The sequence below is a fragment of the Rhizomicrobium electricum genome (assembly GCF_011762045.1).
In the GTDB taxonomy this organism is placed as follows: domain Bacteria; phylum Pseudomonadota; class Alphaproteobacteria; order Micropepsales; family Micropepsaceae; genus Rhizomicrobium; species Rhizomicrobium electricum.
The window spans coordinates 1-461,373 of record NZ_JAASQS010000003.1; the positions used below are offsets into that span (position 1 = coordinate 1).

General features: G+C 62.1%; 342 protein-coding genes, 5 tRNA genes, 136 pseudogenes and 1 riboswitch (1 of these 484 only partly in view). Of the genes and pseudogenes, 152 read left to right on the top strand and 331 right to left on the bottom strand.

The annotated features are described in order from the left end of the window. Positions 1 to 136 precede the first annotated feature (136 nt). The 5 genes from FHS84_RS05970 to FHS84_RS05990 form a co-directional block, all read right to left on the bottom strand. Entirely contained in the window at positions 137 to 715 is a 579-nt protein-coding gene (locus FHS84_RS05970) for a histidine phosphatase family protein (protein WP_166931889.1), read from the bottom strand. Positions 716 to 819: 104 nt separating this feature from the next. Then, a complete protein-coding gene (locus FHS84_RS05975; RefSeq protein ID WP_341801811.1) occupies positions 820 to 1,359 on the bottom strand; it encodes a ferritin-like domain-containing protein in 540 nt (179 codons plus the stop codon). An 8-nt stretch (positions 1,360 to 1,367) separates the two neighbouring features. Next, positions 1,368 to 1,700: an ElaB/YgaM/YqjD family protein gene (locus FHS84_RS05980; protein ID WP_166931895.1), complete on the bottom strand. Its 333-nt coding sequence runs from the start codon at positions 1,698 to 1,700 to the stop codon at positions 1,368 to 1,370. Between the two features lie 56 nt (positions 1,701 to 1,756). Then, on the bottom strand, positions 1,757 to 2,173 hold the full coding sequence (locus FHS84_RS21110; RefSeq protein ID WP_208393726.1) for a DUF6496 domain-containing protein: 417 nt from the start codon (positions 2,171 to 2,173) through the stop codon (positions 1,757 to 1,759). A gap of 15 nt (positions 2,174 to 2,188) precedes the next feature. Continuing rightward, the gene (locus FHS84_RS05990; RefSeq protein ID WP_166931898.1) at positions 2,189 to 2,542 is read right to left on the bottom strand and encodes a PRC-barrel domain-containing protein; all 354 of its coding nucleotides are present in this window, start codon (positions 2,540 to 2,542) and stop codon (positions 2,189 to 2,191) included. 221 nt (positions 2,543 to 2,763) lie between these two features. Here FHS84_RS05990 and FHS84_RS05995 point away from each other — a divergent pair, with 221 nt between their 5' ends. The 7 genes from FHS84_RS05995 to FHS84_RS06025 all read left to right on the top strand — a co-directional run bounded on the left by FHS84_RS05995 (position 2,764) and on the right by FHS84_RS06025 (position 17,781). Then, the gene (locus tag FHS84_RS05995; RefSeq protein WP_208393727.1) at positions 2,764 to 5,667 is read left to right on the top strand and encodes a maltotransferase domain-containing protein; all 2,904 of its coding nucleotides are present in this window, start codon (positions 2,764 to 2,766) and stop codon (positions 5,665 to 5,667) included. After that, positions 5,664 to 8,912 carry a maltose alpha-D-glucosyltransferase gene (treS, locus tag FHS84_RS06000; protein ID WP_166931903.1) on the top strand — a complete coding sequence of 1,083 codons (3,249 nt, stop codon included), beginning with the start codon at positions 5,664 to 5,666 and terminating at the stop codon, positions 8,910 to 8,912. The genes FHS84_RS05995 and treS overlap by 4 nt, the downstream gene beginning before the upstream one ends. An 88-nt stretch (positions 8,913 to 9,000) precedes the next feature. Beyond that, positions 9,001 to 11,091 carry a glycogen debranching protein GlgX gene (glgX, locus tag FHS84_RS06005; RefSeq protein ID WP_166931906.1) on the top strand — a complete coding sequence of 697 codons (2,091 nt, stop codon included), beginning with the start codon at positions 9,001 to 9,003 and terminating at the stop codon, positions 11,089 to 11,091. Continuing rightward, positions 11,088 to 12,773, top strand: coding sequence for a malto-oligosyltrehalose trehalohydrolase (gene treZ, locus FHS84_RS06010; protein ID WP_166931908.1), 1,686 nt, complete (start codon positions 11,088 to 11,090; stop codon positions 12,771 to 12,773). Before glgX ends, treZ begins: the two co-directional genes overlap by 4 nt. Next, a complete protein-coding gene (treY, locus tag FHS84_RS06015) occupies positions 12,740 to 15,322 on the top strand; it encodes a malto-oligosyltrehalose synthase (protein WP_208393728.1) in 2,583 nt (860 codons plus the stop codon). Before treZ ends, treY begins: the two co-directional genes overlap by 34 nt. Positions 15,323 to 15,942: 620 nt before the next feature. Further along, positions 15,943 to 16,974: a hypothetical protein gene (locus tag FHS84_RS06020; RefSeq protein WP_166931911.1), complete on the top strand. Its 1,032-nt coding sequence runs from the start codon at positions 15,943 to 15,945 to the stop codon at positions 16,972 to 16,974. A gap of 351 nt (positions 16,975 to 17,325) precedes the next feature. After that, positions 17,326 to 17,781 carry a hypothetical protein gene (locus tag FHS84_RS06025; RefSeq protein ID WP_166931914.1) on the top strand — a complete coding sequence of 152 codons (456 nt, stop codon included), beginning with the start codon at positions 17,326 to 17,328 and terminating at the stop codon, positions 17,779 to 17,781. Between the two features lie 174 nt (positions 17,782 to 17,955). Here FHS84_RS06025 and FHS84_RS06030 read toward each other — a convergent pair whose 3' ends face one another. Both FHS84_RS06030 and FHS84_RS06035 read right to left on the bottom strand, forming a co-directional pair. Beyond that, positions 17,956 to 18,396: a hypothetical protein gene (locus tag FHS84_RS06030; RefSeq protein ID WP_166931917.1), complete on the bottom strand. Its 441-nt coding sequence runs from the start codon at positions 18,394 to 18,396 to the stop codon at positions 17,956 to 17,958. A 111-nt stretch (positions 18,397 to 18,507) separates the two neighbouring features. After that, positions 18,508 to 19,104: a GFA family protein gene (locus FHS84_RS06035; protein WP_208393729.1), complete on the bottom strand. Its 597-nt coding sequence runs from the start codon at positions 19,102 to 19,104 to the stop codon at positions 18,508 to 18,510. Here FHS84_RS06035 and FHS84_RS06040 point away from each other — a divergent pair. Both FHS84_RS06040 and FHS84_RS06045 read left to right on the top strand, forming a co-directional pair. After that, the gene (locus FHS84_RS06040) at positions 19,103 to 20,425 is read left to right on the top strand and encodes an outer membrane protein assembly factor BamB family protein (RefSeq protein ID WP_166931920.1); all 1,323 of its coding nucleotides are present in this window, start codon (positions 19,103 to 19,105) and stop codon (positions 20,423 to 20,425) included. The two genes, FHS84_RS06035 and FHS84_RS06040, sit on opposite strands and share 2 nt — an antisense overlap. A gap of 62 nt (positions 20,426 to 20,487) precedes the next feature. Next, positions 20,488 to 21,645: a YncE family protein gene (locus FHS84_RS06045; RefSeq protein ID WP_166931922.1), complete on the top strand. Its 1,158-nt coding sequence runs from the start codon at positions 20,488 to 20,490 to the stop codon at positions 21,643 to 21,645. 54 nt (positions 21,646 to 21,699) lie between these two features. Here FHS84_RS06045 and FHS84_RS06050 read toward each other — a convergent pair whose 3' ends face one another. Further along, positions 21,700 to 23,151, bottom strand: coding sequence for a glutamate synthase subunit beta (locus FHS84_RS06050; protein WP_166931925.1), 1,452 nt, complete (start codon positions 23,149 to 23,151; stop codon positions 21,700 to 21,702). Positions 23,152 to 23,154: 3 nt separating this feature from the next. Beyond that, positions 23,155 to 27,777 (bottom strand): glutamate synthase large subunit, encoded by a 4,623-nt coding sequence (gene gltB, locus FHS84_RS06055; protein ID WP_166931928.1) that lies wholly within the window; start codon positions 27,775 to 27,777, stop codon positions 23,155 to 23,157. 328 nt (positions 27,778 to 28,105) lie between these two features. Between gltB and FHS84_RS06060 the strand changes: the two genes are divergently transcribed. Then, positions 28,106 to 28,288 carry a CsbD family protein gene (locus FHS84_RS06060; RefSeq protein ID WP_166931931.1) on the top strand — a complete coding sequence of 61 codons (183 nt, stop codon included), beginning with the start codon at positions 28,106 to 28,108 and terminating at the stop codon, positions 28,286 to 28,288. A gap of 69 nt (positions 28,289 to 28,357) precedes the next feature. On the opposite strand, the gene FHS84_RS06065 is transcribed toward FHS84_RS06060, so the two are convergent. Continuing rightward, positions 28,358 to 32,803, bottom strand: a complete 4,446-nt coding sequence (locus FHS84_RS06065; protein ID WP_166931934.1) for an autotransporter-associated beta strand repeat-containing protein — start codon at positions 32,801 to 32,803, stop codon at positions 28,358 to 28,360. A 353-nt stretch (positions 32,804 to 33,156) separates the two neighbouring features. Between FHS84_RS06065 and FHS84_RS06070 the strand changes: the two genes are divergently transcribed. Beyond that, positions 33,157 to 33,351, top strand: coding sequence for a twin-arginine translocase TatA/TatE family subunit (locus FHS84_RS06070; protein ID WP_166931937.1), 195 nt, complete (start codon positions 33,157 to 33,159; stop codon positions 33,349 to 33,351). Positions 33,352 to 33,369: 18 nt separating this feature from the next. Here FHS84_RS06070 and FHS84_RS06075 read toward each other — a convergent pair whose 3' ends face one another. Genes FHS84_RS06075 through FHS84_RS06085 form a run of 3 tightly spaced genes read right to left on the bottom strand, consistent with a single transcriptional unit; the run spans position 33,370 to position 39,477 of the window. Beyond that, positions 33,370 to 35,022, bottom strand: coding sequence for a GH35 family beta-galactosidase (locus tag FHS84_RS06075; RefSeq protein WP_166931938.1), 1,653 nt, complete (start codon positions 35,020 to 35,022; stop codon positions 33,370 to 33,372). Between the two features lie 26 nt (positions 35,023 to 35,048). Continuing rightward, positions 35,049 to 36,302, bottom strand: a complete 1,254-nt coding sequence (locus FHS84_RS06080; protein WP_166931940.1) for an efflux RND transporter periplasmic adaptor subunit — start codon at positions 36,300 to 36,302, stop codon at positions 35,049 to 35,051. After that, on the bottom strand, positions 36,295 to 39,477 hold the full coding sequence (locus FHS84_RS06085; protein ID WP_166931942.1) for an efflux RND transporter permease subunit: 3,183 nt from the start codon (positions 39,475 to 39,477) through the stop codon (positions 36,295 to 36,297). The genes FHS84_RS06080 and FHS84_RS06085 overlap by 8 nt, the downstream gene beginning before the upstream one ends. A gap of 181 nt (positions 39,478 to 39,658) precedes the next feature. Here FHS84_RS06085 and FHS84_RS06090 point away from each other — a divergent pair, with 181 nt between their 5' ends. After that, positions 39,659 to 40,240: a TetR family transcriptional regulator gene (locus tag FHS84_RS06090; protein WP_166931944.1), complete on the top strand. Its 582-nt coding sequence runs from the start codon at positions 39,659 to 39,661 to the stop codon at positions 40,238 to 40,240. Here the strand turns inward: FHS84_RS06090 and FHS84_RS06095 are convergent. Beyond that, the gene (locus tag FHS84_RS06095; protein ID WP_166931946.1) at positions 40,231 to 41,340 is read right to left on the bottom strand and encodes an S-(hydroxymethyl)glutathione dehydrogenase/class III alcohol dehydrogenase; all 1,110 of its coding nucleotides are present in this window, start codon (positions 41,338 to 41,340) and stop codon (positions 40,231 to 40,233) included. The genes FHS84_RS06090 and FHS84_RS06095 overlap by 10 nt on opposite strands. A 545-nt stretch (positions 41,341 to 41,885) precedes the next feature. Here FHS84_RS06095 and FHS84_RS06100 point away from each other — a divergent pair. Both FHS84_RS06100 and FHS84_RS06105 read left to right on the top strand, forming a co-directional pair. Then, positions 41,886 to 42,419, top strand: a complete 534-nt coding sequence (locus tag FHS84_RS06100) for an HD domain-containing protein (RefSeq protein ID WP_166931948.1) — start codon at positions 41,886 to 41,888, stop codon at positions 42,417 to 42,419. An 88-nt stretch (positions 42,420 to 42,507) separates the two neighbouring features. Then, complete coding sequence (locus FHS84_RS06105; protein ID WP_166931951.1) at positions 42,508 to 42,879, top strand: hypothetical protein; 372 nt, start codon at positions 42,508 to 42,510, stop codon at positions 42,877 to 42,879. Here the strand turns inward: FHS84_RS06105 and FHS84_RS06110 are convergent. Continuing rightward, positions 42,876 to 43,148 (bottom strand): helix-turn-helix domain-containing protein, encoded by a 273-nt coding sequence (locus FHS84_RS06110; protein ID WP_208393730.1) that lies wholly within the window; start codon positions 43,146 to 43,148, stop codon positions 42,876 to 42,878. The two genes, FHS84_RS06105 and FHS84_RS06110, sit on opposite strands and share 4 nt — an antisense overlap. Positions 43,149 to 43,215: 67 nt before the next feature. On the opposite strand from FHS84_RS06110, the gene FHS84_RS06115 reads away from it, so the two are divergent. After that, positions 43,216 to 44,229, top strand: a complete 1,014-nt coding sequence (locus tag FHS84_RS06115) for a site-specific integrase (RefSeq protein WP_166931953.1) — start codon at positions 43,216 to 43,218, stop codon at positions 44,227 to 44,229. Positions 44,230 to 44,408: 179 nt separating this feature from the next. On the opposite strand, the gene rfbB is transcribed toward FHS84_RS06115, so the two are convergent. The 148 genes and pseudogenes from rfbB to FHS84_RS23025 all read right to left on the bottom strand — a co-directional run. Beyond that, positions 44,409 to 45,509 (bottom strand): dTDP-glucose 4,6-dehydratase, encoded by a 1,101-nt coding sequence (gene rfbB / locus FHS84_RS06120; RefSeq protein ID WP_166931955.1) that lies wholly within the window; start codon positions 45,507 to 45,509, stop codon positions 44,409 to 44,411. 464 nt (positions 45,510 to 45,973) lie between these two features. Further along, on the bottom strand, positions 45,974 to 46,519 hold the full coding sequence (rfbC, locus tag FHS84_RS06125) for a dTDP-4-dehydrorhamnose 3,5-epimerase (protein WP_166931957.1): 546 nt from the start codon (positions 46,517 to 46,519) through the stop codon (positions 45,974 to 45,976). Beyond that, the gene (rfbA, locus tag FHS84_RS06130) at positions 46,516 to 47,394 is read right to left on the bottom strand and encodes a glucose-1-phosphate thymidylyltransferase RfbA (RefSeq protein ID WP_166931959.1); all 879 of its coding nucleotides are present in this window, start codon (positions 47,392 to 47,394) and stop codon (positions 46,516 to 46,518) included. The genes rfbC (FHS84_RS06125) and rfbA overlap by 4 nt, the downstream gene beginning before the upstream one ends. A 149-nt stretch (positions 47,395 to 47,543) precedes the next feature. Further along, positions 47,544 to 48,755, bottom strand: a complete 1,212-nt coding sequence (locus FHS84_RS06135; protein ID WP_166931961.1) for a lipopolysaccharide biosynthesis protein — start codon at positions 48,753 to 48,755, stop codon at positions 47,544 to 47,546. 130 nt (positions 48,756 to 48,885) lie between these two features. Beyond that, positions 48,886 to 49,902 carry an O-antigen ligase family protein gene (locus FHS84_RS06140; RefSeq protein ID WP_166931963.1) on the bottom strand — a complete coding sequence of 339 codons (1,017 nt, stop codon included), beginning with the start codon at positions 49,900 to 49,902 and terminating at the stop codon, positions 48,886 to 48,888. A 356-nt stretch (positions 49,903 to 50,258) separates the two neighbouring features. Continuing rightward, a complete protein-coding gene (locus FHS84_RS06145) occupies positions 50,259 to 52,259 on the bottom strand; it encodes an acyltransferase family protein (RefSeq protein WP_166931965.1) in 2,001 nt (666 codons plus the stop codon). Continuing rightward, the gene (locus FHS84_RS06150) at positions 52,256 to 53,020 is read right to left on the bottom strand and encodes a class I SAM-dependent methyltransferase (RefSeq protein ID WP_279589284.1); all 765 of its coding nucleotides are present in this window, start codon (positions 53,018 to 53,020) and stop codon (positions 52,256 to 52,258) included. Before FHS84_RS06150 ends, FHS84_RS06145 begins: the two co-directional genes overlap by 4 nt. A gap of 27 nt (positions 53,021 to 53,047) precedes the next feature. Next, positions 53,048 to 54,037: a glycosyltransferase family 2 protein gene (locus FHS84_RS06155; protein WP_166931969.1), complete on the bottom strand. Its 990-nt coding sequence runs from the start codon at positions 54,035 to 54,037 to the stop codon at positions 53,048 to 53,050. A 53-nt stretch (positions 54,038 to 54,090) separates the two neighbouring features. Further along, a complete protein-coding gene (locus FHS84_RS06160; protein WP_166931971.1) occupies positions 54,091 to 55,467 on the bottom strand; it encodes a nucleoside/nucleotide kinase family protein in 1,377 nt (458 codons plus the stop codon). Positions 55,468 to 55,476: 9 nt separating this feature from the next. Next, positions 55,477 to 56,649: a DUF1972 domain-containing protein gene (locus FHS84_RS06165; protein ID WP_166931973.1), complete on the bottom strand. Its 1,173-nt coding sequence runs from the start codon at positions 56,647 to 56,649 to the stop codon at positions 55,477 to 55,479. Between the two features lie 62 nt (positions 56,650 to 56,711). Then, on the bottom strand, positions 56,712 to 57,167 hold the full coding sequence (locus tag FHS84_RS22355; protein ID WP_208393731.1) for an acyltransferase: 456 nt from the start codon (positions 57,165 to 57,167) through the stop codon (positions 56,712 to 56,714). Between the two features lie 233 nt (positions 57,168 to 57,400). Further along, positions 57,401 to 58,405: a glycosyltransferase gene (locus FHS84_RS06175; RefSeq protein ID WP_166931977.1), complete on the bottom strand. Its 1,005-nt coding sequence runs from the start codon at positions 58,403 to 58,405 to the stop codon at positions 57,401 to 57,403. Positions 58,406 to 58,530: 125 nt separating this feature from the next. Next, positions 58,531 to 59,496 carry a phosphotransferase gene (locus tag FHS84_RS06180; RefSeq protein ID WP_166931979.1) on the bottom strand — a complete coding sequence of 322 codons (966 nt, stop codon included), beginning with the start codon at positions 59,494 to 59,496 and terminating at the stop codon, positions 58,531 to 58,533. 49 nt (positions 59,497 to 59,545) lie between these two features. Further along, positions 59,546 to 60,766, bottom strand: a complete 1,221-nt coding sequence (locus FHS84_RS22190; RefSeq protein WP_166931981.1) for a glycosyltransferase — start codon at positions 60,764 to 60,766, stop codon at positions 59,546 to 59,548. A 527-nt stretch (positions 60,767 to 61,293) separates the two neighbouring features. Then, positions 61,294 to 70,485, bottom strand: coding sequence for a calcium-binding protein (locus tag FHS84_RS22035; protein ID WP_166931983.1), 9,192 nt, complete (start codon positions 70,483 to 70,485; stop codon positions 61,294 to 61,296). Between the two features lie 658 nt (positions 70,486 to 71,143). Further along, entirely contained in the window at positions 71,144 to 71,800 is a 657-nt protein-coding gene (locus tag FHS84_RS22360) for a calcium-binding protein (protein ID WP_344469306.1), read from the bottom strand. After that, a pseudogene (locus FHS84_RS22365) lies at positions 71,786 to 72,073 on the bottom strand (calcium-binding protein); the annotation flags it as partial. The gene FHS84_RS22360 and the pseudogene FHS84_RS22365, both read right to left, overlap by 15 nt. Continuing rightward, positions 72,059 to 72,343 (bottom strand): annotated as a pseudogene (locus FHS84_RS22370) (calcium-binding protein); the annotation flags it as partial. The pseudogenes FHS84_RS22365 and FHS84_RS22370, both read right to left, overlap by 15 nt. Continuing rightward, positions 72,329 to 72,670, bottom strand: a pseudogene (locus tag FHS84_RS22375) (calcium-binding protein); the annotation flags it as partial. The pseudogenes FHS84_RS22370 and FHS84_RS22375, both read right to left, overlap by 15 nt. Further along, positions 72,656 to 72,778: pseudogene (locus FHS84_RS22380) on the bottom strand (calcium-binding protein); the annotation flags it as partial. The pseudogenes FHS84_RS22375 and FHS84_RS22380, both read right to left, overlap by 15 nt. Further along, positions 72,764 to 73,021, bottom strand: a pseudogene (locus tag FHS84_RS22385) (calcium-binding protein); the annotation flags it as partial. The pseudogenes FHS84_RS22385 and FHS84_RS22380, both read right to left, overlap by 15 nt. Then, positions 73,010 to 73,270, bottom strand: a pseudogene (locus FHS84_RS22390) (hypothetical protein); the annotation flags it as partial. The pseudogenes FHS84_RS22385 and FHS84_RS22390, both read right to left, overlap by 12 nt. Further along, positions 73,262 to 73,492 (bottom strand): annotated as a pseudogene (locus tag FHS84_RS22395) (calcium-binding protein); the annotation flags it as partial. The pseudogenes FHS84_RS22390 and FHS84_RS22395, both read right to left, overlap by 9 nt. Positions 73,493 to 73,528: 36 nt before the next feature. Next, positions 73,529 to 73,915, bottom strand: a pseudogene (locus tag FHS84_RS22400) (calcium-binding protein); the annotation flags it as partial. Between the two features lie 39 nt (positions 73,916 to 73,954). Continuing rightward, a pseudogene (locus tag FHS84_RS22405) lies at positions 73,955 to 74,101 on the bottom strand (hypothetical protein); the annotation flags it as partial. 90 nt (positions 74,102 to 74,191) lie between these two features. Then, positions 74,192 to 74,611 (bottom strand): annotated as a pseudogene (locus FHS84_RS22410) (calcium-binding protein); the annotation flags it as partial. Positions 74,612 to 74,686: 75 nt separating this feature from the next. After that, positions 74,687 to 75,076, bottom strand: a pseudogene (locus FHS84_RS22415) (calcium-binding protein); the annotation flags it as partial. A gap of 9 nt (positions 75,077 to 75,085) precedes the next feature. Then, a pseudogene (locus tag FHS84_RS22420) lies at positions 75,086 to 75,496 on the bottom strand (calcium-binding protein); the annotation flags it as partial. Positions 75,497 to 76,054: 558 nt separating this feature from the next. Then, positions 76,055 to 76,168: pseudogene (locus tag FHS84_RS22425) on the bottom strand (hypothetical protein); the annotation flags it as partial. Further along, positions 76,151 to 76,303 (bottom strand): annotated as a pseudogene (locus tag FHS84_RS22430) (hypothetical protein); the annotation flags it as partial. The pseudogenes FHS84_RS22425 and FHS84_RS22430, both read right to left, overlap by 18 nt. Then, a pseudogene (locus FHS84_RS22435) lies at positions 76,283 to 76,855 on the bottom strand (calcium-binding protein); the annotation flags it as partial. The pseudogenes FHS84_RS22435 and FHS84_RS22430, both read right to left, overlap by 21 nt. Continuing rightward, a pseudogene (locus FHS84_RS22440) lies at positions 76,838 to 76,936 on the bottom strand (calcium-binding protein); the annotation flags it as partial. The pseudogenes FHS84_RS22435 and FHS84_RS22440, both read right to left, overlap by 18 nt. Beyond that, a pseudogene (locus FHS84_RS22445) lies at positions 76,919 to 77,017 on the bottom strand (hypothetical protein); the annotation flags it as partial. The pseudogenes FHS84_RS22445 and FHS84_RS22440, both read right to left, overlap by 18 nt. A gap of 9 nt (positions 77,018 to 77,026) precedes the next feature. Next, a pseudogene (locus FHS84_RS22450) lies at positions 77,027 to 77,284 on the bottom strand (calcium-binding protein); the annotation flags it as partial. A 42-nt stretch (positions 77,285 to 77,326) separates the two neighbouring features. Then, a pseudogene (locus FHS84_RS23165) lies at positions 77,327 to 77,401 on the bottom strand (hypothetical protein); the annotation flags it as partial. Next, positions 77,402 to 77,653, bottom strand: a pseudogene (locus FHS84_RS22455) (hypothetical protein); the annotation flags it as partial. Between the two features lie 192 nt (positions 77,654 to 77,845). Further along, a pseudogene (locus FHS84_RS22460) lies at positions 77,846 to 77,956 on the bottom strand (hypothetical protein); the annotation flags it as partial. Next, positions 77,939 to 78,049 (bottom strand): annotated as a pseudogene (locus tag FHS84_RS22465) (hypothetical protein); the annotation flags it as partial. The pseudogenes FHS84_RS22460 and FHS84_RS22465, both read right to left, overlap by 18 nt. 306 nt (positions 78,050 to 78,355) lie before the next feature. Further along, a pseudogene (locus FHS84_RS22470) lies at positions 78,356 to 78,424 on the bottom strand (hypothetical protein); the annotation flags it as partial. After that, positions 78,425 to 78,631 (bottom strand): annotated as a pseudogene (locus tag FHS84_RS23170) (calcium-binding protein); the annotation flags it as partial. Continuing rightward, positions 78,617 to 78,736, bottom strand: a pseudogene (locus tag FHS84_RS22485) (calcium-binding protein); the annotation flags it as partial. The pseudogenes FHS84_RS23170 and FHS84_RS22485, both read right to left, overlap by 15 nt. Further along, positions 78,737 to 78,949, bottom strand: a pseudogene (locus FHS84_RS22490) (hypothetical protein); the annotation flags it as partial. Positions 78,950 to 79,096: 147 nt separating this feature from the next. Then, a pseudogene (locus FHS84_RS22495) lies at positions 79,097 to 79,210 on the bottom strand (hypothetical protein); the annotation flags it as partial. A 474-nt stretch (positions 79,211 to 79,684) separates the two neighbouring features. After that, a pseudogene (locus FHS84_RS22500) lies at positions 79,685 to 79,783 on the bottom strand (calcium-binding protein); the annotation flags it as partial. Between the two features lie 9 nt (positions 79,784 to 79,792). Further along, positions 79,793 to 80,161 (bottom strand): annotated as a pseudogene (locus tag FHS84_RS22505) (calcium-binding protein); the annotation flags it as partial. Between the two features lie 9 nt (positions 80,162 to 80,170). Beyond that, positions 80,171 to 80,446: pseudogene (locus tag FHS84_RS22510) on the bottom strand (calcium-binding protein); the annotation flags it as partial. 102 nt (positions 80,447 to 80,548) lie between these two features. Beyond that, positions 80,549 to 80,656 (bottom strand): annotated as a pseudogene (locus tag FHS84_RS22515) (hypothetical protein); the annotation flags it as partial. Further along, positions 80,642 to 80,767: pseudogene (locus FHS84_RS22520) on the bottom strand (calcium-binding protein); the annotation flags it as partial. The pseudogenes FHS84_RS22515 and FHS84_RS22520, both read right to left, overlap by 15 nt. Continuing rightward, positions 80,750 to 80,896, bottom strand: a pseudogene (locus FHS84_RS22525) (calcium-binding protein); the annotation flags it as partial. The pseudogenes FHS84_RS22520 and FHS84_RS22525, both read right to left, overlap by 18 nt. Further along, positions 80,876 to 80,974, bottom strand: a pseudogene (locus FHS84_RS22530) (calcium-binding protein); the annotation flags it as partial. The pseudogenes FHS84_RS22525 and FHS84_RS22530, both read right to left, overlap by 21 nt. Then, a pseudogene (locus FHS84_RS22535) lies at positions 80,957 to 81,091 on the bottom strand (hypothetical protein); the annotation flags it as partial. The pseudogenes FHS84_RS22535 and FHS84_RS22530, both read right to left, overlap by 18 nt. Before the next feature lie 171 nt (positions 81,092 to 81,262). After that, a pseudogene (locus FHS84_RS22540) lies at positions 81,263 to 81,358 on the bottom strand (hypothetical protein); the annotation flags it as partial. Between the two features lie 9 nt (positions 81,359 to 81,367). Continuing rightward, positions 81,368 to 81,574 (bottom strand): annotated as a pseudogene (locus FHS84_RS22545) (calcium-binding protein); the annotation flags it as partial. A gap of 336 nt (positions 81,575 to 81,910) precedes the next feature. Beyond that, positions 81,911 to 82,075 (bottom strand): annotated as a pseudogene (locus FHS84_RS22550) (calcium-binding protein); the annotation flags it as partial. Next, a pseudogene (locus tag FHS84_RS22555) lies at positions 82,067 to 82,315 on the bottom strand (hypothetical protein); the annotation flags it as partial. The pseudogenes FHS84_RS22550 and FHS84_RS22555, both read right to left, overlap by 9 nt. 567 nt (positions 82,316 to 82,882) lie before the next feature. After that, positions 82,883 to 82,981 (bottom strand): annotated as a pseudogene (locus FHS84_RS22560) (calcium-binding protein); the annotation flags it as partial. Beyond that, a pseudogene (locus FHS84_RS22565) lies at positions 82,970 to 83,560 on the bottom strand (calcium-binding protein); the annotation flags it as partial. The pseudogenes FHS84_RS22560 and FHS84_RS22565, both read right to left, overlap by 12 nt. 42 nt (positions 83,561 to 83,602) lie before the next feature. Next, positions 83,603 to 83,701, bottom strand: a pseudogene (locus tag FHS84_RS22570) (hypothetical protein); the annotation flags it as partial. Further along, a pseudogene (locus FHS84_RS22575) lies at positions 83,684 to 83,791 on the bottom strand (hypothetical protein); the annotation flags it as partial. The pseudogenes FHS84_RS22575 and FHS84_RS22570, both read right to left, overlap by 18 nt. Further along, positions 83,792 to 84,082 (bottom strand): annotated as a pseudogene (locus tag FHS84_RS22580) (hypothetical protein); the annotation flags it as partial. A 222-nt stretch (positions 84,083 to 84,304) separates the two neighbouring features. Continuing rightward, positions 84,305 to 84,433 (bottom strand): annotated as a pseudogene (locus FHS84_RS22585) (calcium-binding protein); the annotation flags it as partial. Then, a pseudogene (locus FHS84_RS22590) lies at positions 84,428 to 84,541 on the bottom strand (calcium-binding protein); the annotation flags it as partial. The pseudogenes FHS84_RS22585 and FHS84_RS22590, both read right to left, overlap by 6 nt. Beyond that, positions 84,524 to 84,622: pseudogene (locus FHS84_RS22595) on the bottom strand (calcium-binding protein); the annotation flags it as partial. The pseudogenes FHS84_RS22590 and FHS84_RS22595, both read right to left, overlap by 18 nt. Before the next feature lie 9 nt (positions 84,623 to 84,631). Next, positions 84,632 to 84,922, bottom strand: a pseudogene (locus tag FHS84_RS22600) (hypothetical protein); the annotation flags it as partial. Between the two features lie 297 nt (positions 84,923 to 85,219). Continuing rightward, positions 85,220 to 85,318 (bottom strand): annotated as a pseudogene (locus tag FHS84_RS22605) (hypothetical protein); the annotation flags it as partial. A 12-nt stretch (positions 85,319 to 85,330) separates the two neighbouring features. After that, positions 85,331 to 85,774: pseudogene (locus FHS84_RS22610) on the bottom strand (hypothetical protein); the annotation flags it as partial. Between the two features lie 51 nt (positions 85,775 to 85,825). Next, a pseudogene (locus tag FHS84_RS22615) lies at positions 85,826 to 85,954 on the bottom strand (hypothetical protein); the annotation flags it as partial. Further along, positions 85,955 to 86,017: pseudogene (locus FHS84_RS22620) on the bottom strand (hypothetical protein); the annotation flags it as partial. Continuing rightward, positions 86,018 to 86,191: pseudogene (locus tag FHS84_RS22625) on the bottom strand (calcium-binding protein); the annotation flags it as partial. Further along, positions 86,186 to 86,311 (bottom strand): annotated as a pseudogene (locus FHS84_RS22630) (hypothetical protein); the annotation flags it as partial. The pseudogenes FHS84_RS22630 and FHS84_RS22625, both read right to left, overlap by 6 nt. Continuing rightward, positions 86,294 to 86,908 (bottom strand): annotated as a pseudogene (locus FHS84_RS22635) (hypothetical protein); the annotation flags it as partial. The pseudogenes FHS84_RS22635 and FHS84_RS22630, both read right to left, overlap by 18 nt. A 30-nt stretch (positions 86,909 to 86,938) precedes the next feature. After that, positions 86,939 to 87,103: pseudogene (locus FHS84_RS22640) on the bottom strand (calcium-binding protein); the annotation flags it as partial. After that, a pseudogene (locus FHS84_RS22645) lies at positions 87,086 to 87,352 on the bottom strand (calcium-binding protein); the annotation flags it as partial. The pseudogenes FHS84_RS22645 and FHS84_RS22640, both read right to left, overlap by 18 nt. Beyond that, a pseudogene (locus FHS84_RS22650) lies at positions 87,335 to 87,760 on the bottom strand (type I secretion C-terminal target domain-containing protein); the annotation flags it as partial. The pseudogenes FHS84_RS22645 and FHS84_RS22650, both read right to left, overlap by 18 nt. A 72-nt stretch (positions 87,761 to 87,832) precedes the next feature. Further along, positions 87,833 to 87,928: pseudogene (locus tag FHS84_RS22655) on the bottom strand (hypothetical protein); the annotation flags it as partial. Beyond that, positions 87,911 to 88,009, bottom strand: a pseudogene (locus FHS84_RS22660) (calcium-binding protein); the annotation flags it as partial. The pseudogenes FHS84_RS22655 and FHS84_RS22660, both read right to left, overlap by 18 nt. A gap of 12 nt (positions 88,010 to 88,021) precedes the next feature. Further along, positions 88,022 to 88,186: pseudogene (locus FHS84_RS22665) on the bottom strand (calcium-binding protein); the annotation flags it as partial. A gap of 6 nt (positions 88,187 to 88,192) precedes the next feature. Then, positions 88,193 to 88,531, bottom strand: a pseudogene (locus tag FHS84_RS22670) (type I secretion C-terminal target domain-containing protein); the annotation flags it as partial. Further along, a pseudogene (locus FHS84_RS22675) lies at positions 88,517 to 88,654 on the bottom strand (hypothetical protein); the annotation flags it as partial. The pseudogenes FHS84_RS22670 and FHS84_RS22675, both read right to left, overlap by 15 nt. Further along, a pseudogene (locus FHS84_RS22680) lies at positions 88,649 to 88,732 on the bottom strand (hypothetical protein); the annotation flags it as partial. The pseudogenes FHS84_RS22675 and FHS84_RS22680, both read right to left, overlap by 6 nt. A gap of 9 nt (positions 88,733 to 88,741) precedes the next feature. Then, positions 88,742 to 88,870 (bottom strand): annotated as a pseudogene (locus FHS84_RS22685) (calcium-binding protein); the annotation flags it as partial. Continuing rightward, positions 88,859 to 88,936 (bottom strand): annotated as a pseudogene (locus FHS84_RS22690) (hypothetical protein); the annotation flags it as partial. The pseudogenes FHS84_RS22685 and FHS84_RS22690, both read right to left, overlap by 12 nt. Before the next feature lie 27 nt (positions 88,937 to 88,963). Beyond that, positions 88,964 to 89,530, bottom strand: a pseudogene (locus FHS84_RS22695) (calcium-binding protein); the annotation flags it as partial. Further along, positions 89,516 to 89,653: pseudogene (locus tag FHS84_RS22700) on the bottom strand (hypothetical protein); the annotation flags it as partial. The pseudogenes FHS84_RS22695 and FHS84_RS22700, both read right to left, overlap by 15 nt. Then, positions 89,648 to 89,716 (bottom strand): annotated as a pseudogene (locus tag FHS84_RS22705) (hypothetical protein); the annotation flags it as partial. The pseudogenes FHS84_RS22700 and FHS84_RS22705, both read right to left, overlap by 6 nt. A gap of 27 nt (positions 89,717 to 89,743) precedes the next feature. Next, a pseudogene (locus tag FHS84_RS22710) lies at positions 89,744 to 89,869 on the bottom strand (calcium-binding protein); the annotation flags it as partial. Beyond that, positions 89,858 to 90,004: pseudogene (locus FHS84_RS22715) on the bottom strand (hypothetical protein); the annotation flags it as partial. The pseudogenes FHS84_RS22710 and FHS84_RS22715, both read right to left, overlap by 12 nt. Continuing rightward, positions 89,987 to 90,649, bottom strand: a pseudogene (locus tag FHS84_RS22720) (calcium-binding protein); the annotation flags it as partial. The pseudogenes FHS84_RS22720 and FHS84_RS22715, both read right to left, overlap by 18 nt. Then, positions 90,644 to 90,784, bottom strand: a pseudogene (locus tag FHS84_RS22725) (calcium-binding protein); the annotation flags it as partial. The pseudogenes FHS84_RS22720 and FHS84_RS22725, both read right to left, overlap by 6 nt. Positions 90,785 to 90,886: 102 nt before the next feature. Then, positions 90,887 to 91,018, bottom strand: a pseudogene (locus FHS84_RS22730) (hypothetical protein); the annotation flags it as partial. Next, a pseudogene (locus tag FHS84_RS22735) lies at positions 91,001 to 91,288 on the bottom strand (calcium-binding protein); the annotation flags it as partial. The pseudogenes FHS84_RS22730 and FHS84_RS22735, both read right to left, overlap by 18 nt. After that, positions 91,268 to 91,603, bottom strand: a pseudogene (locus FHS84_RS22740) (type I secretion C-terminal target domain-containing protein); the annotation flags it as partial. The pseudogenes FHS84_RS22735 and FHS84_RS22740, both read right to left, overlap by 21 nt. Beyond that, positions 91,586 to 91,825 (bottom strand): annotated as a pseudogene (locus tag FHS84_RS22745) (calcium-binding protein); the annotation flags it as partial. The pseudogenes FHS84_RS22745 and FHS84_RS22740, both read right to left, overlap by 18 nt. Next, a pseudogene (locus FHS84_RS22750) lies at positions 91,817 to 91,906 on the bottom strand (calcium-binding protein); the annotation flags it as partial. The pseudogenes FHS84_RS22745 and FHS84_RS22750, both read right to left, overlap by 9 nt. Further along, positions 91,889 to 92,026 (bottom strand): annotated as a pseudogene (locus tag FHS84_RS22755) (hypothetical protein); the annotation flags it as partial. The pseudogenes FHS84_RS22755 and FHS84_RS22750, both read right to left, overlap by 18 nt. A gap of 3 nt (positions 92,027 to 92,029) precedes the next feature. Further along, positions 92,030 to 92,800: pseudogene (locus tag FHS84_RS22760) on the bottom strand (type I secretion C-terminal target domain-containing protein); the annotation flags it as partial. Between the two features lie 228 nt (positions 92,801 to 93,028). After that, a pseudogene (locus tag FHS84_RS22765) lies at positions 93,029 to 93,277 on the bottom strand (calcium-binding protein); the annotation flags it as partial. 9 nt (positions 93,278 to 93,286) lie between these two features. Then, positions 93,287 to 93,385, bottom strand: a pseudogene (locus FHS84_RS22770) (calcium-binding protein); the annotation flags it as partial. Next, positions 93,368 to 93,493, bottom strand: a pseudogene (locus FHS84_RS22775) (calcium-binding protein); the annotation flags it as partial. The pseudogenes FHS84_RS22775 and FHS84_RS22770, both read right to left, overlap by 18 nt. Further along, a pseudogene (locus FHS84_RS22780) lies at positions 93,476 to 93,637 on the bottom strand (hypothetical protein); the annotation flags it as partial. The pseudogenes FHS84_RS22775 and FHS84_RS22780, both read right to left, overlap by 18 nt. A gap of 15 nt (positions 93,638 to 93,652) precedes the next feature. Then, positions 93,653 to 94,018 (bottom strand): annotated as a pseudogene (locus FHS84_RS22785) (type I secretion C-terminal target domain-containing protein); the annotation flags it as partial. Next, positions 94,004 to 94,075 (bottom strand): annotated as a pseudogene (locus FHS84_RS22790) (hypothetical protein); the annotation flags it as partial. The pseudogenes FHS84_RS22790 and FHS84_RS22785, both read right to left, overlap by 15 nt. Positions 94,076 to 94,108: 33 nt before the next feature. Then, positions 94,109 to 94,348 (bottom strand): annotated as a pseudogene (locus FHS84_RS22795) (calcium-binding protein); the annotation flags it as partial. Then, positions 94,343 to 94,468, bottom strand: a pseudogene (locus FHS84_RS22800) (hypothetical protein); the annotation flags it as partial. The pseudogenes FHS84_RS22795 and FHS84_RS22800, both read right to left, overlap by 6 nt. Before the next feature lie 90 nt (positions 94,469 to 94,558). Next, positions 94,559 to 94,762 (bottom strand): annotated as a pseudogene (locus FHS84_RS22805) (hypothetical protein); the annotation flags it as partial. A 6-nt stretch (positions 94,763 to 94,768) separates the two neighbouring features. After that, positions 94,769 to 94,894, bottom strand: a pseudogene (locus FHS84_RS22810) (calcium-binding protein); the annotation flags it as partial. After that, positions 94,877 to 95,071 (bottom strand): annotated as a pseudogene (locus FHS84_RS22815) (calcium-binding protein); the annotation flags it as partial. The pseudogenes FHS84_RS22815 and FHS84_RS22810, both read right to left, overlap by 18 nt. Further along, positions 95,060 to 95,386: pseudogene (locus FHS84_RS22820) on the bottom strand (type I secretion C-terminal target domain-containing protein); the annotation flags it as partial. The pseudogenes FHS84_RS22815 and FHS84_RS22820, both read right to left, overlap by 12 nt. A 9-nt stretch (positions 95,387 to 95,395) precedes the next feature. Further along, a pseudogene (locus tag FHS84_RS22825) lies at positions 95,396 to 95,470 on the bottom strand (hypothetical protein); the annotation flags it as partial. A gap of 33 nt (positions 95,471 to 95,503) precedes the next feature. After that, positions 95,504 to 95,773: pseudogene (locus FHS84_RS22830) on the bottom strand (calcium-binding protein); the annotation flags it as partial. A gap of 174 nt (positions 95,774 to 95,947) precedes the next feature. Next, a pseudogene (locus FHS84_RS22835) lies at positions 95,948 to 96,274 on the bottom strand (calcium-binding protein); the annotation flags it as partial. A gap of 177 nt (positions 96,275 to 96,451) precedes the next feature. Beyond that, positions 96,452 to 96,715, bottom strand: a pseudogene (locus FHS84_RS22840) (calcium-binding protein); the annotation flags it as partial. Beyond that, positions 96,710 to 96,772, bottom strand: a pseudogene (locus tag FHS84_RS22845) (hypothetical protein); the annotation flags it as partial. The pseudogenes FHS84_RS22840 and FHS84_RS22845, both read right to left, overlap by 6 nt. Before the next feature lie 3 nt (positions 96,773 to 96,775). After that, positions 96,776 to 97,120: pseudogene (locus FHS84_RS23175) on the bottom strand (calcium-binding protein); the annotation flags it as partial. Positions 97,121 to 97,174: 54 nt separating this feature from the next. Next, positions 97,175 to 97,345: pseudogene (locus tag FHS84_RS22860) on the bottom strand (calcium-binding protein); the annotation flags it as partial. Between the two features lie 48 nt (positions 97,346 to 97,393). Next, positions 97,394 to 97,552: pseudogene (locus FHS84_RS22865) on the bottom strand (hypothetical protein); the annotation flags it as partial. A 51-nt stretch (positions 97,553 to 97,603) separates the two neighbouring features. Further along, positions 97,604 to 97,756: pseudogene (locus FHS84_RS22870) on the bottom strand (hypothetical protein); the annotation flags it as partial. Positions 97,757 to 97,939: 183 nt separating this feature from the next. After that, positions 97,940 to 98,209: pseudogene (locus tag FHS84_RS22875) on the bottom strand (hypothetical protein); the annotation flags it as partial. A 204-nt stretch (positions 98,210 to 98,413) separates the two neighbouring features. Next, positions 98,414 to 98,659, bottom strand: a pseudogene (locus FHS84_RS22880) (calcium-binding protein); the annotation flags it as partial. Positions 98,660 to 98,959: 300 nt separating this feature from the next. Further along, positions 98,960 to 99,154: pseudogene (locus FHS84_RS22885) on the bottom strand (calcium-binding protein); the annotation flags it as partial. Positions 99,155 to 99,181: 27 nt separating this feature from the next. After that, positions 99,182 to 99,682, bottom strand: a pseudogene (locus FHS84_RS22890) (calcium-binding protein); the annotation flags it as partial. Between the two features lie 15 nt (positions 99,683 to 99,697). Then, positions 99,698 to 99,889 (bottom strand): annotated as a pseudogene (locus tag FHS84_RS22895) (calcium-binding protein); the annotation flags it as partial. Between the two features lie 54 nt (positions 99,890 to 99,943). Then, positions 99,944 to 100,057: pseudogene (locus FHS84_RS22900) on the bottom strand (calcium-binding protein); the annotation flags it as partial. Then, positions 100,040 to 100,207: pseudogene (locus tag FHS84_RS22905) on the bottom strand (calcium-binding protein); the annotation flags it as partial. The pseudogenes FHS84_RS22900 and FHS84_RS22905, both read right to left, overlap by 18 nt. A gap of 6 nt (positions 100,208 to 100,213) precedes the next feature. Then, a pseudogene (locus FHS84_RS22910) lies at positions 100,214 to 100,621 on the bottom strand (type I secretion C-terminal target domain-containing protein); the annotation flags it as partial. Between the two features lie 189 nt (positions 100,622 to 100,810). Next, a pseudogene (locus FHS84_RS22915) lies at positions 100,811 to 100,945 on the bottom strand (hypothetical protein); the annotation flags it as partial. A gap of 81 nt (positions 100,946 to 101,026) precedes the next feature. Then, a pseudogene (locus tag FHS84_RS22920) lies at positions 101,027 to 101,254 on the bottom strand (calcium-binding protein); the annotation flags it as partial. A 42-nt stretch (positions 101,255 to 101,296) separates the two neighbouring features. Continuing rightward, positions 101,297 to 102,001: pseudogene (locus FHS84_RS22925) on the bottom strand (calcium-binding protein); the annotation flags it as partial. Positions 102,002 to 102,037: 36 nt separating this feature from the next. Then, positions 102,038 to 102,184, bottom strand: a pseudogene (locus FHS84_RS22930) (calcium-binding protein); the annotation flags it as partial. A gap of 360 nt (positions 102,185 to 102,544) precedes the next feature. After that, positions 102,545 to 102,955, bottom strand: a pseudogene (locus tag FHS84_RS22935) (calcium-binding protein); the annotation flags it as partial. Positions 102,956 to 103,024: 69 nt separating this feature from the next. Further along, positions 103,025 to 103,486, bottom strand: a pseudogene (locus tag FHS84_RS22940) (carbohydrate-binding domain-containing protein); the annotation flags it as partial. Between the two features lie 33 nt (positions 103,487 to 103,519). Beyond that, positions 103,520 to 103,687: pseudogene (locus FHS84_RS22945) on the bottom strand (hypothetical protein); the annotation flags it as partial. Between the two features lie 111 nt (positions 103,688 to 103,798). Then, positions 103,799 to 103,909 (bottom strand): annotated as a pseudogene (locus FHS84_RS22950) (hypothetical protein); the annotation flags it as partial. After that, positions 103,892 to 104,065, bottom strand: a pseudogene (locus tag FHS84_RS22955) (hypothetical protein); the annotation flags it as partial. The pseudogenes FHS84_RS22955 and FHS84_RS22950, both read right to left, overlap by 18 nt. A 6-nt stretch (positions 104,066 to 104,071) precedes the next feature. After that, a pseudogene (locus FHS84_RS22960) lies at positions 104,072 to 104,476 on the bottom strand (type I secretion C-terminal target domain-containing protein); the annotation flags it as partial. Beyond that, a pseudogene (locus tag FHS84_RS22965) lies at positions 104,462 to 104,632 on the bottom strand (calcium-binding protein); the annotation flags it as partial. The pseudogenes FHS84_RS22960 and FHS84_RS22965, both read right to left, overlap by 15 nt. A gap of 54 nt (positions 104,633 to 104,686) precedes the next feature. Then, positions 104,687 to 105,208 (bottom strand): annotated as a pseudogene (locus FHS84_RS22970) (type I secretion C-terminal target domain-containing protein); the annotation flags it as partial. Between the two features lie 60 nt (positions 105,209 to 105,268). Then, positions 105,269 to 106,237 (bottom strand): annotated as a pseudogene (locus tag FHS84_RS22975) (calcium-binding protein); the annotation flags it as partial. After that, positions 106,214 to 106,321: pseudogene (locus tag FHS84_RS22980) on the bottom strand (hypothetical protein); the annotation flags it as partial. The pseudogenes FHS84_RS22975 and FHS84_RS22980, both read right to left, overlap by 24 nt. 96 nt (positions 106,322 to 106,417) lie before the next feature. After that, positions 106,418 to 106,690: pseudogene (locus tag FHS84_RS22985) on the bottom strand (calcium-binding protein); the annotation flags it as partial. Positions 106,691 to 106,924: 234 nt separating this feature from the next. Continuing rightward, positions 106,925 to 107,113 (bottom strand): annotated as a pseudogene (locus tag FHS84_RS22990) (trypsin-like serine protease); the annotation flags it as partial. Beyond that, positions 107,096 to 107,224, bottom strand: a pseudogene (locus tag FHS84_RS22995) (calcium-binding protein); the annotation flags it as partial. The pseudogenes FHS84_RS22990 and FHS84_RS22995, both read right to left, overlap by 18 nt. Positions 107,225 to 107,365: 141 nt before the next feature. After that, positions 107,366 to 107,563, bottom strand: a pseudogene (locus FHS84_RS23000) (calcium-binding protein); the annotation flags it as partial. 27 nt (positions 107,564 to 107,590) lie between these two features. Beyond that, positions 107,591 to 108,181, bottom strand: a pseudogene (locus FHS84_RS23005) (calcium-binding protein); the annotation flags it as partial. A gap of 42 nt (positions 108,182 to 108,223) precedes the next feature. Beyond that, positions 108,224 to 108,340, bottom strand: a pseudogene (locus FHS84_RS23010) (calcium-binding protein); the annotation flags it as partial. Positions 108,341 to 108,517: 177 nt separating this feature from the next. Further along, a pseudogene (locus tag FHS84_RS23015) lies at positions 108,518 to 108,766 on the bottom strand (calcium-binding protein); the annotation flags it as partial. Beyond that, a pseudogene (locus FHS84_RS23020) lies at positions 108,740 to 108,961 on the bottom strand (calcium-binding protein); the annotation flags it as partial. The pseudogenes FHS84_RS23015 and FHS84_RS23020, both read right to left, overlap by 27 nt. Next, positions 108,953 to 109,135: pseudogene (locus tag FHS84_RS23025) on the bottom strand (calcium-binding protein); the annotation flags it as partial. The pseudogenes FHS84_RS23020 and FHS84_RS23025, both read right to left, overlap by 9 nt. Before the next feature lie 608 nt (positions 109,136 to 109,743). Between FHS84_RS23025 and FHS84_RS06200 the strand changes: the two are divergent. Genes FHS84_RS06200 through FHS84_RS06225 form a run of 6 tightly spaced genes read left to right on the top strand, consistent with a single transcriptional unit; the run spans position 109,744 to position 116,698 of the window. Beyond that, on the top strand, positions 109,744 to 112,182 hold the full coding sequence (locus FHS84_RS06200) for a tetratricopeptide repeat protein (RefSeq protein ID WP_166931987.1): 2,439 nt from the start codon (positions 109,744 to 109,746) through the stop codon (positions 112,180 to 112,182). Next, on the top strand, positions 112,179 to 112,952 hold the full coding sequence (gene rfbF / locus FHS84_RS06205; RefSeq protein ID WP_166931989.1) for a glucose-1-phosphate cytidylyltransferase: 774 nt from the start codon (positions 112,179 to 112,181) through the stop codon (positions 112,950 to 112,952). The genes FHS84_RS06200 and rfbF (FHS84_RS06205) overlap by 4 nt, the downstream gene beginning before the upstream one ends. Continuing rightward, the gene (gene rfbG / locus FHS84_RS06210; protein ID WP_208393732.1) at positions 112,949 to 114,010 is read left to right on the top strand and encodes a CDP-glucose 4,6-dehydratase; all 1,062 of its coding nucleotides are present in this window, start codon (positions 112,949 to 112,951) and stop codon (positions 114,008 to 114,010) included. Before rfbF (FHS84_RS06205) ends, rfbG (FHS84_RS06210) begins: the two co-directional genes overlap by 4 nt. Then, positions 114,007 to 115,239, top strand: a complete 1,233-nt coding sequence (locus FHS84_RS06215; RefSeq protein ID WP_166931993.1) for a class I SAM-dependent methyltransferase — start codon at positions 114,007 to 114,009, stop codon at positions 115,237 to 115,239. The genes rfbG (FHS84_RS06210) and FHS84_RS06215 overlap by 4 nt, the downstream gene beginning before the upstream one ends. After that, a complete protein-coding gene (locus tag FHS84_RS06220; protein WP_166931995.1) occupies positions 115,236 to 115,769 on the top strand; it encodes a dTDP-4-dehydrorhamnose 3,5-epimerase family protein in 534 nt (177 codons plus the stop codon). The genes FHS84_RS06215 and FHS84_RS06220 overlap by 4 nt, the downstream gene beginning before the upstream one ends. After that, entirely contained in the window at positions 115,766 to 116,698 is a 933-nt protein-coding gene (locus tag FHS84_RS06225) for an NAD-dependent epimerase/dehydratase family protein (RefSeq protein WP_166931997.1), read from the top strand. Before FHS84_RS06220 ends, FHS84_RS06225 begins: the two co-directional genes overlap by 4 nt. Here FHS84_RS06225 and FHS84_RS06230 read toward each other — a convergent pair. The 11 genes from FHS84_RS06230 to FHS84_RS06280 all read right to left on the bottom strand — a co-directional run bounded on the left by FHS84_RS06230 (position 116,670) and on the right by FHS84_RS06280 (position 130,972). Further along, positions 116,670 to 116,981: a hypothetical protein gene (locus FHS84_RS06230; protein ID WP_166931999.1), complete on the bottom strand. Its 312-nt coding sequence runs from the start codon at positions 116,979 to 116,981 to the stop codon at positions 116,670 to 116,672. The two genes, FHS84_RS06225 and FHS84_RS06230, sit on opposite strands and share 29 nt — an antisense overlap. A 96-nt stretch (positions 116,982 to 117,077) precedes the next feature. Next, on the bottom strand, positions 117,078 to 118,724 hold the full coding sequence (locus FHS84_RS06235) for an HlyD family type I secretion periplasmic adaptor subunit (protein ID WP_166932001.1): 1,647 nt from the start codon (positions 118,722 to 118,724) through the stop codon (positions 117,078 to 117,080). Next, positions 118,721 to 120,475 carry a type I secretion system permease/ATPase gene (locus tag FHS84_RS06240; protein ID WP_166932002.1) on the bottom strand — a complete coding sequence of 585 codons (1,755 nt, stop codon included), beginning with the start codon at positions 120,473 to 120,475 and terminating at the stop codon, positions 118,721 to 118,723. The genes FHS84_RS06235 and FHS84_RS06240 overlap by 4 nt, the downstream gene beginning before the upstream one ends. Positions 120,476 to 120,549: 74 nt before the next feature. Then, positions 120,550 to 121,908, bottom strand: coding sequence for a TolC family outer membrane protein (locus tag FHS84_RS06245; protein WP_166932004.1), 1,359 nt, complete (start codon positions 121,906 to 121,908; stop codon positions 120,550 to 120,552). A gap of 375 nt (positions 121,909 to 122,283) precedes the next feature. After that, on the bottom strand, positions 122,284 to 122,886 hold the full coding sequence (gene nusG / locus FHS84_RS06250; protein WP_166932006.1) for a transcription termination/antitermination NusG family protein: 603 nt from the start codon (positions 122,884 to 122,886) through the stop codon (positions 122,284 to 122,286). A gap of 25 nt (positions 122,887 to 122,911) precedes the next feature. Further along, the gene (locus FHS84_RS06255) at positions 122,912 to 124,273 is read right to left on the bottom strand and encodes an exopolysaccharide biosynthesis polyprenyl glycosylphosphotransferase (protein WP_166932008.1); all 1,362 of its coding nucleotides are present in this window, start codon (positions 124,271 to 124,273) and stop codon (positions 122,912 to 122,914) included. Positions 124,274 to 124,678: 405 nt separating this feature from the next. After that, entirely contained in the window at positions 124,679 to 126,094 is a 1,416-nt protein-coding gene (locus FHS84_RS06260) for an O-antigen ligase family protein (protein WP_166932010.1), read from the bottom strand. After that, positions 126,091 to 126,780, bottom strand: a complete 690-nt coding sequence (locus FHS84_RS06265) for a hypothetical protein (protein ID WP_166932012.1) — start codon at positions 126,778 to 126,780, stop codon at positions 126,091 to 126,093. The genes FHS84_RS06260 and FHS84_RS06265 overlap by 4 nt, the downstream gene beginning before the upstream one ends. Further along, positions 126,734 to 128,965, bottom strand: a complete 2,232-nt coding sequence (locus tag FHS84_RS06270) for a GumC family protein (RefSeq protein ID WP_166932014.1) — start codon at positions 128,963 to 128,965, stop codon at positions 126,734 to 126,736. Before FHS84_RS06270 ends, FHS84_RS06265 begins: the two co-directional genes overlap by 47 nt. Positions 128,966 to 129,030: 65 nt before the next feature. Then, positions 129,031 to 130,311 carry an outer membrane beta-barrel protein gene (locus FHS84_RS06275; RefSeq protein ID WP_166932016.1) on the bottom strand — a complete coding sequence of 427 codons (1,281 nt, stop codon included), beginning with the start codon at positions 130,309 to 130,311 and terminating at the stop codon, positions 129,031 to 129,033. Positions 130,312 to 130,348: 37 nt separating this feature from the next. Further along, positions 130,349 to 130,972 carry a hypothetical protein gene (locus FHS84_RS06280; RefSeq protein WP_166932018.1) on the bottom strand — a complete coding sequence of 208 codons (624 nt, stop codon included), beginning with the start codon at positions 130,970 to 130,972 and terminating at the stop codon, positions 130,349 to 130,351. A 481-nt stretch (positions 130,973 to 131,453) separates the two neighbouring features. On the opposite strand from FHS84_RS06280, the gene FHS84_RS06285 reads away from it, so the two are divergent. Both FHS84_RS06285 and FHS84_RS06290 read left to right on the top strand, forming a co-directional pair. Continuing rightward, entirely contained in the window at positions 131,454 to 132,143 is a 690-nt protein-coding gene (locus FHS84_RS06285; protein ID WP_166932020.1) for an enhanced serine sensitivity protein SseB C-terminal domain-containing protein, read from the top strand. Positions 132,144 to 132,233: 90 nt separating this feature from the next. Further along, positions 132,234 to 132,599 carry a hypothetical protein gene (locus FHS84_RS06290; protein ID WP_166932022.1) on the top strand — a complete coding sequence of 122 codons (366 nt, stop codon included), beginning with the start codon at positions 132,234 to 132,236 and terminating at the stop codon, positions 132,597 to 132,599. Positions 132,600 to 132,611: 12 nt separating this feature from the next. Here FHS84_RS06290 and FHS84_RS06295 read toward each other — a convergent pair whose 3' ends face one another. The 6 genes from FHS84_RS06295 to FHS84_RS06320 all read right to left on the bottom strand — a co-directional run bounded on the left by FHS84_RS06295 (position 132,612) and on the right by FHS84_RS06320 (position 139,981). Beyond that, positions 132,612 to 133,880, bottom strand: a complete 1,269-nt coding sequence (locus FHS84_RS06295; RefSeq protein ID WP_166932024.1) for an oligosaccharide flippase family protein — start codon at positions 133,878 to 133,880, stop codon at positions 132,612 to 132,614. Between the two features lie 44 nt (positions 133,881 to 133,924). Next, positions 133,925 to 135,157, bottom strand: coding sequence for a hypothetical protein (locus tag FHS84_RS06300; protein WP_166932027.1), 1,233 nt, complete (start codon positions 135,155 to 135,157; stop codon positions 133,925 to 133,927). A 90-nt stretch (positions 135,158 to 135,247) separates the two neighbouring features. Then, a complete protein-coding gene (locus tag FHS84_RS06305) occupies positions 135,248 to 135,871 on the bottom strand; it encodes a methyltransferase domain-containing protein (RefSeq protein ID WP_166932029.1) in 624 nt (207 codons plus the stop codon). Next, positions 135,868 to 136,962, bottom strand: a complete 1,095-nt coding sequence (locus FHS84_RS06310) for a glycosyltransferase family 4 protein (protein WP_166932031.1) — start codon at positions 136,960 to 136,962, stop codon at positions 135,868 to 135,870. Before FHS84_RS06310 ends, FHS84_RS06305 begins: the two co-directional genes overlap by 4 nt. 1 nt (position 136,963) lies before the next feature. Next, a complete protein-coding gene (locus tag FHS84_RS06315; protein ID WP_166932032.1) occupies positions 136,964 to 137,722 on the bottom strand; it encodes a WecB/TagA/CpsF family glycosyltransferase in 759 nt (252 codons plus the stop codon). Positions 137,723 to 137,956: 234 nt separating this feature from the next. After that, complete coding sequence (locus FHS84_RS06320; RefSeq protein WP_166932034.1) at positions 137,957 to 139,981, bottom strand: GumC family protein; 2,025 nt, start codon at positions 139,979 to 139,981, stop codon at positions 137,957 to 137,959. A 218-nt stretch (positions 139,982 to 140,199) separates the two neighbouring features. On the opposite strand from FHS84_RS06320, the gene FHS84_RS06325 reads away from it, so the two are divergent. The 3 genes from FHS84_RS06325 (at position 140,200) to FHS84_RS06335 (ending at position 143,047) form a co-directional block, all read left to right on the top strand. Continuing rightward, positions 140,200 to 141,159 (top strand): GNAT family N-acetyltransferase, encoded by a 960-nt coding sequence (locus FHS84_RS06325; RefSeq protein WP_166932036.1) that lies wholly within the window; start codon positions 140,200 to 140,202, stop codon positions 141,157 to 141,159. Further along, positions 141,156 to 142,085, top strand: coding sequence for a proline dehydrogenase (locus tag FHS84_RS06330; RefSeq protein WP_166932038.1), 930 nt, complete (start codon positions 141,156 to 141,158; stop codon positions 142,083 to 142,085). Before FHS84_RS06325 ends, FHS84_RS06330 begins: the two co-directional genes overlap by 4 nt. A gap of 152 nt (positions 142,086 to 142,237) precedes the next feature. Beyond that, positions 142,238 to 143,047 (top strand): response regulator transcription factor, encoded by an 810-nt coding sequence (locus FHS84_RS06335; RefSeq protein ID WP_166932040.1) that lies wholly within the window; start codon positions 142,238 to 142,240, stop codon positions 143,045 to 143,047. Here FHS84_RS06335 and FHS84_RS06340 read toward each other — a convergent pair. Beyond that, a complete protein-coding gene (locus tag FHS84_RS06340; protein ID WP_166932042.1) occupies positions 142,967 to 143,587 on the bottom strand; it encodes a LuxR C-terminal-related transcriptional regulator in 621 nt (206 codons plus the stop codon). The two genes, FHS84_RS06335 and FHS84_RS06340, sit on opposite strands and share 81 nt — an antisense overlap. 65 nt (positions 143,588 to 143,652) lie before the next feature. Next, positions 143,653 to 146,016, bottom strand: coding sequence for a hybrid sensor histidine kinase/response regulator (locus FHS84_RS06345; RefSeq protein WP_166932043.1), 2,364 nt, complete (start codon positions 146,014 to 146,016; stop codon positions 143,653 to 143,655). Positions 146,017 to 146,437: 421 nt separating this feature from the next. Here FHS84_RS06345 and FHS84_RS06350 point away from each other — a divergent pair, with 421 nt between their 5' ends. The 3 genes from FHS84_RS06350 to FHS84_RS06360 all read left to right on the top strand — a co-directional run bounded on the left by FHS84_RS06350 (position 146,438) and on the right by FHS84_RS06360 (position 149,399). Continuing rightward, positions 146,438 to 148,321 carry a methyl-accepting chemotaxis protein gene (locus FHS84_RS06350; RefSeq protein ID WP_166932044.1) on the top strand — a complete coding sequence of 628 codons (1,884 nt, stop codon included), beginning with the start codon at positions 146,438 to 146,440 and terminating at the stop codon, positions 148,319 to 148,321. Between the two features lie 92 nt (positions 148,322 to 148,413). Beyond that, entirely contained in the window at positions 148,414 to 148,869 is a 456-nt protein-coding gene (locus FHS84_RS06355) for a chemotaxis protein CheW (RefSeq protein WP_166932045.1), read from the top strand. Positions 148,870 to 148,910: 41 nt separating this feature from the next. Further along, on the top strand, positions 148,911 to 149,399 hold the full coding sequence (locus FHS84_RS06360; RefSeq protein WP_166932048.1) for a PAS domain-containing protein: 489 nt from the start codon (positions 148,911 to 148,913) through the stop codon (positions 149,397 to 149,399). Between the two features lie 8 nt (positions 149,400 to 149,407). Here FHS84_RS06360 and FHS84_RS06365 read toward each other — a convergent pair whose 3' ends face one another. Together FHS84_RS06365 and FHS84_RS06370 are read right to left on the bottom strand one after the other, a co-directional pair. Continuing rightward, complete coding sequence (locus FHS84_RS06365) at positions 149,408 to 149,896, bottom strand: polysaccharide biosynthesis/export family protein (protein ID WP_208393733.1); 489 nt, start codon at positions 149,894 to 149,896, stop codon at positions 149,408 to 149,410. 216 nt (positions 149,897 to 150,112) lie between these two features. After that, a complete protein-coding gene (locus tag FHS84_RS06370) occupies positions 150,113 to 150,868 on the bottom strand; it encodes a metallophosphoesterase family protein (RefSeq protein WP_166932053.1) in 756 nt (251 codons plus the stop codon). A gap of 240 nt (positions 150,869 to 151,108) precedes the next feature. Here FHS84_RS06370 and FHS84_RS06375 point away from each other — a divergent pair, with 240 nt between their 5' ends. The 3 genes from FHS84_RS06375 (at position 151,109) to FHS84_RS06385 (ending at position 154,550) form a co-directional block, all read left to right on the top strand. Further along, positions 151,109 to 151,801 (top strand): transglutaminase-like cysteine peptidase, encoded by a 693-nt coding sequence (locus tag FHS84_RS06375; protein WP_166932057.1) that lies wholly within the window; start codon positions 151,109 to 151,111, stop codon positions 151,799 to 151,801. 435 nt (positions 151,802 to 152,236) lie between these two features. Continuing rightward, on the top strand, positions 152,237 to 152,818 hold the full coding sequence (locus FHS84_RS06380; protein WP_166932059.1) for a transglutaminase-like cysteine peptidase: 582 nt from the start codon (positions 152,237 to 152,239) through the stop codon (positions 152,816 to 152,818). Positions 152,819 to 152,936: 118 nt separating this feature from the next. Continuing rightward, positions 152,937 to 154,550, top strand: a complete 1,614-nt coding sequence (locus FHS84_RS06385; RefSeq protein WP_166932061.1) for a family 43 glycosylhydrolase — start codon at positions 152,937 to 152,939, stop codon at positions 154,548 to 154,550. A 257-nt stretch (positions 154,551 to 154,807) separates the two neighbouring features. Here FHS84_RS06385 and FHS84_RS06390 read toward each other — a convergent pair whose 3' ends face one another. Together FHS84_RS06390 and FHS84_RS06395 are read right to left on the bottom strand one after the other, a co-directional pair. Beyond that, on the bottom strand, positions 154,808 to 155,638 hold the full coding sequence (locus FHS84_RS06390; RefSeq protein ID WP_166932063.1) for a slipin family protein: 831 nt from the start codon (positions 155,636 to 155,638) through the stop codon (positions 154,808 to 154,810). 195 nt (positions 155,639 to 155,833) lie between these two features. Next, on the bottom strand, positions 155,834 to 157,615 hold the full coding sequence (locus FHS84_RS06395) for a DUF6600 domain-containing protein (RefSeq protein ID WP_166932066.1): 1,782 nt from the start codon (positions 157,613 to 157,615) through the stop codon (positions 155,834 to 155,836). Positions 157,616 to 158,345: 730 nt separating this feature from the next. Between FHS84_RS06395 and FHS84_RS06400 the strand changes: the two genes are divergently transcribed. Next, positions 158,346 to 158,546 carry a CsbD family protein gene (locus FHS84_RS06400; RefSeq protein WP_166932068.1) on the top strand — a complete coding sequence of 67 codons (201 nt, stop codon included), beginning with the start codon at positions 158,346 to 158,348 and terminating at the stop codon, positions 158,544 to 158,546. A gap of 179 nt (positions 158,547 to 158,725) precedes the next feature. Further along, positions 158,726 to 159,235: a hypothetical protein gene (locus tag FHS84_RS06405; protein WP_166932070.1), complete on the top strand. Its 510-nt coding sequence runs from the start codon at positions 158,726 to 158,728 to the stop codon at positions 159,233 to 159,235. 222 nt (positions 159,236 to 159,457) lie between these two features. Here the strand turns inward: FHS84_RS06405 and FHS84_RS06410 are convergent, their stop codons facing one another. Beyond that, a complete protein-coding gene (locus FHS84_RS06410) occupies positions 159,458 to 160,081 on the bottom strand; it encodes an RT0821/Lpp0805 family surface protein (protein WP_166932072.1) in 624 nt (207 codons plus the stop codon). A gap of 368 nt (positions 160,082 to 160,449) precedes the next feature. On the opposite strand from FHS84_RS06410, the gene FHS84_RS06415 reads away from it, so the two are divergent. After that, positions 160,450 to 161,445, top strand: a complete 996-nt coding sequence (locus FHS84_RS06415; protein WP_166932074.1) for a lipid A deacylase LpxR family protein — start codon at positions 160,450 to 160,452, stop codon at positions 161,443 to 161,445. Positions 161,446 to 161,693: 248 nt separating this feature from the next. Beyond that, positions 161,694 to 162,059 carry a hypothetical protein gene (locus tag FHS84_RS06420; RefSeq protein WP_166932076.1) on the top strand — a complete coding sequence of 122 codons (366 nt, stop codon included), beginning with the start codon at positions 161,694 to 161,696 and terminating at the stop codon, positions 162,057 to 162,059. 172 nt (positions 162,060 to 162,231) lie between these two features. On the opposite strand, the gene FHS84_RS06425 is transcribed toward FHS84_RS06420, so the two are convergent. The 7 genes from FHS84_RS06425 to FHS84_RS06455 form a co-directional block, all read right to left on the bottom strand. Further along, complete coding sequence (locus FHS84_RS06425; RefSeq protein ID WP_166932078.1) at positions 162,232 to 162,501, bottom strand: hypothetical protein; 270 nt, start codon at positions 162,499 to 162,501, stop codon at positions 162,232 to 162,234. Positions 162,502 to 162,750: 249 nt separating this feature from the next. Beyond that, on the bottom strand, positions 162,751 to 162,909 hold the full coding sequence (locus FHS84_RS06430) for a DUF3309 family protein (protein WP_166932080.1): 159 nt from the start codon (positions 162,907 to 162,909) through the stop codon (positions 162,751 to 162,753). Positions 162,910 to 163,012: 103 nt separating this feature from the next. After that, positions 163,013 to 163,372 (bottom strand): collagen-like protein, encoded by a 360-nt coding sequence (locus FHS84_RS22040; RefSeq protein WP_166932084.1) that lies wholly within the window; start codon positions 163,370 to 163,372, stop codon positions 163,013 to 163,015. A 111-nt stretch (positions 163,373 to 163,483) separates the two neighbouring features. Next, positions 163,484 to 164,131 carry a hypothetical protein gene (locus tag FHS84_RS06440; protein ID WP_166932087.1) on the bottom strand — a complete coding sequence of 216 codons (648 nt, stop codon included), beginning with the start codon at positions 164,129 to 164,131 and terminating at the stop codon, positions 163,484 to 163,486. A 125-nt stretch (positions 164,132 to 164,256) separates the two neighbouring features. Further along, positions 164,257 to 164,949: an RT0821/Lpp0805 family surface protein gene (locus tag FHS84_RS06445; protein WP_166932089.1), complete on the bottom strand. Its 693-nt coding sequence runs from the start codon at positions 164,947 to 164,949 to the stop codon at positions 164,257 to 164,259. A 184-nt stretch (positions 164,950 to 165,133) separates the two neighbouring features. Beyond that, positions 165,134 to 165,322, bottom strand: a complete 189-nt coding sequence (locus tag FHS84_RS06450; RefSeq protein ID WP_166932091.1) for a hypothetical protein — start codon at positions 165,320 to 165,322, stop codon at positions 165,134 to 165,136. Positions 165,323 to 165,466: 144 nt separating this feature from the next. Further along, positions 165,467 to 170,080 carry a chemotaxis protein CheB gene (locus tag FHS84_RS06455; RefSeq protein ID WP_208393735.1) on the bottom strand — a complete coding sequence of 1,538 codons (4,614 nt, stop codon included), beginning with the start codon at positions 170,078 to 170,080 and terminating at the stop codon, positions 165,467 to 165,469. A gap of 205 nt (positions 170,081 to 170,285) precedes the next feature. On the opposite strand from FHS84_RS06455, the gene FHS84_RS06460 reads away from it, so the two are divergent. From FHS84_RS06460 to FHS84_RS06505, 10 genes are all read left to right on the top strand, one after another. Continuing rightward, the gene (locus FHS84_RS06460) at positions 170,286 to 170,600 is read left to right on the top strand and encodes a hypothetical protein (protein ID WP_166932093.1); all 315 of its coding nucleotides are present in this window, start codon (positions 170,286 to 170,288) and stop codon (positions 170,598 to 170,600) included. A gap of 193 nt (positions 170,601 to 170,793) precedes the next feature. After that, entirely contained in the window at positions 170,794 to 171,369 is a 576-nt protein-coding gene (locus FHS84_RS06465; protein WP_166932096.1) for a lipid-binding SYLF domain-containing protein, read from the top strand. Between the two features lie 138 nt (positions 171,370 to 171,507). Continuing rightward, positions 171,508 to 172,026, top strand: a complete 519-nt coding sequence (locus FHS84_RS06470) for a hypothetical protein (RefSeq protein WP_166932100.1) — start codon at positions 171,508 to 171,510, stop codon at positions 172,024 to 172,026. Positions 172,027 to 172,180: 154 nt separating this feature from the next. Further along, positions 172,181 to 173,218 (top strand): zinc-dependent alcohol dehydrogenase family protein, encoded by a 1,038-nt coding sequence (locus tag FHS84_RS06475; protein ID WP_166932104.1) that lies wholly within the window; start codon positions 172,181 to 172,183, stop codon positions 173,216 to 173,218. 2 nt (positions 173,219 to 173,220) lie between these two features. Next, positions 173,221 to 173,655 (top strand): low affinity iron permease family protein, encoded by a 435-nt coding sequence (locus FHS84_RS06480; protein ID WP_208393736.1) that lies wholly within the window; start codon positions 173,221 to 173,223, stop codon positions 173,653 to 173,655. 236 nt (positions 173,656 to 173,891) lie between these two features. Next, complete coding sequence (locus tag FHS84_RS06485) at positions 173,892 to 174,395, top strand: OmpA family protein (protein ID WP_166932110.1); 504 nt, start codon at positions 173,892 to 173,894, stop codon at positions 174,393 to 174,395. Positions 174,396 to 174,463: 68 nt separating this feature from the next. Then, on the top strand, positions 174,464 to 174,673 hold the full coding sequence (locus FHS84_RS06490; protein ID WP_166932112.1) for a hypothetical protein: 210 nt from the start codon (positions 174,464 to 174,466) through the stop codon (positions 174,671 to 174,673). An 80-nt stretch (positions 174,674 to 174,753) separates the two neighbouring features. Then, a complete protein-coding gene (locus FHS84_RS06495; RefSeq protein WP_166932114.1) occupies positions 174,754 to 174,987 on the top strand; it encodes a hypothetical protein in 234 nt (77 codons plus the stop codon). 151 nt (positions 174,988 to 175,138) lie between these two features. After that, positions 175,139 to 175,747: a PRC-barrel domain-containing protein gene (locus tag FHS84_RS06500; RefSeq protein WP_166932117.1), complete on the top strand. Its 609-nt coding sequence runs from the start codon at positions 175,139 to 175,141 to the stop codon at positions 175,745 to 175,747. A 1,012-nt stretch (positions 175,748 to 176,759) separates the two neighbouring features. Beyond that, the gene (locus FHS84_RS06505) at positions 176,760 to 177,368 is read left to right on the top strand and encodes a PAS domain-containing protein (RefSeq protein ID WP_166932128.1); all 609 of its coding nucleotides are present in this window, start codon (positions 176,760 to 176,762) and stop codon (positions 177,366 to 177,368) included. Between the two features lie 406 nt (positions 177,369 to 177,774). Here the strand turns inward: FHS84_RS06505 and FHS84_RS06510 are convergent, their stop codons facing one another. After that, positions 177,775 to 177,972: a hypothetical protein gene (locus FHS84_RS06510; protein ID WP_166932130.1), complete on the bottom strand. Its 198-nt coding sequence runs from the start codon at positions 177,970 to 177,972 to the stop codon at positions 177,775 to 177,777. A 419-nt stretch (positions 177,973 to 178,391) separates the two neighbouring features. On the opposite strand from FHS84_RS06510, the gene FHS84_RS06515 reads away from it, so the two are divergent. The 3 genes from FHS84_RS06515 (at position 178,392) to FHS84_RS06525 (ending at position 180,560) form a co-directional block, all read left to right on the top strand. Continuing rightward, complete coding sequence (locus FHS84_RS06515) at positions 178,392 to 179,558, top strand: OmpA family protein (protein ID WP_166932133.1); 1,167 nt, start codon at positions 178,392 to 178,394, stop codon at positions 179,556 to 179,558. A gap of 148 nt (positions 179,559 to 179,706) precedes the next feature. Next, entirely contained in the window at positions 179,707 to 179,862 is a 156-nt protein-coding gene (locus FHS84_RS06520) for a DUF4175 domain-containing protein (protein WP_166932135.1), read from the top strand. Positions 179,863 to 180,056: 194 nt separating this feature from the next. Then, complete coding sequence (locus FHS84_RS06525) at positions 180,057 to 180,560, top strand: hemerythrin domain-containing protein (RefSeq protein WP_166932137.1); 504 nt, start codon at positions 180,057 to 180,059, stop codon at positions 180,558 to 180,560. 129 nt (positions 180,561 to 180,689) lie between these two features. On the opposite strand, the gene FHS84_RS06530 is transcribed toward FHS84_RS06525, so the two are convergent. The 4 genes from FHS84_RS06530 to FHS84_RS06545 are packed head-to-tail and all read right to left on the bottom strand — an operon-like array spanning position 180,690 to position 184,148. After that, entirely contained in the window at positions 180,690 to 182,177 is a 1,488-nt protein-coding gene (locus FHS84_RS06530) for a DHA2 family efflux MFS transporter permease subunit (RefSeq protein ID WP_166932140.1), read from the bottom strand. A gap of 31 nt (positions 182,178 to 182,208) precedes the next feature. Continuing rightward, entirely contained in the window at positions 182,209 to 182,721 is a 513-nt protein-coding gene (locus FHS84_RS06535; protein WP_166932142.1) for an isoprenylcysteine carboxyl methyltransferase family protein, read from the bottom strand. After that, on the bottom strand, positions 182,718 to 183,770 hold the full coding sequence (locus FHS84_RS06540) for a type III polyketide synthase (protein ID WP_166932145.1): 1,053 nt from the start codon (positions 183,768 to 183,770) through the stop codon (positions 182,718 to 182,720). Before FHS84_RS06540 ends, FHS84_RS06535 begins: the two co-directional genes overlap by 4 nt. A 9-nt stretch (positions 183,771 to 183,779) precedes the next feature. Beyond that, positions 183,780 to 184,148, bottom strand: coding sequence for a hypothetical protein (locus tag FHS84_RS06545; protein WP_166932148.1), 369 nt, complete (start codon positions 184,146 to 184,148; stop codon positions 183,780 to 183,782). Positions 184,149 to 184,515: 367 nt separating this feature from the next. Between FHS84_RS06545 and FHS84_RS06550 the strand changes: the two genes are divergently transcribed. Both FHS84_RS06550 and FHS84_RS06555 read left to right on the top strand, forming a co-directional pair. Further along, positions 184,516 to 185,217, top strand: coding sequence for a hypothetical protein (locus FHS84_RS06550; protein ID WP_166932150.1), 702 nt, complete (start codon positions 184,516 to 184,518; stop codon positions 185,215 to 185,217). Then, positions 185,217 to 185,858, top strand: coding sequence for an NAD(P)H-dependent oxidoreductase (locus tag FHS84_RS06555; RefSeq protein WP_166932152.1), 642 nt, complete (start codon positions 185,217 to 185,219; stop codon positions 185,856 to 185,858). The genes FHS84_RS06550 and FHS84_RS06555 overlap by 1 nt, the downstream gene beginning before the upstream one ends. A gap of 436 nt (positions 185,859 to 186,294) precedes the next feature. Here FHS84_RS06555 and FHS84_RS06560 read toward each other — a convergent pair whose 3' ends face one another. From FHS84_RS06560 to FHS84_RS06595, 8 genes are all read right to left on the bottom strand, one after another. Further along, positions 186,295 to 186,501 carry a hypothetical protein gene (locus tag FHS84_RS06560; protein ID WP_166932155.1) on the bottom strand — a complete coding sequence of 69 codons (207 nt, stop codon included), beginning with the start codon at positions 186,499 to 186,501 and terminating at the stop codon, positions 186,295 to 186,297. Positions 186,502 to 186,765: 264 nt separating this feature from the next. Beyond that, positions 186,766 to 187,008, bottom strand: coding sequence for a zincin-like metallopeptidase domain-containing protein (locus FHS84_RS23030; RefSeq protein ID WP_166932787.1), 243 nt, complete (start codon positions 187,006 to 187,008; stop codon positions 186,766 to 186,768). Beyond that, positions 186,909 to 187,163, bottom strand: a complete 255-nt coding sequence (locus FHS84_RS06570; RefSeq protein WP_166932157.1) for a hypothetical protein — start codon at positions 187,161 to 187,163, stop codon at positions 186,909 to 186,911. The genes FHS84_RS23030 and FHS84_RS06570 overlap by 100 nt, the downstream gene beginning before the upstream one ends. 101 nt (positions 187,164 to 187,264) lie before the next feature. Next, positions 187,265 to 187,340, bottom strand: a tRNA-Phe gene (locus FHS84_RS06575). Positions 187,341 to 187,618: 278 nt separating this feature from the next. Then, positions 187,619 to 188,929 carry an OmpP1/FadL family transporter gene (locus FHS84_RS06580; RefSeq protein WP_166932159.1) on the bottom strand — a complete coding sequence of 437 codons (1,311 nt, stop codon included), beginning with the start codon at positions 188,927 to 188,929 and terminating at the stop codon, positions 187,619 to 187,621. An 87-nt stretch (positions 188,930 to 189,016) separates the two neighbouring features. After that, positions 189,017 to 189,310, bottom strand: coding sequence for a DNA gyrase inhibitor YacG (locus FHS84_RS23035; RefSeq protein ID WP_166932161.1), 294 nt, complete (start codon positions 189,308 to 189,310; stop codon positions 189,017 to 189,019). Then, positions 189,213 to 190,697: an Rne/Rng family ribonuclease gene (locus tag FHS84_RS06590; protein WP_166932163.1), complete on the bottom strand. Its 1,485-nt coding sequence runs from the start codon at positions 190,695 to 190,697 to the stop codon at positions 189,213 to 189,215. The genes FHS84_RS23035 and FHS84_RS06590 overlap by 98 nt, the downstream gene beginning before the upstream one ends. Positions 190,698 to 190,758: 61 nt before the next feature. Then, positions 190,759 to 191,409, bottom strand: coding sequence for a MarC family protein (locus tag FHS84_RS06595; RefSeq protein ID WP_166932165.1), 651 nt, complete (start codon positions 191,407 to 191,409; stop codon positions 190,759 to 190,761). Positions 191,410 to 192,341: 932 nt separating this feature from the next. Here FHS84_RS06595 and FHS84_RS23040 point away from each other — a divergent pair. From FHS84_RS23040 to FHS84_RS06610, 3 genes and pseudogenes are all read left to right on the top strand, one after another. Further along, positions 192,342 to 192,455: pseudogene (locus tag FHS84_RS23040) on the top strand (type II toxin-antitoxin system Phd/YefM family antitoxin); the annotation flags it as partial. Positions 192,456 to 192,533: 78 nt separating this feature from the next. Further along, positions 192,534 to 192,737, top strand: coding sequence for a DUF433 domain-containing protein (locus FHS84_RS23045; protein ID WP_344469309.1), 204 nt, complete (start codon positions 192,534 to 192,536; stop codon positions 192,735 to 192,737). Then, the gene (locus tag FHS84_RS06610; protein ID WP_166932167.1) at positions 192,734 to 193,102 is read left to right on the top strand and encodes a DUF5615 family PIN-like protein; all 369 of its coding nucleotides are present in this window, start codon (positions 192,734 to 192,736) and stop codon (positions 193,100 to 193,102) included. Before FHS84_RS23045 ends, FHS84_RS06610 begins: the two co-directional genes overlap by 4 nt. Positions 193,103 to 193,401: 299 nt before the next feature. Here the strand turns inward: FHS84_RS06610 and FHS84_RS06615 are convergent, their stop codons facing one another. The 6 genes from FHS84_RS06615 to murA all read right to left on the bottom strand — a co-directional run bounded on the left by FHS84_RS06615 (position 193,402) and on the right by murA (position 198,490). Continuing rightward, a complete protein-coding gene (locus FHS84_RS06615) occupies positions 193,402 to 193,986 on the bottom strand; it encodes a Maf family protein (protein WP_166932169.1) in 585 nt (194 codons plus the stop codon). Between the two features lie 4 nt (positions 193,987 to 193,990). After that, the gene (gene infA, locus FHS84_RS06620) at positions 193,991 to 194,209 is read right to left on the bottom strand and encodes a translation initiation factor IF-1 (RefSeq protein ID WP_166932171.1); all 219 of its coding nucleotides are present in this window, start codon (positions 194,207 to 194,209) and stop codon (positions 193,991 to 193,993) included. 768 nt (positions 194,210 to 194,977) lie between these two features. Next, a complete protein-coding gene (locus tag FHS84_RS06625) occupies positions 194,978 to 195,457 on the bottom strand; it encodes a UPF0262 family protein (protein WP_166932173.1) in 480 nt (159 codons plus the stop codon). Continuing rightward, positions 195,458 to 196,756: a histidinol dehydrogenase gene (hisD, locus tag FHS84_RS06630; protein ID WP_166932175.1), complete on the bottom strand. Its 1,299-nt coding sequence runs from the start codon at positions 196,754 to 196,756 to the stop codon at positions 195,458 to 195,460. It abuts the gene before it with no gap. Between the two features lies 1 nt (position 196,757). After that, on the bottom strand, positions 196,758 to 197,213 hold the full coding sequence (locus FHS84_RS06635) for a DUF2948 family protein (protein ID WP_166932177.1): 456 nt from the start codon (positions 197,211 to 197,213) through the stop codon (positions 196,758 to 196,760). Then, entirely contained in the window at positions 197,210 to 198,490 is a 1,281-nt protein-coding gene (gene murA / locus FHS84_RS06640) for a UDP-N-acetylglucosamine 1-carboxyvinyltransferase (RefSeq protein WP_166932179.1), read from the bottom strand. Before murA ends, FHS84_RS06635 begins: the two co-directional genes overlap by 4 nt. Positions 198,491 to 198,802: 312 nt before the next feature. Here murA and FHS84_RS06645 point away from each other — a divergent pair. The 3 genes from FHS84_RS06645 to FHS84_RS06655 all read left to right on the top strand — a co-directional run bounded on the left by FHS84_RS06645 (position 198,803) and on the right by FHS84_RS06655 (position 200,072). Beyond that, positions 198,803 to 198,877: transfer RNA gene (locus tag FHS84_RS06645), tRNA-Thr, on the top strand. A gap of 275 nt (positions 198,878 to 199,152) precedes the next feature. Continuing rightward, a complete protein-coding gene (locus FHS84_RS06650; protein ID WP_166932181.1) occupies positions 199,153 to 199,590 on the top strand; it encodes an antitoxin Xre/MbcA/ParS toxin-binding domain-containing protein in 438 nt (145 codons plus the stop codon). Then, complete coding sequence (locus FHS84_RS06655) at positions 199,587 to 200,072, top strand: RES family NAD+ phosphorylase (RefSeq protein WP_425061557.1); 486 nt, start codon at positions 199,587 to 199,589, stop codon at positions 200,070 to 200,072. The genes FHS84_RS06650 and FHS84_RS06655 overlap by 4 nt, the downstream gene beginning before the upstream one ends. Before the next feature lie 213 nt (positions 200,073 to 200,285). Here FHS84_RS06655 and FHS84_RS06660 read toward each other — a convergent pair whose 3' ends face one another. Next, positions 200,286 to 201,065 carry a hypothetical protein gene (locus FHS84_RS06660; protein WP_166932184.1) on the bottom strand — a complete coding sequence of 260 codons (780 nt, stop codon included), beginning with the start codon at positions 201,063 to 201,065 and terminating at the stop codon, positions 200,286 to 200,288. A gap of 131 nt (positions 201,066 to 201,196) precedes the next feature. Between FHS84_RS06660 and FHS84_RS06665 the strand changes: the two genes are divergently transcribed. Next, complete coding sequence (locus FHS84_RS06665) at positions 201,197 to 201,643, top strand: RrF2 family transcriptional regulator (protein ID WP_166932186.1); 447 nt, start codon at positions 201,197 to 201,199, stop codon at positions 201,641 to 201,643. 3 nt (positions 201,644 to 201,646) lie between these two features. On the opposite strand, the gene FHS84_RS06670 is transcribed toward FHS84_RS06665, so the two are convergent. The 6 genes from FHS84_RS06670 to FHS84_RS06700 form a co-directional block, all read right to left on the bottom strand. Next, entirely contained in the window at positions 201,647 to 201,967 is a 321-nt protein-coding gene (locus tag FHS84_RS06670) for an ArsR/SmtB family transcription factor (protein WP_166932188.1), read from the bottom strand. A 78-nt stretch (positions 201,968 to 202,045) separates the two neighbouring features. After that, on the bottom strand, positions 202,046 to 202,828 hold the full coding sequence (gene cysE / locus FHS84_RS06675; RefSeq protein WP_166932190.1) for a serine O-acetyltransferase: 783 nt from the start codon (positions 202,826 to 202,828) through the stop codon (positions 202,046 to 202,048). 163 nt (positions 202,829 to 202,991) lie between these two features. Beyond that, on the bottom strand, positions 202,992 to 204,602 hold the full coding sequence (locus tag FHS84_RS06680) for a dipeptide ABC transporter ATP-binding protein (RefSeq protein WP_166932192.1): 1,611 nt from the start codon (positions 204,600 to 204,602) through the stop codon (positions 202,992 to 202,994). Next, on the bottom strand, positions 204,599 to 205,414 hold the full coding sequence (locus FHS84_RS06685) for an ABC transporter permease (protein WP_166932194.1): 816 nt from the start codon (positions 205,412 to 205,414) through the stop codon (positions 204,599 to 204,601). The genes FHS84_RS06680 and FHS84_RS06685 overlap by 4 nt, the downstream gene beginning before the upstream one ends. Then, on the bottom strand, positions 205,411 to 207,957 hold the full coding sequence (locus FHS84_RS21500; protein ID WP_208393741.1) for an ABC transporter substrate-binding protein: 2,547 nt from the start codon (positions 207,955 to 207,957) through the stop codon (positions 205,411 to 205,413). The genes FHS84_RS06685 and FHS84_RS21500 overlap by 4 nt, the downstream gene beginning before the upstream one ends. Positions 207,958 to 207,974: 17 nt before the next feature. Further along, the gene (locus tag FHS84_RS06700) at positions 207,975 to 208,931 is read right to left on the bottom strand and encodes an alpha/beta fold hydrolase (protein ID WP_166932196.1); all 957 of its coding nucleotides are present in this window, start codon (positions 208,929 to 208,931) and stop codon (positions 207,975 to 207,977) included. 160 nt (positions 208,932 to 209,091) lie between these two features. Here FHS84_RS06700 and FHS84_RS06705 point away from each other — a divergent pair, with 160 nt between their 5' ends. Further along, positions 209,092 to 210,108, top strand: coding sequence for a P1 family peptidase (locus FHS84_RS06705; protein ID WP_166932198.1), 1,017 nt, complete (start codon positions 209,092 to 209,094; stop codon positions 210,106 to 210,108). Here FHS84_RS06705 and FHS84_RS06710 read toward each other — a convergent pair. Genes FHS84_RS06710 through FHS84_RS06720 form a run of 3 tightly spaced genes read right to left on the bottom strand, consistent with a single transcriptional unit; the run spans position 210,105 to position 213,359 of the window. Continuing rightward, on the bottom strand, positions 210,105 to 211,409 hold the full coding sequence (locus FHS84_RS06710; RefSeq protein WP_166932200.1) for an O-acetylhomoserine aminocarboxypropyltransferase/cysteine synthase family protein: 1,305 nt from the start codon (positions 211,407 to 211,409) through the stop codon (positions 210,105 to 210,107). The two genes, FHS84_RS06705 and FHS84_RS06710, sit on opposite strands and share 4 nt — an antisense overlap. 4 nt (positions 211,410 to 211,413) lie before the next feature. After that, entirely contained in the window at positions 211,414 to 211,953 is a 540-nt protein-coding gene (locus FHS84_RS06715) for a carboxymuconolactone decarboxylase family protein (RefSeq protein ID WP_166932202.1), read from the bottom strand. A gap of 17 nt (positions 211,954 to 211,970) precedes the next feature. Then, a complete protein-coding gene (locus tag FHS84_RS06720) occupies positions 211,971 to 213,359 on the bottom strand; it encodes an aminotransferase family protein (protein WP_166932204.1) in 1,389 nt (462 codons plus the stop codon). Positions 213,360 to 213,757: 398 nt separating this feature from the next. On the opposite strand from FHS84_RS06720, the gene FHS84_RS06725 reads away from it, so the two are divergent. The 8 genes from FHS84_RS06725 (at position 213,758) to ilvD (ending at position 223,120) form a co-directional block, all read left to right on the top strand. Continuing rightward, positions 213,758 to 215,149 carry a pyridoxal-phosphate dependent enzyme gene (locus FHS84_RS06725; RefSeq protein ID WP_166932206.1) on the top strand — a complete coding sequence of 464 codons (1,392 nt, stop codon included), beginning with the start codon at positions 213,758 to 213,760 and terminating at the stop codon, positions 215,147 to 215,149. After that, on the top strand, positions 215,146 to 216,312 hold the full coding sequence (locus FHS84_RS06730; protein ID WP_166932208.1) for a cystathionine gamma-synthase: 1,167 nt from the start codon (positions 215,146 to 215,148) through the stop codon (positions 216,310 to 216,312). Before FHS84_RS06725 ends, FHS84_RS06730 begins: the two co-directional genes overlap by 4 nt. A gap of 215 nt (positions 216,313 to 216,527) precedes the next feature. Beyond that, on the top strand, positions 216,528 to 218,759 hold the full coding sequence (locus FHS84_RS06735; RefSeq protein ID WP_166932210.1) for a TonB-dependent receptor: 2,232 nt from the start codon (positions 216,528 to 216,530) through the stop codon (positions 218,757 to 218,759). 167 nt (positions 218,760 to 218,926) lie between these two features. Continuing rightward, positions 218,927 to 219,232, top strand: coding sequence for an ArsR/SmtB family transcription factor (locus FHS84_RS06740; RefSeq protein ID WP_166932212.1), 306 nt, complete (start codon positions 218,927 to 218,929; stop codon positions 219,230 to 219,232). Beyond that, the gene (locus FHS84_RS06745) at positions 219,229 to 220,278 is read left to right on the top strand and encodes a permease (RefSeq protein WP_166932214.1); all 1,050 of its coding nucleotides are present in this window, start codon (positions 219,229 to 219,231) and stop codon (positions 220,276 to 220,278) included. Before FHS84_RS06740 ends, FHS84_RS06745 begins: the two co-directional genes overlap by 4 nt. Positions 220,279 to 220,288: 10 nt before the next feature. After that, entirely contained in the window at positions 220,289 to 220,522 is a 234-nt protein-coding gene (locus FHS84_RS06750; RefSeq protein WP_166932216.1) for a thioredoxin family protein, read from the top strand. A gap of 36 nt (positions 220,523 to 220,558) precedes the next feature. Then, the gene (locus FHS84_RS06755; protein WP_166932218.1) at positions 220,559 to 220,954 is read left to right on the top strand and encodes a putative zinc-binding protein; all 396 of its coding nucleotides are present in this window, start codon (positions 220,559 to 220,561) and stop codon (positions 220,952 to 220,954) included. Between the two features lie 315 nt (positions 220,955 to 221,269). Next, on the top strand, positions 221,270 to 223,120 hold the full coding sequence (gene ilvD, locus FHS84_RS06760; protein WP_166932220.1) for a dihydroxy-acid dehydratase: 1,851 nt from the start codon (positions 221,270 to 221,272) through the stop codon (positions 223,118 to 223,120). Positions 223,121 to 223,129: 9 nt separating this feature from the next. On the opposite strand, the gene FHS84_RS06765 is transcribed toward ilvD, so the two are convergent. From FHS84_RS06765 to FHS84_RS06825, 13 genes are all read right to left on the bottom strand, one after another. Beyond that, entirely contained in the window at positions 223,130 to 224,911 is a 1,782-nt protein-coding gene (locus FHS84_RS06765) for a tannase/feruloyl esterase family alpha/beta hydrolase (RefSeq protein ID WP_166932222.1), read from the bottom strand. A 46-nt stretch (positions 224,912 to 224,957) separates the two neighbouring features. Next, positions 224,958 to 227,309: a glycoside hydrolase family 31 protein gene (locus FHS84_RS06770; protein ID WP_166932224.1), complete on the bottom strand. Its 2,352-nt coding sequence runs from the start codon at positions 227,307 to 227,309 to the stop codon at positions 224,958 to 224,960. 136 nt (positions 227,310 to 227,445) lie between these two features. Further along, on the bottom strand, positions 227,446 to 229,542 hold the full coding sequence (locus FHS84_RS06775; protein WP_166932226.1) for an alpha-L-arabinofuranosidase: 2,097 nt from the start codon (positions 229,540 to 229,542) through the stop codon (positions 227,446 to 227,448). Positions 229,543 to 229,738: 196 nt separating this feature from the next. Beyond that, positions 229,739 to 232,822, bottom strand: coding sequence for a TonB-dependent receptor (locus FHS84_RS06780; RefSeq protein ID WP_166932228.1), 3,084 nt, complete (start codon positions 232,820 to 232,822; stop codon positions 229,739 to 229,741). Between the two features lie 566 nt (positions 232,823 to 233,388). Beyond that, complete coding sequence (locus tag FHS84_RS06785) at positions 233,389 to 236,595, bottom strand: TonB-dependent receptor (protein WP_166932232.1); 3,207 nt, start codon at positions 236,593 to 236,595, stop codon at positions 233,389 to 233,391. A 56-nt stretch (positions 236,596 to 236,651) separates the two neighbouring features. Next, on the bottom strand, positions 236,652 to 237,611 hold the full coding sequence (locus tag FHS84_RS06790) for a FecR family protein (RefSeq protein WP_166932235.1): 960 nt from the start codon (positions 237,609 to 237,611) through the stop codon (positions 236,652 to 236,654). 1 nt (position 237,612) lies between these two features. After that, a complete protein-coding gene (locus tag FHS84_RS06795) occupies positions 237,613 to 238,098 on the bottom strand; it encodes an RNA polymerase sigma factor (RefSeq protein WP_166932238.1) in 486 nt (161 codons plus the stop codon). Between the two features lie 395 nt (positions 238,099 to 238,493). After that, on the bottom strand, positions 238,494 to 241,166 hold the full coding sequence (locus FHS84_RS06800) for a glycoside hydrolase family 3 C-terminal domain-containing protein (RefSeq protein WP_166932241.1): 2,673 nt from the start codon (positions 241,164 to 241,166) through the stop codon (positions 238,494 to 238,496). 71 nt (positions 241,167 to 241,237) lie between these two features. Continuing rightward, positions 241,238 to 242,818 carry an alpha-N-arabinofuranosidase gene (locus FHS84_RS06805; RefSeq protein WP_166932244.1) on the bottom strand — a complete coding sequence of 527 codons (1,581 nt, stop codon included), beginning with the start codon at positions 242,816 to 242,818 and terminating at the stop codon, positions 241,238 to 241,240. A 43-nt stretch (positions 242,819 to 242,861) separates the two neighbouring features. Further along, entirely contained in the window at positions 242,862 to 245,303 is a 2,442-nt protein-coding gene (locus FHS84_RS06810; protein ID WP_166932247.1) for a glycoside hydrolase family 95 protein, read from the bottom strand. Between the two features lie 19 nt (positions 245,304 to 245,322). Next, entirely contained in the window at positions 245,323 to 246,402 is a 1,080-nt protein-coding gene (locus tag FHS84_RS06815) for an alpha/beta hydrolase (protein WP_166932249.1), read from the bottom strand. 159 nt (positions 246,403 to 246,561) lie between these two features. Further along, on the bottom strand, positions 246,562 to 248,592 hold the full coding sequence (locus FHS84_RS06820) for a family 43 glycosylhydrolase (RefSeq protein ID WP_208393742.1): 2,031 nt from the start codon (positions 248,590 to 248,592) through the stop codon (positions 246,562 to 246,564). Between the two features lie 181 nt (positions 248,593 to 248,773). After that, complete coding sequence (locus FHS84_RS06825; RefSeq protein WP_166932252.1) at positions 248,774 to 249,985, bottom strand: glycoside hydrolase family 27 protein; 1,212 nt, start codon at positions 249,983 to 249,985, stop codon at positions 248,774 to 248,776. A 288-nt stretch (positions 249,986 to 250,273) separates the two neighbouring features. On the opposite strand from FHS84_RS06825, the gene FHS84_RS06830 reads away from it, so the two are divergent. Then, positions 250,274 to 250,708, top strand: coding sequence for an NUDIX hydrolase (locus tag FHS84_RS06830; RefSeq protein ID WP_166932255.1), 435 nt, complete (start codon positions 250,274 to 250,276; stop codon positions 250,706 to 250,708). A gap of 1 nt (position 250,709) precedes the next feature. Here FHS84_RS06830 and FHS84_RS22195 read toward each other — a convergent pair whose 3' ends face one another. Together FHS84_RS22195 and FHS84_RS06840 are read right to left on the bottom strand one after the other, a co-directional pair. Continuing rightward, the gene (locus tag FHS84_RS22195) at positions 250,710 to 252,146 is read right to left on the bottom strand and encodes an ATP-binding protein (protein WP_166932257.1); all 1,437 of its coding nucleotides are present in this window, start codon (positions 252,144 to 252,146) and stop codon (positions 250,710 to 250,712) included. Next, positions 252,143 to 252,904 carry a response regulator gene (locus FHS84_RS06840; protein WP_243850778.1) on the bottom strand — a complete coding sequence of 254 codons (762 nt, stop codon included), beginning with the start codon at positions 252,902 to 252,904 and terminating at the stop codon, positions 252,143 to 252,145. Before FHS84_RS06840 ends, FHS84_RS22195 begins: the two co-directional genes overlap by 4 nt. Positions 252,905 to 253,279: 375 nt before the next feature. Between FHS84_RS06840 and FHS84_RS22200 the strand changes: the two genes are divergently transcribed. The 3 genes from FHS84_RS22200 (at position 253,280) to FHS84_RS06855 (ending at position 258,759) form a co-directional block, all read left to right on the top strand. After that, complete coding sequence (locus FHS84_RS22200; RefSeq protein WP_166932259.1) at positions 253,280 to 257,044, top strand: autotransporter domain-containing protein; 3,765 nt, start codon at positions 253,280 to 253,282, stop codon at positions 257,042 to 257,044. A 178-nt stretch (positions 257,045 to 257,222) separates the two neighbouring features. Then, positions 257,223 to 258,089 (top strand): EF-hand domain-containing protein, encoded by an 867-nt coding sequence (locus FHS84_RS06850; RefSeq protein WP_166932261.1) that lies wholly within the window; start codon positions 257,223 to 257,225, stop codon positions 258,087 to 258,089. A gap of 163 nt (positions 258,090 to 258,252) precedes the next feature. Continuing rightward, the gene (locus tag FHS84_RS06855; RefSeq protein WP_166932263.1) at positions 258,253 to 258,759 is read left to right on the top strand and encodes a Spy/CpxP family protein refolding chaperone; all 507 of its coding nucleotides are present in this window, start codon (positions 258,253 to 258,255) and stop codon (positions 258,757 to 258,759) included. A 73-nt stretch (positions 258,760 to 258,832) separates the two neighbouring features. Here FHS84_RS06855 and FHS84_RS22205 read toward each other — a convergent pair whose 3' ends face one another. Beyond that, positions 258,833 to 260,389 carry an alpha-N-arabinofuranosidase gene (locus FHS84_RS22205; RefSeq protein WP_341801813.1) on the bottom strand — a complete coding sequence of 519 codons (1,557 nt, stop codon included), beginning with the start codon at positions 260,387 to 260,389 and terminating at the stop codon, positions 258,833 to 258,835. A gap of 216 nt (positions 260,390 to 260,605) precedes the next feature. On the opposite strand from FHS84_RS22205, the gene FHS84_RS06865 reads away from it, so the two are divergent. The 3 genes from FHS84_RS06865 to FHS84_RS06875 all read left to right on the top strand — a co-directional run bounded on the left by FHS84_RS06865 (position 260,606) and on the right by FHS84_RS06875 (position 263,451). After that, positions 260,606 to 261,358, top strand: coding sequence for a FadR/GntR family transcriptional regulator (locus FHS84_RS06865; protein WP_166932265.1), 753 nt, complete (start codon positions 260,606 to 260,608; stop codon positions 261,356 to 261,358). A gap of 103 nt (positions 261,359 to 261,461) precedes the next feature. Next, a complete protein-coding gene (locus tag FHS84_RS06870; RefSeq protein ID WP_166932267.1) occupies positions 261,462 to 262,337 on the top strand; it encodes a Nif3-like dinuclear metal center hexameric protein in 876 nt (291 codons plus the stop codon). A 13-nt stretch (positions 262,338 to 262,350) separates the two neighbouring features. Continuing rightward, entirely contained in the window at positions 262,351 to 263,451 is a 1,101-nt protein-coding gene (locus FHS84_RS06875; protein WP_166932269.1) for an NADH:flavin oxidoreductase/NADH oxidase, read from the top strand. 12 nt (positions 263,452 to 263,463) lie between these two features. Here FHS84_RS06875 and FHS84_RS06880 read toward each other — a convergent pair whose 3' ends face one another. Genes FHS84_RS06880 through FHS84_RS06890 form a run of 3 tightly spaced genes read right to left on the bottom strand, consistent with a single transcriptional unit; the run spans position 263,464 to position 266,055 of the window. Further along, entirely contained in the window at positions 263,464 to 264,393 is a 930-nt protein-coding gene (locus tag FHS84_RS06880) for a Gfo/Idh/MocA family protein (protein WP_166932271.1), read from the bottom strand. Positions 264,394 to 264,420: 27 nt separating this feature from the next. After that, positions 264,421 to 265,158, bottom strand: a complete 738-nt coding sequence (locus tag FHS84_RS06885; protein ID WP_166932273.1) for an FCD domain-containing protein — start codon at positions 265,156 to 265,158, stop codon at positions 264,421 to 264,423. 6 nt (positions 265,159 to 265,164) lie between these two features. Continuing rightward, the gene (locus FHS84_RS06890; RefSeq protein WP_166932275.1) at positions 265,165 to 266,055 is read right to left on the bottom strand and encodes an SMP-30/gluconolactonase/LRE family protein; all 891 of its coding nucleotides are present in this window, start codon (positions 266,053 to 266,055) and stop codon (positions 265,165 to 265,167) included. Positions 266,056 to 266,436: 381 nt separating this feature from the next. On the opposite strand from FHS84_RS06890, the gene FHS84_RS06895 reads away from it, so the two are divergent. Beyond that, positions 266,437 to 269,370, top strand: a complete 2,934-nt coding sequence (locus FHS84_RS06895) for a TonB-dependent receptor (protein ID WP_166932277.1) — start codon at positions 266,437 to 266,439, stop codon at positions 269,368 to 269,370. 99 nt (positions 269,371 to 269,469) lie between these two features. Continuing rightward, positions 269,470 to 270,840, top strand: coding sequence for a glycoside hydrolase family 53 protein (locus FHS84_RS06900; RefSeq protein ID WP_208393744.1), 1,371 nt, complete (start codon positions 269,470 to 269,472; stop codon positions 270,838 to 270,840). Here FHS84_RS06900 and galA read toward each other — a convergent pair whose 3' ends face one another. The 4 genes from galA to galT are packed head-to-tail and all read right to left on the bottom strand — an operon-like array spanning position 270,841 to position 276,568. After that, positions 270,841 to 273,351, bottom strand: a complete 2,511-nt coding sequence (galA, locus tag FHS84_RS06905) for a beta-galactosidase GalA (protein WP_166932281.1) — start codon at positions 273,349 to 273,351, stop codon at positions 270,841 to 270,843. It abuts the gene before it with no gap. Between the two features lie 25 nt (positions 273,352 to 273,376). Then, entirely contained in the window at positions 273,377 to 274,423 is a 1,047-nt protein-coding gene (galE, locus tag FHS84_RS06910) for a UDP-glucose 4-epimerase GalE (RefSeq protein WP_166932283.1), read from the bottom strand. Next, entirely contained in the window at positions 274,413 to 275,504 is a 1,092-nt protein-coding gene (galK, locus tag FHS84_RS06915) for a galactokinase (RefSeq protein ID WP_166932285.1), read from the bottom strand. Before galK ends, galE begins: the two co-directional genes overlap by 11 nt. Further along, positions 275,501 to 276,568: a galactose-1-phosphate uridylyltransferase gene (gene galT / locus FHS84_RS06920; RefSeq protein WP_166932287.1), complete on the bottom strand. Its 1,068-nt coding sequence runs from the start codon at positions 276,566 to 276,568 to the stop codon at positions 275,501 to 275,503. The genes galK and galT overlap by 4 nt, the downstream gene beginning before the upstream one ends. Positions 276,569 to 276,798: 230 nt before the next feature. Between galT and FHS84_RS06925 the strand changes: the two genes are divergently transcribed. From FHS84_RS06925 to FHS84_RS06945, 5 genes are all read left to right on the top strand, one after another. Then, positions 276,799 to 277,755, top strand: a complete 957-nt coding sequence (locus tag FHS84_RS06925) for an aldo/keto reductase (RefSeq protein WP_166932289.1) — start codon at positions 276,799 to 276,801, stop codon at positions 277,753 to 277,755. Between the two features lie 122 nt (positions 277,756 to 277,877). Beyond that, positions 277,878 to 279,608, top strand: coding sequence for an IlvD/Edd family dehydratase (locus tag FHS84_RS06930; protein ID WP_166932291.1), 1,731 nt, complete (start codon positions 277,878 to 277,880; stop codon positions 279,606 to 279,608). Positions 279,609 to 279,739: 131 nt separating this feature from the next. Then, a complete protein-coding gene (locus FHS84_RS06935) occupies positions 279,740 to 281,374 on the top strand; it encodes a sodium:solute symporter family transporter (RefSeq protein WP_166932799.1) in 1,635 nt (544 codons plus the stop codon). A 204-nt stretch (positions 281,375 to 281,578) separates the two neighbouring features. Further along, the gene (locus tag FHS84_RS06940; protein WP_166932293.1) at positions 281,579 to 282,631 is read left to right on the top strand and encodes an NAD(P)-dependent alcohol dehydrogenase; all 1,053 of its coding nucleotides are present in this window, start codon (positions 281,579 to 281,581) and stop codon (positions 282,629 to 282,631) included. A 16-nt stretch (positions 282,632 to 282,647) separates the two neighbouring features. After that, entirely contained in the window at positions 282,648 to 283,640 is a 993-nt protein-coding gene (locus FHS84_RS06945; RefSeq protein WP_166932295.1) for an aldo/keto reductase, read from the top strand. Between the two features lie 68 nt (positions 283,641 to 283,708). Here FHS84_RS06945 and FHS84_RS06950 read toward each other — a convergent pair whose 3' ends face one another. The 4 genes and pseudogenes from FHS84_RS06950 to FHS84_RS06965 form a co-directional block, all read right to left on the bottom strand. Further along, positions 283,709 to 284,767, bottom strand: coding sequence for an L-rhamnose/proton symporter RhaT (locus tag FHS84_RS06950; protein ID WP_166932297.1), 1,059 nt, complete (start codon positions 284,765 to 284,767; stop codon positions 283,709 to 283,711). A 60-nt stretch (positions 284,768 to 284,827) separates the two neighbouring features. Next, entirely contained in the window at positions 284,828 to 286,090 is a 1,263-nt protein-coding gene (locus FHS84_RS23050) for an L-rhamnose isomerase (protein WP_166932801.1), read from the bottom strand. Between the two features lie 150 nt (positions 286,091 to 286,240). After that, positions 286,241 to 287,617, bottom strand: a pseudogene (locus tag FHS84_RS23055) (FGGY-family carbohydrate kinase); the annotation flags it as partial. 223 nt (positions 287,618 to 287,840) lie between these two features. Then, on the bottom strand, positions 287,841 to 290,954 hold the full coding sequence (locus FHS84_RS06965) for a TonB-dependent receptor domain-containing protein (protein ID WP_166932299.1): 3,114 nt from the start codon (positions 290,952 to 290,954) through the stop codon (positions 287,841 to 287,843). A gap of 614 nt (positions 290,955 to 291,568) precedes the next feature. On the opposite strand from FHS84_RS06965, the gene FHS84_RS06970 reads away from it, so the two are divergent. The 6 genes and pseudogenes from FHS84_RS06970 (at position 291,569) to FHS84_RS06995 (ending at position 301,879) form a co-directional block, all read left to right on the top strand. Beyond that, positions 291,569 to 292,981, top strand: a complete 1,413-nt coding sequence (locus FHS84_RS06970) for a glycoside hydrolase family 28 protein (RefSeq protein ID WP_243850780.1) — start codon at positions 291,569 to 291,571, stop codon at positions 292,979 to 292,981. A 56-nt stretch (positions 292,982 to 293,037) separates the two neighbouring features. After that, positions 293,038 to 296,499, top strand: a complete 3,462-nt coding sequence (locus FHS84_RS06975; RefSeq protein WP_166932301.1) for a glycosyl hydrolase — start codon at positions 293,038 to 293,040, stop codon at positions 296,497 to 296,499. Positions 296,500 to 296,538: 39 nt separating this feature from the next. Continuing rightward, entirely contained in the window at positions 296,539 to 297,942 is a 1,404-nt protein-coding gene (locus FHS84_RS06980; protein ID WP_166932303.1) for a glycoside hydrolase family 28 protein, read from the top strand. Between the two features lie 315 nt (positions 297,943 to 298,257). Beyond that, positions 298,258 to 299,082: pseudogene (gene rhaD / locus FHS84_RS06985) on the top strand (rhamnulose-1-phosphate aldolase); the annotation flags it as partial. A gap of 324 nt (positions 299,083 to 299,406) precedes the next feature. Next, entirely contained in the window at positions 299,407 to 300,186 is a 780-nt protein-coding gene (locus FHS84_RS06990) for a DeoR/GlpR family DNA-binding transcription regulator (RefSeq protein ID WP_166932307.1), read from the top strand. Positions 300,187 to 300,280: 94 nt separating this feature from the next. Beyond that, positions 300,281 to 301,879, top strand: a complete 1,599-nt coding sequence (locus FHS84_RS06995) for a rhamnogalacturonidase (RefSeq protein ID WP_166932309.1) — start codon at positions 300,281 to 300,283, stop codon at positions 301,877 to 301,879. Here the strand turns inward: FHS84_RS06995 and panE are convergent. From panE to FHS84_RS07010, 3 genes are read right to left on the bottom strand one after another with little or no spacing between them, the layout of a single operon-like run. Then, positions 301,869 to 302,795, bottom strand: a complete 927-nt coding sequence (panE, locus tag FHS84_RS07000) for a 2-dehydropantoate 2-reductase (protein ID WP_166932311.1) — start codon at positions 302,793 to 302,795, stop codon at positions 301,869 to 301,871. The two genes, FHS84_RS06995 and panE, sit on opposite strands and share 11 nt — an antisense overlap. Before the next feature lie 55 nt (positions 302,796 to 302,850). Next, positions 302,851 to 306,210, bottom strand: a complete 3,360-nt coding sequence (locus FHS84_RS07005; RefSeq protein WP_166932313.1) for a glycosyl hydrolase — start codon at positions 306,208 to 306,210, stop codon at positions 302,851 to 302,853. A gap of 16 nt (positions 306,211 to 306,226) precedes the next feature. Next, a complete protein-coding gene (locus tag FHS84_RS07010) occupies positions 306,227 to 309,610 on the bottom strand; it encodes a glycosyl hydrolase (protein WP_166932315.1) in 3,384 nt (1,127 codons plus the stop codon). Between the two features lie 167 nt (positions 309,611 to 309,777). Between FHS84_RS07010 and FHS84_RS07015 the strand changes: the two genes are divergently transcribed. The 16 genes from FHS84_RS07015 (at position 309,778) to FHS84_RS07090 (ending at position 327,641) form a co-directional block, all read left to right on the top strand. Then, a complete protein-coding gene (locus tag FHS84_RS07015) occupies positions 309,778 to 312,876 on the top strand; it encodes a glycoside hydrolase family 2 TIM barrel-domain containing protein (protein WP_243850825.1) in 3,099 nt (1,032 codons plus the stop codon). Positions 312,877 to 312,889: 13 nt separating this feature from the next. Then, positions 312,890 to 314,401 (top strand): UxaA family hydrolase, encoded by a 1,512-nt coding sequence (locus tag FHS84_RS07020; RefSeq protein ID WP_166932319.1) that lies wholly within the window; start codon positions 312,890 to 312,892, stop codon positions 314,399 to 314,401. A 173-nt stretch (positions 314,402 to 314,574) separates the two neighbouring features. Further along, positions 314,575 to 314,880 (top strand): STAS domain-containing protein, encoded by a 306-nt coding sequence (locus FHS84_RS07025; protein WP_166932321.1) that lies wholly within the window; start codon positions 314,575 to 314,577, stop codon positions 314,878 to 314,880. Next, positions 314,877 to 315,242 carry a response regulator gene (locus tag FHS84_RS07030; RefSeq protein ID WP_166932323.1) on the top strand — a complete coding sequence of 122 codons (366 nt, stop codon included), beginning with the start codon at positions 314,877 to 314,879 and terminating at the stop codon, positions 315,240 to 315,242. Before FHS84_RS07025 ends, FHS84_RS07030 begins: the two co-directional genes overlap by 4 nt. Then, positions 315,239 to 317,170 (top strand): chemotaxis protein CheA, encoded by a 1,932-nt coding sequence (locus FHS84_RS07035; protein ID WP_166932325.1) that lies wholly within the window; start codon positions 315,239 to 315,241, stop codon positions 317,168 to 317,170. The genes FHS84_RS07030 and FHS84_RS07035 overlap by 4 nt, the downstream gene beginning before the upstream one ends. A gap of 3 nt (positions 317,171 to 317,173) precedes the next feature. Next, on the top strand, positions 317,174 to 317,671 hold the full coding sequence (locus FHS84_RS07040; RefSeq protein WP_166932327.1) for a chemotaxis protein CheW: 498 nt from the start codon (positions 317,174 to 317,176) through the stop codon (positions 317,669 to 317,671). Positions 317,672 to 317,683: 12 nt separating this feature from the next. Further along, positions 317,684 to 319,477: a methyl-accepting chemotaxis protein gene (locus tag FHS84_RS07045; protein WP_166932329.1), complete on the top strand. Its 1,794-nt coding sequence runs from the start codon at positions 317,684 to 317,686 to the stop codon at positions 319,475 to 319,477. 1 nt (position 319,478) lies between these two features. Continuing rightward, a complete protein-coding gene (locus tag FHS84_RS07050) occupies positions 319,479 to 319,952 on the top strand; it encodes a chemotaxis protein CheW (protein WP_166932331.1) in 474 nt (157 codons plus the stop codon). Between the two features lie 10 nt (positions 319,953 to 319,962). Beyond that, complete coding sequence (locus FHS84_RS07055; RefSeq protein WP_166932333.1) at positions 319,963 to 320,817, top strand: CheR family methyltransferase; 855 nt, start codon at positions 319,963 to 319,965, stop codon at positions 320,815 to 320,817. A gap of 4 nt (positions 320,818 to 320,821) precedes the next feature. Next, the gene (locus FHS84_RS07060) at positions 320,822 to 321,904 is read left to right on the top strand and encodes a protein-glutamate methylesterase/protein-glutamine glutaminase (protein ID WP_166932335.1); all 1,083 of its coding nucleotides are present in this window, start codon (positions 320,822 to 320,824) and stop codon (positions 321,902 to 321,904) included. A gap of 76 nt (positions 321,905 to 321,980) precedes the next feature. Continuing rightward, complete coding sequence (locus tag FHS84_RS07065; RefSeq protein ID WP_166932337.1) at positions 321,981 to 322,253, top strand: metal-sensing transcriptional repressor; 273 nt, start codon at positions 321,981 to 321,983, stop codon at positions 322,251 to 322,253. After that, positions 322,243 to 324,759, top strand: a complete 2,517-nt coding sequence (locus FHS84_RS07070; RefSeq protein ID WP_166932339.1) for a heavy metal translocating P-type ATPase — start codon at positions 322,243 to 322,245, stop codon at positions 324,757 to 324,759. Before FHS84_RS07065 ends, FHS84_RS07070 begins: the two co-directional genes overlap by 11 nt. Before the next feature lie 25 nt (positions 324,760 to 324,784). Further along, positions 324,785 to 325,504 carry a monofunctional biosynthetic peptidoglycan transglycosylase gene (mtgA, locus tag FHS84_RS07075; protein ID WP_166932341.1) on the top strand — a complete coding sequence of 240 codons (720 nt, stop codon included), beginning with the start codon at positions 324,785 to 324,787 and terminating at the stop codon, positions 325,502 to 325,504. Positions 325,505 to 325,544: 40 nt separating this feature from the next. Beyond that, positions 325,545 to 326,189 (top strand): glutathione S-transferase family protein, encoded by a 645-nt coding sequence (locus FHS84_RS07080; protein WP_166932343.1) that lies wholly within the window; start codon positions 325,545 to 325,547, stop codon positions 326,187 to 326,189. Next, on the top strand, positions 326,170 to 327,291 hold the full coding sequence (gene queG, locus FHS84_RS07085; protein WP_166932345.1) for a tRNA epoxyqueuosine(34) reductase QueG: 1,122 nt from the start codon (positions 326,170 to 326,172) through the stop codon (positions 327,289 to 327,291). The genes FHS84_RS07080 and queG overlap by 20 nt, the downstream gene beginning before the upstream one ends. Then, on the top strand, positions 327,288 to 327,641 hold the full coding sequence (locus FHS84_RS07090; RefSeq protein ID WP_166932347.1) for an inorganic pyrophosphatase: 354 nt from the start codon (positions 327,288 to 327,290) through the stop codon (positions 327,639 to 327,641). Before queG ends, FHS84_RS07090 begins: the two co-directional genes overlap by 4 nt. Here FHS84_RS07090 and FHS84_RS07095 read toward each other — a convergent pair. The 3 genes from FHS84_RS07095 to FHS84_RS07105 are packed head-to-tail and all read right to left on the bottom strand — an operon-like array spanning position 327,631 to position 329,689. Then, positions 327,631 to 328,224: a D-Ala-D-Ala carboxypeptidase family metallohydrolase gene (locus tag FHS84_RS07095; protein ID WP_166932349.1), complete on the bottom strand. Its 594-nt coding sequence runs from the start codon at positions 328,222 to 328,224 to the stop codon at positions 327,631 to 327,633. The two genes, FHS84_RS07090 and FHS84_RS07095, sit on opposite strands and share 11 nt — an antisense overlap. Beyond that, positions 328,221 to 328,946, bottom strand: coding sequence for a tetratricopeptide repeat protein (locus FHS84_RS07100; protein WP_166932351.1), 726 nt, complete (start codon positions 328,944 to 328,946; stop codon positions 328,221 to 328,223). Before FHS84_RS07100 ends, FHS84_RS07095 begins: the two co-directional genes overlap by 4 nt. After that, positions 328,940 to 329,689, bottom strand: a complete 750-nt coding sequence (locus tag FHS84_RS07105; protein WP_166932353.1) for an alpha/beta fold hydrolase — start codon at positions 329,687 to 329,689, stop codon at positions 328,940 to 328,942. The genes FHS84_RS07100 and FHS84_RS07105 overlap by 7 nt, the downstream gene beginning before the upstream one ends. An 84-nt stretch (positions 329,690 to 329,773) precedes the next feature. Between FHS84_RS07105 and FHS84_RS07110 the strand changes: the two genes are divergently transcribed. Beyond that, positions 329,774 to 331,141 (top strand): M48 family metallopeptidase, encoded by a 1,368-nt coding sequence (locus tag FHS84_RS07110; protein WP_166932355.1) that lies wholly within the window; start codon positions 329,774 to 329,776, stop codon positions 331,139 to 331,141. Positions 331,142 to 331,213: 72 nt separating this feature from the next. Here FHS84_RS07110 and hisG read toward each other — a convergent pair whose 3' ends face one another. Genes hisG through hisS form a run of 3 tightly spaced genes read right to left on the bottom strand, consistent with a single transcriptional unit; the run spans position 331,214 to position 334,523 of the window. Continuing rightward, on the bottom strand, positions 331,214 to 331,918 hold the full coding sequence (gene hisG / locus FHS84_RS07115) for an ATP phosphoribosyltransferase (RefSeq protein WP_166932357.1): 705 nt from the start codon (positions 331,916 to 331,918) through the stop codon (positions 331,214 to 331,216). Continuing rightward, positions 331,915 to 333,045, bottom strand: coding sequence for an ATP phosphoribosyltransferase regulatory subunit (locus tag FHS84_RS07120; RefSeq protein WP_166932359.1), 1,131 nt, complete (start codon positions 333,043 to 333,045; stop codon positions 331,915 to 331,917). Before FHS84_RS07120 ends, hisG begins: the two co-directional genes overlap by 4 nt. Further along, entirely contained in the window at positions 333,045 to 334,523 is a 1,479-nt protein-coding gene (gene hisS / locus FHS84_RS07125) for a histidine--tRNA ligase (protein WP_166932361.1), read from the bottom strand. The genes FHS84_RS07120 and hisS overlap by 1 nt, the downstream gene beginning before the upstream one ends. A gap of 182 nt (positions 334,524 to 334,705) precedes the next feature. Here hisS and FHS84_RS07130 point away from each other — a divergent pair, with 182 nt between their 5' ends. The 3 genes from FHS84_RS07130 to FHS84_RS07140 are packed head-to-tail and all read left to right on the top strand — an operon-like array spanning position 334,706 to position 337,258. Continuing rightward, positions 334,706 to 335,227: a PAS domain-containing protein gene (locus tag FHS84_RS07130; RefSeq protein ID WP_166932363.1), complete on the top strand. Its 522-nt coding sequence runs from the start codon at positions 334,706 to 334,708 to the stop codon at positions 335,225 to 335,227. 12 nt (positions 335,228 to 335,239) lie between these two features. Then, complete coding sequence (locus tag FHS84_RS07135; RefSeq protein WP_166932365.1) at positions 335,240 to 336,103, top strand: substrate-binding domain-containing protein; 864 nt, start codon at positions 335,240 to 335,242, stop codon at positions 336,101 to 336,103. A 33-nt stretch (positions 336,104 to 336,136) separates the two neighbouring features. Next, a complete protein-coding gene (locus FHS84_RS07140; protein ID WP_166932367.1) occupies positions 336,137 to 337,258 on the top strand; it encodes a glycoside hydrolase family 5 protein in 1,122 nt (373 codons plus the stop codon). Here FHS84_RS07140 and FHS84_RS07145 read toward each other — a convergent pair whose 3' ends face one another. Then, positions 337,259 to 337,726, bottom strand: coding sequence for a hypothetical protein (locus FHS84_RS07145; protein WP_166932369.1), 468 nt, complete (start codon positions 337,724 to 337,726; stop codon positions 337,259 to 337,261). Between the two features lie 133 nt (positions 337,727 to 337,859). On the opposite strand from FHS84_RS07145, the gene FHS84_RS07150 reads away from it, so the two are divergent. Next, on the top strand, positions 337,860 to 338,228 hold the full coding sequence (locus FHS84_RS07150) for a PadR family transcriptional regulator (protein WP_166932371.1): 369 nt from the start codon (positions 337,860 to 337,862) through the stop codon (positions 338,226 to 338,228). Next, positions 338,215 to 339,183, top strand: coding sequence for a hypothetical protein (locus FHS84_RS07155; RefSeq protein ID WP_166932373.1), 969 nt, complete (start codon positions 338,215 to 338,217; stop codon positions 339,181 to 339,183). The genes FHS84_RS07150 and FHS84_RS07155 overlap by 14 nt, the downstream gene beginning before the upstream one ends. Before the next feature lie 113 nt (positions 339,184 to 339,296). Here the strand turns inward: FHS84_RS07155 and FHS84_RS07160 are convergent. Next, positions 339,297 to 339,373: transfer RNA gene (locus FHS84_RS07160), tRNA-His, on the bottom strand. Positions 339,374 to 339,509: 136 nt separating this feature from the next. Here FHS84_RS07160 and FHS84_RS07165 point away from each other — a divergent pair. Continuing rightward, positions 339,510 to 341,405: an AsmA family protein gene (locus FHS84_RS07165; RefSeq protein ID WP_166932374.1), complete on the top strand. Its 1,896-nt coding sequence runs from the start codon at positions 339,510 to 339,512 to the stop codon at positions 341,403 to 341,405. Between the two features lie 8 nt (positions 341,406 to 341,413). Next, positions 341,414 to 342,532, top strand: a complete 1,119-nt coding sequence (locus tag FHS84_RS07170) for an extracellular solute-binding protein (protein WP_166932375.1) — start codon at positions 341,414 to 341,416, stop codon at positions 342,530 to 342,532. A gap of 6 nt (positions 342,533 to 342,538) precedes the next feature. Here the strand turns inward: FHS84_RS07170 and FHS84_RS07175 are convergent, their stop codons facing one another. Next, positions 342,539 to 343,171, bottom strand: a complete 633-nt coding sequence (locus FHS84_RS07175; RefSeq protein WP_166932377.1) for a hypothetical protein — start codon at positions 343,169 to 343,171, stop codon at positions 342,539 to 342,541. A 13-nt stretch (positions 343,172 to 343,184) separates the two neighbouring features. Beyond that, entirely contained in the window at positions 343,185 to 343,670 is a 486-nt protein-coding gene (locus tag FHS84_RS07180; protein ID WP_166932379.1) for a hypothetical protein, read from the bottom strand. A 130-nt stretch (positions 343,671 to 343,800) separates the two neighbouring features. Here FHS84_RS07180 and FHS84_RS07185 point away from each other — a divergent pair. Both FHS84_RS07185 and FHS84_RS07190 read left to right on the top strand, forming a co-directional pair. Beyond that, positions 343,801 to 343,877, top strand: a tRNA-Arg gene (locus FHS84_RS07185). Positions 343,878 to 343,984: 107 nt separating this feature from the next. After that, on the top strand, positions 343,985 to 344,656 hold the full coding sequence (locus FHS84_RS07190) for an SOS response-associated peptidase (RefSeq protein ID WP_279589286.1): 672 nt from the start codon (positions 343,985 to 343,987) through the stop codon (positions 344,654 to 344,656). A gap of 76 nt (positions 344,657 to 344,732) precedes the next feature. Here the strand turns inward: FHS84_RS07190 and FHS84_RS07195 are convergent, their stop codons facing one another. The 7 genes from FHS84_RS07195 to FHS84_RS07225 all read right to left on the bottom strand — a co-directional run bounded on the left by FHS84_RS07195 (position 344,733) and on the right by FHS84_RS07225 (position 350,944). Further along, complete coding sequence (locus tag FHS84_RS07195; RefSeq protein ID WP_166932383.1) at positions 344,733 to 345,170, bottom strand: helix-turn-helix domain-containing protein; 438 nt, start codon at positions 345,168 to 345,170, stop codon at positions 344,733 to 344,735. Between the two features lie 439 nt (positions 345,171 to 345,609). Then, the gene (locus FHS84_RS07200; RefSeq protein WP_166932385.1) at positions 345,610 to 346,632 is read right to left on the bottom strand and encodes an oxidoreductase; all 1,023 of its coding nucleotides are present in this window, start codon (positions 346,630 to 346,632) and stop codon (positions 345,610 to 345,612) included. Continuing rightward, the gene (locus tag FHS84_RS07205; protein WP_166932387.1) at positions 346,632 to 347,612 is read right to left on the bottom strand and encodes an oxidoreductase; all 981 of its coding nucleotides are present in this window, start codon (positions 347,610 to 347,612) and stop codon (positions 346,632 to 346,634) included. Before FHS84_RS07205 ends, FHS84_RS07200 begins: the two co-directional genes overlap by 1 nt. Next, positions 347,609 to 348,025 (bottom strand): hypothetical protein, encoded by a 417-nt coding sequence (locus FHS84_RS07210; protein ID WP_166932389.1) that lies wholly within the window; start codon positions 348,023 to 348,025, stop codon positions 347,609 to 347,611. Before FHS84_RS07210 ends, FHS84_RS07205 begins: the two co-directional genes overlap by 4 nt. Before the next feature lie 50 nt (positions 348,026 to 348,075). Beyond that, entirely contained in the window at positions 348,076 to 348,831 is a 756-nt protein-coding gene (locus FHS84_RS07215; protein WP_166932391.1) for an ABC transporter ATP-binding protein, read from the bottom strand. Next, complete coding sequence (locus FHS84_RS07220) at positions 348,828 to 349,853, bottom strand: FecCD family ABC transporter permease (RefSeq protein WP_166932805.1); 1,026 nt, start codon at positions 349,851 to 349,853, stop codon at positions 348,828 to 348,830. Before FHS84_RS07220 ends, FHS84_RS07215 begins: the two co-directional genes overlap by 4 nt. 59 nt (positions 349,854 to 349,912) lie before the next feature. Continuing rightward, positions 349,913 to 350,097: riboswitch (cobalamin riboswitch) on the bottom strand. Beyond that, entirely contained in the window at positions 350,069 to 350,944 is an 876-nt protein-coding gene (locus FHS84_RS07225) for an ABC transporter substrate-binding protein (protein ID WP_166932393.1), read from the bottom strand. Its footprint overlaps the riboswitch before it by 29 nt. Positions 350,945 to 350,999: 55 nt before the next feature. On the opposite strand from FHS84_RS07225, the gene FHS84_RS07230 reads away from it, so the two are divergent. Then, positions 351,000 to 352,847 carry an aspartyl protease family protein gene (locus tag FHS84_RS07230; RefSeq protein ID WP_166932395.1) on the top strand — a complete coding sequence of 616 codons (1,848 nt, stop codon included), beginning with the start codon at positions 351,000 to 351,002 and terminating at the stop codon, positions 352,845 to 352,847. Positions 352,848 to 352,897: 50 nt separating this feature from the next. Here the strand turns inward: FHS84_RS07230 and FHS84_RS07235 are convergent, their stop codons facing one another. Beyond that, entirely contained in the window at positions 352,898 to 354,139 is a 1,242-nt protein-coding gene (locus FHS84_RS07235; RefSeq protein WP_166932397.1) for a hypothetical protein, read from the bottom strand. Between the two features lie 80 nt (positions 354,140 to 354,219). Between FHS84_RS07235 and FHS84_RS07240 the strand changes: the two genes are divergently transcribed. After that, entirely contained in the window at positions 354,220 to 355,077 is an 858-nt protein-coding gene (locus FHS84_RS07240) for an aldo/keto reductase (protein WP_166932399.1), read from the top strand. Positions 355,078 to 355,149: 72 nt separating this feature from the next. On the opposite strand, the gene FHS84_RS07245 is transcribed toward FHS84_RS07240, so the two are convergent. Continuing rightward, positions 355,150 to 357,306 carry a M3 family metallopeptidase gene (locus FHS84_RS07245; RefSeq protein ID WP_166932401.1) on the bottom strand — a complete coding sequence of 719 codons (2,157 nt, stop codon included), beginning with the start codon at positions 357,304 to 357,306 and terminating at the stop codon, positions 355,150 to 355,152. A 181-nt stretch (positions 357,307 to 357,487) separates the two neighbouring features. Between FHS84_RS07245 and FHS84_RS07250 the strand changes: the two genes are divergently transcribed. Together FHS84_RS07250 and FHS84_RS07255 are read left to right on the top strand one after the other, a co-directional pair. After that, positions 357,488 to 357,562: transfer RNA gene (locus FHS84_RS07250), tRNA-Lys, on the top strand. A gap of 220 nt (positions 357,563 to 357,782) precedes the next feature. Beyond that, entirely contained in the window at positions 357,783 to 358,250 is a 468-nt protein-coding gene (locus tag FHS84_RS07255; protein WP_279589287.1) for a helix-turn-helix domain-containing protein, read from the top strand. 179 nt (positions 358,251 to 358,429) lie between these two features. On the opposite strand, the gene FHS84_RS07260 is transcribed toward FHS84_RS07255, so the two are convergent. From FHS84_RS07260 to FHS84_RS07295, 8 genes are all read right to left on the bottom strand, one after another. Next, the gene (locus FHS84_RS07260) at positions 358,430 to 359,086 is read right to left on the bottom strand and encodes a methyltransferase domain-containing protein (protein WP_166932405.1); all 657 of its coding nucleotides are present in this window, start codon (positions 359,084 to 359,086) and stop codon (positions 358,430 to 358,432) included. Continuing rightward, positions 359,083 to 359,637, bottom strand: coding sequence for an acyltransferase (locus FHS84_RS22050; RefSeq protein WP_166932407.1), 555 nt, complete (start codon positions 359,635 to 359,637; stop codon positions 359,083 to 359,085). The genes FHS84_RS07260 and FHS84_RS22050 overlap by 4 nt, the downstream gene beginning before the upstream one ends. Further along, positions 359,637 to 362,420, bottom strand: coding sequence for an SLBB domain-containing protein (locus tag FHS84_RS07270; protein ID WP_166932409.1), 2,784 nt, complete (start codon positions 362,418 to 362,420; stop codon positions 359,637 to 359,639). Before FHS84_RS07270 ends, FHS84_RS22050 begins: the two co-directional genes overlap by 1 nt. Positions 362,421 to 362,590: 170 nt before the next feature. Continuing rightward, positions 362,591 to 364,468: a sulfate adenylyltransferase subunit CysN gene (gene cysN / locus FHS84_RS07275; protein WP_166932412.1), complete on the bottom strand. Its 1,878-nt coding sequence runs from the start codon at positions 364,466 to 364,468 to the stop codon at positions 362,591 to 362,593. Further along, positions 364,468 to 365,382, bottom strand: coding sequence for a sulfate adenylyltransferase subunit CysD (gene cysD / locus FHS84_RS07280; RefSeq protein WP_166932414.1), 915 nt, complete (start codon positions 365,380 to 365,382; stop codon positions 364,468 to 364,470). The genes cysN and cysD overlap by 1 nt, the downstream gene beginning before the upstream one ends. An 86-nt stretch (positions 365,383 to 365,468) precedes the next feature. After that, the gene (locus FHS84_RS07285; protein WP_166932416.1) at positions 365,469 to 366,893 is read right to left on the bottom strand and encodes a mannose-1-phosphate guanylyltransferase/mannose-6-phosphate isomerase; all 1,425 of its coding nucleotides are present in this window, start codon (positions 366,891 to 366,893) and stop codon (positions 365,469 to 365,471) included. Between the two features lie 65 nt (positions 366,894 to 366,958). After that, the gene (locus FHS84_RS07290) at positions 366,959 to 368,410 is read right to left on the bottom strand and encodes a capsule assembly Wzi family protein (protein WP_166932418.1); all 1,452 of its coding nucleotides are present in this window, start codon (positions 368,408 to 368,410) and stop codon (positions 366,959 to 366,961) included. Between the two features lie 133 nt (positions 368,411 to 368,543). Continuing rightward, complete coding sequence (locus FHS84_RS07295) at positions 368,544 to 369,446, bottom strand: tetratricopeptide repeat protein (RefSeq protein ID WP_166932420.1); 903 nt, start codon at positions 369,444 to 369,446, stop codon at positions 368,544 to 368,546. Positions 369,447 to 369,550: 104 nt separating this feature from the next. Here FHS84_RS07295 and galU point away from each other — a divergent pair, with 104 nt between their 5' ends. After that, entirely contained in the window at positions 369,551 to 370,432 is an 882-nt protein-coding gene (galU, locus tag FHS84_RS07300) for a UTP--glucose-1-phosphate uridylyltransferase GalU (RefSeq protein WP_166932422.1), read from the top strand. A gap of 26 nt (positions 370,433 to 370,458) precedes the next feature. Here galU and FHS84_RS07305 read toward each other — a convergent pair whose 3' ends face one another. The 3 genes from FHS84_RS07305 to FHS84_RS07315 form a co-directional block, all read right to left on the bottom strand. Beyond that, a complete protein-coding gene (locus FHS84_RS07305) occupies positions 370,459 to 371,877 on the bottom strand; it encodes an HlyD family type I secretion periplasmic adaptor subunit (RefSeq protein ID WP_166932424.1) in 1,419 nt (472 codons plus the stop codon). Continuing rightward, positions 371,874 to 374,090 carry a peptidase domain-containing ABC transporter gene (locus tag FHS84_RS07310; protein ID WP_166932426.1) on the bottom strand — a complete coding sequence of 739 codons (2,217 nt, stop codon included), beginning with the start codon at positions 374,088 to 374,090 and terminating at the stop codon, positions 371,874 to 371,876. The genes FHS84_RS07305 and FHS84_RS07310 overlap by 4 nt, the downstream gene beginning before the upstream one ends. A 124-nt stretch (positions 374,091 to 374,214) precedes the next feature. After that, complete coding sequence (locus FHS84_RS07315) at positions 374,215 to 374,601, bottom strand: hypothetical protein (RefSeq protein ID WP_166932428.1); 387 nt, start codon at positions 374,599 to 374,601, stop codon at positions 374,215 to 374,217. 175 nt (positions 374,602 to 374,776) lie between these two features. On the opposite strand from FHS84_RS07315, the gene FHS84_RS07320 reads away from it, so the two are divergent. Together FHS84_RS07320 and FHS84_RS07325 are read left to right on the top strand one after the other, a co-directional pair. Next, positions 374,777 to 375,742, top strand: a complete 966-nt coding sequence (locus FHS84_RS07320; protein ID WP_166932431.1) for a GumC domain-containing protein — start codon at positions 374,777 to 374,779, stop codon at positions 375,740 to 375,742. Further along, on the top strand, positions 375,742 to 376,653 hold the full coding sequence (locus tag FHS84_RS07325; RefSeq protein ID WP_166932434.1) for a hypothetical protein: 912 nt from the start codon (positions 375,742 to 375,744) through the stop codon (positions 376,651 to 376,653). The genes FHS84_RS07320 and FHS84_RS07325 overlap by 1 nt, the downstream gene beginning before the upstream one ends. Here the strand turns inward: FHS84_RS07325 and FHS84_RS22215 are convergent. Both FHS84_RS22215 and FHS84_RS07335 read right to left on the bottom strand, forming a co-directional pair. Next, positions 376,650 to 377,789 (bottom strand): glycosyltransferase, encoded by a 1,140-nt coding sequence (locus tag FHS84_RS22215; protein WP_166932438.1) that lies wholly within the window; start codon positions 377,787 to 377,789, stop codon positions 376,650 to 376,652. The genes FHS84_RS07325 and FHS84_RS22215 overlap by 4 nt on opposite strands. Continuing rightward, complete coding sequence (locus FHS84_RS07335; protein WP_166932441.1) at positions 377,786 to 378,943, bottom strand: hypothetical protein; 1,158 nt, start codon at positions 378,941 to 378,943, stop codon at positions 377,786 to 377,788. The genes FHS84_RS22215 and FHS84_RS07335 overlap by 4 nt, the downstream gene beginning before the upstream one ends. Before the next feature lie 123 nt (positions 378,944 to 379,066). Here FHS84_RS07335 and rfbF (FHS84_RS07340) point away from each other — a divergent pair, with 123 nt between their 5' ends. The 7 genes from rfbF (FHS84_RS07340) to FHS84_RS07370 all read left to right on the top strand — a co-directional run bounded on the left by rfbF (FHS84_RS07340) (position 379,067) and on the right by FHS84_RS07370 (position 385,739). Further along, positions 379,067 to 379,837 carry a glucose-1-phosphate cytidylyltransferase gene (rfbF, locus tag FHS84_RS07340; protein ID WP_166932443.1) on the top strand — a complete coding sequence of 257 codons (771 nt, stop codon included), beginning with the start codon at positions 379,067 to 379,069 and terminating at the stop codon, positions 379,835 to 379,837. Then, the gene (rfbG, locus tag FHS84_RS07345; protein WP_208393747.1) at positions 379,822 to 380,877 is read left to right on the top strand and encodes a CDP-glucose 4,6-dehydratase; all 1,056 of its coding nucleotides are present in this window, start codon (positions 379,822 to 379,824) and stop codon (positions 380,875 to 380,877) included. The genes rfbF (FHS84_RS07340) and rfbG (FHS84_RS07345) overlap by 16 nt, the downstream gene beginning before the upstream one ends. After that, a complete protein-coding gene (gene rfbC / locus FHS84_RS07350; RefSeq protein WP_166932445.1) occupies positions 380,874 to 381,434 on the top strand; it encodes a dTDP-4-dehydrorhamnose 3,5-epimerase in 561 nt (186 codons plus the stop codon). Before rfbG (FHS84_RS07345) ends, rfbC (FHS84_RS07350) begins: the two co-directional genes overlap by 4 nt. Next, positions 381,431 to 382,294, top strand: coding sequence for an NAD-dependent epimerase/dehydratase family protein (locus FHS84_RS07355; protein ID WP_166932447.1), 864 nt, complete (start codon positions 381,431 to 381,433; stop codon positions 382,292 to 382,294). Before rfbC (FHS84_RS07350) ends, FHS84_RS07355 begins: the two co-directional genes overlap by 4 nt. Beyond that, a complete protein-coding gene (locus FHS84_RS07360; RefSeq protein WP_166932450.1) occupies positions 382,291 to 383,169 on the top strand; it encodes a glycosyltransferase family 2 protein in 879 nt (292 codons plus the stop codon). Before FHS84_RS07355 ends, FHS84_RS07360 begins: the two co-directional genes overlap by 4 nt. Then, the gene (locus FHS84_RS07365; RefSeq protein ID WP_166932453.1) at positions 383,166 to 384,671 is read left to right on the top strand and encodes an oligosaccharide flippase family protein; all 1,506 of its coding nucleotides are present in this window, start codon (positions 383,166 to 383,168) and stop codon (positions 384,669 to 384,671) included. Before FHS84_RS07360 ends, FHS84_RS07365 begins: the two co-directional genes overlap by 4 nt. A gap of 123 nt (positions 384,672 to 384,794) precedes the next feature. Continuing rightward, a complete protein-coding gene (locus tag FHS84_RS07370; protein ID WP_166932455.1) occupies positions 384,795 to 385,739 on the top strand; it encodes a glycosyltransferase in 945 nt (314 codons plus the stop codon). Here FHS84_RS07370 and glf read toward each other — a convergent pair. From glf to FHS84_RS07390, 4 genes are read right to left on the bottom strand one after another with little or no spacing between them, the layout of a single operon-like run. Further along, the gene (gene glf / locus FHS84_RS07375) at positions 385,710 to 386,813 is read right to left on the bottom strand and encodes a UDP-galactopyranose mutase (protein WP_166932457.1); all 1,104 of its coding nucleotides are present in this window, start codon (positions 386,811 to 386,813) and stop codon (positions 385,710 to 385,712) included. The two genes, FHS84_RS07370 and glf, sit on opposite strands and share 30 nt — an antisense overlap. Positions 386,814 to 386,872: 59 nt before the next feature. Next, positions 386,873 to 388,006 (bottom strand): tRNA guanosine(34) transglycosylase Tgt, encoded by a 1,134-nt coding sequence (tgt, locus tag FHS84_RS07380; protein WP_166932459.1) that lies wholly within the window; start codon positions 388,004 to 388,006, stop codon positions 386,873 to 386,875. Continuing rightward, positions 388,003 to 389,055, bottom strand: coding sequence for a tRNA preQ1(34) S-adenosylmethionine ribosyltransferase-isomerase QueA (gene queA, locus FHS84_RS07385; RefSeq protein WP_166932461.1), 1,053 nt, complete (start codon positions 389,053 to 389,055; stop codon positions 388,003 to 388,005). The genes tgt and queA overlap by 4 nt, the downstream gene beginning before the upstream one ends. A gap of 26 nt (positions 389,056 to 389,081) precedes the next feature. After that, positions 389,082 to 390,062, bottom strand: coding sequence for a GHMP family kinase ATP-binding protein (locus FHS84_RS07390; RefSeq protein ID WP_166932464.1), 981 nt, complete (start codon positions 390,060 to 390,062; stop codon positions 389,082 to 389,084). Between the two features lie 321 nt (positions 390,063 to 390,383). Between FHS84_RS07390 and FHS84_RS07395 the strand changes: the two genes are divergently transcribed. After that, positions 390,384 to 392,552 carry an ABC transporter transmembrane domain-containing protein gene (locus FHS84_RS07395; protein ID WP_208393748.1) on the top strand — a complete coding sequence of 723 codons (2,169 nt, stop codon included), beginning with the start codon at positions 390,384 to 390,386 and terminating at the stop codon, positions 392,550 to 392,552. Then, positions 392,549 to 393,991, top strand: a complete 1,443-nt coding sequence (locus tag FHS84_RS07400; RefSeq protein ID WP_166932469.1) for an HlyD family type I secretion periplasmic adaptor subunit — start codon at positions 392,549 to 392,551, stop codon at positions 393,989 to 393,991. Before FHS84_RS07395 ends, FHS84_RS07400 begins: the two co-directional genes overlap by 4 nt. 72 nt (positions 393,992 to 394,063) lie before the next feature. On the opposite strand, the gene FHS84_RS07405 is transcribed toward FHS84_RS07400, so the two are convergent. Continuing rightward, positions 394,064 to 395,203: a right-handed parallel beta-helix repeat-containing protein gene (locus tag FHS84_RS07405; RefSeq protein WP_166932471.1), complete on the bottom strand. Its 1,140-nt coding sequence runs from the start codon at positions 395,201 to 395,203 to the stop codon at positions 394,064 to 394,066. 249 nt (positions 395,204 to 395,452) lie between these two features. Here FHS84_RS07405 and FHS84_RS07410 point away from each other — a divergent pair, with 249 nt between their 5' ends. The 7 genes and pseudogenes from FHS84_RS07410 (at position 395,453) to FHS84_RS07435 (ending at position 404,056) form a co-directional block, all read left to right on the top strand. Further along, complete coding sequence (locus FHS84_RS07410) at positions 395,453 to 397,555, top strand: FG-GAP-like repeat-containing protein (RefSeq protein ID WP_166932475.1); 2,103 nt, start codon at positions 395,453 to 395,455, stop codon at positions 397,553 to 397,555. Between the two features lie 118 nt (positions 397,556 to 397,673). Further along, on the top strand, positions 397,674 to 398,147 hold the full coding sequence (locus FHS84_RS07415) for a cupin domain-containing protein (RefSeq protein ID WP_166932478.1): 474 nt from the start codon (positions 397,674 to 397,676) through the stop codon (positions 398,145 to 398,147). Between the two features lie 68 nt (positions 398,148 to 398,215). Next, positions 398,216 to 400,171 (top strand): annotated as a pseudogene (locus FHS84_RS07420) (heme lyase CcmF/NrfE family subunit); the annotation flags it as partial. Positions 400,172 to 400,270: 99 nt separating this feature from the next. Beyond that, entirely contained in the window at positions 400,271 to 400,756 is a 486-nt protein-coding gene (locus FHS84_RS23060) for a DsbE family thiol:disulfide interchange protein (protein ID WP_425061558.1), read from the top strand. Next, positions 400,753 to 401,193 (top strand): cytochrome c-type biogenesis protein, encoded by a 441-nt coding sequence (locus tag FHS84_RS07425; protein ID WP_166932480.1) that lies wholly within the window; start codon positions 400,753 to 400,755, stop codon positions 401,191 to 401,193. Before FHS84_RS23060 ends, FHS84_RS07425 begins: the two co-directional genes overlap by 4 nt. Next, positions 401,193 to 402,104 carry a c-type cytochrome biogenesis protein CcmI gene (ccmI, locus tag FHS84_RS07430; protein WP_166932482.1) on the top strand — a complete coding sequence of 304 codons (912 nt, stop codon included), beginning with the start codon at positions 401,193 to 401,195 and terminating at the stop codon, positions 402,102 to 402,104. The genes FHS84_RS07425 and ccmI overlap by 1 nt, the downstream gene beginning before the upstream one ends. A 137-nt stretch (positions 402,105 to 402,241) precedes the next feature. Then, positions 402,242 to 404,056, top strand: coding sequence for a right-handed parallel beta-helix repeat-containing protein (locus FHS84_RS07435; protein ID WP_208393750.1), 1,815 nt, complete (start codon positions 402,242 to 402,244; stop codon positions 404,054 to 404,056). A gap of 158 nt (positions 404,057 to 404,214) precedes the next feature. Here FHS84_RS07435 and FHS84_RS07440 read toward each other — a convergent pair whose 3' ends face one another. Genes FHS84_RS07440 through gyrA form a run of 3 tightly spaced genes read right to left on the bottom strand, consistent with a single transcriptional unit; the run spans position 404,215 to position 407,945 of the window. Next, positions 404,215 to 404,688: a peptidylprolyl isomerase gene (locus tag FHS84_RS07440; protein ID WP_166932484.1), complete on the bottom strand. Its 474-nt coding sequence runs from the start codon at positions 404,686 to 404,688 to the stop codon at positions 404,215 to 404,217. 17 nt (positions 404,689 to 404,705) lie between these two features. Then, the gene (gene coaD, locus FHS84_RS07445) at positions 404,706 to 405,215 is read right to left on the bottom strand and encodes a pantetheine-phosphate adenylyltransferase (RefSeq protein WP_166932486.1); all 510 of its coding nucleotides are present in this window, start codon (positions 405,213 to 405,215) and stop codon (positions 404,706 to 404,708) included. A gap of 9 nt (positions 405,216 to 405,224) precedes the next feature. Continuing rightward, the gene (gene gyrA / locus FHS84_RS07450) at positions 405,225 to 407,945 is read right to left on the bottom strand and encodes a DNA gyrase subunit A (protein WP_208393751.1); all 2,721 of its coding nucleotides are present in this window, start codon (positions 407,943 to 407,945) and stop codon (positions 405,225 to 405,227) included. 472 nt (positions 407,946 to 408,417) lie between these two features. Between gyrA and FHS84_RS07455 the strand changes: the two genes are divergently transcribed. Beyond that, positions 408,418 to 408,810: a bactofilin family protein gene (locus tag FHS84_RS07455; protein ID WP_166932491.1), complete on the top strand. Its 393-nt coding sequence runs from the start codon at positions 408,418 to 408,420 to the stop codon at positions 408,808 to 408,810. Beyond that, on the top strand, positions 408,807 to 409,316 hold the full coding sequence (locus tag FHS84_RS07460) for a bactofilin family protein (RefSeq protein ID WP_166932494.1): 510 nt from the start codon (positions 408,807 to 408,809) through the stop codon (positions 409,314 to 409,316). Before FHS84_RS07455 ends, FHS84_RS07460 begins: the two co-directional genes overlap by 4 nt. A 183-nt stretch (positions 409,317 to 409,499) precedes the next feature. On the opposite strand, the gene ssb is transcribed toward FHS84_RS07460, so the two are convergent. After that, the gene (ssb, locus tag FHS84_RS07465; protein WP_166932496.1) at positions 409,500 to 409,967 is read right to left on the bottom strand and encodes a single-stranded DNA-binding protein; all 468 of its coding nucleotides are present in this window, start codon (positions 409,965 to 409,967) and stop codon (positions 409,500 to 409,502) included. A 193-nt stretch (positions 409,968 to 410,160) separates the two neighbouring features. On the opposite strand from ssb, the gene FHS84_RS07470 reads away from it, so the two are divergent. The 3 genes from FHS84_RS07470 to FHS84_RS07480 all read left to right on the top strand — a co-directional run bounded on the left by FHS84_RS07470 (position 410,161) and on the right by FHS84_RS07480 (position 411,561). After that, positions 410,161 to 410,790 carry an ATP-binding protein gene (locus tag FHS84_RS07470; protein ID WP_166932499.1) on the top strand — a complete coding sequence of 210 codons (630 nt, stop codon included), beginning with the start codon at positions 410,161 to 410,163 and terminating at the stop codon, positions 410,788 to 410,790. Between the two features lie 177 nt (positions 410,791 to 410,967). Continuing rightward, positions 410,968 to 411,120, top strand: coding sequence for a hypothetical protein (locus FHS84_RS07475; RefSeq protein WP_166932502.1), 153 nt, complete (start codon positions 410,968 to 410,970; stop codon positions 411,118 to 411,120). 285 nt (positions 411,121 to 411,405) lie between these two features. After that, positions 411,406 to 411,561, top strand: coding sequence for a hypothetical protein (locus FHS84_RS07480; protein ID WP_166932504.1), 156 nt, complete (start codon positions 411,406 to 411,408; stop codon positions 411,559 to 411,561). An 8-nt stretch (positions 411,562 to 411,569) separates the two neighbouring features. On the opposite strand, the gene FHS84_RS07485 is transcribed toward FHS84_RS07480, so the two are convergent. The 5 genes from FHS84_RS07485 to FHS84_RS07505 form a co-directional block, all read right to left on the bottom strand. Further along, a complete protein-coding gene (locus FHS84_RS07485) occupies positions 411,570 to 413,477 on the bottom strand; it encodes an asparagine synthase-related protein (protein ID WP_166932506.1) in 1,908 nt (635 codons plus the stop codon). Then, on the bottom strand, positions 413,474 to 414,343 hold the full coding sequence (locus tag FHS84_RS07490; protein ID WP_166932508.1) for a sulfotransferase domain-containing protein: 870 nt from the start codon (positions 414,341 to 414,343) through the stop codon (positions 413,474 to 413,476). Before FHS84_RS07490 ends, FHS84_RS07485 begins: the two co-directional genes overlap by 4 nt. Beyond that, positions 414,340 to 415,245: a hypothetical protein gene (locus FHS84_RS07495; RefSeq protein ID WP_166932510.1), complete on the bottom strand. Its 906-nt coding sequence runs from the start codon at positions 415,243 to 415,245 to the stop codon at positions 414,340 to 414,342. Before FHS84_RS07495 ends, FHS84_RS07490 begins: the two co-directional genes overlap by 4 nt. Continuing rightward, positions 415,242 to 415,517 carry a PqqD family peptide modification chaperone gene (locus FHS84_RS07500; RefSeq protein WP_166932512.1) on the bottom strand — a complete coding sequence of 92 codons (276 nt, stop codon included), beginning with the start codon at positions 415,515 to 415,517 and terminating at the stop codon, positions 415,242 to 415,244. The genes FHS84_RS07495 and FHS84_RS07500 overlap by 4 nt, the downstream gene beginning before the upstream one ends. Positions 415,518 to 415,632: 115 nt before the next feature. After that, a complete protein-coding gene (locus FHS84_RS07505; protein WP_166932515.1) occupies positions 415,633 to 417,024 on the bottom strand; it encodes a DUF4403 family protein in 1,392 nt (463 codons plus the stop codon). Positions 417,025 to 417,378: 354 nt separating this feature from the next. Between FHS84_RS07505 and FHS84_RS07510 the strand changes: the two genes are divergently transcribed. The 3 genes from FHS84_RS07510 to FHS84_RS07520 all read left to right on the top strand — a co-directional run bounded on the left by FHS84_RS07510 (position 417,379) and on the right by FHS84_RS07520 (position 419,844). Continuing rightward, positions 417,379 to 418,563: a DUF3471 domain-containing protein gene (locus tag FHS84_RS07510; RefSeq protein ID WP_425061559.1), complete on the top strand. Its 1,185-nt coding sequence runs from the start codon at positions 417,379 to 417,381 to the stop codon at positions 418,561 to 418,563. Between the two features lie 240 nt (positions 418,564 to 418,803). Next, positions 418,804 to 419,667, top strand: a complete 864-nt coding sequence (locus FHS84_RS07515; protein ID WP_166932520.1) for an SPFH domain-containing protein — start codon at positions 418,804 to 418,806, stop codon at positions 419,665 to 419,667. After that, positions 419,668 to 419,844, top strand: coding sequence for a type II toxin-antitoxin system antitoxin (locus tag FHS84_RS07520; RefSeq protein ID WP_166932522.1), 177 nt, complete (start codon positions 419,668 to 419,670; stop codon positions 419,842 to 419,844). Between the two features lie 6 nt (positions 419,845 to 419,850). On the opposite strand, the gene FHS84_RS07525 is transcribed toward FHS84_RS07520, so the two are convergent. Then, positions 419,851 to 420,594, bottom strand: a complete 744-nt coding sequence (locus tag FHS84_RS07525; protein WP_166932525.1) for a hypothetical protein — start codon at positions 420,592 to 420,594, stop codon at positions 419,851 to 419,853. A gap of 133 nt (positions 420,595 to 420,727) precedes the next feature. Further along, complete coding sequence (locus FHS84_RS07530; protein WP_166932527.1) at positions 420,728 to 422,701, bottom strand: acyltransferase family protein; 1,974 nt, start codon at positions 422,699 to 422,701, stop codon at positions 420,728 to 420,730. Between the two features lie 218 nt (positions 422,702 to 422,919). Here FHS84_RS07530 and uvrA point away from each other — a divergent pair, with 218 nt between their 5' ends. Beyond that, on the top strand, positions 422,920 to 425,814 hold the full coding sequence (gene uvrA / locus FHS84_RS07535; RefSeq protein WP_166932530.1) for an excinuclease ABC subunit UvrA: 2,895 nt from the start codon (positions 422,920 to 422,922) through the stop codon (positions 425,812 to 425,814). A gap of 537 nt (positions 425,815 to 426,351) precedes the next feature. Here the strand turns inward: uvrA and FHS84_RS07540 are convergent. From FHS84_RS07540 to FHS84_RS07555, 4 genes are all read right to left on the bottom strand, one after another. Beyond that, positions 426,352 to 427,161 carry a pyrroline-5-carboxylate reductase family protein gene (locus FHS84_RS07540; protein WP_166932533.1) on the bottom strand — a complete coding sequence of 270 codons (810 nt, stop codon included), beginning with the start codon at positions 427,159 to 427,161 and terminating at the stop codon, positions 426,352 to 426,354. Between the two features lie 1,214 nt (positions 427,162 to 428,375). Beyond that, the gene (locus tag FHS84_RS07545) at positions 428,376 to 428,948 is read right to left on the bottom strand and encodes an NUDIX domain-containing protein (RefSeq protein WP_166932536.1); all 573 of its coding nucleotides are present in this window, start codon (positions 428,946 to 428,948) and stop codon (positions 428,376 to 428,378) included. A 2-nt stretch (positions 428,949 to 428,950) separates the two neighbouring features. Further along, on the bottom strand, positions 428,951 to 429,565 hold the full coding sequence (locus tag FHS84_RS07550; protein ID WP_166932538.1) for a LamG-like jellyroll fold domain-containing protein: 615 nt from the start codon (positions 429,563 to 429,565) through the stop codon (positions 428,951 to 428,953). Between the two features lie 54 nt (positions 429,566 to 429,619). Next, a complete protein-coding gene (locus tag FHS84_RS07555; protein WP_166932541.1) occupies positions 429,620 to 430,294 on the bottom strand; it encodes a LamG domain-containing protein in 675 nt (224 codons plus the stop codon). Between the two features lie 145 nt (positions 430,295 to 430,439). Between FHS84_RS07555 and nirK the strand changes: the two genes are divergently transcribed. Next, the gene (gene nirK, locus FHS84_RS07560) at positions 430,440 to 431,588 is read left to right on the top strand and encodes a copper-containing nitrite reductase (RefSeq protein ID WP_166932543.1); all 1,149 of its coding nucleotides are present in this window, start codon (positions 430,440 to 430,442) and stop codon (positions 431,586 to 431,588) included. Here the strand turns inward: nirK and FHS84_RS07565 are convergent. After that, positions 431,585 to 432,469, bottom strand: coding sequence for a hypothetical protein (locus FHS84_RS07565; protein ID WP_166932546.1), 885 nt, complete (start codon positions 432,467 to 432,469; stop codon positions 431,585 to 431,587). The two genes, nirK and FHS84_RS07565, sit on opposite strands and share 4 nt — an antisense overlap. A gap of 53 nt (positions 432,470 to 432,522) precedes the next feature. Beyond that, the gene (locus FHS84_RS07570) at positions 432,523 to 433,428 is read right to left on the bottom strand and encodes a hypothetical protein (RefSeq protein WP_166932549.1); all 906 of its coding nucleotides are present in this window, start codon (positions 433,426 to 433,428) and stop codon (positions 432,523 to 432,525) included. 118 nt (positions 433,429 to 433,546) lie between these two features. Here FHS84_RS07570 and FHS84_RS07575 point away from each other — a divergent pair, with 118 nt between their 5' ends. Together FHS84_RS07575 and trmFO are read left to right on the top strand one after the other, a co-directional pair. Next, on the top strand, positions 433,547 to 434,977 hold the full coding sequence (locus FHS84_RS07575) for an amidase (RefSeq protein WP_166932552.1): 1,431 nt from the start codon (positions 433,547 to 433,549) through the stop codon (positions 434,975 to 434,977). Next, the gene (trmFO, locus tag FHS84_RS07580) at positions 434,974 to 436,281 is read left to right on the top strand and encodes a methylenetetrahydrofolate--tRNA-(uracil(54)-C(5))-methyltransferase (FADH(2)-oxidizing) TrmFO (protein WP_166932554.1); all 1,308 of its coding nucleotides are present in this window, start codon (positions 434,974 to 434,976) and stop codon (positions 436,279 to 436,281) included. The genes FHS84_RS07575 and trmFO overlap by 4 nt, the downstream gene beginning before the upstream one ends. Here trmFO and FHS84_RS07585 read toward each other — a convergent pair. The 3 genes from FHS84_RS07585 to yajC are packed head-to-tail and all read right to left on the bottom strand — an operon-like array spanning position 436,264 to position 438,857. Next, positions 436,264 to 436,926, bottom strand: coding sequence for a phytoene/squalene synthase family protein (locus tag FHS84_RS07585; RefSeq protein WP_166932556.1), 663 nt, complete (start codon positions 436,924 to 436,926; stop codon positions 436,264 to 436,266). The two genes, trmFO and FHS84_RS07585, sit on opposite strands and share 18 nt — an antisense overlap. Further along, complete coding sequence (gene secD / locus FHS84_RS07590; protein WP_166932558.1) at positions 436,923 to 438,536, bottom strand: protein translocase subunit SecD; 1,614 nt, start codon at positions 438,534 to 438,536, stop codon at positions 436,923 to 436,925. The genes FHS84_RS07585 and secD overlap by 4 nt, the downstream gene beginning before the upstream one ends. A 15-nt stretch (positions 438,537 to 438,551) precedes the next feature. Next, complete coding sequence (yajC, locus tag FHS84_RS07595) at positions 438,552 to 438,857, bottom strand: preprotein translocase subunit YajC (RefSeq protein ID WP_208393752.1); 306 nt, start codon at positions 438,855 to 438,857, stop codon at positions 438,552 to 438,554. Between the two features lie 165 nt (positions 438,858 to 439,022). On the opposite strand from yajC, the gene FHS84_RS07600 reads away from it, so the two are divergent. Continuing rightward, entirely contained in the window at positions 439,023 to 439,847 is an 825-nt protein-coding gene (locus FHS84_RS07600) for an ATP-binding protein (RefSeq protein ID WP_344469320.1), read from the top strand. A gap of 60 nt (positions 439,848 to 439,907) precedes the next feature. Continuing rightward, on the top strand, positions 439,908 to 441,050 hold the full coding sequence (locus FHS84_RS07605) for an MFS transporter (RefSeq protein ID WP_166932562.1): 1,143 nt from the start codon (positions 439,908 to 439,910) through the stop codon (positions 441,048 to 441,050). Here FHS84_RS07605 and FHS84_RS07610 read toward each other — a convergent pair. The 19 genes from FHS84_RS07610 to FHS84_RS07700 all read right to left on the bottom strand — a co-directional run bounded on the left by FHS84_RS07610 (position 441,041) and on the right by FHS84_RS07700 (position 458,791). After that, positions 441,041 to 441,796, bottom strand: a complete 756-nt coding sequence (locus tag FHS84_RS07610; RefSeq protein ID WP_166932564.1) for a murein hydrolase activator EnvC family protein — start codon at positions 441,794 to 441,796, stop codon at positions 441,041 to 441,043. The two genes, FHS84_RS07605 and FHS84_RS07610, sit on opposite strands and share 10 nt — an antisense overlap. Then, positions 441,774 to 442,466 (bottom strand): protein-L-isoaspartate(D-aspartate) O-methyltransferase, encoded by a 693-nt coding sequence (locus tag FHS84_RS07615; RefSeq protein WP_166932566.1) that lies wholly within the window; start codon positions 442,464 to 442,466, stop codon positions 441,774 to 441,776. Before FHS84_RS07615 ends, FHS84_RS07610 begins: the two co-directional genes overlap by 23 nt. Next, positions 442,467 to 443,303 carry a 5'/3'-nucleotidase SurE gene (gene surE, locus FHS84_RS07620; protein ID WP_166932813.1) on the bottom strand — a complete coding sequence of 279 codons (837 nt, stop codon included), beginning with the start codon at positions 443,301 to 443,303 and terminating at the stop codon, positions 442,467 to 442,469. A gap of 14 nt (positions 443,304 to 443,317) precedes the next feature. Next, the gene (gene serS, locus FHS84_RS07625) at positions 443,318 to 444,622 is read right to left on the bottom strand and encodes a serine--tRNA ligase (RefSeq protein WP_166932568.1); all 1,305 of its coding nucleotides are present in this window, start codon (positions 444,620 to 444,622) and stop codon (positions 443,318 to 443,320) included. Positions 444,623 to 445,364: 742 nt separating this feature from the next. Next, a complete protein-coding gene (locus tag FHS84_RS07630) occupies positions 445,365 to 446,339 on the bottom strand; it encodes a hypothetical protein (RefSeq protein ID WP_166932570.1) in 975 nt (324 codons plus the stop codon). A gap of 176 nt (positions 446,340 to 446,515) precedes the next feature. After that, complete coding sequence (locus tag FHS84_RS07635; RefSeq protein WP_166932572.1) at positions 446,516 to 446,905, bottom strand: endonuclease domain-containing protein; 390 nt, start codon at positions 446,903 to 446,905, stop codon at positions 446,516 to 446,518. A gap of 166 nt (positions 446,906 to 447,071) precedes the next feature. Continuing rightward, positions 447,072 to 448,577, bottom strand: a complete 1,506-nt coding sequence (locus FHS84_RS07640) for a family 43 glycosylhydrolase (RefSeq protein ID WP_166932574.1) — start codon at positions 448,575 to 448,577, stop codon at positions 447,072 to 447,074. A gap of 32 nt (positions 448,578 to 448,609) precedes the next feature. After that, complete coding sequence (locus FHS84_RS07645; RefSeq protein ID WP_208393754.1) at positions 448,610 to 449,386, bottom strand: hypothetical protein; 777 nt, start codon at positions 449,384 to 449,386, stop codon at positions 448,610 to 448,612. A gap of 171 nt (positions 449,387 to 449,557) precedes the next feature. Next, positions 449,558 to 449,950, bottom strand: coding sequence for a YdeI/OmpD-associated family protein (locus FHS84_RS07650; RefSeq protein WP_166932576.1), 393 nt, complete (start codon positions 449,948 to 449,950; stop codon positions 449,558 to 449,560). Between the two features lie 157 nt (positions 449,951 to 450,107). Then, on the bottom strand, positions 450,108 to 450,554 hold the full coding sequence (locus FHS84_RS07655; RefSeq protein WP_208393755.1) for a GNAT family N-acetyltransferase: 447 nt from the start codon (positions 450,552 to 450,554) through the stop codon (positions 450,108 to 450,110). Between the two features lie 8 nt (positions 450,555 to 450,562). Continuing rightward, positions 450,563 to 450,946 (bottom strand): hypothetical protein, encoded by a 384-nt coding sequence (locus FHS84_RS07660; RefSeq protein ID WP_166932578.1) that lies wholly within the window; start codon positions 450,944 to 450,946, stop codon positions 450,563 to 450,565. A gap of 81 nt (positions 450,947 to 451,027) precedes the next feature. Beyond that, a complete protein-coding gene (gene tatC / locus FHS84_RS07665; protein ID WP_243850783.1) occupies positions 451,028 to 451,855 on the bottom strand; it encodes a twin-arginine translocase subunit TatC in 828 nt (275 codons plus the stop codon). Next, a complete protein-coding gene (tatB, locus tag FHS84_RS07670; protein ID WP_166932580.1) occupies positions 451,852 to 452,283 on the bottom strand; it encodes a Sec-independent protein translocase protein TatB in 432 nt (143 codons plus the stop codon). Before tatB ends, tatC begins: the two co-directional genes overlap by 4 nt. 20 nt (positions 452,284 to 452,303) lie before the next feature. Beyond that, positions 452,304 to 452,504, bottom strand: coding sequence for a twin-arginine translocase TatA/TatE family subunit (locus FHS84_RS07675; protein WP_166932582.1), 201 nt, complete (start codon positions 452,502 to 452,504; stop codon positions 452,304 to 452,306). A 117-nt stretch (positions 452,505 to 452,621) separates the two neighbouring features. Further along, positions 452,622 to 454,160, bottom strand: coding sequence for a Ppx/GppA phosphatase family protein (locus FHS84_RS07680; RefSeq protein ID WP_166932584.1), 1,539 nt, complete (start codon positions 454,158 to 454,160; stop codon positions 452,622 to 452,624). Between the two features lie 2 nt (positions 454,161 to 454,162). After that, the gene (locus FHS84_RS07685; RefSeq protein WP_166932586.1) at positions 454,163 to 456,415 is read right to left on the bottom strand and encodes an RNA degradosome polyphosphate kinase; all 2,253 of its coding nucleotides are present in this window, start codon (positions 456,413 to 456,415) and stop codon (positions 454,163 to 454,165) included. Positions 456,416 to 456,525: 110 nt separating this feature from the next. Beyond that, positions 456,526 to 457,170: a P-loop NTPase family protein gene (locus tag FHS84_RS07690; protein WP_166932588.1), complete on the bottom strand. Its 645-nt coding sequence runs from the start codon at positions 457,168 to 457,170 to the stop codon at positions 456,526 to 456,528. Beyond that, on the bottom strand, positions 457,170 to 457,742 hold the full coding sequence (locus FHS84_RS07695) for a CDP-alcohol phosphatidyltransferase family protein (RefSeq protein WP_166932590.1): 573 nt from the start codon (positions 457,740 to 457,742) through the stop codon (positions 457,170 to 457,172). Before FHS84_RS07695 ends, FHS84_RS07690 begins: the two co-directional genes overlap by 1 nt. Beyond that, positions 457,739 to 458,791, bottom strand: a complete 1,053-nt coding sequence (locus FHS84_RS07700) for a DUF2066 domain-containing protein (RefSeq protein ID WP_166932592.1) — start codon at positions 458,789 to 458,791, stop codon at positions 457,739 to 457,741. Before FHS84_RS07700 ends, FHS84_RS07695 begins: the two co-directional genes overlap by 4 nt. Before the next feature lie 239 nt (positions 458,792 to 459,030). On the opposite strand from FHS84_RS07700, the gene FHS84_RS07705 reads away from it, so the two are divergent. Next, positions 459,031 to 459,897: an aspartyl protease family protein gene (locus tag FHS84_RS07705; RefSeq protein WP_166932594.1), complete on the top strand. Its 867-nt coding sequence runs from the start codon at positions 459,031 to 459,033 to the stop codon at positions 459,895 to 459,897. Between the two features lie 5 nt (positions 459,898 to 459,902). On the opposite strand, the gene FHS84_RS07710 is transcribed toward FHS84_RS07705, so the two are convergent. Then, positions 459,903 to 460,385: a hypothetical protein gene (locus FHS84_RS07710; protein WP_166932596.1), complete on the bottom strand. Its 483-nt coding sequence runs from the start codon at positions 460,383 to 460,385 to the stop codon at positions 459,903 to 459,905. Between the two features lie 71 nt (positions 460,386 to 460,456). On the opposite strand from FHS84_RS07710, the gene FHS84_RS07715 reads away from it, so the two are divergent. Beyond that, positions 460,457 to 461,320, top strand: a complete 864-nt coding sequence (locus FHS84_RS07715) for a helix-turn-helix transcriptional regulator (RefSeq protein WP_166932598.1) — start codon at positions 460,457 to 460,459, stop codon at positions 461,318 to 461,320. A 10-nt stretch (positions 461,321 to 461,330) separates the two neighbouring features. Here FHS84_RS07715 and cysK read toward each other — a convergent pair whose 3' ends face one another. Then, positions 461,331 to 461,373, bottom strand: the 3' portion of a protein-coding gene (gene cysK, locus FHS84_RS07720) for a cysteine synthase A (RefSeq protein WP_166932600.1). It continues 950 nt past the right edge of the window; the window shows 43 of its 993 coding nt (coding positions 951-993); the start codon falls outside the window, past its right edge; it ends in the stop codon at positions 461,331 to 461,333.

Genomic DNA, 461,373 nt, shown 5'->3' on the forward strand with positions numbered 1-461,373 from the left:
ATGGCGGCGTGAAGGTAAACGGCGCTCGAACTGCAACTTCACAAGATCGTCAGGCCGGAAAAGACGCGCTCAGTGTCGAGTTTTTCCACAAAATCGGCGCATAGCGGACGAGACTGTCAGCCGACAATGGCCAACTTCATGACGCCACGGCCTCTACCGTCGGCGCGGTCCGCTCCATCAACCACACCGATCCGGGCTCGACATCGATATCGGCCCATTGTCTCAGGCTGAGCCCGCGTTCCGCCAACATCGCTGCGCGTATTACTTCGGCGTGCGTCACAACCGCGATCCGAGCATCCGGGTGCACGGCTGAGGCGCATTGAAGATATCGAAGCACCCGTATCTGCACGTCGCGCATCCGTTCGCCGTCTGGAATCCGTACGACATCGCGCTGGTCGTTCCACGCCGTCCAGGCACTATCATGCGCCAGATCGTCGAAAGAACGACCGGTCCAGGTCCCGTAATCCACCTCATCGAGGGCGACGTCGGCTTCCACCGGCGCGTCCAGCGCGATCGCCAACTCCGTCGCAGTTTCGAGGCAGCGTCGACGGGGACTGGTGTAAATGAGATCAACCTGCGGACGCGCGACAAAGAAGCCGAGGCGGCGGATCTGCTCTCTACCCTCTTCCGACAACCCTGCTGCATCGGATCGGCCGAGGAGAACGCCTTCCGGGCCGCCATGTTTGCCGTGACGGATGAAGAGGAACTGCGTCATGCATTCGCCTTATCGTTGCGGATAAACGCCTAGCCACCGACGACCAAAAGGATCGGCCCCGGATGGCGGCTCGTTGGATTCGCTGGCTCCGGAACGCCTGCGCTTCACGCGGACTTCGGGTTCCCGTCAGGCAGACGCCCCAGCAACGACACCAGATCTTCCGCGTGCTCCTCCTCCTTCTCGAGGATCTGTTCGATCAGCCTGCGGCTTGTGGGATCGCCGTCGCCAAGCCAGCGTGCGATCTCCATATAGGTCTCGATCGCGATCCGCTCGGCGACCAGATCCTCCTCGATCATGGACCGGAGGTCATTGCCTTCGACGTATTCGGCATGACTGCGGTCGGCCAGTGTCTTGGGATTGAAGTCGGGCTCGCCGCCGAGCTGGACGATCCGTTCGGCAACCCGATCGGCGTGCTCCTGCTCCTCGCGGGCGTGCTCCAGGAATTCCTGCTTCACCGATTCCGACGTAATACCTTCGGCCGTATGGTAATGGCGGCGGTACCGCAGCGTGCAGACGAGCTCAGTTGCAAGAACCTCGTTCAATACGTCGAGAACACGGGCGCGGTCAGCCTTATAACCATCGGTGACCGCGCCTTCCGAAATGTGCTCGCGAGCGCGCTTTCGCACACCTTCGATATCATTCACGAACGCACTCACCGGCGACGATCCAGCACCCAGCCGATAGCCGCACCGGCCACGAACGCTGCCAGTACCGCCGTTACGGGGCGCTGCTCCACGTTACGCTCGACCGCTTCGTACGATTGGGTCGACGTCTTCGATATGGCGTTCCAGATATCCGACACCGTGCCCTCAATCCGGCCGAGGGTACCGTTTACCGTGTCGGAGGCCTTGTCCTTCATTCTGGAGACCCTGCCCTTCGCATCATCGGCGATGTTGCCGGCCAGCGTCGCGCTGTCATTCTTGAGATCCTTCACGTCCTGTACGACGGCTTCGTAATCGCTTCTATGCGATCCTTGACTATCCATTGGTCCCTTCTCCTTCTATCAAACATTGATAACCGGCGGCGCGGCGCGGGGTTCCCTTAGCTCGTCCGAGACTTGCGCCGCGGAGCCCGTTTCGCGGATTTTCGCGTCGTCTTCCGCGTCGTCTTACGGGAGGCCTTTTTGCGCGAGGTTTTACGCGTAGCCTTGCGTGTAGTCTTGCGGCTGGCCGATTTTGCCGTTTTCCGCCGCGGCCGCGCGCCGACGGCCTTGCGGCCTTCGCGCTCCTGCTGGCCCGTGGCGCCACGCGCTTCCTTCTTGGTCGTCCGGGCCCGCGCCTTCCGCTTCTGCTTCGGCGATTGGCGGTTCGATACCCCCGCCTCGCTGAGAGCGATCGCAATCGCCTGCTTGCGGCTCTTCACCTTGCCGCCGCCCCGGCCGCGATCGAGCTCCCCATGCTTGTATTCGTGCATCACGCGGCCGGTCGTCTTGCGCTGGCGTCGTGTAGTTCGTGCCATTCTTGCGTCCTTTCTTCAGACCGTGTCGTAGAACATCCCGGTGAGTTCGCGGGCGCGCGCCCCGTCGTCGTGCGTGAGCTCGTCGAGTCCGAAAACCGGCGCGTTGCGGAATTGCGCCGCCGTGAGCGCGATGACATAGCCTTGCAGGCCTGGATCGTAGTCCAACAGGCGCCACGGCACCGGGCTGCATTGCTGGCCCATACCGGGCGAGAAGCCGACGGCAATCACCGCGAAAACCAGGCGATCCGAAAGCTTGTCGAGCATCACATCCTGAACATGGCCGAGCTTTTCGCCACCGGCCGCAAACACCGGCGTGCCGACGACCTTGGATGCAAGAATGGCGGCGGTGTGCCCCGACCGTGTCGGCATGACGTTTGCTCCGGCAACGCTCGCAGCCACAACGTCGCGAGCACGCCGCTGTTCCGCCCACTCGCGCGTTATGCACGCCATGGGTGGATCACCGCTGCCGCAACCTTTACTAAGGCGGCATTCCTGAATCGCGAGACGGTTTGCGTCGTAAACAAGGGCGAATGAAGAGGAACTTCGCCCGGCCGCCGGCCGTTAGTCTGCCGCGACGCCGAGGGCTTGCCGTGTCTCCTCCCCGTATCTGCCATACCGGAACCACCGTGCCGAACGACCCGGCGCCGCTTACGGCCCTCGACTTCGATTGCGTGCTGGCCGACGGGTATCGTGACGGGCGCGGCAATCCCGAAGCGGCCGATGGGCTGAAGCTGCTGCTCGACATCGATATGGCAAATCTTCCCGGCGATCATCCTCTCGCAAACGTGGAAAATGCCGAAACGCAGGTGAGTTGGTGGAAAGAGGCTCTATGCGAGAGGCTTGCGAGCGGCGTTGCCGGCTTCCGCTTTCTTCACCCGCTCCAGAGCAATGGCGTTATGCGACGCGTGGTCAGCGAGACGCGCGAACGCGTTCCCGATGCACTTTTCATTCTCAATACGCCCGGCGTCGCGTGGAGCGACCTCGCATTTCTCAAAGGCTGCGGCTTCGACTATTGCGTGTCATCGCTGCCGTGGTGGGATCTGCGTGCGCCCTGGCTGGCGGAAGAATATGCGGCATTGCGATCGGTCGCGCCGGTGCTAGCCATGGCAGACTTGCCCGGCCAGCCTGCGTACGAAAGCGCAGACGTACGACGGGCGCGATTGCTGCTCGCAGCGGTATCGGGCTCCGGCGTACTGACCGGCGCCGAGAATGCCGCCGAGTTTCCGGATACGGTCCAGGCTATGAATGTCTTGGCCGCCTCCGATCCGGTGGTCGCCGCGCCGGGCTCCCTGAAGATATTTCCCTCCGCCTCGCGGACAGTGGTGCTTCGCAATGGCGAGGAGGAAGCGCTGGTCGCTGTCGTCGGCTTGAACGGTACGCCGGCCGATCGCCTGGACCGTACCGTCATCGCGGATCTGGACGAATGGTCGATGCTGGAACCCGTCGTCATGCGGCAGAGCGACGATCCGGCACGCCGTCCCGGTATGACGCGCCTTTATCGCGCCCGCAGAGCCAAGCCCGTGCGCCGCATCCGCGCATTGACGGCACAGAAGGCGGCCCGAGAGCCGCGAGTAATCATCGAAAATGTCTTGCCTTCGGTGGAGGGCGGCCGCTATCCCGCGAAGCGCCTGGTTGGCGAGACCGTACGGATCGAGGCGACGATCTACAGCGACGGGCACCCGGTATTGGCCGCCGAAATCTCCTCACGCGCCGAAGACGAGCGCGAGGCGCAGGTGCGGCCTATGACATTGATCGGCAACGACCGCTGGGTCGTCGATCTGCCGCTGTTGCGGCCGGGACGGCATGTCTTCGCGGTAGAGGCCTGGATCGACGCCTACGGTACCTTCGTTCGCGACCTCACAAAGAAGCATGATGCCGGCAAGGATATCCGCCTCGATCTCAAGGAAGGATGCGCCCTGATCGAAGCGGCACGGCACCATGCGCCCGCAGGCTTGCGTGGCGCCCTCGAAACCATCGCCGCACATGCGAACCGCTCGACGCTCGTAGAGCAGCACGCCCTTTTGACCGCTCCCGAAACGATCGAAGCGATGCGACTTGCCGCTCCGCGCGCGTTTCGCACCGAGTCAGGCCCCTACCCGATCGATGCCGATCGCAAGGCTGCCGGCTTCGCGGCTTGGTACGAGATATTTCCGCGCTCCGCAGACGGCGACCGGCACGGCACACTGCGCGATGTGATCGCGATATTGCCGCACATCACGGCGATGGGGTTCGACGTGCTCTATATGCCGCCGATCCACCCCATCGGCCGCACCAACCGCAAAGGCCGCAACAATACCCTGGTCGCAATGCCCGACGATGTCGGCTCGGCATACGCCATCGGCTCACCGGAAGGCGGGCACGACGCCATTCACACCGAACTTGGCACGGCGGAAGACTTCCGGGCGTTGGTCGCCGAAGCGAAAGCAGCCGGCCTCGAGATTGCGATGGATTTCGCCGTGCAGTGCTCGCCCGACCATCCCTGGCTGAAAGAGCACCCCGGCTGGTTCGAGTGGCGGCCCGATGGCTCGATCAGGTATGCCGAGAATCCGCCGAAGATCTACGAAGACATCGTCAATGTCGATTTTTATGCCAAAAACGCCGTCCCGGAGCTTTGGCTCGCACTGCGCGACGTCATCTTGCATTGGATCGGCGAAGGCGTGCGTATTTTCCGCGTCGACAATCCGCACACCAAGCCCTTCGCATTCTGGGAATGGTTGATTGCCGATATCCGCGCCATCCATCCCGACGCGATCTTCCTGGCGGAGGCATTTACCCGGCCGGCGATCATGTATCATCTCGGCAAGATCGGCTTTTCGCAGTCCTACACCTATTTCACTTGGCGCAACACCAAGGCCGAACTGACGGAGTATATCGAAGAGATCGCTACGCCGCCGGTCGATGCGTTCTTCCGTCCGCATTTCTTCGTCAATACGCCGGACATCAACCCACTTTTCCTCCAAACGTCCGGGCGCGCAGGCTTTCTCATCCGCGCCGCGCTGGCGGCGACGTTATCGGGGCTGTGGGGTATGTTCTCGGGCTTCGAGCTTTGCGAAGCGGCGGCGCTTCCGGGGCGGGAGGAGTATCTCGACTCCGATAAATACGCCGTGCGGCCGCGCGATTGGAACGCTCCCGGCAACATCATCCGCGAGATCGCCCAGCTCAACCGGTTGCGCAAGTCCGAACCGGCGCTGCAGTCGCATATGGGTACAACCTTCTACAACGCCTTCAACGACAACGTCATCTATTACGGCAAGCATCCACTCGGTCACGAGCATCGCGTCCTCGTGTTGGTCTGTCTCGATCCTCACAACAGCCAGTCGGTTTCCTTCGAACTTCCCTTGTGGGAATGGGGCCTGGGCGATACCGACGTTGTAGCCGTCGAAGATCTTCTCACCGGCTCGAAGTTCGTCTGGCACGGCAAGCTGCAGAACGCACTTCTGACACCCGACGTCCCCTATCGTATCTGGCGCATTGCTCCGGAGCCTCGCGCATGAACATACGGCTCGATCCCAACCTGCTTCGCACCTCGGCCGCAGCGCCGCTCACGGAAGATCCGCTGTGGTACAAGGATGCCGTCATCTACCAGCTGCACGTCAAATCCTTCTTCGACGGCAACAACGACGGTATCGGCGATTTCCCCGGACTGATATCGAAACTCGACTATCTCGCCGGTCTGGGTGTGAACGTGCTTTGGCTTTTGCCGTTCTACCCCTCGCCGCGCCGGGATGACGGCTACGATATCGCCGACTACACCGACGTTCACCCGGAATACGGCACCATCGAAGACGTGCAGCGCTTCATCGCGGAAGCCCACATCCGGGGCATCCGGGTGATTACCGAACTCGTCATCAATCATACCTCGGACCAACATCCGTGGTTCCAACGCGCCCGCAAAGCGCCGCTTGGATCGCCCGAACGCGATTTCTACGTCTGGTCCGACAGCGACAAGAAATATGCCGGAACCCGCATCATCTTTCTCGACAGCGAAAAATCGAATTGGACCTGGGACGACGAAGCCAAGGCGCATTATTGGCATCGCTTCTATTTCCATCAGCCGGACCTCAACTTCGACAATCCGCTGGTATTCGAGGAATGCCTGAAAGTTCTGCGGTTCTGGATGGATATGGGTGTCGACGGGCTCCGGCTGGACGCGGTCCCCTATCTCGTCGAGCGCGAAGGCACCAACAACGAGAACCTTCCGGAGACGCACGATATCCTGAAGCGCATCCGCGCCGAAGTCGACACGTACTATCCCGGCCGGGTGCTGCTAGCCGAAGCGAACCAGTGGCCCGAGGATATCCAGCAGTATTTCGGCAATGACGACGAATGCCACATGCTGTTCCATTTCCCCCTGATGCCGCGCATGTACATGGCGTTAGCACAGGAGGACCGCTTCCCCGTCACCGACATTCTGCGCCAGACACCGGACGCACCGCCCAACTGTCAATGGACGACGTTCCTGCGCAACCACGATGAATTGACGCTTGAAATGGTCACCGACCGCGAGCGCGACTATCTGTGGAATACGTACGCTTCCGACCGGCGCGCCCGATTGAACCTTGGCATCCGCCGCCGCCTCGCCCCATTGATGGAACGCGATTTCCGACGCATCGAACTGATGAACGGACTTCTTCTCACCATTATGGGAACGCCGGTTCTCTACTATGGCGACGAGATCGGCATGGGCGACAATATCCATCTCGGCGACCGCGACGGCGTCCGCACCGCAATGCAATGGAGCCCCGACCGCAACGGTGGCTTCTCGCGAGCCGACGCGGAATCGCTGGCCGTACCGGTAATTTCAAACCCGCTCTACGGCTATCAGGCTGTGAACGTAGAAGCACAGTGGCGCGATCCACATTCGCTTCTCAACCGCCTCAGACGCGGGCTCGTGATCCGCGGACAGCACAAGGCATTCGGGCGCGGCGGATTACGCTTCTTGCGACCGGCCAATCGCAAGGTTCTCGTCTACTTGCGCGAGTACGAAGGCGAAACCATCCTGTGCGTCGCCAACGTTGCGCGCACCGCCCAGGCCGTTGAACTCGATCTGTCCGAATTCACGGGGCGAACACCAGTGGAGTTGTCGGGCAATGTCGCTTTCCCCAAAATCGGCCAACTCACCTACCTTCTGACCTTGCCGCCGTTCGGTTTCTATTGGTTCGTGCTCAGCCCCGACGCGGCTCAGCCGTCATGGAGTACATCGACCGACGAGAATCTCGCCGAACACTATACGTTCGTGCTGCGGTCGGGACTTTCCGGCATTCTCGAAGGACGTTCGCGCGACGTGTTGGAGAAGGACATCCTGCCGGGATACCTGGCGCAGCGCCGATGGTTTCAGCAGAAGTCGAAGGAAGTTCCGCACGTCCGCGTATGCACCGCCATCCCGATCGACCGTCCCGATATCGTGTTCGCCGAAGTCTCGGCAACGGTAGGCGACAGCGAAAGCCGCTATGCCATGCCGCTGGCCGTCGCCTGGGAGGACGAACAGTCCAGCCCTCAAGAATCCCGGCTTGCTTTCGCTCGCGCCCGGCAACGCGCGCGTGTCGGACTTCTCACTGATGGGTGCGCATCACCGAAATTCGTTCGCGCCGTCCTAGCCGCTATTGCTGAGGGCCGCTCGCTGCAACAGGGCGACGATACACTGGTCTTCTTGCCGCAACCCGGATTCTCCGCACCCGACGAAACAGCGGAGATCCAATGGCTCGGTGCCGATTCCTCCAATTCCGCGGTGGTGGTCGGACGCAGCGTCATGCTGAAGGTCTTTCGCCGTCTCGTCGACGGAATTCATCCCGAAGAGGAGATGGTGAAGGAACTGACCCGCCGCGGCTTCCCCGGAATCGCACCGTTGCTCGGCGAAGTTTCGCACCAGCGATCTGACGGCCGCTCGGCAACCGTCATGGTTGCACAGCGCTTTATCGAAAACCAAGGCGACGGCTTTCACTGGTCGGTCGAACAGGCCAAGCGACTCCTCGACGATCGCACCTCGCTGGAGGAAGGCCATGACGGCTTCGAGACCGTAGCGAATTTCGTTTGCGTGGCGGGACAACGGCTGGGTGAGATGCATCGCGAATTGAGCCTGCCGAGCGACAACCCCGATTTTGCGCCGGAAGTGGCATCCCAAGGCACCATTGCCGGCTGGCGCATATTCGCCCACAAACAGGTCGCAGCAGCGCTCGATCTGCTCGACGGCCGCGACTTGGGCGCAGATACGGAAGCGGTGCGCACGCTGTCGGCCCAGCGCGAGGCGCTGATGGACGGCATCGATGTAGCCCTCGAAGCAGGGCTCGGGAGTCAACTTATCCGCATCCACGGAGATCTGCACCTTGGACAAGTTCTCGTGGCTGCCGGGGATGCAGTGCTGGTCGACTTCGAGGGCGAGCCGCTGAAGCCGATATCGGAACGCCGCGCCAAGAACAGCGCAATGCGGGATGTCGCCGGCATGCTACGCTCGTTCAGTTACGTGGTATGGACCGCCCTTCGCACCGCTCCGACAACCGCTCAGATCGACGTCGATGCGCTGTTGACCAGCTTCGAAACGCGTTCCGCGGCCGCCTTCATGGAAGGATATGTGCGGGGTCGCGGGAGCGTTCTGGAGCCCCACGAAGAGCGATTGCTGCGGGTTTTCTCGCTCGAACGCGCCGCTTACGAGGTGGGCTACGAATTTGCCAACCGGCCGGACCAGCTTGGCGTTCCTCTGGCCGGCTTCCTCAATTTGGCCCAGACCATTTCCCAGCCGTGAGGGAACACGCCGTCAGCGCGGCATGGCAACCCATGGAACCGCCGAAACGTTACACCCGTTCGTAAGGGTCAACGGAGGGTCGCCGCACATGCCACTTACGCCCGGAATACTGGAGCCGGGATCCCCCGCTCCGCTGGGAGCAACATGGGACGGTTTGGGTGTCAACTTTGCGATCTTCTCGGCCAATGCGACGGCCGTAGAACTCTGCCTGTACAACGGCGCCAACCGTGAAATAGCTCGCCTCGATCTACCCGAACGCACCGATCAGGTCTGGCACGGCTATCTGCCCGGCGCCGGACCGGGCACGATCTACGGGTATCGCATCCACGGTCCCTATAAGCCGGAGGAAGGTCACCGCTTCAATCCCAACAAGCTGCTGCTCGATCCCTATGCGAAGGAGTTTTTCGGCTTGCTCCGCTGGAGCGACACGCTGTTCGGCTATCGCCTTCATTCGCCACGGGGCGACCTCAGTTTCGATCGGCGGGACAGCGGTCCCGGCATGGTCAAAGCGGTCGTCACCACCGAGAACTACGTCTGGGGCGACGACAAGCCGCCAGCCGTTCCTTGGAGCGATACCATCATCTACGAAGCGCACGTCAAAGGCCTTACCAGGCAATTCGATGAGGTGCCCGAGAGATTTCGCGGAACCTATGCCGCGCTCGGTCATCCGGCAGTGATTGCGCATTTGAGGCGTCTCGGAATTACCACCATCGAGTTGATGCCGATCCATGCCTTCCTGCAGGACAGGCATTTGATCGACAAGGGCCTGCGAAACTACTGGGGTTACAACACGCTCGGCTTCTTCACACCGGAGCCGGGGTATATGAGCAGCGGCAGTACGAACGAGCTTCGGGCAACTATCCGCCGCCTCCACCGGGCCGGGATCGAGGTGTTGCTCGACGTGGTCTACAACCATACCTGCGAAGGCAGCGAACTGGGTCCGACACTGTCGTGGCGGGGCATCGACAATGCCAATTATTACCGGCTTGTCGACGGAAACGTCCGCCATACCATCAACGACACCGGCACCGGCAACGTGCTCGACATGGCAAGCCCGCGAGCATTGCAGATGGTGCTGGATTCGCTGCGCTACTTTGTCGAATCCTATCATGTGGACGGGTTCCGCTTCGACCTCGGCGCCACGCTCGGCCGCGAGCACACGGGCTTCGATCCGAACAGCGGATTTTTCGACGCCGTCCGGCAGGATCCGGTGCTCAATAAGGTCAAGCTGATCTCGGAGCCTTGGGATATCGGGCCCGGCGGCTACCAGCTCGGCAATCATCCACCGCCGTTCGGAGAATGGAACGATCGCTATCGCGATACGCTGCGGCGCTATTGGCGCGGCGACAGCGGACAGCGCCCGGAACTGGCACGCCGCCTATCGGGATCGGCCGACATCTTCGCATCGCGCCGGCCGACAGCCTCGATCAACTACCTCGCCAGCCACGACGGCTCTCCGCTGGGCGATCTCGTGATGTACGAAGGCAAGCATAACGAGGCCAACGGCGAAGATAATCGCGACGGCGCGTCCGACAACCTTTCTTGCCATTGGGGCGTAGAAGGACCTACCGATCAGGAGCCGATTGTGGCGCTGCGGGAGCGGGTCAAACGCTCGATGCTGCTCAGCCTGTTCGCCTCGCTCGGCACCCCTATGCTGCTGGCTGGCGACGAATTCGGAAACTCGCAGGGCGGCAACAATAACGCCTATTGCCAGGACAACGAGATCTCGTGGCTCGACTGGGAGAAGCTGAAATCGCCGGAAGGCGCCGCTCAAATGGACTTCACGGCCCGGATGATTTCCCTGCGCAAACGCTATGCCGGGCTGCGGAGCGCAAAATTCCTGTTCGGCGAGGAGACCAGCCCCGGCTTCCGCAATCTCGACTGGCTGGACGAACGCGGCAACACCCTGAGCGAAGACGACTGGGCCAACGGCGAAGGACGCGCCCTGATCATGCGGCGGGCGTTATGGGACGGCGACGGCAAGATCGAAGTCCTGTCGCTGCTGCTCAACGGCTCGGAAAAGGCGATCGAGTTCTCGCTGCACTCGAACTGGCCGTGGCAGCTCCTGGTCGATACAGCCTATCCCGAGCGCGAGGCGGGGCCCTACGAAGGCGCAACCTACATGGTCGAAGACCGCAGCGCGGCTTTATTCACGGCCTTGGTGGAGCCGCCGAAATGAGCCGTTGGGGACCGGAGGTGCGGGACGGCGGAACCGTGTTCCGCTTATGGGCACCGGCGGCGGATGCCGTACTGCTGGAGTTGGCCGACGCGAAGCCGCTTTCGATGACGCGTAGCGATGGCGGATGGTGGACGGTCCGTTGCGCGGCCGGGTCCGGTACGCGCTACCGCTTCCACGTCGATGGCGTATCGGTGCCCGATCCGGCCTCGCGGCGGCAATCGGGCGACGTGCATGGCTGGAGCGTCGTCGAGCGCTCCACTTATGAATGGCGCTCTCAAAGCTGGCGGCCGCGCCGGTGGGAAGAGACGGTGTTCTACGAGTTACATGCCGGCCTTTCCGGCGGCTTCCACGGCGTGATCGAGCAGCTCGACGATCTGCGCGATCTGGGGATCACCGCCATCGAACTGATGCCCATTGGCGATTTCCCCGGACGGCGCAACTGGGGCTACGACGGCGTGCTGCCCTATGCGCCGGACGAAGCGTACGGCACCCCGGACGACCTGCGCGCCCTTATCGACGAGGCGCACGCGCGCGGGCTGATGGTGTTTCTGGACGTCGTCTACAACCATTTCGGGCCTGACGGAAACTACCTGCCCGTCTATGCGCCGCAGTTTTTCCGCAGCGACTTGAAGACGCCGTGGGGCGATGCCATCGATTTTCGCCAGGAGCCGGTGCGGCGGTTCTTCATCGACAATGCGCTCTATTGGCTGAAGGAGTTCCGCTTCGACGGATTGCGCTTCGATGCCGTGCACGCCATTCGGGACAACGGCTTTCTCGAAGCGATGGCACGGGAAGTCGGGGAGCGGTTTCCTGACCGCCATCTGGTACTCGAAAACGAGGATAACGACGCGCGCCTGCTCGAGACCTACCGTGCCCAATGGAACGACGACTTCCACAACACGCTGCATGCGATGCTGACGGGCGAGCGCGAAGGCTATTACGCCGATTTCTCCGAACGCTCCGCAGCAAAGCTCGCCCGCCTGTTGAAAGAAGGATTCGCTTTCCAGGGCGAGCGTATGGAGCACATCGATCGCCGCCGCGGCATGCCGAGCGGACATCTGCCGCCGACCGCGTTCGTCTCGTTTCTGCAGAACCACGACCAGACCGGAAACCGCGCGCTTGGCGAGCGCCTGATCGAACTCAGCGACGAGCGGGCTTTGAAGGCGGCCGTTGCGCTCCAGCTCCTGTCGCCGCAGATCCCGCTCCTGTTCATGGGCGAAGAGCGCGGGGCGCGCGAGCCGTTCCTGTTCTTCACCGATTACAATCCCGAACTGGCTGACGCCGTGCGAAGGGGCCGAGCGGCGGAATTCGCCAAGTTTCCCGCCTTCGCATCGGGGACGGCGACCGTACCGGATCCCAATGCGGAAGAAACCTATGAGCGTTGCCACCTCGGTGCCGGCGATCCGGAGTGGCGGGCGTTTTATCGCGAACTGCTGCAACTTCGCTTTTCGCTGCTGGTGCCGCGCCTCGAAGGTACGACGGCCGTCTCCTCCGAAGTGCTGTCCGAGGCAGCGGTCCTGGCGCAATGGCGCCTGGGCGACGGCGCGACGCTGACGATTGCGGCCAACCTTTCCCATGATCCCGTGCAGGTGCCGCTGCTGCGCTCCGCGCCGGTCTATGGATCAGCCGAGGGCGACATGGTTCCACCGTGCACCACGACCGTATGGATCGAAGCCGCATGAAGCCGCTGGCGACCTATCGCATCCAGTTCCACAAGAGCTTCACCTTCTCCGACGCGCTGAAGCAGGCCGGCTATCTTGCCCGTCTCGGCATCAGCCACCTCTACGCCTCGCCGATCCTGATGGCGCGCGCCGGTTCGATGCACGGCTACGACGTGGTCGATCACGGCCGAGTCAACCCCGAACTCGGCGGCGAAGACGGCTTCCGTGCGTTGGCGGCCGAGCTGCGCAAGAACGGCATCGGCGTCATCCTCGATATCGTGCCGAACCATATGGCGGTGGGGGGAGCCGACAATCCCTACTGGCTCGACGTTCTGGAGAAGGGACGCGACAGCATCTTCGCCAACATGTTCGACATCGACTGGGAGCCAGCACAAGCCAATCTGCGCGACAAACTTCTGGTGCCGCTGCTCGGACAACCGATACTGGACAGCATCAATGCCGGCGAGATTTCGCTGCAATGGGACGAGCGCCTGGGGAAATTCGCGTTCGTCTATGCCGAACACCGCTTTCCGCTGCGACGCGAGGACTATGAGATGGTCATCGTCGGTGCGCCCTCGCCGGCCGAAGCCGATCTGACCCGCTTCTCCGAGCCGGAGGTTTTGCGCGGCCTGTTGGAGCAGCAGAACTTCCGCCTTGCCTATTGGCGGTCGGCGGGCGAACGCATCAACTGGCGGCGCTTCTTCGACATCACCAGCCTCGCCGCGCTGCGGGTGGAGGACGATGCGATCTTCGAGCAGATCCATGCCACCGTGTTCCGGCTTTACAGCGAAGGCCTGATCGACGGCGTGCGCATCGATCACGTCGACGGCCTTTCCGATCCCGAAAGCTATTGCCGCCGCTTGCGCGCGCGCCTGGAAGCGATGACGCCGCTGAGGCCCGAAGCGCTGCCGCGCGAACCGGCGCTGATCCTGGTCGAAAAGATATTGGCGGAGGGCGAAGACCTTCCCACGGCGTGGCTGGTGGACGGCACGACCGGCTATGACTTCATGAATGCGGTGTCGGGCCTGCAGCACGCGCACGCCAACGAGGGCGCTTTCAATCGCCTGTGGACGGACCTCAGCGGGCGGCCTTCGGACTTCGAAATCGAAGAGCGGCAGGCGCGACGGGAGATGCTCGAGAACGCCTTCGCATCGGCTTTGCGAGGGGCGGCGCTGTCGTTCCAGCAGCTCGACGACGAAGGCCTGCTGGCGCCCACTGCCTTCGAAGCGGCGCTGGAACGCATTCTCGAACACTTCCGCGCCTATCGCACCTATGCCCTCGGCGACAAGCCGGAACCGCCGCCCGGACCACTCTTCGAAGCGGCGCTGCACGAGGCCGAGAATGGCGCCAGCGAAGACGAAGTGCGGGCACTGAACATCATCGCAGCGGCGATGCGCGGCGAGGAAGCGGCCGATGGTGCCGTCGCCGCCGAAGCGGTGCGGCGCTTCAACCAGCTCGCGGCGCCGGTAGCAGCCAAGGCGGTCGAGGATACCGCGTTCTATCGCTACGGGCGGCTGTTGTCGCGCAATGATGTCGGCTTCACGGCGGGGCGCTTTGCGATTTCGCCGGAGCAATTCCACGACAGCAGCCTCAAGCGGCAGGCGAACTTTCCCGCCGCCCTCCTCGCCACCGCCACGCACGACCACAAACGCGGCGAGGACACGCGGGCGCGCCTCGCCGTTCTGAGCGAACTGCCGGAACTGTGGGAGACCGAAGTGCGCGCGTGGTTCGAACTCAACACGCCGCTGCGCCCGCCGCGGGTCGGAGCCGGCGACGAATATCAGCTTTACCAGACCCTCGTCGCCTGCCGGCCGTTCGGTCTTTCCGACGAGGCCTTGTCGGCCTTCGCGCGGCGGATCCTGGCGTGGCGCGAGAAATCGCTGAAGGAAGCCAAGCTCGAAACCTCGTGGGCGCGGCCCGATGCGGCATTCGAGAACGACCATGCCGAATTCGTGCGGGCGATCCTCGATCCCCAGCATCCGTTCCTGGCGCGGCTCGAACGTTTTTCCGGCACGCTGGCCCCGGCGGGCGCGCTGAACGGACTGGTCGCGACGGTGCTGAAATGCACCCTGCCCGGCGTTCCGGACATCTATCAGGGTACGGAGTTATGGGACCTCTCTCTGGTCGATCCGGACAACCGGCGGCCGGTGGATTTTCATATCCGCGAGGAAATGCTGGCGGCGGCGGGCGATCCGGCCACGCATGTGAAGGACTGGCGCGACGGCCAGGTGAAGCTCGCGCTGCTGGCGCGGCTACTGAAGTTGCGCGCCGAGGAACGGGAGATTTTCGCCGGCGCCTATCGTCCGCTCGAAACCGGCGATGCGCATCTGTTCGCGTTCGCGCGGACGGCGGGCCACAAAACTTTGTTCGTCGCCGTGCCGCTGCTTTCGGCTGAGGCCGCGATCGCGCGTGGGATACCGCTGCCGGACGACCGGCTCGGCGAAGCCTTTGCATTGCCGGAGGATTTACGGGCGCGCACCTGGCGCGACGGACTGACCGGCGCCGATGTTCCGCCCCCGGACAATCGCCCGCTGTTTGCGGATTTTCCGGCGGCGGTCTTTATATCCTAGCAAAAAGGCGGGAAACCCCGCCTCTTCCAGACCTCCGGCAGCACGGCACGCTTGAGCCAACAAGCGCAACGACGGCACCTTTTCGTCCTCTCGGAGTTCGCAGCGGACGGCACCACGGCGAACCAGCCCCTTGGGGCTATAATCCAGGCCGTCCACTCACGGGTGCGTGGGATACACCCTATCCTGTATGACGTTTCCACGCGGCCTCAGCCGACCACGACTCTGCACTGTCCGCGGCGAAAGCCGCTTCCATCTTCAGGCGCTCCTTGTGGGTTGTTGCCGAGACGTGGGAATGCACCCGCACGATTTCAAGAGGGTGCGACAAACGATACACACTTCGGAAAGAGAGGCATGTGCAGGTGGTGGAGGGTTATCCAGCAACAGCAGGAATGCGCCGATTGTGTTGAAAAACTGTTTTGGGCTCGTTTTTGCGCAACTTCGATTCAGCGCATGCAGTTAACACGCATCATAGATTCAACCATGATGCAGCGCCGATTCTGGAATTGCGTTACAGCCGTCCGCGAACGAGTTTTTCAACACAATCCGCCAATTTCAGTCATTCGCCCGCAGATACTGGGTGAGAGAAAAAATGCTATCTTGGGGATCATCTGGGGGGCGCCATGCGGGCGACATCTGTGACCATTTTGAGCGTGACTGCGGCCTTGTTCGCTTTGCCAGCAATCGCGGGCTCGAACTCGAAATCTGTGCCGGTCGAAGTCTGGCGGGGCGGGGATGATGGTCTCACCATCAAGCTGAGCGAAGCCGTAGAACGCGCACTCGCCGCGAGTGGCAGATTTTCGCTAAGCCGTGGAAAGCTTCCTGGAACGCTGCTCATCACCTTTCCGCACAATGTGGTGGCGAAGCCGGACCGTAATCGCCTCAGTGTGGAATATGAAGCGACGTTCTCAACAATAGGAAACCGTGTCCTCGGGGCGGTGAAAAGCGGCTGTCACGAAGACGAGTTGGTTGTCTGTGTCGACGAGATCGTCGAAACTGCCACCGCGGCCGCGGAGTGGCTTTCCATCGACACCTTTGTGTTGCCGCGCGACGGAGATTATCTCAGCACGGCATACATCGCGGCCCTGGATAAGACCAAATCGCATAAGAAGGCGTGGGGAACCGGCTCACCGCAATCCATCGGCGTGTCGCGAGACAAACGCGGCCTTGTACTTTCGCTGAATTGGAACTGGCACGAAGGTGATGGCGTCGTGTTTGATCCAAAGAACCCGACGGCCATGATCGGGTCCGGCCGGACGTTCATCCCAACCGACACCACTCATTTCCGTTTCCAAGACGGCAAGGTATTGCTGACCTATCAATATGTGGGCAGCGAGTCGAAATACATTACGGAAAAACTGCTCATCGGAACCTACAAGGATACGCGCGGGCGGCGTTATGTTTTCGGCTCGGACGGCAAGGCACACTGGCCGGACCGCACGTTCCGTTATGAAATTTACACCGACATGGTTTTCGAGCAGTGCGATGAGATTTGGGATCGGGACGCCTCAAAGCCAAACGAACCAGCAATTTTCGGCTTCGTTTGGCGCGGCAACATGCTGTACCTGTACAACGCAAATTGCTCAGACGAGCAATCGCCCGGTTGCATAGTTGACCGGAAGAACCCCATCGCAGTGCTGCACAAGGTAACCTGAAGGCGCGCTCACCTCTCGAACGACTGGTTCTGGCGCAAATCAGCCTATTGCGGCGCAGCATATGATGCGAACTGTTATCACCCGTTGCTGTGAAGTCGGGAGTCAGAGCAAAAACTGGTCTCGATGAGGGCGGGGCTCAAGGCGGACGTCTTCAACCTGATATCCGCTTTTACTCTGCCCCCTAACTTTGGCCGCTGTTCGGACGGCGAGACAGATGCAGGTGGCGGAGAGGCGCCCTCAGACCATCACCTCACACCCGACTTCGGGGGGCAGAGTCCGGAATGCGCCAATTCCGGGCGTTCCATACCGCTCGGAACCAACGCTATACTGGGTCGTGCGGGGGATATCTGCATGATCAAAAAATGGATGGCCGTGGCAGCGGTGTTTCTTGTTGTTTTCGGTCTCTGGGGTGCGTGGTGTTTTGTGCTGCTTGTGGCGCTTAAGCTTGCTATGGCTTTTTGGCACAGTTCATCACCACCTGAGCCGTTTCAGTATTTCCTCGGCACCTTCATCCCCGCGGTAGCGTACAGCGTGTCACTATTTGCATTCCGCAAGAAGCGCTATGCACCACTGCTCAAAATGATTTCGATACTGCTTAGCTTCCCAATTGGCGCGCTTCTCGTAATTTCGTCCCTTCGACTTGAACATCCTCCAGGCAATCCGGGCGTAGGTGTGGTTCTTGTTCCACTTGTCTTGGTCGGGTCTGCGACGCTCCTATATTGGGCGGGGTCTGCTGGCTTCAAGGTCGCGGGGAATTATCTGGTCCGGAAACGTCAGTGGAAATGGGGTCAGAGTGGATTTTCATAGGCGCATCGGCTCATCGGTCGTTGCGTGTCGCCTTTTGGCGCATTTCGGGCTCTCAGGAAGTATAGGGCCAGTGTAAAAACTGGTCGCGATGAGGGCGGGATTGAAGGCGGACGTCTCTAGCCCGGTATCAGTTTTAGCTCTGACCTCCAGCATTCCTGACCGCAGATCGTAATGTTAAACAAAAACGCCGAACGCAATCACGTTGCATTGGGCGTTCCATTTTTTGGCAATAACCTCGACATCACCGCCAGGCGGACCGGGATCGGGAGGAGCGAAAATGCCATTCAAGATCGCCACAAAACAAAAACGGCTTTTCTCGAGGCAACAGTTATAATTGCGCTTGACTACTGCGCAGTCTACTTCCGCTCTGAAGCTAACAGTTATCCGGCGTCCGCGACTGTCCGGCGGCGAAAGATACTGGAGGTACGGCAGGGAAAACCCATCGCTTTCGTAAACGCCGAGTTTGGCATTTTCGAAACCCGGCTCCTTCTTCAGAATATTGTACATGCAGTCTGCTGCCTTCTGAAGTTCAGGCGGCACAGGTTGGGTCGGCGTTGCCGATGCAACATTGGTGGCTAATAGAGCGCAGAACATAACCGCACATAGCCATTTCATTTCAGCCCCCCGCTCAGTAACAGCCAGACTGTACTACAGTTTGCCCATTTTTGCTCACTCACCAAAGGGATATGGACCGACCGCTTCTGGCGTAAATCAGCCCCTAGCACTTCAGCCGGTGATGCGCCGCGGCGCAAGAAGCGCGGCCAGGTCCTCGGGCGGGGCGGATTGCTCCCAGCGGGCGATGCCGTCCGGGATCGCGACGCCATCGAGCTTTCGCGACGTCCAGATATGGGCAACGATTTTCAGTTCGTCACTGCGGTCCAGCGTGCCCGCGCGCAGAACGGCGATGCCGGGGCGGGCGCTGTTGGTGTTGTAGATGCGGGTAAAACACACCGGACAAGCGCGCTGGCGCGACAGGCGCCCGCTCGGCGCGGTGAGTTCGAACAGCGCGGGCTCGCCGGAAACCTCGAGCGCCGTTTCGGGAACCAGCACCTGCAGGCTGAAGGCGCTCCCCGACCAGGTCTGGCAGTCGCGGCAATGGCAGGCATAGGCGTTCGGCAGGCCCTCGACACGGACCCGGTAGCGCACGCGCCCGCAGCGACATCCGCCTTCGATGAATTCGTTCGCATCCGTCATGCCTCGCAGTGTGGCCGGAAGGGGTTTCCGGCGCAACCGGCCCGGCAGTGCGCGCCTCACCACACCGTTATTTGACCCTTCGTCAATGCGGGCCTTTATTGACGGCCTAATTTCACGGGGATGGGTCATGCGGCTGGTTCTTGCGCTTGCGACGTGCGTTGGATTTTCTCTGGCGGCGGGCGCTGCCGATGCGCCGATGTTCCGCGGCGATGCCCAGCATACCGGTGCCTATGCCGGACAAGGCACGACCGTCTTCGGCGGCGTGAAATGGAGCTTCCACGCCAAAGGCGCGTTCGTCTCCTCGCCCGCCGTGGTTGGAGATACCGTGTTCGCCGGGAATACGGACAATTTCCTTTATGCCGTGAACCGCGACAGCGGCGCGCTGAAATGGAAATTCGAAACCAAAGGCCGCGTGGTGTCGTCGCCGGCGGTCGCAGGCGGGATGGTTTATTTCGGCTCCTATGACGGCAATTTCTACGCCGTGGACACAGCGAGCGGCGCGCTGAAATGGAAATTCGCCACCGCAGGCGAACGCCGCTTTGCCGCCAAACACCTGCACGGCGCCGAACCCGCGGCGGAGACGATGCCGGACCCGTGGGATTGCTATCTCTCCTCGCCGACCGTCTCGAACGGAAAAGTGATTTTCGGCAGCGGCGACGGCAATATCTACGCGCTCGATGCGGCAAGCGGGGCCAAAGTGTGGGCGTTCAAGACCGGCAACGTGGTGCACGCCTCGCCCGCGGTCGCGAACGGGACCGTCTATATCGGAAGCTGGGACACGTTCTTCTATGCGCTCGATGCAGCCACCGGCGCGGAGAAATGGCGCTTCAAGACCGGCGACGACGAGAAGATCCATAACCAGACCGGCATCCAGTCCTCGGCGGCGGTGGCCGGCGACATGGTGTTCTTCGGCGCGCGCGATGCGCATCTCTATGCCTTGAACGCCAAGACCGGCGCCAAGGCGTGGGACTTCTCGACCAAAGGCTCGTGGGTGATCGCCTCGCCGGCGGTGCGCGGCGGTCATGTCTATGTCGGCACCTCCGACACCGGGCTGCTGTTCGATTTCGACGCCAAGACCGGCAAGCTGAACGCGACGGTGGATTTGAAAGGCTGGCCGCTGTTCTCCTCGCCGGCGCTGTCCGGCGGCATGCTCTATGCCGGTTCGATGAAAGGCGTGCTGCACGCGGTCGACCTCAAGACCCATACGCAGGCCTGGGCCTTCGTGACGGAAGCCTCGAAAGCCGCCGCCGCGGTCGCCAAGCCCGACGGCTCGGCGGATTGGGAGAAGATCTTCGACAGCGGATTTTACGACGACAGCATCGGCGGCTATCTGAAGCTGCTGAGCTATGGCGCGATCCTCGCCTCGCCCGCGGTGGCGGACGGGATCGTCTATGTCGGCGCGACGGATGGAAATCTGTACGCCCTCGCCGTCAAGCCCGCCGGACGATAATCCGCTTCACACGCCCCCCGCCGGCGCCGTAGGCTCGCGCCGAGTTTTCACCGGGGGATGCGATGCGCGGTGTGGTGTTCGGATTTGTGGCCGCCGTGGCGCTGGCATCGGCCGCATCGGCGGCGTGCAGCAACCAAGGTCCGGCCGTGCAGGACGTCGCCGTTCCGGGCGCGCCGTTCGCCAGCGTCCCATCGGCCGACGGCTGCACCATTTACGTCTCGCTGCGGACCGAGGACGGCCGAGGCGCAATCGCCATCGTCAGCCGGACGGGCGACAAGCCCGTTCTCACCGGCACGGTTTCAACTCCGGCGCCGCTGTGGGGCCTCACCCTGACACGCGACGGTGCGCTGCTGATCGCGGCGGACGGAAAAGGCGCGACCTTCGTCGACACGCGCGCCGCAACGGTGCAAGGCGCCATCGCCGACGGCGGCAAAGACACCATCTACACGGCAGTGACGCCCGACGAGACGCAGCTGTTCGTCAGCGACGAGCACTCGCGCGGGATCGGCGTTATCGACCTCGCCAAAGCGCGCAGCGGTGGATTTTCCCGCGATGCCGCCGCAAGCACCATTCCGGTATGGCTGGCGCCGGTCGGCTTGGCGGTGTCGCCCGATGGCAAAGCATTGTTCGCAACCGTCCAGATCGTCACCCAGCCGGACCTGCCCCGAACCTGTTCCGACGAACAAGGCCGCGGCGGCGAACACCACGAAGGCGCACTGCTGGTGATCGATACGCAGCGGGCCAAAAGCGATCCCACCCACGCAGTGGTGGCGTTCGCCTATGCCGGCTGCAATCCGGTGCGGGTCGCGCTGTCGCCCAAAGCCGACCGCGCTTATGTGACGGCGCGCGGCAGCAATGCGCTTCTGATATTCGACACCGCCAAGCTGGTGACGCAGTCCAAAACCGCCCTGATCGCATCGGTGCCGGTCGGCAAGTCGCCGGTCGGCGTGGCGGTGACGCCCGACGGCAAGACCGTCGTGGTGAGCAATTCCGACCGCTTCGCCGACGACGGCGCGCACAAGTCGGTGACCTTCGTCGATGCGGCCAAGGCGGAAACCGGCGCGGCGGCATTGCTCGGCAGTGTCGACGTCGGTGCCTTCCCGCGCGAACTGAGCATCACGGCGGACGGCGGCACCCTGATCGTCGCCAACGCGCGCTCGGCCTCGATCACCCTGATCGATCTGAAAACGGTGACGCTGAAGCCGGCGACGCAGCCGTAAACAAAATGGCCGGGGCGAACCCCGGCCATAAGTCGCTGCGAACACCGTCGGCTGCTATCGTGGCAGCGTCGACGATCCCATCAAGAACTCGTCCACGGCCCGCGCGGCCTGCCGGCCTTCGCGGATCGCCCACACCACCAGCGACTGGCCGCGGCGCATGTCGCCGCACGCAAAGATGCGGGGGAGCGAGGTCTTGTAATCTTTTTCGGTGGCCTTGACGTTGCCGCGGGCATCGAGTTCGACGCCCGCCTGCTCCAGCATGCCGGCCTGACGCGGGCCGGTGAAGCCCATCGCCAGAAGCACAAGATCGGCGGGAAGCGTGAACTCGCTGCCCGGCACCGTCTTCGGCGAGCGGCGGCCCTGGCCGTCGGTCTGCCATTCGACGCGCACGCACTCGATGCCTTTGACCTTGCCGTTCTCGCCGACCAGACGGCGGGCCATCGACGCCCACTCGGTGGTGCAGCCTTCTTCCTGCGACGACGACACGCGCAGCTTGATCGGCCAATCGGGCCACGTCGTGCCCTTGTTTTCCTTCACCGGCGGTTGCGGCAGGATTTCGATCTGGGTCACCGAAGCGGCGCCCTGGCGGTTGGAGGTGCCGACGCAGTCCGAACCGGTGTCGCCGCCGCCGATGACGATGACGTGCTTGCCCTTGGCGCCGATGGTGCCTTGCGGCGCGGCGCGGGATTCGTCGTCGCCCGCGTTGCGCTTGTTCTGCTGCATCAGGAATTCCATGGCGAAATGCACGCCCGCCAGTTCCCGCCCCTCGATCGGCAGATCGCGCGGCGCTTCGGCACCGCCCGCCATCACCACGGCGTGGAAATTCTCCAAGAGCGCCGAGACCGGCAAGGTGATGCCGACTTCGACATTGGTGCGGAACTCGACGCCTTCGGCCTGCATCTGCTTCAGGCGGCGGTCGATGCGCTGCTTGCCGAGCTTGAAGTCGGGAATGCCGTAGCGCAGCAATCCGCCGATGCGGTCGTTCTTCTCGAACACCGTCACGGCATGGCCGGCACGCGCGAGCTGCTGCGCCGCCGCCAGACCCGCCGGGCCGGAACCGACCACGGCGACACGCTTGCCGGTTTTCTCGACCGGAACCACCGGCACGATCCAGCCTTCTTCCCAGCCGCGCTCGACCGTCTCGCATTCGATGGTCTTGATGGTGACCGGCGTATCCTGGATGTTGAGCGTGCACGCCGCTTCGCACGGCGCCGGACAAACGCGGCCGGTGAATTCGGGGAAGTTGTTGGTCGAATGCAGGACCGTCAACGCGTTGCGCCAATCGTCGTGATAAACGAGATTGTTCCAGTCCGGGATCAGGTTATTGACCGGACAGCCGTTGTGGCAGAACGGAATGCCGCAATCCATGCAGCGCGAGGCCTGCGTCGACGTCTCCGCCGGCTTGAACGGCTTGACGAACTCATGCCAGTGCTTGAGCCGCTCCTCCGGCTTTTCGTAGGAGCGGTCCTTGCGGTCGACTTCGAGGAATCCGGTGACCTTGCCCATGGTTCACTCCGCCGCCTGGCTTTGCGCCTGAAGCTCGGTGAGAGCCCGGCGGTATTCGCGCGGCATGATCTTGACGAAACGCTTGACGGCATCATCCCAGTGATCGAGCAGCCATTTGGCGCGCTCCGACTGGGTATAGAGAAGGTGGCGCTGCACCAGGATGCGCAGCCGCTCGGCATCGAAGCGAAGCGGATCGCCCATCCCGGCATCGGCGACGCTGACCGATTTCTGGCGCGGCATGGCCTCGTCGGCCGAACCCGCCGCGACCGGACCGATCTTCTCGATATCGACCATATCGCGGTTGGCGAGTTTCTCGAACGTGCCGTCCGCATCGTAGACGTAGGCGATGCCGCCCGACATGCCGGCGGCGAAATTGCGCCCCGTCTTGCCGAGCACGGCGACGACGCCGCCGGTCATGTATTCGCAGCCGTGATCGCCGGTACCTTCCACCACCGCCACCGCGCCGGAATTGCGCACCGCGAAGCGCTCGCCCGCGACGCCTTCGATATAGGCCTCGCCCGCGATGGCGCCGTAGAGCACGGTGTTGCCGACGATGATGTTCTCGGTCGGATCGCGGCCGGTCCCCTTGGGCTGGCGCACGACGATGCGGCCGCCCGACAGGCCCTTGCCGACATAGTCGTTGGCATCGCCGACGAGTTCGAGGGTGACGCCGCGCGACAGGAACGCACCGAACGACAGGCCGGCGGTGCCGGTGTAGGCGATCTGGATGGTTTCGTCCGGCAAGCCCTCGTGGCCGTAGACCTTGGCGATCTCGCCCGACAGCATGGCGCCGACGGTACGATCGACGTTGCGGATGGTGCGGACGAGCTTGACCGGCTTCTTCTTGGCGATCGCATCCTTGCAGGCGACGATCAGTTCGTGGTCGAGCGCGGTTTCCAGCTTGTGGTTCTGCTGTTCGCAATTGAAGACCGCGACGCCCGGCTTCGGCTTGGGCTGATAGAGGATCTTCGAAAGGTCGATGCCCTGCGTCTTCCAGTGGCGCACGGCGTCGGACATATCGAGGCGGTCGGCACGGCCGATCATCTCTTCGACGGTCTTGAAGCCGAGCTGCGCCATGATGGAGCGCAATTCCTCGGCGACGAAGAAGAAGTAGTTGATGATGTGCTCCGGCGTGCCGGCGAAGCGGGCGCGCAGGACCGGGTTCTGGGTCGCGATGCCGACCGGACAGGTGTTGAGATGGCACTTGCGCATCATCAAGCAACCCGCAGCGATCAGCGGCGCAGTGGCGAACCCGAATTCGTCGGCACCAAGCAGCGCGGCGATGGCGACGTCACGGCCGGTCCGCAGACCACCGTCGACCTGCACCGCGATGCGGCCGCGAAGACCATTGAGCACGAGGGTCTGCTGGGTTTCGGCAAGGCCGATTTCCCAGGGCGAACCGGCGTGCGTGGTCGACGTCAGCGGCGAAGCGCCGGTGCCGCCGTCGTAACCGGAAATGGTGACGTGATCGGCGCGACACTTGGCAACGCCGGCCGCGACGGTACCGACGCCCACTTCCGACACCAGCTTCACGGAGATGCGCGCCTGCTGGTTCACCGACTTCAGGTCGCGAATGAGCTGGGCGAGGTCTTCGATCGAATAGATGTCGTGATGCGGCGGCGGCGAAATCAGGCCGACGCCCGGAGTCGAATGGCGCACCTTGGCGATGGCCTTGTCGACCTTCTTGCCCGGCAACTGGCCGCCCTCGCCCGGCTTGGCGCCCTGGGCCATCTTGATCTGGATGTCGTCGGCGTTGACGAGGTATTCGGTGGTGACGCCGAAACGGCCCGACGCGACCTGCTTGATGCGCGAGCGCGTGCTGTCGCCGTCCGGAAGCGGCTTGAAGCGCTCGGCCTCTTCACCGCCCTCGCCGGTGTTGGAACGCGCGCCGATGCGGTTCATCGCCTTGGCGAGCGTGGTATGGGCTTCGCGGCTGATCGAACCGAAGCTCATCGCGCCGGTGGCGAAGCGCTTGACGATCTCGGACGCCGGTTCGACGTCGGCGATCGGCAGCGGATGCTCGCCCGGCTTGAACTTCATCAGGCCGCGCAGCGCCAGCAGCCGTTCCGACTGTTCGTTGATGGCGGCGGCGAACGACTGATAATCGTCCCAATTGTTGCCGCGCACGGCGTGCTGCAGCTTGGAAATCGTTTGCGGCGTCCAGGCGTGATCCTCGCCGCGCAGGCGGAAGGCGTACTTGCCGCCGACGTCGAGCTGTTCGCGGTAGATCGGATTGTCGCCATAGGCGCCGCTGTGGCGCTCGACGCATTCCTCGGCGATATCGAGCAGGCCGACACCTTCGACGCGGCTGGCGGTGCCGGTGAAATACTTCTCGACGAATGCCGAATTAAGGCCGATGGCGTCGAAAATCTGGGCGCCGCAATAGGACTGATAGGTCGAGATGCCCATCTTGGACATCACCTTCAGGATGCCCTTGCCGATCGCCTTGACGTAATGCTTGCGCACTTCATCGGCATCGAGCTTGAGCCCGGCATCGACGCGGATCTGTTCGAGAGTCTCGAACGCCATATAGGGATTGATCGCCTCGGCGCCGTAACCCGCCAGAACGCAGAAGTGATGCACTTCGCGCGCTTCGCCGGTTTCGACCACGAGGCCGGTCTGCATGCGCAGGCCCTGACGGATCAGATGATGATGCACCGCCGCGGTGGCGAGCGCCGCCGGGATCGGAATGCGATCGGCGGCAACCGCGCGATCCGACAGGATCAGAATGTTGTAGTCGGCCAGCACCGCATCGGTCGCTTCCATGCAGATGCGCATGAGGGCGGTCTCAAGGCCCTTGGCGCCTTCCGACGCGGCCCAGGTGCAGTCGATGGTGGTGGTGCGGAACGCGGCGTCGGCCAGTTCCTCGATGGCGCGGATCTTTTCGAGATCGCCGTTCGACAGCACCGGCTGATGCACTTCCAAGCGCTTGTGCGAACCGGCGGCGTGGCCGAGCAGGTTCGGGCGCGGACCGATCATCGACACCAGGCTCATGACGAGTTGTTCGCGGATCGGATCGATCGGCGGGTTGGTGACCTGCGCGAAGTTCTGCTTGAAATAATCGTAGAGCAGACGCGGCTTCTTCGACAGCACGGCAAGCGGCGTATCGCAGCCCATCGAGCCGATCGGGTCTTCGCCGTTCGCGGCCATCGGTTCGAGGAAGAATTTGAGGTCTTCCTGCGAATAACCGAACGCCTGCTGGCGGTCCAAAAGCTCGGACGGCGTGAAATTGCGCACGCCCGAATCCGGCACGTCGGGCAACTCTTCGAGATGATACTGCGCCGCCTTCAGCCATTCGTCGTAGGGCTTCTGCGAAGCAAGCTGATGCTTGATCTCGCTGTCCTTGATGATGCGGCCTTGTTCGAGGTCGATCAGCAGCATCTTGCCGGGCTGCAAACGCCACTTGCGCTTGATCTTCTCTTCCGGGATCGGCAGCACGCCGGCTTCCGACGCCAAAATGACGAGATCGTCGCTGGTCTCGATATAGCGCGCCGGACGCAAGCCGTTACGGTCGAGCGTGGCGCCGATCTGGACGCCGTCGGTGAAGGCGATGGCGGCGGGGCCGTCCCACGGTTCGAGCAGCGCAGCGTGGTATTCGTAGAAGGCGCGGCGTTCCTGATCCATCAGCTTGTTGCCGGCCCAGGCTTCCGGGATCAGCATCATGACGGCCTGCGCCAGCGGATAGCCGGCGGCGAGCAGCAGTTCGAGCGCGTTGTCGAGGCTGGCGGTATCGGACTGGCCGTGCGGGATCAGCGGCCACATCTTGTCGAGGTCGGCGCCGAGAAGATCGCTCTCCATGGTGCGGCGGCGCGCGTTCATCCAGTTGACGTTGCCGCGCAGCGTGTTGATCTCGCCGTTGTGGGCGATGAAGCGGAACGGATGCGCCAGCTTCCACGACGGGAAGGTGTTGGTCGAGAAACGCTGATGCACCATCGCCAGAGCGGACGTGGTCAGCGGGTTCTGCAGGTCGAGATAGAACTTCTCGACATCGCCGGCGAGCAGCAGACCCTTGTACACGACGGTACGGGTCGAGAAGCTCGGCATATAGTAGTGCGTGATTGCCGGGTTCTTGTACTTCTTGGCAAGCTGTTCCAGCGGATTCTGGGTCTGCTTGCGCACGGCCAGAAGCTTGCGCATGAACGCGGCTTCGTCGCGGATATTGGGCCCCCAGCCGATCACCGCCTGCTTGATGACAGGCATCGAGTCCAGAACGGTCTCGCCCAGCATCGAAGGATCGACCGGCACGTCGCGCCAGCCGAGCAGCACCTGCCCTTCCTTCTTCAGGAAGGTCTCGAACACGCCGACGATGGTCTCGCGCGCCGCTTCGTCTTTCGGCAGGAAGCACATCGCCACGGCATAGTGGCCCGGCGCCGGAAGCGTCACGCCCGCGTTGGCCGCCCAGTCGCGCAACAGCGCATCGGGAATCTGCAACATGATGCCGGCGCCATCACCGACCAGCGGGTCCGCGCCCACCGCTCCGCGATGGTCGAGCGCAAGCAGGATCTGCAAACCCTGTTTGACGATGTCGTGCGACTTCGCGCCTTTGATGTTGGCGATGAAACCCACGCCGCAAGCGTCATGCTCGTTTTGCGGGTCGTAGAGGCCTTGTTGCGGCGGCAGCGACATGAGCCCTGTCCATTCGGAGTTGAGCCGGAAAATCCCAGACTCGTGGTTGATCGCGCTTCCGACGGAAACCCAGTCCACAAGCGCTGGAAACGCACTCTGCTTCTGCATACTTAAGGGTCCCTGTGCAATTGGGAAATGGCGCAGAAGTGACGCACTTTGGAATTAAATTGTCGCGGTAAACTGCGGACGGCAATCGAATGACCAATTCCGGCCGTTTTGTGGCACGAATTTGAGCAGCCCTGCGCGATGTCTCCCCGACCCCGACCGGGAACCCGGAACTCCCCCCAGCCTCGGCGGTTATCACGAGGCAAAAACAAAGGAACGGACCATGGATCACGATCGGATCAAAGGCGCCGCCAACCAGGCCAAGGGCCAAATGAAGGACACCGCCGGCAAGCTGACCGGCGACGCCAAGCTTCAAGCCGAAGGCAAGGCCGACAAGATGAAAGGCAAAATCCAGAATGCCGTCGGCGGCGCCAAGGATGCCATCCGGCAGAACAAGGACGATTGACGTCCCTGCCTGCCCCGCAGTCGGGAGCGGCCGCCGGTTTGGCGGCCGCTTTCTTTTAGATCTGCACCCTTACCACGTGTAGCCGATGCCGGCGAAGCCGGTGAAGTTCTGGCTCTTCTCCGTGAACGCGGTATCGAGGTGGGTGGTGATGCGGACGCCATTGTTGAACAGCACGTCGGCCCCGACGGTCGCCAGCAAGCCGTGGCGCTTCGCCTTGGCGCCGTAGACGTCGAACGCCGACGACGGCAGATTCACGAACGTTGCCCCGGTCCGCGCCCCGTCGCTGAGATCGTAGGCATACGCGACGCGATCATTGATATGGACGGTGAAGTCCGGCGTCAGGATCCAGCGCGGCGTCACGTCGACGTCGATGAAGTGCCGGATGCCGATTTCCGCGCGGCCCGAATTGTAGGTACGCGACGCGTAATCGAGCGCGAAGGTGTTGGCCCCGCTGGCCGCACTTTCGTTGTAGCCCGGCAGCATGCTGACATGATCCTGCACGGCGATGTACGGCGTGAAATACTTCATCTGCGCGCCGGTCTCGAACCGCCCGCCGAAGGTATAGGCGGTGAGCTTGCCGGTCAGGGTGTCGGTGCTGCCGGAGAGGCCGACCACGCGCGTGGTCTTGATCTGGCTGCCGCCGGCCGCCGCTTCGAAGCTGGTGTAGAAATGGCGGCTCGTCTGCATGTAGCCGTAAATGCCCGCCTGGAAGCTGGTGGCGCTCCCCTTGCCCAAGCCGCCCTCGACACGGAAATCGGAGGTCCCGGCGGAAAGCGCAGCGCCGATCAGCGTATTGGCCCACGGCATCCACTGCGCGCCCGCGGCAACGCCATAGACGTTGGAGCGGAACTTGTGCGCGCCGGTGTCGGCATTACTGGCAACCACGTCGGTGCTGGCATAGCCGCTAACCCAGGTCTCGAGCGGCAGCGTCTGGCCTTTGCCAAGCGGCCGCACCATCGCCGTGCGTTGGGACATGATGTCGAGGAACGGCGTGAACGCCGACTTGGCCGCCAGGGTCGTATCGGCGCCGATCTCGCCCGAAAGCTGCTCGGTGGCGGACGCCAGAGTTCCGGAGGAGAGATTGCCGAGCGCCGCGAACGCAGGCGGCACCGTTGAATTCGCCGCGATCGCCTTGTCGACGCCGCCGGCCACCGCCAACTGATTGCGCGTGGCGGTCGTGCCGAGCGCATTCGACAGATTGGCGAGATCGACTTGGAGAGTGATGCCCGTGATCGTGCTGCCCGTGCTGACAGTGCCGAGCTTCGATGTGAACTTCGTGCCGTTGGCGGCCGTGAACAAATCGATGGTCGAAGTGGAGAAGGTGCCCGTGATGCCGCCGCTCGCCGTCAAAACCGTCAACGGCGTGCCGAGCGCATAGGTGCCATCGGCGCTGTTGATCTTGATCGCGCTCAAGCCCTTGTTGCTGCCATCGACGGCGAGAGTAGCCGTGCCGCTGGTGACCAGCTTGGAGGCCCCGGCGCTCGTCATGTCGACGACATAGGAGCTGCCGCTTGCGAACGTGATATTGCCGGTCGACGTCAGCGTTCCGGCGCCTGCGGCCCCGGCCTGCACCGCGCCACCCGAAGCAACCGTGATCGCGCCGACCTTTCCGGTACCGGTCAGGGTAGCGCCCGAATTGACCGCCACCGCCGAATTCTCGATGGAGCCCGCGCCGGAGACCGTCAGCGTGCCGCCGTTCAGGACGGTCGGACCTGTGTAGCCCGTGCTGGCGCCCGTCAGGATCTGCGTACCGCTCTGGAGCGTAATGCCGCCGGAGCCGGTAATGACGCCGGCAAACGTGGTGCTGGCGGACGACAAGATCAGGTTCTGGGTTCCGAGGTTCACCGCGCCCGTGTTCTCGCCGGACAACGACGTAAGGGTCGTTCCCGCCGTGAGCCCCGTCAGATCGAGCGTGCCGTTGATGGCGACGCTGTCGGAGTGGGTCAGGTTTGCCGTGTCGGTGAGCACCAGCGTGGCATTCTTCGCGATCCTGGTGACGCCTTCATAGGTGTTGGCCGACGTCAGGATCACGGTGCCCGTCAGGATCGATACGTTGCCCGATCCGGAAATCGCGGTGTTGATCGTCGTCGTGGTGCCGGCGGCCGGCGAGAAAGCCAGCGTGCCGTTGTCGACAATGCCCGTCGTGCCGGCGATCGAGCCGGTGGTGGTGCCGTCGCCGATCTGCAGCGTACCGGCCGAAATGGTAGTCGTTCCGGAGTAGGTATTGGTCCCGGTCAGGATCGTGGTGCCGATGCCCGCCTGCACGACACTGCCGCTGCCGGAAATGGTGTTGGCGAACGTGCTGCTGTCGAGGCGGTAGAAGCGCAGCGTTCCGTTATCGACGACGTTGCCGATGACCGAACCCTTCGTATTGCCGTTGCCGATCTGCAGCGTGGCGCCCGAACTGATCGTCGTGCCGCCGGTGTAGGTATTGTCGCCGGAGAGAACCTGGATGCCCGACCCGCTCACCGTCAAGCTGGCGCCGCCCGAGACGTTGCCCGCGATTTTGTCCGAGATCACGCCGGCAAACACCGTCGAAGTACCCGACGCAGTGTTCAGCACCAACCCATGGGCGCCCACCGCGACCGATCCGGTCCCCGCCAACGAGGTGAAGGTGAGCGTCGTACCCGAAGCATTGGTGGCGTCGAACGTGCCGTTGATATTGAGCTTGCTGGTCGCGGCCAGGCTTCCGGTCAGAACCAGCGTGCCGCTCGTAACCGTGGTGGTGCCGGTGTAGGTCGAAGCCCCGGACAGCGTTTCGCTTCCGCTGGTGATCCACAATCCGCCGGTACCCGTCATTACGCCCGCATACGTGTCGCTCGCGGCCGACAGCACCAGCGTGTTGGCGCCGAGCGAAACCGTGCCGGACCCGGCCAGCGACTTGATCGTGGCATTGCCGGTCGACGTCACGCCAGCCGACAGATCGAGATTGCCGCCGTTCAGCGCCACCGCCGATTTGAGGCTGGAACCGGCGATCAGCACCAGTTTGCCCCCGGTGACCGTCGTGGCGCCGGTATAGGTGTTGGTGCCAGAGAGCGTCTGGGCGCCGCCCGAAATCGTCAGCGTACCGGAGCCGGTGATCGTGCCGGAGAATTCGCCGGCACCCGCGGTGATCGCCAGAGACTTCTCGCCGAGACGGACCGTACCGGATCCCGACAGCGACTGGATGGCCGCATCGGTGGACTCGGTGAGGTCGAAGATCGAATCCACTTCGACGCCGCTCGACTGGGCAATGCCGCCCGCGCCCGTCAGCTTGAGCGTGCCGGCGGTGATCGTGGTCGCGCCGGTATAGGTCTGCGCCGTCGTGATGGTGGCGATACCCGAACCGTTCTTGTTCACGACGCCAGCGCCGGACACCACGCCGTTCATCGTCACGGCATAGTTGCTGTAGTATTCCAGCGTGCCCGCGTTGTCGACGTTGTAGCCGAGCGTAATGTCCGACGAGTAGCCGCCCAACTGCAGCGTGCCGCCGGTAACGGTGATACCCTGGCCGAAAACATTGCTGCCGCCGCCGAGGTACTGGGTGCCGCTGGTGAGAATGAGTTTTTGGGTGGTCGTGATGATGCCGGTGAACGCACCCGATGCGGCGGTAAGAGTCAGATTGTTGGCACCAAGCGCGACGGTGCCGCTGCCCGACAGCGACTTCAGGCTGACGCCGCCGGCCGTGGTGACGCCGGTAGCGTCCAGCGTGCCGTAAATCACGACGGCGCTGGCTTGGGCGATCGAACCGTCACCCTTCAAATGCATCGTGTCGCTCGAAACCGTCACCGCACCGGTCAAGGTGTTGACGCCGGTGAGCGTGATCTCGCCGCTGGTGAGGGCCAGACCGCCCGTCCCCGAAATGACGCCGCCATAGGTCGTGTTGGTGGCGTACGGAGTCGTCGTGTCGTTGGAATTGTAGTCGTTGAGCGACAGGCTGTTCGACCCCAGCACGATATTGCCGCCGCCCGCGAGGGAGACGAGCGTGATCGAGTTCACCGCGCCGTGAACGTCGAAGGTGCCGCCGGTGTTGATGGTGAGCCGCTGCGACGTCGCGATCGTGCCGGACGTGCCGTTGGTATCCGAACTCGTGTCGGAATCCAGCAGCGCCAGCGTGACGCCCGAACCGATCGTGGTGGTGCCGGTGAAATCGTTGCCGGAATTCGTCAGCGTGATCGTGCCGCCGGTGCCGGTGGAGTTGGTGAAGGTGATGTTGCCTTTGCCGGTGAGCTTGCCGCTCAACGTCGAGGTATTGCCGTAGGCGTCGATCGTGCTGCTGGTCGAATCCTTGAACGTGAAATCGCGCGAATACGTCGCCGCGGTCCCGTCGAGCTGGAGCGTACCGCCCGCCAGCGTCGTGTTGCCGGAAATGGTCGAGATCTTCACCGTCTGGCCGGTATCGACGTCGGCCCACGCCGAGGCCGACAACAGCGTCGCCGCCGCCAGCGCCAGCGCAGCGTGGGAGGCCGATCCGCGCAAACCGTTAAGCCACGAACGCTCGCGCGAAGCCGCACCCGTATTGAACCCCAGACCCACGAAGCCCTCCATGGAAAGTCATTGAGCAAGCCGCAAATTTTCCGGCGAACGCGGCCCGGCATTCATAGTGCCTATAGGGACGGCTCGCTCGCAGATATGTATAGATGTGTAACTCGGTCGTTTTGTCGCGACCAGTCGGGACAGAATTGATAATGTGTCGCAGAAATACCATTAGCACATTGTCATAACAAGGAAATCACCCGGCAGGACTATGCGGCAGAACGGTCGCACGATGCGCATTAAGGGTGTGTCACGTACCGGCGCAAAGGTATAGGGACCTCCTCTGCAGACGGCTCGCGCACGGGCGCCGGAAATCGCCAGAATCGGGTGACCGGCCTCCACCGGTGAGGATCATGGGCACGCTCAGCTTTTGGCATATTCTGGTGGTCGCGGCCGTTGTCGTGGTGGTTTTCGCCCACCGCCGGCTTCCGGCGGCCATGGGGGCGCTCGGCGCACTGATCGGGCACTGGCGCCGGTCGGCCAAAGGCCCCCGCCCACGGCGGGACGACGGGGTCATAGAAGGCACGTTCACGCGGCGGGACGAGTAATCCCCCGCCTCCCTGCGATCAGCGGTAGGTGTAGAGGCGGACGCGGTGGACCGTAAACTTCGCGGTGGGCACGAACAGATGCCGCCCCTGGTTGGTCTCGTCGCCATTCAGACAGCGCCCCGGCACCCAGACGCCCTTGGTGTAGCGCCCCTCCCACACGGACTCGATACCCGCCTGGGCGCCGTCCGTGGTGCCGAAATAGACGTACATGCCCGTACCCGCGACCAGGAATTCATCCGGGCCGGTCTGCAGCACGAAGCCGCCATGGGAGCCCGGCAACTCGGTCTCCTCCTTCTGGCCGATGGAGATCGGCGGCGGCGCCTTGAAGTGCACATCGAGCGTGTAGCGGCCCAGCACGAGCTTCTGCGGCGACAGGTCGGTCTTGCCGTCGAAGGCGGTGGGCGGGCGGATGCCGACCAGCTTGCCGCTGCCCTGGGCGGCGAGAATCTGCGGGGCTAGCTGGGCGACGACGTCGTTGGCATCCCCCAGAACCTTCTGCTCCTCGGGCGACAGGTACTCGGGGGCATAGGGCGAGACCCCGATCGCGTTCAGCCGGGCATAGGCCCAGAACGCGTTGGCGGCCATCTCCGCCGCGCCGACCCGGCCGGTCTCGGGAATGAAATAGCCGCGGCCGGGCGTCTCGTACTTCAGCGCCCATTCGACGAAATTCGGGAAATAGAGATCCGGCACCAGCATGTCGATCGCCGGCGCGGCGGCACGCCAGACATCGAAAACCTGCGGCAGCGGCCCGCCGCTGGGGTACTGGCCGGGCTGCCGGCCGGGACGGATCAGGGCCGCATTGACGAACGCCGGCAAGGGATAGACCGCCTTGCCCGCCGCCGCGACTTTGCCGGTGTAGAGCCCCTCGAACCAGGCATTGAAAATCTCGTCGGTGGCGGGACCGGCGCCGAAGGTCGCCTCCCAGCTTGCGCCGGTCTTGAAGCCGCCAGCGGCCCAGGCCTCGCGCAACGCCGGCACCAGCGTGTCTTTGTGCGCGGCGAGATAATCGGTGAGCGCGGCCGGGACCGGCGCCTTGAACGCGGCGTCGGCGGCCGCGGAATGATCGCGCGCTTCCGGGATCATGCCGACTTCGTTCTCGGGCTGCACCATGATGACGGTGCGGAGGGTGTCGGTGTCGCGGATATGCTTCATCAACGCGACATAGGCGCGGATATCCGCCTTGAGGTTTTCGCCCGCGTGCGCCGACAGAATTTCGAGCCCTTTGCCGTCCGACGTCTGAGCGCGCGGGAAGCGGGACTGATCGCGCTTGACCCACGCCGGAGCGTAGCTCGACATCGAGTTCTTCCAGCTTCCGAACCACAGAAGCACGACACGCATGTCGTGCTTGCGCGCGTTGGCAAGAACGGTATCGACGCTGGAAAAATCGAACCGCCCTTCTGTCGGCTCGATCCGTTCCCAATAGGCGGGGACGAGCACGGCGTTGAGGTTCATCGCCTTCAGCCTGGGCCAGACCGGCGCCATGAAGGCGGGGCTCGACGCGCTCGAATTATCGAGTTCGCCGCCGCGTACCAGGAACGGCTTGCCGTCGACGAACAGCTGCGTCGCGCCGTGCACGCTGCGCAATTGCGAAACCGGCGGCGCCGCGACGGCTTGAAGGGCGACGGCCGCACAACAGAGCGCTGCCGCCAGCAGGCTTTCCACGATTCTCATCGGGAAAGCCTACCATAATTGCCGCTTCAGCTTCGCCGGGGCCGCTGGCGCGGAGAGGTCGCGGCAATCCGGACCACGTCGCCGCGATCGAGCGAATCCGGCGGACTATCGATGATGCGGTCGTGCGGACCGATCCCGGAAGCCAGATCGACCGTGGTGCCGTTGTCGCGCGCGATCCGGACCGGACGGATCGCCACCTTGTTGTCCGGCCCCACCACCGCCACCGCCATGCCGCCATCGCGGAAGACGAGCGCACTGGAGGGTATCTGCACCCCACCGCCGGCCCGCATTGCGAACGACACCTCGGCATAAGCGCCGGGCTTCAACAGGCGCTCCTTGTTGTCGGCGAGAAGCTGAACCAGCACGCTGCCGCTCGCCGGATCGACCGCGCCGGAACTTGCCTGCACCGTGGCAGAGAATGTGCGGCCGGGATATTCCGGCACGCTGAAGCTTGCGGTGACGCCCGGCGCGATTTCGGCGGAGACGTTCTGCGGCACGCGGACATAGATGCGGAGCTGGTTCTGATCCGACACCGTGAACAGCGGCGTCGACGACGCATTCCCTGCGGCGACGAAACTGCCGATGTCGACCGAACGGCTGGTCACCACGCCATCGAACGGCGCCACGATCCTGGTGTAGCCGAGGTTGATCGAGGCCGCCTGCACCGCCGCGCGGTCGGATTCGACCAGACCGGCATCGGCCTCGGCGGCGGCCTGTTGTGTCTGCAACTGCTGACTGGAGATCGCGTTCTGCCGCGCCAGCGACTGATAGCGCGCGAGATCCTGCCGCGCGTTGGTCAGATTGGCGGTATCGCGCGCCAGGGCGCCGCGGGCCTGATCGAGCGCGGCCTGATACGGTCGCGGATCGATCTGCGCCAGCAGCGTGCCCGCTTTCACCGGCGTGCCGATGTCGACAAACCATTTCTGCACCGCACCGGAGACCTGGGCATAGATCGGCGCATTGTTGTAGGCCTGCACGCCACCGGGCAGCACCAGCGTGCGCGCGCCATGCATCGCGGCGGGCGACACGATGCGGACCACCGGCACCGCCTGATCGCGCGTCCAATCCTCGACTTCGTTGGCGGCCATGATGCGGCCGGCGACGCCGATCGCGACCACCACCAGCGCCACCGCTGCGGCGCCGATGCCGACGGCCTTCAACCGGCGCGGCGGCTTGTACTGCAGCACATCCGGATCAGCCGGCGGCGCCACGGCGTGCTGGGGCGGCGGCAATTCCATCTCGGTCGCGCCGTCGAACGAAAAATCCTGTCTGTCAGGCATACGCTTCTCCCGTCGAAGACCGTGGCACCGCACGAGCTGCCGGCGAACGGCGGCCATGAACGATGCTGAACACCACCGGCACGAAAATCAGGGTGGCCGAAGTCGCGAAGATCAATCCGCCGATCACCGCCCGCCCGAGCGGTGCATTCTGTTCGCCGCCCTCGCCCAATCCGAGCGCCATCGGCGCCATGCCGATGATCATGGCGAGCGCCGTCATCAGCACGGGACGGAAGCGCGTGAGCCCCGCTTCCATCGCCGCAAGCGCCGCATTGCCGGTGACCGCCAGCCGCTCGCGCGCAAAGCTGACGACCAGGATCGAGTTCGCCGTGCCGACGCCCATGCACATGATCGCGCCGGTGAGCGCTGGAACCGACAAGGTGGTGCCGGTGACGAACAGCATCCACACGATGCCTGCCAACGCGGCCGGCAATGCGGTGATGATGACGAAGGGATCGAGCCACGACTGGAAGTTCACCACGATCAAGAGATAGATCAGCACCAGCGCGGCCAGAATGCCGAAGTAGAGATTGGTGAAGGCCGTATCCATGGTGGCCGCCTGCCCGCGCAGCGTGACGGTGGCACCCTTGGGCACATCGGCTTTGGTTTCGGCGATCAGTTTCCTCACGTCGGCCGCGATGCCGCCAAGGTCGCGATCCTGGGCGGCGGCATAAAGATCGACCACCGGCCGCACATTGTAATGCGAGACCACGGCGCTCGAAGTTTCGCGGCTGATGCGCGCCAGACCGCCGAGCACCTGCAATCCGCCGTTGGCGCCGGTGATCGGCACATTCGACAGCGCCGACAAGGACGCCACTTCGTATTCCGGCATCTGGGCCACGATGGGATACGACACGCCGCTCTTGGGATCGAGCCAGAAGGTCGGTGCGACCTGCGAAGACCCGGCAAGCGAGGTGGTCAGGCTGTTGGTGACGTCGCGTTCGGTGAGGCCGAGACCGGCGATACGCGAGCGGTCGACATCGACGCGCAGCTGCGGATTATCCTCGGACTGCTGGATGCGGGCATCGGCGACGCCGCGCACCGCCCGCAGCTTGCGCAGGAACATCGCCGCGTATTTCTGATTGGCCTCCAGCTTGGGACCGGCGATCTGCACGTCGATCGGCGCCGGCGAACCGAAATTCAGGATCTGGCTGACGATATCGGCCGGCAGGAACGAGAACGTCACGCCGGGAAACGCCGCCGGCAAACGCTCGCGCAAACGGCGCACGTAATCGGCGGTGGCATGATGGTTCTCGTTGAGGCTGATGTAGATGTCGCCGTCCTGATAGCCGATCAAACCGGAATTGTTGTAGATGGTGTTGATCGAGCTGGTCGGCAGGCCGAGATTGTCGACAATGGACGACACCTCCTTCGGCGGGATGGTGGCGCGGATCACCTTCTCAATGTTGCCGAAGATCGCCGCCGACTGCTCCAGCCGCGTGCCGACGGGGGGGCGCGCATGAATGGTGATCTGGCCGGAATCGACGGAGGGGAAGAAGTTCGAGCCGAGGAACGGCACCAGCGCAAATGACAGCACCACCACAACCATGAATCCGGCGACGAATACCGCACGATGGGCCATCGCCATGGCGAGCAGATTGCGATAGCCCTCGCGCGTCTGTTCGAACCGGCGGGTGAAACCCTGCTGGAAACGGACAAGCGGACCGGGCGCTTTCGACCGCGCGATGTGCGCCTCGGCGGCGTGCGGCCGCAACAGATACATCGCCATGGTCGGCACCAGCGTGCGCGACAGGATGAAAGATGCGATCATCGCGAAGATCACCGCCTCGGCCATCGGCACGAACAGATAGCCGGCGACGCCGGTAAGCGCGAACATCGGCACGAACACGATGCAGATGCAGAGCAGCGAGACGAAGGCCGGCGTCACGATCTGCTGGGCGCCGTCGAGGATCGCCTGCAGCACCGGCTTGCCCTGCTCGAGATGCCAGTTGACGTTCTCGATGGTGACTGTGGCGTCGTCGACCAGAATGCCGATGGCGAGCGCCAAGCCGCCGAGGGTCATAATGTTGAGCGTCTGCCCCATCGCCGACAGCGCCGCCAGCGCCGCCAGGATCGCCAGCGGGATCGAAGTCGCGATGATCACGGTGGAACGCCAGCTGCCGAGGAACAACAGGATCATCAGGCTGGTCAGCGCCGCCGCGATAATGCCTTCGCGCACCACGCCCGAAACCGCGGCGGTCACGAACAGCGACTGATCGTTCAGCGGCGTGAGCTTGAACGACGGCGGCATGGTATCGAGGATTTTCGGCAGCACATCCTTGACGCCCTGCACCACATCGAGGGTCGACGCCGCACCGGTTTTGAGGATGGTCGTCAGCACCGCGCGCTCGCCGTTGACATGCACCAGACTCTGCTGCGGCGGCGCGCCGTCGCGCACGTGACCGACATCGCGCAAGTACACGACGGCGCCGTTCACCGTCTTGACCGGCAGATTGTTGAGATCCTGGATGGTCTGGGCGGCGTTGTTGAGCTTCACCGTGTATTGCAGCGCGCCGATCTTGACGGTGCCCGACGGCGTGATCTGGTTCTGCGCCGCAATGGCGTTGCCGACGTCCTGCGCCGACAACCCCTTGGCCTGCAGCGCCTGGGGATCGAGATCGACCTGCACCTGCCGCACGCGGCCGCCGTAGGAAAACGGAATCGCGGCGCCGGGAACGGTGGAAAGAACCGGCCGCGCGAAGTTCTGCGTCAGGTCCAGCACCTGCTGCTCGGGCAAGCCCGAACTCGCAAGCTGCAGGATCGGCACGGTCGAGGCGTTGTAGTTGAGGATCAGCGGTGGCGTCGCGCCGGGCGGCAGGAATTTCAAAATGGTCTGCGAGATCGAAGTCACCTGCGCCGTCGCGGTGCGGATGTCGACGTTGGGCTGGAAGTAGATCTTGACGATCCCCATGCCCGGCAGCGACGTGCTTTCGATGTGCTCGATGTCGTTGACGGTGGTGGTGAGTACGCGCTCGTACGGCGTGATGATGCGGCCGCTCATCTCGTCGGGCGACAGACCGGTGTACTGGAACGCGACGCCGATCACCGGCACGCCGATGTTGGGGAAGATGTCGGTCGGCGTGCGGATCGCCGCCAGCGGCCCGACGATCAGGATCAGCAGCGCCATAACAATAAAGGTGTACGGGCGCTCCAGCGCCACGCGGACGAGCGCGTTCATGGCTGCCCCCTCCCATTGCCGCAAGGAACGGATCCAAATGACCCAACGTCAGCAGAAAAAAGTGTCTGGTGCATGATGTAACTGACCGGTACGTCCGAGAATGTGATATACGGAATACTTCTTATTCGACAAGTGACAATTCGCTTGTTCCGCTAACAAAAGAAGTGAACGGGAGAAACGTGTGAGCAAATCCGAAGGCGCCAAGCCCGCAGCGGAGCGGATCCGCGAAACGGCGCGGTTACTCTTCTATCAAGAAGGTATCCGGGCGGTCGGCGTCGACGAGATCGTCAGCCGCGCCGGCGTCACCAAGCCGAGCCTCTATCGCAGCTTTTCGTCCAAGGACGAACTGGCGGCCGATTATCTGCGCCATCACGGCGGCGAACGGCTCAAGGCGTTCGAAGACGCGCTGGCGAGCGGCCCCGATCCACGCGAAAATTTCCGTAAATGGCTTGTGAGTTTATCGGAACGCGCGACCAAGCCGGACTATCGCGGCTGCGGCAATTCCAATGCGGTGGTGGAATATCCCCACCCCGAAAATCCCGCGCGCAAGGTTGCGACGGAGAACAAGCGGCGCTTCCGCGCCCGCCTGCACCAGCTCGCACGGGACCTTCACGCTAAGGACCCCGAACTGCTCGGCGACATGCTGCTGCTGGTGATCGAAGGCACCTATGCCAGCGGCCAGTTGTTCGGCCCCGGCGGTCCGGCGCATCACGTCGTGGCCGCGGCCGATGCGATCATCGATGCGCACATCGCTCAGAAGTGAATGACGGTACGGATCGACTTGCCTTCGTGCATCAGATCGAAGGCCTCGTTAATGCGCTCGAGCGGCAGCGTATGGGTGATGAAGGGATCGAGCGCGATCTCGCCCCGCATGGCCTCTTCCACCATGCCCGGAAGTTGCGAACGCCCTTTGACGCCGCCGAACGCACTGCCGCGCCAGACGCGCCCCGTGACAAGCTGGAACGGCCGGGTGGAGATTTCCTGGCCCGCGCCGGCGACGCCGATGATGACGCTTTCGCCCCAGCCCTTATGACAGCATTCCAGCGCCGCCCGCATCACCTTCACGTTGCCGATGCACTCGAAACTGAAATCGACGCCGCCATTGGTCAGTTCAACAATGACATCCTGGATCGGCTTGTCGTGGTCCGCGGGATTGACGCAATCGGTGGCGCCCATCTGCCGCGCCAGATCGAACTTTGCCGAATTGAGATCGATGCCGATGATACGGCCCGCTTTGGCCTGGCGCGCACCCTGGATCACGGCGAGACCGATACCGCCGAGCCCGAACACCGCCACCGTATTGCCCGGCTGAACCTTGGCCGTGTTGTGCACGGCGCCGATGCCCGTCGTCACGCCGCAACCGAGCAGACACACTTTTTCCAATGGCGCTTGCGGGTTGATCTTGGCGAGCGAGATTTCGGCCACCACGGTGTATTCGCTGAAGGTCGATGTGCCCATGTAGTGATAGACCGGCTCACCCCGATACGAGAACCGCGTGGTGCCGTCGGGCATCAACCCTTTGCCCTGGGTGGCGCGGATCTTCTGGCAGAGATTGGTCTTGCCCGACCGGCAGAATTCGCATTCGCCGCATTCCGGCGTGTAAAGCGGAATGACGTGATCGCCCGGCACGACGCTGGTGACGCCCTCGCCTACCGCCACCACCACGCCGCCGCCTTCATGCCCGAGCACGGCGGGAAACACGCCTTCGGGATCGGCGCCGCTTAAGGTGAAGGCATCCGTGTGGCAGACACCAGTGTGACTGATCTTCACCAGCACTTCACCGGCGCGCGGCTCCGCGACGTCAATCTCGACGATCTCCAGCGGCTTGCCCGCGGCAAAAGCGACAGCGGCGCGCGATTTCATGCGGCTCTCCAGACCGGATTCGTTCGCACTGTCCACAATCGCTCCGAGCGCGTCAATCGGGTCCGCAGGGTCCGCCAACCGCGACAGCAAGCGAAGCCGGCTGCGGGCTTCGAACACAACTTTCGTCGGCGTTGATAATCGTAGGTTATAAGAATGCGCGAGATGGCGGGATAAAGCAGATTTTCCGGGGATTTTCGGGCTTACTGACGTCACTATTCGCGATACGCCGGGATGCATTTCGCCTTACTGACAAGCTGCGTTTCGGGCACTGACAACTGACAGCAACTCGGGAACGTGTCAGTAAAGTCCGCCGTCGGAATTTTACGACGTAACGCACCCGAAATTTCCGACGTGTTTCGAGGAGAAGACAACTGCGAGGTTGTTTCCGTCCGTTTACCGGTCGGCTGTGGACGAGTAACGAACGGAGTGATACGAACGCGTGACTTGGTGCCCGCAACGCCTGCGGCCGCACCTCTTCCAAGCACCGAAACCGATCGACACCTGCCATTCGCGGCGGGCCGATCCGGTTTGACCAAGGAATATTCATGCTGACAGTCACCGACCTCGCCCGCGCCTATCACTTCGCCGCCGTCAAGCACATCGATCAGCGCCGCAAGGGGGCTGCGTCCGAGCCTTACATCAACCACCTGACCGAAGTGACGGCCCTGGTGGCCGAGGCCTGCGGCGGGAGCGACATCGAACTGATCGCCGCCGCGGCGCTGCACGACACGGTTGAAGATACCCAGACGACATTCGACGAATTGGCGGCGGCCTTCAGCCAGCGCGTGGCCGATCTGGTGGCGGAAGTCACCGACGACAAAACGCTGCCGAAGCTCGAGCGCAAGCGGCTGCAGATTGAGCACGCCGCCCACACCTCACCCGCCGCCAAGCTGATCAAACTGGCCGACAAGACTGCCAACCTGCGCTCGCTGCTGAACAGCCCGCCCACCGGTTGGCCGGCCGAACGCGTGGCGGCATATTTCGATTGGGCTGCGCGCGTGGTCGCCGGCTGCCGCGGCACGAATGCCTGGCTGGAAGCCGAATTCGACAACGTCTTCGCGGAATTCTCTGCGCGGTAGAGATTGCGCTGTGGCGGTCGTGACGCGGCGGCTCTTGTCAGCCGCGTGCCGTTCGCCTTAGCTGGAACGGATATCGAAGGTACGAACCATGGCCGCCCTGCACCGCCTGCCCGAACCCACGTCTTGCGTTCTGTGGCGCGAACCGGAACGGCTGCGCGACCTTCGCATGGAAACCGTGACCGTGTTCGAAGAGGACGAGCATTTCCGGCGCGCCCTTCTCAAATGCCCCGAATGCGGCCAGCTCTATTTTTACGAGATGCATGAAGAGGTCGATTTCGAGAACGGCCAGGATCCCGTCACGCGCCTCTATACTCCGGTGCCGACCGGCGAGCACGCCGCCGCCCTGTCGCTGGCCGCATCCCCCTCGCTGCAGCGCGTCCGCCCCATCCTGCGCGACGTCTGGCCAGCCGATCAGAAGACATCGACGATCGCGTGGTGGCGGGTACAGGCAGGGAACTAAGGCGTCCGCGCTTTAGCACGCTTGCCCGGCTTCACCAGCCGAACCCCCGGCTTGTCATCCGGCGTGCCGATGAATTCCACGCCGGCGGATTCGAGTGTCTTTTGCAGATCGAGCAAAGTGTGTGAACGCCCCGTGGGGACGCCCTCTTGCTGCTCCAGGCGCAAGACCGTCGCGACGCCCGTGCCGGACTTGTCGGCCAGTTGCTGTGCAGACCAACGCAACAAGGCTCGGGCCGCCCGAATTTGCCCACTGGTTATCACGTTTTCCACTTGATAATGATCGAATATCGATCATTATCACCTTCGCTGAATTCGATTCTGAACGAGATTAACACACATGACTGCTGCATCAACCAAACGGCCGCCACGCGGTCGAACGGAGAAGCCTGCCCTTACGGGCGATGAACCCAAGGGCTGGCAATCCGCCCTCACCCGCCTCGAAGGCGCCTATGCCGTCAACACGATCCGCGCCTACGAGTCCGATTTCAAAATCTTCGAGGCGTGGTGCCGTCGCGAGCAGCGCGACGCCCTGCCCGCCACGCCGGCGACCGTCGCCGCCTTTGTGGAAGCCCAAAGCAAAAGCGCGACGCCAGCCACTGTGAGCCGGCGCCGCGCTGCGATCGCCAAAATCCATAAATTGATGAAGCTGGAAAGCCCGGTCCGCGACGAGGAAGTGAACCTCGCGACCCGCAAGGTGTTCCGCCAGAAAGGCCGGCGGCAGAAGCAGGCGCTCGGGCTGACCGCGCCGCTGAAAGCCAAGGTCCTCGCCGTCTGTGCCGATGACCTGCGAGGCCTGCGCGACCGCGCGCTCATTGCGATGGGCTACGACACCCTATGCCGCCGCTCGGAACTGGTGGCACTGCGCGTGGAAGACTTCGCCCCCGAGCCCGACGGCTCCGGCACCATTCTGGTCCGCAAAGCCAAAGCCGACCAATACGGCCGCGGCCGCTTGGCGTATCTGTCGACCGACACGGTGGCCACGCTCGAACGCTGGCTCAACGCGGCAGACGTCACTGCCGGCCCGATCTTCCGACGTATCGACGACGGCGTCCTCATGAACGGCACCATCATACCCAACACCGTCTCCGACATCTTGAAACGCCGTGCCAAGGAAACCGGCTTGGACGCGACGACCGTGAAACGCCTCTCCGGCCACTCCCTCCGTGTCGGCGCTGCCCAGGACATGGCCGCGGCAGGCATCGAACTCGTCGCCATCATGCACGCCGGCGGCTGGCGCTCACCCGAAATGGTGATGCGTTACATCGAGCATATGGATGTGCGGAAGAGCGGGATGGCGAGGATGTATGGGGCGGAGGGGCGTCACCCTCCACTCACCTCTACAGGTGATTAATGCCAGCCATCCGATGCCGGCAATGAAAACACCGCTTTGGCCTGGATCTTGAGCAATAGAGATCCTGCAAGTCTACTTCAAGGAACCGCGTTCATAGGCGTTGCGTATGCCCTTTTACAAAAGAGTAGCTCCGCCGAACTCGATTGCCTGTCCTTTGTGGGCGCAGCCTGTTTAGTCTCCTATGCAAACTCGGAAACGTAATTCAACTTCATCCAGTCCCTGTAGCTTCCGTCCATCACAGAGCGCCACCATTCCTCGTTATTGATATACCATTGTATAGTATCCTCAAGGCCACTGCCGAATGAATGCTTAGGTGTATAGCCCAACTCACAACGGATTTTGGTTTCATCAATTGCATATCGTCGATCATGACCTTTACGGTCAGAAACATGCTTCTTGAGAATCGCGCTCGATTTGCCGTTTGCAGCGGGTGCGTTGGGAAAACGTCTCCTCAACTCGGGCTTGGTAATGAATGCATCGTCAACACAGCGGCAAATGTGATCAATCACAGCCAAGTTCGGCAACTCCTCACCTCCACCAATATTGTAGGTTTCCCCCGGCTTGCCGGCCTCCAGTATCCTCTCAATTCCACAGCAGTGATCGCCGACATGAAGCCAGTCACGTACGTTACCGCCGTCGCCATAGATGGGCAGCGGCCTCCCAAGCAACGCGTTAATTGTAAAAAGTGGGATCAGCTTTTCCGGAAACTGATATGGGCCATAATTGTTTGAACAATTGCTCGTTGTCACCTGCAACCCAAATGTTTTGTGATAAGCGCGAACAAGATGGTCGGACGCAGCTTTCGAGGCGGAATATGGGGAGTTAGGTCTGTATGGTGTAATCTCACTAAATCCTGTTTCCTGCGGGGTAAGGGATCCAAAAACCTCATCGGTCGAGACGTGATGAAAGCGATGCGGCGTGCCAGAGCCAGTATCCAGCCAAACTGCCTTGGCTGCCTTAAGTAACACGTGAGTGCCAATAATGTTCGTATCTACGAACTCATCGGGCCCGTGGATTGAGCGATCAACGTGCGATTCTGCGGCAAAGTGAACTACAACATCGATCTGGCGCTCCAGTAGAAGCTTAGTGAGAAGCCCAAAATCCCGAATATCCCCATGAACCAACGAGACGTCCTTGACGTCAACCAGACTTGCCGCATTCCCTGCATAAGTTAGCGCATCAAGCACGATCACCGCGTCTGCAGGATGATATTTTCGCCAATAGCGGACAAAATTGACACCAACGAATCCAGCACCTCCCGTCACCAAAAGTTTAGCCATTCTCTTTGACCTTCCCAAGCATCTCGCTAAGCGCATCACACTTAAAAAATGTCCCGGACTATCGGGCAGCATTTCGCAGTCGAACGACCCAAAACGCTGGAGCAAGATCATCTGGCTCCAGCAGGGTGCTCACAAATCACCATCAGGAGTATCGCAACGGTTCAAGGCTGAAATCCACAATCCAGAACCTTGTCCGCTATCAGAGCCGCGAAGCCGTACCGTCTCGCCATGGCGGCATTTGTGAAGTGATGCATTCTTGCTGATAGCATTGGAAAGGTGCGACTATAGATTCCTACGCAAGCTTTTCTCTGATCTGCTGCGCCTCTGAGCTAGACTTATAGTCCCTTCAGAATGAGTCTCTCCGCGAGGAAATGCTCAGCGGGTATACCAGTTCGCCACATTAGGTATTCAAACGTGGGGCGTTCGCCTGCTCGAACTTGGTCAAAAGGCGTGTCATCAGCATTTCACCGAAAGATCTCTGCCTCACCGAGTGGTTTTCCCAAACGGTCTTTCAACGACAGCTTCGGTGTAATCCCGTCTAGGGGCCATGCAATGTTGAGAGATGGATCATCCCACAACACAGTTCGCTCATGCTCCGGAGCGTAATAATCCGTGCATTTGTAGAGAAATTCAGTTCCGTCCTTTAGGCAAAGGAACCCATGCGCAAATCCCGCGGGAATCCACAATTGACGCTTGTTTTCCTCACTCAGTTCGACCCCGATCCAATGGCCAAAGTGAGGAGATGAACTCCTGAGATCTACCGCAACATCGAACACTGCACCCGAAACAACTCGGATTAGCTTGGCCTGGGTGCATTCAATTTGGTAGTGAAGCCCACGAAGTACCCCTCTGGCCGATCTGCTATGATTATCTTGAACGAATTCCGCCTCCAGACCTGCGTTCGTGAATTCCCGCGCGTTCCAACTTTCGAAAAAGAAGCCTCGGTCGTCCCCGAATACTGTCGGTTCAATTATCTTTGCTCCCGGTAGCGTCGTTTCAAGAACTTTCACATCGAATTCCTTGTAAGAAGACGGAGTAAGTAGGAACCATAGCCACTCTTAGAGAGTGGCTCAGCTAGTCGCTGCAGCTGTTGATCGGTGATGAAACCCATCCGCCACGCGATTTCTTCCGGACAGCAAATCTTAAAGCCCTGCCTTTCTTCCAAGACTTTTACATACAGCGAAGCATCCACCAGAGATGCATGAGTGCCTGTATCTAGCCAAGCAAAGCCTCGGCTCATGATCTCAACGTTGAGATTTCCCGCTTGAAGATACAGGCGATTAAGATCCGTAATCTCGAGTTCTCCGCGTGCTGACGGCTTCAATTCCTTCGCGTACTCGACAACATTCTCATCGTAAAAGTACAACCCCGTCACTGCATAGTTGGACCTGGGCTGAGCGGGTTTCTCTTCGATCGTCTCAGCGTGGCCTGCTGCATCGAACGACACCACGCCATAGGCTTGCGGATTCGCTACATAGTATCCGAACACGGTTGCACCTTCATTGCGGCCACCAGCTCGCGCCAACATGGGGCCAAGCCCCTGACCGTAGAAGATGTTGTCTCCAAGGATGAGCGCAGAGTGTCGGTTTCTCACGAAACTCTCATCAACGAGGAACGCCTGCGCCAGCCCTCCGGGATGAGGCTGCACGGCATAACGCAAATCGAGCCCCAAATCTGAGCCATCTCCAAGCAACTCTTCGAATGCGTCGTGATCACGCGGCGTTGTGATGATTAGGATCTCTCGGATGCCCGCTAGCATCAGAACCGACAGCGGATAGTAGATCATCGGTTTGTCGTAGATAGGCATCAACTGCTTACTAACTACGCGAGTAACGGGGTACAATCGCGTCCCACTCCCACCCGCAAGAATTATCCCCCTACGCATCTCCGCCCCCTGTAATCAAGCTCCTGCAGCCAAGGTCTCCAACCCGCGTCACCACGAGCGCCTGACGCTGGTTCGAAAAGGTTTCATGTATCCGAGTGCGCGATCTACTACCCCGCTACCGTTGGATCGAAGCCTTGCACACGGCCGGCTCACCCAAAGGACGACTGCAGGGCCGGCCCGCGTCTCCGAAGTTCGGTGAAGATCTTCCGCCCGAACACAACGAGCATAACGATTTGCGAAACGCCCAAAGCAACCGCGATGCCGATCACATGCATATACACGATCACAAAGTAGCCCATTGCGACGGTTGTGATCGTCGAAGCAACGTACGCCTGAAAAATCACCCTGGATTCACCAATCGAACGCATGAAGGCCCGTGCTGGAATGCTGATAAACGTTAGCACGTAGATCACGCACTGCAGCCTGAGCAAAGCGCTATACGCCACCAGTTGCTCTCCATAGAACAAACGAAGCACTACGGGCGCAAAAAGCAAAATCGGGCTCAAGGAAAGGACGGTTATACCAGCACCTGCAACCGTGATTTTGCCCGTATGCCGAACTAGCGCAAGCAATCCATTCATTCTGAAGACCACTGCAGCTTTCACCGGAACTGTATTCTCGAGCGTCGCGTAGAGAACGTTGAGAATCCCCACCATGTTCAAAGTCGCCCGGTAGGCACCAGCAGCCCATGTACCAAGCACAAAGGAGGAAAAAAATATCAAGACATTTGAATTGACCCATTGCAGGAGTGCCGAAGGAACCAACCACTTGCTCATTGCCCAGTTCTCCCCGGCATGTGCGATCAGGGCGTCGAGTGTCACCCGCCGGAACATCCATGAGCTTCCGAACGAGCATCCAATTAGGTATGCAAATGCCATCACATATAAGAGGTTGGAAATGGAAAGCGCACCCACGAGCGTGAGCGCAAATGCCCCGGCGATTTGCCCCCCATATGAAACCAGATCGGCACATATAAGGTGCCGGTAGAGTCCATTCGTAAGATAGACTCTCCTGAAAAAGTCCTGCAGTTCGAAGAAGAAAATGCAAATCGCTGACGGAAAAGCGAGACCTTGCGGCAGCTCACGCCACCCCGCCGCTTCCCCGCAAACGATCAAAATGAATAGGAGACTGGCGCATACCAACCCAAACAGGCACTGCAAATAGAAATAGGTCGAGTGGAACGACCATTGCCCACTGTCCCGCAGAGCTGCACCGTTGGTCATCAACGGAGAAAACACGGCCGCCTGCTGGAGACTGCTGAAGAAAGTGACCAGAGACCAAATAACTACAAACACGCCGTATTGGCTGAGGCCAACAAATCGAACGAGAAGGAGGCCGAGCAAAAAATTCGAACCGCTCACAAGGCCCTGATCAGCGAAAGGAAGCGCTCGCCGCCCAATCGAAGAAGCCTGATTGCGGTAGAAGGAAGTCAGAAGATGGCTTCTGAACAAGTCTCTGCGCATTAGCGGAAAAATCTGGATGGAGCAGCGGTCATCGCACGGTGACACTTCCTTTCTCCGTCGCACCTGGTACCTCGACCACGCTAGATACCTCTGGTCGTCTGCCACGTCGGTTTGTTATGTGGATGGTGCGCCCCCACTGCTTTCGAAGCGCGAACCAAGTCTGAAAACACAAAAACACCGCGAAAGGTGTTGACAGGTTTGCCCCAAAAAGAGACTCCGAGAAGCAGTTGACCGCCAGGAACATCACCGCACTCATATACTGCACTCCAACCATTTCGCGCGAGCGGGTCAGAGCGCGAAACGCGGATGCGAATTCGCTCCCAAGAAATAGAATGAACAGTATCGCTCCAAGTACCCCTCCACTCGCGAACGTCTGCAGATAGGAATTGTGCAGACCAAAGACACTCCCGTAACTCCACGCGAGCGAATACGTCGGAAAACTTATGGCGTACCCGAATCCGAGTACAAGACGAACGCCATGTAAAGCTTCCAGTGCAGCTTGCCAGATGACGGTCCGCCCAGTGAATGTCATCAAAGTGCCAACATCATTTCCTCGAAGAACTATCTCCACTGCCTCTCCGGAATACCACAATGCGGTTCCACCAACGACTATTGAGAATAGCGCAACGATCGCCAAGCCGCTTCCGCGTAACGTCGACCTGATCACGAATGCGCTAAGTGCAAAGAAGAGAGCGATAGCCGCCCCTCTGGCGTACAAGATGGCAAATAGTAGAACGCCCATCGTTAGAATTGACCACTTCGACCAAACCGCGATCATATCACCTCTGGCAAAAATGTGATTGCGATCAACTTGACTGGCATGAAGAAGCCCCAGTCCGAGGATCGAAGCCATTAAGTTTGGATGGGTTAGACTCGAAGTCGGCGAAATCCGCGACGTGAGACTTCCGCCGCTGAACAGTGAAACAGACCCCATCACGCAGGCAACCGCAAAAAATATCAGCAGATGCCGCGCGAGCAGAGCACTTCCAATCACTTTTCCGAGGCGAACATATTGAGCGAGTACTACTTGAAGGCTGACGAGCATCAGTACCGTCGTAAGTAACTTGCTAAGCGAAACGTCTAGGTAGTAGCTCGATGGGAGTAGGAGTGCGCAAACAGCAAGGAAGCCAACGACGTACCTCTGTTGCCAAAGCACAAACCGAAGGCTTGCATACCCACGTGTTTTGGGGAGTAGGTTCACCGCCCCAAGAACTAGAAGTAACGCGAACCCAATTAACTTAACAATCTGAAGCCAGCCGACGTGCATTGCAGAGTCTGGGACAGTCGGCATTGTAACAGTCATTAAACTTAGCACCGCAACCAACTGCATACAGAGCAAGCTGCTTTGTTGGCGGTTACTTCGCGGCAACGCTTTTCGCTGTGGCATGGCGGTATAGTACATCAATTATTCCATGCTGCTCGCTTGCAAAGCATCGGTTTGTTAGGCGGTACTTGAACCGAGTTTGACGAGCAACTTATTTCGGTGCGAAGGGAGCGCAAGACGATGGGCGCGATCCTACTTACAATATAATTGCTCCCCTCCATTGTAAGGTGACCAATATCCCAGGCTATGGGGTTTCCGTTTATAGAGATCTGGCATTGATTGCCGGAGCACAGAAGGGCACGAAGCGACACGAAGTCTGTAGATGTCTCCAGGGCGGCCGTACGAAGCGCATTTTCAGTTCTAAAGGAATTAGCTGGGGAATATCGATCGGATGGCAGCCCCCTCGACTGCAACAAGCGGATTATTTGCGGCACGGGACCTGCATAGGTGGGAAGTTCCCCCACAAGAAGTACATGGATCCCTCTTTTTTTTGCGGCGGAGAGAGTACGCGCCATGCTTCGCCGCACCTCCTCCGGCGCCCTTCTGTTCCACGGAGCCATCGTCACGACGAGGAGATCAGGGTTCAATGAAACAACCTCCGCCCAGGCCCCCTTTTGAAAGCGGCCACATGCAGTGGTTTCGCCGGCCTGTACAAATGGCGGACAGGCAGCCATTGTTATCTGCACCAAGTCAAATCTGCCGGCTTGCTGAAGCTGGCGAAATCCCCAGGAAAGATGGGCAGCATACGAATCTCCCCACAAAACCACCTTCGGAGAATCGACGCCCGCTTTGTAGCGAAAGGTGCACTTTTCAACATTCCAATCCGTAAACGGTTGGCCTTCCAGAAAACAGGTGCGTGCACTGTACATTACACCCGGATCTTGAATGCGAGTGCGCAGCGTGGGGAACCTCTCCGGCATGCCGCTCGTCGCTTCTGTCAGAAGTCCAAATCCAACAAAGCAAACGGTTGCCGCAGCGGCGCCGCCGAATGTTGTGCGGAGGCTGAATTTGCGTATTCGGAATGGACGCTCCACTACATGATACGACAGGGTCGCAGCAAGGCAGGCTAACAGGCCTGCAATTACGGACTCTGTGGGCGTTAAATCCCTAACTAGATAGTATTGGGCATACGCAATCAGCGGCCAATGCCAAAGATAGAGCGAATACGATATCTTGCCGACGAATACCATCGGAGCATTGCAGAAAACACTCTCGAAGGGCATCTTCCCATTGGTGCCAGCTGCGATAATGGCAGCTGCTCCGATCACGGGTACCAAAGCATTTGGTCCGGGGAATGGCATTTCAGAGGTGAAACAGAAGACACTCACTAATATGGCGACCAATCCCCCGGCCGCCAGAAATCTCCGTGTACACGGCCGTAGCGACGCGCAGTTCACTAACGCAAACATGGCACCAACGAGTAACTCCCATGCTCTGAATTGCGGTAGATAGAATGCCGCATTCGGGTCCCTGCCGATTACGTAAGTGCCCGCGGCGAACGACAACGTTAGTATCGCGGCGATGACAAAAATGATATGTCTTCGAACAGCCCTATACGCCAAGGCCATGAAGAGCGGAAATAGAACGTAGAACTGCTCCTCTACCGCAAGAGACCAAGTATGCAGCAGAGGCTTTGTATCGGCTTGAGCATCAAAGTATCCCACTTCGTGGAAAAGCAGAATATTGCTGCTAAATAGAGAGGTCGCGAGCCCACTCCGTCCTAAATTGCGAAGATCAATGGGCAGCAAAACGCACGAACCTACTAGTACTGTAAAGGCAAGCATCACGGTCAGCGCGGGGATTATCCGAAGCACTCGCCGTCTGTAGAACCTAATTACGCTGTATCGCCCCTCTCTGATATCATTGAAAAGAATACCCGTGATTAGAAATCCCGATATAACGAAGAACACGTCGACGCCAATAAAACCTCCTGGCACCATAGAGGGTACGAGGTGGTACAATACTACGGGAATAATGGCGATCGCGCGCAGACCGTCGATCTCAGGTCGATACTTCAGCTCCCTCGGTTCGCCGTTGAGCGATAGAGTCGAATTCCGTGTACCCGCATCGACGCTCATTTTTCCACTATGGTGTAGCAAAAGGCCGCTAGCGGTTTGAAATTGGACTTCCTAATCAAGCTATCGACAACCGAGTGAAATTCCCGAACTACCGGCACTTTTGCATAGTAGCCGTGTCCATAGAACGGCACCTGCCATACATTCTTGAAGCCAATATCCTTGATACGCTGGCGAATTCTTCGATTGATCAAGCAGCCACTGTAGTAGGCCTTAAATTTGGGAGGAGGAGCACTGGCCCGTGTCGGCACAACCTTCGTCAGCACCTTCCAACCCAAATCCTCCGGTAGCAAATAGTTCGCCAGGAATGGCACGCTAAAGAGTACGGGATGAAACGCTACTGCCACACCTCCCGAACGAAGCAACCGGTGGATGTTGCGGTAGGCTAGCCTGTAGTCAGACACATGCTCCATCACCATTTTTGAATAGATAAGATCAAATGCGCCTTCAAACGGCTTCACCGCAGCTTGGTCCGATGTCGCAATATCAAATGCTGCAGTCTTGACCCAGTTTGGTGCCAGCGATAACTCGTCCGATGATATGTCGTTGGCTGTATACTCCAACCCCAGACGTTCGATCTCCTGCTTCGGCAGCATTGGAGATCGCCCCCCCCCGATTTCGAGAACCGAGTGGAAATGCCCTTCTCCGATAAACCTTTGAACATAGGCGGGAAATTCAGTCCACGCCCACGACGAAGATCGATGGGAGCAGATTTCTTCAACAATTGACCCAATAGATGGGACCTGATGCAGACTAGTGTTCATCCGAATTCCCCAGACAGCGCAATATGGCTACTTCTTTCTCGACGCGCCCAAAACATCCGCGTCTTCCGGTACTCGCGGCTCCCGCGGCCGTCGATCTCTGCCCCAGCCTGTAATTGCGGAATAGAGCCGACGCAGGAGCCGTTCTGGCGCGACAGCCAGGGCACTCCCAAGAAGCATCACGGCCTTCCCATCGCTGCCATTTAACCAGGCCTCCCCTCCTGAACGTTGTAGCCAGCGATAGAGGTCTTTTCGCGCTCGATTTACGCGTCTCAGCAAGGACTGACCGCGGAGAGATTTAGCAAATTGGTCGAAGGTCGGCTCAACAGCGCCGTGGCGCCGAGCTATGGCACAGGCCTCTGCCCACCGGCTCCGATCCTGCATGCGAAAAAAGTACGGCTTCGTCGCACAGTTTGCGTGATATCGGTAGCTAACCAGCGTCTCCCTGAGAATACCAATTCGGAACTGCTCCTCCGCTCTCAACTGAAGGTCCCAATCGTCCGCCGGATAAAACTCTGGACGGTAGCCAAGCCTCAAATAGGCGGAAGTCTTTGCAAGCAAAGTTGAATGCAGCTTTGCGCCATCTTCAAGACTAATCAGGTTTCTTGTTTGACCGACGACCGTAGTCTCCTGATCGCGGTTGGACCAGCGGCGCTTGCTCCCCATTTTTTCGATTTGGCAAAACAGGAAATCATAACTGCTATTTCGGATCGCAAACAATTGGCGCTCCAGCCGCGAGGGATGAGACAAGTCATCCTGATCGTTTCGCATTATGAATTCGCCGTGAGCTTCCGCAATCAGACGGTTCAGTGCAGCACATAAACCTCTATTCGACTGCCGGAGAATACGAATGCGGGGATCGTTCAGGCCTCCAATATAGGTGGCCGAATCATCCGTGCTTCCATCGTCGAGCACGAGCAACTCAAATTGCTGGTGAGTTTGGTGCAGCAATGCATCGATCGTGTCGCGCAGAAATGGCATGCCGTTGTACACTGGCACGATGATACTTACGTCAGGCATGAAAATCCTTTGCCCTCCGTCTTCAGAAGACACATCTTCTCGCGAAATAGGTACTAAAGGGACGGCCGAAACCCCGCGTGTCGCCGTTCCATATCACGGAAAAGCATCTCGACTACATCGTCGACCACTTCCGCCAGTGGGCGGTTCGTGTCCACAACTCGGACATTCCGAAGCTGACCGGCAAGTTCAATGTAAGCCAAGCGTTGCCTCTGAGTTTCCGCGAAGGTCACTTCGCACTTCCGCGATTGTATAACTTCGGCGGGAGCATCGAGAACCAATACGAATTGCGGACGAGGCATAAGAACACTGAAAAGCTGGGCCAATATACGCGGCCCACCGAACCGATAGCGCACAGGATCTACCAACACGTCATAAAAGTACCGGTCAAAGATCTGGATAGACAGGTTTTTCTCAGATGCAACTATTCGATCAATCCAGGACTCCAACAGCCAGAGGACAAATTTTGCCGCAGAAGCACCCATCCAACGTGGTTTCAGCCCGTGTGGATCAGTTACTATCCCTCGGTTGGCGACGCGCGAGTGCGCGAAAAGAACTGGTTTCAAATGCCGGATTCGCACATTCTTGCACGCCTGTCCGAGCACCCGTTCAACAGCATCGAGAACCGTAGACTTCCCAACACCATCAGGACCCAAAATGCACAAGCTGTAGCTAAAGGCATTGCGATGCCGAACGAGCAGCTCACGCGCGATGAATGCTACAAAACTTCTAAACGCAGCAACTGGCGTCTTCATAAGTGCGCTGACAGCTAGAACTCTGCAAAACTCGCGAGCAGTTGCTCGCACTCGAGAAAAGTCTCCGTCGCAAACTGCTGTTATCGTTGTTTTACGCAGCCCACTACTCAAGTAAGGCAGAAGCCGCCGGTCTACTATCTCTGGTGCTACCGCAAATGCCGCTTGAATTCTCGGCTCATATTTTGTGTACCGCGCGCCCGCGCTGATAATCATTGTGGAAAGCGAAATCAACGCTTCGTCCTGAGGATCTGGAATAACTATGAGGTCGCAATTTTGCGGCGCTGTCACAGAACGATTCAGGATATCCGAAACATCTGCATAGTCGAAACCTCTCCAACAAAGTCGATGGATTAGATCGACCTGAAGCACGCGCTTATCAGCGGCAAACACCCCCTCCAAAAACAAGTTGGTGATATAAGAACGCTCTGATACTCCCACCAACCTTATCCTGGGAATGGACTTCACCAATGCCACAATGGTCCGCACCGATTTCGGATGGACAATAATGTCCACGTCTCCGCCAGTGTTCGAGTACGGCAACTTTTCGTAATTTCGTGGGATCGCGTAGCGTATCTGTCGTGATTGCAACTCCCCTAGTAGGAGCGCCAAAAATTCAGCCAAATTCATGGGTTTCTGATTTCGCCATTCGAGCACGGCCGGGTTTTGGATATCGGCCAAGTTCTACCTCTATACAGCAGAGAAAGCGTCGGACGGCTCCGAGCATTCCTTCTTGCCGCTACTAATATCTAGGGGCAAAAGCAGGGATTCATACTCTGCCAAAACGCGCTCCCAACGAAACCTCTCCTGAAACCGCTTGAGGCTCGTCGCGCGCATCCGCGCGAGTTCATTCGTGTCATCTAGCAGATCGTCCAGCCTGCTCGCCAACTCATCTTCTGAGCCAAAATAGGACGCGCCTTCGCCAGCTACCCAGCGATTGAAAAGATTGTCGTGAGCTAAAACCGCCGCGCCGACTCCCAGCGATTCAACCAACGACGGGTTAGTGCCTCCGACTTGATGACCGTGAATGTAGAGCAAACATTCCGCACGTATGCCACGAACTAGCGCACTGTCGTAGATCGCGCCTGGAAATATCACTTCGTCACTCGCGCAATTTACGACACTTCGATGATAGGCATTTGTTGCGAGGTCGAAGCGGCCCAATACGAGCAGCTTCGTACCTCGCTTTCGCCTCGAAAAGGCCCTAACAATCTCGAGTAATGAATTCTCCGGCTCAGGGCGTGCAATAACAGCGGAAAACTTGTGTGGCGCGACCCCATATTGTGAGAGGCAATGCATATTCTGAGCGCCGTTCCGCCATGCCCCGTATGGAATCATGGTAATGCGAGATTGAGCAGCCCACCGCAATAAGCGCCGCTCGATCTCGGGATGGTCCGCAATCAGATGGTCTCCGAGAAATATCGCTGCACGCTCGTTTAGCCACAGCCACGCTCTTTGAACGCAATTCCATTTTGGCCTCTTCCATTCCAGACCATCCATATTGATGAAGTTAGGTATTCTCATCAAATACGGGAGAAGGCCGAGAACCGCAGTGTTATAGCCTAGCGTTAGGAGGCGCGAAGGCTTGCTCCGAACTGCATGAAGAATGGAACACCAGTCAAAAAGAATTGTTCCAACAGGACCGGTGTTGGCCATTGATATAATTACCCTATGCACACCATTCCATATATCTTCTTTGATTTCCCCGCGGCCGCCGATTTGGCAATATACGGTGACGTCCCAATCTCGCTTCGCCAAATAGATAGCTAGCTCCTCAGCTAGCCGCTCAAACCCTCCGTGTGCCGCAGGTATCCCGCGAGTTCCGAGGATCGCTATGCTCTTTTGGCTTCGATCTGAATTCATGGTGGTTATGGATTACCGCGTCAATATACCGTTTGTTAGCCTGTACCCTCGAAGGGATTCGGCTAAGATCTCAGAGTCATAGACCTGAGTACTCGCGCTGGCACTCCACCTATAACGCTGTGATCTGGAAATTCTCCGCTTACAACAGCACCGGCTGCAATGACCGAGTGGTCGCGGATCACTGTTCCATCAAGTATCGTTACCTTGGCCCCGATCCATACATTGTTGCCCACGCGTATCCCCCGCGACGTCACACCCTGATCTCTGATCTTTGTACTGGCATCTTCGAACTGATGATTTTGGGAATGGAACGAAACGAACTGCCCCATAATCACGTCATTCCCGATATCGACTCCACCTGTCGCCCCGAAATAGCAGTACTCGGAGACTCCGCAGTCGTCACCTATCCTGAAACCCTGACCGAGATGTGAAAAGTGACTGGTACACGAGATTATGCTGCCTGCGCCAATCTTCGTCCGGGCACCGATAGTTACACCCTGCCGCGAATAGCCATCCATTTTTACATGAGGTTCGATTGTAGCGAACCGTCCGATTCGAATGCTCCGTTTACCGCGGAAACGAGCCGATAACGCCACGAACACGGGACGGCGAATACGGCAAATGCCAACTGACAACGCAAATGCTCGTTGAACGAGAACCCTCAAAATCAAGCTTATAGGAAGGTCGCGATCCGGAGCGTATGTCTTTCCGAGCTTCCGCAACAACACGTTGAGCAAGAGGTGTGTCCCCACTAGCTTGATCTCAATACGGCTTCACAGATATCTCCGACGCCACCCATGTAGTTATGCTCGTTAAACAACTCATCTGCGCGCTTTTTTCCAGCGAATCCATGGGTCAACGCGAGTTCTGGACATGAGATGTAATTCGATATCGCGCTTGCCAACCGTGTCGCAGACCGTGGCTCGAAAAGAATCCCCGTTACTCCGTCAGACACGATGTCGGTCAATCCGCCGTGACCAGCGGCAATAACTGCCCGCTCCCTAGCCATCGCTTCTATCGCAGTAAGCCCAAATGGCTCAGGTTTGGTGGAAGGAACTACGACCACATCCGCCCAGGCGTAATGTTCGTCTGGATCCGATGAAAACGGGCACATCTCAGCAATCTCGGAGAGCTTGCGATCGCGAATGGCCAGCCGGACGCACTCCTCAAAGTGGGTCTGGTTACCGAACGTGTTGCCTACAAGTCGGATGCGAACGCTACGCAACTTGTCCGGCTGGAGAAGGGAGACCGCTTCAAGCAGTAAAAGCTGCCCTTTCCAACTATTGAAGCGCCCGAGCAACAGCAGATTGAGAGTTCCGTGATGCGCTCGTTCCAATGGCTTGGTTATTGGCGCAGTTCCATTCCATATAACGTTCGCACTCAGCCAGGGCGCGACATAGAATGCGTTCTGCGTTGCGCTAGAGTTAAATATCAGCGAGCACCTCGTGAAGGCAAAGATCGTGGACAAAACAAAGGCAAGCAGCGCACCGGGCAGTTCGTGCACATGAATGATGCCGTTCCGCCTTGTCAGCATTAGCGCAAGCAGAAAGTCCACAATCACTGCGGTATTTACGTACACAAGGTCGTGCCCCCTGACCGTCCGACACGCCGCCACCACCTTCTTCAGAAGCGACACAGCCGTGCTTAGGCGCATGTGCCGAATGTTTGAGCGTCTGAGAATTGCAAGGTTTTTCTTTTGAATTTCATCAACTAGAGGCGCCAATACATTTTCGAGTTCGCCACCATACGGAATCACGACGGTAATCCGCGTATTGGGCCATCGCTCTGATAGCGCTCGGACAGTCTGCACGAACGTTCGATCGGAGCCATAAAGCTCCGCGCCCTGATGCACGAGAAGGATTGACGCGGGGCTCTGCATTATCAAACCTCGGCGCTCACACGCATCAGGAATGCAGCCTTATTCTCAATCAGTCGCGCGAGCTGTCTGTGTCTGCGGTTTCTATCAACCCATTCAAAGGCGTCTCTATTCAATTGTTGCGCCAGGTAGAGCGCAAGCCATCGCCTTGCCTCTTCCTTGTGTACGCCAGCCGAGCGAGCAGACAGAGTCACTAATCCTTCCAGATCGACCGTTTTGCAATGTAGAGCTGCTGGTTGAACATAGTAGTGAAAAAAATCCGCATACGGAGAGCAAACCCCAACATGTTCGTAGTCGACCAGACATAATGCGCCGGCGTTGTCCAGAAATAGATTCCAGCTGGTCAAATCTCCGTGGCACCGAACCTCTGGAGTAGGCGTCTGTTCCGACAGAAGCCGCTCTAAAGTTGCCCCCAATTCCGATACATTTATCGATGAAAGGCGCGTTGAAAGCAGGGGGTCGACAAAGTCAGCTGTGGGACGAGAACCGCGAGGTGAATTGTACGCCGAGCGGCATAACGACAAAATCGCAGTTTCCACATCAGTGCTCAAGGGCGTCCGTTTCGCGTGGATTAGCAGCTCATAACCAACCACGCAGCCATCCGCTGCCTGCAAACATGCGGGCTTGAACCAAGGTCGCAAGAAACGTTCCGCGCAGTTCGCTCGAACAAGTTCCGCCGCCGCCTTAGCAGGGTCGTCGTAAACCTTCACAAACAGGGATGCGCCGTTTGCACATGTAACTCCGCCCACCAGAATGGTATCTTTATAATACCCAGTATAGAGCAAGAATGCGTCACGGGGTTGGAATTGGCGAACTAATTGCGACCAACCGTATAGGACTGGCGACTCCTTCACAGACCGACCAAGATCAAGTTTTTGAGTCAAATCAATTGCCGCACGCTCGATAAATCCGCGTAGGCCCGAGAGAAACACGATATTTTGCGCGAGATACTCGGGGTTACCGAATGCCACATATGTTGCACGAAGCGCCCCACCATAAACCCAGCGTGGCGGGACACACTCAACCATGGTAGGCGGCATCGATTGCGTCAACGAGTGCGTCTGTGTCCAAACGTCTATCGTATTCACGGCGCACTCGTTGCATTCGCGAAGTAAACCGAAACGACTTGGTATCGTCGGCCCATTCCTGGTAGAGTTGTTCCAGGCGATCCGCAATTTCACTTACGGTTGATTGATAGTCACGACGTGTAACCACCGCGCCTGTCGAACCCGCCAGGAAGCTTGGTCCAGAATTCTCCATACAGATTACCGGCGCGCCCGCCCCCATCGCTTCTGCGACGACTAGTCCCTGTGATTCAAAACTAGGAAACACAAAGACTGCAGAAGTTCTGTAGTGCTCAGCAAGATCGGACTGCTTCCCCCAACGGACAAAAGCGACATTACAATCGATACCGAGTTCACAGGCCCGCTCTCGCAGGTGCGGTTCTAGTGTTCCCGATCCAATCAGGGTCAGTTGGGCTCCGCATTCCCTGTTTCTGAGAAGGAATGCCGCAAACCCATCTAGTGTTGCATCAAAATTCTTCAGTGGGATGAAGCGGCCAACACTCAGAATTTTAAATGTTAGTGGTCTGACCGGATCGGCAAGAAGTTCTGGAACGCTGCTAGCTTGTGGCCTGAGAACTACTTTGGCTTTGCAACTTCGAAATGGCGGAGCCAGATTGGCGTTTCCGTAAAAGATGACATCGGTCCTCGCTGCCGCCCAGTGGAGAAACGGGTCCAATCGCCAAAAGGCCCGTTTTGCCATTTCACGTATCCACTCGCGTAAGAACGACGAATACCGTTTGCACTGCAGAAAATCGAACGGAACGCGTTCGTGGTGTGCAATAGGTCCCCAGACGAGCTTGCCATTGGGATTTGTTAAGAAGTGAGGTGCCCAGTCGCAGTGGAAATTCAGCTGATGTATCACATCAAACTGCTCAGAGCGGTTCAGATGCCGAACAATACGGCCCACTAAGATCTGCCATATGTAGTAGTATAGAATTATCCCGCGACCGCGGCGTTTGTAGAAACTCAGCCACCTCGGAACGTCGACACCTATTATTCGAACATCCACAAACTCGGGGTCGTCCCGAAGGAGAGCGGCGTTGTTCTTGCGCGTAATGAGCGTGATCTTGTGACCGAGCCGCTTCATAGCCTTGGCTATGGTGTAGCCACAACCATCTTCAGATCCCAGCCCGCGTTGGATCTTGTATACGACTAGGAGAATTTTGAGTTCGTTCACCTCATCGCTCGTAAACTGTCACACTCTTCAGGTACTGAAGCTAGTTGTAGGTGTTGTCGAAGCGCGCAGTGATTGCTAAACGTGATAGATAGCTCTGCTATTAAGCAAGCTACCGCAGTTCGGGTGCAGCCGCGTACTGCCGCTCCCGAATGTTCAGCCCTCCGCAGGACCCGTTTGTCACGGCGAGTCCACGCATCCAGGCTTCCAGGGAAGCGCCGAGCCCGCCCGAAAAGCGCCGGAGTTTTTAAAACAGACCCGGCAGTATGGACGCACTTTTGCGTCTCTGCGGGGAGCAACGCATTTGGTCGCTAAAATAGGTTCAATTCTACTAATGGTACATTGGCTCAAGCGTCGCGGTCAGCCCGCAACTTCATAATATGCCGGCGAACAAATACTGAACCTGCGGCTCACCAAGTCTTCAGCATGGCCTATATGGTAGACCTAGGCGGTCTGCCCCCTCACCGACAGCGGTTCGATGCCGTCGATGAGGGAGTTGTCCTAACTGAGAAAGCGCTAGAATTCGCTTCCTATCCGAGGATGAAATCACCAGCATCCAGCACGTCTATTCCAGCCAGATGGATGCTGAAGTCGGAAGTCGCGTCGCCGTTCACATCGCCTTCAACTGTAATTCCACCACCTGGATTGACTACATAGTGGAGCTCACCAGCATTGCCCAAGAACGGAGCGCTACCAACGAACACGAAGTGCTGCATTCCAACTTCAATACTGTTTGCGTCTAGTGACGAAAGATCGATCTTATCACCCTCGATCGAGCTAAAGTCCTCAATAACGTCCGCCAACGCTCCAAACCCTGTATCGGCGACATTTTCGAACAAGAACACATCTGCTCCATCGCCGCCTGTGAGAAGGTCAGTCCCCGCACCGCCAGACAGCGCGTCGTTCCCGTCACCGCCAGCCAGGGTGTCATTACCTTCAACACCCGAGAGCGAGTCATTCCCTACCAGTCCTGAAAGCTGATCGTTTCCAATATTTCCCGTCACAAAGTTGTTGCCGCTATTTCCGCCCCCAATGAAGTCTCCTTCGCCCCACGACGTAAGATTCTCCAGCGGCGCGTCTAGTGTATAGCTGCTCAGCTTTGTCATGACCGTATCGATGCCCTCGTCAGAGGCTTCGACGATCTGGTCACCTGCGTTATCAACGTAGTAGGTGTCATCGCCAACCCCACCGATCATGGAGTCGGCTCCGACCTGCCCGTACAGAGTATCATTACCCGTCTCGCCGTAGATCGTATCGTTGCCGTCCCGGCCTGCCATCGAGTCGTCGCCACCCATGCCGTGGATGGTTACACCAACTCCAGTTCCAAACATCGCAATTATGTCGTTCTGGTCGTTGCCGGTACCAGCTACAGCCCCAGAAAGAAGAATGAGAAATTCCACATTGTCGGCCATCGTATAGGATGCGGCAGTGCTGTAGATCAAATCCGTGCCTTCGTTGAAGCTCTCATTGACTTGGTCGTCGGCAGTGTTCACGTAAAATACGTCATCGCCGGCACCACCTACCATCGAGTCCGTCCCCGCACCGCCGTTCAACGTATCGTTACCGCCGTCGCCCTCGATCGTGTCCGCCCCTGCGCCACCAGTGATCCAATTACCCAAATCGTTGCCTATTCCGTGTGCTCCAGCAGCAGTGAGCATCAATTTCTCTACGTTTTCCGCCAAAACATACAAACTTAGGCTAGTGTTGACCACATCGACGCCCTGCCCCGCGGCCTCCGATACAACATCCCCTGCGTTGTCAACGTAGTATGTGTCGTTCCCTTCCCCGCCACTCATGACATCGGCACCAAGGCCACCAGTTAGCGTATCATTCCCATTTCCACCAGACAGCGTGTCGGTCCCGGACCCTCCGGTCATCGAGTCGTCGCCATCCAATCCCGCTACGCTGGCCCCTGCAGTACTCAAAATATTGATAACGTTGTTGGATGAATTGCCCGTTCCGGACACGGCTCCCGTCATCAATATAAGTCGCTCAACATCGGCGGACAGAACGTAGGAGGCTGCCGAACTGATAACACTATCCGTACCTTCGCTCGCGTGCTCCTGAATCACGTCACCAGAGTTATCAACGTAGTACACATCATTGCCGATACCACCGACTAGCGAATCTGCTCCTGATGCACCATTGAGAGTATCGTCACCAGCCGCTCCTATGAGCGTATCGTTTCCGGTGCTGCCAGATATTTGGTTGGCAAGATCGTTACCAGTTCCAGATGCTCCTCCGATCGCGAGCACCAACGATAGGTTTTCAATATTTGCTCCCAAGGTATACGTGACGGCAGAGCTGAATACTTGATCGGTACCTTCGTTTAACTCCTCAGTGACTGCATCCAGAGGATTGTCGACGAAGTACACATCGTTTCCTGCACCTCCCAACATCGAGTCGATGCCACCGTCGCCCTTGAGTGTGTCGGACCCTAATCCCCCAATCAGGGTATCATTGCCTGACAGTCCAGAAAGATTATCATTTCCGGTTCCGCCCATTACGATGTTATTGAGGTTGTTTCCAACTTCGACTGCGTTGCCGGATCCTGTATACGTTAGATTCTCGGCATTTCCCCCCAACGTATAACTCGCCAGCGTCGTCAGCACCGTATCGGTGCCTGCACCTGCCGCCTCGACCACCACGTCTCCGACGTTGTCGACCACATAGGTGTCGTTGCCGGTGCCGCCAGCCATGTTGTCTGCGCCAGCACCGCCGTTCAGCGTGTCGTTGCCGTCGAGACCTACCAGGCTGTCGTTGCCCGAGCCGCTGGTAATCGCGTTGTCGGCAGTGTTACCGGTGAGATGGACGCTCGCGCTGCCGAAGTAGAAGAGGTTTTCGATATCGGACTGCAGCGTCGTATCGCCGAGGTACGTGATGATTGTATCGATGCCGCTCGCGTCTGTAATCTGGTCAAGCGCATTGTCGACAACGTAGGTATCGTTATCGGCACCGCCATCCATACTGTCGGCACCGGCGCGACCATTGAGCGTATCGTTGCCGGCATAGCCTAACAGAGTGTCATCACCAGAACCGCCGGTCAGGCTGTTGTCGCCGGAATTGCCGGTTATGACCGCGCCCGACGAGCCCGTGTAGATCAGCGACTCGATGTAGTCCGGCAGCACATAGCCGGCCACGGAGCTGTAGACGGTATCATTGCCGCCGCCAGCAGTCTCCGCCACCACATCACTGAGATCGTCGACATAGTAGACGTCATTGCCGTCGCCGCCGGCCATGCTGTCGGCACCTTCGCCGCCGTTGAGGACGTCGTTGCCGGCGCCACCGTTGAGCGTGTCCACGCCGGCCAGACCGAACAGAGTGTCGTTGCCGTCGCCGCCGCTGACCACGTTATCCAACGCATTGCCGGTGATCATGAAGTTTCCGGCGCCGTAGGAGCCGACGTTCTCCACATTCGCGGTTGCAAGCGTATAATTCGTGATCGTGGTGAGAATGGTATCAGTGCCGCCGGTCGCGGTCTCGCTCACGATATCGGTCAGCGAGTCAACGATGTAGGTATCGTTGCCGGTGCTGCCGACCATGCTGTCGTTGCCGGTGCCGCCGTCGAGCGTGTCGTTGCCGGCGCCGCCATTCAGCGTGTCGTTACCGTCCGCGCCCGACAACACGTCGTTGCCGGATCCGGTCGTGATCACGTTGTTGAGCGCATTGCCGGTGAAGTTGAAGCTGTTGGTTCCGCTGGACGACAGGTTTTCGACGTTGTCGTAACCCAGCGTGAAGGTCGTCAGGCCCGTAATCACCGTGTCGATGCCGGAACCGGCAATCGAGTCTTCGATCACCACGTCGCCGGCGTTGTCGACATAGTAGGTGTCGTTGCCCTGCCCGCCCGTCATATTGTCGGCGCCGACGCCGCCGTTCAGCGTGTCGTTGCCGTCGAGGCCGACGAGCGTATCCGCACTGGCGCCGCCGGTGATGGCGTTGTTGGATGTATTGCCGATCAGCTCGAACGATCCGGTGCCGCTCGACGACAGATTCTCGACGTTCGCAGCCAGCGTGTACGACGCCAGCGTCGTGATGACCGCGTCGGTTCCTTCGCCCGTAGCTTCCGTGACCGTGTCGCCCGCCGAACCCACATAATAGGTGTCGTTGCCCACGCCACCCGCCATGCTGTCGTCGCCGCCAAGGCCGTTCAAGGTGTCGTTGCCGGCAAGGCCCAGCAGCGTGTCATTGCCCGAGCCGCCCGTGATGACGTTGGCGAGTTCATTGCCGGTCCCCTCAATTGCGGCGGAGCCGTTGTAAGTGAGGTTTTCGAGACCCGAACCCGTGCCCAATGCGTAGGACGCCAATGTCGTGATGACGGTATCCGTGCCGCCGCTTCCAGCCGAAGTCTCGTCGGCCACATCAAGCGCGGAGTCGACGTAATAGGTGTCGTTGCCAAGGCCGCCGACCATCACGTCATCGCCAGCGCCGCCATTCAGCGTGTCGTTGCCGTCCAGGCCGGTGAGTACGTCATTGCCCACCCCGCCTGTGATCACGTTGGCCAGCGCATTGCCGGTCAACGAGAAGTCGCCGGAACCGAAGGCCGACAGGTTCTCGACATTAGTGCCCAGCGTGTAAGACGCGATGGCCGTATTTACGAGATCCGTGCCGCTGCTGCCGGTGGTGGTTTCGTCAACGACATCGCTGCCGGAATCCACGTAATAGACGTCATTGCCAGCACCGCCAGCCATGGTGTCGTCGCCGCCACGGCCGTCGAGCGTATCGTTGCCCGTCAAACCCGAGAGCGAGTCGTTGTCGGCACCGCCGATGATGTAGTTGTTGGAGGTATTGCCGATATCGGTCGAGGAACCGGTGCCAGCAAACGTCAGGTTCTCGACATAGCCTCCCAGCGTGTAGCTGGAGGCCGTCGAAATCACGGTGTCGGTGCCGCCCGTAGAGCCTTCGGTGATGATATCGCCGGTCTGATCGACATGGTACGTGTCGTTGCCGAGGCCACCGACCATGGTGTCGTTGCCCACGCCGCCATCGATGGTGTCGTCGCCGGTCGAGCCTGTGATCACGTTATTGGCATCATTACCGGTTCCGGCGAAGTTGCCGGCGCCGTTGAACGTCAGGTTTTCGATATCCGTGTGCGAAGCCAGGCTGTAGGCGTTGAGAGTCGTGACGATGGTGTCCGTACCGCCGGCGTCGGTGACCGTATCGCCGGCATCATCCACCTTGTAGGTGTCGTTGCCGAGGCCGCCGATCAGAACGTCGGCGCCCGCGCCGCCGTCCAACGTGTCGTTGCCCGCGCCACCGGTGATCTGGTTGGCAGCCGCGTTTCCGGTCAGATTGAACGGGCCGGTACCGGACGACTGCAGATTTTCAATGTCCGTCTGGCTGGCGAGAGAATACGTCGTCAGCGTGGTAACGATCGTATCGGTGCCGCTGCTGTCGGTGATCTGGTCGCCCGTACTGTCGACCTTGTAAGTGTCGTCGCCCGCACCGCCCGTGAGGCTATCCGCACCAGCGCCGCCGTCCAGACTGTCGTTGCCGTCGCCGCCGGTGATCTCGTTCGCGAGGGTGTTGCCCGTGAGCGTGAAATCACCCGACCCCGATGCGACCAAGTTCTCGACATAGGACGCGAGCGTAATGGAATGCACCGTCGTCCGGACTGTATCGGTACCACCCGTCGAGGTTTCGACGATGCTGTCGGTGGTGGCATCGACGAGGTAGACGTCGTTGCCGGCTCCGCCGGTCATCGTGTCGTTGCCCACGCCGCCATCGATCGTGTCGTCGCCGGTCGAGCCCGTGATCGCGTTGTTGGCGTCATTACCGGTTCCGGCGAAGTTGCCGGCACCGTTGAACGCCAAGTTTTCGATATCCGTGTGCGAAGCCAAGCTGTAGGCGTTGAGGGTCGTGACGATGGTATCCGTGCCGCCCGCGTCGGTCACCGTATCGCCGGCGTCATCCACCTTGTAGGTATCGTTGCCGAGGCCGCCGACCAGAACGTCAGCGCCTGTGCCGCCGTCCAGCGTGTCGTTGCCCGCACCGCCGGTGATCTGATTGGCAAGCGCATTTCCGGTCAGATTGAACGCGCCGGTACCGGACGACTGCAGATTTTCAATGTCCGCCTGGCTGGCGAGAGAATACGTCGTCAGCGTGGTGATGATCGTGTCGGTGCCGCTGCTGTCGGTGACCAGGTCGCCCGCATTGTCGACTTTGTAGGTGTCGTCGCCCGCACCGCCGGTCAAAATGTCCGCGCCGGTCCCGCCGTCCAAAATGTCATTGCCGTCACCACCGGTGATCTCGTTCGCGAGGGTGTTGCCCGTGAGCGTGAAAGCGCCGGATCCCGAAGAAACCAGGTTCTCGACATAGGATGCAAGCGTAAAGGCCTGTGCCGTCGTGTAGACCGTGTCGGTACCGCCCGTCGCGGTTTCAACGATGCTGTCGGCGGTGGCATCGACGAGGTAGACGTCGTTGCCTGTTCCGCCCGTCATCGTGTCTTTGCCGGCGCCGCCATCCAGCGTGTCATTTCCGACTCCGCCGACGATCGCGTTGTTGAGAGCGTTGCCGGTTCCGGCAAATCCAACCGCCGGGTCGGTGCCGTCGTAGGTGAGGTTCTCCACCCCTTCCGCCAGCGCGTAAGCCGCGAGCGTCGTGTGGACGAGATCCGTACCGGCGCTTCCCGCGCTCGTCTCGTCGACAATGTCGCCCACCGAGTCCACCACATAGGTGTCGTTACCGGCGCCGCCAGCCATGCTGTCGTCGCCAGCACCGCCAACAAGAGAGTCGTTGCCGGCGTTGCCGATCAAGGTGTCGTTGCCGAGATCGCCCCGAAGCGTGTCGTTCGACGCGCCGCCGGTGATGATATTGTCTTGGGCGTCGCCGGTGCCGGAGAATGCACTGGTTCCGGTGTAGGTGAGGTTCTCGATATTGGCATAGCTGGCGAGCGAAACGCTGGTCAGAGCCGTCGCGATCGTATCGGTGCCTTCACCCGCATTCTCGAGAATGACGTCGGACGCGCTGTCGACCACATAGGTATCGTTGCCGGTACCACCTGCCATGCTGTCGTTGCCGGCGCCGCCATTGAGGCTGTCGTTTCCGTCATTGCCAAGCAGCGTGTCGTTGCCGGTGCTTCCGCTCAACGTGTCGTTGCCGGCATTGCCGGTGATCACGTTGTTGAGCGTGTTGCCGGTCCCCGTGAAATCTCCGGTTCCGTCAGCAACCAGGTTCTCGACATAGGTCGACAACGTATAAGAGCTCGAGGTCGCCCTGACGGTGTCTATACCGCCGGTCGTACCCGACGTATCGCTGACGATGTCGCTGGCTGAATCGACCAAATAGGTGTCATCGCCCGCGCCGCCGACCAGGGAGTCATTGCCCGCGCCGCCATCGAGCGTGTCGTTGCCCGTTCCGCCGCTCAGTGTGTCGTTGAGGCTGCCGCCGATCAGATAGTTGTCGAGCGTATTGCCGGTGCCGTTGAAGGTAGCGCTGCCGGCATAGGTCAGGTTTTCAACGTTCGAGCCGAGCGTATAGGCCGAAAGCGTCGTGATAACCGTATCGCGGCCTTCGCTTGCAGCTTCCACGACCTTATCGAGGGCCGCGTCGACGTAATAGGTATCGTCGCCCAGGCCGCCGGTCATGCTGTCCGCACCGGCGCCACCGATCAGCGTGTCGTTGCCGTCAAGTCCCACGAGCGTGTCGTTGAGACCGCCGCCGACGATCTGGTTGTCGAGTTCGTTGCCGGTGCCGGTGAACGCCGCAGCCCCGGTATAAGTGAGGTTTTCGACGCCGGAATCCAACGTATAGGTCGCCAACGCCGTTAGGATGGTATCGGTGCCCTCGTTCGCGGCTTCGGTAACTGTATCGCCCGCGGCGACAAGATAAGTGTCGTCGCCATCGCCACCGGCCAGCGAGTCCGAACCGTCGCCGCCGTCCAGGCTGTCGTTGCCAGCGCCGCCATTCAGCGCATCGTCTCCGACGCCACCAACCAGAGTGTCGTTGCCGCCGCTGCCGCTGAGGATGTCGTTGGCATCACGGCCGTCGATGCTGTCGTCTCCGCCGCCGCCAACGATGGTGTCGCCAGCCAGCGAACCGACGAACGTCTCGCCACCATCGCCGAGAACCGTGTCGATGCCGGTCATCGGGTCATAACCCTGGACGAAATTGGCGGTCGTCAAATGGTGGATGTAGGTGTCTTCCAGAACGAGCACGGTCTCCCAGCCCGACGCGGTCCCGGTGCCGTCAGCATCATATTGCAGCAGCGCATCGGCGCCGCTTTGCACAATTTGCATGTAGCCGGTCTGGAACGGATTCGAGTCTGTCGTGGGAAGCGATGCCAGGTAGCCATCCCAGTTGAAGTACCCGACAGCATCCGTGACGGCCAGTTCGAGCGTAAAGGTGGTCGACGCCCCCGCCGCCAAGCTCGTCGCGACGAGCGCGGCCGGCGTATCGGAGTCCAAGCCATCGGTAGCGGCGACGATCTTGGCCTCGACCGGCCCGGCGCTGGTCTGGGCCGTCCACGCCTGCTGCGACGCATCCCACGAGCCGAACGTGTAGCCGAAACTGGTAAGCGTGAAGAGATCGTAGAGGTTGGTGAGTTCGGTCGAACCCTCGTTGGTGACCGTGAAGGTGAACGCGTAGTGATGCAATCCGTCCGCCTGCATGGAGAGATCGGTGACGCCGGTCTGCGTCCATGTGTATTGGTCGTCCGCAACCAGCGGCGCTTCGTAGAACAGCAGATCGAGCGCGTCCCCATGGGGACCGGCCGTGAAATCGGTGATCGTGCTGACATCCACACCCGGCGCAACATCTGCCGGCGACAAAACAAACGTGTCGCTGCCGGCGCCGCCGGTCAACGTATCCGAACCACCGCTGCCGTCGAGCGTGTCGTTGCCCGCGCCACCCGTGATCACGTTGTCCGCGGCATTGCCAGTGCCGGCGAAATTGCCGGTGCCCGAATAGGCGAGATTTTCCAGATCGGCCGCCGTAGCAAACGTATAAGAGTTCGGAACGAGCGCAAAACGCGCCAAGCTTGTGACGACGGTGTCCGTGCCCTCGCCTGCCTGTTCAACGACATCCGTCTTGGCGGAGTCGATATAATAAGTGTCATTGCCGTCGCCGCCGGTGAGCGTGACGTTGCCCGCGCTGTCCGCGAGCGTGTCGTTGTACGAAGTGCCCATCACCAGCTGAATGTTGTGGAGCTCATCGGTGTTGCCGAAGCCATCCGTGGCCACGCCCGTCGCCAGGTTCACATTCACGCCGGCAGGATCCGTGCTGTAATCGGCCGTATTGGTGCCTGCACCGCCATCGAGCGTGTCGTTGCCGGCGCGACCGATCAACACATCGTTGCCGGCTCCGCCGATGATGTGGTTTCCGATGTTGTTGCCGACGCCATAGAAATCACCGGTACCGGTGAATGTGATGTTCTCGACGTCTTCAGGCGCGGCATAGCCGTTCAGGGTCGTCATGACCGTGTCGGTGCCGCTGCCGGGATTTTCGATCACCAGATCGGCTGAACTGTCGACATAATAGGTGTCGTCCCCCAACCCACCGAGCATACGATCAAAACCCGCCCCGCCATCCAGCGTATCGTTGCCGCTGTCTCCGAGCAGACTGTCGTTGCCGGCGCCACCATTGAGGCTGTCATCCCCGATGCCGCTGTTGAGCGTGTCGTTACCGGCCAAACCACTCAACGTGTCGTTCCCGCTCAATCCAACGATGGAATCCGCGCCGCTGGTGCCGATCAGGTTGTCATTGCCGCTGGTGCCGGTGATGGTCATGGGACACTCCTGGTTTGGATTGATTGGGACGGCGCCAACTCGGGCCCGTGGAATTGATAAGACGCATTCGACGAATGGTTCGCCCACGGACAGATCGGACCGATCGAGTCCGGCCACGTCCTTTCAGAATGTGTGCAGATGGCGGAAAGACCGCGCGCCCACCAGGCGAGAACCCCCACGTCGACTTACCCCCTATTTTGCAGAAATGCTTATCACTTCGTGAATACTTCAACAACCAGAATCACTTCTGCAAATACTTTATGCAACCTGATATCGACACGATATTTCTCAGTAAATGCATATGCATACTGCAACTAACGATAATCATCCGCATTATCATAATGGCTAACGGCTGGGGACTAGCGAAGGAGTTGTAATCTTCACTGTGTCGTTAACCAATCTGCATTTTTGCGACCGCCTCACGGTTGCAAGTTCTTCTAAGCGGACAACGCTGCGCCACGGGCTCTCACGCGGGGAGATGGGGGAGCGCGCCTGGCTTTATTTGGGAGTTCAATTTCGGTGAATGCTCAGGCCCTTCGGCGCCAGATCCCATGAAGACCACGCCAGAGTTGACCGGGCTGCGATCTTGTCTTGATCGGCGCCCCGGCCAGCAGCCCGGAAAAATGGACTGCTGGCCGTGAGCCGAACACCGCCGCGCTTACAGTACGAAGTCGCTGGACGTCAGGGACGCCACACCCGCCACATCAAGGTTGAAGTCGGCCACACCGTCGCCATTCACATCGCCCTGGACGATCACGCCGCCGCTGGGGTTCACCACATAGTGCAGTTCGCCCGCGTGGTGCGAGAACGCTGCCCCACCGACGAAGCTGAAGTGCTGCGACCCGAGCGTGCCGGTGTCGGCGTCGATCGACGAGAGCACGATCCGATCACCTTCCGCATGGCTGAAGTCGAGAATCGTGTCGTGCGTCGCACCAGTGGCGAGATCGGAGAAGTTGAACGCGAACCTGTCGGCCCCGGAGCCACCCGTGACAGCATCGGCGCCCAATCCACCTGATAACGTGTCGTTACCCTCGCCCCCATACAGAACGTCGTTGCCCGAACCGCCAACTATGCTGTCGCTTCCTCCGGCACCGGAGACGATAGTAGAGGCGGCACCCAGTACGACGATCATATTGCTGAGGCCATTTCCTGTAGCGGAGCTCCCAGCTAGAACACCAAGGTTTTCGACGTTTTCGGCGAGCGTGTAGCTCGCAATCGAGCTAAAGACCCAGTCCGTTCCCTGACTTGAGTTTTCTGAAACCACGTCAGCAATGTTGTCGACGTAATACACATCGTCGCCAGCACCGCCCACCATTGAGTCAGCCCCTACGCCGCCATTCAACGAGTCATTTCCACCAAATCCGTAGAGGGTATCATTTCCCAGAGTGCCGCTAATTGCGTTGGCAATGTCATTGCCAGCACCACAGGCTGCAGATGTGGAGGTCAAGTTAAGATTTTCGACATTTGCAGATAGCGTGTAATTGGCTGCGCTACAGAAAACCTTATCTGTGCCTTGCGTTGCGGCTTCCAGGATTACATCGCCAGTTTCATCAACATAGTACACATCGTCTCCAGTCCCACCGTTCATCGAGTCTACACCAGATCCACCATTGATGGTGTCGTTTCCTCCAGCTCCGCTAATCGTATCCGCGCCATAGCCACCAGTTATGTAGTTGGCGAGATCGTTACCAGTGCCAATGGTCGCCGTTGACGTGAGCACAAGATTTTCGACGTTCTCTGGCAGTATGTACGCGTCCGCAGAACTATAGACTTGGTCCGTACCTTCGCCGGGATTCTCAAGAATGCAATCACCAGCCGTGTCGACGTAATAGTAGTCGCTTCCATCACCACCGATCATAACGTCCAGCCCGGAGCCGCCGTTGATCGAGTCATTTCCGATGCCACCGTCAAGCGTGTCATTTCCGACATTGCCGGTGATACAGTCGTCTCCACCGAGACCTGACACGTAGACGCTCGACATCGTAGCGACCGCAATCACGTTACTCTGAGCATTGCCCGTGCCTGACACTGCTCCTGCGAGCAAGCCGAAATTCTCGATGTTGTCGCCTATTGTATAGGCCGCAATTGAGCTAAACGCCCAATCAGTGCCGCTGTCCGCATACTCTAGAACCTGATCGGCCATATCGTCGATATAGTAAATGTCATCGCCAGCACCTCCCGACATGTAATCCGCGCCTAGATCGCCATTCAACTTGTCATTGCCGGCACCGCCAATCAGCGTGTCATTACCAATGCCTCCGGTCAGCGCGTCATTTCCTATATCGCCGATCAGTGAATCATTGCCCGATTGGCCATACAAGGTGTCGTTTCCGGAATTTCCCGTGATGGTATTATCAGAGCTATTCCCATAGCCCGTGAAATCGCCGGGATTGGAAGCAGTCAATATTTCGATCCCACTCCACAACGCGTAACTGGATGTCAAGGCGAGGACTGTGTCGACTCCTCCCGCAGCCAATTCCACTACGAGAACGTTCGGATCAGTGACGATATAGAGGTCGTTTCCTCCGTCGCCCACTAGCCGATCCGCACCACCGTTTCCTTCAAATGTATCGTTCCCCGCCCCGCCGGTGATCGTTTCAGCCGCTGCGGTTCCGATGCCGTGGAAGTCGCCGGTGCCGACGAATGTCAGAGCTTCGACGTTTGCCAGGTTGGTGTACTCATTCAGGGTCGTCTTGATCGTGTCCGTGCCGGCGCCCACGTCCTCCACAACGGAGTCGCCGACGCTGTTCACGAAGTAGACCTCATTGCCCGCGCCGCCGGCCATCGTGTCGTTGCCGCCGTCACCGTCTAGCGTGTCGTTGCCATCCAGACCGGACAGGCTGTCATTCCCGACATTGCCGGTGATGATGTTGTTGAGATTGTTGCCGGTTCCGGTGAAGTCCACCGCGGACGTTTCGATCAGGATTTCGACGTTGGCGCCCAGGGTATAGCTGGCCGCTGTCGAGAGCACTGTATCGATGCCACGGTTTGCGCCTTCGGTCACCACATCGGATGAGCTGTCGACAATGTAGGTGTCATTGCCGCCATCGCCAACGAGTGTGTCGGCTCCAGCGCCACCGTCAAGGGTGTCGGCGCCGCCACCAGACGTGATGATATTGGCCGACGCATTACCGGTGCCGGCAAACGCGCCGGTGCCGGTGAACGTGAGGTTCTCGACATTGGCATACAGCGAGAACGCAGACGCATCCGTATTCACCGTATCATTGCCGCCGCCGACGGCTTCGACCACGACATTGGCTGCATCGTGGATGACGTACAGATCGTTGCCGCCATCGCCAGCGAGGGTCAGTGCGCCTGTGCCGCCGGTGAGCGTGTCGGCGAAGGTCGAGCCGGCCACGGCTTCGATGCCGATCAGGCTGTCGTTGCCGGCGCCGCCGGTTACTGCACCAGTTGCCAGATTGACGTTCACGCCGGCCGTTGCCGTGCTGTAGTCGGCGGTGTCGTTGCCGCCGCGACCATCGATCGTGTCGGCACCTGCGCCACCCGTCAGGGTGTCGTCGCCGTCACCGCCGGTGACCAGGTTGTTGCCGGCATCGCCGACCAGATGGCCGCCGCCGACGCCTTCCCAGGCCAGGTTTTCGATATTGGCCGCCAAAGTCCCGGTGCCTGACGTGAAGACGATCGTGTCGATGCCGCCGGTGTCGACGATCTGGTCGGCCCCTTCGACATAGTACGTGTCGTTGCCGTCGCCGCCCGACAGGGTGTCAGCACCGGCGCCGCCGCGCAGCGTATCGTTGCCGAGACCGCCGTCGAGGCTGTCGTTGCCATCGCCGGAGTCGCCGATCAGCGAGTCATCGCCGCCAAGGCCGATCAGCGTATCGTTGCCGCCGAAGCCTTCCAACGTATCGTTGCCGCCATACGGCAGGCCATCGACGGTGACAACCTCGCCGCCGGTGATGACGTTATCGAGATCGTTGCCGTTGCCGGTGAAGCCGGAGGTTGCGGACGGAGCAATACCGTTGAAGGTGAGGTCTTCGACGTTGTCGGCAAGCGTGTAGATCGCGAGATCGGTCAGCACGGTATCATGGCCGCTATCCGCCGCCTCCGAGACCACATCGCCAGCGTTGCCGACGTAATACACGTCGTCGCCAAGTCCGCCGATCATGGAGTCGATACCGTCACCGCCGTTCAACGTATCGTTGCCGCTGATGGTCGAAGCCGGATCGACGGCGTCGCCATACAGCGTGTCGTTGCCGGCATCGCCGCGCAGTTCATCGTTGCCGCCGTTGCCGACCATGCAATCGTCACCGCCGAAGCCTTCGAACGTGCCGGGGTTACCGATGATGGTTTCGCCCGGTCCGTCGTTGCCGGCGCCGCCGATCAACGTGTCGGAAGCCGTGCTGGCGTCGTAGGTTCCACCCACCGTGGCGGGTGTCAGCAACACATCCACGTCGTCGCCGCGGAAGTAGACGTCATGGACGCCAACCAGCAGGTCGGTGTCGCCCAAGGCAGTGCCCTGGTCGGCAAAGTTGTCGACCACGATATAGACGTCATTGGTCGGATCCAGGTCGCCCTGATCGCTGAGCAGCGCAATGGTGTAATGGCTGCGCGGACCGTCGTAGTAGGCCACGTCGGTACCGCCACCGCCGTACAGCGAGTCGGAACCGGCGCCGCCGAACAGGCTGTCGTCGCCGGTGCCGCCAAGCAGCGTGTCATCCGCTTCCAGGCCGATGATGCTGTCGTTGTCGGCGCCGCCGTCCAGCGTGCCGTCGCCGCGCAGCGTGTCGAACCCGGCATCGCCCATCAGATGGCCGGAGCCGCTGATGGAGTCATTGCCGTCGCCGCCGTTCAGGCCGCTCGGGTTGATCATCAGGTTCCTGAGATCGAGGCGATCGCCATAGAGCCACGCGCCCTCGAGCGTGACAGTGAAGCCTGCTTCGAAATCATTGATGACGTCCGCAGCCGATCCCGGCTGCCAGGTGACCACATACAGGTCCGGACCAGCGCCGCCGTTGTACACGTCGGAACCGCTGCCCTGCGAAACGTTCATGAACACGTCGGCGCCTTCAAGGCCTGTGAACGCGTTGTTGCCCTGATCGTCGACAAACGTGTCGCATCCGCTCGTGCCCACGAAGCTGTCGTCACCGACATGACCTGCGAAGGTCAGCCCCGGAATGGAATGGTCGACGGAATACTGGCTGAAGAAGCCGTAGTCGTAATTTCCCGTCGCAACCGCGCCAGGGTTGACGCCGATAAGCTTGAGCACCGTCTCCCAGCCGCCCGAACCGTCGGGGCCATCCGCGTCGACTTGCAGCAAGGTATTGCCGCTGCCGTCGCTGACGAGCTGGAGGTAACCCGCCGTCAGCGGATCGACTGATGTGCCGGTAATCGTGTCGTTGCCGGCATCGCCAAACAACGCACCGGTGCCGGTGATCACGTCGTCACCACCGCCGCCATGCAGCGTGCCGGTGCCGCTGAGCGAGTCATTGCCCGCCGCAACCAGGTCTGCCGGATCGGTGGAGTCGCCATAGAGCACGCCAATGCCGTGCAACGTGTCGTTGCCTTCGCCGCCAACCAACGAGCTCGAGCCGTACCGGCCGGTGCCGCTGTTGAGGTTGTCGTTTCCGGCATCGCCGGTCAGCGTGTTCGCACCGTCGGTCGCGACGATGGTGTCGTTACCAGCACCGCCATCGAGGACATTGCGATCCTTGCCGCCGTCGATCGAGTCGTTGCCGCCATTGCCGTAGACCGTATCGTCGCCGTACGCACCCGTGATGGTGTCGTCGCCACCCGTGGCGTCAGCTGCGTCCGTGGAGTCGCCGTACAGCAGATCGGGACCGTCATAGCCGTCGATGATGTCGTGGCCATGGCCGCCCGCCACCGTGTCGTGACCCGCGCCGCCGAGCAGCACGTTGTGACCGGTACCGTCCGCGGTGATGGAGTCATCGCCGCTGCCGCCATCGATGTAGTTGTTGCCGTCGCCGCCGGCCAGCGTATCGCCGTCGCCGAACGCGGTGTCCACCGGATTGGTGTTGCCGTCGCCGCCGAGGATGATGTCGTCGCCCGCCGTGCCGGTCTCGTTGACGGAAACCGTCGTGAGGCTGTCGTCGATCACCACGCCGATGCTCGGATCGGCCGTAGTGATCTCCGACATGTCCTGCATGAAGGCCAATGTCTGGACATCATGCAGTTCGTCTTTGCCGTCGCCGCCGAGGACAACGTGGTTTGCGCCTTCCGCAAGGATTCCAATGCCCGTGTGGTCGATGGTGACGATATTGCCGTTCTCATCGAGCGCCACGGAATAGCTGTCGCGTGCGTGTTCGAACAAGACGTAGTTGTTTTCGCCCGGAGCCGCGTCGGTCGAGCTGGTGGCACCGTAGATGGTGTCGTTGCCGCTGCCCGCGAACATGGCGTCATCGCCGGCATCGCCTTCCATGACGTCGTTGCCGGTGCCCGCGTCGAGCATATCCTGCCCCGCACCGCCGGACAGAGTGTCGTCGCCGCTGTCGCCGCTGAGGCTATCCGAGCCCTGGCCGCCCGACAGGCTGTCAGCGCCCGCATTACCGGAGATGGTGTCGCTATCGTTTCCGCCGTAGACGCTATCGGCTCCGGCGCCGCCATAGAGCTCGTTGCCGGAGTTGCCGCCGACGATGTAATCGTCGCCGCCCGTGCTGGAACTCGGATCCGTGCCGTCGCCATAGGCGATATTGAAGCCCGAGCCCGTCCAGATGAAGTCGTTGCCGTTGCCGCCAACGATGGTGTCGTTGCCGCCCGCCGGATCGTTCGGATCGGTGGAGTCGTCACCGTACAGGAAGTCGACGCCGTCGCCGCCGAGCACGCAGTCGTTGCCCGCGCCGCCATAGGCTTCGTCGTTGAAGCTGCCGGCATCGATCGTGTCGTTTCCGGCGTTGCCGTACAGGACATCGTTCTCGGTGCCGCCGATGATGGAGTCGTTGCCGCCATTGCCGGCAACCGAGTCGCCACCCGAACGGCCGTCCAGCGTGTCATTGCCGGAGCCGCCGAGAACCGTGTCGTCGCCCGATCCCGGATAGGTCGACTGCAGACCCGGCACATAACCCGGCCAATGCGTGGCAGCCGGATCGCCGATGTAGTCGTCGGAGATGCTGGCGCTGTCGTCGATGAGGTGGCCAGGGTTGGCCGCGGCGACGTAGTTGCCGTCGGCGAACACGAGGTTATTGATGCCCATCAGAACATCGGTGCCATCCGGCGAACCCGGACGATTGTCGGTCACGATGACCGGAGCGCTCGGCAGGAGCGCAACGCCGGCCGTAATGGTGATCGTATTGCCTTCGGCATCGACCTGCGTGACCGTGTACTGGTCGCGCGTACCGCTGTAACGCGCGGTGTCGTTGCCCAGCGCATCATGGCCGCCGCCGACGATAGTGTCGTTGCCGCTGCCGCCGATGAAGGAGTCGTTACCCGCGCCGCCGAGCAGCAGATCGCTGTCCTGATCGCCGTCGAGCGTGTCGTTGCCGGCATCGCCTTCCAGCGAATCCCGGCCGTACCAGCCGTACAGCGAGTCATTGCCGGCGTTGCCGACCAGGGACTCGTTGCCGGAATACGGCCACCACGGACCATACATGATGCCATTGAGGGTGTCGTCGCCGGCGCCGCCATAGGCCGTATCGTTGGTGGTGTAGATCAGATCGTTGCCGCCGACCGCATCATTCGGATCGGTGGAGTCGCCGTACAACGTGCCGTTACCGTGCAACGTATCGTTGCCCGCCGTGCCGCTGCCGTCGCCGACCAGGATGGATTCGAACAAATAGCCGCTGTTGAGGCTGTCGTTGCCGTCGCCGCCGATCAGCGTGCCGCCACCCGACAATGTATCGTTGCCGAGTTCGCCAATAATGTAGTTATGGCCGCCCGTGCTGGCACCGCCAGCCGAGAGGACGTCGTTGCCGTCACCGCCACTGATCGAATTTTCGCCCGTGCCGGCATAGACAGAGTCGTCCCCTGCATGCCCGTAAACGACGTTGTTGCCGTTGCCGAGATAGACGAGATCGGAGCCGTCGTTGCCCAGGACGGTATTGGCACCGTCGTCGGCAAAGATGGTGTCGTTGCCTTCGTTACCCGCGAGCAGATTGTCGCCGGCATCGCCGTAGATTTCATCGTCGCCAGTACCGCCGGAAATGGCGTCCGTGCCGTCGCCACCGCGCAGCACGTCGTTGCCGTCGCCGCCGAAGATGGTGTCGTTGCCCGCACCACCGGAGATGATGTCGTTGCCGACCAGGGTCGCACCGACGCTGTCGACGCTCGGGCCGCCCATCAGGCAATCATCGCCCGCATCGCCGACGATGCTGTCGTCGTAACTGCCGCCGGTGATCGTATCGCCGTCCACCGTGCCAAGGATGATGGTGCCGGTGTTGGTGAGGTCCACGGCGAAGTCGTAACCGCCGAGGTCGTTGAAATGCAGCGTTTCGACCCCGCGCACGTGATCGAGGCCCTGGTTGTCCGAATTGAACAGCGAGTTGTCGACCACGACATAGGCGCCCGTGCCATCCTGGATGATGGACGAGAAGGTGCGCCGCGAATTGTAGAGCGCGAGATCGGTGCCGTCGCCGCCGTCGATCGAATCGTTGTCGGAATTGCCGCGGAGATCGTTTCCGCCGCCGTACAACGTATCGTCGCCGACGCCGCCGATCAGCGTGTCGTTGCCGTACCAGCCCCACAGCGAGTCGGCGCCTTCGTTACCTTCGAAGGATTCCGCACCGGAGTACGGCCAGCCGTACAGCGTCCACATGATGCCGTTGAGCGTATCGTCGCCAGTTCCGCCAAACGCGATGTCGTCGGTCGTCTGGATGGAGTCGTTACCTTCACCGCCCCACAGCGTGCCGTTGCCGTACAGGGAGTCATTGCCGGCCGCGCCGTAAAGGACGGCGTAAGGATCGTATGCGCTGTTGAGGGAGTCGTCGCCAACGCCGCCGTCGAGGGTCGCCGGACCGTCGGTGGCCGAGGTCGACAGATACCACGGACGCGACAAGGTATCGTTGCCGGCATCGCCTTCCAGCGAGTTGGAGCCGGTAATCAGGTCGTTATCGTCGCCGCCGATCAACTGATCGTGCAGCCCGGTGCCGAACAGCGTGTCGTTCCCGGCGTCGCCATAAATCGTACCGGTACCGCCGATGCTGTCGGAGCCTGCTTCGCCGTAGATTTCGTTGTAGTCGGCCGTATCGGTGATGACGTCGGCGCCTTCGCCGCCGTGGATCGTATCGTTGCCTTCGCCGCCGTCGATGGTGTCGTTGTCGGCTTCGCCGAAGATCGAGTCTTCGCCATCGCCGCCATACATATGATCGAGACCGGCATAGCCGTACAACGTGTCGTTGCCGGCATCGCCATAGATGACGTCGTTGCCGAAGTCGCCGTAGATGAGATCGGCGCCGTTGTCGCCCGACAAGATGTCGTTGCCGACATCGCCATTGGCACCGACGTTGCTGTCCGGTCCGCCGTAGATGGTGTCGGGACCGAAATCGCCGGTCAGGATGTCGTCCAGCGTCGTGCCCGTGAGGATCGCGCCGAATACGCCGCCCGGTACGATGAGATCGACCGAGCCGCCGTTATCGAACACCAGATGTTCGACACCGATCAGCGTGTCGCTGCCATCGGCACCCGTGACGGTCGCGTTGCCATGCCCGTCATCGGTGATGACGTAATCATGGATGGAGCCGGTCTGCCGGCCGGAGAAGTGCGCCACGTCGTAGCCGGAACCGCCATAGATCAGGTCGCCGCCCGCGCTGCCGCGCAGATCGTCGTCGCCCGCGCTGCCCATCAGCGTGTCGGAACCGGAGTTGCCGGTCAGCGAGTCATTGCCGTCGCCACCGGAGAGGAACGCGGCCGTAGCCGTCGTGGCCGTCAGCGTATCATCGCCGACATCACCCAGCGCAAGGCCGGACGAAATCGAGATGTTGTCGTTCCCGGCGCCGCCGTCCAGCGTGCCGGAACCCGTCAACGCGTCGTTGCCTTCATTGCCCGCGAGCAAGCCGGAGCCGCCGACGATGTCGTTACCGGCGCCGCCAGAGATGGTGCCCGTACCCGACAGGACGTCGTTACCGTCATCGCCCGAGATCGAACCGTCGGCAGAGATGGTGTCGTCGCCAGCCCCGCCGGTGATCAGGTTGTGGCCCGAACCGGAATGAATGGTGTCGTTGCCGTCGGCGCCGTCGATCGTATTGTCGCCGTTGCCCGCCACGATGGTGTCGTTGCCGGCATCGCCGCTGATCGTGTTGTCGCCTGCGCCAACGGTGATGGCATCATGGCTGGTGCCGCCGCTGATCGTGTTGTTGCCGTCGCCGGCATCGATCGTGTCATTGCCGCTGCCGCCGGAGATGGAGTTGTCGCCCGCACCGCCGTGCAGGATGTCGTCATAATCGCCCGCGCCGACATTGGTCGATGCGACGATCGTGTCGTTGCCTGCTTCGCCCCACACCACGTTGTTGCCGTCGCCGGCGTCGATGGAATCGTCGCCCGCGCCGCCGTTGATGAGATCGTTGCCGGACAGGCCGGACAGCGTATCGTTGCCGTCATAGCCGGCCAGGCTGTCGTCGAAAGCCGTGCCTTCGAGGTTGTTGGCGCCTGCGTCGCCCGCGAAGATCTTGCCGGTGTTTTCGCCCGGCGGGGTCATCATGGGTTCGAGGTCCTGATCCTGGAAGCGGATGATCTGGACGTTGGTGACGCTGTCGACACCCTCGTTGCCGCGGTTGTCGCTGACGATGTAGCCGCCGACGCCATCCTGGATCACCGAGAAGTGGCTGCGGATGCTATTGGGTGAATCGAGGTACTCGGCGACGTTGTCGCCGGTGCCGCCGTCGATCGTATCGTTGCCCGAGCCGCCTTGCATGGTGTCGGCACCCTGGCCGCCATCGAGGGAGTCGTTGTCCTCCCCACCCTGCATGGTGTCGTCGCCGTAGCCGCCGACCAACGTATCGTTGCCGTACCAGCCCCAGATCGAGTCGTTGCCGAGATCGCCTTCCAGATACTCATTGCCGGAATACGGCGTCGCCCACGGCGTGCCGTAGTTCCACCACATGCGGCCATACAGCGTGTCGTCGCCGGCGCCGCCGAAGGCAGAGTCGTTGACCGTGTTGATGACGTCGTTGCCGCCCGCCATGTCGTTCGGATCGGTGGAGTCACCGTAAATGGTACCGTTGCCGTAGATCGTATCGGCACCAAGCCCGCCGACCACCAGCGATGCGGCGTGCGTATCGGAATTGACGGAGTCGTCGCCGGCATCGCCGTAGAGTTCGCCGTCGCCGTAGATGGTGTCGAGACCGGTGCCGCCATGCAGCGTGCCGGTGCCTGCCAGCGAGTCATTGCCGGCATCGCCGTAGATCTCGTTGTGGCCGTTCCAGTCGATCAGAGTGTCGGCGCCGGGCGCCGTGCTGCCGCCGAATTCGCCGACGACATATGCCAGCTCGCCATGGCCGTCGGACCAGCCATTGTCGCCAACCAGCGTGTCATTGCCGAGACCGCCCGCCAGCGAGTCCGCATCGGCGCTGCCGAGCAGCCGGTCGTCGCCGGAATCGCCCTGCAAGCTGTCGTTGCCGTCGCCGCCATTGAGCGTGTCGTTGCCGTAACTGCCGTACAACGGATCGTTGCCGCCGTTGCCCATGATGACATCGTTGCCGGGGCCGCCGTTCAAGATGTCATTACCCGCCATGCCGTGCAGCGTGTCGTTACCGATCAGATCGTAGCCATAGGTCGGATCGGACGACACGAGGTCGGAATGGGTCGGGGAATCGTACGGGCTATCCGGGAACGAAATGCGGTTGTCGATACCCTCGGTATCGGTCCAATCGACGCCCGTCGTGGGCAGCAGGATCGTCTCTTCCTTGTCGGCGAACACCAGCATTTCGACGCCGGTCAGGGTGACCGAGCTGCCGTTCAGCGTATTCGTTACGGTGTAGGTACCCGCCGGATCGTTGGCGAGCGTGTAGCTGTAATCGCTCGAATTGCCGCTGAAATTGATGACGTCGTAGCCGCTGCCGCCATCGACCTGTTCGTGGATGCCCGCACCGGGGTTGCCGTCGAAGGTGTCGTCGCCGGCGCCGCCGTACAGCGTGGCGCCGTCCGGATCGGCAAGGCTGTCGTTGCCTTCTTCGCCGTAGAGAACGCCATGACCGATGACGGTGTCGTTGCCCGCATTGCCATGGAGCTGGCCCGTGCCGGAGACGCTGTCGTTGCCTGCGCCACCATAGAGCGTGCCGTTGCCCGAGAGAGTGTCGTCGTCGGTCGTGCTGACGAGCGTGTCGGAGGACGGAGCCGAAGGATCGGTCTCGTCACCGTAGATCACGCCGTTGCCGTTGATGACGTCGTGTCCTGCGCCGCCAACCAGCGTGCCGTTGCCATAGAGCGTGTCGTTGCCTTCGTTGCCTTCCAACGAGTTGGTGGCACCGTTGCTGTCGCTCAGATAGTCGTCGCCCGTACCGCCGTACAAGCTGTCGGCACCGTTCTCGCCATAAATCTGGTCGTTGCCGGCATCGCCAAAGGCGCAATCATCGCCGTTGCCGGCATAGATCGTGTCGTAACCGGCTCCACCATGGATGGTGTCGTCGTTGACGGTGGCGTGGATATAGTCGCCGTCCGAAGACCCCGTCAGCACGATGCCGCCGCCGCTCGGCGAATAGCCGCCGAAGTTCGTCAACGCACCGGGCGCGACGCCGACGATGCGAACGAGATCGACCCACGTGGAATCGCCGTTCTGGCTGAACTGCAGGAGCGTATCCGTGCCGTCCGCCACGAGCTGCAAGTACGCACCATGCGTGCCGCCGCCTTCCTGGGCCACGAACGGATTGGTGCCGTAGGCCGTGTTGTAGCCGACCATCCGCCCGATGAGCGCATCGAGACTCCAGGCGTCGCCACCGGCGCTGGTGTCGAAGTCGGTGATGACGTCGGTGGCCGATCCCGGCGTCCAGTCGAGACTATAGGTGTCGTGACCCGTGCCGCCGGTGATGCTGTCCGCACCGGTGCCATAGCCGACCGCATAGAAGATGTCATTGCCGGCGCCGCCGAGCTGCGTATTGGCGCCTTCGTAGTCGTAGAAAGTGTCGTTGCCGGCCTGACCGTCGAGACAGTCGTCTCCCGATCCACCAACCATGCAGTCGTTGCCCGCGCCGGAATCGCCTTCCAGCGTGTCGTTGCCGCTGCCGCCGACCAAGGTGTCGCTGTCGCCCTCGCCGTCAATCAGGTCGTTGCCGTCGCCGCCGTCGAGGTAATCGTTGCCGTCGCCGCCGAGGATCGTGTCGTTGCCCTGTTCGCCGTAGACGACGTCGCTGCCAGCGCCCGCGGTCATGGTGTCGTTGCCTTCACCACCGTAGATCACGTCGTTGCCGTCATCCCCGCTGACCGTATCCTGACCGGAACCTGCATGGATCGTGTCATTGCCGTCGTTACCGGCGATGAGGTCGTCGCTACTCGAGCCGTAGATGTTGCTCGAGAGACCGGCCGGATCGGAGATCGTGCGGCCCGTACCCGTGGGCGAGAACGTCGGGGTGAAATTGTCGAGCGTGAAGTCGTCGACGGACGTGTCATCGAGCACAAGGATCGTGGTCCAGGTCGTGCCAAGACCGTCGAGACTGACCTGGAGGTTCACCGCGGTGCCGTCCGCCACGAGCTGCATGTGGCCGGTCACGAACGGATTGTCGGAAGGATTGTAACCGGTGAGCTGGCTGAGCACCTCACTGATGTTGATCACATCGCCGCCGGCGCCGGTGTCGAAATCGGTGACTTCGGCATAGGCGCTGCTGCCCGCATGCCAATTCAAGACATAGCTGTCGCTGCCGGCGCCGCCGGTGAAGGCGTTCGAACCCGCATAAGCCACGTTCTGGAAGACGTCGTTGCCGTCGCCGCCGCTGAACGTGTTGTCGCCCTGCGTATCGTCGAAAGTGTCGTCGCCCGAACCGCCGACCATGGTGTCGTTGCCGGCCTGACCGGAGATGTAGGCCGGACCCGTGCCCGCGCTGTTGTCCAGACTGTCGTTGCCGTAGCCGCCATAAAGCGTGTTGTTTCCGGCTCCGCCGATGATCGTGTCGTTGCCGTCGTCCGCGTAGAGGTAATCGTTACCCGCATCGCCGCTGATGGAATCCTGCCCCGAACCGCCGGAAATGGTGTCGTTGTCGTCACCACCCGCCAGAGTGTCGTTGCCTTCCTGGCCCGCCAGGTAGTCGTTGCCCGTGCCGCCCTGGACGGAGTCGTTGCCGTAGCCGGCATTGATCGTGTCGTTACCGTCGCTGCCGTCGATGGTGTCGCGGCTGTAGCTGCCGGTGTAGGCGTCGCTGCCCGTACCGAGCACCGTGTCGTAACCGACATCGGTCGGCGAGAAGCTGGGCGTGAAGTTATCGACAGTGAAGGCCTCCGGCGCAACGCCGTCGATATGCAGAACAGTCTGCCAACTGTTGGCGCCGCCGTTGAAGTCGACCTGAAGGTACGAACCGCCGGCACCGTCGGCGATGAACTGCATATGGCCGTCGGTGAACGGATTGTCCGCATAGCCATGGCCGGACAGATTGGCGATCAGATAGCCGAGATCGAGCACATCGCCGCCCGGCCCCGCCGTGAAGTCGGTGATCTCGTCGGTTGTGCCGGTGTTGTACCAGAACTGATACACATCGACGCCGTCGCCGCCGGTGAGCACATCGGCGCCGGAGCCGTTCGAGACGAAGCGGAACAGATCATTGCCGTCGCCGCCGTCGACCGTGTTGTTGCCGGTGATATCGTAGAACGTGTCGTCGCCGGCATCGCCGCCGAGGGAATCGTTACCTGCGCCGCCTTCGAGCGAGTCATTGCCGTCTTCGCCGTACAGCGTGTCGTTGCCCGCTTCGCCGAGCAGGTAGTCGTTGCCGTCGCCGCCGAACACCAGATCGTTGCCGGCATCCGCATGGACGGTATCGTTGCCGTCATTGGCCCAGATCGAGTCATTGCTCGCCGAACCGAAAATATTGTGGGCGCCGGCCGGATCGTCAACCGTCAGACCTTCGCCGCCCGGCCCGTAGGTCGGGTTGAAGTTGTAGAGGGTGAATTCGATCGCCGTCGTCCAATCGAACACCAGCATGGTCTGCCAGGAATAGGCAGTGCCGCTGCCGTCGATGTCGATCTGCAACTCGGTGTTGCCTTCGACCTGTTCAAGGCGGAGGAACCCTTCGGTGAACGGATTGGTGCCCGCGGTGTAGCCGCTGAGCTCGTTGCCGATCACGTAGCTGAGATCGACGACGTCGCCGCTCGGACCCGGCATGAAGTCGTAGATTTCGGCCGGAGTCGTCGACGTGCCGTTGTGCCAAAGCAGTTCGTAGGTATCGCGGCCGTCGCCGCCCATGTAGGTATCGGCTCCGCCGAAGTAGTCGACATAGCGGAACCAGTCATTGCCGGCGCCGCCGCTGAAGGAATCGTTGCCGCCGTCGTCGTAGAGCGTGTCGGCACCCGAGCCGCCCAGCATGGTGTCGTTGCCGGCCTGGCCGTTGAGATACTGGCCACCCGTTGCGCCACTGCCGTCGATGAGATCGTCGCCGTTGCCGCCATAGAACGTGTTGTTGCCGCCGCCGGCGATCAGGCTGTCGTTGCCATCGTCACCAACAACGGAGTTGTCGCCCGCACCCGCGTTGATGCTGTCATCGCCGGAGCCGCCGTGCAGTTCGTTGTAGCCGGTATCCCCACCGACGATCGTGTCGTTGCCATCGTCGCCCTGGGCAAAGTCGTAACTGCCGTCGCCCGTTGCCAGGCTGTCGTTGCCGATGCCGCCATAGAGCGAGTCATTGCCGTCGTTGCCTTCCAGCGTGTCGTCGCCGGCGCTGCCCCACATCGTGTCATTGCCGTCGTTGCCCGACAGCTGATCATTGCCGTAGCCGGAGAAGATCGTGTCGTTGCCGCCAGCGCCGGAGATGGTGTCGGCGTCGACCGTGCCGACCAGAGAGTCGTCACCGGCCGTGCCAGTGATGACCGAGCCGGTTCCGGTCGGAGAGACGGCGTAGAAGTGCCCACGCCATGTGGAATCTTCGATCAGGAAGTTGGAGGCGTCGAGGCTCGAAGGCAAAACGCCTTCGAACGTCATCATGGTCAGCCAATCGCTGCCCGTCGCATCCGGATTGACCTGCAACAGCGTGTTGCCGCTGCCGTCGTCCACGAGCTGCATGTAGCCCGCCGTGAACGGATTGACGTATCCGTGCGAGGTCAGGGCGTTCTCGTAGGTCCAGGTCAGATTGACGACATCGCCGCCGCTGCCGGCCGCAAAGTCGGTGATCGTGGCCGTGCCGCTCGATGCCGGTCTCCAGTAGAGATCGTAGTAATCGGAGTCGGCGCCACCGGAATAGGTGTCGTTGCCGTCGTAATGGTCGACTTGCCAGAAGACGTCTCGGCCCGCGCCACCGGCCATGGAGTCGGAACCCGTACCGGATTCGGCGAACGAGTCGTTACCGGCACCGCCGATATCCGTGTCGTCTCCGGACTCGCCCATGAAGTAGACGCCCGCGGACGCGGATCCGTCGAGCAGATCGTTGCCGTTGCCGCCCCAGATCGTGCTGCTACCCGTGCCCGTGACGATCGTGTCGTTGCCGTCTTCGCCATAGAGCTGGTCGTTGCCGTCGCCGCCGGCGATGGAATCGTCGCCCGATCCGCCAGCGATGTTGTCGTTGCCGTCGCCGCCAAGCAGCGTGTCTCTGCCGGAATCGCCGCGCAGATAGTCGTTTTCGCTACCACCGAGGATAGAGTCGTCCCCGTAGCCGCCATAGACGGTGTCGTTGCCGCCCTGCCCGTCGATCGTGTCGTTGCTTGCGCTACCGGTGAGATTGTTGTCGCCGCCGTCGCCCGTAATGACAAGACCGGTGCCGTCCGGCGAGAAGCTCGGCGCAAAATTGTCCAGCGTGAAGTTCGTTGCCGTGGCGGCATCGAAGACGATCATCGTCTGCCAGCTATAGGCCGAACCCGCACCGTCGCGGTCGATCTGCAGAACCGTGTTGGCGCCCTGCTGATCAAGACGCAGGAAGCCTTCGACAAACGGATTGGTTCCGCCGGCATATCCGACGAGCTGGCTGTTGATCGTCCAGCTCAGATCGATGACGTCGCCGCCCGCGCCGGTCGAGAAATCGGTGATTTCGGACGTGTTGGGATTATCCGCACGCCACAGGAGCTGATAGGTGTCAGTTCCCGCGCCGCCGCTCAGCGTGTCGCTGCCGCTGAAGTAGTCGACATACCGGAACTCGTCGTTGCCATCGCCGCCGCTGATCGAGTCGCTGCCCGCACCGCCGTCGTAGAACGTGTCGGCGCCCAGGCCGCCTTCGACCGTGTCGTTGCCGTCCTGGCCTTCGATGTAATCGTTGCCGTCGCCGCCGATGAGGCTGTCGCCGCCGTCGCCGCCATAGAGCGTGTCATTGCCCGCACCGCCGTCGATCGTATCGTTGCCGGCCTCGCCAGAGAGATAGTCGTTGCCCGCGCCGCTGTCGCCCTCGATGGAGTCGTTGCCGCTGCCACCGTAGATGGTGTCGTTGTCGTCGCCGCCGTCGAGCGTGTCATTGCCGTCATCGCCATGGATGACGTCGGCGCCGCTGCCGCCGTACACGAGGTCATGGCCGAACCCGGCGTTGATCTGATCGTTGCCGTCTTGGCCGTCGATCGTGTCGCTGTTGGCCGTGCCGTTGAGCGTGTTGTCGCCGGCGTCGCCGGAGATGCTGTCGCCCGTGCCGACCGGCGAATAGGTCGGACTGAAATTGCTTCCCTGGAAGTCGCCCGGCGTCACACCCGAGAAGGTGAGTACCGTGGTCCAGCCATAGGATGTTCCGGCACCATCGGCGTCGATCTGAAGCAGCGTATTGCCGGAGCCATCGTCCACAAGCTGCATATATCCGGTCAGGAACGGATTGGTACCGCTCGCGTATCCGGACAGACCATTGCCGAGCGTCCAGGAGAGGTCGACGACATCGCCGCCGGTTCCCGTCTGGAAGTCGGTGATGGTGGCCGCGGACCGGCCGACCTGCCACAGCAACTGATAGGTATCCTGACCGGCGCCGCCGGACAGGGTGTCGTTTCCGCCCGTGAAGTAATCGACATGCTGGAAGTAGTCGTTGCCGGCTCCGCCGGACATCGAGTCAACGCCGCTCCAGCCGTCGTCATAGAGCGTATCGTTTCCGGAACCGCCCAGAAGGGTGTCGTCGCCGGATTGGCCGTTGAAGGACTGATTTCCAGTGGCCGCACTGCCGTCGAGCAGATCGTTGCCGTCGCCGCCATAGAGCGAGTTGTTGCCGCCCGTGGTGACAAGGGTGTCGTTGCCCGATTCACCATGCAGATAGTTCGTGCCGGCATCGGCGCTGAGGCTGTCGTCGCCACTACCGCCATACAGGGTGTCATTCCCTGTCCCGCCGATCAGGGTGTCGTTGCCGTCTTCGCCATAGGCGTAATTGTTGGATCCTTCACCCGTCGCGATGCTGTCGTTGCCGACGCCGCCATACAGCGTGTCGGCCCCCGTCGATCCAACCAGCGTGTCGTTGCCGTAGCTGCCCCAGGCATAGTTGTTGCCGTCGTCGCCGGAGACGCTGTCATCGCCATAACCGGCGATGATGGTGTCGTCGCCACCGCTGCCCGTGATGGTGTCGCCATCCGCCGTGCCAATGAGGCTGTCGTTGCCGGAGGTCCCGGTAATGCTGGTGCCCGTGCCGGTGGGCGAAACCGTGTAGTAGTAATTGCCGTTCGCGTAGTCCTGCAGGAGGAAGTTGTCGCGCGCCAGGTCGGCAGACGCAATGCCGTCAAACTTGATCGCGGTCACCCAGCCGGAGCCGGATCCTGCGCCGTCCGCATCGATCTGCAGCAGCGTGTTGCCGCTGCCGTCGTCGACCAGCTGCATGTAGCCGTGCGTGAACGGATTCTCGCCGGTAACGTGGCCGGAGAGGTAGTTGTTGTATGTCCAGGTCAGATCGACGATGTCACCGCCGGAACCGACCGTGAAGTCTGTGATCTCGGCCGTGCCGTTTTGGCCCGGCACCCACATCAGCCGGTAGTCGTCCTGTCCCGCGCCGCCACTCAGCGTATCGGTGCCGGTGTAATACGCGAGATAATCGAAATAGTCGTTGCCGGCGCCACCGGACATCGAGTCTGTGCCACTCCAGCCATCGTCATACAGCGTGTCGTTGCCGCTACCGCCCAGAATGGTGTCGTTGCCGTATTGGCCGTTGAAGTACTGATTTCCTGTCGCAGCACTGCCGTCGAGCAGATCGTTGCCGTCGCCGCCGTAGAGCGAATTGTTGCCGCCGGTGACAACCAGCGTGTCGTTGCCGGACTCGCCGTGGACGTAATTGGTACCAGTACCCGCACCAAGGCTGTCGTCGCCACTGCCGCCGTACAGGGTGTCGTTCCCCGTTCCGCCGATCAGGGTGTCGTTGCCGTCTTCGCCATGCGCGTAATTGTTGGCTCCGTCACCTGTCGCAATGCTGTCGTTGCCCGCACCGCCGTACAGCGTGTCGGAACCAGCCGATCCGATCAGCGTGTCGTTGCCGTAGCTGCCCCAGGCGTAGTTGTCGCCCTCGCCGACGGAGAGGCTGTCGTCGCCATAGCCGCCAATCAGCGTGTCATTGCCGTCGAAGCCATTGATGGTATCGCTATCGCCGGTGCCCACGAGCGAGTCATTGCCCGCGGTTCCGTCGATGAGCTGGCCGGTTCCGAGCGGCGAGAAAGTGTACCAATAGTTGCCATTCGCGGCATCCTGCACGACCAGTTCGCCCGCGGCGAAATCCGCCGCAGAATGGCCGTCAAATTTGATCACGGTCACCCAGCCGGAGCCGGAGCCCGCACCGTCCGCATCGATCTGCAGCGTTGTGTTGCCGCTACCGTCATCGACCAGCTGCATGTAGCCATGCGTGAACGGGTTCTCGCCCGTAACATGGCCCGAGAGATAGTTGTTGTAGGTCCACGTCAGGTCGACGACATCGCCGCCAGTGCCGGTCGCGAAATCGGTGATCTCGGCCGTACCGTTGTTGCCCGGCACCCACATCAACCGGTAGGTGTCCTGGCCCGCGCCGCCGCTCAGCGTGTCGGAACCGGTGAAATACGCGAGGTGATCGAAGTAGTCGTTGCCGGCGCCGCCGGACATCGAGTCATTGCCGGTCCAGCCATCGTCGTAGAAGGTGTCGTTGCCCGATCCGCCGATCGCGGTATCACTGCCGTACTGGCCGTTGAAGTACGCGCCGACTGTGCCGACGCTGCCGTCCATCAGATCGTCGCCGTTGCCGCCGTAGAGCGAGTTGTTGCCGCCCGTGACGACCAGCGTGTCGTTGCCATCCTCACCAACCAGCTGGGTATTGCCCAAGCCACCGATCAGGCTGTCATTGCCCGACTGGCCGACCAAGTACGCGTAAGTCGTCGAGGCGCTGGCATCGAGCGTATCGTCGCCGTTGCCGCCATAGAGATGGGCCCAATCACCCAGGGTGTTTGCCGTACTCAGGCTGTCGTTGCCGTCACCGCCTTCAAAGTAACTGCGCCCTGTGCCGGCCGTGAGGGTATCGTTTCCAGCCCCGCCATACAGTTCGTTGTAATCGCCGTTTCCGGTGACGATGGAATCGTTGCCCGTATCGCCCCAGATGGTCTCGCGATCGTCGCCGCCGATGATCGTGTCGTTACCTTGCTCGCCATGGAGCTGATTGTTACCGGCTCCACCATCGATCGAGTCATGGCCGTATCCGCCATAGATGGTATCGTTGCCGTCAAGACCCTGGATCGTGTCGTTGTTGACGGTGCCGTTCAGAACGTTGTTCCCGGCGTCGCCTGTGATCAGCGAGCCCTCACCGCTAGGCGGGAATGCCGGCGTGAAGTTGGCGGCCGTCAGGCTGGCGGCGCTGACGCCGTCCAGCACCAGGATGGTCTGCCAAGTGCTGCCCGCACCGGCCATATCGACTTGCAACAGAGCATTGCCGCTGCCGTCGTCGACCACTCGCAGATAGCCTTGGATGAACGGATTGGTTCCCGAGACATAGCCGGAAACGCGGCTGCTGAGGATCGCCGAGACGTCGATCATGTCCTCGGACGTCGCGAAATCGGTGACGGCGTCCGCCGTCTGCCCGACCGACCAATTGAGGACATAGGTGTCCGCGTCGGCCCCGCCGGTGAGCGTGCTGCCCACGTCGGAGGACACGTTGATGAAGCGGTCGGCGCCTGCGCCGCCGTCCACGGAGTTCGCACCCGTGCCGCCGTCCAGCGTGTCGCTGCCGTCGCCGCCCGTAAGGGTGTCGGCATCGGCGCCGCCGATCAGCGAGTCATTGCCGTCGCCGGCGTCGAGCACATCTGCGCCCGTGCCGCCGTCCAGCGTGTCGTCGCCCGCACCGCCCACGAGCGTGTCGTTGCCGGCATCACCAGACAAGGAGTCGTTGCCCGATCCGGAATCGCCTTCCAAACTGTCGTTGCCGGCGCCGCCCGAAAGCGTGTCGTTACCGGCGTTGCCTTCCAACGAGTCGTCGCCGCCGCTGCCGCCAATGGAGTCGTTGCCGGCGCCGCCGACGATCGTGTCGGCCGACGAGCCGCCCACGAAGCTTTCGCCGCCGTCGCCCAGGACCGTGTCGATCCCGCCACCTGCTGGCGAGTAGTTCTGCGTGATGTTGTCGTGCGTGAACGCGGTTGCCGTAGTGCCTTCGATCCGCAGGACGGATTGCCAGCCATATTCGCTGCCGGCAGCGCCGTCACGGTCGACCTGCAGCAGCACATCGCTGCCGTCCTGCACAAATTGCAGGTAGCCGTCCGAGAACGGATTGGCGCCGGACGCCAGCCCTTGCAGGGCCGGAAGCAATTTGACCAAGTCGATCTTGTCGCCGCCCGATCCGGTCGTGAAGTCGGTAATGATGTCAGGCAGAGTGGGAGCGCCGGCACCGATCTGATAGGTGTCCGCGCCGGCTCCGCCGGTGTACACGTTGCCGCCATCGGCGGTCAGGGTTGTCGCGACCCAGGCCAGCAGATTCTCCGCATAGCCCTTCATGTTGCCGGACACGGAACCGAGGCTGCCGTTTTGTGACAGATAATAGTCGAGCGGAATCGACGAATAGATCACGGTACCCGCACCATAGTGGTACGCGAACGTGACGACTTGCGCAGCGTTGCCGGTGGTCAGAATGATCTCTGCGCCAGCAGGCAGCGAACCGGCCTCGACATAACCGTGATAGGAGCTGCTACCGCCATCAAGGCTGCTATCGGTGAATGTGCCGCCGATGCCCACAGCCACTGGACCGCTGTCATTGACGAATTCAATGTTGTCTCCACCCGACCGGACATACGTCGCGCTTTGTCCAGGAAGCAGGCTGGTGCCGCTGTATCCGACCCCGCGATCATGGATGACGAGAACGCCGCCGCTCGCGATGAAGGCATCGATCTGCGACATGTCGTTGGTGAACTCGGACCCAAACGACCCATTATTCGAGTTGGTCGCAAACAGAATGCCGATGGTCGAAAGCTCGGTCGTGTTCGGATCGTCGATCGGAACGGCCGTGAAACCGGCACTTGTGATAGCAGACACCAGATACGATGCGGCAGTGCCGTTGGAAATCTCGTAATACCCGACTTGGGTGTTGCCCGCACCGCCGCCGACGAACGAGAACAGATCGTTGCCGTCGCCACCAGAGATGACGTTCGTGCCGGATCCGCCTGCAAGCGTGTCGTCGCCCGCGCCGCCGATCAGCGTATCATTGCCGATACCACCATCGATCGAGCTGTTGCCCGATGCATCGCTACTATCGATGGAATCGTCGCCCAGGCCGCCCGACAGGGTGTCATCCGCCGCGCCGACACCCGCAACGAGGGTGTCGCTTCCGTCGCCGCCGCTCAGACTGTCGGATCCGGCGCCGCTGGCGCCTTCCAAGCTGTCGTTGCCGGCTCCGCCGTCCAGCGTGTCGGAGCCATCGCTGCCTTCGATGGTGTCATCGCCAGCGCCACCGGCCAGCAAGTCACTGCCGGCATCGCCGTTGATCGCATCATTGCCAGCGCCGCCAAGGATCGTGTCGTTCCCGTCACCACCCGAGAGTGTGTCGTTGCCGGCATCTCCCGAGATGGAATCGCTGCCGCCGATGCCACTGATGGTATCGTTGCCGGCGCCGCCGAAGATCGTGTCGGCGCCAGAGCCGCCAACGATGGTATCGTCGAGCGGCGTACCGGTGTGATACACGCCGCCGTCGCCGAGGGTGATGTTCTCCGCAACCGGATGCGGATTGAATCCCGGCATGTTGTCCGACGTGACCGCTTCGGACGTGGTGTTTTGCAGAATCAGGATTGTCTGCCAGTCGTATCCCGTCCCGGCTCCATCGCGGTCAATCTGAAGTAGAACGTCAGTGCCGCTCTGCGTGAGTTGCAGATATCCCGTCATGAACGGATCAGAGCCGCTCGGCATGCCGTAGCTGCTCGTCAGTACGCCTGCCACACCCGAAAGGTCGATGATGTCGCCGCCGGCTCCAGCGGCAAAATCGGTGACCGTGTCAAACGCGCCGGAACTGACAGCCGCGTTCAGACGATATGTGTCGACGCCCTCGCCGCCCGTAAGCGTGTTGTGCCCGCTCGAATTGTAGGAAACGTCGTTGAATTGATCGTCGCCGGCGCCGCCAAACAGCGCGTTGCTACCATACTGCGCAAACAGGGTATCGCTGCCTTCGTCGCCATACAGGGTGTTGGCACCGTTGTAGGTGCTTAAGGAATCCGCCCCGGCGCCGCCGTGAACGAGTACGGACCCGTAGCTCGCGTAAATCGTATCGTTACCTTCACCGCCCGACAGGGTATTGCTGTAATAGCCGGATTGGTTGATGGAATCGTCGCCCGCGCCACCGTCGAGAACCGCGCCAGAGCTGTACCAGTTGGAATGGTAGATGGTGTCGTTGCCGTCACCGCCAGCGATCGAGTCGCTATTGTAATAGCCATACGAATAGATCGAGTCGTTGCCCAATCCGCCGTCGATTGTGTCCTGGCCATAGTTGGACTGAATGGTATCGGCGCCGTCGCCGCCAGATATCGACGTATGGCTGTAGTAGCCATAGATGGAGTCGTTGCCGGCATCGCCGCTCACCGTTCCGCTGCCGTTGTAGACATAGACGGAGTCATCACCGTCGCCGCCGGAGATGGAATCCGTCCCGCCGGACGTGGTAAGGCTGTCGTTGCCGCCAGCGCCGATCAGCGTGTCGCTGCCGCCATTGCCCAAAAGCGTGTCGGCACTGTCGCTGCCGGAGATCGCGTCGGCATAGCTCGAACCGATCACGCTCGCGAAGTTGACAAGACTGTCGTGTCCGCCCGAGGCATCCGTCGCCGAGCCCGAAGCGAGGTCGACCGTCGCTCCGCCCGTGTCGCTCGCGAAGGTCAGCACATTGGTGCCATTGCCGCCATCGAGCGAGTCGCTGCCTGCGCCGCCCGAGATCGTGTCATTGCCGTCCTGGCCGAGCACCGTGTCGTTGCCGACGCCGCCCTGAAGCGAGTCATCGCCCGCGCCACCGACGATGGTGTCGTCACCGCCGATTCCGGCGATGGTGTCGTTGCCGAGGCCGCCCACAATGGTGTCGGCGCCAGCCGTACCGGTGTGGTTCTCGCCGCCATCGCCGAGCGTAGTGCTCTCACCCGCAAAGGTGAGGGCAAAGGCCGGCGACAGATTATCGGACGTCACCGCATCGACGGTCACATTCTGCAGCCGCAGGACCGTCTGCATGTTGTAGGAGCTGCCGCCGCCGTCGCGATCGAGTTGCAGCAGAACATCCGTGCCGCTCTGCACGAATTGCAGATAGCCGAGTTCGAACGGGTTGGCGCCGGAAGCCATTCCATAGCTGCCGACCAGCGTGCTCACCAGCGCGTCCAGGCCAATGATGTCCCCGCCGGTTCCAGCGGCAAAATCGGTAATCGTATCGACCGAGCCGGGGTTGGCATTCAGCTGGTAGGTATCGACATCCGTACCGCCCGTCAGCGTGTTGGTGCCGCTGTAGGAGACGTTCTGGAACAGGTCGTTGCCCGCTCCGGCATCGACCGTGTTGTTCGAGGTGTTCAGCGCGACCGTGTCGTTGCCTTCGCCACCCAAGAACACATTGTTCGAACTCGTGGCCTGGAGGCTGTCGTCGCCCGCGCCGCCATCGAGCGTATTGGAGCCGTAGTTGGTCGACAGTACGTCGTTGCCGTCACCACCAATGAGGCTGCTGGTGTTGTAGGAGGTCTGCGTGATGGTGTCGTTGCCGGCACCGCCGTCGATCGTGGCATTGGACCAATAGTCGACGTGCGAGATGGAATCGTCACCGTCGCCACCGGCAATCGCCACGAGGTAGCCGTTGCCGCTCGTGGTGATCGTATCGTTTCCGGCGCCGCCATCGAGGGTAGCGTTGTTGTAACTCGCCATCAGCGAGTCATTGCCTTCACCACCGTAAACGGCGCCGCTTCCGTAAGACAGATTCAGGGTGTCGTCGCCCGCTCCGCCGACCAGAGTCGACGTCGCGCTGTAAGAATAGATAGAGTCGTTGTCGTCTCCACCATCAGCGTAGTTGGTGCCGTTGCTGAGATTGATGGAATCGTTACCCGCGTCTCCGAACAGCGTGCTTGCGCTGTAATTCGTCTGCAGCGTATCCGCGCCGGCGCCGCCATGAATTGTGTTGTTGCCGTAGTTATCGGTTTGGACGACATCATCGCCATCGCCGCCGTCGATGCTCACATGGCCTGACGAATTTTGGCTGTAGATCGAATCGTTTCCAGCATCGCCGCTGAGCGTGGCGGTGCTGTCGACGCTGTACATGTAGTTGTAGATGGTATCGTTGTCGGCGCCACCGCTGAGAATGCTGTGGCCGTAGGTACCGTTGTACAGCGAATCGTTTCCTGCTCCGCCGTCGAGCGTTTCGCTGTACATGCCGTTAGCGCTCAGGCTGTCGTTGCCTTCACCGCCTTGCACCGAGCCATTGCCCGAGCCACCGAGCGTGTCGTCGCCGTCGCCGCCATCCAGTGTGCTGGCGTCGTCGCCATACAGGCTGTCGTTGCCCGCGCCGCCCGACAGCGAACTGCTACCCGAGCCCGAGATGTCGTCATTGCCATCGCCGCCGGTAATAGTGTCGTTGCCGCCGTTGCCATAGAGGTAGTCGTCGCCAGAGCTGCCGGCGATCAGGTCGTCGTGTTGCGATCCGTAGACCTGGTTGATGTTGACGAGCGTGTCCGTTCCGCCCCAACCGTCCGTCGCAGAGCCCGCGCCCAGATCGACCGTGACGCCGTTCGGATCGTCATTGTAATTCGCCGCATTGCGTTCATCGGCCCCGCTGCCACCATCGAGCAGATCGTTGCCGGCTCCGCCGGTCAACGCGTCATCGCCGGCACCACCAAGGAGAGTATCGTTACCCGCGCCGCCAACGAGCATATTGCTCGCGTCGCTTCCGGAAATCGAGTCGTCATATGCGCTGCCGATGACACCCTGGATATGCAGCCACTGCTGCACGTCGCCCACTCCGTCGTCCGCCGTTCCCGCCGCGAGATCGACGATAAGCGCGCCAGGCGCACTACTGGCGTCGACGAGGTTTTGCCAGTCGTCGGTGCCGTCAATCGTGTCATTGCCGGTGCTGGCGACGAAGCGGTCGCCGCCAATGCCGCCAACCAGCGAATTGTCCGCGGCGTCGCCCCGGATCGTGTCGTTGTAATTGCTGCCGACCACGTTTTCGATGTTCCGCAGCGTATCCCACACGCCGTAGCCGTCGGCCGCGGTACCCATGACGAGATCAACATTTACGCCGTTCGGGTCGTTGTCGTAACGCACCGTGTCGACGCCAGCGCCGCCGTCGATCGAGTCGTTCCCTGCGTTGCCCATGAAGGACTCGTCGCCGCTGCCGCCCAGAAGCGTATCGTTCCAGCTGGAGCCGCTGACGCCGTCGATGCCTGCGAGCGCATCGGTATTGCCGAAACCATCGGTCGCCGAACCGCCGGCCAGATCCACCATGACCGCATTCGGATCGTTGTTGTACAATACGACGGTCGTTCCACTGCCGCCGATGAACGAGTCGTTGCCGGCACCGCCTTCGAGCTTGCTGAAGCCATCGCCGCCGACCAACGTGTCGTCAAATCCCGTGCCACGAACCGACGAAATGGCGATGAGCGAATCCGTGCCGCCCGAGCCATCGGTGGCCGACCCGGCACCGAGGTCCACGTAAACCGCACTGGCATCAAAGCGATAATCGGCCGTAGCGTCGCCATCCGTACCATCAAGCGTGTCGTTGCCTGCGCCGCCGATGAGCGTGTCGTATCCGCCATTTCCGACGATCAAATCGTCGCCGGCATTCCCCGACAAAAGATTATCGTATTCGGTGCCGGTGATCGTGTCGTTGCCGGATCCACCGGTGACGGTGGCCATGCCGGAGATCGTATCGGCGCCATCCGCGCCCTTGTCGACGGTTCCGGTCTCGAGATTGATGGTCAGCGCCGTCGAAAGCGCGCTGTAATCGAGTTCGCCGTTGCCATAGTTGTCCGTCAGCTGGTCATTACCGGTGCTGCCGATGAACTGATTGTGGTTTCCGGTGATCACGACGGTATCGTTGCCGGCGCCGCCGTCGACGATGTAGTTGCCGTAACTGCCGTACAGCGAGTCGTTCCCGTCGCCGGCGGACATGACAAACGGCTTATCGCCGTAGGCATAGTACGCCTGCAGAGTGTCGTCGTGCGCCGAGCCGATGACGCCTTCGACGTTCGAAATCTGGTTCCAACTGTCGTCAAAGCTGGCCGAACCATTGCCGGAGTTAACATCGAAATAGATGGCGTAATCGGAGCCGCTGTAGTCGACCGTGTCGTTTCCGGCCCCGCCATCCATGGTGCTGCCGCCCGACAGAATGTCGTCGCCCGCACTGCCGCCGAGATATCCGCCGTTGCCGATCAGCGTGTCGTTGCCCCGACCGCCAACCACGCCTTCGGCGCTCGTAAACTCGGCATGCCCCGTGCCGTTCAATGTCGCCGCGCCGGAGGTGAGATCTGCGTAAACCGGTCCGGTAACGTCTTCGAAGCTGACCGTATCCTCGCCGCTGCCGCCGTCGAACGTGTCGTTGCCGCCGCCGCTACGCAGATAGTCCGAACCATCGCTGCCCGTGATGGAATCGTCGAACGCACTTCCGATCACGCCGTTGATGCCGACCAAGCTGTCCGTTCCGCCGTCGCCGTCGGAGGCGACGCCGGTGGACAGATCCACCGTCACAGCGCCGGAAGCATCGTGGTAGTCCGCAAACGTCGCGTTGCCCGAGACGGAGCCGTCACCCATCGCGAACATACCGACATCAGCATCGCCACCGCCGCCGGGGCCAACCAGCGTGTCGTCGCCCAAGCCGCCATGAAGCACTGTGCCGTTACGGTTGGCCACGATGGAATCGTTACCCGCGCCGCCGTCGATGAGCGAGGTATCCCAGTTGCCCGTCAGCGTATCGTCGAACGCCGACCCAATAATGCCGTACACACCCGCCAGCGTGTCGGTCGCCCCCGATCCGTCGGTCGCGTTGCCGGCATATGCATCGACTTGAACAGCGGCAGCCTCACCGCTGTAATCGATAATGCCGCCGCCCAGCTCGTCGCTGCCTTCTCCGCCAACCACACTATTTTCGCCACCGCCGCCGTATACGGTATCGTTGCCCTCGCCGCCCAAAAGCAGCGAGTGATTCTGATACGCCACGATAGAATCGTCGCCTGAGCCGCCGTCGAGTGTGCTTTCCGAGAACGATCCGTCGATGGTGTCGTTGCCATCGCCGCCCAAGACGGAGTTGCCAGTCACCAGCGCGGATGCGGTGATGGAATCGTCGCCCGCACCGCCGTCAATGGTGGAATTGTTCGTGTTGGCATAGATCGTATCGTTGCCATCGCCACCCATAAGTACCTCCGTTCCGGTTCCCCAGACGTTGATCAAGTCGGCGCCTACGCCGCCATCAATGGTACTCTGACCGTAATTGCCGCCGACGCTGTCGTTGCCGTCGCCCGCGGAAATGCTTTCGTCGCTGCTCATGCTCCAGTTGGAGATGGAATCGTCGCCCGCTCCGGCATCGATCAGATTGCCGTTCGTGCCGATCTGAAGCGTGTCGTTGCCATCGCCAAGGTTGATCGTGTTGTCGCCAGAAAGGTAGCCGCCTGCACTGACGGAATCGTCGCCCGAACCCATCTCCAAGCTGGAGTGGTCGATCGGTCCAACGAAGGTGTCGTTGCCTTCACCGCCCGAAATCGTATCGGCGCTCGCATTGCCCCAGGAATTGATCTGGTCGTTGCCCGCACCGCCGTCGATGGCCGCATGTACGCCGCCGCCCGTCATGGTGATCGTGTCGTTGCCGTCGCCACCGAAGATGGAATTCGCGCCGCCGCCCGACTGGATAATGTCGCCGCCGGAACCACCGATGATCGTGTTGTCACCCCAGCCGCCGTCCAGCGAATTGTTTCCGGTGCTGTGGGACGCATCGATAAGATCGTTACCGTTCTGTCCCCAGAGCGTATCGTTGTCGGCGCTGTCGCCGGTGATCAATGTGTCGTCGCCTTCGTCGCCGACCAGACTGTCGGCTCCCGCGCCACTGGCGCCTTCGATACTGTCGTTACCCCAGCCGCCGAAGATCGTGTCGCTTCCCGCGCCGCCTTCCAGCGTGTCGTTGCCGTTGTCGCCAGAAATGGAATCGTTTCCGTCGCTACCGCTGATGCAATCGTTCCCGTCATTGCCCCACACGGTGTCAGCGCCATTGCCGCCCGCGATCGTGTCGCTGCGGGTTGTGCCGGAATAGTTCACACCGCCGTCCGCAAGGGTCGTGTCCACGCCCAGCGGTTCGGCATGCGGATCAACCGCCTGCACGAAATTGGCGCTCGTGATCGCGGACTGATCGACGTTCAGCAGATGCAGAACATCGCTGTAGAATTCGGGACCACCCGTACCAGGATGCAGCATTTGCAGCACGGCATCGCTGCCGACTTGCACAAACCGCAAATAGCCCGCGACGAAGGGATCGACGCCCGCCGCCATTCCCGTTTCTTCGAGTTCGCCCAGCATCGGCGAAAGATCAATGCGGTCGCCGCCGCTTCCAGTCTGGAAGTCGGTGATGGTGGACCATCCGCCCCACATGGTGGGCGCTTGGAGCGGGTTCAGCTGATAGGTGTCGACGCCTTCGCCGCCGGTCAGCGTGTTGTTGAAGCCGCCGGAATGGTACGCGACGTTCTGGAACAAATCATCGCCCGCGCCCGCATCGATCGAGCTGTCACTAACACGCATATCAATCGTGTCGTTACCAGCGCCACCTGTGACGGTTGCCCAATTCGTGCCGTCAAACGCGATGGAATCGTCGCCTGCACCCGCATCGATGTTCACGTGACTGGTATGAAGCGCTTGAAGCGTGTCGGAGCCATCGCCGCCCGCGAGGGACGAGTTCCAGAAATAGCCGTCCGCAGACAGAGAATCGTTACCGGCGCCGCCGACCAACGTATCCGCGTTGCCGTTGCCGATGAGCGTGTTGTCTCCGTCATCCCCGGTGATCGAGTCGTTCCAGCGGGTGCCGACGACCTTTTCAAACCCGGAAAGCGTCTGGTGATTTCCCATCCCGTCCGTGGCTTGTCCGGTCGACAGATCGATGATCACGCCGCTGTTGAAGCGATCGAAGGTGACCTCGTCCGTTCCTGCACCGCCATCGAGCGAGCCATTGCCCGAATTGGCTGCGAGCGTGTCATCGCCAGCGCCGCCAACGAGCGTGTCGTTGCCACCGCCCCAGCCGCCGTCGAGCGAATTGTCCTGCGCGTCGCCGGTGATGGAATCGTTGCTCCTGCTGCCCGTCACATTCCGGATATTGAGCAGAGTGTCCGTTCCGCCGTGCCCGTCCGAGGCCGTGCCGGCCGCAAGGTCGACCACCACGCCCGTATCGGTTCCGCGGAAGTCGTAGCGGACCGTGTTGTTTCCGCCAGCGCCATCGATCGTGTCGTTGCCGCCGCTGCCTTCGAAGCTGTCGTCGCCCGCGCCGCCGAGGAGCGAGTCATCGTTGTTCGAGCCGACAACCATGCTGATGCCGACGAGCGTGTCGTGGCCGCCGAAGCCATCGGTAACTTCTCCAGCGCCGAGATCGACGGATATGCCGGACGGGTCGCGGTCGTAGAGCGCAATACCGCCAGTGGCGACGAGCGAGTCATTGCCGGCGCCGCCGGTCAACTGCGTGCCGTTGGTCCCGACCAAGGTGTCGTCAAATGCCGAGCCACCGATCTCATTGATGTGGGAGAACTGATCCGTCGTTCCCCACCCATCCTTCGCAATTCCGGTCGTCAGATCGACGTTCACGCCCGTCGGGCTGTCGTCGTATTGGATGACGTTGTAGCTGTACTCGGTTCCGACGATGGTGTCGTTGCCTTCGCCGCCGATCACGCGGATGCCGGTTCCAGAGATGGAATCGTCCCCGGCGCCGCCATCGAAATTCATATTCGAGCCGGTAAGCTGATCGTCATAGCCGGTTCCGACGATGGTCTGGAAGCCGGAGATCGAATCCGTTCCGTTGACGCCCTTGTCGACCACGCCCATATCGCGATTTACGGACACCGATGCGTTGAGGTCGCTGTAGTCCAGCCTGCCATCCCAGCTATGCTGAATGGTATCGTTGCCGGCACTGCCCATGATGACGTTGCGGCCGTTGCCGGAAATGGAATCGTCGCCGTCGCCGCCACTGACCGTGTTATCCGATCCGCCGACGCTGATGACGTCGTTTCCGGCCCCACCCATCAAATGGCTGGAATGGTCGAAGTCGGACAGCGTGTCTGCGCCGGCACCGCCGTCGACCGTCGCGTACGACCCCGTCATCAGAGTGTCGTTTCCATCCCCGCCTTGCAGCGAGGCGCCAATGCCGCTGTTACCGGCCCAGAGTGAATCGTCGCCCGCGCCGCCCTCCAGCGTCGCGTTGCCGTTGGTCGCTAGCGTATCGTTGCCTTCGCCGCCCTGCAGCGAAGTCGCATAATTGTTGTTTCCTGCCCAAAGGGAATCGTTGCCCTCGCCGCCATCCAGCGTGCCGGCGCCGTTGACGCTGATAGTGTCCGCTCCGGCACCACCGAAGATCGAGTCGGTGAAGAAGCCATTGCCCCAGCCGTTGATGGAGTCGTTGCCGTCGCCGCCGTCGATCGTCGCGTTGCCCGAGTTATAGCTGTTCTGGTCGATGCGGTCGTCGCCTGCACCCGCCTGGATCGAGTCATTTCCGGTGCCGACATAGAAGCTGTCGTTCCCATCGCCGCCGACCACGGTATCGTTGCCGTCACCGCCATAGAGGGAATCGTTGCCGAGCCCGCCGACGATCGAGTCATCGCCGCCAAAGCCGTCGATCATATCGCCCGCATTATTGCCGACGATCGTGTCTGCGTGATCGGTGCCGCCGTACTGCGTCATGCCGTCCGGCAGTACGACGTTCACCCCTGACTGCGGATTGAAGGCCGGTGAGAAGTTGTCGCTTGTGAAGTCGCCGACCCGCGTATTGTCGAGGTTGAGGACAGTCATCCAGCCGCTGGATGTTCCAATCCCATCCTGATCGATCTGCAAATAGGTCACAGGCGCCGCACCAAGGCCGGTGATGTCGAACGTCATCGTCCCGTTGACGAACAGACCACGGCCGTTTCCGTTCTCGCCGTCACCGGTTGCGGATGTGGTGGCATCCAGCGTCGTGCCGTTGAGAGAAATGGACTGGACGTACAGATTGCGGTCCTGCCCGGTCCCTTCATTGCGGTCATTGGTGAAGCTGATGTTCACCGAGTGAGCGGCGCTGAAGTCGCCCCAGATCGAGTAGGTCTGCCAGCTCACATTGTGCTGCGCGCTGACGTCAAAGTAGCCAAAGTCTCGTCCGTCGACGACGAGGTGCATGAGCGGATTGCCCATATAAGCGTCGCCGGAGATCTTGATCGTCAGGGGTTCCCCCGCCTGAACAAGACGCACGTGTCCCGTCTCAAACGGATTGCTGCCTGCGGTATAGCCGACAAGGCCCGTCAACTTGGCAGTAAGGTCGATCACATCGCCGCCAGAACCGGCCTGGAAGTCGGTGATCCTGTCGATCGGACCATAGCTGCCGCCGCTCAGCTGATACGCGTCGCGGCCGTCGCCGCCGGACAGCACGTTGCTCATGCCGGAAGCGACATTGAGGAACAGATCGTCGCCCGATCCGCCCACTTCGGAGTTGTTGCCCTGTCCGCCGTCGATCGTGTCGTTGCCGCCGGCTCCAACCAGCGTATCGCCGCCGTAACTGCCGAGAAGCAGATTGCCCTGTGCATCGCCGACAATGGAGTCGTTCCACGTCGAACCACTGACCGCCTCGATGTTGACCAAGGTGTCGTGACCGCCCGAACTGTCGGTGGCCTGACCGGCACCGAGATCGACCGTTACCGCGCTGGTGTCGTTCTGATAGCTGACCAGATTGCCGCCGGAGGCGCCGCCATCAATGCTGTCGCTGCCGGCACCGCCTGCCAGCGTGTCGGCACCGTCGCCGCCTGCCAGCGTATCATTGCCACTGTTGCCCTCGAGGCTGTCGTTGCCGCCCGCGCCGTCAATTGTGTCGTTGCCATCGTTTCCGATGATCGTATCGTTGCCCGGACCACCGATGATGGTGTCTGCCCACGATGTACCGACGTGATAGCTGTCGCCATCCGGCAGAGTGATGTTCTCGCCGACCGCGACGACAACGGCAGGCTGGAATCCCTGCGCAATATTCTGCGTCGTGAGCTGGCTCGCATCGGTATTCTGCAGAACCAGCAGGTCACGCCAACTGTAGGCGGTGCTGGCCGGTCCGTCGCGATCGATCTGGAGGATTGCATCCGCTCCGACCTGCACGAACCGCAGATACCCGGTGGCAAACGGATCCTGAATGCCGAGACCCGGCATTTGCGACGTGGCGTTGGAGAGATCAAGCACGTCGCCGCCGCTTCCGGCTTGGAAATCCGTGATCGTATCGGTCGCGCCGACATTGAGCACGAAGCTGTCGCGCCCTTCGCCGCCGGTGAGTGTGGCGTTGCCAATGGATGAAACGTTGAAGAAACGGTCGTCACCAGCGCCGCCAATTTCAACATTGCCTAAGCCTGACGTGTCATTGAAGGAATCGTTACCCGCTCCGCCGACCATCGTGTCGGCGCCATCGCCGCCCGAGAGGGAGTCGTTGCCGGCGGACGCATCAATAGAATCGTTGCCGGGATTTCCGAAGATCGAGTCGTTGCCGGCTCCGCCTTGGATCGTATCGGCATACGGCGTGCCGTAATGCACTCCGCCGCTGTCGCCCATCGTGTAATTTTCGGGCGAACCGGTCGCGCCATGCGGATCCCAGTGCTGCAGGATGTTTTCGAACGTCAACGACGCGGCATTGGTGTTTTGCAGGATGAGAACCGTGCGCGGCGACGCCATGCCTGCGCCATCGGGGTCGAATTGCAGGACGGTATCGGTACCCTGCTGCACGAATTGGAGATGCCCAGAGGCAAACGGATTCTGACCCGAGACATAGTTGGTGAACGCATAGGCCAGATAGGTGATGTCGATCCGGTCGCCACCGGCACCGGCCGTAAAGTCGGTGATAATGTCGGCCACGCCGTTCGGATTTACGAAGAAGATATCGCTGCCCGTACCGCCGCTCAGCGTGTTGCCACTGCTGTTGGAGACGTTCTGGAAGACGTCGTCACCAGCACCGCCGCTCTCGCTGTTGGATCCGGCATTGTCGGACAGCGTGTCGTTGAACGCCCCGCCGATCGCCGTGTCATTACCGGCGCCGCCAGCCAAGTAACTGCCGACCGTAGCCGTGCTGCCGTCGAGCGAGTCATTTCCGTTGCCGCCATTCAGCGAGGCCATCATGTTGCCGACGGCCATCAGCGTATCGTTGCCCTCACCGCCATTGACGTTGCCGCCAGAGGCTTGCAGCAGATCATCACCGCCCTGGCCGTAAATCGTATCCCGGCCGCCATTGCCGATGATGGTGTTGGAACCGTCATTGCCTACGATCGTGTCGTTGAATGTCGAGCCAATCGCGTTCTGGAGATTGATACTGTCGATACCACCGGAACTGTCAGTCGCAGAACCGGACGCGAGATTGACGTTCACACCGGCCGTATCATTCGCATAGGAAACGAAATCGTTGCCGTCCGCCAGCAGGGTGTCATTGCCCGAACCACCGATCAGCGTGCTGCGTCCAGCGCCGTCCCAGGCCTGGATATTGTCGTCACCGGCACCACCCATGAGGAGGTTGTCGCCGGCCCATATGCCCATCGAGTCCGCACCAGCGCCGCCGTCGATCGTGGCGGAGGTCGGAGTACCGTAAATCTGGTCGTTGCCGTCGCCGCCGAGCAACAGCGGCGTTCCGCCCCAACCGGCCAAGCAGTCGTCACCAGATCCACCGTCCAGCGTGTAAGCGCCGGCGCCGCTCGCCAGCGTGTCGTTGCCGCCGCCTCCGAGGACGGAATCGTTACCGGCCTGGCCCCAGTAGTTGTTGTTTTGGTCGTTGCCAATCACCGTGTCGGCAGACTCGTAACCTACGACGTTTTCGATGTTGACCAGAGAGTCGGTTCCGCCCCAGCCGTCTTGCGCGGTGCCGGTAACGAGATCGACATACACGCCGGTCGGCGACCACCAGTAGGAGACGGTATCGGAATCGCCGGCGCCGCCGTCGATCGTGTCGTTTCCTGCCATGCCGTCGAAGGATTCATTGGCGCTGCCGCCGAGCATCGAGTCGTTGAAGGAGCTGCCGCCGACCATCTCGATGTTGCTGAGGACGTCATGGCCGCCGCTGCCGTCGGTGGCATTGCCGGTAGCAAGATCGACCGTCACGCCGGCCGTATCAAAACGATAATCGGCCATGTCGGATTGGCCGCCGCCGCCGTCGATGGTGTCGTCTCCGGCCATGCCGATGAAGGTATTGTTTTGGTCGTTGCCGAGCAGCGAGTCGTTGAACGCACTTCCGAAAGCGCCTTCGATATTGATCAGCACATCGTGGCCGCCACTGCCGTCGGTGGCATTGCCGGTCGTAAGGTCGACCGTGATAGCTGCAGCCGCCGTCCGGTAATCGGCGTTGTCAGATCCGTCGCCGCCATCCAGCGTGTCGTCACCCGCTCCACCGGAGAGAACATCGTTGCCCTCGTGGCCCGCCAGACTGTTTGCCCCGTCCGTACCGATGAGCGTGTCATCGAACTTCGAACCGTTGGCATTTTGAATGTTGTGCAACTCGTCGGTCGCACCTGTCCCGTCGATAGCCGTACCGAGCGAGAGATCCACCAAAACGGCACTCGGATCGTTGTTGTAATAGACCGTGTTGTTGCCGCCGGCGCCATCAATGGTGTCGGCGCCGCCCATGCCCATGAAGCCGTCATCGGCGCTGCTGCCGGTGAGATGGTCCGCGGCGCTCGATCCGATCGCGCCATTGATACCGACCAGAGTGTCGACGCCGCTGCTCTGGGTCGCCGATCCGGCGGCCAGATCGACTGTGACACCGGTCGTGTCGTCTGAATAATCCGCCACGACGAAGCCACCGTTGCCGACGAGACTGTCGTTGCCAGTTCCGCCCGAGAGGCGGGAAACACCCGTGCCGCCATCCGCTACAAGCGTGTCGTCTCCGTAGCCTCCAATCAGGTAATCGTCGCCCGTACCGCCGACCAGGCAGTCATTGCCTGCGCCATCGGCACCAGAGACGGTAACGATTTGGCGAGCCCCACCGTTGCTATTGCCGTAGGGTCCATACCAGGCATCGCCGTAAATCGTGTCCGACCCGGCGCCACCGACCAGTGTGTCGGCCCCGCCATTGCCAAAGAGCACGTTGTCGGAATCATTGCCGGTGATGGAATCGTCGAATCCGGTTCCCACCACATTTTGAATGTTCGTCTGGGTGATGGTCACGAAGCCCGCGTTTTGCGGACCGGAAACGCCGAGATCAACATTCGCAGCCGAAACATCGGCGTTATAGAAGGAAAGCGTGTTCGTGCCGCTGCCGCCGTCGATGATCAAAGAGCCGTTCGGGCCGACCTCAAGAAGATCGTCACCACCATTGCCGGCAAGGGAGTCATCTCCGCCGTTGCCCCACAGCCAATTGTCGGCCGCGTTGCCGATCAAAGTGTCGGCGTAGGCCGAGCCGCTGACGTCTTCGATATTGTTCAGGGTGAGTGTATCGAAGTTGGTGTATTGGCTGGCACCTTGGATGGCGAGATCCACCACCACGCCTGTGGCCGAGGAATACATCGAAATTCGATCCCAGCCGCCGCCGCCGTCGATAGAGTCATTGCCGCCCGATGCGCGGAGGTAGTCATCTCCACTGCCGCCGATCAGGGTGTCGTTGCCGGAAGCGCCGCGCAGAGCAAGGGTGCCGTCGGTTTCGGCAGAACCGTTGATATAGATCGTGTCTTTGGTGGCGAAACCGCCGGTAAAGAAGCTCAGCTGCTGGCCGGCTGCGACCGTGCTGTCGTTGAGGATCAGCCGGTAACTGCCGCCGCCCGCATTGGAGCCCAGAATGTCGATCTCTTCGACGTTGACAACGGTCGTCGCCGAGAAAACCACGCCCGCCGAATAGTCGCCGGTAAGTTCGAGAACGTCATATCCGTCGCCGCCGTCGATCCGGTCGGATGCCGTGAAGGCGTTTCCGGCAACGATATAGTCGTCACCGGCTCCGGCGATTACCGTGTCGTTACCGCCTTGGCTGATGTCGATCTGATCATCCCCGGCGCCGGCGATGATCTCGTTGCTGTTGAAGCTGCCGCCGAGCGTGTCGTTTCCGCTCGAGCCGATCACGTTTTGAACGCCGAGCACATCGGACCTGCCGAAGCCGTCGACGGCCGATCCGGTGAGCAGATTGACATTCACGGCGTTCGGATCGTCCGCATACGACGCGAAATCCTGGGGGTTGCCCCACAACGAGTCGTTCCCAGCGCCGCCAACCAGCGTGTTCTGACCGGAACCGCCCCATCCCTGGATTATGTCGTCACCAGCGCCGCCGAAAATCAGATTGCCCGCAGACGCCATGCCGATCGAATCCGCACCAGCGCCACCGTCAACTGTCGCGCCGGTGGGGAAACCCACGATCGTATCGTTGCCTTCTCCGCCCGACAGCGAAGCCGTTCCGCCCCAAGCCGCGAGGCTGTCGTCGCCCGCTTCGCCTTCAAGCGTAAAAGCGCCAGCGCCGCTCGACAGACTGTCATTGCCGCCGCCGCCGAGGACGGAATCGTTGCCCGCTTGGCCCCAGAAGAAATTACCTTGATCGTTGCCGATCACGGTGTCGGCGGACTCGTACCCCACCACTCCTTCGATATTGACGAGGGAGTCGGTTCCGCCCCAGCCGTCTTGCGCAATGCCATTGACCAGATCGACGTACACGCCGGACGGCGAGAACCAATAAGAGGCAACATCCTGATCGCCGGCACCACCGTCGATGGTGTCGTTTCCGGCCATGCCCATAAAGGAATCGTTGGTGCTGCCGCCGAGCATCGAGTCATTGAAGGCGCTGCCACCGATGATTTCGATGTTGGTGAGGACATCGTGCCCGCCGCTGCCGTCTGTGGCATTGCCGGTGGAGAGATCGACCGTAATGGCCGCGGGATCATGACTGTAATCGGCGCTGTCGCTTGCTCCGCCACCACCATCGATAGTGTCGTTGCCCGCGGCGCCGGCGAGCACATCGTCGCCGTTGCCGCCAAACAGGCTGTCGTCGTTCGGACTTCCGACGAGAGTGTCGTTGGCGTCCGTGCCGATGATCGTCTCGGATCCACCGAGAGAGTCAGAGCCGCCCGTCGAGCTATCGCCACTGGGAGAACCGATGATGTCAGCCATCTCACACTCCAGCCATACGCGCGCCCGCTCGTGGCGGAGCGCGCTCCCTCGCCATCTGGATGAGAAATGGGGTCAACGACCTCGCGAACGCGAAGCCGCTACCGACGCAATGTACTGAATCACAAGAACCGCAAACGCTGCGGTAAGCCCCAGTTCACCACCCTTAATTGTAGGTAAAAGTACCAGTGATGCGGGAATGCGAGAAACTGTACGTTTGCGAAGTTGTTTCAACGAAATCCTGTATCATTCTAAGGTAGTAGCACTGGGATTTTTCTTATTTTTCTGCCTATTACTTGTTCAGAAGGTGAGAATCCCTCCTGGCATTCCGGATTACTTGATCAATTCTTGAGCATTACTCGCGGAATTGGATCGGGTTGTGGATTAATCCGAGAGAGGCAGTTGCTACAGGGAGTTGCACTCGCAATACGCGATCGCGACCCCGGCCTAAAACCAGACGGAAGCCGGCCAGTCCTTGGTTTCGACATCACACAATTTGCGAATGACTCTGACGCGCATAGAGAAGGCCTCTCAACTGCGTCATGCCGTCCCTTTTCGCGCGAAGCGAGTGGAGTCACTGATTTCGCCGTGGGGGCCCCGAGATGTCGCAGAAGCGTTTACCAAACAAGACTGCAGCGGTCAGCCGCGATGAGCTGATGCGGCGTGCGATCCGTCAGGAGCGGGCGCGACGTCCACGCGAAGCGTTGGAGTCGTACGCGGCGGCATTGAAGACAAGGCCGAGCGATCCCGCCGCTTTGACTGGCGTTGCGCGCTGCGCAATGGCCGTCGGCGATCTCAAGACGGCCACTGCCTATTGGCGGAAGATCGCCGCGTTCGATCCGCAGCGACGGATCGTGAAAGGCAATCTCGCCGCCGTGCTTCTGCAATCGGAAGATCTCGTCGCCGCAGAGGAAGAGACACAGATCGCGCTGGTTGCAACGCCGCAAGACCCAGGGCTCAAGAACCTCCTGGGCGTGATCCAGAAGCGGCGCGGCCGTTTCGACGATGCAATCGCCACCTTCCGCGAAGGCACCGAGTTCGACGAGACCAATCATTCCTTCTGGTACAACCTTGGCAACACGCTGTTCGGACTGGGACGCGTAGAAGAGGCAATCGAACCGCTGCGCCGCGCGTTCGAGATCCGCCCAACGGATTCCGAAACCGCTCGGGTGCTCGGCCAGGTCTTCGCCAGCGTCGACCAGATCGCGCGCGCCCGGATTGCCTTCGATCACGCCGAGCGGCTCGATCCCAAGAACTTACGCGTGCACACCAGCCGCGCTGCGCTGCTGCAGCGGGCCGGCGCCGACGATGCCCAGATCATCGCCGAATTCAACAAGGTGATCGGCCAGGAGCCGGACAACCTCGATCACCAGCGCAACAAGGCGCTGTTTTTGCAGCGCCGCAGCCGTTTCGCCGAGGCCGAGGCGGTCCACCGCGACATTCTCAAGCGCGATCCCGACGACATCGAGACACTGCTACGGCTCGGCCACATGCTGGGCTACTCGCTGCGCCGCTATGAGGAAGCCAACGGCTTCCTGCGTCACGCCCTCGAGCTTCGCCCCGAGGATCCGCGCTGCCTGTCGGGCCTCTGCAAGAGCCTGCTCGACAGCCGCTACGGAGTCGAATCCGACCACGTCGAGGAAGCCGGTCAGATCGCCAAGCGGCTTCTGGCGACCGGCACCGACATGCTGCCCCACGCCGCCAATCTCAGCGGCATCTTCCTGCGGCTCGCGGATTTCGAAAGCCTCGCCAACCTGGGCGACCGCACCAAGCTGATGTCGTTCTGGGTCGACCGCATGAATGTGGGCTCCCTGCACAATCAGCTTGGCCGCGTAGTAAGCGACGAGGACCGTCTCGAACTCGTTCGCTTCCACCGCCAGTGGGGCAAGAGCATCGCCGCCCAGGCAGCCAAACTCCCGATCAAGCGTCATCCGCGACCGCCCAAGCGCGACAAGATCCGCATCGGCTTCATGTCATCGGACCTCCGCGACCATCCGGTGGCCTATTTCGTGATGCCGATGTTCGAGCTCTACGACCGCAACAAGTTCGAGATCTACTGCTATTCCTTCTATCCGGCCCCGCCGGACCGGGTGCAATCCTTCATCACCCAGAACGTCGCGGCGTTCCGTACCATGCTGCAGGCGACCGACCAGGAAATCGCCCAGCGCATCCACGACGACGATCTCGATATCCTGATCGAACTGGGCGGATCGACCCGCTACAATCGCCTCGAGGTGATGGCCTATCACGCCGCTCCGATTCAGGTGAGCTGGCTCGGTTATCCCCATTCCGCCGGTATCGAAGAAATCGACTATATCCTGGTCGATCCCTATCTGAAGCCCGACGACCCGAAGCTTCTGATCGAAAAGCCGTTCCAGGTGCCCGAAAGCTGGGTGGTGCTGGGGCGGCTGGGTTTCCGCGACATACCGATCGAGCCGGGACTGCCGGAAGACCGCGCCGGCGCCCTGACCTTCGGCACCATGAACAATCCTTACAAGTACACGCCGGAGGTCTTCGGCTTATGGGCGCGCTGCATGCAGCGTTTCCCGAAGTCGCGCTTCCTGTTCGTGCGGCCGGAAGCAGGTGCGGCGAGCTTCCGGGCCAACATCTGCAAGGAATTCGCCAAGCACGGCGTCGAAGCCGACCGGATCCTGTTTGAATCCATCCGCGGCCGCCACCTGCCCCACTACAACCGGATCGATATCGCCCTCGACACCGCTCCGCATGTCGGCGGCACCACGACCTGCGAGACGCTGTGGATGGGGGTGCCGACAATTACGCTGGTTGGAAAGGCCTTTTTCGAGCGCCTCAGCTACAGCAATCTCAACAATGCCGGTCTGGGCGATCTCTGCGCCTTCACGCCGGACGAGTATGTCGCGATCGCCGAGAAGCTCGGCAAGGACAAAGCGCGCCGTCTCGATCTGCGGCAGAATCTGCGTACGCGCCTGCGTACCGCCCCGCTCGGCGATGCCGCCCGCTGGGTGCGGAATTTCGAGGCCACGATCGTTCGCACCGTTAATGACTCCGGGGGACCGTCATGAAAGCAGTCATCCTGGCCGGCGGCCGCGGTTCGCGCATCTCCGAAGAGACCAGCCTGAAGCCGAAGCCGATGGTCGAGATCGGCGGACGCCCGATCCTCTGGCACATCATGAAGATCTACGCCGCGCACGGCGTGAAGGATTTCATCGTCTGCCTTGGCTATCAGGGTTATGTCATCAAGGAGTATTTCGCCAACTTCCATCTGCATAGTTCGGACGTCAGCTTCGATCTCAAGACCGGCACCGCGCGCTATTCCGAAAGCACGACCGAGGATTGGACGGTAACGCTGGTCGATACCGGACTTTCGACCGAGACCGGCGGACGCGTGCGGCGCCTGCGCCAATATCTCGAGAAGGAAGAGGCGTTCTGCCTGACCTATGGCGACGGGGTCGGCAATATCGACATCACCAAGCTGATCGCGGCGCATCGGGCTCACGGCAAACTGGCGACCATGACCGTGGTCCATCCGCCGGGCCGGTTCGGCATCGTCGACCTGGTCGGCGACAGCGCCGCTACCTTCCGCGAAAAACCCGATTCCGAATTCGGCTACATCAACGGCGGGTTCTTCGTCCTCAATCCGCGGGTGCTGGACTTGATCCCGTCCGACGACACCGTCTGGGAGCGCGACCCGCTCGAAAGCCTGTCGCGCGACGGAGAACTCGTGGCCTTCCGCCATGAGGGCTTCTGGCAGCCGATGGATACGCTGCGCGAGAAGGATCAGCTCGAAGCCGCCTGGCGCACCGGCAAGGCTCCCTGGAAGACTTGGTCGTGAGCGGCTTCTGGCAGAACCGCCGCGTCCTCCTCACCGGCCACACCGGTTTCAAGGGAGCCTGGGCAGCGCTTTGGCTCGAACGAGCCGGCGCCAAGGTGACCGGATTTGCCCTGCCGCCGGAGGACGAGAGCCTGTTCTCCTGCCTGCAGCCGTGGAACAGGATCAACTCGATCATTGGCGATCTCAACGACCGTGATGCCGTTCACGCGGCCGTCGCGAGCAGCGATCCCGAGATCGTCATCCACATGGCGGCGCAGGCGCTGGTGCGACGCTCCTATCGCACTCCGATCGATACCTTCGCCACCAACATCATGGGAACGGCCAATCTGTTGGCGGCAGCCGGCGCATGCCGGTCGCTCAAGGCCATCCTGGTGATCACGAGCGACAAGGTCTACGACAACCGCGACCAAGGCCGCGCCTTCCGCGAGGACGATGCGCTGGCCGGAGACGACCCCTACAGTGCCTCCAAAGCGGCGGCGGAAATCGTCGTCCGCAGCTGGCGTCACAGCTTCTTCCACGAAGCCGGTGCGCCCGCGCTGGCGACCGCCCGTGCCGGCAATGTGATCGGCGGCGGCGACTGGGGCGAGGACCGGCTGGTCCCCGACGTGATCCGCGCCGGCATCGCCGGCAAACCAGTGGTGCTGCGCTATCCCAATTCGACCCGGCCCTGGCAGCATGTGTTCGATGTGCTGCACGGGTACTTGTCGTATGCCGAGAAGCTGGCCGTCGATCCCGCAGATATGCCGACTGCCGTCAATTTCGGACCTGCCGCGCAAGGCATTGCCACCAAGCTGCTGGTCGACATCCTGCAGAAGAATTTCGGCTGGCACACGGGCTGGCAGACGCTCGATCAAAATCCGCTGCCGGAAAAAGCCCATCTCAACCTCGATCCGGCCTTGGCGGAACACGCGCTGGACTGGCGGACACGGCTGCCGGTCGATCGCGCGCTGGCGCTGGTCGCCGATTGGCATCGCGCCCATTTGCGCGGCGAAGACATGCGCCAGTTCTCGCTTGCCCAGATCGCCGATTACGAACGCCTGCTTCGCGGACAACCATGAACACACATCCCCATTGCCGCTTCTGCGGCACACCGATGTCCCAGGTCGTCCTCGACCTCGGCGAGCAGCCTCTGGCCAACAGCTTTCTGTCCAAGGCCGATCTCGACCGGTCGGAGGAGGTATTCCGCCTGTGCGTGCGCGTCTGCAATGCCTGCTGGCTGATGCAGACGGACGCCACGCCCGATCCGCGCGTGATCTTCAGCGACTACGTCTATTTCTCCTCCTACTCCGATCTCTGGATGCGCCATGCCCGCGACTACTGCGCGGCGATGACGGCCCGCTTTGGCATCGGCCGGGAGAGCTTTGTGATCGAAGTCGCCAGCAATGACGGCTACCTGCTTCGCAACTTCGTGGCGGACGGCGTGCGTTGCCTTGGCATCGAGCCCGCGGAGAATGTTGCGGCGGTAGCGCGCAAGGCCGACGTACCGACGGAATCGGTGTTCCTGGGCGTGCAAACGGCGCGCGACATCGCCTCGCGCCATGGCCGCGCCGACCTGATGGCGGCCAACAATGTCTTGGCGCACGTGCCCGACATCAACGACTTCGTCGCCGGGCTCGCGATCCTGTTGGCCGATAGCGGCGTCCTTACAGTCGAATTTCCGCATGTCGCAAACCTGATCGAACTTTGCCAGTTCGACACCATTTATCACGAGCACTTCTCCTATCTGTCGCTGACCGCCGTGGAGACGATTTTCGCCAGACACGGACTGTCGCTGTTCGATGTCGAAGAACTGCCGACCCATGGCGGATCGCTGCGGCTTTATGTTCGCCACGGCACCGCGGCACCATCGGACCGGCTGGCCGCATTGCGAGCGCGCGAAGCAGCCCTTGGCGTCACGACGCCCGCCTACTACGAGCGTTTCAACCGGCGAGCCCAAGGCGTCATCGCCGCCGTACGCGGCTTCCTGGCCGAGGCAAAGGCCACGTCCAAACAGGTCGTCGCCTATGGCGCGGCCGCCAAGGGTAATACGCTGCTCAATGCCTGCGGCGCTACCACAGCCGAAATCGCTTATGCGGTGGATCGCAGTCCCCACAAACAGAACAAATGGCTGCCCGGCAGCCACCTTCCGGTGTTTTCCCCGGAGCGCATTGCCGAGACCAAGCCCGACTACGTGTTCATCCTGCCCTGGAATATCAAAAGCGAGATCGCGGCACAGATGAAGCATATCGGCGGCTGGGGTGGTAAGTTCGTCACCGCAATTCCGGAACTGCAGGTGTTCGAGCCTTGATCCTCAAGCCCACCGATATCGCCGGCGCGTTTCTGATCGAGGTCGAACCTCTCGGAGACGAGCGAGGCTTCTTCGCGCGGACATTCTGCCTGGAAACGCTGCGCAAGGCCGGCGTGAACACCGGGCCTGTGCGCCAGACCAGCATTTCGGTCAATCCGCGCCGCGGCACGTTACGTGGAATGCACTGGCAGGTCGAACCGTTCGGCGAAAACAAGCTGGTGCGGGCAAGCTCCGGCACCATCTACGATGTCATCGTCGACATCCGCCCGACGTCGTCAAGCTTTCGCCGCTGGTTCGGCGCCGAGCTTTCGGCGGTGCGCCACAACGGCCTTTTCATACCGCGTGGCTGCGCGCACGGCTTCCTCACACAGTCCGACGACGTCACGGTCGAATACGCCATGGATGCCGATTTTGCGCCCGGACAGGGGCGCGGCGCGCGCTGGAACGACCCCGCATTTGGCATTGTCTGGCCGTTCGAGCCGGTGTTGATCGGCGATCGCGACCGCAGCTACCCGGATTTTGCGCCGTGAGCGGCCGCGTCCTGGTGACCGGCGGCGGCGGCTTCGTCGGTCGGCCTCTGCTGGGCGAACTGGTCAAGCGCGGCTTCGACGTGCATGCGGTCGATTGCGTGGCGCGCCCGCATCAGGCTGGGGTCACTTGGCACCTTTGCGATCTGCTCGAAACGTCCGGGCATTGTCCGTTGATGGACCGGATCGCCCCAAGCCATCTGCTGCACCTGGCCTGGTATGTCGAGCACGGCAAGTTCTGGACCGCGCCGGAGAATGAGATCTGGCGAAGCGTCAGCCTCGATCTCGTACGTGCCTTCGCGCAATCTGGAGGACAACGCGCCGTCCTGGTCGGAAGCTGCGCCGAATATGACTGGAAGCGATCCGACGAAGCGCCGTGGCGGGAAACCGATCCCTGCCGGCCGGTGCTGCCCTATGGCATCGCCAAACATGCGCTGCATCGGGATGTGGCCGCCGAAGCAGACCGCAGCGGGATTTCATTCGCCTGGGCCCGGCTGTTCCTGATGTTCGGCGAGGGCGAAAATCCGCAGCGGCTGGTGCCGTCGGTGATTAGCGCCCTGGCGAGCGGAGTGCCGCTGGATATGAGTACCGGCCGGCAGGTGCGCGATTTCAGCGACACGCGGGACATTGCGGCGGGACTGTCGGCTCTTCTGGCGGCCGGGCACGTGGAGGGCGCGGTCAATGTCGCTTCGGGCGAAGGCCATTCCTTGAGGGAACTGTGCGCCATCATCGCCGATCTCGCCGGAAAGTCGGGCGAAAACCTGCGGTTCGGGGCGTTGCCGGATCGCGACGAGCCGCCGTTCATGGTGGCGGACGTCACGCGGTTGCGGGAGGAAGTCGGCTTCACACCGCCGGAGAGCCTGCGACAGAGGCTCTCCAGCATCGTGCGAGAACGCTTGGCGCTCAGCCCTTCGCCTGTCCGCGGCGCTTGACGACGCCACTGGTCTCCAGGCGGCTGACGGCAGCCTGCATGTTGTTATACATCTCGAGAACGGCATCGAGCGGCAGCACGACCCGGCCCGTTACCAGCCGCGACATGCCGCCATTCTTGTTCGGGCGGCGCGTGGCGAACGTGAAGTGGAAGTTCGGCCCGATGCTGTAGAGACCCACAAAATCATCGGCAAACACTTCTTTGGCGGAAAGGTCGTCTTCGACCGGCGGTTTGGCCGCGCGCTGCGGTGCCGGTTCAGCTGTCGTCGTCGTCTTCGGTGCCATCTGGGCCTCCTCTACAGTGATTTCCGTTTTTTCAGGCTTTTTGGGACCCCGCTTCTTGTCCGCGTCGCGTCCCCGTCGTCTCAAAATCATTCCCCCCTACCTTTCTCTCATGCCATGGCGCATGGCGCGCGTGATCGGCGAGAATAGATATTGCAATGCGGTCCTTGCTCCGGTGGCGATCTCGACTTCCACCGGAAGGCCGGGCATGAGCCGGACGTCCGGATAATCCTTCAACTGCTCGCCGTTCACAGACACCATGATGCTGAAATAGCCCTGCCCGGTCCGCGGATCGGTCAGCCGGTCCGCAGAAAGCGTCTCCAGCTTGCCCATGATCATCGGCAGGCTGCGTTGCTTATAGGCGCTGAAATTGATGCGCGCCGGAATGCCCGGATAAAGATCGTCGACGTCTTCCGGCCGAATTTGCGCCTGGATCTCCATACTGTCGTTCCGGGGAACGACTTCCATCACCGTTTCGCCGGGCTTTATAACGGCGCCCACCGTATGGACGCTGAGGCTCACCACGGTTCCGGCGACCGGGGACGTCATCTTGGTATGCTTCAGCATGTCCTCGGCGGCGTGCAGCCGGTCAAGCGCTTGGTAGCGCTTGGTCTGAACCTCGCGCAGGTCCTGGACGATCTGGCTCAACTGCTCCTGACGCACGCGCGAGATCTGAATGGTGTTCTCGCCGGACGACAACTTCACCTGGGCAATCTTCTCCGAGATCTGGCCTTCCTGGCCATTGAGATCGGCAGCCTGGCGTTGCAGCGCCAACAAGCGCGGCAGCGTCGCCAGTCCTTGCTTGTAAAGGGCATCGACGCTCGCGACTTCCTGTTCGACCAGTTGCTTCTGGTGCTGCACGGCCTCGAGCTGATTGCGCAATCCGGCGATCATTCGCCAGTTCTCGCCCGTCCGTTGACCAAGCACACCCACCTGTTGCTCAAGAGCAGCCTTGCGGGAAACAAAAGCCTCCTGCTCACCGCGCATCGCCTCGGCCGCCGTCTGATCGGATGCCCGCGCCTTGAGTTCGGGCGGAAACTCGACGTGATCCTTGCCATCGCGCTCAGCCGTCAGCCGGGCTTCCTGGGCGGTCAATGAATCGACTTCACCCCGGAGGATTCCGAGATTGGCCCTAGCCTGGGCGTCATCGAGAACGACCAGGACCTGCCCAGCCTTCACCTCCTGGCCGTCGGCGACCTTGATATCGCGGACGATACCGCCCTCGAGATGCTGGATGGTCTTGCGGTGCGTTTTCACCACCACTTCGCCGTGCGCGATGATGGCGCTGTCGAGTGGCACCACCGCGGCCCACAGCAGCGCTCCGATCACGAAGACACCCAGGACGATGTTTCCCTTCCGGATCAGGCCGGAGGTGTTCATGAAAGACCGCTCGTCCTCCGCGTCGATCACATCTTCGGGGAAGAAGCGGTCCCTGCTCCATTCCACCCAGGCCGGCAGAGTGACGTTCTCTTCCTCGGTGGGCACCAGCTTGCGAAGCAGGTTCGTCGCTGCATCCCGCAGTGCCGGCAGGCGGATCTTCCCCTTTCCGGTGCCGAGATCTGCAATGACCGCTTCGCTCGCATCGGCTTCGGTCTCATCCGGAGCTGCCGCATCGGTCTGATCTACAGGTTCGAATTCGGCGTCGATCGTCGCATCCGCGGCCGTTTCTTCCGGTCCCGCAACGGCTTCCGTATCGGCCTGCTCCGGCGGCAGCTCTGCCGTCTCCTTTTCGCGATCGTCGTTCATTCCCGCCCCCGGCTCGTCGGGGTGGCCTGCGTGGCCGCCGTTTGAAGGGGAACGACATTGCCGCTTTCGGCGTTCGCGCCCCTCGTGTATTCGCGCATGATGTCGGCCGTCGGGCCGAAGCTCGCAACTCCGCCGTTGGGATTGAGCACCAGGATCTTGTCCATACCCAGAAGGATGCTTGGGCGATGGGCGATGACGATGGTCGTAGTGCTCCGCTTTTTCAGCGCGGCCAGCGTATCGGTGAGCGCCTTCTCGCCCGCGGCATCTAGGTTCGAATTGGGCTCGTCGAGCACGACAAGGCGGGGATCGCCATAGAGCGCGCGGGCAATTCCGATGCGCTGCTGCTGCCCGCCGGACAGCCAGTGGCCAGCGTCGCCGATCTCGGTCTCGTAGCCTTTGGGCAGCATCAAGATCATTTCGTGCGCGAAGGCGAGCTTCGCAGCGGCGACCACCGCTTCGGGCGATCCTTCGCTCATGCGGGCGATATTCTCACGCACGGTGCCGGCGAAGAGTTCGACGTCCTGCGGCAGGTATCCGATGTATTGGCCAAGGCTCTCGCGCGGCCAGGAGTAGATATTGGCGCCGTCGAGCCTGACGACACCCGAAGTCGCGGGCCAGGCGCCGACGATCAGCCTTGCCAGCGTCGACTTGCCGGATGCGGACGGGCCGATGATCCCCAGCGCTTCACCTGCACGCAGTTCGAAGCTGACATTGGCGATGATCGTTTTGCGCGTGCGGGCCGCCACATAATAGATGTTCGTACAGCGAAGAACGCCCGCCGGAGCGGGCAAATCCATACCCTCGTCCCGTTGCGGCGCGTCGTTCAACAGATCCGAAAGCCTGATCCAGGCGAGGCGGATGGCGATGACACTCTTCCAGCTCGAGATAATCATCTCGATCGGCATCAGCGCGCGTGACCCGATGATTGTGGCGCCGATCATGACGCCGCCGGACGCCTGCGCATCCAGAACCAGATACGCACCGGCCGCCATGAGGGCGATCTGCAGAAGCTGACGGATGGCTTTCGAAACCGCGCTCAACCTGGCGTCGCGCTCGGCGGCCGTCGCGCCGTAACGCACCCCAATAAGCCACTGACTGTACCAGCGCCCCACGAAGTTCGACGACATACCCATGCCTTCGAGCACGTCCGCATTGTTCAGTCCGCCGTCACCAAAGGCCTGCACCCTTATCTGTTGATTGATCGACTGGGTCAGCGGCGGCGTCGTCAGCTTGTGGCTGAGGTACGCGGTCGCGATCAAAGCCGCGCTACCCATCGCCACGACGAGGACATAGAGCGGATGGAGCAGGAAGAGGATCACCATATAAAACAGCAGAAACGGCGCATCCATCAGGGCGCCGAGCGCCGGACTGCCGAAAAAATTCCGAATGGTGTCGACATCGCGAATGGCACTGCGGATCGCGACGGTTCCGGCCTGCGAATTGGTGGCAATCATCGCCCGCTGTACCCGTGCCGCCATGGCATCGCCGATCCGCAGGCCGGTGCGAACGAGCAGGCGGCGGCGCAACGAATCCAGGATACCGAACACCACGATGGCACCGACGGCGATGATAGTGAGCATTACGAGCGTGGCGTTGCTGCGGCTGGCCAGCACTCGGTCATACACTTCGAGCATGTAGATGCACGTCGTGAGCGCCAGGATGCTCATGCCGCCGCTGAAGGCAAACGCGATCAGCAGCAGTTGCCGATAACTGCCAATCACCTCTTGGACGGGATCGTTTCTTTCCTTCATTCCGAGAGGATCCTGTAAGGCACCGCTTCGACGGCGCGACCCGCACTACGCCACAACGCCATTGCCATCACTACTCACTCGCCGAGCCCAATCCATTTCGACGCGTTATCGTTGTAATACCGCATCGGATCGTAAGGCTTGACGGCCAATTTCAGCGTGCTGGCCGTGAGTCCTCCCGTCGCGGCCAAGACGCGGTACGCCGCAATGATCCGGTCGTGTTCCGCGTTCAACGCTGCCGTTTGAGCCGAGAGCAGCTCCTGCTGGGCATTAAGGACGTCGAGCACCGAGCGCTCGCCGCCCTTCTGCTCGAGACGCACACCTTCCACGGCCTGCTCGTTGGCATGGGCCTGGGCCTGGCTCGCCTCGATGGAGTCAATTGCGGCCTGATAGGCTGACCAGCTGGAACGCACGCCTTGCTGGACACGTTTGCGGGTATCCGTCGTGGAGTACTTGGCTTTTGCCAGCAGGTTTTTCGCCTGGCGTACCGCCGCTTGCTCGCCCCCGCCCTGGTATATCGGCATGGTCACCTGACCCAGCACGATGAACTGATTTTGCGGCTGGGAGAACTGATAGGAGCCTATGGACTGGTAATCGCGCGTGTAGCGATATTGGCCCGACACGGAGAAGTGCGGCAGCATCGCGCCAATCGCATCGTTGACGGCCTGATCGGCGGCGCGCTCCTCATTTTTCGCAATCAGGACTTCCGGATGACGCGCGTCGGCTTCCCGCAGAGCCGCGTCCAAACTGGCGGGGATCTTGGGCACACTAGGCGATGTTTCGAGCGTTTCCGCCGGCCGACCGATCAGGCGCTCGAAAGCGGCGAGACTTGAGTCAAGCGCAGCCTGTGCCGAATAGAGTCCCAACTTCGCCTGCGCAAAACGTGCTTCGGCTTGCTGCAGGTCCGTCTTCGTCACCATGCCGACGGCGAACATCTTTTTGACGTTCTCGTAAGTCTGGCGCAACACGTCGACATTCGTGCGGCTGATCTTCATCCGTCCGGTGTCGCGAACGACATCCATGTAGGCGGTTACGGCGTCGAGCAGGACGGACTGTTCCGTTCCGATCAGCCGGCCGCGCTCGGCGCGATCCAGCGATTTGGCCCGCTCGATCTCAGCGAAAGTCTGGCCGCCGCGGAAGATGTCCTGCGTCAGCGCAACGGTGCCGCTTAGCGGATGGGTCGTAGTGGTAGCGGAGGTTTTCTCGGTCTCCGAAAGGCCGTAATAGCCTTCGACGGTGATTTTCGGTCGCAATCCTGCACGTGCCCGCGCCACGTCTTCATCCGAAGCGCGCAGGCCGGCACGTGCGGCTGCGAGCTGCGGGTTTGTCTCGTACGTGGTGGCAAGCGCATCGGCCAGCGTGAAGACGCCAGCATGAGCGCCGAGAGCAAACATGCCTAATGCGCCGACGCATGAAAGTATGGCTGCAGTCTTCATTTGCGGCCCCCTCGTCGATCCATTCAGGAGAACCGTTCGTCAATCGACGAATTCTCCTAAGCGAATAGATCAAGCCCCACAATTCCTGCGCGATCATACGTCAGTAGTTGCAAACGCAAACCGGAACTACCGCGACCCAGTGTCCTCCCGCTCGCTACGCGGCCAGCATCAAGTGTGAGCATCGAATGTCGGTGCGAGTGCGATTTGATAACAAGTCACACTTTCAGATCGGCTAATCTTGAACACCACACAGCCAGCCGATCAGCCACCTTCAAATGCAGTTGGCTGTCCGAAAGACTAGTTTGTCGACATAACAACCCGCTCGGATGAGACATAGTCTCATCCGCAGATTACTTCACAGGACCGGTCGCGAAGCTACGCAACCGGTGAAATTGCTTCTCCGGACAAGGTCACCGAGACTTCACGCCCGAGAAGATCGAGAAGGACACGCACGCGGCCGGATGGATCGAGACGCTCCAGTGTGCCGATCAAGGCGGCAAACGGGCCATCTTCGATACGGACCTGGTCGCCCGGTTTCAGTTTCGGCACCCAGTTCATCGCGCCGGTCTCGCCGACCATGCTTTGCAAGCGCTCGACCACACCGAAAGGCACGGGGGCTGGCGTTTCGCGGTTTGTGATCAGGCGAACCGCACCTCTGGTGCCGTTGATGCAGCGCCACGGCTGCTCGTCAACGTTGAAGCGAACGAAAACATAATTCGGAAAGACCGGCGCAAGCTTCGTAGCGCTCCGGCGCGCGTGCCGAACGGTTTTCAGCGTACACGGACAAAAAGCCGTGTAGTCCTGCCTTTCCAACTCCCCGATCACGCGTGTCTCGCAATGAGGATGCGTATGCACAACGTACCAGCGTTCACCAAACGGAGCCCTGCCGGTGCCGATGAATGACGACGTACAGCCGGCCCTCATCGAATTGGGGCGCGGAAACGTTCTACTAGCCAAATCAGCCGGCGCGTAGGACATCTGTTCTCGATCTCCCTGCCAGTTCTCAATACGCGTTGCGGTGTCGGGCGACTTCGATGGCCGTCCGGACTAGAATTTCGATATCTAGAAGAATGGATGCGTTGACCGCGTACCAAAGGTCATACTCAATGCGCTGGTACATGGCATCAAGCGTCGCCGTCTCGCCCCGCAAGCCATTGACTTGTGCCCATCCGGTCAAGCCCGGCTTCACATGCTGACGGATTTCATAGTTCTCGATCGACCGCGAATAGAGTTCGTCATGAGCCTGGGCATGCGGCCGCGGACCGACGAGCGACATGTCGCCAACGAGAATGTTCACAAGCTGCGGCAGCTCGTCGATGCTGTATTTGCGCAGAATGCGTCCGACGCGGGTCACGCGCGCATCCCCCTCCTTAGCTTGTTCGATAACCGGCCCGTTTTCCTGCACGCGCATCGAGCGGAACTTCAAAATATCGAACGGCCGCCCCCGGTAGCCGTTTCGCGTCTGCCGGAACAACACAGGACCTTCGGAGTCGAGCTTGATCAGAGCTGCAACGATCATCAGCAAGGGAAAGAGAAAAAGTAGAGCCGCACCGGAGACGAGGATATCCATCATGCGCTTGACTAGGCGCTGCGTAGACCCCAACGGCTCGCGCCGCGCCTCGAGTACGACAAACTTGCCCATACTGGCTGGCCGGCACCGCACAAGCGAGGCGATCTGAGCATCCGGAACAATGTAGATTGCGCGCGGTAGCATCGTCAGCCTGCGCCCCAACGCGGCCAATCGTTCGCCGGGAAGACTGCCCGCACAGACATAGATTTCACCCGGTCCGGCGTGATGAGCAACTTGCGTGACACGATCGGCGAGCGCGCTTAGTTCGTGCGCCCAAAGACTCGACGAACACAGAGCTTTAAACTTGAAGACCTTGGGCGAGGGATGTCCCTTGGCCCGCAACTCGACTGCGAATTTGTCGACTAACGGATCGGCCTCGTCGCCAATCACCATGCATTCGCGGACAGCTGAACCTGCCCGTTTCGCCAACGGCGCGACCCAGACGGGCGCAAAGACGCGCCAAAGGGCGATGCCAGGCAATCCGACTAGATAAAGTGTGATAATGGCGCCCCGCGACGCCTCCCCACCGGCTTTCGCAATGAACAATCCAAAGGTCAGGATTCCGAAGGCCAATGTCCATGCCAGTGCAGCATCGCGAAGGCGGTCATAGCTGTTCGTGATAGCGGCGCTCCGCTCTGCTGTGACGGACCGGATCAGAAGTGTGAACGCGAGAGCGATCACCAAGCCGATATTAACCGGCATTTGGAATGGAACGCTCTTTCCGGAATAGGCGATCATTTGATAGGCGATGTCGGTAAGAACACTCAGCGAGACAATGAAAGCGATGTCGGCCAAGTGCTGACACAAGCAATTCACATCTCGAGCAGAGATCAGAAAGCCAGAACGGTGCGAAGGAGACGCACTCCTGAGGCCCTGTACATTCGTCGGTGCGATTGAAGACGCATCCTTCCACGTCGTGCGCCGCCTAGAAGCGCCACCGAGTACAAATGGCACTGCACTTTTTGTTGGCTTAAAAAGATGTGTTTCCGTCACCCTCGACACCCCCCAGCGGTATCGACCTCAAAGACGAAGTCTCAACTTCACGATTACTCTTTTACTTCTTGTTCAGCATCGAAGCGACAGTACCGGAAAGAATATCTATCGTAGAGGGAAATAATGACACATAGTTAGCAGGCAGGAGTGCCTGTTTTTTCAGCGCACTTTCCTTTCGATGATGCGTTTCCGCTTTAGTTCGTAAAACTAACGTTTCACCTCAGACAGAGACTGTGCAGCACCGATAGCAAGCAATGTTGCGAAAGACAGTGACACCGAAGGCAATTGCAAACTGAAATCAACACAGGAATGTACAGCTACTAGTACAGTTGCGCCGATTGCAGCAGACGAGAACACGCGATGCCGGTGACGAACGAACAGCGCGCGGGCATTCCAGCCCGACAGCCATAACAGAGCCCCCCACCAAGCAACGGCAGCAGGAAGTCCGACTCCAGCTGCGAATTCGAGGTAATCGCAGTGTGCCTTGTCCATGACATGTGGAAAAACCTGAACGGCATAAAGCGGATAGGCGTCTTCGAAGGTCCCCAGCCCGAGTCCCAACAGCGGAGCGTCGGCGATCATTCGGCGTGCGCTATCCCACAACGCAAAGCGGACCACATCGACTGTATCGCTGGGCAACAAATGGTCGAGCCGGTTCGCAAGCGTGTCGCCATTGAATATTAGGATGATTATAATCGGCATCACGGTGGCAAGCGCTCCAAGCCCGGCCCACATCCGGCCCGCTCGGCCGCGCGATAGCACGATGGCGATGAGCGCCAGCGTGATCATCCCGGCCATGGTCGCGACAAAGCCGGCGCGCGAAGCCGATGCCACGACGCCTGCAAAGCAGAGGATCAAAGCGATCAAAACAAAGGCACCCCGGCCGAAACAATATTGCAAGGTCGTCTCGGCCAACCGGCGCAGTCCCCGCCCGGCCAAAATGGAATGCGTACCGTCGCTGCAGAGCTTGGCGACGGCAGCCAGCGCACCCAGCCCGCAATAGGTAGCGAAAGAGTTATGCAGCATGAACGACCCGGACATCAGCCGGTTCGAATACGGCACCGTGTAAAACACGTTGACCTGCTGGACGTCGATAAACAGAAGGACGAAAGCGTAAAGGGCATAAAGCGCTGTGATCGCAATCACCGCATTAAGCAGCAGTTTGGCAGTCTCCACCCTCCTTGCCATGTGGAAAGCCAACCACCCGGCCATGATATAGCCAGCGAGATTGACGACCTCGCTTTCGGTCCGCCACGGATTGAGGGAAATCGCACCTTGGAGGCTTTTTCCGAGAGCGTCGGCTGCCAACCCCCAAACCGGATGCACCCAAGCGGATGGGACGCCCGGAAGGGTCTGCACAACAGCCCATCCGAGCGTCAGCCCAAACAGCACGAAAGGTACGATGAGCACGCGACGGTAACGCCGCTCGAGTACCGCCCCATGGATCGTACCGAGAACCCACAGCACCCAACTAACTGCGATCAGAATGTGCTGTACGCCAGGAGCCCAGCGGATCGCGCCCCCAAGCGGAAATGGCGCCCAAAGAAGTGTGGCGATATAGACCGTTATAGCGGCTCCGCGCAGCAATCTGGCGACATCGAACTCCGGACGTCCATCGCTCATCGAGGTGCCGCCTTCTGCCGTTCGCGCGCAAGCCAGCGATTAATCTGACGGATTTCATCCGGCGCAAAAGCGCGGGTCACGAGAGCGGCACCTTCGGCCGACTGGCACAAGACAACCAGCTGATCCTGCAAAATTGGCGTTTCCCACAACAACCTGACCTGGGCGATGCTGGCAGCCTGTGTGTCGGGGTCGAGAATTGCCCACTGTTTTGCGGCGGCGTTCAAACGAGGCGTTATCAGCCAATACTCGCGCGGTGCCAGCGCGATCGATTGCGACAACGCCCTTGTGGAGAGCGCCTTGTTGGATGAAGTGGTCGCTTCGCTCAACAACCACCAACCGCGGGCTGAGGCAGGAATCCGGGAGAGCCCCTCTTCCAGGACGGGAACGAGGTTTGCGGGATTTTCCCCCGCATGCATCCGAGCTTCCGTTCGCTGCAAAGTCGGTTCGCCATTGCGCGCACTCGCCTTTGCCAGGCTTTCAGCGGCGTGGACATATGCCACCGTCGGAAGCGGCCGTTGCGCGACCATATAGACGGGAACCGGGACGGCTCCATCCTGTGCAACACCATCGCGAAAATGCGAATAGGAAAATGCTGCCAGGACGACCGCTGGCAGCAGAAGAGCCGCCGTGCGGAGCGCTCTAGTCGGCGTAATATTTGCTGTAGTGGTGATAGCTTTGGTAGCCATAGCTGTAATAGCGGAAGCGTTCGTTATCGGCACGGGTCAGCGAAACGCCGGCTACCGGAGCCCGAACGTCCATCAGGATACGGGCGGCATTGGCAGCCGCATCGCGCGGTGTTTTCTCCCAACGAATGACCATCAGCACGGCGTCCGCCAAAAGGCTCAGGATCTTCGTGTCGTTGACCGGGAGAAGCGGCGCGGAATCGATAATCACCAAATCGAAGCGTTCCCGCAGATCGGCCACCAGCTTGCGCATCGCATTGGACGCAAGCACGTCCGTCGGACTGGCTGGCGTACTCAGACACGGCAAGATCTTGGCGTCGGAAATCGGATCCTTATGAAGGACCTCCTCCAGCCCAGCCTTGTCGGTCAAGTATTCGATTAGCCCTTTGTCGCGCGCGCCGAGCTCGGCCGTGTTTGCCACATTGGGACGGCGCATATCACCATCGACGATGACGGCATTCATCCCGCCGCGCGCCGCAATGCGCGCCAGACTCAGCGCAACCGTTGTTTTGCCTTCGCTCGGCACGGACGAAGTTATCACAACGACTTTCGGCTGCTTATCGACGTTGGATAGCTGCAAGCCGAGCTGCAAGCCTCGCAAAGACTCGGCAAACGACGACATCGGCTTCTTGATGACAAGTTCGGCGGCGTTGATGGGGCTGCCCTCTTTGGGCTGCGCCACTTCCGGCACAGTCGCCAAAACGGGCAAGCCAAGTGCGCGCTCAACTTCTGCCGTCGTGCGGAAGCCCGAATCCAGCCGTTCCGCCATGAAGGCCAGCATCAGCCCGAGAATGAGGCCGGCTGGTATTGAAATACCTATGGCCAGCGTCTTCTTCGGATAGCTGGCCGATGTCGGTATCTCGGGATTGGAAATGATGCGGGCATCCGGCGTCTGGATGCCTTCCTGGCCCTGGGTCTGGTTCAAACGCCCCAGGAATGCCTCGTACATGGCACGGGCCGACGTCGCGGCTGACTGCAACGCCGTAAGCTGGACGTTGGCTTGGTTCTGGCCGGCACCCTGATTCTCCGCGTCTCTCAAGCTCCCCTGCAGCGAAGCTACATGGGACGCAGCGACATCGACATCGTTCCTGGCGGAATCGACGAAGCGCTGAATTTCTTCGTCGATCTTGCCCTGCAGCATTTGTTTCTGGGCCATCAGATCCAGCATCTTGGGATGACGGGCCCCGTATTTCGATTCCAGGTTCGCAATCTGGCTCGTCAGCTGGCTTTCCTGCGCGCGGAGCGCTGCTACAACCGGAGACGCGAGCACCTGGGAAGATGCGGCCGCGTGCCCTGTCCTTGCCAACGCCGCCAGCCGGCCGTAGTTGGCCTGCTTTTCTGCGAGATCCGTTTTTGCCGCCGTAAGCTGGGCACTTATCTGAGCTATCTGCTGCTCAACCACCGACCCGCCCGTGGTCGTGGTGGTGATGTTATGCTCGGCTTTGTATTGCTGCACGGCAGCGTCGGCCAGTTGGGCCTTTTGCGATAATTCGCTGATGCGTCCCGAAAGCCACTGCGTTGCTTTTTGCGTAGCAGAGAACTTGGCCTCGAGCTGGTCCTCGACATACGCATTGGCAACCGCCCCGGCCAGCCGAGCCGCCTTTTGCGGACTTTCCGACTGGAAGGAAACCTTCATCGCCGTCGACAGGCCAATCGGGCTTACCGAGATTCGATCGAGAAAACGATGAATAACGGCGCTGCGCTCGAGATCGACTTCTTGGGCATCGGCTTCGGTTTTGCGGGTTCCGAACCAATTCACCGGGTTGATCGCCCCGAGCAATGCCGACAGCCCGCTGAGCTTGGGATTGAATTCGGGATCCTCGCGGAGCTTTTCCTTGTCAACGACCCGGCCGGCAAGTTCCAGCGATGTCAATATCTGCACTTGGTTCTGGATCGTCGCCTGATCCGATGGTAGACCCGACAATACCGCCGCAGTATCTTCCAGATTGTGCTTGCGCTGGTCCAGCATCACCACGGCGGTGGCAGAATAGAGCGGCGTCATCTCCAGAACAATGACAGTAACCAGCGCTACCACGATGGCGGCCGTGCCAACGATGATCTTGCGCCGCACCCGGATGATGCGCAGCAAGTCTAGAAGGCTAAAGCCACGCTCCTCACCGAATTGCGTCTCAGTCTGAGGGTCCTGGGCAAAGCTCTCCGCAATCGGGATGCTCTTTTCAATTGTCATTATCCATTACCACCAGACGACAGTTTCTGTGGCTCCACGTAGTACTCTTGCCTGCCAAACTCTCGTCAGATGTGCAGTGCGAGGCCTATGCTCACCGTATTATCGGTATACGCGAGCGCTGGCGTATCCGTCGAACGTTCACTGTAATTGTAGTTGACGTTCAAGCTGACATACCGATTGACGAGGTACATCACGCCGATACCCACACTTGGGTAATCGTCTGTCCGGCCGGATCCGACATAACGGGTATTGGTGTAGGCTACCCGACCTTGAACAATGACATTTGGCCGGAATTCATAGTCGGCGCTAAAAGTGACATTCTTGTTGTCGGCGACGGAAACGCCCGACAAAACCACGTTATCGAGACTACGGCTGCCGCTGAGGTGGGCGGTGAGTACCGGCGACACATACCAATCGAGCTGGGCGCCGAAGTCGATTCCGGAAACATCCGCAAGCGACGCAGCAAAATTCTGCTGCATATAGCCAACATAGACCTCGCCACTGATCAGATGCGAAATCTGGAGGTTCACGCCGGCATCAACACGATAGCCATGCGATGAGCGGTGGAGACCAGACCTGTCGGTGTACAAATTGAAGTCGCGTTCGTCGTAACTGACCTTCAGATAGCCGGAATAGCCCGGCGAAAAATCGTAATAGGCCTTTGCATAAGCCTGGAATTCGTTGTTATCGCGGTCGTCGTTGTAAAAGACGCCGCCGCCCGAGACCGGCGTAGTGGTCCAATTGTAGTTGTCGAACACGCCGCCCAGCCCGAAGCCCAGCCGGTTGGGCTGGTAGACCGACGAAACGTCGACATGCGTCTGAAAATAGCGGTTTGGTGCAGCCTGATATCCGGCAACATTGTTCGGTGCCGACCACAACTCATGCATCTGTCCATAGAAGACGTTGGCGGACATGTTGGCCGAGCGCGAAATGTCGAGCTTTCCGTCGGTGCCAATGTTCCAATCAGTCAGGTTTTCTTTCGTATAGGTCTGGTAGTTGTAGTAGTTGAGACCGGAATAGAGCTCAAGAAAATGCCGGCCCCATTGCGATTTCAAGCGCGCGGCCGGGGAGATCGTGAAAAACCAATCGGAAAGTGCATCCGCCGTCTTGAAAACATTATCGTCGAAGCTCGCGCTGGTATTGAGCGCGGGGAACAGACGGAAGCCTCCGAGCGGAATACCCTTGGCGTCATACGCCGGACGGGCGCGATCCATCACGCCAACATCCTGCTCGGTCATACCGACATAGGACGGCGTCGTGCCTTCTGCCTTCGCCGCCCCAGGTGCGATCAGTGCCACAACCAAAGGAACCGCAGCCGTTCTGACTGCGAGCGTCGCGTATTTCATCGGCTCCCCTCAACCTACCAAATCCAACGGTACTGCATCACAGCTTGGTGCAGGACGGATTCAGGCAACCACCACCGCCGCCACCCGCGGCTCCGCCACCGATCGCGCCGCCACCGATACCACCCGCACCGATGCCACCAACACCGACGCCACCCGTCGCCGTCGGACCTTGCGCCGCAATGGAAGCAAGGTTGGCGAATCCGAGACTGATGGAAGCGGTCTGGTAAGACGACCGCATCGCGGCATCGCCTTCGTTGGCGATCGTTGTGGCAATCGAGTTAGCAGCCGCCACATTGGTCGTTGCAACCCTGGCCGAAGCCTGCGCGATACCGGTCCCGATGACGCCCGTCGGAACGCCTGCGAGCTCGGCGGTCTGCATGACCACCGAAGTCACGGTCGCCGCTGTGTCGCCGCCGTAAAGGCCGAGTGCGCTTTGGATGGCCTGAGCGATAGCGGCTTCCTTCGCCGCGTCAGTCGTGGCGGCCCGCAACGCGGCCTGCAGCGACGATTGAATGGCGGCGATCTGGGTGGCAGACAAGGTAGCTTGGGCATAGGCCGGCGTAGCCGTCACCAAAACCCCTACGGTCGCGCCACCGAAGCCAAGCCCAATGGCAAAGGCTCCAGCTGCGATGCTCCTGGCGAAACTAAACGGCTTTTGCATAGTACCCCCTACCAGTTACGTCTGGCGGTGAGATGCTCGACGATCACAACCGCGCATAATTCTATCTCTGCGCTATTGCCACTGACAATAGAAGACCCGCGCATCTTTATTGTTGAATTATTATGCAGTTTGCCCCGAAAGGATGTTGCGCTTCATCCATCACTGCATTGGCGAATACAGGGATAGGAGACCGCCAATTGAATCCATTGGATTCTTCCATCAACTGCTACTTAATCTCATGTTAATAAGCATGAGTTGGACGCCTAAGTCTTGATCTAGCGACTATTGGCTGCACGACACACGAGCGAGAAATGTTCTGGGGAAATTTATCTGAGCGCCCGTTGATCAGAACACTACAAGCACCATTCGTCCCAATGGCGAGTCGCCGCGCATGTAAGTCCTCAACACAAGACTTGGGAGGACGTGCACCCCCGATGGACCGAATCTCGTATATATGGGCCGCCCTATCGGAGCTTGATACGTGTTCGCGTCTGAGAACGAGCTTGAACGAACGATGTTGTGTGCGGCGTCGGACTCATCAGCTGCGCGGGACTTCTATCGGTGTCTTTTGGAGAGCGAACTCATCGTCTTGGGAACCCGAGGCGAGCGGCTCGCCATTGACGTGGTAAAAAGCGGGGCGGGATTTTTCCATACGATCTTCACATCGCCAGCGCGGCTAACGACCTTTTCGTCCGAGGTCTTGTCGACATTTTCCATAAAGGGACGGGCCTTGTTCGAGGCTACGGGAGGTGCCCGCTTCATCGTCAACCCGCGCTCGTCGCCGGCCAAAATCCTGAACCCGGATGAAATCGCCTGGTGCCTTGAGAACTTCAGACCGGCCGCCTTTTCCGTCCTGAAACCGGAAATCTACCCGGCCCGGCTCGTCAAAGCGCTATGCGTTCTCTTTATGAACCGTTCGCAATTACAGTCTGCCAGGCTCACTTACGTGGCTCCTCCAGGCAAAGAAGACGGAGCCCGCATCGTTATCGGCATAGAAGCGGATGGCGATATTCCGCGTTTGGTCGAAGAAATCTTCACTGCCGCGGCCGTGACCGAGCCGGACTTTCCGGTAGACGTCGCCAGTCTCGACACGAATATTGCGAACCACCCTCTGCACAAACACTTGCTGACGGTCGAGCCGTTCTACAGACGTGAGGCTTGCTACGCCTAATGGATCGCGTGACTTCGCGTATACCTGCGGCCTGCCAATGGTTAGCAAAGCATGCTATTGAAGACCGGAAGCTCCTCAACCGAGCATGACATGAAGGCTGAACCACGCGCGTTACGCGTCCTGGCTTACGATAGTCAACCAAGCCTGACATTCCTTTATCTCGATCAAAGGCGGGATCGCGCGTTGTTATTAAGTCTCGAAATCCCTGCACCGATCAGTCGAACCGTGCCGTCGCTCTCAGCAATTACCGACGTGCAAGTAACCAAACACGAGCGCATTGAGGACAAGCCGGAATACGGCATAGTGCTTCGCATTCACGGCTGCGACCCGATCAGGTTTGGCTGTGCATCTCGCGATCGCGCTATGTATATCATGCGCAAAATTGCACATTATCTGAAACTTCACCGCCATCCCGATGAGATAACGCCAGTTATCGACGCAGAAACAGCGTCTTGAGCGAAAGGATGCTCAAAGCAGACGAAGAATTTTCAATCCCAGCCTGCGATGCACGTAGTGGAGCAGCAGACCGTTGGTGATCAACTGGCAGGCCGTGGTGGCCGCTGCCGCGCCCAAAAGACCGAAGGTCGGCACCAAAGCGAAGTTCGCCGCCAGATTGGCGATCGCCGATACTGCGAATACCCGTAACACATCGCGTTCGTTGCCGGACATGTTCAGGAGTACTGAGTTGGTTCCCGCCATCACGGTGATGAACTGTCCTGCCGCCAAAATCGCCAAGGCTGCGGCACCGCCGGCGTAGGCCGATCCAAACACGAAGGTGAGAATCTCTCGGTCGGCCAGAATGCAGATTCCGGCCAGCACCAGACCGCTGAGGGCCAGCCAGCCCTGCGCTTGGCGCACCAAGGATTGCAGCCCCGCGCGGTCACCGGCCTGATGCAGGCGGGCGATGTGCGGTGCCAGTACTTCGTTGGCAACCGTCAGGCCGATGGTGACCTGGGAGGCCACCAACACCGCCGCGCGGTAAATGCCGACGTCGGCTGCATCGCGAAACAAACCCAGGACAAGAAGGTCGGCTTGCAGGTTGACGATGAGGAGTGCGTCCGTGAGCGTCAGCGGAACGATGGCCGTAACCCAGCTGCGGGTCTCGAAAGCCGCAGCGCTGGTATGCACCGGACGCGGCAAGTGGCGCATCAACAGGACCGCACCGGACAGGAAGGCAATCGCAGTCGCCGCAACCTGCAATGCCATGGCGACGGCCGAATTGAACGGCCACAGCCAATACCACAGAGCGATGAAGGCCATGAACAGCACGGCCCGAATGCCGTTGTCGGGAAGCATGCCAAGCACGACCTTGCGCAATCCGATCAACGCACCGCCACGCACGCGGTTGAGCGCAATCAGCGGCAACAGAACGATGGCCCAAATGAATGTCGGCCGGTCCACGGCAAGCACGTGCTCTTTGAGAACCGGCAATGCGAGCGCAAGACCGGTGACCATAATGAAACCAAGCACGACCACCAACTGATTGGCCCGCAGAAGCAGTCCCCGAATGTGCCCCCACCTCTCTTCCAATTGGTATTTGGCGATCTCGCGCGTCATCAGCTGAGGTAAGCCGCACTGCACCGGCAGAGCCAGGAGCGTGACGACCGTCGAAGCAAAGGCGTAATAGCCGTATTGTGTCGGCATCAGCACCCGGCCGAGAAAGGCGGTAGCCAATACCCCAAACAGAAGCGCAACGCCCTTGAGAACGGCCGAACCCGCAGCACCTTTCAAGATCACCGAAAATGGCGTTCGGATGGCTGCATGTCTTTCGATCGCCTTGCTCATGGAGCGCTACCGGCCGGCATCACGGCACCTGGGGCATATGCCTCAGCCTCCCCGCGTACGCGGGCCAGCGTTGCAACGCCATATCCCAGAACGCACGCGGTCTTGATCGACATCGGCGCATAGCCGAAGACCAATGCTACCATGAGATACAAGAAGATCGAGACGGCGACCGGCGACTGGTCACCCTCCCCCGAGAACAGACCTGCGGCCAGGAGCGGGTACAAACAAAATCCGATCAAGCCAGCATTGGCTATCAAATAGACGATACCGCTGTCGGCGACCTTGGTGTCGTCGACACCGCCGAGCAGCACATTAAGCGGAAGTGCATTCATCAGCGGCTCGGCCGTCACACCTAAACGCAAGCCGAGATCGCCAGGCATCGCCTGGACCACGAAATAGAGCACCATCACGGCCATCAGCAGGCCGTAGGGCACGGCGATCAGCCAGCGCAATCGTGCCCGCCCTGCAATGTTGCGCAGAGCGACGGCGGCAAGGATCAGGAATACGGCGACACGGGTGTCGGACAACAGTGCCAAGCCCAGACAGCACAGGATCATGATGACCCGATGGCGGGTAGCGATCCGCGGTGCGTGCAGAAACAGGATCGCACAGATGATGCCGAAATAGCCGAGCGACAGCGGCTCCAGGAACAACGATCCGGCGCGATGCGCCACGCCAAAAAAGCTGCCGGTATAGCGCGTGGCACCAAGATAGATGTCGGTCGACGCCGCAATCGACGCATCGGGTGCGGTGACCGCCGCCACCCAATCGCGGGTGAAGTAGAAGTACTTCCGCGGATTGAGGACGTCCGCATAGAGATCGGGGAATACCAACTCGACCACGGCCGTTATCAGCAAGGCGATAACGAGAATGGCCACGAAGTGGGGCGAAAAGCGTCTGGCAGATGCCCCCAACACCAAGAACAGCGGCAGCATGGCGGAATCATAGAGAAAACGCGCGTTGAAACTGCCCGTCACAACGAACTTCAAGAGCGTACAACAGAGGAACAGACAGCCTGCCACTACGAACGTGCGCGAAAGAGACGGACGACGGACGGCAATGATTGCTATGGCCGCGAGCGTGATCACGAGCTGGACGGCCGCCACCACCTGGGCATTGAGCGTGAACAGGAAGTTGTTCGCCAGCGCCAGAACGGGGTTTTCCAGGATCGCAGCAACGATCACGGCATGGATCGCACCGTCGCCCTGAGGGGCGCGGTTGTCCGCCATCGTCTCGTCCTGCCAGCCGGTCACCGCAAATGCCTATAGGAACCCGCGGGACGGTCGCACGGCGCGCCTTAACGCCCGTTTACCAAGAGGCTAAACCCGGACGGCTATGAGGGACTTGGTGAAGCCGAAAAACCGTTCCTTAATGATTTGGGCATCGGGGAACAGCGCCCGCATCTCCGCTTCGGTCAGAAGATCGATTTCCGCAATCAGTGCGTCCACTTTGTCCTGGCTCGGACGGTCGATCAGACCCCACGGCGTACACCAGCGGATCAGGCGCCGCTGCCAACGCTTGGGCAGCCAATGCACGAAGGCTCCAACCGTGTGGGGATCGAAGAAGAACCACTTGTACGGGGTCTGGACGTAATAGCGCGGCGCAACGCGGCGGATTTCGGCGGCAAACTTCTTGCGGGCGTTCGCGTCGCCGACATGCTCGATCACCGAGTTCGAATAACACACCGCAAAACTGTTGTCGTCATACGGCAGCCGCTCGCCGTTAGTCCGCACATAGTGGAAGCGGCCATCCTCGTAGCTGTCGAATTCGATGTTGGTAATGGTGACGTCGGGCCGCTTGTCGATCAAAGTCCAGTTGCACTTGCGCCCACCGACATCGATGATCCGCATCTCATTGCCCACGCCGAACATTTTGGCGAAACGGCGCATCCGGCTGCCGCGGAACAGAACCTGAAGCGGAATGATGATCTGATAGATGGTCATGATACGCTGGCCTGGACGGACGGATGAGTGGACACGGAAGACCCGTGGGCTGACAGGGCGGCGAAGCGCTCACGATAGCGGCGCTCCAGACCCGCCCAGTGAAATTTCTGCCGCATGACGGCGCCACCGCGCGGAAGTGCGGACCAGTCGATCGAGGCGATCCTGTCGGCAGCCGCTTCGGCATCCTGACCTTCGACCAACGAAATCACCGGCGCATCGGCCGCGAGTTCGCGCGTCCCCGGCAAAGCCGAACATACAGGCGCCACACCGCACAAAAGCGCTTCGATCACCGTCAAAGGATAGGCGTCCTGCAAAGAGAGGTTCACGAGCACATCCTGCCGCCGGAACAGATCGAGAAAGGCGTCTTGCGGCAATGCATCTATCAATACGACGGGCAACTTCCGCTGCTCGACGATCGCGGTGAGTTGAGCGCGAACCTCTGTGCTCGCCTGCCCGATGATGGTGCCTTCGATGGCAATGCCGCGACGGCGCAGCGTCTCGCAAACCTCAAGGAACGCGAAGCTGCCCTTTTCGACCGAAAGGCGGGCGACATGGACGAGCTTCAACGGCATTCCTGGCGCGTGTGCAGCGCTTTCGTGTTCCAGAAGGGATTTCGGCAGAAAAGTCCCCATCGCAGTACAGCGCCGGGTCACAGACGCGGGAAACTGCAGCACCTGCGGCTGGGTCTCGTGCAGCGTGAAAATCGCATCGGCCAAGCACAGGATGCGATTGGTCAGCGTCCGCAACACCGTCGAACGCATTGCCCGCCAAGTCGTCCCCAGGTGAGGGGTTACGACCGCGGTCTTGCCCAGCACTTTCGCCAAGACGAGATAGGCGAGATCGAACGCACTGCCGTAATGGATCCAGATCACATCGTGCGATCGCGCCTGCCGCACGAACCGCCCCATCGCCCGGAGCCAGTCCCGTACTCCGACGCCCTCATAGCCTGGCGTATCGGTAAAGACGTGAGAGTCGATGTGCAGGCAGTCGCGGGCCCGCGAAATGAAGGCCTCGAGGCCGCCGCAGGCGCGGGAATGGCCCCCCGCGATGAGGATCCGATGGTTTTGAACGGAAACGGGAGCGGTCGACATGCTAGGCAGACAATCGATCTTCGTTGGTTTCCAAGGGTTCGGTGGGAAGTCTGACGACAAACAGATCGAGCATGACCGCCCAGATCGCATACCAGGATTCGACGAAATACCGGCGGAACAGGCGCACCGGTTCCGAAGCCACGCGCCAAGCCCATTCCAGGCCGCAGCGCTGCATCCACACCGGCGCACGCCGGCGCAGACCGACGTAGAAATCGAGGCTGGCGCCGATCGCCAGCGCATAGACATCGCCCATGCAATTGCGATGTTCGTGAATCCAGGTTTCGGATTTGGGGGCGCCCAACCCGAATAGCACGTGGGTCGCACGATGATCGCGGATCGCTTTGGCGAGCGCTGCGGAGGCCGCGGGATCACTTTCGAATCCGAACGCCGGACATGCCGCGCCGATCGCGTCGCCGCGGAATCCGTTGCTCGTCAGCTTGTCGCGCAACCGTTCCGCCGTTTCGAGACTGCCGACCACGAAGAATGGGCGGCACCAGGGCGGCAAGCGCCCCAGCAGAGCAACCGTCAGATCGGCGCCGGTGACGCGCTCCGGCACACAGCCATCGCGCAGCCGGGTATAGAGGTAAACAGGCATTCCATCCGCCGTGGCCACCCAGGCATGTTCGTATGCAGCCCGGAAGCGGGCGTTACGGACCAAGTTCGAGATGTGGTCGACGTTTGCGGTCACCAGGAGCCGCGCCCCCTCGCCCGCCGGAATGCGCTCGAACATCATGCGCTGGACGATCTGCTCGCCGGTCATTGGCGAAAAAAGAATGCCGAAGACAGCGTTCCCCTCTGGGACAACGGATCTGGGTAAGACGAACTGATCAACCATATATGCCTCGACGCCTGCACCAATGCGGAACAGCGATCGAGGAAGAATGACCGTTGGTGCCGCTTAAACGGCCGGATTCATTCCAAAATGGAACGTTCCGGACGCCTTACGCGGGTACGGTGCAAATAGTCTGCTAGGTTTGCCGGGATGACCGAATGGTCATGGAGCGTGGGTGAGGACGGTTAAGGCCGCCCCAGGAAGCTGCGGCGCCAGCGCCGGCCGGCGTGCATCGACTGCGACAAGCACGACATCTCCCATGGCGAGAACGGCGCGAGCCGAGAGATCGGACAGCGGCGGCGCGGCGATCACAACCAGCTCCATGCTCGTTTTGAGGTTAGCCACGAGACGGTTCAGGACGTCCGGAGACAGTGCGGTGGTGTAGCCGGGCATCGGTGATGCCATGACCAGCGCCGTCGACAGGGAATCCGGATTGATGAACTCTTCGATGGCGCCATGCCCTGCCGAAGCACCGGACCAGCCTGCAACGCCGACCGCGCCCGCCAGATGGCTGTGGGGCCGGTTGGCGTCGATCACGATGACCTTAATGCCGGAACGCGCCGCCGTACGCGCCAGGGCCAGTGCAAGGGTGGTCCTGCCGGAGCCGGGGGCCGCTGCGGTGACGACAATCGTGGCTGGAGGGGAAACGCGTGCGAGGATGCCGGAAAGTAGCCGTGATGTGGCCGCCGCGAAGGGCGACTGGGGATTGGTCATCACCAGATCGGCAGCCCGGAGCCTCGCCCCCATCTCCGGCAGCACGGCGGCCGCTTGAGGCGCGAAATCACCAGCACCGGATGGATAGCGCTGTGTACCGGTCTCGGACGTCTGGGCGCCGCGTTCGGCCATAAGCGCCAGGGCCAAGCCAAGCAGAAGCCCCGCGGGAATGGCGCTGAGAACCGCAAGCAGCTTGGTCTGTGGCCCGAACGTCTCGTTCACTTCCGAGGCGGAAATGACAAAAGCATCCGGTCTCAGGATGCCCTGCTGGTTTTCGGTCTGGCTGTATTGCATCAGGAACGCCTGATACAGCGACCGGGCCGATGCCGCTGCCGATTGCAGCGCGGTCAACTCCACAGCCTCCTGGTTCTTCCTGGCGTTCTGATCTTCGATCTGGCGGATCGTGCTTTCGAGCGAGGCGACATGGGCGCGCGAGGTTTCCGCCTCATTGCGAACGGACTCGGCGATCCGCGACGCTTCTTCCGAAATCTTGGTATCGATGTCGGCGCGCTGGGCCGTGAGTTCCTTCATTTTGGGATGGTTGGGACCATACCGGGTCGCCAAATCCGCCATTTCGTGGTTGATCTCGGACTGGCGGGTCCGCAGGCTGGAGATCAGCGGCGAGGCCACGACTTGCGGCGCCGTCGCAAGCTGACGGCCGGCAATCAGATCTTCCGTGCGCTTGGCCTTCGAAGACTTGTCGCCATACTCCGCGCGCGCCAGAGCGAGCTGACTGTTCAGATCCGCGATCTGCTTTTCGAGCGCCGAAGTTCCGTCGGCGGCGATGGTGATGTTGTGCTCGGCCTTGTATTTCTGGACAGCCGCTTCGGCTTCCTTGACCTGCCGGGCCAAATCCGTGACGCGCTGGGTAAGCCATCGCCTCGCCTGATCGGAGGCCGCGGACTTCGTACTGAGCTGATCGACGACGTACAATTCCGCAATTCCGGCCGAAATCGCCGTTGCCTTTCGCCGATCCGCCGACGTCAAGGTAATGCGGATAGAGCTTGAAAATCCGGCTTGCGCCACTTTCAAGCGCTTCCGCAGCCGGTCGATCGCGACTTCGCGCGGGTCGCCGTCGGTGCCGAACAACCGGCCGGCCAATCCGGGATTGGCAAATTCCGGATCTCTCTCGAGGTGGAAGCGATCCACCACCTTCCCGGCAAAACGGTGCGAGGTGAGGATCTCGATCTGATTCAGGATCGAGGGCTGATCTGCCGGCAGGTTGGACAAAACCCCTGTCGCATTCTCGACGGTCGACTTGCGCGGGTCGAGCATCACCTCCGAGGTGGCGGCGAATTGCGGCCGCACCTGCAAGACGTAAAGCACCGCCAGGAGAGCGACGATCAGTGTGGTTACGGTGATGAGGTGCGCGCGGCGCCGCGCAATGTCCCAAATCTCACGCAGCCGGAATTCGCGGCTGGGCCGCGAGCGGGCGTTAGGCTGAGAACTGTAAGCGGGCGCGCGGGCGTTCATGTTTCCGACTTGGCACAGTCCGCTCCCCGCCTCTTCGGGAATACGGCCGTCGCATTCTGTCCGGCCCGCCTCACTATTGGGTTAATTACGCGAAAAGGTTGATGAAATCCCGTGAGACACCGATTGGTGAAGGACCGTTAACGACTTCCCCCGCTCTGGCCGGCCAATTGCACTACCGGGAATACGTATCAATCGTGGACAGGGCGGCTCCCGAGGTCATGAACTTCTTTGCGTCATCCGGATTTCTCGATGCGACAGCAGCGGTCTATTTCAAGGACCGACCGGCGACCATCGAGAACGTGCGCATCGGCGACGACGTGCTCCGGCTCTTGGTCGTCGACGGCAAGAAGATCATTACCCGCCTGTTATTCCTCGATTATCACGAACCATTGGCGGCCGGTGAAATCGCCGGACCGGTGCGGTCAGGCCTGTTTGCCGACCGCGTCAGCCGCGGCGTCATCGACGTCGACGACAGGAGCGATCAGGAGTTGGCGCCGTTCGTCGATTGGAGCCGGTTCAACGGCTTCGATCACTATTACGACCGGCTGCTGCAGCGCCATCATGGGCTGATGCGCGATCGCGAGCGCCGCGGACGGGCGCTTGTGTCCCGTTTTGGCAATCTCACCTTTACGCTGGACGACCGGTCGGAAGACGTACTGCCGCTGGTTCGGCAGTGGAAAGGCGGCCAGCTTCGTTCAATCGGCCTACCCGACTTCTTCACCGACCCGCGGACCTTGGCGTTTTTCGATCACCTGCAGCAGCGCGGGCTCCTGACGACCTCGACCCTGCGGGCGGGCGGACGCCTGGTATCGGCATGGATCGGCTTCATCCACCAGGGTGCTTGGTCCGGCTGGATCTTCACCTACGACCCGGCTCTGAAGAAATACTCTCCGGGGCACCAACTCCTGGTCCGCATGCTCGATGCCAGTTACCAGCTTGGACATCGCGAATTCGATTTTTCCATCGGCGCTCAAGACTACAAACTTCTGTACGCATCGCATGGGCGGGTGCTTGCCAAAATCGGTAACCCCTCGGCCGTTCGCGCCACCATGATGTTCGCGCGGGATGCGCTGCTGCAACGTAGGCCAGACTTGTTCGCCGCGGCGTTGCGCGGGAAATGGGCGCTGCAAGCCGCAAAACGACGTCTGTCCTTAGCCATCGCGATGAGGCAATCGTGACCGACACCACCGCATCCTACTCGACGGAACCACCGAATGTCGCCTCACGGACCCTGAAGCGGCGCATCGGCGAAATCGCATCATCCGCTCTGATGCCGATCATCCGCACGGCCGCACGCCCATTTCTTGGCGGGGAAACCGTTGAAGATGCATTGTGCGCGGCCACGCGACTGAATGCCGAAGGTGCAGCGACCGCGTTCAGCTATTGGGATGGCGGCTGCGAAACCCTCGCCCAGATCGAAGATCTCGGGCAGGTAGCAATCGCCGCGTTGGCCGATAAAGCTCCCGCCAGCTATTTGTCTCTCAAGCCGCCGGCGTTGCGGTTCTCCAAGGACGCCGCTCGCAGACTGGCATCGGTGGCAGCGGCACATCGAGTACGCCTGCACTTCGACTCTCATGGCGCCGCTGTGGCCGACCGGCATAACGCCATGCTGGACGCGATGTTGGAGGTGCTGGAGCCGGAATACCTCGGTACCACGCTACCCGGACGGCTGGCGCGTACGCGCGACGATGCCGAATGGGCGATTGCGCGCGGTCTCAACGTGCGCGTGGTCAAAGGCGAGTGGCCCGATCCGGCCAATCCCAATTGCGATCTCAATCCCGCGTTCCTGGATGTGATCGACCGCTTGGCCGGGCGCGCGCGTCATGTCGCCGTCGCCACACACAATCCGGCCCTCAGTCGTGAGGCAATTGAGAAGCTGCGGGCCGCCGGTACGTCTTGCGAAATCGAGGTTCTGCTCGGCTTGGCGCCGCGCCGCCTGCTCGATTGGGCAAAGGCCAACGGCGTCCGCGTGCGGGTCTACGTTCCGTACGGCAGCGGGTTCGTCATGAATGCCATTGCCGTCCTGCGCCGCAACCCGCGCATGATCTTGGCAATCACCCGCGCCCAGATCGGGCACCTTTCAAAGTCCCTTTCGCGCGGATAGCCGATTTTTGTCAGATCGCAAACGATCCTCACGAGTAAGGGAAAGTACTCACGCGCCGCTAATACTGCAGGACGGTTGCACCATCCTTTTGGAACAACCACCAGCCTCGCCCAGGCGAGTAAATAGGTGCCGGGTTTTTCAGGACTGGCGGCATGTATCGGCACCTCGGCGATAACTCCGGAACTTTCCACGACATCATCAAACTTGGTGAGAGCACACGCGGCATCGCCGAGTCTGCCGCGACACCAGCGGTATGCGTGATCGGCTGTGATGACCGGACACGGAACCTCATCATGATCCTGCTCGAGAAAGAGAGGATCTCGGTGCAATCGTACGAGACGGTTGCCGAATTCCGGGCTCGAAGTGAAACCCAGCCGGATTGCCTGCTCGTCGACCTCGCCGGGCTAGGAGCGGCCATGGCGGACATTCTGCGCGTGCTGGAGAAACGTAACGGCCGCACGACGCCCGTGATCGTCATTGGACCGACCAGTGTCGGCGCCGCGGTGCAATACATGAAAGCCGGCGCCTCCGACTGTCTCCCCAAGCCTCTCAACGAGACGGCGCTGATAGAGTGCGTCCGCCGCATGAGCGCTATCGGGCAAGCCAACCGCAGGAAAGCGGCGCATATTGCGGCGGCAAAAGCCAAACTGGAGTTGCTGACTGAGCGCGAAAAGCAGGTCCTTGACCTGATGATCAGCGGCCGGACCAATCAGGCCGTGGGCGACGAACTGAAGATCTCCGGCCGAACCGCGGAACATTACCGGGAACGGATCAAAACCAAATTCGAGGCCAAACACCTCGTTGAGATTCTTTACACCGCCATGATTGCCATGCAATCCGTCACGCACGAAACGGGAAACCAGCGCGAACCCGTCGCCAAATCAAACAAGGCCCGCTTTCGACGCCATTACCGCGGCATCCGCACGGCTGCGTGCACTCATTTTCCGGAACAAGCTGCGTAAGTGAAGCTTGATCGTGACCTCGGCAAGGTTGAGCTCCCGTCCGATCTCCTTGTTCGAAAGCCCCCGCCCCACTCCGCGCAGCACTTCCAGCTCGCGTTGGCTCAAAAGCGCAAACCAACCTGAATTCTCATCGGCCGGGCTGCCTTCGAACAGCAGTTCGGCCGGGACGCTGGTGCCGCCGGCTAGGATCAGCTTCAGAGCATGCGCCAACCGTTCGCCGGTCGCGGTCTTGGGAACATAACCACGCGCGCCGGCCTCGATCGCCGCCTTGATTTCGACAGGTTGGGCCGACCCGGAAATGATCGCGATGGGCGTGCCGGGCACCTTGCTGACAAGTTCGGAAACTGCAGCGACCGACATGCCGGGCATCTTGTAGTCGATCAGGAAGAGGTCAAAGGGGGCCGCAGACTCGCGCAAGGCGGCGTACAATTCATCGACCGAGGCTACTTCAACGATCTGCGCGTCCGCAAAAATGCGGGAGATCTGAATAGCCACCGCCTCACGATATAAGGGGTGATCGTCCGCGACGAGAATTTTCATGTGATTGCATTAACCCTAGCCTGTACCGTACCTGATTTGAACAGATCAGGCGAGCCCCCTCGCAATCACTTGGTCCGGGCCAAAACCTGCCTCAACCGTGCACTGATTTCTGCCGCACTGACGGGCTTGTAAAAAAACAGGTCGGCACCGGCCAATTGGGCCGTGTATTTGTTGGTATTAGCGCTATGGCCTGTGCAGAGCACCGTCTTGAGATCCGGCTTGATGCGCTTTGTCGCGGGGATGAGTTCCATGCCGCGCATCCCCGGCATCAGCTCGTCGGTAATCAATACATCGAACGCCTCCGGATCCTCGGTGATCGCCGCCAGGGCCTCGACCGGATCATTGACGCTCACCGCCCGATAGCCGAGCCGCTCCAACCCGATCGTGAGGGCGTCCGCGACATCGGGTTCATCATCGACCACCAGCACGCGCTCGCTCCCCTTGAGGTTCTGGTCGTCCGTGACAGACGCCGGAGCGGCCGCCTGCAAGCCCAGCGCCAGCGGAAAATAGATCGTGAAGACAGCACCCTTTCCAACCGGTGCCCGGACATGCATCACGGCCCGGTGCGATTTCACGACGCCATGCACCACCGCCAGCCCGAGCCCCGTGCCGCGATGACGGCCTTTGGTCGTAAAGAAGGGCTCGAAGATGCGGTCGAGAAGGCCGGCCTCGATGCCCGGACCATCATCAGCGACGCGCAACAGGCAATATTGGCGATCATGCTCAAAATCGCCGACCAACCGCTCGTCCGGCCCCGGCGGACCTTTGTGCAAGCGCTCAATTTCGGCGCTATCGGCGAGTGCAGCAGAGATGACCACGTGCCCGCCCATCCCCTCAAGGGCGTCACGGGCGTTCTTGCCCAGATTGGTGATGAGCTGCCCGATCTGCACGGCATTGCCCTTCACTATCAGAGGACACGGCGGCTTGTGCATGACGAATTGCACGTCTGTGCTCGCCAGATCGCCAAGAGCCTCTTGCCCCTGCTCCAACAAATCGTTGAGATTTATATTTGTAAAATCGACAGCCTGCGTATTGGCGAAGGCCAGCGTCTGCTCGACAAGCTGGCTACCGCGCCGGGCTGCCCGCAGAATGCGCAAAGCATGGTTTTGGCTTGGCGACCCCGCAGGCAGGTCTTCCGCTAAAAATCCTGCAAATCCCAGGATCGAGCCGAGGATGTTATTGAAATCGTGCGCCACGCCCCCGGCGAGTTGGCCGATGGCTTCCATCTTGCTGGCTTGCTGCAACCGGGCTTCAAGGCGCCGGCGTTCGGCCAAGGCGGAATTGCGCTCGGTAACGTCGCTCATGCTGGTCAGGATTTCTCCGCCCGGAACACGAAGCCGGCTGATTTCGAGTTCACGGCCAGCCCGCGCGAGGGTGTGGACGTCTTGGTCGGCGAGAAGGGGCTCGTCGGGCGCCGGGAATTCCGCGCCGTCATTGCTGCCAAATTCGCGCGCCAGATCGACGGCGGCACGGTTGGAATAGCGGATCTCGCCAATTGGACTGGAAACGTAGACGCCGATCCCAATCAGATCGAGGGTCCTAAGCATCTGGTCGGCCCGTATCGCGGTGGACTGGATAGCCACAACATTGGCCAGACTACGCCCAAAAGCGATCTCGTCCTCCGTCCAGTGGTGAACCCCGCCGTACGCAAAGACGAGCATGGGAAGTCCGCGGTCATATCCCATCGGCGCGGCCGTCAGCGCGGCACAGATACCGAGGCGACGATGCAATTCCTGCCGCGCCACATGGAGCGGCGACTTGGCGACATCCTCGCTGCAGACATACTGCTGCCGTTCCAGCAGTTCTTTGTAACCGGGCGATGTATCCATCTGGATGTCGGGCACCGAGAAATGCACACCCTTGCGGATATCCCAGACATCGATCACCTTGACGGTAGCCAATCCGTTAACTGCTGACGCCTTGATAACGGCGCACATATCAGCTTGGAGTGCCTCGGCCCCCAATTCCGTCACCCGGTGGATCCGCTCCACGATCGGCTTTTCGGATTGCAGCCCTTCGCGCACGGCGTCGGTCAGCGCGTTTTGGAACTTCCGCGCGTCGCGATTGCGGGCTTCGATGTACTGCGTCAGTTCCAGGCGATGCAGCAAGACACCCGTGACGACGGCGATCTCTAGGATCGCAAATGCCCGGTTTATCCACGTTCCAAGGACGGTGATCCCTGCATCAATCCCAACTATCGCGCCGGACAAGACTAGGATGCTGGCCAGCGCCGCGCTGGCAATGACAGCACGCGTGCCAAATCGCGAAGACAGAGCGATCACGGCGCCGTAGCCGAGTCCGTCCATGTACCCGCGCGGCAGGGACGTATCGCACACAAACATGGCAATGAAGCCGGCGGCCAGAAATGCGCCGACCGCGATGTCCATCGCACGCACTCGTGTGGCGCTTCCTTGCCGGCTTGCGATCATGGACCAGCCTCCTGGCGCGCGACTCATATCCCGTCCGTCGCCTAATAGTGCCATGATCCGCCCTCCGCGCCACCGGTGCGTGTACCGCCTCGGAAGCCGAAGCTCCCGCGGAAAGCCAGCAACGCACCGCCTCGCTGCAAACGGTCGAGACCTTCTGCCAAAGGTCGACCGCTGCCCCCGACAGGTTGGCACACAACTGGGCCTAGAACTCCATCTCGCCCGACGCCGAACATACGAAAGTATGTAGCGCGATATACGACTGAACAGAGGCGCCATACGACAGCACGGCTATATCCGCGGGTTCCTTTACTCAAGCTTGAGGCGCCTACCGCACCCTGCCAGCACGCAACAGATGGTGATCGCTGACGCCGAATGGTCCTGTATATCGGACGGCGGACGGAGCGGTCGGAGGAGCAATCGCGTGTTTGTCGGAATCAAAGACCTGTCCGTCAGTAAGAAAGTAATCGGCGCATTTGCGCTCGTTCTCATCGCAACGATCGGGCTTGGATTCTTCTCGGTCGGGCGACTGAGCCTGGTCAACCAAAAAGCGGCCGATATTCGCGACAACTGGCTTCCGGCCACGCGCGAACTCGGAGAAATAAAATACATCACCATGCGATATCGTCAGCGCCAGGCGGTCTACTTGATGCTCACTTCCGACACGGAGCGGGAGAAGGAACGCTCCAATATGGCTGCCCTTAGAACCGAGTTCGACGAAGCCTACAAGAAATACGAAGCCACGATCGACACCGATGAGGAGCGCGAGATCGCAAAAGCGATCAATGCCGCCTGGCAAAGCTATCTCGCACGGGAAACATCCTTGTTCGGAGACCAGCAGAGCAAGGGATCGGCCGCAGCGTTCGAAGACTACAAGACGACATCCAAGGATCTCTTCGACGTAGTCCGCAATGCCATTGCAACCGACATAAAATTCAACGCCGAGCATGGCGCTACGGCAGCCGCCGACGCGCAAAAGACCTTCAAGCAAGCGCAGGTTCTGATCTACGGCGCTCTTGCAATCGCCCTGGCGCTTGGTCTCGGTTGCGGTTTTGCTCTGATCCGGTCGGTTTCCAAGCCGCTATCCAATATGACCGATGCTATGGGCGAATTGGCGAACGGCAATCTCGATGCCCATGTCCCGCATGCCGACCAGCACGACGAAATCGGTCAACTTGCCGGCGCAATGACCGCGTTCAAAAACCAGCTGGCAGCCGCCGAACGGTCCAAGGCCGAACAGACCAAGGTTATCGTCTCGAGCATCGGCAAAGGACTTGACCAGCTCGCCCAAGGCGACTTGACCCACCGCATCTCGACCGATCTCACCGGCCCCTTCGCGAAGCTAAAGGAAGACTTCAATAACGCGATGGAGCACCTCGAACATACGATGCAGAACGTGTTGTCGAGCACGTCGCAGATTGCAACGGGCGCCGGCGAGGTTTCGCAGGCCGCGGACGATCTGGCGCATCGCACCGAGAAGCAGGCAGCGAGTCTGGAAGAGACCGCCGCAGCCCTTGAGGAGATCACTGCGACCGTGAAAAAAACGGCGCAGAACGCGCGCGACGCCAGCGCTACCGTAGCCGAAGCGAAAAAGGCCGCGGAGGAAGGCGGCCGCGTCGTCGATACGGCGGTGAAGGCGATGGATGCGATAGCCGACTCCTCCAAGCAGATCACGGACATCATCAGCGTCATCGACGAAATCGCCTTCCAGACCAATCTCCTGGCGCTCAATGCCGGCGTAGAAGCGGCGCGCGCCGGTGAAGCAGGCCGAGGGTTTGCCGTCGTTGCCAGCGAAGTGCGTGCACTGGCGCAGCGATCAAGCGAAGCGGCAAAGCAAATCAAGATGCTGATAGGAACCTCCGGCGAGCACGTCGGAACCGGCGTGAAGCTGGTGGGCGAATCCGGCCGGGCATTGCGGCACATCATCGACCAAGTGCTGCACATCAACGCACTCGTCACCGAAATGACAAACGCGAGCGAACAGCAATCCGCAGGTCTGGAGCAGGTCAATAGCGCGGTGGGGCAGATGGACCAAGTTACGCAGCAGAACGCGGCCATGGTCGAGGAAAGTACTGCAGCCTCGCGCAGTCTTGCGGGAGAAACCCATAAGCTGAATGAAATTGTCTCCTTCTTTGAAGTGCGGCAAGCCGACCATTCCAACAAATCCGTACACCCCGTCGAACGCTTTGTGACGAAAGCGAACGCTCGCAATCCTTTACCACAGAGGACCTCCTCCCCTCGTCCGGCGCCCCGCGCAACCGCGATGGCTGCCGTGCAGACCGCCGACGAAGATTGGGCTGAGTTCTGATAGCCCAATGCAGCGCATCCGGTTCCCCCCCCTACTCAGCCGGGTGCGCTGCCCCTTCTTCGTCTCGGACGCACAACACAATGGAGCGAGCCATGAGCGCACCAATGCAAACAACAACCAAAGGTGTCGGACAGTACATCATGCTCCGTGCCTACGATCAGGACTTCGCCACGGATATTATGATGGTTCGGGAAATCCGCGGCTGGAGCAACACCACTGCAATGCCCGATACGGTCGACTACGTCCGCGGCGTCGTCAATCTGCGCGGACAGGTCCTGCCGGTCATTGATCTCAGAGCGCGGATGGGCGGCGGCCTGACGGACGTGAAAACGTCGACCGTCATTGTCGTCGTGGATACGCCGGCGCGCACCATCGGCCTCGTCGCGGATGCCGTGCTCGATATTCTCACAATCAGCGAGGACCAGATTCAGGAGGTGCCCGATGTCCTGCACCGCAATGAAAATGCGTACATCAATGGTGTCGCCGTCATCGACGGAAAGATGGTGACAATGCTCGATATCGGACAACTGGTTTCGTCGCTCCATTAGGCGCAACCGGTCACTGACACCCCTTCCAGAGGAACCGGAGAATGCCAAACGCGACCTCGCACGGTCTTCTGGAACGCATGCCGCCGTCCCAGCTCGAACATCCCGTCGTTCGGGCCGGCTGGGACTGCTGGACGCGCCTTCAAGGTGGCCGGGCGTTTCTCGCCAGAAGTGAGATCACTCCGCGCGCACTCGGCCACCTCCTGGCCAACACAACTCTGGTGAAGGTCATCCCTGAAAAAGACGATTTCGAACTCCGATTTGCCGGAGATGCAATCACGCGCGCATTCCGGGCACCGGTGCATGGCCATCGCTTGAGCGATCTGTCGCGTACGATGCCGATCATGACCGAACCGCTTCGCGGGCAGTATCGCGAGGTCGTCGATACGCGCAATCCGCAAGGCTGGCGCTACACGGCCGAAGACGATCTGGACGAAATCACCTATTCGGTTGCGGAATCCCTCGTGCTGCCGCTGAGCGGTGACGGAGACGCGGTAGACCACATTCTCGGCTTCACCGGCTTTCCCGCCTAGGGAGGTCTCTAGAACAGCCGTTCGGCAATGCGGATGATGTCGCCGGGATAGACCTTTGTGTTGGCGCTGGCGGGCAACTCTTCTTCTTTGTCGTGTCCGGCTCGCCTCACATAAACATCATTATCGTTGGCCCGGTAGGTATATCCGCCCGCCAGGGCAATGGCACCGAGCACGTTCAATCCGCTCTCGAAGGGATACTCGCCCGGCTTGTTCACTTCACCGATGATGTAGAATGGACGATAATTCAGCACTTCCACGCTGACCTTCGGGTCCTTGAGGTAGCCGTCCTGCAAGGACTTGGTGACCTCGGCGACGAACTCGTGAATGGTCAGAGTGGCAGCCTTGACCTGTCCCACCAGCGGCAGCTGCACCTGGCCGGAACCGTCGACCAGAAACTCGCCGCTCAGATCCTCTTCGCCGTAAACGGTGATCTTGAGCTTGTCGCCGGTACCCAGGCGATAATGCTCGTCCGTAATGCCCGCCGTCCCCGCAGGCATGTAGTTCGCAGGTGCAGGACTTGTGGCCGTTGGCTGAGATACCGGCTTACTCGGTCCAGGCAGATCTTGCGCAATAGCGGACTGTGAAACGCCCCACACCAAGGCCAACAAAATCAGTGCCAACCGAACAGCCAAGAACCGGCGCATAGCTCTACCGTACCTGAATTGAACAACCCACTCGCACATCGCAAATACCTTGCCACTTATTGGCGACACCTATTTGTCATCAGTAGACAGGAAGGTGCAACGATCAGAGACAAATTTGACTGCGGTGAGCGTGCCTGTCGCATAGGCCCCCGTATCAATGCCAATGCGATTGGGTCTCAATATTGGCTTTTCGCTGGGCGAATGCCCATGCACGACGACTTTGCCAAACGAGGCATCGCAGCTGAGAAATTCGTCTCGGATCCAGAGAGTGTCTTCCGGCATCTGGCGATCGAGTGCCACGCCCGGCCGCACGCCGGCGTGGACGAAGAAGTAATCGCCAATGCTGTGACTGAACGATAGTCCATTCAGAAGAGCCAGATGCGCGCGTGGCAGGGCCTCCATAAATTCGGCATGGACGCGGCGAAGCTCCTCGGCGTCCGAAAACATCGGTGGCCGAACCCCATAACTCAGCAGCGTTTCGGCACCGCCGAAACTTCGCCAAGCCTGATAAACATCGGGATTTTTGAGGTATTCGAGCAAAATCTCTTCGTGATTTCCCCGCAACCTTACGATGTCCCAGCCCGGCCGCTCGAGCTGAACCAGACATTCCATTACGCTCTTGGCAGACGGGCCGCGATCGACGTAATCGCCCAAGAAAATAAGTGTATTTGCTGACTGAGGCGCATCGCCCCAGATCCGATCGAGAAGCTTTTCGAGTAAATCGCTGCGGCCGTGAATATCGCCAATGGCGTAGACACAACATCCGTCGGGAACGCGCGGCGGATTACGCCGCGTCCCAATCAATCGCCTCAGCAAGCGCGACATTATTTCCACTGCAGCCAATGGTCAAACCCCACCCGAGACATAACGCAACTCCGAAACAGAAACCAAACCTGTCTTCGATATCCGGGGAAATCTGTCCGTTTGCGGCCATCATAGTTGAAACGATCTCTCGCATTTTAAACAAAGAAACCGAGATTTCTCTTAAATCTCAGAGGCATAACCTAACTCGCTCGAAAATGCCTCGGCCGTACGCTCCTCGCAAGGAGTTGCGTGGGTCGGGTCATGAACAGAGTAATTGTGGGCGCCGCTATAATGGCGGCGGGCCTTCTAGGAGGATGCGCCTCCCAAAGACCGGAGCTTATCCCGGTCGCCTGCGATATGCCGGAGAGTACGGCATACGCGCAGACGCCTGCGGGATTTGCTGGCTTCTGCCTTCGCTTTGCCTCGCAGTGCATCTCCACGCCGGGCAACGCCACCGTCGTCCAACTGACGGACCAGAGCTGGCAAAGCCTCTCGCGAATAAATCGCAAAGTGAATTCCGACATCTGGCCGGAAGAAGATGAAAAACATTATGGGCGCAACGAATACTGGACCATCCCGACCGATGGCCTGGGCGATTGCGACGACTACGCCCTCACCAAGCGCAAGGATCTGATCGACGCCGGCTTCCCCATGCCGGCCCTGCGCCTGGCCGTGGTGTATTCTCCCCAATCGGGACGGCACGCGGTTCTGACCGTCAAAACGGACAAGGGCGACCTTGTCCTCGACAACCTGCGGGACGATATCCTGCCCTGGAATGCTACTGGCTTCACTTGGATCGAGCGGCAAGCCGCATCGGATCCAATGCGGTGGACATCGCTTCAGCCGGTCATGACCGCCGATCTCCGAACCGCCGCCAATGCTACCCAAGGAACACCTCAAGCGAGCACCGGACAGCAGATCCCCGCCGTTTCAAGCGCCAAAAACGGCCTCTAAGCGACGAGTCTCTGTATCGTATGCTACTGCAACGCATGTGCTTTTTTGTGTCGCGTGTTTGAGGCATTGAGTTCACAATTCGGCGGAATCCTCGGCTTTCGCCTGAATATTATCATGCACGTCTAAGACGCATTTCTAATTCTAGCCATGACGCCGAGTGCACCACAGAACAAGCTCAGACGGCACCCCGCTCCGCTACAGCGACGCATGTACAACTAGCTCGCCGGTACGGTCTTGTTCGGTATCCGGCGATTGCCTTCTTGACGCAGCGCCGAATTGGCGATTGGCCCGATTTCTGGCTGCTCGCCTTATCTTTATTGCTACTAATTATCATTTTTAGTTTCATTTCCCCGGTGGGCGTGCTTCCAGGGGAAATCCATAACCGCGCCAGATCGGAACCGGCCTTCTCGACGGGCATCAAAATCGGTTTTGCCTTTGCTGCTCACGCTCGTGCTTCTCTGCCCACATCGGGCGGAAGGCAGTTCGGCACCCGATGAGACCCGCTACGTGCCACCGCCCGCGGGATTCGTCAGCTTCTGCGTCCGGTTTCCAGACCAGTGCGCCACGGATGGAGCAACCGAAGTCATCCTGACCGATGAGCGCTGGCAGGTGCTTGACCACATCAATACGGATGTGAACTGGGCGATCCGGCCGGAGGACGATGAAGCGCACTATGGCCGCCCCGAATACTGGACGATTCCGTCCGACGGCTTTGGCGATTGTGAAGATTATGCGCTCACCAAGCGTCGCGCCCTGCTGGAAGCCGGCTTCCCCTTGCGGGCTCTGCGCATTGCCATCGTGATTTCCGCCCAAAGCGGCCGGCACGCGGTGCTCACCCTCGTCAGCGACAGGGGCGAGTTCGTTCTCGACAATCTCACCGATGAAATACGGGAACGACGCCAAACCGCCTATCTTTGGATCGAGCGGCAAGACGGCGCCAATCCGCGCGCGTGGGTTGCGCTTGAAGCAGGCGGCGGCACCTTCTCACCGTCAACCGTCGGAACCACAAATCATTAGGCAAACGCAATTTTGCAGTTCACCCGTGTTGCCGCCACTAAAGCGACAATGCGTATGCTTCCTCCCGTCTGCTCCTACACGTACGGTCTCGCTTCAGATTCTGCGGGGATAAGACGATATGGAACCGACGACACGGCGAAACGCCTTGAAAGCCACATTGGTCGGCGCCGCCGCAACCGTCCTTCCTACCGCAGACGCGGCACCCAAAGGGAAAGCCGCGCCGATAACGAACCCCCAATGGGCGAGCGGAGTGGAAGGCCAGCGCAAGGCCGATCTCGGCAACGGCTCTTATCGCAACCCGATCGTGCCCGGCGATCATCCCGACCCTACTGTCCTGAAAGACGGCGACGATTACTACATGACGTTTTCGTCGTTCCAGGCCTACCCCGGCGTGGTCATCTGGCACTCGAAAGATCTGGTGAATTGGACACCGATCGGGCCGGCCTTGAAGAAGCCGATCGGTGCGGTGTGGGCTACCGACATCGCCAAGCACAACGGCCGTTATTATATCTACATTCCAGCCGTCACCGATGCGGGTAATGCCATCTACGTGATCCACGCGGACAACATCCGCGGTCCCTGGAGCGATCCTATCGACCTCAAGATTTCGGACTGCATCGATCCCGGACACGCGGTGGGTGAGGACGGGAAGCGCTACCTGTTTCTCAACGGCGTGCGCCGCATCCGTCTCACCGACGACGGCCTCACCACCGACGGACCACTCGAACAGGTCTATAAGCCGTGGGAATATCCTAAGGACTGGGTGGTGGAGATGTTCGCCCCCGAGGGACCGAAAATTCTCCGCCGCGGCGAATGGTTCTACATGATCGCCGCAGTGGGCGGCACCAGCGGCCCGCCGACCAGCCATATGGTCACTGTCGCGCGGTCGAAATCTATCCATGGTCCTTGGGAGAACTGCCCGCACAACCCCATCGTACACACCCAATCGACCGACGAGCCGTGGTGGTCCCGCGGCCACGCCACGATCGTCGAAGGCCCCGGCGGCGACTGGTGGATGATCTATCACGGATACGAGAACGGCTATCGCACGCTGGGACGGCAGCCTTTGCTCGAGCCCATCGAGTGGACCAAAGACGGCTGGCCGCGCGCCAAAGGAGGTATTCTGGCGACACCCCTCGCCAAGCCGAAGGGCGGCCGCACCAGCACCGCCGGATTTGCACTGTCGGACGACTTTTCGACCAACAAACTCGGCATGCAGTGGGGATTCTATGCGCCGGCGGCGGATGAAACGGAGCGAGCCCGCTATGAGAACGGCAGCTTGATTGTCCGGGCGAAAGGATCATCTCCGGCCGATTGCTCGCCGCTCACATGCGTTGTCGGCGATCACAGCTACGAAGCCACCGTTACGCTCGAAATGACCGAGGGAGCGCAAGGCGGGCTGGCATTGTTCTACGACCATCGCGGCTTTGTCGGCATCGGGTTCGGTGACGGCAAGATGTTCACGTACAACAATGGGCAAGAGCAAGCCTGGATGCGGCAGCCGCTCGCGGCCAATCCGGTCCGCATCAAGGTGACCAACCGGGAAAACATCGTCACCTTCCACTACTCCATTGACGGAAAGACCTGGATCCAGCATCCGTGGCAGATGGAAGTCTCTGGCTATCACCACAACGTCTTCAACGGCTTCATGAGCTTGCGCATAGCACTGTTCAGTGCCGGAAAAGGCGAGGTGCGCACGCGCGACTTCACCTATCGCGGCCTGGGTGGGTGAGGTCCCGGGTGCAAACCTGAAAGCCCTCCTTGCGATAGAGCGGAGGCGTTCTTCGGGATTTCCTTTTTAATGCGATAAGGAGCCCGGCTCTTGCTGTGCTCGCATCGGCGACAAAGGCGCGGAACCTGCCTCCGCGTTTAAGAACATCACTGCAACTATCTCGCGACAGGTACCAATAGCATTCCAACGCTAAATGGCAGAAGTGTGAGATGCGCTCGGCCCATCGGGAGCGCGCGATGATTGGCGACTGGACGTATTTATGCGAGATGTGAGACGTTCCCGGCGACTGGCAAGCGCGTGTCTCCATTGACGCCGGTGCCCTTGCCCGCGGTGTCGAGAAGATCGAGGAACGGCTTGACGAGGTCGATCGGCATCGGAAAAATCACCGTCGAATTCTGTTCGGCACCGATCTCCGCCAGGGTCTGAAGGTAGCGCAGCTGCATCGCGGCCGGAATGCTTCCAAGAATCTTGGCGGCGTTGACAAGAGTCTGCGATGCCTGGAACTCAGCTTCGGCGTGAATGACCTTGGCGCGCCGGTCACGTTCGGCCTCGGCCTGTTTGGCGATGGCGCGCACCATGTTCTCGGTGAGTTCGACGGTCCGGATCTCGACATTGCTCACCTTGATGCCCCAGGTTTCGGTCTGCGCATCCAGGATGCCTTGGACATCGACGCTGAGCTTCTTGCGCTCCGAAAGCATTTCATCGAGCTCGTGCTGCCCGAGCACGGCGCGCAGCGTGGTTTGCGCGAGCATATCCGTCGCGGGAAGAAAGTGTTGGACTTGGATGATCGCTCGTTCCGGATCGACGACGCGGAAGTAGAGCACTGCGTCGACCTTCATCGACACGTTATCGCGCGAGATCACATCCTGGCTCGGTATCTCGATCACCTGCACCCGCAGGTCCACGCGTACCATTTCCTGGATGAAAGGAATGAGGATTACCAGACCGGGGCCCTTGACCTTTTCAAAACGCCCAAGCGTGAAGACCACCGCGCGCTCATATTCACGCAGGATCTTTATGCTCGTCGTGGCCAATATGATCACGATGACCACGACTGCCGGGATCAAGAACGCACTTGATAAAAGCATGGTGTTGCTCCCTTCAGAGCGCGAAATTGTAGAAGGCCTCTTCGGCCGCTAGCTGTCGCACACTGAGACAAGAAAATACTCGGCGCGGGCGCCGTCATTTACCTCAACGGGTCCGCGCCGATCGGTGGCGAATTCCGATCGGCGGAGGACCTGGACGCTAAGCCACATTTTCCGCTTAGCGCCACCCAGCCGAGGCTAGTTCGGCGGGTTCTGCTCGCCCTTGGTCTCGTGCTTGGTCTTTTTGGCCTCGTCAGTGCCTGCTGGCGGGGAACCGCTTTCGGTCGCCGCAGGCCGTGTGTGGGTGACCGGCACCGGGCGTTCCATTTTGTGTTCCGTTGGATGTACCACCGGCGCTGCTGCCGGCGCGCTAACCGGCGCGGTAACCGGCGGAGGTGCCTTATGCTCCAGCAGCGGCTTCTGCACTGGTTCGACTGCCGGCCTTACCACGGGCTGGGTTACCGGATGCGCCGGCGGTGCAATACCGTCACCAACCGCATGAGCGCGTGCCTTTCCCGTGATGTCAGTGGGCGCGCCGGTCGCGCCCGTCATATGGTCCGGCATACGTCTGTCATGCATGTTGCCGGTCTCGGATGCCCTGCCTCCGTCCATGGTCGATGGCGTGGGACCCTTGCCTGGTCCCGTCGTTTTGACCGGGCTCGGCATTGTGGCCGGACTCGCGGTGGCGGCCGGACCCGTGACAGGTTGAGTCTTGCCGGCGTGCCCACCAATCTGGCTACCGGCCTCGGGTGCGTGACCGCCAACTACCGGGTGACCAGCATTCGGCCCCATCATTGTACCGGACCCCGTTGGGGTTGTGACGGGAGCAGCGCTTGCCGGCTTTGGCGGCAATCCTTTTGGTCCGCTCGTTGGTGTAACGGCCGTTCCGCCCGGTGTTGCACCGGCTGGACCCGCACGCAATTGCCCGTGAAATTGCGTGGTTGCCGCGGGAGTCGCGATCGTTGCCTTTGTGAAGACATGCGGCGTAAGCCTGCCGGCACCTGCACCCGGCTTGTCGGCCAAACCGGGCGTGCCGCCCGCATGGCGTGCGGGCGCATGATCGGAAAGCTTGTCGATCACGGCCGGCGGAGGTGGCGGTGCCGAGTTCGCTACGCCGGTTCCGTGCGGTGCGCGGTTGAATTCCCGCACGCGGTATTTCTGTCCGTCATCGACCGTCGCCACCGAATTGGAACGCTTGAATACCGCCGCAGCCGCAACCGGAACGATGGCTTGCCCCCTCGCCCGTTCGACCGCGTGAACATCGACGCTGCGGTTCACCATGTAGTTGTTGACCACGGTATAGTTCGTGATGTTCGTGGTCTGCCGAATGCTGGTGACGGCGCGGTCCCGAGTATAGGCGACATGCCGATAGTCGCGATCGGCCATATGACCGGTATCGACAAAGGTCCAGTTCGCTGCAAAACGCCGCTGATCATAATCCCGACCATACCAGCGCGAATAACCGTAGTAGTCCGACGTGTTGTTCCAACTGGCGGATATTCCACCAAACGAAATGCCGACGAAGGCTTCGCCTCGTCCACCAAGGAATCCATCGTCAGGAGGCATCGGCATCCAGCCCACCGACTGCCGGTTCGAACGCCACACCACCCAACCGGGGCTCCAGGAATAGCCGGGGATCCACATCCAGCCGTCGTAGGGATCGTCGACCCAGCGACCATAGTGGAACGCTATGTCACCCCAATCGTAGTCCGAAGCCCATGTCCAGCCATAAGCGCCGGTATAGACCCAACGGCCGCCGCTATAGTAGGGGCGAAAATCGTCGCTCACATCTGCAGGCTGCCAAACCAGCCCCCAGCGGTCGCTATAAACCCAGTCGCCATATCGCGCCAACTGATGGTGAAAGCTGTCGAAGCTGACATCCCAGCGCTCCTGCGCTTGGGCAGGAACAGCGGCAGCAAATGGAAAAACGCCAACCGTGAGAACGCTTGCCAGTAGCCTGGCCCGCAGGATTCGGCGCATATCTTTGTCTCCCAAAAGCTCGCGTGTTCAATGCGAGCGGATGCAACATATCTCCAGCGATATCGGAACCGTGACTGCATGGACGCAAACGCCGCTGCGCATCGCAAAGTCTTGATGAATGTATCGCCATGAAGCCGCCACGACGTGGACTGCTCATCGCCGATACCGTCAATCCAGACAGCAAAATCGGTTCGGACTCCGTGTTGCGGCAACATCGTAGCAAGCCGCGAAACAGCTAAGGTAGGGTCGGAATCTACTCAGCATTCGCACGCCAGCGGCGTCCACACCCGGTGCTGCGCCGTTGCGGAAAAAGGCCGCCGACCGGGGGGTATGAAGGCCGGCGGCCTACGTGGCCCGATCAACGAGCGCATTGAGGGAGTTCCGCGCAGGGATCACCAGATAATTGGCTGATGGCCAGTATTGCACTCTAGCCCAACGGCCACTTCACCGGGCAGGCTCGGAATATACTCAAGTGAACGTGCCCGGCAGTCAGCGGCGTTACCGCCAAGCCCCAGCCCGATCGACAGCGTGGCCGTGTCGAGCGTCTCTCCCAGTCGTGCGCTGCCCCAATTCGCGATTGGCGCAAAGCCGCCGCCGGCATGAGTACATTCCGGTCCTGCCGTGCTGCAAACAGCGAGGCTATAGATATCGTTCAGTGCCTCATGTTTACGCGGCGGCGCCAGAACCGACGCCCGCTTCGGCGAGCACCGCAACCACAAAGGAACATACGATGAATTGGGATCAAGTCGAAGGCAGCTGGAAAATGCAAAAGGGCAAGATCATGTCGAAGTGGGGCAAGCTGACCGACGACGACATCGAATCCATCAAAGGCAAGCGAACCGAACTGCTCGGTCTCATTCAGTCTCGATACGGCCGCGCCAAGAATGAGGCCGAACTCGAAATCGACAAGTGGGTCGAGCTGCTCAGCTAACAACTTGCCCGGAGCCACTATTTCCGATCAAGAGAACGAACGCATGGTCATCGAGGCGCGGCCCGAACGGCTGAGTAGATTCCGGTCCTTTCCGACTGAATCCAGCGATGGCAGTGTCTTCAAACCGCTGTCGTATCGCGCTTGCTTGGCGCAGGTGGCAGCTAGCTGAGGATTCCAACATGCGTAGACTCTTGAAAGGCGCGGCAATTGCGCTCGTTCTGGCCGGCGCGACGTTTGCAACCACCGGCACATCAAATGCCGAGGGCTTTGCTATCACCACATCCGACCACGGCCGCGATCATCGCAATACCAGCGTTTCGGTCGATTTTGGTAATGTCGCTTACGGGTATCGGGACGGGTATTGGGACAATAGCCATCGCTGGCACAACTGGCGCAACAGCCGCGAGCACCGTGACTATCGCGATCACCATCGTGACAGCTATCGAAGCGGGTATCACGATCGCTACAGCGGTCAAGGCTGGATGGGCGACGATCGTTCCGTCACGAGCGTTTCCTTCGATTTTGGTGACGTCGCTTACGGGTATCGGGATGGATATTGGGACAATAGCCATCGCTGGCACAACTGGCGCAACCGTAACGACCACGACAATTATCGCAACCATCAGGGCAACCATTACCGCAACGGGAACCACGATCGCTACCGCGGCCACGGTTGGCAGAGAAACTAGGCCCGTCACATGGTGTCCAACGTCATGGCGATGTTTCCCTTGATGGGCCGCAGCACCATCGACCGGCACGCACCGAGATCAGAGGCAGGACGTCCCCTGCCCCTGTCCCGGTCGGATTACTTCGCGGGCGGCGCAACAACAACGATTGCGCCCGGTAGGCCGGACCCAGCAGGCAGCGAGCCCACGCGTGGCCATCAGCCATCGCCCTGTCGTCCGAACAGCCTAATCGGTGTACCAGTTGCCATCGTTGTGGCGGCAGGCCGTGCCGGTGCGATTATAGGATTGTCCGTTGCTATATCCCGCTTCCCTGAAATCACGACAGACATTGCCGTTGCGCGAATACTCACGGGTCGGCGTGAAGCTGCCGTAGCTCTGTCCATCGGGGGCGCGCCAGCGATGACGCTGACCGACTCGACCGTTGAAGCCCTGACCGTAGGAGGCCATGGCGACGCGCCGATCGTCGCAATTCATATTGCTCGCAATCGTGTTGCCAACAAGACCGCCGAGAATAACGCCTCCGACAACGGCACCGCCGTTGCCGCGCCCGGCAGAATTGCCGATCAAACCACCGACAACGGCGCCTAATAAGGCACCCGCGGCGGCATTGTTGCTGCAATCCCGACCGTAATAGTATGCCCCTTGCTTATAGCCGACGTCGCGACGATAGGGATCGGGCCGATAACGATCATTGCGGTCGCGGCGGGCATAACCGTCGTCGTAACCGTAGTTGTAGCCGTTACCATAACTGGGTTGATTTCGATCCCCGCGACCATCTTGCGCCGTTGCCGTGCCGGCGCACACTACGATTGCCACCGTGGCGAGCAGCAAGCCCATCCTTTTCGACATCGTTTTGTCCTCAACAGATGCCCGCGTGAGGTTCCAACGGGGAATGGCGCGGGATAGGGGGAGCGCCCAACGTGCTCACTCCCCGCGATAGTATTCGATCGCGCAAACTCCGGTAGCATCGGAAACTACGCAAAGGCGCGCGCAACGCACCTCACGATGACCGATTTCCGAGGCCGTCTGAGTAGATTCCGAATCTCCCATTCCGGCCGTACTCCTCTAGGCTGACTGAAAATTCGGCTGACGGAACGCACGGGTTCAACCTCGCTGCGGTGCATTGATTTTGCCGCAGAGAACAGCGTGGCAAATCGGGATCGAGCAGCCTCGCCCGGCCTGGCCACGATCGATACTTCCGAAGAGGGGGAGAAATCATGAAAACGACCACGTTCGCCTATCTTGCACTGCTCGCTGCGCTCGGTACCTCCGGCGCACAGGCGGCGGACGAACCCAGGCCCGAAAAAGGCACTCTGGGCATCCTTTTCGAGAACGACTGGTTCAACAATGCCGACCACAACTATACCAACGGCATCGAGATCACCTACACAACGGCGCCACAAGACACGCCTGAGTGGCTCGTCGACACGGCACACTGGCTGCCATTCTTCACCGCGACAAGCGACGTACGCACGCGTTATGCGCTGGGCCAGACGATGTTCACGCCGCTCGACACAACCCTGGCCAACCCGTCCCTGACGGATCGCCCTTATGCCGGTTTCCTGTTCGGCACCTTCGGCCTTGCCGGCGACAGCGGCACCCATCTGGACCAATTTCAGATCACGATCGGCGTGGTCGGACCGATGTCGATCGCCGGCGATACGCAAAGTTGGCTGCACGGCGCCATCGGCGATGCGAAATCGAAGGGCTGGCACTATCAACTGCGCAACGAACCCGGCCTCATCCTTCAGTATGAGCGCTCCATCAAGCTCATCCCGCCAAAATCGATTCTGGGTCTGATCTTCGATTTTGAACCGCACTACGGCGCAGCGGTCGGCAACGTCTACGACTTCGCTAATATCGGCGCGATGGCGCGTCTGGGCTTCAACCTGCCGGGCGACTACGGCCCAATGCGGATCGATCCGAGCCTGCCGGGGTCGAACTTCTTCGAACCCACGGGAGGAATCAGCGCCTACATCTTTGCCGGCGTCGACGGCCGCGCGATCGGGCGCAACATTTTCCTCGACGGCAACACGTTTGAACACAGCCGCAGCGTGAGCAAGATGAATCTCGTTTACGACTACGATCTCGGCGCTGCGGTCACCTTCCATGCCGTCCGGCTTTCCTATACCTACGTCATCCGCAGCCGCGAGTTCAAAACGCAGCCCGCCATGAGTAAATTCGGCGCGATGGCGCTTTCATTCCGGTTCTAGTGTTTCCGTCGCGTCGATCCCCCTACTGCATTCGGCTCTGCCGAATGAGATTCCGTGGCTCGGCCTCGATCAGGCGCGCCCAACGCCAAGCATCAACCTCACGGCGCACTTCGCGGCCGAGCAACGTCGAAGGCATCAGGGCGGTCTCACATACTTTCTGAGTAGATTCCGTCACTCGCTGTTGCGACTGACATGGCGCATAAATCTATGCCTCAGGCGGACAGCTATTGTCCGCCGTGGGGATCTAGATGAAACAATCGTCGCCACAGAGAACGATCAAACGGCGGACTATCGCGCTCTACGACGTGAGCTATCGCGTCAAATCCTGGGGCCGCCGCGGAATGCTTGTGGGCTGTATCCTCGGCTTTGCCGCCGGGTTGATTTTTCTGGCCACGTCTTTCGCGCCCGGCATTCTCGCATCCCGTATCATCGGCACATTGATCATCACCACGATAGAGGGCGCCGTCATCGCCGGGGCGCTGAGCGCCTGTGCCGCCGCACTTTATGGCAAGGGCGTTCTTCGCGGCAGAGCCGCGCGAATCGATTGCACGCATTCGACCGCCTACAGGACACCGCAGGCCGACTGGCAGAAACGAGATATCCCCCGCATCTGAGTTGCCGGCCAAATAGGTATGTCCCATTGCGCTTTCCGTGTGCGCTCCGCCTGAGATCGCCAACCCAACGATCACTGCGGAGCTGGCTCCCCTCGCCTTCCGTCAGAAATTGGCCACCGTGCGATGGGGCGGTCGGTCAGCGTTGGTTACGAGCGCGCCAGTGGCGTTTCGATCATGGAGACGGCGGGTCTGTCCTCGGCGCCGCGTCATTCGCTAAAGCGCGGTCCAGTTCGCCGGGGTCGACCGGCATGTACTCCGTCAAGCCGTTGTAGGTGAGCGGCATCGTGGTCGAAACACGCTTCCAGGCCGAGAACGACACAGCCTCGATCAACTCCTCCAGAGTGTCGATACGATAGACGCCTGGCGGTTGCACATGGTCAAATCCGCTCAATCGGAATGACCGGAAAAAGGTGACCTGCTTACTGCTGGTGCGCGATAGCATGTATTCCTCCGTCCGTTAGGCCTGATAACAGGATGGGATGGGCGGCGAAGCAGGCGAAATTCGCCGCTCCGCCACCGCTCTCCACTCCGGCGCTTCATTTGCCCAAGTCACACACACGTGGCGCGGTTGGCGCCATGGCGCGTGAGGGCCCGCGCCGGAATACTCTTCCGTCGGATTCCGACGGGACCACCAACTTCTATCTCACGACCTGTTCCTTCGTGGTCCGGACGAGGCGCCATTACCAAGGCACTAGATCCTTCCCATAAGCACCAGGACGAGAACGATGACGAGGACGAGGCCCAACCCACCGCTTGGGCCGTAGCCCCAACTCGAACTATGCCGCCAAGTCGGCAAGGCGCCGACCAAGAACAGCACCAGAAGTATCACAAGAATTGTGCCCAAGGTCATGGCCTCAACTCCCTATAGGGCACGCCGGAAACAACCATCTCCGATCGCACCTTCGACCGAGGTCAGAGGCAGTGCCCTGCCTCTGCCTCAGCCGTGTTCCGAATTACTTCGTCGGCGGTACTACAACGACGGTAGTGCCATCGCCCGATCCGGTATTGCCTTTGGCGCCTTTGGTGCCCTTGGTGCCTTTGTCTCCTTTGGCACCGGTATCGCCGGTGGCGCCCTGCACGCCCGTTGCACCGGTGTCGCCGGTCGCACCCGCGCCGCCGGTGGCACCTGTGTCGCCGGTTGTGCCTTGCGCACCAGTGTATCCAGTGTTGCCTTGATTACCCGTCGCGCCCTGCGCGCCGGTATATCCCGTGTTGCCGGTGTTCCCTTGCGGACCGGAGGGCCCCATCGGGCCGGTGCAGGCCGCCAACGCGAGCGCGGAAATCATCACAACCAATGGCATCGAGTATTTCATAACGGTATCCTTTTCGAGTGATGCACGGCAAAGAATGCCGGATCACCGTCAGTCTATTGATGGCGTAGTGGTCCCGGCAGCCTCGGAATCTACTCAAACTCCGCAGCCGGACTAATCCTGTCGCCAGCCGTCGCCACCGTCGCGGTCATGGTTCCAGTCGCGATACTTAGCGGCTTTCAAGGCTCGGTAATTGCGGTGTTCGCGATCATCGTTCCAACGATGCCAGCGACGCATGCGATCCCAGTATCCATCGCGATAGGCATAGGCGACGCCGCCGACGCTGGACACACGTCTGCCGGCCGGCCAGCCATCGACTACCGTCACGGTGGCGTGATCCCAGTCCCGGAATGTGCCGGCATGGTTGTCGTGGTAGTTACGGATGTCGCGTTCGTTGTCCCAGCGGCGCCATTGGCCGGCGGTGTCCCAGTATCCGTCGCGATATCCGGATCTGATGTCACTCGATACGGCGTAACCATGACGGCCGGAACCTTGCGCGCCGACCGCCATAGCAGAAGCCAGCGTCACGCCGACAAGCGACAGAATAGTCGTAAAGCTCTTCAAAAATGCTCTCACAAAAAAACCTCTGGTGTAGCCGCAGCTTACGAAAGGACACACGGCAGTTTGCAGGACCGAGGCTCTCCAGCCCCGCACATAATGCGAGGATTTCAAGTCCGGTCGTTGGCGGAATGACTTGAGATGGTGATGGAAATGAAAATTGCAATAGCCGATCTCGTACTGGGGCCGAGATCCGCCTTGCATATGACCGTCAGCAGCGCCGACGATCGCGATTATCGAACGGGGATGTCCGCACGGACCGCGACGATCCGTGCGGCAGTCCCGGCAATCTCGTAGTCATGCCCGGTTGGAGCATGGCCGATCGTTGCCTAATCCGTGTACCAGTTGCCGTCGTTGTGGCGGCAGGCCGTTCCAGTGCGATTGTAGGAACGCCTGTTGCTGTATCCCGACTCTCTGAAATCGCGGCAAGTGTTGCCATCGCGCCTGAACTCGCGTGTTGGCGTGAAATAGCCGTAGCCGCCGCTCCGGTTGCGCCAGTTGTGGCGTTCGCCAACGCGGCCTTCAAATCCCACGCTATAGGAGTTCATGGCCATGCGGCGGTCGTCGCAGTTCATGTTGCTTGAGATCGCGTTACCCGCGAGACCGCCGAGGATGACGCCGCCGACGACAGCGCCGCCGTCGCCGTGGCTCACTCCGCTGCCGATCAATCCGCCGGCAACGGCACCCATGATCGTGCCGGCGGCAGTATTGCCGGAACAGTCCTTGCCGTAATAGTAGGTCCCGCGCTCATAGCGGGTTTCGTGCCGATAGGGGTCGGACCTGTAGCGGTCGTTGCGGTCGCGGCGGGCATAGCCGTCGTCGTAACCGTAGTTGTAGCCGTTGCCGTAGTAGGGCTGGTTGGGATCGGCGCGGTCGTTCTGGCGGCCGTTGTCGCGGTCATTCCAGCCGGAATTATTCCGACCACTATTCTGCTGGTCGTGGTCGTAAGGGTCTGCGTTTGCCGCGCCGGTACCAAACACGATCGCCGCCGTGGCGAGCAACATGCTCATCCTGTTCAACATCGAATTATCCTCGAGAAATGCCTGCGCAAGGTTCCGAAGGGAAATAGCGCCGGATAGGGAAAGCGCCCGAAGCGCTCACTCGCGAAGACAATACCCCGAAGAGGCGGGCGGCAGCAGCGCCGGAAACTACTCAATCGCGTTCCCGCACGCGAGAATGCGCCGCCCCCGTTTGCCGCGACGAAAATCAGTTTGGGGAGGTCAGCGTAACGTATATGGCGACAGGCCGGCCGGGATTGCGCTGCGCGATCGCATTCAAGGTCGAAGCGATATCTCCGAGGGTTACCGAGCCCGAAAGACGAAATGATGACGTCTTGTCGGGGTAGAGAATCTTGATGCGCGTGCCGCCCAACCGTTCCACCGGATATTGTTGCATCGAATCCTCCGCCATTTGTTCGTCGGTCTGCCGCGCGATCACCGATCAAAGGGAGTGCTTGCTGCAGCGGACCGATCGGGTGGCCCGAAGGCCACGCGCGAACATAACGGCATACGGGCCCGACCGACGAGGTTCGGAATTTACCTAGATCTCTTTGCGTCCCTGCCGGCTTCCGCCCGAAGGCTCATTGTCGGCAGACTGCGAGGCCGCGGCTACCGCCAGCCGTGCCAGCGCCGGGAGCGATTTCGCGCCGGTCTTCTTCATGATCGCGGCGCGATGGTTCTCGACTGTGCGCTGGCTGACGCCGAGATCCGCGGCAATGTTCTTGCTGGGATGGCCTGCAAGAACCATCTCCATGATCTGGATCTGACGCGGTGTGAGACCCTCCAGGTGATGCGCGGCTTCCTCTCGCCAGGCGGACAGCTTCGACGTATCCTTGGAGTGCTCCAATGCGCGCTTAACGCTGGCGATCAGGTCGCCGGCGCTGATCGGCTTTTCGAGGAAGTCCAGCGCACCCGCCTTCATGGCCTTCACCGCGATCGGTACGTCGCTGTTGCCGGTGATCATGATGGCCGGAAGGCTATGGCCCGCGCCGTGGAGCCGGTCCAGCAATTCAAGCCCGCTAAGTCCGGGCAGGTAGGCGTCTATCAGAAGGCAACCTTCGCGGGCAGGACGATAGGCCCGGAGAAATTCCTCCGCATCGGCATAATCCTCGACGGTCATGCCCTCCCCCTCGAAGGCGGTGCGGACCCCGTCGCGAATGTTGGCGTCGTCGTCGACAATGTAGACGACAGGTTTTCCAGGAGCACTCGGCGCTGCCACCTGATGCGCGATATGCGCTGGCATTTCCGCCGCCGGCAGCCTGCGCCGGATGGCCGCCGTCAGCTCCATGAGTTTCACCGGCTTGTTGAGCTGCAGGTATTTCCGCTTTGCGATGTCCCGCAATGTGCTCGTCGAAATGTCGCCGGTAAGAATAATGACGGCAATCTCGCGCTGAAGATTTTCCTGCAGTTTCGCCGCCACCTGGAGACCGTTCATGCCATTGGGAAGATTGAAGTCGGCCAGGACGAGGTCAGGCTTGGCCGCCCCGCATGCGACAAGATCGAGCGCCGCGACTCCGTCGGGAGCCGCCGTCGTGACGAAGCCCTCGTCCTTGAGCGTCAGCTCAAGCAGCTCGCGCACCTCGGGATCGTCCTCGATCACCAAGATCGAGCCGGAGCGGCGTGCGCCCTCGGCCGCCAAACTCTGTATCGCCGGCTGTGAGAGATCGGGCGGCGCGATCTTCTTGCCCAGCGGAAGCGTGATTTCGATGGAAAACATGGAGCCCTTGCCCGGCCACGACTGGACGCGCACCGGATGCCCCAGCAGGTTTCCCAGCCGCTGCACGATGGAAAGACCGAGGCCGAGGCCGCGGCTGCGCTCGCGGGCGTCGTTGTCGAGCTGATGATACTCCGCGAAGATCGCCTGCAGTTCGTCATCGGGAATGCCGATGCCGGTATCCCAAATCTCGATGCAGAGCTTGCCTCCACACCGGCGGCAGCCGAGCAGCACCTTGCCGCGGGGGGTGAATTTCATCGCGTTGGACAGCAGGTTACGGATCATCTGCTCGAGCAGGCGCGGATCGGTGTAAATCGACAGATCACATGGAACGACGCGCAGCGACACACCCTTGGCCTGTGCGAGGTAGGAGAATTCGTCCCTCAACCGCTCGAACAGATCATTGACCGGAAACGTGGTGGGCTCGGCGCGAACCGTTCCGGCGTCGATCTGGTTGATGTCCAGCAGCGTGTTCAGCATGCTCGACACGGCCGTCAGGACCTGGTCGAACCTGGCAACCAGCTTCTGCGCCACAGGCCCTTCCGCCGTTTTCGCCAATTGTCCCTGAAGCAATGCCAGCGTCTGAAGCGGTTGGCGCAAATCGTGGCTCGCGACGGCCAGGAAGCGAGACTTGGCGATGCTGGCCTGTTCCGCTTGTGCCTTGGCGGCCTGGAGCGCCTCCGCTACCCGCCGGCGCTCGGTCGAGTCGACAAACGTGATGATGACGCCTTCGACCACATTGTCCTTGGTGCGGTAAGGCAATACGCGGCGAACGTACCAGGCGCCGCTCTGCGCTTCGATCTCCCGCTCGATCGGTTCGAACGTCTTCAGGACGGTTTGCGCATCGCTCAGCAGCGCACTATCGGCGGCCAACGAACTCAAGTCGGCCAACGGCCGCCCGACGTCGCCGGGAAGAACGCGAAACAGGAGCTTGGTGGCTGGCGTGAAAAACCGAATGGCGAGTTTGGTATCGAGGAAAAGCGTCGCCACATTCGTGCTGTAGAGAACGTTCTGCAGGTCGTCCGATGTCCGGCGCTGCAGTTCCAGTGTTTCCTGAAGCTGGGTATTGAGCGCCGTCAGTTCCTCGTTGAGCGACTGCAGCTCCTCCTTGGACGCCAGCAACTCCTCGTTGGTCGATTGGAATTCCTCGTTGACCGACAAGGCTTCTTCATTGATGGCGTTCTGTTCCTGAACCGAGAGCTCCAGGTTGCGAGCGGCGCCGTCGAGTTCCTTTCGCACCGCCTGCAGTTCGTGCTCCAGTTCGGCAACGCGTGAAACCTCTCTGGTCGGAACCCGCGCGCCCGGTTTGCGTTTGTCTTTGGGTTCGTCGACGAAACAGATGAGCAGCAGCTTCTCGGTCTCATACGTGACCGACTGCACGACGATGTTGAAAGGTGTCACGCCGGCGCGCAGCGAACCGCCGGGAACCACAATCCGGCTGTTTTCCTGGGCGGCCAGCTTGATGGCAGACCGCAGCTTGGTGCGCAGGTCGGCGCGTGTCATGGTGAGAAGATCGAGCGTGGGGAAACCGGGCGCCAGGTGCAGGTACTTGTCGACAGGCCCCAGCGAGTAGAGGCACTCGAACTTCTCGTTAATCAACACCGCTGCCGGGGCGTAGGCCTCCATCACCAGCCGGCGGCACAATTCCGCGATCGCGGTTTGACGCGACATCACCGGTTTCTGTCTCGGGGCTGAGGGAAGAATCGTGTGAGGACTGAAAGTCTGCGCCAAAACGGGATCGTCCGGCTGGCTCAGACCGACGTGTCGATAAACGCGCTCCGTCTTCGAGACGATCGCAAAATGGCTGCTGTCACCCGCGACGGATTCCGAATTACCGAGCAGGAGAATGCCGCCGTCGCGCAATGCGAAATGGAAGCGCGCCAAGGCTCGCTTCTGGGCATCCGGTCCCAGATAGATCAAAAGATTGCGGCACGAAACCATGTCCAGACGCGAAAACGGCGGATCGGCGAGGACGTCCTGTACGGTGAAAACGACGGCCGCGCGCAAATCGGGCGACACTCTGTAGCTGCGACCCTCCTTCACAAAAAAGCGGGCAAGCCGCTCCGGCGAGATTTCGGCGGCAATCGTTCCAGGATAGAGCGCGTCCCGTGCCGTAGCGATTGCGTCGGGATCGATGTCGGACGCGAAGACCTGAAGCCTGATCTCCCGCTTGGCCGCGGCGATCTGCTCGCGAAACAGGATGGCGAGCGAATAGGCTTCTTCGCCCGAACTGCATCCCGCGATCCAGATGCGCAAAGGCCGATCTTCGGGGTGGTTTCGGATCAGGCCGGGGATGACTTTCTCGGCCAGGAGATCGAAGACCTTGGGATCACGGAAAAAACTCGTGACGTTGATGAGCAGATCCTTGGCGAGAAGGTCGAGTTCTTTGGCATCCTTGTGCAGCAGCTTGAGATAGTTGCCGATGCCGCCTGTTCCGCCGCCCGTCATCGCCATGCGGCGTTCGATCCGGCGCTGCAATGTACCGGTCTTGTACAATGAGAAGTCGTGTGCGGTTTTGGTCCGCAGAAGGTCGATGATCTCGGGCAACCTGTCGGCGGTGCCTTCCTGCGCGCTCGCCTCCCCATGCGGTCCGGGCCCGATCTGCTTGGCGTTTTTGATCAGCGCACCGGGAATTTGCTCCACCGCCAGTACGACGTCCACGGCGCCGGTGGCAATGGCGCTGCTCGGCATTCCGTCGTAACCCGCATCACTCGGGTCTTGGGCGATGACGAATCCGCCTTTTTCCTTGACGGACTTCAGCCCAAGGCTGCCGTCGGCTCCCGTTCCCGACAGAACCACGCACACCGCGCGCTTGCCGCAATCCCGAGCCAACGAATGCAGCAAGTAATCGAACGGCAGCCGCGCCCCGTGCCGTGCCCTGGGTGGCGTGAGGAGCAAAGTGCCGTTGGCGACCGAGAGATACACGCCTGGCGGAATGACATAGACGTGATCGCGCTCGATCCGCATTCCAGTCACCGCCTGCTGCACGAACATGGGAGTGCTGGCGGTCAGCAGATCCACCATCATGCTTTCGTGGTTCGGATCGAGGTGCTGGACGAGGATAAAGGCCATGCCTGAGCCGGCCGGCAGCGCACCGAGGAACTTCCGGAACGCGTCAAGGCCACCCGCAGAGGCGCCAATCGCCACCACCGGAAAATCGCCGGAGGTAGGGCGAACACGCCGCGTCGGTCGTGATTTCGACCGCGCACGGGCCACTTTGGCCTTTTGCGGACGGCGCTTGGGCATTTGGTGATTTCTCAAAACCCTGCTTCGAAGCGCGAAGCAATGTTCCACAATAGCATGCCTTTCTGCCGCGGCGATACTGGCGGGCCCTCTGAAACCGGCCATCCGAGCCGATTTTGGCGCCATCCCGTCGCACTCGCATCTCCAGGGTGCAGTCGGCAAACGCTTGATTAGGGTCACTAACTTTGCAGCGCTCAAGAGACGCGGCCAGACATTCGAGAGACAACATGGCGGCCGGCGAAGCGCCGTTCGAAGCGGATACGGCGTAGAGGCGGATTACTCCAATCCAACCCGCCTGAGTAGTTTCCGAACCTTCCCGCGCCTTACCACGCCGTGCAGCTTGTCGGTGCATACTAACCAACCCACCGTTACGGCACGTTCGCTGCATCAGAGGAGAACACCATTGATTGGAGCCCCATTCCAACTTGCCGCCGAACGTGCCTGGAAGCACCGCTTTGCACAAACCCTCTATGAGGCCTTCTGCGAGAGCGGGCTGGACCGGGCGGCAGCACTTGCAGACGCCTACGCGCATGCCGACGCACAGTACCTGGTTCGCGGAGAGCTAAGCCCCGAAAACGAGGCAAGATCGTCGTTACTCTGGATACAGAGCGATGAGGTACAACCGCGCGCCGCCAACACGGACGATGCCACGCCCGCGAACAACCCGCACAACGGCGCCCATCACATCGAAATCGCTAAGACCGATACAACGGACTAGCACGGGTCCCGGACGTTGCGACATCGACCACCAGCTTTGGCTCGTCGAGTCCCACGCCGAACCGAGGTGAGTTGCGCCTCACGCCCTGAGTAGATTCCGACCCTGAGCGGCCGACCCGTGCAGGACTACATTCGTCATTTGCAGGTGGCCAAGCCGCTCGCGGCCCCATTTCCTTCAAAACAGGATCAGAAAAATGATGAACCTCCGAACCGTTCTTCTTGCCACATCGCTCGCCACGGCGTCGCTGATGACCGTGGGCATGACAGCCCCCGCCTCCGCAGCGTCGGAAACCGATCTCAACAAGGACTCCGATCAGGCGCTGGCGACGCTCTACAAACTGCATCCGTTTGCGGAAACGCTTTCGCACAAAGCCAAGGCCATCCTGGTCTTCCCGAATGTCGTCAAGGCCGGCCTGATCTTCGGCGGCGCGTATGGCGAAGGCGAACTGCTGCAGGGATCGAAGGTCGACAGCTACTACAACACCGTCACCGGATCCTGGGGTCTCCAGGCGGGCGCGCAGTCGTACTCGTACGTCGTGTTTTTGACGAGCAACAAGGCGCTGCGCTACATCCACAAGTCGCATGGCTGGGAAATCGGCGTCGGACCGACCGTGGTCATCGTCGACGAAGGCGTGGCCAAGAACCTTTCCTCGTCGACGCTGAAGGACGATGCCTATGCCTTCATCTTCGGCCAGCAGGGCCTGATGGCCGGCGTCAGCCTCGAAGGCACGAAGATCTCCCGGATCAAACAGAAGACTGCCGGAAATTGAAATCCTGCGGCGCCGTCCTCACAGGGTGGCGCCGCCCGGTTGCCTGCCATGAACGGATGAACGCGGCCCGCCGAAGGCGATGTGGACGCGCGGTGTTCCTTGCTTCCCGAACCGTGCAGATACGGGCGAAGGTGTTCCATGACTGAAACGACGTTTGCTGCCAAGGTCCCCGACAAAGGAACGGAATTTAACACCTTTCTGTACGCAGGCATCGGAGCCGAGGCGAATGGAACCGTACTCAGTGTGCTGTCTGCCATGGCACGGATGAACCTCGACCCCTGGCGAGAGGCCGCGACTTTGGCCGGGCTGCCCGGCAGGGCGGCCGTCAAGAGGCTCACCACCCTGATCGCCGCATTGCCTGGCAGATCGTCAACTCCCGACGAGCGGGAATCGACTGCCGAGCGCTTGGTCAAACTCCTGCCCCAACCCGGCCATCCCGTTCCTGCTCCCCAGCAAAGGAGCTGCGCCAGTCTCCCGCCGTACCTGCTTGGCGTCACCAAAATGTTGTCGGCAAAGGCCGCGATATACATCGTGATGGGGTTGATCGTTCTGGTACTCGGCACCCGGTGGCTCATTGCGGACAAGCCATCGCCCAGCAACACCCAGTCCACGGTATCCGAAGCGGCCGCGAGACCGAATGTGCCGTTGAACCACTGACGATCGGGCCGGGACCACAAGCGGAGCGCATTTCTGAGTAGTTTCCGAAGCTACCGGGCCCGGCGGCTCAGGTTCACACCACGGCGCGCCAATGCTGACGCGGCGCCGACCAAGCCGTCTCGTGTATCGGGCCACTTCAAAAGGACAACCGACCATGAAAGCACTCGTCTATCTCGGGCCGGGAAGGAAGTCTCTCGATGAGCGGCCGAAGCCCGATGTGATGGCGTCTACCGACGCCGTCGTGAAAATCACGAAGACGACCATATGCGGCACCGATCTTCACATCCTGAAAGGTGACGTCGCCAGCTGCTTGCCGGGACGCATCCTTGGGCACGAAGGTGTCGGCATCGTCGACAAGACGGGGCCGGGCGTCACCGCGTTCAAACCGGGCGATCATGTCCTGATCTCCTGCATCAGCGCTTGCGGGCGGTGTGTCTATTGCCGAAAGCAGATGTATTCGCACTGCACGACCGGCGGCTGGATCCTCGGCAACACCATCGACGGAACGCAGGCCGAATTCGTCCGCATTCCGCACGCCGATACGAGCCTCTATCATATTCCCGCCGGCGCGGACGAAGAGGCGTTGGTCATGCTGAGCGACATCCTTCCGACCGGCTTCGAATGCGGCGTGCTCAACGGCATGGTCCAGCCGGGAAACACGGTCGCCATCGTCGGCGCGGGGCCGATCGGGCTTGCTGCGCTGCTCACGGCGCAGTTCTTTTCGCCGGCCCAGATCATCATGATCGACCTTGACGACAATCGGCTGGAAGTCGCCAAGCGGCTGGGCGCCACCGGAACCGTCAACAGCTCCAATGGAAAAGCCTCCGAAACCATCAAGGAGATGACCGGCGGGCTTGGAGTCGACACTGCGATCGAAGCAGTCGGCATTCCCGCCACCTTCCAGTTGTGCCAGGAGATCATCGCGCCCGGTGGCACAATCGCCAATGTCGGCGTTCATGGCAAGAAAGTGGGCCTCCATCTGGAGACACTGTGGGACCGCAACATCACCATCACGACACGGCTGGTGGACACGATCAGCACGCCGATGCTGCTCAAAACCGTCGGGTCTCACAAAATAGACCCAAAACTCCTGATCACCCATCGTTTCAAGCTTGGTCACATTCTCGACGCCTACGAGACGTTCGCGCATGCCGCGGACAACCATGCGCTAAAGGTCGTCATAGAGGCCTGACGATGCGCACGAAGCCCTTGAGCGACACCATACATCCCGCTCCGAATGTGATGCGGCGCCAATTCGCCAGGGTTGCCTGGCATGTCGTGGGCGTGACGGAACATCCCCTCACCTTCATTCTCGCGTGCATCGTTGTGGCGATCTGGGCGATTTCGTCGTTTATCTTTCGCCTGGACGATACATGGCAGACAATGATCGGCACGGCGACGACCATGGGCACGTTCCTGATGGTGTTCCTGGTTCAGAGCACACAGAACCGAAACAGCGCCGCCGTGCAAGCCAAGCTCGACGAACTGATCCGCGCACTCGAGCCAGCCAACAACAAGTTCATCGGGCTTGAACACCGCACCATCCAACACGCGCACGAATTGCATTTGGAAACGGTCGCGGAAGAAATCGCGTCGAAGGCGGCAGGCCTTAACGGCAATCGCGGTTAACCTTCACCGAAGCACACCGCGCCCAGCGACACGGACATGTCGTCGTCTCCCGGCTGCTCTTGCCGGTTCTCTGAACGCAGAAGCGGAAAAGCCGCCGGTCACATGATGCCGCTTTGGGCTGCGCAGAAGACGCAAGCCTTCACGTGTATACGCACACTCGCTCACTTGGCTGTGAGTACATTCCGATCCTGCCGCCATGGCTGCGAGACCCGTATATCTGATGGCGAGGTAGAGACATGAAACGCATCATCCTTCTTGCCGCCTCCGCGGTGTTTGTCGCGGCGTGCGCAGGCTCACAACAAAGCCCGACCGTGTTTGGCTCCAGCGGCACGGCGAAACCTGCCGCTTCTGCCTTTGTTCAGGTCTCTCACAACACACAAGCCGTTCCCGAGAACGCGCCTTGGGCCATCTATCGGGAGTTCAATTTCGACTCTTCGTCGAGTGAAGTCTCGCTTTTGGACACTCCAAAGCTCCGCGAAATCGTCGCTTACGTGGCAAGCAATTCCACTCTCGATATCGGAATCGACGGCACTTTGGGTCGCGACGGGATTAGCCAAGCCGAACGCGACCTCAGTACCCGCCGCGCCGCATCCGTGCGCCGGGCTCTGATGAATACCGGCGCCGGCATAGCATCCTACAAGATCCAAATGGGACCGTTTGGCGACCCCGAGCACAGACGCCCCGGCCAGATCCAAGTCCTGATCGGACCCCGGACCGGATCACCCCAAAGCCCTCTGTAGCGGTCTGGACGCGATAGATCGTTGGCAAGGCACACCCCGAACCGCACATCATTCGAAGGAGAGATGACATGAGACAGGAAACCAGCGAGCAAGCAGGCAGCGATGCACGGATCGAAGAAATGACGCGATTCGGCATCATCTGCGTTCCCGTCGACAACTTCTACTATCGGCAGTTTCACTACACAAATTTGAAAGACGCCGTTGCACAGGCAACGCGCGACAAGGCGCAGATCGCCCACAGCTCTATCGCGGCCGGCCCCGACCGACCGGCCGGTTAACGGGTTGGGATTCCGCTCGCCATGGACATCGGCTCAATCGTCGGCATTCGTCAGGCGCGCCTCGCCTTGTGGAGGTCTCCATGAAACACGTCATCAGCTTCCGTCGCCCAGAACTGCGCCACGTGCTAGCCACGATGACGGTTCCGCCCGAAGGGGATGTGCCGGCGCAAATCCGCCACCTGGAAAGTCTCGGGTACACAATCGTTGCGGTGTCGCCGCCACTCGAGGCCTACGGCCCGCCGCAACCTTCCCGCAAGCCCGAATTGATCGCAGTCTCTGAACCAAGCACTTCGGCTCGGAACGACGCTGAGTAGTTTCCGAAACTGCCTAACGATCGGCGACGGTGACACTCTTGCGCCCGTTTGATCGCAGGCCGGATCAGAACGGCCCGCGGCAATACACATACGCTCCTAAGCGGAAGCAACTCCGCTGTCATTCCGCACCTAGAGAAAAGGAAACTCAGCCATGATCTCCGTCAGGACTCTTGCGCTTTCAAGCGCCTTTCCAGTCAGTTTCGCGTTTTTCCTGCTGACCGCGGGGCCCGCCGTGGCCTCGGAGCGGGATTCCTCCCCCGCCGAGCAGGCACAGACGCAGCAGCTCAATCAGAACATCACCGATGCCAATACGGCCGTCGACAAGCAGAACGCCGAGAACAACGCCGTGTATCAGGAGCAGCAGGCTCGCTATCAAGAGCAACTCGCGGTTTATAAGGCGGGCCAGAAAAACTATCAGGAGCGTGCCGCGACCTACCTGGCGGCGCGCGATCGCTATATTGCCGGCCACGCAGGGTATCACCGTCTCGCGTGGCCTGCCCGCTACGAACAACGCCTCATCGTCGACACCAACGACCTGTTGGGCGCGCGCGTCCACACATCAAACGGCCGCACGGTAGGCCACGTGGCGGAAATCGCGTTGCTGTCCGGTCGCGTCGATGCGTTGCGCGTCACACTCGATAATGACAAAGGCGATGTATGGGTCGAAGCTGCCGATTTGCGTTTTGACGCGGACAAGAAGGTGGTTATGACCAACCTCAACCGCCGGGATTTGTATGTCATGACCCGCGAATCTTATTGAACGAAAGACCTGTCATAACCGCTCGCGTGTACATCTGCGCATTCCTGTTGCAACGGCAAAACCGGCTCGGCGCCTGCTTCGTATTACGTCGACGTGAGTAGATTCCGGGCCTGCCGTGCCTCGTAAGCCTGTCCTACAAATATCATCCGATGCTTCATTCTCGCGCGACGCCATCAGGCGCCCGCCGCACCGGAAGTTATTGAGGAGGTACACCGTGAGCGTGATCTCTCTGCCCAGACGATATGCCCAACCGCGCAGCACGCCCACTCGTGACGTGACGAATAGCGTCAAACGTTGGGGCCGCCGCGGCATCTTCTTTGGCGGTACTTTTGGCATCGCTCTTGGCGCGATATTCGTTGCAATCCCCTTCTCGACAGACGTTCTCGCCTTCGGAGTCCTGGGCACGCTGTTGGTCGGCGCGGTCGAGTGTGCGGTAATTGGCGGCGGGTTTGCCGCGTTAGGTGCGGCGCTTTTCGCCAACGGCGGTGTCTGGAGCAGAACTGCGCAATTCCAGCTCCCTCTGGCGGGGCGCCGCCCCGCAGGCGTCGGCCACCAGGACAGTGACGTTCCCCTTGCTGAGTGGCCGCCTCGCTGGACGTATCCTGTCCAACCAGCCGGGCAGCCTCATCTGCGAGCCCCTGAATAGGTCACGAGCAGGGCGATTTCGTCGACCGATGCCCAGGCGCGTCTCTGCGACTGCAACCGCGACCTCGTCGGAGCCGCCAGTGCGCTTTTACACGATCCGAACCGGCACGATATAGCGTGGGGAACAGCGGCACTTCCCGGCGTCATCAATACCCACCGCCGTCCGCTTCGACTTTGAGTAGTTTCCGAAGGTCGTCGCCACCACATTCCCCCGCTAGACTGCAGAGCATTCGCAGCAACAACGGACGGATGCTTCGTCGGCGGTTCTCGGTGCGAGCCTCCTCAACCGCCCCTGCATCGCGGCAAAACTGACCTCACCGTCATGCGGAATAGGCCATACAGATCAATACACGGAAGCGAGAACTCAATGCCGGCACCACCCGAAACACCCCTCCAAGTCGTCGAACGACTCCGCGCCAAGTTGCGGGAAACGGAAGACATGCTCGTCGTGGCAGAAGAACTTCTGCGCGCGACCGGGCATTCCTGGGAAGACGTAGAACGCGACAAAGCCGCAGGGGACTTCGGCCAGTGCAGCGTGAGAAGCGCGGCGGGACCTTACCGGCTGCTGGTAGAGCAGATCAGCGAACCAGCCCTCACTGTCATGCACAACGGCAGCATAGTATTCTGCAACAGCGCCTTTGCCGACCTTGTGGGTGTACCGCGTGAACGGCTGTCGGGAATCGCAATAGACGAGATTCTGTCCGGCAACGCACCACAGAAATCCGTCGTCGACGAACTCACCAGCGCGGCCCAACGAGAACGGCAATGGAGCTTGCGTACTTCGACTGGAGCGAAATCCGTTTCGCTGTCGTGCCGGTCCGTCAGACTATTCGGCAAAGCCGTCCATAGCCTGGTGGTCAAGCTGGGCGATGTCCCGGCCGCGCATATGCTGGCGCGCACAGACGATCATGCCGGCAGTAGCGGGCACAATGGAACGGGCCAACAGCACCTCCAGCAGTCCGACGGTCACGACTGAACGCGCAATCCTCAAACGACGGGTATACTGTGCCCCACATCATCAGCTTTCGCCGTCCCGGCCAAGTTCGCACAACCACCAAGATGACTATTCCGCAACAGGAAGATCCGCTGGCCTACATACGCCGCCTTGAAAACCTGGGATACAGCATCGTCGAGGTATCGCCGCCCATCGCACAATTCGTTCCGACGCAAAGCCGGGATAGCATCGGTCAGCGCTGCTTTTTCCGGAGCGGTGATGACACGTCGAAACCGAGTAGTCGCTGATCGCTCGTGGCACTTCACAAAATTCCAAGGCCTAGACCTTCCAATAACGCGCGTGCAGTGCGAACGTCATTTTCCCAGTGAGCCGCTCAAGATCGCGCCACATGGGAACGGTAGGTGCCGGCATACAGAATCCGAATGACTCAGAGGTTTGGTAGTGAGGAACACGCCTTGGTGAATCCTTCCATCCACCGCGCCCGCTGAGGCTCGACGGCGTAAGGATTGAGCGTATCCGGGCCGGAGAGATCGACTTGGGCCCGTTCGTTTGCGGACAGATCACGCGCCTTGTTCCAGCCTTCCGCGTAAACGCGGCTAAGGCGATACGCCGAAAGGCTAGTCACGTGTGATTCCTGATCCATAGTCGCAATTCCTCCAGTGACACGTTGACGAACGATGCGGCGAAGTTGCACTCCGCCGCAATTCAACGTTTTCGGCAAGTTGGAGTCTACAACACAACGGCAGGCTTCATCCGACAAATATGCCGTCACCGGCGAGATATAACCATCGTATGTGCCGGTTACAAGCAAATGCCGGGAATCCTGTACTTCGAATGCCCCCGACAGAGTAATGCGATCCTCATGCCGACTAGGGAACACCCCCATGCTTCAGCTAGGCGGACGTGAACTCGGCCTCCTATGAGGCGCCCTGCGCCAATAGTTTCGCTGCTGACACGTCTTCGCTGCATGGAACCAGATACGCCCAAGCTGCAGTTCGGCGACATCGCGCCTGAGTACATTCCGAGCCTGTCGTGCTTGCCCGCATGAGCCTACCTCTCGCACCTCGTAAGTACCGCAAACACCCCGCCGGACAGCGCTGGCTTACCATCGGCAAGAACACAGCTTCCGATCGGTTCCAGAAAGATAGAAAGACCAACATGAGAATCCGCACTTTGGCATTAGCGGGCGCAGCACTGCTCGGGCTCGCAAATTCGGCTTCAGCCGCCGATACCGGCTGGTATATCGGAATTGGCGGTGCTTACAGCATGCCGCAGGCCATTAAATTCCCCACCACGGCTTTCGTCACGGTCAACGGCCAGCCCATTCTTGCCGATCGAGCACAGCCGAAGAACACATGGCGCGGCATCGGCACAATCGGTTATGCTTGGAGCAATCACTTCCGGTTCGAAGTCGAAGGCGGCTACACCGATCCCGATCTCGGATCGCTGAAGCTCGCCGGCGTGAAGTTACCTTTGTCCGACGTCAACGTCCGGCAATTCACGGCCATGGGAAATCTGCTATACGACATGCCGATCTCGGACCGCTGGTACCTCACCGTGGGCGGCGGCGGCGGTTGGAACTGGACCAAGCTGGACCTTGGCGGCGCCGGGATCAAATCCGGGGGGCTCACGTGGCAAGGCATCGGCGGCGTTACCTACAAGCTGAGCAGCGCGGTCGACCTGCAGATGGACTATCGCTATATCACAACCAGTGGGTTGGAAAACTTTGATCCCGGACACCGGGTGAACGTGGCGTCCCACAACGCGATGCTGAGCTTGCGCTGGTACATCGATCAGCCGACGTCCGCTCCTCCTCCGCCACCACCTCCACCGCCTCCGCCGCCCCCACCTCCGCCGATGCCGGTCGCACCACCGCCGGTCACGACCTACATTGTCTTCTTCGACTTCAATAAGGCGGACCTCACGGAAGCCGCCAGGAACATCGTTTCCGATGCCGTCAGGGCAGCCAAGACGAACGGCTTTGTCAAAGTACAAATCGTCGGCCACACCGATACGGTCGGTTCGGACAAGTACAATATGTCGCTGTCTTTGCAGCGCGCCCAGTCGGTGAAGGATGAAATGGTGCGTGAAGGCCTTGACGGAACCGCGATCGGCCTAAGCGGCCGAGGCTTCCAGGACCCGCTCGTTCCGACTGGTCCGGGCGTGCGGGAACCGCAGAACCGGCGTGCTGTCATCGATCTGGGCCGCTAAACCCAGCCCGCGTCCGACGCAGCGGAATATGTACGAGATCCGTGCACTTTTTGCACGGATCTCGGCCGGAACGGGAAACATGCTTGCACTGAAGACGTTGTAGTCAGCCGGCACCCGTAGCAACTCCTGCAAGGACGGAAGTCATCCAATGCGCATTCTAGAAATTGTCGCGGCGTTGATCGTCGCGCTGGTGGCTTTCGTCGTCTTCAAGCTGATCGGATTTGTGCTGCACATCGCACTTATCGGCGCAGCGGCAGGACTGATTATCGGCTTCCTTATAGCCCGCATGGTACGACGGACGTAACGGCCCGCAATCGTTGCGCCGCAAGGAGGAACCGAACTCCTGAGTATATTCCGACGCTCCGAGGAAACTTGGCAAAGCCATAGACTAGGAATGCAGGAGCTCACACTTGCCAGCGTTAGTGTGTGCTGCACTGGTCAAACCACATCGATATTCCCGCGCAAAATGCGCACTCGTTGATACTCGCAGGAGAACCCATGACAACAAAATCCACCACAAAGACCGATACCTCGACAGATAAGCCGGAGAGCATCGACGCCATCGTTCTTCTCGAAAATGACCATGCCGAGGTCAAGACCCAGTTCGACGAGTACGAGGAGCTCGAATCAAAGAGCGAAAAGCAGGCGCTCGCAGACAAAATCTGCATGGCTCTCAAGATCCACGCTCAGATCGAAGAAGAAATTTTCTATCCCGCTGCACGTAAAGCCACAAAAGATACGGATCTGCTGGACGAAGCCACCGTCGAACACGCAAGTGCAAAGATCCTGATCGCAGAAATCGAGGCCATGGAGCCTGACGAGCCGCTCTACGACGCCAAGGTCAAGGTTCTGGGCGAACAAATCAAGCATCACGTGAAGGAAGAAGAAGGAGAACTCTTCCCCGAGATTCGAAAGACTGACCTCGACCTGAAGAAGCTGGGCGCCCGGCTGTCAAAAAGGAAGGTCGAGCTTCTGAGCCAGATGACACCCGAACGCGAATAGTCGTACCGACGAGAACAGCGCCGCGGAACCACAACTGTCGTTGGTTGCCTGGAACGGTGGCGCTCCCTTCTGGAGTTCGCGATATGGGCACGGCAGTACAGCGGCCGTGCATCCTATCTTTTCTCCCCTTTAAGGTCGTGACGACCTCTTCCTTTGCCGCGCGAACGGGATACTGAGAAGCGCAGCAAGGGTCAAAATAGCAACCACGGCCCAGGCGTCATTCATTGCAGCAACGAACGCGGCGCGGTTGACCATGGGTTCGAGGATGCTCTGGGTGACGGCATCGATCGGGCCAGGCGCCCGCTCGGCAAACAACCTCAGCGGAATACCGACAAACTTCGCTGTCGCGACATCGCCAGCCATCAGGCGATGGACAATGGCCTGTGCATGTCCCGGCGCGCGGCCGTAAATGATGCTATCGATCAGCGCAATGCCGATAGCGCCGCCGAGATTGCGCATGAGGTTGAAGAGACCGCTGGCATCCGGAACGGCAGCGGCGTCGAGGTGGCCAAGCGCCAGTCGCGTCGGCGGCAGCAGACAGAACATGATCGCTACGCCGCGGATGACCTGGGGCCAGAACATGCCTGCGAAGTCCGTCTCGGGCGTCTGGAATGCGCTCAGGCCTAATCCGATCGCGAAGAGCGCAAAGCCTGCCGTCGTCAGCAAGCGAGCCCCCATACGCCGTTCGAGAGCGACAGCGAGCGGCGCCGTCGCGAGTTGCGCGATACCCGTTACCAGCATGATCTCGCCGATTTCGAGTGCCTCGTGACCCCGCGCAAAGCCGAGGAACACCGGCATCATATACACGGAACCGAACAAGCCGATACCCAGCACGAAGCTGAGCAAGCTGCCTACCGCGAACATCGGATCGGTCAATGTGCGAAGCTCGACGACCGGTCTGCGGCGGCCGAGCGTGCGGCGAGCAAATGCGACGCCGGCGACGACCGAGACGATCAGCAGGCCGATAACCGTGGGAGACAGCCAGCCACGGTCGGGTGCCTCTTTCAGAGCGATTTCCAACGCCGCCAATGCGACGGCCATGCCGGCGATCGACACGACGTCGAGCGAGCGTGCTTCGCCCAGCATCGGCTTTTCCACCGGCAACAACCACACGGCCCCCAACGCCGCTCCAATCCCCGGCACGACGTTGATGAGGAACAACCAATGCCACGTGTAGGTTTCGGTTATCCAACCGCCGACGATCGGCCCGACGGTGGGCGCCAGCACCGCCAGAACGCCGCCGATCGTCGTGGCGATCCCTTGCAGGCGCGGCGGAAACAGCAGAAACACGGCCGTAAACACTGCCGGGATCAGTGTTCCTCCCGAGAAGCCTTGCACCACACGCCACACCATCAGCATGGAAAAGCTGGTACTGGCGGCACATCCGATGGACGCCGCGGTGAAAACCGAGATCGTGACGACGAACAGCCATCGCATCGTCAAGAGGCGCGTCAGGAAGCCCGTGAGCGGAATCGCGATGACTTCGGCTATAAGATAGGCAGTCTGTATCCAGCTGATCTTGTCGCGTGCAATGCCGAGGGCGCCCTGGATGGTCGGCAGCGAGGTGGCTACCACCTGCACATCGAGGATCGCCATGAACATGCCGACGCACATCATGGCAAAGCCGGCCCAGGTGGCGAGCGGAACCTTATCCTCGTCGCTGTGGAGTATTGGACGCTCCTTTGAGGGCGGCGCTTTCCGCGGTGACACGGATAAAGAGGACTATGCCGTTCAAGATCGAAAACGCCAAGGCATACAACGGCAGATCGAAAACAAGCGGCAAAACTGCGATCTCGCCGATGACGACGACATAGTTGGGGTGCTTCAGGAAGCGGTAGGGACCTCTGTTCACTAGCGAGACGCCCGGCAGGACGATGATGCGGGTGGTCCAGCGTTCGCCCAGAGTGGCCAGCACCCAGATGCGCAGAACCTGGAGCACAGCGAAAAACACCAGCCATGCCCATTGCAGCGGGCGATCCCAGGCGAGCAGCCATAACCCGGCGAGCCACACCGCATGAAACACGACGATGAGGGGATAATGCGCCGCCGCGAATTCGATGGCGCCGCGACCGAGCAACTGGGTCGTATTACGTTTCGCGAGCAACAGCTCCGCCAGCCGTTCCACGGTGACGAAGCCAAGCAGGACGATTGCCGCGATCAAGCCGCTCTCTTCAGCGCGACGCAGCTCGCACTGAACCCCGGTCCCATGGCCGTCATTACGGAGCGCGACGGCAGGCCCGCACGCAAGGTGCGATCGAGCACAAACAGCGCCGTCGGCGCCGACATATTTCCGTACTCGCGAAGCACCTCGCGTTCGTGGTCAAGCCCACCCTGGGGGATATCCAATGCCCTTTCCAGTGCAACGATGACTTTCGTGCCGCCGGGGTGGCAAATAAAGCGGTCCACCTCGTCCATCCGTAACCCGGCGCGTTGGAGAATTCCTGCAACCGCCGGCCCCATATTGGCTTCGGCAAACGACGGGATCGCCTGGGCAAAAATGACTTCGAAGCCCTGCCCGTCCAGATCCCAGCCCATGATATCAAGCGTGTTGGGCCAGGTGTGCTCGCCGGCGGCTTCCACTTCCGCGAGGCCACCTTCTCCGGCCCGCAAGACACAGGCCGCCGCTCCGTCCCCAAACAGGGCGCACGCAACGATGCCCGCCTTGCTGAGCTGGTCCAGGCGAAATGCGAGCGTGCAAAGCTCCACCACGACCAAGAGGACATTGGCCCCCGGCTGCGCCTTGGCAAGACGCGCCGCTATGGCGAAGCCGGAAACGCCGCCCGCACATCCCAGACCGAATATCGGGACACGCTGGATGTCGTCGCGAAATCCCATCTCCTGGGCGGCACGCGCTTCAAGGCTCGGAGTAGCGATACCGGTGGAGGACACCGTGACCACGACATCGACCTCGGCCGCCGTAAGCTGTGCCGCATCAAGCGCCTTGTTCGCGGCATCGACAAAAAGACCGCGCGCAACTTCGAGATAGGTCGCGGTTCTTTCCTTCCAACCATGCGGTTTGGAATACCAATCGATCGGGCGTGCGGCATGGCGCTTGCGAATTCCGGCTGTGAGAAATACCGGAGCCATACGGTCGAAAGCCTCATATCGCTTACCGAACATTTCCCGTGCGGCATCCGCAACATCGTCCTGACGAAGGACGTGCTCCGGAACCGCGGTCGCAAGGGAAATCAGCTTTGCTGTTTGTCTCAATGGACGGCCTCACAATGGAGTACGTGGCGACCGCCGTCGGGCGATACTAAAAATCGCGCCAACCAGTGCTCCGGTGCCGAGCGACAGGGCGAGCAGCGAAAGCGGTCTGGCCCGTACCGACCTTCGTACTGTAGCGAGATTGCCGTCGGTCCAATCCTTCACGTCGTTGGCAACATGGGCTACGGATTCCTCCGCGAGACGATAAGCACCATGCGCAACATCTTCGGCCTTGCGGATCGCGTGGTGCACTCGACTATCTACGATACCTTCAACGTCACCGACAAGCACCTTCATGTCGGTCTCCAATGTTTCGAGCTCCGAACGCAGCGCCCCCAAGCGCCCATCCATGGTCCCATTCTCTCGTGCGTGGTCGGTCATTGCGGATTTCCAATCGTTGATGGTGAATTGACTCAGGTCGACATAGTGGGAATGCACGTTCCCGTACGAGGGTCGGCGAAAACTTTTCCGCGTCACCTGTCCCGGCAAGGACAAAGCCTGTGCAGCCGACAAGACCGCACCGGGGCTTCGCGTATGCACTCGTGCCACAACGTCGGCGTCTTCAGAAATTGTTCCTTTTTACATCGGACGTGAAGCTTCGGAATCTACCCAGTCATTACCGCCGTTCGCAGCTTGAGAGATGAAGATGTTTCCGCGCCGCTCTCGCAGCAATAAGTATAATCCGGACCTGCCCGCCGGCCATACACAAGCATAGATGTATTGTTGTAGGGGGCGAGAAGGTCTCGCCATGCATACTCTGTTTGTCCTCATTACCACCATCGTCATCGCACTCAAAAGTCTATGCGCGATGCTGAACTCACAATTCGAGCAACTTACCGGCCATCCTTTCGGCATGTTCGGCATTGCCGCAGCCGTGGTAACGTCGCTCGTGCTTGCCGTCGGGTGCAGTGTCTGGGCGATCATCGAACGGGCGCGCCGTGGCAATTATCGGGAGCGCGTACAGGCTGTGCTACGCCGATCGCAGACAGCACGTCATTTCCGGGATTCGATCCTGGAATCGCTTCCCGAATCCGTCGTCGTGCTTCGGTCCAGGTCGCAACAAGCGCTCAGCTATGGCGGCGGGAGCGCCCTCCTTCGACAATGTCTCAATGGACCCGACGCCATCCCGTTGGCCGTTGCTATAAACGATCTTTTGAAAAGCGCATCAGGCTTTTCCCTTTCGGTTCGGATATCAAGAAAGCAGCAGATCTTCATTCGCGGTTGTCGCATCGGCCACGGCGCGGCCCTGTTTCTTCGCGGTCAGGAACGCTACGACGCTAAGGAAACCATCGACCACGAAGAGCCGGACGTTATCCGGCTTCCTGTCGCCACGCGCTTGGGCGGCGAGCCCCGCGCTGCCGCTGGGGAAAACGCCGCCAACGTGCGACCGATCCGGGCTTCGCGCCAAAGCGAGATCCGCCCCTACGACAGAATCGCGGGGGCTGCGTGATGTTCGGCGACCGGTCATATCTCCGTTCGACTTGGCGCACGCCTCTTCTACCGGCGAAACGCATACTCGTCATAAACGGCCACACCGATCCAATGAGGGAGCGCTACTGTGCCGACCTTTGCGCGGCATATACCCAAGGTGCGCAATCGGGTGGCCACAAGACGCAGCATATCGATATCGCCGCGCTGCCGGCTCCAGGCGCTGCGAACGGTCACCAATCGTGGTTGCGCAACGAAGCAGCCGAAGTTCTGGAATACCTCTGGTCGACCGATCGCATTTTCATCGCCTTTCCAATGCTGGCGGAGGGACCTCCAACCGCGCTCAAGCTCATCCTGGAAGAATTTCAGCGCTGGCAGGACCGTGAGACGGAGCAGATCGGAGAGCGGCCCCGGCCCAAAGAGACGGATATCGTTGTAACGGCGAATTTTCCGGGCCTTATCTATCGCAACAGTCACGGCGTTCCAGCCGGCGCGTGGTGGACGGTCCTGTCGGGCCTGGATGTTGTCAGAAACATTCTGATCGGAAGTATGGAGTCGATATCGCCGAAAGACAGAGATCGATGGTTACTCGAAGTAAGCCGACGCGGAGCGTCCTCCTGTCCGTACGTTCCAGAAAGAGTAGATCGCCAATGTTCAAATTGATATTCCGCGTAGCGCTCGCATTCGCCGCCGTTTGGATGCTCGCCCCTCATGGATCGGATCCGGGGCTTGCCCAACGGGGTTACGCGACCGTGCAACAATACATGGGCTGGCAAGACACTCCAGACAGCGCGGTCCGCGCGCCACCAAAGCGGCGCGACGCAAATGGCAAGACGGCCAAGGTTACTACGACAGGAGCGCCGTCGAATCCCACGCCAGTGACGCCCGCCAGCCTCCCGTGATGGGCGCCTCCGAAGCAACCGCTCGCCGTGATAACCGGATCATATTAATCGGTCATTTCAGAGCTAAGACAATCACACCTTCGGCCAACCCGAAGATGATCAACGCGTTATGACCTCTTGGAAACCAACCCGAAAAACCGCCGCCGGCTCACCTTATAGCAAGCCTCGCTGATCCACGCGGGGCGAAAGGCGGTGAATTATTCCCGCATCCATTTCGCGATAGCCAGGCGATTGCACAATTCCCACGCACAAAACAAACCAACGGGAAACGTCGCGATGAGGCTAATCCCATACCAGTGCGTATTCACCGTCGCCTCGCCCCACATTTCGGTATGAAGCAGAATTGCGAGAAAATTCAGAACACCAACGCCTACGCCGACCTTGAGTAGACAGGTTGCGATCATGCGATTGTTCCCATTGGCCCCAATCGACGCGGCACGCTGCGGCGGCCGTCGCCGGCGTGGTCAAGATCTCCGCTACAAAACTTGACAGTGTACTAGAGGCTACTCAACGCCGGTCGGTGCAAGATTCGGAATCTACTCAGGCAGCCGATACATGCAGAAGTTTTGACTTGCCGTTTTCGCCCCAAACAAAATCCGACGGCTTGAGCCTATCCATACCAACAGCCAATTGCTGCGCACGGCTGCATGTCGATATCGTTTCTGCACTTAACAAACGACGCCAATCGCGGCTACGCCTGGAAGAGGCACGTTGCGCAGTACGGCTAGCCAGGTGCCGATATAGTCGGCGTAGCGCACGGTGGATTTGATGGGTTGGCTGGCACAGAGAAAGGCACCTGCTATTTCCGCCGTCAATTCTTCGCAGGCATAGCCTTCGCTTCCGCGGCGATTGGCAAAATAGCGGGCAAGACACGAACTATGGCCCATCCGGTGGCCAAGCTCGCAAAACATCGTGCGGTGATAGTTGATAGGATCGAAGAATGTGGTTTGCGGCGCACCTGGATATAATCCGCGGTGCGGTGATGGTAGGCTTCGCCTTCACCCGCGCGGATACCGGCCCCGCTTCCAGCAAATGGAGCAACAAACACGACGGCCTGGAAGAACATACCGCGAACCATTACGAGCGCCAACGGACATAAAAATGAATGTCCTTCAAGGTCTTAATGACCTTGGGCAAGCTTCTGCGAATGATGGCGGGAAGAACTAATGGTGCCCAGGGGCGGAATCGAACCACCGACACGCGGATTTTCAATCCGCTGCTCTACCATCTGAGCTACCTGGGCACAGTGGGGAGGCGTCTTTTAGGCAAGGAGCGCCGTCCTGTCCAGTCGAAGAAGCCAATTTGCCTAAGCACTTCGCCGCGCCCCCCTCCGGCAGGCCGGACAGCCGGGGCGGACCAAATCGGCGGATCAATAATGCAATAAGCGAATCCCCCAAAGCACTTCCGCCGCGGCTCCCGGGGGGCGGGGTCCGCGGCGGAGTGACCCTTCCGGCCCGAAGGCCGGTCGGACCAAACTGGTTGTACTCCTACTTAGATAACCCCGCTGGCGGGATCAAGCGTCTAGAGGTGGTAGTTCAGCTCGAGACCAACCAGCGTCACGCGCATGTTGACGGTACCAGTAAGATTGCCGCGGTAGCTTGCGGCATTGGTCGGCTCAGACATGCTCAACTTGATATTGCCCTTCTCGGCGATCAGGCGCGCAACCGACAGGTCGAGATCTATGTTCTGCGTCACCCGATAGCCAACACCGGCACTCAGCCAGTAACGGCCGCCGTCCGGAATGCCGGGGGTGCGATACTCCGTATCGGTCGGAGTATCGTCGAAGCCCGTGCCGATGCTGAGCCGCCAATCCTCGGTCGGCTTGTATTGCAGGCCCACCGAACCGAACCAGCTGTCGTGATAATTGAACAGCGTGACATCGTCACCCTGCGCCGGATTACCCGAATGGATCGTGAGATTCTTCACGATGCTCCAGCCGGTCCAGTCGGCGCCGACCATCAGCGACCATTGCGAATCGATGTCCCACTTGGCACCGAGCGTCACGACTGGCGGGTTATGAAGCTTGCCCGAGGCCGCGCCGTTCTTGAACATGCCGCTGCCGGCAGAAAATGCCTGGCCGACGGCGTCGAGCGTGAAGTACTCGTTGCCCTTCAGCCGATTGTAGATCGCCGAGCGATAGGAGGCGCCGAACGTCAGGTTCGGAGTCGGCTTCCATTCGGCACCGATGATCCAACCCGTCGCCCAATCCTGCGCGCGCAATTCGACAAAGCCGTCGTTGCCGCCAGGGGTTTGGCCGAGGTTCGGGAACCGAGGCGGAGTGGAATGGTACAAACCGTAGGTGATCGTGCCAATATCGATCGCTTTGGCCAGACGGCCCTTGAGGTATTGAACCTGCAGACCGCCGGCAATCGAGAATTCCGGCGTCAGCTGGTAACCTATGATCGCCATCATGTTGGCCGACTTCACGTCGCTCATAGTGGCGTAATAGCGAGTCACCGACTTGTCGTAGTCGGTGATCATGCCCCACGGGGTCGAGAACTGAAGGCCCATCGCGATCTTGTCCGTCAAGCGGTAACGTACCGCGAGCGACGGGATCAGAGCCGTATTGACGATATCGACCGGATGAGTGTTGCCCGAAACCGGCGTGCCAGCCGCTGTAGTTGCGGTGAAGTCACCCGAGGTTTGCGGCAGAAGGCCGGTATTGGAAACGGCGAAGTCGAATGTCTCGACATCGTTCACCGTCGCCGGATTGAAGACCATCGTGGTCGGTACCGAGCCGTTGGCGGCATTACCGGCGTACGAAAGGCCTAAAGTGGACGCACTGGCGTCACGCAGGCCGAAGCCACTGGCGTACGCGGACGTGGATAGCAACAAACACGCAAAGACAACTGCTGCCGTGCGGCGCATGGCATTCCCTCATAAGCTACGTTTCCCCGCTGGGATATTAGCTCGGAGTCTTCAGTTGGCCCTACCCCGGTGCGGCAATTCGTCGAGAATGCCAAATTCTTCTTCCGTTACGGGAGCTTCCGACGGAATGGCGTAATCGCCCTTGAGCCAATTGCCTAAATCGACATCAGCACAATGCTTGGAGCAAAACGGCCGGTACTCAGCCACTGTGGCTTTTTTGCAAATCGGACATTTATTTGTTGTGGAATTATGCTTGGGCACGGGTTCCAACCTCAAATCGCTCGCGGACGAAGCCTTCTTCCGACTGAAACGACACACGGCTGATTCCGTTGCCGGCGAGCGCATTCAAAGCATCTTGCGCTTCCAACCATGCCACGACTTCGGGCGCCGCGCGTACTTCAATCACAGCACCGGGTACGACCTTCGCAGTCTCTTCAATACGACGCAGAACATCCATCGCGACGGCTTCGGGACGACGCAAGCGGCCGCGTCCGGCGCAGGTGACGCACTCCTCGCTGCCTTGCGAAGCGAGCGGACCGCGCACACGCTTGCGGGTGACTTCCACCAGACCGAAAGCGGTCACCGGCCCGATATTCACCGGTACGCCATCGCCCGCCAGACTTTCGGCGAGGACGGCCAATACCGTATCAACGTGCTCGGCTTCCTTCATGTGAATGAAGTCGATGACGATCAGCCCGCCGATACCGCGCAAACGGATCTGACGCCCAATCTCGCGCGCCGCCTCGACATTGACGATCGCGCCGGTGTCTTCCACGGCCGCGGCATGGGTGAAGCTGCCGGAATTGACATCGACGGCGGTCAGCGCCTCGGTGCCCTCGACGGTGATCCAGCCGCCGCAGGGCAGCGGTACGCGCGGATGCATCAAGCTGTCGATGTCGGCTTCGAGATCGGCGAACAGCGGGCCGGGGCCGTCAAATACGGCGATGCGCTCTTCCATATCCGGCATCGCTTCGCGGCAATAGGCGCGGGCGCGGGCGGCAGTCCTGGCATCGTCGATCAGGATCGAGCGGGTGCCTTCGTGCACGATATCGCGCAGCGCCCGCTCGACCGGACCGAGATCGCGATGCAGCGTCGAGGGGACCTTGGCGCTCTTGCGGCCGGCACAAATCTCGCCCCACTCCTCTTCGAGACGGATGAGGTCTTCGAACAGTTCGTCTTCGTCGGCGCCGACCGCTGCGGTGCGCAGGATGCAGCCGCCCTTCAGCTCGCCCGAGGCGAACAGCTTCTCGCCGATGGCGGCCAGACGGGCGCGCTCGGCCTCGTCCTCGATGCGGCGGGAAATACCGACGCCCGGTTGCAGCGGCGTGAAGACGGAGAGCCGTCCCGGAATGGTGACATTGGCGGTCAGGCGGGCGCCCTTGTCGCCGATCGGCTCCTTGACGATCTGCACCAGCACCTTGTCGCCTTCGCGCAGGACCACGCCGATCGGCGGGTCTTCGGACGGATTCTCGGACAGACAGCGCAATTCGCGGGCGCCGAGAAAACCGGCGCGCTCGTGGCCGATCTCGACGAAGGCCGCCTGCACCGCCGGAACCACGCGGGCCACCCGGCCGAGCACGATGTCCCCGATCAAACCGACGCCGCCCGGCTCGTCGGCGCCCAACAGCCGCGTGCAGCTCAACGCCTGAAGCCGGCGGTTTTCCACAGCCGCGACGCGAACTTCGCCGACACTCACATTGATGAGAATATCCTGCTGCTTGCCCGGAGCCATGCGAGGGTTATGGGGCTTTGGCCGGGAAGTGCAAGGGAAAAGGGCGCGGGAACCGCCGCAATCAGTGCGGCAGCGCCATCAATCCCTGCCACCCGTGCCAGATGATCTGGATGCCGATGCAGAGCAGGATAAAGGCCATCAGGCGCACCAGGACGTTGGTGCCGGACGGCCCCAGCCGGTGCACGGTGCGCTCGGCAAAACGATAGCAGAGAAAGATTGTAACGCAGATCGCCAGGATGCCCGCGAACGCGCCGCCCGCGGTCTGCATCAGATCGGACAGCTTGTCATAGGCCGGCCGCTGGCTGCCCAGGGTGATCGCCACCGACATCGAACCGGGCCCGACCGTCAGCGGCATGGTGTAGGGATAGAAGGAATCGAGCGGCTCGTCGGCGCGATTGGGGGCGGGGGTATGGCCGTCGGCGCTGACGCCTGAATTGAGCATCCGCCAGCCGAACGCCGTCACCACCAGGCCGCCGCCGATGCGCACCACCGGTAGCGAAATGCCGAAGAACACCAGCACATGCGAACCGACCAGGAGCGACGTGACCAGCAGGAAGAAACTGGCGATCGCCACGTTGCGGGCCAAGACGGCGCGCTCGTGCTCGGTGCGCGTGCGGGTCATCGACAGGATGATCGGCGCATTGCCGACCGGATTGATGATCGGAAACAGCGCGGCGTAGGTCAGGACGAAGGCGTTGACGAGGGAATTCATGGAACCGGCCGGGGCGAATCTGGAGAGCCGACTTGTAGCAGGCACCTCTATAAACGGCAAAAAGCGGAGGTTTGCCCCTGCCGCCTAACGAAAGCCGGGGCCCTTCGGCGAAGCGTTTGCTTATGGTCGCGCTTCGTGATCCGAAAACCGGGAAGCCACTTTTCGGCGAAGCGCTCCATATACCAAAGGCGGAATCGAGAAATTCCGCCTTCAGCCTCAAGCCCGCCGCCGCCTCCGGAGGCCGTTTTCAGGCGGCGATCGACAGGCGCATTGGTCTCTTTCTACGGAGTGCTCACCGAGAGCCGTTCGCCTTGTGACGCGGCCGCTGCCGCCATAGCGGTCTTACGCGGGCTTACGTGTCCTCGCGAGGTCATGGATGTTGCAGCGCGTGCGGGCGCGATACTCCTGTATTTGCGCAGATCTTTATAGGCCGAAGCCGAAGGCCATCCTCCATTGTCAAACACCGCATTTCGATGTGGGTATGCGGTGCCAACAGTTCAAGCCTTCGACAAAACTATTTTTCTGCACCTAGTTGCGCGACGCAGACGCAATAATTTCCGCAAGATGGACGAATGAAACGCATCACAATGATGAACAGGTGAACGACGCGGAGAGAGAGCGTCGTTCATTTCTGCACCACGCATATTTTTCTGCCCCACGCGGGCGCGACGGTTTTTGCGTTGGCACTCAGAACGCGGGGGGAAGTGCTGAGCGTAGCGAAGCGAAGGGGGGATTGTTCTTGCGCAAAATCAGCCCCCCTCGTCCAGCGCCGCTTACGCGCCGCCGGACACTTCCCCCCACGGTCTTAGTGCCGGTGTGAAAAACCTTGTGCCCGCGGAGGGCAGAAAAAAGAGGCATCGCACGCGGAGACACGTCGCAGCGGCTTGAAAGCCGGGTCCTTGTTAGCTAATATGTTAGCTAAGGAGGCGCGCATGGTCGTTGTCAAAATCCACGAGGCGAAAACCAATTTGTCGAAGCTCGTGGCGCGCGCGGAAGCGGGCGAGGAAATCGTTATCGCGCGCGATAACGAACCCGTCGCCAAGCTGACGGCGATTTCGTCGCGGCCGCAGGAATACGGTTTCGCCGAAGAACCGGCGCCCTATGACGCCGGGCAGACCCAGCGCATCACCACCGATCCCGCGGTGTGCGGCGGGCGTCCGTGCATTCGCGGCATGCGCATCCGCGTCGCCGACGTGCTGGGGCTGCTGGCGAGCGGCATGTCCAAAGCGGCGGTGCTGAAGGATTATCCGTATCTGGAGGGGGCGGACATCGACGCGGCGCTGGCCTATGCGGCCGGCGCCACGGGGCACCGTGTCGTGAGAACGTGAAATTCCTCATTGATGCGCAACTGCCGCCGAAACTGACGCGGGCGCTGACCCGCGGCGGACACGTGGCGTTGCACGTCTATGAGTGCGGGCTGCTGACGGCCAAGGATGGCGACATCTGGAAATACGCCGCCAAACAAGGCGCCGTCGTTATCACCAAGGACGCCGATTTCGCGGCGCTTGCAGGAAAAGCGGGCACCGGCCTTCCGTCCGGAAACGCGAAAACACGTGCGAAGCGCGGCCCCGCGGTGGTGTGGCTGCGCTTGGGCAACGTGACGAACGATGCGCTGATCAAAGCGGTCGTTGGTGTGCTGCCGCAGATCATTGCGGCAATCGAAGCAGGCGAGGATCTGATCGAGGTGCGGTAGGGGTGCCCTGATCGCGCAGTCGCCGCCGCGGAGCAAGACGCGGAGTTTTCTCATCTGTCATTCCCGGCCGAGCCAAGGCGCGTAGCGCTATGCGAGGGAAAGGGAACCCAGGAGCCTGAATAATTCCGGTGATGAAGAATGAGCGAGGGCTTATCTTCGGCAGCCTACCGTTGTCTCTACCTGCCCCTCACTGCGCTACGCTTGTTCGGCCGGGGATGACAGATGGGGGAGTGCCCGCGGGGGGCAGAAAAGGGATGCGCGGAGTGGAGAAAAGGAAATAGCGGTGCGGGGGCAGAAAACTAGCCGGCGTATCCGTTGCCGCGCAGGAGTTGCACGGTTTCGCAGAGCGGCAGGCCGACGACGTTGGAATAGGAACCGTTGAGGCGGCTGACGAACACTTCGGCGCGGCCCTGGATGGCGTAGCCGCCGGCTTTGCCGAGGCCTTCGCGGCAATCGACGTATTTCTCGATCTCGGCCGCGGTCAGACGGCGGAAGGCAACGCGGGTCACCACGAGACGCGTGCGCAACGTCCCGTCCGGCGTCATCAGCGCCACGGCGGTCATCACCTGATGCTGACGGCCGGCGAGGAGCTTGAGGCAGGCGCGGACGCCATCATTCTCCTCCGGCTTGGGCAGGATGCGCCGTCCGGCGGCCACCACGGTATCGGCGCCAAGCACGAAGGCGCCGTCGGGATGAGATTCGCGGTATTTGGCGGCGACGGATTCGGCCTTCTCGGCGGCCAGCCGCAGCGCGTAAACGCGCGGCAGCTCGTCCTTCACGGGCGTCTCGTCGAGGCTGGCGGCGCGGATGAGATCGGGAGTGATCCCGGCCTGGGCAAGCAGCGCCTTCCGGCGCGGGCTCTCGCTCGCCAGGATCAGAGCCATTGGCTTATTTGAAGCGGTAGGTAATACGGCCTTTGGTGAGGTCGTACGGCGTCATTTCAACCATGACCTTATCGCCCGTCAGCACGCGGATGCGGTTCTTGCGCATCTTGCCGGCGGTGTGGGCGATGATCTCGTGGCCGTTCTGCAGCTTCACGCGAAAGGTCGCGTTGGGCAGAAGCTCGCTGACCACGCCTTCAAATTCGAGCAGTTCTTCTTTGGGCATCCGGTCTCTAGGGTTTGGTGGAAAAATCCGGCGGGAGAATGCACCGAAAACCGGCAAAAGCAAGTCGCGGCGGGGTCTCATCCACCGCCCAAGGGGCGGAAAAGCGGTTGGAATCGCTAAAAAATGGGGGTGGGAGGGGGTAATCGCACCAAAGCGGCCCAGATAGCTGTCATCCCCGGCCGACGCGCCGAAGCGCGCAGCGCGAGGTGAGGAGGGAAAGGGGACCCAGGTCGGGACACATCTGTGATGGCGGATCGGTGGCAGAGCGTTTTCTGCTAGGCTGGAGTAGATTTTTATACCTGGGTCCCCTTCCCTTCGCTGCGCTTACGCTTGCTCAGCCGGGGATGACAGGGTTGGTGAAGCGGCGGGACGGCGCCGACGGCGATTTCCACGCGGAGGCGCGGCGAAATCTCAACTGTCATTCCCGGCCGAGCCAGGGCGCGTAGCGCCATGCGAGGGGAAGGGAACCCAGGAGCCTGAACCACTCCAGTGATGAAGAATGAGCGATGGCTTATCTTCGCCAGCGTGCCATTGTCTCGACCTGGGTCCCCTTCCCTTCGCTGCGCTTACGCTTGCTCAGCCGGGGATGACAGATGGGGTAAATCGCGCACCATCCCTCCGCGGCTCCGCGTGACAAAAATCGAGCGCCGAAGTGCCCCCCTCACCCGCAAAATCTAGCGCTTAGCCTCGGATCGCGACGGCTTCACCGCAGTGCGCACTCGGCTAAGTGCAAGATTTTGCGCCCTCTCCCCCTAGGGGTAGAGGGAACTACCCCTTCAAATGCAGCACGCAGATGAGGGTGAAGAGGCGGCGGGCGGTGTCGAAGTCGATGTCGATCTTGCCGCTGAAGCGCTCCATCAGGATGTGGGCGCCTTCGTCGTGGAGGCCGCGGCGGCCCATGTCGAGAGCCTCGATGCAGTTCTGCGGCTGGTTAGGGATCGCCTTGAAATAGCTGTCGCAGACTTCGAAATAGTCCTTGATGACCTTGCGAAACGGCGTCAGCGACAGCATCAGCGTGCCGTGGCGCTCCTCGTTGAGGAGATAAATGGTGAAGGTCAGCCGGTTGGCGTCGAGGCTGATGAGCAGGTTGTACGGCCCGCCGGGCGAGCCGATGGGACGGAAGAAATTCGATTCCAGCAGATCGTAGAGCGCGATCTGGCGCTCGTGTTCCACCTCGCGGCCGTGGCCTTCGGAGGATTTCTCTTCCAGGCTCACGCCGACAAGCCGGAACTGCGGATCTACGGCCATTTAAGTCTTCTGGTTCAGCCGTGCCGCAACCGAGCGGGCGTGCGCGTCCAGTCCTTCGGCTTCGGCAAGGGCGATGGCATCCGGCCCGAGCGCCGCAATCGATGCGGGGCTGAGCGACAGAAGCGTCGAACGCTTGACGAAATCCAGCACCGACAATCCCGACGAGAAACGCGCCGTGCGGGCAGTCGGCAGAACGTGATTGGGGCCCGCAATGTAGTCGCCCATCGCCTCGGGCGTGTGACGGCCGAGGAAGATCGCGCCGGCATGCCGGATGAACGGCAGATAGGCGTCGGGATCGGCGACGGCGAGTTCGAGATGCTCGGCGGCGATGCGATTGGCCAGCGGTGCGGCATCGGCGAGCGCGTCCACCACCACGATGGCGCCGTAATCGTTCCACGACGCGGTGGCGATGTCCTTGCGCGGCAACAGCGCCAGCTTGCGGGTCACGGCGGCGTCGACATGGTGCGCGAAATCGGCGTTGTCGGTGATGAGGATCGCCTGGGCGACGCGGTCGTGCTCGGCCTGCGACAGCAGATCGGCGGCGATCCATTCGGGATCGTTGTCCGCATCGGCGATGACGAGGATTTCCGACGGGCCGGCGACGGAATCGATGCCGACATGTCCGAACACTTCGCGCTTGGCAGCGGCGACATAGGCATTGCCGGGGCCGACGATCTTGTCGACGGGCGCGATGGTCTTGGTGCCGTAGGCCAGCGCCGCCACGGCCTGGGCGCCGCCGATGCGATAAATCTCGGTGACGCCGGCGCGGCGGGCCGCTTCGATGGAGAGCGGATTGATGGCGCCGCCCGACGCGGGCGTGACCATGACGAGGCGCTTGACCCCCGCCACCGCGGCCGGGATCGCGTTCATCAAGACCGAACTCGGATAGCTGGCGGTACCGCCGGGAACGTAGAGGCCGACGCTGTCGAGCGGGGTGAAACGCCAGCCGAGGCGCGCGCCGGTGGCATCGGTATACGAGGCATCGGCGGGAAGCTGGCGGCGGTGATAATCCTCGATGCGCTTGGCGGCGACGTCGAGCGCCTTCAGCGTTTCCGGCTTGCAGGCGGACGCGGCGGCGGCGATCTCGCCGGGCGTCAGGCGCAAGGTCTCGACCGAGAGACTGGCGCGGTCGAATTTGTTGGAAAGCTCGACCAGGGCTTCGTCACCGCGCCCCCGCACGTCGGCGATGATCGCCCGCACCGACGTGGACACGTCGTCGTCGGTCTCGCGCTTCATGGTCAGGAGCGCGTCGAATTCGGCGGCGAAATTGGGGGACTTCGCGTCCAGCCAGCGTCTCATCTCATTCGTCTTCAAATTCGTTGTCGGCGTGGTTGGGACGGCCGCGCGCCGCCCACGGACCGGCCAGATCGGCCAGCGCCGCATCGAGGCATTCGACTTCGAGTTGCATCGCACCGCCGCCGGAGAAGGTCAGCTCGACCTTGCCGCCGGGATTTTCGGACCCATCGCCCACGGGCGTAAAGCGGATCGCGAGCAACGACAGCACCGCGCCGGGGGCGCCCATCTTGATGTTCTTGGACTTGACCGACAGCACGCCGTCGAAATGCAGGCCGGAACGGACGCGCAGATTGGTCCTGGCGCCGTTCTCCCACTGGAAGCGGTTCACCACCGCCACGAAGCGGCGCTTCTTGGGCAGATATTTGAGGTCGCCGACCTTGGCGACGGCATCCTGAAGGCGGGCCGAAAGGACTTCGAGGTCTTCGGCGTCCTGGGCAGCAAGAATGGGTGCAGTGGTCATGCGCTAAGCCGTTCGATGTTCGCTCCGACGCCGCGGAGTTTTTCCTCCAGGCGCTCGAAGCCGCGATCCAGATGATAGACGCGATTGACGATGGTTTCGCCCTCGGCCGCCAGACCCGCCAGCACCAGACTGGACGAGGCCCTGAGATCGGTGGCCATCACGGGCGCTCCCATCAGCTTGGGCACGCCGGTGACGATGGCACTGTCGCCCTCGACCTTGATGTCGGCGCCCATACGGATGAGTTCGGGTACGTGCATGAAGCGGTTCTCGAAAATCGTCTCCCGGATGCGGGACGAACCCTCGGCGATCGTCATCAGCGCCATGAACTGCGCCTGAAGGTCGGTCGGGAAGCCCGGAAAGGGAGCCGTGTTTACGGATACCGATCTAGGGTGAAATCCGTCGCGTGCAACCTTGAATCCGGTCCCGGTGGACGAAACTTCGGCCCCGACCAGCACCAGGACGTCCAAAAGCGACGCCACCAGGTCGGGCGAGGTGTTGGTCAGCTCGACCTCGCCGCCGGCAATCGCCGTGGCGATGGCGTAGGTGCCGGTCTCGATCCGGTCGGGCAGCACCGAATGGGTGGCCCCATGCAGACGGTCGACGCCGTCGACCACGATCCGCGAGGTGCCGAGGCCGGTGATCTTGGCGCCCATGGCGGTCAGGCAGTTGCCGAGATCGACGATTTCCGGCTCGCGCGCGGCGTTGACGATCACCGTTGTGCCTTTGGCGAGGCATGCGGCCATCAGGACGTTCTCGGTGGCGCCGACGGTCACGGTCGGGAACACCACCTCGCCGCCGGTAAGCCCGGCCGGAGCATCGGCAATGACGTAACCCTGGGCCAGATCGATGGTCGCGCCCATTGCCTGCAAACCGCGCAGATGCAGGTCCACCGGCCGGGCCCCAATGGCGCAGCCGCCCGGCAGCGACACCTTGGCAAGGCCGAGGCGGGTCACCAGCGGACCGAGCACGAAGAAACTCGCCCGCATCTTGCGGACGGTGTCGTATTCGGCGGTCGAGCCCCGCACCCGGTCGGCCTGGAGGCGATAGGTACCGCCCTCGCCCAGCTTGGTGCCGGGCTTCCAGTCGACCGACACGCCGAAACTGCGCAAGAGATCGGCCATGAAGACGATGTCGGCCAACTGCGGGACGTTGGTCAGAATCAGCGGCTCGTCGGTGAGCAGACTCGCGACCATGAGGGGAAGCGCGGCATTCTTGGCGCCGCTAATCGGAATCCGGCCGTTCAGGCGCAGACCGCCTTTGATACTGATCTTGTCCATTGCCCCTCGGGTGGCGAAAGAAAACGAGCCGCCGTTCTAGCGCGGCAAACGGTTCTGTGACAGCGGCCTATTTGTCTTGCCGCACCGCCGGCGGAGAGCCGGTTTCGGAGGCCTCGGATGGCGCCGCCGCGGCGGGCCGCTCCCCCTGGGCGCAGGCCTGCGCCTTCCGCCGCTTGAGGTTTTCCCGGAGGGCTGCGGCAAGCCGCTCCACAGCTTCCGCAGATTTCGGCGAATTCGCCACGCAACAACCCTTTCCCTTAAGCCACACAATAGGATATAGACGCCGCTCTTCGGGCGGTCACGCCCCCGGATGCCGGAGTAGCGTAGTGGTAGCGCAACCCCTTGGTAAGGGGTAGGTCGTGAGTTCGATTCTCACCTCCGGCACCAGTTTTCCAAATAAAATAAAAGACTTAGATAGCGCTGCCCGCCAATGCGAACGGCCGCGAAAGGCGTTGAACGACCCGAACGGGGCCGTGGAGAATCCGTGCAGTCGGCACGCTAGGCACGGGCGGAAGAACGGACGTTCTTCCCGCTCCGATTCTCGCCGGCAAATAGAGGTGACGACTCTCTTCGTTCGCTGCATGTTGCGACCATATCTGCGATGCCGGTTGATTTCGCATCACTTGATGCCAATATAGACCTCAGATGATACGGAGGCAGCGATGGCCTACAAAGCCCAGATGATCGAGAACCTGCTCGGGATGAAACGGGCGCGGTTCGGGGAATCGCCGCTCGCCCTCGCCTACTCGGTGGAAGCGGGGTTTCCGGTTTCGGCGCTCGACAAGTTTGCGGGCGAACTTTGCCCGGACGATGTGCGCCGCTTCACCTATCGCGTGGTGCCGAAACCCACCCTGGAACGCCGGCGCCGGGACAAGAAGCCGCTGACCGCCGACGAAAGCGACCGGCTGGCGCGCATCGCCAAGGTCTTTGCCTTCGCCGTCGAGATTTTCCAGGAAAAGGAAAAGGCCCGCGAGTTTCTCACCCGGCCGCACATGATGCTCGACAGTAAAGCGCCGCTCGATGTCGCCCTGGCGACCGGCCCCGGCGCCGATGTCGTGATGAACCTGTTGGGCCGCGCGGCGTACAGCGGCGGCGTCTGATGGCTCCGCGGACCGACCGGGTTCTGACCTGCTACCGCATCGGCGACCCGGCCGGGGCATTCCCGATCTACGATGCCGAAGGAGCGCGTCTTTATCCCGGCCGCTGGAACACGCCATCGAGCCCGATCATCTACACGTCCGAGCATTACTCGACCGCGATGCTGGAAAAGCTGGTGCACAGCAACCTGGTTCTGCCCGCGAACCAGCACTTCATTACGATCACGATTCCGAACGGCATCAGCTACGAGGTCTTTCCGACCGCCGCCCATCCCGGCTGGGATTCGCGCGACGAGACCATCTGCAAGACATACGGCCAAGACTGGTTTGATGAAAAGCGTTCGGCACTGCTGATCGTGCCGTCACTCGCGGCACGGATCGAGCGGAATTTCCTGATCAACCCACAGCACCCGGAAGCGAAGGCCATCTCGCATGCACTGGCAGAACCGGTGTGGTGGGACCAACGCCTCTATCGTCGGACTTAAGGCTTGCGCCTCTCCATTATCGGGAAGCGCGGGCTAGGTCATTGCGCCCTCAGCCGAAGAATCATGTGCCCAAATCTGGCGGCGTGGGACGGGCGAAAACGGCCATTCGGATCCCGCACTTTGTTCGCTATTTACTCTATGAATTTTATATACTTATGCAACCGCGCGCGCGACTACCTCCCTCGGCACCTCTGCCAGCTTTGGCTGGGAGCGCTAAGCGATGCCGATGTGCTCTACTTCGGGCGTGCCGAAATCGCGGTTGAAGCCTTGGTTGAAATCTTCGACCTCATAGTGATCGAGCGTACTGCGCGGCGGCCAAACCGTCGCTTTGCCGACCGGCCATAGAAAATGGAACGTCTCGGCCTTGCCCGGCAGTTCGAACTTCATACCCGGCACGGTGCTCGACATGGCGTGCACAAGAATACGGCCCATACCGAGGGTCACCGACTGCGTGTCCTTGGTGACGCCTTTCCGGCCCACCGGCCCTAGTCCTGCGGTATGGCGAACATAGCGTGCCGCCCAATGATGGCCGGAACTCTTCGCGATCCAAATGTTCCAAGAGGCCGGAGGCTCGCCCGTCCGGCGCAGCGTTTCCCGCTCGCGATCGGATGTGATGACGCCCTCGCTCGAGGCGAACTCCGCAATCATAACCGTCTTGGCCACCCAGGCCGCCAAGGCGCGCTGTACGGCTAGGGTAAGGAGAAGTTCGCTGCCGGTGACGAGCGGAATGAAAAGCGGGCGAACTTGCGCATCGATCCGACGCATCCAGCCATGATGGCAGCGCTTGCAGGCGACCCGGATTTTGCGCGCGGCAATGAAGTCCTCCCGCATCTCCCGCGGCAGCGCCTTCAGGATCTGGGTTCGGACGCTCTCCACGGCGCGCGGCCCAAAGTGCGTATCCGCCTCATCGGTGATTAAACGTGTCGCCCATTCCGGCCATGCCGCGACGGCGATCGCCTCGGCAGCTCCGCAAAAACGGCAAATGGCAGCCATCCTCAGCCTCCATTAACAAGCCTGATAGGATTAATGGAGTTAGGGGCGATCCGGTTCCTGCCCTGCGAAGCCACCAGGACTTGTCTTCGGTTCCCGAGGGTGCAAAACAGAGGAAAGTTCAGGGGATTCTAATGCTTTCCCAAAAAGCCAAATACGCGCTCAAAGCGCTGATTGCTCTGGCCGAGGCCGAAAACGGCGAACTTCTGCAGGCCGGCGAAATGGCCGAAGCCCACAACATTCCCAAGAAGTTCCTCGACCTGATCCTGTTGGAACTGCGCCGGCACCGGCTGGTCGACAGCCGCCGGGGAAAAAGAGGCGGCTATCTGCTGATGCGGCCAGCCGACACCATCAAGGTCGGCGACATCGTGCGCGTCATCGATGGACCTCTGGCGCCGATACCATGCGCCAGCGTCACGGCCTATCGACCCTGCACGGACTGCGGCGATACCAAATCCTGCACGGTGCGCAAAATCATGCGGGAAGTGCGCGATGCCGCGGCGGGCGTGCTGGACAACCGGACACTGGCCGATCTGGCCAAGCCGCCCAAGAAAGCCAAGGCCCGGCGTGCGTCGGCCTGACGATCAGCGGTAGGACTTGCAGTACAGCTCGAACAAAAGATTGACCAAGTGCAGCGCCTTGGGATCGGCGATGTAGTAGCGGATCGATTGTCCGTCCCGGCGTGTCTTGACCAGACCATCGGCGCGAAGCCGTGCCAGATGCTGCGATAGCGCCGACTGGCTGAGGCCCGAGGCCTTGACCAATTCACCCACCGACCGCTCGCCCTCGCCCAACTCACACAGAACCGTCAGACGGGCCGAATGGGCCAAGGTCCGCAATACGGCAGCGGCTTCTTCGGCATGAGCAGCGCGGGTTCGGCTTGCAATCAGGGCGGCGGCGTTCATTTTACATGCCACTTTCGTTATTTGTGACATATAACATGCTACACTCGTCAATATGAGATTGCACGAGTTCAATTGCCGCTAGTCGACGTGATCCATCGTTTGGGCCGGAATACTCCGATCCGTCCGCAGCAGAAGATGCGCCGGTACGCCGACCGCGCTCGTATCCGGCGGCACGGCGGAGAGGACCACCGAACCGGCGCCGATGCGCGAGCGCTCGCCAACCGCAACATTGCCCAGCACCGTTGCGCCCACCGACAGCAGTACGCCGTCACCCACCTTGGGATGGCGATCGCCTGCTTCCTTGCCGGTGCCGCCCAGCGTGACGGCATGCAGGATCGAAACGTCGTCGCCGACCACGGCCGTCGCTCCGATCACCACGCCGGACGCGTGATCGATCATAACGCCCCGGCCGATCCGCGCGGCGGGATGGATATCGACCTGAAACAGCCGTGACATCCGACTCTGCAGCAGCAAGGCCAAGGCGTAGCGCTTCCGGTTCCAGAACCAATGCGCCGCCCGATGGATCTCAAGCGCCAGGAAGCCCTTGTAGAACAGGAAGGCTTCAAGATGGGACCGACACGCCGGATTGCGCGCACGCATAGCGACGAGATCGGCGCGTGCTGCGCTGGCGATAGCCGGATCATTCGCAATCGCCTCTTTCACGAGATCGTGCATTTGCAACGACGGCAGAAATGCACCGCCGATCTTCTTGGCGAGAAGAAATGCCAAGGCATCCTCAAAGCGGTCATGATTGAGAACGGTGGTCCGCACAAAGCCGGCCAGAACCGGCTCGCGCCGTGCCAGCACGGCCGCCTCCTCGCGCAAGGACAACCAAACGGGATCAAGGCTTGGGTTCAACATACAGCGGTTCCGCCAGGGCCACGCCTCGTTATACTACATTGACTATCAATTTAGTAGTGTATAATCTGCGGATGTCTGGGCGGTGCTCAGGACGTTTCCTCCCTGAACTTGGCGGACAGGCGGCCCCGGCTGCCGGTCCGCAGTTTTCCGAAAACTCAGAGCTTCATATGCCACTGGCCTCGTGCATCTCGGGGTGACGCGACAGGGCCCGATCGAGATCGGGCGTCGCAGCAACCAGTGCCGCCGTGTAAGGGTCACGCGGAGCCGACAACACATCCTCGGTTTTCCCGGCTTCGACAATGCGTCCGCTTTTCATGACGATCAACCGATCCGTGATCGCACGCACCAGCGAGATGTCGTGGGTGACGAAGAGATACGAAATCCCGGCATCGCGCGACAAGCCGTTCAGCAAGTCCAGGATTTGTACGCGCGCGGCAATGTCGAGCGCCGACAAGGCTTCGTCAAACGCGATGATGTCCGGTTCAATGATGAGGGCGCGGGCAATCGCGATGCGCTGGCGCTGGCCGCCGGAAAATTCGTGCGGATAGCGGTCAATGGCGTCCGCAGAAAGCCCGACCCGCTCCAGCACGGACGTGACCTTGGCGCGGCGCTGAGCACGGTCGAAGACGGCATCGGTCAAATGCAGCGGCTCCACCACGATCCGCCCGACCGTGTGGCGCGGATCGAAGCTGGCGATGGGATCCTGAAACACCGCCTGAATCTTCCGGCGCAAAGCCAAACGCGTGCCGTGGCGCGCGGTGAGAAAATCGGTTCCGGCGATCGCAACATGGCCTGTGTCCGGCCGCTCCAGTCCCAGCACCGCCCGCAACAGAGTGGATTTACCGGCACCGGATTCGCCGACCACGCCGAGGCTCTCGCCCGGCGCCAACGCGAAGCTGACATCCGTCAGGGCCGTATGCGGCGTCCCGCCAAATAGGCCGCCACCATAACGGCGCGAGAGATTGGTCACGGCGAGGAGCGGTTCGGACGATTTCACCGAGGCCGTTCTTGCGGGAAGCTCGGCAAAGGCCTGCACCAGCCCTTTGGTGATGGCGCGCTGAGGAAACCGCAGAACCTCCAGCACCGGGCCCTCTTCCACGATCGTACCGCCGTCGAGCGTGGCAATACGATCGGCAACCTCGGCCACCACGGCAATATCGTGGGTGATAAGGATGAGTCCGATCTTCTCCTCGCGCACCAAACGACGGAACAGTGCGAGGATCTGCGCCTGGGTGGTGACATCGAGCGCCGTGGTCGGTTCGTCGGCGATGATGAGCTTGGGCGAACCGGCGAGCGCGATGGCAATGGCGACACGCTGGCGCTGGCCGCCCGACAGTTCGTGCGGGAACCGGGACGCCGACACGCCGTCGAGTTCGACCTTGCCGAGAAGCGCCGATACCGCGGCAGGGATTTCCGCTTTCGGCACCAGCCGATGCACCCGCAACACTTCGCCGATCTGCTCGCCGATGTTCATCACCGGATTGAGCGCGGTCATCGGCTCCTGGAACACGAGCCCGATATCTCGCCCGCGCACCGCCGCCAGTTCGCGCTCGGATCTAAGGCCGAGTTCCTCGCCATCGAGCCGAATGGACCCGCTCGTTTTGGCTCCGGCCGGCAGCAGATGCGCAATGGCAAGCGCCGTGGTGGATTTGCCCGAGCCCGATTGGCCCGCCAGCGCCAATATCTCACCAGCATCGAGCGCGAACGACACGCCATCGAGAATGGTTCGCCCGCCGATCGAGACCGAAAGGTCCTCCACCCGAAGAAGGCTCATGGCCGCCTCCTCGGATCGAAGGCGGCATGCAGACCTTCGCCCACCAGATTGAAACCGAGCACCGCGACCAGAATGGCGAGGCCCGGAAAAACCACCAGATGCGGCGCTGCGGCGATCAGGGTTTGCGCTTCGTTGAGCAGGCGCCCCCAGCTTTGATCCGGCGGCTGCACGCCGAGACCGATATAGGAAAGCCCCGCCTCGGCGATGATGCCCATGGAGAACTGCACCGCGGCCTGGGCGATGATCGTGCCCGCGGCATTGGGCAGAATGTGCTCGAACGAAATCGCCAGCGTGTTCTTGCCGGCGACCCGTGCCGCGGCGATATAGGCAAGCCGCCATTGCACCAGCGCCGCACCGCGGGTGACTTTGGCGAACACCGGAATGTTGAAGATACCAACCGCGAGAATGACATTGCCCGCGCCGGGCCCCGACACCGCCATGATGAGGATGGCCGTCATCACCGCCGGAAAGGCGAACACGACATCGGAAAGCCGCATCACGATCTGATCGATAACGCCGCCCCGTGCGGCCGCCAGCAATCCCAACGGCACGCCGAGTCCAAGCCCCAGGATCACGGCCGACAGCGCCACCCCGAGCGATGCCCGCGCACCCAGCATAACCACCGACACCACATCACGGCCGAGCTGATCGGTGCCGAAAGGATGGGCCCAGCTTGGGCCTTGCAGCTTGGCGGCGACGTCGAGGCTTGCCGTGTCGTAAGGCGTCCAGACCGTCGAAAGCAGCGCGATGCTCACCAGGAGGCCGACCAGACCGGCGCCGGCAACGAGAGCGGGATTGGCACGAGCGCTCATTGCCGCCTCCCTCTCAGCCGCGGATCGGCGATGGCATAGGCGACATCGACCACGAAAGACACGAACACGACCACCGCAACCAGCAGCACGACCACGCCCTGCACGACGATGAGGTCGCGTTGTTCCACCGCCTGACTGAGAAGCCGCCCCAGCCCCGGCAGCGCGAAGACGTTTTCGATGATGATGGCGCCGGTGAGCAGAAACGAAAACTGCAAGCCGAGAACCGTAATCACCGGAATGATGGCATTGGGAAAGGCATGCCTCCACAGCGTCGCCGCGGGACTGAGGCCTTTGGCGCGTGCCGTGCGGATGAAATCGGCACCGATCACGTCGGCCAGCGAGCGCGACAGCACGCGACCGAGAATGGCGGCTTGCGGAATGGCGAGCGCAAGAGCCGGAAGCGTCAGGCTATGCACTGCGGGCCAAAAGCCACCGTCCCACCCGGCGAACCCGCCGGCCGAAAACCAGCGCAGCACCATCGAGAATAACAGCACAAACAGGATCGCGAGCCAGAAGTCGGGAATGGCGATACCGACCTGCGTCAGCGCCGACAATACGGCGCCCCGCTTGCGTCCGCGCCACGCTGCGGTGAAAAGGCCGAGCGGGATCGCGAGCACCGCGGCGAGGATTACGGCATAGAGGGCCAGCGGCAACGACACCACAATGCGGTCCGCGATCAATTGCGCAACGGGAACTTGATAGGTGTAGGAAACGCCGAAATCGCCGCGCAACACACGCGTCAGCCAATGTCCGTAGCGAGCGAGCAGCGGCTGATCGAGACCCAATTGACGGTGCAAGGCGGCGAGCGTTTCGGGCGCGGCATTGAGGCCGGCCATGAAGCTTGCAGGATCGCCGGGCAGAAGCGAGATGATGAAGAACACCGCACTGCCGGCAATGAGCAAGGTGGCAATCAGGCTTGCGCTGCGCCCGGCGAGATAGCCAATGCCGACGGTGCGCACCGCAAACGCCAGAAAAACCGCAAGCGCGGCCAGTGGCAGATATCGCCACGCGTTCGGTGCCGAATGCGAACCAACGACGGCCGGACTGGCTCCGCCTGCCGTTGCATCGAGGAAGAACGTTCCCGACACCTCGTTGGATGGGACTGCCGCATTGGCCTGAAACCCGCCGATGCGGGCATTGCTCACGACCAGACGCGGAAGCTCGAACAGAAAACCGTTGACGGAGTCCTCGGCGATCTTCCGCTGGATCGCTTGCAGCGCCGCGACCCGCCGGTCAGGATCGGTAGCACTGCGCCAGTCGGCCAAGAGCGCCTTGAAGCGCGGACTGTCGTAACCGAAATAGTAGCCGTCACGACCATAGATGTCGAAATCCATCGGTTCGATGTGATTGATCACCGTGAGGTCGTAGGCGTGGTTCTGGAACACCTGCGACAGCCACTGCGCCCATTCGACGTTCTGAATCTCGAGCTTGATGCCGATGGCCGCCAATTGCGCGGCCACGATCTCGCCCGAACGCCGTGCATACATCGGCGGCGGCAGTTTCAGCGTCGCCGTGAAGCCGTTGGCGTAACCCGCTTGCGCCAGCAACGCTTTGGCTTTGGCGATGTCATGGGGATAGAGCCCGGTCAGATCGACATAGCCTTCGTCCTGCGGCGCGTAATGACTGCCGATGGGCGTGCCTAGCCCGTAGAACGCGCCATTGATGACGGCATTACGATCGATGGCATGCGCGATGGCGCGGCGAACCAGAATGTTATCGAACGGCGGCTTCTTGTTGTTGATGGCAAGGATCACCTGGCCTTCGGTGGTGCCGATGGTGACCTTGAGCCGCGGATCCAGGCGGATTTGGGCGATGCTTTCGGGCGCCGGAAAATCGGGAAACACATCGACGTCGCCCGACTTCACCGCCGCATAAGCCGCCGTTGAATCCGGGATGAAGCGGAACACCGCATGCGGCAGCCGGGCCTCGCGACCCCAATAATCCCGAGTGCGAACGAGATGGATCGCTTCGCCGCGCTTCCACACATCGAGCCGGTAGGGGCCGGTGCCGACGGGATGCTGCCTGGCGGCCGCCGCCGACGACGGCTCGAAAATCACGAACGCCGGGAGCGACAAGGCAAACAACAGTCCGCTATCGGGCGCTTTGAGACGAATGCGGACGGCCAGCGGATCAATCACGTCGACACCCGCGACGGCCTGAAGCCACGGCTTTTGCGGGTTGATCGAATTCGGTGCCAAAGCACGGTCGAGAGTGAATTTTACGTCCGCGGCGCTGAGCGTGTGGCCGTTGTGAAACCGTACATGCGGACGCAAGCGGAAAACGTAAACAAGGCCGTCGCGCGAGACATCCCACGACGCGGCCAGCCACGGCCGCACCGAACCGTCGCGACCCGCCCGCGTCAGCGCTTCGAATACATTGGCGTAGACAACCTCACCGATGGCCGAATCCGCACTTCGGCTGGGATCGAGGATCGGCGGCTCCAGTTGCAGCCCAACCGTGATGGTGTCCTTCGCCATGGCCGGCGCGGCGCACAGCAGCACCAATGCCAGCAGCAGCAACACGTGTTTACACCAAAGTGCCATCGCGAATGTCGAAGAAGTCAGGGAGCTATGGTAGCAAGAAATGCGGCGACATCATGCGCGGAGACGGCAGGAACCTCGATCTGCGGCAGATGGCCGACGCCCGGATAGACCTTTAATTGCGCGCCGGGGATGGCCGCGGCAAATTTTTGCCCAACATCCAGCGAGATCAGCGGATCTTTCTCGCCCCACAGCACCAGCGTCGGGAGAGCGATTTTTCCGAGTACCGCCTCGGAAGCCGCCCCCTTGCCCGCCAGCGGCCCGGACAGGAGAATGTCGCGATGACCGGGCGCACGCTGAACCTCGGCCCAGCGGTCGATCAAGGCATCCGTGATCACCACGGGGTTGCCGACTTCGCTTTTCAGCGCATCCCGGATCAATGGTTTGTTGTCGATGGTTTTCAGGATCGCCCGCCCCCATTGATACTGCAGGATGCGGAAGGCGAGCGGCGGATTCTTGGCCAACGTCGTCGACGGAAAACCAGCCGCATCGACGAGAATGAGGGCATTGAGCCGCTCGGGATGGCGCACCGTCAGTTCCCACGCTACGGCGCCACCGAGCGAATTGCCGGCCACTGCGAACTTCGGAAGGCCGATCTTGTTGGCAAACGCATCAACAAGATCGGCGAAGGCTTCCGGATCGATGCGTGTCGTCGCGGGCGCACGGGTCAATCCGTGGCCGGGAAGATCGATGCGGATGACACGATAGCGGTCTTTCAGCGCCGCCACCCAGCCGTCCCAACTACCCCAATTATCGCCGAAGCCATGCACCAGCACGATGACGGGGCCGCGCCCTTCGTCTTTATAGTGCAGGCGTACGCCGCCGCTGAGAGCGACGAAATGCGAGCGTTTGTCGGCGTAGTGCGATTCCAGCTCGGAATAGGAGAGATCGGGAGCACGCAGCAATAGCCAGCTCCCGACCCCAGCCCCGATCAGCAGAAGGAGGAAGACAAGGACCACGATTCCAGCCCACCGCATGGCCCGACTCTCCGCCGATCAGAGTTCATATTCCACATCACACCGATGTGTGACTTCAGTTACTCTATCTTTTCAATATACATTTGACAAGCGTGCGGCGGAACCGCAATGTCGCATTGTAGAACGCACCATTTCCGAAACCTCACCCGTAGAATCCGTCATGCTAAGACCTGGACGCTTGAACCGCATCACCGATGTTCCCGGTCTTCTGGTCGGCAACGCCCATGACGAGCGCATTCGCTCCGGCGTCACAGTTTTCACCGCCGAAGCGCCGTTCACGGCGATTGTCGATATTCGCGGCGCATCGCCGGGCACGCGCGACACCAATGCCTTGAACCTCACCAGCGTCGGCTTTCCGGTGGATGCGATCGTACTGGCGGGCGGCTCACTCTATGGCCTCGATGCGGTATCGGGCGTGCTCGCGCATTTTCGCAGCATCGGCCGCGGACATGCGTATGAAACCGGCATTGCGCCGCTGCCGATCGTACCGGGCGCGATCCTGTTCGACCTTACCAATGGCGGCGACAAGGAGTGGGGCGACGCTTCACCCTACCCTTCGCTGGGTCGTACAGCGGTGGAACGGGCCACGCGCGAATTCTCTCTGGGCAATGCCGGCGCCGGATATGGCGCACGCGCAGGCCAATACAAGGGCGGGCTCGGCAGCGCCTCGACGGTGTTGGACGACGGCATTGTGGTCGGCGCATTGGCCGCCGTGAATTCCGTCGGCTCGCCGGTCATACCGGGGACGGATGCCTTTTGGGCGCATCCTCTCGAACAGGAACGCGAGTTCGGCGGACGTTGGCCGAACCGCATCGGCACGATAAGCCTCGATCTTCCGGCCGACATGAAAGAGGGCCCGCGCGCCGGCACCAACACGACGCTGGTGATCGTCGCCACCAATGCGCCGGTCTCGCGCGTCGGCCTGCAGCAGATCGCCATTCAGGCGACCGACGGTTTTGCGCGCGCGGTGCGTCCCTCGCACACGCCCTTCGATGGCGATCTGGTGTTCGCCGTCTCCACCGCGACCGAGCCGCCGGAGCACAGCGATCCCAATCAAACGCTGCTTCTCGGGCATATCGCGGCCGATACGGTGGCCCGCGCCATCACCCGCGGCGTCTATAAGGCCGGGACGCTCGGGACGCTTCAAAGCTACCGCAGCACGTTTGGTGTGCTCTAGATCCGGCTCGCTTCGAAGGCTTGCTCCAAATCCCAGATCAAGTCATCCACGTCTTCCGTACCGATCGACAAACGGAGGGTTTCCGGCGTAATCCCGGCATCGCGCTGCTGATCCGTATCGAGCTGGGCGTGGGTGATGGTCGCCGGATGGACAATCAGCGATTTGGAATCGCCGACATTGGCGAGGAATGAAAACACCTTCACGGCTTCGACGAGTTTTGCCGCCCGCGCCTCACCGCCCTTGACACCGAATGAAAAGATTGCGCCCGCGCCTTTCGGCAACAGGCGTTTTGCGAGATCGCGATACGGGCTCGATTTCAGGCCGGGATAACTCACCCACGCAACGTCGGGATGGCTTTCCAGAAATTCCGCAATCCGTTCGGCCGAGCGCACCTGTCGCTCGACGCGGAACGACAGCGTCTCCAGTCCCATCAGCAACAAGAAAGCATTGAACGGCGACAGACACGCGCCCATATCGCGCAGGTACTGCAGCCGCGCCTTCATCACAAAGGCGAAATTGCCGATGCCGGGATAGGCGCTCCAGCGATCCCAATGCACCATGCCCTCAAGGGCCGGATCGGGCGTCGTGAAGCTGGGGAATTTGCCGTTCGCCCAATTGAAATTGCCGCCATCGACGATCAGCCCGCCGATCGAGTTGCCATGGCCGCCGATGTATTTCGTCGCCGAATGCACCACGACATTGGTGCCATAGTCGAACGGCCGGAACAGATACGGCGTCGCAAATGTGTTGTCGACGATCAGCGGCACCCCCGCCTTCCCGGCAATACGGGCGATTGCTTCGACGTCGATCAGATTGGCGCCGGGATTACCGATCGTCTCGATCAGGATCGCTTTGGTCTTGCCGGTGATTGCGGCCGCAAACGTTTCCGGCTGGTCGGGATCGGCGAACACGGTGTTGATGCCGTGCTTCGGTAACGTGTGGGCGAGAAGACTGAACGTGCCGCCGTATAAGGCACGGCTCGCCACCAGTTCGTCTCCGGCACCGGCAATATTGAGCACCGAATAAGTGATCGCCGCCATGCCGGAGGCGAGCGCCAACGCCGCCGTGCCGCCTTCGAGCGCCGCGATACGCTGCTCCAATACGTCCGTGGTGGGATTGCCCGTGCGCGAATATTCCCAGCCGAATTCGTCGATCGCGTTGATCGCCTTGGCGGTGGCGAAGTCCTTGAACACGAATGAGGTCGATTGATAAATCGGCACGGCGCGGGCCCGCACCGCGCCGTCCAAAACGTGACCGGCATGAAGCTGCTGGGTATCAAATCCGAATTTGCGGGTCGTCATGGTCTCACGCGAAGTAGGTTTCAGGGTCGACGTGATAGCCGTCGAGGGCGTCGTCCAACGGAATACGCAATGCGCTGTTGAACAGATTGTTCATGATCATCAATGTGCCGAAGACCGTCAACTCCACGATTTGCGGTGGCGTGAAGTATTTTTCCAGCTTGGCATAAAGATCGTCATTAACGCGGTTCGCGTCGCGGGCGAGTTGGCGGCCGAATGCGATCACGGTGGCATCGCGGTCGTCCAGCTTGAGGTTGTCGGGGTCTTCGCCCCACAACACGATCTCCTTCTTCATGAACGAGGCACACAATTCACAGCGGTTCTCGCGGGAAATCGCGTCGCAAAACAGGATTGCCAGACGTTCACCGAGCCATGGCTTTACCGCCGCAAACAGCTCGTACCATTGCAAGATGGCGTCAATCGCCGCGGGCGACTGCAACGCCGCCGCCTTCATGTTGCTGATGGCGTGATGTTTGGCCACTTCGTCATAGGCGGCAAGCTGTTCCGGCGTGGCATTTTCACGGGTGACTGGAGGAATGCGGGTCATGATGGGTTCTCCCGAACTCAAGCTTTAAAACGATCAAACGGTTGCGACAGGGTGTCGATGACAATGGAGGCGATGCGGTCGAGCTCGTCCTCGGTCGCCGTCAGCGGCGGCGCAAGACACACCACATCGCTCAATACGCGCGTGCAGAGACCGCGCCGAAGCAGCTCGGCCTTGATCCGCGGGCCGACATTGGCGGCGCCGGGAAATGTCCGCTTGGTGGCGCGGTCTTCGACAAACTCGATGCCGGCAAGCAGCCCCTGCCCGCGCACATCGCCGATGTTGGGGTTATCGGCCAGTTCGGCCTGCAAGCGACGCAGAAATGCCGTGCCGACTTTTTCGGTACGCTCGATCAGGCCCTCTTTCTTCAGAACGCCGATGGTGGCGATGGCGACCGCACAACCGACCGGATGGCCGGAATACGTATAGCCGTGCCACCAGCGCTTGGCGGGCTCGGCGTGATCGAGCACGCCCTTGATACGGGCGGATACGCCGATACCGCCGAGCGGCACATAGCCGGAGGTGATACCTTTGGCGAACTGCACGATATCCGGGTTGACGCCCCAATGCTCCAGGCCGAACCAGCGGCCGGTACGGCCGAAACCGGTAATGACGTCGTCGGCAATCAGCAAAACGTCATAGCGGTCGCAAATCGCGCGAATACGCGGGAAATAGTCATCCTGCGGCACCAGAATGCCGCCACCGCCACCCTGAACCGGCTCCGCAATGAAGGCGGCAACCGTTTCCGGTCCTTCGCGCAAAATCGCTTCTTCCAAAAGATCGGCGGCAGCCTGGCCTTGCGTCTTGAGCGGATTGGGATTGACGAAGCGATACGGGTACGGGCTTTCGATGTGCAAGAAACCCGGCAAGCGCGGGCCGAAGCCGTCGGAAAACTCGTCAACACCGGTCGCGCTGGCCGAACCCACCGTCGAGCCGTGATAGGAGAGCTTGCGGGCAATGATCTTCGATTTTTCCAACCGGCCCTGAGCGCGCCAGAAATAGCGCGCCGTGCGGATGGACGTGTCGGTCGCCTCGCCGCCGCCGCTGGTGAAATAGAAGGCTTTGATCGAGGGATAAACAACGCCCGACAGAAGTTCCGAGAGTTCGATCACCGGGCGATGGCTGGAACCGGCATAGGCGGTGGCAAAATCGAGCGTCTCAAGCTGGCGCGTTGCGGCCTCGATCAACTCCCGCCGGCCATGACCGAGACTGACATTCCACATGCCGGAGAGGCCATCGATGAAGCGCTCCCCAGCGTCATTGATGAGATAGATTCCTTCACCTTTCGTCCAGAGGAGCGGCTTTTCGTGCTCGGACGGATGGTGCTGCGGATGCAAAATATGCTGGTGATCGATCGCGACAAGGCGATCGAACTCCGTCGCCGGTTCGGCGTTATTGGGATATGGCATGGGTGTCCTCGAAGGTATCGGGTCGGAGCGCGCGCCAGCGTTGGCTGTGCGTACGGGCGGCAGCGGCAAAATCCGGCGATGGCCTTAAGCCACCGCCCCGATACAGGGATCGGCCGATCCGGAAACGGCAGTTAAGTACAGCGCGAAGCCGGGAAATCCCGTCACATCTTTCCAGGATAAGTCCGAATTCGGCACGGCGGCATCCACGAGTGGTCGCTTCGACTTTGGCACAGCGCTTCGCTCCGTCAAGCAAAATTGACTCTCCTTGGTGACATTTCTAGATATACTCTATCGATTAGGTATTGTATTGCAGAATTTGCGTCAGCATGGCCTTGAGCGTGCCGCAGGCTCCCGCCTGCGGCGCGAGCTTGGCCGCGTATCTCCTGAATGAGGAACCCATGAGCCAGCCTCTGCGCCAGCCCGTCCATTCGACTCTCGATCTCATCGGCAACACCCCGCTGGTTGAGATCAATCACGTCGATACGGGCCGATGCCGTCTGTTCGTAAAGCTGGAAAGCCAAAATCCCGGCGGATCGATCAAGGATCGCATCGCCCTTTCGATGATCGAAGCGGCCGAACAAAGCCACAAGCTGAAGCCGGGCGGAACCATCGTCGAAGCCACGGCCGGCAACACCGGCATCGGCTTGGCGCAGGTCGGCGTCTTGAAGGGCTATCGGCTTCTTCTGGTGGTGCCCGACAAAATGGCGCGCGAGAAGATCGAGCATTTGCGCGCCCTCGGTGCCGAAGTGGTCGTGACCCGTTCCGACGTCGGCAAGGGCCATCCCGATTATTATCAGGACAAGGCCAAGAAGCTGGCCGCTGGCCTGCCGCACAGCTACTACATCAACCAGTTCGCCAATCCCGCCAATCCGGCTGCGCATGAGCGCACCACCGCACCCGAGATCTGGGAGCAAATGGAGCACGACATCGACGCGGTGGTGGTCGGCGTCGGATCCGGCGGGACCCTCTCCGGCATCGGACGTTATATGAAGCGCGTTTCGCCCAAGACCAAGATGGTGCTGGCCGACCCCGAAGGCTCCGTGCTGGCGCCGTTCATCAAAACCGGCGAGATGATCGAGGCCGGCTCCTGGGCGGTGGAAGGCATCGGCGAAGACTTCATTCCACCCAACGCCGATCTATCCCTGGTCGCGGAAGCCTATTCGATTTCCGACAAGGACAGCATCGATGCGGCACGTCTTTTGCTGTCGCGCGAAGGCATTCTGGCGGGTTCGTCGTCGGGGACTCTGTTTGCCGCCGCATTGCGCTACTGCCGCGAACAAACCGAGGAAAAACGCGTCGTCACGCTCGTTTGCGATAACGGCAACAAATATCTCTCCAAGGTCTACAATGACTACTGGGCGTTCGAACAAGGCATTCACAAACGCACCCTTAAAGGCGATTTGCGCGATGTCATCTCCACCCGGTTCGAGAGCGGTGGCGCGGTAACCGTCGGACCGGATGAAACGCTGTTGATCGCCTACAACCGCATGCGCGGCGCGGACGTTTCCCAGCTTCCGGTGATGGACGGCGGCCGGCTGGTCGGCATTCTCGACGAGAGCGACATCCTCGCCGCGGTGGAAGGCTACGAATACGGCCGCGCCGACCGCTTCGCCAAACCGGTCAGTTCGGCCATGTCGAGAGGCCTGCAGATCGTGCAAATCGGCGATCCACTGGATTCCCTGCTGCCGATTTTCGCCCGCGATCGCGTCGCCCTCGTCTGCGACAAGGATCGCTTCGTCGGCCTCATCACCCGCATGGACCTCATCAATTATCTCAGGCTGCACGCATGACCACGTCCAATCGCCTCGCCTTCGCCACCCGCGCCATCCACGCCGGGCAGCACCACGATCCCTCGACCGGCGCCGTGATCGTGCCGATCTACGCGACCTCGACCTATGCCCAGGAAAGTCCGGGCGTGAACAAAGGGTACGACTACTCGCGTACCGCCAATCCGACCCGCATGGCGTTCGAACGCTGCATCGCCGATCTTGAAAGCGGCATTCAAGGCTATGCCTTCTCGTCCGGCTTGGCCGCCGAAGGAACCGTGCTGGAACTGCTCAATGCCGGCGATCACGTCATCGCTAGCGACGACATCTATGGCGGCTCGTTCCGCTTGTTCGACAAGGTGCGACGTCGGTCGGCCGGGCTCGACTTCAGTTTTGTCGATCTGTCCGATATCGATGCGGTGGAAGCCGCGGTCAAACCCAACACCAAACTGATCTGGGTCGAGACCCCGACCAACCCGCTGCTCAAAATCGTCGATCTCAATGCCATCGCGGCGCTGGCCAAACGGCACGGCATCATCACGGTGGCCGACAACACCTTTGCCAGTCCTTATGTCCAGCGGCCGCTGGAACACGGTTTCGACATCGTCGTGCACTCGACCACCAAATACATCAACGGCCATTCCGACATCGTCGGCGGCGTGGCCGTGGTGGGTGAAAATCTCGACCTCGCCCAGCGGCTCGCTTTCCTCCACAACGCGGTCGGCAGCATCGCCAGCCCGTTCGACAGTTTTCTTGCCCATCGCGGCGCCAAGACACTTGCGCTGCGCATGGAGCGACACTGCTACAGCGCGCTTGAAATCGCGCGCTTCCTCGACAGCCATCGTGCGGTGAGAAAGGTGATTTATCCCGGTCTGCCGCATCATCCGCAACATGCGCTCGCCAAGCGGCAAATGCGCGGCTTCGGCGGCATGGTGACGGTCGAGCTTGATCGCGACCTTGCCACTACGCGTCGGTTCCTCGAACGCTGCCAGCTCTTTACTCTGGCAGAAAGCCTCGGCGGGGTCGAAAGCCTGATCGAACATCCCGCGATCATGACCCACGCCACCATCCCAGCGGAGCAACGTCAGAAGCTCGGAATTTCGGATTCGCTGGTGCGCCTCTCGGTCGGCATCGAGGATACCGACGATCTTGTCGCCGATCTCGAACAGGCGCTGGCCAAAGCCTGATTAGTGCACATTTACGTTGAACAAGATGAGCCGCACGGTCGGATGATCGTTGCGGCTTTCTCTTTGCGTCCATTGTACAGCTGTCGCAAATGCGCAACGGAGAAAATACAGAAATTTTGTGTACATGGGCGTCATTATTTCTATTTGTCTATCGATTTAATATACTAACCACGAACTACAGAATCATGTATGTTAAATGTGAGGGGTATAGACGAATGAAGCGTGCACTTCTTGGAACCACCGCCGTGGTTCTGGTCTTCGGGTTGGGCGTGCCGGCGGTTGCCCAGGATTACGTCAAGGTAGCCGATGCCTCCGACGGCAAAGGCAGCAGAATCGAGTCCGTGACCGTCACGGCGCAGAAACGGGTGCAGAAGGCGCAGGATGTCGGCATCGCACTGAGCGTGCTGACGCCGGAGGACCTTGACGCCAAGAACATCAAGACGGTCAACCAGCTTCAGTATTCGGTGCCGAATTTCGAATCCATTCCCGCCTTCGGCAGCGGTCAAGTGTGGTTCCGTCTGCGCGGCGTGGGCTTCAACACCTATAGCTCCAACAATTCGTCCACCGTCGCCGTCTATGTCGATGAAGTCGCCTATCCGGTTTCGGCATCGACGCAGGGCCTGCTCTACGACGTATCGCGGGTGGAAGTGCTGCGCGGACCGCAGGGTACGCTCTATGGCCGCAACACGACCGGCGGCGCCATCAATTTCGTTACCAACAAGCCGACCGATACCTATACGGCGGGCGTCGAACTCGACTACGGCTCGCATCACGAATTCAAAGGCGAAGGTTATGTTTCCGGACCGATCGCCGACGGATTGAAATTCCGCCTCTCCGCCGTGACCGATGAAGGCGGCGCGTGGCAGAAAAACCGCACCACCGGTCAAAGCCTCGGGTCCAAGGATCAGGCGGCCTTTCGCGGTCAGCTCGAATGGGATGCGAACGGCTGGCTGAATTTCCTGCTGGCTGCCAATTGGAGCTACGATCACTCGGAGCCCGTGGGACCGCACCGTTTCACCGCCGTCGGAGCCCAACCGGCCGACACCTTCGTCAAGGCGACCGACTGGGGCGGCTCGACCGTTTTCCAGAGCCTGACCGGCATCACGACCACCGAAAAGCCGTTCCACAATTCGCAGAACCAAGGCATCAGCCTGCACACCAACGCCGATCTCGGCTTTGCCACGTTGACCGCAATCACGTCGTGGAATTTCCTGCGCCGGCGGGAATTCAACGATTGGGATGCCTCGTCCTACGCCTACGCCGGCACCTATTTCGACACCAGAGCCGGCGTGTTCTCGCAGGAGCTACGCCTGGCTTCGAAGGATTCCGGAGCGCTGTCGTGGCTGGCGGGCATCTACTATTCGAATGAGAAGATCGACGAACACTTCTATTCCGATTTCTGGGACATCTGGGCGTTCGCGGCGCAGACGACCTACCAGCAATATGTCAATTCCGTCGCCGCCTACGCGCAGGTCGAATATGCCTTCAACGATCAGTGGAAACTGACCGGAGGCCTGCGCGCCGAAAGCGAAGTACGCAAACAGGAGAATTATATCACCCGCGCGCTGAATGGCGTCGGTCTGCCGCTGCAAGACTATGGCACGCCGTCCAACAAGCGCCTCGTCGCCGATCCGCTGACCGGCAAAGCCGAACTGGACTACAAGCCGATCGACAACGCCCTTATCTATGCCAGCGTCAGCTACGGCGTGAAGTCGGGAGGGTTCACCGCCTACAACGTGCCGAACACGCAGGTTCTGGACCCCGCCAAGCCGGAAAACATCTGGGCCTACGAAGGCGGCTTCAAGACTTCCTGGTTGAACGATACGCTCCAGCTCAACGGCGCCGCCTTCTATTACGACTACCATAACCAGCAGGTGCAATCGATCATCTGGGTACCGACCTACGGCGCCATCGGCTCGCTGGTGAACGCCAAGAAGTCCCACATCTACGGCGTCGAACTGGAAGGCCTTTGGCATCCGACCTCCGCCCTCACCCTGTCGCAGTATTTCGGCTTCAAGGAAGGCGAGTTCGATACTTTCGACAATTACGTGTCGAGCGCCGCCTCCAAGGCTGCCGGTCATCAGGTCTATACCGACATTTCCGGCACCAAGGAGCCGATCCCGAAAATCAGCTACGGCGGTTCGGTATCCTACCGCATCGATCTCGGCGATTTCGATCTCGAGCCGGAGTTCAACTACGCCTATCGCGACCGCGAAGGTTCGCTGCTCACCGTGGCGCACATCGATTCCTATTGGCTCGCCAACGCCAATCTGACGTTGTCGCCGAAGACGGGCCCGTGGGAATTGTCTCTCTATGGACGCAACATCTTCAATTCGCGCTACGACCTCTCCCACAACTACTTCGTGGCGTTGAGCGCGGGTCAGGTCAACATCGCCACCTCGGGCGAACCGGCGACTTTCGGCGTGCGGGCAAAGTACCGCTACTGAGCGAGACAGAGCCTGCCGTTCGCAGGTCATTGCTCTTCCATGTGGAAAAGGGGACCGCTATTCGCGGCCCCCTTTTTTTGACGAGAAAGGCACCCCGGCGCGCTCGAAGTCTTGACTCTCATCCGACCTATGCCTATATGCGCTTAAACGCATAGGCGGTAAAACGCATGAATACTGTAATCACTCTAATGTCGGCCTTGTCCGACCCCACCCGGCTCGGCGCCCTGCTGCTGCTCGCGGACGGCAAAGAACGCTGCGTCTGCAAGCTTATGGAGCACCTCAACGCCACCCAATCGCGGATGTCGCGCCACATGGGCGTGCTGAAGCAGGCGGGTCTGGTGGTGGACCGGCGTGATGCCCAATGGGTGCGCTACCGCCTCAATCCCGCGCTCGCACCGAGCACCAAAGCGATCATCAAAGCGGTGGTCGCTGCGGCCGCCGCGTCGGAAGACATCGTGGGCAAAGTCGCATGAGCGAGATTTCCTCCTCCCCTGCGCCGCGGCCGGCGTTTCCGTGGGGCCTGCGCACCGCGCTCGGGCTTGCCGTCTGGATTGGCGCGTATGCGGCACTCGAACCCGTTTCCCGGTGGCTCGTTTCCTTCCTGCCGCTGGCGCACGACGGCGCGCTCTACGCCGCCGCGGCGTTCTTCATCTACGAAGTGCCGAAGGTGCTTCTGCTGCTGACCATCGTCGTGTTCGGGATCGGCGTGATCCGCACCTTTTTCTCGGTCGAGCGCACCCGCGCCTTTCTGGCGGGCAAGAACGAATTCGCCGGCAATGTCGGCGCCGCCTCGCTTGGCATCGTCACACCGTTCTGTTCCTGCTCGGCCGTGCCGATGTTTCTCGGCTTCGTGTCGGCCGGGGTTCCCTTGGGCGTCACCTTCTCGTTCCTGATCGCGTCGCCGATGATCAACGAAGTGGCGCTCGGCCTTCTCTTTGCCCTGGTGGGCTGGAAGGTGGCGGCGACCTATCTTATTTTCGGTCTTTCCGTTGCCATCGTCGCCGGATGGATCATCGGACGGATGCATCTGGAAAGCTGGCTCGAGCCGTGGGTTCAGACCCTGAGAGCGGCGCCGGTCGAATTGCCGGATCGGAAAATCACCGCGAGCGAGCGCGTCGACGCGGGCCTCGAAGCCGTCAAAGACATCGTCGGCAAGGTCTGGCTGTGGGTCGTTGCCGGTATTGCCGTCGGCGCCTTCATTCACGGCTACGTGCCGAACGGCGTGCTCGCGGCGATCATGGGACGCGAAGCGTGGTGGTCCGTTCCCGCTGCCGTGGTGATCGGCGTTCCGATGTATTCCAACGCCGCGGGCATCATTCCAGTGGTCGAAGCGCTACTGGAAAAGGGCGCGGCGCTCGGCACCGTGCTGGCCTTCATGATGAGCGTCACCGCTCTTTCGCTGCCGGAGATGATCATTCTGCGCAAAGTGCTGAGCCTGCGCCTGATCGCCGTCTTCGCCGGCACCGTCGCCGCGGGCGTGCTCGCGGTCGGGTACCTGTTCAACGTTCTGTTTCTTTAGGAGGGATGCAATGAAACACGTGAAAGTTTTCGGTCCGGGCTGCGCCCGCTGCCAGCAAACCGCCGACATGGTGAAAGCCGAAGCCGCCAAAATCGGCGTCGAGGTCGAGGTCGAAAAAGTCACCGACTATGCCGAGATCGCCAAAGCCGGCGTCGCCTCGACGCCCGGCGTGATGATCGACGGCAAGCTGGTCCATGCCGGCGGACTGCCGAAGCCGGCCGACATCCAAAGCTGGCTGAAATAAACGCGCATTCCATACCAACCTGCGAAAGATATTCCGATGAGCAAGTCGAAATCCTGCGGATGCGGTAACGCCTCCGAACAAGGTCCCGTCAAACTGATCTATGCCTGCTCCGGCGCCGCCGATGTCGGAGAAATCGCCGATCGCGCCGCCCGCACCGTCGCGCGCGCTGGCGGCGGCAAACTGCAATGCGCCAACGCCATCGGCGCCGGACTGGAAAGCTATGTCGAAGCCGCCAAAGGGGCGGACAAGGTTCTGGCCATCGACGGCTGCATCAATCACTGCGCCGCCAATTGCCTGAAGAAGGCCGGGGTCACCAAGTTCGAGCATCTGGTGCTGAACCATATCGGCCTGGCCAAGCAGGCCTCGCCGCCGAACGACGACAACATCGCCAAGGCGGTTACGGCGGCGGAAAAGATGCTCAGCGCCGCCTGAGCGGACCCGATTGCGCGCCGGAAGCATTGCAGTGGCGGCGGTTTTCGGACCCTGCCGCCCCTGCGATCCGCCCCGGTGCAGCACCAAACAAGATCAACCACACAGCGCCCGCGTAGAACTGAGAACCCTTTGGAAGAAAAGGGAAATGATGTGTCGAAACCGGCTAGCGCGCTGTTTTCCCTGGCAATACCGCCATCAGACGGAAGTATCCCAGTAAAATCAATTTCTTGATCTCCGCGACCACCAGCGCTCCGCTGTTGCGCGGGAAGACCTGCCGTCTTAAGTAAGATTCAGCAGCAAACGCGAGTATTCCCAATGCCAGCCTATCGCTCCCGGACCACGACCCATGGACGCAACATGGCGGGCGCGCGCGGGCTTTGGCGTGCCACCGGCATGACCGATGCCGATTTCTCCAAGCCGATCATTGCCGTCGTCAATTCGTTCACGCAGTTCGTGCCGGGCCATGTCCACCTCAAGGACCTCGGCCAGATGGTGGCGCGCGAGATCGAAGCGGCGGGCGGCGTCGCCAAGGAGTTCAACACCATCGCCATCGACGACGGCATCGCCATGGGCCATGACGGGATGCTCTATTCCCTGCCCTCGCGCGAACTGATCGCCGACAGCGTCGAATACATGGCCAACGCCCATTGCGCCGACGCGCTGGTGTGCATCTCCAATTGCGACAAGATCACCCCCGGCATGCTGATGGCGGCGCTGCGTCTCAACATTCCGGCGATTTTCGTCTCCGGCGGTCCGATGGAAGCCGGCAAGGCGGTGATCAAGGGCGAGAAAAAGTCGCTCGATCTGATCGACGCCATGGTGATGTCCGCCGACGACGCGGTCGACGACAAGGACGTCGAGACCGTCGAGCAGAACGCCTGCCCGACCTGCGGCTCGTGCTCGGGCATGTTCACGGCCAATTCGATGAACTGCCTGACCGAAGCGCTCGGCCTGTCGCTGCCCGGCAACGGCACGCTGGTCGCCACGCATGCGGACCGCAAGGAGTTGTTCCTGCAGGCGGGACGCAAGATCGTCGAAATCACCAAGCGCTATTACGAACAGAACGACGAAAGCGTGCTGCCGCGCTCGGTCGCCAGCTTCGCCGCGTTCGAGAACGCCATGGCGCTCGACATCGCGATGGGCGGCTCGACTAACACGGTGCTGCACCTCCTGGCGGCGGCGCGCGAAGCGGGCGTTCCCTTCATGATGAAGGATATCGACCGGCTGTCGCGCAAAGTCCCGCATCTGTGCAAAGTGGCGCCATCGATCTCCACCATTCACGTCGAAGACGTGCATCGCGCCGGCGGCGTGATGGCCATTCTCGGCGAACTCGATCGCATCGGCCTCATCCATCGCGACTTGCCGACGGTGCATGCGCCAACGCTGGGCGCCGCCATCGACGCATGGGACGTCACCCGCGCCAACAATCCCGAGGTGGCGAAGTTCTTCCGCGCCGGCCCCGGCGGCAAGCGCACCACGCAGGCCTTCAGCCAATCGGAACGCCACAGCGAACTCGACATCGACCGGGCGGGTGGCGCCATCCGCGATTACGAACACGCCTACAGCAAGGACGGCGGTCTCGCCGTGCTGTACGGCAATCTCGCCGAAGACGGCTGCATCGTGAAGACGGCGGGCGTCGATCCCTCGTCGTTGCGGTTCTCCGGCCCTGCGCGGGTGTTCGAGAGCCAGGACGATACGGTGTCGGCGATCCTGACCGGCAAGATCAAGGCGGGCGATTTCGTCGTGATCCGCTACGAAGGGCCGAAAGGCGGCCCCGGCATGCAAGAAATGCTGTATCCGACGAGCTATCTGAAATCGAAGGGCCTCGGCAAAGCCTGCGCGCTGATCACCGACGGCCGCTTCTCGGGCGGCACATCAGGACTTTCCATCGGCCATGTTTCGCCGGAAGCGGCGGACGGCGGCGCCATCGCCCTGGTCGAAGAAGGCGATACGATCACGGTCGACATTCCCGATCGCAGCATTCGCCTCGACGTGCCCGCGGAAACGCTGGCCAAGCGGCGCGCCGCGATGGAGGCCAAAGGCGACAAGGCGTGGAAGCCGGTCTCGCGCAAGCGTGTCGTTTCCGCGGCGCTCAGGGCCTATGCCCTGTTCACCACCAGTGCCGCCAACGGCGCCGTGCGGAACCTGGATCAGACCCCGCGCTGAGGCCCGCGATCACTTCGCGGGCGCGGTGCAGACGAAGCTCTCGGCCTTTTCGATATCGCCTTTGCCGTCGTAACGCGGCACGGCGGGATACGGGCAAAGCGGACGCTTGCGCCCCGGCCACGGCGTTGCGGGGCCGGCACTCGCTTCGATGCGATCGGACGCCGCCCCTTGCTCGACCCAGTGGACCAGGGCGGAAAATCCGTCGAACCGATCCGTCGCCGGACCGCCTGCGCAATGGCCCATGCCGGGAACCGGGAAGACGCGCACGGTGCTCGCGGCGTTTCCGTTCATCCGGGCATCGGCTTCGCGCCACCACGCCAGCGTGTCGTTGAGCGAGAACACCGGATCGGAGCCGCCGTGATAGACGATCAGCTTGCCGCCATGACCGGCGAAGGCGTCGAGGTTGGGCGAACGCGCGTTAATATCTTCCCAGGCCGAACGCGGAAATGCAGCGCTGGTGGCGAAGATCGCCGGCGCATCGCGATCGAAATCATAGGCCATCAAATAATCCATGGCCGCTTGCGGTCCGGGCGGCAGCACCCGCGGCGGCGTTGAAAAGATCTCCGACAGCGTGCCCGCGCCCATCGACACCGCGATCGAGGTCATGCCAGGGCCGGAGCTGCCGGCCGGTGCGCCGATCGTCCACATCCGCCAGCCCCCATCGGCGAGACCGCCGTCCCATGGGAAGCTCGCATAAAGCGCCTCGCCCTTGCGGTTCGAGGGACCGGCGAAGAACTTGTCGAGAGCGGCGATCTGCGGCTTGCCGAGGCAAGAGGCCGACTTGGCGCCTTTGCATTGCAGCTTGTGCAATTCGGCATCGACCCGCTTGGCACTGCACTGACCGACCGTGCCGATAATGCCGTCCTTTAGTCCATCGTCGGTATCGCAAGCCGCCAGCACCGCTTGGCGCGCCAGTTTGAGATCGTCGTCCGTAAAGGTGGCGGCGAGCTGTTCCGGGGTGACGGACTTGCTCTTGCCGCCCGCCGCGGCCGCGAATGCCTGCACCGTCCAGGGATGGCCAAGCGCTGCCTTGGGCAGCGACATGCCGGGTGCACCGACCAGAATACCGTCGAACGCATCGGGATAGCGCTCGGCGAACGCCAGACCCTCCTGGCCGCCTTTCGAGCAGCCGGCAAAATAGGAACGGACCGGCTGCCGCGAATAGAACCGGCCGATGAGCGCCCGCGCGGCATCGTAAGTCACCTTCAGTGCGGCATGACCGTAGTTGGCGCGCGCTTCGGGATCGCGGCCGAACGCGGACGGACCGCCGTTGGCGGGATCGGCGTTGAGTTCGTTGCTGTGGCCGGAATCGCCGCTGACCACCGCATAGCCCTGCGCCAGCGCGGGCGGGCGGCCGAAGCCGACCGAGCCGAGCGCGGATCCGAGATTGCCGTCGGTCCCGCCGCCGCCTTCGAAGAAGAAGCGGCCGTTCCAATCCTCGGGCAAACGCAGATGGAAACGGATGGCATAGTGGTCGCCGTCGATCCCGACCCGCTCGCCGGTGATGCCGGTAATCTCGCAATGCGCCGGCAGCGGCCCGCTTTTCATGCCGCCGAAACCGAGATCGACCGTCGCCCCCGCTGCCTGAGCCTTGGCGCTCAGAATGCGCATGCCTGGTAATGCCTGACCGGCACCTGCCAATGCCTCGCAGCGCTGAGCCGCGGTTGGCGGCGCGATCGGTTGCACTTTTTCGGGCGCACAAGCCGACGCCGTCGCCAGTACGGCGGACGCAACCGACAGCAACAGAGCCGGCGAATGCCGGTTCGAACGGCGGCTTGTGATTTCACGCATGGCTCATCCCTTCCCGCAGCGATCCTCGCAGCACACCCGGACGCGTTCAGCCGGCCGGCATTTTGATCGTGGTCTTGCTGCCCTTGTAGAGAACGCTCTGGAAATGCGCCGCTTCGCCGTCACCAGCACCGACGCCGTTACCGACCCAGACGACGCGGAATTCGCGGTTCTGAACCATGCCGGGGAATTTGCCCTGACGGGCGCCGAAGGTGAGCGTGTGCGACGCCTCGTTCCATGAAATATCGATGGTGGCGCGTTCGCCCTTCTCGTAGCCCCAGCCGTTGCCGCTGTCGTCATAGAGCGTGAAACGGCCATCGGCGCCGCGATAAACGCGCAACTCGATGGGCTTGCCCTTCTGCGCTTCGGCGTGCCCCACCACAGGCCCCATCGGCAGGATCGAGCCGGCACGGACGTAGAGCGGCAGGACATCCAGCGGCGCATGGGAAACGACGGTGGCTTTGCCCTTGATCCGTTGGCCCGTCCAGAAATCGTACCAGTCGCCCGCACCGGGCAGATAAACGGTGCGATCCGTCGCGCCTTTGCGCACCACCGGCGCCACCATCACGGCGGGGCCGAACATGTACTGATCGGCGATATCGAGCGCGTCGGGATCGGCGCCGAAGTCGAACACCAGCGGACGCATCATGCTGCCGCTCTGGCTGGTGACCTGCCACGCGAGCGAATAGATATAGGGCAACAGGCGATAACGCAGCCGGTCGTATTTCAGCAGGATCGGCTGAACGTCGGCATTGAACTGCCACATCTCCTTAGACTTGCCGGTGCCGTGAGTACGGAACATCGGCGTGAAGGCACCGAACTCGAACCAGCGGGTGAACAGCTCGCCGTAGGCCGGATCCTTGGGATCGCCGGCGAAGAAGCCGCCGATATCGGTGTTCCAGTACGGCAGACCGGCAGCGATGAAATTCAATCCCGCCGGAATCTGGCGGCGGAAGGTTTCCCAGTCGCCGTGAATGTCGCCCGACCAACTGATGGCGCCGTTGCGCTGCTGCCCGGCCCAGGCCGAACGCGTCAGGATGACCGGACGGCGATCGGGGAAGTCGCGGCGATGGCCTTCGAAGACGCCCATGGTGTGATAGAGCGGATAGGCGTTGTAGACCAGCGCACCGGGTCCTTTAGCAGTCTCGACATCGCGCATCTGTCCCCAGGCGCCGCCGAGTTCGGCTTCGGAGGCATCAAGCCACCAGCCGTCGAACCCGTTCTGTCCGAGACGCTTGGAAATCTGGTTCCAGTAGAGATCGCGGCCCTTGCCGAAGGGATCGTACCAGCGGCCGAAGCCGGGCGGATACACGTTGGTGTAGGTTTCGGGATAGAGCTCACCCGCGGCATCGAGCGCTTTGTAATTGTCGGTGTCCTTGTCGAAGCGCGACCACACCGAGACGATGGTGTGAATGTCGAGGGCGTGAATGTCGGCGACCATCTTGGTCGGATCGGGGAAGCGCTTGGGATCGAACTGATGGGCGCCCCACTGCCCGTCCTTCCAGTACTGCCAATCCTGGATGATGCCGTCGATGGGAATGCCGCTGTCGCGATAGCGCTTGGCGACGCCGACGATTTCATCCTGGGTGGCGTAGTGCTCGTAGGATTGCCAGAAGCCCCAGGCCCAGCGCGGCAGCATCGGAGCCTCGCCGGTCAGCTTGCGATAACCCGCAACGATGGTGTCGGCGTTGGTGCCGGTGATGAGATAATAGTCGGTCGCTTGCGCGGCTTCGGATGCGAATTGGAGATTGCCGCCTTCAGCCGGCCGCTGCAGCGAGACGTCGGTCACCGAGGCGTTGTCCCACAGGATGCCCCAACCGCCGCTGGTCAGCAGCATCGGCAGTCCGGTGTCGCCATTGGCCTGCTGCAGATGCACGCCCTGCTTCTGCCAGTCGAGACCACCGGCCGGGTGCTGACCGAGGCCGTAATAATGCAAGCCTGCGCCGAACGGCACGCCGAACGACTGCGTGATGCGATAGAGACCGGCAGCGGCGGACACGGCGGCATTGCCACCTTCCGACACGAAGGGCTTGGCCTCGCCGGACTTGTAGAAGGCGATGCGGCCGTCTTTGCGGGTCACGGTGATCCGCAGCGAGGCGGTGGTGGCGACGATCTCATCGCCGGTCTGCGATACGGCGAAGCTCGCTGGCGCCTTCTTGCCGTTGACGATCAGACTCGGCCGCGGCTCGGCGGCACCTGCGGGCAAGCGGCGGATGCGCAGGATGTTCTCGCCCCACGGCTCGACCAGGGTCGCGCCGCACGCGCTCTGCAGCGTCAGGCTGGCGGCGGACGGCGTCACGGCGGTAACCGCCGGCGAACAGGGGGCTGCCCAGCCGGCGGCAGCCAGCAACGGCAGCAGCGATATGCCTGTGAGGAGCGCTCGCTTGGAATACCGGGTCATTTTCCCTCCGCCGAATTGTCTGATTTTAATTCGATATAGCGCACCTGCGGTCGCCGGAAAAGGCGCGGAGGAAAAACGAAGGGGCGAAGCGGCGACCGACACAGCCGCGCGCTTCGCCCCCCTATGCCTTACAACGTCAGGCTGCAGCGAACTCGTAGAGCACGAGGCTGGCCGGCGCGACCGCGATCGACTTCGCGCCGGTCGCGAACGATCCTTCCACGATCACGACTTGCGGCGCCTTGCCGACGACGTTCTTGGCGTCGAGACCGGACGCCTTGAGCGTCCAGGTCCGGCCCTTCGGCGCAGCGCGGAAGCCGGTGAGATCGAGGTTCAGCGTGCTGGCCTGTTCGCTCGCGTTGACCACCGCCACGACCAGCGCCTTGCGATCCGCAGTAAGCGCGGCCGAAACGTCGACCGGCCACGTCGCGCTGCCGGTGTTGACCTTGGGCTGATCGCCGCCGACCGGATATTTCGGCGTCGGCACCGGAGAATTGCCGCCGACCGCCACCGGGATCTTTCCGAAGTGCTTGATGTAGAGCTGGAACACCCGGCCCGACCCGCTGATTACGGACTTGGTGCGGTCGTAATCGAGCCACGACATACCCATGGTGTAGGCGGCCATGTCGATGAAGTCGGTGCGGCGGAAGAACTCGTGGAAGGTCCGCGCGATGGCGAGACAGCCTTTGTAATCCTGCCCGAAATGATAGGCCCACTCGTCGAAGAAGACCTTGACCTTGCCTTCGTTGAGCTTCGGGAAGCGCTTTTTATACTCTTCCCAGCAGTCGGCCATGGTGGCGACGCGATTGGCCGGCGCCTGCGCCCATTCGACGAGGCTTTGCTTGATGTCCTCGTTCTTGCCGGTGTCGATGTTGAAGTGCTTGTTTTCCGGCGGATAGGCGTGCGTCGCCAGGGCGTCGAACTTGCCCCACGAATTCTTCAGCATGCCGCCGCCCCAATCGCGCTCCGAACCGTAAGCAACGAGGCGGCTGCCGGAATCGATCATCATGCCCTGCCCGGTCGTCATCTCGTCGACGAAGCCGCCCGGCACCACGATGTACACGGTCGGATCGACCTTGCGGATCGCATCGGCAAACAGGTTGTGCTTGATCGAATACTGCTGCAGCGACATGTGGCCGAGCTGCCAGTGGCCGTACATCTCGTTGCCGACGTTCCAGTAATGGACCTTGTACGGATTGGGATGGCCGTTGGCCGCGCGCTTGGCGCCCCATTCGGTGGTGGCCGCACCGTTGACGTATTCGACCAGTTCGGCGCCCGAACGCGGCTCGCCGAAACCGGTATTGATGCACCAATACGGCTCGACGCCGAGAATGTCCTGGCACATCTGGATCAGCTCATCGACGCCGACGTCGTTGGGCTGCGGGAAATTCCACTGCGGATCGATGACCGGCGGACGCTTGTCGGGATCGCCGATCGTGTCTTTCCAGTCGTAGCCGGAAATGAAATTGCCGCCCGGCATACGCAGAATCTTGCAATCCATCTCTTTCATCAGGGCCATCGTGTCGGCCCGGAAGCCCTTGATGTTGTCCGCCGGCATCAGCGAAACGGCGCCGATCTTGAACGTGCCGGTACCCTTGCCGGTGATTTCGAGACGGCCTTCCTTCGTATCGGCCTTGCAGTCGAACTTGAGCGGAACCTTCGCCCATTCCGTGCCGGCCGCAACCTTGACGGTCTGCCGGTCGCCGGCGCCCTTGCCCCAGATCAGGGTGGCGGAGATTTCCGCGCCCGCATCCGCAGCGATCACGACGCGTCCGACATAGCCTTTCTTCGCCAGTGCCAGACCGGACTGGGCGATGCCGCGCGCGCTCTTGCCCGCCAGATGCACGACCGGGCTCTGCGCGCCGACATACGGTGCAGCTGTGTCCATGGTGACGTCGGCATCGGGGCCGAGCGGAACCCACTTGTTGGGTTGGGGCATCATGCGGCGCATGCCGCCTTCCGGCTTGGGCTGCGGCTTGGAGTCGATCGGATAATAGAACTTGCGGTCGTCCAGCACCTCGCTCCAGAAGCTGTAGTTGATGAGATTGCCGATGTGCTCGATGAAGCCGCCGTAGATGAAATCCGGAATTGCCGGAGCGATCTTTCCGGCATCCACGGTTGCGGCGATGACTTTTGCGGCCGCTGCATGTAGCGGCATGGCGCTTGCCAAACCCAGCGCCACCGAGCCCTGGATCGCGCGTCGGCGCGAAATCTGATTGTTCTGTTTTTCCGACATTTTTGGTTTCCTTACCCTGGCAATCCGTTTGTTTCCGCCGTTCGGGTTGTTTGTGACCACAGCGGATCGGCGGACATCAGACCCAATAGTCCGAGCTATTGGGAGTCATTTGTGCGGGCATCGCCCGCAAATTTCAGTGAACAAAAAAAAGGACCGGTGGGGATACCACCGGTCCAGAGAGCATGAAGGGAGAGGATTACAGCTTGAAATGCACACCGGCCGTGAAGCTACGGCCAATGTCGACCACGTCGAGGACCTGATCGCTGAACCGGCCACGCGTGCTGTAGCCGAAGTTCATGAGGTTGCTGGCCTCGAAGTACACATTGATGTTGTCCGTGATGTCGTAGCTGGTGCTGGCGTCGAGTGTCCAACCACCATTCACGAACACAGGTTCCGCACCATACTGCGTGCCGGAGCTCTGGCCCTGGCCGAAGTTGTTGAGGTACGTGTCACGCCAGTTGGCGGCAAAGCGAACCTGGAAGCCGTCCTTGTCATAGAAGGCAACGAAGTTCGCCGAGTCGGCCAGACCGGTGATGGCAAACGCATTGGTCGTCAGGTTGTTCGGGTTATACGGCTTGTCGGACTGCACGATCGTGCCGTTCAACTGGTAGCCGAAGCCCGAGTCGCCAAACATGTGCTGCCACGCCAATTCCATACCATAAACGTTGGCCGTCGGCCCGTTGATGTTCTGGCTGAGCGTGAACTTGGCATAGGTCTGGGTCTGCGGATCGATGACAAGCTGGTTGCCGTTCGTCCCGTCGAGAACCAGCGTGGAAGCGCCGCCGACCACGAAGTTGCTGATGCTCTTGAAGAAGACGTTACCCGCCAAATAGGAGTTCGGCGCGTAGTACCATTCAACCGCCAAGTCGGCGTTGTCGGCCAGGAACGGCAGTTCCTGCGGGTTGCCGCCGGAGACGCCCAGCGCGCCCTTACGACCACCCCAGTTCGAGCGGTTCGGCTTGAGGTCGCCCAGGTTCGGACGAGTGAGGGTGCGCGAAAGGTCGGCGCGCACATGCAGATCGTCGGTGACCTGGAGGTTCAAGTCGAGGTTCGGCAGCAGATATTGATAGGTGTTCTTCTGCGAGGTCTGTTGCGACGGAGCGAAGTCATACGAATACGCCGTTTCGTCGCCAGGGACGATGTGCAGGCCAGTCAGAGGCTGGTCGAGACCCATCGTATTGACGTTGGTGTATTCGTAACGAACGCCCGCACCGATCTTCAGAGGCATACCAGCGAACTTCGTCTCGGTCTGCAACGTCGCGTAGAACGAGAACGTATCTTCGTTGATCTGCTGGAACGAACCGGCGCTGAAGGAGTTGATGCCCTCAGGGCTCATGCCGGTATACGGGAACTTCGTGAAGTTGCAGCAGCCGTAGTTGAAGCCGGGAAGATGCGTCGAGTTACCGGCGCTATCGAACGGCTTGCCGAGGCTGTTGAGGTAATCCCACACTTCAGACTGATAGAACCGGATGAGGTTCGGGATCTTGTTGGACGAATCCCAGCCCGGCATGGCCGGCAGATTGACCTTGCCGTGGAACAGGTTGGTCGGCAGCGCAACGCCGGTCGGATTGTTCGAATCCGGACCATAGCCCGACCACATCTGCCAACGGTTGCTTTCCCACGGACCCCAATAGTTGGTGTGATAATGGTCCGTGATGTAGTTGCCGCCGAATTTCGCGCTGAAGCCGTCTTCTTTCCATTGCAGTTCGGCGCGGACCTGGTTGACGGCATTGCGGTTACGCGAGGCCGACGTGGTGTCGACGTGCGTGCCCATCAGAGTGACGTCGTCAAAACGGGAAATGTCGCCGTTCGGGCCGAGACCCTTGTAGTACGGCAGCGAGTGTCCACCCGGCTGAATGACTTCGAACGTCGTGCCATTGGTACCGCCAGCCGACGACGGGCCATAACCGATGTTCTCGCTCAGGCCGCTCCAGTGGTTGTCCGGGTTGAGCGACGACTGGGCCAAGTCATAGTCCAGCATGAGGGACAGCTTGTCGCTGACTTCATACTTGACGTTGATGCCGAGGTCGTAGGTCTGCTGGATACCGAGGTTGACGTTGTCGTCGAAGTCGGTCGGCGCAGCGCGCGTGAAGTCGACGACCGTGCCGTTCTTCGACGTCTTGACGTTGCGCATTTCATCGCCGTTGTTCCAGATCGCAAATGCAAACTGGTTCTCGTTGATGGAATCGCGCGAATAGTTGCCGTCGACAGTGATCAGCAGCTTTTCGGTCGGCTGGAACTGCAGGGCGATGCGGGCGTTCTTCCGCTCTTCCTGGATCTGGTTGTAGTTGTAGGCCAAGTCCTGGGTGAACCAGATCGGCGTGGAAAGATCCTTGCCGGCCTGGAACGCAGCGTTATCGGCATCCGACTGCTGCTTCGCTGTAGGCGTGGCGACCAGATCCATGATGACCGCACCGGTTTGCGGATCATGAGCAGAGTAAGGCTTACCGGTGGCGGGATTGATGACCGTGGTATGTGTCACGGGATCGATATAGTCCCGCGCCGCATACACAGGCACGTTATGCGGGCACGCCGGTCCGCCAGCGCGCTGGCAGGGATTGATGTGCTGGCCGATCCAGCCCCAGTTACCGACCTGGAACTGCGTGGTGGCGATCTTCGTATAGGCGCCGGCGACGAGAATGCCGACCTTGCCGCCGAAGAAGGTGTCGCTGAACAGGAAGTTGCCGTTCGGCGTCATGCGGCCGTCATTCGGACGGTACTTGGCGGAGATCGCCGCCGTCAGGGTCAGGCCGGGCTTGTCGAACGGATTCGGATACTTGACGTTGATCGTGGCGCCGATGGCGCCCGCCGACAGCGTCGCATCCGGCGACTTGTAGACTTCGAGGGCCTGGACCATATCGGCCGACAGACCGCTGAAGTCGAAGGCGCGGCCGCCAACGCCCGACGGAATCTTGCGGCCGTTGAACAGGGTTTCGTTGAACGACGGGCCCATGCCGCGGACGGTGATCTGTGTCGCTTCACCGGTCGTCGTGGCTGCCATCATCGAGGCGCGCGTGATGGTCACGCCAGGAATACGCTGCAGAGCGGCGGCGAGGTTCGCATCCGGGAACTTGCCGATGTCTTCCATCGAAATGGCGTCGACCAGGCCCTGTGAATCGCGCTTGATGTCCAAGCTGCGCTGCAACGAACCGCGGATACCGGTGACGACCACCGTTTCCATCGATTGCGTGTCTTGCGCAAGCGACGGCACTGCGAACGCGGCCAAGCCAACGCCGCCCAGCAATGCCGCACGCAAGCCGGAACTGAGTTTAGAATTCATACCAAATCCCTCCCTTAGTGGTTTGTGATTGTCGGGCCGCTCGAGTGCAGCGCCGTCAGGGCGCCGTCGACGCTGGATTTCGCGCCTGGAACGCACGGTCATCGGGCCATCGGACATGTGGCCAACCCCCGAAGTGTCCGTCGCCAGAAACGATCCGGCGGCGAAACGGCCAGACATCGGGGATAAACCTGCCGGCGTGTTTTCGAATGTTTCGGCAAATCAAGCCCCCGAAAGCAGCCCTACCGCTCAATAGGTAACGCTACCTTCCAGAACGATATGTAGGAGGCTTTTCGAAGTCTATTGGTCAAATGCCTGTCTTTGCTTGCACATCACTTTTTAAATCAGACATTACCATCAAAGCTACACACATGAATTCTAGAGAAAATTGTCTGTGTTGCGGTTATGCAACAATATAGATTCCCAATACTCAGGCAATTATATAGACGTTTCAGGCGCCCACTTGCCCACATGCAAAAGACACAATTCGGCATTTTTCTGCCGCAATGCTGACATGCGTCTGCCGCCCCCCGGTTCGGGGGAGCAGATACGCGGCCCGCAGGCCTTGTTTAGAGTTTGTAGTGAAGACCAACCGTGAAACGGCGGCCGTAAGCGGCGACGTTGAGCACCTGCTCGGAGAATCGCCCCCGCGTGCTGTAGGTCGCGTTGAGCAGGTTCATGCCCTCCGCGTAGACCGTGAGATCGCGCGAAAGCGCCAAGCCCATGTTCAGCGTCATGTCCCAGGCCGTATCGACGATGACGGGCTCGGCCCCGAACGCCGAGTTCGGCTGCATCTGGCCGAAATGCTCAAGGAAGCTGTCGTGCCAGTTGGCGGAAAGGCGGATCTGAAAGCCGTCCTTGTCGTAGAAGGCCACCATGTTCGCGGAATCGGCCAAGCCCGTGACCGCGAAGTTGCTGGTCGAAATGTCCTTGGGATTGTACGGCCGGTCGGTCCCGACCAGCGTAGCGTTCAACTGGAACCCGAAGCCGCTGTCGTCCAGCACCTGCTGGACCGCGAATTCGACCCCATAGACGTTGGCGGACGGCCCGTTGATGTAGGACGAAACGCGAAATTGGGCGAGACGCCCGGTCGTCGGGTCGTCGACGCCGTTGATCGCGCGCTCGACGGTGGTCGCAATCACGAAGTTGGAGACGTTCTTGAAGAATGCGTCGACCGAAACGTAGGAATTCGGTGCGTTGTACCATTCCCCCGTAACGTCGAAATTGTTCGATACGTAGGGCTTCAGATTGGGATTCTGACCGGTCGCCACCAGCGAGCCGACCCGCTCCGAGGAAGACAGCGTGGTGGCGGGGCTGATGCTGCTCAGCGGCGGCCGCGTCAGCGTGCGCGAGGCATTCAGCCGGATTTGCACTTCGGCCGTCGGACGCATCGTCAGATCGATGTTGGGAAGAAGGTAGACGTATTCGCGCTTGGCACCGACCGGTATCACCGGACCATAGGTGGTCAGGAAAGCCGTATGGTCGGCCGGCATCACCGATAATGAGGTCGGCAGCCGCTCGCGCCCCTCGGAATACAGCTCCGTCCGCTCCAAGCGCAGACCCGCGTGATAGGTGAACGGAACGCCGCCGACCGCCGCATCGCCGGTAACCGTGACGTAGCCGGACAGCGTGTCTTCGAAAATGCGCTGATAACTTGCCGGGTTGCTGACGGCTTCGAACTTGCCGTGGAACGGAGGGTCGCAGCAGCCCCAATTGAACCCCGGAATGGTGGTGGGCGTGACCGGATCACCAAGCCTTTCGAGATAATCGAAGACGGCACGCGGATCGAATTTCAGAATCCGCGGCGGCAGACGATTGTTGCCAGACCAGCCGGGCAGGAAATTCGCCGTGCTGAAGTTCGAGCCGAACAATTCGCCCGGCAGATGGACGCCCGCCGGCAGGCCCGCATTGGGACCGGACACATAGTAATTGTGCGAATCCGGCCCATAACCGGCGTACGCCTGCCAGACGTTGTTGCCGAAGTCGTCGTAGTTTTCCAAGCGCATATGGTTGGCGAGGTAATGAATGCCGGTCGAAACAGCGACGCCCTCGCCTTCCCACTTCGCTTCGAACCGGAACTGCCCCACGGAATTGCGATTTCTCGGCTTGTTCACCACCATCACGTGGGACCCCATGATCGCGGGATCGATGAACCGGCTGGGATCGTCGTTGGGACCGTAGGAGGTATAGTACGGAAGAACATGACCGCCGGTCGCCGAAACGGCGATACCCATGACGGTCCCGTTGATCGGCGACACCGCGCAATCCTGGGCGCAGGACGGCCCATATCCCACATCCGCGGAATACGCACCCTGCCGCTCGCCGGGGTTCTGCGCCGATAACGCCAGATCGCCGTCCGCCTCGAGGGTCCAATGCGAATTGATCTCCCACCGTGCGTTGATGCCGAAGTCGTAGCTCTGCTGCACGGTCTCGTTGACCTGCGAATTGAAATCCGTCGGCGTATTGGTGCGCGTGAAGTCGACGATCGTGCCGTTCTGGCTCGTCTTCACGTTGCGCAATTCGGCGGCGTTGTTCCAAATCGCCACGGCGTATTGCCATTGCTTGAGATCGTTGCGGGCGAAATCGGCGTTCATGGTCAGCAGAACCGAATTCGACGGCGTCCATTGCACCGCAACGCGCCCGTTTTCGCGCACCGCCCAGTTGTCGATCTTATACACACCGTAATCTTGGATGAACCACACGGGGCGAGTGGTGTCGGGTGTCAAGCGGGCTCCGCACGTGCCTCCGCCGGCGAACTGGCAGGCATCTAGGTACACGCCCTCCCATCCCCAGACGGCCACTTCATTGGTGCGGTTCGAGATCTCGTTGTAGGTCGCAGCGACCAGAACGCCCAGCCGGTCGTGCGCGAACGTATCGCTGAACAACACCATGCCGTTGGGCGTGAACCTTCCCGCCTCCGGCGAGTAGGTCGTCGATACCGACGCGGCCGTGCGCAGCCCCGTCCGATCGAACGGCATGGGGTTCTTGATATTGATGATCGCGCCGATGGCGCCTGCGGTCAGCGAAGCATCCGGCGATTTGTGAACATCGACTTCCTGGACCATATCGCCGGCCAGGAGACTGAAGTCGAACGAACGCGTTCCGATGCTGGAGCCGATGTTCCGACCGTCGATCAGAACCACGTTGAAGGTCGGCCCGAAGCCGCGCACGGTGACCTCGGTGGGATCGCCCATCGAGGTATCGATGCCGACCATGCCGATGATGCGGCGGTTCACGTTGACGCCCGGAATCCGCATGATCGCGGCGGCCAGGTTCGACTCGGGAAATTTGCCGATCGTCTCGTTGGTGATGACATCGACCAGCCCGAGGGCGTCGCGTTTGACGTCGAGGTCCCGCTGCCACGATTCCCGGATGCCCGTAATCGTGATGATTTCCCCTTCGAACCATTCCGGAGCGATCTTCTCGGCGGGCTTGGGCGCCGCTTGCGCGACCGCGGGTTTGGCCCTGACGATCAATCCGGTCTTGTCCCACACCGCCTCGAGGTCCGTGCCCGCGATCAGGCGCCGGACGGCCTCTTGCGCCGTCAATACGCCGTCGAGCGCCGGTGCGCGGACGTTGGGAATATCGCCGGGCGAAAACAGGATGTTTGTTTTCGTGACGCGGGCAACCTCGTTGAGGGAGCGCGAAAGCGGCTGCTCGGGGATGTGAAAGGCAAGCGGATCAGCCAGTCCGGCGCGAAAAGCGACGATCCCGAAAAGGACCGCTGCCAGCCAAAACCGCCGTGTTCCTGCTATCGACTTTGCCGCCCCTCTCACGCGACCAGCCCCCTGCGATTGTTATTTTCCGGGTCGCTTATCCAAGCCGTTCGCTCTCATCCCTTTCGTTCGCGCGAAGGAACTTTCGTGAATTGGACCCGGTTGGACTCGACGTTCACGGAAACCGGCAAAAGCTTCGTGACCATCTGGGCAAATGCGACGTTGTCGCCGACCTGGAAGACGCCGCTGATCCGCAAAGGCGCGGCCGCAGGGTCCGTATCGATCTTGACGACGGAATAGCGATTGAGTTCTTTCGCCGCTTCGGCGAGCGTGACGTTTTCGAACACGATCTGGCCGGTCTGCCAAGCCAGTGTGCGCGTCAGATCGGGCCGATCGAGATGCATGCCCGACCGGTGCATCACCAGCCGCTCACCGGGCTTCAGGACACACGGTTTTTCGGCCGGAAGATGCCCGCCAGTGACGGACGCCGATCCTCGGATGAGAACCACGGTCACGTCTTCGCCGTCGCGCGCCACATCGAGCGTCGTGCGCCCGGCAACGATCTTCGCACCGGCGGCATCGACCACGAACGGCCGCTTGTCGTTGGCTACGACATCGAAATTGCAGCGGCCGCACTCGAGTTCGACAAGTCGCGTGCCCCCGTCATAGGCCATGCGCAAACGGGTAGAGGTATCGAGAAACGCCTGCGTGCCGTCGGCAAGGACGACGTGATGCTGTTCGCCGATCCCGGTTTCGTAGACAGCCGCTTCCGCACTGCCCCGGATCATCAATCCGACGCTCGCTGCGGCCATGGCGGCACCGCCCGCCATCATCCATTGCCGTCTCGAAACAAGCTTGGGCACCGGGGGGGCTTCGACCGGACGGCGGCGTGCGCGGCCCAACGTCTCCCATACATCCGTCAGCATCTCGAACGCGGCGACATTCGCCGGATTTTCGGCAAGCCAATCGCGGAACGCTTTTTCGTCGGCGGCCGTCTTGGTGTCCGCCCGCAGGCGGGCGAGCCACACGGCGGCTTCGGCTTGAGCTTCTTCAGGCGACTTCACAGCGGCAGACATTTCACCAGTCCCGAGTCCATTGGGCGAGGAACAGCATCGCCCTAGAGATATGTTTTTCGACTGCGCTCGGACTGATACGATAGTGGGCCGCGATCTGGCGATACGTCATACCGTCAAGCCGGTGCATCAAAAGAATTTCCCGTGTCCGGCTCGGCAGCTTGTCGAGGCCTTCGTTGACCCTGCACAGACGTTCGCGGGCCTCCAATACCTCGTCTGGCAACGGCGCCTCGTCGGGCGCCTGATCCCAGTCCTCACTGCCGGTCAGTCCTCTTACTTTGTCCCGGCGGTGCAGATCGATCGATATGTTCACCGCCGTCTGGACAAGAAAAGCGCGCGGATTCTCAACCGGTTGTTGCGATCGATAGTCCTCTAAACGCACATATGCAGACTGGAGGAGATCCTCCGCCTCCGGATTTCCATGTGTATAGCGCTTTACGAGTCCCAATAGACCGGCCCAATACGCCCGGTCCTGCGTTGCCCTTGCCATCAAGCCTTCCCCGCGGAACCCCTTTTGCTGATTTTTTTCGAGTCATGGGGTTCTCTGTCGCAAACTGTAGCATGGGAGGATTGGACGCCGGACAAAAGAATCTTCACGGGTCATGTGTGGAACATACCTACTCAAACGTCTAATCTTTGTAGTGTTGCATAGGTTTCGCTTAAGCGTCCTGCCGGCCGCGGTAAGCAGCACCAACAACCTGGGAAAAACGTCTTTCTCTGCAGCATTTTACCGGTAACACACGGCCGCTCCAACGCACGTTCCAGCTGTGCGGCGTCTTCCGACAACCAGATTGATGTCCCGACACTTCCGGTAGCAAAAAAATGGGCCCGAGAGGCGGCGTAGAGCCGCCCCCCGGACCAATCCGGCAAATTTGCTTCGGTGTGCTATTCGGGCAACTTAACAGCCTTCGTGGTCGCAAAACTGGCCGACTGATGCGGCACGTCAGCAGCCGGCTGCCCCGATCCGACATCCACCGTGTAGCGGCCCGCCACGACCTGTCGCGTGCCGTCGGCCGCGACGAAACTGAGGTCGCGCGGCGACAGCACGAAGCTGACCGTCTTGCGCTCGCCCGCCTTCAGGCCGATGCGCTCGAAGCCTCGCAAGGCCAGTTTGGGAGCACCCTCGAACGCCGGCGGCGTCAGATAGAGCTCAGCCACTTCCTCGCCGTCGCGCCCACCCGTATTGGCAACTTCGGCAGTAACCTTCAGGCCCTCTTCCGGCGCTCCATTCACCGGCGTCACGGTCACCGGCCCATAGCTGAAAGTCGTGTAACTGAGACCGTACCCAAACGGATAAACCGGCGTGCCCTGGAAGTAGCGATAGGTCCGCCCCTTCATGGAATAGTCGTCGAACGACGGCAGATCGTTGACGGTCGCATAGAAGGTCAACGGCAGCCGGCCGGCCGGATTGGTTTTGCCGGACAAGACATTGGCAATCGCCTGCCCGCCCGCTTCGCCGGAATACCAAGCCTCGACGATGGCCGCGGCGTTCGCTTTCGCCCATTGCAGCGCAATCGGGCTGCCGTTCATCGCCACAACGACCAGCGGCTTGCCGGTGGCCTTGGCCCGCTCCAGCATCGCGCGCTGATCGGCAGGCAATTCGAGCGAGGTCTTGTCGCCGCCCGAAAAGCCCTCGACATGGACATCCATCTCTTCGCCTTCGAGGTCCGATGTCAGGCCGACCACGGCGACGATCACGTCCGCATTGGCGGCAGCCGTCTGAAGCTCGGCGTCGGGCTGATCCGAAATGCGCTTCCACAATAGGTCGGCGTTCGACATGCCATGTGCTTCGGCGGTGATGCGCAACGCGTAGCGCTTGCCCTTTTCGAGCTTCATCTCCACGTACTTAGGCAGCTTGCCGTAACCCGAGCGGTCGATCCTGCCGATCTCTTTGCCGTCCAGCGTCGCGTTCGTCAGCATGCCGTTGAGGCCGATGCGATAGAGACCGGATTCCGGCGGCACCAGATATCCCGTCCACACCACCCGATGATGCTCGGCGATCGCTTTGGTGTCGTATCCGCGCGCCGCGACGTTCGGCTCGATCCGCGTCACCACCGGCTTGGCGGCATACGGCGTGGTGCGGAAGTCGTCGAGAATGCCGTTCCATTCGGTCGCCTTCACGACCGGCGGATGCTTGGCGTTGAAGTATTCGGCCTTGAGGCCCGGCTTGCCGTCGGGTGTCTGCAACGCACTTTGCGGCACGGAATCGCCATCGGTCAGCGAGCGGCCGAACGGCACATGGGTGATCGCCGCTTGCGGCATCGCGCGCTTCAGGCCATCGAGCACCGACACCGGCGTGCCGGTCTGCTGGGCCGAATAATTGCCGCGCAGGACACGCGTAGAGTCCGCCAGCGGGCCGATCACCGCGATCCGCGCATTCGGTGCCAGCGGCAGGGCTTTGTCGTTCTTGAGCAGCACCAAACTTTTTTCGGCGGCCGTAAGCGCCATGGCGGCATGGGCCGGCGTCAGGATGCCCGGCTCGGACCGCGCCGGACCGCGATCCAGTCCGGCAAGATCGCCGGTGCGATAGCGCGCCGCAAACAAGCGCACCAGGGCACGGTCGATGTCGGCGATCGAGATATAGCCGCGCGCCAGCGCCTCCTTGTACCGCTCCGGAAGTCCCGGAACGCCGACCAGCGTGCCGTTGTTGCATTCGTTATCGACGCCCGCCTTGAGCGCGGCAGCCACCGCGGCGGCCTGATCGGGCGCATATTTGTGGGTGTCGGCGATATCCTTCACGGCATCGCAATCGGACACGACGTATCCCTTGAAGCCCCAGGCGCCGCGCAGTCTGTCCTTCATCAACAGATCGCTGGCGCAAGCCGGCTGGCCATCGACGCGGTTGTAGGCGCACATGATCGACTGCGCACCGCCTTCGACGACGGCGGCCCGGAATGCCGGGAGATAGGTATCCTCGATATCGTGTTGCGAGACGAAAACGTTGGCCTGATGGCGCGTCGATTCCGGCCCGCTGTGGACCGCGAAATGCTTCGGCGTCGCGATTACGTCCGGCAGATCGGCATCGGGGCCCTGCATGCCTTGGACATAAGCGACACCCATACGCGCCGTCAGATACGGATCTTCGCCATAAGTTTCCTGCCCGCGGCCCCAGCGGGGATCGCGGAATAAGTTGATGTTGGGCGACCAGGTGTCCAGACCGGTACCGATCTTGCCGAGATGGCCGGTCCGGCGCGCCAGCGCGTGGAGAGCACGGTTTTCCTCGCTGACCACCGCAGCGACGGATTTGACGAACGACGCATCGAAGGTCGCGGCCAAACCGATCGGCTCGGGAAAGTTCGTCGCCGGAACGGTGCCGATGGCGCCATGCAAGGATTCCGTCCACCAGTTGTAAGCGGGGATGCCAAGACGCGGAATGGCCGGCGCGGTGTTGACCAACTGCCCGACCTTTTCGTCCACGGTCATCTTGGCGACGACCGCACCGGCGCGTGCCTCGGCCTCAGCGCGGACGCCCTCCCTCGCAACCGGTCCGGCGCCGGCAGCGCCGACGGTCAAAGCACAAGTAGCCAACAGAAGAGCTGCGAATTTCGACCGGCGCATGGGATTACATCTCCAGTTGCATGCGAGGCGGCAACCATCCGGCCGCCGCCCCTTGCGATTTCAAAACGACGTCAGGGTTCGAGAGCGACCACTGTGACCGACGCGGGCGCCAGCGTGAGCGTCAGCTTGCCGCCGGTTGCCGCGAACGACACCGGCTTCGGGGCCACCGTATTGGGCGCCTCGAAGGTATTGAAGCTGTCGATCTTCGCCGCCGACAGGGTCTCGCCCACCGCCTTGGTCGCTGCCACACCCGGCACCGAGATTTCGAATTCGGCCGGCCGGTTGGGATCGACATTGGTGATGGCGAACCAGATCTTGCCGCTCTTGTCGCGCGCGGCGATGGCATCGACGCGCTGCAGCGAATACTTCTCGAACGAATATTTGCCGGCATCATAGCTGAGCGGAATGGACGTCGCGTCCTGGAACGGCACGTACATCTTGAAGACGTGATAAGTCGGCGTCAGCAGCATCTTCTCCTTGTCGGTCAGGATCATCGCCTGCAGGACGTTGACCATTTGGGCGATGTTGGCCATCCGCACGCGATCGGCATGGCGGGCGAAGATGTTGATGTTGAGCGCGGCCAGCACCGCATCGCGCTGGGTGTTCTGCTGGATCAGGAAGCCCGGATTGGTACCCGGCGCCGCCTTGTACCAGGCGCCCCATTCGTCGACCGTGAGCGAAACCTTCTTCTCCGGATCGTATTTATCCATGATGGCGCCGTGCTTCTTGATCAGGTCGTCCATCCCGACCGTCTCGCTCAGCATCCAGGCATATTCGCGTTCGCCGAAGCCGGTGTCGGGCTGCGCCAGCGGCCAGCCGCCGCCGGTGGTGTAGCTGTGCAGCGACAGGCCTTCGATGTTCCAGGCCCAGCTATGGCCTTTGTAGGCCTTCATCACCGCTTCGGTGTAGGAGGTGTCGCCGGCGTTGGGGCCGACCGCGATGCGCTTCATCGGATCGCCCTTTTCGGTCTGAGCCGGATTGTAGTTCCGCACGAACCGCGAATAGCGCTTCATCTGGCTGACGTAATAGTCCGGGCTCATGCCGCCGCCGCAATCCCAGCTCTCGTTGCCGAGGCCCACGAACGCGACTTTATACGGCTCAGGATGGCCGTTCTTGGCGCGCTCGGCACCGATGGCGTCTTCCTTGCCCGCCGTCATGTATTCCAGCCACTCGGCGGCTTCAGCCGGAGAGCCCGAGCCGATGTTCACCGAAACGTAGGCTTCGGTGCCGATCTGGCCGGCAAAATCGAAAAACTCTTCGGTGCCGAACGTCAGCGGATCGACCACGCCACCCCAATCCGCGTTCATCATCGGCTGGCGTACCGGACCGATGGCGCGACGCCAGTGATAATAGTCGGCGAAGCAGCCGCCCGGCCAGCGCACGTTCGGAACGTGCAACGCCTTGAGCGCCGCCACCACGTCGTTGCGGATGCCGCGTGTATTGGGAATCTTGGAATCCTTACCGACCCAGATGCCTTCGTAGATGCCATGCCCCAGATGCTCGGCGAACTGGCCGAAGATGTTGCGGTCGATGACCGGGCCGGATTTGTTGGCGTCGACCGTGAGTTGCACGGGACGAACGGCGTCCCCGGCCGTTGCGGCTGGTATCAACGCGACGGCGGCGACGGACAGACTGAGCAAAAGGCGGCGCATGGTTTCCTCACTTGGTAACTGGAAAACGGACTGGCGACAGACGCTAGCTCCACACGGCCTTGCCGGCACTGTCGAGGCGAAGCGTCTCGAGCGTGTCGCGATAGCGGATCTTGATTTCACTCGACGGCGGACCTTTGACGGTCAGTGACGAAAGCTCGCCGTTCTGCCACGCCAGCGACAGTTCGGCGCCGCCGCGAACGCGCAGGCCTTCGATGCGGCCGTCGGCCCAAACCTTCGGCAATGCCGGCAGAATGCGCACCTCGCCGCCCCACGACTGCACGATCATCTCGATAATACCGGTGCTGCCGCCGAAATTGCCGTCGATCTGGAACGGCGGATGGGCGTCGAACAGATTGGGATAGGAGCGCAGCGGACTTAAGAGACCTTTGAGCACGCTGTAGGCGCGTTCGCCCTCGCCCATGCGGGCCCAAAGGCAGATGCGCCACGCCGTCGCCCAGCCGGTGGAAAGATCGCCGCGCTTGTTGAGCGTCACCTTGGCCGCCGCGATCAGGTCCGGCGTATCGCGCACGTTGATCTGAGTGCTGGGAAAAACGCCGTAGAGATGCGAGACGTGACGGTGCTGCTGTTCGGGCGCCAGCACGTCCCAATCGTCCAGCCACTCCTGCAACTGGCCCTGGGCGCCGATGCGATCCTTGGGCAGACGCGCGCCCTTATCGGCCAATACCGTTGCGAAGCCGGTATCGGGGTCTTTCGACAAGGCGTGGGCTTCGAGCGTGGCGGCGAAAAGATCGCGCAGAATCTGGCGGTCCATCGCCGGACCGGCGCAGATCGTGACATCCGGATGGTGGGCGTTTTCCGGCGATATCGACGGCGATGTGACGAGGCCGCGGCCCTTCGGGTCTTCCACCAGCGCATCGACAAAGAACAGGCTGGCGCCCTTCATCAACGGATAAAGACGCTTCAGCAGCGCCGGATCGCGCGTGTAATCGTAATGATCCCACAGCGCGGTGCACAGCCATGCCGCCCCCATCGGCCACATGCCCCAGTACGGGCCATCGATCGGCGCCGAGGCGCGCCACAAATCGGTGTTGTGATGGGCGACCCAGCCGCGCGCGCCGTACATCACCTTGGCGGTGTGTGCGCCGGAGACGGCCAGTTCTTCGACCATCCGGATCAGCGGTTCGTAACACTCGGCGAGATTGGCCGGATCGACGGGCCAATAGTTCATCTGAGTGTTGGCGTTGATCGTGTATTTGGAGCCCCACGGCGGATTGAGGCCGTCGTTCCAAATGCCTTGCAGATTGGCCGGCTGCCCGGTGCCGCGCGACGACGAGATCATCAAATAGCGGGCATACTGGACATAGAGCGCGGCAAGGCTTTCGCCATCCCGAACGATGCGCTGGTCGGTGGGAACCGCTTCAGTCGAAGGCTTGCCGAGCGTGATCGAAAAGCGGTCGAACAGACGGCGATGGGCGGCAATGTGGTCCCGGCGCAATGCAGCGTAGCGCTTGGTCAAAGCCGCATTGGTGCGCTGGCGCACCGGGGCAACCGGATCGGCATCGACACGGGCCGGAGACACAAAGCTGGTCGCGGCGGCGATCACAAGCGTCACCGCGCGGGCACCGCGCACGGACAGCACATCGCCTATCGCCTCGATCCGGCCATCGCCTTGGGCCGCAATGCGCACGGCGTATTGCAGACCAGCCGGAATACCGGCGGATTCGATGTTGCGGCCGGTAATCAGCAGCGACTTCGCTCCGTCCGGCGCTACATGCAAATCGGAGGGACGGCCGGCGCGATCGAGATCTTCGCGGAAATTCCAATCCACCGGATCGGTCTTTTCGCGCGTGACGATGCCGTCCTTCGGCCGCCAGTCGTACTCCGCTTTCTTGGGATGGCGATAGCCGACATCGAACGCAAGCTTGGCACCGCCGGTGGCGGTCAGACGAACGACGATGACCTGATCGGGTTCACTGGCGAAAACCTCGCGCGTGATGGTGCCGCCATTTGCCCGGAACGCCGTTTGCGCCACGGCCTCAGACAGATCAAGCGAACGGCGGTAGCCGCCTGCAAAAGAATGACCGACGAAATCGAGCAACACATCGCCGGCGGTGCCGTACGGCATCTGGCTGAGCGGCTTGGCCATCATCGTCTTGGAGGCGAGATCCATCGCGTCCTTGAAACGCTCTTCGGCGATGAGGCGGCGGACCTCCGGCAAGGCGGCGAGCGCATCGGGATTGACGGGATCATACGGCGATCCCGCCCACAAAGTCCCTTCGTTCAGCGTCAGCCGCTCCTGAGCAACACGGCCGAACACCATCGCGGCGACGCGGCCGTTGCCGACCGGCAGCGCCTCGACCCAGCGCTCCGCAGGCCGGTCGTACCAAAGCGCGAGACCGGCGTTCTTCGATTTCGCCGCGGGCCGGACGGATGATGCCGTTGCCGACCCGGCGAGAAGAGATGCGCCCGTGCCCGCCAGGAATGTCCGGCGCCGGATCGAGGTCCGCCCGCATGCTTTCGTCATGATGATCAACCTCCGGCGGTTATTCGCCTGCCAGGTTCTTGCTGAAGAACGGCATCACATGATTTTGCCAGCGATCCGCAACGGCGCTGACATGATCGCCGCTGTAGAGTTCGAAGCTGTTGACGATGCCATAGCTGTCGAGAATGCGATGGAGCTCGGCGGTATCGGTCTTGAGGCCGTCCTGATCGCCGACATCGAGCGCGATGGCTTTGTACTGGCGCAGGTTGGCGATGTACTGGTCCACCATCGCGAGCGGTGCGTTGGCAGCCCATTTGGCCATGATGTCCGGCTGCGGCACGCCGTCCTTGGTCGGCAGATCGATATAAAGCGGCGGCGCCTTCGGATTGGGCGACCAGGCCGCAGCGCTCGCAAACGTGGCGCGGGTGAAGAAATCGAGATCGGCGGAACTGCCGGCCGCCTTGGCCGCTTCCATCTTCTTGGCCATTTCCGCCGGCGGTGCGCCGCGCGCCGACATGCAGCACGGGCTCATGGCGTAGAACACCGAGAACACGTCGGGATGGCGCATAGCGATGCGCGTCGTGCCGTAGCCGCCCATCGAATGGCCCGCGATGCCGCGGCTGAGGCGGTTGGCGATGGTGCGATAGTGGCCGTCGATATAGGCGACGAGATCGCGGGAGATGAAATCCTCCCAATTGCCGGTGGTCGGCGAATTCGAATACATCGAGCCGTTGTGCAGCGTCTGCGCGTTGGCCAGCACTACGATCATTTCGCGCGAACCGGTGGCGAAGGCGCCTTCGATGGTCTGCGGCGTGTGGATTTCGGTCGTCCACTTCTCGTTGCTGATCGAATAGCCGTGCAGCGCATAGAGCACCGGATAGCGGCGTGCCTTGTCCTTGTTGTAGTTCGGCGGCAGGTAGACGATCACGTCACGATCCGGCGAATCGCCTTCGAGATTGCCCTCGAGCGAAACGCCATGGACCTTGATCTTTTCGACGATCACGGGCGCGGCACCGGGCACCGGGGCTGGAACCATCAGCGGCGGACGCGCGGGCTGAGCCGGTTGCCCCTGTTGCGCACCGGCCGTCGAAGCCAATGCCGCAAAAACACTTCCCGCCAACGCGATCTGCCAAATACGCATGTGAAGTCCTCCCCGAACGTCCGCTTGATGCGGCTCTGTCCGGAGATACTACATATGTCTGAGTATACTGAAAGGCCGGAATGGAGCAAAAGCCCCATCCCGGCACCATCAGATTGCGGCAATCTGGCACGAAACGAATGCCGCTCTCGCGAAAGAGACTCAGCGGCTGACGTTCCAAACGAAACGCACGCCATCCTTGCCGTCGGGCTTGGGCCCGGCGCTATCGGCGATAACGGCGCCGTCATCGGCGATCCGGAGATAGCGGTCGGTTGCCAGCGACATCAGAATCAACTCACCGGACGGCGTTTCCGTCCATTGGAAGCTTTCGGCTTTGCCCGGCTTTGCCGTGGTGGTCGAAACACGTCCGTCGGCAGCGACCGTCAACGCCTTCTCGCCCGCGACGAGCGCCACCCGGCCAAGTCCCATATCGACGACGCGATAGGCGGTCGGCACACCCCGCTCCACTCCGGTACCAAGATACAGGCCCGTTTTCAGACCAAACGATGTCAGCGTGACGGTTTGCCCGAACGGAATGGGGCGGCGCAGGCCATGCGGATATTTCTCGTCGACGGTAAAGCTGTCGAAATCGGCGAAACCACCCGCGCCCTTGGTGTTATAGGCAAACAGGGTGTTGCGCACACCTTGGAACGTGGTGAGCTGATAGGGCTGGACTAGTTCGATACCCAAGCGGACGAACGTCTTGCCGTCGAGCGAATAGGAGAAGACCGACTTGTCCTTGAGATAGTCGCTTTCGGCACGAAGCCAGATGCGGCTTGCCGTGACCGGCGTGCGCGCGGACTTTCCGGACTGCTGGTCGAATTGGACCAGCGTGAAACCGTTTTCGCCGCGTTCGACACCGATCCAGGCATACGGCAGGTTCAGCAGAGCCAGGCCCGCAACGTCGCCCGGCTTGAGGCCGCCGGTTTCCAGCACCGTCGTTACCGTCGACACCGGCCCGATGGCGCGCTGGGTCAGGCTGTTTTTCGCGTTCCAGAAATCCGCCGCCGGCAAGGTGTGCAGGCGCAAATAGCCGGCACGTTCGGACAACGACCACGCCGTGTCGACCGGCACATGGTTCCATTGCCAGACGTTTTTCAGCGGACCCGAGAAGTCGTCGTCGCGCTCGTAGGGCGCATGCGGCGCTTCGGAAACGCCGGTATTGGGCTTGACCCAGACGCGCGGCGTGCGGGTGAGATTGCCGGGCAGTCCGAAATAGGGCCAGCCGTCCTTCCACGTCACCGGCGACAAGAGAGTCACCCGGCCGAGCGAATTGTGCTCCGACATCGAAAAGCCCCACCATTCGCCCGACGGCAATTGCACGATGCCGCCCTGGTGCGAGGACATATGACCGGTCTCGCTTGGCTTCGGCGGCGTGATGTCGAACGGCGGCGTCTTCTGCGGCGGATCCTTGGAAGCAAGGCGATAACCCTCCGCAAGCCCCATATCTTCGTCGATGGTGATGGCCGGCAGCACCTCGTAAGGCCCGAATGGAGTATCGGCGCGCGCCGCCGCCATCCGCATACGCTTGTCGTACCAGGCGCTGGTGATGACGTATTTGCCGTTCACCTTGTAGAAATGCGAGCCCTCGCCGATCAGGCTGTCGGGACTAAACGGTTTGTGCTCCGTACCCGGAACGATATCGGTGAAGTCGTCGTTGAGCTGGGCGATGTGCAGATCGCGATAGCCCCAGACGATGTAGGCCTTGCCGTCGTCGTCGAACAGCACCGACAGATCGTGGAACATCTGCTTCATTGCCGTGTGCTTCCACGGTCCTTTGGGATCGGTGGCGCGGAACACCTGCGTGGTGGCGTGGTTCACGTTCGAGAAAATGTAGAAGGCGCCGTTGTGATAGCGCAGGCACGGCGCCCAAATCCCCTGGCCGTAGATGTTCTGGCCGTTCTCGAGGCGATAGGCGGGACCGAGATCGAGCTTGTCGAGGGCATAACCAACGAGTTCCCAGTTGACGAGGTCCTTGGAGTGCAGGACCGGCAATCCGGGCATGGCATGCATCGTGGTGCCGGTGAGATAGTAGTCGGTCCCCACCCGGATCAGATCGGGATCGGAGAATTCTTCGTAGAACAGCGGATTGGTGAATGTCCCGTTGCCGTTGTCGGCCGTCCAGGTCGGCGCGGCGAGGGCCCCGGCGAGACTCGACAATGCGATTAGTATTACCGCCAAGCGCTTCAACACACCCACCTCCCATGCCACCAGGACGATGCAGCGTCCTGGGCGGACTTATATCCGTTTTGTAGGACAATTTCTCCTGCGAAATCCCTGCGGCCAGGAGCAGGCAAATGCGCGCAGGCCAAAGCGCCCGCGAGCCGATGAGACCCGCGGGCGCCCTGTTAGCTTACAGATTACGGCTTCCCGTTCAGGGCTTGATCGTCAGCATCACTACTGCGTGACGGCCCACCTCGGCGCTGACCTGCCCCTTGGCGGGGGCGAGCGTCTTGTGCTGCCAGAGATCGCGCACCGCCGCCGACAGTCCGGCGGGATACTGGAGCTGCTCCCACGTCACCGCGATCTTGCGCGCATCATTACCGCGGTTGAACAGCAGCACGGCGCGGCCACCGCCTTTCAGCGGACGGGTCCACACTTCCGCATCGCCGTCCTTCCAGACGCGCGACGCCGCAATCCCGAGCGGGTCCTGATCGACCGCGATGACTTCCTTGTTCATGAGGATCGCCTTGGTCGCGGCGTTCATAGCGGCCAGGTCGTTGCCCGCGATCAGCGGCGCGGCGAACATCGCCCACAGGCTGAAATGCGCGCGATATTCGCTGTCGGTCATGCCGCCGTTGCCGACTTCCAGCATGTCGGGATCGTTCCAGTGGCCCGGACCGGCATAGGGCGCAAGCTCGGCCTGCATGTCGACGATTTTGAGCAGCCCCATCGAATAGCCGTTGGGATGCATCCCATCCCAACCGTCAAAGATATCGCCGGTCGTGCGCCACAGATTGCCGATGTTCCGTGCCCACAGCCACGGCTTGGAATTACCCCATTCGCATAGCGAAAACACGATCGGCCGGCCGCTCGCCTGCAAGGCCTGGCTCATGGTGAGATAGGACGACTGGGCGTCCTGGGTGTCGGTATTGCACCAGTCGTATTTCAGATAATCGACGCCCCACGCGGCGTACTGCTTGGCATCCTGGAATTCGTGACCGCGGCTGGCCGGAAAACCGCCGCAGGTCTTGGTCCCGGCATCGGAATAGATGCCGAACTTGAGGCCCTTCGAATGGATGTAGTCGCCCAGCGCCTTCATGCCTGACGGAAACTTACTGGCATCCGGCTGGATATTGCCCGACGCATCGCGCGCACCCTGCCAGCAATCGTCGATGACGACGTAGGTGTAGCCCGCGTCCTTCATGCCCGATGACACCATTGCATCGGCGGCACTGCGGATCAGCTTCTCGTTCACGTTGCAGGCGAACTTGTTCCAGCTGTTCCAGCCCATCGGCGGCGTCAAGGCGAGCCCGTTGGGCGTACCCAGCAGCGGATCGGCGTGGTCGCGCGCCGCTGCGGCGACGCTGACGAGAACGCCCGCAAATAGAATGGACAGGATTTTTCGTGCCGCGTCGTTGAACATTGTGCACCTGTATCTGGGCTGCCTATGAGAATGACCGGCTCAAATCGCCATGAACCGAGCCGCGGAGCATCCGGGAACAGCGCTATCCGTCCTTGCGGCGAATCCACCCCCATCACCCCCAGTCCTTTTATCATATGAATGAGGAGCGGGGGAACCGGCGATCGCCTCCCGGCGAGATACCGATCACAACTTTAGTTGCGCTTCAGCGCCGGAGTTATGGACTTCCCTGGCTTGAGCAGGACGCCACCGCTTGCATAATGCGTTGCAAAGATTCTTGGACGCGACGCATTGGCCACCACCCATCAAGCAGGCGTGATCGCCTATCGCGGCGAGAACGGCCGGCGGGAAGTCTTGCTGATCACCTCGCGCGACACCCACCGCTGGATCATTCCCAAAGGCAACATCGGCCGCGGCAAGACGGCGCGCAAAGCGGCCAAACTCGAGGCCTTCGAGGAAGCCGGTCTGCGCGGGACCATCGACAGCGAAATCCCGATCGGCTTCTACACGTATTTCAAGAGGCGCCAGGACCAGTCGGCCTACCCCGTGAGCGTCGAGGTATTCCTGATGCGGGTCGACCGGCAGCGCAAGAAATGGCCGGAAAAAGGCAAGCGCGAAATCTGCTGGCTGTCCATCAAGGACGCCATCGCCCGCATCCAGGAGCCCGGCATCGTGCCGCTGCTGAAGCGCCTCGCCGAACTGCCGGACTTCCGCGCGTCGGAATAGACTAAGTTGCAGCCGGCCATGTCACCGCGGCCCGGAGACCGCCGGCCTTGCGGTTGGAAAGGCTCAGGCTGGCGCCCTGGTTCTTGGCAATGGCGTCGGCAATGGAAAGACCGAGGCCGGTGCCGCCGGTGAGACGGCTGCGCGAACTGTCGAGACGCGCAAAGGGTTGCAGCACATCGCCGAGCTGGGCTTCGGGAATGCCGGGGCCGCAATCTTCCACAACAAGCACAATTGCACCGCCGCCGCTCTGCAGCGAGACTTCGGCCCGTCTTCCGTATTTCACCGCATTATCGATCAGGTTGCGCAACAGGCGGCGGACCAGATTGACTTGCAGCACCAGCGTGGTGCGGGGCGCCTCGACGAAGGTCACATCCTTGCCAAGGCCGCGGAACTCCTCGACCACCGAATCGGCGAGCGCCGAAAGATCGACAAGCTGCTTCGGCTCGGTGGAATGTCCGAGGCGGGAGAGGTCCAGGATCTCCTCCACCATGGCCGTCATTTCGTCGATGGTCTCGACGAACTTCTCGCGCTCGGAGTCCGGCTCCACGCTTTCGGCGCGGATGCGCAGCGACGCCAGCGGCGTGCGAAGGTCATGACCGATGGCCGTCAGCATACGATCCTTTTCGGCCAGAAGATCGCGGACGCGCTGCGCCATGGCGTTGAACGAACCGATCGCAACGCGCACCTCGCGCGGCCCTTTCACCGGAAGCGGTTCGAAGCCATCCTGCGGCTGCAATACCTGCGCGGCTTCGGCCAGGATGCGCAACGGCCGCGAAATCCGCGATGCCCAGAACAGCGTCGCGCCGAGAAGGATCACGAACAGCGCGATCTGCGACAGGAACAGCGGGTTCAGCATCATCGGGAACGGCCGCGCGCCCCGGAAGACGGCGATCAGCCACTGCCCGTCGGCCATGCGGGCCGCAATGCGGATGTCGCCCCCGCGATGATCGGGCGGCGGGCCTTCGAAACGGCCGGGCGGAGGCTCCTCGAACGGCCGGGCGCCGAACCCCACCGGCTTGGGCGGGCGGGCGAAAGGAAGCCAGCGCCGCTCGCCGAAATCGTGGCGGAAAATCAGCACCGACGAAACCGTCACCGCGCGCTTCTTCAGTTCCGCGGATAAAGAGTTCTCGAAGGCCCGTTCGCGTTCGCTCGGCGGAGTCCGCAGGGTCGGCGCAAGCCAGAACCGCCCATCGGATCCCTGGGCCGCTTCCAACACCACGTCGCGGCGCTCCGGCGCGGTTTGCGCGATCGTTCCGGCCACATCGGCAAAACGGCTCAACGCCGGCTCGACCACATTGGCGGTCTGCCACTGGTCGATGACGCTGCGCGTCAGGAGAAACGCGAACACCTGCGCCAGGACCAGCGCCGCGATGATGAGCAGCGCGGTCTGACCGAACGTGCTCCACGAGCCGACGGTGAGGCGCGCGCGGGCGATCACACGACCCTGACCTCGGCCACGAAGCTGTAGCCGCCGCCCCAGACCGTCTTGATGTAGGTCGGGTTCTTGGAATCAGGTTCAATCTTCTTGCGCACCCGGCTGATGAGATTGTCGATCGACCGGTCGAACGCCGAGGCCTCGCGGCCCTGGGTGAGATCGAGCAACTGGTCGCGCGACAGCACGATGTGGGGCCGCTCCAGGAAGGCGAGCAGAAGATTGAACTCGCCGGTCGACAGCGGCACCACGACGCCGTCGTCGCCGAGCAACTGACGGGCGCCGGTCTTCAGCTTCCAGGTGCCGAACTGCATCGTCTTCTGCACCGGCAGGCGGCGCGAGCGCGGCACCGATTGCGCCCGGCGGATCACCGCCTTGGTGCGAGCCAGCAGTTCGCGCGGGGCGAACGGCTTGACCACATAATCGTCGGCGCCCATTTCGAGACCGATGATGCGGTCGGTCTCTTCCGACTTTGCCGACAACAGAATGGTCGGGATGTCGAGCTTCTCGCGGATCGAGCGGCACAGGCTGAGACCATCCTCGCCCGGCATCATGATGTCGAGAATGACGAGATCGAATTTGTAGCGACTGAGAAGGTGACGGGCTTCGAGCGCATGGCTCGCCATGGTGACGCGAAAGCCGTTGCGCTGCAGATAATGCCCAAGCGGATCGCGAACGCTGCGCTCGTCTTCCACCAACAGGATGTGATAGCCCTCGTCCGGCTTTATGGCGGTTTCTTGGACGTCGGCCGGCTGGGTCATCATGAGTTCCTCCGCCGCGCGAACGACGCCGTAATTTGCAATCCCAAATCACTCATCCGTGGCTCTCCCGCGGCACATTGCGTTTCGTAGACCACCCCGCGACCGATTTCATAACCCGGTTGGCCGTTGGAAAACATGAACAATTTGTTGTTCAGATAACCATTTGTATCAACCCGTCCCAGGCGTATTCGCCGCTTTCCGGCCTGCCGGCCGGGGGCAGCCCCGCGAAAACAACGGCTTCTCAAGTTTAACGGCGGCGGCGCCGGTTCCCGCACACGCCAGACTTTTGCGACGGTTGGCACAGGGCTGGTGCAAGCCATGGATACTTTCGCGACCGACCTCCCCTAGACCGCGCCCATCCCGATCACGGAGGTATTGGTGAGAAAGCGCCGTCTGTTAACGTCCGCCGCCGTCGCGGCCCTGCTCGCGCATCCCGGTTACGCCGATACCACAATCGACTCCGATACCACGACGGCCCTGACGACGGGCGCGCTGCTGACGACCGACTCGGGGACGGCCAACGCCGGCAATATCACCGTCGATAGCGACGGCTCGATCAAGATTTCGAAGGCCTCGATCGGCGCCATCACCATCGACACATCGAACTACCTCTATTCCAACGGTACGATCAAAAACTCGGGCGAATCCGGCGCGTACGGCATCGAGATCGACACCTCGTCGGCACCCAACCTGACCGGCGCCAGCTTCACCAACGCCGCGTCGTCGACCATCACCGGCGCCGGCATCTATCTCGATTCCAGTTCGGCCCTGCAATTGACCGGCGACGGAACCGGCAAATACGGCCTTTACTTCGACGCCGTCAGCGGCACCGGCACCTACACCGGCAACGTCACGATGTACGGCGGCGCCATGACCATCGAAGGTGCGTCGAGCTACGGGATCTATCTTTCGTCCGATACCACCTTCACCGGCAACCTCACGATGGATTCGAGCTCGTCGATCACGATGACCGGGGGCTCCTCGAGCGCCATCTATCTCGCCAGCGGCACGACGTTCGTCGGCAACCTGACGCTGGGATCGAGTTCGACCATCACGCTTGAAGACGATTCCAACACCGCCATCGTCATGGCCGGCAGCAGCAAGTTCACCGGCGACATTTCGCTCGGCGGCTCCATCGTGATGTATCAGAACGACGTGCGGTCGACGACCAGTTCCAGCCTCGAAGCGGTCCTTTTGCAGGGCACCATCACAGGCAACCTGACGGTGGCCTCGGGCAGCACGATCTCGGTGATCGGCGCCGGCGCACAAGGCATGACGGTAGAGGGTTACGGCGTCACCGGGGCCGTCACAGTCGCCGGGACCATTCAGACGATCGGCTATTCTTCGACCTACGATTCCAAGGCCAGCAGCTATTACACATCCTCGCTCACGACCTATCCCGAAGCGGGCAACGCGCTTTCGATCGGCGCCAGCATCAACGGCGGCTTGATGATCTCGGGCCCGGCTTATTCGAGCGCATCGACCTCGTCGGGTACGATCGCCGTCCAAGGCACGGGCATCGCGCTGGCGATTTCACCCGCGTACAACGCGACCGTCAGCCAGTCCTCGGCGCTTACGATCGGCGTCTACAAGTACAACGGCGATCTCGACACCTACGATCCCGGCTTCAGCGTCTACAATCGCGGCACTATTTCCGCAGCGCCGCTGACACCCGGCAATAGTGCCCAGACGATCGTCATGGCAGGGTCGGAGGCCTATCACACCGTCCTGACCGGCGGCTTCTACAATTCCGGCAAAGTCAGTGCGTCGGCCACCACCAACAAGTCAGATACGACGGCCGTCACGGCGACCGCCATTTCGCTCGGTGCCTACACCTATCTCGACAATGCGACCTTCGATTACGCCACCGCAACCTGGGGCGATGCCGCGCTGGCCGGCAAGGAGACCAGCGATCAAGCGGCCTTCGTCAATTCGAACGTTACCGGCAGCGGCGTCATTTCCGCATCGACATCCGGCTACAAGGCCGGCGCGGCCGTGGCGCTTTACATCGCGCAATATGCATCTGTGCCTTCGCTGATCAATTCGGGGACGATTACCGCAAGTGCGCTGACATCCGACCAGGACCTGACCGCCACCATTTCGTCGTCCAACCCGTATAGCGAATATGCCGCCGCGATCATCGATTCCTCGGGCACACTGACCTCGATCTACAATACCGGTACGATTTCGGCCTATGCCGGCGTCGGCACCTCCACCTCGTCGGTCACCGAACTCGACAGCCAAAAGCAGCTCGCCGTCGCCATCGACCTGTCCTCGGGAAATACCGCAACACCTTCCGGCTCCGGCGTGACGATCACCGAACGCGCCACGGCCACCAGTTCGGCGGCCATCGTCGGCGATATCTTTTTTGGCACCGGCGACAAGCAGGTCATCGACATCCAGGGCACGTCCACGACCTATACCGCGTCAATCGTCGGTAACATCGCCTACGGTGCGACCGGCACGAGCGCGATCGGGGACGAGTTGAACATCGGTGCCTACGGCATCGTCAAAGGCAAGGTTACGGCCGGCAGCGGTCCCGGCGTCAGCGTCAATGTCGCCTCGAACGGCGCCCTGTACCTGCTCAACGACACCACTTCGCTCAACGCCCAGACGGTGCACGTGGCCGACAGCGGCATTCTCTCCATCGGCGTTTCGCAATCGTTGACCGACACCGGCGCCATCGCCTCCAAAGGCACCGTGATCCTCGACAAGGGCTCCAAGCTCTACCTGTCGTACAACAGCTTCGTGCCACAGGGCTCGAACACGTTCACGCTGATCACCGCCCCGTACGGCTATCTGCAGATCGACACATCGACGATTGCCGTCACCAACACCTATCTGACCAAGAACGTCAGCGACAAAGGCTATCTGCCGTATCTCTTCAAATCGGCCAACCTCGACGTCGTCTCCTCGGCCTCCACCGGCGACGCACTGGTGTTGCACGTGACGCCCAAGAGTTCCGACGAGCTTGGCTTAGTCGGCTACGCCAAGCAGCTCTTTCCATACGTGAACAGCGCGCTTTCCGTCGACAACGAACTCGGCACCGCGATGATCTACGGCATCCATAATGCCGCCGAGGCACAGTCGGCCTATTCCGCCTTTGCGCCAAACGTTACCGGCGGCGACCGCGCCGTGGCCGTCTCGATTACGGATTCCGCTACCGGGCCGGTTGCGGCCCGCCAGCGCAGCCTTCTGATGTATGCCCACGGCGAATCCGGAACTTCGGTCTGGGCCAACGAGTTCGTACAGATGATCAAAGACCCCGGCCGGGGTGCGGAATCGCTCGAAGGCACACGCGAACTTTCGGGCTTCAAGGATTCCGGCTTCGGCATCTCGGCCGGCGTCGATACCGGGTCGGGAAAATACGGCTGGTTCGGCGGCGCCCTCACCTTCTATGCCGGCGATGTCGGCGAGTTGAAGCGGGTCTCCAAGACCCACGAGCAATGGCTGGTCCTGTCCGGCTATTCGGTGTGGCGCGGCAAAGGGCTGTTCTTCAATGCCAAGGTCGACGCCGGCTACGGCAAGTTCGACGGCACGCGTTCCATTACGCTCGTCACGTCGTCGAGCTCGAGTTCGATCACGACCTACACCCGCACGGCCTCGAACAAGCGCGACGGTGCACTGCTGTCGGGCGGCTTCTCAACGGGCGCCTATCTCAATTACGGCGCGGCCACGCTCAGTCCGACCTTCAGCGTCGATGGGTTGATGATGCGCGAGAACGGCTACACCGAATCCAACCCCGGCACGGCCAGCGACGGCGACGCCTTCAATCTCAAGGTTCAGCCTTACTACGCCCGTTCGCTGCGCGCCTTCATGGGCCTGGATGCGCGCTACGACTTCAATCTCGGCGACTTCTATCTGCAGCCGGAAGTGCGCGCCGGCTATCGCTACGATTTCTTCACCGATCCGCAGAAGCTGAAGATCGCCTTCGCCCATGCCGACATCAGCGGCGCCTACGCCAAGCCCGGCGAAACCTTCACCATCACCGGCCCCGATCCGGCCAAAGGCACGCTGGTGCTGGGCAGCTCGATCGCGGCGACGACGGAGGCTTGGTCGCTCGGTTTCCACTTCGATTTTCTGCGCGGCTCGAACGGCATGATCCAGGAAGTGGGAACGCTGAGCATCGTCGGCAAGATATAGTCCGGGAACATCTTGCCTAGCGGGGCAGGAAAATCCTGCTTTGTCACACGACTGTATACGCGACAGACGGGTGACGCCGGATTCCGCCATTTTCCCGCGCAGTCACTGGCACATGGAATGCTTTTGATGCCCTACCGCTCCCGTGCGTCGGGAGACGGAGTCAAAGGAGGCAATCACCATGTCCATAGCCGGCATCGGCTCGCAGGGATCGGGCAATCTGTCCCAAATCCTGTCGAGCCTGCTTACAAAGCTGGATACGACGTCGAAGACGACAAACTCAACGTCGGACACCACCAGCACGACCAAGACGACCGCCACCGCCGCAACCGACGGCGGCCTGACCGGAAGCACCACGCCCAGCCTTTCGAGCATGATCCTGGGCGTGCTGATGCAGATGCAGCAGCAGTCGTCCACCTCGTCCACGTCCGCCACCACCGACAGCGATGACACCACGTCGGCGACGTCGGCCACCGGATCGACGGGAACCAATCCCATGTCCAAGCTGTTCTCGGCCATGGATTCCGATTCCGACGGCTCGGTAACGCAGTCGGAACTCGAGTCCTACATCACGAGCGCGGGCGGAACCACCGACGAAGCGGACGAACTTTATTCGCAAATCGCATCGGATTCCGACAGCGGCATCACGGAAAGCGATCTCGCCAAAGCGGCACCGCCGCCTCCGCCGCCGGGCGGCCACGGACCGGGCGGTCCCCCGCCGGCAGACGGCGCAAACGGCTCGAGCAATTCCTCGAGCGTCGGCGACGAACTGGTCAGTGCGCTCGACACCGACAGCGACGGAGCCATCAGCAAGGACGAGCTTTCGACCTATCTCACCGCCAACGGCGGCTCCGAGACAGAGGCCGATACGCTGTTCTCCTCGCTCAGTTCCGATGACAGCAGCTCCATCACCGCTTCGGATTTCAACGAGGCGGTCGAGAAGCTGACGTCCAGCTTCGCGACCAATCCCTACGCCTCGATCCTCAACATGCTGTCGTCCAGCAGCACGAGTACATCGAGCGGCAGCAAGGTATCGGTCAGCGCCTGATCGACAGAAAGGGAGACGGGCCCCACACCGCCTCCCTTTTTCCTGCAAGAATTCTCGTCCCAGTCAGTCCTGCGGACGGTTTGCGACAATATCGAAAACAATGGGCGAAACCGCGCGGCGGCGGGCGAACTATAGTGTCCTCGTTCTGATGAGGATCATTCAAATGACACGCCGATTAATCACCGCAGCTGCGGCTCTGCTGTTCGCTTCCGGCAGCGCGCTGGCGCAGACGCCGCCCCCGCCGGATCATTCCGGCAAAGCCGATATGCAGCAGCATTTCACCGACATGTGCCGGGATCGGCAGGCCCATACGGCCGGCGAACTCGCCATGCTGGAAACCCGGCTGCAGCTTTCCGATCAGCAGAAGCCGCTGTTCGAGCGCTGGAAGAAAGTGAAACTCGGCGCCGCGAAATCGTCCGATTGCCTGCCGCCGCCCGATGGCGAACCGACGATCGTCGACCGCGTCAAACACGAAGAGAAGATGCTGCGCGCGCGCCTCGACGAACTGAAGGCGGAACAGCCTGCGCTCGAAGCGCTTTTCGCCAGCCTCAGTCCCGAACAGAAAAAGGCGTTCGCACCGCCCCGTCATCCGGGCCAGGACCGCCCCGGTCCGATGCGCGGACCTGGCGACCACGGACCGGGAACCCCGCCCCCCGCTCCGGAGAACTAAGCCCCCTCCGGACAAAAGAGAACCCGCGAGTCCATCCCTCCGGACTCGCGGGTTCTGTATTTTCGGAACGACGTTACTGGAGCGTCAGGACCACCACCGACTTCGGCGGCAGGCTGAGCGACAGCTTGCCGTTCGCAAGCTTGGCACCGTTGAAGGCCACCGGATGAACCGTATCCGGCTTGTCGAAGGTGTTGTGTGCGTCCATCGTCGCGCCGGTGAGGATTTCACCCTTCACCTTGCCCGCCTTGACGCCCGCCAGCGTGGCCGAAACCACCGCCGCATTGTGCGGATCGAGATTGGCAAGCCCCACCACGATGGCACCCGACTTGGTCTTGGCCGCCGAAGCGCTGACCTGGGGCATCGTGATCCCGCCGAACGTGTAGTTGCCGGTCTTGAGGTCGATCGGCAGCGACGTCGCGTCCTGGAACGGCTTGTACATGTGGAAGACGTGATAGGTCGGCGTCAGTACCATCTTGGCGCCGTCGGTCAGTATCATCGCCTGAAGCACGTTGACGGTCTGCGCGATCGAAGTCATCTGCACGCGATCGGCGTATTTGTGGAAGATGTTCAGGTTCGCCGCCGCCACGACCGCATCGCGGATGGTGTTCTGCTGCTGCAGGAAGCCCGGATTGGACCCCGGCGCCGGCTTGAACCAAGTGCCCCACTCGTCAATGTAGAGGCCTACCTTCTTGGTCGGACGATCGGACTTCTTCTCCGCCGCCGACATCATGTCGTCGTGCGTCTTGATGTAGCCGTCCATCTTGAGCGTGTTGGCGAGAACCCTGGCCCAGCCTTCTTCATTGAAGCCGGTGGCGTTGTCCTTGATCTCCCACTTGTCGCCCAGGACCGTGTAGTAGTGCAGCGAAATCCCGTCCATCGGGGCGCGGCGGTTGTCCATCAGCACTTTGGTGAAGTCGGTCCAGTCGCCGCTGCGGTCGCCGCTGGCCAGCATGATCGGGCCCGGCTGCTGCGCCGTTTTCATGAACGTGGCCCACTGATTGTACTGATCGGCGTAATACTCCGCCCGCATGTTGCCGCCGCAGCCCCAGGTCTCGTTGCCGAGAGCGTAAATAGCAACCTTGAACGGCTTGTCGCGGCCGTTGGCCTTGCGCTCCTTGACCAGCGTGGTGTCCTGGTTGCCGGTCATGTATTCGAGCCACTGCGCCGCTTCGGCCGCCGTGCCGGTGCCCATGTTCGCGTTGATATAGGCGTCGGCGCCGATCAGTTCGGCAAAATCGAAGAACTCGTGGGTGCCGAACGTGTTGGGATCTTCGACGCCGCCCCAGTTGGTGTTGAGGCGCGTGACGCGCTTGTCCTTGGGACCGATGCCGTCGCGCCAATGGTATTCGTCGGCGTAGCAGCCGCCCGGCCAACGCACCAGCGGCACCTTCAATTCCTTGAGCGCCGCGATGACGTCATTGCGGAAGCCGCGGGTGTTGGGAATAGGCGACTTTTCGCCGACATATATGCCGCCGTAGATTCCGGTGCCGAGCATCTCGGAAAACTGTCCGTAGACGTATTTGTTGATGGTCGGACCCGGCCGGTCGGCATGGACCGTCAGGCTGGCAGGCGCGGCAAACGCCGACGACGCCATAAAAAGCGCCGCTGCTGCGGCCAGAAATGTCTTCACGGTGTTCTCCCTGTTTCGGGCCGGTGCGGCCGGCCTACCCCTGACCCCTTCATAATACAGGGAAATTCCTCAGACAAATATTCTGATCGCCATAATTTAGGCATATTTCGAGGCCACCGCGATGGCTTCTAAACTGCGGCCATCGGGCGAAATCGCCCCATGTTCCGCGATACGAATCTCAGGTTATAGTGACGTGCAGGAGCGGATTGAGCGCAAATGACGAAGCGTGCATCGTTTGGGCGGGGACGCCCAATCAACAAGGTCTTACGGCTGCACGGCTCTATAGCGCGTGACCTCGGCACTGCGATCATGTCCGGCCGTTATCAGCCGGGCGACCTCTTGACCGGCGAAGTCGCCAGTTCGGAAAAGCTCGCCGTCTCCCGCACCGCTTATCGCGAGGCCGTCCGCATCCTGGCGGCCAAAGGGTTGGTCGAGTCCAAGCCCAAGGTCGGCACCAAGATCAGTCCGCGCAGCAAATGGAATCTGCTCGATCCCGACGTTCTCGCCTGGACCTTCGCTGGCGAGCCTGACCTCGACCTGCTCCAGAGTCTGTTCGAACTGCGCGATGTCGTGGAATCGGCTGCGGCCGCAGTTGCCGCCACGCGCCGCACGCCCGAACACCTGGAAGCGATGCGCGATGCCATCGAACGCATGACCCGTTTCACGCTCGCGACCGAAGCCGGCCGCCAGGGCGACCAAGACTTCCATCGCTGGCTGCTGGAAGCGACCGGCAATCCCTACATCATCTCGCTGACCACCGGCGTTCAGGCCGCGGTCAACACCACGACCATGTTCAAGCAGCGCGAACGGCCGCTGCCGCGCGATCCGGTGCCCGATCACATGGCCGTGTTCGAAGCGGTGGCCGCCGGCGACCCGGAACGGGCGCATCGCGAGATGAGCACCCTCGTCCACCTTGCCTTGCAGGATACGCCCCTGCCGCGGGCGCGGGCAAAGCGAACTGCAGGCTAGGTCCTCGCGCGGCGTTTTTCACGCAAACCTGAACACGCTTTCGCTAACGCTGACGCGCCAATCCTGCTACCGATACCAAAGCCGTACTTTGGAGGATGTCGCGATGACGGAATTCACACGCCGGACGATGCTGGCGGCCACCGGTGCTGCCGTTACCATGAACGCCAGGGCCGCAACGCCGCTGACCGCGGCGGCGGTGATCGACCGGATCAAGGCCCATATCGGGGTGCCATGGGCGGCAAAGACCGTTGACGGCATCATCGCGGGCGATGCTGCTACCCCGGTCACCGGCATCGCTACCACCATGATGGCGACCTATGCCGTCTTGAAGCGCGCGGCGGCCGAAGGCCTGAACTTCGTCGTCAGTCACGAGCCCACGTTCTGGTCCCACCAGGAAAACATTTCGGAAGTGAAAGACGATCCGATCTATCACGAGAAACTCGCCTTCATCACCGAGCATAAGCTCGTCAGCTTCCACTTCCACGACCACTGGCACGCCCTCAAGCCGCGCGACGGCATCAACGAAGGCGTGATGCGGCGGCTCGGCTGGACCGCTTATTCCGATGCCAAATATCCTAGCGTCTACAATCTGCCCCAAACGACGGTCGGCGCTCTGACCCGCCATCTGCAGACCAAGCTCAACGCCGCCACCATCCGCACCATCGGCAATCCCGACATGCCGGTGAAGCGTGTTGTCGGCGGCTGGGGCTATGCCCAGAAACAGGCCGGCCAGCAGATCTTCAACAGCAAGGAAGGCATCGACGCGTTCATCATCGGCGAATGCTGGGAATGGGAACTGCAGGAATACGTCGCCGATCTGGTTACGTCCGGACGCAGCGCCGCGCTGATCATGGTCGGCCACATCAGTTCGGAGCAGTACGGCATGGAATACTGCGCCGAATGGATGAAAGGCTTCGTCCCCGAAGTGCCGGTCAAGTTCCTGGAAATGCCGGAGCCCTACTGGTCTCCGAAAGCCTGAGCGGAGTGCCGCCATGCCCGCCAAACTATTCACGCCGTTCAATCTCGGCCAACTGACGCTTTCGAACCGCATCGTCATCGCGCCGATGTGCACCTATTCGGCAAGCGAGGGCTGCGCCAACGACTGGCATGTGATCCATTACGGCGGGCTGGCGCTGTCGGGGGCGGGTCTGCTGACCATCGAAGCGACAGCGGTGGCGCCCGAAGGCCGGATCACCTATGGCGACATCGGCCTGTGGAACGACGACTGCGAAGCGGCGCTCGGCAAAGTGCTCGCCAGCGTGCGGCGATGGTCCGACATGCCGGTTGCCATCCAGATCGCCCACGCCGGTCGCAAGGCCTCCACCGACCTGCCGTGGAACGGCGGCGCCCAATTGCCACCGGGCAGCGAACACGGCTGGCAAACGGTGTCGTCCTCGGCACAGCCGTTCGAAGCCGGCGAAAACGCGCCGGTATCCTTGGATCGCGACGGGCTGAAGCGCATCCGCGAAGCCTTTGCCGAAGCCGCCAAACGCGCGGTGCGGCTAGGCTTCGATGCCATCCAGGTGCACAGCGCGCACGGCTATCTGCTGCATCAGTTCCTGTCGCCGCTCGCCAACACACGCGACGATGAATACGGCGGCGGCCTCGAAAACCGCCTGCGCTTCCCGCTCGAAGTGTTCGACGCGATGCGCGAAGCGGTTCCCGACAAGATACCGCTCACCGCTCGCATGTCCGGCACCGACTGGGTCGACGGTGGTTGGGACATCGACCAGACCGTCGCCTACGCCAAGGCGCTGGAAGCGCGCGGCTGCACGGCGATCCACATTTCGAGCGGCGGACTGTCGCTGCTGCAGAAAATCCCATTGGGGCCGAATTATCAGGTGCCGCTGGCGCGCGCCGTGAAACAGGCGGTGAAGATTCCGGTCGTCACCGTCGGGCTCATCACCGAGGCCCAACAGGCCGAAGCGATCGTCGGCACCGGCGATGCCGATCTCGTCGCCGTAGCGAGGGCGGTACTTTACGATCCACGCTGGCCCTGGCATGCGGCAGCGGCACTCGGCGCCAGAGTGAAGGCGGCACCGCAATATCTACGCTCGGCCCCGCGGAGCGCGCCGGACCTGTTCAAGGCGTAACGCGGCGGAAAATCATTCTTTAAACGGCGCCACCGTCGAACGTCCGGCTGTGGCGAGGATTTCCGTCACCAGTTCGAGCGGGCGCTTGTCGGTTTCGGAAACGCCGCGCGCGATCAGATCGGCGAAACGGTCATAGAGCGAGGTGTACTCTTCCCGCTGGGTGCCGAGCTGGACCATCATGCCACGGCCGCTGGTCGCGAAGCCTTGCCAGGCGAGCGTCAGCATGCCGTCGTCGGTCTCGATCTCCATCGCGCGCGCCTGATCGCCGCGATGGCGGAAATCGAATTCGGAGTCGATCGTCGCTCCGCTCGGCGTGCGGAAGGCCACCGCAGCCGCGATCGGACTGACGCAGTTTTCCGGCACCAGAAGATGCGCGAAATCGACCTCGACCGGCTCCGACAGAATGCGGGTCAGAATGGAAATCGCATTGATGCCGGCATCGAGAACGCCGAAGCCGCCGTCCTGCCAAATCCAGGTCTGGCCCGGATGCCACTGGCGCACGTCTTCCTTCCACACCACATGGCCGCCGCGCACCGTCCGCCGGTCCATCCAACGCACCGCGCGTTCGACGGCGTCGCTTTCGCGTGCATGCCAAGTTTGGAACAGGGTGCGGCCGCGTTCTGCCGCCAGCGCCGTCAGGGCATCGAATTGGGCCACCGTCGGGCACGGCGGCTTTTCGAGCAGTACATGCTTGCCGCGGGTGAGCGCTAGACGCGCCGCTTCGAAATGCGCCTGCGGCGGCGTGCAGATGGCCACCGCATCGAGCTCCGGACAGCCGTCGAGCATCGCTTCCATGCTGGCGAACGATGCCACATCGGGAAGCTGCACCTTGGCGCTGGCGCACGCCGCCAGTTCGAAGGCGGCATTGGCCTTCAACGCCGGAACGTGCTCCTCCAGCGCGATTTTGCCCAGACCAACGATGCCGACCCGAATAGGCTGCAAAACGGACTCCGTTACACTCGGTCGTGACTAACTGCGGCGTATCTTGCGCGGTTCGGGCACACCGTCCGAATCCGCCTTGTTGATCAAATCCAATGCTTCCTGAATGAGGGCACGCGTCGCCAACTCGGCGCCTTCGGCATCGCCCGCCAGGATGGCATCGGAAATCTTCTTGTGGTCGGGCACGCTGGCACGCCGCACGCCCTTGTAGCGGTTCTGCATGCGGATCGAAATGCGCAAGGCCGACTCCGTCACGCCGGACAACTGTGAATAGAAGCGATTGCCGCTGGCGCGCAGAACCGCCAGATGAAAGGCGATGTCGGACGGGAGCGGATCGTCTTCGTCACGGTCGGCCTGGGCCATCTGGTCGATCGCGGTGCGAATGGCCGCCTTGGCTTCGGGCGGAGCGATCATCGCCGCCAGCGCCGCCGCCTTGGGCTCCACCGCCAGACGCACCTGGGCGAATTCGCGCAGAAGCGCGTAGGACGGCTTGCGCTCCAACAGCCAGCGCAGCACGTCGGGATCGAGCAGATTCCAATTCTCTTCCGGCTGAACCCAGGTGCCCTGGCGCGGACGCGCGGAGAGCAGCCCCTTTGCCGTCAGCATCTTCACCGCTTCGCGCAGAACGCTGCGGCTGGCGCCATACTGCTTGCACAAATCGGCTTCGATCGGGAACGGGTTCTTGGCGGAATAGCCTCCCGACACGATTGCCACACCGAGCGCCTGGACGATGCGGTACGTCAGATTTTGACCGTCGCTGCGCGCCACGCGGCGTTACCCCTCAAGTTCTGCGGCTTGGGGCCAAGTGCCGATGTCGAAACGGCTTTCCTTAAGTCCCTGAACGGCGACATTGTACACGAAGAGATCGCCTGCGCCAGTTTCGCCGGCGGCCCGCCCGCACCGCGCCGTGGTCACCAGCAGATGATCCCGGCCGGGACCGCCGAAGGTCACGCAGGTCGGCTGCGATACCGGTATATCGAGAACGCTATCGACCCGCCCATCGGGCGCGTAGCGAATGACGCAGCCGCCACCCCATTGGGCACTCCAGACATAGCCCTCGCTATCGACCGCAGCACCATCGGGGCACATCCCCGCGGCAGAACGGGCAAACTCGGTGCGCCCGGACAGCGCGCCGGTGTCCGGATCGAACGCAAAACGCCAGATCGTTCCTTGCCGGGAGTCGGCGAAGTAGCAGACGGTGCCATCGGGGCTCCAGCACAGCCCGTTGGCAATCCCGATGCCGCGCACGCGGGTTTCGATCCGTGCGTCCGCAACACAATAGAGACAAGCCTCGGACCGGCTTTCCTCTGCCTCCATCATGCCGCCGGCCCAGAACCGTCCCTGGCGATCGACCCGGCCGTCGTTCATGCGCTGGCCCTTGCCAAGTCCTTCGGGACGGCCGAGCGTATCGACCGTACCGTGCAGCGGATCGTAGAGCGCGAATCCATTATCGAATGCGGCGATCAATTCCCGCCGGCCGTCGATAAAACCGAACGAAGCCAACCGCGCCGGTGTCGGATAATGCATCAGGGCTCGGGTTTCCCAATCGAGCCGATGGAGCGTGCGCCCTTCGATATCGGTCCACCACACCGCGCCTGCGATATCGTCCCACAGCACGCACTCGCCGAGTTCATCGGCGACTTCGATCCGTTCGTGCGGTTTCATCAAGGTGCCCAAGCGTCGAGAACACAAACGGAGATGGTGCTACACCGCGATTATCGCATGAGCCTCCATCGATGTCGTCCGGCGCGGGCGCGCAGCGGCCATCTGCTCGCCGGGACGCGAGAGACAGCGCTGTCAGGGAGAAACGCTCAACAACGAAGCCGTTTCTGCAGCTGTTACAGCTCTTAAGAGCGCATTCGCAGCGCGTTGCACGGCTAACACACCCAGAGATTGATAACGCTACCAGATACAATAGCGATTGGCTCTCGCGGAATTTGTAATATAAATAGGATTATAAAATCAGGTGTCGTTGTGACGACTCCAAACTTTTCGGGGAGGCTACTCGTGAAATCCTTACAACGTACGTTCTTGTGCGGCGTCAGCATGGCCGCATTCATTCTTCCGGCTATGGCGCAAGACTCGCTGGAAACGGTGACTGTCACCGGTTACCGCACCAGCCTGCGCGACTCGCTGGAAATGAAGCAGAAGTCGGCGCTGATCACTGAAAATATCTCGACCAAAGACATCGGCCAGCTTCCGGACGTGACGATCGGCGAAGAACTGAACCGTCTGCCGGGCGTCAACACGCAGCGCGACCGCGGCAATGCAAGCCAAATCGCGATCCGCGGCCTTGGCCCTCGCTTCGTCTTCGGCCTGGTCAATGGACGTGAAGTCGCCTCCTCCGAGCCGACGCAAAACGTTCGCTATGAATCCTATCCGTCGGAAGTCCTGACCGGCGCTCAGGTCTACAAGACCCAGGATGCGTCTCTGATCGGCGGCGGCATCGCGGCCACCATTGATATTCGCACCGCAACACCGCTCGAATACAATGGCCCGATGCTTCAGGTCCGCCTGGGCCCGTCGTACAACACCGAAGCCGATAATCTGCCGCATTACGATCCGCTCGGTTTCCGCGGCTCGGTCGGCTTCAACTATCACGTCACCGACAACTTCGCCTTCTCGCTGGCCGGCTCGATGCAGCGCCAGAAGAACGGCTATCCGACGCTGAAATTCTGGACCGAAAACACCAATCAGCCCGACACCGGCTGGGGCAACCCGGCCAACCTGACCGGCAAAGATCCGACCAAACTGATCACGCTGCCCGACGGCAGCAAAGCACTCACCGGCGGCAATCCGGCTCCGTGGGGCGGCTCGACGGAAGTGAAGAACCTGCAGCAGGACCGCTACGGTCTGGCCGGCGCCGCCGAGTGGAAGGTCAACAACAATCTCGTCATCAAAGCCGACGGGTTGATCTCGTCCTATGTCATTTCGGAAAACCAGTTCGAGCAGTATTACGACTATTCCGGCCGCGCCTGGCCGAATGCCGGACAGTGGTATGCCTGCGATGCTTCGAGCGTTACGGCCGGCATCATCACCAGCGACATGCTGGCGGCCTGCACGACATCGAAGACCCGTTACGGCAACGACGGCATTCCTGGCGTGACCGCGGGCGGCAGCTCGTCCTATTGGTACACGCTTCCGACGTCGAGCTACAAAGTCGACGGCATGGGCCATGTCGTCACCGCGAAGCTGAATGCAGGAGGCACTGACGGCGTCGACACCTGGAACACCGTAGACCTCCAGAACAACATCGCTCGCTATACCCAGCGCCAAACGCTGATCGTATCGGGACTCAACTTCGCCTACACGGAAGGCCTGTGGCAGGCCAAACTGGATCTGTCGCACTCGCAGGCATGGCGCAACAACCAGTGGCTCGATTTCCAGACCACGCGCCAGTTCGCGGCGACGACCGGCTACAACATGGAACGGGGCACCGCGCCGTACGTGACCTCGAGCTGGGATCCCTCGGTTCCGGCCAATAACACCACCACTTATTCCGCGGGCTCGAGGGCTTCCGGCGGTGCAGGCTGGTGCAACAACTGCCTGGATGCCGGCCCGGAACAAACCCGCGACCACGTCTCCGCGATTGCCGGCGATGTCGCCCGCGATTTCGAAGGCTCGTTCATCTCCAAGATCAGTGCCGGCATGCGCTGGTCGGCGCGCGCCAAAACCCATCACAAGTGGAACTATACGATCTGGACGCCCAGTGCGACGCTTGCGGCGGGCGATCTTGAGTCCTTCACCATCAAGGACTTCACCGTTCCGCCGATGCTGTATGCCAACTGGAGCACGGTCGCTCCCAAGGTGTTCGGCGATATGGCAAATACGCTTCCCGAAGCTCTGGGCGGAACCAAGGGCAACACCTATCTCGGTACTGCGAGCTGGGATGCCGACCAGCAAGGCGCCCGCGCCGCCAACGGCTTCAAGAACCTGATCCTCGACTGGAAGGTTCAGGAAACCAGCATCGGCGGTTACCTCAAGGCCGAGTTCGATCACGAAATCGCCGGCATCCCGGTTCAGGGCGGCGTTGGCGTGCGCATCGAGGATCTCAAGACGGTGTCGACCGGCTGGCAGCGCAACGCGGACGATACCTTCTCGCCGGTTCGCGTTGGCAATCACTACACCGATGCGCTGCCAAGCCTGTATTTGAACGCCCATATCGCTGACGACCAGCTCGTCCGCTTCGGGGCTTCGATGGCGGTGTCGCGTCCGCCGCTGGATACGTTGAATACCGGCTACAACCTCTCGACCGTCCAGCAGGGCGGCCAGCCACCGTCGGGCACCAGCGGCAACCCGATGCTGAAGCCGTTCCGCGCCACCAACCTCGACCTCGACTACGAATGGTTCTTCCACGAAGAGTCGATGGTGTCGGTTGCCGGCTACTACAAGCACATCATGAACTACATCGGCAGCGGCATTACGCCGATGACTTTCAACGGCAACACCTATCCGGTGTCGGCGCCGGTCAACGGCAAGGGCGGCGACCTCTACGGCTTGGAAATGGTGTTCCAGTCGCGCTTCTACTTCCTGCCGGGCTTCCTGCAGGACTTCGGCATCTATGCCAACGCGTCGTTCGTGGATTCCAATATCAAGGAGTTCCACCCGATCACCAATCCGTACTCGATGGCCGGCATGGCGCATAACTCGGATGAAATCGACCTGTGGTACTCCAAGGGCGGTTTCGAAGCCCGCGTCGCCATGAAGTATCACTCCTCGTTCACGATGGTTCCCGGCTGGGATTCGCAGCAGCTCGATACGCTCGATCCCGAAACCACGATCGACTTCATCACGTCGTATCAGTGGGACGACAATATCGGCCTGCGTTTCCAGGCGATGAACCTGACCAATCAGGCAACCCGCATGTCGGGCGCTCGTCAGGGCGACGCCGTGCTGCGCGGTTCCAACGATCCGAACGACCTCGCCGCCTATAGCGTGTTCGGCCGGACCTTCATGTTCGAAGTCTCGTACAAGATGTGACTGACGAGGGGGCGGGCCCAAACCGCCCCCTTCTTTCCAGTAGCCTTCTGGCATCTGCGGCGCCCTTAAAACCGGCGCCGTCTCTTTATGGAGAGAACCATGACCGCTCGCTTCGTTCTGGCAGCCGCTCTCGTGTCGTTCGGCCTCACCCTTTCCGCGCCCGCCGCCGATTTCGTCTATGGCGCCGATCTGTCCTTCGCCAACGAGATGGACGACTGCGGGGCGGTCTACAAGGACGGCGGCAAGGCAGGCGACGTCTATGCGATCATGAAAGCGCACGGTACCAACGTCGTGCGCCTGCGCCTGTGGAACGATCCGACCTGGACCAAGTACGGCAATCTTGCCGACGTGAAGAAATCCATCGCCCGCGCCAAGGCGAACGGCATGAAGGTGCTGCTCGACTTCCACTACTCCGACGACTGGGCCGACGGCGACAAGCAGATCGTACCGGCCGCGTGGGCCAAGCTCGACGACAACGCGTTGGCCAAGGCGGTTTATGGCTTCACGCACGACACGCTTGCCGCCCTCCAGGCGGCGGGCCTGTCACCCGAATATGTGCAGGTCGGCAACGAGACCAACGGCGAAGTGATGATGCCGGCCGCAACCAAGGCGCCGATCAATTGGGTGCGTAATGCCAAGCTTCTCAATGCCGGGATCAAGGCCGCGCGCGACGCCGACCCCAAGATCAAGGTGATGCTGCATATCGCCCAGCCGGAAAACGTCGAGCCCTGGTTCGAAGCGGCGACGCAAGCGGGCGTCATCGATTTCGACCTGATCGGAATTTCCTATTACTCGAAATGGTCGAAGTTGAACCTCACCGGCCTCGGAGCGGTGATTAACCGGCTGCGCTATCGCTATTCCACTGCCGGCATCTGGGTGGTGGAAACCGCTTATGCCTGGACCACCGCATGGAACGACAACTCCGGCAATCTGCTCGGCGAGGATTCCGCGCTCAAAGGCTATCGCGTCTCCAAAGACGGCCAGAAACAGTTTCTCGTCGATCTGACCCAAACCGTTCTGTCAAACGGCGGCAGCGGCGTTGTTTATTGGGCGCCCGACTGGGTATCGACCAAATGCCGGACGCGCTGGGGCCAGGGCTCCAACTGGGAAAACGCCACTCTGTTCGACTTCGACGGCAATGCCCTGCCCGCTCTCGACTATACGCGTGAGGCTTACAAGCAGCCGGTGAACGTGACCTTCAAATTCCGCGGTGTCACGCCGCCGGCCGGCCAGGCGTTCTATCTGTGGGGCGATTTCCTCGGCGCGAAGACTTTTGCCGTGCGGCTTCCGGCGGACGGCACCTTCGCCACCACGATGATGCCGGGCACCAGGATCCGCTTCCAGGTGTTCGACAGCCTGTCGCTGCACACCAAGCTGCTCACGGGCGACAAGCTCGTGGACGGCTTCGCGGCCGAGACCATCCCGGCAAACGGAGCGACACTCGAATACGAACTCGCCAAGCCGCAGTGACTAAACGGCGGCGCGGGGCTTCGCGGGCTTCATCGGGATCACCAGCGCCGCTGCCTTCAAGCCCGGCGCCATCGCTTCAACGCGCAAATCGCCCGCGGACTTCGACGCCTGCACGATCGCGGCGCAGAGACCGTTGAACGCCGCCCGCTGTGACGCCTTGTCGGGTTCGTGCGAACGCGGATCGCCGTTGCCGACGCCGAGGAGCGCGCCGCCCGTCACCTTGAAGGACACGAGGTTGCTTGCCGTCGGAACCACGCGGCCTTCAGCATCGACAATTTCGACCGCCACCACGGCGGCATCCTCGCCGTCGGCCGCTAGAGACCCACGATCCGTCTTGAGTAGAATTTGCGCCGCAGCACCGACGGTCTCGCGCTTGTCGGTCAGCACCAGCTTGCCGTCCTTATAACCGCGCGCCTCGAGCGTGCCGGGCGCGTACGTCACATCCCATTCGACATGGCCGTATGGCTCCATCTTGCGGCTGCCGAGCGACTGGCCGTTGAGGAACAGTTCGATCGTGTCGAGGTTGGAGTGGACCCAGACATTGATCTTCTCACCCACCGTCCAGTTCCAATGCGGAAAGAGATGCAGCACCGGTTCGTTGCCCCACCACGCCTTGTAGTACCAGGCGTTGTCTTTCCAGAAGCCGCAGGTGTCGAGAATGCCGAATTGCGAGGACACGTTCGGCCAGACGTTGAACGGGGTCGGCTCGCCGCGATAATCGAAACCGGTCCAGACGAAGCCGCCGGCGATGCGCGAATCCGGCATCGCGACTTTCATCCAGGCTTCGGCGGTGGAGGCCCACCACGGCGCTTCGGTGTCGTAAGCGACACAATAGCCGCTCGCCTTGTCGCGGACATAAACGCCGCGCGTGGAGACGGTGGAGCCGGTCTCGGTGCCGATCACGATGGACTTCGGCGACGTGGCGAGAAAACCCGGAATTTTCGGCGTGCGGTAATTGGCGCCGATCACATCGAGCACCGGCCCGATGCCCTTGCCCCAAGCGTCGGGATTGTCGATCGCGGCATTGACAGGACGGGTCGGATCGAGCTCGTTGCAGCGCCGCTTCATCACCCGCGCGATGCGGGCGCCGCGTTCGGTCGGTTGCTGCGGCTCCTCGTTGCCGATCGACCACAGGATGATCGAAGGATGGTTGCGGTCGCGCCGGATCATCGCTTCGAGATCGGACAGGCTTTCCTCGTCGGAGGACATGCGGCGGGTTTCGTCGATCACCAGCATGCCGAGCCGGTCGCAGGCATCGAGCAGTTCGGGCGTCGGCGGATTGTGCGACGTGCGATAGGCGTTGCAGCCGAATTCCTTCAGCTTGGCGATGCGCCAGTCCTGCAACGCATCGGGCAGTGCCGCACCGATCCCGGCATGATCCTGGTGATTGCACGTACCCTTCAGCTTCACCGGCTTGCCGTTGAGAAGAAAGCCCTTGGCCGGATCGAATTTGGTTGTGCGCAAACCGAACGACGTCACGGCATCGTCGATCACCGCGCCCTTGGCAACGATCTGCGTGAGAACGTGATAGAGCGCAGGCACCTCGAGCGACCAAAGCCGCGGCGACGATAATGTCGACGTTTGCGCCACCGTGCGCTTCTCGCCGGCACCAAGGTTCAATTCGGGCGATTTGAGCGTGGCGACCACGCGGCCATCCGGATCGAAGACCGTCGACACGATGTGGGCCGTGCGCACTGCGCCCTCGTTGACGAGATCGGTCGCGATGGAGAGCGTCGCCGTCCTTCCCGTCACGGACGATTTCACCCAGGTTCCCCATTGCGCGATGTGCAGCGGGTCCTGCTTGGTCAGCCAGACATGGCGATAGATGCCGGCGCCTTCATAGAACCATCCTTCGCCGAGGCTCGCATCCACGCGTACGACCAGCACGTTCTTGCCGCCGTAATTGGCGAAATCGGAAACATCGACGCGGAACGAGCGATAGCCGCTGCCGGACGTGGCGACGATATAGCCATTGAAGATCACGGTCGCGGCGCGGAACACGCCATCGAATTCGAGTGCGATGCGGCGGCCCAGATCGGAAGCCGGGATATCAAATACCTTGCGGTACCAGCCGATCGAGGTCTGCGGATATTCGCGGCCGACCGGCTTGAAGCCGTGCGCAGCGCGCGGATCTTCTTCGTCGGGCTTGTACGATTTCGTGCTCGGCACGAACGGCAAATCGACCACCCAATCGTGCGGCAGGTTGATTGCCGTCCAATCGTCGTCCTTGAAATCGGCATCGGCTGAGGTCGCAATGCCGTACCCAGCCTTCGCAAAGGTCCTTTGATTGGCGCCGAAACCAAAATCCCAAGCCGGATCGGCGGCATGGCCGAGATGGAATTTCCAGCCGAAATCGAGCAGCAGTCTTTCGCGCACGGACGCTTCCGGCTTGGCCACCGGCACGGACGATTTGACTGCGGCGTGATGCACCGGAGCGGCAGCCGCAGGAGCCGTCGCCGCAGCCGCAAGAACCGCGCCCGCCTTCATTGCGTCGCGTCGTGAAAGTGCCATGGAAACCTCCCCGGACGGCGCTGCGTCAGGAGGCGCGCGCCTTCGCTATGACCGTGTCGACGTAAAGCTGCGTACGGTGCCATTCGGCGGCCGAGGCGATCATTTCCTCGATGCCGCGATGCGGCGTCCACCCCAGCACCGAACGCGCCTTGGAACTGTCGGCCACCAGGGTTGCGGGATCGCCGGCGCGGCGCGGCGCGACACCCGGCGCGAAGTCCGGCCGGTTCAGGACCTTGCGCGTCGCCGCAACGATCTCGCTGACCGAGAAGCCGTCGCCGCTGCCGAGATTGAAGATGTTGGTGTCGCCGCCGCCGAGCAGATAACGCAGCGCCAAAACGTGCGCGTCGGCAAGATCGAGCACGTGGATGTAGTCGCGCACCGCCGTGCCGTCGCGGGTCGGATAATCGGTACCGAACAGCTTGAACCCGGCCTTGAGCCCGAGCGTATCGAGCAGAGCGGCGGGTGCATCGATCAAGGGCAGCACGATGCGTGGAATGACATGGGTTTCGGGATAGTGGGTCTCACCGAGCCCCGCCTCGGGCGCACCACCCGCGACATTGAAGTAGCGCAGCGCCACCGACTTGACGCCGGCGATCGCGCGCATGGCTTGCTCGGCCTCGAGCTTCGACTGGCCGTAGGGATTGATCGGCTTCTGCGCCGTCGTTTCCTTGATCGGCACTTCTTCCGGCTCGCCATAGACCGCTGCGGTGGAAGAAAACACGATGTTCTTCACGCCCTTCGCGGCAATGGTTTCGAAGAAGATCTTCGCCTTGTCACGGTTGTTGGCGAAATACATATCCGGCTTTGCGACAGACTCCCCGACTTCGATGAAGGCCGCGAAATGCAACGCCGCCACGGGCTTGAACTCGTCGCACACCGCCGCAACGAACGCGGCATCGCCGATATCGCCCTGCCGGAAGGGGCCCGACTTCTCGCCCGCCCAGCGATTGCCCTTGACGAGGCTGTCCACCACCACCGGCGTGAAACCGGCCTTCTTCAGCGTCAGCGCAACGTGACTTCCGATATAACCGGCACCGCCGGAAACGAGGATATGGCCCTTGTCAGGCTGCATGTTCGGTATCGGCCTCGCTCAGCGCATATGTCGAAATCAGACTAGCGTGGGGATTTTCCTTGGCAACGAATTTCCACCACGCAACGGCCTGAGCCTTGGGGACCAGCGCGATGATCGCGCCGCCGAAGCCGCCGCCGCACAACCGCGCCGCGCGGATGCCGAAACGGATGGAGGATTCGACCAGCGCATCGATCTCGGGGATCGAGCACTCGAAATCGTCGCGCTGCGAGACATGGCTTTGCGCAATGAGTTCGGACTCGCGTGCGACATCGCCTTTTTCGAGCGCCTGCACCATTTCGAGCACGCGCAGATTTTCGGTGATGACATGGCGGGCGCGCTTGGCGACGACCGGACGCAGCGCATTGAGACGCGGCAAGTCGGCGTAGCCCAACTCCGCCAGCACCGTCACGCCGAGCTGATCGCGCGCTTCGATGCACTCGTTCATGCGGTCGATACGCTTGTTGTAGCTGTCGCCCTTGGCGAGGTCGTGCTGCTTGCCGCACGCGACGAGCATGATGACCCGGTCTGTCGGCAGCGGCACGCTGCGGTATTCGAGCGTGCGGGTGTTGAGCAGCAGCGCCTGGCCGGGACGGCCGATCGACGACGCGAACTGATCCATCTTGCCGCACGGAACGCCGACGTAATCGTGTTCGGCCTCGTAGGCGATCAGCGCGATCTCCTCGTCGGTCCACGTCGCGCCGGTCAAGCCCTTCAACGCGCGCACGGTCGCCACGCACAGCGCCGCCGAACTGGAAATGCCGCATCCGATCGGGACTTCGCTCTTCACCGAAATCCGGACACCCGGCACTTTGATCTTGGTCGCGGCAACCTTGAGGCAGCCGAGGATGTAATCGGTCCAGTGGCCGCCGCGAGCGGGCTCATCGAGCGAACGCTCGACCACCTCGTCGGGATAACGCCCGCTGACGGCGCTGAAGCGGCCCGCGGAACCGGTTTCTTCCATCGTCACCGTGGTGAAGAACGGCAGCGGCGTCGGCAGCACATGCCCGCCGTTGGGAGCGTAATCGGTGTGTTCGCCGATGATGTTGGCGCGGGCCGGAGCTTTGGCGGTGAACGTCGTCATGAACGGACCTCAACATTTCTCAAATTTTGTGCCGCTGTTTCCGGCAGGATGTCGACCAGGAAGGAGCCCGCTCCGAGTTCGCAACCGGCGATGAACTTCATCTTGTTCGGCGCGCGCAGCAGCGGCTGGAACTGGATGTGGAACGGGAACACGTCCTCGAAGCCCTTCGGCGCCGAATAGACCAGCATCACATACGGGCAGACGCGGCCGAAGAACGTGTCGTAGGTATTGGCAGCCCGCGCCAGAAGATTGGCGACATCGGTCGTTTCGGCGGTCGACAGTGCTGCGGGGCTGGGACGGAACTGCTTGGGCACGATCCACAATTCGTACGGAAACCGCGTGAACGGCGGCACCAGCAGCGATGCGTTGGGGGTGTCGGCAACGACGTACTGCTCAAGCTTCGTCAGCTTGGACAGGTCGTACCCTTCGCGGAACGACTGCGCCATCGCACCGATGATCGGCGGCAGATAGCCGAAGCCGTAAATCTGGCCGTGGGGATGATGCAGCGTCACGCCGGCTTCCTCGCCGCGGTTCTCGAACGGCATCACGACCTGCATGGCAGGAACTTCGAGCAGCGACCGGATGCGGTCGCCCCAGACCTTGACCAGCAGTTCGCGCCGCTCCAGCGGCAGCGACGCCATCGACGCCTTGTGGTCCGACGAATAGACGATCACCTCGCAATTGCCGGTCGCCGCATCGACGGGGAGATCGAGCCCCGGAACAGGCTCCGGCTTGGGTGCATCCTTCTGCAACGAGGAGAAGCGATTGTCGAAAACCGCAATGGAGAAATCCTGGAACGGCAGCTCGCCGTCTTCGGCTCCCGGACAGAACGGACAATCATTTGCCGGCGGCTTATAGGTGCGCGACTGGCGATGCGCCGAATAGACTACCCATTCCCGGCGCATCGGGTGCCAGCGGCGATGCGAATAGGAGTGAACCTGGTTCGGCTCCAGCCAGGGCCATGCCGGCTCGCCAGTGAACCCGCCGTACATATAAAGCGAGCGACCATCCGGCATACGGAAGGTCGTGGGGGTGACGTTATTGGTTTTGTTTTCTTCTGCCATCACTCCGGCCCGTTGTTCCGCCCCCGCCCGCGAAGGCGTGTATGTGTCTATCATCACTCGCGGAGCGAGTTCCGCGCGACGTTTAAGACGGTTTCGAGTCGTCCCCACGGCGCGTATCTTGTGGGGATAATTTATCATATAAATAGGATCGGCAAGTCAAGCGCACAAGACGCGCCCATCGGCCACAGCCGATGATAAACACGTCGGTTCCAGCCTCCAGGAGTACTTCCATGCGTTATCGTTCCCTCGGCCGCAGCGGCCTGAATGTCAGTGAAATCGGCCATGGCCTCTGGGGCATGGGAAGCTGGACCGGCTCCGACGACGAGGCAAGCAAAGCTGCGCTGCGCCGCTCCATCGAAGGCGGTTGCACGTTTTATGACAGTGCCTTCGTTTATGGCGACGGCAAGAGCGACGCGTTGATCGGCGGGGTCGCAAACGAGTATCCGCAAAAGCCGCTCGTGCTCGCCTCCAAGATCCCGCCGGCGGATTTCACGTGGCCGAGCAAACCGACCAACAAATTGCATCAAATTTTTCCGCGCGCCCACGTCCTGGAATATGCCGGACGGATCGCCGAATCGTTCGGGCGCCCGATCGACCTTCTGCAGTTCCATGTCTGGGAAGACGCCTGGGCGCGTGAGGCGGAATGGCAGGATACGGTTGCCGAGCTGAAACAATCCGGCCGCATCAAGGCCTTCGGTCTCAGCCTCAACCGCTGGCAGCCGGAAAACGGCCTCGCCGCGATCGAGACCGGCCTGATCGACAGCGTGCAGGTCATCTACAACATCTTCGATCAGGCGCCGGAAGACCTCCTGTTTCCGGCCTGCCGCCAGCATCGGGTGGGCGTCATCGCCCGCGTGCCGCTGGACGAAGGCAGCCTCGGCGGCAAAATGACCGCGGAAACGAAGTTTCCCGCCGGCGACTGGCGCGCCCGCTACTTCAATGCCGACAATCTGGCCAAAACCCTGCCCCGTATTGCGGCGCTGAAAGCCCTTTTGCCCGCGGGAATGGATCTTCCCGAAATGGCGCTGCGCTTCATCCTCAGCGAACCGACGGTGTCCACGGTTATCGTCGGCATGCGCGCGTTTGCCCATGTGGACGCCAATCTGGCGCTGCCGGACAAAGGCCCGCTTCCGGCCGAGCTGATCGCCGCCCTGCGCGCCCACCGCTGGGACCGCCGGCCGTCGTAGGGACTGGCGGACTGCCAACCCTTTTTAGTGACGAGCAGAACTTGCGGCACGCCGGATTGAAGGCTATATTTATCATATAAATAAAACAGGCCAACAGGGAGCGGCCGTTCCGATAGGGTGTCATGGCGGCTGATAAGCCGAAATTTCGCAGCCGGGATGCCTATGGACGGGCGGACCGCGATGGCTTCATCCACCGCAGTTGGATGAAGAGCGAAGGCCTGCCGGACGATGTGTTCGACGGGCGGCCGGTCATTGGCATCTGCAATACCTGGTCGGAGCTGACACCCTGCAACGCGCATCTGCGCGAGCTTGCCGATCACGTGAAGCGCGGCGTCTGGGAAGCGGGCGGACTGCCGCTCGAATTCCCCGTAATGTCGCTCGGCGAAACGCAGATGCGTCCGACCGCCATGCTGTTCCGCAACCTGCTCGCCATGGAGGTCGAGGAATCGCTTCGCGCCAATCCGATCGACGGCGTCGTTCTGCTCGGCGGCTGCGACAAGACCACGCCGGGCCAGTTGATGGGCGCGGCGAGCGTCGACCTTCCGACCATCGTGGTTTCGTCGGGCCCGATGCTGAACGGCAAATACCGCGGCTGCGATATCGGTTCGGGCACGTCGGTATGGAAATTCAGCGAAGCCGTGCGCGCCGGCGAAATGCAGCTCAAGGACTTCATGGAAGCCGAAAGCGGCCTGTCGCGCAGTCCCGGCACCTGCATGACCATGGGCACCGCCTCGACCTTCGCCTGCCTGGTCGAAGCGATGGGCCTCTCCCTGCCCTACAACGGCACCATTCCCGCCGTGGATGCGCGCCGGCGCGTGCTGGCGCATCTGTCGGGCCGCGCCATCGTGACCGCGGTGAAGGACGATCTTCGCCTGTCGAAGATCCTCACCCGCGATGCCATCGAGAACGCCATCCGCACCATCGCGGTGATCGGCGGCTCCACCAATGTCGTGCTGCATCTGCTCGCCATCGCCGGACGGCTGGGCCTGCCGCTCGAACTCACCGATTTCGATCGCCTGTCGAGCGCCATTCCGCTGCTGGTCGATCTGCAACCCTCGGGCCGGCATCTGATGGAAGACTTCCACTATGCCGGCGGCCTGCCGGCTGCGTTGAAACAGATCGCGGACAAGCTGCATCTCGATGCGCCGACCGTATCAGGCCAGACGCTGGGCGAGATCGTTGCGCAGGCGGAATGCTACAACGATACCGTGATCCGTTCGCTCGACAACCCGGCGCGAACCCAATCCGGCATCTGGGTGCTCTACGGCAATCTCTGCCCCGGCGGCGCCATCATGAAGCCAAGCGCGGCGGGAGAAGCGCTCTACCGTCACCGCGGCCGGGCGGTCGTGTTCGAGACCATCGAAGACTACAAAGCCCGGATGGACGATCCCGACCTCGATGTCGACAAGGATTCGATCCTGGTCCTCAAAGGCTGCGGTCCCAAAGGCTATCCCGGCATGCCGGAAGTCGGAAACCTGCCGTTGCCCAAGAAGGTCCTGGCCCAGGGCGTCAAGGACATGGTGCGGATTTCCGATGCCCGCATGAGCGGAACCGCGTTTGGTACCGTTATCTTGCACGTCACGCCCGAATCCGAGGCCGGGGGGCCGCTGGCCATTGTCAGGACCGGCGACGAAATTGTCCTCGACGGACAAGAACGCCGTTTGACTTTGCTGTTGTCCGATGCGGACATTGCGGCGAGGCTGGCGGAATGGCGCAGGGTAAGACCTGTGCAGCGCTACAAACGCGGTTATTATCAGCTCTACGTGGAACACGTCCTGCAAGCCGACAAAGGATGCGACTTAGACTTCCTGGTCGGTTCCAGCGGCTCGACCGTGGTCCGTGAATCGCATTGAAGATGTCGCGCTTCTTCACCGAAAACCGGTACCCACTATTTCGGCGAAGCGCTTCCTAGGGGACGACAACAACCACACCGAGTCAGCGCGACTGACCGAAAAGGGGGAAGTACAGTATGCACCTCGCCAACATGCACCTATCGACGATCGATATCGCGGTCGTCTGTTGCTATTTCCTATTCATATTCGTGCTGGCGCAGCTCGTCAGCCGCGAGAAGAAAGGCCATCAGAAAAACGCGTCGGACTACTTCCTCGCTTCGCGCGCCCTGCCCTGGTGGGCCATCGGCACGTCGCTGATCGCGGCCAATATCTCCGCGGAACAGCTGATCGGTATGTCGGGCTCGGGCTACGCCATCGGCCTCGCCATCGCCTCCTACGAATGGATGGCGGCGTTGACGCTTCTGATCGTCGGTGTGTTCTTCCTGCCGGTGTTCTTGAAGAACGAAATCTACACCATGCCGGAGTTCCTGGCGCGCCGGTACGGACCGAACATCCAGTTCGTCATGGCAATCCTGTGGCTGCTGATGTACGTGTTCGTCAACCTGACCTCGATCCTGTGGCTCGGTTCGACCGCGTTCTCGACCGTCACCGGCATTTCGCAGGAAACCAGCCTCATCATCCTGGCAGTCTTCTGCGGCGCCTACGCATTGTACGGCGGCCTCAAGGCGATTGCGCTGACCGACGTGGTGCAAGTCACCATGCTGGTGCTGGGCGGCATCGTGATCCTGTTCATCGCCCTGACGCATCTGTCCGGCGACGTCAGCGTGCTCGGCGCCTTCCACGGCTTCCAGATGCTGCTGCACAAGGTTCCCGACAACCACTTCCACATGATCCTGCATCCCGACAATCCCTTCTATAAGGACCTGCCGGGCCTTTCCGTCATCCTCGGCGGCATGTGGGTGGCCAACCTGTCGTACTGGGGCTTCAACCAGTACATCATCCAGCGCGGTCTGGCGGCAAAGTCGATCCATGAAGCCCAGAAGGGCATCGTGCTGGCCGCCTTCCTCAAGTTACTGATTCCGCTGTTGGTCGTGGTTCCGGGTATCGCGGCGGTTCTGATCGCACCGGGCATCAAGAACGACCAGGCCTATCCGACCCTGATGACGCTCCTGCCGCCGGGCCTTCTCGGCATCGTGTTCGCGGCGCTGACCGCGGCGATCATCGCCTCGCTGGGTTCGAAGGTGAACTCGATCGCGACCATCTTCACGATGGACGTGTTCAAGACCTTCAACAAGAAGACCAGCGAAAAGGGCCTCGTCATCACCGGCCGCATCACCGCCATCACCGCGTTGATCATCGCCGTGCTGGTGGCCAAGCCGCTGATCGGCGGCTTCGATCAGGCGTTCCAGTTCATTCAGGACTTCTCAGGCTTCTTCACGCCGGGTATCTGCGTGATCTTCCTGCTCGGTATGTTCTGGAAGCGCGCGACGGAAGCGGGCGCACTGGTGGCTGCCGTCGGTTCGGTGGCGATCTCGGGCGTGTGTTATCTGGGTGCGGCGATCGCAAACATTGCCGCCATCCAGGCGCATCCCGGCGTAGCCGCGGCTCTCACCTATGCCAGCAAAGTGCCGTTCATGAACCGCATGGGCTACACCTTCCTGGCCTGCCTTGTGCTCGCGATCATCGCGTCGCTGTTGCAGAAGCCGAAGCCGCAAAACGTGACGGTCGACGTCACCAACGTCGACTATTCGACGACCATGTCGTTCAAGATCGCCGCGGGCGCCATCATCGCCATCCTTATCGCGCTTTACGCGACGTGGTGGTAAGCGCCTGAAATTGGAGTGACGGAACGGGCTCGCAGCGATGCGGGCCCGTTTTGTTTTGGCGGCGCAGCCATTTGCTCGTTTCCCTCGAAGTCTTGCCTAAACCTGCCAGCACCCTTTCCGGACGCCATCCGGGCTCCTAAATTGGTGTCACAGATCCTCGCCGCCCATCCCGCGGATGCGGTGGTCATTGCCCCGGAGAACCACATGACTATCAAAGTGCTCGGCTACGCCGCCCATTCGCCGACCGACGCCCTGGTGCCCTATTCGTTCGAGCGCCGCGATCCGCGGCCCGACGACGTCACCATCGAAATTCTTTACTGCGGCGTCTGCCATTCCGACCTGCACACCGCGCGCAACGACTGGGGCGGCACGATCTATCCTGTCGTCCCAGGACACGAGATCATCGGCCGGGTGACGGCGGTGGGCCCGGCGGTAACGAAATTCAAGGTCGGCGATGCGGTCGGCGTCGGCTGTCTTGTCGATTCCTGTCGCGAATGCGATCCCTGCGAGCACGGCCACGAACAATACTGCGACGGCGCCGTCTTCACCTATTCCGCCGTCGATCCCAAGGACGGGCGCGTTACTCAGGGCGGCTATTCACAGCGCGTCGTGGTGACCGAGCGCTTCGTGCTGCGTATTCCCGAGGGACTGGACCTCAAGGGCGCCGCGCCGCTGCTCTGCGCCGGCATCACCACCTATTCGCCGCTGCGCCATTGGGGCGTGAAAAAGGGCTCGAAAGTCGCGGTCACGGGCCTCGGCGGTCTCGGACACATGGGATTGAAAATCGCCAAGGCCATGGGCGCCGAAGTCACGCTGTTCACCCGTTCGCCCGGAAAAGAAGCGGACGCGCGGCGGCTTGGCGCCGATCATATCGTCCTGTCGAACGATCCCGCGGCCATGAAGTCGGTGGCCGGAAAGTTCGACCTGATCGTCGACACGGTGCCGTATGTGCACGATCTCAACCCCTACATCCCGACGCTCGCCGTCAACGGCACGCTGGTGCTGGTCGGTTATCTCGGGCCGCTGGATGACGCGCTCAATACCGCGCCGCTGGTGTTCCGCCGCAAGGCGGTTGCGGGCTCGCTGATCGGCGGCTTGCCCGAAACGCAGGAGATGCTCGATTTCTGCGCCGAACACGGCCTCACCGCCGACGTCGAGATGATCCGCATGGACGAGATCAACGCGGCCTACGAACGGATGCTGAAGAGCGACGTCAAATACCGTTTCGTCATCGATATGGCCTCGCTCAAGGGCTGAGGCGAAAGGAAGATATATGCAAAAAAGAACTCTCGGAACCAACGGACCCAGCGTGTCGGCCATCGGCCTCGGCTGCATGGGCATGAGCTTTTCCTACGGCCCGCCGAAGGACAAGCAGGAGATGACGGCCGTACTGCGCCACGCCGTCGAGGCCGGTATCACCTTCTTCGATACGGCCGAGGTCTACGGGCCTTTCATCAATGAAGAACTCGTCGGCGACGCGCTGGCGCCGTTCCGCGGCCAGGTGACCATCGCGACCAAGTTCGGTTTCGATCTGTCGCCCGGCCGCGATCCGCGCACCTCGCCGGGCCTCGACAGCCGGCCGCAGCACATCCGCGAGGCGGTGGAAGGTTCGCTCAAACGTCTCAAGGTCGAAGCCATCGACCTGCTTTATCAGCACCGCGTCGACCCCGCGGTACCGATCGAAGACGTTGCGGGCGCGGTCAAAGAACTGATCGGCGAAGGCAAGGTGAAGTATTTCGGCTTGTCGGAAGCCGGGGCCAACACCATCCGCCGCGCCCATGCGGTGCAGAAGGTGACGGCGCTGCAAAGCGAATATTCGCTGTGGTGGAGAAGAATCGAGAACGACGTCCTGCCGACGCTCGAGGAACTCGGAATCGCGCTCGTCCCCTACAGCCCGCTCGGCCGCGGGTTCCTCACCGGGACCATCGATTCATCGACCAGCTTCGCGGCCGGCGATTTCCGGGGCGCCCTGCCCCGTTTCACGCCCGAGGCGATGAAGGCCAACCAAGCCGTGATCGACTTGATTGCCGCGATCGGTAAGCGGCATGGCGCTTCGCCGGCGCAAGTTGCTCTGGCTTGGGTATTGGCCCAGCGGCCGTGGATCGTGCCGATTCCGGGAACCACCAAGTCGGCGCGGATCGATGAAAACGTCGGCGCGGCGTCGTTGGCGCTCGCACCCGCCGAAATCGACGAAATCGGAGCCGCAGGCGCTGCGGTGGAAGGTCCGCGGTATCCGGAAATGCTGGAAGGGATGACCAATCTTTAGCGGCTGGCTTACCCAAATAAAAACGCCGCCGAACGCGAGTCCGGCGGCGTTTTCTTTTTGCTGCGCGGTCAGCCCAGTGCGGGACCGACACCTGCGAGGACGGCGGAAACCGCCAGCAATGCGAGCCCCGCGCCGAGGCGCACGACCGTCTTTTTGCTAGTGCCTTTCCATTCGCCGAGCAGGATGCCGAGAATCTGGCTGAAGAAGATCGACGCGCCCATCAGCACGGCCCAGCCGATGTAGGAGGTGGCGCCCATCTGCGGCTCGCCAGTCTTGAAGCAGATGAACTGCGAACACCAGATCAGGCCCGCAATTCCGGCAAAGATCAGGTTGGAGCCGACCGGCGCGCCCTTCTTGACGTAATCGCCGGCGGTCTTGTTCTTGACATTCAGATACAGGCACCACAGCGCGTTCACGACGAAGCCGCCGCCCAGCACCACCACGAGCACCGGCATGCCGGCCCACGTGGCGGAGGTGGCCGGCGCGGTCGCCAGCGCCAGCGCCTGGATATCCGGCCCACCCTGTAAGCCGAAGCTCATCGCCGAACTCATCAATCCCGAGAACAGAGCCACCATCAGGCCTTTCTTGAAATTGAATTCGGCAACGGATTTTTTCTTCTCTTCCTCGGAAAGCTCACCCTCTTTCGACATGCCGGCGAGACCGACAAAGACGATGCCGAGGATCGAGATCAGCGCCGACGCAAGCGCAACCTGTCCGGATGCCGTCGACACCATCGCACTTACGGCATCGCCGCCCTTAAGCAGCGGGGGGATCAGCGTGCCGGCGGCGGAGGTCAGCCCGGCCCCCATAGCAAGGCCGAGGCCGACGCCGAGATAGCGGATCATCAGACCCCAGGTGAGACCGCCAAGGCCCCAGGCCGCACCGCAGAGGAAGCAGTAGAGGATTTCGTTCTTCGGCGCGGCTCCCAGCACGGCGAGCATATTGGGCGAGGTCGTCAACGCCAGCGCCCAGGGAATTACCACCAGTCCCGCCAACGCATAGATCAGCCAATAGCTCTCCCACGCCCAATTGCGGACTTTCTTGAACGGCAGGTAGAAAACGGCCCCAGCCAGGCCGCCGATCGTAAAGATCAGGATACCCAGCGGCGCATTCGCAGCGGCATTCATGGAGGTCCCCCTTCCGTATGTGAGAGAACGGCCGCGAAGCGAACCCCGCGGCCGTTATTGTTATGCGCGCTTCGAGAGAACTTCGCGCTCGTAGGTCTTGACCTCGTCGAGCCAGGCGGTGCCGACCGGCACGCCCTTGGTCTCGCACCAGTAATCCCACACCGCGGCCCACGGCAGCGACTTGAGTTCCTCGTTCAGCGCCAGACGGCTGGTGAAGTCGCCTTCCAACTCGGCCTTGCGCAGCGTGGCGGAGGGTTCGAGGAAGCCCATCATCAGCGACTTCAGGATATTGCGCGTGCCGATCACCCAGGCCGCAACGCGGTTGATCGAGGCATCGAAGTAATCGAGGCCGATATGCACCTTGTCGAGCTTGCCGGAGCGCACCAGTTCGCGGCCGATCGATTGCAGCTCGTCATCGAGAACGACGACATGATCGGAGTCCCAGCGCACCGGGCGCGATACGTGCAGCACCAGGCCGGGGCAGAACATCAGGATCGAACTGATCTTGTCGGAGATCACTTCGGTGGGATGGAAATGGCCGGAGTCGAGCGTCAAATGCGTGCCGCGCGACACCGCATAGCCCATGTAGAACTCGTGGCTGCCGACGGTGTAGCTTTCGACGCCGATACCGAACAGCTTGGCTTCCACCGAATCCACGTTCAGCTTGGGATCGATCTTTGCGGCAAAAATCTTGTCGAGCGAATCCGCCATCCGCTCACGCGGGGACTGGCGGTCGGCCGGAATGTCCTTGAAGCCGTCGGGCATCCAGAAATTGGTGGCACACGTAGAACCGAGCTGCTTGCCGATCTCGGCGCCGATCTTGCGCGACTGGATGCCGTGCTGAATCCAGAAATCGCGAATGCCCTTGTCGGCATGGCTGAGGGTAAAGCCGTCGGCGGCCTTGGGATGCGAGAAATAGGTCGGATTGAAATCGAGCCCCATGCCGACCTTCTTGGCCCAATCGATCCAGCTCTGGAAATGCTTGGGCTCGATCTCGTCGCGGTCGACCTTCTTGCCGCCGTTGTCGAGATAGGAGGCATGCAGGTTGAAGCGATGCTTGCCGGGAATCAGGCTGACCGCCTTCTCCGCGTCGGCGCGCAACTCGGCCAGCGAGCGGGCCTTGCCGGGATAATTGCCGGTCGCCTGAATGCCGCCGGACAGCGCTGCGCCGACGGTCTCGAAGCCGCCGACATCGTCACCCTGCCAGCACTGGATCGAGATCGAGATCGCGTCGAGCTTTTTGAGGGCTTCGTCGGTGTTCACGCCCAGCGCCGCATAACGCTGCTTGGCGGCTTCGTAGGCGGATGTAATCCCAGCGTGCATAGTCGTTGCTCCCTTGTTGTTATCGGTTTGAACTGTGCCCCCATCCGTCACCATGGCGCGCCACGCTTCGGCATAGCGCGCGATATCGACGTCGAGCGGATCGACCTTTTTCATGTCGGACCCAGAGGGGATCGCGTCGTCGAACAAGCCCAGCGCGCCAAACGCCAGATTGTCCGCGGCATTCGAAAGATAAATGGCATCGGCGGGCCGCAGTGCAGCCAACGCCCGCGTGAACACCGGATCGGCGCCGAAGCGGCCTTCGATGATGATCCGCCCGCGTGCACCGATGAGGTCGAGCGAGGCATTGGCCATCAAAGCAAGATAAAGCGCGGCAACGGCACGACGCCCAAGCTTGTCCGCGGGACGCTTGATCCAGCGGCCGATATTCCGGGGGAATGGACCGACACCGGCCTCGAATGCAGGCAGCGCGCACACGCCGTCTTCGACCGCTTTGCGCGCAAGCCGCATCAGCTCGTCGGCGTTACCCGCGACATCGACGAAATCGCCGGCGCTGTCTTCCAAGAGTTCGGCCTCGCGTCCGCCCATGAAGCGGGACGACGGTACCGGATTGCCCCAGACGTCGACATTGAACAGGCAATCGCGATCCTCCGTGAGGATCGGACTATCCGCCGCGCTCGGCAGCGACCGCATGGCGATGAACCATGTGCCGGTGGAAAGCACGGTGCATTCGCGATTGCCGATTTCCGGATGCAGACGCGAGGCCAGCAGCGCGGCATTGGAGTCGTGCAAGCCGCACAGCACCTTGCAGTGACGGGACAGGCCCGTGCGCTCGCGCCATTCGTGCGACACGTGACCGAGCACGTCCGATGCCTTGCGCAAAGGCGCAAAGCGCTTGGCCCACCCTTGCGCCACCGCCATCGGCGACGGCTTGCCTGTGGTGGGCTGCCAGAGATCGGTGTGGCAGCCAAGGCTTGTCACCTCGATCGCCTTCTCGCCGCAGAGGCGCCACGCCCAGTATTGCGGCCACATCAGGATAGTGCCGCGTGCGAATTCCTTGGGAAACACCGACTGCAGCCAGAACAGCTGGGTGCCGAAATTGAGCCCCATCGGTAGGCATGGCGAACCGGTGAGCGCAAACGCGTCGCGGACTGCGCGATACTCTTGGCAGATGTCGTCCGGCGGAGTCGCTTCATAATCGAGCGGCGGAACGATCAGCCTATCGCCTTCAACGAGGCAGCCCGAGGCACCGTGACCGACCGGGACGATGGCCTCGATGTCGGCCGTCGCCGCAAACTCCTTGAGCACGCCGGCCAGCCATTCCTCGATGCCCTTGTAATCCAGAACCGGCAAACCGCTTTCGGTGATCCGAGCATTGGGGCGGGAGCGCTTCAGAAGCAGCCGGCGTTCGGGCGACCACAGTGTGGCCTTTGCCAGCGTCTTGCCGACATCGAGAACTACCACTGAGCCTTTCGCCACTCCGCCCTCCTCGCAGGGTCGAGATCGCCTCGCACCGGATTGCCGGAGCAGTCTCATGGCCGCCGCACTGTGCTCATGCCGCTTCCGCATCAAGGATGCAAAACGGAACCTGCTTGGCGCCCATAACTGACTTGGCGAGGGTCATCCCTGTTGATCGAATTTGCGCGAGTTTAAACGATCTTGAGCGGAAACAGAAGGCAGCATCCTCGCGCCGAATGACGCGCCTCTTTTACGCAAAAACGGCCGGTGCACGTCACGCACCGGCCGTTCTGCGGGAGAGGGAGGGAGCCTGGATAGCTCCCTCACTTTTGCATTAGTTCGTCTTGGCTTTGATGCCGATGAAGGTCACGCGACCCAGGGCATCATACGTCGCCGGGAACGAGTTGGCGTACGAAGCGGCGCTGCCCAGGATCGGCGGATCCTTCGAGAACAGGTTGTTGATGCCGCCGTAGACCTGGATGTTGTCGTTGACGTCATACGAGGCCGCGAGGTCGAAGTAGTACATCGCCGGCAGCTTCGGACGGACGTAGTTGACCGGCGACAGACCGGTCGCGCCGCGACGCAGCGGGACCAAGTACTTGTCGAGCATCACCGAGTCGATGAACCGCATCTTGAGGTTCAAGGTCAGCGGGCCGTCATTCCAGGTGACGTGCGTGGTGCTCTTCATGCGCGGGGTCGGTTCGTAATAGCAATAGGTGTTGCCATAGGCGCCGGCGCAGTTGCTCTTCACGTTCGGCTGGGTGATATCCGGCAGAGACACCAGTTCGAGCGTCCAGTTCCAAGCCGTACCGACATCAACTTTGCTCTTGCTGCCGAACAGGCCGTAATCGACATCAAAGCTGTACTGCGCATTGAGGTCGAAACCCTGAGTTTTCGAACCGGCGATATTGGCGTTCGCCGCATTGACATAACCTGTACCGCCGACCAGCGCACCGTTGACGCGATGAATCTGCTGGCAATACAGATTGTTGGGATCGGTCTGCGAGAAACACCGATCCAGAACGCCGCCAGCACCGCCAGCCAGAGCACCGATCATGTCTTTGACCTGGATGCTGTAGAAGTCGATGCTGGTCGCCAGACCCGGCAGCGCTTCCGGCTGGAACACTACGCCCAAGGTGATGGTATCGGCCGTTTCCGGCTTCAGGTTGGGATTGCCGCCCGATGCATAGCGGACCAGATCGGAATTGCCCTGAACCGCACTGGTGAAGACATTGGCGTCGGCAACGCCCTGCGCAACGCACAGAGCGCGAACTGCGGCCGTCTGGGTCGCAGACTTCGCACCGCAGGGATCGTTCAGTGTCGGTGAGGTGTTCGACGCCGAACCGCCCCACAGTTCGCCGACGTTCGGCGCGCGGGTAGCGCGCTGATACTGACCGCGGACGGTCACGTCGGGGATGATGCGCCAGTCGGCACCGAACGACCACGTCCAGATGCCCTTCGCCGCGTTCAGATTATAATCGGAATAACGGAACGCACTGTTGACGGAGAAGCTATCGATCAGCGGCAGATCCTTCAGCACCGGAACGCGCACTTCGCCGTAGATTTCGTGCGAAACCATCGCGCCGGAGGTGGGCAGCGCCGCATTCAGACCGGCAACGTCACCGGACGCGGTGTACATGTCCGGCGTATACCGCGCCATCGTGTAGCGCCACTCGCCGCCGAGTGCGAACTGCACCGGGCCGGCCGGGAGGTCGAATGCCGTGCCGGTGAAGCTCAGGTTGGCATCCTGCATTTCGGCGATCGTGCCGACGGTGGAGTTCACCGTGATCGCGTTTACGCAGGCCTGGGACAGCGCACCGAGGCCGAACAGATCGCAGAGCGGCGTCCCACCGTTCGTGGAAGCCAGAACATTCGCCTGAATCTTGCTCTTCGAAAGGCTGCCGCTCTGGTTGTCGGTCTCCTGGGTACGCGAATAGGTGTAATAGAAGTCGTAGGAGAGATCCTTCAGGAAGCTGTCGCTGACCGATCCGATCTCACCCTTGAAGCCGCCGGCGAAGCGCCACGCCACGCGGTTGGCGACCTGGCGGCGCATGCCGTTCTCGACATAGCGCTTGCCCGCCGTCAGCGCGACGCGACCATCGTTCGGAGCGTTGGTGTAGGTCGCCGTGCCGGCCGTTATGGTGGAGGTGCCGGTCTCATGCTGGTCGAGATAATCCATCACAGCCTGCAACGCCGGGCTGAAGGCCGGGTTGTGCGTGTTGAACAGCATCTGGCTGCCCATGCTCGACGGCGTGAGCTGCGCGGTGACCGTGTTGCTGGAGAAATGGAACTCGGCATACGCCTTGACGTACTTGTTGAAGTCGTAATGGCCGAAAGTGTTCAACATCCAACGCTGGTTCGGCACCTGCATATAGTTGGTGGCGATCAGATTGTAGACGTCGGTATTGGCATCGCGCAGGCGATAGGTGCCCGGCGTAGCCGCGCCCGTATTCGTAAAGATGAAGCCGTCACCCGTCATTTTGGTCAGGCCGGCAGTCGCATAAAGCGCCTGCAATGCCGGAGACGCATTGGCATAGGTGGTCATGCTCTTGATGTAGCCGTTCGGCGTATCGCCTGAACCACCGGTCGTGAAACCGTTGAGGCCGCCGGCAGCGACGCAATTTGCGCCGACGTTCGACGTCGTCGCGCCAGTTTGCGGGTCCGTATAGAACTGACGAGTGCCCGGCGCGTTGGTGCTGTAGGTTCCCGAAGTTACGCAAGAGTCGGTGTACTGAACATTGGTCCAGCCGCCGTGGTCGGGCTGGGTGAAGCCTTTGCGGCTCATATAGTTCAACGCCATGACCAAGTTGCCCTTGTCATGGTCGAAGTTGCCGCCCATCGTGACGTCGAAGTTGTAGGTCGGCGAAACCGTGAACTGGTCGAACATATACTGCGCGCCAGCCTGCACGCCTTCGAAGTCTTGCTTCATGACGAAGTTGACGACGCCCGAGATCGCGTCCGAGCCGTACACCGCCGAGTTACCGCCGGTGACCACTTCCGTGCGCTGGATCAGCGTAGCCGGGATCGTGTTGATGTCGGTGGTCAGGCGCGTGCCTTGAATGGCAAAACGGCGACCGTTGACCAGCACCAGGTTACGAACTTCGCCGAGACCGCGCAGGTTCAACCACGCCGCACCGCTGTCGCCGTTCGCCTGGACCGTATTACCGGTCGAACCGCCGTTGGTCGACGGCAGGAACTGCGGCGACTGCTGCAGCAAGTTTTCGACGTTCACCGTGCCGGAAAGCTGAATATCCTGCGCTCCGACCACCGTCACCGGGGTTGGCGCGTCATAGGCCGTCTGAACGGCAATACGCGAACCGGTGATGACCACCGTTTCCATCATTTCCTGCGCCGTTGCCGCGGTCGCAGTGAGCATCAAGCCCGCAATCGCCAATCCCGAGCTGCACAACAGGTGCGCACGGCGGCTTCTCAAAGAAGTACTGGACATTACTTTTATCCTCCCTCAGCACGTTTGCATCACGGGACGCGTTGTTTGCCCGGCCGGACGATTATTCTTTGACCAAGCAGCGCCATTCACGATCACGGCGTGCGACGATGTGATCGTCTTTGAGCGATGATAGCGGCGTTTTGATCGTAATTGATAGCGTTACCTGACAGGAGGAGAACTTTTTTGAGGCAGGTGTGCGCATGCCGCCACACTTTCCAGCCAGAACCATTCTAAAACCGTCAGATATTTAGCGGCATACCGAATACATTTGAGGCCGAAATGCAAATGCGGATTACTCGCTGCCTCGCAGCGCTCCCCAAGAGGTAATTCCGCCAGGAAATACCGGGCCAAGAGCCTCCTAACGACTCTCTGGCGAATGGGCCGCGGATACAGAAATTTCTCCCCGGATTCCGCACAGGGGGCGCCGACAACTAGATGGGCTCTCTGCAGGTGTGAGCGAAATTGCGATTGTTATTGATCGAATTTGCTCTATAATTGCCGATACAATAATAAATTGTGACACCTTTGAGCATGATCATTTCACGCTGCCAACACACTGCGGCTATTGCAGTACGCTCCTTGGCGGAAATTTGGTCACCTTCACTGTTACGCCGATGATGAATTGCGCCCCGCTGCTGTCCCGCCGCCTCGTGCTCACCACCGCCGTCGCCGGCAGTGCCCTCCCGGTGCGGTGCTTGGCCTCTCCTCCGGCGACCGGCTGGCGGCGGTGTGCCGAAATCGTCGCCGCGATCCATCCGCCCCAGATCCCCAGCCGCGACACTGGCGTCACGGACTTCGGTGCGGTCGGCGACGGCCAAACCGACTGCACTGCAGCCTTCCAGCGCGCCATCGATGCCAGTCACAACGCCGGAGGCGGCCGCGTGACGGTTCCGCCCGGCCACTGGCTCTGCGGTGCGCTTATATTGAAGAGCAACATCGATCTGCATCTGGCGAAGGGCGCCACGATCAGCTTCAGCACCGATCCGGCCAAGTACCTGCCGCCCGTTCTGACGCGCTGGGAAGGCGTCGAACTGATGAACTACGCGCCCCTGATCTACGCTTTCGGGCAGACGAATGTCGCCATTACCGGCGAAGGCGTTCTCGACGGCAACGCCGACAACACCCATTGGTGGCCGTGGTGCAGCGCGCCGAAGTTCGGCTGGACCGAGGGCCGGCCCAATCAGATTGCCGATCGCGCCAAACTTTTCGCCATGGGCGAAGCGAATATCCCCGTCGTCCAACGCGGGTTCGGCGCCGCCAGCACGCTGCGCCCGCCCTTCATCCAGTTCTACCGCTGCCGGAATGTCCTGATCGAGGGCGTTACCATCCGGCGGGCGCCGTTCTGGCAGATCCATCCGGTGCTATGCGCGAACGTCATCGTGCGTGGCGTGACGATGAGCAGTTACGGCCCCAACAACGACGGCTGCGATCCAGAATCCTGCGATCACGTGCTGATCGAGAACTGCACGTTCGATACCGGCGACGACTGCATCGCGATCAAATCGGGCCGCAATGCCGACGGCCGCCGCATCGGCGTACCGAGCCAGAACATCGTGATCCGCAACTGCCTGCTGAAGAACGGGCACGGCGGCATTACGATCGGAAGCGAAATCTCGGGCGGGGTGAAGCACGTTTACGTGGAAAACTGCCGGATGGAAGCGGCCGATCTCGGGTCCGCAATCCGGATCAAGAGCAACGCCGTGCGTGGCGGCACACTGGAACACATTCATGTGCGCGACGTTGCGATCGCCCGTGTCTCGCATGCCGTTCTCACCATCGATTTGAATTATGAGGAAGGTGCCAACGGTCCATTCCGGCCGGTGGTGCGCGATGTCACGCTCGAGCGCGTGACGAGCGGCGCCAGCCCGAACGGTATCGACCTGCAAGGACTGCCTGGGGCCGAGGTTTCCGACATCGTCCTGAAAGACTGCGATCTCAAAAACGTGACCGCAGGCAATATCGTACGAAACGTCCGCCGTCTGACGATGGACAACGTGATTATCAACGGCGCTCGCGTCACGCCCTGAAACGAGCGGGCGTCCATCGCCACTCCATGCTCAAGAAAATGTCCGGGAGCGAAGAAATGGCCACCGACACCACGATACCCCGGCGGGATTTCATCAAAGCAGGGCTCTACGGCGCGTCGGGGCTGGCTATCGCGCAAGGAGAACGCGCCGAGGCCGCAATTGCACCTCGCGACGGGCTTGCAGAAGGTTTCGCCCGGCCACCCGCAGCGGCCAAACCGCATACCCTGTGGCACTGGATGGACGGCAACGTCAGCAAAGCGGGCATCACCGCCGATCTCGAGGCGATGCAGTGCATCGGCCTGGGCGGCGCGATGATCTTCAGTATCGGCTATGATCTTCCGGCCGGCCCGGTGCGTTACGCCAGCCCGGAGTGGCGCGGCATGATCCGCCACGCGGCAGCAGAAGCCCAACGGCTGGGCCTCGAACTCGGCCTGCACAATTGCTCCGGCTGGTCGTCCACCGGCGGCCCCTGGATTACGCCAGACCTTGCCATGCAAACCGTGGTCTGGAACGAAACGCGCGTAAGCGGCGCGAAGCGGCTGGAGCAGGCGCTGTTGCAGCCAGCGGCCGGCAAATACGCCGCCTACTATCGCGATATTGCCGTCATCGCCGTGCCCACACCGAGAGCGGAGCGCGTGGCGCTGGAAGATGTGAAGGTCCAGATCTTCACCAGCCTGCCGGGCGACGCGCCACGACCGTTCGGCGGCCGGGCAACGGCACTGAAGATCGCCTTCCCGACGCCGAGCGGCACCCCACAATATATCACCTTGCGCTTTGATCGTCCGTACACGGCCCAAGCTCTGAGCCTTGCATCCGTTGCCGGACACGGCGCCGTCACCTGCACCGTCGAAGTTTCGGACAACGGCCGCGACTATCGTCCGGCGGCCCGTCTCGTTCTGCCGCGCCGGGGAATGCCGAACATCAATTTCCCCGAGGTCACGGCCCGCTATTTCCGGCTTGCGTTCACCGGCGAGGTTCTCGACAGCATTCCGTTCGAGGTCAGCGGTCTCGACCTTCTCAACGGCTATCGCCTGCCCGGTTGGGCCGCCAAGGCGGGCTTTGCTCTCGCCGATCGCTTTACGCCGGAATGGAACGCGCCCTGTCCGCCCGAACTTCGCTACAGACGGCAGGATATCGTCGACCTCTCCGCCCACATGGACGCGGACGGCACGCTTCGCTGGGACGTTCCCGCCGGCGAATGGACGATCTTGCGGTTCGGCTACGCCCCTACCGGCGCCATCAATGTCCACGCCGACGCCGGAGGCACCGGGCTGGAAGTGGACAAGATGAATCCCAAGGCCCTCGATGCGCATTTCGATGGCTTGCTTGACGCCGTCCTGAAAGAACTCGGACCGCTAACTGGCCAGAGCCTGTGTTCGATCATGGTCGACAGCTACGAGGTCGGTGCTCAGAACTGGACCGGCGGATTTCGATCCGAGTTCCGGCAGCGCCGCGGCTACGACATCATTCCGTTCCTGCCCGTACTGACGGGCCGTATCATCGATACGCCCGAGACGACCGAGCGTGTCCTGTGGGATCTGCGCCGCGTCATCGCGGATCTGTTTACCGAGCATTATTACGGCCGCTTCCGCGCCCGCTGCCACGAAAACGGTCTGACGTTTGCGGCCGAACCCTATATCGGACCGTTCAGCCCGATCGATGGCGGCCAGACTTGCGATCTTCCGATTGCGGAATTCTGGACCGGCAAGCTGTTTCCGGAGAACAAATCCGTCGGCCGCCGGGTCATATCAAGTGCTCACCTGAACAGCCAACCCGTCGTCGGCGCCGAGGCTTTCACCAGCCGGTACGACATCGACCGCTTCTCGCTCGACCCGGCCGCCTTGAAGGCCGATGGCGATGCCCAGTTCTGCGAAGGCATCACCCGCTTTATCGTCCATCGTTTCGCCCACCAGCCATGGCTCGATAAAGCCCCCGGCATGACGATGGGGCCTTACGGCCTGCACTTCGACCGTACGCAAACATGGTGGGAACCGGGCCGCGCCTGGATCGACTACCTGACGCGCAGCCAATATCTGCTGCAGGCCGGTAAGCCGGTCGCCGATGTGCTTTGTTTCGATGGTGAGGACTGCCAGGCCTTGTCGCGGTGGGGCGACGGCAATCTTCCGGCCCTTCCTTCCGGCTACGATTTCGATTTCGTCAACACGACACACCTGATGACCGCCAAGGTCGAGAATGGCGAGATCATCCTTGCCAACGGTGTGCACTATCGCGTGCTGGCATTGCCAGACGCGCGGTACGTCACCCGCGCGGTGGCACAAAAAATCGCCGAACTCGTCAAAGCCGGAGCAACTGTTTCCGGACCGCCGCCGCTGCGTTCGCCGAGTTATTCCGATGACGCCGGAGCCGACGAAGAGATCGCCCGGATCGTTGCCGACATTTGGGGCGCCTGCGACGGCAAGACGGTGACGCAAAACCGCTATGGCAAAGGCACGGTGTACTGGGGTCTTGCGCTGAGTGGCGTGCTGTCGGCGACCGGCGTCGTTCCGGATTTTGCAGCGGAAGGCACTGCCGAGGTTCTATTCAAGCATCGCAGCCTACCGGATGCGGAAATCTACTTCGTCTCCAATCAGAGCCAGCAAAGCATATCCGCCACCTGCCGGTTCCGCGTTCATCGCAAAGCGCCAGAAATCTGGAACCCCGAGACGGGGCATTCGGAACCTGCCGCCTTGTACCGGCAAACCGAACACGGGACCGAGCTGCCGCTGACGCTCGATCCCTCCGGTTCGTTGTTTGTGATCTTCCGCCGCAACGGCCGTGACGATCATGCCCTCGCGATCAGCGGCGATTTTGCGTCCGGTCACCTCATGTGGACCGCAAAGCAATTCGTTCTGGAGGCCTCGCAGCCGGGCCGCTATGCGATCACCACCGCAAAAGGCCGGACACTGCAGGCCGCCGTGGCCGCGCCTCCTCCGCCGCTCGACATCAGTAATGGCTGGAGAGTCGCGTTTCCGACCGGCACCGGCGCACCGAAGGAGCTGGTTCTCGACCGATTGGCGTCGCTGTCGCACCATCCCGAAGCGGGCGTGCGCTATTTCTCCGGCACAGCCACCTACACCAAAACGATCGACGTTCCGGCCGCTATGCTGCGCGTCTCGCATGAGATCTATCTCGACCTTGGCGCGGTGAAAAATCTCGTTCGTGTGCGGATCAATGGCGTGGATCTCGGCATATTGTGGAAGCCGCCGTTCCGTTGCGCCGTCAAGGCCGCTCTGCGGCCGGGCAAAAACCGGATCGTGCTGGAAGTTACCAATATGTGGGGCAACCGGCTGATCGGCGACGAACAACTGCCGGACGATTGTGCCTGGGTGTCCGTGCCGGACCGCGGCGCCCGCATCAAGGAATGGCCGCGATGGCTGCTCGACAATACCGCGCGGCCCAGTTCGCGCATCGGGTTCATCGTTTGGAAGTTTTACGGCAAGGACGACGCCCTGCCGGAGTCGGGACTGATCGGCCCGGTCCGTCTGGAAACAACGCAAGAAGTCCTGCTGCACCCTTAAAAACCGCAAACGGCGACACCGCCGCTCACGAGGAATACTATGCTTGGACGGAATGAATTGTGTAGCGCAGCGGTCTTGTCGCTGCTGCTCGGCGGATTGACGGCGGCCCCGGCCGCCGCGCAAGCGACGGTGACATTTGCGGATCGCGTCTGCAATGTGCGCGACTATGGCGCCACCGGCGCGCGTCTTATCCCCGAGACCGCGGCATTCCAGAAAGCCATCGACGACTGCGCCGCGAAAGGCGGCGGCACGGTCGAGATTCCGCGCGGCTGGTGGTACGTCGGGCCTCTGACGCTGAAAAGCAATATCCGGCTCGATGTCGCCAAATATGCCGTCGTGCAGTTCGCCACCGATCCGGCGCTCTATGGCACCACCCGGCACCCGGTGTCGCCGGAAGGCAAGAACGCCGACCGCGCCCTCATCAACATCGCCGATGCCACCAATGTGGCAATCACCGGCGAAGGCACTCTCGATGGACAAGGCTACGTCTGGTGGGAGTGGATGCGCGAATACTGGCGCGACTCGGAGGCCGCGAAGTCCGGCGAAGCCAATCAGCGTCAGAAAGTGACCCGGCCGCGGCTTCTGCTTGCCAACAACGTGAAGAACCTTCTTCTCGAGGGCGTCACCTTCGCCAATGCGCCGTCGTTCCACGTGGTGTTGAACCACTCGGAGGACATCACGGTGCGCAATACCTCCATCCTGGCACCGGCCTCCTCGCCCAATACCGATGCGATCGATCCCGGCAACAGCCGGAATGTCCTGATCGAAGGCAACACCATCAGCTGCGGCGACGACATCGTCGCGATCAAGGGCTCGGGCGTGGAACCCGGCCATCCCGATGCCGCCGTGTCTAATATCGTGATCCGCAACAACAAGATTTTCGGCGGTCACGGCATCTCGATCGGCAGCGGCACCTCCGGCGGCGTCAAGCACGTGCTGATCGAGAACAACACGTTTGAAGGCTCCTTCCACGGACTGCGCATCAAGACGCGGCGCGGTTACGGTGGGGAAGTGTCGGATATCGTCTTCCGCAACAACACGATGAAGGACGTCGAGAACGTCCTGACCATTTCCGCATATTTCCAGTATGCGCCGCTCGATCTCAGCGCCGCCAAGACCTCCAAGGGCGGCATGCTGATCGTCGACCTGTTCTATCCGCCGGAAAACGAACCCGCGCAGCCCTATGTCGAAAACCAGACGCCCGACATCCACGACATCACCATCGACGGCCTCACCGCGACAGGTGCCGAACGGGCGGGCATCGTGATCGGCCTTCCGGAGAAAGAGATCCGCGCGATGACGATGCGCAACGTGCGGATCGAGGCCAAGACCGGCCTGATCGTGCGCAACGCGGCCATACGGGCCGAGACGACAACGATTTCCACCACCAACGGCGATCCCGTTCAGCGCCAGCGCCATGGGCGCTTCCAAACCGGAAAATGAGGCCGCTGGTGCGGGATAATTGATTGATCCTGATGCAACCAGACATCGATACCCTCGGGAGGCAGTCACCGGAACCGGCAGCCACCTGCCTCCAATCAGGCTTGCGCCCGAGGTTTCCGGTCTACCCAAGCGCGATCGCCCGACTTTGTCGCATGGCCGAGCCCTCTATTCCTTTTTGACCGGTTTTGTGCGATTATGATCGAAATCGTCTCTGGCGGCGCGCGCTCGGATCGCGAGCAATCACTACCGGAAGGCGAGGAGAATAAGCCAGCCGTGGCAACACACGCCCGAACCAACCGACAAGGTTCTGATCTTATGGATAGTTTGCGTACCGAGCATTCGTGGTTCGTCGCGGAGATGATTCGCGTCACAACGGATATGTGGCGAAAGGGATGGGATGAGCGTAACGGCGGAAACGTTTCGCTGCGGCTCACCAAGGACGATATCGCGTCCTATCTTCCGGTCTGGAACCAGCCGCGCGTTCGCAAGCTGACGGAGCCGGTCCAAGGCCTCGACGGCGAATGCTTCCTGGTCACCGGCACCGGCGCCTATTTCCGCAATGTCGAGCGCGAACCCGAGCAGAATCTCGGTGTCATCCGCGTGCTCGCCGGCGGCGAAGCGATCGAAATCCTGTGGGGCTTCGGCACCGACGGCGGCCCCACCTCAGAACTGCCGGCGCATCTCAAGTCGCACTACGCCAGCCAGTCCCGCGAAGGGGCGCCCAAGCGCGTCATCATGCACTGCCACGCCACCAACCTGGTGTCGCTTTCCTATGTGCTCGAACTGACGACGTCGAACCTCACCCGCGCGCTGTGGGAAGGCTCGACCGAATGCCTGGTCGTTTTCCCCGACGGCATCGGCACCCTCGAATGGATGGTGCCCGGCACCGACAGCATCGGCGACGCCACCGCCGCCCTGCTCGCCCAGCACCCGCTCGCGCTGTGGCCTTTCCACGGCGTGTTCGCGTCGGGGACGACGCTCAACGAGGCCTTCGGCTTGATCGATACGGTGGAGAAAGCGTCCGAATTGCTGGTCAAAACCATCTCGATGGGCGGTCCGCGCCAGACCATCTCGACGCAAAACCTGATCGATCTGGCCCGTCACTTCGGCGTCAAACCGCTGCCGTCGGCTCTTGCCCTGAATGGCTGGCGGCTGGCGCCCCATCCGGCGGAAAAGCCGCGTAAGGAAGCGGCGCTGTTCGGCACGGCAGGTCGTTGATCGGCTGCTCCAGGGCCGAAAACGCTGTGCGATTATATCGCATGGGATCATTACGGCTGGGCCCATGCATGTCACCGTCATACCGGAGATTTCCCTGTCCATCGGTGGCAGAGCTTCAGGGGACCGGCCAACAGTCGTCTTTGCGTCGTACTGCGGGTATCCTCCGCTGAGATCAATTTGACGTGGTCCCGTCCGGCCCGTGATCATGTATATTGTGGGTGAATTTGACCGGTTTATGAGTCGGATATGCATTCAGCCGAGCGCGACAGGATCATTCTGAACCTCCTCGAAGAGCAGAGGTTCGTTTCATTTCGCGAACTATCCCAGAAGCTCTCCGCCTCTGCAGCAACGCTTCGGCGCGATCTCGAACGCTTGCAGGATGCGGGCAAACTCAAGCGCGTACGCGGTGGAGCCCAGGTCGGTGAGGACGCCGAGCTTGCCGGCTTCCATCTGCAAGGCGTGCCGTTCCACGAAAACGTCGGACGCAATCGCGCCGCCAAGGAGGCGATCGGCAAAGCCGCCGCCGCCCTGTGCAAGCCGGGCGAAGCGGTCATCATCGACGGCGGTTCGACCACACTGCAAATGTGTCCGCATCTCGAACCGCTCCGGCTCCAGGTGCTGACCAATTCGCTGCATATCGTCAGCGCGCTCCTGCAGCAGCCCAACACCGGCGTGTCGATTCCGGGCGGCGTTGTCTTCCGCGAACAGAACATCGTGCTCGATCCGTTCGTGGACGCTACCACCCGCACCTTCCACGCCAGCCGCATGTTTCTCGGCTCGGCCGCCGTCACCCGCTACGGCCTGATGCAGAGCGACATCATCCTGGTGCAGGCCGAACGCAAGCTGCTCAATCTCGCCGACGAGCTGATCGCTCTGGTGGACTCCTCGAAGTTTGCCGCCAGCGCCGCGCATCAGCTGTGCGATCTCTCGCGTGTCCACACGCTCATCACCGACGACGGCATCGATACGGCCTCGGCCAAGATGATCGAAGAACACGGCGTATCGCTGATTACGGTTTCGCCCTGAGTTTTCGCGCGATAACGATTGCATTTGATTGTTTGTGACGGCACTCTTCTTTCCGTGAGAGCGCGTAAAACGCGTCATTTCGAGGGAGAGTGCCATGGGCCTTGTCGTTGTCGAAAATACACGCCCTGATTGGGGCTTGGTAGGAAGACGGCAGCTCCTCTACGGCGCGAGCTTGGCGGTCCTGCCCTTCTCGGCGGCCAGCGCCAATGCACCCGATGCATTCGATATCCGCAAATTCGGCGCCAAGGGCGACGGCAACACCCTCGATACGTCTGCAATCCAGAAAGCGATCGATACGGCGGCCAAAGCGGGTGGCGGCACGGTTTTCTTCCCGAAAGGGCGCTTCCTGTCGTTCTCGCTCCACCTCAAGAGCCACGTGACGCTCTATTTCGGGTCCGGCGCGGTGCTGGTGGCGGCCGATCCCAAGAAGCATCCCGGCAAATACGATCCCGCCGAACCGAACAAGTTCGAGAACTATCAGGACTACGGCCACTCCTATTTCCACAATAGCCTGATCTGGGGCGAGAACATCGAGGATGTGGCGATCCTCGGCCCCGGCTGGATCGACGGCGAAGGCCTTACCAATGTCAGCCCGAATGCGCCGTGGAGCGTCGGCATCGGCCGCGACGACCTGCCCCAGACCGACATGCTGAAGGCGCGTATCGCCGACCACGCTGAATCCGTGAAGAAGATGGCGGGCCTGGGCAACAAGGCGATCGCGCTCAAGAACTGCCGCAACATCACGCTGCGCGACATCACCATCTATCGCGGCGGCCATTTCGGCATCCTGGCGACCGGCGTCGACAACCTTACCATCGACAATCTCAAGATCGACACCAACCGCGACGGCATCGACATCGATGTGGTGCGCAACTGCCGGATCTCAAACTGCTCGGTCAACTCGCCGACCGACGACGCGATCGTGCTGAAAAGCTCATATGCCTTGGGCGAAGTGCGACCGACCGAAAACGTCACTATCACCAACTGCTTCGTCTCGGGGTATGCAGTCGGTTCGATGCTGGACGCGACCTACAAACGCGAGCAGCTCAAGAACATCCTTCCGCACCTTACGAGCGGCCGCATTAAACTCGGCACGGAATCGACCGGCGGCTACCGCAACGTTGCCGTCTCCAACTGCGTGTTCGACTGCTGCAACGGCCTCGCCATCGAAAGCGTCGACGGCGCCGTGCTGGAAGACGTGGTGTGCAACAATCTGGTGATGCGCGACTGCACCGCGGCACCGATTTTCCTCCGCCTCGGCGACCGCCGGCGCGCGCCCAAAGGCGCTCCGATGGCCGTGCTGCGGCGCGTTTCCGTCAGCGACGTCGATTGCCACTATCTCGACAAGCGCTACTGCTCGATCGTCTCCGGCGTTCCGGGCGGGCTGATCGAGGACGTATCCTTCGCCGGCATCCGCCAGATCCATCCCGGTGGCGGCAGCGCTGCCGACGCAGCCATCAAGCCGCCCGAGAACGAAGGCGCCTATCCCGATCCCGACATGTTCGGCCCGATGCCGGCGTGGGGCTTCTATCTGCGCCATGTCCGCGGCGTGACCATGACCGACATCGATATGCGGTGTCTGACGCCGGATGCGCGTCCGGCCGTGGTCACCGACGACGTTCAAGGCCTTCGTGCGCATGGCGTGTTTGCATCCGCCGCACCGGGAGCCCCGATGGCGCCGGTCACGCTGTAGCGGCGAGCCGGTTCTGATAAACGCAAAGCGCCGCATAGGCAGTTGCCAACAGCGGCGTCTTTACGCCGGCCTTCGCGGCACGGGCCAGCAGATCGCCGATGATCTGGTCGGCTTCGATGGGATTGCCCTGCACGAGATCGCGATACATCGAAGCCGCCAGCGCCGAATTCTTGGCCAGCAGAATCGTTTTGAGTGCGGCAACGAAGTCATGACCGGGAACGTGGCCAAGCGCGGAAACGGCAGCAACCACTTCGTCGAGAAATGCCTGTACGAACTCCCGTCCCCCAATCGCAGCCTCGATTTCGCCGACGGCGCCGCGCATCAGGCAGGTGACGCCGCCGAGAGTGGCCATCATCACCCATTTTTCCCACATTTCGGACTCGATCCGCGACGACAGCCGCGCATCGAAGCCGACGCCGACCATCTCCGCGTCCAGCGCGCGTATCCGCGCCGTGTCGTTGCCGTCACGTTCGCCGTAGACAAAATCGTGAAAGCCGGACAGTTGTTTGATGGCTCCCGAGGGATCGAGGGCTGCCGCGATCTTGCACAATCCCCCAACCAGAGCTCCGGCACCGAAGCGGGCAGCGAGGACGTCCATGTGGCGCATACCGTTGAGCGCCGGAACGATCACCGTGTCGGGGCCGACCGCCGGGGCAAAGTCCTCGATCGCCGCCGCCAGCGAATAGGCCTTGACGGTTATCACCACGGCGTCGAACGGCGCCGCGATAGTCCCGGCGGTCACCAGTTTTGGCGTGAGGGTTGCGTCGCCATGCGGACTGATGATCCGGAGACCATCTGCCGCCAATTGCTTGGCGCGCGCCGAGCGCACCAGAAACGTCACGTCGCGGCCGGCCGCCGCCAAGCGTCCGCCGAAATACCCGCCGGTCGCTCCGGCTCCAACCACCAGCAATCGCATGGGTCTAGCTCCTCGCTGGCTCCAGCCATAGTATGCCGGAGCCAGCAAGGGAAGATCATTTCCGGGTCAGCTTTAATACCCGCACCGGCCCCAGCAGGCCCGACGGCTTCAACGGTGCATCGGCGCGATAGGTCGGGATGATGGTGAAAGTGTACTTCTGTTTTGCATCCGGCTGGGCGTCGCCGATCAGGCGGTTGACCCAAAGATTGGCTACCTTCACTTCCAGCACGTTCTTGCCCGGCTTCAGCGCTTTGGTGATGTCGAGCTTGTAGGGCGTCGTCCACACCGTGCCGAGCGGCTTGCCGTTGAGCCGCACCTCCGCAAGTTCCTTCACGGCGCCGAGATCGAGCACATACGCACCAGCCCCCTTCGCCGGCATAGCGAATGTCTTGGTATAGGTGGCGATGCCCGAGAAGTATTTCACACCGGCATCGCTGTTCTCGTTCCACGGCGCGAGGTTCGGCAGCGTGACGGATGCCGGTGCACCTCGGTTCGACTGGAATGCGATGGTCCAGGCGCCGGTGATGGTGGTTACCGGCGTTTCGACCGGCGCTTTTACCGTGTGCGATGGCGCTTTCGCGGTCCCGCGGAACACCACGAAGGCCGAACCGTTGGCCGGCAAACTCAATGGCACCGCCGTACGGCCATTGCCGATCTTGTATGAGGCGGGCGACGTCTTGCCCGTCGTCGCATCCCAAATCTCCGGTCGCTTGCCGTCGACGCGGAACGTAGCGGTGACATCGACCGGCTTATCTTCGCGATTGGAGACGAAATAGACCTCGCCATCCGCGAGCTTGCGATGGATGTAGAGAAGTTTGACGTCCTTCCGGTCCCAGGCGAAATCCGGCGCCACACCGATCGCGCCGAACGCCTCTTCCAGCGAGCCGGATGGGAATACCCTACCCTTGCCGAGCGCGTGCGCAGCGCCGTCCTTCCCGAACACCGCATCGCATTCGGCCTGGAACGCGGCCGGATCGTCGGCGAGGCTCGGACTTTCGCTGGGACGCTTGCCCACCACTACGGCCCCAGCTTCGGCCAGCGCGCGGACCTTCCTTAGCGCGGTCAAGGTCATCTTGTCCGACGAGCCGCCGAGGTAAAGAACGCGATAGCGCATGCCGGTTTCGGTCGCGAGTTGGCCGCCGTCGACCGACAAGCGGTTGAGCAGGACATCCTCGTTGGCGAAGTCGAACGCGTACCCGGCGGGAACACCTTCGACGCGCTTATTGCCCCAAAGGGACACGATCGGCGCCTCCTGGCCGTAGAAATAGACGATATCGCCGACATACTTGCCCTGCTGCAGGAGATACGAAGCGCGGGCGAGATAATCGAGCCACGGCTTGGCCATCTCGGCCCAGGTCTCATGCCGGTTGAAGAACTGACCGAATGGCCCGAGCGACAAACCCGGCGCCTTGTCGATCGGCTGGTGCACCGACGTGTGAATGCCGAGCTTGTTGCCGCCGAGCGCGAAGATCAGATCGATCCATTTCTTGGTGTCGCGTGGCGCCCAGTACCACGGCTGCAGATCGCTGGTCAGCGACTCCATATTGACGATATTGGCGCCATAGATGTGCGCTGCCGATGCCGCCCCTTCGATATCGGCCTCATACGCCAGCATCGCCGGGAACTTGTCGCTGTTGTAAGTCCACATCGCGGCACCGACGGAGTCGTACCAGTGGCGCATATCCATGTCGTCGCCGAAGGTCGGACGATGATTTTCCAACGCCTGACCGCCGCACTTCAGACCCTTCTCGTGCACGACCTTGCAGAATTCCTCGTATTCCGCCTTGGCCAGCAACCCATCCACCGTGCGACGCCAATCGTAGAGAAACTTGTCGCTGGCATCGGGGGAATTCACCATCACACCGGTGAGCGCCGGCAGATACGGTGTCGGGTCGTAGCCCCGCACGACCTTGAATTCGGCGACGATGCTTTCGGTCCAGTTCTGCTCGCTGATTTCGGTCGAGCCGAGGCCGATGGAGGTGAGCCCCTTCTTTCCCATCAAATCCGGACCGGTCACGGTGCGATAGAAGTCGATGTAGTTCTCGGCATAGGCGCGCATATGGGCCGGATTGAGCTTGTCGGCCTCGAGCCCGGTCGCTTCGGGCGGCGCCGGATGGTTCTCCTTGCCGACCGGCGAATAGCCGAGGCGCAACACCACCCATTTGCCGGCGGGCGGAGTCCAATCAAGCGTGCCGTCGGATTTCATCTTGCCGGTAAGATCGACCACGCTCGCGGGATCGACGGCGGTGCCGGGTGCAATTTCCCGTGTGCCGGCGATGGCATAAAAATCGCGCGGCGGCGCGGCGAACATCGCCTTCTTTTCGAACTCGTGCACCGTAGCGGCGGCGCGGAACGCCACTTCGCGAATGTCATAGGCGCGCTTCGGCGCCGGCTTCGAATTGTTGGTGATAAGGCCGGGCGCGGCATCTTCCTTGGGCCGGAAACTGACCGGGATCGGCGGATTGGCTTTCAGCACCAGACGGAAATAACGCGCGGTAACAGGCGGGAAACCGATGGTCTGCTCGCCCATCTGCATGCGCTGAAGCTGCGCCACCTGCGGAAAATCGGCGACGTGCCGCCAAGCCTCGCCATCATCGGAGGCTTCCACCACGAGCTTATAGCCCAACGCCTGCGGCACGATCATGCCGAGAGTGACGCCCTGAATGGTAGCGGGCTTCTTGTATTTCACCGATACGTACACATCGGCATCATCGGTTGTTGGCGTCAGTACAAAGCCTTTCGACAGATCGCCGTCAATTAACTGCGCGGACTCGATCTTACCGGACGAGGTTTCGGCTGCGGCGATCTTCGGCTCCTCGGCGGTGGCCCGATAAGCCAGCACGACCGCGTCACGATAGAAATGCAGGTTGGCGGTCTTCGGCGTCGGCGGATGATCGCCGAACCACGGCGCATTCTGGATCGGACCGATCACGTCCGGCGGCTGGGGCAATACGCCGTGAAACACCTTACCGCCTTCGACCGGCGTGGCGCTCCACACCAGCTTTTTCATCGACTGCTCCGGCGTGACCCACGGCCCGCCCGTCATGCTCCATCCCGGCGCGGCACCGGTGCCGACGCTGATGCCGAGCTTGGCTGCTTCGCCTATCGCGTAGCGGAACGCATCCTTCCATTCGGGCGTCAGATATTCGAGACGCTTCTCGACCACCGTCGGCGTGTCGATGGCGGCGCTGCCGAGGCCGACCGAGGAGATGCCGACGCGATGCATCCATTGAAGATCCTTGTCGATCCCGTCCTTGGTGACGTTGCCGTTCATCCACGGCCAGCCGACGCCCGGACGCGCCGACGAAGGCGGCGCGCGGAAGCCGTTCAACAATGCATCGGAACCGGCAGACGCCGGCAACACCACCGCGGCGGAAGCCAGCAGCAGCGACACGAAACACTTCCCGAATTTCATGATGTGCTCTCTTCTATTACTGAACGCGGTCGATGCGGACCGGTCCTATCAATCCCGACGGTCTGAGCGGCGCATCGGCGCGATAGGTCGGGATGATGGTGAAGGTGTACTTCTGCTTTGCATCCGGCTGGGCATCGCCGATCAAACGATTGACCCAGAGATTGGCGACTTTCACGTTCAACACATTGCGGCCGGGCCTGATCGCCTTGGTGACGTCGATCTTGAAAGGAGCCGCCCAAGCCGTCCCCACGGACTTGCCGTTGAGGCGCACTTCGGCCAATTCCTTGACGTCGCCGAGATCGAGCACATAGCGCACGCCTTTCCGCTTGCCCGGCATGGTGAAAGTCTTGGTGTAGGTGCCTTCGCCCGAGAAATACTTCACACCCGGATCGGCGCTTTCGTTCCACGGTGCAAGACGATCGAGCGTGACGGACGCAGGCGCTCCACGGCCGGGCTGAAAAGCGACGGTCCAAGCGCCATCAATCTTGGCAACCGCCGTTTCGGTCGGAACGCGCAACGCCTGCCCGTGCATTTTTGTCGGCTTGCGGAACACCACGAATGCGGAACCGTCGGACGGAAGCGACAAGGTCACGTCGGTACGGCCATCCTTTGCAGTCCAGGACACGGGGCTGACCTTTCCCGTGACCGCATCCCACAATTCCGGCACTCTGCCCGACACGCGGAAAGTGGCAGTAAAGTTCTCCGGCGTCTTCGACCGGGTGGCTACGAAATAGAGATCGCCGTCCGCAAGCTTGCGATGAACATGCAGCACCATCGCGTCGGTGCCACGGACCGCAAAATCGGGCTTTAGATCCATCGCGGCGAATGCCTCCGGCAGGGTGGTAAACACCTGTCGGCTGGCGAACAGCGCATCACAAGCCGCCGCAAACGCTTCCGGCATATCGGCATGACTTGGGGACGAGATCGGGCGTGTTCCGACGATCACCGCTCCGGCATCGGCCAGCGCACGCAGCTTTTTCAACACCGAGACCGTCAAATGTTGCGACATGCCGCCGAGATAAAGCACGCGGTACCGCATGCCGGATTTGGTGACGAGCGCACCGTGATCGACCGTCAGTTCGTTCAACGCTTCGCTATTGAAGAAATCGAACGCGTATCCCGACGGAACCTCGATCACGCGCTTCTCGCCGAACAGCGACGTCAGCGGCGCTTCCTGACCGTAGAAATACGCCACGTCGGCAGCGAAACGGCCCTGCTGTAGCAGATAGGATGCACGCGCAATGTAGTCGGTCCACGGCCGCGCCATACCGGCCCAGCTTTCGAGCCGATCGAACATCTGGCCGTAGCCCGACAAGGTAAGGCCCGGCGCCTTGTCGACCGGCTGATGCACCGAGGTATGGATGAACATGCGATTGACGCCGCGCGCGAACGCCATGTCGACATAGCGCTTGAGACCGGACGGGGCCCAGGCCCAGGGCTGGCGGTCGCTGGTCAGCGATTCCGCGCCGACGAGATTCTGGCCATAGATATGCGCCACCGAGGCCGCACCCAGAAGATCGGCTTCGTAGGTCAGTTGAGCCGGGAACTCATCGGTATCGTAGGTCCACATCGCGCCCATCGGCATATCGAAATGCCGGCGCATTTCCATGTCGTCGCCGAATGTCGGGCGATAGATTTCCAGCGCCTCGCCTTCCGCCTGCAGCCCTTGTTCGTGCGCGAAGCGTACGATTTCGCCGTAATGATTGGCCGCCAGCAGCTCTTCTACCGTGCGGCGGAAATCCCACAGGAATTTGTCGGAGGCGGCAGGACTTTCGACGGCCGCGCCGGTGAGGACCGGCAGAAACGGCGTCGGACCGTAGCCGCGCAGACGCTTGAAATCGGCGATCAGGTTTTCGGTCCAATTCTGCTGTCCGACTTCGGAGGAATCGATCAGGATCGACCGGATGCCGCGCTTGCCGAACAGATCGGGGCCCGCCGCATTGCTGTAAAGGCTGAAATACTGGCGCAGATAGTCCCGCACATGTTCGGCATTGAGCTTGTCGACTTCGAGTCCGGTGGCTTCGCGCGGCGCCGGATGGTTTTCCTTGCCGACCAGCGAATAGCCGAGGCGCAGCACGGTCCACTTTCCCGGCGGCGGCGTCCAATCCAGCGTGCCGTCCGGTTTCATCTTGTCGGTGAGGTTGACGACGCCAGCCGGATCGATGGCCGAGCCGGGCACAAACGCGGACGCCGATGCCAAAGCATAGAAATCGCGCGGCGGCGCGGCGAACATCGCCTTCTTCTCGAACTCGTGCACGGTAGCGGCCGTGTGAAAAACGAATTCGGTGATTTGATAGATGCGCTCGACAGGAGCATCACCACCAATCGTCGGATTGGCACTCGTCTGGCTGACGCTTCCCGGCGGCAGATAGCCCGGTGCGGCATCGGTCGTGGGACGATAACTGCGCAGCAAAGGCGCCGCCGGCTTCAGCACGACGCGGAACCGGCGCGCAGTCACGGGCGCGAACGAAATCGTCTGCTCGCCCATCTGCATGCGCTGAAGCTGGGCCGCAGGCGGAAAATCGGCGACATGCCGCCACGTTTCGCCGTCATCCGATGCTTCCACGGTTACGCGATATCCCAGCGACTTGGCTACATTCATGCCGAGCGTCACGCCCTGGATAGTGGCAGGTCGCTGGAATTTTCCGGCAATCCAGATATCGGCATCGGGCGTTGCGGCCGTCAATTTCACCGCGTTTGCGAGATCGCCATCGGCCAACTGTTTGGGATCGAGTCTGCCGCCGTTCCATTCCACATCGATCACCGCCGGACTTTCGACCGGTACCGGATAGGCGAGCACGAGGCTGTCGCGATAGAAGCGCAGCGCGGCCGTCTTCGGCGTCGGCACATCGTCTCCCGCCAGAGGCGCATTCTGGATCGGGCCGATGGTATCCGGCGGCTGTGGCAGGACACCGTGAAACGGCTTGCCGCCTTCGACCGCTGTGGCGCTCCACACCAGTTTCTTCATCGCCTGATCGGGAGTTACCCACGGACCGCCGGTCGTGCTCCAGCCGGGCGCCCCCTCGATGGCGACCTCCATGCCGTATTTGTCGGCCGCACGGACGGCATAGCGGTAGATACTTTTCCATTCGTCGGAGAGATACGGAACGCGATGATCGACAACCGTCGGGGTATCGATTGCGGCATCGACCGCCGGAAACCCGACGATCCCAATGCGATGCATCCAGGCAAGGTCCTTATCGATCCCTTCGCGGGTGACATTGCCGTTCATCCACGGCCAGAAGACGCGGGGACGAGCCGCCTGGGGAGGCGCTATAAACCCACTCGCCAACGCGTCGGAGGGCCGGACCGGCTTTTTACCGCCGCTGGCCGGAAGGAACACTGCCGCCGATGTAAGCAAGGCAAGCACAAACAGACGCTTGCCGCTGATGGACGGCATGATTTTCCTCCCGAATGCACCCTTCGATAATGTTTGGTGTTGATCGAATTTGGCGCATTTCTGTTCTAACTTGCGCACTTTAGATCACTCGTGCTAACGCAACAACGGGTCCAGACGCGGACTGTACAAGGCGTCGCAGAGCGCCGGGCGAGAGGGAGACTAGCGTGATGCGCATCAACCGTCGCGAGTTTGTCGGCATGGCCGGCGCCGCTGCAGCCGTTCCAGCCGAAGCTGCCCCCCTCAACCTGGATACGATCGTCATTCCCGACCAAGGCTGGCGGTTGTGGGTCGACGACAAGGCTGCCTGGCGCGACGACGCAATCTTCCTGCCCGGCGAATTCGATCTCAAGACGCTGCCGCTGAACCCGCCGACCGGGGGATGGGATGCGCTTGCCGGCATCGCGGTCGGCCTGCCCGCGACCGTCGAACAGCATTATTGGGGAGCATTCGGAAGCCGTCCGTATACGGAACGCGAGTTCACCTATGCCGCCACCGACACGGAGCCCAAAAACGGCATTTACGAAGGCGTTTCATGGTGGTGGCGCGACATCGACATTCCCGCGGCGATGGCGGGCAAGCGCCTGATCCTCACGGTGCGCGGCGCACGGCAGCGGGCCGAGGTCTATCTCAACCGCAAGCTGGTCGGGTACTCGATCATCGACCAATTGCCGTTCGAGTGCGACCTGACCGACGCGGCGGCACCGGGCGGTAAAAACACGCTGGCGATCCGCATCACCAATCCGGGCGGACGGCTCGACTGGGTCGACGGCGACACGATCGAGTGGGGCAAGGTCCGCATCCAGAAGAGCCACGGGTTCGGCGGATTGGACCGTGGACTGACGATTTCCGTCCACCCGATGGACGCGCGCATTGCCGATGCCTGGGTGCTCAACACACCGAAAGCGGGAACGGTTCACGCATTTGTGACCGTCGCCGGCACCAAAAACACAGAACGGCAGATCGCGCTCAGGATCGTCGACACGAAGACCGGCAAGAAGCTGCCGGCACAAGTCATATATGTAGGCACCGAAGGCAGCACATTCCGGTTCGAACTGCGCGCCCGAAAGCCTGCCATCTGGGATCTCGATACACCGGCGCTCTACCGTCTCGAGGTTTCCCTCAAAACCAAACAAGGCCTGTCGCGCAAAGACGTGCCGTTCGGCTTCCGCTGGTTCACGTCCGACGGCGTTGGCTCGAATGCAATGTTCAAGCTCAACGGCCGGCGCATCAAGCTCTACTCGGCGATCTCCTGGGGCTACTGGGGGCTCAACGGACTGTGGCCGACGCCCGACCTCGCCGAAAAAGAAGTGCGCGCGGCCAAAGCGCTCGGCCTCAACTGCCTCGCCTTCCACCGCAACCCCGGCAAGCACGACGTCCTCGACGCCCAGGACCGCCTCGGCCTGCTCCGCGGCATGGAGCCGGGCGGCGGCAAATTCATGTTCGGCAAATGGCCTGCCGGCACGCCGCTAGACCAGCATAGCGTCGTGATGCAGAAGCCCGACACCGAAGCCGACAAGTTCTGCCAGCGTTACGCCATTGCCAAGATGAAGCTGATGATGCGCACGTTCCGCAGCCATCCGAGCCTCGTCCACTGGACCCTGCAGAACGAAAACAACGCCGACTTTAACGATCCGACCGTGCTCCAGGTGATGGAAGAACTGCGGGCCCTGGACGAAAGCCGCATCATCCTGATGAACGACGGCATGTCCTCACCCGAATATCGCGCCGCCCAGGCGTGGTACGAACCTTACAATCCAGTGCTGCACCGCTCCGACAAGGAACCGTGGGGCCAGTGGTGGGGCGATCATCAGGGCGCCGGCGACCAGTGGTACGACCGCTTCTATCAGGACCCGGAACACTTCACGTATCGCAACACGCTGGCGGCCGGCATCGTCCAATACGGCGAGATGGAAGGCTGCGCGGTTCCCGACAACCACACCATGATGGTGGCCGAGATCATCGCGCGCGGCGGCAAGGCCTACGACCGCAAAGACCACGAAGAGATCCTGGCGGCGTATCAGACGTTCCTGAAGCGCTGGAATTTCACCGCCGCGTTCCCGAGCGCCGAAGCGCTGTTCCTCTCCATCGGCCGCAAAAGCTATGTCAGCTGGCAGAATTATATGGAGAATGCGCGCATCGCCGACGCCGTCGACTACGCCGCGATCTCCGGCTGGGAAACCACGGCCATCGACAATCATTCCGGCATTGTCGACAATTTCCGCAACTTCAAATCCGACCCCAAACTGATCGCCGGCAGCCTCAAGCCGGTGCGGCCGGTCGCCAAGCAACGGCAGACGGTGGTGGCGCGCGGCGAGGTTGCCAAATTTGATCTTTACCTCCTGAACGACACCGGCAAGCCCGTAACGGGACGGCTGAAATTCACACGGATCGAACCCTCGGGTCTGCGCGTCGGCTTGGTGGATTCGCCGGCGCCAGCATTCGCTCCGGGACAGATGAGTGCGCTGGTGATGGAGAACTACGGCAATGCCCCGCTCGATGCCGAAGGTCTCCACCGGTTCGAGTTCTCCCTGACCGGCGAACCCGCTGCCACGCAGATGAAGGAAATCTGGGTTGTCGACACCAAGCTTCCGCCGGTTTCCGGTCGCATCTTGAAAGTCGGCGTTGCCGGCGTCTGGCCGCGTCTCCGAGAGCAGTTGGCACAGATACCCGGAATTGCGGTCGCCGACTACGTGCCGGGCGGTTCGTTCGATGTGGTCATCGCCTCCGGCCTCACCGATGCGTCAACGCCGGGGCAAAAACTCGGTGGCGACGAAGGTCTGTCGCTCGACAAAACGTCCAAGACCTCACCGGTTCCAGGAACCCTGCCCGCCGAGCTTGTTGCCGCGGCGAAAGCGGGTCTGCCGCTGTTGCTCTTGCCGCAGGAAGACGGTTTGGCCGATGGCGTTGCGCGCCAACTCGCGGCGGAAGGTGCGTTCACCTATCAGGGCCAGGTCGGCCGCTACCGCGCTCCGTGGATGGGAAACTGGTATTTCGTGCGCGAGCATCCGGTCTACGCCGGCATGCCGGTCGGGCGCGCGATGGACGGATTTTTCCAGGCCCGCGGCCGGCTCGCCAACGGTTTGATCGTCGACGGCCCCGACGTGGATGTATTCGTCGGCTACAGCCGCGATCACGACCGGCGGATCGGCGCAGGGACCTTCACGACGCGCCTCGGACGGGGCAAAGTCCTGTTCCACCGCGTGCCCGATTTCGTGGCGCCGATGCAACTTCGTTTTCTGCGCAATGCACTGTCCTGGTTAGCCTGATCTGGAGACCGAAATGCCGAGTATCGCCACGATCCGCCTCAATCCCAATGATAACGTCGTCGTTGCGGTGACGGCGCTGGAGCCCGGCACGGAAATCGTTGCGGAGGGCATCACCACGCGCGACGCCATCCCGTTCGGACATAAGGTTTCGACCAAACCGATCCCGCGCGGCACACCGGTGCGCAAATACGGTCAGGTGATCGGCGTGGCGAGCGAAGACATCGCCCCCGGCCAGCATGTCCACGTGCAAAATCTTGCGTTTTCCGATCTGCGCGAAGAAGCCGATGCTGCGCCGGTGTTCGAAGCGCACGAGCGCCCGCGGACTTTTCTCGGCTACAAAAGGGCGAACGGCAAAGTCGGCACCCGCAACTACATCGGCGTTCTGACCAGCGTGAACTGCTCCGCCACCGTGGCGCGCCACATCGCCGAAGCGGCCGAAAAGAGCGGACTCCTGAAGGATTATCCCAACATCGACGGCATTGTGCCGATCACCCACCCGTCCGGCTGCGGCATGGCGGTGAAGGGCGAAGGTTACGACCTGCTCACGCGTACGCTCTGGGGCACGGGAGCGAACCCGAATTTCGCGGCGGTGCTGCTGGTCGGACTCGGCTGCGAAATGATCCAGCTTGCGCGCTTCAAGCAGGAGTACGGCATCACCGACAGCGAGCACTTCCAATCTTTCACCATCCAAGACACCGGTGGCACGAAACGGGCGATCGCCGAAGGTCTGGCGCGGCTGAAGACGATGCTGCCGGCCGCCAATGCCATCACGCGCACCCCTCAGCCGGCGAGCGAACTCGTCATCGGCCTGCAGTGCGGCGGGTCCGACGGTTGGAGCGGCATCACCGCCAACCCGGCGCTGGGCAACGCCAGTGACCGGCTGGTGTCGCTGGGCGGCACGGTGCTTCTGTCGGAAACGCCGGAAATCTACGGCGCCGAGCACCTTCTCTATGCCCGCGCCCAATCGCCCGCGCTGGTGGAAAAGCTTCGCGCCCGGATCACGTGGTGGGAGGAGTACACCGCCATCCACAAGATGGAGATGAACAACAACCCGTCGCCGGGCAACAAAGCGGGCGGCCTCACCACCATCCTCGAAAAATCGCTCGGCGCGGTCGCCAAGGCGGGCACCTCGCCGCTGGTCGATGTCATCGAATATGCGGAGCCGGTGAAAAAGCACGGCCTCGTGTTCATGGACAGCCCCGGCTTCGATCCCTGCTCCGCCACGGGCCAAGTGGCGTCCGGTGCCACCATGATCGCGTTCACGACCGGACGCGGCTCGGCCTACGGCTGCAAACCCTCGCCGTCGATCAAACTCGCCACCAACAGCGAAGTGTACCGGAAGATGCCCGACGACATGGACCTCGATTGCGGCACCATCGCTACCGGCGGCGCAACGGTGGAGGAAAAGGGAGCCGAGATTCTCGACTACCTTCTGGCGGTGGCATCCGGGCAGAAATCAAAGAGCGAAGAACTCGGCTACGGCGATATGGAGTTCGTGCCCTGGCATATCGGCGCAGTAATGTAGCGCCGAGTTCCCAAATTATGGGAAATCTGTGCTGACGATACTTGTTTCCTATAGGTACGAATACTGACTACCCACGATTGCAGTGGTAGCGGCGGCATAACTTTACCGCGATTTAAGTGAAGTCACCTGTAATCCCCCGCGGCTTGATCGTCAGTGCAAGGGGACTTACCTAAGTGCACTCAGAAACCACCACAGCATTTCGTTTGTGCGGCGAACAGACAGTCCGCACCATCGCGGACACACATAGCGCTCTGCTGGAGTACTACGCCGCGGCACCGAACGTGGTGTTCGATCCCACTGCAATCACGGAAGCCGATCTATCCGTCGTGCAACTCGTCGAGTCGGCGCGGCAAACGGCGGCGCGCGACGGCAAGAAGATCTGTATCGCCGGCCCGCTTCCCGTTTCCCTCCGAGACGTCCTGGTGCGCGGCGGCTTCCTGAATTCGCCGGAAGACGCGCTTTTCTGGGCTACGCCATGAGCGCGATTCTGATCGTCGACGATTCCGCCAGCATCCGCCAAGCGGTGAAAATCGCTCTCGGCGGCCTTGGTCACAATGTCAGCGAAGCTGCCAATGGCGCAGAAGGCGCGACCAAGGCCGATGTTGCGCGCTTCGACCTGATCATCACCGATCTCAACATGCCGGTGATGGACGGCCTCACCATGATCCGCAAGCTGCGCACCAATGCGGCCTACACCGGCGTGCCGATCTTGTTTCTCACCACCGAGTCCGATCCCGGCATAAAGAGCCAGGCCAAGGCGGCCGGCGCCACCGGCTGGATCACCAAGCCGTTCGATGCCGACCAACTCAGCCGCATCGTCATCAAGGTCCTGGCAAAATGACCGACAACGATCCCGCACAAGTCTTCCGCGTCGAAGCACAGGAACTTCTCGATCAGATCGAGCAAGCCCTGCTCGATCTCGAGAAAAGTCCCGGCGATGCCGATCTCATCGCCCAGGTCTTTCGCGCCATGCATACGCTGAAGGGTTCGGGCGCGATGTTCGGCTTCGACGCGCTGGCAGGCTTTGCCCACGCCTGCGAAACGGCGTTCGATCGCGTGCGCAAGGGCCTCGTCAAAGCGACACCGAAGCTGATCGCCTCGGTCCTGGCGGCGGAAGACCATCTGCGCGCCCTGGCGGAAGGAAAGAACGTTCCGGAAGATGAAGGAGCCGCCCTCCTCGCCAGCATCGAAGCCGCCATGGCCGCCGGATCGCCCGCACCAACAGCCCCGGAACCAGAACCGGAGAAAAGCTGGCGAATCCGCTTCTCGCTGGCCCGCGATGCCCTCGTCAACGGCACGCGCCCGCTCGCGCTGCTTGACGAACTCCGCGCCCTGGGGCCCTGCGAGATCGCGCCGCTCACAGGCGACATTCCCAATCTCGAAACTTTGCAGCCAACGGATTGCCATCTCGGTTGGGACATCCACCTCAAGACGCGTCATCCGCGCGCAGCGATCGAAGAAGTGTTTATCTTCGTCGGTGACGACGCAGCACTTACCATTGAACTCGTCCCGCTAGCTTCCGCCGCCGGCCATGTTGTATCCGAAGCCGCCTCCCCCGTGGCAGCGAACGACAAGCCGGCGGCGGCGCAAGCCATCGGCTACACCGTACGCGTGCCGGCCGAGCGCCTCGACGAACTGATGAACCGCGTCGGCGAACTCGTCATCGCCCAGTCACGACTCAAGCAGGTCGTCGCCTTCTCGAACGATGCCAATCTTCATTCCGTCGCCGAGGAAATCGAACGGCTGGCATCGGAACTGCGCGACTCCATGATGAACGTGCGGATGGTGCCGATCAGTCAGTTGTTCGGCCGCTTCCGCAGGTTGATCCACGATCTGGCGCGCGATACCGGCAAGACGATCGACTTCCGCACCTCCGGCGAAACCACCGAGCTCGACAAAAACGTCATCGAGCGCCTTGCCGACCCGCTGATCCACCTGATCCGCAATTCCGCCGATCACGGGCTCGAAACGGCCGAAGAACGTCGCGCTGCGGGCAAACCCGATGCCGGACGCATCACGCTCTCCGCCCGGCAAGCGGGCACCGAAGTCGTCATTTCCGTCAGCGACGACGGCCGCGGTGTGGACCTCAACCGCGTGCGTGCCAAAGCCGAGCGTTCCGGACTGCTCGCTCCCGGCGCGCCGACGAGCGACGCAGAAATTCTACAGTTGCTGTTCGCACCGGGATTCTCCACGGCCGAAAAAGTCACCAATCTCTCCGGCCGCGGGGTCGGCATGGATGTTGTGAAGCGCACCGTGGAATCCCTGCGCGGCACCATCGACATCGCCAATCGCCCCGGCAGCGGAGCGGAGGTCGCGCTGCGCCTGCCGCTGACGCTCGCGATCATCGATGGCCTTCTCGTGCGCATCGGCCAAGGCCGCTACGTCATCCCGCTTGCCTCGGTGGAGGAATGCGTCGAACTAACGACCGATCAGGATCAGCGCAGCCGGGGACGCTCGTTCCTCACCTTGCGCGGCCAGTTGGTACCGTTCATCCGGCTGCGCGAGCTTTTCGCGACCGGAACCGTACCCGACAAGTACCAGAAGATCGTCGTGGTCTCGACGGGCAGCGAACGCGTCGGTCTCGTCGTCGATCAGATCCTCGGCGACCACCAGACCGTGATCAAGCCGCTGTCCAGCTTCCACGCCGGAATCGGCACATTCTCGGGCGCCACAATTCTCGGCGACGGCGGCGTTGCCCTCATTCTCGACGTACCGCACTTGGTGGCCGCTGGACAGCAACAGGAGGACCGGCTGCGCGCAGCCGGGTGATCTATGATCGAGAAGGACGAAATCGTCTGGGACCAAGACGGCCAGATCAAGGTGCTGACCTTCGATCTGAGCGGCGAAACCTTTGCCCTCGAAGCCAACATGGTATGCGAGATTCTCGACATCCAATCCGAGACGCTCGTGCCGGGAAGCGCCGCCATCGCAGGTAGCGTCATCAATTTTCGCGGCAGCGTCATTCCGGTGGCGGATTTGCATCTGGCCTTCGGATTCGACGCGCAATCGGTCACCCAGGACAGCCGCTTCATCGTGATCGAACTGGAACACAACAACGAGGCCTGCGTCATTGGCCTCAAGGCAGACAAAGTCCACGAAGTCACCACTATCGACCACCGGACAACCGAGGCGGCACCCCGCATCGGCACGCGCTGGCGGCAGGATTTCATCCGATGCCTGGCAAAGCGGAACAATGACTTGATCGTCGTTCCCAACCTGCCGCGTATTTTCAATATTTGCGGCCACATTCAGGCCGGAACGCAACACTGACAGGGGACGGACATGCGTTTCACGATCAAATGGAAACTCGGCCTAGCTTTCGCAACCATTATCATTCTGATGCTGGCGGCAGCGGGCTTCGGTATCAATGGCGTCAGCGCGATGAATCAGAGCTTCACCGGCCTCATCCAGGGTCCCGTCGAGAAGCTGCAGGTCGGCCGCGATGTGCGGTATTTCCTGCTCGAGATGTTGCGATCGGAAAAGAACATGATCCTGTCGGACGATCCGAAGATGATCCAGGATTATGACGAGCAGATCACCGAACTTCGCGAGAAGATGGATGCCACGCTCGCGCATGGCTACGACATCGCAGGCGAACAGGGCCGCCCCATCTACGCCAGGATGCAAAAAGCCTGGGAGGAGATCAAGCCGCTCGACGTGCAGCTACGCGACTACGCCAAGCAAGGCAAGAAGGCCGAAGCGAAAGAAATCTCGCTGGTGAAGGAATACAAGCCCGGCATGCAGCTGCTCACCGATTCGAACGAGCGTGTGCAGCGCGCCAGGAACCTGATGGAGGAGGCGAAGGTCAAAGCCGAGAACAGCTATGCTTCGACCCGGACGTTCCTGATCACCCTCACGGCCGTGGCTTTCCTGCTCGCAGCGATTGCCGGCGGCTGGATCATCCTGTCGATCGGATCCGGTCTTCGGAAGGTGACGAAGCTGGTAGATGCGGTCGCCATCGGCGACCTCAGTCAGTCGATCGAGATCCGGACAAACGACGAGATCAAGGACGTCGCAACGTCCGTCGAAACCATGACCGCCAATCTGCGCGCCACCGCCGCCATCGCCGACAAGATTGCCGAAGGCGATTTGATGGTCCAGCCGAAAGCGTTGTCGGAGAAGGACACGCTGGGCCGGGCGCTGGAGCGCATGGTCGAGAAGCTGCGCGATGTGGTGGCCAACGCCACCAATGCCTCGGAGAACGTGGCGTCGGGCAGCCAGGAACTGTCGTCGGCCGCCGAGCAAGTCAGCCAGGGCGCCACCGAGCAGGCTTCCTCGGCCGAAGAAGCCTCCGCCTCGATGGAAGAGATGGCGGCCAACATCAAGCAGAACGCCGACAACGCGGCCCAGACCGAGAAAATCTCCCGCCAGTCGGCCAAGGACGCCGAACTCAGCGGCGATGCCGTCAACAAGGCCGTGGTCGCCATGCAGACGATTGCCGAAAAGATCACCATCGTGCAGGAAATCGCACGCCAAACCGATCTGCTCGCCCTCAACGCCGCCGTCGAAGCGGCGCGCGCAGGCGAACACGGCAAGGGCTTCGCGGTCGTGGCTTCGGAAGTACGCAAGCTCGCCGAGCGCAGCCAGACGGCCGCCTCGGAGATCGGCGCGGTATCGAGCGAGACGGTGAAGGCGGCCCAGGCTGCCGGCGAGATGCTGACCCGGCTGGTGCCCGATATACGCAAGACCGCCGAACTCGTCTCGGAAATCAGTGCCGCCTGCCGCGAGCAGGACGTCGGCGCCAGCCAAATCAACGAGGCAATCCAGCAACTCGACAAGGTGACGCGCCAGAACGCAGCAGCCTCGGAGCAGATGAGCGCGACGTCGGTGGAACTGGCCAGCCAGTCGGAAGAACTGCAGGCATCGATCTCGTACTTCCGCACCGAAGCCAAGAGCGGCGCGCCGCAACTCAAGAAGCCACAGTCCAAGAAGCGTCTTGAACGCACGATACTGCGCGGTACTCCCAAAGCCGGCGCGACGGTCGCCGAGCAGCAGGCCCGCGCGAAGGGCTTTGCGCTCGATCTCACCCGCGGCGGTCCGGATGAGGACGACGAACGCTTCAAGGAGTATGCGTGATATGGCGGGTCAGTTCGTTACGCTGGGCCTCGGCCGGGAGGTGTTCGCGGTGCCGGTGTCGATGGTCCGCGAGATCCTCGACTACCGCGAACCCTTCGCCATCCCCGAAGGCCCGCCCTGGATGCTGGGGTTGATCGACGTGCGCGGACGCGGCGTGCCGATGATCGACCTTCGCAGCAAACTCGGCCTGCCCCGTATCGAGCCAACGCCGGTGACCCGCATCCTGGTACTGGACGTGCCGATTGAAGGACGCACGCTGAGCCTCGGGCTCGTCGCCGACCGCGTCCTGGAGGTGGCGAGTTTCGCCGATGAAGAAATCGAGGGGGCGCCGGACGTCGGTGTCGCCTGGCGCTCCGATTACATTGCTGGTGTCGTGCACCGCGCCGATGGTTTTGTGGTGATTTTCGATGTGGCAAGACTGCTTGCAAGCAACGACGTCGCCGTGCTCGCCGCGTCGGTCGATCAGGCTGCCTGACGAGTTCGCGATGATACGCCACGTCGCCGGCCCCTTGGACGACAACGAGCCGCTCAGCCCCTTCAATTTCGAGCGGCTCACCAAGTTCATCAAAAACTACAGCGGCATCGCGCTCAACGTCTCGCGGCGGACCATGCTGGAAGGACGGCTGCGGCGGCGCTGCCGGGCCGTCGGGATCGACGACGTCAACGAGTACTGCCGCATCCTGTTCGACGAAACCGGCCCCGAGATCGATGCCGAGATCGTCCACCTGATGGACGCGGTAACAACCAACAAAACCGATTTCTTTCGCGAGCCGGCGCATTTCGACTATCTGACCCAGACCATACTGCCGGACATCCTCCGCTCCGGCCCGCGCCGCATAAAGGCCTGGAGCGCGGCGTGTTCGATCGGTGCGGAACCCTACACGCTCGCAATGCTGCTTGACGATTTCTGCCGCAAGCATCCCGGCATGGACTATTCCATTCTGGCGACCGATCTCTCCTACCAGGCCTTGCAGAAAGCTCTGATCGGCCGCTTCCCAGAGGCCATGGTCGATCCGGTGCCCGACGATTTTCGCCATCGCTACGTGATGCGTTCGTCGGATGGCGACGAAGTCCGAATGTCCCCGCAGCTAAGGTCGGCCATTTCGTTTGCCCGGCTCAACCTGATGGACGAGACCTATCCGGTTCCGGCCGATTTCGACCTGATCTTCCTGCGAAATGTGCTGATCTATTTCGACAAGCCGACCCAGCTTGCGGTGCCGACGCGGCTGTGTCGCCACTTGCGGCTGGGCGGCCACCTCGTGCTCGGCCATTCCGAATCCGTATCGCGTTCCGGACTGCCGCTTGCGGCCGTCGCCAATACCATCTTCCAACGGCAATGATGCCATGGCACACCAGAAACTCCGCGTTCTGATCGTCGACGACTCCGCCACCGTGCGGCAGACTTTGACGACGATCTTGGAGGAAGATCCCGATATTACCGTGATGGGCACCGCCGGGGACCCGTTTGCGGCGGCCCAGCGCATCAGGAAGGAAGTTCCCGACGTCATTACGCTCGACGTCGAAATGCCCCGCATGGACGGCATCACCTTTCTCAGGAAGCTGATGGCGCAGCACCCTATTCCGGTGGTGATGTGTTCCTCGCTGGTGGAAGAAGGCACGCAGACGCTGCTGCAGGCGCTCGACGCCGGCGCAGTCGACATCATCCAAAAGCCAAAAGTCGACATCGCCGAGCAGCTGCTCGAAACCAAAATTCAGATCTGCGACGCCGTCAAGGCTGCCGCCAAAGCCCGCTTGCGCGAGCCGCGCCGCGGCGCGCCCGAGCCGCTCACACCCGAGAAAAAACTCACCGCGGACGCAATGCTGCCGCCGCCGGTGCGCCACGCCATGGCGCGAACCACCGAAACGATCATCTGCATGGGCGCTTCGACCGGCGGTACTCAGAGTCTCACCGACGTGCTCATTTCCCTGCCCGCGGCCGCGCCCGGCATCGTCATCGTGCAGCACATGCCGGAGCGCTTCACCACCTCCTTCGCCAAGCGGCTCGACAGCGTTTGCCAAATGGAGGTGAAGGAAGCCGCCGATGGCGATCCGGTTCTGCGCGGGCGCGTATTAATCGCGCCGGGCAATTTCCACACCATCCTCGAACGCAGCGGCGCCAAGTACTACGTCTCGGTCAAGCCGGGTCCGCTGGTATCGCGTCATCGTCCGTCCGTGGACGTATTGTTCCGCTCGGCGGCGAATGTGGCGGGCAGCAATGCCGTGGGAGTCATCATGACGGGCATGGGCGATGACGGCGCCCGCGGTCTTGCGGAAATGAAGCAAGCCGGCGCCTTCACTATCGCCCAGGACGAAGCCACGTCGATCGTCTTCGGCATGCCCAAGGAAGCCATCGCCCGCGGCTGTGTCGACCGCGTCGTGCCGCTGCAGAACATCGCCGTCGAGATGCTGCGGGCGGCCGCGCGCTAAGGGAAACCGGCCGGCGCTTGCGCCAAGCGCTATCTCGCGGTATACCCCTCCCCGGTATATACCCCCGGAGGGTACAGTGACGAAAGCCGATCCCAAGCTGCTCAGCCGCCTTGCCCGCATCGAGGGCCAGGTGCGCGGCGTCGTGCGCATGGTGGAAGAGGAACGCTACTGCATCGACGTTCTGAACCAGATCGAAGCGATCAAGGCGGCTCTGGGCCGGGTAGAAACCGAGGTCCTCAAAGGGCACGCCGCCCATTGCGTCGCGCACGCCATCAAATCGGGCGACGCCCGCGACCAGAAGCAGAAATTCGACGAACTGGTGGAGCTGTTCAGCCGCTATGGCAAATGAAACCTTGAACCCGAAAGATCCGGTTTGCGGCATGACGCCGAACCCGGAAACCGCCATCGCCAAAGGCAACACGAGCGTCCGCAACGGTGTGCGCTACATCTTCTGCTGTGCCGGCTGCAAAACCAAATTTGATGCCGAGCCGGAGAAGTACGTTACAGCCTCCCCCGTTGAGGCCGCACCCGAGCGCGCCAAAGATCCCGTCTGCGGCATGACCCCGTTCGTCGCGGTCGCCAAAGCCAAGGGAAACCACACCAACTATAAGGGCGAGGACTACTATTTCTGCAGCGCCGGCTGCAAAGCGAAGTTCGAAGCCGAGCCGGACCGATATCTTTCCCTCTCGCCCGCTGTGGGCGGGACCTCCCCCGCTGCCGGCCATTGCACCTGCCATTCTTCCGAGCATCGCGGAGGAGAAAAGACGGGGAGCAAAGACATTCTCTACACCTGCCCGATGCATCCCGAAGTGAAGCAGATGGGGCCGGGCGATTGTCCAATCTGCGGCATGGCACTGGAGCCGGCGGATCCGACGGCAGCCGAGGATGATTCCGAATATCGCGACATGCGCCGCCGCTTCTGGATCTCGCTGGCGCTGACCGCGCCGGTATTTCTGCTTGCGATGGCGGGTGATGTATTACCCATGGCACCGCTGCTGCGCGCAGTCATCGAGGCGTTGTTGGCGCTTCCGGTGGTGGTTTGGGCAGGCTGGCCGTTCTTCGTGCGCGGCTGGAAGGGCGCGGTAACCGGCCACGCCAACATGTTCACCCTGATCGGCCTCGGCGTCGCGGTGGCGTACCTCTACAGCCTTGTCGTGCTGCTGGTGCCGTCGTTGGTGCCGGCCGGGTATCATCACGGCGCGATGGGACCGCCGGTCTATTTCGAGGCCGCGGCAGTAATCATCACCTTGGTGCTGATGGGACAAGTGCTCGAACTGCGCGCCCGCTCCCGCACCGGCGCCGCGATCCGCGCCTTGATCGATCTTGCGCCCAAGACTGCGCTCCGGCGTACCGCGCACGGGACCGAAACGGTCGAGCTGGCGCAGGTCGTGCTTGGCGACGAGTTGATCGTACGCCCCGGCGATGCCGTTCCGACCGATGGCGAAGTGATCGAAGGCGAGAGCGCTGTCGATGAATCCATGCTGACCGGCGAATCCGTGCCGGTCGCCAAGGCGAAAGGCGATGCGGTCACCGGCGGCACGCTCAACAAGAACGGCGCCCTGGTGATCCGCGCCACCCGCGTCGGCGCCGATACGGTGTTGTCGAAGATCGTGGCCCTGGTTGCCGAAGCACAGCGGAGCCGCGCTCCGACACAGACACTGGCCGACAAGGTATCCGCATGGTTCGTACCGACAGTATCGGCGGTCGCGATCGTCACCTTCATCGCGTGGCTGGCGGCAGGCTTTACGCTCGACTACGCGCTGATGGCCGCCGTATCCGTGCTCATCATCGCCTGCCCTTGTGCCCTGGGATTGGCGACGCCAATGTCGGTGATGGTTTCGGTGGGACGCGGCGCCCATTCCGGCGTGCTGGTGAAAAACGCAGCGGCTCTGGAGAAATTCGCGACCGCCGCCGTGCTGGTGATCGACAAGACCGGCACTATCACCGAAGGCAAGCCCGAAGTGGTGGCGATCCACACCGTGGCGGGCACCAGCGAAACCGAGATGCTGGCTTTGGCGGCAGCGCTGGAATCCAAAAGCGCCCATCCTCTCGCCCACGCGGTGATCGAACGCGCCGGCACACTTGCTTTGCCGTATGCGGACGATTTTGCCAATGTCACCGGCAAAGGCCTTCGCGCGCGCGTCGACGGCGCCACAATCCTGGTCGGCAGCGAGGACTTCCTCGCCGAGAACGGCGCGCCGACCGGCGCACTCATGGGCGATGCGGCGCATTGGCGGACAGTGGGTGCCACCGTGATCTTCGTGGCGCGCGGCAGCGATGCACTCGGCCTCATCGCGATCAAGGACCCGCTGAAGCCAAGCGCGCGCGAAACCCTTGCGGCACTCGCGGCGGAAGGCCTCGACATCGTGATGGCGACCGGCGATGCACCGGAGACCGCGCAGGCCATTGCCGTCGAAGCGGGTATCAAAACCGTCGCGGCGCGACTGACGCCGGAAGGCAAGGCCAAGCTAGTTGCGGACAAGCGTGGCAGCGGCACGGTTGCGTTCGCGGGCGACGGCGTTAACGACGCTCCGGCGCTGGCAGCGGCGGACGTGGCGATCGCCATGGGTTCGGGCTCCGACGCGGCAATCGAGACCGCCGGATTGGTACTCCTGAAAAGCGATCTCGGTGCCTTGTTGCGGGCCCGGCGCCTGGCCAAGGCGACCCTTCGCAACATGAAGCAGAACCTGTTCTGGGCATTCGCGTATAACGCGCTGGGCGTTCCGCTGGCGGCGGGCGTTCTCTATCCGATCACCGGCTGGCTGCTGTCGCCGATGGTTGCGGCTGCGGCAATGAGCTTCAGTTCGGTGTCGGTGATCGCCAATGCGTTGCGTCTGAAGGGGGCGAAGCTCTAAAAATGCCAGCGTAGGGGATACGGCAATGAGCAAGGTGAAGTCGTTTTTCAACCGCCTCTGGAACGGCAAAGGCAAGCGCAAGCCGTGGATCCGGCGGATCTTCCTGGTGTTGTTCGCGTTTCTGGTGCCGCTGCCGCTCCTCTATCTCGTGATCTTCCGCTTCGTGCCGGTGCCGGGAACGCCGCAAATGGCGATCTACCTCCTCACCGGCCGCGACGTGCATCATTCCTGGCGCTCGATCGACGCCATGGCGCCGGGGCTCAAATACTCGGTGATCGGCTCCGAGGACCAGAATTTCTGCAGCCATCACGGTTTCGATTTCGAGGATATCGAACTCGCCATCAAAGAGCGCGAGCAAGGCAGGAGCCATCGCGGCGCCTCCACCCTCAGCCAGCAGGTGGCGCGCACACTGTTCCTGCCGCCGTCGCGCACCTGGGTCCGCAAGGGTGTCGAGGCCTGGCTGACGGTGCTGGTCGAAGCCGTTTGGCCCAAGAAGCGCATCCTCGAGGCCTATCTCAATCTGGTCGACTGGGGGCACGGCAACTTCGGCGCCGAAGCGGCCGCGGAAGCCTACTTCCATAGCCCGGTGAACCGGCTTTCCGGCGCCCAGGCGGCGCGGATGGCCTCGATCCTGCCCAATCCCGACAAGTGGAAGGCGACGCGGGCCGGCAAAAAGCGGATGTCCCGCGCCATGGCCCGCACCCGCGAAGCCCGCGAAGGCGATATGGACTGGTGCGTACGATAAAGGCTAGGACCGGCACGACACTTTCATTACACTGTTCGCCATGCGTCGCCTGATCCATCTCGTGTTCCAGCCCGCCTCCCGGCTCGTCCGGCTGGCCCTGGGCGAAAAACGTCTCGTTGTCGATCCGCAAATGGCGGACGACACCCATGCGCACATGCCCCAGTTCATCGATCTCGACGGCACCACCGTCACCGGACTGTGGGCGATCCTCGATCACATCGAAGGAACCTATCCCGAAATTCCGCTGGTGCCCGACGACGCCGTCGAACGCGGCGAAGCCTTGCGCTGGCTTGACTGGACCGCGACCGTGCTGGGCGATCAGGTCACCCGCAAGATCGTCTCCGAGAAGGCGAACCCGCGCTATACCGGCACGCCCACCCGTTCGACGCCCGACGTCAACGTGATCCGCGCCGGCCGCGATGCCTTGCGCGAGTTGATCCCGTTCCTCGGCAAGACGGTGGACGAACACGGCAATCTCGTCAGCCGCAATCTCACCATCGCCGATTTGTCCCTGGCGGCGCATCTGTCGTCGCTCGACTATTTCGGCGAAGTGCCGTGGGATGCCAACCAGGGCTTGCGCGAGTGGTACATGCGGATGAAGTCGCGCCCCTCGTTCCGTTCGCTGCTCGCCGACCGCGTGCCGGGCCAGCCACCGATCAAATATTATGCCGATCTCGACTTCTGAGCTTTCCGATGAGGTCCGCAAACGGGCCTTGGCGGGAGGCTTCGATGTCGTGCGCATTGCTAGAGCCGCAGCGCCCGCGGGCGCGAGCGAGCATCTCGCCGCGTTCCTGGCGGAAGGCCGTCACGGCGATATGGCGTGGATGGCGAACAATTCCGACCGCCGCGCCGATCCCGTCCAACTATGGCCGGAAGCGAAAAGCGTGATCATGCTCGGCGTCAATTACGGCCCCGATCACGATCCGCGCACCGATCTCGATGCACCGGGCACGGGCGCGATTTCCGTCTATGCCCGCGGTGACGATTATCACGACCTCATCAAGACGCGGCTGAAGGCGCTCGGGCATTGGCTGTGCGATACCCACGGCGGCGACGCCCGCGTGTTCGTCGACACCGCACCGGTGCTGGAAAAAGCTCTGGCGCAGGAGTCCGGTATCGGCTGGCAAGGCAAACACACCAATCTGGTCAGCCGCAGTTTCGGATCGTGGCTGTTCCTGGGCTCGGTGTTCACGAGCCTCGACTTGGCGCCCGACACGCGCGAATCCGATCACTGCGGCGCCTGCCACGCCTGCCTCGACATCTGTCCGACGCGCGCCTTCCCGGCGCCGTACCAGCTCGATGCGCGGCGCTGCATTTCCTATCTGACCATCGAACATAAGGGCCATATTCCGCGCGAATTCCGCGAAGCCATCGGCAACCGCATTTATGGCTGTGACGACTGCCTTGCCGTGTGTCCGTGGAACAAGTTCGCGCAGGTCTCGCACGAGGCCAAGTTCGCGGCGCGCGAAGAACTGACCCGGCCGGTACTGCAAGAACTGGTTCGACTGGACGATGCCGCGTTTCGCGCGCTGTTCCGGAAATCGCCGATCAAGCGGATCGGCCGCGACCGCTTCGTGCGCAATGTGCTGATCGCCGCCGGCAATTCCGGCGACCCGGCGCTGGCGGCCGAAGCCGTGCGGCTGGCGGACGATCCCTCGCCGCTGGTGCGGGCGATGGCGGCATGGGCAGTGACGCGGCTTTTGGCCCTGCCCGCCGTCCGGGCGCTGGCAGCGATTCATGGTACAAGCGAATCCGATGCCGACGTGCGCCGGGAGTGGTTGCCATGAAGCTTGCCGCCGATACGGGTTACTGGACCGCCCTCGAAAAGCTGGTCGCGGAAAACCGGATCATCATCGAACGGCCGAAAGGCTCGCGCCATCCGCGCTTTCCCGAGATGATCTACCCGCTCGATTACGGCTTTCTCGACGGCACCAACAGCAACGACGGCGCCGAAGCCGATATCTGGCGCGGCACGCTTCCTGGCAACGCCATCACCGGCGCGGTCTGCACCGTCGATCTCGTCAAACGCGATTCCGAGGTAAAAATCCTGATCGGCTGCACGCCCGACGAAATCGCGGTGATCGACGAATTCTACAACACCGGACCCTACATGAAGGGCCTGACGATTATCCGGTGAACGTGGAGCACGGGCTCGTCTTGCCGTGATTGTCGGAGCCCCAGCGACGGTAGGCTTTGCTGTCGATGTGAAAGCGCACGCCGTCGTAGAAGCCAAGACCGATATTGTAGCCCTTGCCTTTGCGCGCATGCAGCCGGCACACCGTGGCGATCAATTCGCGCCGGGTGATCATGTCCTGCGGCACCAGATCGAGTGCATAATAGAGCGCGTGTGCGCTCCTCGGCGCTCCGCCTGCGCATGCGTTGAGCTTCGGTTCGCGCCAGCCGGATTCGACCATCACCGGCCCGATCTCCGGGATTACTTGATCGCGGATGAAACGCAGCGTCGGCACCACATGCGGCCACAGTTCCCGCGGCGGCATCGACCAGGGATAGCCGAGCCCGCAGGATCGCCAGCTTGAGGCATTGCGCAACAGGTCTTCGGGCCCGAGCACGTCGCCGACATGCGTCTTATCGAGATAGCGCTGCAGCGCCGCCACTTCAGCCCGCCGGCCCGGCGCCGCATCGAGCCAATCGAAAAACGATGGTTCGGCCTGGGCCGCACTCGCAAACAACACAACAGCGAGTACGACAGCCCGTATCATTTCCCGCCTTTGGATTGAAGCTCGTTCAAATAGCGTTTGGCATCGGCGGCCGTGCGGCCTTGGCCGCGGGCAGCGGCACTCTGCCAATCGCGCTTGGCGCCCGCAAGATCGCCGGCGGAGTACTTCATCTTGCCGCGCTCGACCAGCGCCGGCGGATAATCGGGATAGACTTCGAGCGACCGCACGATATCGGCAGCGGCTCCGGTTTTGTTGCCTTGCGCCCAGCGCGAACTCGCCCGCAGCACCAACAAATCGGCACGATTGGCATCCTGCGCCAGCGCCGCCGACAAATCGCTCTCGGCACCCCGCCAGTCGCGGATCAACCCGCGAGCCCTGGCCCGCGAGGACAACAAGCCAAGATCGTTCGGCTTGTCGGCAAGCGCTGCCGTGAACGAAGTGACCGCCTGCCCCGGCTTATCGGCGGCGAGCCACGCCGATCCGGCCTCGTCGAACAGCGCCGAGCGCCCGGCGGCAGGCACGTCGCGATTACGGCCGAGCGCGTCGAGCACGCGCGCCGCTTCGTCGTAGCGCTGCAAGGCATAGAGCGCGAGCGCATGACAATGCATGGCCGCCGCGCCGCCGCCGTGCACCTGCCAGGCGGCCGATTTCTTTTCCGCCGTCGCCGGACTGCGATCGACCATCGCGACGCAATCGTCGTAGGTCATATCTTCGGCCATTGCCGGCGCGGCGAAGGCGAGCAGAACGAGCGCATATTTCAGCATGGCGCGACATCCTTCAGCACGGATTCGAGCGTGCGTTGGAGAAGATGCAAATTTGCTTCGCTCGAGAGGCGATGATTGGCCCCTTTGACCAGGGTGAAGGTGACATCGCCCTGATAAACATCGAGCAGCTTGACGCCGAGTTGCCACGGCACATCCTTGTCGTCGGTCCCGTGCAGAATGCGCACCGGAGCGTCGAGAGTCAGCGGCGTGCCGAGCACCAAATTCTCCCGCCCGCTTTCGATCAGGCTCCGGCTGATGGGATACCCCTCGCCATCGTCCGGCTGATAAAACCAGCTTCCCTTAGTCAGAACTTCGTCGCGAATCTCCGGCGGCATCCGTTTCCACATCAATTCTTCGGTGAGGTCCGGCGCCGGTGCGATCAGCACGACGGCCGCAATCCGCTCCGGCCGCGCGGCCGCCACCAAGGTCGTGATCCAGCCGCCCATCGAAGAGCCGATCAGAACCTGTTTGCCCACGGTCAATTGGTCGAGCACCGCCAGGGCGTCATCACGCCATCGTGAAATGGTGCCATCCCGGAAAGCGCCCGAAGAGGTACCATGCCCGAAGTAGTCGAAACGCACACTAGCGCGACCTTCGCGCGCAGCGAACGCTTCCACGGCTTGCGCCTTGGTGCCGTTCATGTCGGAGTTGAAGCCCCCCAGCCACATCAGGCCGGGGCCACGGCCGCCGATTCGGTGATAGGCGATTTGCTCGCCGTCGCGGCGCGTGAGAAATTCGGTCATGGTTCTTTCCGAAGCGTCGGTCTACCGTACTGTGCCACGCCGTGGGGGCTCTGTTAAACTCGCTTCATGTTTCAGGAGGGTGCGATGAGGATTCGACTGTTGACACTTTTGGCAGCCCTGGTGCTGGGATTAGGCCTTTCCGGTCCGGCCCTTGCCCAGGATGCGGCGCCTTCCTACTCGATCGTGCCGCACACGGCGCCCACCTCCAAGATCGAAGTCGCCCAACTGCCGCCAGCCGGAGTATCGAATTTCGATCCGATCAAGGCCACCGACGCCTACCTCGCCCAGATTCCGGCCAAGGACCGGGCCCGCACCGACGCCTATTTCGAAGGCGGATACGTGCTCCAGGTCGTGGATCTCGTTTACGTTCTGGTCGTCGCAGGCCTGCTGTTGTGGCTGAAGATCTCGAGTCGGATGCGCACGATCGCGGAGCGGATCACGCGCTATCGCTGGCTGCAGGTCCCGATCTATACGGTGCAGTACATCGTGATCACGACCGTGGTGGCGCTGCCGCTGACGATTTACGAAGGCTTCTTCCGCGAACACAAATATGGCCTGTCCAACCAGACTTTCGGCCAATGGTTCGGCGAATTCGGCACGTCGTTCCTGATCGAAATCTTCGCCTTCAGCCTGGTTCTGACCCTGATTTACGCCGCCGCCCGGAAGGTTCAGCGCAGCTGGTGGAAATGGGGCGCCGGAATTTCCGTGGTGTTCGCGGTTTTGATGATCGCGGCCGGCCCCGTATTCATCCAGCCGCTGTTCAACAAGTACACGCCGCTGCCGGAGAGTGCGACCCGCAACGCCATCCTGTCGCTGGCGCGCAGCCAGGGCATCCCGGCCAAGGACGTCTATCTGGTCGACGCCTCGCGGCAATCCAAGCGCGTCTCGGCGAACGTTTCCGGCCTGTTGGGCACCACCCGCATCGCTCTCAACGACAACCTGATGAACCGTTGCACGCCGAGCGAAGTCTTGCAGGTCCTGGGTCATGAGATGGGCCATTACGTGATGAACCATGTGGGAAACATGATCGTCTGGTTCGGCCTGATCATCTGTTTCGGTTTCTGGTTCGTCGACCGCGTCTTTCACGGTCTGGTCCGCTTTTTCGGCGCCCGCTGGGATGTGCGCGGGATCGCTGATCCGGCCGGCTTGCCGCTGATCATGGCCGTGTTCAGCGTGTTCATGTTCCTGGTCACGCCAGTGACCAATACGCTCATCCGGACGCAGGAAATCCAAGCCGACCTGTTCGGGCTCAATCTGGTTCGCCAGCCCGACGCGGAAGCCAAAGTCGATCTCATGCTCGGCGAATATCGCAAGATGGACCCGTCGCCGCTCGAAGAATTCCTGTTCTTCGATCATCCCTCGGGGCGCTACCGCATCCTGATGGCGATGCGCTGGAAGGCCGAGCACCTCAACGATCCCGACATCATGGCGGGACCGATCTCGCCGCAGTAACATAGGCGAACAGCAAAAAGGGCCTGACGGAAACTCCGCCAGGCCCCATTTTTATTCGCCGTTCGCTATTCGCTAAATCTCTACGCCCAGCGGCTTCAGGAACGCGGCGGCGATCGCGCGGCGCTCGTCGTTCCAATCGGCGCGATGGCTCATGGCAAGCTGGGCCTGACTTTTCAGGATCACGCCGTCATCGAGAATCTTGAGACCGTTCGCCTTCAGCGTCGATCCCGTGGTTGTGATGTCGACGATCGCCTCCGCCGTACCCGCGGTCGGCGCGCCTTCGGTGGCACCAGCGCTCGGCACGATGCGATAATCGGAAATGCCGGCATGCGCGAAGAAGCTGCGCGTGAGTTGGGCGTACTTGGTGGCGATCCGGAGACGCTTCTTGTGGCGCGCGGCATAGGCGGCGCAGATGTCGTCGAGGTCGGCCATGGTGGAAACGTCGATCCAGCTTTTCGGCACCGCCACCACAACATCGGCAAAGCCGAAGCCGAGCCCCTTCAGCAACGTGACGCGATCTTCGAGTTCGGGCACGGCTTCGCGGATCAAGTCCTCGCCGGTGACACCGAGATGCACATCGCCGCCCGCCAGCGACGCTGCGATTTCCGACGACGACAGCAGCATCACGTCGATGCCGGGATGGCCCTCGACAGTGGCGCGATAGCCGCGCGCGCCCGCGGTCTGCTTCAACGCGATTCCGGATTTGCCGAGAAAGGCGTCGAACTGTTCCTTGAGGCGGCCTTTCGAAGGCACCGCCAGCGTAATCATCTCGCTCATGCAGTCCTCGCGGCCAGAAGACGTTCGGTACGAATGGCGCAGCCGATGGCGGTGGTGCCGCGCGGCGCGCCGAAGGATTCCAGAAGCGTGTCGTAACGGCCGCCGCCCGCGACTTCGCCGGCGCGGGTCCAGAACTCGAACACGAAGCCGGTATAGTATTCGAGATTGCGCCCGAAATGAGCGACGAACCGCACCTTGTCGAGCGGGATATCCATCCCCTTCAACGCATGCAGGCGTTCGGCCATGGCCGCCAGCGGTTTCACCATCTTGGCGGCGACCGGTTTCGTCAGGACACGGATTTCTTCCAATGCCGCTTCGCCGTTGCCGCTGACCTTCAGGAACTTGGTGATGAGATCGGCCACTTCCGGATCGAGACGCGGCGCGCTGTCATCGCACGCCTGCACCATCAGCCGCTCGACAATTTCGTCGCGTGTACGCCCGCCGAGCGGCGCATCGCCTTCCTTGTCGATCAATTCTTCGATAGCGGGCTTCAGTTCCATCAGCTTGAGACCGGCCAGCGCATCGACGGTCCGTTCGGTTTCGTTGACTTCGCCGGAGACCATGCGGGCCAGCAGCTTTTCGAAATAGCCGGTGCGCCAGACATGGCGCTTCAGCCGCCCGCGCCATTGCGCCGGCACTTCCAGCGCATCGACCAGGGTGTTGAACAGGCCGAGATCGCCGACCAGCATCGAAAAGTCTTTCACGCCGCCGGCGCGCACCGCCTCGGCGGCAAGACCCATCATTTCGGCATCGCCCGCAGCGCGATCGGCAAGGCCGAGCAGCTCCGCGCCCGCCTGCCAGAACTGGCCTGCGCCCGGCTGATGGCGGAACGCCAGCCCGTGATAGCAAAGTCGCGCCGGAAACGCGGCGCCGCTGTCGACCTGGAATTTGCAGGTCGGAATGGTGAGATCGGGGCGCAGGCACAATTCATGCCCGGTCGGATCGGTCAGTTCGTAAGTGCGGCGGCGGATTTCCTCGCCCGAACGGTCGACGAAGAGATGCGCCGGCTGCAGCACCGCCGGTTCGTGGCGGGTGTAGCCGTGATGCTTGAACACGCCGAGCACCGCATCGGCGACGCCGTTCAACGCATCAATCTCTTCCGGTCCGTAGGTAGGAAACGAGGCCATCAGTTTTGTTCCAGGATTTTCTTCACTTCGCTGACAAGATCGGCGCGCGCGATGGTGACTTGCGCGTTGCGGGCGCCGAGATATTCGGCCCGGCTTTCGACCTGTTTGGCCAGTTCGGCGCCGAGCTTCAAATCTTTGATCGTAACATTACCGGCTGCACGCTCGTCGTCGCCTTCCATCACCACGAGGGCGGCGCCGCGCTTGTCGGCATATTTGAGCTGGTCGGGGATTTTCTTGGTGCCGACATAGGCTTCGGCGCGCACGCCCGCGGCACGCAATTCCTTGGCGATGCGGAACGAGGACACCGTATCGCCCATGCCGAGCACGATCACCAGGGGAGCCACATCGGCGGTCAGTCCGCGCGCGGTCAAAGCCGCTAAAAGGCGCGACACGCCGATCGAAATGCCGGTCGCCGGAACCTGCTGACCGGTGAAGCGCGCCACCAGATCGTCATAGCGTCCGCCGCCCGCAACCGATCCGAACACGACAGTCTCGCCCTGCTCGTTGGTGACCGGGAACGTCAGCTGCGCTTCGAAAACGGGACCGGTGTAATAGTCGAGACCGCGGATGATAGACGTGTCGGGCGCGATCTGTTCGGCCGAATACCCGTTCTCGCGGCAGAGCGTCACAATGGATGCGAGCTGGTCGACTGCCGCTGCTGCCTTGGCGTTGTCGCCGACGATATCGCGCAGCACGGTCTGAAAATCGTCCCCCACGGCGCCGATCTCCAGGAAACGCAGGATCTTCGCGGCGGCATCTTCGGAGAGATTGGCGCCTTTGGTGTAGTCGCCGGATTCGTCCTTGCGGCCTTCGCCGAGCAGCGCTCGCACACCGGAAACGCCGAGCCGATCCAGCTTGTCGATCGCACGCATGACGATGCCGCGGCGCTCGCGTTCTTCGACCGGCAGACCCACCGCATCCAGAACACCATCGAGAATGCCGCGGGAATTGATCTTGACGATGTACTCGCCCCGCTTCAGCCCCAGCGCCTCCAAGGCATCGCACACCATCATCAGCAATTCGGCGTCGGCGGCGGGCGAGTTGCTTCCCACCGTATCGGCATCGAACTGGGTGAATTCGCGGAAGCGTCCCGGTCCCGGTTTCTCGTTGCGGTAGACGAGCCCCGTCTGATAGCGGCGGAACGGCTTGGGGAGATTCTGGAAATTCTCGGCGACATAGCGGGCGAGCGGCGCGGTCAGGTCGTAGCGCAGGCTCATCCACTGCTCGTCGTCGTCCTTGAGCGAGAACACGCCCTCGTTGGGGCGGTCCACGTCGGGCAGGAACTTGCCGAGGGCGTCAGTGTACTCAAAGGTCGGGGTCTGCAGCGGCTCGAAGCCGTAGCTCTCATAAACCCCGCGGATGATCTCGATCAGCCGGCGCTCGGCCGCGATTTCCGGTCCGAACCGGTCACGGAACCCGCGCGGTAACCGCGCCTTCGGCCGAACCGGCTTTTGGGCAATTTTCTTATCCGACGCCATGACAAAACCTTCGACAAGGAACCGGCCTTGTAGCGGCAGACCCCTGAAGGGGCAAGGAAAACGCCGCCGGGCGGCCGAAACGGCCGGTTTTAAAGGGGAAAATAAGTACAAGCCGAAGTCGGACATAGCTTAACCGCTTGTCAGCGCACGGTGCTTACCTTTCGCTGCGAAAGGAGACCTCCGTGGCAGAAATCGGCGACTGGTTGGAAAGCTTGAATTCGGCCTATACCAAGGACGAAACCCTTGCTTTCGAGTCTCCTATTTTGAAGGAGGCCTGCGCCGCCTGGTCGCGGGTGGGCGGGATACCGCCGCGCAGCGCGTTCACCCCCCGCTCGTCCAAGGCTTTTCTCGGTAATCTCATCATTTTCGAGCGCAAGGGCGGCTCGTTCTTAATTCGTCTGATGGGAACCCGCATCTCTACGGTTCTCGGGGAGATGCAGGGTAAGACGGTCGATGACGCCCTGCCGCCCGAAGTCGCCAAGCGCTGGAAAATCGTCCTGAGCGAAATCCTCGACCGGGCAAAACCCGTGCGTGTAGTGAAGCGGGTCGCCTTCAACGATCTGCATTATCTCGAAGCCGAATTGTTTCTGGCGCCATTGCTCGACGCCGAAGGACAACCCACAATGCTGTTCGTGGTTGCCGCGTTCCGATCGGGCGTCGCGCCAAGCCGTAAGTTCGGCGATCTCATCGCCGATGGATGTTGAACGGAGCCAGCAATGGCGGGAAACACGACGTCCAATCTGATCGGGTTCTTATGCGACACGCCGATGGTCGGCTCCGGCTATTTCGGCATGCTGCAGATCGGGCTGATGGCCGGCTGCCACAAATGGGAAACGGCGCTGGTGGTCAAATCGTTCGACCTCACCGATACCGCGCTCGCCGGCCGGGTGCGTGCCCTTCTCGAGCGCACGCCGCTCAGAGGCATCATCCTGCCCGAACCGATCTGCGAAATCGTTCCGGTCATCGAAGCGGCGATCGAAACCGGACTTCCGGTGGTGCGTATCGCGCCGCACACCGACCTCGGCACGACGCTCGATATCTGCCTCGACAACCGTGCCGCCGCCTACGACATGACGCACTACCTGATCGGCCTCGGACACCAGCGGATTGCGTTCGTCAAAGGCCCGCCCGATCACCGCGATGCGATTGCGCGCCTTGAGGGCTTCCGAGCTGCGATGGCCGATGCGGGCTTGGCGGTCGACGAAAGCCAGTTCCTGACCGGCGGCTTCGATTACGCCCAGGGGCTTGGCGCCGCCGAACGGCTCTTGGCGATGCGGCCGCTGCCGACCGCGATCTTTGCCTCGAACGACGAAGTCGCCGCCGCGATCCTGTCCACAGCGCACCGGCTCGGCCTCGATATTCCGGGCGATTTTTCGCTGGCCGGGTTCGACGATTCGCCGCTGGCGCGTTCCGTCTGGCCGCAGATCACCACTTGCCGCCAGAAGATGGAGTTGACCGGCTACATGGCCGTCGATTTTGTCATCGACCCGCCGACCAGCGCCGAAGCGCGCAAGCGGCCGATGCAGCACGAACTGGTGATCCGCCAATCGACCGCGCGAGCGGGCCGGCCGGTCGGCTAGGATAATCCAATCAACACAGTGGAGATTGACGCGATGAAGACCTACCTGGCCGCCGTTGCGGCTGCCGTGATGCTGACGTCCGTGGCGTGCGGCGAGACGGCCGCCAAGGCGCCCGGCCCCATGCGCGAAATCTCCAGCGTCGAGATGGCCAAGGAGATGTCGCCCGGCTGGAATCTCGGCAACTCGCTGGAGGCACTGCCCGGCGAGACCTCGTGGGGCAATCCGCCTGCCAATCAGGATTTGTTCAATGCCGTGAAAGCCGCCGGCTTCAAGTCCGTACGCATTCCCGTGTCCTGGGCGGCCCATGCCGATTCCGACGACATCATCAGCCGCAGCTGGATGGCGCGGATCACCGAAGTCGTCGATGAAGCCCGCAAGGCTGGGCTGTATGTCGTACTCAACGAGCATTGGGACGGCGGGTGGCTGCAGCCCACCGCGGCCAAGCAGGCCGATGGCAACGCCCGTCTTGCCAAGCTGTGGAAACAGATCGCCGAGAACTTCAAGGATTACGACGATCATCTCTTGTTTGCCGGCACCAACGAAGTGATGGTCGCGGGCAATTATGCGCCGCCATCAGCCGAAAACGTGGCAGCGCAAAACAGTTTCAACCAGACCTTCGTCAACACCGTGCGCGCCAGCGGCGGCAACAACGCCAAGCGCGTGCTGGTCGTGCAGGGCTACAACACCAACATCGACATCACCATCGCCAGTACGACCATTCCACCCGATACCATTGCGAACCGGCTGATGATGGAAGTGCACTGCTACGATCCGTACAATTTCACGCTCAACGACAAGAGCCGCATCTGGCAGTGGGGCGCGCTGGCGACCGATCCCGCTGCGACCGAAACCTGGGCCAACGAGGCCTATATCGACGGCCAGTTCGAAAAGATGAAAACGCATTTCATCGACAAGGGCGTCGGCGTGATCCTGGGCGAATACAGCGCGGTGATGAAAGCCGAATACCAGGGCCACGAGCGCCAGCGTGTCTATTGGGACGCCTACCTCACCAAGAGCGCCTTCAAGCACGGTCTTGTACCGATGTACTGGGATGCCGGCTCCACCGCCAATCACGGCTCCGGCCTGTTCAACCGCGCGACCGGCGCCCAGCCCTATCCCTACTTGGTCGAAGCGATCGTGAAGATGGCGCAGTGATCAATCGAGCGCGATGAACAGGTTCTTGCGCCGGGGATGGGAGACGAACCACGTCATCGCCCCGGCGATGGCGCCCATCAAGGCATAAACTGCAATGCTCGCAACGGTTTCGGAGTTGAGCATCGTTTGCTGCCTAAAGGCCACGTACCAAACCACGATCACTATTGCCGTCAGCACGAATCCCAGACCGAACGCGTTGAACAAATAGCGTCGTCGGTTCACCCCCATGCTCCACCAAATCGCGGTCGCAATGACGGCAATGACAGTTCCCACGCTCAGCGGTGGGCCAACGTACATGATCGCCCAAAACGTGTAGGTCCCCGTCTCAATTGGCTCATTGGCGATCCGCATCCCGATCAGGCGCCACATCTGCTCCCCACTCGCCAGCACGGTACCGGTGATGATCCCGCACATCAGCGCCAGCAGGTTGCGCCCGAAACGACGCAGCATTTTCGGACTGTCCGGCATCACTGGCCCCCCTCGAACACGAAGACCGTATCACCCCCTGTGCGGGCGCTAAAAACGCCAGATCGACCCTGTGCTTGACATACTGTGTTTCACATAGTATGTGGCAGACAGGATATTCTCTGGTGCCGCGAGCATGTGGTCGAGCCAAGACCAAGCCGTTTTCGAAAACCTCCGCCTGGAACTTCGGCGCGGCAGCGTGATTCTGGCGGTATTGGCGGCGCTCCGAACCGAGCAATACGGCTACACCTTGCGCAAGCGGCTCGAAGACGGCGGCATGCCGGTCGACGAAGGCACGCTCTATCCGCTGCTGCGGCGGCTGGAATCGCAAGGCCTGCTCGAAAGCCAGTGGCGCGAGGAGGACAAGCGCAAGAAGCGCTTCTACCGCCTCACCCAATCCGGCACCGAAATCTTCGCCCGCCTGATGACCGAATGGCAGAGCATCGGCGAGGCGGTCGCTCATCTCCACACCGATCCGGGAGAATCTGGTCATGGCGGGCAATGATCTGGTCGAACGCTACATCGCGGCCGTGAAGTTCTGGCTGCCGGAAAAGCTGCGCGAGGACATCGGCGCCGAGCTGGCAGACGACATCCGCTCCGAAATCGACGATGCGGAAAAGTCGAAAGGCCGGCCGCTGACCGAAGATGAAATCGCCGAGATCCTCAAGGCGCGCGGCCGCCCCATGACCGTCGCAGCGCGCTACCAGCCGCAGCGCCATCTGATCGGGCCAGAACTGTTTCCGCTCTACATCTTCGTGCTCAAGATCGTCGCGGTAGTCTGCCTGATCCCGCCGGTGGCGGCTTGGTTTGTCTGGTCGTTCGACCGATATGCCTTGCCGGTTCCGGACACCATCGCGTCGCCGTTCAACAGTTTTCTGATGGCGTTCGCAGTGGTCACGCTCGTGTTCGCGCTGATCGAGCACAAAGGCATCGACATCACCAAAAAGGCCGAGTTCAATCCCAAGGCGCTGCGGCCGGTGATCGACAAGAACCGCATCCCGCGCAGCGATTCCATCGGCGAGATCATCGGCGCCATGATCGGGGTAGGCTTCTATCTCGCCGGCTACTTTTCGCAGACGACCTATCATTTCCCGACCGGCGGCAGCATCACGGTGGCGCCCGAGTGGATCGCCTTCTGGCAGATCATCATCGGGCTGGCGGTATTCGATATCGCCCTTGGCGCCATCAACCTGTTCAAGCCCTACTGGAGCGGCCCGCGGGTGGTGGCGCGGCTCCTGCTCAACCTCGCCAAGGCGGCGGCGTTCTGCTGGCTGTTCCAGAGCCATCTGGTGCGCGCCGTGGACGGCGTCCCCGCCGTGGCTGCATCCCAGTTCCAGATGGTGAACGACAAGTTCGCCGAGTTCGCATTGCCCTTCTTCGGCTTCGTCGCAGCGATCATCGTCGCCAAGGCGCTGTGGCGGTTGATGCGGACCCTGAAGCCGCGGCCAGCAGTGGCGTGAATAAGAAAATACGCGAAACGCCCGCAAGCCTGCGGGCGTTTTTCGTGTAAAAACAAAGGAATAACAACAGCCCCTGACGGTGTCCGCCACCTTGAGCTGCGAAGCGGAAAAGGTGGTACAGGCGGTTGGAATCGAACCGACGACCTCCGGATCCACAATCCGGCGCTCTAACCAACTGAGCTACGCCTGCACGTCGGGGGGCGGAAACTAGGGGCGCCGGGCCCCAAATGCAAGCCGTCCGTCCCCCTGCGACATCCCTTCGAGGGGACGGTAGCGCCCCCGCCCGGCCGGGCTATGATCCACCCAAGTCTTGGGGGACGAAAACGATGAATAAGATCCTGCGCAATAGCCTGATCGGAGTTGGCGCCGTGGCGATCCTGGTGGTCGCCGCCCCGTTCATCATTCCGGTCGACACCTACCGCGGCCGGATCGAATCCGCCGCCGCCGAGGCCACGGGCCGCGCCTTCAAGATCGACGGGCCGTTGCGGGTGACTCTCTTCCCGCTAGGCGTCCGGGCGAAGGAAGTGACGCTGGCCAACGTACCCGGCGGACGGGCCTCGGTGATGGTGTCGGTCGGCGATATCGACCTGTCGGTCAAGGTGCTGCCGCTCCTCACCGGGCGGATCGCGCTCGACAAGATCGTGCTCGACAAGCCGACGATCGCGCTTGAAGTCGACAGGGCCGGCAACCCCAACTGGAAATTCGGCAAGGAGAGCGCCGGAAGCAAAAAGAAGAAAGGCACGCTCACGCTGCCGTCCGGCACCGAGCTTTCCGGCATCGAGGTCAGCGACGGCCGGGTGACCTACGACAACGCCAAGACCAACACGCATCGGGCCTTGGAGCACGTCAACGTCACGGTCGGCATCACCACCGCCGACAAACCGGTCACGGCCGACGGCGATATGACCTATGCCGGCCGGAAACTGACGTTTTCAGCATACCTCGCTACGCTGCAGACATTCCTTGGTTCGGGCACAACGCATTTCGACATCAAGGCCGACGCCGACCTGATGCACGCGGCCGTCAAAGGCATCATGACCCCCGACGGCACTACCACCGGCGACATCAAGCTCGAAACCTCCAACTTCCGCGATCTGGCAGCATGGTACGGCACCAAGCTTCCGGTGGGCGGCCTCGGCAAGCTGGCGCTGGCGGCCAGGATCGAGAATAAGGACAAGGTAACGACGTTCGATGGGCTCAAGATCGTTCTCGACGGCCAGACCATGAGCGGCCGATTGGCGGTCGACTCGCGGGCAACCGTGCCCGTGCTCGACGGTGCACTCACCGTCGATCATCTTGACCTCAATCCCTATCTCTTTGGCGGCCGCCACGAGCCAAGTGCTCCCAAAGAGAACGGCTGGAGCAAGAAGCCGATCAGCGTCGCCCTGATCAAGGAGTTCAACGGCCGGTTGGCGCTGACGACGGGCGCGCTCAGGGTGCAAGGCCTGCACCTCGGCCGCACGGTGTTGCGCATCGAAACCCAGGACGGCCTTCTCCAAACCTTCCTCGACCAAATCGCGCTCTATGGCGGCGGCGGCAAAGCGGAACTGACGATCGACGCGCGCGGGACCGTGCCGCGGTTTGCCAACACGCTGCAATTCTCCGGTGTGCAGTTGAAGCCGTTCCTCACGGACGCGCTCGGCCTCAGCACCATCGTGGGCACCGGCGCGCTCAATCTCGACATCGCCATGGCCGGCGCGAGTCCCAACGCGATCCTGCATTCGCTGTCGGGCAAAGGGGCCATCAGGGGCGCCAACGGCCGCTTCAAAGGGGTCGATCTCGGCGCGGTGGCGCGTTCGGTGCAAACCGCGCTCGGCGGCGCCACGAGCGATGCGGCCTCGACCTCGTTCCACGACATGGGCGCCAGCTTCTCGATTGGTAACGGCGTGATGACGACCCGCGACTTCCACGTCGCCGGCCCGGTAGTGCAAATGAACGGTCAAGGCGCCATCGATGTCGGCAACCGCACGATTGCCATGCGCGTACGTCCCGAGGCAGGCCTCGGTGGCTACGCCATCGGCGTGCCGTTCCTCATCACCGGAAGCTGGGACAAACTGCATTACGGTCCCGATGTCGCCGGCATAGTGGGCGGCATGATGGACAGCCTGAAAAACGGCGGTTCGGCGTTGGGCGGCCTGCTCGGAGAGGGTCGTGACAAAAACCAGCAAAGCGGTAAGAAGAATGTGGGCGATCAGCTCAAGGACATGTTCGGCATTCACTGAGGCATGACATGAAGACGTGGGGTGTTGTGGCATTGATCGGCGCCGCAGTGGTGCTGGCGGGCGGTTATTATGCGGTTCTCAATCTGACCCGAACCAAGCCCGTCCTCAGCGTCGCTACATGGGAAGGCGATTACGGCCACGCCCAGCGCTCGGCGCAGATCGTGCCGTTCGGCATGGCGAGCGGCGTCGACGCCCTGTTCACCTCCTACAATGGCGGCACCAAGGAGCTGACGCAGCAAGTGGCAAGCCGCCATTTCGACTGGGATGTCGTCGATATGGAACTGCCCGATGCGGTGGCTGCCTGCCAGTCGGGCCTGTTGGAAAAGATCGACGCCTCTGCCCTTCCCGCCGCCCCCAACGGCACGCCGGCCGAGAAAGATTTCGTGCCCGGCGCCATCGGCCCGTGCTGGGTCGCAAGCGCGATCTACAGCCAGGTGGTTGCGGTTGCGCCAGTCAAATTCGGCGACAAGGCCCCCGCAACGCTCGCCGATTTCTTCGATGTCCAGCGCTATCCCGGCAAGCGGGCGCTGCCGCGCGCTAGCGCCAAGCTGACCGTCGAAATGGCCCTGCTCGCCGATGGCGTGGTGCCGAAAGACGTTTACGAGGTGCTATCCAGCCCGCAAGGCGTGGCGCGGGCCTTGAAGAAGCTCGACACCCTGCGCGGCAATCTCGTCTGGTACGACAACCCGGCCGATGCGACGGCGATGCTCAAGGACGGACGCGCGGTTATGGCGTCGCTGCCCAACTGGGCGATTTTCGACGCCGAAAAAGACACGCCCGCCGCACCCAAGATGACGATCATCTGGGACCGCCAGCTATATCAGTCGGAAGTGTTCGGCATTCCGCGCGGCAACCCCAAGGCCAAGCGCGCCATGGACTTCGTGCGTTATGCCACCAACGCGCCGGTCCTCGGCAAGATGACGAGCTGGATCGCCTACGGCCCGGCCCGCCGCAGCGCCCTCGCCTATGTCGGCAAACATCCGGAACTCGGCTTTGACATGAAGCCCTATCTGCCGACGGCCCACTTCGCCACCGCGTTCCAGGTCGACGACAGCTGGTGGCGGCTGCACGGAGCCGACGTCGCCGTATTCTGGAATGAGTGGCTGACGAAATCCGACCCACGTTGAGCGGGATCAGCGGACGCGCTGCACCTTGATGAGCTGGTTGCGGCCGTCGACGGTCAGGCTGTAGCTGCCGAGGAATGCGCGCGCGATCGTGGCTTTATCGCCTTCCTTGCCTTTGAAACGATCGGTGTCGCCTTCGACCTGCCGCCAGACCTGGCCGTTGTCCAAGGTGATGATCGCCCGCCCGGTGAGCGAGAAGGCGAGCTTCGCGATCGCACCATGGATTTCGTCAAGCGGAGCGGGCTGGCCGGCCACCTCCCGGTTTTCTTTCTTGATGTATTCGGCGCCGAACTGGGACTCAGGCTGTTGCGGCTGCGTGGCTACCGGCGCGGAGGGCGCAGCGGCGGTCCCAGGCGCGGGAGCCGGTGCGGCCACTGGGGCGGGTGCCGCCACCGGCGCAGGTGCGGCAGCCACCGGCGGAGCAACCGGTGCGGGCGCAGCAGCCACCGGTGCAGGTGCGGCGGCCGACGCGGAAACCTCTCCGGCACGGAGGCGCTGGGCGATGGCGTCGTAGCAGGCCAGGCGTTCCTTGGCGTTGGTTTTGGCCGCGCAGATGCCGATCGAGAACTCCAGATTCGGCGCCGCTCCGGCCACGGCCGTCATGGCGACGGCAGCCATAAGGCCCGTTAACAGGCTTCGCATCATCCCTCTCCGTTCATTTGATCCGTTTGACCTTGAAGGTACCCCAAGCGCCCTCGATCGAGAGGCTATAGCTGCTGAGGAACCCGCGGGTAATCTTGACCGTGGCGGCCGCGGCGAGATCGGCGGTCACCGTATCGGAATCGAGCTGACGCCACACCTGGCCATTGTCGAGCGTCACAGTGAAGTGCTTGAAGGCGTTCCAGCGCACCGATGCCACCTTGGCGACCATCGATTCGGGCTCTTTCGCCGCCGTCTCGCTTTGCGGCAGGCGGTCTTCGCCGAAGGTCGGCTTGACCGCTGCAGGAGCCTCGGGGCGCGTCGCAACCGGAGCCGCGGCCGTATCATGCTGGGCCAAAACCCGGTCGAAACAGGCAAGGCGCTCGGCATCGCCGAGCTTGCGGCAGGCCTGCAGATCCGACCACACGTCGGCATGCCCGGCGGGGGCCAACGCCACAATCGCCGCCACGCCCACGGCCAATCTTGCCCAAAACCGGATCATCGCCCTCTCCCGCACATCCTATGCAGGTTATCGCCCCCGCCGCGCCGGCGCAAACCGCGGCTGGTCGCCAAAGGCCTAGCTGCCACAGACTCTTGCACTTGGAGGGATGAACGGGCAATTTCCGCCGGATGACCCCGTAGCTCAGCAGGATAGAGCATCAGTTTCCTAAACTGAGGGCCGCGTGTTCGAGTCACGCCGGGGTCACCAGCCTACGCTCGCGAAGCGAGAGAAGGCGCCGCGCCGAAGCCACTTGGCGACGGCGGGCTCGTTGCAGCGAGCTACGGCTCCGCAAGCCATTCCGGAAAGCTTCGCTCATGTGCGGAAAATTTACTCAGATGCTGACCTGGAGCGAGATGGTCGAAATCTCGGACCTGCTCCTCTCCGCCAAAACGGGCTCCATGGAAACGGTCACGCCGATGCGATTTGCCTCGGTGATCGTGCTTGATGACCAAGGCCGCCGCCGGACCGTGCGCATGCGTTGGGGCTTGGTGCCAGCCGGCGCCAGAGGCCCATCGGCCGCCAAACCGATCATCCACGCCCGCGCGGAAACCATCGACGTGAAGCCGACCTTCCGGGCCGCCTTCGCCGCGCGCCGGGGCATCGTCGCGGTAACCACGTTCAACGAGGGCCGCGAAGTAACCCCGACCAAGACCGAGCAGTACGTTTTGACGCCGCAAGATGGCGCTCCGGTTGGCATTGCGGTGGTGTGGGAGCCCCCAAGCAACAGCCAACCCGGACCGCTGAGCGGAACGCCCTTCAGCTTCGCCATGGTCACCGTGCCGCCGAACGATCTCATCGCCACGATCACCGACCGGATGCCGGCGCTGATCGATGCCGCCGACTGGCCGCTATGGCTGGGTGAAACGCAAGCGCCTCTGGAAGAGGTGAAGGCGTTGCTCAAGCCCTCGGACCGCGGCCTCGATATGAGACGCGCGGAAAAGCCGCCGTCCCGCAAAAAGGACGACGGCCAACCAAGCTTGTTCTAATCCTGGAGCCCTTGGCGGGCCGTCCCTGTGTCGGCGTGATCTGCACGCGCGACGCAAGCGGCGGTCCCGTTTCTGATCAGGGCGTGTCAGGTTCCGTTAGCGACTTGACATAAGCGAGCGCGGTCTTGCGCTTCTGCGGATCCTTGATGCGCGAGAAAGCGACGATCATCTGTCGCTGCATGGCAGCATCGGTGTCGGCATCAGCGTTGGCCTCTTCGAGAGCCCCGTGGGACGTCTCGAAAAAGCTTGCAACCGGAACGCCGAGGATTTCGGCGATTTCCATCAGCCGGCCCGCGCCGACGCGGTTCACGCCGGTTTCGTATTTCTGCACCTGCTGGTAGGCGATACCGAGACGATCAGCCAAGCCTTGCAACGTCATTTTCGCGTTCTTGCGGTGTTGCCGGATGGATTGTCCTACCTCGGCATCCAACACGCGCGAACGCTTCCGCCTGTCTGCCGATCCTGACCCCTGTGAGGATTTCATTGTGAGCTCATTCTTCTGTGCGCAGTTCATTCTTTTTCTCAGAAACGAGAACACCTCGTGGGAGGCGTCCCAAGATAATCCGGCTGCGTCATACGGCAACTCCCGAGGACAAATGAAATCGTCGGATATCCATCGATATCGCCGCGGAGCATGGGATTTCTTCAGGCACTCTATGACGAGTCGCTCACTAGGAGTCTTCTAAGGAGTCTACGCGAATTTCGGGTAGGAAATGCGCCAGCAGGCGACAACGTTCCGTTGACAGCGAAAGCATGGGTCCGTTGAGAATGCCAAGCATCCAAATCTACACCGCAGACGAGAAATGCGCGGATAGAATCGCATCTACATCCAGGCGACACACCAATCGCGGGCTTCTAGTCCCCGTATACGGGAACGGAGGGCGACCGACAATTTCCACCAATGGGTGAAATTATCATCTAGACACACGGAAATGTGACGCTGAGACGCACAGTTATCGCAATGGTACCAGCGGCAACTCTCGCGCCGCGCGGGCGCTTTCCTCTCCGGTTTCGAGAAGTTCCATTACTGAATGTGCTTCCGCCGGCGTGACGGCGAGCGGGGCAACCCCATGCAACGCATCGCGTACATTGGCGTAAAATGCGCCGTAGTCTCCACGTTCTACCGTAACGTCGCGCGCGCACCCATCAGGCAATACCAATCGCGCCGGAACAACTTCGCGGCCGTACGCGGCATCGCGGGGCGTAAGGCCATTCGAAAGATGGGCCTGTTGCGGATCGAGACCGCGCTTGATGAAACTCGCTCTTGTGCCGTGCGCGACAAATCGCAGATCGGTCGGCGCCAGATTGTCGCCCGCGAGCACGACGCGGGTCGTCGGGTAGCGCAGCACGACGTGGAAATAATCCGTAGTCTGAGCACCGGGGCGGCGCGCGGCGAGATCGGCGAAGATGCCGAGGGGACGGCCGAACAATTGCAGCGCCTGATCCAGAAGGTGGGCGCCGAGATCGTACCAGATGCCGGTCGCGAGACCGGAGCGTTCGCGCCAACGGTCCTGAACCACCGGCCGGTAAAGATCGAAGCGCGACTCCAGATAAGCGATCTCGCCGAGTGTGCCGTTTTCCCTGAGCTTCTTGATCGTCAGGAAATCGCCATCCCAGCGCCGGTTATGGAAGACGGTGAGCAGCCGGCCGCGCGCCCTTTCGATCAGGTCTTTCGCTTGGGCCGAAGTCAGCGCAAAAGGCTTGTCGATCACGACATGTTTGGCGGCAGCGAGCGCTCGCGCCGCCAGATCGAAATGAGAGTCGTTCGGGGTCGCCACCACGGCGAGATCGATCGAAGGATCGGCGAACACTTCTTCCGGATCGGCGGCAATGCGAACCGTTGGCCAAGCGGCGGCAATCTCGTCCTTGCGGCTCGACACGATGGCGGCGAGTTCGAGTCCTTCGGTGGCGGCGACCAGCGGTGCGTGGAACACGCGCCCTGCCAGTCCGTAGCCGATCACGGCAACGCGGATCATCAAAGCCTCACTTCGCGGCGTTCGGCGGCGCTGAGATCGCCGGCTTCAAGCACGTCCATCACCAGGATCGCGTCGTCGAGCGTCACCGGTTGCGGCGCCCGCCCCAGGATCGCATCGCGCACAGCCATGTAGAAACCACGCCCGTCGGCGGTTCCCGCGGGCGCCTGCTGCCCGGAGCCGTCGGGATACACCAACGTGCCGGGCCTTGGATCAACGCCCTCGCGTGTGTTGATGCCGTATTTGACGAAGCTGGCTTTGGAGCCGTGTACGACGAACCGCAGTTCCTGTTCGGGCGCGAGAAAACAGCTCGTCAGCACCACACGCAGTTTCTCGTAGCGCAGCGTCGCGTGGAAGAAATCGGCCGCACCGCCGCCGGGCCGCTGGATCGCCTGATCGCAGGTAATGGCCATCGGCTTACCGAACAGTTGCAGCACCTGATCGAGGAGATGGGGCGCCAGATCCCACCATGTGCCCGAACCCGGACCGGGTTTCTCGCGCCAAGCGTCGGGAACGTGCGGTGCCCAGCGGTCAAAATGGGATTCGAAATAGGCGATCTCGCCCAGAACGCCGCCGGCGATCAGTTGCTTGACCACCAGGTAGTCGGCGTACCAGCGGAAGTTATGGAACACGGTGAGGAGTTTGCCCGATGCCTCTGCGCGCCGCTTCAGTTCGCGCGCCTCGTCGCCGGTCACCGTGAATGGCTTGTCCACCACCACGTGCTTGCCCGCTTCGAGCGCCCGTGCGCAGAGATCGAAATGGCTGGTGTTGGGCGTCGAAATCGCGATGAGATCGATCGCGGGATCGGCAAACACGGCTTCGGGATCGTCGACCGCGCGCACGCCGGGATGATCGCGGGCAATCTCTTCGCTGCGGCGCGAGACGATCGCCTTGAGCGCCATGCCGTCAGTCCGGGCCACCGGTTCGGCATGGAACACGCGTCCGCCGAAACCGTATCCGATCACCGCAACATTGAGGGTCATCCGAAGAACATCCGTGCTCGTTTGCCGAACAGGAAGATATAGTTCAGCGCCAGCCAGACAAGCGACAAGCCGGCGCGCATCATGGCCGCATCGACGGACGACGCGCGATACCCGACCTCGTTGGCCCAGGAAATCACCATCGCCGATTGTACGATCAAGAGACCGAGGAACAGGGTCAGCAGGATCAGGAGCGCCAAGCGGCCCCAACGGTAGCCGTACCACGTCGTATGCGCGGCCAGGCTGATGAGCACGCCGGTAACGCCGACGAACGCCGCTTGCCCGCCCGAATAGCCGCGATCTTCGGCCAGGATGCTGGTCGCGATCATGAACACCGCCAGCAATCCGTTGCCGATGCTCAGTATCCAAATCGAAAGCGGCCGCCGGCCGCGCACCATCACGTTGTCGTTTGCCATGGGTGTCCCCCCGATCCGGTTCGAAAGTCTACCTATCGGAAAGTGGCAGTTCAGAGGCGGCGGAACGCTCCCAGCTGCAGCGAATCGGGCTCTCGCGCGATTTTGAACACACGCGCCAGCGTGGCGTCGGCGAAGGCTTCCGCGGGCGGACCATCGGCGGCGAGCGCACCCTGTTCGAGCACCAGCACGCGATCGCAATGACGTGCCGCGAGCGACAGGTCGTGCAGCGTGACCGCGACGGCGGTGCCCCGGCGAGCCTCTTCGCGCAAGAGATCCATCAGCCTGAGCTGGTGGCTGGGATCGAGATACGCCGCGGGCTCGTCGGCAAACAGCACCGCCGCTCCTGTCGCCAGAGCCCGCGCAAATAGAACGCGGGCGCGCTCGCCGGCCGACAACTCGTCCATGCGGCGGCGGGCGAAATGCGGCGCCTCGCAGCGCGCCAGCGCGTCGGCAGCGGCCAGACGGTCCTTCAGATCGGGTGGACCGAAACCGCGATATGGCAGGCGGCCAAGCAGCACAACATCCTCGACCGGCATCGGCCAGCGCGCCTCGCCGCCTTGCGGCAGATACGCCATGGCGCGCGCCAATGCCTCGCGCGGCCAGTCGGCCAATGCCTTGCCGAGCACGTCGACATGGCCATGGCTGAGCGGCTGCAAACCCAAGGCGGCGCGTAACAGCGTCGTTTTGCCGGCGCCGTTGGGACCGACAATGCCGGTCACGCTGCCAGCCATCAGTGATGCCGAAACGCGATTCAGCGCGGCCCGGCGGCCGAACGAAACCGAGACCTGATCGAACCGCACGCTCATGGCTGCCGCCTCAATTTGAGGATCAGCCAGAGGAAGAACGGCGCACCCAGCATCGCCGTGATGACACCGAGCAGAAGCTGGCCATCGGGCGTTATCAGGCGCAGTGCAACGTCGGCACCGGCCACCATTGCGGCGCCGCCGATCATGGAGGGTACCAACAGGCGCGAAGGCTGGTAGCCGAACAACGGCCGCAGCAAATGCGGCACCATCAAACCGACGAAACTCACTGCACCGGCGGCTGCCGTTGCCGCGCCGGTCGCCAGCGCCACGCCGAGCACCACACGTCCGCGCAAAGACCCGACCGCGATACCGAGCGAACGCGCCGCTTCTTCGCCGAGCGTCAGGGCGTCGAGACCGCGCCCCGTTGTGGCAAGCAGCCCCAGCCCGCACGCGACCAGCGGCAACGCATAGCTGAGATCGTTGAGGGTACGATCTTTCAGCGAGCCCATCATCCACAGCACCATTTCGCTCATGGCGTAGGGATTGCGCGCCAGCGACAGTGCAAGCGCGGTCAGTGCGGTCGCGAAACTGCCGATCGCAACGCCTGCCAGCACCAGGGCCACGGCGCCTGCGCCGCTTTTCGACAAGGCATAGAGGATCGCGGCGGCGATCAACGCACCGGCGATGGCGAACACCGGCAAGGTCAGCGGATGGAGCGCGACCAAGCCGAAATACATCGCCACCACGGCGCCGAGTCCGGCGCATGCGGTCACGCCGGTCACGCCCGGCTCGGCCAGCGGGTTGGCGAACAGTCCTTGCAGTGCCGCTCCGCTGCCGCCCAGTGCCGCCCCGACGATCAGCGCCAGCGCGGCGCGTGGCAGCCGGATTTCCTGAGCGATCACACCGGCCGCGCCTTTGCCGGTGAACAAACCCATCAGCAGTTCACGCGGGGCGTAATCGGCCGGACCGATCAGGAACGAGGCCAGCGCGAACACCAGCGCGGCAACGATAAGAGCCAGTGTCCAGCGCGCACTGCGGCTGAAGCGCTGCTCCTGCAAAATCGAGACGGTCGTCGCGTCCATCACGGCCTTTCTGTCGCCGCCGCCGGTCTTCCGGCTTCCCACGGCGCACCCCGGCCATCGGATGGACGACACGCGCGGCAGGTTTCCTGGCTCTGCGGCTGAGGTTGCGGCGGCCTTCCCACCCTTTGGGCAGTGACCGTCCGCTTAGGGCCGCTACAGTTGCGGGGGCAGCCGCGGGATTTCCACCCGCGTTCCCATGTCCGTGCGCTAGGCGATTAGTACGGCCGCCCTTTCGGCGGTGCAAGCGCCCGCGCCTTCCGCCCCAGTTCCGCCAGCGGCGCGCCGCTATCGAGGGACCACGGGCCTGGGCAGAGGAGCGGCGTCAACCCGGCGAATTCCATATGAGTTTTGCCCTGCAGCGCCTTGAAGGCGGGATGGTGCAGGATGGCGTAAGCGCGGGCCGAACCGCTGCGTTCCTCGCCGCCGAGGATCAGAAGCTCTGGGGCGGCGGCGATGACAGCTTCTACGGGTAGCTGCCCGCTGCGCGTTAATTGGGCTGGCGGGGCGGCGTTAACCAATCCGGCGATCTGCATCACCTCCTCGGTGACGCCTTGCACCGTGGCATAGCCTTGCGGCTCGTAAAGAATGGTACGGACAGGCGGGCGCGGGGCGTCACGGCGGACCGCAGCGAGTTTGCGATCCATGTCCGCCAGCAGAGCCGCAGCGCGATCGGGTGTCCCCAGCTTTTCGCCCAGCATTTTCGTGACGGCACGCACGTCGGCGAGCGAATTGGCCCACGGCACGTCCAGCACCGGCACACCCAGCCGGTTGAGACTGAGATGCAGGCGGGGATTGGTCCCGGCATACATCACCACCAGATCGGGTTTCCGGGCCAGCACGGCCTCGGTCGAGGGCCGGATCACCGGCATTCCGGCAGCGGCATCGACGATGGTGGACACCACGGGATTGCGATCCACCGCCTCATAGGAAAGCGCCGCGATCCGGCCCCGCGGCACCAGCCGGAAGACGTATTCGTCGGTGCACAAGAAGGTCGACACGATTCTGTGCGCCGGCGGCGCCGCAAAAGCGGGTAGAATCAGGTTTGCCGCAGCACAGGCGGCGGCCGCAAGCCACTTTGTTTGCCAGCGCATATTGTCGTTCCGGGTCACGCTACCTACATCGGTACCACACTGAGGGGAGTACCACATGCGCAAGACCATTGCTGCCTTCGCAGCCATCACCGCCACGTCTGTCGCCGCACTGGCCGCCGGCTCCGCCGACGACGTGCTGAAGGCCAACTGGGCCGCCACGGGCGGTTCGGCCTGGGCTACGAAGACCGCGGTGAGCATCGATTCCGACTATGCCGGCCAAGGCCTTACTGGCATCACCCACTCGGTCAGCGACCTGAAAACGGGCCGGACGGTCAGCACGTTCAAGGTCGGCCCGGCTGAGGGTGCCAACGGCTTCGACGGCAAAACGCCGTGGGCGCGCGACACCTCCGGCACCATCACCGAACAGGAAGGCGGCGACGCGCTGGTCCTCGCCGTCAACGACGCTTACCGGAACGCCAATCTGTGGTGGAAACCCGATCACGGCGGAGCGGCGATCGAATCCAAAGGCGAAGTCACCAACGCCGAAGGCCGGTTCGACGTCCTGGTTGTGACCCCGAAAGGCGGCAAGCCGTTCGAAGCCTGGTTCGATACCGGCACGCATTACCTTTCCAAGATCGTCGAGAAAGCGGGCGCGCAAACCGTCGCCACCACGCTCGCGGAATACCGCGACGAAGACGGCGTGAAGCTGCCTCACAAAATACAGGTCGATACCGGCGTCGGCGCAGCGTACCTGCAGACCATGAAGGTGACCAAGGTCACGTTCCTTGGCGCCCAGCCCGACAGCACCTTTGCCATGCCGAAGATCGTGGTGACCGATTTCGCGATCGCGGGCGGCGCGGCTTCGACCACGATACCGGTCCAGATCGTCAACAATCACATTTACGGTGCGGCAAAGGTCAACGGCAAAGGCCCGTTCGTGTTCATCTTCGATACCGGCGGGCGCAACATCATCACGCCGCCGCTGGCCAAGGAACTCGGCCTCAAGATCGAAGGCAAACTGCCGGGATCGGGCGCCGGCGAAGGCGTGATGGAGGGCGGCTTCGTCCACGGGCTCGACTTCGCGGTCGGCGACGCCACGGTGAAGAACCAGCTCGCCATCGTCTTCCCGCTCGACAAGCTCGGCGACATCGAAGGCATTCCGATGCCCGGCATGGTCGGCTACGAAACCTTCCGCCGCTTCGTCACCCGCGTTGACTACGGCGCCGGGACACTGACGCTGATCGACCCTGCCAAGTTCGATCCCAAGGATGCCGGCACGCCGGTGAAATTCGTCTTCAACGATCATGTTCCCGAAGTGATGGGCACGATCGAAGGCATTCCCGCCAAGTTCGATATCGACACCGGCGCGCGTTCCGAACTCACCATCACCAAGCCGTTCGCGGAAACCAACAAGTTGCGCGATAGCCATCCCAAGGGCGTCGTGGCGGTGGACGGCTGGGGCGTCGGCGGGCCGTCGACCGGTTACGTCACGCGCATCAAGGATATGACCATCGGCGACGTGAAGATCGGTCCGGTGGTGGGCTCGCTCGCCAATCAGGACAAAGGCGCGTTCGCCGGCTCCGATTATTCCGCCAATGTCGGCGGTGGCGTCTTGAAGCGCTTTGTCGTCACCTTCGATTACAACAATCGCCTCATGTATCTGAAGCCGCGCCCCAGCCCGGTGGACGATACCAACACCTATGACCGCGCCGGCCTGTGGCTCAATGTCGACGGCACCGCTTTCAAGATCGTAAGCGTCACCAAGACGGCGCCCGCGGCCGAAGCGGGCCTTGTCGAAGGCGATATCGTCACGGCCGTCGACGGCAAACCGGCCGCCAGCGTGAAGCTGGCCGAGCTGCGTAAGACGCTCCGTACCGCCAAGCCCGGCACGGTCGTCACCTTCACGGTCACGCGCGGCGGCAAGCCCAAAAACGTCAAGGTCACGTTGCGCGATCTGATCTGAACGCACTTGCACCGACAAGGGACCGGGGCATTCGCTCCGGTCTCTTTTTGTCAGAGCGCGCTGGCGAGGAGCAACAGAACGGGCGCGGCGGCCAGACCGGTCAGAAGTCCATCGCGATGCTTCGACCAGGCTCGCGCGGCAACGAGCCCGGCGAGCGGCACAAAGGGCGCAATCGGGAAGTAATAGCGGGGATAGGCGTCCATCATCCAGCCGGTCGACAGATGGCGCTGATAGCTGAACCAGACGTGCACCACGAACATGGACACAAATGCAACGGCGCAGGCGACTACCAGAACCTCGTCCGATGAAGCCATGCGAGATGCGAACCGTCGCGCCGCCAGCCACACGCCCGCCGCGGCCACGCCAATCGCAAATACGGGAAACACCAAAGCCGCGCTCTGGATCGCATCGCGTGGCGGCTGCCAGCCGGCTACAAAATCACCCACAAACCTGATCGCATAAACCGGGAAGGAAAGGCGTGTCGCGCCGTCCCATCCGGCGTACCGCGCAATCGCCACCAGTGCGGCGTGCTGGGCGGGGGTGTCCGGCGCCGGGCTGCCATACGCGAGCATCAACTGCGCGTATGGGATCGCGGCGATGACAAGCGCAACGACCGCCGCAACGCTCCAAAGTGCCGGAAGACGTCGCTCGCGAAGGAGCCAAACAAAAACCGTTGCGAGCACGCCGGCGCCGAGCAGGAATCCCGTCAGCTTGGCCCACGACGCCAGCACCAAACCGCAGAGTGCAAGCGCCAGCCACCCTGCCCGGCGCGTCTCGATCAACCGTTTCAGACCGAGCAGCATGACCGCGCCGCCCACGAACGCCGCATTGTCGTTGTTCACGCAGCCCGCGAGCGGGATCAGCACGGGAATGCACAACAGCGGCACCGCGTAGGCATAGAACGGCAGGCGTTCGGTCTCACGCGGCAGCAGGAGAAAACAAGTCAGCAACCCAGCAGCCGCCAGAACGATGTTGATGAGGCGGAACCACAACAGCGCTTCCGGATGGCCTTCAAGTTGCGGTCCCATATGCGCCAGCGCGGCGTAATAGATCGGCGGATGATTGATGTAGTTGGCCACCGGCCGGAAACGGAAGGTGTTCGGATCGAGCAGCTTCAGATTCGCCAAATCGTGTGGCGCGTCGGCCTTTTGCAGCTGAGCGACATAGGAAACGTGCGCCAACTCGTCGGTCCCTCGCGCCGGCGCGGTACGGATCGCCGCCAACACGGCGCTGAGCACAAAGACCGCCAGCAGCATCACGATGCGAAGGTTGGCTTCACGCAAGGGAATCATTCCGTCATCATCGATGGCCGTCCGGAGGGTGGCAAGCGTACCCGCCGTGCGTTAAGAAATGGCAGACAGAGGAGACATCCATGGTCCACGCTGCGAAATCGGGAACGTTCAAGATCGGCGGCGAACGGGAAATCGTCCGCCTCGGCTTCGGCGCCATGCGTATCACCGGTAAAGGCATCTGGGGCGACCCGGCGGACCCGGAAGAAGCACGCCGTACGCTGCGCCGCGTCCCGGAACTCGGCATCGACTTTATCGACACGGCCGACTCTTACGGACCGGCGGTGTCGGAGGATTTGATCCGCGAAGCTCTCCGCCCCTATGGCAAGGTTATGGTTGCCACCAAAGGCGGACTGGTGCGGCCCGGTCCCGACGTGTGGAACGTGCTCGGCCGGCCCGACTTTCTGATTCAGCAGGCGCATCTGAGCCGCCGCCGCCTGGGCGTCGAGCGCATCGACCTGTGGCAGCTTCACCGTATCGACACCAATGTGCCGCGCGGCGAGCAGTTCGATGCCATCAAATCGCTGATCCACGACGGCGTGATCCGCTTCGCCGGCCTGTCGGAAGCATCCATCGACGACATCGAAGCCGCACGCAAGGTGTTCCCCGTCGCGACCGTGCAGAACCGCTACAATCTCGCCGATCGGACCTATGAAGACGTGCTGAATTATTGCGAGAAGAACGGCATCGGCTTCATTCCGTGGTTCCCGCTGGCGGCGGGCGATCTGGCCAAGCCGGGCACGGTGCTCGATATCATCGCCAAGAAGCACAACGCCTCGCCCAGCCAGATCGCGCTCGCCTGGATTCTGAAGCGCAGCCCGGTGATCCTGCCGATCCCCGGCACCGGCAAAGTGAAACACCTCGAAGAAAACGTGGCCGGCGTCGATATTGTGTTGTCGGACGAAGATTTCGCAACGCTGGACAAGGCGGCGAAGAAGTAGTCGCCCATCCTTCACCGTAGAAAACAAAACCCCGGCCCTCACGGACCGGGGTTTTTCGCATTCGCACGTCTCTCAGTGCTTCTTGGAAGGAGCCTTGAGCCCGCGATTTTCGAGCAGCGGCCCGATCTCGGGGTCCTTGCCGTAGAAGGCGCGGAACATCGTGCCGTAATCCATGGTGTGGCCGCGCGACAGGATCAGGTCGCGATAACGCTGGCCGTTCTCCGCCGTCAGACCGCCATGCTTCTCGAACCAGGCATAGGTGTCGTGATCGAGCATCTCGGCCCACAGATAGGCGTAGTAGCCGGCCGAATAGCCGAGCGTCCAGACGTGGGTGAAATAACTGGAGCGGTAGCGCGGCGGCACTTCGGCCACCGCCATATGCGTCTTTTCCAGCGCCGCCTTCTCGAACGCATCGACGTCGGCCTTGGGATCAGTCTTCGCGCGCAGCGCCCACTGCATGTCGAGCTGGGCCGCGGCGACGATCTCGGTCAGCGAATAGCCCTGGTTGAAGGTCGCCGCCTTCTTGATCTTCTTGACCAGCGAGTCCGGGATCACTTCGTGCGTCTTGTAGTGAATGGCGTAGTTCTTGAGCACGATGGGATCGAGCGCCCAATGCTCGTTGAACTGCGACGGATACTCGACGAAATCGCGCGCCGTGGCACTGCCCGACACCGTCGGATATTTCTGGCTGGCGAACAGGCCGTGCAGGGCGTGACCGAATTCGTGGAACGCCGTCGTCACGTCATCGAACGACAGCAGCGCCGGTTGGCCTTCCGCGGGCTTGGCGAAGTTGCAGACATTGAACACCACCGGCTTCATGCCCAGCACCGTCGACTGATCGACGAAGGTGTCCATCCAGGCGCCGCCCTGCTTGTTGTCGCGCTTGAACCAGTCGAAATACATCAGGCCGAGGGTCGAGCCGTCCTTGTCGAACACCTCGAACACGCGCACGTCGGGATGATAGACCGGGATGTCCTTACGTTCCTTGAAGGTCAGCCCGTACAGCTTGTTGGCCGCGAAGAACACGCCGTTTTCGAGCACGCTTTTCATCTCGAAATACGGTTTCACCGAATTCTCATCGAGATCGTACTTCGCCTTGCGCACCATCTCGGCGTAGCGGTCCCAGTCGTACGGCGCCAGCTTGAACTTACCGCCGGTCTTGGCGATCATTTTCTGGATGTCGCGCGCTTCGACTTTGGCCTTCTTCACCGCTGCCGGCCCGAGCTTGTTGAGGAAGCCCTCGGCCGCTTCCGGCGTCTTGGCCATCTGGTCTTCGAGCACGTACGCAGCCCAGTTGGGATAGCCGAGCAACGCGGCCTTCTCGGCGCGGAGCTGGGCGATGGTCGCGATGGTGTCGCGGGTGTCGTTGGCGTCGCCCTTTTCGGTGCGGGTCCAGCCGTTCTCGAACAGGGCTTTGCGCGTGTCGCGGTCGGCCAGATCCTGCAGCGACGGCTGCTGGGTCGTGTTGATCAGCGGGATCACCCACTTGCCGGCAAGACCGCGCTCCTCGGCGCGCTTGGCCGCCGCGGCGATGCCGCCTTCGTCCAGACCGGCCAGCTTGGCTTTGTCGTCGACCACCAGCGCACCCGCCTTGGTGGCGGCGAGCAGTTTTTCGTCATACGTGGTCTGCAGCGTGGACATCTGCTTGTTGATGTCGGCCAGACGCGCCTTACCGGCATCGTCCAGCTTGGCGCCCGAGGCGACGAAGTTGTGGTAGTAGACCTCGAGCAACGTCGACTCTTCGGGGTCGAGCTTGAGGCCGACGCGGGCGTTCCACAGCGCTTCGACGCGCGCGAACAGCTTCGGGTTCATGAAGATCGCGTCGTGATGCGCGGCCAGTTTGGGCGCCTCTTCGGCCTTGACTTTCTGCAGCGTCTCGTTGGTGTTGGCCGCGGTCAGCGCGAAGAACACCTTCGAGACGCGGGTCAGCATGGCGCCGGACTTTTCCATCGCCGCGATGGTGTTCTCGAAGGTCGGCGCCGCCGGATTGGTGGCGATGGCGTCCACCTCGGCAAGCTGGCGCTTCATGCCCTCTTCCATCGCGGGCTGGTAGTCGCTGTCCTTGATGCGGCTGAAATCGGGGGCCTGCAGCGGCAGGGACGACGCCTCGGCAAAGGGATTCGGCGGCGGGGGCGGTGGAGCGGGCGGAGCCGGCGGCGGGGTGGTCGAGCAGGCGGCGAGCGTCAGAACGGCGGCCGCGCCGAGGAACGCGGAACGGAAACGGGCCATGGGAAATTTCTCCAGCAACCGCGCCCGAAGCGCGGGACTCGTGTGGACCCCATTTATAGGGCGTTCGCCCCCTCCGGCTCCACTCCGGCGGCCGGACCTCACCGAAAAGTGCCTGGGGACAGCCACTTAGCCGCGGTTGACCGAAGGAGCGTCACCCCATATGGTCCGCCCTCCCTGACGTGAGCCCGTAGCTCAGGGGTAGAGCATCTGACTTTTAATCAGAGGGCCATGGGTTCGAACCCCATCGGGCTCACCAATAACTTCAAAGGCTTAGCCTAAAAATCCGTACACGGACGAGTGACTTTGGAGTGACTTTTTGCAGAAAGTCACTCGGCAAAGTCACTCGCCGTTTGATTCTGCTGGCGGATTCCACGAGGGAGCACTGATTTTCGGTCAGTTGATCCGGTGTGACTTGCCGCAGTTCACTTCAACTCTCAATGGTGGGAGTTTCTGTCCTGTAAATCGGGACAATCGCTATGGGAAAGCTGCCGGCAAACCGAGTTAAGGAGCTTCGGATGGAGCGCAGTGTCTCGCTAGCGCAGCTCGAGAAAGCGTCGGGGATACCAAGCAACAGCATTAATCGGATTGAACGCGGCGAAGCCGAACTCACGTTATCCAAAATGAGGAGCATTGGTGCGGCCTTGGGCGTCAAACCTTCTGAACTTCTGGTGGATGCAGATGTTGAGGCGAGACCGAGATGTCATCTCAGCGAATGCTGCAACCTGACTGGCACAGTTGCACCTTCCGACAAAGCGAGCTTGGCTCAGGCTGCAATTGCGATCATCACCGCCGCAAAACACATCGCAGCCGGTGACGCATCACGCGCAGGATCGGCCTCCGACCCGAGCGAGAGCTCCCTCGCAGCCTTGTGGGCCAAATTGGGAACAGATCAGCGAAGACGCGCTCTGATGGCTATGCTGATAGCGGACGTGATCACCGAGTGAATTTAGCGTGTGACTTTCGGGCCTATTTGCGTATTGTTTTGGTCGAAATCGCTTCGTAAGCCATTGTTTTTCCTATATTCGCAATACCTTTTAATCAGAGGGCCATGGGTTCGAACCCCATCGGGCTCACCAGCCTTCACTCGCGAAGCGAGAGAAGGCTGCCGCGCCGTGGCGCCGACCTATTCGGCCTTCAGCACAAAATCGTACCCCCAGGCGAGCAAGCCCGAAGCCGCGCCGGCCGTCAGCCGGTTGGCGAGTGTGGCCAGGCGGCCGCCGCAGATCGGTTGCAGGGTCTCGCAGGCAAAACCGGTGGCAGCAAAAAGATCGCGCATGGTCCGGCGGGTGAAGAAACGCAAATGCGTGCGATCCATCACGCCTTCCTCGACATAGGTCCAGTCGCCCGTCACGAGCAGCGGCAGCGCCACGCGCCAGTAGCGCACGTTCGGCAGCGCGCCGATCAGCCTGCCGCCGGGGGCCAGCAACGTCTTGAGGCGCGCCAGCACCGTCCACGGATCGGCGACGTGTTCGAGCACGAAGCTGGCGATGATGAGATCGAAGGCGCCTTCGAAACGCGACAGATCTTGGTCTTCCACCGAACCGGCTAAAACCTCGGCCCAGCCTTCGGCCCGTAGCGCATCGGCCACGTCGGCACGCAGTTCGATCCCGGCAAGGCGCTCCGCTCCGCGTTCGCGGCAGATTTTCAGATGGCCGCCGCGGCCGCAGCCGACATCGAGCACCGCCCGCGGCTTTTCCGGCAGCAATGCCACCAGCGACGGACGTACTTCGCCGTAGTAACCGGCGTCGGCGGAAAATGTGGTGTGCGCCAGCGACGTCACGCGAGGCCTCGTATCACCCGCGCCGGATTGCCGGCAACGACGACGTGGGACGGAAACGATTTCGTCACCACCGCCCCGGCCCCGACCACGACGTGATCGCCAAGAGTGACGCCCGACAGAATGCTGACGCCAACCCCAATCCAGCACGCCTTGCCCAAGACCACCGGCCCTTTGGACGACAGCGGCTGCGCCATGATCGGCCCGGCGGCGGGCGCGTAACCGTGCAGATTGTCGCCGATGAAAACGCGCTCGGACAGCACGCAGCCTTCTCCGATCGCGATCCGGTCGATCGCCGTGATGCAGGCGTAATTGCCGATATAGGTGCCGTCGCCGATGACGATCTCCGGATCGAACCGCTGCTCCCGCCATTCCGAGATCGCCTGGATCCAGGAATGGCCGCGGATGGTGACCCGGTTTCCGATCGCGATGTTCCGGCGCCCCTCGATGGTATGCGGCCGCAACAGGCGCGCACCGCGTCCGAGATGCTTGAACCCCGTCGGACGCTGCCCTTTGAGAAAGGCCGCCAGATCGCGCACGGCAAGACCGGCCATCACTTCACCTGGGTCGACAACACCGCCAGCGAGGCCGCACTGACCGCCAACTGGCTGAAGATCTGGGTGGTGTCGACGATGATCTGGTGCAGGTCGATGCCGGAAATGTCGCGTGCCACGAAGATGGTCGAACCGGGCGGAATCCGCTCGCTGCCGAAATTGAGCCAGGAATTGTCCACCCGCTGCGCCGAGCCGTCGGGCAGCACCAGGATGGTCTCGTTCTCGTCGGCAAAGCGGGTATAGCCGCCGGCGCGCTCGACATAATCGCTGGCCGACATGCCCTTTTCGTAGGGAATATTGCCCGGCTGCAGCACTTCACCCAGCACGGCGACCGAATAGGGCTTCTGCGGCACGAACACGAGGTCGCCGGGTTCGAGCAGCGGATCGCTTGCCGGATTGGCCGCCAGCACGGCGGGATCGGCCGCCACGACGACGCGTCCGAGCGCCTTCTGGCTGCGGATTTGTCCGATGTAGCTCTGCATCGCGGCGAACGCGTCCGGCGACAGCTTGGCATTGGGATCGCGCCGGCTCATCGCCAGCACGAGTTGGTTCTCGATCTCCTGCGCCTGTCGGCGGTTGGATTCCTGTTCGCGTATCGCTGCCGACCGCCGCAGAAACACAGTGCCATAAGGATACGCCGTTTCGGTCAGCCCGCCCGCCCGGTGCAGCAGGTCGGACAGGTGCTCGCCGCGCATGATGCGATAGGTGCCGCCGTTCCGAACCTGCCCCTGCACCGTCACCGAGCCCGAGGTCGCGGCGGTGTAGACTTCGTTGACGCGTACCTGATCGCGTGGCGACACAATGAACGCGGCGTCGGTCGCATCGGTCAGCGCCAGCGTGCGCCGTTCGGTCGACGATTTGCCGGTACCGGCATCCACGGTGGTGGAAATCACCTCGACCGTGCTCTTGTCGGCCCGGCGCGACACGCCGCCGGCGGCCGCCAGCAGCGAACGGATATCGGCATCGGGACCGACGAGATAGATACCCGGCCCCTGCACCGCACCGTCGACGGTCACCGCGCGATCGTCGAGGAAATTGATCAGCACCAGCGGATCGACCTTGAGCTGCTTGGCGAGATCGCCGACACGCTTGATGTCCTTGGCGACCGGCTGGTTGTCGCGTTCCTCGCTGCGATCCGCCGCGGACAGGTCATTGTTACTATAGGTGTTGCCGTAGGGATTGCTGTTGTCGCGCGCGAACGGATAAGTGCCGTTCTGATTGGGCAGACCGAACCTGTCGCGATCGTCCCGATCGCCGCGGATGTCGTTTTGCCCGTTGTCGGCGAGGAGCGACGCCAGCGAATTGACCCCGGCATTGCTTTGCAGCATCGACGGATCGGCGGCTGGCGCCGGCGCCGTCTTCAACTGCTGGCCGGCGGCCGCGCCGGTGGCCGCGTTGAGCGGATTTTCCGCCGGTTCGAGATTGGGGTTTATTTCCGCTTCTTCGGCGGCGTTACGGCGCAGGCGGATCTGGCGGATGGCGGTGAACAAAGTCCGCGCCTCGCCGGTGGAAACGACGCGCACGACGTCATCGCTCTGTAGCGCCATATCTTCGCTGCCGTTCAGCACGGCCACCGGCGTAAACGGCACCAGCACGCGCAGAAGCGTGACCGGATCGCGGCGCGAAATCACGCCGAACAACGTATAGGGGTCTTCGCCCAGGGCCCCCGGCGATTTCAGCACGTCCGACAGCTTGGCGCCGGTCGCGTATTTGCCGGCGAGCGCGGTGCCGCCCGACAAGGTGGCCATGGATTCGGTCTGGCTTGCCGCCGGCTGCACGAAAAGAATATCGCTGTCGCCGATGGCGCTCGCGTTGCTTTCGAGCGTCGCCAGGCGATTGCGGCCGTCTTCGGCCACACGCAGCACCGAAAGGCGATACTTGCCGCGTACTTCGAGCCCGCCTGCCAGCGCCAGAAGATCGCGCGTGCTGATGGTCGAGCGTCCCGCCGCCAATTCGTAGATGCCCGGACGGCGCACCCATCCGGCTACCGCGACGGTGCGCCCCAAAGGAGGCACCACAACACGGTCGCCGTCGGTCAGCGCCAGCGAACTGGCGCGCGCCTCTCCCGTCAGCACGCTGTAGAGATCGACGATATAGGTCTTCCCGCCGCGGATCACGCGCACGGACCTGAGCGAGCCCGACTTCTTGATACCGCCGGAAATCAGCACCGCATCGGCGGGCGTCGACAAGCCGGTAAGCGTGCGCATGCCGGGGCTACCGACTTCGCCCGATACCAGAACGCCGATCTGGCGCAGGCGCCCCACGGTGACGAAACCTTCGGTCGAAACGTAGGTACGGCGGATGGCGGCGACGACGTCCTGGCGGAACTCGCCCAGCGTGCGGCCCGCCGCCGGGACCGGATTGATGCGCGGCAGCACCACTGAGCCGTCGCGGTCGACGACCGCGCGATATTCCGAATTTTCCTGACCGCGCAAGGTTACGATGATTTCATCGCCGGGACCGAGCACATAACGGTCCTGCACCGCACCGACTTGCGGCAAGCTGACGGAACGGCCGACACCGAGCTGGTCGTAGCCGATCTGCTTGAGCTTCACGCCGGCCCGGTCGGAGAGAATCTGCTCGAGCCGAGACGTCGGCAGGCGCGGATTGGGCGCTGCCATCGGCTCCAGCACCGTTTCGCGCGGCGGCAGCGATTGGCCCGGCATTATCGAATTGCCGTTCGTGGAGCCGCGCAGCTGCTGCAATTGCTGCAGCTGTTCGGGAGACAGATTGGGAAGCGTCTGTGCGGCAGCGGCGGCGGCAAAGACAACGGCGGCGACCATTGCGTTTGCAGCAGCACGCCAACGGCGCCAGGACTCGGCGTCAACTCGCATTCGGTGTGTTCTCGGAATGATCAGCGAACCATACGATGTGTCCGGTGTTCCGTCTGTAGCACGGCACATCCGTCATAGGAAGACGAACAGACACGAGGTTACGCTGCGTTATTCCGCACTCACGCCACGTAACCGTTCTCGCGCAGGTATGCCAGCACGCGCTCGGCTTCCTTGGCGGGATCGCTGGCCACGGTCTTCAGCGTCAGCTCCGGTATTTCCGGGCGTTCGTATGGGCTGTCGATGCCGGTGAAGTGCTTGATCTGGCCGGCCAGCGCCTTGGCGTAAAGGCCCTTGACGTCGCGTTCGATGCAGACTTCGAGCGGCGTATCGACGAACACTTCCACGAACTCGCCCTCGCCGAGCATCTCGCGCGCCATGCGGCGTTCCGATTTGAACGGCGAGATGAAAGACACCAGCACGATCAACCCGGCATCGACGAACAGCTTGGCGGTTTCCGCGACACGCCGGATGTTCTCGACGCGGTCGGCCTCGGTGAAGCCGAGATCGCGGTTGAGACCGTGGCGGACATTGTCGCCGTCGAGCACGTAGGTATGACGGCCCGCGGCATGGAGCTGGCGCTCCACCATATTGGCGATGGTGGACTTGCCGGACCCGGAAAGGCCGGTGAACCACAGTACGACGGGCTTCTGGTGCTTCAGGCTCGCCCGCGCTTCCTTGTTCACGTCGAGCGCCTGCCAGTGCACGTTGGTGGCGCGCCACAGGCCGAAATCGATCATGCCCGCGGCGACGGTCGCGTTGGTGAAGCGGTCGATCAGGATGAAGCCGCCCATGTCGCGATTGAACGCGTACGGATCGAAGGCGATGGGCGTCGCCAGCGACACGTTGCAGACGCCGATCTCATTGAGATGGAGCGTCTTCGCCGCCAGATGCTCGAGCGTGTTGACGTCGATCTTGTGCTTGAGATCGGTCACTTGCGCCGGAACCGTATTGGTGCCGAGCTTGAGCAGATACTGACGGCCGGGAAGCAGCGCCTCCTCGCCCATCCAGATCACATGCGCTGCAAACTGGTCGGATACTTCGGCGCGATCCTTGACGGCGCTGAGCACGTCGCCGCGCGAAACGTCGACCTCGTCGGCGAGCACCAGCGTCACCGCCGCGCCCGCCTGCGCTTCGGCAAGATCGCCGTCCATGGTGACGATGCGCTTGACCGTCGAGGTCTGTCCCGATTTCGGCACCGCCACGCCGTCACCGACTTTCACGCGGCCGCCGACGATGGTACCGGAAAAGCCGCGGAAATCGAGATTGGGACGATTCACCCACTGCACCGGCAAGCGGAACGGCGCATCGGCCAGCGCGGTGTCGACATCGACGGTTTCGAGATGAGAGAGCAGCGCCGGCCCGTCGTACCACGGCATGCGCGCGCTATGGGCAATCACGTTATCGCCGAAGCGCGCCGACATCGGGATCGCCACGATCGACTTGAATCCCAGCGGCTCGGCGAATTTGCGGAACTCGTGGACGATCTCGTCGAACACGTCCCGCCGGTACTCCATCAGGTCGATCTTGTTCACCGCCAACACGACGTGACGGATGCCCAGAAGCGAGCAGATGGTGGCATGACGGCGCGTCTGGACCAGCACGCCCTTGCGCGCGTCGATCAGGATCACGGCGAGATCGGAATTGGACGCGCCCGTCGCCATGTTGCGGGTGTACTGCTCGTGGCCGGGCGTGTCGGCGACGATGAACTTGCGCTTGTCGGTGGTGAAGAAGCGATAGGCGACGTCGATGGTGATGCCCTGCTCGCGCTCGGCTTCGAGTCCGTCGACCAGAAGTGCGAAATCGATGTCGTTGCCCACCGTGCCGTGCTGCCGCGAATCCTTCTCCAGCGCCGCAAGCTGGTCGTCGAACAACAGTTTGGTATCGTAGAGCAGCCGGCCGATCAGGGTCGACTTGCCGTCGTCCACGGACCCGCAGGTGAGAAACCGCAGGAACGACTTGTTTTCCTGGGCGGCGAGATAATCGCGCAGAGAGGCCATCAGAAATACCCCTCTTTCTTCTTCTTCTCCATCGAGGCTTTCTCGTCGGAGTCGATCAGCCGGCCCTGGCGTTCGGACGTGCGCGCTGTCAGCATTTCCGCAACGATGGCTTCCAGCGTATCGGCATCGCTGTCGAACGCGCCGGTGAGCGGATAGCAGCCGAGCGTGCGGAAACGCACCAGCCGATCCTCGATCACCTCGCCGTCGCGCAGTTTCATGCGGTCGTCGTCGACCATGATGAGCGTGCCGTCGCGCTGCACCACCGGGCGCTTCTTGGCGAAATAGAGCGGCACGATCGGGATGTCCTCGACCATGATGTATTGCCAGATGTCGAGTTCGGTCCAGTTCGACAGCGGAAAGACGCGGATGCTTTCGCCCTTGTTGACGCGCGTGTTGTAGACGCGCCAGAGCTCGGGGCGCTGGTTCTTCGGATCCCAGGCGTGGGTCGCGGTGCGGAACGAAAAAATCCGTTCCTTGGCGCGCGATTTTTCCTCGTCGCGGCGGGCGCCGCCGAATGCGGCGTCGAAATGATATTTGTCGAGCGCCTGCTTCAGCGCCTCGGTCTTCATCACCTGGGTGTGCAGCGCCGAGCCGGAATCGAACGGATTGATGCCGCGCTTCACGCCGTCCTCGTTGATATGGACGAGCAGCTTGAGACCGAGCCGCGCCGCGGTCTCATCGCGGAACGAAATCATCTCGCGGAATTTCCACGTCGTATCGACGTGTAGAAGCGGGAACGGCGGCTTCGAGGGATAGAACGCCTTCATCGCCAGGTGCAGCATCACCGACGAGTCTTTGCCGATCGAATAGAGCATCACGGGATTTTCGAAGGAGGCGGCAACCTCCCGCATGATGTGAATGCTCTCGGCTTCGAGGCGCTTCAGATGCGAAACTACAGTAGCGTCACTGGGCAAATTCCGGTCCCCCGAAAATCTACCGTGAAATAAGCTGATTGAATGCCGGTTTCAAGCTCCCCGCACGCAAGAAGTTACGCGAACGGTCAATCCTTCTTCTCCGCACCGTAAAAATTCTCGTACCGCGCGATGTCGTCGGCACCCAGATAGGGGCCCGACTGGACTTCGATCAGCCGTAGCGGAACCTTTCCGGGGTTCTCCAGACGGTGCTTCTCGCCCAGGCCGATGAAGGTCGACTGGTTCTCGTGCAGGATCGTCGTCTTTTCCCCGCATGTGACCTGCGCTGTGCCCTCCACCACGATCCAGTGCTCGGCGCGATGGTGGTGCATGTGCTGACCGATGCGCCCGCCCGGCTTGATCATGATGTGATTGACGAGAAAGTCCTCGCCGCGATCGACCACTTCGTAGCTGCCCCAGGGCCGGAACACGACCGTGTGTTCCATCGGTTCGGTGCGGCCCTTGGCCTTCAGCTTGTCGACGATCGCCTTGACGTCCTGGGCATGCCCCTTGTCGGCGACCAGCACCGCATCCTTGGTGGCGATGACGACGAGATTGTCGACGCCCACCATCGCCGTCAGCGTCTTCTCGCTGTGGACGAAGGAGTTGCGGGTGTCGTGCACCACGACATCGCCCTGCAACACGTTGCCGGCTTCGTCCTGGGGCCGGATTTCCCACAAGGACGACCACGAACCGACATCGTTCCAGCCGATCGAACACGGCACCACCGCAGCGCGGTCGGTTTTTTCCATCACTGCGTAGTCGATCGAAATGTTCGGCGCCTTGCCGAAGTTCTCTGCGTCGAGGCGGATGAAATCGAGATCGCGCACGGCTTTCGCCACCGCTTCGCGCACCGGCGGCAGAATGTCGGGCGCGTGCTTTTCCAACTCTTCCAGCATCACGTCGGCGCGGAACACGAACATGCCGCCGTTCCAGAAATAGCTGCCTTCGGCGATGTAGCGCGCGGCAGTGATGACGTCCGGCTTCTCGCGGAAAGCGCGCACTTTGTAGGCGCCCTCGGCTTCGGCGAGCGCGTCGCCGCGCTCGATATAGCCGTAGCCGGTTTCGGGCGCGGTCGGCTCGAGACCGAACGTAACGATGTTGCCGGCTTCGGCGGCCTTTACCGCTTTGGCGAGCGCCGCACGGAAGGCCGGCTCGTCGCCGACCACGTGATCGGACGGAAACAACGCCACGATCGCTTGCGGATCGTTCTCGCCCGCGATCAGCGCGGCGACGGCGGCCGCGGGTGCGGTATTGCGGCCCATCGGCTCCAGCACGATGGCGCTCGGCGCCAGGCCGATTTCCTGCATCTGTTCGGCAACCAGGAAGCGGTGATCGTCATTGCAGATCAGGATCGGCGACGCCGCACCGGGAACGCCGACGCGCGCCACGGTCTCCTGGATCATGGTGCGTTCGCCGTGCAGCGGCAGAAGCTGCTTGGGCAGCGAACCCCGCGACAGCGGCCACAGCCGCGTGCCCGAACCGCCGGACAGGATCACCGGATAAATCGTCATGCCGAGAAAACCTTACTTGTTCGCGGGCGCACCATAAGACGTCGGAGCCGGTTTTGGAATTGCCTCTACAGGTTAACGGTCAATGCCGCTTCGATGGAGGCGAGGAAGCCGTGATCGGGGCGCGGGCGGTCGTCCTGCAGGCGGCCTTCGACGTCCATGCGCCAGCGCCATCCGGCAAAGTCGAGCGGCAATGACACCCGCGCCACCCCCATATTCACGGTCACCGGCGCAGCGGTCACTGCATTGCCCAGAAGATTGGCCGGGGTCGACACCTGTGCGTGGTGATAAGTCAAGGTGAAGCTCCGCGCCGCATCGTCGGTAAAGGCGCTTTGCACCGAGAACAGGCGGCTATCGCTGTCGAGACTGAAGCCGAGCGTGCGGCCGCGATAGCGCATGCCGTCGACATAGCTGTAGTTGTTGTAGGCGATGCCGTGCTGCACGGTGTCGCCGAACAGGTTTTGCGTCGCGACGCTATCGGTGTACTCGACGGTCAGGCGCCCCACGCCGTCGTGAAGCGGCAGGAACAGACTGCCACCGAACTGGTGACTGGTGGAGGAATGCGAGATCGGATTGGTGTCCTCGTTCATCGCCTGGGTGTAGACCTCGAATCCCCAATGCGCGAACGAGCGGCTGTAGCGGATGTCGATATTGCCCTGATCGTTGACGATGTTGGTGTGTTTGGGATCGTTCGACAGGTTGAAATAGCCCGTCAGCGGCTTGCAGGGATGGCCGGTGCCGCACATCTCGTCGATACGCGCCAAACCGATTTCAAGATGCGGAATCGGACTGAATACAAACCGCAGCCCGTTGTAGATCGTGTTTTTCGCGACGCGTTTGCCGCCGAGCTGGCCGACGAAGAATTCGATCTGGTACGGCCCCAGCCACGACAGCAGCGGCGTTTCGAACGGCGTTGTCGAAACCCGGGCAAAGCCGACTTGCGGAATCGGCCGCGCATTAGTGGACGCCGACAGCGCCGAAATCCATCCCGGCCCCCACCAGTGATCGAGATAGCCGGCATACACCACCGCATCGCCGATGCGCTGGGCGATATAGGAGCCGTCGGGATCGAGAATCTGCCGGTCGCCTTTGGTGGTGCTCCGTGCACCGCGTGCGAGATGCAGTGCCGTGCCACTCCACAGATAGTCGACGACGAACTTGCCTTCCAGCGTCTGCCGTCCGAGCGCGTCGAACCCGCGTACCATGCTCGGCGAGCTCGCCGTATCAAAGGTGACGGCCATCTTGAGTTCGCCCGTGCGCGTCTCTTCGGCGCCGCGCGCGCGCAGCCGATGCGCCGCCGCGCGGATGTAATCGGGAGCGCCTTCGAGCGAAGCCGTATCCAATCGGTCGAGGAGACCCGCCCACGGCACCGGCCAATGGGTGGTGATGTTGTCGACCACACCGGCACCCGCGAGCAGTTCGATATCGGTCCGCAAAGCGGCGTCACCCGGCTCGGCCCACGGCCCTGCGGCCGCCGAGGCCGCAAACAGCAGTCCGATTCCGGCAAGCCGAATCCGCATGACGTCTCCTGGGGCGCTTTTCGGAAAACCGAAACCGGATTTCGCTGGAAAGCGCAGCTATCGAAGAAGCCGGACGCCTGCGGCACCGACCAAGCTAGAACGCGACCAATGTGCGTAATTCACAAGACCGGCGTCAACGCCCGACCGGCACACAAACGAGCTGTCGTTGCGTCAGTGCGGAGCACAAAGTTTGCGCCGCTTTGCGGCTCGGCACGGTGGTCCTGAGACGCCATAGCCGCTCCTTGCCGGATCGGTCCACCGGACTGGCGATCGGCGTCAGTCCGCGCAAAGCATCCCCAGATGCCGCGGAAATCTTGTCCCAGGCCGCGCGGGCCGAGGCCTCGGTCTGAAACGCACCGAGTTGCACCAGCACCGGCTTGGCACCCGCGGGGACGGGCATTTCGATCACCGGCTTTGTCGCGGATGGTTCCGCGGAGGTCGGGATGATCCCGCTGTCGTCCTGCGACGGGCGCAGGCCCGATTCGGTTTTGGCGGGCATCACCGCCGTCAGACTCTCCGCCGCCGGTGTAAAACCGGGATTGGCGGACAATGCCTTTTGGAAGTAATCGCGCGCAGTATTCGCGTCACCTTGCTGTTGCGCGATCAGACCGAGGCCGTAATAGGCGTTCTCGCGCGCCGCGCCAGGACACTTGAGCGCCGCCGCATAATCGCGCTTAGCGGCGTCCAGGCGGCCGCTGCGGCGGAAGGTGTTGGCGCGACTGTTCAAGGCCGAAGCCAGCCCCGGATCGAGACGCAACGCGGCGCCGTAGTCGGCCACCGCCGCACGCATATTGCCGAGACCGTCATAGGCGAGGCCGCGATCGTAGAACGCGCGTGCCGCGTCGGCATGGGAAAGCGCCTTTGACGCAAGCGCATGCGACAGTTGTTCGACAGCCTCGCCATAGCGTCCAGCCTGCTCCAACGCGACGGCTGATTCGATCTGCGCACGCGCAACGCTTGCCGCCGACGGCGCCGGAGCAGGCGCTGCCAGCGCTGTCATCATGATGGCAATGCACGCGAGGCGACCAAGGCGCACGCGGCCCCTCCGAAAAAAACAGGTATTCCTATTGCGAGTAGACGCAAACCGCTCCGATATGCGAATAGAGAGTGCAGAACACGTCAACTTACGCACAGGTTCCTATGACAACTCCCCGCCCCGTCCGCAAAGCAGTCCTGCCCGTTGCCGGCCTCGGCACGCGATTCCTGCCGGCGACGAAGGCGGTCCCCAAGGAAATGCTGACGATCGTCGACAAGCCGGTGGTGCAGTATGCGGTCGAGGAAGCCAAGGAAGCCGGCATCGAGCAGTTCGTGTTCGTCACCGGCCGCGGCAAGCAGGTCATCTCCGACCATTTCGATCACGCTTACGAGCTCGAATCGCAACTTGCAGCGCGCGAAAAGACCGACCAGCTCAACAGCCTTCTGGAGATGCTGCCAAAGACAGGTTCGGTCGGATTCGTGCGTCAGCAGAATCCGCTCGGCCTCGGTCATGCGGTATGGTGTGCCCGCCATTTCATCGGCAACGAGCCCTTCGCGGTGCTCTTGCCCGACGACCTGATGGTGGGAACGCCCGGCTCGGTGGCGCAGATGGTGGAAGCCTATAACCGCGTCGGCGGCGGCTGCATCGTCGCGGCGGAAAACAAGACGCGCGAAGAGACCAAGCGCTACGGCGTGGTCGATCCCGGCGCCAAGAACGGCAATGCCACGGAAGTGAAGGCGCTGGTCGAGAAGCCCGATCCCGACAAGGCGCCGTCGACGCTGTGCATCATCGGCCGTTACATCCTGCAGCCGGAAATCTTCGGCATCCTCGACAGCCAGGAACGTGGTGCCGGCAACGAGATCCAACTCACCGACGCGATGGCCAAGCTGATCGGCAAGATGCCGTTCCACGCGGTGGAAACCCATTGCGAACGCTACGATTGCGGCGACAAGGTCGGCTTCCTGCACGCCAACATCGCGGTCGGCCTCAAGCGCCCCGACATCGCTCCGGCGCTGCGCGCGATCCTGAAGCAGTACTCGAAATAGCGCCCGGCCAAGCCGCAGACTGAAGCTTACGGTTCGCGCATGCCTTCGTCGGCGGTGCGCAGGATCGGGTTCATTACATACGACGCGATGGTGCGTTTGCCGGTCTTGATTTCGGCGCTCAGCACCATGCCGGGGCGCACGCGCAAACCGCGCTTGGCGAGTTCCGCCAACGGCGTCAGCAGCCGCACGCGGGCGTGATAGACGAGCTGGGTCTTTTCGTCTTCCTTGAGCGGCACCGAATCCGCGCTCAGAACGTCGAGCCGTCCGTCGATGGTGCCGTATTTCTGGAATGGATAGGCTTCCAGCTTCACCCGCACCGTATTGCCGACCTTGAGATGCGAAACGTCGCGCGCCGGCACATTGGCTTCGGCATAGAGATCGGCGCCGTCGGGCACCAGCGTGACCAGCGTCTCGGCCTCTTTCATCACCGACCCGACCGAGCGGTCGGCGATTTCGAGCACCACCGCGTTCGCAGGCGCGCGCAGGTCGGCGTATTCTTTCATCTGGCGGGCCTTGTTCAGGGTTTCTCTCGCGTCGGCGAGGTCCTGCCGGGCCTTGACCAGTTGCTGGTTGTGATCGCTGCGCCACTTGTCGAGGAACGACGCCCGCTCGGCTGCCGTCTCGGCACGCTGATCCGTCAGCTTCTTGAGGTCGCCCTGGGTGTTCTGCAGCCGCATCTGGACGTCGATGGCGTTCGATTGCGCCTTCATCACGTCGAGCGGCGCGCCGGCCTTCTGTGCCACCAAGCCCTGATAGATGCCGACCACCTTGTTGGCCATGCCGAGCTGATTGTTGAGGCCGTCGACCGCCGACACGTCGGCCTTGATCTGCGCATTGAGCGCGCTGATGCGGCTGTTGCGCTGCGCGATTTCGGCGGCGTAGGACGCCTGCTCCTGGGTGTAGATCTGTCCCTGGGTCTTGCGCTCCGGCGGATCGTCCGGCGCCGTCGTGAACGGCAGTCCGCCCAGCTGCGCTTCCAGCCGTTCGACTTCGGCCGAAGAGGACTTTACCTTGTGCTCGAGCGCGGCGACGTCGGCTTGGGCGAAGGCGGGATCGAACGAGACGAGGATCTGGCCCTTTTTGACATGGTCGCCCGGCAGAACCCTGATCTGCTGAATGCGCGACGTCGTATACGGGCTCATCACGATCAGCGGCGTCCTGGTGGCGATCTTTCCCTGCGCCACCACGATGCGGTCGAGCGTACCGACGATCGACCAGATGATCGCAAGCCCCAGAAAGGTCAGCACGGCGTAAAGAGCGATATGCGCGGACAGCGGAACGGGCGCCTCTTCAAGCGCCTCGGCATCGGTCTTGAACGCATGCGCTAGCTGGCTGTCGGGATCGACGCCACCGAACATCTGGTCGATGGTGCGGTCCGACCAGGCGTGGAACCGCTTGAACCGCTGGGCGGCGGCATAGATGAGGTCTGACAGATACCGGTTCATTCGGGCCTCTGCATCTGCTGCGACCACAACAGCCGGTAGACCGGGTTGCGTTCGAGGAGCTCGCTGTGGCGGCCCATATCGGAAAGCTCGCCGTTTTCGAGCACGAGGATCGCGTCGGCGGCGCGGATGGTCTGCAGCCGGTGCGAGATCACGATCGTGGTGCGGCCCTTGGCGATCTGGGCGAGATTCCTCACCACGATGGATTCGGAATCGGGATCGAGCGAGCTGGTCGCCTCGTCGAAGATGATGATGCGCGGCCGGCGCAGCAGCGCGCGGGCAATGGAGAGGCGCTGCTTCTGGCCGCCCGATAGGTTGACGGCACTTTCTTCGAGCAGCGTGTCGTAGCGCTGCGGCAATTGCTGGATGAACTCGTCGGCGCCGGCGACGCGGGCCGCCTGGACGATCTCCTCGAACCCCGCCGTCGGCAGGCCCATGCGGATGTTGTCTTTGATGGTGCCCCGGAACAGGAACGGCTCCTGCGGCACCACACCGATCTGGCTGCGCAGATAAGCAAGATCGATATCGCGGATGTTATGGCCGTCGATGCGAACCGCGCCTTCGCCGGAATAGTAGAGGCCCTGCAACAGTGCCGACAACGTCGTCTTGCCCGAGCCGGAGCGGCCGACGATGCCGATCATCTTGCCGGCGCCGATCTCGACCGAAAAGTCGCGCAAGGCCGGGCGGTCGGTATTGGGATAGCGGAAGGTGACCCGGTCGACGACGATGTCGCCCTTCAGGTTGGGCGTCAGGCCGCGATGGGTCTGCTCGGTCGGCTGGTTCATCACGTTGCCGAGCATTTCGACGCTCATCAGGACTTCCTGATAATGGTTCAGAAGGCCGATCAGTTGCAGCACCGGGCTGACCACGCGCCCCGACAGCATGTTGAACGCCACCAGACCGCCGACCGTCAGCGAGTTGTCGAACACCAGGAAGGCGCCGATCGCGACGATGGCGATCGTCATCGACTTTTCGGTGATCTGCGAGAACGTATTGGCGGCGAGGCTGATCTTGCCGACCTGGACGTAGGTGCGCACCGCTTCGGCGGCGGCGTTGTCCCATTCCTCTTCGCGCCGCGGCTCCAGATTCAGCGACTTGATGGTGCGCATGCCGTGGATGCTTTCCACCAGCAGCGACTGGCGCTGGGCTTCCGCCTGATAGAGATGGCGCAGGCGCTTGCGGTACGGCCCGATCATCGCGGCAATGGTAAGCCCCAAGATCGCGGTGACGCCGAGCACGACCAGCGTCAGCCGCATGCTGTACCACATCAGAAGCGGTAGGAAGACGAACAGCGCCGGCATGTCGAGCAGCACGGTCAACAGCCGCCCGGTGAGGAACTCGCGGATCTGGGTCGCCTGCTGCATGTGCTTGGTGACGACGCCGGCGAGCTGCTGCTCGAAGAAGGCAATCGGCAAGGCCACGAGATGGCGGAATGTTCGTCGCGCCAGGCGAATGTCGATGCGGCTGGCTGTATTCAATATGAAGAAGCCGCGCAGCCACGACAGCATGCCGTCGAATATAACCGCGACGATCACGCCGGTGGTGATGATGGTCAGCGTCGAGATCGACAGATAGACCAGCACGCGGTCGATCACGATCTGGAAGAAGATCGGCACCGCCAGCGCCAGGAAATGCATCGCCAGCGCCGCGATCACCACGTTACGCAACAGAACGCGCTGGTTCCACAGTTCCGGCACGAACCAGCCGAGTCCGAAGCGCCGGTTGGTGTCCGACATCTTGTAGACGCGCTTCAGCAGGATGATCTCGCCGGTCCAATATTCCAGGAACTCGTCCTTGGGAATCGGGAACAGGTTGGCTTCGGGCACCCGCGGATTGAACATGACGACATGTTCGCCCTCGGGCGGGGGCTCCAGCCCCGGCTTGGCCTGGAGCGTGATGCCGGTTTGCAGCAGCACGACATAACCGCCGGTCTTCAGCCGGGCGAGGAACGGCGTGAGTTTGGCGAAGCGCTGCAGACGCTCCCAATCGAGTGTGTGAACCTGAGCCTTCAGGCCCTCCGCACGGGCGGCGCGCGCCAACTCTTCGGCGGCCGGTTCTACATCCTTGCCATAGACATGCAGCAGGCGCGGGACGCTCCAGTCGAGCTGGAAATGGCGCGCGACCGCGGCGAGGGCCTTGTAGCCGGTCTGCTCGCAGGCCGACTGGCCCGCGTCCCCGCCCCCATTCTCATGCGCCAAAGAAACCGTTTCGGTCATGCCCAACTGCCCTGCCTGCTTGGGGGCAATATACAACCCGAACATGCAGTGGGGCTGAGGCGCCCCGTCGCGGGGCGTTACGAATCTGACAGGTGCTCTGGCCGGTTAACGGCGGTCTCAAAGCTTACGGGAAGGGCGGTTTGGGCCGTTCGACGGGAGGGAAAGGCTCATTCGCCGCAGCAATCGGCTTCGCCGGCTCCGGAGCCTGCGGCGTGACGGGCCGCGGGACCGGCTGGGACACCGGCGATGATACCGGCGCCGGCGCTGCGGCAGTTCCGCCCTGGGCCGCCCGTTCCTGTTCCAGCTTGGCGATCGCTTCGGCCGCCTCGGAGAAGCGGCGAGCCGCCATCAGGAAGGCCTCCGTCGGCATGAATAAGCGATGTTGAACCGCCGGCTTGGGGCGCGATCCGGCCTCGCCCTCGTCCGGAATGAAAGTGATGAAATCGAGCCGCACGGTGCCGCCCACCACCACGATGGGACCGATGCCGTCGGCAAAGACCTGTTCGCTCACGCGCCGCTCCGCAGAAATACCGCGCGCCAGTGTTACGGAACGGAGACTTTTAATGCAACCGGCGAATGACCGCCTCAGGTTTCGGATATTTCATCTCTATACGGACGATAACTGCCGCTGCGTCACCGCCTTTGACGGCTTGCGCATTGCCGTCGGCGACTGATACGCGTGCATCATGGTCGACAAATCCCTCTACGCCTCCGCCGACACCGCGGAAGTCTGGCGCATGGTGCTGGAGTTCCTGGTCCGGTATCGACGCGCGCTTCTCGTCGGGGCGGCCGCGGGCCTCCTGGTAGCGACGATCTACGCCCATCTCGCGGCGCGGGTCTACGACGTCGCGTTGACGGTGACGCCCACGGCGCAGAACGGGACATCCTCGCTCAAGAGCCTCGGCAATCTCGGCAGTGCGCTTGGCATTGCCAATCCGCTGGCGAGCCGCAACGATCCGTTCGACTATTACCTCGCCGGCCTGACGTCACGGGTCGCAACCGAGCGGTTGGTGCGCGATCAGGATCTGATGCACGCGCTGTTTCCCAAGGAATGGTCGCAGGACACCCGTTCCTGGCATCCGCCCCACTCGCCCATGCGCACCGCGGCCCGCAGCGTTGCCGAACTGCTCGGCTTCCCCTTGCGGTCCTGGACCCCGCCCGATGCGGCACGGCTGCAGGATTACGTTAAGAAGAACGTCTCGGTCGATACCGACAAGAAAACCCGCATCACTCGCATCTCGATCCGCTCCGAGCATCCGGAAACGGCGATCCGCCTCCTTACCGACCTGCACAATGCGATCGACGGATACTTGCGCGACCGCACCATGGTGCGCGCCACCAACTACATCGACTACATCAATCGCGAGCTCAACAAGGTCACCATCGCCGAATACCGCCAGGCGCTGATCGACACGGCCTCCGAGCAGGAAAAGTTGCGCATGGCGGCGAGCTCCAACCTGCCGTTCGCAGCGGAGCCGTTCGGCAATTCCGAGGTCTCGACCAAGCCGGTCGCTCCCAACGTGCCACTGCTATGGGTATTGGGCGCGTTCCTGGGCGCGGTGATCGGCGGGGTGTGGGCGCGCTTCGGCGTTCCGATGGTATTCGCTCGCCGCCGCAACCAAGCCTCCGTCCGCCAAATGGTGGAACCATAGTGCGCACGGTTCTGTCTCTCTGCCATCCGCGCAAGCCGGGCCTGCTCGATCACGCCGAGACGATCGTGCGCTACGGACGGATGTTCGACCCCGAAGCGCGCTACGAGCGGATCTCGCGCTTTCGCGATTTGAAGAAGCTGCGCGGCGACCGGGTCGTCGTGGTGATTTGGGACAATTCGCCGGCGTCGCTCGCACTCGCCTGGGCCTGCAAGCTGCGCGGCGCCAAGATCGTCTACTATCTGCACGAGCCTGGCGGCCTAGGGCAGAAGCTGGTGAAGGACGATCCGCTCGTCTACAGCTTCCTCGCCGCATACGCCGAGCTCAGCTTCCGCGGCGTTGCCGATCTCGTCGCGGTGCCTCGCTACGACCGCATGGCGCACGGCGACGTGTTCCTGCCGCTGCCGTTCTGGGAGGAGCGCCCCGCGCCCGCACCGGTGGCGAACCGCATCGGCTTCATTGGGGCCCGCCGTCATCACCGGCTGCAGCATGTCTTCGCCGCGCTCGAACCGGCGATCCGCGCCGAAGGATTCGTCCCGGCCTACTTTCCTGCCCCGGAGGGCGGCGCCACCGAGGCCGACAAGTTCGCGTTTCTCGCCGGTTGCGCCGCGGTGTGGAATCCCTACGGCGTGCCGCTCAACCAGTCGGGCGTCACGCTCGATGCCGCGATGAGTTCGATCCCCGTCATCGGCACCGCGTTCGAGCCGTTCCGCGAAGCCCTGAAACGCCTAGGGTTGTTCTACGAGTTGCGTTTGTCGGAAGGTCCCGAAAGCCTTACCGATCAGCTTCGGGTGATCCTGCTCCGCTTGGCCACCAAAACCGATCGCAAGCCGGTCGATGCAACCGCACGCTCCGAACTCGCCGGCGCCGCGATGTTCCAGCGCCGCTGGCTGCCGTTCTTGCAGTCGGTCTAGCCGCGCAACGACCGGATGAACGCCGCGAGCGAACGATCGACATAGCTTCGCGCTGACGCCGACCGGTTGGAGGTGGTGTCCTCCAGTGCGGCAATCACCGTCTGCGCCATCGCGTGCGGATCGGGAGGCCATTCGAGCACGAACACCTGCCCGGCAAAGCCGTCGAAGACCGCATCGGTGCCCCAGCGCGTGGTAATCAAGCTGCGGCCAGCAAGAAGCGTCTCGACCGACTTCATCTTGAGGCCGCTCGAAGGCCCGACCGGCGCCACCATGGCTCCAACCGCGCTGTAGAAATCGGTCAGCGTCGGCACCCTGCCGATCAGGCGCGCACCGCCGTTCGCCAGCGCCGCACGAATATCCTCCGGCGCATCGCGGCAGATTGCACCGCCGACAACGAATTCTATGCCGGCATCGCGCAACGCCGCCAGGAAGCGCGGCTCGGCCAGAATGCGCAGGGTTGTGAGATTGATGTCGTTGCCGCTGCCGGCAAAGAAACCCGCCGTGCGCGGCCGCGGGCCTGCCGCCAAGGCAATGAGCTCCGCATGCTGGGGCGGAACGCTGGGGATCACCGGCAGGCGGACACCGTATAGCCGGTGAAATTCGTCGGCATCGAATTGCGAAATGGCCGCGTTACGGATCGGTGCCCGCACCACGCGCGCTTCGTCGGCCGCGCGCAGACTGATCCATTTGCGCAGCCCGATGCGGCGATGGCGGTCGGCCATGACATCGCCGAGATTGACCGTGACCTTGTCGCCGAACCGGTCGAGTCCGAGCAGTAGAACGCCCCAGGCGTAGTAGCAGAAGATGCGATCGTAGCTGCCCATCCGCAGCAGAGGCGTCTTCACGTAAAACGGAAAGCTGTCGGCGATTTGCAGCTTGCAGGCGAGCAATGTGCCGGAGGCCTGCCACGCCAGCGCGTTCGCACGGGCGATCCGCGCAAACGGTCCCCGCATGGCACAGGCCCGGATGCCGCGTTCTTCCAGCCACGCTTGTGCATCCCGCGGTGACGCAAACAGGGACAGGACGTCCAGCCGCGAGAATTCCCCGGCCATTGTCTTCAGCAGCGTTTCCTGGTGCTGCGTCATGCCGTTCGACGTGCGCCCGTCGATGGGGCCGATATAAAGCGCCCGGCTCACGTCGGCACCGGCCGCAGGCGGCTCCGCATCGTCGTCATATGGGCGACGATACGCGGGGTCAGAACGATGGTCCCGAAGATGAGCAGCAGAAGGAGATAGGAGTAGATGTCCTGGATGCGCGAGCGAAGCATGTAGATGCACATCAGCCCGACGAAGATGCGCGTCGCCGGAAGCTGCAGCGCATTCAGCACCGCGTTCACCAGCCGCAGTTCGGCAGCGGCGATCACGCCGGCCACCAGCGCCACGGCCAGCGAAGGGCGGTAATAGATCATCTCGCCGAGCCAGGTGTAGACCGAGACGGACTCGAAGCTGCCGTCGTCGCTCGGATAGATGCACAGCGTCATCTCGACGTTGAACGAGAACACGCTCTTGTGGACGAGAAATCCCGGCAGAAATTTCTGCAGGAACTGACCGATGAAGCCGGGCACCGTGCCGTTGCCGCAACTCGCATCGTTCAGCATGCCGAGATTGATGAACGGCCAGATGACCGAATCCGCCATCGGGTTGGAATATTGGGTGGTGGCCATGTCGCCGCGCATGATCGACGCGACCTCGTAAAGCCCGAGCGCGACGGTGCCGCCGACGATCAGGCGGAACAGCGTCAGCCGTCCCGAACCGGCGAACAGCGCGAAGGCACTCATCAACAGCATGCCGCGCGAGGCGCCGGACTGATAAAAGATGCACAATGCGGCTACCGCCATCATGCCGAGACGAAAACGCGTCTGCGACCGGCGCGCCAGATCGACCAGCACGAACGGCATGAACACCATCAGGTCGCCGATCAGGTTGACGAGACTGCGTCCTTGTCCCACCTCGGCATCGGTCTTGGCGATGGTCACGTCGACCGCGTTGGGATTGAGAAACACGTTCTGCGTCAGCATCTGCTTGCCGAATGCCGCATCGTAAAGCGTGAACAGCACGGCGACGGCCATCAAGCCGATCGAAATATCCGCGCTCAGCCATTTGGGGTCGGCGTCGTCGCGCGCCGTCGCCTCGAGCAGCGTGCGACGGTCGTTCCAGCAGAAAAAGAGGATCGGCAGCACGGCGAGAAGGGAATAGGCGGCAGCCGCCGGACCGAGGATCACAATCGCGGGAACGCCCCAGCCCGCAAGCCCGAACATGACGTACCAGCTGACGGGCCAAGTCCTGAACATCGTGCGTTCGTTAGCGTGAAACCGTCATCGCGATCAAGCCGCGCGATTGCTGCCGCTGCGGAATTCGTTGTACCTCAATACATTCTTGCCATCGCTCTGCGCATCGTGGCATGAGCGTCGACCATGAAAGCGGTGATCCTTGCCGGCGGGATGGGCACGCGTCTCAGCGAAGAGACCAGCGTGCGGCCCAAGCCGATGGTCGAAATCGGCGGCCAGCCGATTCTGTGGCACATCATGATGATCTACGCCGCGCACGGCATTTCGGATTTCGTCGTGTGCCTCGGCTACAAGGGCTATTTCATCAAGGAATACTTCGCTAATTTCGTATTGCACCGTTCCGACGTGTGCTTCGATTTTTCCCGCAACGGCATGGAATTTCTCGGCGGACCGGTGCCGCCGTGGAAAGTGACATTGGTCGACACCGGCACGGAAACCATGACCGGCGGCCGTCTCAAACGCGTTCGCCACGTCCTCGATCCGGACGAGCCTTTCTGCCTGACATACGGCGACGGTGTTTCCGACGTTGACATTACCAAACTTGTCACGTTCCACCGCGCGCATGGCCTGCAAGCGACGGTCACGACCGTCGTGCCACCTTCGCGCTACGGCGTGACGGTTCTCGACGGCGATCGTGTCGTCCGTTTTACCGAAAAACCGCACGGGGACGACGGCCGCATCAACGGCGGCTTCTTCGTGTTGAGCCCCAAGGTGATCGACCGCATCGAAAGCGACGCCACTACCTGGGAGTCCGGGCCGCTGGAAAGTCTGGCGCGCGACCGCCAGCTCGCCGCGTTCGCGCACGACGGCTTTTGGCAGCCGATGGATACGCTGCGGGACAAGCTTTATCTCGAAAAACTCTGGCAGGAAGGACGCGCGCCGTGGAAGGTCTGGTGACGCGCGAGTTCTGGCGCGGCCGGCGCGTACTCGTCACCGGCCACACCGGCTTCAAGGGTGCGTGGTTGAGCCTTTGGCTCGAAACACTGGGCGCCGAGGTCACCGGCTTGGCGTTGTCGCCGGGCACGACGCCCAACTTGTTCACGCTCGCCCGGCCGCAGATTCACGCCCTCACCGGCGATATCCGTGACGAAGACGCGGTTTCGCGCGCGGTGGCCGCAAGCGACCCCGAGATCGTGTTCCATCTTGCCGCGCAATCGCTGGTGCGCCGTTCCTATCGCGATCCGCTCGAGACCATCTCCGTCAATGTCACCGGCACGGCCGTCGTACTGAATGCCTTGCGCACCGCAAAGACTCTTCGCGCCGTGGTCGTCGCCACCACCGATAAGGTCTACCGCAATCTCGACGACGGCCGCCCGTTCCGCGAAGACGATCCGCTCGGCGGCCACGATCCCTATTCGGCGTCCAAGGCAGCGGCCGAACTCGTCACCGCCGCAATGGCCGACAGTTTCCTCGAGGCTCCCGTTGCGACCGCGCGCGCCGGCAATGTGATCGGCGGCGGCGATTGGTCGGAAGACCGCATCATTCCCGATATCTGGCGCGCCGCGAAATCCGGCGTGCCGCTCACACTGCGCCACCCCGATGCCACGCGGCCCTGGCAGCATGTGCTCGATCCGCTGTCCGGCTATCTTCTGTATGCGGAACGGCTGGCTGCGGGTGCGAACGTTCCGCGCGCGCTCAACTTCGGTCCGCCGCCCAATGAGACGCTCACGGTCGGCGAAGTGGCCGACACGATGCTGGCGAACCTCGGCACGGAACAGCGTTGGCAGCGGGCCGACGATCCCGGTCCGCGGGAAATGAAGATGCTGGCGCTCGATCCGTCCCGCGCCATCGCCACGCTGGATTGGCGTCCGCAGCTCGATGCCCGCGCCGCGCTCGCCTGGACCGCCGACTGGTACCGCCGTTTCGACCAGGGCGCCGACGCGCGCGCGCTGTGTCTTGATGAGATCGCCCGTTTTTCCGACCGGATCGTTGCATGATTTTCGAGGCAACACCGCTGCACGGCGTCTACGTCGTAGAGCCGGTAAAACGCGAAGACCATCGCGGCTTCTTCGCGCGCCTGTTCTGCGACGAGGCATTTGCGGAACGCGGCCTCGAAACCCGCTTCGTACAGGCGAACACCTCGCTGAGCCGCAGCCGCGGAACCCTGCGCGGGCTGCACTACCAATACGGCGAGGCGGCGGAAGTGAAGCTGGTGCGCTGCGCCGTCGGCGCGCTCTACGACGTCGCGCTCGATCTGCGCCCGGATTCCCCCAGTTTCGGCCGCTCGTTCGGCGTCGAACTCCAAGGCTGCCGCATGCTCTACGTGCCGCGCGGCTGCGCTCACGGCTTCGTCACGTTGGCGCCGAACACCGAGGTGCATTATATGGTGTCGACGCCGCACGCGCGTTCGCACGAGCGCACCGTGCGCTACGACGATCCGCGCTTTGCGGTGTCCTGGCCGCTCGCGCCGGCGGTGATTTCCGAAAAGGATTCGCGCGCGCCCGATTTCGACCCTGCGCATCACCTGATCGAAACCTTGCGAGGCCTGCTGTGACCGCGGCTGTCCTCGGTGCCCACGGATTGCTCGGTTCGGCGATTGCGCGCCGTTTGGACGCGCTCGTGCTGGGCCGCCGCGCACCAGCCGATCGCATCGTCGATCTCGCCAGTCCCAAATTCGACTTGTCCGGCATCGATGCCCTGATCCATGCCGCCGGCGTGATCGACGAGGACTTTTCCGATCCGCTTCGCGCCCTTCGCCATGCCATCGACAGCACCAACACATTGGTCGCCACCGCCCGCGCGGACGGCGTGAAACGGCTCTGCTACATCTCTTCGGCCCATATCTACGGCGTGCTGCGCGGCCAGATCGACGAAACCTCGCCGCCGGATCCCCGCTCCGATTACGCCATTGCCCATTTCGTGACGGAGCAGATCCTGCGCCGTGCGGCGTCGGACGATTTCCGGGTGCTGATCTTCAGGCCCTGCGCCGTGTTCGGATTGCCGCCGGAAAACTTCCGCCGCTGGTCGCTGGTGCCGTTCGACTTTCCGCGGCAAGCGGTGGAAAAAGGCCGGATCGAACTCAAGTCGCACGGATTGCAGCGCCGCAATTTCGTCGGTGCCGGCGATGTCGCCCGCGTGATCGAGGCCTGGCTGGCGCGTGACGTTCCGGCCTTCGAGCGGATCAATCCGATCGGCAAAAGAACCGGCACGATCCTCGCCTTCGCGCGCACCTGTGCCCGCGAGTACGAAGCGCTGACCGGCCGCCCCTGCCCGGTGATCGCACCGTCGGCAGACCATACGGCCCCGGACGATTTCGTCTACACAACGACGCTGGATCAACCCGCCCCTGCCGACGATCTTGGCGCCACGATCCGCGCGCTCCTCGCGTTGCTGCTCGAAGGACGGACGCCATGACGCGGCTCACCATCGGCCTGCCGGTCTACAACGGCGGCAAAACGCTGGCGCGTTCGCTCGATCGTCTGTTGCAGCAGACGCTGACCGACTTCACCCTGATCGTCAACGACAACGCCTCCACCGACGATACCGGCGCCATCGCTGCCGCCTATGCTGCGCGCGATCCGCGCATCAAGGTCTTCCGCAACGACGTCAACGTCTCCTGGTATGAGAATTTCCGCATCACGCTCTCGCGCGCCGAAACGCCCTATTTCATGTGGGCGACGCACGACGATTTGTGGGAGCCGCGTTTTGCCGAGGTCAATCTCGCTGCGCTGGAGCGCCACCCCGAAGCGGTTTGCAGCGTCCCGAAGATCGCCTACTTCACCGGCACGCGCGAGGATATCGCACCCGATACCGGTCCGCTCGTCGGCACGCCGGCCGAACGGTTGACACGCTTTTTCGATACCCTGTACTCCTGCGGCCGGCTCTACGGCCTTTATCGCACCGAGGTATTGCGTCGCGCGTGGCCGGCGGGGCTCGATCTGCCCTCCAACGACTGGCTGGCGGTCGCACTCACACTGGTCGAAGGCGATCATATCGAGGTCGACGAACTGCTGCTGCGCCGTGAGGCCCAGCCGCCCGGTCATTACGCGCGCAATTTTGCCCGGATATTCCGCTTCACGCCGACATGGCGCGACTGGGTGCAGCCGCTGCACCGCTTCAACATCGAACTCAAGCGTCGCCTCGCCCCGCCCCTGTACCGGCAGATCCGGCCCGCCCTCTGGCGGCTCAACGCGGCGCAGAGTGCGGTGATGTTCTTCTCGACCTTCCCGGTCCTGAAACGGCCGCTCAGAGCGGCGCGCCGCATCCTGAAACCCCAATTCGGACGATGAGCGCGGTTGCCGCGGAGAGCCGCGAGATCCGGAAATTCGTCCGCAATGCCGCGTCCAACGTCATCAACGGTTTGTCGGGCGCATTCTTCGGTCTGGTGCTGCCGTTCTTCTTCGTGCGTACCTTGTCGGCGGGCGAATTCGCGCTGTGGATTTTGGTGCTGCAACTCGGCGGCTATGTCGGATACCTGAGTTTCGGTCTGCAGATCGCCATCGGCCGCTATGTCGCCCATGCGCTCGAACGCGGCGACCGGCCGTTTGCCGAAAAGATGCTGGCCGCCGGCCTGCAGATCCTGTCCGTTCTTGCGATAGGCGGGCTGATGGCCATGCTCGTGCTGGCCTGGGCCTTCCCCGCCATTTTCCGCCAGGTTCCTCCCGATCTTGTCGCGACGGCGCGATGGTCGCTCGTCTGGGTCGGCGCCGCTTTGGCCGCGGGTCTGCCGGTACTCGGGATTCTCGGCGTCTTCATCGGCCTGCAGCGCAACGATATTCCCGCCGCAACCGGAACCGTCAGCAAACTGACGATGGGCGTCGTGCTGGTCGCGGTCGCCTACGTTACCAGCGATCTCGTCGCCGTGTGTGCCGCCTATTTCTTCTGCAACATCGCCACATACGTCGTGCAGGGTGCCGTATTCCGCCGCATGTGCCCGGATTGGCGGCTCAGCTTCGCCGCCATCGACCCCGCGGCCCGGCGCGAGCTCGTCACGTACTGCATCAGCCTGTCGGTGTGGTCGCTGGGAACGCTGGTGGTGAACGGACTGCAGACCACCATCGTCGGCATCTACGATTTCGCGGCGGTCGGCGCTTATGGGGCCGCGCTCAATCTGGTGACGTTCGCGGCCGGCGTTGCCTACACCATCCTCAGCCCGCTGGTGCAGGTGTTCGCCAAGCAACACGCCCTCGGCAAGTCGGCCGAGATGATGCGGCTCCTGCACACCGCGTCCACCGCGACCTCGCTGGCGCTTCTGGCCGGCGGCGCGTGGCTGGTGCTGCTGGCCCAACCGATATTCGTCGCTTGGATCAAGCAACCGCTGGCGGCTGTCGCGATTCCGGTGTTCACGCTGCTTGTCATCGCCAACGTCGCGCGCGTGATGGCGATGCCTTACATGAATTTTTTGATAGGAAGCGGACGGCAAGGCCGCGTCGTCCTTACGCCGGTGCTCGAATGCGCAGTGAATCTGACGGTCGGTCTCGTTTTGGCCGCTCACATCGGCGTGATCGGCGTGGCGATCGGAACGCTCGCGGGCGGCGTCGTCGGAAACGCCGCCAACTTTCTCTACAACATGCCGCGCACGCTTCCGCAAAAGGCCGACATTTCCGCACTGGTCGCGAGTTCCCTGGTCCGGCCGCTCGTCTCCTGCGTTCCGCTTATTGCCGCCGTCGCCCTGACAAATTTGCATTTGTTACCCGCTGTCGCCGGATATGCATTGACAGCAACGGCAACTGTTTTGCCTGCATACAGATTCCTGAAACTGCGGCGTGGCACGCGAATCGCGCAATCGTAATGTTGGTCACGGGAAAAGACCTATCCAGCGCTCCTCTTTTTGGGTTATCGGTAGGATGAAGACACGGACATCTCCCTATTTCTCCCGGCACTCCGCGGGACGTCCTTCAACGACATGGGTTCCATGAACGTCTACAGCATCGTGGTGACTTACAATCGCGCCCGGCTTCTGCGCCGCGCTCTGACGGAACTGGCCGAGAACGGCTTCAAGCGCATCATCGTCGTCAATAATGCCTCGACCGACGAGACGGCCGAGGTGTTGCGCGCGTTCGAAAGCCATTTCGAGGAGTACTATGCGTTGACGCTACCGACGAATATCGGCGGCGCCGGCGGTTTTTCCGAAGGGCTCAGGCGGTTCGTCGCCGTGTCGCGCGAAGGCGATTACGCGCTGCTGCATGACGACGATTCGTGGCCCAACTTCGCCTACGGCGAATTGGCCGCGCAACTCGGCCCTTCCGTGCGCCTCGGCGCATTTCCGGTGACCCACACCGACGGAACGCTGGTGTCGATGAACCGGCCGGGCCGCGCCCGTTTCCTCAGAAGCGTGTGGCGCGCCTACGAGTATTTCCAGTCGTCGCACCGCCCGCAGCAGATCGACGATTTCACGTTCTGGCGCGATTTCGAGTACTGCGCCTTCGTCGGTTTCCTGATCCGTCGCGACGTGGTGACGGCGGTGGGCGTACCGAGCCCGGCCTTCTTCATCTACTCGGACGACACGGCCTATACCTATCTCGCCTCGCGCCAATATGGCCCGATCAGGAATCTCTATCGCGGCCGCTGCACCTTCATCCACGACCGCAATCGCGCCAGCGCCCGGAGTCTGCTCAACTCGCCCTTCGTATTCTACGAAGTGCGCAATAAAGTCGTTCTCTTCCGGATGTTCTCGCCCTGGTCGGCGGCATTTGCGCTCTTTTATGTGCTGCGGTCGCTGCTCTTGGCGCCGGCCAAAGCCGGCGTGATCCTGAAGGGGGCGATAGCCGCCTATCGCGAGCCGCTGCAGCGTTTCCTGCCGGTGGACGCGAGCGTTCCTGCCAAGACTTCAGTCGGAGAACTTGTCGAGCCAGGCTAGCGCCGCGCCGATCACCTGGTGCATGTCGTAATACCGGAACTCGCCGAGCCGCCCGCCGAAATGCACCTTGCCGTCCAGCGCGCGGGCACGCGCCCGATAGCGATCCAGTCGCGCCAGCGTCTGCGGAGTGTGAACCGGATAGTACGGAATTTTCCCCGGCGCCCAGTCGTCGGGATACTCGCGCGTGATCAGTGTTCTTTCGCCGCCGGTGGCGAGATCGAAATGCTTGTGCTCGAGAATGCGGGTGAACGGCACGGAGCGCTCGGTGTAGTTGACCACGGCGTTGCCCTGGAAATCCGGCGTATCGAGGATTTCGCGCTCGAACCTGAGCGAACGGTATTCGAGCGGCCCGTCCGTGTAGCCGAAGAAGCTGTCGAGCGATCCGGTGTAGATCACGAAATCGGCGCGCGAGAGCCAGAAATCGCGATCGGCATCGAAATCGATCCCCAGCTCCAGCGGAATGCCATCGAGCAGCTTTTCGAAAATCGCGGTGTAGCCGCCGATCGGAATGCCTTGCCAGCGGTCGTTGAAATAGTTGTCGTCGAACGTGAAGCGGATCGGAATTCGCTTGATGATGTCGGCGGAAAGCTCGCGCGGGTGATGGTTCCACTGCTTGGCGGTATAGCCTTCGATGAACAGCTCGTAGATCCGCCGCCCGACCAGCGACAGACAGTATTCCTCGAGGTTGGCGGGCTCGGAGATGGGTTCGCGCTCCGCCGCCAGCCGTGCCCGCGCCTCGTCCGGAGTCCTGACGCCGAACACCTGATAGAGCGTGAACAGATTGATCGGAAAGCTGTAGAGCGCCTCGCCGTGGCGGACCTTCACGCGGTTGACGTAATGATTGAACGCCGCGAAGCGGTTCACATAATCCCAGATGCGCTGCGAATTGGTGTGGAAGATGTGCGCGCCATAGACGTGCTCGTGGCAGCCCGCTTCATCGGAAAACCGCGTATAGCAGTTGCCGCCGATGTGATTGCGCATTTCGATGACGCGCACGTCATGACCGCGCGCGGTCAATTCATGAGCACAGACGGCGCCGTAGAGGCCCGCACCGACGACGAGAATCTTGGACATTCCGACACAAGCGTAAAGCGCATGTGCAGTTCCATCCTGTGCAAAATTTCAGCCGCCGGTCAGCCGCTCTTACGTTCGCCGTAACGTGCGATGAAGGTGCGGGCAAAGTCGGCAATCCGCTTTTCCGCCACCGCCGTCCGCAACGCCGCCATCAGGTCCTGGTAGAAGGTGAGATTGTGCCAGGTCAGCAGCATCGAAGCGATGATCTCGTTCGTCTTCACCGCATGATGGAGATAGGCGCGGGAGAACTGGCGGCAGGCCGGGCAGCGGCATTCGGTGTCGATCGGTCCCGTATCCTCGGCATGGCAGGCATTACGCAGATTGAGCGTGCCGTCCCAGGTGAAGGCCTGAGCGTTGCGCCCGGAGCGGGTCGGCAGCACGCAATCGAACATGTCGATGCCGCGCACCACACCGCCGACGATATCGTCCGGCTTGCCCACGCCCATCAGATAGCGCGGCCGGTCGGTGGGCAGATGCGGCACTGTGAAGTCGAGGGTCTCGAACATCATCGCCTGCGGCTCCCCAACGGCAAGCCCGCCGACCGCATAGCCGTGGAAACCGATCTCCTTCAGCGCCTCGGCCGAGCGCTTGCGCAAGTGCTCGAACGTGCCGCCCTGAACGATGCCGAAATTGCCTTTGCCCGGCTGCTCGCCGAACGCGATGCGCGAGCGCTTCGCCCAGCGCATGGAAAGCGCCAGCGATTTCTCGATCACCTCTTCCGAGCCGCCGAACGCCGGACATTCGTCCAGCACCATCTGGATGTCGGAGCCCAAGAGCCGCTGAATTTCCATGGCGCGTTCGGGCGAGAGGAATTCCTTGGCGCCGTCGATGTGCGACTGGAAGGCGACGCCCTCCTCGGTGATCTTGCGCAGCTTCGACAGGCTCATCACCTGGAAGCCGCCGGAGTCGGTCAGGATCGGCCGTTCCCAGCCGCAGAATTTGTGCAGGCCGCCCAGCCGCGCCACGCGTTCGGCGCCGGGACGCAGCATCAGGTGATAGGTGTTGCCGAGAATGATATCGGCCCCGGTCTCGCGCACGCTTTGCGGCAGCATCGCCTTGACCGAACCGACCGTGCCCACCGGCATGAAAGCGGGCGTGCGGATATCGCCGCGGCCGGTGTGGAGGATACCGGTGCGCGCGGCGCCGTCGGTGGCATGGAGTTCGAGGGCGAAGGCTGGGGTCTGGTCGCTCATGGCCGGCGAAATAGCAGACAAGCGTCGCCGTAGCTATAGAAACGATAGCGCTCCCGGATCGCCTCGGCATAGGCGCGCTGCATCGTATCCAGCCCCGAAAACGCCGACACCAGCATGAAGAGAGTCGAGCGCGGCAGGTGGAAATTCGTCAGCAGCACGTCCGCGGTCCGGAATTGATAGCCCGGCGTGATGAAGATGTCGGTCTCGCGCGCCATCGGATGGATCGTGCGGTCCGGCGTCGCCGCACTTTCGAGTGTGCGAAGGCTCGTCGTGCCCACCGCCACGATGCGCCCGCCGTCCGCGCGGACGGCGTTCAACCGGGCGGCGGCATCGGCCTCCAGCACGGCGTATTCGGAGTGCATCTTGTGCTTGGAAGTGTCGGTGGCGCTGACCGGCAGGAATGTGCCTGGGCCGACATGCAGGGTGACATGTTCGCGGGTCACGCCCGCGTCCGTCAGCCGCGTGAACAACTCCGGCGTGAAGTGCAGGCCCGCGGTCGGCGCCGCGACCGAGCCCTCTTCGCGGGCATAAATGGTCTGGTAATCGGCGATATCGCGGGTATCGGCCTTGCGCTTGCCCGCGATATAGGGCGGCAGCGGCGTCTCGCCCTCGGCCGCGATCGCCGCATCGAGCCGAGCGCCGGTGAGTTCGAAGCCGATCTCGACCTCGCCCGCTTCACCGCGCGCCACCACGTGGGCCGCGATGGAGGTGCCCAGCTTCAGCGTGTCGCCCGGATGCAGCTTCTTGGCCGGCCGCGCGAAGGCCCAAAACCGGTCGGGGGCAGAGCGCCGGTGCAACAGAAGCTCGATCTTCGCGCCCGGAGAGCCCGCGCGTTCGCGTATCCCGCGAAGCCGCGCCTGGATCACCTTGGTGTCGTTGACCACCAGCACGTCGCGGGCGCGCAAAAAGGCCGGCAGGTCGCATACACGGGCATGCTCCAGCCGGCCATCTTCGTGCACGACCAGGAGCCGCGCACTGTCGCGCGGCTCGGCCGGTCTGAGGGCGATAAGGTCTTCCGGCAGGTCGAAATCGAAAAGCGAAACGTCCATGCCGGCTCTTTACATCAAGCCGACCGCTACTGCACCAGCGACTTGGTGCCCTCGAAATCGAACAGGAAGCGCACTTCCCTCAGGCCCGAACTCAGCATCGCACGCCTGAGGCGCGGCTTGTCGTTGGTCTGGAACAGGAAAAAGCCGCCGCCGCCCGCGCCCAAAAGCTTGCCGCCGGTGGCGCCGTTCTGCATCGCGAGTTCGTACCATTCGTCGAATTTCGGATTGGAAATGAACCGCGACCGGTTGCGCTTGCGCTGCCAATGCTGGTCCATCAGCTGGCCGAACTCGTTGAGATAGCCGCGCTCCAGCGCCTCCAGGCTCCGGAGCCCGAGTTCCTTGACGAAGTGCAGGTGGTTCACCATTTCGTCGTCGGAGGCCATCACGCGGCGGTTCAACTCCTCCTCGATCTCGCGCGCCGGCGAATCGATGCCGGTGTAGAACAGCGCCAGGCTGTCCTCGAGATTGGCGCGCATCTCGTCGGTCATGGTGACGGGCCAGTTCTCGACGTGATTGTCCTTGCAGAACCGGAAGGCGCGGACGCCGCCCAGCGCCGAGATGTACTGGTCCTGCTTGCCGAGCGGTTCCTGCAGCTTTTCGAGCTGGATCTGGCTCGCCATCTGGGCGATCTCGGAGGTGCGGGCGCTGCGCTTGGTGTAGATGTGCAAGGCCCTGAGCAGCGCTGTCGTAAACGCCGAAGACGCTCCCAGCTCGGCGCGGGTCGGGATGTCGACCATCACGTTGATCTCGAGGCCGCGCCAGTCGATGTCCATCATCTTGAGGACTTCGCGCACGACCGGATGCTGCACGTCTTCGAGCTTCGAAACCCGCTCCAGCTTGGAGTAGCGGATCACCAGGTCGTTGTGAAAGCCCTGATGCAGCATGACGTAGACGTACTTGTTGATCGCCGCCGAGATCAGAAAACCTTCGTATTCGTTGTAGTAGGAGGGATGGTCCGTGCCGCCGCCGCCGAGGGTAATGCGCAGGGGACTCCGCACAATGATCATTTCGAATCTCCGGAAAATTCCTCGCGGACGAGAGCCGCGCCCGCGCGGAAAGTAAAGGACAGACGCGGGCAAAAGTCCATGCAATCGCAAGGGATTATCCCCGAATGTCAGCGCTGTCGGCGCGGCATGACGGCGCGATAGCGCTCCCATTGCGCCCTCTCGGGCTGACGCCGCGGCGGCACGCCCGATTTATGTCTCTTGCCGGACCGGAAACCGCCGTCGTGAATGACACCACTCAGTTACTTTTGTGTGCGGTACTTACTTATTGGCGGATCGGTGCGCGGCTCTTTAGAACGCCTCCGGACACTTGGGATAAAACGCGTGACAAGTTTCCAACCGACAGACACCGACACTTGCCTGCAGACCGGCCTCAAAGGCCTTGCTGCCGTTGCCCGTCATCTCGAGCTCGACTGGAGCCTGCCGCGGCTGATGCATCTCTACGCCCGCGACGCGGAGCCGGATGCGGAAGGCCTCTCGCGCATCGCCCGCAGCGAAGGCCTCAAGGCCGCCGTTCACAAGCTCGACTTCGCGCGGCTGCAACGCTTCGCCAAGCTGGCGCCGTTCATGGCGCGGCTTTCCAACGGCGCCTATGTCGTGGTGCTGCAGACCGCCGTGCCCTCGCCGGAAGGCGGCGAGCCGATGGTCGTGGTGTTCAATCCGCGCGCGCCGGAAGCCAATCTCTTCCCGATCACCAAGGCCGAGTTCACCCAGCACTGGACCGGCGAAATCGTGCTCATCAAGCGGCCTTACAAGCTTTCCGACACCACGCGGCGCTTCGGGCTCGGCTGGTTCGTGCCCGAATTCTGGCGCCAGCGCGACCTGCTCCGCAACGTCGTGATCGCGGCCCTCGCCATGCACGTCGTGGCACTGGCGGTGCCGATCTTCTTCCAGATCGTGATCGACCGCGTGCTGGTCTATCTCAGCGTCTCGACGCTGGTGGTGATCGGCATCGGCGTCGTGGTGGCGATCACGTTCGATGCCATTCTCAACTGGCTGCGCGGCTATTTCATCCTCAATACCGCCTCCCGCATCGACATGCGCGTGGCCCGCACCACCTTCGAACACCTGATGGCCCTGCCGATCACCTTCTTCGAGCAGCAGCTCGCAGGCGTCGTCACCAAGCACATGCAGCAGGGTTCGCAGATCCGCGAGTTCCTCACCGGGCGGCTGCTCACCACCCTGCTCGATCTGCCGGCGCTGATCGTCTTCCTGCCGCTGATGGCGTGGTATTCCGGCTGGCTGACCGGCGTCGTGCTCCTGGTCACCGTCCTCTTGGCCGTCGTCATCGCCGCCATGATCGGCCCCTATCGCCGCCGCTTGAAGCGGCTCTATCAGGCCGAAGCGCAACGCCAGTCGCTGCTGGTGGAAAGCGTTCACGGCATGCGCACGGTGAAGTCGCTCAATCTCGAGCCGCGCCGCCAGGAGGCCTGGGAAAACGCCGCCGCCGAGGCCGTGCGGACGTATGTCCAAGTCGGCAAGATTTCGCTCGCCGCCAACGCCCTGTCGCAATTCATCGAAAAGGCGCTGTCGATCGTGATCGTGACGGTCGGCGCGTTTCTGGTGTTCGGCCATCACCTCACGGTCGGCGAGTTGGTGGCGTTCAACATGCTGTCGGGGCGCGTCATCAGTCCGGTGCTGCAGCTCATCGGCCTCTTGAACAACTATCAGGAAGTGCTGATGAGCGTCGAAATGCTGGGCGAGATCATGAACCGTCCAACCGAATCCACCCGCCGCGGTCTCACCCCCGCGCTGCGCGGCGACATCGAGATCGACCGCGTCACCTTCCGCTATCCCAACACCGACCGCCCGGCGCTGAAGGATTTCTCCGCCCGCATTCCGGCCGGCGCGATGATCGGCATCGTCGGACGGTCCGGCTCGGGCAAGACGACGCTGTCGGCGCTGTTGCAGGGCCTTTACTACGCCGGCGAAGGTGCCATCCGCATCGACGGCCACGACATCCGGGACATCGACCTCGCCTATCTGCGCGGTGCATCGGGCGTCGTGCCGCAGGAGCCGTTCCTGTTCCGCGGTTCCATCAAGGACAACATCCGCATGGGCCAGCCGACCGCCGGCTTCGAGGACATCGTCGCTGCCGCGCGCCAGGCCGGTGCCGACGAATTTATCCAGCTCCTGCCGCAGCGTTACGACACCGTGCTGGAAGAAGGCGCCGTCAATCTCTCCGGCGGCCAGAAGCAGCGGCTGTCGATCGCCCGCGCTCTCTTGCGCCGTCCCCGCATCATCATCTTCGACGAAGCCACCTCCGCACTCGATCCCGATTCCGAAGCCGTGGTGGTGAAGAACCTCGCCGAGATTGCGCGCGGCCGCACCACCATCGTGATCTCGCATCGTCTCCAAACCATCCGTGCCGCCGATGCGATCATGGTGCTCGAAGGCGGCTCGCTCGCCGACATGGGCCGGCACGACGAGTTGATCGGCCGTAACCCCATCTATCGCCAACTGTGGTCGCAGCAGATGCAGAGGGCCGCATGAGCTTCATGGAGAAGGCGCGGGACAAGGCCCGCGAAGCCCGCTACACCGCCGAAGAACAATTCCTCCGCCGGTGGAAGACGTTCGACGGCTGGATCGACCGCCGCTTTACCGACGAGACGGTGCGGGGCGACGCCGGCATGGCGCAGGAATTCAAGTCCGACGCCACTGCCATCGAGGAAGCGCCGGTGCCGGTTTCGGTGCACGCCGCGCTCTATGCCGTGGTGACGCTGCTGGTGCTGGGCGTGCTGTGGTCGATCATCGGCTCGGTCGACCGTATCGTTGTCGCGCCCGGCAAGATTGCCACCCGCACGCCGCTCGTGGTCATGCAGCCCTTCACCACCTCGCGCATTGCCGACATCGCTGTGCTGCCGGGCGATCATGTGAAGAAGGGGCAGATGCTGGTGGCATTCGATCCGGCGTTTGCCGATGCCGACGTTGCGTCGCTCGAACACAAAGTGCGGGCGCTGTCGGCGCGGGTGGAGCGGATCACGGCCCAACTTGACGGGACGGCCTTCGCCGCCACCGCCGCCGACAATCGCGAGCGTCAGACCGAAGCGCAGATATTCACCCAGGAGGCCGCGAATTACGACGCCGAAATGGCCCAGCGCGACAGCCGTGTTGCCGCCGTCAATTCCGAACTGCATGCCAACACCGTGGCGGTCGACGGGCTCAAGCAGCAACTCGACATGTCGAACAAGGTGGTCAGCATCTATCAGCACCTGTTGGAAGAAAAGGCCGGCGCGCCGCTCGACGTGATGAAGGCGCAGTCGAGTACCGTCGACGTCAACATGAAGCTCGCCTCCACCACCGGCGAGGTGAGGAAGCTCGCCCAGCAACGTCTCGAAATCCAGTCCGAACGGCAGGCCTTTGTCGACAAGTGGCGCAGCGACCACAATCACGAACTGGTGCAGGCCCGTCAGGACCTCGCCGAGGCATCAGAAACGCTGACCAAGGCCCATCGCATGCGCGAGTTCACCCGGATCACCGCGCCGGTCAGCGGCACCGTGCTCGAAATCGCCGACCGTTCGGTGGGATCGGTGCTGAAGGAAGCCGAAACACTGGTGACGCTGGTGCCGGACGGTGCCGCACTTTATGTCGAGGCCAATGTGCCGTCGCGCGACGTCAGTTATCTCAAACCGGGGGCGGACGTGCGCGTGAAGCTGGAATCCTATCCGTTCCAGAAGTACGGCACGCTCAACGGCAAGCTCGACGTCATCAGTGCCGACTCCATTCCGCTCAAGGAAGGCGAACAGAGTCAGCTTGTTTATCGCGCCCGCGTGCGGCTGACCGATCCGCCCGCCGAACTGGCCAAACGCGGCCTGCATTTGCGGCCGGGTCTGGTCGCCTCCGCGGAGATCAAGACCGGCAAACGGTCGATCGCCTCGTATGTGCTGAACCCGATCCTGCGCACCGCCGACGAAGGCATGCGCGAGCCCTGACCCGATATGCAGTTACCCTTCCAGGAGGGAGAGAAAGGGCTGAAGCGACGCCAAAAACAACAACCGCGCACTTCAGCCCTTTTTGCGCCGCAGGATCCAGCCGAGCAGGATCAGCCCGCCGGCGAGATAGAAGATCCCGTTCGGCTCCGGCACGTTGGTCACGTTCGTTTGCGCTGCATCGCCGCCCGTAGCCGGTCCGCTTTCGCCGCCCGGAAGCAGCCCGCTTTCGCCAAGCACGCTCACCACCGCCCGCCCGCTCGTCACCGTTCCAAGACCGGTCTTCACCTTGGTCGAATTTCCGGTCAGCACGTTGCCGGCGATGATCGCATCGTGACCGGACTGGTTCCAGATGAACTCGTTGGTGTTGGTATCGTTCTGGAATCGGTTGTTGGTGATCAGGATCGCACCGGCGGGATTGGACTTCGACTCCTCCGCGATGGCGATCGCCGCGGTATGGTTCGACGATTTCGGTCCCTTCTCCAGGGTATTGCCGGCAATGGTCACCGCGCCGCCGTCGGGAACGTCGATCAGATAGGAGGCCGTGCCGGTCTGCCCGTCCTTGATGGTGTTGCCGATGACGTAGGTGGCGTTGGCGCGCGATTTGATCGAATGGCCGGACTGGGTATCGGTGAAGGTCGAGTTCTGCACGTTCAACACGCCGACGTGTCCGGCGTAGATGGCGTGGCCGCAGCCCTTCGACGACACGCAAGTGCCGTTATGGTCGAACACGCTGCCCGTCACGTTGACGGTCGAGAACACGTTGTAGTCCGAGAGAATGCCGTTCTGATTGTTCCTGAAGCCGCAATTGACGACGTTCAGGTTCTGGCCCTGGAACCGGATGCCGGCGCCGTTGCCGTCGGAAGCGGTCGCACCCGAGAACGAGATGTTCTTGACCGTGATGCCCTTGCCGCCGAAGACGAACAGCCCCTTGGAGGAGCACACGGCACCCGACACGTTGACGCCTCCGCCGACGCCCTGGATGGTGAAATTGTTGTACTGGCCGAAATTGGCGCAGCCGTAATTGCCCGGCATGACATTGATGGTATCGCCCGAACGCACGACCGACGCCGCGGCGGCGATGGTGGTGTACTGCTGGCCGGCCCCGACGGTGAGGATCTTGGCTGCGGCAGGCGTGACCGGGATGACGCTGAACATGAAGCTCACCGGTACGAAAACGCTCGCGGCCTTGAGCAAAACGCGCAATTTCGGCATGGCTCGATCCTGTTCCTGCGCAGTCTTCGCGACTGTCGCGGGGACATTTTTGGGATCGGTGACGACGGCAGCGCCATCCGCACTTTCGCCGATGCGACGAGAAGGTACCGGAGTAGTCCGCAGTCGCACGCCCGCCCGTTGATCCTCGTCAACGCCGCGGCGTTTTTGGCCGCCGCGATCGGTTCGCCCCGATGGTGCTAGCGCCGGCAACCCTGTTAGCTGTTCCGTAATCCGTATAGGGACGATTTCATGACCGCCCAGATCGACGAAGCCGCCTACATCTCCGGCGTGAATGCCGACGGCACCATTGCAGCCAAGGCCTACTGGGGCTGGGACGGCTCAACGCCTGCCGGCTACGCGACCGGTTACACCGATGCGCGCAAATGGGGTTCCGATACGGCCAAGACCGGCGCGACGATCAGCTACTACTTCGACACCCACGCCGCCTGGTCGGCGACCGAAACGCAGGTCTTCCATTCCGCACTGGCGTTGTGGTCTGCCGTCGCCGATGTGACCTTCACCGAAACGACCAGCAGCGACAGCCCCAACATTACTTTCTTCCGCGGTTACGACGGCGCAGCGACGACGATTTCCTCCGCAATCGACAAGAGCGGGACCGGCGGCCAGCCCGGCGGCACGCACCTTCTCTCGATGGCAAGTGCCACCGTTTCGATCGACACCACGAATTTCCCTCTCACCGGCACCGGCGGACCAATGACGGCGCTGCACGAGATCGGTCACGCGCTGGGGCTCGGCCACGCCGGCCCCTACAACAACTCCGTCGATCCGTCGATGCAGCAGAACGGCTCCTGCGATACCCGCGCCTGGAGCGTGATGAGCTACATCGCCGACGCCGGTGCGAACTGGAAAAGCGCCCAGCCGGAAAGCTGGATGCCGCTCGACATCCTCGCCATCCAAAGCATCTACGGCGTGGCCAAGACGACGCCGCTATCGGGCGGACAGGTGTTCGGCTTCAACAGCAACATCGGCGGCGATCTTGCGCCGGCGTTCGATTTCACCCGCAACACCACGCCGGTGGTGACGCTGTGGGATAAGGGCACCGGCAACACGCTCGACATTTCGGGCTATACGCAAGCGGCAACCGTCGATCTCAATCCCGGTGCGTTCTCGAACGTCGGCGGGCTTACGCGCAATATCGCCATCGCCTACGGCACCGCCATCGATACCCTGGTGTGCGGCAGCGGCAATACCTCGGTCGTCTGCAACAATGACGGCGACATCGTACGCGGCGGCGCCGGCAACGACACCTTCACCGCCGGTGCCGGCAATGACGTGCTCGACGGCGGCGGCGGCAGCAACACGGTCCTCTTCACCGGTCCGCAGAGCGCTTATACCGTCGTCAACAACGCCGACGGCAGCATGACGGTGAGCGGGCTCGGGGCGGTCGATACGCTGACCAACATCCAGACCGTGCGCTTTCTCGGCAACGCAGCCGCGGCCCCGCTGACCGACGATTTCAACGGCGACGGCCAATGCGACCTGCTTTGGCAGAACGACAACGGCAGCGCCGCAATTTGGACGCTGAACGGCACCGCGGTAACGGGCGGCGCCCTCGCCGGTCCCAATCCCGGACCGGCCTGGCACGTGATTGCCTCGACCGATTTCAACGGCGACGGCAAGGCCGACATTCTGTGGCAGAACACGAACGGCAGCATCGCGATCTGGACCATGAACGGCACCACCGTCGTCAGCGGCGGGATCGTCGGCTCCAATCCCGGCAGCGACTGGCGTCTGGTCGGCACCGCCGACTTCAACGGCGACGGCAAGGCCGATCTCGTCTGGCAGAACGCAAGCGGCGCCGCCGCCATCTGGACGATGAACGGCACGTCCGTCGTATCCGGCGCCTATGCCGGCCCCAATCCGGGCGCGAGCTGGCATCTTATGGCGACCGGCGATGTCAACGGCGACGGCAAGGCCGATCTCATCTGGCAGGCCGACAACGGACAGGTCGCGATCTGGACCATGAACGGCGCCACGGTGACGGGCTCCGCGGCCATCGGCCGGGCCGATCCGTCGTGGCATGTCAAAGCCGCGGCCGATTTCGACGGCGACGGCAAGGCCGACATCCTGCTGCAGAACGACAGCGGCCAGGCCACGACGTGGTTCATGAACGGGACTTCCGTTGCGTCGAGCGGTCTGACCGGTCCCAATCCCGGCGCAAGCTGGAGCATTGCGCGCGCCTGCGATTTCAATCACGACGGCAAAGCCGACATTTTATGGCAGCGCTCGGACGGGCAGGCCGCTTTGTGGACCATGAACGGGATTTCCGTGGCGGGTTCGGCGCTGATCGGCACCGCCCCCGGCGCGTCATGGCATCTCGCGACGGGCTGATATTCCGCGGCGGCATGTTGCGGCCACACCGAATTCGTATGCGAGCTATACGAAATTGGAATTAGGGGAACCGGCATGCACCCCCTATTTGGCCCTCAACCACCAAGGAGGGTTCGACGTGAACAACACCGCTGCCGTTGCGGAAGAGCGCATCTGGTTTCTCAATTCGCTGATGACCGTTTGCCGTTCGAGCGCCGCGGGCCGCGACGGCGTTTCGGTGATCGAATTCCGCGCGCCGTACGGCGATGCGCCGCCCACCCACGTCCATCATGACGACGACGAGATTTTTCATCTCATCGAAGGCCGCATGCGTTTCCGCGTCGGCAATGACGAGTTCGTGCTCGAAGCCGGTCAGACGGCCGTCGCGCCCAAGGGCATTCCGCATGCGTTCCGCGTCGAGTCGCCCGAAGGCGCGCGCGGCCTCAACATGATGGCGGGTCCCAATTTCGAGAACTTCATCCGCGCCATGGGACGGCCGGCCGAAACCGCGCAGTTGCCCGAGCCGTCGGCGCCGACGCCCGCCGAGATCGAGCGCCTGGCGCGGACCGCCGCCGTCTACGCGATGAAAATCCTCGGCCCGCCGATGTCCTGACCGTCGCGAACTTGCCGATTGCCGTGGGGCGCTCTAGATAGAGTCCCCACGTCGGCGCTCGCGAGCTCATGATTGCCGAAATCGGTCTTTTTGCCCTGATCCTGGCGCTGCTGATTGCGGCGGTACAGTCGGCTGTGCCGCTGGTCGGTGCGGCGCGCGGACAGGCTTCGTGGATGAAGCTGGCACCGTCCGCTGCGAGCGCCCAGTTCGGGCTGATCGCGCTGTCGTTTGCGGCGCTGGTCTGGCTGCATGTGACGAGCGATTTTTCCGTCGCCAACGTCGTCCACAACAGCCACACCGACAAACCGCTGCTCTACAAGATCACCGGCGTGTGGGGAAACCACGAGGGCTCGATGCTCTTGTGGGTGCTGATCCTCGCCTTCTACGGCCTCGCGGTCGCATTGTTCGGCAAGAACCTGCCCCCAGCGTTGCGGGCCCGCGTACTCGCGGTCCAAGGCATGATCGCGTTCGGATTTTTGCTGTTCATCCTCGCGACCTCTAATCCGTTCGAGCGCATCAGCCCGCCGCCGGTCAATGGCGAAGGCCTCAATCCGCTCTTGCAGGACCCCGGCCTCGCCTTCCATCCGCCGTTTCTCTATCTCGGGTATGTCGGCTTCTCGATGGCGTTCTCTTTTGCCATCGCCGCATTGATCGAAGGCCGTGTCGACGCTGCCTGGGCGCGTTGGGTAAGGCCGTGGACGCTGGCGGCGTGGTGCGCCTTGACGCTCGGCATCGCGATGGGCTCGTGGTGGTCCTATTACACCCTCGGCTGGGGCGGCTGGTGGGCGTGGGACCCAGTCGAAAACGCCTCGCTGATGCCTTGGCTCGCGGGCACCGCCTTGCTGCATTCCGCCATCGTGGTCGAAAAGCGCGACACCTTGAAGGGCTGGACGATATTCCTCGCCATCCTCGCGTTCTCGCTGTCGCTGCTCGGCACCTTCCTGGTGCGTTCCGGCGTGCTGACCAGCGTCCACGCCTTCGCCAACGATCCCGCGCGCGGAAAGTTCATTCTCGCTCTGCTCGCGATCGTCACCGGCGGTTCGCTGATCCTGTTCGCGGCCCGCGCCGGAGCCTTGAAAGCCGGCGGCATCTTCGCACCGGTCTCGCGCGAGAGCGGCCTCGTCTTCAATAATCTGTTCCTCTCCTGCGCCGCCGGGACCGTCCTCCTCGGCACCTTGGCGCCGTTGATCGCCGATGCGCTGCATCTACAGAAGCTGTCCGTCGGCGCTCCGTGGTTCAATCTGGTGGTGCCGGTCCTGCTGACCCCAATGCTGCTGGTGATGCCGCTCGGCCCGCTGCTAGCCTGGAAGCGCGGCGACGGCATCGAAGCCTTGAAGCGCGCCCGCTTTGCCGCTGTCGTCGCTGCCGCCACCATCATTGTCACCCTCGTCCTCACCCGCGCCGTATCCGCCTTGCCTGCCTTGGGTCTCGGCCTCGCCGCATGGCTGCTGTTCGGCACCTTGACCGAATGGACCGGCCGCGTCGGCCTGTTCCGCAAACCGCTGCGCCAAACCCTCGCGCACGCCCGCCATCTGCCGCGCGCGATGCACGGCATGGCATTGGCGCATATCGGCATGGCGATTTTCTTGATCGGGGTCACCGGCTCGCTATCGTGGCAGAGCGAAAAGCTGCTGGTGATGCACCCCGGCCAAAGCACGACCATCGCCGGTTACACCGTCCGCTTCGTCGGTGTCGAAGACAACGCCCGCGGCCCCAATTACACAGCCGATCGCGGACTCTTCTTCGCCGAGAAAGACGGCCGCACGCTCAGTGTGATGCGCCCCGAACGGCGGCTCTACGACAACCCGCCCGAGCCGAAATCGACCGTCGCCATCCTCACCAACTTTGTCAGCGATCTTTATGTCGTGCTGGGTGAGTCCGACGATCACGGCGGCCATGTCGTGCACATCTTCCACAATCCGCTGGTGCCGTGGATCTTCTTCGGCGCCGTCGTGATGGTCCTCGGCGGTCTCGTTTCTCTCAGCGACCGGCGCTGGCGCATCGGCGCCCCCAAAAAAGCCGCGCGCTTTGTCGAAGTGGAACCCGCACCGCGGCGCGAGATCAAAATCCCCGTCGGCGGACGTTACGCCCTTCCGGCGCTGGCGTTTCTGATCCTGGTCGGCGTGTTTTTCTGGCGCTTGCAGCAGACCGCCGCGGGCGACACGCCCAATCTCATTCCCTCGGTGTTGATCGACAAGCCCGCGCCCGCATTTGCCCTCAAGCCGCTCTATCCCGGCCAACCCAGCTTTGCCACCACCGATTTGAAGGGCCGCGTCACGCTGGTGAATTTCTTCGCCTCCTGGTGCCTGCCGTGCCGCGCCGAGCATCCGGTGCTGCGCCTCGTCCAAGGCCACGGTATCGCGCTGGTCGGCATCGCCTACAAGGACAAGCCGGACGACGCGCAAGGCCTGCTTGCCGAACTCGGCAATCCTTACACGCGGGTGGCGGCCGATGCGGACGGGCGCACCGGCATCGATTTCGGCGTTTCGGGCGTGCCGGAAACCTATCTGATCGACAAGAACGGCATCATCCGCCGCAAAGTCGCCGGCCCGCTGACCGAAGACGTGTTGAAGAACGACATTCTCCCGCTGGCGGAGAAACTTCAATGAAACGTGCGCTTCTCGCCCTTGTGTTCCTGGTGCCCGCCTTCGCGGTCCAGCCCGACGAGGTGATGAAAGACCCGCAGCAGGAGGCGCGCGCCCGCACCATCGGCAAGGAACTGCGCTGTCTCGTCTGTCAGAACGAATCCATCGACGAGTCCGATGCCCCGCTGGCGCGCGATCTGCGTCTTCTCGTGCGCCAGCGCATCGCCGCGGGCGACAATGATGCCCAGGTGAAAAACTACATCGTCGCGCGCTACGGCACTTACGTTCTGCTCAAGCCGCCGTTCGATCAAACCTGGCTGTTGTGGCTGGGACCGTTCCTGCTGCTCGGCGCCGGAGGGATTGGCGTGTTGGCGTGGTATCGCCGCCGCCCGCTCGAAACCCCGCCGCTCAGCGAAGCCGAACGCGCCCGCCTCAAATCCCTGGAAGAAGGCGACACCTGATGCTGGGACTCGCCTTCGCGCTTGTGACGCTGGCAACGCTCGCCGTGTTGCTGTGGCCGATGCTGCGCGTCCCGGCGCCGCTCGGTACCCGCACCGATTACGACCTTGGCGTTTATCGCGCCCAGCTTGCCGAACTCGACGCGGATGCCGCGCGCGGTCTCATCGCGCCCGATGCCGCTGCCGCCGCCCGTACCGAAATCCAGCGCCGCATGCTCGCCACAGCGCCCTCGCCCGCACCCGCCGACGACCGGACCGCGCGCAAAACCGCCGCCATCGTGATCGCCGTCACGCTGCCGCTTGCCGCCGTCCTTTTATATATGGCCTATGGCCATCCCCGGCTGCCCGGCGCGCCGTATGCCGAGCGCCTCAAGCATGAGCCCGCGGTGATCCTCGCCGACGCCGGCGCCAAAATGGAAACCCAACTCGCGGCCAAGCCTTCCATCGCCGGCTATCGCCGCCTTTCGGAATTCTATTTGCGCACGAATGATGTGGCGCATGCCGCCACGGCGCAGAAGCGTGCGATGGAGCTTGGTGCCGACACGGCTGCCGATTGGGCCGACCTCGGCGAGATCAGCGTGTTGGCCGCTCAAGGCGCCGTCGGCCCCGACGCTCTCACAAGTTTCGCGCAGGCGTTGAAGCGCGAGCCGCGCGAACCGCGGGCGCGCTTTTATGTCGGTCTGGCCGAAGCCGAGATCGGTCATGCCCGCCGCGCCGTCGCGATCTGGCGCGACCTCGAACGGGATTCCAAAGCCGACGCGCCATGGCTGCCGGTTTTGCGCGGCCAGATCGAGGCGGTGTCGAAAGCAGGCAAGTTCGATCCCACCACCGTGCCGCCGGAAGCACCCTCGGTTGCAACACTCGATCAGGCGATCGCGGCCATGGCCAACGCGATGAGCGGTCCGGCGAAGTAGTGTTCTCAACTCTGCGTGAGAAGCGGCGGCAGCCGCCACGCGGCCGCGGTGACAGTGCCGCTGCGTCCGGTTTATACTGTCGGCCAACAGACTCGCTGCGGCAGCCGCGCGAATTCACCAAAACAGGGAGACCGGGAATGCGCTTCAAAGCACACCTCCTCGCATGGACCATGATTGTGAGCGCTACCAGTGCTTTAGCGGCCCCGTCGGGCGGGCCTTACGGGCCGGTCGCCACCAGCTACGCCATCCCGAAGGCGCCGCACGTCTATTACGTGGCCCCCGACGCCAAGCCGGATGCGGCAGGCACCACGCTCGGCGCACCCACCACCCTCGAAACCGCCGTTGCCAAGGCGGTGTCCGGTGACGCGATCATTCTGCGCGGCGGCGTCTACCGCACCGGTTCGCTGACCTTCAACCAGAAGATCATTTTCCAGCCCTACAAGAACGAGCATCCGGTCCTGAAGGGCACCGAGATCGCGCACAATTGGCAGCCGGCCGGCAATGGCGTGTGGAAGACGTCGTGGACCAAGCTGTTCCCCGCCGCGCCGCTCGCCTGGTGGAACCGCGCTCACGAAGAAGCCGCGACGCCCTTGCACCGCTTCAACAACGACATGGTGTTCGTCGACGGCGAATTCCTGCAAAGCGCCGGCAGTCCGGCGGAGGTCAATCCGCACACCTATTACATCGACTATGCCGCCAAGGAGGTCTATGTCGGCGCCGATCCGGCCGCGCACACGGTCGAAATCACCGCCCATGACGGCGCCCTGATCCGCACCAGTCAGCCGGTCAACGGCAAGGTCAACGACCGCAAGGGCCCGATCATCCGTGGCCTGACGATCACGCAATATGCCCGCCGCTGCCTCGAAATCGAAGGCAAGAAGCAGTTCGGCCCCAACGACGAGCCGACCGACGAACCGGTCGGCAAGGCCGACGCCGCAACCTACGGCAAGGAAGCTGTCGGCTCGGTGCTGGAGAACAACACCATCTCCTATTGCTCGCGCGTCGGCGGTTGGTTCCGCGGCGATCACATGACGATCCGCAACAACGCGTTCAGCGACACCTCGACCGAGAGTATCTATGTGATCGGCTCGACCGACGTAGTGATCGAGAAAAACATCGTCCGCCGCAACAACATCGAGAAGCTCACTGGCTACTTCCCCGGCGCGGTCAAGATCTTCAACCAGACCCACCATGTCGTCTTCCGGGACAACGTGGTGTTGGACAATCCCAATTCCAACGGCGTCTGGTACGATGTCGGCAATTACGAAGCCGAATTCGTGAACAACTACGTCGAAGGCGCGCAGGTCGGCTTCTTCTTCGAAATTTCCAACAGCGCCACCGTTGCCGGCAACGTCTTCGTCAACAACGGGCGCGGCGCCTGGGCGTTGAACTCGCGCAACGTGCACATGTACGACAACACCTTCGTCAACAGTCCGGCCTCGTTCAGCCGCAACGGACGCACGCCCAAGGGCGACGTCTTCTCGTGGCATTCCTCGACCGGTCCCGATGTCGACGAACGCCAGGGCCACATCTTCGTCAATAACCTCGTCGTTGCCGACGCGGCCTATCGCGAACCACTGTTGCAGATCGAACAGTCGCCGGATCTTTGCGGCAAGCTGACCACCTCGCCGCTGACCGCGATCGACGGCAACGTCTATGTCCGTCCGGCTACGAATACGGCCCCGTTCGCGTCGTGGTCGCCCGCCGCCGGCACCGATTGCACGGCGAAACCAGCCAGCCTCGCTGATCTCAAAAAGGCGGTGCCCGGCATCGAGGCCAAAGGCCGTCAGATCGATGCGGCGCCCGCCGATGTGTTCAAGAGCCCGGACCTCAAGCGGTTCGAACTCGTGAAGCCGCTCCCGGCCGCGCTGCCGACCCCGCCGGCCGTGCTGAAAATGCTGGGCTGGAAGACGGGCGGCACCGTGGGCGCGTATCAGCACGCGGGGAAGTAAAAACGAGTGTCATCCCGGACGCGCCCAAGACGATGCCGCCATCTGGCACCAGGGCGCGATCCGGGACTCACCCGGAAATCTGAAGATGCTGAAGTGGGTCCCGGCTCTTCGCGCTCCTACGCACGATATGCTTCGGAGCGCTCGGCCGGGATGACAGCCTACTCCGCGTCCGCCACGCGCATCTTCACGATGCGGTCGGGTTCGCCCTTGACCATGCCGGATTGCCCGTCACCCTTCTTGATGGCGTCGACATGGTCCATGCCGTCGATCACTTTGCCCCACACCGTGTACTGACGGTCGAGGAAGCGGGCGTCGTCGAAGCAGATGAAAAACTGGCTGTTGGCGCTGTGCGGATTATTGGTGCGCGCCATCGAGCAGGTGCCGCGCACATGCGGCTCCTCGTTGAATTCGGCCTTGAGGTCGGGCAGTTCCGAACCGCCCGAACCGGTGCCGGTCGGATCGCCGCCCTGCGCCATGAAGCCGGCGATGACGCGGTGGAAGGCGACGCCGTCGTAGAAACCGGAATTGGCCAGTTCCTTGATGCGCGCCACGTGATTGGGAGCGAGATCGGGCCTCAGCTCGATCGTCACCGGCCCCGACTTCAATTCCATGATCAGCCGTTCTTGGCTCATGTTCTCGGTCCCCAAAATCAGTTGGCCAAATCCTTGGCCCGTTGTTTCAACAGTTCGACGACGTGCGCACTGACGAATGGCGACACGTCTCCGCCCAAGACGGCAATTTCCTTGACCAGCCGCGATGCGATCGCCTGGTGCTGCGGATCGGCCATGAGGAACACCGTCTCGACGTCGGATTTCATCGCGGCGTTCATCCCGACCATCTGGAATTCGTATTCGAAATCACTGACCGCGCGCAAGCCGCGGATGGTCATCTGGGCGCCGACTTCACCGGCAAATTCCATCAAAAGGCCGTTGAAGGAGCGCACCTCGACGGTCGCCTTGCCCGGCCCCATCAAGCCCGCCACCTCCTCGCGCATGATTTCCACCCGCTCTTCGAGCGTGAACAGCGGCGTTTTGGAGGCGTTGGTCGCCACCCCGACCACGAGATGGTCGACCAGTTTCACGGCCCGCTTGATGATGTCCAAATGGCCAAGCGTCGGAGGATCGAACGTCCCTGGATAAAGGGCGATGCGTTTGGCCATGGGGCTCCCCTATGCGCTGTCGTCGCTTTCCGCGACGATGCGTTCCACCGAAACCACGCGCTCGCTGCCGTCGACACGGAAAACCGTGACGCCTTGCGCCGAGCGGCCTTGCACGCTGATCGAACCCACCGGCACGCGGATGGTCTGACCGGCGTTGGAGATCAGCATCAGGTCGTCGCTCTCTTCCACCGGGAAGGCGGCGATGATGGCGCTGTTCTTCCGGCCCATGCCCATCGCAACGATGCCCGAGCCGCCGCGGCCGGTGACGCGATACTCGTAGGACGAGGTACGCTTGCCGAAGCCGTTCTCCGATACCGCCAGCACGAACTGCTCGTTCGCACCCATCGCGGCGAACCGCTCCTGGGTGAGCACGACGTCCTCGCCGCCCTCTTCGGTTTCGTCCGCCGGCGCGTCTTCCGACGGCAGTTCTTCGCCCAGGGCCCGCCGCGCCGCACTCGCCTGTTTTAGATAGGCGCGCGCTTCGGCGCTCGATGCGTCGGAATGCGTCAGCAGCGTCAGCGACACCACCTCGTCGCCGTCCGCCAGCTTGATGCCGCGCACGCCGGTGGATTCGCGTCCCTTGAAGACGCGGATGTCGCCGAGCGGGAAGCGGATGCACTTGCCGAGCTTGGTGGTGAGCAGCACGTCGTCGCGATCGGTGCAGATCGAGACGCCGACGATGCCGTCGCCGGCTTCGAGCTTCATCGCGATCTTGCCGGACTTGTTGATGCTGACGAAATCCGAGAGCTCGTTGCGCCGCACGTTGCCGCTCTTGGTGGCGAACACGACGTTGAGTTTCTCCCACTGGCTCTCGTCTTCGGGCAGCGGCAGGATGGTGGCGATGCGCTCGCCTTCGGACATCGGCAACAGATTGACCAGCGCCTTGCCCTTGCCCTGGATGCGCGCCTCGGGCAGCCGCCAGACCTTCAGCTTGTAGGCCATGCCGTTAGAGGAAAAGAACACCATCGGCGCGTGGGTCGAAGCCACGAACAGCGAGGTGACGAAATCCTCTTCGCGCGTCGCCATGCCGGCGCGGCCCTTGCCGCCGCGGCCCTGCACGCGATATTCGGCGAGCGGCGTCCGCTTGATATAGCCGGCGTGGGTGACGGTGATCGCCACGTCCTCGCGCTCGATCAGCGCCTCGTCTTCGAGTTCGACTTCGGCATCGACGAGTTCGGTGAGCCGCGGCGTCGCGTATTCGTCGCGCACCGCCTTCAACTCGTCCTGGATGATCGAAAGCACGCGCGGACGCGAACGCAGGATGTCGAGATAATCCTTGATCGCCTCGCCCAGCTTTTTCACCTCGTCGCCGATTTCGTCGCGGCCGAGGGCGGTGAGACGCTGCAGGCGCAGTTCGAGGATCGCCTTGGCCTGCTCTTCCGACATGTGGATGGTGCCGTCTTCGGCGATCTGATGGCGCGGATCGGCCACCAGCATGACCAGCGGCGCCACATCGCGCGCCGGCCAGGCGCGTTCCATCAACTGCACCTTGGCGGTCGCCGCGTCGGGCGCCCGGCGGATCAAGGCGATGACTTCGTCGATATTGGCGACCGCAACCGCCAAGCCTGCCAGGATGTGGGCGCGATCGCGCGCCTTGGCCAGTTCGAACCGCGTGCGCCGCGTCACCACTTCCTCGCGGAAGGTGACGAAGGCCCCGATCAGTTCCTTCAGATTCATCTGCTGCGGCCGCCCGTCGTTGATCGCGAGCATGTTGACGCCGAAGCTCGTCTGCAGGTCGGAGAAGCGGTAGAGCTGGTTCAGCACCACCTCGGCCGAGGCGTCGCGCTTCAGCTCGATCACCACGCGCATGCCGTGCCGGTCGCTTTCGTCGCGGATGTCGGAGATGCCCTCCACCCGCTTGTCGCGCACCAGTTCGGCCATGCGTTCCTGCATCCGCGCCTTGTTCACCTGGTACGGAATTTCGTGGACGATGATCGCTTCGCGGTCCTTGCGGATTTCCTCGACCGTGCACTTGGCGCGCATCAGGATCGAGCCGCGCCCGCGCGCCAGCGCCGAACGCGCCGCCGCCTTGCCGATGATGAGGCCGCCGGTCGGAAAGTCCGGACCCGGCACGATTTCGGTCAGCGCATCCATCGAAATGCCGGGATCGTCCATGTAGGCGAGGCAGGCGTCGATGATTTCGCCGAGATTGTGCGGCGGGATGTTGGTCGCCATGCCGACGGCGATGCCGGAGGCACCGTTGACCAGAAGGTTCGGATAGCGCGCCGGCAGGACGATCGGCTCTCTCTCCGAACCGTCGTAATTGGGCTGGTACTCGACCGTATCCTTGTCGATGTCCTCGGTCAGCGTATGGGCGACCTTGGCGCGGCGCGCTTCGGTGTAACGCATGGCGGCCGGCGGATCGCCGTCGACCGAGCCGAAGTTGCCTTGGCCGTCGACCAGCGGCACGCGCATCGAAAACGGCTGCGCCATGCGCACCAGCGCGTCGTAAATGGAGGAATCGCCGTGCGGATGGTACTTGCCCATCACGTCGCCGACGATGAGGGCCGATTTGCGGAAAGGCTTGTTCCAGTCGCGGTTGTTCTCGTGCATCGAGAACAGGATGCGACGGTGCACGGGCTTGAGGCCGTCGCGCGCATCCGGCAGGGCGCGGGCGACGATCACGCTCATGGCGTAATCGAGATAGGAACGCTTCAGTTCGTCTTCGATCGCAGTCGGGCTGACGCTCGAGCCCGAAGACGGCGGCGTGGGAACAGAGGTATCGCTCAAAAAAACGGATCCTTCACAGGCGCAATGTGTGGTGGAGCGCGGCGCCCCACCCACCGACATTTCGCCCCCGGACACACCGGCCCAGAAGCGGCAAATCGACCGTAGTTCCTAGCACTTTGGAGGCCGGTTCTGCCAGTGAAAGATGCGGCCGAGGCGGTCTAGGCAAGCTATTGAAAATAAAAGATGAATATCGCGTCTTTTGGGCTCGGGGCGGCGCCCAAACAGCCGCTTTGGCGCTGGGCGTGCGGAGCCTGATTCTAGGCCGCGGCGCCGCCCCGCGCCGGAGCCCAGCGACAGCCCCCGCCGAAGCCGTCGCGGCCGCCGGGACCGGGGCTGCGATTTTGTTTCTACGACTTACATCCATCGGCGCGAGACACAGACCATCAAATTCTGCGATCGGCGTCGGCGCGCGCTTGCGATGCGGCTACAATGCGGGCTTAATCGTCACCGGGGGTTGAACAGGAACGGGTTCATGTTCGCCCAGACGCGCAAGACTGCCGATGAGCACGAACAGCCGCCTTCGCATGTGGGGCGGGGTTTGAAAGTCACGGGCGTCCTCGATATCGACGGCGATCTTTATGTCGCCGGAACGGTATCGGGCCGCATCAATGCGCATCGCGTGGTGCTGTCGCCGGAATCGAATGTCGAGGGCGACGTCGTCGCCAACGAGGTGCATCTCGAAGGGCGGTTCAACGGCCGCATCTTCGCCCTCGCCGTGACGGTGGAAAGTTCCGCAAATGTCACGGGAAAGATCTTCCATAACACCGTATCGGTGGCACGCGGGGCTCGGGTCGACGGCAGAATGCCGTGGCGGCCGCCCAGTTACTTCGAGACACTCACCCAACTACCGGAGACACGCCCATGAGCAGCATGTTCACCCGCAACGACAAGGGTCCGGAAACCCCGCCCGCACCGGCCGCCAAGCCCGGCGAGCGCACTGAGCCGGCGCCCACGCCGCAAGCGACAGCCGAGCCGGTGAAGCGTCCGCTCGCGTCGGCGCAGCCGATAGCGGCGGCCAGCCCGCGCGGCGTTTCTGTCATCAGCCGCGCGCTGAAGATCACCGGCCAGCTCGAGAGCTCGGAAGACATCCAGATCGAAGGCGAAGTGAACGGCGACGTGCGTGCCGCGGTGGTGCGCGTCGGCGCCGGCGCCAAGGTCAACGGCACGGTGTCGGGCGAAGAGGTCGAGCTCTCGGGTACGATCGAAGGCAAGATCGAAGCCAAGAAGGTCGTGTTGACGAGTTCGGCCCATATGGAGGGCGATATCGTGCACCAGGACATCGCGATCCAGTCCGGCGCCTATATCGCCGGACGCCTGCAGCCCGAATACGGCAAGACCAACGTCCAGCCGTTGAAGGCCAAGGCGGAGTAAAGCCGCAGCTTTCCGGAGTACCGCGTTCAGCGCCATGCGCGGGCAAGAACTGCGCTGTCTCTTTCCTCCTCCGCGGAGAAGGCTCGGCGAGCCACTCGACATTCGGATAGCGGGGAGGAAAGAATACGCAAACGCGGAGCCGAGACGATCTCGACTCCGCGTTCGATGTATTTGGCGATGGCCTTAGAACGGAATTTCGTCGTCCAGTTCGGGGCGGTCGAAGCTCTGCGGGGCGTCGCCGCCGCCGGACGAGACGCGGCCCTGGCCGCCACCACCGCTGAAGGAACCGGCCCCTTCGCCGCGAGCGTCGAGCAACTGCAGTTCGCCGCGGAAACGGTTCAGCACAACCTCGGTGGTGTACTTCTCCTGCCCGTCCTTATCGGTCCATTTGCGGGTGGCGAGCTGGCCTTCGAGATAGACCTTGGAGCCCTTGCGCAGATACTGCTCGGCGATCTTGGCGAGATTTTCGTTGAAGATCACCACGCGATGCCACTCGGTCTTCTCCTTGCGCTCGCCCGAGGACTTGTCACGCCAGGACTCCGAGGTCGCCACCGACAGGTTCACGATCGGTTCACCCGACGTCATCCGCCGCACTTCGGGGTCGCGCCCGAGGTTGCCGACCAAAATCACCTTATTCACGCTGCCTGCCATGGTTACTTCCTTTCCGGACGTGCGAAGGAGAGCCTAGCGCGTATCATCCGGTTCCGCTTGCGGGAACCTAGCGTCAGTTCTTATTATGTTCTCATCTGGCGAGTCAATCCCCAACTTCGTTTCGCTCGAAGGGGAACGGGGACAATCGCGATCCGCCCGCAATCACGCTAGGGTAGTCGAAGCGAGGGGCGTCATGGGACTGGAACAGATACAGCTCCGGCCGGGCATGTATGTCGGCAACACCGCCGACGGCACCGGGCTCGACAACATGGTCGCCGAGCTGGTCGCCAACGCCATGGCCGAGGCTCCGCCCTGCGACCGCATCGATGTCAGCCTGTACGACGGCGACGTCGTAGCCGTGCGCGACAACGGCGCCGGCATGCCGGTCGAGACCGATCCCGAATGGGATGTGCCGCTGGCCGAGCTGTTGGTGACCCAACTCGGCGGCGCCGCCGATTTCAAGGTTCACCCCAACCGCTCCGAAGACCTCATCGGCGTCGGCCTGCCGGTGGTCAATGCGCTGTCGGAGGAGTTCGCGGTCCGCATTTGGCGCGGCAGCCTCGAATACGCCATGCGCTTTTATCTCGGCGCCTTCGTCCACCGGCTGCAATGCACCGGGGCGGCCGGCAACTACAAAGGCCTGCCGCGGCGCGGCACCGAGATCGCCTTCATCCCCTCGCCCCGCTTCTTCACTTCGACGACTTACGATTTCGCCCGGCTGGAACAGCGCCTGCGCAAGTTCGAATTCTTCCAGTGCGGTATCGCCATCACCCTCGCCGACAAGCGCGGCGGCCAGACGCGGGAAGCGACCTTCGCGGCGTAAGGATCGCCTGCCCCGCCGAGGAAGTTGACGGGCGAAGCGCTTCGGTCCCGGCGAACTCCGCCGCAGAGCTACACAACTTTTTGCAGTCTGGACGCAAGTCTCGAACACTTGGTAATGTCTACTTACCAATTGGCATGTTACAGCGAAATCGGATTTCTCCGTTCACTAGGAGACTGCATGATGGCCACCGACACGCCTGCGAAAGACCGCGACGAGAAAGCCACCGACCGCAGGCCGTGGCGCAGCCCGCTTTTCACAGAGCTTGCGGACGTACACGACACCAGCAAGGCTTTCACCCCTGTCGATTTCATCACATCCGGCCCGTCGTAATCGCCTGTTGGTTTCACGTCGCGCAGCCACACCAGGCTGCATCCAAATGGACCTCGCCTTGATTTTTGCGGGGCCATCGGTGCGTTCGGAGTGGTCCATCCGCCTGCTGAGCACCTGTTACGCCGATCCCGCGCCCCTTACGACGGGATGCTCCCATGCAGATGGGACAAGCGGACACGCATTCGTGATTCGACCGGAACGCCGCCTCTGCAAATTCTGTAGACATCGCAATCACGTGTGCTTATTTTCACGTAATAGTAGTGTTTGCGTTAGCGGGGGAGTTCTATGGATACAACCGGAACGACGGCGGATGATCGCTGCGGGAAAACCACCAACCGCAAATCGTGGCGCAACCCGCAAGTTACCGTGCTGGCGGATATCGAGGACACGAGCAAGATTGATGATCTGCTCGAATTTTCTGAAAGCCAGGGCCCGTCGTAATTGCCGGCTTATCGGTTGCGCCGGCTGAACCATTCGACATAGCGCGCAGCCAGAAATCCGTGCAGAGCGATCTGGGTTTCCTGTTCCCATCCCGAATTATGGTCGTCTATTCCACGCGCCGCCAATAGCGCGCGGATTTTGGCGAAATCGAACATGCGGGTCAGGCTTTCCGACTGCTCCATGCGCGCGATCTCGGCCAGGATTTGCGGCTCGATCGATTTGGCCATGCGCTGGAAGTCGGGGATCAGATCGTCGTTGAGCCGCCAGCGGGTCTGAAACTCGCGCGGATAGACGCTCTCCAGCGCGCGGCACGCCAGATACCGGTTGCGGCCGTCCTTCACGTCCAGGTCTTCGGGAATGGCCAGCCCCAGTTCGACCACCCGCTTGTCGTGGAACGGCCGGGTCAATTCGAGGCCATACCGGGCGGCCTCCGCCGCGCCGTGGGCAATTGGTCTTTCCATGATCCTGCGCAGCACGCCAATCATGCTGACCCGCATAGCGAGCACATCGTGGACCCGGCCGGCAATTCTGTCGGGATGGAGGACGCCGCGCGCCGCCAGATCCGCCGCAAATCCCGCGGCGATCGGCGCTCCGTTCCAGAGCGGAGTGCGACGCCGGTACCAACGGCGGATCGCGGGCGGGGCCAGTACTCCGGCGATATCGCTCTTCAACGTCTGCCATAACGAACGTTCCGACCGGCGCAGTTGGCCGATAAATTCGCGTCCGAAGCGGATCAGCCGCCCGCGGACGAGAAACCACGCCAGCGCCGATTGCCCGCGGGGGTTCAACGTATAGTCGCCGCCATGCCCGTCCATGATGAGGCGCGCCCCTGCCCCAGCCAGCGTGGCGTTCAATTCGTCCTGCACGAAGCCGTAACTGAAGTTCGGCGTTCCGCTTTCAAGCCACCGCCGGTCGAGGCCCGACAGTGCATTTTTCCCTTCGCGCGTGACGTAGCGCACATCGAGCCAGGGCATGTCGCGAATGCACATGTCGACCCAGCGGCGGGCATGACGGATGGTGCCGCGATAGCCCGCGGGCATCACCGACGCCGCGGCCGCGAGTTTTTTTCCGGCCGGTTCGAGCACGCTTCCGGCCAGTCCCGCGATCGCCGCGCTGTCATAGCCGCCGCTGAATACCAGACCGGGCGTCCCCTTAAGCCGGCGCAAACGGCAAGCCACTGCTTCCTCCAGCACCCGCCGGTAGGCATCGACGTAATAGGCTTCGTCCTTGCCGCAATGGGCCGGATCGGCGTGCGGCTCCCAATACGTTTGGGTTTCCAGCATCCCGTCGGCAGCCACGGTCATCGTCATGCCGCCGCCGATACCGGCGATGCCGGCAAAGGGTGTAGCACCGGGGTTCAGCGTCTTGTCGTGAACGATCAGACGGGCAAATTCGTCCTCCGACAATTCGCGCGGCACATCGCTCAAGCTCCACAGCGCCTTGACCTCGGATGCGAACGCGAAAAATCCGGCGCCGCGGTGAAACACGAAGCCGCGCTGGCCCATGTGATCGCGCGCCAAGATCAGCTTGGTTCCATCCCACACCGCGATCGCGAAATCGCCGATGAGATGCGCCCCGAAATCCGCGCCCCAGTGCCGATAGGCGGCATGCGCCAGCGCGCTATCGGATAGCGCCGCCAGCTCCGCGTCGGCAATAGCGAGGTCGCGCGCCAGTTCGCTGCGATTGTCGAGCCGCGCATCGGCGATCAGCATGACGCCGCCGCCGCACACCGGCTGGGCCTCGAAATCGTCCTCGACGGTCACCCGCATCAGGCAGTGGCCGAGTGCGATCGGTCCGTCGACGGCGAAGCGGCGGCCGTCGGGCCCGCGATGGGCCAGCGCCCCCCCCATCCGTTCCATATCGGACGCGGCAGCTTCGCGGCCGTCGAACCGCAGGATGCCGAAAATCGCGCTCACGTCGTCGTCTCATAGCCGAGACGGCGCATCATCGCGCCGTGATCGGCTTCTATCCGTTCCGCTTGCTGGCGCGAGAGCGTATCGCGCCAGCCGCCGGCCACGCCGCGGCGGAAAAACCGAGAGCTGACCGCGGGACGCTCGCGAAAACCGGAGCGGACTTCTTCCGCCTGCAAACGATCGAAACGGGCCGCGTCGACCGCTTTGTTGACGGTCTCGGACGTGGTGTCGAATTCAAGGAAGGCTGCGATCTTGGCCATAACGCCCGGCGTGTCGGCCTTCATGTCTTCGTAGCGCATCAACAAGCGGCGCACCGGCGCATCGAGCCAGCCGGCGACATGACCGCTCCAGGTCGGCAGCCACTGCGCCAACTGGCTGCCCATTTTTTTCGAGGTCCTGGCCAGCCGGCAATCGGGATCGGCCATCCGCGCGATGGCGGCATCGATCGAAATGCCGCTGTGATTGGCAAACGAGACAGCCACATCGCGCGGATCGCGCACGATGACGACGGCGCCTTTGGTGCTCTCGGGCGGAAACAGCGGCGTGCCGCGCGACGACAGCCAGGCGTCGTGCGTCTTGACGATCGGTGGCTTGCCCGCACTCTCCGCCCAGGCGAGGATGGCGGCGGACCGGAGCGTCTCGATCTCGTCTTCCGTCAAATCGGAGCTTTCGATGTCGAGAACGTCCTCGAAAAAAAAGCGCGACGACGAAATCCCGCCGATGCGGCTTCGGTGCGAAGGATCCCACCACGGCGCGTTGTCGTCGTCGAAGCGCACCGGCGCTCCGCCCTGCTCCAGGCTGCGCAAAACCATGCGCACCCAGGTGTTGCCGGACTTGGGATAGGAGGCGATCCAGTAGATGCCGCTCATCCTGCCGTCTCGTGCCGGGCGATCAGATCGACGATCTCTTCGGCGCGCGCGAGCGTCCGAATCCGCCGCAGTATGACGGACCGAACCCCGCCCACAACGCGACCGGCCATGGCGAACAAGGGGCCGCTGCCGAGCAGATTGTACCCCAGCTTGCTGCGATAGACGGCCGTCTTCATGTAGCGGAAGGCATCGATGCCCAGCAGCGTCCGCATCTCCTCATGGCGCGGATCGACGGCTTCTTCGAGATAATAGACGCTCGCCAGCGGCAGCGGTTCGCCGGCGAACGCCTCCACCGGCATGTGAAACTTCTCGAGTTGCGCGCGCGCCCGCTCCAGACCTTCGGTTTCGAACGCCAAACCGTCCATCGCGTCGCGCCACAGTTTCAGTCGCGGGAAGGCGGGCTGCACCATCACCGTACCGTCGCGCACTTCGGTCACCGCCACGTCGTCGGCGAGAATGGAATAGCCGCGCTTGAGGAACATCGCCGCCAAGGTCGATTTGCCGGCACCGGAAACGCCGGAGAACGCCACCGCCTTGTCGCCGATCCGGACCACCGAGGCATGCAGCGGCAACAGCCCGCGGCGGAAGCAGACGATCGCGAACACCGTCCCGAACAGGAAGACGCGGATGTCCGGGGCATCGGCGGGCATATGCGGCGCGATGACGATTTCCCGCCCCTCCGGATCGACGCGATAGGCGGCCACCGCCTTCATCTCGAACCGGCAGGTGCCGTCGTCGGCGATTTGCAGCAGCGGCCTGCTGGTGTGCGGATTTTCAAGCTCCGGAACCTCGTCCAGCCGGATGGACAGATCGGCCTGGCGCCCGTCGCCGGCCCACGACACCAGGTCGGGAAGCGGCAGGACGCTGGCGACCTTGAGCCCGCACAGAGCGTAGTAGTTCATGATACGCGGACCAGACCGCTGGCGGCCAGACGGCCGATAAGGTCCACGACATCCTTCTCGATGACGGCGGCATCGCCCTCGTAATCCCGCATCAGCCCCGCCAGCAGATCCTCGATTTTGGTCGGAGAGGCCAGCGCCCGCCAGACGTCCGCACCGACGGAATCGAGACCGAAATACTTGCCGCTGTCGACATCCAATAGGACGACCTCATCGCCTACGAGGGTCGACAGGACATCGGGCCTGCAGGCGACGACGGACGAGCGATCGATCACGACGGGACTCCCGGTACAGCTTCACAACACCATACCTTATCGAACCGCAGGCTCGCAGGTATAGCAAGTCGTCACACCCGCCCCTGACGGAATATCAGTCCACAAATCGTTGGGGCTAAAGGTGCAGTTCCGCCTTGACGCTGCCTTCCGCCGCAAAGGTCGTGACGAAGCCGTCGCGCGTCCAGGAGAGGGTCGGAGTGCTGAACGATTTGACCTGCCCCGACACCGCCACGACGTTGCCTTGGGGATGGGACAGCGACGAAGCGACTTGCGCCTGCACCTTGGCGATCTGGTCGCCGACCTTGAATTGCAGCGCCTTTTCCATCGCCTTGCCGAGATCGTCGCCGGCGAGGCCGCGCATCACGCTGAGCATGAAGTTCTGGGTCAGAACGTCATACTTGACGTTGACGACTCGGATGGTCTGGCTCTTGGCGTCGTATTGCGGCACGCCGCGCAAATAGCCCGAACCGCAGCCCGTCAGGAATTCGGTGGGATCGTATTTCTCGGCGATGCAGAAGCTGGCGGCGATCACCACGTCCTGGCCGCTCGGAAGGATCTCGAGCTTGGAAACATTGATCGTGTGCGTGCCGGAGCGAGGCGGATTCTTTTTCAAGACATCGAGCGCGAGCCGCGCGGCTTCGGCATAGGGCAGCGTCACCGGCACACTGACGGCGAAATGGTTGGTCGGCCCGTTGACCGGCGCAGGCGGCGGCAGCGCCGTCGGCGTCACCGCGGGCTTGTCGTCGGAGGCCACCAGCCGGGCCCGGACGTCGATGCCGAGGCCCATCGTCAGCACATTGCTCTGCACCGCCGGCACGCCGACGCGGATGCGTTCGGGCTGCAGCACCAGCCAGGTGGTCGGAGTGGTGTTGAGCTTGACCGGCGCGAACACGCCTGCCCACAGTTTGGCGACCGGATCGCGCACCACCACCGCGGTGCTGACTTCCTTGTCGAGCACGCCGAGCAGCGGCTTCGACAGGAGTTCGGGATTCAGGTTCCAGATCGTCGTGAAATCGGTATTGAGCGCGCCGAGCTTCACCCGGCCGTTGGCGAACTGCACCGAGCCGCCCAGATTCGGCCGCACCAGCCAGTCCGGGCCGAAGCCGATCGCGGTCACGGCGTTCACCTGCCCTGCGGCATTGATGCCGGTATGCACCGCCGCGAGCGGCCCCGGCAGGGCCAGATCGGCATTGAGGGCGAACGGCACCGACAGCGCCAGCGCGGTCCCGCGATTGGTCACCGCGATGGGGCCGGTCCGCACGGCGGAAAGCGTTGTCGTGCAGTCGCCGATGCCGCATTTGAGCTTCTGGTTCTTCAGATCGGCAAAGCGCTGCGGCGTCTTCTCATTGACGAGACGCGAGAGGTCGCTGAGCGGAATGCTGAGCGTGGCGGCCACGGTCGAGACCGGCGGCGGCGGTGCGGCGGGCGGCGGCGTAAGGCTCGGCGGCGGGGCGCTGGTTTCGGAAACTCCGCCGCACCCGGCCAGCAACAAGACACTGCCCAGCACCGCGCACTTCCGTACCCACGTAATCACTGCCCGCACTCCCGAAAACGCGGGGAACCTAGGCGCCCATCGCGGCGGATACAATTACGCCGCGGCTGCACATCGTCGCGTTGCGATGAAATCGCAGACATCAAGCCCGCGCCCGCCGGGGGCCCAAGCAACCATTGCGCGTACCGCCCATTCTCCTCGGGACGCTGTTTTTTGGCGGTGCTGGCGCGCATCTGCAACATCTGGGCGGGTAGCGGGTTTGTACCGGTTTTAACCGAGGTGTAGATTGCGCCGCCGCACGACATCAGGGGGCGGGGGTCCATGACACGCGCAGCAGCCGCCTTCGTCGCGGCCTGGGTACTGCTGGCAATGCCGTGCGCACTCGGGGCGGAGCTTCCGCTCGACCGCTATACCGGTTATTACGAACTCGCGCCCAGTCTGGTGGCGACCATCAGCCGTGAAGACGATCACCTCGTCGTCCACCTCACGCGCCAGCCCAAGATCGATCTCGTCGCCCGGCCCGAGGGAGGTTACGCCCTCAAAGGCACCGCGGCGCACATCACCTTCACGGTCGGCGACAACAACGCCGTAACCGGCCTCGTCGTGCATCAGAACGGACGCGAAGCGCCTGCCCTGCGCATCGACGCGGCCACGGCGGCCCGGCTCGAGACTCCGATGCCGCAGGCGGCGCGCACCTGGCCGGTGCTGCGAGACACGGCGGTGCAGGTTCTCACCAATTCCGGCACCGATTATTGGCCGACCTTCTCGCCCGACGGCAATACCATCGTCTTTGCGCGCACGATGGATGAGAAGCATTGGGATCTCTACAAGATGGCCGTCTCGGGCGGCCCGGCCACGCCGCTGGCGCGCAGTCCGCTACCGGTTTCGGCAACGCGGCCCCGTTGGTCGCCGTCGGGCGATGCCATCGCCTTCACCGCTACCACCGCCGACGGCCACGACCAGATTTGGACGATCAAGTCCAACGGCACCGGCGCGAACATTCTGTTCGGCGACGGCGTCGCACTGCACCTGTTCTACCCCGATTGGAGTCCTGACGGGCAAAGCCTCATCATGCTGGACACCCAGGCGGACGTGATCCGGCGCGCCAATCTGGCAAACGGCAAGGTGGAAGCGATCACCGACCCGGCGAAGGTCCTGCCCGGCATGGCCAGCATTTCGCCCGATGGCCATCAGATCGTGTTGGCGGGACAGAAAGCGACCGGCGGGCAGTACTATCAGGAGAGCAATTCGCTCTGGATTTTGTCCGGCGGAGCGCTGCGTCCGCTCGAACGCGAGCCGCTGTCGGGACGCGCGCCGGTATGGTCGCCGGACGGCCGCTGGATTGCCTTCGAATCCGATCGCGGCAGTCCGGACGGGCGCTACGCCATATTCCTGATCCGCCCCGACGGCACCGGCCTCGTGCAGGTCACCGACTATCTCTTCAATGCCAATCATCCGGTGTTCGCGAACGACATGCGCCGGCTGGTGGCGACCGTCGGCACCGGCGAAAACACCCGCATCGCCGTGATCGAACTCCCCGAACTGCCGAAATAGGCCCCTCCTGTCATCCCGGACGCGCCCTCGGCGATTTTGAGATCTGGCACTGGGGCGCGATCCGGGACCCACTCCGAAATCTGGATTGTGTCTGAGTAGGTCCCGGCTCTGCGCGCCCCACCGCACTTCGTGCTGCGGAGCGCTTGGCCGGGATGACATTTCAGTGAATCTCCCCTTCTTGCCCACCCCACCCGAAGGTGATATCACTTTGGTATCGTCATGATCTCAGAGGGCAGTTCCATGGCAGACGCAATCCAAAGATCCGTCGAGAAGCGCGGCGGCGGTAGCAACGGCTGGCCGCTGGTTCTGACGGTCCTCGCACTGCTTGCGATCTCGATTGCACTCTTCGCGGCCCAGACCCCGCTCGGGGCCGTGACGCTCGTCGCGGGTGTCCTGGTGGCGGCGGGTTTCTACACCCTGCAGCCGAATACCGCCGCGGTGCTCACCTTGTTCGGCAAGTATCTGTCGACGGACCGCAGCCAGGGGCTGCGCTGGGTGCCGTTCTGGATCGGCCGCAAGATCGTCTCGGTGCGCGCCCGCAACGTCACCTGCGAAAAGCTCAAGGTGAACGACAACCGCGGCAACCCGATCGAGATCGCCGCCAATGTCGTCTGGCGGGTGGACGATACCGCCCGCGCCGTGTTCGATGTCGACCGTTACACCGACTTCGCCAACATCCAGATCGAAACGGGCTTGCGCGTCGTGGCGTCGAAATTCTCCTACGATCACCCCGAAGGCGATCAGCCGACCTTGCGCGCCTCGGGCGATCACGTCGCCGAGATTTTGCGCGCCGAACTGCAGGAGCGCGTCGGCGTTGCCGGTCTCACCATCGACGATGCCCGCATCTCCCACCTTGCTTATGCGCCCGAAATCGCCGGCGCGATGCTGCGTCGCCAGCAGGCCCAGGCCATTCTCGAAGCCCGCAAGCTGATCGTAGAAGGCGCCGTCGGCATGGTGGAACTGGCGCTGACCCAGCTCAGCGAACGCCATGTCGTCGAACTCGACGACGAACGCAAGGCGACGATGGTGTCCAATCTGATGGTCGTGCTCTGCTCCGATCACGACGCCCAGCCCGTGCTCAACACCGGAACGCTGTACGGTTGAATGGCGATCGGTGAAGACAAGCGGGCGTTTGCCCTCCGGGTTCGCGCCGAAGTTTTGGCGGCGGTGGAAAAGCTCGCCGCCGCCGACCTTCGCAGCGTCAACGCCGAGATCGAGGTGCTGCTGCGCGAAGCGCTGGCCCGCCGCGGCGTCACGCTCGACGGGCGGCCGAAGAAATAACGCGCGCTACGCGGCACGCTCGTCAGCCGGTTCTTTCCACACGAACAGCAGAACTGCAGCAGCAAACGCAAGAAGCTTCGAGATCACGTTGACGGCCCACGGCCCCGGCTCGACCGGATAGGCAAATCCGAATGCCGCCGCCCACACGCCCCACACTGCGAACATGCCCGCCAGCGCGAACAAGGCGCCGCGCGTGATGCGCATCGCGGGCGACATCGCCAGCAATGCGATGGTCGAAATTTCCCACAGGAACAACGGGCAGAAATACAGCATGCGATAAAGGCCCGGATCGGGCGGCACCGGCGGAAAAACACGCGCCATGATGATCACATCGAACGGCAGCTCGAACAGCATCACCGCCCCGGCGGCGCCGAAAAATCCGCTATACCATGCTGTTTTGCCGCCATGCTTGCGCGTCAGCCAGGCGATGACGAACAACGCTACCCAGGCATAATAGATGGTCCCGATCTCGGGCTTCTTCTGCTCGAAGACGATGTGAAGCTCCTGAAGCTGAATGCCGTAGGCCCTGAGCGCGACGTACAGCATCAGCATCGACAACAGCCACAGCAGGAACACCATGCTGCCGATCGCCCCTCCCGGCCGCTTGAGCGCAATCGGCCGTTTCAGCCGTGCACCAAGGCCCGCGAACAAAACCGCCACCGCGGCCAGAATGACCGCGAGCGTAATCGCTTCGCTGCCGTGATAAGCAAGCCAGGCGCCATACGGCTCGGCCGGCGAATAGGTGTGCATGAAGCCCCCCACGACGATGCACCCGTTTGGATAGCACGACGCCGCCAAGAGCAGAACCGTATCGGCGCGATAGAGAGCGCTTTCAGGAAACGTGGGGCCGGTTTTCCGTCCGAAAGCGCGACAATCAATGAATCTACGACACCTTGTCGAACAGCGGATCGATGGCGCGGCTGAGGAGCGGCTCCAGCTTCTTGGCGCCGTAATCGCTCAAGTGATGCTCGTCGCGATAAAGCGGGATGCCGTTGTTGCGTACGGCGCAGCGGCCCGACGCGCAGAGATAGTCGTGCGGATAAACTGCGAACACGCCGTCCTGCGCCGCCGCTTTCTGGAACACCGGCAGCACCGCCTTTTCGCGGTCGTAGAATTTCTCCGCCGGCGGCGACACCACCACATTCTCGCGATGCTGCTCGACCAGCTTGGCCAGGACTTGCGGCACGGTGAATCCGATCTCCGGCACCGGCCCGACCAGCAGCACCTGCTTGCCGCCCGCACGCAGCGCCGCGACGGTGCGTTCGAGCCCGCGCGCGAAGATCGCGGCGTTGTCTTCCGGCTTGGTGGCGCGGCCCAGGTCGTCGCTGATGGCGACGAAGCCGTTGCCTTCGATGCCGTAGGCCGTGCCCGCCGCCGCCTTGCCCCAGCGCGCTTCGAGAATGACGGTGGTGATTTCCTTGTGCCGCAAGATCATCGCCAGCACGCGGTCGTTGAAAGCACGGCACTTGGGAGCATTGGAAAGATTGACGCCGACCAGCGGCGCGCACGACGGCGCCCCCGCGAAAAGACCGCGGCGCTTGTGTTTGCGGGCGATGTCGGCGACGGCGGGAAGGATCGCTTCGGCATGGCTGTCGCCCCACAACACGAAACTCGCCGGCTGCCCTTCGGCGCCGATACCGCACAGCCGCGCCACCGAGACGTCATTGGGCGCGACGCCGAAACATTTCGCTTCCGTCGGTCGCGGCGCCAGCTCCTGTTCCATGATGGCGACGATCTTGGGATCGAACCGGTTGGGCAGCCCGCCGGTCGTGATCGTCACCACGGCGAACAAACAGGCGCAAACCATCGCCGCTCCCGCGAGCGCGAACAGCGGCTTGCGCGCGACGGCCGTGCGATTGCGGAACGGTTGCTCGACAAAACGCCACGACAGCACCGATGCCGCGACCGTCACCGCCGCGCACACCACGACCTGCCATGGCTTTAGCACGCCCAGCCATTGCCGCGCCAACACGATCACCGGCCAGTGCCAGAGATACAGCGAATACGAAATCAGTCCGGCGAACACGACCGGCCGCCACGCCAGCGCGCGCGACACGGCATTGTCCGGCCCCGCCGCGATCACCAGCGCCGCGCCGACGCACGGCAGCAGCGCCGCCCCCCCCGGAAACGTCCCGCCTTTCGGCAGCAACACGCCGGCGGCGAGGATCATCGCCAATCCCAGCAACGATGCCGCTCCGGCCCAACGCTGCGGCGCGCGCCATGCCGCAACCGCCAGCACCGCGCCGATCACGAATTCCCAGAACCGGTACGGCGCCAGATAGAACGCCGCGGTCGGCGTCGCATGCACCGCCCACACCGACGCCGCGAACGACACCAATGCCATCGCGCCGAGCGCCGCCAGCCGCCACCGCACCGCCCATTGGCGGATCGCGAACAGCACCAGCGGGAAGACGAGATAAAACTGTTCCTCCACCGCCAGCGACCAGGTGTGCAAAAGCGGCTTCGAACTCGCCGCCGTGTCCCAATAGCCCGCCGTGTTGAAGAAGAAGATGTTCGACCAGAACAGCGCCGCCGCGCCTGCGCTCTTTCCGAAGCGTTCGTAATCGGGCGGATAGAGCAGCAGTGCCGCGACCGCCGCCGTCACCGCCAGCACCGCGAACAGCGCCGGGAAAATCCGCCGCACCCGCCGTTCGTAGAACGCCACCAGACTGAACTGCCCCGCCGACAACTCGCGGTCGATGATGCCGCCGATCAGGAACCCGGAGATGACGAAGAACACATCGACGCCGACGAAGCCGCCGGAAAATCCGGGCACGCCGAAGTGGAACAGGATGACAAGCCCCACCGCTACGGCGCGCAGGGCATCGATATCGTCGCGATGGGTGGGGCGGGCCATAGAACTCGGAACGTACTCGGGATTTACGCGGGCACCTGCCCAACTCTCAGGCCGTCGTTAGTGTTCCTTTGTGCCGGAAATGGGGCATGGACGCGGGGCTTCGTTCCCTATATGTTCGCGCGCGCAAGATTCCCCGCATATCGGGGTTGCAGCGGAGGCCCTCCCTCTGCTTGGAAAGACGCCCGAGATAGGTCCGGGCTGTTGGGTCTGTAGGAAGAATGCTGAAAAACATCGTCATTCGCGGCGCGCGCGAGCACAACCTGAAAAACGTCGACGTCGAAATCCCGCGCGACAAGCTGACCGTGATGACGGGGCTGTCGGGCTCGGGCAAGTCCTCGCTCGCCTTCGACACCATCTACGCCGAGGGCCAGCGCCGCTATGTGGAATCCTTATCGGCCTATGCCCGCCAGTTCCTCGAGCTGATGCAGAAGCCGGACGTCGATCACATCGAAGGCCTGTCGCCGGCCATCTCCATAGAGCAGAAGACCACCTCGAAGAACCCACGGTCCACCGTCGGCACCGTCACCGAGATCTACGACTATCTGCGCCTGCTCTACGCGCGCGTCGGCGTGCCCTATTCGCCCGCCACCGGCCTGCCGATCGAAAGCCAGACCGTCAGCCAGATGGCCGACCGCATTCTGGCGCTGCCGGCCGGCACGCGGCTGTTCCTCAACGCGCCGATCGTGCGCGGCCGCAAGGGCGAGTACCGCAAGGAATTCGCCGAGCTGCAGAAGAAGGGCTTCCAGCGCGCCAAGGTCGACGGCAAGTACTACGACATCGCCTCGGTCCCCGCGCTCGACAAGAAGCTGAAGCACGACATCGAAGTCGTGGTCGACCGTCTGGTGGTCAAGCCCGACATCGGCAACCGCCTGCCCGACTCCATCGAAACCGCGCTCGGCCTGTCCGACGGTCTCGTCATCGCCGAATTCGCCGACGAGAAAGTCGACGGCAAGCCGCGCCAGATGCTGATGTCGTCGAAATTCGCCTGCCCGGTGTCCGGCTTCACCATTCCGGAGATCGAGCCGCGGCTGTTCTCGTTCAACAACCCGCACGGCGCCTGTCCCAAGTGCGACGGCCTCGGCAACCAGCTTTATTTCGATCCCGCCCTGATCGTTCCCGATGCGAGCCTGACGCTGCGCACCGGCGCCCTGTCGCCGTGGCACAAATCGTCCTCGCCCTATTACCTGCAGACGCTGGAAGCGCTCGCCAAGCACTACAAATTCTCGCTGACGGTGCCGTGGGAAGAGCTGCCCAAGAAGGCGAAGGACGTCATCCTCTACGGCTCGGGCGAAGACGAGATCAAGTTCATCTACGACGACGGCATGCGCCGTTACGAGACCAAGAAGACCTTCGAAGGCGTCATTCCCAACATGGAGCGGCGCTACAAGGAGACCGACTCCTCGTGGATTCGCGAGGACATGGAGCGCTATCAGGACGCGGCGCCGTGCGATGCCTGCAACGGCTATCGCCTCAAGCCGGAAGCCCTCGCCGTGAAGATCGGCGGCCTGCACATCGGCGAAGTCTGCGAGAAATCGATCAAGGCGGCCGACATCTGGTTCCGCGATCTCGACAAGAGCCTCAACAAGCAGCAGAAGGAAATCGCCGCCCGCATCCTGAAGGAAATCCGCGAGCGCCTGCGCTTCCTCGTCAATGTCGGCCTCGAATATCTCACGCTGTCCCGCTCCTCCGGCACGCTGTCGGGCGGCGAAAGCCAGCGCATCCGGCTGGCCTCGCAAATCGGCTCCGGGCTGACCGGCGTTCTCTACGTGCTCGACGAGCCCAGCATCGGCCTGCATCAGCGCGACAACGTCAAGCTGCTCGAAGCGCTGCAAGGCCTGCGCGATCTCGGCAATACGGTCATCGTGGTGGAGCACGACGAGGAAGCGATCCGCACTGCCGATTACGTCATCGACATGGGTCCGGGCGCCGGCATTCACGGCGGCCACGTCATCGCCGAAGGCACGCCGGAAGACATCATGCGCAATCCGAACAGCCTGACCGGCAAGTATCTCGTCGGGCTGGAACAGATTCCGCTGCCGAAGAAGCGCCGCACCGCCACCCATAACCGCTGGCTGAAAGTGGTCGGCGCGCGCGGCAACAACCTGAAAAACGTCACCGCGGAAATCCCGGTCGGCACGCTGACCTGCATCACCGGCGTATCCGGCGGCGGCAAGTCGACGTTGACCATCGAGACGCTCTACAAGGCCGCGGCGCGCAAGCTCAATCAGGCGCGCGAACATCCGGCCGAGCACGACCGCATCGAGGGCCTCGAATTCCTCGACAAGGTGATCGACATCGACCAGAGCCCGATCGGCCGCACGCCGCGTTCCAATCCGGCGACCTACACCGGCGCCTTCACGCCGATCCGCGATTGGTACGCCGAATTGCCGGAAGCCAAGGCGCGCGGCTACGGTCCGGGGCGCTTCTCGTTCAACGTCAAAGGGGGGCGCTGCGAGGCGTGCCAGGGCGACGGCGTCATCAAGATCGAGATGCACTTCCTGCCCGACGTCTACGTGCAATGCGACGTCTGCCACGGCAAGCGCTACAACCGCGAAACCCTGGAAGTGAAGTATCGCGACAATTCCATCGCCGACGTGCTCGACATGACGGTGGAAGCCGGTGCCGAGCTGTTCAAGGCGGTACCGTCGATCCGCGAAAAGCTCGACACCCTCACCAATGTCGGCCTCGGCTATATCAGCATCGGTCAGGCCGCCACCACGCTGTCGGGCGGCGAAGCCCAGCGCGTCAAGCTGTCGAAGGAACTGTCGCGCCGCGCCACGGGACGCACGCTCTACATCCTCGACGAACCCACCACCGGCCTGCACTTCCACGACGTGAAGAAGCTGCTCGAAGTGCTGCAGGAGCTGGTCAACAACGGCAACACCGTCGTCGTGATCGAGCACAATCTGGAAGTCATCAAGACCGCCGATTGGATCATCGACCTCGGCCCCGAAGGCGGCGACGGCGGCGGCGAAATCGTCGCCCAAGGCACGCCCGAAGACGTGGTGAAGGTGGCGAAAAGCTACACCGGCCAATACCTCAAACCGCTCCTGAAAGGAGTCGCGCCGGGCAAGATCACCGCCAACGCGAAGAAAGTGAAAGCGGCGGGGTAAACACAACTGTCATCCCCGGCTGAGTAATGGGGACGATAGCGGTGTAGCGTCTGCACATTCCCCTTCTGTCATCCCCGGCTGAGCAAGCGGTCGATAGCGACAGCGTATTCGACCAGCGAGGGGAAGGGGACCCAGGTGGTCGAGCATTCGCGCCGCTAAAGAACCAGCACGACTACTCTCAACCACTTTTCCGTTGTCAGCACCTGGATCCCCTTCCCCTCCCCGGCTTAGCGCTTCGCGCGGCGCCGGGTCGGCCGGGGATGACAAATGGTGGTAATGCACACCTTTTCCGCTGCGCCAACTTACCTATCCACTTTGTATCGAACTATCGCCGCCGCCCGCCGCAGCCGCACTTCGGCACGCATTACAAATCCGTATCGGACGGAAGCTGCGGCGTTCGCGCGTGCAATCGAGGACTGCACGATAGGCGTCCGCCATGGATATGCTGCTTTGGTTGCGCGTACTGCTGATGCTCGAACCGGCCCTCATCAGGGCCTCGGCGATGCAGCTGTTGCGGCACACCCTGTGGCGCCAGCACTAACACCCCTTCGCCAATTCCTCGCAGCGGACGACGCCGCGTTCGAGCGCGGCGGCGATGTCGTCGCCTGCGGCAAGGCCGTTGAGCACGGCTTCGGTGATGCCGCCGGGCGTGGCGGCGTGGGTGAGATAGGTTTCCAGCGCCTTGCGCGTCACGCCTTTAGGGCAAACCTCCAGCGCCCAGTCGACAATGTCGGCATACCCGGCGAGATCGTGGCGGCGGCCGGCGGCATAGAGAGCGGCGCGATCGATCGGCCAGTCGTAGCCAAGGCACCACGCGGCCGCCATCGGCAGACAGGTACCGAGCGCGGTGAAGGCGGCGGTGGCGCTTTCCGACGCCAGCAGCGTCACGCGCAATCCGAGCGCCTGCAGTACCTGTTCGATCATCCCGTTCTCGGGATAGAGCGCCGCGATGCCGTTCTTCTTGGCCAGGCTCGCCGGATCGCTCATCATCGCGCGCACGGTGCCGGCGGGCAGGCGCTGCAACTCGATGCCGGCAAGAAACGACACCAGCAGCGCGTCGGGCCGCATCGTCAGACCGGCGATGGCGTCGACGTTTTGCGGCCGCACCAGATAGAATACCAGCTTCGCGCGTTCGAACAGCTCCGGCGCGCGCACCACGCGATCGCCGAGCCCCGCCGCCGTCAGCGCGGCCGTCGTGTTCGCCGAGCCGCCATGGCAAATCAGAAGCTGTTCGCGCGGCCAGCCCGCGTCCACGAGGGCGCGCGCCAATGCCCGTCCGAGATGCCCGGCGCCGAACAGGCCGAGCGGTGCTCCGTCGAGAAAATCCAAAGCCGGCTGAAACGACATGATGGGCACCCGCTGATAAGCGATCAGCAAGTAGGCGATGTGAACCCGCCAAGTCCAACCGGCATATCGGCGCAGCGGATGTCAGGTCTTCTCTGCCTCCGCGTGCGATGCCTTCCTTTTCTGCCCTCTACCTTCTCTTTTCTGCCCCCGCGCGTGAGGCGATTTCACCGTTTGGCACGTAGAGCGTGGAGGAAGTGATCCGAAGGATCGAAGGGGGCTTGCGATATCGTGCGCCCCCTTTTCTGCCCCACGCGGGCGCACCTTCCTCTTCTGCCTCGCGGGCACGGTCCCATCTTTTCTGCCCCACGCGGGCGTGAGGATTACTCAACCCGCACTAGGACCGCGGGGGGAAGTGCCCGTTAAGGCGCGGAGCGCAAAAGGGCAAAGGGGGGGGCCAACTCGCGCAAGAACAATCCCCCCTTTGCTTCGCTGCGCTCAGCACTTCCACCGCGGTCTTAGTGCCAACGCCAAAAGCTCGTTCGCCCGCGTGGGGCAGAAAAGAATGCGTGGTGCAGAAATGAACAGTGCGATCTCTCCACGTATCTTTTCTGCCCCCACGCGCGAAGCGATCTATGTGTCGGCACGTAGAGCGTGGGGGAAGTGTCCGGCGAAGCGGACAAAGGGGGCTCCAGCACTTTCGCAGGCAAGCCCCCTTCGATCCTTCGGATCACTTCCCCCACGGTCTGAGCGGTGGTGAAAAACACCGGGTCGCCCGCGGGGGCAGATGCGCGTTCACCAATTCATCATTGTGACGCGTTTCATTCGTCCATCTTCCGGAAATTATTGCGGCTGCGTCGCGCAACTAGGTGCAGAAAAATAGTTTTCCTCACGTCTTGAACTGTTGGCACCGCATACCCACATCGAACTGCGGTGTTTGACAATGGAGGACGATCTTCGGCCGATAAGCGCGACCGGAAAAGTGGGAAAACGGTTTCCGATCCGTCGCGTGGCCTAAACTATCTGCGCAAATACAGGAGTATCGCGCCCGCACGCGCTGCTGAAACATGGCCTCCGCGAGGATGCGTAAGACCGAATAAGTCCGCTATGGTGGCATCGGCCGCATCGCAAGGCGGCAGGCTTGGTTAAGCACTCCGTAGAAAGAGATCAATGCGCCTGTCGATCGCCGCCTGAAAACGGCCTCCGGAGGCGGCGGCGGGCTCGAGGCTGAAGGCGGAATCGCTCGATTCCGCCTTTGGTATATATAGAGAGATGAACTACCCAGCCATCCGGCTTTTCAGCCACAACAGCGCGATCAGCGTTTTGCTGTCGACGATCTCGCCGCGATCGATCATGGCGAAGGCTTCGGCGTACGGCACTTCGAGCACTTCGATATCCTCACCCTCTTCCGCGAGGCCGCCGCCCTTGGCCACCGGCTCGGCGGTCGTTTCGCCGTAGAACAGCGCGATGCGTTCGGAGCAGATGCCCGGCGTCGTATAGAAGGTGGTGATCGGCGTGATGGAACGCACTTCGTAGCCGGCCTCTTCCACCGCTTCGCGGCGGACCGCTTGTTCGGCGGTTTCGCCGGCATCGATCAAGCCGGCCACGATCTCGGTCAGCCAGCCGCCGCCGTGTTCGACCGAGGCATAGCGGAACTGGCGCACCAGAATGACGGTGCCGTGCGCTTTGTTGTCGAGCAGCAACGCCGCCGCCAGATCGCGCTTCAGGCTGAGCCGCTTGACCGGCGGGCTCATGCCGCCGGCCTTCAGTTCGAACGACACATCCACGTCTTCGACATGGAAGAAACCATCGAGCAGAACACGGCGCCCGAGGACCTGAACCTTCGGCATGCCTACAGTCCTGCCGGCAACGGTGCGAATTCGTTTACGGCCAGCGCTCGCGGCGTGAAGCGCGCGTTGAGCACCGCGCCGTGGAACGGCGTCGCCTTGTTGATGCGCATGCCGATGGAGGTGCGGCCCGCCCCTTGCGGCGTGTAGACGAGTTCGGCTTCCGCCTGCAGCACGCCGTTGACATAGGAGCGGTAGATCTTGCCGTCGAAGGTCTGCTGCACCGCGTACCAGCGGCCGAGCGGGAACGTCTTTTCCGGCACCACCAGCGTCTTGTTGTAGCCGGGGCCGGTGGTGAAGGCGTCGAGATACCAGCCGTTTTCGACCACGCGGATTTCGAACAGGGTGCGCGGGCTCTGCGCGTCGCCGTTGACCGCATCGGCTTCGGCGAGGTGCAGCCAGCGCTGCTCGAAGGCGCCGCCGTCGGGACGGAACACCGCTTCGATGGTGAACTGGTCGGCGCCCGCCAGCGGATGATTGCCGACATAGATCACGTCGCTCGCACCGTCGAACAGCGCCGCCTTGCCGGCCGGCGTGTCGATCAGTTTGGGAGCACCTTCCACGGTGGTGGTGTGGCCGCCGATGCCGGAGAGCCGGTCGAATGTCCAGACGATACTCATGAGAAAACCCTGCTTGTGAGGCCCGCGCCGAATCGCGCGGGCGCTATGGTACCGCTATTTCAGCCCGTCGGGCATGGCCAGGAATTTTTCCGGCGGCAGCGCCTGCGGCGTGAACCGGGCCTCGAACAGGGAGCCCCGGAAATAATCGATGCGGTTGAGGCGGGCGCCCAGCGCGGAGCGGCCCTCGCCTTGCGGTTTGAACGGGATTGCGGCCTCGGCCTGCTGCACGCCGTCGACATAGGAGCGGAAGGTCGTGCCGTCATAGCGCATCGCGACGCGATACCACTGCCCGAGCGGATGCAACTTGTCCGGCGCCATCAAAGCCTGCCGGTAGCCAGCGCCGGTGGTGAAGGCGTCGAGATACCAGTCGTTGCCGACCACGCGGATTTCGAACAGGAAGCGTGTTCCGGTTTCCTGTCCGGTATTGGGGTCGACTTCGGCGAGGTGCATCCAGCGCTGCGCGAACGGACCACCTTCGGGCCGGAAGATGGCTTCGGCCGTAAACGTCGCCGCCCCCGCCAGCGGGTGCCGGTCGACGATAAGAATATCCTCGATGCCATCGAATGTAACCGCTGGACCGGCGCCGGTGGCAATGATCCGAGGAGCGCCTTCGCAATGAGCCGCAACGCCGCCGATACTATCGAGGCGGTCGAAGCGCCACGATGTGGCCTCCGGTACTGTGCTGCATCCGGCGAGAAAGAGCACGGCAAACAGGAGGAAGATGCGCATGGCGCGATGTCCGGAGTCGGTCCTGATCCTTTGATAGCACGTTCGCATGTCTCCTGCTGCGGCGGCTTGGCACATACTGGTTTTGTCGTATTCGAAAATATACGCATGAAGAATACATCTTTTCTGGTTCTCGAAGGACGGGAAGATGTTTCGCAATCGGAATGACTTGGTTTTGGTAGGCGGCGTGATCGCGGTGGCGATCGTGCTGGGATTTGCCTGGTTCACGTCGGAAGCGGCAACCGCCGTATTGGCCACGGGTCAGACGGCGGCTCCCCCAAGACCTTCGTCACCCGCCGACTACACCGCACCGCCGCTCTCCGGCACGACCGCGACGCCGGCCCCGAAGGCGGGAACCGCGGTCGACATCGTTCGCGACCCCACCGACCTGCCCGCGCCGATCGGTACGCGGGGACCGCGCCGCATCACCGTCGATCTCGTCACCGAAGAGGTGACCGGCACGCTCGCAAACGGCACGACGTTCCCCTACTGGACTTTCAACGGCAAAGTGCCGGGCCCGTTCATCCGGGTGCGCGTCGGCGATCTCGTCACGGTTAAGCTCAAGAACGATGTCGCATCGATGATGATGCACAATGTCGATTTGCATGCCGTGATGGGTCCCGGCGGCGGCGCGCAAGCGACCCAGGCTGGCCCCGGCGAGACCAAAACCTTCACCTTCAAGGCGACCACGCCCGGACTTTATGTCTATCATTGCGCGACGATGCCTCACGCCGAACACATCGCCAACGGCATGTACGGCATGATCCTGGTCGAACCGGACGGCGGCCTTTCCAAGGTCGATCGCGAATACTATGTGATGCAAGGCGAGATCTATACCGACGAGCCATTCGGAACGCAGGGGCCGGTCGGAGATTCCTACGCCAAGATCGTTGCCGAAACGCCGGACTATTTCGTCTTCAATGGCGCCGTCGGCGCCCTCAGCGAACAGAAGCCGCTGAAGTCCAAAGTCAGTGAGACGGTACGGATATTCTTCGGCGACGCCGGTCCCAACAAAGACTCCGCCTTCCACGCCATCGGCCAGATCTTCGATAAGGTCTATCCGCTGGCCGATCTATCGGACGCGCCGATGCATGGGGTACAGACCATTCTGGTGCCGCCGGGTGGCGCGGCCGTGGTCGAGATGAAGACGCTGGTACCGGGCAGGTTCACCCTGGTCGACCATGCCATCGCACGGGTCGAAAAGGGTCTCGCCGGCACGCTGATCGTGTCGGGCCCGAAGAACGAGGAGATCTTCAAGGCTGCCGACACCGCCGCGATGCCGGCAATGGAGCACTAAGCCTTGGCGCCGGTCAGTGCTTTGTAAGCAAAGGCCGGCGCGGCGAACCAGAGCCCGTAGATGAAGGGCGCCAGAATGAAGTTGAGGCCTTCGAGCCACGGCAACCGCGCCGCCGTCTGGCGGACGATATCGGCTTCGTAGCGCTGGCGGGCGACCGCGTCCCCGATGAGATCGAGATGCGGATTGAAGCTGTCGGGACCAAGAATCATCCCGTACAGCAGCAGATACACCAGCATCACCGGCACGCTGACCGCCAGCATGACAATCACCATGCGCCCGACATTACCCTTGAGCAGGGACCAACTCCGCTCCAGCCCGATACCGCCTTCGAGCACCACACCGGGCAGCGCCAGCGTGCCCAGCCGCGCGAAGAGATAGATCAGAACCGGCGAAAGCACGATGGCGATCAGGGCCGCCATGCCGAGGGTCTTCTCGGCCGCGGCCAGTCCACCGGCCGGAACCGCGCCTGCCAGCGTACTGCCGGCAATCATGCAAAGGACGACGACGAGCATCACCAGAGCAACCAGGGCCAGCATGGTTCCGACGTAGCGGAACTCGGCCCCGCCGAGCGAGAAGCGCAGCCATTGCGGCCGATCCAGCGGCTTCAGGACTTCGCGGCAGATGGCAACCGCGATGATCGCCTTCAGCAGCAGCGCAAAGAACACATACCCCACCTGGCCGGCCAGGACGGGCGCAAGCTGAGAGGCATCGCCCGACGCCATCGCCGCCCCGCGCGCCGCCAGCATCGTGCCGTTGACGAAATAATCGATCACCGTCAGCACGATGATCGGCAGCCAGATCGCACCGGTGACCTTTTCGAGTTCTACGAACGCGAACCGGTACGCCGATGCGACGGTCTCGCCCACGGGAATTTTCGTCATACACTATCCTTTGCACTGGCGCCGGCCGCCTTATAAGCGGTCGGCCCCACCTTTCAAACCGTTTCGTCCGCAGCGACGACCTGATAGGCCTTCCCTATGGCGCCGAGCAGCGTCCCGGTGATCACCAGTGCACCGATCAGATGAATAACCAGCATGACGGGCAGGACCGGCAGCAGCGCCTTAAGGAACGTTCCGGCCATCTCCGGATCGGGTTGACTGCTGAACTTCTCCATGACCGGGAACAGCGCCGGCATTACCGAGAATTCGCTGATAATGCCAGTCACGAAGCAGATCGGAACGACAATCGCCAAAAGGACAACCAGGGCGCGCCCCACATTGCCCGCTCCCAACGACCACGCCCGCCGAAAACCGATCCGGTTCTCGGCGACGATCACCGCCGGCAGAAAGAAGAACAGCCGGATGCCGATATAAATGAGCGCCACGATCCACGCGATCACCTGCAGGACATCGAACAAAATCACCAGTCCCAGTGCGATGTTCGGAATCGCGGATACGGCGAAATGCAGCGCCACGCCGGCCACGATTTCTACCAACGCCACCGCGCCCATGACGATACCAGCCAGAACGGCTGCGCCGGCCATCCGCCATACCCGTCCGCCGAGCGAGAAATAGAACAGCGTCAGCCCCGTGCGGTTGCCGAGGACGCGTTCGAGAATGCCGACCCGCATCATGGAAACCGTGACAAGTCCGACGAAACCGATCATCGGCGTTGCCGTCATGAACACCGACAGTCGCGTCTCCGCAAAAGTCTCAAAATCCATAGGCCCGTTGAAAGGCGTGAACAGCCATTCATGCGGCACAACAGTGGCGATCACCGCGGCCGCGACGCCTGCGAAAATCAGTGCCGGAAACCAGACGATCCCGATGATCGAGATGATATTGCGGAAAAAGAATCCATAAGCGGCGTCAATCGTCGCCGCACGCGCGATCTTCCTCATGGCAGATGCCCCTCCAACCCCGCATCAGCCTACTCCGCCCTTACCGCCGCGACAATCGCTGCCCCAGATGACAGGGGCAGTCCCGGCGACTAGAGTCGGCGCCGCTTCGGGAGGCGCCATGGCGTTTGATGCATACGAACGTTACGACGGGCTGGGCTTGGCTAGGCTGGTGGCGGCTGGCGAGATTAGCGCCGCCGAGTTGCTCGAATGCGCTATCACACGCGCCGAGAAGGTTAATCCGGCCCTCAACGCCATTATCTACCGGGATTACGAGCGCGCACGGGAGGCCGCCAAGCAGCCGTCGCCCGGTCCGTTCTCCGGTGTGCCGTTTCTTCTGAAAGATATCTCGCTGCAATGCGCCGGCACGCCGACGCGCCAAGGTTCGCGCCTTTTTCCCGACATTCCGGCCGACCACGATACCCATCTGATGGCGCGGTTCCGCCGCGCCGGGTTGATCCCGTTCGCCAAAACCAACGTGCCGGAGTTCGGGCTGGTACCGACCACCGAAGGCAGGCTGTACGGCCCTGCGCATAATCCGTGGGATCTGACGCGTTCGCCGGGCGGATCGTCGGGCGGATCGGCAGCAGCAGTGGCGGCGGGCGTGGTGCCGCTGGCGCATGCCAATGACGGCGGCGGATCGATCCGGATTCCGGCTTCGTGCTGCGGCCTTGTCGGATTGAAACCGACGCGTGGGCGGGTGTCTTCCGGTCCCGACATGCCCGACAGCGTCGATGGACTAGCGATCGAACTGGTGGTGTCACGGTCTGTGCGTGATACGGCAGCAGCACTCGATGCGGCATCCGGCAGCGAACTGGGCGATCCCTACAGCCCTCCGCCCGCGCCTGCTTGTTACAGCCATGCCGTCGAGGAGGCGCCGCGCGCCTTACGCATTGCTTTCACCACCACACGCCTCGACGGCACCAAGGTTCATCCCGATTGTATCGCTGCAGTGGAGCATGCCGCCAAACTGTGCCGCGATCTCGGTCACGAAATCGAGGAAGCGTCCCCGCAAGTACCGGTGGCGCTGTTCGAGCCCGCTTTCACCGATGTGTGGTGTAGCCACCTCGCATCGGCGGTTGACTATCTCGTCCGCACCACCGGCCGGACGCCCGGTCCGGATAATCTCGAGCCGCTGACGCTCGCCTATTACGAACGCGGCAAGGCAGTCGCGGCCTCGCGCTACATCCAGTCGAAAATCATCCTTGGCCGCATCAGCCGCGGCATCGCGCATTTCCACCAGCATTACGATCTCTGGCTAACGCCGACCTTGGGTGAACCGCCGTGGAAACTCGGCCGGTTCGATCCCGACCGCACCGATCTCGCCGCAGTAATGGCGGAATTCGCTGCCTATGTCCCATTCACGCCCTTGCAGAACGTCACCGGCCAGCCGGCAATCAATCTGCCGTTGTTCTGGAATGCCGACAACATGCCTATCGGCGTGCAGTTTGTAGGAGCTTTCGGCGACGAGCTGAGTTTGCTACAGCTCGCGACCCAACTCGAACGCGCCGCGCCGTGGGCGGAGCGATACAAGGCGATCCATATTCCATGACCGGCATCATACACGTTATCGGCGGCGGCTTGGCAGGCAGCGAAGCGGCATGGCAGGCGGCGAGCGCCGGAGCGCACGTCGTCGTGCACGAAATGCGGCCCGTACGCACCACGGATGCCCATTCCACCGACGGATTTGCGGAACTCGTTTGTTCCAACTCGCTGCGTTCCGACGACTATGAGAATAACGCCGTCGGCCTGTTGCACGAAGAAATGCGCCGCGCCGGATCGCTGATCCTCAAGTGCGCCGACGCCCATCGCCTGCCAGCAGGCGGCGCGCTTGCGGTCGACCGGCATGGTTTTTCGGGTGCCGTCACGCAGGCGTTGACCGAGCATCCGAATATCGAAATCGCGCGCGAAGAAATCGCCGAACCGCCCGCCGCCTGGGACAATGTGGTGGTGGCCACCGGCCCGCTCACCTCGCCCGCACTGGCCGATTTCGTCCGCACGCTGACCGATGCGGAGTCGCTCAGCTTTTTCGACGCTATCGCCCCCATCGTCCATCACGACAGCATCGATATGGACGTTGCCTGGATGCAGTCGCGCTACGACAAAGGCGACGGCAAGGACTACATCAACTGCCCGCTCGATCGCGACCAGTATGAAGCCTTCATTGCCGCCCTGCTGGCCGGCGAAAAGACCGAATTCAAGGAGTGGGAAAAGTCGACACCATATTTCGAAGGCTGTCTTCCCATCGAAGTGATGGCCGGCCGCGGCGCCGATACGCTGCGTTACGGCCCGATGAAGCCGGTGGGCCTGCGCGATCCGCGGTTCGAGAAACGGCCGTATGCCGTGGTGCAGCTGCGGCAGGACAATGCACTCGGAAACTTGTGGAACATGGTCGGCTTCCAGACCAAGCTGAAGCATGCCGAACAGGTGCGCATTTTCCGCATGATCCCTGGCCTCGAGAATGCGCAGTTTGCGCGCCTCGGCGGACTGCATCGCAATACGTTCCTCAACTCGCCGCGCCTGCTCGATCCGGAACTTCGTTTGAAGGTACGTCCGTCGTTGCGCTTCGCCGGGCAGGTCACGGGCGTCGAAGGCTATGTCGAGAGCGCCGCCATCGGATTGCTCGCGGGCCGCTTCGCTGCGGGAAAAACCACGCCGCCGCCGATCACGACAGCACTCGGCGCGCTGCTCGCCCACATCACCGTCGGCGCCGAAGCCGAGACCTTCCAGCCGATGAACGTCAATTTCGGTCTTTTCCCGGCCATGCCGCCGGGCCCGCGCGGTCGCGACCGCAAGAAAGCGATGAGCGCCAGGGCGCTGACCGATCTGGCGGGATGGCTAAATCCGCCCGCGTAACGCAGCACCAAGGTACGCGATCTGCTTGCGCCACAGCGGCGGATCGGAGCGTTTGAGATAGAGCGGCGCCAGCGCAGCGGGCAGTACGGCCGGCAGAAGCGGTCGCGGTATCCGGATCCGCCGGGCCCGCGCGAAATGGTCTTTCGCCAGCATATCGGTGTCGATAGCCGCAAAGGCGCCGTCGTGACGTCCGGCCAAGGCATAGGCGATGGCTGCATCACGCACCTCCGCCTCGCCACCCAAAACGCGCGCCATCAGCCGCATCAGCGAGCCGACCGTGGCGTCGGCATGCGCCTCGGCACCGGTGGCATCGGTGAAGCTCTCGCTACGGGCCACGATCATCGCTTCGAACAACCCATCGGGAAGATCATACGCCTTCAACGTTTCCGCCAACGCCCGCGCCACGGCGTGGTCACGAGGCTTGCCGGCGCGCGCCCGTTCGATGGTCTCCCGCCACCAGGTCAGGCGGATTTCCTTGAGCATCGGCTCACGCGGCGCCGAGGCGGCATGCGCGATTTCGTAGTAGAGCGCCGCCAGCGCATAGAGATGCGGCCGCTTATCCTCGGGTGCGAACAGGACAGCAAAAAAGCGGTCCGGATCGTGCGTCCGGACCGCTTGTTCGCATTCGTAAAAAGCGTCGATCAAATGATCAGCTTCTTCGGCTTACGGAAGTTGAGGTAGGCGATGATGATGAGGCGCGCCACCACAACCGAGGTGAAGAACGAGGTCAGAATGCCGACGCCGAGGGTCACCGCAAAACCGCGCACCGGACCGGAGCCGAGTTCGAACAGGATCAACGCCGCGATCAAGTGAGTCATGTTGGCGTCGATGATGGTGGCGATAGCTCGTCGCTCGCCGGTATCGACAGAACCCAGCATACTTCGGCCGTTGCGATGCTCCTCGCGCATGCGCTCGAAGATCAGCACGTTGGCGTCGACCGCCATGCCCAGCGTCAAGACGATACCGGCGATGCCGGGCAGCGTCAGGGTGGCGCCGAACAGCGTCATCGCCGCCATCAGCAGGATCAGGTTGGTTCCCATCGCGATGTCGGCGAAGAGACCGAACAGGCCGTAGCGCAGGATCATGAAGATCGCGACCAGACCGAGGCCCGCGATGGTGGCGATCTTGCCGCTTTCGATGGAGTCCTTGCCAAGCTCGGGACCGACGGTGCGCTGATCAATCGGGTTCAGCGGGGCCGGCAGAGCGCCGGCGCGCAGCAGAACGGCGAGGTCATTGGCGGTCTGGATCGAGTAGCTGCCTTCGATCTGGCCGGAGCCGCCGATGATCGGCTCGCGGATGACGGGCGCAGTGAGCACCTTCTTGTCGAGCACGATGGCGAACGGCTTGCCGACGTTCTCCTTGGTGATCTCGGCGAATTCCTTGGCGCCGACGCTGTCGAAACGGAACGTCACCACGACGCCGCCGGTCTGCTGGTTGGTCGAATAGCCGGCATCCTTGAGGCGGTCGCCCGCGATCAAGACGCGCTTCTCGACCAGGATCGGAAGTTGCCGCTGGCTGCCCTTCTCGGTCGCCATTTCCAGCAGTTCCGAATTCGGCGGAATGCGGTGCTGGGTGATCGCCGCCATGGTGTCGTTGGTGGTGTCCACCATCTGGAACGTCATCTTGGCGGTGGTCTTGAGCAGCTCGATCAAATGCTTGGGATCGGCCAGACCCGGCACCTGCACGACGATGCGATCTTCGCCCTGCTGCTCGATCGAGGGTTCCTTGGTGCCCAGTTCGTCGACGCGCTTGCGCACCACTTCGATCGAACGGCCCACCACGTCCTTCTTGAGCTGCTTCTTGTAAGCTTCGCTCATCTTGAGGACGGCGGTGTTGTCGCCGGTTTCGCTGATGTCGTACTGCTTGGTTCCGATCAACGCCGCGCCGGTAACCGCCGGGTTGAGGTCCTTGATGGCCTTGAGCGCGTTCGGGTAATCGGCCGCATTGAGAATGCGCACGCCGATCGAGCCTTCCGGCCGCTTGAACTCGTAGGCGATATGCTGCTTGCGCAGCGCCCGGCGGATGTCGCCGACCGTCGAGTCGAGCTGGTCTTTCATCACCTGATCGAGCTGCACTTCGAGCAGCACGTAGGAACCGCCCTGCAGGTCGAGGCCGAGCGACGCCGTGTTTTTCGGCATCCAGCTCGGCAGGCTATTGCGCACGTTTTCCGGCAGCGCATTGGGCAGCGCGATGGCAATCCCGAAGATCAGGACGAGCCCAACGACGATACGGACCCAGGCAGAGACCTGCAGCATGATATGATCCTGAACTTACTTGTCGGCCTTGGCTTCGACCGGCTGGTTTTTGGCGCGGACTTCGCCCACGGCCGCCCGGAGCACCTTTACGGTCACGCCCTCGGCGATCTCGACCGAAAGTTCGGTGTCTTCCTTGGCGGGAGCCTTGGCGATCTTGCCGACGATGCCCGAATTCAACACCACGGTATCGCCACGGCGAATGCCTTCGACCGCCGCGCGCAGCTTCTTCTGCTGTTGCGCTTGCGGACGCCAGACGAGGAAGTAAAAGATCGCGGCAACGGCGATCAACATCGGGAAGGGCGAGGCGAGGAATTCTTGCATCGAAGGGTTCCGTAAGACTGCGCGGCGCGGACTATAGCGGTGTGTCCCACCTTTGCAACTCTGTAAAATCAAAGGATTAGCGACCAAATTACCGGTGATTCCGGCGAAACGGCTTATTCTTGCAGGGTCGGGACCTACCCGGATCAGAAAGTGGTGATGACAGCGATGAAACCCAACCGCTCCCCAAAGCGACGGAACGCCGCGCCCAAAACCTCCGCGACGGCGGATGCATTCGTGTGGGAGCCAGGACCGGGCAAGTTGCACCCCGTTCGCAAGGTCGCCCGCCTGCCGATCGGCCTGCTGAAGGGTGTCGAGGCCGCCCGCGACACGCTGATGGAAAACACCCGCCGGTTCGCCGATGGCCTGCCGGCCAACAACGCCCTGTTGTGGGGCGCCCGCGGCATGGGCAAGTCCTCGTTGGTCAAGGCAATCCATGGCGAGGTCAATGCGGGCCGCAGAGGCACCGGCCGGCTGGTGCTGATCGAAATCCACCGCGAGGACATTGCCACCCTGCCCCTCCTGCTGCGCAAGCTGCGCGACGACAAACGCCAGTTCCTGCTGTTCTGCGACGACCTGTCCTTCGACAAGGACGACACCAGCTACAAATCCCTGAAAGCGGCCCTCGAAGGCGGCATCGAGGGGCGGCCGGTCAATGTCCTGTTCTATGCCACCTCGAACCGGCGCCATCTGATGCCGCGCGAGATGATGGAAAACGAGCGCTCGACCGCCATCAACCCGCACGAGGCGATCGAGGAAAAGATCTCGCTGTCCGACCGCTTCGGCCTGTGGCTCGGCTTTCACAACTGCACCCAGGACGAATACCTCGCCATGGTGGAGGGTTACGCCGCCCATTTCGATCTTTCGATCGGCACCGAGGAACTGCACCGCAAGGCGCTCGCCTGGTCGGCAGGCCGAGGCGCCCGGTCCGGACGCGTGGCGTGGCAGTTCATCCAGGACCTCGCCGGCGAACTGGGGAAAAAGATCGCCTGACTGCCCGAATGCCGCCCCAAAGCTTTCGCACGATGCGGGTCCAACCTTAAGTTTCATCCGATGTCCCGCCCCGTCTCTCTCGTTGCCGCCCGCAGGGCGACCTTCGCCATATTCGTCGCCAACGGTTTCGGCTACGGCGCCTGGGCGACTGCCATTCCGTCCTTGAAGGCGATGCTGTCGCTTTCGGCGGCACAGTTGTCGTGGGCGCTGCTGGCGATGTCGATCGGCGGGGTGATCGCCATGCAGCCCGCTAGCCACATCGTCCAGAAGTTCGGCGGCACCGGACGGACGACATCGCGGATGGGCTATCTCTATGCGGCGGCGGTAGCCCTGCCGCTGCTGGCGCCGAATCTCGCGCTCCTGGTGATCGCCTGCGCCCTGGTCGGCGCCACCATCTGCCTGATGGACGTGGCGATGAACGCCCATGCAACGCGGATCGAGGCCGATTGGGGTTCGGCGATCAATTCGTCGTTCCATGCCGGCTTCAGTCTCGGCGGGCTTGTCGGCACCGGCTTCGGCGCCATGCTGCTGTCCTTGCATATGCCGACCCATTTCCTGCTGCTGCCCTCGGCCGCGATCGTGCTGGCGACGGTGGTCCTGGCCGCGCCGCATCTCGGCCCCGGCGACACCGAGAAGCGCGAACCGGGCCCGATCTTCCGTCTGCCCGAGCGCAGCATCGCGCTGCTCGCGGTGGTGCTGACGCTGTGCTTCATGAGCGAAGGCGCGATGGCAGACTGGAGCGGCATCTATCTCACAACCCTCGGCGAGACCCCGGCGCGCGCGGCGGCCGGCTATGCCTCCTTCTCTGCCGTGATGGTGATGGGACGGTTGTGCGGCGACTGGGTGGTACAGCGCTTCGGCCGGCCCACTGTGATCGGGGCGGGATGCGCGCTTGCCGCCTTCGGACTGATCCTGGCGACGGCCCTGCCTTACTTCCTCGTCGTGGTGATCGGGTTCGCGTTCGTCGGCGCGGGCCTGTCGAACGTGGTGCCGTGCGTGTTCTCGACGGCCGCCGCCCGCGCTTCGTCACCGGCCGCGGGCATCGCGGAAGTTTCGACGGCGGGCTTCGGCGGATTTCTCACCGGCCCGGTCCTGATCGGAGCCGTCGCTGCCGCCTACGGGATGCGCGCCGGCGTCGGCGTGATTGCCGCCGCCGCCACGCTGGCGGCGCTAGTGTCGTTGCGGCTGAAAACTCAGCGATAAGCCACGCGCTGCGATCCGAGGATCTGACGCGGATCGACCGGCGTTTCGCCGTGGTTGCCGCGGCGGACTTCGAAATGGAGCTGCGGCGTGCGCACGTCGCCGGTGGTGCCGACATAGCCGATCACCTGGCCGCGCGCGACCCACTGACCTTTGTCGACCACGAAATGATCGGCGTGCGCGTAGGCGGTGATGTAGCCGTTGTCGTGCTTGATCAGCACGAGATTGCCGTAGCCGCGCAGTTCGTTGCCGGCATACGAGACATTGCCGTCGGCGGCGGCCCGAATGGGCTCGCCCTGCGTCGCGGCGATGTTGATGCCGTTGTTCTTCTCGCCGCCCGGAGAGGCCCCGAACTCGGACAGCACGCGCCCGCGCACCGGCCACTGGAAGCGGGCGTCGCCGGCGTAATTGGGACGGCTGGCGGGACGATAATCGGAATCGTCGTTACGCTCGGCCGGACGGTCGTACCACTTCTGGCTCGGACGAGGCGTCGGCGTCTGGGAATAACCGCGATCATACGACCGGTCGTCGTAGTAACGATTGTCCGTGTACTGCGATTCGTAATAGGTCGGGTTCGGACGCGGCTTCGGCTTGACGGCGGCGACGCGATGGGGGCGTGACTTGGTCGTCTGCACATCCCAGCCGAAATACGGTTCCGGCGTCGTCGTGCACCCGGCTGCCAGCAAAGGCAGGATTACCGCGGCTGCGACGGCAAAGATGCGATACTCAGCGTTGCCTCTCCGAACCATTGGTTTCTCGCTTTTCCTGCGGCACGCCCGGAAGCATGGGAACGAACACCACAGGGATCAGCGCCTCTTTCTTCCAACCTGTCTCAGTTCGGATCATCTTTGTTAATAGTTGAGAAAACCTTTCTAAATCGGGGCCGGTCGTTTCACCAACCGGGGCCACCAAGATACCGCCCGGCTTGAGCTGCTGAGCCACTACATCTGGTATCTCGCTCACGGCCGCCGTAAATAGAATGCGGTCGAAGGGCGCTTGTTCCGGCCAACCTTGGTAACCGTCCCCGAGCTTGGTGGCGATGTTGTCGATACGGAGGGCTTTGAATCGCCGCTCCGCTTCGATGTGCAAAGCGCGGTGGCGCTCGATCGAATAGACCCGCCGGCACAGCTGCGACAGCACCGCCGCCTGATAGCCGGAGCCGGTGCCGATCTCGAGCACACGGCATTTGTCGTCGAGTTCGAGCGCGTCGGTCGACACCGCCACCACATAGGGCTGGCTGATGGTCTGGCCGCAGGCGATCGGCAGCGCGGTGTTGTCGTAGGCGGCGTGCTCGAACAGTTCTTCGACGAACACTTCGCGCGGCGTGCGCTCGATGGCCGACAGAACTTTGGCGTCGGTGACCCCCTGCTTGCGCAGCGCCATCACCAGAGCGATGCGGCGGGGATCGACGTCCATCATCTACGGCGCCCGTTCCTTGGCGGGGATGAGAGCACCGGTGGAATCCTCGCTCGGCACCGCGGGCTTGCCGAAATCGGCATCGACCGAGTGCTTCAGCGCCTGCAGCACTTTCCAATCGGTGAGGTTGAGCTGCAGCGGCGTCACCGCAATGCACTTCGACGCCAGCGCGCCGAGATCGGTGCCCGGCTTGGCGGTGAACCGCTCGCGGCGGAAGCCGATCCAGAAATACGGATTGGCGCGCATGTCGACACGGCGCTCGATGGAGATTTCCTGCCACTCGCGCACGCCCTGCGCCACCACCTGGATGCCCGCGACCTCGTCCGGCGTGCAGTCCGGGAAGTTCACGTTCATCAACACGTCCTTGGGCCAGCCGGTCTCGATCAGTTTCTTGACCACCGCCGGTCCGTGCGCCTCGGCGCAGTCCCAATGGATTTGTTTGCGGTCCTCATAATTGTAGCATTGCGACAGCGCAATCGCCGGAATGCCGAGGGCGCAGCCTTCCATCGCCCCGGCGATGGTGCCCGAATAGGTCACGTCGTCGGCCGCGTTGATGCCGCTGTTGACGCCCGACAGGATGAGATCCGGCGGCTGGTCCTTGAGCAGATGCGCCGACGCCATCATCACGCAATCGGTCGGCGTGCCGGTGACGGCGAAGTGACGGTCGTCCGCCGCGCGCAGGCGCAGCGGCAGCGTCAGGGTCAGCGAATGCGAGGCGCCCGATTGCTCACTCTCGGGCGCGACCACCCACACGTCGTCGGTCAGCGTCCGCGCAATCGCCTCGGTGACTTTCAGCCCCGGCGCCCGGATGCCGTCGTCGTTGGTGACCAGGATGCGCAGTTTCTTGTCAGCCATCACGCCTTCTCGATCTTCTTCATGCCCATATACGGCTGCAACGCGTCAGGGATGCGAATGGAGCCGTCGGCGTCCTGATAGTTCTCCATCACCGCGATCAGCGTGCGCCCGACCGCAAGGCCGGAGCCGTTCAATGTATGCACCAGCCGCGTGCCCTTGCTGTCTTTGGCGCGGTAGCGCGCGCTCATGCGGCGGGCCTGGAACTCGCCGCAGTTGGAGCAGGACGAAATCTCGCGATAGCGGTCCTGACCCGGCAGCCAGACTTCGATGTCGTAGGTCTTCTGCGCCCCGAAGCCCATGTCGCCGGTGCACAACGTGACGACGCGATGCGGCAGGCCGAGCAGCTTCAGAATGTTCTGGGCGCAATCGGTCATGCGCTCGTGTTCGGCCACCGACTGTTCCGGCGTGGTGACGGACACGAGTTCCACTTTCGAGAACTGATGCTGGCGGATCATGCCGCGGGTGTCGCGCCCCGCCGCGCCCGCTTCGGCGCGGAAGCACGGCGTCCATGCCGTCATGCGCATCGGCAGCTTGTCTTCGTCGAGGATTTCCTCGCGCACCAGATTGGTCAGCGGCACTTCGGCGGTGGGGATGAGACCGAACCGGCCTTCGCCCGCGCTGGCCCAGAACAAATCCTCTTCGAACTTCGGCAACTGGCCGGTGCCGAAAAAGGCTTCGTCGCGCACCAACAGCGGCGGCACCACTTCGGTGTAGCCCGCGGCGGTCTGGGTATCGAGCATGAAGGCGCCGAGCGAACGTTCCAGCTTGGCCAGCGCGCCCTTGAGGTACACGAACCGCGCGCCCGAAACCCGTCCGGCGCGTTCGAAATCCATCAGGCCGAGCGCTTCGCCGAGTTCGAAATGCTCTTTCGGCTTGAAGTCGAACCGCGTCGCCGATCCGAAGCGGCGGGCCGCCACTTCGACATTGTCGTTCTCGTCGGCGCCGAACGGCACGTCGCTGGCCGGAAGATTGGGCAGGACCGCTAAGGCCTTGCGCAGTTCTTCGTCGTAGGCGCGTTCGTCGGCCTCGTCCTTCTGGATCGCGGCTTTGAGGTTCGCCACCTCGTCGAGCAGCGCCTGGGCTCCCGCTTCGTCCTTGTTCTTCTTGGCCATGCCGATGGCGCGCGAGGCTTCGTTCTGGCGGGCGCGATGCTGTTCGAACGAGGTCTTGGCCCCGCGCCACTTGGCATCGAGTTCCAGAATCGCATCGGTCACCTTGCCGGCGTCTTCGGCATAAGCCGGACGGCGCGCCAGGGCTTCGACGAAAGCGTCACGATTGTCGCGGATCAGTTTGAGGTCATGCATCGAGAGTCTCCCGGCTCCGCTTTTAGCTTCGCCGTGGCAAGTGAGGCAAACTTGGCGCGCCGTAGCTCGAAGCGAAGGCGGCCCGGACGGGGTAATGCCACGGGCGGGAACGAGGGTCAAAACTTCCCGCGAGAATGTGCAACGAAAGCTCCAAATACACCCGGAGCGGGCGCCGGAAATCGCGTCCGCTCCAAAACCATGGCGTCAAAGCTCCGGCAGGCCGGCCGAGCGCCGCTGTCACACGGCAAACAACCGGCACCTTCGCTTTGCCCCGACCGCACGGGAGAAACCCCTGGCCTTTGCCGCCGCCGCCCCGCCGCGATGCCGACCTTAAGTCTCCAGGACGCGGGGGCCTCTTGAAGGCGTGCGCCGCACGCGGGCCCCGTTGCCGGGAAACAGCCGGATCGCCGGCGGAGCGGACTTACCACCGTCCTTCGCCGGGTCTCCCCGTAGCGCGCACGAGCGCGCATCCGGGTCTGTCTCGTCGTGTCGGCGGCCGGAGCCGCCATGCTGCCATCCATCCTCATCGCAAAACTGCGAGTCGGAGATGGGAACGAAATGGGAACATTTCAAGAGGGTGCGGCAATCGTGACGCTGATCGGAGCGAGAGGCAGAAGCAATCGCAGGAGGGGAGAGACGGGGATGAGCGGACGCGAGGCGAAGATGCGCCAGAACCGAGCTTTGGCTTCCTCACCACCCACGACCTGGAGCAGAACATCGCATAGGTGCTGCGAAGTTCGCATCATGCTGCTAGGCAGTGCTGAAGAAATACTAAAACAAGATCCATCATAAGCATTGCGTCGCGCGGGGTTGCTTCGCTGAGAGATGGTTTTGCGGTACTCTTCGTGGCGCGCTCCGACGGAAAGAAGCTCTCCAATACATTGATGAGCGGCTCTCCAAATCTCGTAGCCGAGACTAAACCATTCTTCTTTGCTGTCCGGAAGAGTTCCTTTAGTTCGCCCTTGCCATTTTTCCCTTCGTCACCAGACCGAATCTGGAGAAATCGCTGTACCGCGCTATGTGCCTTGGTAATCACCTCCCCGAAATCGCCCGCCCGATAATCAGCAAACATCTTGCCCAAATCATCACTGACACGAGCATATTTGGGATCGGATAGAACGCCGAGCACTGGTACATAGATTTTCTCGGCAATCGTTGTGTCTTGAATGGGCGCGAACCCGCTACGAGTTACTTGGACGTTTACGGAAAACTGGCGAAACAGGTAATTCAGCATATTTGCGAATCGGTCGAACTTCTCGAAGGCGCGCTCCACCAAAGCGTTTCGCTTTTCCGCATCCATTTCTTTTCTCGCTGCGTCGTGCTCCCAACGGCTAATGTGCATTGTCGCGAACGCGCTCAGCAGACGCAGAACAAGTTCTTCTTTATTTGATGTCGCCACGATTTCATAGAAATCCGCGTATGCGGCATTCATTCGGTCAAACTCGTTTTCGCCATAAATCCCACTCAGTGGTTTCAGTTTATGAAGTCGCTTACCGGGCAACTCTCTCAGGAAATTGCGGTTCAAATAATCGACGGCGGCGAGAACTTCACGTGAGCGAGGTTCAATCCATCCCTTGTTGTGTAGTTCTTGGAGGAACGTTTCACGCTCGGTCGTCTTGAGATCGCGCCAGCACCGGAGTGCGAGTTTCGGCTGTATCCGTTCTTCGATTTCTGGATTGCCGTCACCGTACAGGCGGAACTCTGGTACATCGCTCATTCCCACCCCCTCGATATTCCTGCACGAAAGCCTACAACTTTGAGACAACCTGCCAAAGACTGGAATTGGCGTACATCAGCCAAAAGCGCCTCCCGGAATGTCGGAAAGCAAGCCTTACGAAGGTGCGCACATTTTCACCTCGCCCCCCGACTTCGGGGGAGAGGTCGGCGAGCGCGTCAGCGCTCGACGGGTGAGGGGGCCGTCAACGCGCGCCAAACGCCTTCCAGGATGGCATCCGGCGTACGCAGGAAATCATCGTTCCAAACGCGGAGTATGCGAAAGCCGCGCGATTGCAGAAAGTCGGTTCGTTTGATGTCGTATTCGGCCTGCTGGGCATGCTGACCGCCATCCAGTTCGACGATCAATCTTTGATCCAGGCAAACAAAGTCGGCGATGTATGGCCCCACCGGATATTGACGCTTGAACTTGTAGCCATCGAACTTGCGTCCGCGCACGGCGAACCAGAATTTGCGTTCCGCATCGGTCGGCTCGTGGCGCATCTGCCGCGCATTCGAAATCAGGCGCTGTCCGGCGGCGCGACGGTTCTTGGTGTTCTGAGAGACCATTGATCCCCCTCACCCGCCATCCGTTGCGCTTCGCGCTTCGGATGTCGACCTCTCCCCCAAGTGGGGGCGAGGTAAGCGTAATACCTGAATGCGCCCCATACAAAAACAAATGGGGACAGGCGAGCCTGTCCCCATAGTTAAACAGCCTCTGTCTCTGTACGCGGACTTACGGCTTTCGGAAATTCCAGCGCGAGCGGTCGCCGTTGGGCTCGAACTTCAACAGCGCGAGCGAACTGCGGCCGATGGCGGTGAGCGCCAGCGGTTCGGAGGAGCCCGGCGTCGCCTTCGGCATGATGCGATAGGTGCCGTCGGTCAGCTGATCGATCCGCCACAACTGCTCGGCGGCGCCGGTGAACGAAGGCTGCGCCACGACGCTGCCATCGGCCATCGCGGTCAGCGCCCGATCGGTTTCGGCGATCGTGATCTTGTAATACGGCGCGCCGGGATAACCGCCCGCATCCGCGACCGGCGTGACGGTCCACTTCTGATGCGGCCGGGTCATATAGTCGTTGAGCTGGACGTCGATCTTACCGGCCGGCCAGTTGGCCGAATCCTGCGCCAGCGTCATGTCGGGAAGCGGCGTGATCGGCCCCTTCGGCGGCCCGAAGAACGAGAAGCCCTCCGGCGGCGCCTCGGGCATCGCCCCGTTCGGACCGAGCGCAGGCATCGGTCCGCGATGACGCGGAACGTCGATACGCACGAAGTCGACGGCAAGCTCAAGCGCCCCGCCGCCACGCTCCGACTGGATCTCATAGGTGCCGGGGACGAAATGATCGCCGCCGACCGGCCAGCCGTCTTTCCAAAGCAGCGGGCGGATGTCGAGCACGCTGAGGCCGCCGCGATCCATGTCGGCTTCATAGTGCATCGAGAACTTCTGCACCCCGTCGCCGAGATCGAGCAGACCGAAATGGCCGACGCCGTAAACGCGCCCCGCACCGGCGGCTACCAGTTTGCCGCCGCCCTTCAGCAGCGGAACGCCCATATTGTCGACGTAAGGTCCGAGGATGTTCTTCGAACGGCCGACGCGAATGTTGTAGCTCGAATTCGGCCCGTCGCAGCAGGTGCCATGAGTGCCGAGCAGATAGTACCAGCCATCGCGGTACATCATGTCGCTCGCTTCCATGTCGATGGCGACGTCGACGGCCTTGTTGCCCTTCACGCGGTCGCCGGTCTTGGGATCCAGCTCGACGATGCGGATGGTGCCGAAATAGGTGCCGTAGCTCAGCCACAGATGCCCTTTGGCATAGAGGAACGCCGGATCGATGGCGTCATTGTCTTCGACGCCGTTCGAGGAGGCGACGATGCCGACATCGTGGAAGCCGAAATTCGGCGACTTCGGATCGAGGGACTTGGTCCACATGACCTTGATGTTGCTGGCGTGGCCGCCCGACATGCCGCCGCCGCCGACCGCGTAAGCGACGTAATAGCGATCGCCGATCTTGATCGTGTCCGGCGCCAGACCGCCGCCGGGACGCAGCGCGCCGCGGTGCCAGGTATAGCCGTCGTCGGACATCAAGCCGCCACCGCCGGTACCGAAAGTGAAATACTTGCCGTCGGATTCGACCACCGTCGACGGATCGTGGATGTAAGGCTCGCCGGCGAGCTGCGCCGAGGCCGGACCGCCCGCCAGGAAGGCCAGCACGCCGGCCGTGGCCAGGAAATTGCGTTTCATGGAAGCTCCGGAACGAGAGGATGAGGGCCGTTTCATTGCGCGCTCACCGTGATGTCTTTGATTGGCTGGCCCTGATTGTCGACGAACCGGACGCAGAAGTCGCTGAGGCCCGGCCCGTTGATGACGGCGCCCCACAATACGTTGCGCCCCTGCTTGAGGGTCAGCGGCTTCGACACCACATCGTCCATCACCATGCGGCGGTCGTCGAACAGGCTGGCGGCCTCTTCGCCGTTCAGCTTCCACATCGAGGCGGAATTCGAGCCGACCGCAAGGCGGACGTTCTTCATCTCGCGCGGGCTGTCGATGACAGTCACCGCCCAGAAGATCACGCCATAGGTCTGCTTGTTGAGGCCATAGGCCAAGCGGAACAGCTTGACGTCGAACCGGTTCGCATCGAGCGCGTGCCAAGCCAGGGACTGATTGCCGACCTGCACCACCTGACCGTCACGCGGCAGGGTGGCGAACTGGCCGGGATAGGCCTCGTGGCCGAGCGCATCGCGGACATACGTCCCGGTGAACACGGCGTTCGAGGGATTGGGCTTGTTGATCGGCTCCAGCAGCAGCCAGCGCCGGATAAAGCCGTCGGCGTCGGGCTTGGCCGTGGCCGTCTTGGCCGACGCGAAATACGGCGCTAGCGTCCGCGCGGCTTTGTCAGCCTTGGCATCGGCAGCCAGATGGTTGATCCCCGTGAAAACGGGAGCACCGTTCGGCGCAGCAGGCGGAGTGTTCTGCGCGCTGCAAAGGCCGGACGTTGCCAGAACGGCAAGGAGCATAGATCCCAGCCGCATATGCGTGCGAATTAAGCTCATGGGCTTCCCTCTTTTGTCTGAGCATATTCACGCGCCGGTGCGGCTCAAAATCCTTTCGGCGGCGCAGATGAAATCACTTCTGCGCCGGAAAGCGCTTCCGCGACACTCCGCGACAAACCACGACAAAGTCTCCACAAACGCGGCGGCGACGGCATGGCGGCAGCGGGGCGATCAGGGATGCCGCGCGCCGTTCGCGAGCAGCGTGCACGACGTCTCAATTCGCGTGGTTCGGGTCGCGGCGTCGGCCGCGGCGGCTATCCAATCGGTAAAATTGCGTTTCTCGTCGGCGGTAAGCTGTTTCCATAGCGCCTGCGCTTTGGGGACGGATTTGAGCGCCGTGTACATATCGAGCGGCACCACTGCATAGCAGCACGGACGGCGCTTGCCCGAGGCGAGACGCGAAGGCACGCTCTCGATCCGGCGCCGGCGTGTTTCGGGCTGCTTGGCCGCGTCGATCCAACTGATGAAGTCCCGTCGGCCGATGGGCGTCAGCGCCTCCCATTGCGCTTTCGCCTGGGTGTCGGCGGCGAGCACTTTCTTCAAATCGGGCGGCACCAGCTCCATGCGCCGAGTATAGCGAAGCCGGGCGCTCTGCAAAGACTGTCAGCGCTGCATACAGTACATCCTGGCGCACGCCACCTCCCCGCTTTTTCACCATGGTGCGGCACGTTGATCTCAGCACCGCGAGGGAGGAAAGAAAGACGGTCGTGCCCGAGCGCCCCTACTCCGTGAACCCTCGCTCCGCCATCGCGTCGGCGCGGAGGAAGCGGGCCATGCCGGTCTTCAGGGCGCGGAAACCGAGCTTGCGGTAGAAGCCTTCCTTGCCGGGACTGGCGTAGAGGATCACGTTGCAGTCGCCGAGCCCGGTCAGCAGCGCCTCGACCAGAAGGCGGCCGAGACCCGAACCTTGGTAGCGCGGCAGCACCGCGATGTCGTAAAGCGCCGCCTGATAGACGCCGTCGGACAGCGCCCGGCCGCAGCCGATCAGGGTTCCCTCATCGTAAGCAAATACGACATTATAGGCGCCTTCGAAGGCGCGGCGATGGATCTCGGGCGCGTGAAACGACATGCCCGCCTCTTTGAGGACATCGCGAACCGCGGTCCAGTCGATGCCATCACAGGTCTGACGAAGCTCTATGGCCATGGCGCCCGCATCGTTGCGTTTCATGCGCCAAATTACCTATTCCTGCGTCCGAAGCCAGAGCGGGGAGCGGGCGTGCGCGGCGGCGGTGCGACCGGCGTGCGGTCCCGTTCTTCGGCTTGGCGCGCCTTGTAGCGGGCGATGGCAGCGTCGGCATCGACCGTGCGGCCAGAACCCGGCTCGTCATCGCCCGGCCCTCGCGCCCGCGCCCGGCCGACCAGCCGGACGACCCTGATAATCAGCGGAATGGAGAACAACAGGCCGACCACGCCCAAGCCCAGCACGGTTGGGCCCAAGCCGACCTCCTCCGCCTCCTGCACGGAACCGCTGAGGTCGAGGAAATAATAGAGAAGCCCGGCACAGTAGAGAATCGGCAGAAGCGCGCTGCCCACACCGAAAAAGGATTTCAGATCCCGCACGCCCGCCTCCACCGCCAGACCGATACAGGATAACGAGGCAAAACCAACAAATCCTGAACGCGCCGGCGCCGGAAAATCGGCCTATTCGTCGGCCCTGACGTCGACTTCCGCGTCGGCTTCGGCGCGTTCCTTGTCGCGCTTTTTCTCGATGCCTTTCACCAGCCAGATCGAGACCTCGTAGAGGAAGATCAGCGGCACCAACAGGCTCAGCATCGAGAAGATGTCGGGCGGGGTGAAGATCGCCGCCAGCACGGTGATGCCGACGATGGCGTAGCGGCGCGAGGAGCGCAGCAGATCGGACGAAACGATGCCGACGCGGCCGAGCAGCGCCAGCGCCACCGGCAACTGGAAAGTCAGGCCGAACGCGAAGATCAGCGTGGTGACGAAATCGAAATAGTCGCTGACCTTGGCCATCATCTCGATGGGCAGCGCGTCCTTGCTGCCTTTGGTCTCGAAGCCGAGGAAGAACTTCAGCGCGTAGGGCAGCATCACGTAATAGACGAACGCCGCACCGGTGATGAACAGCGCCGGGCTCGCCAGCAGGAACGGCAGGAAGGCGCGGCGCTCGTGCTTGTAGAGACCGGGCGCAACGAACATCCAGATCTGCGCCGCGATCACCGGAAACGCGAGGCACAGGCCCGCGAACAGGCCGACCTTGGCGTTGGTGAAGAACTTCTCGTAGACCTGGGTATAGATCAGATGGCGGCCCGGCTGTCCGGCCAGCGCATGCGCCAAGGGCGCGGTGAGAAAATTGTAGATCGGATCGGCGAAGGCGAAGCAGATGATGAAGCCGCCGAGCAGCGCCAACAGCGAATAGATGATCCGCTTCCTGAGTTCGATCAGGTGTTCCAGCAGCGGGGCCTTGGAGGCCTCGATCTCGGCTTCGTCGGCGTCCGTAGGTCTCATCATGGTGCGGGGTGGTCGGTTTGCGGCTGCGGCGCTGGCGCCGGTTCGCCGGCTTCGACCGCGTGCTCGGCGGCTTCGGCCTGGGTGGTTGCGGCGGGTTCTGCCGCGGCATCGACGGGAATGGCCGGTTCAGGAATGGGGTCTGGGTCGAGGCTGACGGCCGGGCCGGTCATCACGTCGTTCAACTGCTGCTCGACGCCGGCCAGCGGGCGCGCGTTGCGCAGCTCGTCGAGTTCCTTGCGCAGTTCGTCGAGTTCGCTCTGGCGCGCCATATCGTCGAAGCTGCGGCGGAACTGATCGGCCATGCCGCGGGCTTTCGCGGTCCATTGGCCCATCTTCCGCATCAGTTTCGGCAGGTCCTTGGGGCCCACCACGACAAGGGCGACCACCAGAACCAGGAGCATGTGGCTCCAGGAAAGTCCGAAGTCCATCAGAAAACCCTAGCCAGGAGTTATTCCTTGCTCTCGGTTTTCTGCTCGACCGGCTTCACTTCGGTCGGCTTGGGCTGGTCTTCGTCCGAAAGGCCTTTCTTGAAGCTTTTGATGCCCTTGGCGAAGTCGCCCATGATGTCGGACAGCTTGCCCTTCCCGCCGAACAGCACCAGGACGATGACGCCGACGATCAGAAGATGCCAGATGCTGAGCGAACCCATATTGTTCTCCTTATTGTCCTGCCCCACATGACCAGATAGGGGCTGGAAACCCCTTCTTAAAGACCGGGTTAGGGCCGGATGCAAGCGGCTGCGGCCGGAGCCGTAGTCACGGGTCCGTTAACCGCCGATCACCTGGATTTCGGCATTGCGGTCGAACGCCGCCCCCAGGGACCACAACCGCCGGCCGACCGCGTCGTCGGCCACCGCACTGCGGCGCCGGTGGACCTCCAGAACGAGCTTGGAAGGGGTCAGCCGCAGCCGGTAGTGGCCGAGTTCGCCCGCCGCCGAGGCCGAAAGATCGAACGCCAGCCGCGCCGCCAGCCCGATGCGCAGCGCCCGCCGCTCCTCCGCCTTGTCGAGCAGGCCCTTGAGCCGCAGTTCGGGCGGCATTTCCTCGTCGCCGGCATAGCGGTGCCAGGTCGCGACCGCGATGAAGGCGCGGGCCCGGTGGTCGGCGCCGCCATAGGGCATGGTCAGCACATCCTCATACGTGCCGCGGGTGCGGTGATCGGGATGGCGCCGCCAGCCGAGGTCGCTGAACAGGCAGGCCGCCTGCCGCAGCCGGCGGTAGTAGGCGTTTTCGTCGGCGAACAGCGGCGCCTCCCAGCCGAACATCTCCATGGCATGGGCGGGGGTTCGGGCGACGCGGGCATTCTCGCCGGCGGCAAAATCGATCAGCGGGTCCTTGGTGCGCTCGCCGGGCCCCAGCTTGGCGAAGACCAGCCCTTCGCGCACGCCGTTGGCGGAGATCACCAGATCCTTGAAGCGGGCGAACGACAACAGCCGCTGCAACACGACGGCGCCGTAGGGCAACAGCTCGACCCGCCGCTTCGATACCACCGACAACAGTTCGAGCGACTTCTTGCCCTGCTTGGACAGCACCTGGGCGAGTTCCATCGCCCGGTCGAACGGGATCGCGTAATGCTGCAGCATGTGCAGCGGATACTGCTCGCGCAGCATGTCGACGCGGGCGATCGAGCGCCAGATGCCGCCGACCAGATAGAGCGTCTTGCCGCCTTGGCTCGCAAGCGGCTCCCAATGTTCGAGTTCGTTGTCGACCAGCTTGCGGGTGCGGTCGAGATCGCCCCGGCTGAGATCGGCGAGGCGCAACGGCCCGAACGGCAGCGAACAGACATCCACCGTCCGCCCGCCACGCACCGTCACCATGTCGAGACTGCCGCCGCCGAGATCGGCAACCAGACCCTCGGCATCCGGCGACGCCGCCAGCACGCCCTCGCCCGCCAGCCGGGCCTCTTCCGGTCCGGTCAGGACGCGCACCGGCCCGCCCCAGGCGCTTTCGGCGCGGCGGACGAACTCGGGTCCGTTGAGGGCGTCGCGCGCCGCCGCCGTCGCCACCGCTTCGCGCATCTCGACCTCGAGCCGGTCGCAGAGATGGCGGTAGCGGCGCAGGGTTTCGAGCGCGAGATCGACGCCTTCCTTGTAGAGCAGCCCGGTGGTGCCGAGTTCGCGGCCGATCGAGCAGATGGTCTTCTCGTTATGGACCGTCTGGGCCGAACGGGTCAGCCCGTCGAACACCACGAGGCGCACCGAATTCGACCCGATATCGACAATGGCGACGCGTCCCCGCAGCACGGCTTCGGCGCGCGGCAACAGGTCTTCGCCGGTATCGACCGGAAGGAAATGCGAACCGCTCATGCTTACTCGCGGCGTGTCCCTGGGCGCGGCTGCTTGATGCGCAATGCCCGGCCACGCCCCGAAAGGGATGGATTGGTCATAAAATAGGTATGCGAAGAAAACGCGTCGGCCTCGCCGGACGCTTCGTCGCGAACATAGCTGCCGTCCGCCCTCATGTGCCAGGACTGCGCCTGATCCTTGAGCTGGGCGACCAGAATCTGATCGAGAATCTGCTGATGCACCGTGGGATTGTCGATCGGCACCAGCGACTCGACGCGGCGGTCGAGATTGCGCGGCATCCAGTCGGCCGACGAAATCCACAACTTCGCCTTGGCGTGCGGCAGGCCGTAGCCGTTGCCGAAGGCGGTGATGCGGCCGTGTTCGAGAAAGCGGCCGACGATCGACTTGACGCGGATGTTCTCGGAAAGCCCCGGAACGCCCGGTTTCAAGCAGCAGATGCCGCGCGCGATGATGTCGATCTTCACGCCGGCCTGGCTCGCCTTGTAAAGCTCGTCGATCATGTCGGCGTCGACCAGCGAATTGAGCTTGATCCAGATCGCCGCCGGTTTGCCCGCTTTGGCGAACTCGATCTCCTTGTCGATGCCGGCCATCAGCGTTTCGCGCAGATTGAGCGGCGAAATCGCGAGCTTCTCGAGTCCGCTCGGCTCGGCATATCCGGTGATGTAGTTGAACACCTGCGCCGCGTCGCGTCCCAGCGCCGGATCGGCACTGAACAGCGACAGGTCGGTGTAAACCTTGGCCGTGATCGGGTGGTAGTTGCCGGTGCCGAAATGGCAGTAGGTGCGAAGCTGGCCGTTCTCGCGGCGCACCACCAGAGAAACCTTGGCGTGGGTCTTGAGGTCGATGAAGCCGTAGACCACCTGCACGCCGGCGCGTTCGAGATCGCGCGCCCATTTGATGTTGGCGGCTTCGTCGAAGCGGGCCTTCAACTCGACCAGCGCGGTGACGGACTTGCCGCATTCCGCCGCTTCGATCAGTGCACTGACGATCGGGCTGTCGGCCGAGGTGCGATAGAGCGTCTGCTTGATCGCCACCACGTCGGGATCGGCGGCGGCCTGACGCAGGAACTGCACCACCACGTCGAAGCTTTCGAACGGATGGTGGACGACGATGTCCTTGGCCTTGATCGCCGCAAAGCAGTCGCCGCCGAGATCGCGAATGCGTTCGGGAAAGCGCGCCACGAACGGCTTGAACTGCAGGTCGCCGCGTTCCTTGATGATGAGCTGCTTGAGATCGGTGGTGCCGAGCATTTCCTCGACCCGCACCACTTCCTCGTCCTTGAGTTCGAGGTGGCCGGCGATGAAGGTGCGCAGATCGTCCGGCATCGCGGCGGTGCACATCATCAGGATCACCGATCCGCGCCGCCGCCGCTTCAGAAGCGACTCGAACATCAGCACCAGGTCTTCGGCCTCTTCCTCGACTTCGACATCGCTGTCGCGGATGACGCGGAACAGGCCCGAGCCTTTCACCGTGTGACCGGGGAACAGCTCGCCGAGGTGCATCTCGATCACCTCTTCGAGCGGGATGAAGCGGGCATGGCGGAGCTTGCCGCGTTCCTTGGGCGGTCCGGGCAGACGCACGAAGCGCTGCAACTGCGGCGGCACCGGCAACAGCGCCATCACCACCCGGCCGTCGCGCACGCGCGCCAGTTTCAGCGCCAGCGAAAAGCCGAGATTGGGGATGAACGGGAAGGGATGCGCCGGGTCGATGGCGAGCGGCGTCAGAACCGGAAAAATCTGCTCGTGGAAATGGGCGTCGAGCCAGACGCGGTCGGCCTCCTTGAGGTCCTTGGCGCCGATCACCGCGATGCCTTTGTCGGCCAGCTCCGATTTGAGTTCGCGCCAGACACGCTGCTGGTCGGCCATCAGGCGGCCGGAGAATTCGGCGATCTTGGCGAGTTGCTGCGTCGGCGACAGGCCGTCGTCGCTGAGCGAGACGACGCCCTCCTTCACCATGCCCCACAGGCCGGCGACGCGCACCATGTAGAACTCGTCGAGGTTCGACGACGAGATCGACACGAAGCGCAGCCGTTCGAGCAGCGGATGGCGCGTGTTCTGCGCCTCCTGCAAGACGCGGCCGTTGAAGGCGAGCCAGGAGAGCTCCCGGTTGACGAAGCGTTCCGGCGAATTGGGCGGAATGGCCGGCAGCACCGCGCAGGCCGGCTCGGGAATCCCGTCGAGCGCGACAGCAGCCTCGGCAGCGCCTGGGCCCCGCGTCTTTTCAGCCGTCAGTTCGGGGTGGTTTTCTTTTGTCATCAAAGACTTACCGTGAACCTGCGCATTAGGGTAAAGCAAAACCGGAGCACTGTCATGCATTCGCATCTTATGCTGCGGATGCCAACAATCCCTGACAAAATGCGCGAAATTCAGTCCCGATCGAGCAAATCGCGGATCAGGGCGGTGGTGACCGGCTTCTTGGCGGCGAGCGCGGCGGCGTCGGCTTTGGCCACGAAATCGCGCAACGCGCCCGGCGAGCGTTCAAGGTAGCGGATCATCTGGGCGATCACCGCATCGGGCACGGCAAGCTGGCGGTCGGCGAACAGCTTCTTCGCCAAGGCCTCGAGCAGCGCGTCGTCGGGGGCCCACAGCGGAAACGCCAGCAGGGAATCGTAGCGCGAGCGCAGGTCCGGCAGGTTCGGCTTCCACGCGGCAGGCGGTTCGTGCGCCGTGAGCAGCATCTTCTGACCGCGTTCGAGCAGCGCGAACAGGACGGTCTCGGCTTCGTGGGTCAGCGGCGCGGCATCGACGTTCTCGATCACCAGCGGCACGTCCGGAGCCACGGTTGCGAGGTCGGCGGCGTGCTTGACGGCGGCCTTGGCGCGTTCCGCCCAGACCCCGGCGAGATGCGATTTGCCCGATCCCGACGGGCCGTAGAGAACGGCCGCCGGAGCGGTCCAATCGGGCCAGGAATCGATCAGCGTCACCGCGGCGCGGTTGCCCGGCCCGACGATGAAGTCGGCACGGCCCAGCCGGGACGAGGTCGGCAGCGGCAAGGGAATCTGGGCGATCATCAGGCGGTGCCGTCGCCTTGCGGCACGCGGCGGAACGCAGCCTTCAGCCAGATCTGGGCATAGGCGAGGAACGACCACGCCGTCAGAAGTGCCACCATTGCCACGCCGATGTTGGCCGGCAGCACCGGCGCCTCGTGCAGGGTCAGAAGCAACAGCACCAGGACGATGTAGAGGACCTGCACCACGGTGGAGACCTTGCCCACCATCAGCGGCTTCACTTCGAGCGGCATACCGAGCAGCTTCGCCAGCAAGACGCCGAGCACGATGGCGATGTCGCGGCCGATCACCATCGCTGTCAGCCACAGCGGCACGGCGCCGACATAGGTCAGCGACACGAAGCTCGCCAGCATCAGAAGCTTGTCGGCGGCCGGATCGAGCCAAGCGCCGAACCGCGAGGCGAGACCGAATTTCTTGGCCAGGAAGCCGTCGGCGGCATCGCTGAGACCGGCGAGGCAGAACACGCACAACGCCGGAAAATCCTCGCCATGGAGGATCAGCCACGCCGCGATCGGCGCAGCCACCAGCCGCAACCCCGACAGGATATTGGGTGCTTGCCGCAGCACTGCGATCATGGCTGGCTCGCGATTTGCCAGCTTCCGGGTCCGCCGCGCAGGGTCACGCCGGCCTGGGCCAGCGCCGTCTTCAACTGGTCGGGCGTCCCGATATAGGAGATCGCCAGCCGCGCCGCGCCGATATCCATCGCCGCCACATTGACCGAGGCCACGTTGGGCACACCCGCAATGGTGTTCTGAAGCGTCGCGAATTGGGCCAGCGACGCGATCCGCACGTCGGCGGTGAGATGGCCCTTCTGGCTGTAGTCGACCGCCTTCTGGTTCTTCCACATGTCGTCGATGGCGCGCACCACGGCGTCGGCGGCGCCGGGATAGGTCGCCTGGACGTTCTGCAACAGCGGCACTTCGATCACCGTCTTGGTCGGCATTTCGCCCTGCCCGACGCGCTTGATCGAAAGCTGCAGCTTGTTGCCGGCGAGTGTCGCCAGCACGAACACCGCCTCGGTGGCCTTGATCCGTCCGGCAACCGGCGCGATGTGATCCCAGGCGGCGTTGTCGAAGCTGAGACCGGCAAGATACGGGGTATCGGCGGCATCGCCGTACGGCACCGCGAACGGGACCGGGGCCGTGGCGAAGCGCGGCGACAGGAACGCCGTCGTCCAGGCCGATCCGCGGGCGAAGCCGGGCGCCATCGGTACCAGCAGCACCTTCTTGGCGGCGACCGCGGTGTAGGGAATGCCGGCGCTTTGCAGTACCCGCGCCACCATCTCGGGGTTGAAGCTGTAGGTCACCTCGGCGACGTAGCGGGTGGTCGAGCGCCGTTCGTTGACCGGGAAATAGCCGATCACCATTCGCTGCAGCGTGGCGGCATCGAGCGCCGGCTGGCGCGGCCAGTCCTGCTGGCGGGTCAGGCGCTTGAACAGGATGCCCCAGGCTGTCGGCCGGCCGCTGGCGATGGCGGCGGTGCGCGCTTCGGCGGTGGATTTGGCGGACGCATCGACGCGAATGCCGCTCACCTCGAAGGTCGCGTCGGCGCGGGCCGGTGCGGCACAAAAGCAGGAAATGGCCAGCGCAAGCATCAGCGCCGGAATGCGAATAAGGCGATACATCGATAAACCCGTCCTGAACGGCGGGACTATACCGACCCGTACGCGCCCATGAAAGCGGTCTTCCGCCGCCCTGCGCGGGCATCCTGTTACCCGATCAACTGCATGTGAGCCCCAGGGGGCTACCGGATGCGGCCGCTCCGAGCGAAGATTGGCGCGAGATTTGGCGAGGACAAGCCATGGCGCATGCACCCCTGTCGCGGCGGCGTTTCACTGGGTCCGCACTGGCCGCACTTCCGTTCATGACAGAAATGCTACGGGCCGAGCCGCCGATAGCGACCGTGAACGACCGGTCCGGCCATCTCAGCATCACCGTGATGGTCAACGGACGCGGGCCATTCCGCTTCATCGTCGACACCGGGGCCGACCGCAGCGTGCTGGCCGACACCACGGCTGCGGCATTGGGCCTGCGGCCCCAAGGCGCCGTCATGCTGGCGGGCATCATCCGCACCATCCGCACCGAGACGGTGAACGTCGACTCGCTGGCCTTCGGCGAGCACGTCCGCCGCGACCTCACCTTGCCGGTGCTGCCGAGGATTCTGCTGCAGGCCGATGGCTATCTGGGGCTCGACGTGCTCGACGGCCGCCGCGTCATCCTCAATTTCGCGGCGAACGAATTGACCATCGCCGACCCGGTGCCGATCCTATTGAGCGTCTATCACGACCCCGGCATCAACGTGTTGCCGGCGCAGGGCAGCGGCGGCCATCTGCGCACCGCCCGCTGCAGCGTCGACCATCATCTGGTGGCGGCCCTCGTCGACACCGGCGCGGAATCCTCGATGGGCAACGAGGCGCTTTATCGGGCCCTGCTCGCCGGAAACCCCGACTTGGCCCGCCATTCGATGATCGCGCTCACCGGCCTGACCGGCGGCACCGCCATCGGTCGCCTCATCAAGCCGAGCCAAGCCGACATAGGCCGCTTCACCCTCACCGATTGCCCGATCGCGATCGCCGATCTCCAGGTGTTCGACATCTGGGGCCTTGCCGACCGGCCGGCGCTGGTGATCGGCATGAACTGGCTGCGCCTGTTCAAGCGCGTCTCGGTCGACTACGGCCGCAAGGAACTGCGCTTCGAACTCGGCGCCGCCGGGCATCCCACCCTCGTCTGAGGCGCTCACACGCGCCGCACGGCCAAGTCTTCCTGCAAGAACCAGCCGCCGTCGTCGGTTCTGACTTCATCGGTCCAGCGGAAAGCGTCGGCGGTGATGTCGGAGAACCGCCAGCGGATGTCGCGGCCCGCCTTGTTCTTGCCGAGCTGGACGATGTCCGCGCCATCGGCCTTGCCGATCATGTTCGTGTAGTACTGGCGAACCGGCTCGTTCCACAGGATGTGCCAGGCGTCGATAGCGGGGTCGTAGATGCGCAACGTGGTGCCGTAATAGAACCCCGGCAGGTTCCACACGTCCTGAAGGACGCGCCCGCCCAGAACCCAGCCGAAATGGATTTCGCCGTCGGCTTCGACGAATTTGCCCGGCTCGGGCTGCAGGCAGGCGTGGATCCGCCACTGTCCGGCAAACCGGCCGTAAAGGTCGATCTTTTCGCGGAGTTCCGCGAACGGACCGCTTGCCAGCAGCGCCGTTTCAAGATGGTTCGTCATGATTTTTCCCTGTTGTATTGCTACCGGTTTGTCGTCTTTTGGTCCGGCTCGCCGCTTGGGAAAAATTGCAGATGCCGCAGACAGCCCATGTCCTTGCTACCGGCCCTGGCTGGCAGGCGGCAGACGTGCTCTGCACCGACGGCCCGCATGACCGCCGTTTCGAGGAGCGCCACAACGGCTTCTGCATCGCCCTCGTGCAGGAGGGTCTGTTCCGCTATCGCGGCGTGCAAGGCGATGCGCTGCTGGCGCCGGGCAGCATCCTGACCGGCAATCATGGCCATTGTTTCGAGTGCGGCCACGACCACAGCCGCGGCGATCGCTGCCTTTGCTTCAATCTGACGGGGGAATTTCTCGAGTCCGTCGTCGCCGATATCCCAGGCGTTCGGCGGCTCGGCTTCGCCGGTGCCAAGCTGCCGCCTTCGGCATCCCTGATCCCGCTCGCAGCCGCCGCGCGGGCCGCACGCAACGACGCCGGCGCGCTCGAAGAAATCGCCGTGCACTTTGCCGGATATGCCGTCGCCTGCCGGAACGAACGGCCGCCGGAATTGCGCATCCGGAGCCAGGACGAACGCATCATCGCCGATGCGTTGCGCCACATCGCAACGGCCGCCACGCTGGTGGACGAAGACAGTCTGTCGCTCGCCGCTTTGGCCAAGCCTTCGAAGCTGGGTCCTTACCGTTTTCTCCGGCTGTTCCACCGGCTCGTCGGCATGACGCCGTACCAATATGTGCTGCATTGCCGGCTTAATCGCGCGGCCGCGCACCTGCTGACCGGCGACGAGGAGATTTCCGCCATCGCCTATGAATCCGGTTTCGGCGACCTGTCCACCTTCAATCGCCGTTTCCGCACGCTTTTCGGCGCCACCCCCGGCCAGTTCCGCCGGATAAAAAAATGGCGGACCCGTGTGGCCCGCCAAGTTCAGGGAGGATCGTGAAAGCTCGGGATCAGCCGGGAACGGCGAGACCTTCGAACAAAGCCGTGGTGAGA

What these genes read in the sequence shown, in the direction of transcription:
- FHS84_RS06950 (WP_166932297.1), bottom strand. Translation starts at nt 284,767, where the DNA reads ATGAATGCCGCTGCGAATGCGCCGCTGGGTATCCTGATCTTTACGATC.
- FHS84_RS07525 (WP_166932525.1), bottom strand. Translation starts at nt 420,594, where the DNA reads ATGCACACCTATTCGCCGGCCGAGCCGTATGGCGCCTGGCTTGCTTAT.
- FHS84_RS07045 (WP_166932329.1), top strand. Translation starts at nt 317,684, where the DNA reads ATGCGTTTCACGATCAAATGGAAACTCGGCCTAGCTTTCGCAACCATT.
- FHS84_RS06420 (WP_166932076.1), top strand. Translation starts at nt 161,694, where the DNA reads ATGAAACAATCGTCGCCACAGAGAACGATCAAACGGCGGACTATCGCG.
- FHS84_RS06665 (WP_166932186.1), top strand. Translation starts at nt 201,197, where the DNA reads ATGCTTTCCCAAAAAGCCAAATACGCGCTCAAAGCGCTGATTGCTCTG.
- FHS84_RS06405 (WP_166932070.1), top strand. Translation starts at nt 158,726, where the DNA reads ATGCGTAGACTCTTGAAAGGCGCGGCAATTGCGCTCGTTCTGGCCGGC.
- FHS84_RS07710 (WP_166932596.1), bottom strand. Translation starts at nt 460,385, where the DNA reads ATGACGAACCATCTTGAAACGGCGCTGCTGGCAAGCGGTCCGTTCGCG.
- FHS84_RS21110 (WP_208393726.1), bottom strand. Translation starts at nt 2,173, where the DNA reads ATGGCACGAACTACACGACGCCAGCGCAAGACGACCGGCCGCGTGATG.
- FHS84_RS07435 (WP_208393750.1), top strand. Translation starts at nt 402,242, where the DNA reads ATGCGCTTCAAAGCACACCTCCTCGCATGGACCATGATTGTGAGCGCT.
- FHS84_RS07200 (WP_166932385.1), bottom strand. Translation starts at nt 346,632, where the DNA reads ATGATCCGCGTTGCCGTGATCGGCTACGGACTGGCAGGGCGCGTGTTC.
- FHS84_RS06270 (WP_166932014.1), bottom strand. Translation starts at nt 128,965, where the DNA reads ATGACAATTGAAAAGAGCATCCCGATTGCGGAGAGCTTTGCCCAGGAC.
- tatC (WP_243850783.1), bottom strand. Translation starts at nt 451,855, where the DNA reads ATGATGAGACCTACGGACGCCGACGAAGCCGAGATCGAGGCCTCCAAG.
- FHS84_RS07690 (WP_166932588.1), bottom strand. Translation starts at nt 457,170, where the DNA reads ATGATCGCCCAGATTCCCTTGCCGCTGCCGACCTCGTCCCGGCTGGGC.
- FHS84_RS06030 (WP_166931917.1), bottom strand. Translation starts at nt 18,396, where the DNA reads ATGAAATGGCTATGTGCGGTTATGTTCTGCGCTCTATTAGCCACCAAT.
- secD (WP_166932558.1), bottom strand. Translation starts at nt 438,536, where the DNA reads ATGCTGCAGGTCTCTGCCTGGGTCCGTATCGTCGTTGGGCTCGTCCTG.
- FHS84_RS06965 (WP_166932299.1), bottom strand. Translation starts at nt 290,954, where the DNA reads ATGTCCAGTACTTCTTTGAGAAGCCGCCGTGCGCACCTGTTGTGCAGC.
- FHS84_RS06345 (WP_166932043.1), bottom strand. Translation starts at nt 146,016, where the DNA reads ATGATCGCAAGCCGGCAAGGAAGCGCCACACGAGTGCGTGCGATGGAC.
- FHS84_RS07365 (WP_166932453.1), top strand. Translation starts at nt 383,166, where the DNA reads ATGAGCGCGGTTGCCGCGGAGAGCCGCGAGATCCGGAAATTCGTCCGC.
- FHS84_RS06590 (WP_166932163.1), bottom strand. Translation starts at nt 190,697, where the DNA reads ATGGCTCCGGGCAAGCAGCAGGATATTCTCATCAATGTGAGTGTCGGC.
- hisS (WP_166932361.1), bottom strand. Translation starts at nt 334,523, where the DNA reads ATGGCGTCGGATAAGAAAATTGCCCAAAAGCCGGTTCGGCCGAAGGCG.
- FHS84_RS22355 (WP_208393731.1), bottom strand. Translation starts at nt 57,167, where the DNA reads ATGGATGGCTATTCGCGGCAGGGTGTAACTATCGGTGCCCGGACGAAG.
- FHS84_RS07155 (WP_166932373.1), top strand. Translation starts at nt 338,215, where the DNA reads ATGGCGGGCAATGATCTGGTCGAACGCTACATCGCGGCCGTGAAGTTC.
- FHS84_RS06390 (WP_166932063.1), bottom strand. Translation starts at nt 155,638, where the DNA reads ATGCTTTTATCAAGTGCGTTCTTGATCCCGGCAGTCGTGGTCATCGTG.
- yajC (WP_208393752.1), bottom strand. Translation starts at nt 438,857, where the DNA reads ATGCAAGAATTCCTCGCCTCGCCCTTCCCGATGTTGATCGCCGTTGCC.
- FHS84_RS07015 (WP_243850825.1), top strand. Translation starts at nt 309,778, where the DNA reads ATGCGCATCAACCGTCGCGAGTTTGTCGGCATGGCCGGCGCCGCTGCA.
- FHS84_RS06450 (WP_166932091.1), bottom strand. Translation starts at nt 165,322, where the DNA reads ATGCAACAATATCCGGTGGAACGGTTGGGCGGCACGCGCATCAAGATT.
- FHS84_RS06430 (WP_166932080.1), bottom strand. Translation starts at nt 162,909, where the DNA reads ATGACCTTGGGCACAATTCTTGTGATACTTCTGGTGCTGTTCTTGGTC.
- FHS84_RS06755 (WP_166932218.1), top strand. Translation starts at nt 220,559, where the DNA reads ATGAGCAAGTCGAAATCCTGCGGATGCGGTAACGCCTCCGAACAAGGT.
- FHS84_RS07255 (WP_279589287.1), top strand. Translation starts at nt 357,783, where the DNA reads ATGGGAAAGCTGCCGGCAAACCGAGTTAAGGAGCTTCGGATGGAGCGC.
- FHS84_RS06235 (WP_166932001.1), bottom strand. Translation starts at nt 118,724, where the DNA reads ATGAACGACGATCGCGAAAAGGAGACGGCAGAGCTGCCGCCGGAGCAG.
- FHS84_RS06875 (WP_166932269.1), top strand. Translation starts at nt 262,351, where the DNA reads ATGCCCGCCAAACTATTCACGCCGTTCAATCTCGGCCAACTGACGCTT.
- glgX (WP_166931906.1), top strand. Translation starts at nt 9,001, where the DNA reads ATGCCACTTACGCCCGGAATACTGGAGCCGGGATCCCCCGCTCCGCTG.
- FHS84_RS07120 (WP_166932359.1), bottom strand. Translation starts at nt 333,045, where the DNA reads ATGGCCTCGTTTCCTACCTACGGACCGGAAGAGATTGATGCGTTGAAC.
- FHS84_RS06070 (WP_166931937.1), top strand. Translation starts at nt 33,157, where the DNA reads ATGGGCACGCTCAGCTTTTGGCATATTCTGGTGGTCGCGGCCGTTGTC.
- FHS84_RS07135 (WP_166932365.1), top strand. Translation starts at nt 335,240, where the DNA reads ATGGCGGGAAACACGACGTCCAATCTGATCGGGTTCTTATGCGACACG.
- FHS84_RS07050 (WP_166932331.1), top strand. Translation starts at nt 319,479, where the DNA reads ATGGCGGGTCAGTTCGTTACGCTGGGCCTCGGCCGGGAGGTGTTCGCG.
- galU (WP_166932422.1), top strand. Translation starts at nt 369,551, where the DNA reads ATGACAACTCCCCGCCCCGTCCGCAAAGCAGTCCTGCCCGTTGCCGGC.
- FHS84_RS22040 (WP_166932084.1), bottom strand. Translation starts at nt 163,372, where the DNA reads ATGAAATACTCGATGCCATTGGTTGTGATGATTTCCGCGCTCGCGTTG.
- ccmI (WP_166932482.1), top strand. Translation starts at nt 401,193, where the DNA reads ATGCTGGGACTCGCCTTCGCGCTTGTGACGCTGGCAACGCTCGCCGTG.
- FHS84_RS07540 (WP_166932533.1), bottom strand. Translation starts at nt 427,161, where the DNA reads ATGTCGTTTCAGCCGGCTTTGGATTTTCTCGACGGAGCACCGCTCGGC.
- FHS84_RS06840 (WP_243850778.1), bottom strand. Translation starts at nt 252,904, where the DNA reads ATGATGACCCAGCCGGCCGACGTCCAAGAAACCGCCATAAAGCCGGAC.
- FHS84_RS06810 (WP_166932247.1), bottom strand. Translation starts at nt 245,303, where the DNA reads ATGACGAAAGCATGCGGGCGGACCTCGATCCGGCGCCGGACATTCCTG.
- FHS84_RS23050 (WP_166932801.1), bottom strand. Translation starts at nt 286,090, where the DNA reads ATGCACGCTGGGATTACATCCGCCTACGAAGCCGCCAAGCAGCGTTAT.
- FHS84_RS07035 (WP_166932325.1), top strand. Translation starts at nt 315,239, where the DNA reads ATGACCGACAACGATCCCGCACAAGTCTTCCGCGTCGAAGCACAGGAA.
- FHS84_RS06790 (WP_166932235.1), bottom strand. Translation starts at nt 237,611, where the DNA reads ATGTCTGCCGCTGTGAAGTCGCCTGAAGAAGCTCAAGCCGAAGCCGCC.
- FHS84_RS06560 (WP_166932155.1), bottom strand. Translation starts at nt 186,501, where the DNA reads ATGATCGCAACCTGTCTACTCAAGGTCGGCGTAGGCGTTGGTGTTCTG.
- FHS84_RS07005 (WP_166932313.1), bottom strand. Translation starts at nt 306,210, where the DNA reads ATGAAATTCGGGAAGTGTTTCGTGTCGCTGCTGCTGGCTTCCGCCGCG.
- FHS84_RS06570 (WP_166932157.1), bottom strand. Translation starts at nt 187,163, where the DNA reads ATGTTCTTCCAGGCCGTCGTGTTTGTTGCTCCATTTGCTGGAAGCGGG.
- FHS84_RS06595 (WP_166932165.1), bottom strand. Translation starts at nt 191,409, where the DNA reads ATGAATTCCCTCGTCAACGCCTTCGTCCTGACCTACGCCGCGCTGTTT.
- hisD (WP_166932175.1), bottom strand. Translation starts at nt 196,756, where the DNA reads ATGAGACGCTGGCTGGACGCGAAGTCCCCCAATTTCGCCGCCGAATTC.
- FHS84_RS06855 (WP_166932263.1), top strand. Translation starts at nt 258,253, where the DNA reads ATGACACGCCGATTAATCACCGCAGCTGCGGCTCTGCTGTTCGCTTCC.
- FHS84_RS06770 (WP_166932224.1), bottom strand. Translation starts at nt 227,309, where the DNA reads ATGACCCGGTATTCCAAGCGAGCGCTCCTCACAGGCATATCGCTGCTG.
- FHS84_RS06485 (WP_166932110.1), top strand. Translation starts at nt 173,892, where the DNA reads ATGAAACGCATCATCCTTCTTGCCGCCTCCGCGGTGTTTGTCGCGGCG.
- FHS84_RS07700 (WP_166932592.1), bottom strand. Translation starts at nt 458,791, where the DNA reads ATGTATCGCCTTATTCGCATTCCGGCGCTGATGCTTGCGCTGGCCATT.
- infA (WP_166932171.1), bottom strand. Translation starts at nt 194,209, where the DNA reads ATGCCCAAAGAAGAACTGCTCGAATTTGAAGGCGTGGTCAGCGAGCTT.
- FHS84_RS06465 (WP_166932096.1), top strand. Translation starts at nt 170,794, where the DNA reads ATGATGAACCTCCGAACCGTTCTTCTTGCCACATCGCTCGCCACGGCG.
- murA (WP_166932179.1), bottom strand. Translation starts at nt 198,490, where the DNA reads ATGGACAAGATCAGTATCAAAGGCGGTCTGCGCCTGAACGGCCGGATT.
- FHS84_RS06165 (WP_166931973.1), bottom strand. Translation starts at nt 56,649, where the DNA reads ATGAATTCAGATCGAAGCCAAAAGAGCATAGCGATCCTCGGAACTCGC.
- FHS84_RS07055 (WP_166932333.1), top strand. Translation starts at nt 319,963, where the DNA reads ATGATACGCCACGTCGCCGGCCCCTTGGACGACAACGAGCCGCTCAGC.
- FHS84_RS07650 (WP_166932576.1), bottom strand. Translation starts at nt 449,950, where the DNA reads ATGGAGCTGGTGCCGCCCGATTTGAAGAAAGTGCTCGCCGCCGACACC.
- FHS84_RS23030 (WP_166932787.1), bottom strand. Translation starts at nt 187,008, where the DNA reads ATGTTTTGCGAGCTTGGCCACCGGATGGGCCATAGTTCGTGTCTTGCC.
- FHS84_RS06355 (WP_166932045.1), top strand. Translation starts at nt 148,414, where the DNA reads ATGAGCGCACCAATGCAAACAACAACCAAAGGTGTCGGACAGTACATC.
- queG (WP_166932345.1), top strand. Translation starts at nt 326,170, where the DNA reads ATGCCGATCTCGACTTCTGAGCTTTCCGATGAGGTCCGCAAACGGGCC.
- FHS84_RS06805 (WP_166932244.1), bottom strand. Translation starts at nt 242,818, where the DNA reads ATGCGCCGCCTTTTGCTCAGTCTGTCCGTCGCCGCCGTCGCGTTGATA.
- FHS84_RS23035 (WP_166932161.1), bottom strand. Translation starts at nt 189,310, where the DNA reads ATGCGCTCGCCGGCAACGGAATCAGCCGTGTGTCGTTTCAGTCGGAAG.
- FHS84_RS06625 (WP_166932173.1), bottom strand. Translation starts at nt 195,457, where the DNA reads ATGGCCGTAGATCCGCAGTTCCGGCTTGTCGGCGTGAGCCTGGAAGAG.
- FHS84_RS06975 (WP_166932301.1), top strand. Translation starts at nt 293,038, where the DNA reads ATGGCCACCGACACCACGATACCCCGGCGGGATTTCATCAAAGCAGGG.
- FHS84_RS05990 (WP_166931898.1), bottom strand. Translation starts at nt 2,542, where the DNA reads ATGCCGACACGGTCGGGGCACACCGCCGCCATTCTTGCATCCAAGGTC.
- FHS84_RS07070 (WP_166932339.1), top strand. Translation starts at nt 322,243, where the DNA reads ATGGCAAATGAAACCTTGAACCCGAAAGATCCGGTTTGCGGCATGACG.
- FHS84_RS06525 (WP_166932137.1), top strand. Translation starts at nt 180,057, where the DNA reads ATGACAACAAAATCCACCACAAAGACCGATACCTCGACAGATAAGCCG.
- treZ (WP_166931908.1), top strand. Translation starts at nt 11,088, where the DNA reads ATGAGCCGTTGGGGACCGGAGGTGCGGGACGGCGGAACCGTGTTCCGC.
- FHS84_RS06265 (WP_166932012.1), bottom strand. Translation starts at nt 126,780, where the DNA reads ATGGCTACCAAAGCTATCACCACTACAGCAAATATTACGCCGACTAGA.
- FHS84_RS06470 (WP_166932100.1), top strand. Translation starts at nt 171,508, where the DNA reads ATGACTGAAACGACGTTTGCTGCCAAGGTCCCCGACAAAGGAACGGAA.
- FHS84_RS07575 (WP_166932552.1), top strand. Translation starts at nt 433,547, where the DNA reads ATGGCGTTTGATGCATACGAACGTTACGACGGGCTGGGCTTGGCTAGG.
- FHS84_RS06800 (WP_166932241.1), bottom strand. Translation starts at nt 241,166, where the DNA reads ATGCGCCGGTCGAAATTCGCAGCTCTTCTGTTGGCTACTTGTGCTTTG.
- FHS84_RS06815 (WP_166932249.1), bottom strand. Translation starts at nt 246,402, where the DNA reads ATGCGTATTTGGCAGATCGCGTTGGCGGGAAGTGTTTTTGCGGCATTG.
- FHS84_RS06280 (WP_166932018.1), bottom strand. Translation starts at nt 130,972, where the DNA reads ATGCAAAAGCCGTTTAGTTTCGCCAGGAGCATCGCAGCTGGAGCCTTT.
- treS (WP_166931903.1), top strand. Translation starts at nt 5,664, where the DNA reads ATGAACATACGGCTCGATCCCAACCTGCTTCGCACCTCGGCCGCAGCG.
- panE (WP_166932311.1), bottom strand. Translation starts at nt 302,795, where the DNA reads ATGCGATTGCTGGTGGTTGGAGCCGGAGCGACCGGCGGGTATTTCGGC.
- FHS84_RS07490 (WP_166932508.1), bottom strand. Translation starts at nt 414,343, where the DNA reads ATGAGCGGCATCTACTGGATCGCCTCCTATCCCAAGTCCGGCAACACC.
- FHS84_RS07635 (WP_166932572.1), bottom strand. Translation starts at nt 446,905, where the DNA reads ATGGTCTCTCAGAACACCAAGAACCGTCGCGCCGCCGGACAGCGCCTG.
- FHS84_RS06870 (WP_166932267.1), top strand. Translation starts at nt 261,462, where the DNA reads ATGACGGAATTCACACGCCGGACGATGCTGGCGGCCACCGGTGCTGCC.
- FHS84_RS06105 (WP_166931951.1), top strand. Translation starts at nt 42,508, where the DNA reads ATGGCCGCCCTGCACCGCCTGCCCGAACCCACGTCTTGCGTTCTGTGG.
- FHS84_RS05970 (WP_166931889.1), bottom strand. Translation starts at nt 715, where the DNA reads ATGACGCAGTTCCTCTTCATCCGTCACGGCAAACATGGCGGCCCGGAA.
- FHS84_RS06385 (WP_166932061.1), top strand. Translation starts at nt 152,937, where the DNA reads ATGGAACCGACGACACGGCGAAACGCCTTGAAAGCCACATTGGTCGGC.
- FHS84_RS06490 (WP_166932112.1), top strand. Translation starts at nt 174,464, where the DNA reads ATGAGACAGGAAACCAGCGAGCAAGCAGGCAGCGATGCACGGATCGAA.
- FHS84_RS07305 (WP_166932424.1), bottom strand. Translation starts at nt 371,877, where the DNA reads ATGAACCGGTATCTGTCAGACCTCATCTATGCCGCCGCCCAGCGGTTC.
- FHS84_RS06325 (WP_166932036.1), top strand. Translation starts at nt 140,200, where the DNA reads ATGAACTTCTTTGCGTCATCCGGATTTCTCGATGCGACAGCAGCGGTC.
- cysE (WP_166932190.1), bottom strand. Translation starts at nt 202,828, where the DNA reads ATGTTGAACCCAAGCCTTGATCCCGTTTGGTTGTCCTTGCGCGAGGAG.
- FHS84_RS06480 (WP_208393736.1), top strand. Translation starts at nt 173,221, where the DNA reads ATGCGCACGAAGCCCTTGAGCGACACCATACATCCCGCTCCGAATGTG.
- FHS84_RS07225 (WP_166932393.1), bottom strand. Translation starts at nt 350,944, where the DNA reads ATGCGCTGGCAAACAAAGTGGCTTGCGGCCGCCGCCTGTGCTGCGGCA.
- FHS84_RS06260 (WP_166932010.1), bottom strand. Translation starts at nt 126,094, where the DNA reads ATGAGCGATGGACGTCCGGAGTTCGATGTCGCCAGATTGCTGCGCGGA.
- FHS84_RS07240 (WP_166932399.1), top strand. Translation starts at nt 354,220, where the DNA reads ATGGTCCACGCTGCGAAATCGGGAACGTTCAAGATCGGCGGCGAACGG.
- FHS84_RS06245 (WP_166932004.1), bottom strand. Translation starts at nt 121,908, where the DNA reads ATGAAGACTGCAGCCATACTTTCATGCGTCGGCGCATTAGGCATGTTT.
- FHS84_RS06945 (WP_166932295.1), top strand. Translation starts at nt 282,648, where the DNA reads ATGCAAAAAAGAACTCTCGGAACCAACGGACCCAGCGTGTCGGCCATC.
- FHS84_RS06230 (WP_166931999.1), bottom strand. Translation starts at nt 116,981, where the DNA reads ATGGCACCGAAGACGACGACGACAGCTGAACCGGCACCGCAGCGCGCG.
- FHS84_RS06555 (WP_166932152.1), top strand. Translation starts at nt 185,217, where the DNA reads ATGTTCGGCGACCGGTCATATCTCCGTTCGACTTGGCGCACGCCTCTT.
- FHS84_RS06395 (WP_166932066.1), bottom strand. Translation starts at nt 157,615, where the DNA reads ATGCGCCGAATCCTGCGGGCCAGGCTACTGGCAAGCGTTCTCACGGTT.
- FHS84_RS06765 (WP_166932222.1), bottom strand. Translation starts at nt 224,911, where the DNA reads ATGCGTGAAATCACAAGCCGCCGTTCGAACCGGCATTCGCCGGCTCTG.
- FHS84_RS06370 (WP_166932053.1), bottom strand. Translation starts at nt 150,868, where the DNA reads ATGTCGCGCTTGCTGAGGCGATTGATTGGGACGCGGCGTAATCCGCCG.
- tatB (WP_166932580.1), bottom strand. Translation starts at nt 452,283, where the DNA reads ATGGACTTCGGACTTTCCTGGAGCCACATGCTCCTGGTTCTGGTGGTC.
- serS (WP_166932568.1), bottom strand. Translation starts at nt 444,622, where the DNA reads ATGCATGACCTCAAACTGATCCGCGACAATCGTGACGCTTTCGTCGAA.
- hisG (WP_166932357.1), bottom strand. Translation starts at nt 331,918, where the DNA reads ATGAGCGAGATGATTACGCTGGCGGTGCCTTCGAAAGGCCGCCTCAAG.
- FHS84_RS06825 (WP_166932252.1), bottom strand. Translation starts at nt 249,985, where the DNA reads ATGTTCAACGACGCGGCACGAAAAATCCTGTCCATTCTATTTGCGGGC.
- FHS84_RS06545 (WP_166932148.1), bottom strand. Translation starts at nt 184,148, where the DNA reads ATGACCGACCACGCACGAGAGAATGGGACCATGGATGGGCGCTTGGGG.
- FHS84_RS07290 (WP_166932418.1), bottom strand. Translation starts at nt 368,410, where the DNA reads ATGCGGATTCGGCTTGCCGGAATCGGACTGCTGTTTGCGGCCTCGGCG.
- FHS84_RS06335 (WP_166932040.1), top strand. Translation starts at nt 142,238, where the DNA reads ATGTATCGGCACCTCGGCGATAACTCCGGAACTTTCCACGACATCATC.
- FHS84_RS07460 (WP_166932494.1), top strand. Translation starts at nt 408,807, where the DNA reads ATGAGCAGCATGTTCACCCGCAACGACAAGGGTCCGGAAACCCCGCCC.
- FHS84_RS06900 (WP_208393744.1), top strand. Translation starts at nt 269,470, where the DNA reads ATGACCGCTCGCTTCGTTCTGGCAGCCGCTCTCGTGTCGTTCGGCCTC.
- gltB (WP_166931928.1), bottom strand. Translation starts at nt 27,777, where the DNA reads ATGTCGCTGCCGCCGCAACAAGGCCTCTACGACCCGCAAAACGAGCAT.
- FHS84_RS06670 (WP_166932188.1), bottom strand. Translation starts at nt 201,967, where the DNA reads ATGAACGCCGCCGCCCTGATTGCAAGCCGAACCCGCGCTGCTCATGCC.
- galK (WP_166932285.1), bottom strand. Translation starts at nt 275,504, where the DNA reads ATGACGACGTTCACCGCCAAAGCTCCGGCCCGCGCCAACATCATCGGC.
- FHS84_RS07405 (WP_166932471.1), bottom strand. Translation starts at nt 395,203, where the DNA reads ATGCCGAAATTGCGCGTTTTGCTCAAGGCCGCGAGCGTTTTCGTACCG.
- FHS84_RS07165 (WP_166932374.1), top strand. Translation starts at nt 339,510, where the DNA reads ATGAATAAGATCCTGCGCAATAGCCTGATCGGAGTTGGCGCCGTGGCG.
- FHS84_RS07170 (WP_166932375.1), top strand. Translation starts at nt 341,414, where the DNA reads ATGAAGACGTGGGGTGTTGTGGCATTGATCGGCGCCGCAGTGGTGCTG.
- FHS84_RS06735 (WP_166932210.1), top strand. Translation starts at nt 216,528, where the DNA reads ATGAAGCGTGCACTTCTTGGAACCACCGCCGTGGTTCTGGTCTTCGGG.
- FHS84_RS06310 (WP_166932031.1), bottom strand. Translation starts at nt 136,962, where the DNA reads ATGTCGACCGCTCCCGTTTCCGTTCAAAACCATCGGATCCTCATCGCG.
- FHS84_RS07480 (WP_166932504.1), top strand. Translation starts at nt 411,406, where the DNA reads ATGGATACAACCGGAACGACGGCGGATGATCGCTGCGGGAAAACCACC.
- FHS84_RS06970 (WP_243850780.1), top strand. Translation starts at nt 291,569, where the DNA reads ATGATGAATTGCGCCCCGCTGCTGTCCCGCCGCCTCGTGCTCACCACC.
- queA (WP_166932461.1), bottom strand. Translation starts at nt 389,055, where the DNA reads ATGGACGTTTCGCTTTTCGATTTCGACCTGCCGGAAGACCTTATCGCC.
- FHS84_RS06520 (WP_166932135.1), top strand. Translation starts at nt 179,707, where the DNA reads ATGCGCATTCTAGAAATTGTCGCGGCGTTGATCGTCGCGCTGGTGGCT.
- FHS84_RS06500 (WP_166932117.1), top strand. Translation starts at nt 175,139, where the DNA reads ATGATCTCCGTCAGGACTCTTGCGCTTTCAAGCGCCTTTCCAGTCAGT.
- FHS84_RS06290 (WP_166932022.1), top strand. Translation starts at nt 132,234, where the DNA reads ATGAAGGCTGAACCACGCGCGTTACGCGTCCTGGCTTACGATAGTCAA.
- FHS84_RS06925 (WP_166932289.1), top strand. Translation starts at nt 276,799, where the DNA reads ATGCGTTATCGTTCCCTCGGCCGCAGCGGCCTGAATGTCAGTGAAATC.
- FHS84_RS06775 (WP_166932226.1), bottom strand. Translation starts at nt 229,542, where the DNA reads ATGTCGGAAAAACAGAACAATCAGATTTCGCGCCGACGCGCGATCCAG.
- FHS84_RS07100 (WP_166932351.1), bottom strand. Translation starts at nt 328,946, where the DNA reads ATGCTGAAATATGCGCTCGTTCTGCTCGCCTTCGCCGCGCCGGCAATG.
- FHS84_RS06475 (WP_166932104.1), top strand. Translation starts at nt 172,181, where the DNA reads ATGAAAGCACTCGTCTATCTCGGGCCGGGAAGGAAGTCTCTCGATGAG.
- FHS84_RS06315 (WP_166932032.1), bottom strand. Translation starts at nt 137,722, where the DNA reads ATGACCGGCGAGCAGATCGTCCAGCGCATGATGTTCGAGCGCATTCCG.
- FHS84_RS07545 (WP_166932536.1), bottom strand. Translation starts at nt 428,948, where the DNA reads ATGCCGAAGGTTCAGGTCCTCGGGCGCCGTGTTCTGCTCGATGGTTTC.
- FHS84_RS07310 (WP_166932426.1), bottom strand. Translation starts at nt 374,090, where the DNA reads ATGACCGAAACGGTTTCTTTGGCGCATGAGAATGGGGGCGGGGACGCG.
- FHS84_RS07150 (WP_166932371.1), top strand. Translation starts at nt 337,860, where the DNA reads ATGTGGTCGAGCCAAGACCAAGCCGTTTTCGAAAACCTCCGCCTGGAA.
- FHS84_RS07010 (WP_166932315.1), bottom strand. Translation starts at nt 309,610, where the DNA reads ATGCCGTCCATCAGCGGCAAGCGTCTGTTTGTGCTTGCCTTGCTTACA.
- FHS84_RS06720 (WP_166932204.1), bottom strand. Translation starts at nt 213,359, where the DNA reads ATGCCATATCCCAATAACGCCGAACCGGCGACGGAGTTCGATCGCCTT.
- rfbA (WP_166931959.1), bottom strand. Translation starts at nt 47,394, where the DNA reads ATGCGTAGGGGGATAATTCTTGCGGGTGGGAGTGGGACGCGATTGTAC.
- FHS84_RS07630 (WP_166932570.1), bottom strand. Translation starts at nt 446,339, where the DNA reads ATGAGCGATGTACCAGAGTTCCGCCTGTACGGTGACGGCAATCCAGAA.
- FHS84_RS06155 (WP_166931969.1), bottom strand. Translation starts at nt 54,037, where the DNA reads ATGCCTGACGTAAGTATCATCGTGCCAGTGTACAACGGCATGCCATTT.
- ilvD (WP_166932220.1), top strand. Translation starts at nt 221,270, where the DNA reads ATGCCAGCCTATCGCTCCCGGACCACGACCCATGGACGCAACATGGCG.
- FHS84_RS07475 (WP_166932502.1), top strand. Translation starts at nt 410,968, where the DNA reads ATGATGGCCACCGACACGCCTGCGAAAGACCGCGACGAGAAAGCCACC.
- FHS84_RS07515 (WP_166932520.1), top strand. Translation starts at nt 418,804, where the DNA reads ATGGCAGACGCAATCCAAAGATCCGTCGAGAAGCGCGGCGGCGGTAGC.
- FHS84_RS07105 (WP_166932353.1), bottom strand. Translation starts at nt 329,689, where the DNA reads ATGACCGAATTTCTCACGCGCCGCGACGGCGAGCAAATCGCCTATCAC.
- FHS84_RS06705 (WP_166932198.1), top strand. Translation starts at nt 209,092, where the DNA reads ATGCTAAGACCTGGACGCTTGAACCGCATCACCGATGTTCCCGGTCTT.
- FHS84_RS07510 (WP_425061559.1), top strand. Translation starts at nt 417,379, where the DNA reads ATGCCGTGCGCACTCGGGGCGGAGCTTCCGCTCGACCGCTATACCGGT.
- FHS84_RS06305 (WP_166932029.1), bottom strand. Translation starts at nt 135,871, where the DNA reads ATGACCATCTATCAGATCATCATTCCGCTTCAGGTTCTGTTCCGCGGC.
- FHS84_RS06680 (WP_166932192.1), bottom strand. Translation starts at nt 204,602, where the DNA reads ATGAGCCTTCTTCGGGTGGAGGACCTTTCGGTCTCGATCGGCGGGCGA.
- FHS84_RS07680 (WP_166932584.1), bottom strand. Translation starts at nt 454,160, where the DNA reads ATGAGCGGTTCGCATTTCCTTCCGGTCGATACCGGCGAAGACCTGTTG.
- FHS84_RS07390 (WP_166932464.1), bottom strand. Translation starts at nt 390,062, where the DNA reads ATGATCATTGTGCGGAGTCCCCTGCGCATTACCCTCGGCGGCGGCGGC.
- galT (WP_166932287.1), bottom strand. Translation starts at nt 276,568, where the DNA reads ATGGCAGAAGAAAACAAAACCAATAACGTCACCCCCACGACCTTCCGT.
- FHS84_RS07320 (WP_166932431.1), top strand. Translation starts at nt 374,777, where the DNA reads ATGGTCGACAAATCCCTCTACGCCTCCGCCGACACCGCGGAAGTCTGG.
- FHS84_RS22035 (WP_166931983.1), bottom strand. Translation starts at nt 70,485, where the DNA reads ATGACCATCACCGGCACCAGCGGCAATGACAACCTGATCGGCACCAGC.
- FHS84_RS06440 (WP_166932087.1), bottom strand. Translation starts at nt 164,131, where the DNA reads ATGCAAGGCGGATCTCGGCCCCAGTACGAGATCGGCTATTGCAATTTT.
- FHS84_RS07400 (WP_166932469.1), top strand. Translation starts at nt 392,549, where the DNA reads ATGAGCTTCATGGAGAAGGCGCGGGACAAGGCCCGCGAAGCCCGCTAC.
- FHS84_RS06730 (WP_166932208.1), top strand. Translation starts at nt 215,146, where the DNA reads ATGACCACGTCCAATCGCCTCGCCTTCGCCACCCGCGCCATCCACGCC.
- FHS84_RS07675 (WP_166932582.1), bottom strand. Translation starts at nt 452,504, where the DNA reads ATGGGTTCGCTCAGCATCTGGCATCTTCTGATCGTCGGCGTCATCGTC.
- FHS84_RS07715 (WP_166932598.1), top strand. Translation starts at nt 460,457, where the DNA reads ATGCCGCAGACAGCCCATGTCCTTGCTACCGGCCCTGGCTGGCAGGCG.
- FHS84_RS06710 (WP_166932200.1), bottom strand. Translation starts at nt 211,409, where the DNA reads ATGACGACCCGCAAATTCGGATTTGATACCCAGCAGCTTCATGCCGGT.
- nirK (WP_166932543.1), top strand. Translation starts at nt 430,440, where the DNA reads ATGTTTCGCAATCGGAATGACTTGGTTTTGGTAGGCGGCGTGATCGCG.
- FHS84_RS07600 (WP_344469320.1), top strand. Translation starts at nt 439,023, where the DNA reads ATGAAACCCAACCGCTCCCCAAAGCGACGGAACGCCGCGCCCAAAACC.
- FHS84_RS06685 (WP_166932194.1), bottom strand. Translation starts at nt 205,414, where the DNA reads ATGAGCGCTCGTGCCAATCCCGCTCTCGTTGCCGGCGCCGGTCTGGTC.
- mtgA (WP_166932341.1), top strand. Translation starts at nt 324,785, where the DNA reads ATGAGCAAGGTGAAGTCGTTTTTCAACCGCCTCTGGAACGGCAAAGGC.
- FHS84_RS06085 (WP_166931942.1), bottom strand. Translation starts at nt 39,477, where the DNA reads ATGAACGCGCTCGTCCGCGTGGCGCTGGAGCGCCCGTACACCTTTATT.
- glf (WP_166932457.1), bottom strand. Translation starts at nt 386,813, where the DNA reads ATGTCCAAGATTCTCGTCGTCGGTGCGGGCCTCTACGGCGCCGTCTGT.
- FHS84_RS06425 (WP_166932078.1), bottom strand. Translation starts at nt 162,501, where the DNA reads ATGCTATCGCGCACCAGCAGTAAGCAGGTCACCTTTTTCCGGTCATTC.
- FHS84_RS07285 (WP_166932416.1), bottom strand. Translation starts at nt 366,893, where the DNA reads ATGACGATTTATCCGGTGATCCTGTCCGGCGGTTCGGGCACGCGGCTG.
- FHS84_RS06300 (WP_166932027.1), bottom strand. Translation starts at nt 135,157, where the DNA reads ATGGCGGACAACCGCGCCCCTCAGGGCGACGGTGCGATCCATGCCGTG.
- FHS84_RS06045 (WP_166931922.1), top strand. Translation starts at nt 20,488, where the DNA reads ATGCGCGGTGTGGTGTTCGGATTTGTGGCCGCCGTGGCGCTGGCATCG.
- FHS84_RS06320 (WP_166932034.1), bottom strand. Translation starts at nt 139,981, where the DNA reads ATGAACGCCCGCGCGCCCGCTTACAGTTCTCAGCCTAACGCCCGCTCG.
- rfbB (WP_166931955.1), bottom strand. Translation starts at nt 45,509, where the DNA reads ATGGCTAAACTTTTGGTGACGGGAGGTGCTGGATTCGTTGGTGTCAAT.
- FHS84_RS06445 (WP_166932089.1), bottom strand. Translation starts at nt 164,949, where the DNA reads ATGTTGAACAGGATGAGCATGTTGCTCGCCACGGCGGCGATCGTGTTT.
- FHS84_RS06980 (WP_166932303.1), top strand. Translation starts at nt 296,539, where the DNA reads ATGCTTGGACGGAATGAATTGTGTAGCGCAGCGGTCTTGTCGCTGCTG.
- ssb (WP_166932496.1), bottom strand. Translation starts at nt 409,967, where the DNA reads ATGGCAGGCAGCGTGAATAAGGTGATTTTGGTCGGCAACCTCGGGCGC.
- FHS84_RS06025 (WP_166931914.1), top strand. Translation starts at nt 17,326, where the DNA reads ATGATCAAAAAATGGATGGCCGTGGCAGCGGTGTTTCTTGTTGTTTTC.
- FHS84_RS06040 (WP_166931920.1), top strand. Translation starts at nt 19,103, where the DNA reads ATGCGGCTGGTTCTTGCGCTTGCGACGTGCGTTGGATTTTCTCTGGCG.
- uvrA (WP_166932530.1), top strand. Translation starts at nt 422,920, where the DNA reads ATGCTGAAAAACATCGTCATTCGCGGCGCGCGCGAGCACAACCTGAAA.
- FHS84_RS06795 (WP_166932238.1), bottom strand. Translation starts at nt 238,098, where the DNA reads ATGGCAAGGGCAACGCAGGACCGGGCGTATTGGGCCGGTCTATTGGGA.
- FHS84_RS07455 (WP_166932491.1), top strand. Translation starts at nt 408,418, where the DNA reads ATGTTCGCCCAGACGCGCAAGACTGCCGATGAGCACGAACAGCCGCCT.
- FHS84_RS06240 (WP_166932002.1), bottom strand. Translation starts at nt 120,475, where the DNA reads ATGAAGGAAAGAAACGATCCCGTCCAAGAGGTGATTGGCAGTTATCGG.
- FHS84_RS07335 (WP_166932441.1), bottom strand. Translation starts at nt 378,943, where the DNA reads ATGTTCAGGACTTGGCCCGTCAGCTGGTACGTCATGTTCGGGCTTGCG.
- FHS84_RS06850 (WP_166932261.1), top strand. Translation starts at nt 257,223, where the DNA reads ATGTCCATAGCCGGCATCGGCTCGCAGGGATCGGGCAATCTGTCCCAA.
- FHS84_RS06375 (WP_166932057.1), top strand. Translation starts at nt 151,109, where the DNA reads ATGAACAGAGTAATTGTGGGCGCCGCTATAATGGCGGCGGGCCTTCTA.
- FHS84_RS06115 (WP_166931953.1), top strand. Translation starts at nt 43,216, where the DNA reads ATGACTGCTGCATCAACCAAACGGCCGCCACGCGGTCGAACGGAGAAG.
- trmFO (WP_166932554.1), top strand. Translation starts at nt 434,974, where the DNA reads ATGACCGGCATCATACACGTTATCGGCGGCGGCTTGGCAGGCAGCGAA.
- FHS84_RS06700 (WP_166932196.1), bottom strand. Translation starts at nt 208,931, where the DNA reads ATGCGGTGGGCTGGAATCGTGGTCCTTGTCTTCCTCCTTCTGCTGATC.
- FHS84_RS06530 (WP_166932140.1), bottom strand. Translation starts at nt 182,177, where the DNA reads ATGATGTGCGTCGGCATGTTCATGGCGATCCTCGATGTGCAGGTGGTA.
- FHS84_RS07175 (WP_166932377.1), bottom strand. Translation starts at nt 343,171, where the DNA reads ATGCGAAGCCTGTTAACGGGCCTTATGGCTGCCGTCGCCATGACGGCC.
- FHS84_RS07140 (WP_166932367.1), top strand. Translation starts at nt 336,137, where the DNA reads ATGAAGACCTACCTGGCCGCCGTTGCGGCTGCCGTGATGCTGACGTCC.
- FHS84_RS07080 (WP_166932343.1), top strand. Translation starts at nt 325,545, where the DNA reads ATGCGTCGCCTGATCCATCTCGTGTTCCAGCCCGCCTCCCGGCTCGTC.
- FHS84_RS07640 (WP_166932574.1), bottom strand. Translation starts at nt 448,577, where the DNA reads ATGAAACGCAATTTCCTGGCCACGGCCGGCGTGCTGGCCTTCCTGGCG.
- FHS84_RS07370 (WP_166932455.1), top strand. Translation starts at nt 384,795, where the DNA reads ATGAACGTCTACAGCATCGTGGTGACTTACAATCGCGCCCGGCTTCTG.
- FHS84_RS07655 (WP_208393755.1), bottom strand. Translation starts at nt 450,554, where the DNA reads ATGAAACGCAACGATGCGGGCGCCATGGCCATAGAGCTTCGTCAGACC.
- FHS84_RS07060 (WP_166932335.1), top strand. Translation starts at nt 320,822, where the DNA reads ATGGCACACCAGAAACTCCGCGTTCTGATCGTCGACGACTCCGCCACC.
- FHS84_RS07605 (WP_166932562.1), top strand. Translation starts at nt 439,908, where the DNA reads ATGTCCCGCCCCGTCTCTCTCGTTGCCGCCCGCAGGGCGACCTTCGCC.
- FHS84_RS07695 (WP_166932590.1), bottom strand. Translation starts at nt 457,742, where the DNA reads ATGATCGCAGTGCTGCGGCAAGCACCCAATATCCTGTCGGGGTTGCGG.
- FHS84_RS22360 (WP_344469306.1), bottom strand. Translation starts at nt 71,800, where the DNA reads ATGGTGGGCGGTGCTGGCGACGATGTGTATTACGTCGACAACATTGCT.
- FHS84_RS06415 (WP_166932074.1), top strand. Translation starts at nt 160,450, where the DNA reads ATGAAAACGACCACGTTCGCCTATCTTGCACTGCTCGCTGCGCTCGGT.
- FHS84_RS07205 (WP_166932387.1), bottom strand. Translation starts at nt 347,612, where the DNA reads ATGACCCTCAATGTTGCGGTGATCGGATACGGTTTCGGCGGACGCGTG.
- FHS84_RS07425 (WP_166932480.1), top strand. Translation starts at nt 400,753, where the DNA reads ATGAAACGTGCGCTTCTCGCCCTTGTGTTCCTGGTGCCCGCCTTCGCG.
- FHS84_RS07020 (WP_166932319.1), top strand. Translation starts at nt 312,890, where the DNA reads ATGCCGAGTATCGCCACGATCCGCCTCAATCCCAATGATAACGTCGTC.
- FHS84_RS06150 (WP_279589284.1), bottom strand. Translation starts at nt 53,020, where the DNA reads ATGAACACTAGTCTGCATCAGGTCCCATCTATTGGGTCAATTGTTGAA.
- FHS84_RS06075 (WP_166931938.1), bottom strand. Translation starts at nt 35,022, where the DNA reads ATGAGAATCGTGGAAAGCCTGCTGGCGGCAGCGCTCTGTTGTGCGGCC.
- galE (WP_166932283.1), bottom strand. Translation starts at nt 274,423, where the DNA reads ATGCAGCCTGACAAGGGCCATATCCTCGTTTCCGGCGGTGCCGGTTAT.
- FHS84_RS06515 (WP_166932133.1), top strand. Translation starts at nt 178,392, where the DNA reads ATGAGCCTACCTCTCGCACCTCGTAAGTACCGCAAACACCCCGCCGGA.
- FHS84_RS06340 (WP_166932042.1), bottom strand. Translation starts at nt 143,587, where the DNA reads ATGAAAATTCTCGTCGCGGACGATCACCCCTTATATCGTGAGGCGGTG.
- FHS84_RS06750 (WP_166932216.1), top strand. Translation starts at nt 220,289, where the DNA reads ATGAAACACGTGAAAGTTTTCGGTCCGGGCTGCGCCCGCTGCCAGCAA.
- FHS84_RS07610 (WP_166932564.1), bottom strand. Translation starts at nt 441,796, where the DNA reads ATGGTTCGGAGAGGCAACGCTGAGTATCGCATCTTTGCCGTCGCAGCC.
- FHS84_RS06895 (WP_166932277.1), top strand. Translation starts at nt 266,437, where the DNA reads ATGGCCGCATTCATTCTTCCGGCTATGGCGCAAGACTCGCTGGAAACG.
- FHS84_RS06930 (WP_166932291.1), top strand. Translation starts at nt 277,878, where the DNA reads ATGGCGGCTGATAAGCCGAAATTTCGCAGCCGGGATGCCTATGGACGG.
- FHS84_RS07235 (WP_166932397.1), bottom strand. Translation starts at nt 354,139, where the DNA reads ATGATTCCCTTGCGTGAAGCCAACCTTCGCATCGTGATGCTGCTGGCG.
- FHS84_RS07410 (WP_166932475.1), top strand. Translation starts at nt 395,453, where the DNA reads ATGACCGCCCAGATCGACGAAGCCGCCTACATCTCCGGCGTGAATGCC.
- FHS84_RS21500 (WP_208393741.1), bottom strand. Translation starts at nt 207,957, where the DNA reads ATGGCACTTTGGTGTAAACACGTGTTGCTGCTGCTGGCATTGGTGCTG.
- FHS84_RS05980 (WP_166931895.1), bottom strand. Translation starts at nt 1,700, where the DNA reads ATGGATAGTCAAGGATCGCATAGAAGCGATTACGAAGCCGTCGTACAG.
- FHS84_RS07190 (WP_279589286.1), top strand. Translation starts at nt 343,985, where the DNA reads ATGTGCGGAAAATTTACTCAGATGCTGACCTGGAGCGAGATGGTCGAA.
- FHS84_RS07090 (WP_166932347.1), top strand. Translation starts at nt 327,288, where the DNA reads ATGAAGCTTGCCGCCGATACGGGTTACTGGACCGCCCTCGAAAAGCTG.
- coaD (WP_166932486.1), bottom strand. Translation starts at nt 405,215, where the DNA reads ATGGCCAAACGCATCGCCCTTTATCCAGGGACGTTCGATCCTCCGACG.
- FHS84_RS06050 (WP_166931925.1), bottom strand. Translation starts at nt 23,151, where the DNA reads ATGGGCAAGGTCACCGGATTCCTCGAAGTCGACCGCAAGGACCGCTCC.
- FHS84_RS06365 (WP_208393733.1), bottom strand. Translation starts at nt 149,896, where the DNA reads ATGCCTGCGGGGACGGCGGGCATTACGGACGAGCATTATCGCCTGGGT.
- FHS84_RS06635 (WP_166932177.1), bottom strand. Translation starts at nt 197,213, where the DNA reads ATGACCACTGCACCCATTCTTGCTGCCCAGGACGCCGAAGACCTCGAA.
- FHS84_RS06400 (WP_166932068.1), top strand. Translation starts at nt 158,346, where the DNA reads ATGAATTGGGATCAAGTCGAAGGCAGCTGGAAAATGCAAAAGGGCAAG.
- FHS84_RS07685 (WP_166932586.1), bottom strand. Translation starts at nt 456,415, where the DNA reads ATGACAAAAGAAAACCACCCCGAACTGACGGCTGAAAAGACGCGGGGC.
- FHS84_RS07195 (WP_166932383.1), bottom strand. Translation starts at nt 345,170, where the DNA reads ATGAACTGCGCACAGAAGAATGAGCTCACAATGAAATCCTCACAGGGG.
- FHS84_RS07555 (WP_166932541.1), bottom strand. Translation starts at nt 430,294, where the DNA reads ATGCGCATCTTCCTCCTGTTTGCCGTGCTCTTTCTCGCCGGATGCAGC.
- FHS84_RS06780 (WP_166932228.1), bottom strand. Translation starts at nt 232,822, where the DNA reads ATGAATTCTAAACTCAGTTCCGGCTTGCGTGCGGCATTGCTGGGCGGC.
- FHS84_RS07550 (WP_166932538.1), bottom strand. Translation starts at nt 429,565, where the DNA reads ATGAGTATCGTCTGGACATTCGACCGGCTCTCCGGCATCGGCGGCCAC.
- FHS84_RS06140 (WP_166931963.1), bottom strand. Translation starts at nt 49,902, where the DNA reads ATGCTCGTCAGCCTTCAAGTAGTACTCGCTCAATATGTTCGCCTCGGA.
- rfbF (WP_166931989.1), top strand. Translation starts at nt 112,179, where the DNA reads ATGAAAGCAGTCATCCTGGCCGGCGGCCGCGGTTCGCGCATCTCCGAA.
- FHS84_RS06100 (WP_166931948.1), top strand. Translation starts at nt 41,886, where the DNA reads ATGCTGACAGTCACCGACCTCGCCCGCGCCTATCACTTCGCCGCCGTC.
- FHS84_RS06145 (WP_166931965.1), bottom strand. Translation starts at nt 52,259, where the DNA reads ATGAGCGTCGATGCGGGTACACGGAATTCGACTCTATCGCTCAACGGC.
- FHS84_RS06990 (WP_166932307.1), top strand. Translation starts at nt 299,407, where the DNA reads ATGCATTCAGCCGAGCGCGACAGGATCATTCTGAACCTCCTCGAAGAG.
- FHS84_RS07270 (WP_166932409.1), bottom strand. Translation starts at nt 362,420, where the DNA reads ATGGTCGCCGCCGTTGTCTTTGCCGCCGCCGCTGCCGCACAGACGCTT.
- FHS84_RS06215 (WP_166931993.1), top strand. Translation starts at nt 114,007, where the DNA reads ATGAACACACATCCCCATTGCCGCTTCTGCGGCACACCGATGTCCCAG.
- FHS84_RS06740 (WP_166932212.1), top strand. Translation starts at nt 218,927, where the DNA reads ATGAATACTGTAATCACTCTAATGTCGGCCTTGTCCGACCCCACCCGG.
- FHS84_RS06200 (WP_166931987.1), top strand. Translation starts at nt 109,744, where the DNA reads ATGTCGCAGAAGCGTTTACCAAACAAGACTGCAGCGGTCAGCCGCGAT.
- FHS84_RS06360 (WP_166932048.1), top strand. Translation starts at nt 148,911, where the DNA reads ATGCCAAACGCGACCTCGCACGGTCTTCTGGAACGCATGCCGCCGTCC.
- galA (WP_166932281.1), bottom strand. Translation starts at nt 273,351, where the DNA reads ATGGCACTTTCACGACGCGACGCAATGAAGGCGGGCGCGGTTCTTGCG.
- FHS84_RS06865 (WP_166932265.1), top strand. Translation starts at nt 260,606, where the DNA reads ATGACGAAGCGTGCATCGTTTGGGCGGGGACGCCCAATCAACAAGGTC.
- rfbF (WP_166932443.1), top strand. Translation starts at nt 379,067, where the DNA reads ATGAAAGCGGTGATCCTTGCCGGCGGGATGGGCACGCGTCTCAGCGAA.
- FHS84_RS07110 (WP_166932355.1), top strand. Translation starts at nt 329,774, where the DNA reads ATGAGGATTCGACTGTTGACACTTTTGGCAGCCCTGGTGCTGGGATTA.
- tgt (WP_166932459.1), bottom strand. Translation starts at nt 388,006, where the DNA reads ATGAGCGACCAGACCCCAGCCTTCGCCCTCGAACTCCATGCCACCGAC.
- FHS84_RS07215 (WP_166932391.1), bottom strand. Translation starts at nt 348,831, where the DNA reads ATGAGCGTGCGGTTCGATCAGGTCTCGGTTTCGTTCGGCCGCCGGGCC.
- FHS84_RS06995 (WP_166932309.1), top strand. Translation starts at nt 300,281, where the DNA reads ATGGGCCTTGTCGTTGTCGAAAATACACGCCCTGATTGGGGCTTGGTA.
- FHS84_RS07030 (WP_166932323.1), top strand. Translation starts at nt 314,877, where the DNA reads ATGAGCGCGATTCTGATCGTCGACGATTCCGCCAGCATCCGCCAAGCG.
- FHS84_RS07440 (WP_166932484.1), bottom strand. Translation starts at nt 404,688, where the DNA reads ATGAGCCAAGAACGGCTGATCATGGAATTGAAGTCGGGGCCGGTGACG.
- FHS84_RS06060 (WP_166931931.1), top strand. Translation starts at nt 28,106, where the DNA reads ATGGATCACGATCGGATCAAAGGCGCCGCCAACCAGGCCAAGGGCCAA.
- FHS84_RS07180 (WP_166932379.1), bottom strand. Translation starts at nt 343,670, where the DNA reads ATGATCCGGTTTTGGGCAAGATTGGCCGTGGGCGTGGCGGCGATTGTG.
- rfbC (WP_166932445.1), top strand. Translation starts at nt 380,874, where the DNA reads ATGATTTTCGAGGCAACACCGCTGCACGGCGTCTACGTCGTAGAGCCG.
- FHS84_RS07360 (WP_166932450.1), top strand. Translation starts at nt 382,291, where the DNA reads ATGACGCGGCTCACCATCGGCCTGCCGGTCTACAACGGCGGCAAAACG.
- FHS84_RS07145 (WP_166932369.1), bottom strand. Translation starts at nt 337,726, where the DNA reads ATGCCGGACAGTCCGAAAATGCTGCGTCGTTTCGGGCGCAACCTGCTG.
- FHS84_RS06890 (WP_166932275.1), bottom strand. Translation starts at nt 266,055, where the DNA reads ATGAAACCGCACGAACGGATCGAAGTCGCCGATGAACTCGGCGAGTGC.
- FHS84_RS07615 (WP_166932566.1), bottom strand. Translation starts at nt 442,466, where the DNA reads ATGATGGACGTCGATCCCCGCCGCATCGCTCTGGTGATGGCGCTGCGC.
- FHS84_RS06095 (WP_166931946.1), bottom strand. Translation starts at nt 41,340, where the DNA reads ATGAAATCGCGCGCCGCTGTCGCTTTTGCCGCGGGCAAGCCGCTGGAG.
- FHS84_RS07095 (WP_166932349.1), bottom strand. Translation starts at nt 328,224, where the DNA reads ATGATACGGGCTGTCGTACTCGCTGTTGTGTTGTTTGCGAGTGCGGCC.
- FHS84_RS06725 (WP_166932206.1), top strand. Translation starts at nt 213,758, where the DNA reads ATGAGCCAGCCTCTGCGCCAGCCCGTCCATTCGACTCTCGATCTCATC.
- FHS84_RS22050 (WP_166932407.1), bottom strand. Translation starts at nt 359,637, where the DNA reads ATGGCCGGTCTTGCCGTGCGCGATCTGGCGGCCTTTCTCAAAGGGCAG.
- FHS84_RS07230 (WP_166932395.1), top strand. Translation starts at nt 351,000, where the DNA reads ATGCGCAAGACCATTGCTGCCTTCGCAGCCATCACCGCCACGTCTGTC.
- FHS84_RS07565 (WP_166932546.1), bottom strand. Translation starts at nt 432,469, where the DNA reads ATGACGAAAATTCCCGTGGGCGAGACCGTCGCATCGGCGTACCGGTTC.
- FHS84_RS06615 (WP_166932169.1), bottom strand. Translation starts at nt 193,986, where the DNA reads ATGGCTCTGATCCTGGCGAGCGAGAGCCCGCGCCGGAAGGCGCTGCTT.
- FHS84_RS07530 (WP_166932527.1), bottom strand. Translation starts at nt 422,701, where the DNA reads ATGGCCCGCCCCACCCATCGCGACGATATCGATGCCCTGCGCGCCGTA.
- FHS84_RS06275 (WP_166932016.1), bottom strand. Translation starts at nt 130,311, where the DNA reads ATGAAATACGCGACGCTCGCAGTCAGAACGGCTGCGGTTCCTTTGGTT.
- FHS84_RS06935 (WP_166932799.1), top strand. Translation starts at nt 279,740, where the DNA reads ATGCACCTATCGACGATCGATATCGCGGTCGTCTGTTGCTATTTCCTA.
- FHS84_RS07570 (WP_166932549.1), bottom strand. Translation starts at nt 433,428, where the DNA reads ATGAGGAAGATCGCGCGTGCGGCGACGATTGACGCCGCTTATGGATTC.
- FHS84_RS07520 (WP_166932522.1), top strand. Translation starts at nt 419,668, where the DNA reads ATGGCGATCGGTGAAGACAAGCGGGCGTTTGCCCTCCGGGTTCGCGCC.
- FHS84_RS06660 (WP_166932184.1), bottom strand. Translation starts at nt 201,065, where the DNA reads ATGGCTGCCATTTGCCGTTTTTGCGGAGCTGCCGAGGCGATCGCCGTC.
- FHS84_RS06505 (WP_166932128.1), top strand. Translation starts at nt 176,760, where the DNA reads ATGCCGGCACCACCCGAAACACCCCTCCAAGTCGTCGAACGACTCCGC.
- FHS84_RS06080 (WP_166931940.1), bottom strand. Translation starts at nt 36,302, where the DNA reads ATGCCTGACAGACAGGATTTTTCGTTCGACGGCGCGACCGAGATGGAA.
- FHS84_RS06020 (WP_166931911.1), top strand. Translation starts at nt 15,943, where the DNA reads ATGCGGGCGACATCTGTGACCATTTTGAGCGTGACTGCGGCCTTGTTC.
- FHS84_RS06745 (WP_166932214.1), top strand. Translation starts at nt 219,229, where the DNA reads ATGAGCGAGATTTCCTCCTCCCCTGCGCCGCGGCCGGCGTTTCCGTGG.
- FHS84_RS06715 (WP_166932202.1), bottom strand. Translation starts at nt 211,953, where the DNA reads ATGACCCGCATTCCTCCAGTCACCCGTGAAAATGCCACGCCGGAACAG.
- FHS84_RS07245 (WP_166932401.1), bottom strand. Translation starts at nt 357,306, where the DNA reads ATGGCCCGTTTCCGTTCCGCGTTCCTCGGCGCGGCCGCCGTTCTGACG.
- nusG (WP_166932006.1), bottom strand. Translation starts at nt 122,886, where the DNA reads ATGTCCTACGCGCCGGCTGATTTGGCTAGTAGAACGTTTCCGCGCCCC.
- FHS84_RS07705 (WP_166932594.1), top strand. Translation starts at nt 459,031, where the DNA reads ATGACAGAAATGCTACGGGCCGAGCCGCCGATAGCGACCGTGAACGAC.
- FHS84_RS06495 (WP_166932114.1), top strand. Translation starts at nt 174,754, where the DNA reads ATGAAACACGTCATCAGCTTCCGTCGCCCAGAACTGCGCCACGTGCTA.
- FHS84_RS07470 (WP_166932499.1), top strand. Translation starts at nt 410,161, where the DNA reads ATGGGACTGGAACAGATACAGCTCCGGCCGGGCATGTATGTCGGCAAC.
- FHS84_RS07220 (WP_166932805.1), bottom strand. Translation starts at nt 349,853, where the DNA reads ATGGACGCGACGACCGTCTCGATTTTGCAGGAGCAGCGCTTCAGCCGC.
- FHS84_RS07495 (WP_166932510.1), bottom strand. Translation starts at nt 415,245, where the DNA reads ATGAACTACTACGCTCTGTGCGGGCTCAAGGTCGCCAGCGTCCTGCCG.
- cysN (WP_166932412.1), bottom strand. Translation starts at nt 364,468, where the DNA reads ATGGCCTCTCTGCGCGATTATCTCGCCGCCCAGGAAAACAAGTCGTTC.
- FHS84_RS07645 (WP_208393754.1), bottom strand. Translation starts at nt 449,386, where the DNA reads ATGAGCTTAATTCGCACGCATATGCGGCTGGGATCTATGCTCCTTGCC.
- FHS84_RS07040 (WP_166932327.1), top strand. Translation starts at nt 317,174, where the DNA reads ATGATCGAGAAGGACGAAATCGTCTGGGACCAAGACGGCCAGATCAAG.
- FHS84_RS07210 (WP_166932389.1), bottom strand. Translation starts at nt 348,025, where the DNA reads ATGGCAAACGACAACGTGATGGTGCGCGGCCGGCGGCCGCTTTCGATT.
- FHS84_RS06650 (WP_166932181.1), top strand. Translation starts at nt 199,153, where the DNA reads ATGGCCTACAAAGCCCAGATGATCGAGAACCTGCTCGGGATGAAACGG.
- FHS84_RS06940 (WP_166932293.1), top strand. Translation starts at nt 281,579, where the DNA reads ATGACTATCAAAGTGCTCGGCTACGCCGCCCATTCGCCGACCGACGCC.
- FHS84_RS06410 (WP_166932072.1), bottom strand. Translation starts at nt 160,081, where the DNA reads ATGTCGAAAAGGATGGGCTTGCTGCTCGCCACGGTGGCAATCGTAGTG.
- FHS84_RS06035 (WP_208393729.1), bottom strand. Translation starts at nt 19,104, where the DNA reads ATGACCCATCCCCGTGAAATTAGGCCGTCAATAAAGGCCCGCATTGAC.
- FHS84_RS06550 (WP_166932150.1), top strand. Translation starts at nt 184,516, where the DNA reads ATGCATACTCTGTTTGTCCTCATTACCACCATCGTCATCGCACTCAAA.